Origin of the sequence: Bifidobacterium cuniculi, from assembly GCF_000741575.1 — a bacterium.
Lineage (GTDB): Bacteria > Actinomycetota > Actinomycetes > Actinomycetales > Bifidobacteriaceae > Bifidobacterium > Bifidobacterium cuniculi.
Window position 1 is genome coordinate 1 of sequence record NZ_JGYV01000001.1, and the last position, 457,817, is coordinate 457,817.

The following is a 457,817-nucleotide window of genomic DNA, read 5'->3' on the forward strand; positions in this document are numbered from 1 at the left end:
CGGGCACCGGGTCGAAGAACTCAAAAGTTCTTCGACCCGGTGCCCGCTTTAATTCAGGGTCCCCGAGAAAAGTCACGGAAAAACGAGAAATTTCTCATGTGACGCCGCCGGTTTTCCGCCGGGTGGGGGTACGCTGGGCTGCGGCGAAACACGGCACAGCAGCGGAGGTTTTCACATGCCCGGAATCGTATTGGTCGGCGCCCAGTGGGGCGATGAAGGCAAGGGGAAGGCAACCGACCTCATCGGCACGAAGGTCGACTACGTGGCACGCTTCAACGGCGGCAACAACGCCGGCCACACGGTGGTCGTCGGCGACGAGTCGTACGCGCTGCACCTGCTGCCCAGCGGCATCATCAGCCCGAACGCGACGCCGGTCATCGGCAACGGCGTCGTCGTCGACCCCGAGGTGCTCTTCCAGGAGATCGACGGCCTCGAGGAACGCGGCATCGACTGCTCGCGCCTGCTGGTGAGCGAGTCCGCGCAGGTCATCGCGCCGTACCACCGCACCATCGACAAGGTCACGGAACGCTTCGCCGGCAAGAAGAAGATCGGTACCACGGGACGTGGCATCGGTCCCGCCTACGCGGACAAGATCAACCGCGTCGGCATCCGCGTGTCCGACCTCTTCGACGAGGAGGTGCTGCGCGACAAGGTGGAGTCGGCACTGCACCAGAAGAACCAGATCCTCGTCAAGCTGTACAACCGCCGCGCGGTGGACGTGGACGCCACCGTCGAGGAGCTGCTCGCGCTGGGCGAGCGCCTCAAGCCGTATGCGGCGAACACGTCGCTTGTGCTCAACCAGGCGCTCGACGAGGGCAAGACCGTCCTGTTCGAGGGCGGCCAGGCGACCATGCTCGACATCGACCACGGCACCTACCCCTTCGTGACCTCCTCCAACCCGACGGCCGGCGGCGCCTGCACGGGCACTGGCGTGGGCCCCACGAAGATCGACCGCGTGATCGGCGTCTCCAAGGCGTACGTGACGCGCGTGGGCGAGGGCCCCTTCCCGACCGAGCTGTTCGACGAGTGGGGCGAGTGGCTGCGTGCACAGGGCCACGAGTACGGCGTGACCACGGGACGCCCGCGCCGCTGCGGCTGGTTCGACGCGGTCGTGAACCGCTACGCGACCCAGGTCAACGGCCTGACGGATATCGTGCTCACCAAGCTCGACGTGCTCACCGGTCTGGAGGAGATCCCGATCTGCGTGGCCTACGACGTGGACGGCGTGCGCTACGATGACATGCCCACCGACCAGCGCGCCTTCGCCGCCGCCAAGCCCATCTACGAGACCATGCCCGGCTGGACCGAGGACATCTCCCAGGTGCACCGCTTCGAGGACCTGCCCGCCACATGCCAGGCCTACGTCAAGCGCCTCGAGGAGCTCTCCGGCTGCCGCATCTCCGCAATCGGCACCGGCCCCCAGCGTGACCACATCATCGAGGTGCATTCCCTGCTCGACTAGTCGGGAAGGCCCCTCGTGGAATATCGCCCCGACCGCGGCCGGCGGAGGCACCCTGTGCTCAAGGTGATCGGCGGCGTCCTCGCAGTGCTCTGCGCACTGCTGTTCGCGGCGCCGACGACCAATGCCGCCCTCAGGTCCATCGGACGGGTCACCACCGGCAGCATCGCCATCGAGGTCGTCGACACCGCCGGCGAGCCGGTGCGCATGTGTTCCGTGGGGGTGCTGCCGCTTGATGAGGGTGTGGCGATCAGGCTTGAAGCCATATACTCCGGCGGGACGCCCACCGTGTTCCGCGTCCCTTTCGGCAGGTGGGAGGCAAACGTCGACTGCGGCGTTGAGGCGCAGTTCTACCAGCATGTCACCCCGGTCAGCGTGCAACGTACCGTGGTCCTCGACGCGCACGATCCGCACGCACAGGTGCGGGTCGTGGTGCCGTAGGTCTTTGGGGTGGGGCTGGCGTCCCTGCTAGAAATATCACGAAAAACGTGATATTTCTAGCAGGGACGCCAGCCCCACCCCAAAGACCTACGGCACCAAAGTCGCGCGGCGCCCGTACGCTATCGTGGTGGTCGTGTCGCCGCCGGTGCGCGGATGCAAGCCGGCGTCGCGAGCCTATCACACGGACAGTCCCCGTCCCTCGCGGGGGTGCCCTGTTTATCATGGAGTGCGAACGGCCTTACCCAGAGCAGCATAAGGCGGTGAAGCATGACAGACCACGAGAGCGACGACGCCGGCAATCTCGCCGACGGCGCAGGCCCCGTCCACCTTGGCGCCCCGGTGACGTCCGCGGATCCCGATGGCCAGGCGGCTTCCGCAGCTCCTGCATCGCCCGCGGCAGAGGATGGTCTCCATTCCCCGTCGCCCGCCACCCTCGCCCACGACGAACGCGTCGCGCGCGAAGTCGAACAGGACGTCACCGGCACCGGCTGGCCGGACGACCAGCTCGACGACGCCCTGCGCCGCGAACTGCTCTCCCCGCATCCCACGGGCGCTGCCGCCGCACGCAAGCCGCCGAGCGTGCCGCTCGCGCCGCTCAAGCGCATGCAGGCGCGCTTCAACCCGCTCGCTGACTTCCTCTCCTACGTCGTCATCTTCCTCGGTGGCGCCGTCGGCACCGGCCTGCGCTACCTGCTGTGGCTCTCCATGCCGGCCTCCGCCTCCGGCCACGGCCTGCTGCTGGCCTTCCACCCCGCCACCTTCCTGGCGAACATGATCGCCTGTTTCCTCTTCGCGATGCTCACCTCCTACACCGCCCAGGCCATCTGGATGAAGAAACGCACCCGACAGCTGATGGGCCGCGGCATCGGCATGGGCATATGCGGCGGCTTCTCCACGCTCTCCGCGATGATGGTCGAGGACATCACCGCCCTGCACACCGGCGGCTACCTCGGCTTTTTCCTCTACACGATGCTCAGTTTCATCCTCGGCATCGCCGTCGCGTGGTTCGGTTCCTGGCTGGGCGTGCGCCTGACCGCCAAGCGCGTGGGCAGCGAGAACGTTGCCGAGGCCCTGCGCAACCTGCAGCACGCCAAGCCGGCGATCGGCGTGCGCGTGCCCGTCGACCCGTCCACCCAGCTGACATCCTCCTCGCTGGGCTCCCTGGCCGCCCGCACCGACGACCCGGACCCCGACACCGACGAGATCCCCGTGGTGCCCGACCCGATGACCGGGGAGGTGAAGTGATGGGCCAGTTCCTGCTGGTATGCTGCTGCGGCGGTCTGGGAGCCGTCGCCCGCTTCGTGCTCAATACCTCCATCCAGCGCTGGTGGAACCGCATCTTCCCCCTCTCGACCTTCATCATCAACGTCGTCGCCGCCTTCCTGGCGGGCATCGCGGCCGCCGCCTACTACTACCAGACCGTGCCCTACGCCACCTATCTGCTCTTCGTCGCCGGCTTCCTCGGCGGCTTCTCCACCTTCTCGACCGCCATCAACGAGATGGTGTCGCTGCTGAAGGTCCGCCAGCTGGGCATGGCCGGCGCCTACTTCCTGCTGACCGTCGCCATTCCCTTCCTCGCCGTCGTCCTCGGCTGGTGGGTCGGCTCGCGGGGGCACTGAGGGGCGTACGGAAAGTGGGTATGCGTGACGTCGTGCGCCGCGCTGGCGTCTCCTTGGTGGTCAACGGCACCGGCTACGTCTCCGACCGGCTGCGCGAACGCGTCGAGCGGGCGATGCGCGAACTCGACTACGTGCCCAACGACCTGGCACGCCACCTGTCGCAGGGCAGCACGGGGCTCGTCGGCGTCATCGTGCCGACGGTCATGCACCCCTTCTTCGCCACGCTGACGGCCGCCCTGCAGCGTGACCTGTCCGCGCGCGGCGTGGCCATTCCCGGGGACCTGCAGGTCGTGGCCGTCGGCGGCACCATGGTGACGTCGACGGCCGGATTGCCGCTGACCGCGATCCGCCAGGGCCGCCGACCTCGGAGGGTGTGTGACGGCACTCGTCGAAGGCCGCCCCATCGTGGACGCTGTCACCCCCGTGCACCTGGACCGGGGCCGGACCACGCGTGAGTAGTTGCCGGTTGTGTGTTGTGACCCGGTCACCAATCCGGAATTGGGCGACAAACGCACCCGTCAACATGGGATATCCGTCAGTTGTGTGTTGTGACCGGGGCATAACGCACAACTGCCGGATGCCTCGGGTAGCCCCTGGAGAAATCCAGCGCACCCCTGGATCGTCATCGGCGGCCTGGTCACCGGCGTCAGCATCGACGCCATCGCCTTCACCAGGTCGGAACCGCTCATCATCGTGCTGTGGTGCATCGCACAGCTCGGCTACAACATGATGCTCGCGCCCTACGTGGCCACCATGTCCGACCGCGTGCCGGACAAGGTGCGCGGCACCGTCTCCGGCTTCTACGGCGCCGGCATCGCCGTCGGCCAGACCCTCGGCTCCTACCTGCTGCGCCAAGGCACCAACGGCATCTTCGCGGGCTGGATGATGGGCTTCGCCGTCTTCTCGCTCGTCGGCATCTTCATCGTGGTCGTCTGGCCGCGCGAACGGCCGAACCTCGACGAGGCGCGCTCCGACGTCAACGCCCGCACCATCGTACGCAACTTCATCCCGCCGCGCCATGCGCCCGACTTCTACTATGCGCTCGTCGACCGCACCCTCATGATGGGCGGCTACTGGATGATCAACACCTACCAGCTGTACATCGCGCAGGACTACATCCTCGCCGGCGAGCCCGACGCCACGGACCGGGCGGCACAAATCATCGCCACCATGGCCATGATCACGCTCGTCGTCTCCCTCATCGCCGCCGTGACGGCCGGGCCAATCACCGACCGGCTGAATATGCGCAAGCTGCCCGTGGCGCTCGCCAGCTGCCTGTTCGCCGTGGGTGCCGCCATGCCGCTGATCTTCCGCTCCCCGGCAGGCATGTACCTGTTCGCGGGCGTGGCGGGCCTCGGCTACGGCGTGTACAACGCCATCGACCAGGCGCTCAACGTGGCGGTGCTGCCCAACCCCAAGGAAGCAGGCAAGGACCTCGGCATCCTCAACAAGGCCCACAAGCGAGAAATCCTCCGCACAGGAAGCCCGTGTGGAGGATTTTCCGGCAAGCAACGCTCCCCGACGTTGAGAGATATCAAATTCCGGCATATCGTGGGATACCGGCGGTCATGCAAATCTTCAAAACCGCCATGTTCCGCCATTCTTCGTCGGGCACGGCTGGTCGTATATCCCGCGGATGATATCTCTCAACGTACGAGGGCCATCAACGCTGCCTCACGAAGGCGACGCAGACGATCGTCAGGATCGCCAGCACGCCACTGACGATGAACAACGGCTGCGTGGCGCCCGCGCACAGCACCGTGACGCCGCCGGCCAGCGCACCGATCAGCTTGCCGCCGCTGTCGGCCGTGTTGAGCACCGCCAGGTAGGCGCCGCGCTCGCTCGTGCGCTCGATCACCGAGGTCGCCAGCGACTGCGCCAGGTCCTGCAGCATCGTCGTCGAGAAGGCGAACAAGGCAGCGAAGAGCATGAGGCCCGTCGCCGACGGCATGAGCAGCGGGCAGGCGACAGCCAGCACGCTGATCACGCACGCGGCAATCGCCGGCGCACGCACGTCGTCCTCCCACTTCGCCATCACCGGCCGCAGCACCACCGTGGCAATCGCCATGCACACGTACGCGACGACCGCCATCGCCACCACCGCCAGCATGGTCATGCGCAGGTCGAGCGGGGCGTCGAAGCCATGCACGTACTTCACGATGAACCACACGAAAGCCAGCGGCACGGTGACGGCGGCGCTCGCCAGCAGGCGCGCCAGCGTGGCGACCAGCCACGCGCGTGGCGCGCCCGGCACGCGCAGGATCGTCGTCATGTCGGACGTGGCCATCGGCGTGATCCGCAGATAGGAGCTGGAGTGCTCGCGCGGCACCACCAGCAGCATGCACACCGCCGCAAGCGCGACGGCGCCGGCACAGATCTCGATGCCGCCGGCCGCCGCATCCATGCACAGCGCGGCGACGACGACGCCCGCCAGCAGGCCCGCACCCCAGCCGACCTTGCGCCACAGGGCGACGGCGTCGCGGAACTTGTCGGGGACGCGCTCGCCGATGGAGGCGAAGAGCGCGAACTGCATGGCGGCGAAGCCCAGCTGCAGGAAGGCCCAGGCGACGGTCAACGTGACGTCGGTGCGGCTGGCGGCGAGCGCCGAGGTGAGCAGGACGGCGACGACGGCGCCACCGAGGAACCAGGGGGCACGGCGGCCGTATTTCGTGCGCGTGCGGTCGGATACGGGCAGCATGACCGCGGTGGACAGGATGGTGACGGCCACGCCGATGGCGATCAGCCAAGCGAGGTCGGTGGTGCCGTCGAAGCCGCCGACCATCTGGTCGAGGCGTTCGGGCACGAGCACCAGGTTCAGTGCGCACAGCGCGAAGGACAGGAAGAAGGAGGTCAGGGCGAAGCCGGTCTTCATGCGCACGACCTCGACGTGGGTGGGGCGGTAGCCGGAGGCGTCCACCATGGGGTCGCGCAGGTCGAGGAAGGCGGATTCGGCGTCGGGCAGCGGGTCGTCGTGTACGGCGGGCGTGTTCTCGAGGGCGGCGGCCTGCACTTCGGGCTGGGCGGCGGCGTCGGGGGCGACCTGCGGCTTCTGGCGTACGGCCAGGCGCTGGACGGCCTCCATGTCCTCGTCGCTCAGTGCCGTGTCCCAGTCGGGGCGGTCGTCGATGCCGGGGCGGATGAAGTCCTGGTTGGGGAAGGGCCGGGGCGGCTGCTGGGGCGCGCCTTCCGGCGTCGGCTCGGTGCCGGGTTGGTTCTGGTTGGTCATGGTGTCCACTGTAGTCGGTGGACCTGTTTTGAGCGGAGCCGCATCGCTACGGTCTGATTGCCCGTACGCGGATACAGAAAAAATGGATATGGAGATGATGGACGCGGTGAATGCGAGTAATTGCAAGAGCTATGCGTGAAGCAATGAAACGTTTGTGGTGGTGCGTCACTTTAGTTGTCGTATTGGAATTTCTGGCCTTATGCCTAGGGTACATGTGCGTGCCTTCTGCTCCTGTGGCCGTCCCCGGGCAGATGGGGCGATATGGGGGATGCAGCTTCTGGACGCCATGGGCTTGCTAGGCATTGCCGGCGTGGGTGCCGGACATGGCGCTGGCTGCAGGAAACATGAACGTTGCGCGCCACCGGTTGCCGTGTCGTTCCCAGTGTGCGCTGCCCCCGATTCCCTCCAGTTGCCTGGAATGCCTGAGCAACCCGGATGACAGGCCGTGCCGTGCCGTGTCCTCCGCGCGGCAGATGTCGGATACCTGGAACATGACCGACCCGTCTTGGGTTTGGAGGGTGACCAGGTAGGGGTATGCCGGATTCGCATGCTTGGCAATGTTGACAAAGGTCTCGACTATTACTTTCCTGAGCAAGGAGGCGCTGGGAATGTCCGGCAATGATTCCGGATCAGGCGCCAACACCTCGCCTCGGAAGCCATCGCGTTGAAGCCGTTGCTGCTCCTTGGCGAGCAGCTGTGTCACGTGCGGCCAGAGCGGGGACTCGGGTGGGGCATCCGTGGGGTCTTCAAGCACTTCGATGATATGGTGCGTTTCATCCAGCACTGCGACAAGGTCTTCTTTGAGCTGGGTCTCATTGAGGGTTCCGATGTCGAGTTGCACCAACAGGCGACCCAATTGATTGGAAATGGAATCGTGCAAGGCGGAAGCCAAGCGAATGCGTTCCCCGGCAAGCTTGTTGCGGATTTCGGCTTGTCTGCCCAGGTGTATCTGACGGAGGAGTGCGCCCATGACAGCGGCGGCGCCGAGGATGACGATGCCGGTGAGGATATCCAGTCCGCCCATGGTATCATCCATGCCATTGAGACGGGAACTGATCATCATGGCGGCCAAGGAAAAGGGAACGGCAAGCAGTGTGCCGTATGTGGTGAGATATCCCAGGATGCCGATGTCCACGATGAACAGGGTGGTGATGATCGAAGGCATGCGGAAAGGGACGCAAGCATTGACGATGAGCACTGCCAACATGGCCCAAGCGCCAATCCGGGGTCTGTACGCGGTGAGTGCCATCACGGCCGTAGTGGCTGCAAGCAAGAGGTCGGCTGCCATTGAGGCGAAGAGATGCGTGGCGATTCCTTCTACCAGGTACATCACCGTCGCTACACATGCAATGAGTGCCATCCAGGGATGGGAAACATGTGTCAAGACGGCGTGCTTCCACTTCCTGAAGGTTGCCTTGACGGCTTCACCTAAAACAAATGGATGGCGCGGCATGTCTTGATCGCCTCGTTTCGGCTGCTCACCGATAGCTTCCCCATCGCATGGTGCACATGGGAGAAGACAGTGCCGGAACTGATGTTCAAATACCCGGCAATGTCCTCGGTGGACATGTGGTCCGAATACATACGCAGTATCTCCGTTTCGCGATGGGTCAGGGAAGGCAATGCCGTCGTGCCGACCAAGGCGGCATGTGCCGCTTGAGGTGTGGGGAATCCGGGAATGACGGCCTGTCCATGCGCTGCCTGTGCAATGGCGTTTGCCAGCACGTCGGGTTTCCCGAGGGCATGCTTTTCCAGAAGGCCCTGTGCCCCACTGCGCACAAGGGCGTCACGATAATGCTTGATCGGGTATGCCGTCACGCCGATGATGCCGACATCCGCATCATGCCTGCGGATGCGTTCGCATACGTCTGGACCTGAAAGGCCATGCAATGCCATGTCAAGCAGGAGAACCTGCGCCTTGGTTCCCTGCTCGTCGTACAGGCAGTGTTCCAATGCGTGTTGTGCATTCTCCGCAACCCACGTCATGCGGAATGCCGGATCAGCCTGTTCGACCAGCAAGGACATCATGTGCAAGGCGCATGGGTCGTTGTCCACGATGCCGATGCGGATGGTGTTTTTTCCCGGTTGCCCTTCTCGCGTTCCCATTTCATTAGGATACCAAGAACCGGCTATTATCCGCAATTCGGAGGACTCCAGTTTTTCTGTAGTTCCAGGTGCGGCGTACATCCAAGTGCCATATCGTGATGAATGTTTCCGCAAGGAAGCGGAAGCGCTCTTGCTTCACTTGCACGCTTACGGCTGCAGTGTCCGTCGCGGGTGTACTCCGCGGCCAATGTACTGAAGAACACGAAGGATGGGATTCATCATGAAGAAGAGAATCCGTGCCGTTCTGGCCGCGGTGGTTGCTGGCGGTCTTTTGGGCGCCTGCGTACCGACGGCGAGCGCTGGCGAACTCACCTTATGGGAGAACGACAACTATACCGGGTATCGCATTGTTTTTCCCTACTGCAATGCGGATTTTCAGGATAATATCTATGATTCGGGCACGCAGAATCTGGTCAGCTACGTGACAATCTGGAACAACACGGTTATCGCAGGGGACAGGGCCATTGCCAAGATCAAGTACAACCAAGGTGTGTCTGTCTTCAGCGCCAGGAATGCCGCTGATCATGCGACCTGCTACGGGTGATTCCGAAACGCATGCCGAATGTGTTCCGTGACCGATGATTGCTGCGGGTGTTTGTTGACACAGCAATCGCAGCAATCATCTGATTGTCTTGAATCACTATGCAACCAGGAGGGGAGAGACGTAGATAAATGGGAAAGAATACAACATCCAGGGCAATGTTGCTCGTGTGCGCTGTCGTCGCATGTCTGGTGGGACTCAGTTCATGCGGCTCCCCCAACGCTGCAGACGTGCCTGACACGGTGACGGTTGCCACGGTGGAGCTGTCGGACGTGCCCATGGAGGTCATGCAGGCGGAGGAGGTGCTCATGGCACAATGCGCCCGCACGAAGGGCTTCGAAGTGCCCGTCAGCTACACGGTTCCCGCGGTGCCGCAGAGCTACTCGGACGTCGGAGGGGTGTTCCGCAGCCGGGAGGAGGCGCAAAGCGTGGGGTACGCCTCCCAGACCGTCACCAACATGGAGGACACCAACGCCGAGCAGAACGAGTATGTGGACTCCCTATCGGCTGCCGACCGTGAGCGCTATGACCGGGAAATCGTCTCGGAGGAGGGTAACAGCTGCATGGTGCAGGCCGCCACCATGCTGTACGGGTCGTACCGGGAATCCACGGCCATTTTCAATACCTTCAACGAGGTGCAACGTGAACGTTCCGCCTCCGCGTTGGATGACAAGGACGTGCAGTCGGCCATCATGGACGAGTACGTCCCCTGCATGAAACGCGCGGGATACGAGGTGCGTGGATTGCGCGGAGGGGAGCTGGCCGGCAAGACCTTCGGACGGTACCGCGCATGGAACGAAGCCCCGAACGCCGACGAGCGCGCGATGGCCACGCAGGACTGGACCTGCCAGGTCGAGGCGAAGCTCATGGAGCGCATCAACGATTCGCTGGAGCGCAGCGCGGGCACCTGGATGCTCGCCAACGAAGCCACGATTCTCGAGCGCCATGAGAAGCTCCAACAGGCCAAGGGCATCGCCAACCAAGTGCTGGCCGGCAAAAGCTCCTTCGAGGACATGGCCTCCGCCGACGGCAAGCAGGACTGACAGCGCCATGCACCATCGACGCCACGCTTGGCTGCGTTCCCTGGGCATCGCCGTGCTGGCCGTGCTGCTCACCGGCCTGCTCGTCACCGGCATCGTCGCCACCGTGGTGGGCATGCGCGCCGCGCAGGAGCCGGAGCCCGAGGCGGTCACGTTGACCACCACCATCCGCACGCGCACGCTCGCGGACGAACTGTCCGGCCAGCTCGTCGCCTATCCGCACGCTACGCTGGCCGTGCCCGCGGAAGGCACCGTCACCCGTGCCGGCCTTGCGGCAGGCGCCACGCTGCAGGAGGGCGGCATCGTCGGTGTCGTCAACGAGCGGCCCATCCTCTTCCTGCAGGGCGCCGTGCCCGCCTGGCGTACGCTGGCGCCCGGCACGCGCGGCGCGGACGTGCGTCAGCTGCAGGACGCCCTGATGCGCTTGGGGTACGCCGTCTATGACGAATCGGGTGTCTACGGCGACTCCACCGCCTATGCCGCGGCCCTGCTGATGGGTGCGCTCGGCTTCGACGCGGTGGATGCCTCGGGCGCCGCACTGCCCGCGGACAGGACCAAGCAGACGGCGATCCCGCAAGGGCAGCTCGTCTTCCTGCCGTCCGCGGCCGTCGTCGCCGCAGACACCTGTGGCACCGCCGGCACTGCGGTAGCCGGCACGCTGTGCACGCTGCAGACAGGCGCGCGCGACTACGCCGTCTCCTTCCCTGCTTCCGACGTGCCCGACCCGGCCGTGCTCCAGGGCGCCCCGGCCGTGGTCCCCGTGGCCGACGGCCCCGTGACCGGCACTGTCGGAGCCGTCTACGAGCCACCGGCTGTCGAAAACGACCAGTCGAAGGAGAACGCGGACTCCGGTACGCAGGACCGTGCCGTCGTCCTGCAGCTGGAGAACCTGGACACGGCTGCGCTGCCGGCCGACCCGGGCAGCATGCGCGTGACCGTGACCCGTCAGGCGGGCCGCACGGACGCGTTGACCGTGGAATCGTCGGCCCTCCGGCGTAACGGCGACACGGTGTGGGTGCGCACGGACACGCGCGAGCGCGTGCCGGTGCGCACGGGCCTATGTGTGCAGGGGGTATGCGAGGTGGAGGCGGACGGATTGGCCGACGGTACGGTCGTGCTGCTGCCCACGGACGGGGAGCGCGACGATGGCTGATACGCCGCTGGCCGTCCTGCGCGGCGTCGGCCGGTCATTCCCGGGTGTACGGGCGTTGCGCGACGCGACCTTTGAACTGGACGAGGGACAGTCGGTCGCGGTGACCGGTCCGTCGGGTTCCGGCAAGTCGACGCTGCTGTCGATCATGGGACTGCTCGATTCGCCGACGACCGGCACCTATGAGCTGTGCGGACAGGATGTCACGCATGCGTCTCGTGCACGGCGGGGCGTCTTGCGCCGCGACTACGTCGGCTTCGTATTCCAGGCGTTCCACCTCGTGGAGCATCTCACGGTGCTCGAGAACGTGCTGGTCGGACTGACGATTCGCGGCTGCCACGGAGCGCAGGCACGCGGGTTGGCGCTTGACGCGCTGGACCGTGTGGGGCTGGGCGGCAAGGACTCGCGACGCCCGCTCGACCTGTCGGGCGGCGAGCGCCAGCGCGTCGCCATCGCGCGCGCCGTGGCGCTTCCACCGCGGCTGCTGCTGTGCGACGAACCCACCGGCAACCTCGATTCGCGCAATTCGCAGCTCGTGGTGGAGCTGCTGCACGACGTGACGGGTCCGCGGACGGCGCTGGTGCTGGTAACGCACGACGAGGCGGTGGCGCGGTCGTGTGCGCGGCGCCTCGCCGTGCATGATGGCGTGGTGCAGGAGGAGGGAGCATGAACCATGCGTTGGTGCGTGCGGTTCTGGCGTTGGTGCGTCGGTGGCGGCGCAACCTGCTGTCCTTGTGCGCAGTGCTGTTCTGCGCGGCGACCTTCGTGGTGCTGCAGGGCGTCACCTTGGCGTCCACGGACCGGACGGCGCAGCGGTTCGTGGACATGGAGCCGTCCACGGTGACGGTCACGTTGCCGGCGTCTGCGTGGGAGCGCGACGAGAGCGAACTGACGGCGGCGTTGCGCGGCATGCCGCAGGTGCGTTCGGCAGGTACGCTCGTCATGGGCGATGCGGTCGGCGTGCCGGTGGAGGTGACAGCCTGGGGAGATTCGATCGGCACGACCGTGGCGGTGGGGACTGCGGCGGGCGTGGCGGCACGCGGCGGTTCCGTGGAAACCGGGTTGCCCATGGCGGATGACGATGTGGACGTGGTCATGCTGGGCGCCCGGGTTGCGTCGGAGCTGGGCGTGACAGGGGCGCAGGAGGGGCAGGTGGTCGAGGTGAACGACCGGCCCATGCGCGTGGCGGGCATCCTGTCGGATGCCCCCGACCAGTCCGCGCTGGCCACGGGCATCCTGGTGTCTCCGGCGGGGGCGCGGGCAATGGGCATCCTGCCGGTCAATCGCGTAGTGCAGGTGGCCGTCGAGGAAGGGACGGCGTCGCAAGTCGCCAGTCTGCTGCCCATGGCCCTGGCGCCGGCCGCCCCGGAGTCGGTGTCCGTCAAGCTGCCGGCGGATCCGCGGGCCCTGCGCATGGGACTCATGGCGGACGCCCAGCAGACCACGCTGGTCATCACCGTGGTCATGGTGGTCGTCAGCGTGTTCACGGTCGTCAATACCATGCAGGTGGCCGTCACTGAGCGGCGTCGGGAAATCGGCATCAGTCTGGGGCTGGGCATGCCCGCATGGCAGGTGGCGCTCCAGTTCCTCCTGGAATCCATGCTGCTGGGGTGTGCCGGGGCCCTGGCCGGCTTGGCGCTGGGTGCGCAGGTTACGGCCGTGGTCGCCATGGCCATGGGATGGCGGTTCCTGCTGCCGGCGACGGTGGCATGGGTGCCCCTGGCTGGTGCGTTCGTAGGAGCCGTCGGCGGCATGGTGCCCGCCGTGCAGGCCACACGCGTGGATCCTGCGGAACTGCTGCGCAGCATGTGATTCCTCGAGGACGGCTGCCGGCTTACGTGGAGATTCCATGAAGGTTTCCGAAAGATGGACGTCAGGGGAGCGGCGAATCTGTTTTCTGTAATATGACTTGCAACCGCGGGGACACAATCCCCGGCGCGACATCCGACCGTGGGGCGATTGCAAGCATGACCGACGCAAACGAACCATGACCGTGGCGGCATGCCACACCTACATGAACAAAGGAGTGCCTCATTATGGCAGCAACTATCTGGTACGAAGACGACGGCGATCTCTCGGTCCTCGACGGCAAGAAGGTCGCGATCATCGGCTACGGCTCGCAGGGCCACGCACATGCGCTCAACCTGCGTGACTCGGGCGTCGACGTCGTCGTCGGCCTGCGCCCGAACTCGAAGTCCGTGGAATTCGCCAAGGAGCAGGGTCTGGAAGTCAAGAGCGTTCCGGAAGCCGCTGCCGAGGCCGACGTCATCATGATCCTGGCGCCCGACCAGTACCAGAAGGGCATCTGGGAGAACGACATCGAGCCGAACATCAAGGAAGGCGCCGCCCTGGCCTTCGCCCACGGCTTCAACATCCACTACGGCTACATCAAGCCGAGCGAGGACCACCCGGTCTTCATGGTCGCCCCGAAGGGCCCCGGCCACATCGTGCGTCGTGAGTACGCCGCCGGCCGTGGCGTGCCGGTCGTGACCGCCGTCGAGCAGGATCCGCGCGGCGACGGCTGGGACCTCGCCCTGGCTTACGCCAAGGCCATCGGCGCCCTGCGCGCCGGCGCCATCAAGACCACCTTCAAGGAGGAGACCGAGACCGATCTCTTCGGCGAGCAGAACGTGCTGCTGGGCGGCGTGAACAAGCTCGTCGAGATGGGCTTCGAGGTCCTCACCGACGCCGGCTACCAGCCGGAGATCGCCTACTTCGAGGTCTGCCACGAACTCAAGATGATCGTGGACCTCATGAACGAGGGCGGCCTGAACAAGGACCGTTGGTCCTGCTCCGACACCGCGCAGTACGGCGACTACGTGAACACCGTGATCGACGAGCACGCCCGCGAGCGCATGCAGTACCACCTCAAGCGCATCCAGGACGGCTCCTTCGCCCAGGAGTTCATGGACGACCAGGCTGCCGGCGCCCCGAAGTTCAAGCAGCTGCAGGAGGAGTACTCCAACGTGCGCATCGAGGAGGTCGGCCCGAAGCTGCGCGCCATGTTCTCCTGGAACAACGAGGCCGCGAAGGACGCCGACGAGGCCAACTCCTTCACCGGCAAGATCGCCCGCGCCCAGGTCCAGGACGCCGAGTGATCCCCGCGCCTGAAGGCGCATGACCCAAGACGAGGCGGGTGCCTCCCAAACGGGAGGCACCCGTTTTATATATTGGTGGCAGGGGTGGTATCTAATTTGCGCATGTTTCGATATCGATATAACATTACATAAATACTGAAATGATATGAGAATCGATGCGGAGGTGATGGGGAATTCGAATATGACCCAAACAAGAGCGCTGCCAACCTGGCCAGGCATGGACTTGATTTCGTTCAGGCGCAGCGCCTCTGGGACGATCCGGAGCTGATCGAATTCCGGCTGGCATACGAGGACGAACCACGATGGGCGGTTGTCGGCATGCTGGACGGCAAGCATTGGACCGGGATCTACCGGGAGTCCCGGATACGAATCATCAGCGTACGGCGCTCCCATCCGAAGGAGGGACGATTCTATGAAGACAGCAAAAGCCTCTGAACTTGACCGCATCATGGACGAAGGAGAGGAAAGCATCCTCGACTATGCGGATCTCAGTACCCTGAGGAAACCCAACAAGGAACGACAGCGGTCGTTGAGCATCCAGCTGCCTGAGTGGCTCGTCGAGACTCTCGACCGCGAGGCGAGCCGAATGGGCGTCAGCCGACAGGCCATCCTCAAGGTGTGGCTCGTGGAACGCGCCGACAGCATGCGGGCCACCGAATAGGTCCTCGCGGCGGTTGCACGGCAAGTGCCGCAATGGACAGCGTCGCACACAACGACGGGCATGTCGTTGTGTGCGACGTGCTACCTTGGTGCCCATGTGTGGAACGATCATGATGATGGCGTGGGACATTCCCATGCGTTGATCCTCTGGCACTACGAAAGTCCCAGAACGAATCGATAAGTCAATTGCGCGCAAGCCGTCCGCCGGGCGGCATCTTTGCCATGCCCGGAACCCATCGTTGCACCGGGTGCGCGCCATCACGGAAAGCATCATCATGACCCTGACCCAACTGACCCAACCAACCCGCCACTGGCGCCGTCCCGTGGCACTTCTCCTGACCGGCCAGGCGCTCTCGCTCATCGGCTCGAGCATCGTGCAGTATGCCATCGTCTGGCATCTGGTCATGCGTACCGACTCGGGGATTGCCATGACCGTCATCATGCTGTGTGCGGCGCTCCCGCAGGCCGTCGTCTCGCTGTTCGGCGGCGTGTGGGCGGACCGCTGGAGCCGCAAGCTGCTCATCATGCTGCCGGACGGCATCATCGCTGTCGTCACGGTCGCGCTGTCGCTGTTCATCGCGCACGGTGCGGACGCACTCGTGCTGTTCTTCGTCGTCCTGGCGATCCGCTCGGCCGGCGCCGGCGTGCAGACGCCGGCCGTGCAGTCGTTCATCCCGGACATCACGCCGGAAGACAGGCTGCTGCGCGTCAACTCGATCAACGGCACCATCCAGTCGGTGAACATGATCGCCGCGCCCGCGCTGGCCGCGGTGCTCGTCAATCTCGTGCCGTTGTGGGCGATCCTCTACGTGGACGTGACGACGGCGAGCATCGGCATCGTCTTCGTCGCGCTCATCCGCGCGGCGAAGATGGCGCCGACGTCCGCGCGCTCGGTGGTGGGGGAGATGCGCGCCGGCCTGCGCTATGCGTGGCGCTTCCCGCGCATCCGTGCCGTGCTGGTGTCCTACACCGCGGTCTGCTTCATCAATATCGCGCCGATGAACCTGACGATGCTGCTCATGAACCGCGGATTCCAGGGGCAGTCGCTCGACCTTGGCTTCACGGTGCTGCACACCGCCTCGGACAAGCTCGCGGCGAACGAGATGGCGTGGAGCCTGGGCATGGTGCTCGGAGGCGCGCTCCTGGCGACGGTCGGCGCGCGGGTCTTCCACGACAACATGGCGCTGCTGGCGGCGTCGTTCCTGGCGATGGGCGCGTGCACAGTGGCGCTGGGGCTGGCGCCCACGCTGCTGGCGTACCTGATCGTGGACTTCCTGATCGGCGTGGGCACCGCACTGGGCTCCTCGCCGACCTACACGCTGCTGCAGCAGGAGACGGCGTCGGACATGCAGGGCCGCGTCTTCGGCCTGCTGACGACCTTCTCTGGCTTCGGCACCCCGCTGGGCATGCTGGTGTTCGGGCCGCTGGCCGAGGTGATGGACGTGCAGACGATCTTCGTGGTCGGCGGCGTGCTGACAATCCCGCTGGGCGTGTGGCTCTGGCGCCTGAACCGTCGCGTGCCCGCTTCGCCCTGACTCCGTCCGTGTTATAAGGGGCACGCCCAGAGGGACAGAGGCGACCGGCCGTGGTGCACGACAATTCCTTTCCGTCTGCAATCAATAAGATGGCAATTCATTGATTCAACAATTGTTTTGCTTTCGGATTGACTGCGAATCCCCGGTCCACCAGTCGTAGGCTCAGCTTGCCATTGAGTCCTTTGACGACGGTATCGCGCACGCACTGCCCGGTGCCGAGGGCATACCGGCGTATATGGATGTCGGGAACGACGTCATGGTCGCCATCACTCATCCACACGTCCACGAAACCTTCGGTGAACCATGCAATGATCGACTTGGTACTGTTGAACCCGTCGAAGGCATGCTCGTCGTTGATGACTTGGGTGATGCCAGTCTGCGGATCGGTTTTCATGATCCTGCCGCGCCCAGATACCCAATACAGGCTGCCGTTCTGGTAATTCAAGCCGTCGGCAGTGGCAACATCACTTTCCTGTTCGCCTACGAGGGCCGGCATGCCATCCTCGGTATGCAGGGGGAGGATGGTGCGTTCCCCACTGCGCACATTGTATTTGGTCAATGCTTGGAACGAGCGGCACGGTACGTCGGGAAAACTGTTGTCCTCGTGCAATTCGGAGAGATAATTCTCCAAGGGTTCCGTTTGCACTGAGGAATCCTCGATGCTGCTGGACACGATGGCGGGTTCGTCGGCGAACCGGCCGACAGTCGTGATGTCGTAGTTGGTGATGGCGAGGAACTCGTCGCCGACGCATGCCGTAGCGTCGGACAGGCTGATATTGGGCGTAGGTCCTTCATATTCCGCCAATTTGCGGCCTGCATAATCCTGGGTGTCGGTCCACTGCCACAGGGACACGGCGATGACCAATGCATCACCGTGCCGTCCGGAGTCATGAATCATCTGCAAGCCATATAGTCCTGTAGAACAGTGTGCTGTCCCGATGGTCAGGGCGTCGACTTTGGTTTCGTGCGTGGACTCCCTGTCACCTGAACGTACGGAGACATACTCGAAGTATTCTTCGCCGTCGGCCCCATACCCGCCGTTGTAAAGCGCCACTTCAGTGCCGCTGTCCAAGGTGACCATGGCGTCCATGTCCGGGGATTCCTTGTCATTGTCCCAGATTTGGGGCGTCTGGTGCTCCCTCATGAGGAAATCATGGGAAGCATCCCGGAAGACCAGACCATGTTCGGTCCAATCAATGTCCGCCATGTCAATGCCTTCGTTCTGCACGCTCCTATAGCTACCGTCTGGGTAAATGAACACCATGGCGCCCGGATCCGTCGGCAAGGAGGTAGATGCCTGAGGCGTGAGGTAGGCGACGGCATACACGTCCGCGATATCGATGCCATCCAGCTGCGCTGCGTGTGGCAATACAGGCAGGCTGCAAGCCGTACAAGCGAACAACGTCATGGCCAAGCATGCGGCCGCAATAAGTCGGCGAATCTTCAAGACTTTGCCTTTCTGGAAGGGATGGGGAAAAGGTGCCGCTGCAAAGATTCAACGGCACCGTGCAATCAACGGATGGTTTGGTACGTTACGGTCCACTTCGACTTCATGATGTCCGAGGGATAAACACCAGTGCCGCCATTGCTGTCGAGATCAATGCCGGCGCCTTCCTTATAGGCCAGCCAAACCAACTGTGAACAGTTCACGGCTGCGCCGGAACGCTTATTGAAGTTGAAGTTCAGATTATACGGTTTGCCGAGGTACTTGCGAGACTGCCGGACGGCGGCATCCCGCTTGGACTGCGTGGTCTTGACGTACTGTTTCTGCGACTTGGCAGCTACCTTGACTTCCCTCCAACTATGGTCGATGACCTTCTTGCCGGGGCCTGGCGCTTCGATGATTGAGGTCTTTGACGTGTACAGCCCTGAATGTCCATGAGTGATTCCTGCAGTGGATACGGGCGAATAGAAGACATCGCCCTTATAGGTGGCTGTGCCGATGGATCGGTTTGCGGCCGTTGTAGCCTTTTTGGGCCCATCGCCGGAAAGTCGTTGCAATTGTACTTGCTCGCCCTGCAGGAAACGATCCTCGACCTCGACCTCAGCCAGTGCCCCATCCAACACTGCGTCCAGATCGGTGCCCTGCTCGCTGGCTGTAATTTTTGCGGCCTCTGCCATCTCTTCGAAGGTCACGCCTGGATTGGACTCAAGCAGTTGCTGAATTTTATCGGTTGTAGACAGAGCCTCGTATTCCGTGGCTTGGGCAGCTGGAATGTTCCCCATGAGCAGAACAACGCTTGCCGTGGCAGCGATGGCGGACATGAGCATCTTACGTGAAATGATCATATTCTTATTCCTTTGTTTTCCTGCGTTGCCGAAGCGATCTTCGACGATTCCCAACATATGGGGCGTTGGATCGTCAATCGAATCGATGTCACGATTTTGGTGACATGGACCAGTCGTGAAAGGGATGCCACGGGAAATGGACATTTCCGCATGCCATGACATGTTTCCCCGTAGGATAGTGGGCATGGTGAACCGCAGCCACGAAAATCATGGCACATGGCTACGGATTGTTCGGGGAGGTTGGGGACATGACAGCACAGACCATTCGCACCGGCATCGTGGACAACGACGTGTGGAGCGGCCGTTCCATCGGCCAATGGCTCTCGAGCACCGGGTCCTTCCACGTGACCTGGTGCTGCGCCAATGCGGCCGAAGCCATACAACGGGCCATGATGCCCTCCACCGCACCGCAACTGATGCTGGTGGACATGGCGTTGGACGGCGTCAGTGGGGCCTCCGTCTGCAGGAAGGTCCGGGAACGCTCCGGCAGCATCGTGCTGATCGGCATGACCGCCTACGACTGTTCGAAATACCGTGACGACCTTGCAGCCGCCGGCGCCCAGGGCATCGTGGGCAAGGAATGCATCCCCCGGGAGCTGCCCGCACTGCTGGGAGCCATCATGCGCGACGGCACCGCCGATCCGATCGTATTCGAACCCGCGGCCCAGGCACATGCACGGTTGGGATCTGCCGGGCGTCCGGCCCTCCCGTCCCTGAGCGAACGCGAACTGGCGGCCTTGCGCCTTGCCGACGAGGGGATGACCACGGCACAGATCTCGCAACGCATGGGCGTCTCCGCCAATTCGGTCTCCACCTACCTGCGTCGGGCGGCCAGCAAGCTGGGAACCGTCGGCCGCGCCGCCACCATCAGGAAGTGCCGGGACTATGACTTGCTCTGAGATGGCCACGCATGTGCTCAGGACACTGTCGGCCCGCGATTATCCGCTGACGGCGCCGGTACGGGCGATCGTCGCCGTGCTGGTGGCCGGCACGAACGCCGCATTGGTGACGGCCGCAGCACCCGCGCCGAGCGCGGGACTGCTGGCCGTCCTGGTGCTGGACTGGCTCGCCGCGTTCCTGTTCCTGCTGCAGCCGCTGCCGGGCGCCGCCCTCCTGACACTGTCCTGGGCCGCCGCAATGCTGCTGCCGACGACATCGCCGCTGCTGCTCGTACCGGTCGGCATGACGGCGATCTTCCTCCTGGCGCTGCACGACTGGCGCGTGGGCGCCGCAACGGGACTGGCCTGCACCGGGTTCGCCATCCTGCTCCCATGGTCAGGCCTGCCCGGTACTGGAGTTGACATGCTGCGCAGTGCTGCCGGACTGTGTGCGTTGGCAGCGTGCGCCGCGGGAAGCGGCGGCATGCTCGCCCGATGGCTGAGGCAACGGCGGAGACGACGCCAACATGTCGTCTCCAGGACCTTGCGCGATGCCACGGTACCGCTGCACGACGTGACCTGCAACAACCTGTGCTACGCACTGCGCCTCGTGCAGGGGCTGACCACACAAGATACGGACCAAGCCGCCGCACTCGCCGACATCGCCGCCGCGCTCGAAGAGTCCTTGCGTACGGCACGCCAGTCGATGGGCGACGTGCGTGCCATCTCCTCCTTTGACGATGACGTCCGGCCATCGGCCGGCGGAACCGTCCTGCTTGACCTTGACGCGCTGGTTGAGCGGTGCCGGCACCGGCTGGACTCGCTGGGTGTCAAAGGGACCACCATCGTGGAACCCGGCTGTGCGAGGCTTGGCATGGCATCCGACCTGGCGGACGTGGTGCGCGGCCTGGTTCGCGAACTGTTCGGCAATGCCCTCAAATATGCGCAGGAGAAGGACGGGTACTGCCTGACCTGCGCCGTGGAATCCGGCGTCCTGCGGGTGACATGGTGCGACATGCCGCGTCAGGATGCGGAGCACGGCACTGCGACTGGTTTGCTGCACTACACGCAGGAAGTGGAGTGCAGGGGCGGTCACGTCGAGGTCGGATCGGACGAGGGTCTGTGGACCTTCGCCGCGGCGTTGCCCCTGGACGGTTCCACCGACTCCCGGGACGGACGATCCGGGCGGCATGGCCATGCCGGGCCTGCCGTATTCGTGGCATCTGCCGTGACATGGACGCTCATGGCCTTGACATGCGCGGCGGTCGAATTGCTGTTGGCCGGCGTATGGGGCCTGTCCCTTGCCGTCGGCCTGTGCTATCTGGCCATTCCCTTGGCGGCCCTGCTGCTGGGCATGGTCAGTGCCGTGCGACATGGCATCCATGCCTGGTGGACCGTCCCCATGGCGATGCTCGGCGGCGCGATCAGTGTCATGATGTTGGGGACGACGGTCGATACGTTGCCCTTGGCTGCGCTCTTCGGCTGTATCCTGGGCGGCCTACCGGCGCTCGTCGGGGTCGTCGTGCCGATGGTGGCACGTGCGTTGTTGCGCTTGGCCAGACGTGGCACTCGCCAGCCTCAAGGCTTTGCGCTCCTGGCAGCTGCCATGTGGGCCGTGCTTGCCTGTGTGGGGGCATTCATCCTGCTGTTGCAGCCCGCCAGCGCCATGGGCGTTCCTTGGGCTGCTTCCGTGCTGTCGGCCGCATCCATGGCCGCAGCCGCCTGCACGAAACTGGCAAGGCAGTAGCGCCTCTGTCCCTCTAGGCGTCCCGCGCGTTATAAGGGGCACCTAGAGGGACAGAGGCGCCCGGCCAGGGCGAGGGACGGCGAGGGTGGGCTACCGCATGAAGGGGAACGTGGGCAGCCCCTCCCGGTTGAACAGCGGGGCGGGACCCCAGCTGCGCCAGGCGTAGCGCACGTGGCGCGGCTCGCGCACGGCGTCGGCCCACACGCGCACCGTGCCGTCGTCCATGATCTGTGCGTTGGCGTCCGACCAGACGCCGTCGTCGTCGGCGACCTCGAATCCGGAGGTGCCTTGCATGCGCAGTTCAATCTCGCAATCCTCGCACGGCTTCGCAGTCGCCTGCGTGTCCGGGGTCGTACCTTTCCAGTGCAGGCCGTCGGCGTGCGCAAAGGTCACCAGCACCTCGTGGCCCTCGAAGCGCACGTCCGCCGCTTCGGGGCTGTCCGCGGCGGCCGTGTCGTCGCCGTACACGTCGTGCAGCGCGAGGTCGGCCAGGCGGTCGCCGACCGTTTGCTTGTCCAGCGGGTGGATGTTGTCGAACTCGCCGCAGTCCATCGTGCAGATCAGCGAGACGTCGTCGAGCTCGCGGCTCACCTCGTATTGCGCGGCGCGGATCACCGGCCAGTGTCGCGGGTCGTCGTCGGCCATGCGGCCGTCGATCCACTGCGGCAGCTGCACCACCAGGAAGGGCGCGCGGCCGGCGTTCTCCACCGGCTGGTAGCCGACCGACGGCAGTCCGTAGCCGTCGAGGTCCCACAGTGCCCGCCAGCTGTCGATGAGCAGGCGCAGCAGCTCGCCGTAGCCGTCCGCGCGCGCCTCGTCCTCCTCGCCCTGGTACCACAGGAAGCCGGCGACGGTGTACGGGGCGACACGCTCGACCATGCCCTCGTACGGCGCGCACACGCGGCGCTCGGAGAACGGCGTCACCGGCGGCGGCCACGGGCACGGCCCCAGGATCCTGTCGATCTCCGGCTGGCTGATGCCCGGATGCTTGCGCTTGGTCTTCTCGACGTCCGCGTTCCACTTGTCGAAGGTGCGCTGCCAGCCATCCTTCTCCTTGCGCATCTGCTCCATCGACTTGCCGGCGATCGCGCGGTCGTACTCCTCGAGGTACGGGCGGGCGGCGTCGCTGGTCTCCAGCGTCCCGCGGCCCATCCAGCAGGTGATGGAGGTGCCGCCGATGTAGCAGTCGATGATGCCGACGGGCACGCCGAGCCGCTCGCGCAGCCGGCGGCCGAAGTAATAGGCGACCGCGGACATGCCGCCGACCTGCGGCGCCATCGCGGGTTGCCAGGTAGCCGCCGCCTCAGCCGCGCGGTCGACCTGCCCGACCTTGGGGATGTTGATGAAACGCAGCAGCGGGTCGTCGGCGGCCGCGATGGCGGCATCGCCGTCCGCGCTGGTGTGCACCTCGAGCTCCATGTTGCTCTGCCCGCCGGCGAACCAGACCTCGCCGAGCAGGACGTCGCGGAATACCAGGCTGTCTGTTTCACATGAAACATTGAGCTGATACGGGCCGCCCGCCGGCAGTGCCGGCAGTGCGGCCGTCCAGTAGGAGCTGTCGGCCACGCGCGTCGCGCTCTCCGCGACGACGGTGCCGTGGTCGTCCGACAGGCTGACGACGACCTTGGCGTCCGGCGTACCGGTGCCGAAGACGGCGATGGGGCGGTCACGCTGCAGGACCATGCGGTCGCTGAAGACGGCGGCCACGCGCAGGCTGCCGCTGACGGTGCGGTCGTGCCTGTCGTGCCTGGAGTGGGACTGCCTGATGGACTCGACGACGCCGCTGGCGCCCGGTGCGATGCCGGTGACGATGGCCATGGGGGCGGACTCCTTTCCGGGGGATGCTGCCGTGGAGTCTACGTCCGCAAGCTGGGAGGAAGATGAGCGGCCGCTGGCCGTCGGCCGGGAAACGTCGGTGTCACTCATGCCCACAGCCCCTCTCCCATGGACTCGAGATAGGTGACGAGTTCGCGCGCCATCTCGACGTCCTCGGCCACGCGCGGGTGTCCCGGCGTGCCGGTGCCCGCGCGCGAGTAGGCGAAATGCGTCACCCGCGGGTCCTCCATCGCAGTCGCCACCTCGTGGATGGCGCGGTCCCAGGCGTCGTCGTGCTCCAGCACGGTGGTCGTGCACACGACGTGCGCGTGCGGATAGCGCTCCAGCAGGCGGCCCAGGAACGCGCGGTACTCGCGCCGCCAGGTTGCGGCTTGCCCGCCCTCGTAGTCCTGCGCCATGAAGTCGTCGGGGTGCGAGTCGTTCTGGCCGAGCGCCACCACCACGACCTGCGGGGTGAAGTCATGGAAGTCCCAGTCGATGGCGTCTCCCAGCGGCGGGTTGTACGCCACCTTGTCCCACATGCTCTCCATGCCCAGGTAGTCGGGCGCGTTGAACCAGCCGATGCCGTCCAGCAGCGGGATGCCGCCCTGGGAGATCAGGCGCGTCTCGGCGCCCAGCATGCGGCCGGTGATGGCGGCGTAGGAATACCAGGAGTTCGAGTCGGAGGACAGGTCGATGTCCGGGTCCGCCATTCCCGTGTAGGTGACGGCCTCGTTGCGCTCGCCGCAGGTGACGGAATCGCCGTAGAACTCGATGCGCCGTGCCGGGTCGGGCAGTGGCGGGACGCCCGGCGCCATGGGGTCGGTAGGTGCGCCGCCCTGCGGCGGTGCGACGTGCGCACCGTCGTCGACGGCGACGCCGTGGAACTCGAGGTAGTGCATGCCGCCGTCCTGGCGCTTGAACACGACCGCCTCATGCTCGACGTCAGGCAGGTCGGTGGCGACGGTCACCGTGAGGACGCCGTCCTCGCCCTCGGCGACGTTCGCGGGAAGCACCGGCTCGTCCGGCGAGGGCAGGCGCAGGCTGAACTGGGTGTTGTCGATGATGACGCCGATGCGGGTGTGCCCGTAGTTCCAGTGGCTGCGGACGCGGACGGCCAGGGTGGTGCCGCTGAAGCGGAAACGGGCCTGGGTGTAGGGAAAGACCCAGAGCGGGACCCCGTCCTGGGTGGCGGCGCGTCCCTCGTGATGGATCGCGGGGTCGAGGGGAGCGATCTGGCGCATGGCACTCCTTTGTGTGCGAAAAACGGTCGTTTATAGTGTAGCGCGGTTTTCGGGTGCCAGGAACCAAGGTTTCGGAACGGGTGAAGCGCTCCAGTTAGGTTTCGGATGGGAGCTGCGGCCTGGATGTGGTTGCTTCTCAAAAAATGAACAATTTCTCAGGGGGAAGCTTGCACAGAGGGGCCTACGCCATGGCCCTCCCGGCACACCACACCTGCTCCACCTTCCACGTGGCCGGGTCGGTGAGCAGCAGGTCGGCGGCGTAGCCGGGGGCGACCAGGCCGAGGGGTGCGCCGGTGACGGCGTTCGGCCGGTCGAGGCCCAATGCCCGCGCAGGCGTCAACGTGGCGGCCTCCACGGCCTCGTCGGGGGCCAGCCCCAGCTCGAGCACGGCGCGCGCCACGGCACCCTCCAGCAGGAGCGTGGAGCCGGCGATGGCCCCGTTGGAGACGAGGCGCGCATGGCCGTCCTCGACGTTGACGTCCAGGGCACCCAGGAGGTAGTGCCCGTCGGGGCAGTCGGTGGCGGCCATGGCGTCCGTGACGAAGGCGAGGCGGTGGGGCGCGAAGCCCCACGCCATCCGCACGACCGGGTCCTGCACGTGGAAGCCGTCGTTGATGAGCTCGGGCGTGACGCGCGGGTCGGCCGTCACCGCCGGGATCGGGCCCGGCTCGCGGTGGTGGATGCCGTTCATCGCGTTGAACATGTGCGTCATGATGGTCACGCCGGCGTCGATCGCTTCGCACGCCTGCTCGTAGCCCGCGTCGCAGTGGCCGATGGCGGGCGCCACGCCCGCGGCGGCGAAGGTGCGGATCGCCTCCATGCCGTGCGGCAGCTCGGGGGCGATGGTGATCTGCCGCAGCGCGCCGTCAGCCGCTGCCAGCAGCCGTTCCACCGCTTCCGGCACCGGGTCGACCAGGCAGTCCGGGTCGTGTGCGCCCTTGCGCGCCAGGGCCAGGAATGGCCCCTCGAGGTGGGCGCCGAGGATGTCGGGACGCAGGTCCATCTGCGCCCGCACGGTGCGCAGGTTGCGTTCCATCACGTCGAGCGGGTTGGTGATCAGGCTGAGCACCTGCCTGGTGGTGCCGTGCACCATGTGGCAGGCGCGCGCGGTGGCGATCCCCTCGGCTCCGTCGTCGAAGGAGGTGCCCCAGCCGCCGTGTGCGTGGATGTCCACGTAGCCGGGGGGTGAGCGTGCGGCCGCCGGCGGCGACGACGTCGTCGACATCGGCCGCCGCCGCGGCGAAGCCCTCGTCGGTGGTGCCGGCGGCTGCGATGGTGTCGCCGCGCACTACGACCCAGGCATGGTCGCGCACACCGCGCGCGTCCACGAGGCGCGCGTCGCGGATGGCGAAGTCCCGTGCCGGTGCGGCAAGCGCGGCCGTGACTGCCGCGGTGATGGCGGAATGGTCGGTGGTCATGGTGAAGCTCCTTGGGAATGTGACGACTCCCCGCACCAGCCGCGGCGCGGGCAGGTGCGGGGAGTGTGCGGATGTCGGTCGGTCAGGCGTGCGCGCCGGGCGCCGCGGCGGCGCGCACGGCGCTCAGATGCCCTGCCAGGAGGGCTTGTTGTCGTAGGCCCAGCGGTAGTAGTCGGCGTCGCGCAGCCTGGAGGCGGCGGCGTCGTCGACGATGACGGTGGCGTGCGGGTGCAGCTGGAGCGCGGACGCCGGCCACAGCGCGCTGATGCCGCCTTCGACGGTCTGCGCGATGGCTTCCGCCTTGTTCTCGCCGAAGGCGAGCAGGATGAGGTGGCGCGCCTTCATGATGGTGCCGATGCCCTGCGTGATGCAGTGGGTGGGCACCTGGCTGATGTCGCCGTCGAAGAAGCGCGCGTTGTCCTCGCGGGTCTGCTGGGTGAGCGTCTTGATGCGCGTGCCGCTGGCCAGCGAGGAGCCGGGTTCGTTGAAGCCGATGTGGCCGTCGGTGCCGATGCCTAGGATCTGCACGTCCACGCCGCCGGCCGCCTCGATGGCGGCGTCGTATTCGCAGCCGGCGTCCATGATGGTGTCCAGGTTGCCGTTGGGCACGTGCACCAGTTCCGGCGTGAGCCCCAGCGGCTCGACGACGGTGCGCGTGATGGTGCTGCGGTAGGACTCGGGGTGGGCGGGGTCGAGGCCCGCGTACTCGTCGAGCGCGAAGCCGCGCACGTGGCTGACGTCGATGTGCTCGGCCTTGACGGTGGCCGCGAGCGCCTTGTAGGCGGTGAGCGGGCTGGAGCCGGTGGCCAGGCCCAGCACGGCGTCCGGCTTGCGTGCGATGAGGTCGGCCACGCAGCGTGCATAGATCTCGCCGGCCTTGGCTTCGTTGTCTACGATGATGATTTCGGTCATGGTGGTGGTTCCTTGGGAAGGTGGGGAAGGTGGGGAAGGTGCGGGTGGTGGTGGGTCTAGAAATTGTTCATTTTTTGAACAAAATCTAGGACGTGGGCCGCTCGCGCGGCCTGCCCTAGATTTTGTTCAAAAAATGAACAATTTCTACTGGAGGAAACTCACTGCGTGGCTAGGGTCACCTCCTCGGGGGTGCGGGCAAGTTCGAGGCCGCAGGCGCGCAGCACCTCGGCCACTGCCTCCACGTTAGCGCCTTGTAAGGGCAGGACGGGGTCGGGCATCTGGTTGGTGTCGAAGACGCCGAGGAGCGCGAGTGCGGTCTTGAAGGCGCCGACGCCGGCGCCGAAGCCGGCGACGCCGCTGGTGACGGTCACGATGCGCATGAGCGCGGAGAGCTTGTCCTGCTCCTTGCGCACGGTCTCCCAGTCGCCTGCCTCGGCGGCCTTCCACATGCGCACGTAGCCGGTGCATTCCACGTTGCCTAGGCCGGGCACGGAGCCGTCGGCGCCGGCCATGTAGGCGCCGTCGACCACGACTTCCTGGCCGGTGAGCAGGGTCAGCGGGTGTCCGGCCTTGTTGTTGTCGTCCACGAGGAAACGGAAGGCGACGTCGTCGCCGGAGGAGTCCTTGACGCCGGCGAGCACGCCGTCGAGGCCGAGCCGGACGAGCATGTCGCCCGGCAGCTTGGTATGCACGCACACCGGGATGTCATAGGCGAACAGCGGCAGGCCGACGGCTTCGTGGATGAGGCGGAAGTGGCGCTCCACCTCGGCCATGCCGCCGAGGGCGTAGAAGGGGGCGGTGGCGACGATAGCGTCGGCGCCGAGCTCCTGGGCGACCTTGGCGTGCTCGATCACGCGGCGGGTCTCGGTGTCGATGCAGCCGACGAGGACGGGCACGCGGCCGTCGACGGCCTCGATGGCCGCCTCGATGATCTCGCGGCGGCGTTCGTCGGTGCTGAAGACGACTTCGCCGGAGGAGCCGAGGACGAACAGGCCGTCCACGCCGGCGTCGATCATGCGGTCGATGGAGCGGACGAAGCTATCTCGGTCGAGCTGCCGGTCGGCGGTCAGGGGGGTGACGACCGGCGGGATGACGCCACGGAATTGCTTGGTCATGGGAATCAGTGTCCTTTTGCTGTGCTGGAGGTTGTGGTTGTGTGGAAAGGGGCGGGGCCGCCGGTGCACGGCCCCGCCATGTGGTTGTGGATCGGTGCCGCTCAGACCGCCGGCGTGCATTCGGCGGCAGTGGGATGCAGCAGCGAAGGCGCGGCCGCCAGCAGCAGCTGCGTGTACGGGTCCTGCGGTTCGTAGAGCACCTGGCGCGCCGGTCCCTGCTCCACGATCTGTCCGTGGTTCATGACGATGATCTCGTCGGAGACGTAGCGGACCGTCTGGATGTCGTGGCTGATGAAGACCATCGACAGCCCGAGCTCCTTCTTGAGGTCGGAGAGCAGGTTGAGGATCTGCGCGCGCACCGACACGTCGAGTGCGGAGGTGGGCTCGTCGGCGATGATGGCGTCCGGCTTGAGCGACAGGGCGCGGGCGATGGCGACGCGCTGGCGCTGGCCGCCGGAGAGCTGGCCGGGCAGCGCGTTGAGCGCGGACTTGGGTAGGCCGACCATGTCGATGAGCTCGTAGGCGCGGCGGGCACGCTCCTCGGGGCTGCCGGTCTTGTGCACGATGAGCGGGTCCATGAGCTGGTCCTGGACGCTCATGCGGGCGTTGAGCGCGGTGGCCGGGTCCTGGAAGACCACGGAGACGACGCGGCCGATGCGCATGCGGTCCTTGGCGCTGCGGTGCGTGACGTCCTTGCCCTTGAACATGACCTGGCCGGAGGTGACCTGCTGCAGGCCGCACATCACGTTCGCCGTGGTGGACTTGCCGCAGCCGGATTCGCCGACGATGCCGATCGTGCGCCCGGGCATGAGCTTCAGGCTCACGCCGTTGACGGCCTTGACCTTCTTGGGGTGCAGGATGGATCCCGCACGGGTCTTGAACTCGACCTCGATGTCCTTGAGCTCGATGATCGGGGTGTTCTCTTGCGTGTTCATCTCACATCTCCTGGTTCTTGCCGCATCATCGCAGCGCGGGGGATCTTCGGTTCGGGGTCGGTGTCGGGGCGCCGTTCGGTGGCCTTGGTGTCGAGGGCCCTCTCGATGGCTCGGTCGACGTCGGTGTCGTCGGCGGGGACATCCGGCTTGTCGATGTCGTCGGGATGCACCGCGTAGAAGTGCCAAGTGCCGGGCACCCGCTTCATGACGGGCTTGACGTCCAGGCCGCGCGTCGGGTTGGAGGAGCGCGGTGCGAAGCGGTCGCCCTTGGGGAAGTCCGCCGGGCTGGGCACCGAGCCGGGCACCTGGTGCAGGCGTCCGGAGCCCGCCTCGATGGAGGTGACGGCGCCGAGCAGGCCGCGGGTGTACTCGTGGCGGGGGTCGGTGAGGATCTCGCGGGCGGCGCCCTGCTCGACCACCTGGCCGGCGTACATGACGGTGATCGAGTGCGCCACCTTGGCGACGAGCGCCAGGTCGTGGCTGACGAAGATCATCGCGAAGCCGAGCTTCTCGCGCAGGTCGTTGAGCAGGTCGATGACCTGCTTCTGCACGGTCACGTCGAGTGCGGTGGTCGGCTCGTCGGCGATGACGAGCTTGGGGTCGCGGGTGAGGGCCATGGCGATGAGCACGCGCTGGCGCTGGCCGCCGGAGAGCTCGTGCGGGTAGGATTCGAGCACGCGCTTGGGGTCGAGGCCTACCAGTTCGAGCAGTTCCTCCGCGGTGCGGGTGCCGCCGCGGGAGGTGAGCTGCTTCATCTGTGCCTTGATGAGCATGGACGGGTTGAGCGAGGAGAGCGCGTCCTGGTAGATCATGGCGATCTCGTGGCCGCGGATGGAGTTGTAGCGCTTCTGGCTCAGGCCGACCAGGTTCTCACCCTCGAAGAGGATCTCGCCGCTGATCTCGGCCTTCGGGTCCAGCAGGCCCATGATGGCCAGGGAGGTGATGGACTTGCCGCAGCCGGACTCGCCCACGAGGCCCATGGTCTCGCCGGGGCGCACCGCGAAGTTGAGGTGGTCGACCACGTCCACGTCGCCGTGGCGCGGGAACTTGATGCATAGGTCCTTGACCTCGATGACGGGGGCGGCCTTGCTGCTCGGCTCGAGGCGGTCGCAGCGGCGGAACTCCGCGTCCTTGAGGGCCATGAGGGAGGCTTCCAGGGTCTCGGCCTGGGCGGCGTAGGCGGCGACCGGGTCGATCAGGAGGCGGTCCTCCTCGCGCATGTTCGCCTTCTCCTCCTCGTTGCGCTTGATCGGCGCGGAGGGTGCGGCCACCATGGCGTCGGTGAGGCCCTCGGAGAGGATGTTGAGGCACAGCACGGTGAGCATGATCGCCAGGCCCGGGAACAGTGCCTGCCACCAGAAGCCGTAGATCACGCCGGCCTTGGCGCTGGAGAGGATGTTGCCCCAGGTCGGCGTCGGCTCGGGGATGCCGGCGTTGATGAAGGACAGCGAGGCCTCGAAGACGATGGCGTCGGCCACGGAGAGCGTGGTGAAGACCATGACGGGGGCGGCGATGTTGCGGGTGACGTGCTTGATGAGCAGCCAGGGGGCGCGGGCGCCGGAGACGATGCCTGCGCGGACGTAGTCCTTGCCGTACTCGCTGATGATGTTCGCGCGGACGATGCGGGCGATCTGCGGCACATAGAGGATGCCGATGGAGATGACGATGCCGATCATCGACTGGCCGAGGATGGAGACGAACACGGCCGCCAGGGCGATGCCCGGGATCGACATGACGATGTCGATGCAGCGCATGATCAGCTCGGAGACCCAGGTGCGGCTGACCGCGGCGAGCGCGCCGATGAGGGCGCCGGCGACGAGGGCGAAGGCGATGGAGGACAGGCCGATGACCAGCGAGTAGCGTGCGCCGTACAGGACGCGGGAGAGCACGTCGCGGCCGAGGTTGTCCGTGCCGAAGAGGTGGTCCATCGAGGGGGAGCGGTAGGTGAGGGTGATCTCCTGGGGGTCGTGCGGCGCGATCAGCGGCGCGAAGACGGCGCCGACGATGAGCAGCGTGATGAAGACGACGGAGATCCTGGTGCCCAGCGACATCGCTTTCCAACGCTTGAAGGTGAGCTTGCCGCCGGCTTCGTCGACGTTCTTGGCCGAAAGTGTCTTGGAGAACAACATGGCGTCACACATTCCTGATTCGCGGGTTGATAAGGACGTAGAGCAGGTCGACGACGATGTTGATGATGATGAACGCGAGCGCGACCACCAGCACCACGCCCTGCACCAGCATCGGCTGGTTGTTGTTGATGCCGTCGAACATTGCGGTGCCCATGCCGGGCAGTGCGAAGATGACCTCGATGACGATCGCGCCGCCCATGAGGTAGCCGATCTTCATGCCGAGCACGGTGACCGGGGTTATCAGGGCGTTGCGTAGCACGTTGCGGGCGATGACGACCGGCTTGGGGATGCCGGCGCCCAGGGCGGTGCGCACGTAGTCCTTGTCGAGTTCCTCGACCATGGAGGTGCGGATGATGCGGGTCATGGAGCCGGCCACGGGCATGGCCAGTGCGAAGCAGGGCATCGCCATGCGGCGCATGTATTCGATCGGGTCCTGGCTGAAGGGCACGAGGTCGCCGGCGCCGGGCAGCCAGTCCATGCGGATCTGCAGGAAGTAGATGAGCAGGACGCCCAGCCAGAAGGCGGGGGTGGCGATCTCGATGATGGAGATGACGCGGATGGCCTGGTCGACCCAGGTGTCGCGGTAGAGAGCCGCGAGCACGCCGAAGACGACGGAGATGACCAGTGCGATCGCCAGGCCGATGAAGGTCAGCTGGAGGGTCAGCGGGAAGGAGGTGGCGATGCGTTCGGCGACGGAGTCCTTGTTGACGCCGTAGACGCCGAGCTTGCCTTGGAACATGCCGCCGATGTAGTTCCAGAACTGCTGCCACCAGGGCTGGTCGAAGCCCATCTCGTGGCGGTAGGCGGCGAGCGCCTCGGGGGTGGCGCTTTCGCCGAGGGCGGCGACGGCCGGGTCGTACTTGGAGAACGACATGAGGAAGAAGACGAGCAGCGTGACGCCGAAGGCCATGAACGGCAGGGCGATGATGCGCTTGCCCAGGATTCGCAATAGGTTACTCACTGGATGCTCCTGTTGTGGATGGTGGATTGGGTGGGACGCGCCGTTGCGGCCCGTTCAGGGGGCGTCGGCGGGTGCCGGCGCCAGGTCAGTGGTTCAGCTTGGCTTGCAGGAGGTCAAGGCCGGTGGTGCCGATGGCCTCGCTCTTGGAGAAGACCCCTTTCTTGAAGGCGGTGGTGGTCTTGCGGTGGAAGAGCGGGTAGATGGGCACTTCCTCGGCGATCACGTCGTAGCACTGGTTCCAGTACTTCTGGCGTTCCTCGTCGGTCTTGGCGGCGATGGCCTTGTCCATGAGCTCGTGGAGCTTCTTGTAGCCGTCGGTGCCGTACCAGAAGGTGCGCTGGCGGGTCCAGGTGTTGTCGCCGTAGAACCAGTTCATGAGCAGGTCGGCGTCGTTGCCGAACACGCTCGGGTCGCCGGCGACGAGGGCCATGGAGAAGTCCGCGTCGTCCTTGTCGGTGATGTTGGGGTACAGGGCGGAGGAGGCCATGGACTGCAGGTCGACTTCCATGCCGATCTCGGCGAGGTCGTTCTTGATCTGCGGGGCCAGCTGGGTGATCCAGGACTGGTCGGTGGAGTAGAGGGTGAACTTGACCTTGTCGGTGACGCCGGCTTCCTTGAGCAGTTCCTTGGCCTTCTCCACGTCGCGGGTGTAGACCGTGGAGGCCTCGTGGTAGGCGGGGTATTCCTCGATGAGGTAGCTGGTGGTGGGCGTGGCCTGGCCAGACATCTGGTTGTCGATGAGCTGCTGGGCGTCGATTGCGTAGAACACCGCCTGGCGCACCTTCGGGTCGTCGAAGGGGGCCTTCTTGGTGTTGAACATGATGTAGGGGGCGTTGAAGGCCTGGACGGTCTTGAGGTCGGCGCGCTTGGAGAGCACGTCGAAGGCGAGGGTGGGCACGAGCTCCATGACGTCGACCTTGCCGGTCTGCATGGCGGTGACGCGTGCGGTGTCGTCCACGGCCACGTTCCACACCATGTTCTTGCACTGGGCGGGGTATTCGCCGTTGTACAGGTCGTTCCTCACGAAGGTGACCTTCTGGTCCGTGATGCTCGCGTACTTCCAGGGGCCCGAGCCGGTGGGCATCGAGGTCAGCCGGTCCTTGTCCATGTCGGCCGGGGCGACCTTGATGAGGGCGAGGCGTTCCTTGAAGGCGGGGAAGGCGTACTTGAGCCTGAAGGTGACCTGGTTGTCGCCCTTGGGCTCGACCGTGTCGATGAAGTCGAGCATCGGCACGTACAGGCCGCCCTCGGCGGTGGAGCGCTTCCAGGACTCGACGACGTCCTCGGGGGTGACGTCGGTGCCGTCCGAGTACTTGGCGCTGTCACGCAGGGTGACCACGTACTCGGTGTCGGAGACCTGCTCCGGCTCGCCCTTGGCGAGCGCGTTGTACATGGAGTAGTCGGAGTAGTTGAAGGCGTAGAGCGGTTCGACCACGTACCAGTTGGCGGACATGGCGAGGGCGCTGGAGGTGGAGTTGGGGTTGAAGTCGCGGCTGGCATAGGCGGCTTCAGCGGTGATGGTGTCCGTCACCGAGGTGCCGCTGGTCGCCTGTTGGCTGCCGCACGCGCCGAAGGCCAGGGCGCCGAGGGCGCCGATGAGCGTCGCGGCCGCTGCCTTGAGTATCTTTGTGCGCTTCATTGCTTTCCTTGCTTCATTGGAGGGATGGGGCAATGCTTGGGGGAAACGTCGTCGTTTCGAAGCCGGCTCCATCGTAAGACATCAGATGTCTGATTGCAAATCGGAATCGGTATTCCGTCTAGTCGTCTTGTGCGGAATGTGACCAGCAGTTGCCGTTAAACGGTTCAGAAGTCCCAACGGAAACGTGTCGCAAGTTCTCTCACGGTGAAATAGTGAGCGCCAATATGCGAGTTCAGTTGTCTGTTGTCTGATGAATTGGTACAGTAGGGACAGGTATTCACGTTTCAAGGAGGAAACATGACCACCCCTCACTACGTCGTCGGGGCGTACGCCTCGCTTCCCGCCGACCGCGCCGCCCAGGAGGACTACTACGCGCTCCTCGGTGCGCAGCCCTGGATCGACGGCACCGAACTGCCCTTCCCCGGCGACCTCGCCGACCCCGCGACCCGTGCCTGGCTCGGTCGCCGGCTGCCCGCGCACTGGCACCACAACACCGTCACCCTCATCCCCGGCACCATGCAGCACGTCGGCCGCGCCCCCGGCTTCGGCCTGGCCAGCCCCCAGGAGGAAGGACGCCTCGCTGCCGTCCGTTTCGCCATGGACGCGCGCGACGCCATCGCCTCCCTCGCCGACGCCCGCGGTGCCAACGACGTCGCCTTCCTGGAAATCCACACCGCCCCCACCGCCCTCGCCGACCCAGACGCCATGCGCCGCTCCGTCGCCGAACTGCTCGGCTGGGACTGGCTCGGCGCGCGCCTCGTCATCGAACACTGCGACCGCCACGTCGATGGCCAGGCCCCCGAGAAGGGCTTCCTGCCCATCGAGGAGGAAGTCGCCATCGCCCAGGACGCCGGCATCGGCATCACCGTCAACTGGGGACGCAGCTGCGTCGAGGGGCGCGACGCCGCCCTGCCCGAGGCCCACATCCGTACCGCCGCCGATGCCGGCGTCCTGGCTGGCCTCATGTTCTCTGGCGCCGGCCCCGACGCCAGCCGCTACGGCTACCCCTGGATCGACGGCCACCTGCCCATGGCACCCGACGAACCCGCCTCCTGGATGGACGCCGGCCGCATCGCCCACTGCGTCGCCGCCGCCGACGTGCCCGGCCTCGCCTACCTCGGCGCCAAGGTCTGCGTACCCGCCGACGCCGATCTCGACGCGCGCCTCGCCCACCTCGCCCACATCCATGACGCGGGCCTCCTTGGGGAGGCCGTGTGATGGCCACCTACCTCACCGTCGACCTCGGCGGCACCAAGATCGCCACCGGCTTCGTCACCCTCGACGACGCCGGGCAGGCTGCCCCCGTCGTCGAGGACCTGCGCTCCGTCCCCACCGAGGCGCCCCGCGGCGGCGACGACATCCTGCGCCGCCTTGCCGCCCTCGTCGCCGACCGCGTGCGCGACCGCGACGGGCTCGCGGGCGTGGGCATCGGCTCCGCCGGCGTCGTCGCCGACGGCACCATCATCTCCTCCACCGACCTCATCCCCGGCTGGACCGGCCAGCGCGTCGCCGAGACGCTGGCCGAGACCACCGGGCTGCCCGTCGGCATGGTCAACGACGTCGTCGCCCACGGCCTGGGCGAGGCACACCACGGCGCCGGCCGCGGCCATGCGCGCGTACTGTCCGTCGGCGTCGGCACCGGCATCGGCGGCGCCATCATCGTCGACGGCCGTCCCGTCACCGGCGCGCACGCCGTCGCCGGCCACATCGGCCACATCGCACACGGCCTGGGCCGCGGCGTGCGCTGTTCCTGCGGCACCCTTGCCGGCCACATCGAACCCGTGGCCAGCGGCACCGGGCTGGCCACCCTCTACAACCTCATGAAGGACGACGCCGTGGCCGAGGTCGCCAGCGGCAAGGACGTCTCCGACCTGGCTGCCGCCGGCGACGCCTTCGCCACCGAGGTGATCGCACGCTCCGCACGCGCGCTCGGCGAGGCGCTCGGCGGGGCCGTCAACCTGCTCGACCCCGACGCCGTCGTCGTCTCCGGATCCGTCGCCGGCTCCGGCGCCCCGTGGTGGGACGCCCTGCGCGCCGGCTTCGCCGACGGCGCCATGGCGCTCACCCGCACCATCCCGCTGCTGCCCGGCGCGCTCGGCGGCGCCGCGCCCCTCGTCGGGGCGGCGGTCGCGGCCGCGCAGGCCGTCGGGTAGCGGGCGGGCGGCCGGGCGGCCGCCGAACCGGGAACCGACGAACGGCACACGCACATCCCCAGATACGCACATCCCCAGATACAAGGAGTCCCCCCCCATGCACCCCATCATCGAGAAACTCAAGGGCGGCCTCGTCGTCAGCTGCCAGGCATACCCCGGCGAACCCATGCGCCACCCCGAGACCATGGCGCAGATGGCCATGGCAGCCGAGATCGGCGGCGCCGTCGGCATCCGCTGCCAGGGCTTGGCGGACATCGCCGCCATCAAGGGCCAGGTCAAGGTGCCCGTCATCGGCATTTGGAAGGAAGGCGACGAAGGCATCTACATCACGCCCACCCTGCGCCACGCGCGCTGCTGTGCGAATGCCGGCGCGGACATCGTCGCCATCGACGCCACCCGTCGGCTGCGCGCCGACGGCCTGACCTACGGGCAGACCGTGCGCGCGCTGCACGACGACGGCACGCTCGTCATGGCCGACTGCGGCAGCTTCGCCGACGCCGAACAGGCCGTCGAGGCGGGCACGGACGTCATCTCCACCACGCTCGCCGGCTACACCGGCGAGCGCGAGAAGACGGACGGCCCCGACTTCGAGCTGTTGAAGCAGATGATCGATGCCTTCCCCGACGTGCCCGTCATCTGCGAGGGGCGCATCCACACGCCCGCACAGCTCACCGCGGTGATGGAGGTCGGCGCGTGGGCGGCGGTGGTCGGCACCGCCATCACGCACCCCACCTCGATTGCCGGCTGGTTCCGCGATGCCCTGCCGGCGCACTGACCTGAGGAGACCGTCATGCGCATCCTGCACGAACCGCTCGTCTCGCTCGACGGCACGCCGGCCGAGCTCGAGTGCTACCTGCTCGACAACTTCCCCGAGATCGAGGCCGACCGGCGGCGACCCTGCGTCGTCGTCGTGCCCGGCGGCGGCTACCTGGAGTGCTCGCCGCGCGAGATGGAGCCGATCGCCGTGCGCATGCTCGGCTACGGCTTCCAGGCCTGCGTGCTGCACTACTCGACCGCGCCGTCGTGCTTCCCCACGGCGCTGCACGAGCTGGCGAGCGCGGTGGCGATGGTGCGCGCGCATGCCGACGACTGGCACATCGACCCGCATGCCGTCCTCGTGGGCGGCTTCTCCGCCGGCGGCCACCTGGCCGCCGACCTCGGCGTCGAATGGAACGGCGCGCTGCTCGCCGGCTTCGGCTTCGACGCCGAGGTGATCCGTCCCGACGGGCTCATGCTCGGCTACCCGGTGCTCAGCGCCGGCGAGCATGCGCACCGGCCCAGCTTCGAGCGGCTGCTCGGCGGCCGCGCCGACGACCCTGCGGCGCGCGAGGCGGTCTCGATCGAGCTGCGGGCGACGGCCGCCTTTCCGCCGACCTTCCTCTTCCACACCATGACCGACGCCACCGTGCCGGTGGCCAACTCGCTGCTGCTGGTGGAGGCGCTGCGCCGCGCCGGCGTGAGCGTGGAGGCACACCTGTTCCCCACGGGGCGGCACGGCGTGGCCCTGGGCACGCCCGAATCCATGTATGCCGACGGCACCGGCGTGGAGGAGTGCGTGCAGGTGTGGCCCGACCTGTTCCGCGACTGGGTGGGACGGTTGGTGGACAGCCGTTCCACCCACAGATAAGACATCTGATAACATAGTGGGTGCAAGGGGATGTCCGGCACGGCACCCGGTGGCCTGCCGGACGCCCGGCACCTACGCCGGGCACCGCCAGGACATCGCCGGGAGACCACGACCTTGACCATCTACGATCCACGTACGGGCATGGACGCAAGTGCCCATACGACCAGTACTCAACGAGGAGCCATCATGCAAGTCGGTACCTTCGACGACATCCGCACGCGCATCGCGTCCTTTGCCGCCGTGGTGCCGCCGTCCGCATCGTCCGGTGCGGTGGCGCGCCCCGCGGTCCTGCAGACGCCCAGCCGCTGCGAGGCGGCCATGGACGCCATCAAGTCCTACATCATCCGCAAGGGGCTGCGCCCAGGCGACCCCCTGCCCAACGAGGCGACGCTGTGCGAGGAGCTGGGCGTCTCCAGGTCCTCGGTGCGCGAGGCCGTGCGCAAGCTCGAGGCCCTGCACATTGTGTCCGTGGTGCACGGCAAGGGCATGTTCGTGGGCGACCTCTCCCTGGAGCCCCTGGTGGAGACCCTGAGCTTCCGCGCCATGACGGGCGGCATGGCCGAGATGGGCGAGCTGCGCGACGTGATCCAGGTGCGCCGGATCCTCGACCTGGGCGTCTCCGAGCAGGTGGTGGACGCCATGCGCGGCACCGAGCAGCCGCGCCTGCTGGAACTGGCCGAGCAGATGGCCATGAATGCCGCGATGCACGAGACCTTCCTCGAGGCGGACATCGAGTTCCACGCCATCATGCACCGTGCCTCCGGCAACGTGGTCCTCTCCCAGCTGGCCGACAGCCTATGGCTGGTGCACATGGCGATCCTGCCGCAAATCGGCCTGTCCGTGAGCGAGGACCTCATGCAAAGCGCCGAGTCCCACCGCGTGATGGTCGAGGCCGCCATGGCCGGCGACCTCGAGCGCTACCGCCAGGTCGTCATCGACCACTACCGCCCAATCGAGGGCATTGTGGAGACGTACCTGAAGGAGCACGGGGCCTTGGAATAGGCGGAGGTGACGTGCATGATGGCTGTCGCATGGAGCGCTGGGCTCCTATGCGGCACAGGCATCGCGTGAGAAATTGTTCATTTTTCTGAACAAAATCCAGGACGCGGGCCGCGCCGGCGCGGCCCGTACGTACGTACGTACGTCGTACGTACGTACGTACGTACGTACGTACGTACGTACGTACGTACGTACGGCGCGCGCCCGGGCCCGCCCCAAGATTTTGTTCGAAAAAATGAACAATTTCTATGTGCGGCAGTGCCTCAAGCCGTACGCGGGTTGCCGAACCAGCCGGTGTAGATCAGTGCGAAGTTGCGGTTGCCATAGGTCGAGCAGCCGTCCCCCTCGCCCGAGCCGGCTGCCAGGGCGGCGAGATTGGGCTGGTAGGGCGTGTAGATGTAGAGCAATGCCGTGGCCTTGTTCTCGATCCACACCTCGTCTCCGCCGCAAGAGGGGTCAGGGTTGAACTGCACGTAATTGAGCCGTCCCGCGGCGTACCCGTACTGTTCCTCGTACGCCTCGTAGTAACGGTAGCGTTCCGCCGCGCCGAAGACCTGCTCCACGAAGCCGGCGTACCGCGGGTCGCAGCTATCATCGTCCGGGCAGCTCAGGCCCATCGCCGCCTTGTACTGGAAGGCAATCGGATCGGTGGCGGTGACCAGCTGCTGTTCCTTCTGGAGCATGGTGAGCAGCACCTTGGGGGAGATGCCGCAGGAGGTGGCGGCGCCGGCGATGATTGCGGCCGCCTTCTCCTTGGTGCGCACCTTGCCCTTGGCGTCCTTCGCCGGTACGTAGCCGTCGCACAGGTCGTCGGCGGCCCGTGTGGCGACGGTGAAGGTCTTCGTGTGCAGGCACTCCTTGCCGGTGCACGAAGCACCCTTCTCGTCGAGGAAGTCCTGGATTCCCTGTTCGTCCATCGAGTCGTCGTCGAAGAACTGGCCGTCGGAGATGATGTTGCCCGGGTCGAAGTCGTAGTCCTCGGTGAGCTCGACCTGGCGTGCCTTGGCCTGGGCAATCTCGGCGTGGAGCGTCAGCGCCCGCGCACCCAGGATGAACAGCGCGCCCGACGCGATGCACAGCGCCACCGCAATGGCCGCCATGACGGTGCGCGTGGCGGGGGAGCCGTGGACCCATCGGTCCTTCACGCGGCGCGTCCACGGGGTGCCGCGGCCGTGCCGACTGGTGCTTTTCCGGATGTCACGGGATGTCCCCATGGGTTCCGTCCTTTCCGTGGCGTTATGCATGTTCAGCGCAGCGCCTTGGTGATGCGCTGGATGCTCACCGGTTGGGTGGTGCCGAGTTCCTGGGCCCAGAGGGACACGCGGAATTCCTCGAGCATCCACCGTGCATGCGTCGCCTTGTCGATGGCGGTGTCGCGCGTTTCGCCTGTCGGCATGTCCCGCGCCTTGGCCATGGCCTTGTCGACGAGCTGGCGTACCTCGTCCGCCTGCCATGCCCAGCGCACGTCACGGTTCTTGTCCGCCTTCGCCTTGTTCAGGCGCATGGCATCCGCCCTGAGGTAGATGGGGATGCGGCGCAGCCCGTACGGGGGCACCTCGCCGAGGAAGCCCTCATGGACCAGCTCGGCCAGGTGTTCGCGGATGGACTGCAGGACCGACAGCATGGGCAGGTCCGCGGGGCCGGAGACCGCACGCTCCACCTTGGCATACTCCTCCAGGATGGTCGCCGTGTCCTTGGCCACGTCGTAGACCGTGTCCTCGTAGACCTCCCGGACGCCTTCGACGGCCTGGTCGAGTTCGGCGTCGGTGGACAGCTTGCCGATGTCGGGCAGCAGGCGCTTGACCGCTGCCAGCTGCAGGTCCTCGACCAGCGCCTTGGTGCTGGGGTAGGGCGCCGAGGCCAGGCGGAGCGCCTCGGCGCCCAGCCAACGCGAGGAGATGCGTTCGGCAGGCAGCCGCAGACGGTCGAGTGCGCCATGCCACAGCATGTCCTCACGGCTCATGCCCGTGGCGCCGGCCTTGTGCAGCAGGTCGGCACGTTCCACGACCTTGCCTTCCTGTCCGGCCTGCGCTGCCTTGCGTTCCACGACCTTGCGCGCCGATGCCTGCGCCTGCGCGGCGAACCGCCGTTGCAGCGCCGCCAGGTCCTTGCCGGTGGCGAGCGCCTTGCGCCCTCCTCGCCCACGCTTGCCGCGCGGCGCCGGCTGTTCGATGGCGAAGGTGGGCTTGAGGTAGGGGGCCAGGCGTGCGTCGAGGCCATCGAGGACCTCGGGATGGATCTGGGCGCCCACGACCTGGATGGCGGCCTTGGTGAACACGTGCATGAAGTCGGGCCATGGTCCGCCGTCGGGGGCGGCCGCCGGATGCTCTCGCGTACCGGAGCCGGGAGCGTCGGGCCAGTGCTCGTCCAGCCACTGGCCGATGCGGCGTGCCGTGTCCGGGGCGGGGACGAACTGCACGCGCAGGTGCTTGGGCAGCGCCTTGATCATGGCGGTGATGAGTTCGTGGTGCAGTCCCGGCACGTTCCAGGTGAATTCTGCGGGGTCGAGCAGCGACAGGACGGTCAGCGGGACATGCACGGTCACGCCGTCGGCCTCGTCGTTCGTGTCGTAGATGTAGCTCAGTCGCAGGGAGATGGGCCTGCCGTCCGGGCCGACCGTGTGCCAGTGGTCGGGGAAGTCGGACAGGTCGACGCCGTCCTGGTCGGAGAGACGCTCCACCTTGGCGGGGTCGAATTCGAGCAGGCCGGGTTGCCTGGAGCGTTCGTCCTTCCACCAGTGGGCGAGTGCGGCCACGCTGGTCACGTCGTCGGGGATGACGTGGTCGTAGAAGTCGAACAGGTCCTCGTCGCTGACGGCGAGCGCCACCTGGCGTGTGCGGTTGGCGTCGTCCTGCGCGTCCTCGAGGATGTCCAGGTTGCGCTTGACGAACTCGTCGCCGGGGAAGCGCTGTTGGATGTCGCCTTCCACCAGGCCCTGGCGGATGAGGAAGTCGCGTGCCTCGGCCGGGTTGACGCGGCCCCACTGGATGTGGCGTCCCTGCACGATTGGCAACCCGTAGAGCAGGACTTTCTCCTCGGCCACGGCGGAGCCGCGGGAACCGGACCAGTGGGGTTCTGCGTAGGTGGTCCGCGTCAGTCCCCGGGCGAGCGGCTCGGCCCATGCGGGATCGATCTGCGCGCAGTAGCGTGCCCACAGCCTGCTGGTCTCCACCAGCTCGGTGCTCATCACCCACGGCGGGGTGGACTTGTTGACGCTGGAGGCGGGGAAGATGGCGAAATGCATGCCACGTGACCCTTGGTAGTCGTTGTGGGCGTTGCGCTGCGCCCGCTTGAGGGCGCGTGCGCGCGCCGCGCCCCTGAGGTGGGCGTAGTCGGATGCCTTGGGTTCGCGCACGACCTGCATGCCCATCATGGACAGCAGGCCCGCGAGCATGGAGTGGTGGATGCCGTCGGAGTCCCAGGTGCAGCAGAGGCTGTGCATCGCCTGCTGTGCCAAGGGCAGTGCGCGTACGGCCGGGTCGGGGCGCGAGACGGGCAACGGTTCGCCCACGGTGAAGTGCAGTTCCTTGCACAATGCGCGCAGCTGGGTGACGAGATCCTTCCACTGGCGCATGCGCAGGAAGTGCAGGTATTCGGCCTTGCACAGCTTGCGCAGCGCATGGTTGCTCATCTCGCCGTCCGCGCCGTAGGCACGGTCCCAGATGTTGAGTGCGGTGAGGAAGTCGCTGCCCGCGTCGGCGTACCGGTTGTGGATGCGGGTGGCCTCATCGCGCACCTCCTCGGGGCGTTCGCGGGGATCCTGCAGGCTGAGGAAGGCCACGACGACGATGACGGCCGCCAGGGTATTGGGGGTCGTCGAGCGTGCGGCCTCGATGAGCATGCGTCCCAGGCGCACGTCGATGGGGATGCGGGACAGCTGGCGGCCGACCTTGGTCAGCCGGATGGCGCCGCGCTTGCGTTCGATGGCCTGCAGCTCTGTCAGCTCATGGAAACCGTCGGCCACGGCCTTCATGTCCGGCGGGTCGATGAAGCCGAAGTCGGTCACGTCCTGCGCGGTGTGCGCCACGCCCACGGAGAGCATGTGCAGCACCACCGACCCCAAGGAAGTGCGCAGGATTTCCGGCTCGGTGAAGCGGGGACGCGTCTCGTAGTCCTCGGCAGAGTACAGGCGGATCGCGATGCCGTCGGCGATGCGGCCACAGCGGCCGGAACGCTGGTCGGCACTGGCCTGCGAGATGGGCTCGATGGGCAGGCGCTGCACCTTGGAGGCCTTGGAGTACCGGGAGATGCGCGCCATGCCGGGATCCACCACGTAGCGGATGCCGGGCACCGTCAGCGACGTCTCCGCGACGTTCGTGGCGATGACGATGCGCTGGTGCGTGTGCGATTCGAAGACGCGATGCTGCTCCTTGGCGCTCAGCCGCGCGAACAGGGGCATGATTTCGATGGCGTCCGGCCGCCGCAGGTCCGCGCAGCGTGCGCCGAAGGCACGACGGATTGCCTGCTCGTAGTCGTGGATGTCCCGTTCGCCGGCGGCGAAGACCAGTAGGTCGCGCGGACCCTGGTCATGGGCCGAGACGGTGACGAGTTCCATGCACGCGCGCGCCACCGCGGTGGGCATGTCCATGGCGTCCTGGTCGCGGTTCTGCGGATGCGGTTCGGGAGCCGTCTCGGTGAAGCCGGGCACGTGCGCCATGAGCGAGGGCGGCCCGTCCGGCGGCTCGTAGCAGATGGTGACCGGGTAGGTGCGGCCGGACACCTCGATGACGGGCACCGGCTTGCCCAGGGCCTGCTCGAAATGGCTGGCGAACTTCTCCGAATCGATGGTCGCGGAGGTGATGATGAGCTTGAGCTCCGGGCGCTGGGGCAGCAGCGCCGTCAGGTAGCCCAGCAGGAAGTCGATGTTGAGCGTACGTTCGTGCGCCTCGTCGATTACGATGGTGTCGTAGCGGCCCAGCTTCGGGTCGCGCTGGATCTGCGCGAGCAGGATGCCGTCCGTGACCACGCGCAGCCGCGTGGATGGCGAGCTCTCGTCGGTGAAGCGCACCTGGTAGCCGACCTCGTCGCCCAGGCGCACCCCCAGTTCCTGGGCGATGCGTTCCGCCACGGTGTGTGCCGCCAGCCTGCGCGGCTGCGTATGCACGATCTGGTGGCCATGGGTGCCCCTGCCCATCTCGAGCAGGATCTTGGGCAGCTGCGTCGTCTTTCCCGAACCCGTCTGGCCGGAGACGATGACCACCTGGCTGTGCGTCACCGCGTCGCGTATCGCGTCGCGTGCGCCACTGACCGGCAATTCCTCTGGATATTCGAATCTCACTGTGCTTGTCCCATACTGTTGCTGTCCGTCAACGAATCGTCATCCCTGTGCCGGGCATCGCCCAGCCCAGCCGATGCACTTCGATCACCCGGTATCCCTTCGAGCTGGCGTATTTGCCCACCGTGTACCCGTCGCCCAAGGCACCCGCCAGCCACGTCATCAGAGAATCGGAGCCGAGGTTGCGCTGCACCACCAGATAGGCATGGCCATCGGCCGCCAGGCGCGGCAGCCACTCCAGGAGCAGGGCGTGCAGCGCCTCCTTGCCGATGCGGATCGGTGGGTTCGACCAGATCAGTTCGAACTCCAGCCCGGCGGGCACGTCCGCTGCCTCGCCCACGTGCACGTTCGCGCAATGGTTGAGTTCGGCATTGCGTTCAGTGAGCTCGATGGCACGCTCGTTGACGTCCACCGCATGCACCGTCGCCTCGGGGCTTTCCTTCGCCAACGCCAGGGTGAGTGCGCCCCAGCCGCAGCCGAGGTCCAGGAAGTCGCCATGATCCGGCGGCATCGGCGCATGCCTCAGCAGCACCGACGTGCCCAGGTCGACGCGGTGCTGGGAGAAGACGCCATTGCTGGTCTCCACCTGCACCTCATGGCCGCGCAGCGTCACCTCCATGCGCTTGCGCACGTCCCGCGAATCGGGGGAGGCGGTGAAGTACTGCTGGTTCGGGGTCTTGGGCTGTGCGCTCATCGTTCCTTACATCCATCCGTCGGTTTCGTTTCGTTCGTTCCCCTATGATGATAGTTGTTCTGCCGTAAGTCGCATGCGGACGGCCTGCGGAATAAAACGGACGGCGAAGCTGTCGAGAGAGACAGGACCATCATCGACGAGAAACGGATGCCTTTGAACCAAACAGCCACGGCAATGCCCAACCCCAGGTACCTCACCCACGACGAAGACCCTCACGGCCAGCCGTCCGACGACGCCGACGTGCTCGCCGGACAGTCGCAGGTCCTCCTCGAGGAAGCGGACGCAGCCGACCTGCGGGACGAGGAGTGGGACGAACGCGAATCACGCAACCAGCTGAAACATGTCACTGGCCTGGGTGAACTCGAGGACGTCACCGAAGTCGAATACCGCAAGGTGCGCCTCGAACGAGTCGTCCTCGTCGGCGTGTGGTCGAGCCGCGACTCCTCGCAGCGCGAAGCCGAGGAATCGCTGCGCGAACTGGCGGCGCTCGCCGACACGGCGGGCGCGCAGGTGTGCGACGCCGTCCTGCAGCATCGTTCCCGCCCGGACGCTGCGACCTATGTCGGATCCGGCAAGGCCAAGGAGATCGCGCAGCTCGTGGAGGCCTGCGACGCGGACACCATCGTGGTGGACGCCGACCTGCCGCCCAGCCAGCGCCGCGCCCTGGAGGACGTGACCCGCGTGAAGGTCGTGGACCGCACCGCCGTGATCCTCGACATCTTCGCGCAGCATGCCACGTCCCGGGAGGGCAAGGCCCAGGTGGAGCTGGCGCAGCTGCAGTACATGCTGCCCCGACTGCGCGGCTGGGGTGCCGCGCTGTCGCGCCAGGCGGGCGGCCGTGCCGCGGGCGCGGACGGCGGCATCGGTTCACGAGGCCCCGGCGAGACGCAGATCGAGCTCGACCGCCGTGTCATCCGTACACGCATCGCCCGGCTGCGCAGGCAGATCGCGCAGATGGCACCCACGCGTGAGGTCAAGCGCGGTTCGCGCCGGCGCAACGGCGTGCCTTCGATTGCGGTGGTCGGATACACCAACGCCGGCAAGTCCTCCCTGACCAACCGGCTGACCGGCTCCGACGAACTGGTGGAGAACGCCCTGTTCGCGACCCTCGACACCGCCGTGCGCCGCGCACGCAGCGCGGACGGCCGCCGGTACACCTATGTGGACACGGTGGGCTTCGTGCGGCGCCTGCCCACCCAGCTGGTCGAGGCCTTCAAGTCGACCCTGGAGGAGACCGCGGACGCGGACATCGTCCTGCACGTGGTGGATGCGTCGCATCCCGACCCCTTCGGCCAGATCGAGGCCGTGAACACGGTCCTCAAGGATGTCGAGGGCGCGGACCGGCTGCCCACGGTGACCGTGTTCAACAAGATCGACCTGCTGGACGACACCGCATTGGCGCGGCTGCGCAACCTGGCTCCGGACGCGCATTTCGTGTCGTCGGCCACAGGCGAGGGACTCGACCGGCTGCGTGACGCGCTCGAGGCGATGCTGCCCGTGCCGGCGGTGCACATCGAGGCGTTGATGCCGTACACGGCAGGCTCGCTGCTGTCGAAGGTTCGCGAACTCGGCGAGGTGACGTCGATGGAATACCGCGACGACGGCGTGATGCTGGTAGCCGACGTCGACGAGCACCTAGCGGCCCAGCTCATGGAACACGCCATCGGCTAGCAATGGAATGGCTCTATTCGCATCGTGAACATCGCCTTGTCTGCTAGAGTGATGTCTGATACTGACAGGCAGTCGCCACAAGCGCTCACTGCCGTGCAACACAACGAATGGAAAAGGTCGTAGATCATCATGGCGAAGTCACCCATCAAGCCCACAAAGCTCGCTATCGTCGGAGCCGGCGCAGTCGGCTCCACCCTTGCCTTCGCGGCAGCGGAGCGCGGCGTCGCCCGCGAAATCGTGCTCGAAGACATCGCCAAGGACCGCGTGGAGGCCGAAGTCCTCGACATGCAGCATGGCTCCAGCTTCTTCCCGACCGTCTCGATCGACGGTTCCGACGACCCGGAGATCTGCCGCGACGCGGACATGGTCGTCATCACCGCCGGCGCACGCCAGAAGCCGGGCCAGTCCCGCCTCGACCTGGCCGGCGCGACCATCAACATCATGAAGTCGATCATCCCGAACCTCGTGAAGGTCGCACCGAACGCCATCTACATGCTCATCACCAACCCGGTGGACGTGGTCACCCACGTCTCCATGAAGCTCTCGGGCCTGCCGGCGAACCAGATGTTCGGCTCCGGCACCAACCTCGACTCCGCCCGACTGCGCTTCCTGATCGCGCAGCAGACCGGCGTCAACGTGAAGAACGTGCACGCCTACATCGCCGGCGAGCACGGCGACTCCGAGGTGCCGCTGTGGGCTTCCGCCACCATCGGCGGCGTCCCGATGTGCGACTGGCAGCCGCTGCCGGGCCACGAGCCGCTCGACGCCGACATGCGTGAGCAAATCCACCAGGAAGTGAAGAACGCCGCCTACAAGATCATCAACGGCAAGGGCGCCACCAACTTCGCGATCGCCATGTCCGGCGTGGACATCATCGAGGCCATCCTCAACGACACCAACCGCATCCTGCCGGTCTCCTCGCTGCTCGAGGACTTCCACGGCATCTCGGACGTGTGCATGTCGGTGCCGACGCTGCTCAACCGCTCCGGCGTGAACTCCCGCATCAACACGCCGGTCTCCGACCACGAGCTCGAACTGCTGAAGCGCTCCGCCGAGACCCTCAAGGAAACCGCCGCCCAGTTCGGCTTCTGACCGTCCGGCGAACGCCGAACCCTTCCCGGGGCGTGTCCGATTGCAATCGGACACGCCCCGTTTGCATGGTGGGGCGCCTAGACTGGAAGCCACCCGGCCGAAGACAGGAGGAGCACATGCCGCATGACCACACCCACACCCATGGCTCGCCGGACGGGGCCGGGCACGGACGTAGCCTCGCCATCACCCTGTCGCTCACCGGCACGGTGTTCCTCGCCGAGGTCGTCGGCGCGGTCGTCACCGGGTCCCTGGCACTGCTCGTCGATGCCGGCCACATGCTCACCGACGTCTCCGTCCTGGCGGCGTCGACCGTCACCGCCGTCCTCATGCGGCGCAAACCCGACAAGTCGCGCACCTGGGGCTGGGCGCGGCTCGAGGTGATCACCGCCGCGGCAGGCGCGTTGGTGCTGCTGTTCGTGGGCCTGTACGCACTGGTGGAGGCGGGCATGCGCCTGTTCGCGCATGCCGACGAGCAGATCCACGACGTGCGTCTCCTGCTGGGCTTCGGCATCCTGGGCCTGGCCGCGAACGTCGGGTCCATCCTGGTCCTGCGTGCGCAGTCGGGCGACAACATGAACATGCGCGCGGCATTCCTGGAGGTGTGCAACGATGCCCTGGGGTCGGTCGCGGTGATCGTCTCGGCGGCGGTCCTCATGGCCACCGGTTGGGATGGCGTCGATGCCATTGCGGGCGCGCTCATCGCCCTGCTCATGATCCCGCGCGCGGTGCGCCTGCTGCACGACGCGGTCCGCGTCCTGCTCGAGGAGACGCCGCGCGGACTCGACCTGGATGCGGTGCGCACGCACCTGGAGGGGGTGGACCATGTGGTGGCCGTCCATGACCTGCATGCCAGCACCGTGTCCACGGGACAGCCCATCCTCACGGCCCACATCGTCGTGGACCCGGACCTGACCATGCAGCAGGCGGGACAGGTCCTGCATCAATGCCAGGACTGCCTGCGCGATCATTTCCCGGTGTCGGTGGGGCACACCACCTTCCAGCTGGAGCCGACGGGGTACACCAGTCCCAGTGCGGACGCCATCCACCGCTAGGGGCGGACGCTAGAGCTTGCGCAGGACCGTGACGACCTTGCCCATGATCTTGGCATGGGTGCCGTCGATGGGGGCATAGTTGGGATTGTGCGGAATGAGCCAGACGTGGCCGCCTTGGCTGCGGAAGGTCTTGACGGTGGCCTCGTCGTCCAGCAGCGCAGCCACGATGTCGCCGTTCTCGGCGCGCTGCTGTTCGCGGACCACGACGAAGTCGCCATCGCAGATGGCGGCGTCGATCATGGAATCGCCGTGCACCTCGAGCATGAAGAGGTTGCCGTTGCCGGTCAGGCGTACGGGAAGGCGCATGACGTCCTCGATGTGCTGTTCCGCGGTGATGGGGGCACCGGCGGCAATGGCACCCACCAGGGGCACTTCCGTCGATGACTGGAAGGAGAGGGAACCGCCGGTGTCGAAGGGGACGACATCGACGGCGCCGTGGGGTTCCGTGACGATTTCAATGGCCCGTCCCTTGTTGGCGTCACGGCGGATGTAGCCCTTCGCCTCGAGGACCTGGAGCTGGTGCTGCACCGAGGAGGTGCTGCGCAGCCCGGCTCTCTGGCCGATCTCGCGCAGGGAGGGGGCGAAGCCCTGGCTGGCGGTGAGGTCGCGGATGGCCTGCATGACCTTGCGCTGGCGTTCCGTCAGGTCGTCGCGGCGGTCCGGTTCCCCGTCCCGGAAGGTGGCGTCGGTGGTGGTCATGGTCGTGTCCTTTCGTATGAGCCAACCTTAGCGCGAAACGCCGATATTTCCAAACAGATGTTCGACTCCGGCTTGACAACGGTCGAACATGCGTGCGAATATCGAGGTGTTTGATGGGAACATATGTTCGAAAGGATGGTTGCCATGGAGATCTCGGAACGCAACGGGCTTGGACGCTGGCGGCATGCCGCCCTGGCCATCCTGGCCGGATGTGCCTTGTGCGTGCCGCTGGGATGGGCATCGGGGATGGGTGGGGATCGTGCCGACGAGTACGTGGGCCAGACGGTGCGCTACACCGTGAGGCCCGGGGATACGCTGTGGTCCATCGCCGAGCGGGTGGACGGCACGAGCGTCGACCAGCTCAAGCGCATCAACAAGCTCGAGGGGGCGGCCCTGCGCGCAGGCCAGCAGCTGCTCTTGCCGGCCTAGGCGGCGGCCATGCAGTGGCATGATTCGACGGCGGTCCTGGAGCGTATGACGTTCCCGATGCGCACAAAGGCCGCGGATGCGGCTACAGTGGATGTCATGTATTGCCCCTTCTGCCAGAACCCCGACACGAAAGTGATCGACACACGCATCAGCGAAGACGGACACTCCATCCGCCGCCGCAGGGAATGCCCTCGATGCCAGGGCCGTTTCAGCACCCAGGAGACCGCCATGCTGCTGGTGCGCAAACGCTCCGGCAACGTGGAGCAATTCGACCGCAACAAGGTGATTTCCGGCGTGCGCAAGGCGTGCCAGGGCCGCCCCATCCATGAGGACGACCTCAAGAAGCTCGGCCAGCAGGTGGAGGAGAGCCTGCGTGCCCAGGGCATCGCCCAGATACCTTCGGAGGACATCGGCAAGGCCATCCTGCGGCCCCTGCGCGACCTCGACGAGGTGGCATACCTGCGTTTTGCAAGCGTCTACCGCAATTTCGAGGACCTCGAGGATTTCCAGGAGGCCATCGACGAACTGCGCGACGCCGACCGGGCGCAATGACCCGTCCTGCGTCCATGGCAAGGGGCCGGGCTGCGATTGTCGCAGCCCGGCCCCTTGCCATGGACGCAGGACGGTGCGTTCACTCGATGATGCGCATGCGGATGGTGCCCTGGATGGAGGCAAGGGCACCCAGTGCCTGCGCGGCGGGCTTGTCGGCCACGTCGGTCACCACGTAGCCGATGGCGCCCTCGGTGCCCAGCGCCTGCGCGGAGATGTTGATGCCCTGCTCGCCCAGCACATGGTTGACGGCCGCCAGGATGCCCGGCAGGTTGTCATGCAGGTGGGCGATGCGCGCCTCGCCGCGACAGTCGTTGAGGGTGATCTGCGGCAGGTTGACGCTGAGCATCGTCGAGCCCTTGAACCAGTAGTCCTCGAGACGCTGGGAGACGAACTGCGCGATGTTCTCCTGGGCCTCGAGGGTCGAACCGCCGATGTGCGGGGTGAGGATCATGTTGTCCTCGTCCGCCAGGGGGGTTTCGATGGGATCGCCGCTCTTCTTGGGTTCCACCGGGAAGACGTCGACGGCGGCGCCGGACAGGTGGCCGCAGTCCAGGTGGCGCTTGAGCGCGTCGAGGTCGACCACGAAGCCGCGTGAGCAGTTGATGAAGATGGCGTCCTGCTTCATGTGGGAGAATTCCTCCTCTCCGAAGAAGCCGATGTTCGACTTGCGGCCGTCGACATGGATGGTCACCGCGTCCGACTGCTCCAGCAGCTCCTCCAGGCTGTCGCAGCGTTGCGCGTTGCCCAGCGCGAGCTTCTCCTCGATGTCGAAGAAGACCACGCGCATGCCCAGCGCCTCGGCCAGCACGGAAAGCTGGGAGCCGATGTTGCCGTAGCCGATGATGCCGAGCGTCTTGCCGCGCACTTCGTGGGAACCGGAGGCGGACTTGTCCCACAGGCCGTGCTTCATGTGGTGGGTGTGGGCCGGGATGCGGCGCATCAGGCAGATGATGTCGCAGACCACCAGCTCCACCACGGATCGCGTGTTCGAATAGGGGGCGTTGAAGACGGCGACGCCGCGGCGGGCGGCGGCATCGAGGTCCACCTGGTTGGTGCCGATGCAGAAGCAACCGATGGCGGTCAGTGCGGGGCGCTCCTCCAGGACGCGCTCCGTCACCGTCGTTTTCGAGCGGATGCCCAGGAGGTCGACGCCGTCGAGGGCGGCGATGAGCTCGTCCTCGGACAGGGCACCCTTGAGCGACTCCACCTCGAAGCCATGGTCGCGCAGGCTCTGCGCGGCAAGCGGATGAATGTTTTCCAGTAACAGTGCTTTCGGCATGGTCCCTACCTTATATCCTCTCGTCGTCAGGTGCCTGCGCTATATCGCCAGTCGTTCGCCGTCGCCTTCGGTGCGCACCAGCACCAGTTGCTGCGTGGGTCGGGTGAGCGCCACGTACAGGTCGGAAGCGGCACTCAGCCTCGATGCCGCCTCCTGCTCGATCAGTCCCGGCTCGACCACCATGACGGCGTCGTACTCCAGTCCCTTCACCGCCTGGGTATCGCACACGCTCACCATGTCGTCCACCGTCTCGCCGTCCATCACAGTGCCCATCGACTCCAAGGCGCGGTGCACCGCGGCACGCACCGCATCGCGCAGCTCGTCCGGCACGATCACCGCCACGCGGCCGGTGCCGTCGTTGCCCACGAAACGCGCGGCCAGCGTGCGCGCCAGGTCGCCCACCTCGCCGAACAGTGCGTCGCGGTCCGCCACGGTGCGGCGTTCCACGGCGTCGGGCACCGAACGGATCGCCTTGACCGTGGAGATGTACAGGCCCTCGCCCTCGGCGAATTGCGACGCCAGGTCGGAGACCTCACGGGGGTTGCGGTAGTTGATGGTCAGCTCGTTGAGGCTCCAGTTGGGAGCACCGAACAGGGAGTCCATGGTACGGGCCCAGTCGCGCGTGCCGCCCAGTGCGGAGGTCTGCGCCACGTCGCCCACGATCGTGAAGGAACGCGACGGGCAGCGGCGGATCAGCATGCGCCAGTCCATGGCCGTCAGCTCCTGCGCCTCGTCGACCACGACATGCCCATAGGTCCACTCGCGGTCCTGCGCGGCGCGATGCGCCACGAGCTCGACGTCGTCGCCGCTCATCCGGTCGGCGAGCATGCCGGCGGACACGATGCCGGAACCGATGCCGGCCTGCGCCAGCGTCTCCTTGGCATACTGCTCGGCCTCCTGGCGCTCTGCCTGGCGCGCCTTGCGGCGGGCCTGTTCGCGCGGGTCGGGGCCGAGCAGCTCGTATGCCTCGTCCAGCAGCGGGATGTCCGAGCGCGTCAGGGGAGCGCCCTTGGGGCGCGTCAGCAGCTCCACCTGCCGGTCGGAGAGCCAGGGGGCGAAACGGCGCAGCTGGGCGGGCTTGGAGAACATCTGGTCGATGAGCCAGGTGCCATCCATCGGCAGCCACGCCAGGTTGAGCGCCACCCGCAGCGCATCGTTCATGCGCAGCTGGGCGAGGATGTCGTTGAGCTCGGCCTGCTCGGGCACGTAATCCAGCTGCTCGACCACCTGGGTGCGCATCATCGCGAGCATGGAGGACACGAAGGTCTCCCGGGCCTTGTTGTGCGGCTGGCGGGTGCGCCGTGCATCGCCGATCGCGGTCTCGACGTCCTGGCGGCGCATGGTCACGCGCACGCCGTTGACGTGGATGGTCGGCAGCTTCGCGGGGACGCGCTCGCGGGCGGCCACCGCGTTCGCGATGGCATGGGCCATGCGGCGCTCGCCCTTGATCCTGGCCACCTCGGGGGCGTCCGTGCGGGTGACGACCAGGCCGGGGATCAGCTCCCCGACGGTGCGCGAGACCACGCCCGTCTCGCCGAGGGAGGGGAGGACCTGGTCGATGTAGTGCAGGAAGTCCTCGCTCGGGCCGATGACCAGCACCCCGGAACGCTCGAGCATGCGGCGGTGGGTGTAGAGCAGGTAGGCGGCACGGTGCAGCGCCACCGCGGTCTTGCCGGTGCCCGGGCCTCCTTGCACCACGAGCGCCCCCTTGATGTCCGAGCGGATGATGCGATCCTGCTCGGCCTGGATGGTGGCCACGATGTCGGTCATCTTGCCGGTCCTGCGCGAACCGAGGGAGGCCAGCAGGGCCCCTTCGCCGGTGAGGGTGCCCTGTTCGGAGGCGGTGTTCACGTGGGCGGAGTCCACGTCGAGCACCTCGTCTTCGATGCCCACCACATCACGGAAATGCAGGGTGATGTGGCGTCGCAGCGCGATGTCGCCATGGTGGGCGGGGGTCGCCTCGTAGAAGGGCCGCGCCGCTTCCGCGCGCCAGTCGGTGAGAATGGGCTCGTGCTCGTCGTCGGACAGTCCCAGGCGTCCGATGTAGCGGCGGTTGCCCTGGACGTCGTCGAGCCGCCCGAAGACCAGGCGGTCCTCCACCGCGCGCAGCTGCGCCAGTCGGTCCTCGTACATGGTGGCGAAGGAATCGCGCTCGGTGCGTTGGGTGGGCGAACCGTGCGACCCCTGGGAACGCACGTCGTCCAGACGTTCGCGCGCCTGGGCTCGCAGGCCGTCGAGACGGCCGTAGGCGCGGTCGACCATGCCTTGCTCTTCCCTCAGTTGTGTCGCATATGCAGTCATGCTCTCCATGTCCCCTCGCGTTCGTTCGCAAAAGCCAAACAAGCATAGCAGAACCGCGCAACAGCCCGGGTCCTGCGCCCATCAATGTGACAGCCGTCACGCCGTCGGCGTGTTTCCGGCCGCATGTGGGGTGTTTAGGTGAACTGTGGGGTAAAGTGGTAACCCAGACATTCGTGGGACATGGCAAGGCGACGCGTGGAGGTGAATGATGGCGGATCTGCTGGGGACGCCTCAATCACCCCCGGGCGGCACCGATGGCTTGGCCGCCGTGCAGCCCTTGGCGCTGCAGTCCCTGCTGTTGGGCACATACACTCCCCGCCTGGATGCCAAGGGCAGGGTGGCGCTGCCGGCGAAAATGCGTGAACGCCTCACGGACGGCCTGGTCATGGCCCGTGGGCAGGAACGCTGCATCTACCTGCTGCCGCCCGCCGAGTTCCAACGGATGGTGGTGCGCATCCAGCGCAATGCGCTGGGCAGCCGTGGGTCGCGCGAGTACATGCGCATCTTCCTGTCCGGCGCGGTGGAGCAGGAGCCCGACAAGCAGGGGCGCGTCCTCATCCCGCAGATGCTGCGTGACTATGCGCGCCTGGGCGGCGACATCGTCATCATCGGCGTGGGCACCAGGGCCGAGATCTGGGACCGCCAGGCATGGGACGGGTACCTGGCGGCGAATGAACAGGACTATGCGGACGTCGCGAACGACGTCCTCGAGGAGCTGGAGTTGTGATGGTCGACATTGCGAGGATTCACCAACCCGTACTGCTGCAGCAGTGCGTGGACCTGGTTGCGCCCGCGCTGCAGGCGCCGGGAAGCGTGGCGGTCGACTGTACCCTGGGACTGGCCGGCCACACCACGGCGTTCCTCAAGGCGGCGCCCGGCGCCCGCGTCATCGGCATCGACCGCGACGCCGAGGCGCTCGCGCTGGCCACCGAGCGCGTGGCGGGGGAGGGCCTCGCCGACCGTTTCACCCCGGTGCATGCCGCCTTCGACGAGCTGGACGACGTGCTCGACGAGCTGGACGTGCCGCAGGTGCAGGCGGTTTTCATGGACCTGGGACTGTCCAGCCTGCAGATCGACGAGACCGCCCGCGGCTTCAGCTACGCCCATGACGCGCCGCTGGACATGCGCATGGACGTCTCCCAGTCGCTGACGGCACGCGATGTGCTCGCCGGATACGACGTGGATGGCCTCACCCGCATCTTCAGGGACTACGGCGAGGAACGCTTCGCCCGGCAGATCGCACGCAGGATCGTACAGGTGCGCGATGCCGAACCGCTGCTGACCTCGCGCCAGCTGGGCGAGCTGGTGGATGCGGTCATCCCCGCGGCGCGGCGCGGCAGCGGCAACCCCGCCAAGCGCGTCTTCCAGGCGTTGCGCATCGAGGTCAACGGCGAGCTGGACAAGCTGGCGCGCACCCTGCCGCAGGCAGCCTGCCGGCTGTCGGTGGGCGGGCGCCTGGTCGTAGAGTCCTACCATTCGCTCGAGGACCGCACCGTCAAGACCTTCATGGCCGACGGACTCAAGGCGGACGTGCCGGCGGACATGCCGGTGGTGCCGCCGGACATGCAGCCGTTCTTCGCGCCGCTGACCAAGGGGGCCGTGAAGGCGGACGAGGCGGAGCGGGCCGCCAATTCGCGCGCCGCCTCGGTGAGGCTGCGCGGGGCGGAGCTCATCAGGCCGTTGCCGTCACGGTGGCGTCGCGAGTTCGGGCACAGGGCGCGCGGCATGGAGCGGATGCCGCGACGAAGGGGAAGGAAATAACCCATGGGATCACAAACACGTTCGGTGCGCACGAACGCGGCCCCCGCGGGCCGCGAGGCGCAGCGCCCGTCCAGCCGTCCGCAGCTGCACGTGGTCGAGAAGCACACGGTGAGGCGATCGGCGGAGCACCTCAGGTGGCAACGCATCTGGGACTGGACCAAGACGAAGTCCGCCCCGCTCATGATGCTGGCCGTCGCCCTGGTGTTCCTCGTCGCCTCCCTGCTGGGGGCACTGCTCCTGCGCACCCAGATGAGCTCGAACTCCTTCGAGGCGAGCACCATCGAGCAGCACATCACCATGCTCCAGCAGGACGTCGATGACGACCAGGCCAAGCTGTCGCAACTCGAGGCCACCTTGCCCGAGCGCGCCCAGAAGATGAAGATGGTGCCCTCCCAGGGGAACCTCTCCATCGACCTCGACGGATACCAGCCGACCCAAGGAGCGTCGTAGCCATGCATCCCATCCGAGCTTTCAGGCACCTCGGTGCCACCATGCGCCGCGGCGTCGTCATCGGTCTGGTGATCGCCTTCGTCGCCCTGGTCTGCCTGGGACAGCTGGTGCACATCCAGATCATCGACGGCCCCAGCACCGCCCTGGCGGCGACGCGCAGCAGGACCGTCAAGGCGGTGCTGTCGGCCAAGCGCGGCCGCATCACCGACGTCAACGGCACCGTCCTGGCGCAGAGCGTGGAACGCTACACCATCATCGGCAACCCGCAGGCGGCACAGGAGTTCGAGCCCACCACCTGCACCGCCCGCACCCAATCCATCTGCCACCAGCTCGACGGCAAGCCGCTGTCCACGACCGGCGCGGCTGCCGTCGCCCAACTGGTCGCGCCACTCCTGGGGATGGACGTGGCCGAGCTGGGCGGCAAGCTGTCGGGGACGGGCCAGTACGCAGTCCTCAAGAAGGACGTGACGCCCGAGGTCAAGCGCAAGATCGCAGACCTCAACCTGGGCGGCATCATCTACGGCGAGCTGAGCAACGAGCGCGTCTACTCAGGCGGTGCCCTCATGGGTGCGCTGCTGGGCGGCGTGAACGACGAGGGCGTGGGCGTGGCCGGCATCGAGCAGATGGAGGACGACACCCTCACCGGCACCGACGGATACCAGGTCTACCAACAGGGCAACGGCGGCGAGGAGATCCCCGGCACCATGACCGAGTCCCAGGCCGCCGTGGACGGCAGCGACGTGCGCCTGTCCATCGACCGTGACGTGCAGTGGCGCGTGCGCCAGATCCTGCTCGAGTCCCAGCAGAAATACAAGGCAGGCTGGGCCATCGCCGTCGTCCAGAACACGCAGACCGGTGAGATCCTCGCCCTGGCGGACACCGACGACTACGAGGCGGGCAGCGACGACGCCAAGCTCAACGTGGCGCGCAGCGTCAACGAGGTCTTTGAGCCCGGCTCCATCGGCAAGGTCTTCACCATGTCCGGCCTGGTCCAGGAGAAACAGCATGCGATGGGCGACAAGTTCACCGTGCCGGACACCCTCACGCTCGACGGGCAGACCTACAAGGACTCCTTCAACCATGGCGCCGAGCACTGGACCATGGCCGGCATCCTCGAACAGTCGTCGAACGTGGGCACCATCCTCGCCTCCGACCGGTACACCGACGAGCAGCGCCACGCCTATCTCACCAAGTTCGGCATCGGCCAGGCCTCCGGCCTGGGGCTGCCCGGTGAGTCCCAGGGTGTCCTGGCACCGTCGGGCAGCTGGGACGGGCGCACCCGCAACACGGTGCTCTTCGGCCAGGGATACTCCACCAATGCGCTGCAGCTGACGAACGCCATCGCCGTCATCGCCAATGGCGGCGTGCGCAAGCCGCAGGTCCTCGTCAAGGCGACGGTCTCGGCCGATGGCAAGGTCCAGGAGACCAAACCGGGCGAGTCCACCCGGGTCATCGACGAATCGGTGGCCAAGCAGATCCTCAACGGCATGGAGTCGGTGTCCGAGCATTACGCCTCCCAGGGCTTCGCTGGCGTACCCGGCTACCGCGTGGCCTCCAAGTCGGGCACCGCGGAAGTCGTGGGTGCCGACGGCAAGCTCTCCTCGCTCATCAGCGACTACACGGCCATCATCCCCGCGGACAACCCGCGCTTCGTGGTCACCGTCGTGCTCAAGGATCCGGAAGGCAGCTACGGCGGCCTGACCGCCGGACCGGTCTTCGCCGAGATCGGCAAGTTCCTCATGCAGAAGTACGAGGTGCCGAACTCCTCGCCGCGCAAGGACGCGATCCCGGTGGAGTGGTGATTCCATGACGGCACGACAGGCAAGGGCAACGGAAAGGAAGACGCATGAGCGCAATCAGTGAATCGGTCTCGCAGCGCATGACGCTGGGCATGCTCCAGGACCGCTACGGGTTCGAGCTGGTGCCGGGATTCGCCAAGGGCGTCACCGTCACGTCCCTGGCCAACGACCTCGAGTCGGTAGCGCCGGGCGCCCTGTTCATGCCCGGCGAGCGCATCGGCATGGGGGTGCTCGCCCAGGCGATCCAGCGGGGTGCCTATGCCGTCATGCTGCCGCCCTCGATGCGCAACGCCGTCGGCGAGTGCGAGGTGCCTGTACTGTTCGCCGACCCCACCTCCCATGAGATCGGCCAGCTGGCGTCGCTGATTGCCGGACAGCCCGCCGAGTCGATCGCGGTCTTCGCCATCGCCGGCCGCGACCGCCAGTCCGTGGGGGAGTCCGTCGGCATGCTCGCCGATTTCCTGCACATGCTCGGCAACCCCGTGGGCGTCATCCGCAACGGGGACGAACAGTCCCTGGAACGCTTCACCGACCTGCGCTACCCCCTGGATGCCTTCTCCATGCAGCGCGTGCTGTCGGTGTGCGTGGAGGACGGCGCTTCCGCGGTCATCATCGCCATGGAGGACGACACGCTGGCGCCGGGATCCCTGGAGTCGGTGGGCGTCGACGTGCTCGGCTATGACGGTCGCGAGGACAAGGAGGAGGTCGAGGAGATGGCCGGCGTGCTGGCCGAGCGTTTCGGCTGCGTCCTCGACGACGAGACCCACCTTGCCGTGCGCAGCGAGGAGACCGACCTCATGGCCGTCCAGGCCGACATCGGGCTGAACAAGGCGAAGCCGCTGTCCCTGGCCATCGCGATGGTCCTGGCAGCCGGCGTACGGAAGGCCAACATCCGCAGTGCGCTGCGGGTGTCCAGGGAACTGCACTGAACTCGACACTCCGCAAGACGGGAAGGAACGAAGAACCCATGATGGACATGACAGTGGAACAAGCCGCCCGGGCCGTCGACGGCAGGCTGCTGGACCCGGGACAGGCCCGGATCGGACGGCTGGTCACCGCGGTGACGACCGACTCGCGCGACGTGGCGACCGGCTCCCTGTTCGTCGCCATCGCCGGGGAGCACGTGGACGGCCACGACTTCGTGGCGACGGCCGCGTCCGCCGGAGCGGTGGCCGCGCTCGTCGACCATCCGCTGCAGGACGTGGACATCGCGCAGATCGTCGTGCGGGACACCGTGCAGGCGCTGGGCGCCGTGGCCGCGGCGAACCTGCGCATGCGCCGTGCCTCTGCAGCCCCCTTCACCATCGTCGGCATCACCGGTTCGGTGGGCAAGACCACCACCAAGGACCTGTTGGCCGTCCTGCTGGGCAGCCTGGGACCCACGATCGCACCCCAGGGGTCCTTCAACAACGAGATCGGCCTGCCGCTGACCGCCTGCCGCGTGGATGCGGACACGCGCTTCCTGGTGGCGGAGATGGGCGCGAACCACCTCGGCGAGATCGCCGGTCTGACCCGCATCGCGCCTCCGGACATCGCGATCGTGCTCAAGGTGGGCGTGGCCCACCTGGGCGAGTTCGGTTCCGTGGAACACATCGCCCAGGCGAAGGGCGAGCTGGTGCGTGGCCTGGTCAACGATGGCGTGAGCATCCTCAACGCGGACGACGGGCGCGTGGCCGCCATGGCCCGCCTGACCCCGGGGAAGCTCATCTGGTTCGGCAAGGAGCATGCGCAGGCGCACGACGGGGATGATTACGTGGCGGCCGATGACATCGTCCTGGGCGACGACGGCCACCCGCGCTTCCGCCTGGTCGACAATGGCGGCGTGGACGTCGCCGTCACCCTGGGACTGGTCGGGTCACACAACGTGATGAACGCGCTGGCCGCTGCCGCTGCGGCCCGTTGGCTGGGCGTGCCGCTGGAACGCGTCGCCTCCCTGCTCTCCTCGGTGCATTCCATCAGTCCGCACCGCATGGCCGTCGGCCAGGTCGTGGACGGCGATGCGCGCTTCACCCTCATCGACGATTCCTTCAACGCGAATCCCGATTCCATGAAGGCCGGACTGCGCGGCCTCATGGCATGGCACGCGCAGGAGCCCGCACAGCCGTACCGCGTGGCCGTGCTCGGTGCCATGCTCGAGCTGGGAGGCGACGAGCAGGAGGCACACCGCACGGTCGGCGCGGCGGCTGCCGAGCTGGGGGTCGACGCCGTCATCGCAGTCGGCTCGCGGCAGGACGCGCACCTGCAGTCCCTGGCACAGTGCATCGCCGATGGCGCCGCCGCGGCCGGGGGATGTACGGTGTCCTGCGTACGGGCCACGGACGACGCGCGCGCGGCGGTGCGCGCACTCAACGCGGCCCACCCCGACATGGCGGTACTGCTCAAGGGATCGCATGCCTCGGGCCTGAGCGACCTCGCCGACGAATGGGACGCCCGGGGATGACCGACGTGACGGCCCCGGAACACAACGCAACAGCAATCCACGGATACGCTACGAATAGGAGAACCTCAAGGTGATCGCCCTCATCATTGGCATCCTGGTCTCGCTCATCGTGACCATGGTCGGCACCCCCGTGCTGATCCGAGTGGTGCACAAGCTCAACTACGGACAGTACATCCGCCAGGATGGCCCCCAATCCCACCAGGTCAAGCGAGGCACGCCGACCCTGGGCGGCGTGGTCATCGTCCTGGCCGTGCTGTGCGGCTGGGGCGCCTCGGCGCTCTACCGATACTGCTCGCATGGCATGGTCCCCTCCTGGACGGCGATTCTCACCCTCTTCGCCATGGCCTCCATGGGGCTGCTCGGGTTCATCGACGACTTCGCCAAGGTGCGCAAGAAGCAGAACGAGGGCCTGACGGTCCACGGCAAGTTCATCGGACAGTTCATCTTCGCCACGATCTACGCGGTGCTGGCGCTCCTGCTGCCCACCAAGTCGGGTTACCCCAGTGCGCAGGCGGGCGTGAGCTTCATCGAGACGCCGTTCTTCAGCTTCGACTTCGCGGGCAGGGCGGTGTCCATCATCCTCTTCGTGGTGTGGGTGAACTTCCTCATGGCGGCGTGGACGAATGCCGTGAACCTGTCCGACGGCCTTGACGGGCTGTGTGCGGGATCCTCGATGATCGCCTTCGCCGGCTACGCCATCATCGCCTTCTGGGAGAGCTACCACCTCAAGGGCGGCAGCGAGGGCGGCTTCACCTACAGCGTCTCCGACCCGATGGACCTGACCATCATCGCCTGCTGCGCCGCCGTGGCCTGCCTGGGCTTCCTGTGGTACAACTGCAACCCCGCCTCGATCTTCATGGGCGACACCGGATCGCTGGCGTTGGGAGGCCTGTTCGCCGCCATGTCCATCGCCACCCACACCGAGTTTCTCGCCATCATCCTCGGCGGCCTCTTCGTGGTCGAAGCCTGCAGCGACGTCATCCAGGTGGGCTATTTCAAGGTCACGCACAAGCGCGTGTTCAAGATGGCGCCGATCCACCACCATTTCGAACTGTGCGGCTGGACCGAGAGCAAGGTCGTCGTGCGGTTCTGGATGATCGAGCTCATGATGGTGCTCATCGGCCTGGTGGTCTTCTACTCGGACTGGGCGGCGCGTTCGGGGCTGCTGCTCGGCTGACGGGCGTGCATGCCGTGCCGCGACGGCATCGGCGACGGATACAGGCATAAGGAATCTCAAGGACTAAGGACAGGAACATGGACAAGGATCTGGCGGACAGCACGGTACTCATCGCAGGTTTGGGCATATCAGGCAGGGGCATGGCACAGGTGCTCGACGGCCGCGACCGCGCCACCCTCACCGTGGACGAGGGCAAGCAGGACGCCGACCTGCACTCCTTCGACCAGGTCGACTGGAAGGACATCGACCTGGTGTGCACGTCGCCCGTGTTCAACCCGCGCACGCCGTTCATCCTCGAGGCACGGTCGCGCTCCATTCCCGTGATCAGCGAGGTGGAGCTCGCGTGGCGCATGCGCGTGGACAATGCCCGCACCGGCTGCCCGGCTCCTTGGATCGGCATCACCGGCACCAACGGCAAGACGTCCACCACGGAGATGGTCTCCGCCATGCTCACCGCCTGCGGCCTGGTGGCCCCCGCCGTCGGCAACATCGGCAAGTCGGTGTCGCTGGCCGCGCTTGACCCGGACAATGACGTGCTGTGCGTGGAACTCAGCTCCTTCCAGCTGCATTTCACGGATTCCCTGCAGCTCCAGGCCGCCACGATCACGAACATCGCGGCCGACCATCTCGACTGGCACGGGGGCATGGAACGCTATGCGCAGGACAAGGCGAAGGTCTTCGACGGCGCGCGCGCCGTCATCGCCTACAATGCCCAGGATGCGCGGGTGAGCGAACTGGCCCGTGAGGCGCGCACGCAGGAGGGATGCGTCCATGTGGGCTTCACGCTGGAACGCCCGCAGGAAGGACAGATCGGCGTCGAGGACGGTTGGATCGTCGACCGCAGCGGCCTGCTGGGGGCGCCCGTCGCCGACCATCACCGCATCGCGGCGCTCACCGACTTCCCGTACCTGTGCGAGCCCGACGGCACGGTCTATCCGCACCTGCTCGCGGACGCGTTGACCGCGCTGGCGCTCGTGGCGTCGATGGACGTCGACATGCAGGTCGCACTGGATGCCCTGCGCCGCTTCAAGCCCGGCGGCCACCGCATCGAGGAGGTGGCACGGCTGGGGGAAGGGCCTCTCACCATCCGCTTCGTGGATGATTCCAAGGCCACGAACGCGCATGCCGCCCGCGCCTCCCTGTCCAGCTTCGCACCCAAGTCGGTGGTCTGGATCGTGGGCGGACTGGCCAAAGGTGCCCGTTTCGAGGACCTGGTGCGCGAGGAGCGCGACCAGCTGCAGGGCGTCGTGGTGATCGGCAAGGACCAGGAACCCTTCGAACAGGCCCTGCGCTCGCAGGCACCCGAGGTGCCGGTGCGCATCATCGACCCGCAGGATAACGCCACGGTCATGGAGCGTGCCGTCGAGGCGGCAGGCACCATGGCCCATGAGGGCGACGTGGTGCTCATGGCGCCGGCCTGCGCATCGATGGACCAGTTCGCGTCCTACGCGGACCGCGGCGACCAGTTCGCCGCGCATGCACGTGCCTGGGTGGCGGCGCATGGCCGGGACTAAGCGCAAGCCCCGCTCCGCTTCGTCGCGCGGCAGCGTGGAAGGCAGCCCCAAGCCCTACGCCGTGCGCACGCGTTCCGTGAAGGCAACGCCGCGCAAGGCCGGCAAAACCGAGGCGAACGAAGAGGACTTCTCACGGTACACCGGGTGGCGCATGCTGCTCAACCCCATCTGGTGCTACCACGGCTTTGTCTGCGCGGTGGCGATCCTCACGGTCTTCGGCGTGGTCATGGTCTTCTCCAGCTCGTCCGTGACCATGGTCTCCGCCGGCCTGTCGCCCTGGCGCCAGGCCATCTCGCAGGGCACCTTCGCCCTGGTGGGCATCGTGGCCTTCGCCGTGGCCTTCATCATGCCCTATCGCAGGTACGAGAAGCCGCGCATCCTGCGTTTCCTCGTCGCCGTTGCGCTTTTCCTGCAGTTTCTTACCCTCACGAAGCTCGGCATCGACGTCAACGGCAACCGCGGCTGGATCGGCGTCGGATCGCTCACCTTCCAACCTGCCGAGCTGCTCAAGCTGGTGCTGTGCGTCGCCCTGCCCGTCGAGCTGCTGCGTGCCAGGCGGCGCGTCCACGCCACCCCGGTGCAGCGCTACGCCTTGGTGGTCGTCGCCTACGTGCTGGCACTGGCACTGGTGATCGGCGGCAGGGACCTGGGAACCGGCATCATCCTCGTCTTCATCGGCGTGGTGGCGTTCTGGGCCTGCGACTTCCCGCGCAAATGGCTGCGCCTGGCCGCCCTGGCCGTGGCGGTCGGGGTCGTGCTGCTGGCCGTGCTGAGCCCCAACCGCATGCAGCGCATCCTCGCCACCTACCAGGGCTGCGCCAGCGGTGACGAACAAGGCACCTGCTACCAGTCAATCCACGCGAACTACGCCATGGCTTCCGGCGGCCTCTTCGGCGTGGGCATGGGCAACTCGCGCGAGAAATGGAACTACCTGCCCGAGGCGCACAACGATTTCATCTACGCCATCATCGGCGAGGAAACCGGCTTCGTGGGTGCCGCAATCGTGCTGCTGCTCTTCGTGGTGCTGGCATGGTGCCTCATCGTGGTGGCCTGCCAGATGCCGAACCGCGCCTGTGCTGCCTCCCTGCTGTGCTTCACCGTCTGGCTGGTGGGCCAGGCCATGATCAACATGGCGGTGGTGCTCGGGCTTCTGCCGGTGATGGGCGTACCATTGCCCTTCGTCTCGGCAGGCGGTTCGTCGCTCGTCATGTGCCTGACCGCGGCAGGCGTGTGCATGAGCATGATGAAGGAACAGCCGCAGATCAAGGCGTCGCGCGCCAAGGCATGAGCGCGCCGGGGACTGCACGACGGACAATGCGAGACGAAGAGACTATGAGACCAAGGAACGAGGGCATGATGGCAACCAGCACACCACGAACGATCATCCTGGCCGGAGGCGGCACCGCCGGCCATGTCAACCCGCTGCTGGCGGTGGCGGACGCCATCACCGCGCGGGACCCGCAGGCCGAGGTCATCGCCCTGGGCACCGAGGTCGGCCTGGAGGCGGACCTCGTGCCGCAGGCCGGGTACGAACTGTCCACCATCGAGAAGGTGCCCTTCCCCCGGCGGCCCGATATGGCCGCCTTGCGTTTCCCCATGCAATGGCACCGGGAACGCACCAAGGTGCGCCAACTGATCGAGGAACGCCATGCCTGCATCGTGGTGGGATTCGGCGGCTACGCCTCCGCGCCCGCTTACTCGGCCGCCCACCATGAGGGCATCCCAGTGGTGATCCACGAGCAGAATGCACGCGCCGGCATGGCCAACAGGCTCGGCTCACGGTGGGCGGCCTTCATCGGGACCGCCTACGAAGGTACCGGGCTGCGGCCGGCCAAGGGTGGTCGGATCGAGCGCGTGGGGCTGCCCCTGCGGCCCGCCATCGCCCAGCTCGCCGGCCGGCTGCAGCAGGACCGTGACGCCACCAGGCGTGCCAATGCCCAGGAACTGGGCCTCGACCCCGACCGTCCCATCGTGGTGGTCACCGGCGGCTCGCTCGGCGCCGTCAGCCTCAACCGGGCCGTCGCCGCCAACGCCGGCACCTTGCTCGCGCACGCACAGGTCGTGCATCTGACCGGCAGGGGGAAGATCGACGAGGTACGCGACCTCGTGGCCTCTTCCGCCGGACCGGATGCCGTCACCGGCCTCGGCGAGGGCTCCGAGCCGGGTCGCGACTATCACGCCGTGCCCTACCTCGAGCGCATCGACAAGGCCTTCGCCTGCGCCGACCTGGTGGTCTGCAGGTCCGGTGCGGGTACCGTCAGCGAACTGACCGCGCTGGGACTGCCCGCAGTGTACGTGCCGCTGCCCATCGGCAACGGCGAACAACGCTACAACGCCAAGCCGGTGGTCGATGCCGGCGGCGGCATCATGGTCGACGATGCCGACTTCACCGCGGAATGGGTCGGCGAGCACATCCCGCCGCTGCTCGCCGACCGTGACCGACTGCGTACCCTGGGCGACCGGGCATGGCAGTACGGCATCCGCGACGCCGCCGACCGTATGGCACGGCGTATCCTCGACCTTATCGACGAACCGACCAGTACCAGGAGCGAACAGTGAGCGAAGCAGCAATCATCCTTGACCCGACCGTCGCGGGCTTCGGCGCCGAAGAAGGTGCCGAAGGACTCGGGGCCACCCATTTCATCGGCATCGGGGGAGCGGGCATGAGCGTCCTCGCCGAGATGCTGCACCAACGGCAGGTTCCCGTGGACGGTTCGGACCGCGAACCCAGCGCCAAGACGGAGCGTCTCATCGCCCTGGGCATCCCCGTGCAGTTCGGCCAGCAGGCAGCCAACGTCAACGGCCAGGACGTCGTCGTGTACTCCAGCGCCATCAAGTCGGACAACCCCGAGATCGTGGCCGCCGCGGCGCAGGGGGCGCGCATCGTGCACCGATCCGACATCCTCGACCTGCTCATGCGCGGCAAGCGGGCGGTCACCGTCGCCGGCGCCCATGGCAAGACGACCACCAGCTCCATGCTCGCCCACATCCTCACCCAGGGCGGCACCGGCAGCCTCGCCGACCCCAGCTACGCCATCGGCGCCTCCATCCAGGGGCCCGACGGCTCCACCGTGGACGGTGGCCATGCAGGCACCTCCGCCGTGCTCGTCGCCGAGGCCGACGAATCGGACGGCAGCTTCCTCAAGTACCATCCGAGCATCGCCATCATCACCAACGCGGAACCCGACCACCTCGACCATTACGGCAGTGCCGAGGCCTATCACCAGGCCTTCGTCGAGCATGCAGGACACGCCCGTGACCACGTGATCGTCTGCGTGGACGATCCCGGAGCCCTGGAGGTGCTGCGGCACCTGCCGGCCGACGTGGCCACACGGGCCATCGCCTACGGCACCGCAGACCCCGATGCCCTGGGTGACCTCCACGGCGCACGGTTCGTGCAGATCGTCGCCGAGCACGAACAGGAGGGCACCGGCACCGAGGCTTTCACGCTGCGGATTCCCGCGGCCCTCGCCGGCGGCGACGCCCCCCTGGACCTGCCGGTCGACCTGGCCGTGCCGGGACTGCACAACGCACGCAATGCCACGGCGGCCGTGCTGGCTGCAATCTGCCTGGGCATGGACCCGCATCAGGCAGCCGGTGCGGTGTCCGGCTTCCTGGGCGCCTCGCGGCGGTTCCAGATCCGCGGCACCGTGAACGACGTGACCGTCGTGGACGACTACGCGCACCATCCCACCGAGATCGCGGCGCTTCTCGATGCGGCACGCCGACGCTACCCGCGGGCGCGCCTCCACGTGCTCTTCCAGCCGCACCTGTTCTCGCGCACCAAGTTCTTCGCCGACCAGTTCGCCCAGGCGCTCTCGATGGCTGACGACGTGATCGTGACTGGCATCTTCCCAGCCCGCGAGCGCCAGGAAGACTATCCGGACATCACGGCGGCCACCATCGTCGAGGCCGCTGCGCCGGCGGCCGGCGCGGCCATGCACGCCGTCGACGACATGGCGGTGGCGGCCCAGATGATCGCGCTCCGCGCCGAACCCGGCGACGTGGTGCTTACGGTGGGTGCGGGCGACATCACCCGCATGGGATCCGTCATCCTCCACGTGCTGGAAGCGCATTTCGCGGACAGGGACTGACGATGGCGGGACGTACGATCAGCTCGAACCCCTCGGACAAGGATGCGGGGAAGGACGGCCACCGGGGGCGCACCGTGCACTCCGGTTCCGACCATGGCCGCACGGATCACGTGGATTCCCGGAAGACGACCTCCAGGACGGCGTCGGGCAGTGCCGGGCCAGGCACCCGGCAGGTGCGTGCCATGGCCGGACATCCCACGACGGGTGAAAGCGACGCCGTGGCGTCGCCGTCGGCACCGCGCACCGCGCGGTCCACGGATGCGAAGCCCAATGGGCGCCGTTTCCACTTGGAGATGCAGAAGGCGAAGCCAGCCGAGGAACGGGGAGGGGAAAGCAAGGAGGCCGCACGGTTTTCTCTGGCGCGTGTGAAACTCGCCATGAAACACGAGGTGCGTCGCCCCCGCATCGTGCAGGAACCCGAAACCGGCATGAGCAAGCCTGGTTCCTTCGTCGATGCCCGGCGTCTGCCCAGCGAGGACGTGGTTGCCAAGACCCTCCAGGAGACCAACGGCAGCATCGGCGTGGCCACCAGGCCCAAGGTGGTGGACTTCACGGCACGCCAGAAGGAGCGCCGCAAGGCGAACATGCGCTACATCGTGCGCAATGCCGCGATCGTCGTTGGAGTGCTCGTCGTCCTGGGGTTCCTGGCATGGTTCCTCTTCCTGTCTCCCGCGTTCCGGCTCGAGCAGGACCGGATCAGCGTCGAGGGCGCCAACGAGTGGGTCAGCAGCGAACAGGTCATGGACATCGCGGACCGGCAGGTCGGCAAGTCGCTGCTTCTGGTGTCGGACGGCGCCATCGAGCGGGGACTGCGCGACATCCCCGGCGTCTCCGAGGCCAAGGCCAGCAAGCAGTTCCCCAATGGGCTGACGGTGTCCATCGTGGCGCAACGCCCCGCTGCCATGCTCAAGGCAAAGGACGGGACCCTGACCGCCGTCGACAGCCAGGCGCGCATCCTCAACTCGGTGAGCGACCAGTCGGTGGAGGGCATCCCCGTCATCGAGGTGGACGACGCCACCCAGGCGGTCAAGGGACGCGCCATCAAGTCGGCCGTCACCATCCTGGACGCGCTGCCTGAATCACTGCGCGGGCAGGTCACGTCCGTCTCGGCGGCCACCCAGGATTCCATCGCCACCATCTTCGCGAACGGCATCACCGTGACCTGGGGCGACGACAGCGACCTCAAGCTGAAGATGGCCATCGCGGACAAGATCATGAACGACCCCAAGGTGATCGGCGACAAGAAGGAGATCAACGTCTCTGCCACGTCGCGGCCCATCATCAAGTAGGGGAGAGGCAACGAAAAGGGCCACCCGGCTGATGCCGGGTGGCCCTTTTCCCATCGTGGAGCCGCGGGGGATCGAACCCCGGTCCGGTGACCGCACCCTCGTCCTTCTACGTGCGTAGTCTGCTGGCCATAAGGCGATTTATCGGCTCCCACCGATGTCGCAGACTACTGGTGGCGAGCCTAGCCGCAGTGCGATGTCCCCGCACTGCCCTGCAGTGCAGCGGTGCGGGTAAGTCTTCAAACGACGCTCAGCATCTCCCCGAAGACACGGGAGAGTGAACGGAGCGGCTGCTCACTGGTTAGATCCTGATGAAATCAGGCAGCGAGAGCGAACTCAGTGCGATTGGATTTAGCACTTATTTTTATTACAGAGCACATCACGAGCGGACTCTGCATTCTCGGCACGCTTCTCCGAAGCGAACAGGTCACCGTCGAAACCAAATCGGCCCCGATTATGTTGTCAAACACATCCGGTACAAGACCGGACTTTTCAATATAGCACCCGAGGGCGCGTTACGCAAGGCCGAGTTCGTCGCTGTCGAAGACGATCGTCACGGGGCCGTCGTTCACCAGGTCGACCGACATATGTGCGCCGAAGCGCCCCTCGCGCACCGTCAGCCCCTGTGCGCGCAGTGCCTCGTCGAAGGCGTGCCACAGTTCCTCGGCCCGGGCCGGTTCCATGGCGCGTACGAAGCTCGGGCGGTTGCCCTTGCGCACATTGCCGTAGAGCGTGAACTGCGAGACGGACAGCACCTCGCCGTGCACGTCGTCGATGGAGAGGTTCATCCTGCCGCCGGCGTCGTCGAAGATGCGCAGCTTGGCGATCTTGCGGGCGATCCACTCGCCCTGCCCCGCCGTGTCGCCTTCCGCGAGGCCGATGAGCAGTACATAGCCCGCGCCGATGGACTGCGGGGTGAACGAGGCATCCGGTTGACCGGATGCCTCGTCGAGGACGGTGACGGTGGCATGGCTGACTCGCTGCAGGATGACTCTCATGGGCCACTACCGTAGCAGCCGGGCTGCCGCCGCGGCTTACTTGCCCGCCTGCTCCAGGTAGTCGGGCATCTGCTTGGGGTACTCGGGCCATGCGCCGTGCTGCGTGCACACGTAGGCCGCGGTGTTCACGGCGGTGCGGTGCGCCAGCCCCATGGAGTCGCCCAGGAGCAGGCGGCCGGTGAAGGTGCCGGAGAAGGAGTCGCCGGCTCCGACGGTGTCGACGACGTCGACGCGCGGGGTGGCCAGCGTGGAGATCTCGCCGTCGGCCGCCATAATCGTGCTGAAGGTGGCGCCGCCAGTGAGGATCAGGTAGCGCAGCCCGAACTCCTCGATGAACCAGCGGCACGCCTCCTCGTCGCTGGTGTCCTCGATGCCGAACATGCCGCGCAGAAGCAGCAGTTCCTCGTCGTTGATCTTGAAGACGTTCGCGTAGCCGAGCATCTCCTCGATGAGCTCCTTGGAGTACATGTCGCCACGTAGGTTGATGTCGAAGAAGCACAGGGCGGAGTCCTTGACGTGCTTGAGCAGCTCGACGATGGTGGCGTGCGACTCGGGGGAGCGCAGAGCGAGCGTGCCGAAGCAGACGGCGTCGGCCTGCTCGACGATGTCGATGAGCTGGCGCGTGTAGGAGATGTGGTCCCAGGCGACGTTCTCGACGATGGTGTATTCGGGGATGCCGTTCTTGAGGGCGACCTCGACGGTGCCGGTCGGCCACGCGTTGCGCTGGAGGATGGCGTGGATGCCGGCCTTCTGTGCCTCGATGGCGAGTTCGTCGCCCAGGTCGTCCTGGCCGACGGCGCTGATGGAGTAGCCTTCGGCGCCGTTCATCATGGCGTGGTAGGCGAAATTGACGGGGGCGCCGCCGGCGCGCTTGCCGGTGGGCAGCATGTCCCAGAGCAGTTCCCCGAGGGATACGACGATTGGCTTGCCCATGGTGGGTACCTTCTTCCTTGTCGGTTGTGTGTGGTTGTGGGTGACTGGTGTCAGGAGCGCGCCAGCAGGCTGGGGTGCTCCAACAGGTGGGTGATGGCCACGGCCGCCGCGCCGGTGACGGCGGCGTCTGTGGGCAGTTCGGACAGCGTGACCTCGGTGGCTGCCGCGAGTTCGGGGATGGCGCGTTCGTCGAGGACGGCGCGGATGGCGTCAAGCAGCGGTTCGCCGGCCTGGGCGAGGATGTCGCCGACGACGATGCGGGACGGGTTGTAGGCGTTGACGATGGTGACCGCCCCGTAGCCGACGACGGTGCCGACGCCGGCGATGAGCGCGCGTGCTTCGGCGTTGCCGGCGGCGGCGCGCTCGCACAGTGCCGCGAAGGCCTGGCGATGGCTGAGCGATGCACTGTGCGAGACGAGGCCGGAGGCGTCGATGTCGTCGTGCACGGCCACGGCGGAACAGTACCGTTCGAGGCAGCCGACGTTGCCGCATTCGCAGGGCCGTCCGGCCACGTCGATGCTGATGTGGCCGATCTCGGTGGCCGCCCCGTCGGCGCCGTCGACGATGGCGCCGTGCTCGATGACGCCTAGGCCGACGCCTTCGCCGAGCAGGTAGTAGGCGAGGCTGTCGGCGCCAGGACCGGGGGAGAAGAGCTGCTGGGCGAGGGCGCCGGCGCGGGCGTCCTGCTCAATGAGGACGGGGACGGCGAAGGCGTCGGCGAATTCGGCCGGGAAGTTCACGCTGCGCCACTGCTGCATGGAAGAGACGACGGCGGTGTGGCCGCGCGACTTGAGATAGGGCCCCGGCACGGCCATGCCGATGGCGAGGATGGCCGGGGCGGCATCCATCAGGGCATGGATGCGTTCGTGGATGAGCTGCAGCGTCGCCTCGATGCCGGATTCGTCCACGGGCGGCAGCTCCTCCATGGAGAGGGCGTGCCCGGACAGGTCGAAGACGCCGATCTCGACGAGGGAGCGGGCGAACTTGACGCCGATGACATGGGATTGCGCGGTGTCCAGGGCCACGCCGATGGAGCGGCGGCGGGACGTGCCTGCCATGTCGCCGGTTTCGTGGAGGACGCCTTCGTCGATGAGACGGGCCGTGATCTTGGTGATGGCGGCCGGGGTGAGGCCGAGTGCCTTGGCGATCTGCGCGCGCGAGTCGACGCCGTGCCGGTAGAGATGCCGCACGATGCGGGCACGGTTGACTTCGGCCGTGGCGTTGGTGCCGGTGTCGCTGGCCATGGGCACCTCCTCGTGTCCGGCGATATGAAGCGTTTGATTAACGTAGTTCATATATTAACCAAGTTAATCAATAGGGGCAAGCCGCGACACGCCGTGGAATGCCATGGCTGTCTCCATCGGATGCATCCTTGCCCGGGGAGTGCCGGACCGACGCGGCAGCGGACCCGCAATCTCATCATGCGGACCGGTGGCCACAAACGGAGTCGACACCCGTGGAACCCTGTATTTGCAAGGCATGAGGCAACGATGACGGGTTCAGGCACAGGGGAATCGTGCATTGACCGAAATCTGCAGGAAACGCGTCCGGCCGACAATCCCGACCTGTACCGCAGGCAATGCCTGCGCAGGGAATTGAGGAACCCGAGAAGAAAGAGAGCCACCAGTGAAGAACAGCACGAAGCTCATTGCCGCCGTCGCCACCCTGGCGACGGTCGCGTCCCTGGCCGCGTGCGGCGGGGTGAAGGACGATGCCGCCACGGCAGAGGCGGCGGACGCCATCATGATCGGCACCACCGACAAGATCATGTCGCTCGACCCGGCCGGTTCGTACGACAACGGCTCCTACGCCGTGCAGATCCAGGTGTTCCCGTTCCTGTACGCACAGGACTACAACAACGCCGAGCTGTCCCCGGACATCGCCGCCGACGACGGCACGTGGAGCGACGACGGCAAGCAGTTCACCGTCAAGCTCAAGAGCGGCCTGAAGTGGGCCAACGGCCACACGCTCGACTCGAAGGACGTCAAGTTCTCCTACGACCGCATCAACACCATCAACGACCCCAACGGCCCCAGCTCGCTGCTGGCCAACATCGACTCCATCGAGACCCCGGACGCCGAGACCGTGGTGTTCAACGCCAAGGTCCCCTATGACGTCACCCTCAAGCAGGTCATGAGCTCGCCCGCCGGCCCCATCGTGGACGACGAGGTCTTCGCCGCGGACCAGGTCACCGACGCCGACACCATCGTCTCCGCCAACGCCTTCGGCGGTCCCTACACGCTCACCGCATTCAAGCTCAACGAAGCGCTGAGCTACGCGAAGAACGACGCCTACCAGGGCCTGACCCCCGCCCAGAACGACGCGGTGCAGGTCAAGTACTTCGCCGACCCGTCCAACCTCAAGATGGCCGTGGAGCAGGGACAGGTCGACGTGGCCCATCGCTCGCTGACCCCCACTGACATCGCCGACCTCGAGAAGAACGACAAGGTCAAGGTCGTCAAGGGCCCCGGCGGCGAGGAACGCCTCTTGGTCTTCAACTTCAAGCTGCAGCCCTTCGGCGAGTCCCAGGCCGATGCCGACGCCGACAAGGCCAAGGCCGTGCGCCAGGCCGTCGCCAGCCTCATCGACCGCCAGGAGATCTCCGAGAAGGTCTACAAGGGCACCTACACCCCGCTGTACTCCTACATCCCCGACGGCCTGGTCGGCCACGAGGACACCCTCAAGGAAACCTACGGCAAGGACGGCAAGCCCGACGCCGACCAGGCCGCCAAGATCCTCAAGGACGCCGGCGTGTCCACCCCGGTCGATCTCAAGCTGCAGTACAATGGCGACCACTACGGCACCAGCTCCGCCGACGAATACGCAGCCATCAAGTCCCAGCTCGAGGACGCCGGCCTGTTCAAGGTGGATCTCCAGCAGACCGAATGGACCCAGTACAACAAGGAACGCGTCGTGACCGACGACTCCGACGGCTCCTACCCGCTCTACCAGCTGGGATGGTTCCCGGACTACTCCGACCCGGACAACTACCTGTCCCCGTTCTTCCGCGACGGCAACTTCGTCAACAACGGCTACAAGGACACTGAGGTCAACGACCTGATCGTGCAGCAGGCCGGCATGGAGGACGAGGCCAAGCGTGAGGACACCCTCAAGCGGATCCAGAAGCTCGAGACCGAGGACCTGTCCACCATCCCGCTGCTGCAGGGCAACCAGGTGGCCGTCACCGGCGCCAACGTCAAGGGCGTCGTGCTCGACCCCTCCTTCCGCTTCCGCTACGCGTCCGTCACCAAGGACTGACGCCACCGACTGGCAGTGACGGTGCCCGCGACGCCCATGGCAGGCGCGCGGGCACCCTCCCGTTTTCCCATGACCACAACCACATCCATCCATCCCTGACCGGAAGGAGAGGCCGATGTCACAGGCCGCCACGGCGGAGGAACCCGCCGTATCCCAGGCCGCGCCCAAGGCCCACCGGAACCGATTGTCCGCCGGATTCTTCAAGTTCGTGCTCGGTCGGTTCCTGCTCATCATCCCTACCGTGTTCATCCTCGTGACCATCGTGTTCTTCGTCATGCGCGCCACCGGTGACCCCATCTCGGCGGCCATGGGCGGCCGCCTCACCCCCGAGGAACTGCAGCGGCGCATCCACGCGGCCGGCTACGACCGTCCTCTCGTCGTGCAGTACGGCGAATACCTGGGCGGCCTGCTGCACGGTGACCTGGGCACCACGCTCACGGACAACCAGCCAGTCATCCAGATCCTCGTACGCTACGGCGCCGCCACCCTCGAACTCGCCATTCTCGCCCTCGTCGTCGCCCTCATCGTGGGCATCGGCCTGGGGCGGGTCGCAGCACGCCACCGCGACCACGCCACCGACGCCGGCGTACGGCTCTTCGCCATCCTGTGCTATGCCACGCCCGTGTTCTTCCTCGGTCTGGTGCTCAAGCTCGTCTTCTCCGTCGCCCTGGGGTGGCTGCCCAGTTCCGGCCGCTCCTCGCTGGCCTCGGAGATGCAGTTCTCCCGCCTGGTCTCGCCCACCGGCCTGTACATCGTCGATGCCCTCCAGTTGGGCGACACCCAGGTCCTGGGCGACGTGCTCATGCACGCGGTCCTGCCCGCGCTCGCCCTCGGCCTGCTGACCGCCGGCGTGTTCATCCGCCTGGTGCGCACCAACGTGATCTCCACCTACAATGCCGGCTACATCGAGGCCGCCCGGTCCCGCGGCGTGGGGGAGAAGCGCCTCATGGGCAAGCATGCGTGGCGCCCCGCACTCATCCCCATCATCACGGTCATGGGCATGCAGATCGCGCTGCTGCTGGCCGGCGCCGTGCTCACCGAGACGACCTTCGAATGGAAGGGACTGGGCTTCATGCTCTCCAACTACCTCAAGGCGCGCGACTTCGTGGCGGTGCAGGGCATCGTCATCCTCATCGCCGTCATCGTCTCCGTGGTCAATTTCATCGTGGACGTCATCAGCGCGCTCATCGACCCGAGAGTGAGGTACTGACATGAGCGAAAGCACCGAGAACCGCGTCGGCGTGCCCGGCGACGCCCGGCTGGAGGGGCTGCGCATCGCCAAGCCCGACAGCCGGCTGTCCAAGCTGCCCGTCATCCGTGACCTCAAGGTCGCCGTCGGCTGGCAGAAGGCCATGCTGATCACCGGATTGGTCATCACCGGTTTCTTCCTGCTCGTGGCCATCTTCGCCCCCTGGATCGCGCCCTACGGATACGCACAGATCAAGGGGGAGGACGGCGTGCCCTTCCCGGCCCAGGCGGCGCCCAGCACCGAGCACATCTGGGGCACCACGGTAGGCGGCTTCGACGTCTTCAGCCGCACCGTGTGGGGTGCGCGCACCGCCGTCATCGCCATCGTGGTGGCCGTGCTGCTGTCCATCTTCGCGGGCGTCTTCCTCGGTCTGGTCTCCGGCTGGTTCGGCGGCTGGTTCGACCGCGTGTGCGTGGTGATCGCGGACGCCATCTACTCGTTCCCGTCGCTGCTGCTGGCCATCCTCATGGCCATCATGATCTCGGGCGGCCAGTCGAGCCTGTGGGGCGGCATCCTCGCTTCCGGCATCTCCATCACCGTGGTCTACATCCCGCAGTACTTCCGCACCATCCGCGCCGAGGTCATCCGCATCAAGTCGGATGCGTACATCGAATCCGCCAAGGTCGTGGGCGCCTCCACCCCGCGCATCCTGGGGCGCCACCTGCTGCGCAACTCCACGCGCACGCTGCCGGTGATCCTCACCCTCAACTCCTCCGAGGCCATCCTCACGCTGGCCGGCCTGGGCTTCCTGGGCTTCGGCATCGAACCCACCGCGGCAGCGGAATGGGGATACGACCTCAACCGCTCGGTCGCGGACGTGACCGCCGGCATCTGGTGGACCGCCGTGTTCCCCGGCATGGCCATCGTGCTCATCGTGCTGGGCATCACCCTGATCGGCGAATCGCTCAACGACCTGGCCGACCCGCGCCTGCGCGCACGCAAGTCCGCCGGCGAGGTGGTCGGTTCCATCGAGGACACCTCCGTGGACCCCACCGAGCGGCCGAACAACGACAACCCGGTCGTGGAGGAATACATGGCCACCCAGGATCCGGAGGTCGCCGTGCTGGCACGCACGATCCCCGACGAATCGCGAGGAGTGATCAAGGATGACTGACAACGCCAGACAACCCCAGGCCGAGGACCTGGGCGACAACCTCGTGGACGTGCACGGCCTGTCCGTGTCGTTCATGACGGATGCGGGGCCCATCAAGGCCATCGACGGCATCGACTTCACCATCCCCAAGGGCACCATCGTGGGCGTGGTCGGCGAATCCGGTTCCGGCAAGTCCGTGACCGCCCGCTCCATCATCCGCCTGCTGCCCGAGACGGCCACCACCGCAGGCGCCATCTACCTCAAGGCCGACGGCAGCGAGGGACTCGACGTGCTGGCCACGACCGGCGACGAACTGCGTCGCCTGCGCGGCGGCGAGGCGGCCATGGTCTTCCAGGAGCCCAACTCGGTGCTCAACCCGGTGTACACCATCGGCTGGCAGATCGAGGAAGGCCTGCGCGCCCACGGCATGAAGGACAAGAAGGAGCGGCGTGCGAAGGCCGTCGAGATCCTCGAGAAGGTCGGCATCCCCGACGCCGCAACCCGCGTGGACTACTATCCGCACCAGTTCTCCGGCGGCCAGAAGCAGCGCATCGTGATCGCCATGGCCCTGGTGCTCAACCCCGGCCTCATCCTGGCCGACGAACCCACCACCGCGCTGGACGTGACCGTGCAGGCCGAGATCCTCGAACTGCTGCGCCTGGCCCGGGACGAGTTCGGCGCCTCCGTCCTCATCATCACGCACAACATGGGCGTCGTGGCGGACCTGGCGGACCAGGTCGTGGTCATGTACCGCGGCCATGTCGTCGAACAGGGCACCGTGGACCAGGTCTTCTACCACCCCCAGGCCGACTACACCAGGAAACTGCTGGCAGCCGTGCCGCGCATCGGCCAGCGCCTCGTGGTACGCGACGCCGCAGGACAGGTCATCGAGCGCAAGGTCGACTGGCGTGAGGAACCCGTCGTCGTCGAGGCGAAGGACCTGCAGATCACCTACCCCGGCCGCTTCATGCAGCCGGACTTCAAGGCCGTGGACGGCATCGACTTCGAGATCCACCGCTCCGAAGTGCTCGGCCTGGTGGGCGAGTCGGGATCCGGCAAATCCACCACCGGTCGCGCCATCGCCGGCCTGCAGAAGGTCTCCGGCGGCTCCCTCAAGGTGCTGGGCGTGGAGATGAACGGTGTCAGGGAACGGCAGTTCAAACCCAAGCGCGCGGACATCGGCTTCGTCTTCCAGGACCCGGGCAGCTCCTTCGACCCGCTCATGACCATCCTCGAGAACGTGGCAGAGCCGCTCATCGTGCACGGCAGGTACCCGACGGCCGCGGCGGCCCGCAAGGAAGTCGGCGAGCTGCTCGAGCTCGTCCAGCTGCCCAAGGCGTACCTCAACCGCTACCCCCACGAACTGTCCGGCGGCCAACGACAGCGTGCCTCCCTGGCGCGTGCCCTGGCCCTCAGGCCCAGCCTGCTCATCGCCGACGAACCCACCAGTGCGCTCGACGTGAGCGTGCAGGCCAAGGTGCTCGAACTGTTCAAGACCCTGCAGGTGGAGATCGGATTCGCCTGCCTGTTCATCACGCATGACCTGGCAGTAGTGGACATGCTCGCCGACCGCATCATGGTGATGCACCGCGGGCGCATCGTGGAACATGGCGATGCCAACGAGATTATGCGGCATCCGCAGGACCCCTACACGCGCAAGCTGCTGGCCTCCCTGCCGGTGCCCGATCCGCGCGAACAGCGCCGACACCGAGAGGAACTGCACGCCCTGCTCGCCGACGAGGCGAGTACGGCTTGATATGCCTGATACGGGGAGTCCCTCCTGCTAGAAATCTTTCGTGATATTTCTAGCAGGAGGGACTCCCCGTATCAGGCATATCAGGACACGGCATTGCCATGTCCGCATTCACTCCGAGAGGTGCTCCGTGGAGGCGGACAGGATCCATTGCGGCTTGTCGCCGTCGGTGCCGGGCTTGTCCATGCCGATGGAAGCGCGGCTCTCCTCCTCGGGGTTCATGAGGATCTTCACCACTTCGGCAGCCACGGACTTGCGGGAGGCTTCGGTGCCGCGGAACAGCTCGCCCTTGGCGGTGGTCTCGTAGTCCACCTCGTCCTTGTCGGTCAGCCATGCCGGACGGATGATGGTGTAGTCGAGGTCGGATTCCTCGATGCGGTCGGCGGCCTTGCGGTAGTTGTCCAGGTAGTCGCCCAGCTCACGTGCGTTCCAGGCGCCGAACTCGCCGGGGACCTCGCCGTAGATGCCCAGGGAGGAGATCCACACCAGGCGCTTGATGCCCGCCTTGTCCATGGACTCCACGACGGCCTTCGCCATCGGCACGATGTCCTCGCTGGATCCCTTGTTGGGGCCGAGGTTCGCGTAGACCTCGTCGGCGCCGGCGATGGCCTCGGACACGTCGTCCGGGTTCTTCGCGTCGCCGGTGAACACGGTCACGCGCCCGTTGTTCAGGATCGACTCGGGAAGTTCGTTGTCGGTGTGCATGAACAGGTTCAGCTTGACGTCGCTCTGCTCGAGCAGCATGGTCTCCGCAATGCGCGCAATGCGTCCGTTCGCTCCCAGGATGGCAATGGTCTTCATAGGTTTCACCTCGTATCGTATAGTTCCCGGTCCCTCGGCCGGTTCAGCGGAACCGGTCGGCGCCGTCCACGGTGAACTGGGCATGTGCATTGCCGGCTGCCCGATGCCGCAGGTAGTCGCGTACGGCGGCGATGCGCTGCACGGAGCTTTCCGTCACCGGGACAGGAAGATCGCCCGGAGCGAACCAGCCGACGGACGTGCTTTCGTCGTCCGCCACCCGCGGCTCGTCGTCCGCACCGTCCGCCAGCTGCGCGAGGAACAGGTGGTCCATGTACCAGGTGCGGTCGCCGTTGGGGTAGGTCATGAGCTCATGGTCGGACTTGACGGCCACCAGGTCGGTGACCTCGATGGCCAGGCCGGTTTCCTCCATGGCTTCGCGCACCAGGGTGTCCGCCGGGTCCTCGCCGGGTTCCACGATGCCCGACACCAGCGCCCACTTGCCGTTGTCGGCACGCTGCTCGAGCAGGAGCATGCCGTCGTCGCGCACGATGCAACCGGAGACGCCCATGAGCCACAGCGGGGCATGGCCGACCTTGTCGCGCAGTTCGAGGATGAACTCAGGCGTCGGCATGCGCACCTTCCTTCGCCATGGCCGCCATCCAGGCCTCCACGTCGTCGATCTGCTTGGGGATGCCCGCGGAGATCCATTCGGGACCGTCCTCGGTCATGAGCACGTCGTCCTCGATGCGGATGCCGATGCCGCGGTACTCCGGCGGGATCATGAGGTCGTCCTCGCGGAAGTACAGGCCCGGCTCGATCGTGAAGATCATGCCCGGACGGATCTCGGCGCCCTGGTAGGATTCGTAGCGTGCCTGCGCGCAGTCGTGCACGTCGAGGCCCAGGTGATGGGCGACGCCGCACGCGAGCCAACGGCGGTGCTGCTGGCCCTCGGGGGAGAGGGACTCCTCCACATCCACCGGCAGGATGCCCCAGTCATGCAGGCGCTCGGCGATGACGCGCATGCAGGCGTGGTGGATGTCCGAATAGGTCGCGCCCGGCCTGGCGGCCTCGAAGCCGGCCTGCTGGGAGTCGAGCACCGCCTGGTAGAGCTTCTTCTGGAAGTCGGTGAACCTGCCGCTCGTGGGGAAGGTGCGCGTGATGTCCGCCGTGTACAGGGAGTCGACCTCCACGCCGGCGTCAATGAGCAGCAGGTCGCCGCTCTCCACGGTGCCCGTGTTGCGCATCCAATGCAGGATCGGGGCATGCGGGCCGGAGGCGATGATCGTGTCGTAGCCAACCGTGTTGCCCTCCTCGCGGGAGACCGCGTTGAAGGCACCCTCGAGCATGCGTTCGGAACGCGGCTTGCCCAAGGCCTCGGGCAGCTTGCGCAGGATGTTGTCGAAGCCGTGCTTGGTGGCTTCCACCGCGCGGCGCACTTGCTCCACCTCGTAGTCGTCCTTCTCCATGCGTGCCTCGGAGGAGAACTCGTAGAGGCGGTCGTCGTCCGCGGCCGTCGCATCCGGGTCGTCGAAGCCGTGCTCGGCGCGCAGCCGATCGACCATGGCGGTGACGCCGGGGTCCACATTCGCGATGACGCGCAGGCGCACCGCGCCGGCCTCGGTACCGACGTCCTTGCCCAGGGCGTCCTCCAGTTGTGCAAGATCGTGGGTCTCGATGCCCGTCATCGCCGCCATCTCGTCCAGGCCGGCGCGCGGGCCTACCCAGTACTCGCCGTAGTGCGGGTCGTTGAAGAAGTCGGTGGTGTAGTGGTTCGCGCGCGGCGCCACGAACAGCTGCGGCGTATGGCCGTCGGCAGTCGGGTCGAGCACGAGCACGGAGCCGGCCTCATAGTCCTGCCCCAGGCCCGTGTAGTAGCTGAAGGCGCTGTCCGGGCGGAACATGTAGTCGCAGTCGTTGTTGCGCACCTTCGGCTGGCCTGCCGGGATCACCAGCCGTTCTCCCGGGAAGGCCTCGGAGAGCGCCTTGAGGCGCGCCGGCGTGTATGCGGCCGCCTCGAGACGCTCCACGGCGGGTTCGTCGTCGTCCCAGCCGGTGCTCATGAACTCCACGAAGGCCTCGGAGCGCGGGCGCAGCGACCGGTTGTTCACGCGGTCGCCCATCGGCTGGTCGTCACCGGGCGCGTTTGCCTCCTCGCGTGCCTCATACTGCTTGTCCTGCTGCGTGATCACTTCGCTCATGTGCTGTCCTTTCTGCTCGATGATGACGTCCTATTGCGCTCCATGGTAGTCCGGGAGAGGAAGAACTGCCCATTTGGGGGACAGACGAGGGCGGATGCTCAACGCGCAGGGTGAAAAGATGGATGATACAGGAAGCACATCAAGACGACATGCAGATTTCGTGAATGGGAAATTCGTGGAACCGAAAGGAGGACAGTGATGCCAAGGAGAGGTAAGACGGCGGTAGTAATGGCCCTTCTACTGTTTTTAGTGGCTGGTGGATGTGGGGGTTGTACCCATGCCTCAGATACCCCCACGCAGCGCTGGTCCACGTCCGCTATCACGGGCAACGGAGATTTCAATGCCGTCACTCCTGACATGCTCAAGACTTACGTAATGAGCGACGAGAGTCCCATCCATGATAAGCTGGGCACCTTTTTGGGCATGGGCACTGTCACGGGAAAGGGCACCATTCCCTTGAACGGGGCGGCTAGGAATCCGGATGGTCTCCGTTATGGTGTCACACTCCTGTGTGACGGTAGTCGTGACGTTCCCTATCGTGTCAGCGTGCAGCAGGACGGAAAGACTCGTAGCATCGGTTATACCGAGGGCTGTCAGACGCAGGACGGTGCATTGACGCTTTCCCTTGGTGAGGATCTGTTTCCCCACGCGACCGAACTGCTCATCGAATCCGAACCTGATGGTCGGGTGATGGCTGTCGTTTTCGAGCTTCATGCCGATAAACAATAGATTCGTAACGATGGGTTGTGGTTGTGGGAAGGTCTCAAGAGGATACTTCTGCAGTCATAACCCATTCGTGCTAACAATGTGCAGGGACTCGATGGAGGCTTGCGTGTGCTGATGTGGAGGGTGATGGGTTACGAGTTCTCGGTTGGAACGCGTCACTCTCGTGATGAGTCTGTGTACTTCATGTTGCTGTCCTGTTCCGTGACCACTTCGCTCATATGCCGGTTCCTTTATGCGGGTGGGTGATGTACCCATGCATGCATTCATCGCCCAACATGGTAGTCGCCGGCCGCAACCTGTTCGCCCGAGGTTAGAATGAAGGCATGAACATCTATGACAGCTGTCCTGAACTGTGTGACGACACGTACCGCATCCGGCTGATCGAGCCGGGGGACGCCGAGGACCTGTTCGCCGTGTACGGCGACCGGCTCGCACTGCCCTTCTTCAACTCCGACAATTGCCATGGGTCGAACTTCTACTGCCGGACACTGTACGACGTGCAGGAAAGCATCCGGTACTGGCTCATCGAATACCACGAGAACCGCGCCTTCGTGCGCTTCGCCGTCGAATCGCTGCAGACGGGCAACGCCATCGGCACGCTCGAGATGTTCCGCCGCACCGCCGACGACTACTACGACGACTGCGGCATCCTGCGCCTTGACCTGGGCACCAAGGACGAGTCCGCGGCCGTCATCGAAGACATCCTCGACCTCGTCACCGTCCCGTTCATGACGCTGTTCGGCTGTGCGAAAATCGCGACGAAGGCGCCCGTCTACGCCGTGGAACGCCGCGCCGCGCTCGAAGCCGCCGGGTACGTGGCGAAACGCCAGCCGCTGATCGGATACGACGGCACGCACTACTACGACTACTGGGTGCGGGAGTGAAACACATCGTGGATTGCCTGCATTGTTTCAGTGGTGTGTAGCTGTTCATGTGCCCATCTCTTGATTGCCCACATCGGGGATGCCGATGCGGAATCTGACCGTTTGGGGGACAGAAATGGGTGGGTGTGTCGCGACTCGAAGACGAATACTCGGATTTATCCAGTATTCACCGTTTTCGGAAAGGAACATATCATGGCGAAGGCATCAAGGAAGATTGGAACTGCAGTGGTGGCGATAGCTCTATCGACTGCTTGTGCATGTGCTGTAGCCACTACGGCACATGCACAGACCAGCACGTGGCGTCCAGTGTATGAAGCGTATGGTTTCTCCACTGGACCTGTCTACATCAACAAGGTCCTTGCACGGCACGATGCTTCCAGCATTTCGGTTATTTCATATTCAAGGCCTACTTTCTGCCGTGCGTCACAAGATGGACGGCAGATTGAAGATTACGCCACGTCAGGTGAGACATGCCAAGCGACAGCGCTGGCGTCCCAGGCGATAGTGTCCACGGGCGATTATGTTTACTATTCCGCATGATTCCATGTATGGCATGACAGCATGGCATGGATGCCGGAGAAAAACCTGGATCTTGGTTTTGGTCTTGGTGCTGTCTTTGATGGGCGGTTGTTCAGCATCCACGGAATCATCCGGTGAGGGTGAGTGGTATGGGGATGCGGACATGGCCAAGTCTGCGGACTCGATGGGTCAATATGTCCAAAGGTTGCTTGATGAACCTGGTATGGCCGAATCCCAACGCATCATGTTGGAACGTGCCATGGAACATAACGGACAGGTATCCCGGGCTGACTACCTGGAAGCATGGGATGATTTCCGGCAGTGCGTTCTGCAACGGGGGTATACTGAACCGCCTCTCTTGCAACTCAACGGACTGTATGTCCAAGCAGATTGCCTCCACGGTGGACGGCATGACCCAGGCCCAGCAGGACAAGTTGGATGAAGACCTCATGGAATGCCGCACAGCCCACGTACTTCAGGTGGATGCTGCCTACCGGGCTAGCCAAGGGAATGCCGAACTGTATATCGATTCCGACGTGAGCCTTGTGGATTGCCTCAGGCGACGTTCGCTGGTTCCTCGGGATTATACGGTTTCGCGATTCCAAGCGGAGTCCGAGTCCCGGATTGCCATGGCTGGCACCGGTGGCACGCCGGAGGAATTCCAAGCGAAGTTGGAATCGGCATTCTCCTTCGACCTGGATGATCCGGCAGTTCAGACGTGTGTGGTGTCCAATGACCCCGTTCTGTTTGCCCATCGACTGGAAACATGGCGCCCTCTTGGATAGAGGACTCCTGGAAGAAAGAGGTCATCAATGTCAAGGTCACGAATCAGGAGCACGCTGGCAACGATGACGCTGTTGACGCTCGTGGTTCTCTCTGGATGCAACGGAACCGGCACTGGCCAAGCGCCCCGGTGCAGGGAATCTTCATGGAAGGCATTGAGCGGCACGGATTTCGGTTTGATTTCTCCAGAGCAGCTCAAGGACTATGTCGTGAGTAGGGAGGGTCCACTTCATGATCGACCTGTGGTTTTCCTGGGTATGGGCAAGATTACAGGGAAAGGTTCCATCCGGTTGGACGGTGTCACGGCAAACCCTGATCGTCATGAGTATGTAGTGACACTTCTGTGCGATGCAAGTCGGAATGTTCGGGTTATAGGCCAAAAAGGGCTCTTCGCCGTTTTGTGTGGGTGAAGAGCCGGTGAAGACATAGAAAGGACATGGGCTTTCCGGGTTAAGGTTCTTCTAGCACAAAAAGCCGGCCAGGAAAGGTGTTCCCATGTCCGCTCTCATCATACCCCCAGCGTGCTCGGCCTTAAGCGAACCATCATCGAGGACACGCGCCTGCAATCCGGCCGCGTGATCGTGCGCGTGCGCGCCCACAAGCCCCGCCAGTCACGCTGCCCGGTCTGCCTGGCCAAATGCCCCATCTACGACCGGCGTCCGGGCGCCGCGCCGCTGGCGCGCCTGGCTGCCCAGGGAAGCGTTGCACGACGTGTTCAGGGCCGAAACCGCACACGAGGCGCGGGCGCGTCTGGAACAGTGGCTGCGTCGTGCCTGCCACAAGCCCGAACCCCAGTTCAAGGACCTCGCCGCGAAGATCCGCCGGCACAAGGACGCGATCGCGCGCTCGGTCGAGCTGGGGTTGGGCAACGCGCGCGTGGAGGCTGCCGACAACAAGATCAAGCTGACCGTGCGCATGGGCTACGGGTTTCGCAACATCGACAACCTGATCGCCCTGGTCATGCTGCGCTGTTCCAGGCTGCAACCCACGCTACCCGGACGAGACTGACAACCCACGCAAACTGGCGAAGCCTCCGAAAGATTGACCGTTTGGGGGACAAGCATCTCTGGATTTATGCTACGAGGAAAGCTGACAATGAAAGTGGTTCGGAACCCATTCAGGGGAAACGGACCAATGATTTGATTCGGACTCAAGGGAGAATGCGATGACGAGGTCACGCAAGATGGCAGCAATGATGGTTGTGTTGTTTCTGCTCATGCTTGTAATGGGATGCTCGGAATCGGAGTCCAGTGACATCGCCCCACAGGTAAGTTCCACGGGTTCTGTCAGTGATTGGTCTCATGGGACAAATACTCCGGAAACGTTGGAAGCCTACGTTCTGAGCGGTCAACAGCCAGTGCCCGGTTACCGCTTGGGTGCGTTTCTTGGGAAGGGCGAAGTCATTGGGAAAGGAACCATTTCGGTCGACACGAGTGGCCCCCTTTCGGAACATGCCGCATATACTGTCACTTTCTTATGCAATCCAGACAGGAATGTGCCATATAGCATCGGCATCCAGAAAGACGGCGATGAACGTCTTATGGGGTACGAAGAAGGGTGCAGCGGCAGCATCGCCAGCTTGACTATGCCGACGGCGCTGCTTCCTGATGCGACCGACGTGGTGATCAATGCCGAGCAAGTCATCGCAGTCGTCTTTGAGATGATTCAGGAGGAAGAACAATGAAGCTCAAGCGTATAACAACAGGGGGTCGTCGCCATTCTGGTTATGTTGCTGGCATGTCCCAGTGTCGCACATGCTGCCGATACTGACATCGCGCCACTGGCATGTCCGGAAATCGGACATCACCAAAATGTAGCCAACCACACGTCGTTCTTTGCAGATTCCAAGGGAATTGGGAAAGCCATGAAGAAGATGCGGATTCTTGTTGTTATGCTCATTGCCAATGCCTTGACACCCTCGCCAAGTACGAATGCGGATATCCAGGGTATGGGAAAGCTGATTGGTTCGCTGAGTGCAGTGACCTATGATGTGGGATGTCCGCCGTTCCTATGGTGGTTGTGCGGAAAGTGATGCGGGACCTATGCCGGTATGTCGATGAGTACGTGCCATTCGTCGCCATCCGGCATTGTCGTGACTGTACCGCCATGTTCCTGGACGAACTGGGCCACAAGCCCCAGCCCATGTTGCCTTGACTGACAGCCACGGTCCAAAGGGCGCATTGGGTTGGATGAACATAAGCGCATCGATCCTGATGGGTCACACAAAACCAGGATCCGGTAGGTGCCTTGGCCATGCTTCAGGATATTGTTGCACAGCTCCGGCAGGAGCTGTGCAACAATTCCTGCCTGGTGGGCAGAGAGGGATCCGCGGATATGGATGATGCCATCGAAACCGGCCGTGCAGAGGCGTTGACGGCATGAGGAGATCAAGGTTGCCAATTCATGCGTCTTTCCCCGGGGGCGTGCCGGACGCGGAATGTCAGTGGACGTACCTGTGCTGGCGGACAACGGAAGTAGGACGTTGCTGCGCAAATCGGACAATCCACTGCTGAGTTCCTGCTCTACGGACGCCAGCGTGGAGCGCAATGCGTCGGTACTTTCAATCAGTTGCCCATTCTGGCATATGCGAATGGCATAAGCCAAGGTTCCTCCTATGTCGTCATGCAGTTTCCTCAGCATGCGAAGGTCCTGCCGCTGATGCTCCTGCCTGATTTCACGCTGTCGTACGCGTTCACGCAGCACATGCAATTCGTGGTTGCGTCGCATCGCGACACCCGACAATCCTGCCAGGAGGAACGAGCAGGCAAACGTGATGTCGCCGGAGACCAGCGGGACTTGCCGTATGAGCTCTTGCGCGATGGCACCTAGGGAAACCAGGATGGTGGCGGGAATCGAGACACGCATACGGCAGGAATAGCCGAGGATGCCCAGGGCGAGCCACGTTCCCCAGATGATGGTCGGCCCGTGCAGAACCGGTGGATACGGAAAATCCGCCAATGCCAATGCCACCACCATGCCGCTGAAGACGAGAGGGGACAAGGCGATGCCGACCGTGAGCAAGAGATAAATTACGGACACGGCGATTTCCAGTGGCGTCAATCCATGCCATGACTGCCATTCGAGGATCCACGACAGGACGCAGAAAGCCACGCCCGATACCATGAACGGATGCGCTCGGAAATACGTGGGGATACGGATGCCGCCCATGTCAGATCCATCCGTTCCGTACACACAGCACGATGGCCTCCGTACGGCTATGCACATTCAGCTTGGTGTAGGAGCGCTTGACGAACGTCTTGAGGGTGGATTCCGAAACGTGCATTGCATGGGCGATTGCAGGAGTGGTATCTCCTCGGGCATAGCGGCGGAGGACCTCGAGTTCGCTGTCGGACAGGGGATGCTTGGATCGTAGGACGGGCGCCCAGTTCAAGAGGCTGCTCTCTGCCGTCAGGAGACCTGCAATCTGCACCATGTCCTTGACCGTGGATTCCTTGGGCATGACGACGAGGCCAGTGTCCTGTACAGCTTGGTGGACGTTGGGGAACGCGGAGATGCCAATGACCTCGATGGGCCATTCAGGGTCCTGAATTTCCCGGTACAAGCGGTACCCGTCCATGTCGGGCATTTCGATGTCGGAGAAGATCAACCGAGGCCGTTGCATCGGATCCTGGCAGTACTGCAGCGCCTCCCGCGCGGTAGTACTGGTCCAACGGACATGGAGCGGGGCATCCTGGCGGATGAAGGATTCGCGGAGGGCCTGCAAAGCCAAGGGATCGTTGTCGACGATCCCTACCGTGATGCTGCATTCCATGACATCACCCCCATCCCAGTCCCCTTGGATTTCCTTCTCCGTTCGATGTTGAGTATACGGGTTTGCGGGATTGCGAGCAAGCATCCATACGAATAATGGACCTTATCGGTCCGATATCCATTCGGTTGCAGGATGCACCCATGCGCCTAGAATGGACCTCGTTTGTCTGAATGCCGGCAATGCGAGGAGTCTGCCATATGAATACCAACCAACCCACCATCCGCGACGCCGAGCGCAACATCATGAGCCGTCCGAGCGAACGCAACACGACGAATCTCGACTTAAGGCGTATGCAGATGATCCTGGACCTGCTGGGCAGTCCGCAGGATTCCTTCCGCGTCATCCATGTCACCGGAACCAACGGCAAGGGCTCCACCGCCCGCATGGCCGAGGCCATCTGCCGCGCCTACGGACTGCGCACCGGCCTGTACACGTCGCCGCACCTCGAACAGGTCAACGAACGCATCGCCATCGACGGACAGCGCCTGTCCGACGAGGACTTCACGGCACTGTGGGAGGAGATCAGGCCCTTCGTGGACATGGTCGACGCGCAGATGGACGCCGACGGCTCGCCGCGCATGAGCTTCTTCGAAGTGCTCACCGCCATGGCCATCTGGAAGTTCGCCGACGCCCCCGTCGACGTCGCCGTCGTCGAGGTCGGCATGGGCGGCCGCTGGGACGCCACCAACGTACTCGACGCCGACGCCGCCGTCATCGGCCCCATCGACATGGACCACATGGCATGGCTCGGCGACACCGTCGAGCAGATCGCCGAGGAGAAGGCCGGCATCATCAAGGACGGCTCCACCGTCATCGTCCAGCCGCAGCCGCACGTCGACGAGGTCATGCCGATCATCGAGGAAGCCGCCGCCGCACACGCCGCACCGCTCATCCGCGACGGCGTGGAGGCCAAGGTCGTCTCCCGCATGCCCGCCGTCGGCGGCCAGGTCGTCACCCTGCGCACGCCCAACGGCACGTACGCGGACGTGCCGGTCGACAAGTTCGGCGAGCACCAGGCGCACAACGCGCTCGCCGCACTGTGCGCGAGCGAGGTGGTGATCCCCGTCAACGGGCCGCTCGACGGCGACCTCGTGGCCCAGGCGCTGAGCACGGTGAAGATTCCCGGGCGCATCGAGCAGGTGCGCAACTCGCCGACCATCATCATCGACGGCGGCCACAACGTGAACGCCGCCGAAGCCCTGCGCGCCGCCATCGAGGAGAACTACGACCTCACGCAGCTCGTGGGCGTCGTCGCCATGATGGAGGACAAGCAGGTGGAGGAGTACCTGGGCGTGCTCGAGCCGATCCTGAGCGAGGTCATCGTCACGGAGAACTCGTGGAAGGACCGCGTGATGCCCGCCGAGGAACTGGCGAAGATCGCAGGGGAGGTCTTCGGGCCGGAGCGCGTCACCTGCATCCCGGAACTGCCCGACGCGATCCAGGAGGCCGTGAACCGCGTGGACGCGGACGACGAGCTGGGCGTGGGCTACGGCCATGGCGTGCTCATCTGCGGCAGCTTCGTCACTGCCGGCGATGCGCGCATGCTGCTCAAGGAAGGCATCCACCCCGACCTGAAGAAGACGCGCGAGGAGCGCATCCACCAGGTGGCCGTGGAGCCCGAGGAACGCGTGGACGAGGCGGAGCTCGACTACGAGCAGGACGCCAATCCCGACTTCGACGTGGACGACGTGCTGGGCCTGGGCGGCATCAAGCAGGAGCACGAGGACGCCGAGTAAGCCCCATGGGCCCCGCTGCGAACGATTTCGCAGCGGGGCCCATGGGGAAGGATGCTCACTTCACTGGCTTGGACGCGGTATCCTTCTTAGCCGGTTGCTCCTTCCTCGGCTTGCCGTGCAGGGCCTTGCGCACATCCTGGGCGGCAAGCAGCGCATGGTAGAAGGCCTTCCTCAGGGGGACGTCACGGCCGGCGGCAAGGTGCACGGTGCCCTCCGAGAACTTCGTCTTGAACCCGTTGAGTGACTTGAGGGAGGGGGCGAAATCGTTGCCGATGCCCATCAGGTCGAGCCTCTCGTAGCCGGCGGCGCCCAGGTCGCAGGCCGCGAAGTAGAGCAGCTTGTCCGGCACGTGCTGGCGCTTGACCTCGGTGAGCATGGAGGCGTAGTAGTACACGGCGGTCTTGCCGTGTGTGGTCACGATGGCCCAGGCCACCACCTTGCCGTCGATGCGGCCCGCATACACCCGGCAATGCTCCGGTCCCAGGGCCTTGATCATGTCGGTGTAGTCGCTCATGGGAGCCGGCGTGAAGCCGTCACGGTTCGCGGTGTCGACCATCACCTGGTAGTACGGGGCGAAGTCCTGTGCGGCCTGCTCCGTCTCGTCGGCGATTTCGGCGGGGCTTTCGCGCAGCGCCTTGCGCACGTCACGGCGGCCGCGGCGTTTCATGCGCGAGAGGATCGCGTCGTCGCCGCCCGTGATGTCCAGCACCACGGTCTCGTTGTACGGCACCGTGGAAAGCACGGGGTGGGTGCCCTGGTCGTCCCAAGTGTCGATGCGCAGGAAGACGACCTTCCTGTCGTGGGTGTGCACGAAGTCGGCGAGCGCCTTTACCACGTCCCGTTCCAGCTGCTTGCCCGGCCGGGTGACCCAGGCGGGGCCGTGCACGGAGCGCAGGTAGTGGTAGCCGTGCGTCTCCATGTCGATGAGCGAGATGACGGCCACCAGGTGGCTGCCGTTGCGGATCAGGAGGGAGCCCCAGGGGGCGCGGTCCTTCACTCCGGCCTGGAAATCCGCCCAGACGGCGGTCTGCTCGATGGGCAGGTCGATGCCGTGTTCCTGTGCCTCGCGTTCCATGGCCGCGGGGGTCACGCGTTCGATTGCGATCATGCTTATCCTCTTGTCGTTTCGTGGAAGTCCTGTTGGATGACCATGGTAGGCAGTCACGCGAACAGTCGCCTGACCACCATGTCGTCACCCTCGTAGGGCACGTGCCTGTTGCGGTCCTTGATCCACTTCTCCTCGCCCTTGCCGATGATCAGGATGATGCTGAAGCCGTCCGTGTCGCGTGCCAGTGCCACGGCCTGTTCGATGGCCTGCGTGCGGTCGAGCACGATGGCCTTGTGTACGTCGGGGTCGGTCACGAAGTCGCTCATCTGCTGGCAGATCAGTTCGTGGGGTTCCGTGTTGGTGTCTTCCTGCGTGAAGATGAAGCGGTCGATGCGTCCCTGTGCGGCTTCGACGATTTCCTGGCGGCGGTCGAGGGCCTTGTCGCCGGCCGACCCCGTGACGAGGGTGATGGACGGGTGGCGTTCGCCGTAGCGTTGGTCGACGAAGTCGAGCAGCGCCTTCACGGAGGCGTAGTTGTGGGCGTAGTCGACGATGGCGATGGTGTCGGAGTGCGCGTCCTTCGTCTGCTCCATGCGTCCGGAAATCCGCACGTCGGCCAAGGAGGCGAGGACGCGCGGATCGGTGACGTCGATGCCGACGACGTCGGCCAGTGCGATGGCGGCTGCGGCGTTGGCGATGTTGAAGTCGCCGTCCATGGCCAGCGTGAGGTCGCCGATGTGCCGCCCGCGCACGCTTATGGCGAAGGCGGTATGCAGCGGGTCGGCGGCCCGTGCGGACACCGTCGCGTCGGGGTCGGTCAGGGAGAAGGTGCTGACCGGCACGCCGGCGCGTGCGGCGTCCTGCTCGAGCAGGGGCACGTAGTCGCCGGGTATGCCGAGCACGAGTGCCGAGGTGTTGCGCACGATCTGGCGCTTGCAGTGCAGATAGTCCTCGAAGGTGGGGTGTTCGATGGGGCTGATGTGGTCGGGGGAGATGTTGAGGAAGGCGGCCGCGTCGAAATGCAGCCCGTACACGCGGTTGACCTTGTAGGCCTGCGAGGAGACTTCCATGACGAGGTATTCCATGCCGTGGCGCACCGCTTCGGCCATCATGGCGACGGCGTCGAGCGACTCGGGGGTCGTCAGGTCCGATTCCTCGTAGTGCACGCCGTCCACGCAGTTGTCCACCGAGGAGAACAGGGCGGCCTTGTTACCGGACATGGCGGCCAGGATGGCATGGGTGAAGTAGGCGGTGGTGGTCTTGCCCTTGGTGCCGGTGATGCCCACCACGGTGAGCTTGCGCTCGGGATGGTCGTGGAATTCCTGCGCCAGCAGGCTGAGGGCCTTGGTGGCGTCGTCGACGATGATGCCGGGGGCGCCCGTGGCATTGCCGTAGTCGCGTTCGGCCACGTAGGCGGCCATGCCGGCGTCGTCGGCGCCCTCGAGGTAGCGTTCGTGGAAGTTGCCCTTGCACACCATGAGCGTGCCCGGCACGATGGCCTTCGAATCGTAGGTGATGGAGGTGAAGGGGGAGTCGGCCCCCTCGATGCCGTCCATGTCCAGCGTCCATCCTGCGGGGGTGATGACCTCCCTGAGCAGTCCTGCCTGCTCCAGCGTGGCGCATGCGCTGCGCAATGTCAATGCCACCGTGTTCCTCCTTGCCGCGATCCTGCAATCCTTGAAATCCGACTGCGATTGTACTCCTGTGGGCGGTGCCGTGCACGCATGGACGGCTGCGATGCCAGACGGACCGGCTTACAGCTGAATGCCGCCCTGCATGGTTCGCTGCCGCTGCCGTACAATGGGAGCCGTGACCGAACAAGACAGTACGCAGCAACCGGAAGAGACCATGGCGCAGAAGCGTGCGCGTTTCGAGGCGCTGGCGATGCCGGCGGTCAACGCACTCTACCGCCAGGCAATGAAATTCACCAACAACCCGGAGGACGCCCAGGACCTGGTGCAGGACACCTTCGAACGCGGCTTCAAGGCCTTCGACACCTTCAAGCCGGGATCCAACTTCGAGGCGTGGATGACCACGATCGAACGCAACGCTTTCTTCAACCAGTACGCCAAGGCGAAGCGCCGCCCGCAACGTGCCAACGATTCCACGGGCGAGTACGACGACTGGGACATCTACGCCGCCTCCGAACACAGTTCGCAGGGTTTGCGCTCGGCGGAACAGGAATACCTGGAGGCCTTCGCCCCCGAGGAGATCATGGCGGCCCTCGACAAGCTGTCGCCGGAACGGCGCCAGGTGTTCATCGACGCCGCCATCGACGGCAAGAGCTACCAGCAGGTGGCCGACGAACAGGGCATCAAGATCGGCACGGTGATGAGCCGGCTCAACCGCGCCCGCAACCAGCTCAAGCAGGAACTCGCGGAGTATGCCGCGGCCCGCGGCTACGGCAAGGAGGCGTCCGGAAATAAACCCGGACGGAAAACCATTGAATCTCGTAGCAAGCAAGAACTCGTGGGTACGGACGGAAAGGCCGGTCGATGATGGAGCAGGACCAGGGCATGGCACAGGAGGATGGCCAGCAGATGCAGGCAGCGCAGGACGTCGACGGTGAGGAGTGTTTCGACCCTAGCACCTGCTGCGACCCGATGGAGCAGGTGATGATCGCCGCGATGCGCCGGGTGCTGCGGCCCGAACAGGCGCCCGCCTGCCTCTACGAGAAGCTCAGGGGCACCTTGGACCGGTGCTGCGGACAGACCGAGCACACCGTGATCAGGCACACCACCATCATCCGGTACCGCACCAGCCGGCAGGACTGATGCCCGCAGGTATGGGAAAGCCCCGGCCAAGAGACTGGCCGGGGCTTTCCCATACTCATCGTGTCCGACGCTCAGGCGTTGGGACGCTTGCCGTGGTTAGCGGCCTTTTTACGACGAGCCTTACGCTTACGTCCGCGCATACCCATGATTGGACTCCTTTACTAACATTCTTGGCTGCCAAGATAGCCTTCAGGATTATCGCATGCCGTGGCGACGAGCGGCGCTCAGTCCTCTTGGTCGACACTGAGGAAGAGCTGGGTGACCGATTCGGTGCCGGGTGCGATGACGATGAGGTCGTCGCCGCTGCGGAAGGCGTTGGCATAGGCGGTCTGCGGTTCCACCGCCACGCCCGAGGGGTGCTTGGGTGCGGGGAAGCCGGTGCCGGTGCACACCTGGAAGGACGTGACCGTCGCATCGCCGCCGACGCGCACGCGCAGGCCGTCGGGACGCACGAACAGGGCGCTGACCGTACCGTCGGACTCATGCTCGAGGTCGGTGAAGGCGTCGTCGTACGGCTGTTCGTCGAGCGTGCGCAGGGTACGGAAGTCGTACTTGGTGCCGTCCACAGGTTCGGTGCCCACCGGGATGAGGTTGTCATTCACCTGCACGTGCGTGCGTGCGGGCAGCTGCAGGGAGCATTGTGCATTCATCGCGTCGATCTCGTCACCGTAGCCGTCCATGCCGTTGGCCAGCCACGGGTGGATCGCCAGTGCCCAGGGCGCCGCGGCCGTGCCGTTGTTGTGCGCGGTCACGGTCATGTGCAGGCCGTCGTCGTCCAGCAGGTAGGTGGCGGTGACGGTCAGGTCGAAGGGGTACCCCTCGAACGGCGGTACGCGCCAGCTGAGGGTCACGGTGTCCTCGCCCAGCATGTCGAGGTGCCAGTACTGGTCGCGGCCCAGTCCATGGATTGCGTTGCCGCGGTCCGGCTCGTTGACGGGCAGTTGGTAGTCGATGCCTTCGAAGGTGTAACGGCCGGCCTCGATGCGGTTGGGGAAGGGCACGAGCAGCTGTCCCTGGCAGCAGTTGACGACCTGGTCGGGCTCCAGGGAGACGATGAGGTCGCGTCCCTGGTGGCGCAGGACGCGCAGGGTGGCGCCGAGCTCGGTGACGGTGGCGAGGTAGTCGCCGTGGACGACGGTGAATTGCTGGCCGGTACGGGCCGGAAGATGCGGGGTCATGCGTATCGCTCCATGCAGTGGTTCGGGATGGTGGAAGGCGTAGCTGAACGCCATTTGTTCGTCTGTCGAACAATGTTCCATTGTACACGCTGGCCGCGCCCGCACCCTCGCGAGATGCGCGGCCATGCAGTACAGTGTGAGGGACGTGACGGACGCCCGGAAGACGACGAGCGGGCGAAGGAAGGACTGACGGCATGGGCAAGCGCATCGTACTGGCGAATCCGCGGGGATTCTGCGCGGGAGTGGACCGGGCGATCCAGACGGTGGACACGATCCTGCGGACCGCGGGGACGCGCACCGACGGGCTGCCGCCGGTATATGTGCGCCGCCAGATCGTGCACAACCGCCACGTGGTCGACCAGCTCGCCGCCAGGGGAGCGGTCTTCGTCGAGGAACTCGACGAGATACCGCAGGCTGCCGGATCCGCGCAGGTGCCGGTCGTCTTCTCCGCGCATGGCGTCTCGCCGAGCGTGCAGCGTGAAGCCGACCGTCGCGGCCTGGCCATCGTGGATGCCACCTGCCCGCTGGTGAGCAAGGTGCACCGCGAGGTACTGCGCTTCGTGCGGGAGGGCTACGAGATCGTCTACATCGGCCACCGCGGCCATGACGAAGCCGTCGGCGTGGTGGGCGAGGCACCGGAACACGTCCACCTCATCGAGCACGCCGACGACGTGGAACGCCTCGACTTCGCGCCGACCGACAAGCTGGTGCTGCTCACCCAGACCACGCTCAGCGTCGACGAGACCGCCGACACCATCGCCGCGCTACAGGTACGGTTCCCGTGGATCGAACTGCCACCCAGCTCCGACATCTGCTACGCCACGTCCAACCGGCAGGCCGCCGTCAAACTGGTGGCCGAATACGCGGACTGCGTGGTGATCGTGGGGTCGGCAAACTCCTCGAATTCCGTGAGGCTCATGGAGGTGGCGCGCGAGGCGCTCGCGGGCCGCGGTGGCGCCTACCGCGTGGATGACGCGGACGAGATGGATCCGGCGTGGTTCGACGGTGTGGAGGCGGTCGGCGTCTCCTCGGGCGCGAGCGTGCCGGACGAACTGGTGTCCGGCGTGGTGGCGCGGCTCAGGAATCTGGGGTTCCTGGAGGTGGACAGCGTGGAGGGCGTGGAGGAGAAGATGCACTTCGTGCTTCCGGCCGCCCTGCGCAAGCGGCAGGGGCGCTCCGTCTGACATTCCCCGCATCTGTTGCGGGGAATGTCAGGTGAGGGGGCGGAAGGAGGCCTCAGTAGGACTTCTTCCGCGTGGCGATCGGCGCGGTCGCGGCGCCGAGCACTTCCAGCAGGTCGCGCGGGTCGACCCCGAGGCTCAGGCCGCGCTTGCCGCCGGACACGAGGATGGTGCCGAACTCCAGGGCGGATTCGTCCAGGACGGTGCGGTGCCGTGTCTTCTGCCCCAGCGGCGAGATGCCGCCCACCACGTAGCCCGATTCACGCATGGCGACCTTCGGGTCGGCCATCTGCGCCTTCTTGGCACCCACGGCATGGGCGAGTTCCTTGAGGCTCATGTGCCCGTTGACCGGCACTACGCCGATGACCCGCTCGTCTCCCGTGTCCGCCATGAGGGTCTTGAACACCTGGCGTTCGTCGAAGCCGAGCTTGCGGGCGGCCTCCAGGCCGTACCCCTCGTCGGTCTCCTCATGGTCGTATTCATGCATGGTGAAGGCCACGCCCGCCTCTTCCAGCTGGCGGATGGCCGGCGTTGCCGCGGCCTGTTCCCTGTGTCTGCGCTTGCCCATGGGGCCCAGTATAGGCACGCTGACGAAAAAGGGGATGCCCCGGACCCTGCGGTCCGGGGCATCCCCGTGGGATCGGCGTTTACCTAACGGTTCACGCGGAGATCTCGGCGAAGTACATGAGGGTACGCACCATGTTGGAGGTGAAGCCGTACTCGTTGTCGTAGAAGGCAACGGTGCGGACCATGGTGGTGCCGTCCACTTCGTTGACGTCGGTCTGGGTCGGATCGAAGACGCCGCCGTGGGTGTCGCCGATGATGTCGCCGGACACGATCTGGTCATCGTTGTAGCCGTAGTAGTCGCAGTTCTCGAAGGCGGCCTTGAACTCGGCGTTGATCTCGTCGATGGTGGCGGGCTTCTCGAGGACGGTGGTCAGCTCGGTGATGGAGCCGTCCGGCACCTGCACGCGCTGGGCGTGGCCCTGCAGCTTGCCGTTGACCTCCGGCACGACCTTGCCGATGGCCTTGGCGGCACCGGTGGAGTGCGGGATGGTGTTGACGGCGGCGGCACGCAGGTCGCGGCCGGTCTTGTTGCCGCGCGGGCCGTCGAGGATCATCTGGGTGCCGGTGTAGGCGTGCACCGTGGTCATGAAGCCGGCCTTGATGCCCCACTTGTCGTTGAGCAGCTTGACCATGGCGGCCATGGAGTTGGTGGTGCAGGAACCGGCGGAGACGATGTTGTCGTCGGCCTTGAGGATGTCCTCGTTCACGCCGAACACGACGGTCGGGGTGGTGTCATCCTTGGCCGGGGCGGAGATGAGGACCTTCTTGGCGCCGGCGTCCAGGTGGGCCTGGCTCTTCTCGGCGGAGGTGTAGAAGCCGGTGCACTCGAGCACGAATTCGACGCCGTCGTTCTCGACCCACTTGAGGTCGCGGGCGTCACGCTCGGCGTAGACCGGGTATTCCTTGCCATCGACGACGATGGCGGTATCGGTGGCCTTGACGTCGACCGGCGTACCGTCGACGTGCTTGAACACGCCGTGGGTGCTGTCGTACTTGAGCAGGTAGGCAAGCGCGGCCGGGGAGGTCAGATCGTTGATCGCGGTAACCTCGATGTCGCCGGCCTGGCCGCCCTTCTGCTGCAGCTCGAAGATGCGACGGAACGCGAGACGACCGATGCGGCCGAAGCCGTTGATACCAATCTTAACTGTCATGTAATACTCCCTTAGGGATTCGAGCCCCGCGCCCTTTGATCGCTCTGTGGGCACAGGACCTGTTGTAAATCAACATAAGCCATCCTAGTGCGTCGGCTGTACCGGCACGCGCGGTGTTCACGCCCTGCCGAGAGTATCCGAATGAAGGGCCGGGAACTGTCCAATGTGGCTCTCCGTTGCGCGGCGTCGCCCGTCAGCGGCGCACCAGCACGGCGGAGACCTCGGTGCTCACCGCCCCCAGGTCACCGTGGAACGCGTGGAACGATTCCAGACTCGGCAGGGGCGCCCCGGCGGGAAAGACCACGACCAGGGTGCCGTCGCGTACGCTCACCGTGGCTGCATGCCCGTCGATGAACTCGTTGCTCAGGCCGTTGACCTGCAGGTTCGTCATCGTCGCATCGCGCAATTCGTAGCGCAGTCCCGGCTCGCTGACGCCCCGGGCGCGGTCCGAATGGGCGAAGACGGACAGGGGCGTGCCGTCGGGGACCGTGTTGGCGGCGAAATGCAACGCGCCGTCGGTCACGGCCGTGACCACCTGGCCGTCGCCGTGCAGGAACGCGATGCCGCCGCGGGCGGAGACCAGGGCCGCGACCTGCACGTTCGAGAGGGTGTGGTCCACGCGGCCGCCCAGCGCGCCGTACACGTGGAAGGTGCGGACGCCCCTGAGCCACCCCGTCTTGAGCGCGGTGAGCAGGTCGGGATCGTCCTTCTGCGCGGGCAGGACCAGGGTCTCCACCCCGTCCGTGGGCGCCGGTGCATGCTCCACGGAGTCGAAGTCACCCACCAGCAGGTCCACCGTGACCCCGGCTTCCGCCGCATGGTCCCAGCCGCCGTCCGCCGCGATCACCAGGGCGCCGTCGGGTACGTCGACCTGCTCCCCGTAGTACTCGCCGGCCGCGAACACCACGCAGGTGCCGCATGCCGTGTCCATCCGTCCCATCCGATCCTCCTTGGCTGCCCGTACGTCCGTCATCATGCCGATGCGCCCATCCTAGCCGTCATGGCGACACGGGTTCCGCCCTCCGGCCGGGCGATGCTATAGTCGGGGCGCCGGCAACGAGGCATGAAGGAGAGCCCATGGACGTCCATGAAGCGCACGCGACGCGTCCCATCCTCAGGTCGAAGGTGTTCCTGTACGTCACCGAATTCTTCTCGGGCATGGCCGTCATGGCGGCGGAGCTGGGCGCCCAGCGGCTGCTTGCACCCTACTTCTCCAGCTCGCAGATCGTGTGGGCCATCATCATCGGCACCATCATGATCGCCCTCGCCCTCGGAGCTGTCTTCGGCGGCAAGTGGGCCGACCGCGACCCCGACCCGGACCGCCTGTACCGCCGCATCCTCGTCGTCGCCGTCCGGATCGCCCTGGTCCCGTTGGTGGGCAAGTACCTCGTCATCCTCGTCGCCGACGTGCCCGGCACGACCAACCGCGAGCTGTTCGCCAGGAAGGCAGGGCCGGGGATTCCCTCCATGGCGCAGGCACTGGAGCGCATGGAGGGCGGCGGCACGTTGCTGGACCGCACGGTACGGCAGGTCGCCCCCGGACTTCCGGACCGTGCAGGCCAGCGCCCGCAACACCGTCCTCACGGATGACAAGGCGCCGGTGGAGATCCTCGGCACCCATGCCATCGACGGCCTCATCGCCGAACAGGCAGGCCCGTACCGCCGGCTGCTCAAGGAGGAAGGCATCCCCGGGCTGCGGCGTGCGGTACGCTGACGGCTCGCCCTTGTCCGGGGGTGTGCTATACTTGCCGAGGCTTGAGAAATCAAGAAAGCGGGAAACCCACCTGGAAGCCCTTCATGGCTTCGGGTCATGGCAGATGCCTCACGGCACGGCGCGATGCGCCGAGGCCACGCCCCTTGAGGGGCGCACAAGATGCAACCGGCGCCTTGGCTGCGCCGAGCGACGGCATGCCCTGACCCATCCATGACCTGAGTCCAGCAAGGCGGACCGCACGGACCATACGAGGATTGGAGTCATCATTAGCGACGAACCACGCATCAACGACGAGATTCGCGTCTCCCAGGTGCGCCTTATCGGACCGAATGGCGAACAGGTGGGAGTCATCGCGACTTCCGTGGCACTGAACCTGGCGAAGGAAGCGAACCTCGATCTCGTCGAGGTGGCACCGAACGCCAAGCCTCCGGTAGCCAAGCTGATCGACTACGGCAAGTTCAAGTACAACGAGAAGATCAAGCAGCGTGAGGCACGCCGCAACCAGAGCACGGCGGAGATCAAGGAGATCCGTTTCCGCCTGAAGATCGACGACCATGACTTCGAAGTCAAGAAGGGCCACGTCGAGCGCTTCCTTAACGGCGGTGACAAGGTCAAGGTGACCATCATGCTGCGTGGCCGCGAGCAGTCCCGCCCCATCGGCGGCGTGGAGCTGCTGCAGCGACTGGCCGACGAGGTTTCCGAATCCGGGGCCATCGAGTCCGCGCCGAAGCAGGAGGGCCGCAACATCATCATGACCTTGGCTCCCAAGGGCAAGAAGGTGCACACGCAGTCCGAGCAGCGCCGCCGCGGCGCCGAGTCGCGAGCCGAGCGACAGGCACGCCAGGCCGCCCGCCTCGCCGCCAAGCAGGAGGCGAAGGCCCAGGAGGCCGCCGAGGCCAAGGCGGCCATCGCCGAGGCCGACACCGAGACTTCAGCAACGAAGAAATAACCAAGGAGAGCAGCAATGCCGAAGATGAAGACAAAGACCGCAGCAGCCAAGCGTGCTCGCGTGACCGGCACCGGCAAGATCATGCACGCCGGCTGTGGCATGCGCCACAACCTCGAGCACAAGTCCGCCCGCAAGCGCCGCGCCCTCAAGCGCGACGAGGTGCTCGCAACCGCACAGTCCAAGAAGATGCGTGGCCTGCTGGGCCGCTGAGCCGCATCCCGGGCAACACAAGATCGTTAGAAAGCTGAGGAACAAACAATGGCACGTGTCAAGCGCGCAGTGAACGCACACAAGAAGCGTCGTACCGTACTCGAGCGGGCGTCCGGCTACCGCGGCCAGCGCTCCCGCCTGTACCGCAAGGCCAAGGAGCAGCTGCTCCACTCCTTCAACTACAACTACCGCGACCGCAAGGCCCGTAAGGGTGACTTCCGCAAGCTGTGGATTCAGCGCATCAACATCGCGGTGCGCAACGAAGGCATCACCTACAACCGCTTCATCCAGGGCCTGCGCCTGGCCGGCATCGAGCTGGACCGCCGTGCCCTCGCCGAGCTGGCCGTGAACGACCCGGACACTTTCAAGACGATCGTGAATCAGGCCAAGGCCGCCCTGCCCGAGGATGTCAACGCCCCGGTCGCCGCCTGATTCCACGAAGTGACACGGTCGCTGGCCGTCCGGCGTGGGCCGACCTATACTATCGGCATGCGCATATGACGAGACCCCGCCATCGAGGCGGGGTCTCGCGCGTATTGGCGGCGCGGACGGCCCATGAACATGCGAGGAGGTACACGATGACGAACAGCCTGCCCATGATCGAAGCGCGATTCCTGGCCCACATCGACGTGGAACGCGGATTGTCCTCCTCCACCATCGCCGCCTACCAGAGCGACCTCGATCGGTACTTGGCATGGCTGGCCTCCCAAGGGATCACCGACCCCCAGGACATCCACACCTCCCATGTCGAATCCTACATGCGCGTGCTGGGGGAGGAGGGCCAGAGCGCGGGCACCCGTTCGCGGCGCCTGTCCAGCATCCACATGTTCCACCGCTTCATGGTCTCCGAGCGATTCGTGCAGGACGACGTGGCGGCGCCCGTCAAATCCCCGCGCATCGGCGCATCCCTGCCCGACGTGCTGGATGTCGACGAGGTGGCGCTGCTGCTGCACGCCTGCGAGACGGACAACCTGCACGACCTGGCGGGCCTGCGGGACAGCGCGCTTCTGGAATTCATGTATGCCACGGGCTGCCGGGCCAGCGAGGCCGCCAACTGCGACATCGACGACCTCGACTTCGACGAGCAGGTCGTGCGCCTGACGGGCAAGGGTGGCAAGCAGCGGCTGGTGCCCTTCGGTTCCTTCGCGAAGCATGCGCTGGAGCAGTACCTCACCTATGGCAGGTCGCCCCTCGAGGGCAAGGCGAAGCAGGTGCGCGAGCGACGCGCCCTGTTCCTCAACATGCGCGGCAAGCGGCTGTCGCGCCAATCCGTATGGGAGATCATCAAGCGTGCCGGCGGCCGGGCCCATATCCACCATCCGCTCCACCCGCACACGCTGCGCCATTCCTTCGCCACGCACCTCATCCAGGGCGGCGCGGACGTGCGCACGGTCCAGGAACTGCTGGGGCATGCCTCGGTGAAGACGACCCAGATATACACCCACATTTCGCCCGACGCCCTCATGGAAACCTACGTCACGGCTCATCCACGCGCCAAATGACGCATGCAAGGCCTGTGCGCGCTGTACACTGGAAAGCGGTCAGAAGGAGGTGCGGCGCGAACGGCGCCGTGCCGTCGAGTATTTGCATGAATGCATGAACTGGTAGAGTGAGCGGTATGCCTACGGATTTGCTTGGACGAGAGTATGAGACCTTCCCCGTGCCCGAACCGCTGGCGCAGCACGGGCCGGCGCGCGTCATCGCCATGTGCAACCAGAAGGGCGGCGTGGGCAAGACGACCAGTTCCATCAACATCGCCGGCGCCCTGAGCGAGTACGGACGGCGCGTGCTCATCGTGGACTTCGACCCGCAGGGTGCGGCTACGGTGGGTCTGGGCATCAACGCCAACGCGCTGGACAACACCATCTACACGGCCCTGTTCAATCCGGGCATCGACGTGCACGACATCATCCAGCACACCAAGTTCGAGGGGCTGGACATCATTCCCGCCAATATCGACCTCTCCGCGGCCGAGGTGCAGCTGGTGACCGAAGTGGGCCGCGAGCAGATCCTGGCCGGCGTGCTGCGCCCGGTGCTGGATGAATACGACGCCATCCTCATCGACTGCCAGCCGTCGCTCGGCCTGCTCACGGTGAACGCCTTGGCCGCGGCCGACGGCGTGATCATTCCCGTGGCCGCCGAGTTCTTTGCACTGCGCGGCGTGGCACTGCTCATGCAGTCCATCGAGAAGGTCCAGGCCCGCATCAATCCCGGCCTGGAGATCTTCGGCGTGCTGATCACCATGTACACCCACACCCTCCACTGCGACGAGGTGGTGCAGCGCATCTACGAGGCCTTCGGGGACAAGGTCTTCCATTCCATCATCTCGCGCTCCATCAAGCTGCCAGACGCCAACGTGGCGGCTGCCCCCATCACGTACTACGCCCACAATCACAAGACCGCGCGCGAGTACCGCGAAGTGGCGCGCGAACTCGTGGCCAAGGGCATCATCGCCTGATTCTCCCGTACTGCGGGCGGGGCATGGCGTGGCCATGCCCCGCCCGTCTCTTCTTCTTTCCTTCCTCCTGCTGTCCGCCATGCGGACCCGAATAAAAGTCATGTTGACTATTGTTGGTAGGCTCGGCTTGTCGATCCATGCAGGAGGAGCCATCATGACCCAGGGCAATGTCAGCGAACGCCGCACGGCACAGCCGGACCTCGGTGTCACGTCCGTCATCCTTGCCCTCGACCCGTCCACCGGGGAGCGCGGCAGGCTCTGGCTGCCGCTGGTCAGGCGGGTGAACGAACCGTTCCGGGGTCGATGGGCCCTGCCGGGCGGTCCCGTCCGCGCGGACCGGAGCCTCGAGCACTGTGCCATGGAATCCCTGGCCGACACCACCGACCTGCGGCCGGCCTATCTTGAGCAGCTCTACACCTTCGGCGGCCCGACGCGTTCCGCCGGCGCCGTCCCCATGGTGTCCATCTGCTACTGGGCGCTGGTGGGGCAGACGGACGTCAGCGCCCTGCAGCCCCGGGACAACGTGCACTGGTTCCCCGAGGACGAACTGCCCGACCTCGCCTTCGACCATGCCCGCATTGTCCGGTATGCCCTCTGGCGTTTGCGCCACCGCATGGATACGCCGGACGTCGTGCGCCAGCTGGTCGGCGAGCCCTTCACCCTCGGCCAGCTCCACCGGGTGACCGAAGCCGTCCTGGGCGCGTCGGTCGACCTGGCGAATTTCCGGCGCAAGAGCCTGGCGTCGGGACGTCTCGAGGACACGGGCCAGCTCTTGCGCGAAGGCGTGCGCCGCCCGGCAGCGCTGTACCGGTTCCGCGCCCAGGACGACCGGCATGCCGTGTCCGGAGGTCTTCCGCATGGCTGGGACATCTCCGAATCCATGCCCCTCACCGAGGACGGTCCGGACAGCGACGACGCCCTGGCGGCGCTGACCACGTCGCCACGCTGAGTGCTCCAGCCCTGGCTGTCCACGATCGCAGGCCATCCAGAACCATATACACATCCATCCCCGAAAGGAAGTCATGACGGCCACGGAAACCACTCTGGGGGCGGCACCATCCCGCGCCCCCATGCCCGCCCCGCTCGACGCGGCGGAGCCCTCCACCATGACGCGCAACGAGCGCCTCGACCGCCTGCCCCTGAACAAAGCGCACCGCAAGCTGCTCATGGCTTCCGGGGTCGGTTGGGCCTTCGATGCCATGGACGTCGGCCTGGTGTCCTTCGTGGTCACCGCCATCGCCGCGGACCCGCATTTCGACCTGGGCGCCACGCAACAGTCCTGGGTGCTGTCCATCGGTTTCATCGGCATGGCGATCGGCGCCGCCCTCGGTGGATGGTTCGCCGACCGCTGGGGCCGCAAGACCGTCTTTACGGCCACCATGATCGTGTTCGGCATCGCCAACGGCGCCATGGCCTTCTCCTGGACCCTGGGCATGCTGCTGGCGGCCCGGTTCGTCATCGGCCTGGGACTGGGGGCCGAACTGCCGGTGGCCTCCACCCTGGTCTCCGAGTTCTCCCCGGCGAAGCAGCGTGGCCGCATGACGGTGCTGCTGGAGTCCTTCTGGGCGGTCGGCTGGATCCTCGCCGCCCTCATCGGGTATTTCGTCATCCCGAACACCGGCGACTGGGGATGGCGCTGGGCCCTGTTGATCGGTGCCATCCCGCTGCTCTACGCCATCGTGGCCCGTCGGCAGCTGCCCGAGTCGGTGCGTTTCCTCGAATCGCAGGGACGTACCGCCGAGGCCGAGGATTCCGTACGCTACTTCGAGCGGGCCGGCGGCGTCAAGGCCGTACCCAGTACGCCCGCCCGGGCGCTTCCCGCCATCCGCACCCGCGAGCTGTTTTCCCGCAGGTACCTGGCCACCACCGTCGCCATCTGGGCCACCTGGTTCTTCGTGAACTTCTCCTACTACGGCGCCTTCACCTGGATGCCCAGCCTGCTGGCCGACCAGTTCGGCTCGCTGACCAAGTCCTTCGGCTACACCCTGGCGATCTCCCTGGCGCAGCTGCCCGGCTACTTCCTGGCTGCGTGGCTGGTGGAGCGCTGGGGCAGGCGGCGCACCCTCAGTGCCTTCCTCGCGGTCTCCGCGGTGGCTGCCTTCCTGTTCTCCCAGTCGGCAACCGTGGCGCAGGTGCTGTGCTTCGGCATGCTACTGAGCGCCTCCAACCTCGGTGCATGGGGCGTGCTCTACGCGGTGACCCCCGAGATCTACCCGACACGGCTACGCGGCGCCGCGGCCGGCGCCTCCGCGGCCTGCGGCCGTGTGGCGGCCATTATCGCCCCGTTGCTCATGCCGTGGTTCCTGTCGATGTCCGGCGGCAGCAAGTCCGTGGCCTTCCTGGTCTTCGCGGGAGCCTTCGTCCTGGCCTGCATCGCCGCCCTGTTCCTCCCGGAGCGGACAGGGGAGCGGCTGGACGACTGACGGCCTTCGCTGTCAGCCATGAGGCGTACACTTGTGCCGGTTTGTGCATGGGCGGTGAACACTGCGACCGCCCCTGCCACCTGTGTATGGTGCCGGCAGAAGGTTCCGGCACACAATCCGCGTGTATGTAGGAGAAAACATTCATGGCTGTTCGCGGCGATATCCGAAATGTAGCGATCGTGGCACACGTCGACCACGGCAAGACCACGCTGGTCAACGCGATGCTCCAGCAGTCCCACGTGTTCAACGAACGTGAGGAAGTCCCCGACCGCGTCATGGACTCCAACGACCTCGAGCGCGAGAAGGGCATCACCATCCTCGCCAAGAACACCGCCGTGCAGTACACCGGCCCGCTGGCCGAGAAGTACGGGCACCCGGAGGGCATCACCATCAACGTGATCGACACCCCCGGCCACGCCGACTTCGGCGGCGAGGTGGAACGCGGCATCTCCATGGTCGACGGCGTGGTGCTCCTGGTGGACGCCTCCGAAGGTCCGCTGCCGCAGACCCGTTTCGTGCTGCGCAAGGCCCTGGAGGCCAAGCTCCCGGTCATCCTGTGCGTCAACAAGGTCGACCGTCCCGACGCCCGCATCGAGGAAGTGGTGGGAGAAGCCTCCGACCTGCTGCTGGGCCTGGCCCAGGACGTCATGGAGGAGGGCATCGACCTCGACCTCGACTCGCTGCTCGACCTGCCGGTCATCTACTGCGCCGCGAAGGCAGGCTATGCCTCGACCGACCAGCCGGCCGACGGTGCACTGCCCGACAACGACAACCTCGAGCCGCTCTTCGAGTCGATCATCACGAACATCCCCGCGCCCGAGTACGACCCGGAGGCACCGCTGCAGGCCCACGTCGCCAACATCGACTCCTCCGACTTCCTCGGACGCCTCGGCCTCGTGCGCATCTACAACGGCAACCTCGAGAAGGGCAAGACCTACGGCCTGAGCCGCGTGGACGGCTCCATCGAGAACTTCCGCGTCTCCGAGCTACTGCGCACACAGGGCCTCGAGCGCATCCCCGTCGAGTCAGCGGGCCCCGGCGACATCGTCGCGGTGGCCGGCGTCAACGACATCATGATCGGCGAGACCATCGTCGACCCGTCCGACCCGCGCCCGCTGCCGCTCATCCACGTGGACGAGCCGGCCATCTCCATGACCTTCGGCACCAACGACTCCCCGTTGGCCGGCACCGAAGGCAAGGACCACAAGCTCACCGCCCGCATGATCAAGGACCGCCTCGACCGCGAGCTCATCGGCAACGTGTCCATCAAGGTGCTGCCGACCGAGCGTCCGGACGCCTGGGAGGTCCAGGGCCGCGGCGAACTCGCCCTGGCGGTGCTTGCCGAACAGATGCGCCGCGAAGGCTACGAGCTGACCGTCGGCCGCCCGCAGGTCGTCACCAGGACCATCGACGGCGAACTGTGCGAACCGATGGAGTCGACCACCATCGACGTGCCCGAGGAGTACATGGGCACCGTCACCCAGCTCATGGCCGACCGCAAGGGCCGCATGGAGTCCATGTCCAACCACGGCTCCGGCTGGATCCGCCTGCAGTTCACCGTGCCGTCGCGCGGCCTGATCGGTTTCCGCACCGCGCTGCTGAGCGCCACCCGCGGCACCGGCATCTCCTCCTCGCTGTCCGCCGGCTACGCGCCGTGGGCCGGCCAGATCGTGACCCGCCAGAACGGCTCCATGGTCTCCGACCGCCAGGGTACCGCCACCCCGTACGCCATGCAGCGCCTGCAGGCACGCGGCAACTTCTTCGTCGAGCCGCAGTCGCCCGTGTACGAGGGCCAGGTCGTGGGCGTGAACAACAAGCCCGAGGAACTGGACGTGAACATCACGCTCGCCAAGCACATGACGAACATGCGTTCCGCCACTGCCGACGTGCTCGAGACCCTCACCCCGCCGATCAAGATGAGCCTCGAGGAGTCCCTCGACTTCGCGAACGAGGACGAGTGCGTGGAGGTCACCCCGGAGGCGATCCGCATCCGCAAGATCATCCTCAACCGCGAGGATTGGTACAAGTGGCGCGCCAAGCAGCGCCGCGCCAACAACAACGCGCAGAAGTAAGGCCGCTTGCGGCCCGTGGGAAGGCCACCGCCCGCACGGGGCGGTGGCCTTCCCATTGCGGTGGTACCCCCGCCCGCCTAGACTGTGAGCCATGACCACACTGCAAGGGACCCGACCCGCTGTGCCATATTCCTGGCGCTGCGCCACATGGCTTCGTTACCTCATCACCGCCGCGGCCGCCGTCGCCGTGGGGGCGCTCGGCACCCTGGCCCACCGGATGGGGGCTGCCCAGGGCTGGCCGTACGGCATGCTCATGGCATGGCTCCTGGTGGGCCTGTCGGGATGGTGCGCTCGGGCGCGCAGCGGCACGGGGGGTCTGGGGTTGCACCTGACGCTGTCGACCCTGGTCGTGTACTTTATGGCGATGCCCGGTCCGGGAGGGGATGCGATGGTGCCCATCGGGTTCCGTGGCGACGCAGTGCCGTGGCTCAGCCAGAACAGCGGATACCTGTGGATGTTCGGTATGCTCGCCATCCAACTGGTCGAACTGGCATTGCCTCGCGCCTGGTTCCGCCTGCGCGCGCAAGGCGCCCTGCCTCCGACGGACGTGGATGCGGACGTGCGCCATGGATGAGCTGCTCGACGCCGGCCCCCGCACGCTTGCCTTCCTGGGGCCTGAAGGCACCTTCACCCACCAGGCGGCATGCCAGGTGGTACAGGCCATCGGCGAGGCGGGCGGCCCCCACATGGAACTGCGGCCCTGCCGGGATGCGACCGCCATCATGCGCGCCGTCGAGGAGGACGGCAGCTGGGGTGTCCTCGCATGGGAGAACAACGTCGAGGGGTACGTCGTGCCCAACCTCGACATGATGATCGACGCCGCCGATGCCGCGGCCTTCCTGCGCGTAGGGGTCGAGGTGTCCTTCGACGCCTACGTCAGTGCGGACGCCTATGCACGCTACGGCGGTTCCGAACGCACCGCCGCCAACGATGCGCGGGTCCTGGCCGCCTGCACCACCATCACCGCGCATCCCCACGGCCTGGCGCAATGTCGTGGCTTCGCGCAACGGCACGGGCTGCATGCGGTGGCCGCCGATTCCAATGGGGCGGCCTGCCGTGACGTGCAGGGCCCCCAGGTGGCGCTGGGGCCCTCCATCTGCGGTCCGCTCTATGGCCTGGTGCGCCTTGCTTCCCATGTCGAGGACTACCCGGGGGCACGCACCGAGTTCCTGGCCATCGCATCCCGGGCCGACGTGCGCGCCTGGTGTGCACGCTTCCGGCAGGCGGGCGTGCCCGAATACGAATCCATCCTGACGGTCATCCCGCTGGTCACGGGCCCCGGCGTGCTGGCGAACCTCCTCGACGTGATGCGTGACGCCGGGCTGAACATGACCAGTTTCATCTCCAGGCCCATCAAGGGACACGACGGCACCTACAGCTTCATCGCCACCCTTGACGCGGCACCGTGGGAACCGCGCTTCCATGACGCCCTGGACGAGATCGCCGGGCATGGCGACTGGCTGAGGACCCTGGCCACGTACCCACGCCGCGAACGTCCGCATCCGCCGGTAGACGAATGGATGCTTCCGCAAGGTGGCGTACGATGCAAGGAAGACGACGAAGAGACGATCCGGAAGGAGCTGCTGTGGTAGCACGGGACACCCCGATGGGGAGCAATGAGGAAGGCGTGGAGGTGACGGCGACGATGCCGGTCATCGGCGCGGAAGGCATCGAGTGCCCCCGCCACGTGGGCATCGTGGGCCTCGGCCTGATCGGTGGCTCCCTGGCATTGCGCCTCAAGGCTGCGGGATGCCGGGTCAGCGCCTGGAACCATCGTCCCCACCCCTATGCGGCGGCCCGGATGGCCGGCATCGATTGCAGGGACACCCTGGAGGAACTCGTCGAAGCCCAGCCCGACGTACTCGTACTGTGCAATCCCCTCAAGGTGATGCCGAGGGTCATGCAGGTCATCAGCCCCATCATCAATCCGGCGCGCACCACCCTCACGGACGTCGGCAGCGTGAAGGGCCTGGTGCGTGAGCAGATCCACGCGGCGGGCCTCCAGGACTGCTACGTCGGGGCGCATCCGATGACCGGCAACGAGCATTCCGGATGGGAGGCGGCCAATGCGCGCCTCTTCGACAACGCCCTGTGGGCCATCACCTACGACGAGCACACCGAATACCGTCGCATCGTGCAGCTCGCCGGCATGATCACCCGGGGATTGCAGAACGGTCTCATCATCATCGATGACGAGATCCATGACTGCGCGACCTCGCTGATCTCGCACATGCCCCATGTGGTGTCGACCGCCCTGATCAACCAGTTGACGGTCAGTCCCGAACGCAACATCGCGGCCGAACTCTCCGCCGGTTGCTGGCGCGACATGACCCGGGTGGCCCTGACCGACCCGGACCGGACGTGCGCCATGGTGGTGGAGAACGCCGAGAACGTGTCGGGACTGCTGCGCCAGATGGCCAGGCGGCTGGAATCCATGGCGGACGCGTTGGACGCGGACGACGCCAGCGCCATCCACGCCTTCTTCACGGAAGGACAGCCTTACCGCGATTTCAAGGCCAAGATGCGCGGCCGCCATGACGAGACGGAGACGGTGTTCACCTCCCTGCGCATCGATCCGGTGCACTGGCGTGAATCCTTCCTGCGCTCCGCGCAGCGAGGGGAGTACATCGTACGCTTCACGTCCGGCCACCATGCGCTGGCCGAGCGGCGCGAGATGATCCTCTAGGCTCTCCGGTGCCTCAGCGCCACGGACGCTCGGGAACCGGCTTGAGGACGGCAATGTCCCTTGCCTCCACCGAGACGACCTGCGCGGGACGGGACCCGTTGGCGGATGCATCCCGCGTCAGGCACAGGACGGTCCCGTCCCAGGAGCGCACATGGCCCACGAGGTCACGGTAACATTGCCTCCCCGTCACGGGGTCGTGGCTGTCGAACAGGCGCACCATGATGCGTGTGCCCGTAGGTATGCTGTCCGGAAGATGCATGGGGAGGTCCTTCCTGTGCAGGTCACGCATGCAGCGGCGCGGTGGCCGCCGCCGTGGACTGCAGGTAGTCGTAGAGCCGGAACGCCATGTCCAGGACGCAGTAGTCGCGCAGGACACGTGGATTGTATCCCGTGTCATGGGCGATGGCGTTGAGATGGTTCTGCAGCGTGTTCTTATGGATGTACAATGCCTCGGCCGCATGGGTGATGCTGCCGTTGAACCGCGTATAGGCGTCGAAGGTGCGCCGATGGGTGCGGATGCGGACGTCGTCGAGACCGGCGAAGACATGGTCGACGAAGGAAAGCGCCGCAGTACGGTCCATGGCTGGGACGATCAGTCCCATGTCCAGGTCCTCCGCGCGCATGATGGGCCGGTCGTCCGTGAAGGCCAGCCAGTCGAGCGCACGGCGTGCCTGCCGATGGCATTCCGGCAGGAGTCCGGGCGACGCGGCGGCCCGGCTGACGCCGAAGCGTACGCCGATGCCGCATACGGCGAGTCTGTCGCGTACCTGTTCCAGGGTCCGGGCGGCCTCGGCGTCGTCGAGGATGAGGCAGCATTCATCGGCGCTTGCCGTCACCAGGGCATGTTCCACGCGATCCAGGGGCCAGGTGTACCGTGACGCATCCGCCTCATGGAGGGGAAGGTGCCCCATGTCCAGGGCCCCGATGGCCACGCGGTGCGTGCCGTCCACGTCCCATGCGAGTTCCGCGGCAAGGTAACGGATGATCTCGAGGTCGCGGTCACGTCCCACGAGCTGGTGGACGAGATTCGCCTGTGCGATGCGCCGGTTGTACCGTGCCGCGCGTTCCACGTTCTCGTGCAGGAGGATCTCCGTCATCTTGCGGATCACGTTGCCGTACGACTCGACGTCCTCGCGCCTGCCGGTGACGCCCACGACTGCCACGACCTCGCCGTCGATGATGACGGGCGTGTTGATGCCGTCGCGTGCCCCACGGTACCGGTGCTCGGCATCCACGCATACGGTTCGCTTCGTGGCGGCGGCGATCTGTGCTGCCTCGTGTTCGGTGCCGATGCGTGAGGCATCCGTGCTGGCGATGATGGTCCCGTGCGTGTCGAACAGGTTGATCTCGTGGCGCAGCACGTCCTTGATGTTGGCCACGATGGTGGTGGCGATGCCCGGGTCGATCTCCATGGGGCCATTGTAGGGCTCCTATCCGAAGGAACGGCGCATTCTTCACTTCACGGATTGGTACACGTACCAAAAAGTGAGCTGTATCACAGAATCAATCATGGGACAGAGGACAGGGCGCCGGAAGCCCATTGCGCTCCATAATGGTGTCCAACGAAGCCCGGCATGGCCGACCGGGCCGGGACGGCGCCAAAGGCAGCCGTCGTCCCGCCATGGCCAGGCGTGGTCCGTGGACCAGTCGCGGAGCCGTCGCAAGGAAGCGGCGGTCCGGGGCGGGACCGCCGCCGCGCATCCGAGATGGAACAAGGAGACCCGCAATGGACGGAACACTGCACTGGTGGGCGGCCCTGATCGGCCTGGCGCTCGCCATCGTACTGATACTCAAGAAGCTCAACACCACCTATGCGCTCATGCTCGGTGCGGTCGTCGGATGCCTGCTGGGCGGTGCGTCCCTGTCCGACACAGTCAACGTCCTCGTATCCGGCACGCAGAGCGTCATGGGCACCGTCCTGCGCGTCCTCGCCGCCGGCGTCCTGGCGGGCGTCATGATGGAGTCGGGTGCAGCCGAACGCATCTCGCGCGCCATCGTCGAGAAGATGGGCGAGAGGCTCGCCATTTTCTCGCTGCCTTGGCGACCATGATCATCTGCGCCATCGGCGTGTTCATCCCGGTCGCCGTGCTCATCGTGGCGCCCATCGCCATCGAGGTCGGCTCCAGGATGCACATCTCCAAGCTCGCCCTGCTCGTCGCGCTCTCGGGCGGCGGCAAGGCCGGCAACATCATCTCCCCGAACCCCAACGCCATCGCCGCGGCCAGCGGCTTCAAGGTGGACCTGGCGGACGTCATGGTCGGCAGCTTCGTGCCAGCGCTGTGCGGCCTGGCCATGGCCGTGCTGCTCGCCACCGTCTTGAAGCACCGCGGCACCGTCGTGACCATGGCGGACATGGACCGCCAGGAACACGAGGAACTCGAGGAGACCAACTTGCCGGGACTGGCACAGTCCCTCGTGGCGCCGGTCGTGGCCGTCGTGCTGCTCATGCTCGGCCCCATCGGCTCGATCACCCACATCGGCTGGCTGGAACGCTGCCAGATCGACGCCATGTACATCCTGCCCTTCGCCGCCATCGTCGGCATGCTCGCCATGGGCAAGGGACGCAAGGTGCTCGCCTACACCAAGGCCGGCATGGGCCGCATGATCGACGTCGTCATGATCCTCATCGGCGCCGGCGCCATCGGCGGCCTCATCTCCAGCTCGGACCTGCCCCAGCAGATCGTCAACCTCATCGACGCCATCGGCGTGCCCGGTTCGCTGCTCGCCCCGATTTCCGGCATCCTCATGGCCGCTGCCACCGCCTCCACCTCCACCGGCGTCATCCTGGCCGCCGGGTCCTTCGGCGACACCATCCTCAGCTTCGGCACCGCGCCGGTCGCCGCGGCCATCACCATGCAGGCAGGCGCCACCGTCATCGACGCGTTGCCGCAGGGCAACTACTTCCACGTCACCGCGAAGTCCATGAACATGACCATCGGCGAGCGCATGCGTGTCCTGCCCTTCGAAGCATGCGTGGGCCTGACGATGACCATCGTCGCCACCCTGCTCACCATCGTCTGGTAGTACGTCACGCCTGCATCCCACCCTTCCCAAACCTTCTAAGGAGCCATCATGAAGATCGTCATCGCACCCGATTCGTTCAAGGGCAGCCTGACCGCCAAGGAGGCCGCCGACGCCATGGCGGCAGGCGTGCGCCGCGCCATGCCGGACGCCGAGATCGTGTGCGTCCCCATGGCCGACGGCGGCGAAGGCACCGTCCAGTCGCTCGTCGACGCCACCGGCGGCACACTGCTGACCGCCACCGTCACCGGCCCGCTCGGCACGCCCGTGGACGCCACCTACGGACTGCTCGGCGACGGCAGCACTGCCGTCATCGAGATGGCGGCCGCCAGCGGCATCGGCTATGTCGACGAGACCACGCGCGACCCGCGCGTCACCACCACCTACGGCACCGGCGAGCTCATCCGCGACGCGCTCGACCATGGCGCCACCTCCCTCATCGTCGGACTCGGCGGGTCGGCGACCAACGACGGCGGCGCCGGCATGGCACAGGCCCTCGGCGTGCGCCTGCTCGACGACGACGGCCGGGAACTCGCACCCGGCGGCGCGACCCTCGCCACCCTGACACACGTGGACATCTCGGGCCTCGACCCGCGCCTGGCGCAGACCGACCTGCGGCTGGCCTCCGACGTGACGAACCCGCTTACCGGCGAGCGCGGCGCCTCGGCGGTCTTCGGCCCGCAGAAAGGCGCCGACGAGGCCATGGTCGAGCAGCTGGACGCCGCGTTGCGCCACTATGCGCAGGTCATCCGCCAGGATCTGGAGCGCGACGTGGAGCACGTGCCGGGCGCGGGTGCCGCCGGCGGCCTGGGTGCCGGTTTCCTGGCCTTCACCGGCGCGCGCATGCAGTCCGGCATCTCCCTGGTGATCGAGGCGACGGGCCTGGAGACCCTGGCTCAGGATGCCGACCTGTGCCTGACCGGCGAGGGACGCATCGACGCGCAGACGCGGTACGGCAAGACCCCCATCGGCGTGGCACACGCCATCAAGTCGGTCATGTCCGGCTGCCCGGTGGTGGCCGTCGCCGGCTGTGTGGGTGACGGCGCCTACGAGCTGCTGGGCGATGGCATCGACGCCATCTTCGGCATCCTGCCCGCATCATGTACCCTCAAGGAAGCGCTGGCCCATGCCGAGGACAACCTCGAACGCACCACCGAGAACGTGGCGCGACTCGTGGCGTCCTTCGCCTGACCGTGGATATGCCGAAGGCGCCCGTCCCTTGGAAGTCCAAGGGACGGGCGCCTTCGGCATATCCACGGTCAGACTCGGCTCATTCGCTGCTCACCGCGTCGAGGACCGGCTGCCTGAGGGCGCGGCTGGCGGGGGAGACGCTGGCCACGAGGCCCACGACGATGGACAGCACGAGGAACCAGCCGAGCTGGCCCCACGGGATCGTCAGGTCCGTCATGCCGGAGCTGGAGTAGACGGCGCGGATCACCACGCCTGCGCCGACGCCGACCACGATGCCCAGCAGCGTGCCGAACACCGAGAGGATGACCGCCTCGATGGCGAGCATGCCGCGCACCTGCGCCCGGGAGGTGCCGATGGCGCGCAGCAGGCCGATTTCCCTGGTGCGCTCGGACACGTTGAGTGCCAGCGTGTTCACGATGCCGAAGATCGCAATCACGATGGACAGCGCCAGCAGCGCGTAGAGGATGGACAGCACGGAGTTGACCATGGTGCTCAGCGTGGACTTGAATTCGTCGCGGTCGAGGACGGCCACCGTGTAGAAGGGCTTGACCGCATCGTCCAGGCGTTCGCCCAGGGTCGCCACGTCCGCGCCGGGGGCCGCCTTGACGTAGAGCAGGGTCGTCATGCGCATCGTCGATTCGCTGATGGAATCCGCGACCTCGCCGTTCACGAAGACGTAGTCGTTGTACACCGAGTCTCCCACTATGGAGCCGATCCTCACCTTCGCGGTCTCGGTGACTTCCTTGGTCTTCACCAGGGTGGACGGGTCGACGTTCTTGGCGTCCTCGACGACCTGCTGCGCTTCCTCGGCCTTTGCCTGGGCGCCCGCGGCGTCGCCGGCGAGCATGAGGGACTGCGCCTCGCCCTGCAGCGTCATCGCCTTGGCCTCGACCTGCTGCTGGTACGCCTTCTGCGCCGCGGCCGTCGCTTCCTCGTCCACGACCACGTTCCTGGCGGTGAATTCGAGTTCCTGCCCGAGTTTCCAGTCGCGGTCCTCCATGACGTGCTCGCCGACGACCGCCTCGCCCTTGGCGAAGGCCGCGGGAGCGTCACCCTGCATGTCGGAAGGCGGTGCGAGTTCGGTGAAGAGGTCCTGCTGCGTGGTCACCGGCAGGGCATCTTTGCCGTCGATCTTCACGCCGAGCATCATGGTCACGGTGGCGCTCTGTCCGACGCCGTCGGTGTCCTCGACCGCCTTGACGACTTCATCGGTCAGCCCGCTGCCGCTGGCGGCGGGCATGACGATGTAGTCGGACTGGAGCATGTCGTCGACCAGGCCGTGCACGGAGGTCTTCACCGAGGAGGCGATGACTCCCAGGCAGCTGACGATGGCTAGCCCGACGAAGAGGGCGGCCGCCGTGTTCGCGGTACGCCGCTTGGCGCGCGCGATGTTGCGGGTGGCCAGCTTGCCGGTCACCGGGAAGACATGCTCCGGGATCCAGCCGAGCACCTTGCCGGCCGGGCCGACCAAGGCGGGGCCGAGCACGATGACGCCGATGACCACGAGGGCCGCGCCGATGCCCAAAGGCCATTCGGCACCCAGGTCGTTGACCCAGGCGAGGGGGGTGGCATTGCCGTGCTCGGCCGTGGCGATGGCGTAGGACAGCCACCACAGCATCCCGCCGATGACGACCATGGCGCCGCCCAGCCAGCCGCGCAGCCGCACCGGCTTCTCCGGGTTGACGGTCTCGTTCATCGCCTGGATCGGCGGCGCGGTGGCGGCGGTGCGCGCGGGGATGGCGGCGCCGAGCACGGAGACGACGATGCCGACGATGACGCCGACGACGACGTCACGCAAGGTGGGTGCCGCCGAGCCGGACAGGGGCATGCCTGCCTGTCCCATGCCCCAGCCGATGAGCTCGAGCATGCCCCAGCCGAGCAGTACGCCGATGGCGGAGCCGATGACGCCCAACACGATCGCCTGGATGATGACGGTGAGGAAGACCTGCGCGGGGGAGGCGCCCACGGAGCGCAGCAGGGCGTAGCCGCGCATGGATTCACGCACGATCATGGTGAAGGTGTTCGCGATGATGAAGGAACCCACGAACAGGGCGATGAGCGCGAAGATGAGGATGAGCGGCTGGATGAAGCCGAGCATCTCCTGCGTGGACTTCGCGTTCTCCTCGCGCATGGAGTCGCCGGTCACGGCCGTGGCGTCGGCGGAGGCGGGGAGCACCTCGTTGATGCGGTCGGCTAGCTGCTGCTGCGCCTGCTCGTCGAGCGGTGTGGTCGTATTGCCGTAGACGCCGATGTAGTAGACGTCGGCACTGTGGGTGGTGTCCAGGTAGAGTTTCTTGGCGAGCGCGGGGGAGACGCCGACGATGATGGCGCCTGCCTGGCTGGAGGTGGTGTCGAAGAGGCCGACGACCTTGACTTCGCGCGGGCCGTCGGGCAGGACGAGCTTGGTGGTGTCGCCCACCGTGAGCCCCGAGCTTTCCTGGGCGCCGGAGTGCAGGACGATCTCGTCGTCGTTGGTCGGCCATTGGCCCTCGGTGAGCGTGGCGGCGCGCCACGGCGCGTCCTCGCCGACGCCCACGACGATGGTGGGTGCACCCACCGTGGCCACCGCGGCGCCGTCCTTCTTGACGAGTACTGCACCGGTGTATGAATAGGTGACGCCTGCCTCGGCCACGCCTGGCACATCCTTGATGGTGCTGACGAGGTCGGGGGAGATCTGGTTGTAGGCCGGGCCAGAGGAGAAGAGGGAATCCTCGTCATCCTCGTTGGCCTGTTCGGTGGCGCCGCGCACGTACACGTCGGCGTCGGAGTTGGATGCCATCATGTCGTCGACCTGGCTGTTGAGCATCTCGCGGAAGCAGAAGGAGCCGACGACGAAGGCCACGCCCAGGGCGATGGCGATGATGGACATGACGAAGCGGCGCAGGTGGGCGCGCGCGTCCCTCAGGCCGATGCGGATCATGCGCGGCCCTCCTCGCCGAGCGCCTCGTCCACGCTTTCGTGCGTGCCGGCGGCAGGGTCGAGTTCCTGGGCGACGGTCACGTCGTCGTCGCCGGCGAAGACCTCCAGGATGTCGTGGTAGGACGGGTGGTCCATGTCGTGGGTGATCGAACCGTCGGCGAGGACGAGCACACGGTCGGCGAAGCTGGCGGCGCGCGGGTCGTGCGTCACCATGACGATCGACTGGCCGTACTCGCGCACCGAGTGCTGCAGGAAGGCGAGCACTTCGCGGCTGGAACGCGAGTCGAGGTTGCCGGTCGGCTCGTCGGCGAAGATCACCGACGGGCGCTGCATCATGGCGCGTGCGCAGGCGACGCGCTGCTGCTGGCCGCCCGACAGCTGGCTGGGACGGTGAGTCAGGCGGTTCTTGAGGCCGACGACCTCGACCACCTGGTCGAACCACTTGCGGTCGATGGGCCGCTTGGCGATCTGCAGGGGCAGCAGGATGTTCTCCTCGGCGCTCAGGGTGGGCACCAGGTTGAAGGACTGGAAGATGAAGCCAATCTCCTTGCGGCGCAGCTGCGTGAGCTGGCGTTGGTTCATGGAGGACACCTCGAGGCCCTCCACGAAGACCTGGCCGGAGGTGGGGGTGTCCAGGCCGGCCATGCAGTGCATGAGCGTGGACTTGCCGGAGCCCGACGGCCCCATGATCGCCGTCAGCTGGCCGCGGCGGAACTGCACGTCGACATGGTCGAGCGCCGTGACCTGGTTGTCGCCCGAGCCATAGGTCTTGAGCAGGTCGACGGCCCTCGCCACGATCGGATCCGCCTCGTCCGGCCGGGTGTCTGCTGTCGTATGGTGTGCCACGGTGTCTCCTTTATATATGTGGTCCCGTCCGCCGCCCGCGGGCATCGGCCATGCATGCGGCCGCGATGCGCGTTGCCGGGCTCGGCTCCCCGCACAGCTTACCGCACGGCCGCTAGACTGGGAAGAAATGTTCAGGAGCCGAAACGGCACGGCCGGAAAGGAAGCACCCATGGCGGCAGGACGCAACCGGGACGTCGAGCGCACGGTCGAGGACTTCCTCTCCTACGAGCACCACAACAGGGGATTGAGCGACCACACCTGCACCGCATACCGCCACGACGTGCTCGACTGCCTCGCCACCGTCTGCCCGGACGGCAGCGCGCTGGACGACGTCACCCTCGACGACCTGCGCGCCTGGATGGGCGTGCGCTCGCGGCAGGTGGCCAAGAGCAGCCTGGCACGCCAGGTCATCGCCGTACGCAACTTCTTCGCATGGGCGGCCCATGGCGGCACCATCGCCCATGACCCGGCGGCGGCACTGCGCATCCCCAAGGCGCAGAGCACGCTGCCCGAGGTGCTCAACGAGCGGCAGGCCGCCACGCTCATGGATACCATGGACCACGAAGTGGAGGAGCCGGCCGATCCTACCGACCCCCGGCAAATGCACGACTATGCGCTCGAGCTGCGGGACACGGCGATGCTCGAACTGCTGTACGCGACCGGGGTGCGCGTGGCGGAACTCGTGGGCCTCGACCTGGGCGACATCCACGAGGACACCCGCACCGTCAAGGTGACGGGCAAGGGCGACAAGCAGCGGATGGTGCCCTACGGCGTCCCCGCGCAGCATGCCGTGCGCGCATGGCTGGACCATGGCCGGCCGGTCCTGGCCCAGGCGTCCTCCGGCGGCGCCGTCTTCCTCGGTGCCCGCGGCGGCCGCATCGACCAGCGCGTCGTGCGCCAAGTGGTGCACGATGCGGCCGCCGCGGCCGAGGTGCCGGACATCGGCCCCCACGCCTTGCGGCATTCGGCGGCCACCCACATGCTCGACGGGGGAGCGGACCTGCGCGAGGTGCAGGAGATGCTGGGGCATTCCTCGATCTCGACCACGCAGCGCTATACGCATGTCTCCATCGAACAGCTCAAGGGACGCTATCGCCAGGCCTTCCCCCGGGCCTGAAACGCTGCCGTGACGGAACGGTTCCGGAAAACAGGGAGGCGCCGAAAAAGAGAACGTACCCATCATGGCATTGCCGTCAGCGAAATCATCGGCTGTCATCGTTGGGAATGTGTCGGTTTTCCAGATGAAAACGGTTGCTGTCGCTGGTGTTTGCCTTCAGAGAAACCAGCATTCTTTTGAATTTTCGTGGCCTTCCGGAATGGGAGTGTGGCACAATGTGGTGGTATTGCGCACGGTCCTGCTGCCGCGGGGGAGCGCGCATAGGTGGGAATACCTGCCTTTCCCAAGGAAATAGGAGTTCATCATGAAGAAGAAGGCCATGGCCATCGTCGCGGGTGTGTGCACCCTCGGCATGCTGCTGTCCGGCTGCGGCGGCTCCGGTGATTCCGGCGCGTCGTCCGCCAGCGGCAACAACGTCATCACCGCATACAACTCGGAACCGCAGAACGGCCTGATCCCGGGCGACACCAACGAGACCGGCGGCGGCAAGATCGGCCAGCTGCTGTTCGCCAACCTGGTGCGCTACAACTCGAAGGGCGACACCGAGATGGAGGTCGCCGAGTCCATCACCCCGAGCGACGACGCCACCCAGTACACCGTCAAGCTCAAGGACGGCTGGAAGTTCACCGACGGCACCCCGGTGACCGCCGAATCCTTCACCAAGGCCTGGAGCTACACCGCCAACGCGAAGAACGCACAGAAGTGCTCCTCGTTCTTCAGCTCCATCAAGGGCTATGACGAACTGCAGGATGCCGACTCCCTCAAGGGCGACGAGCAGCTGTCCGGCCTCAAGGTCGTCGACGACACGACCTTCACCGTCGACCTCAACGCCCCCGACTCGGTCTTCCCGATCAAGATCGGCTACCTGGCCTTCGCCCCGCTGCCGGAATCCTTCTACAAGGACCCGAAGGCCTTCGGCGAGAACCCGGTGGGCAACGGCATGTACAAGCTGGAGAAGTGGGACCACAACTCCCAGGTCGTGCTGGTGAAGAACCCTGACTACAAGGGCGAGGAAAAGCCGAAGAACGATGGCATCACCTTCAAGATCTACACCGACACCGAGGCTGCCTACGCCGACGTGCAGGCCGGAAACCTCGACGTGATGGACACCGTGCCGAGCTCCGCCACGAGGACCTTCGAGACCGATTCCTCCGTCGAGCCCTACAACAAGGCCGGCTCCGTCATCCAGACCTTCACCATTCCCGCGGGCATGAAGCACTGGGAGACCAACACCGAGGAAGGCCAGCTGCGTCGCCAGGCCCTCTCCATGGCCATCAACCGCGAGAACATCGTGGACAAGGTGCTCGGCGGCGTCGGCACCGTGGCCACCGATTTCACCGCACCGGTCATCCCCGGCTACTCCAAGGACCTCAAGGGCTCCGACAACCTCAAGTACAACGAGTCCAAGGCCAAGGAGCTGTGGGCCAAGGCCGAGGCCATCTCCAAGTACGACGGCACCCTGACCTTCTCCTACAACGCCGACGGCGGCGCCAAGCCTGTGTACGACGCCATCGTCAACTCCGTGAAGAACACGCTGGGCATCAAGGTCGAGAGCACCCCGATGCCGACCTTCCAGGAGTTCCGCAACGCCGTCTCCGACCGCAAGATCGACGGCGCCTTCCGTACCGGTTGGCAGCCTGACTATCCGTCGGCCGAGAACTACCTGTACCAGCTGTACGACTCGGCCGCCGCCGACGGCCACGGCTCCAACGACGGCGACTACAAGAACGCCGACGTGGACAAGCTCCTGGCCGAGGCCGCTTCCGCGACCAGCGAGGACGAGCGCATCGACCTGTTCCACCAGGCCGAGGAGATCCTCCTCGTGCAGCTGCCCGCCATCCCGCTGTACTACTCCAACGCGGACGGCGTGGCCGCCAAGGGCGTCAAGGGCTTCGAGATGGATTGGCAGAACCAGCCGATCTACGAGAACATGTCCAAGTGATCCAGGCGTGGCCGGCCTTGGCCGGCCGCCCGGGAACGCATACGGCGAGGGGCCGTGCGAATCTCGATCCGCACGGCCCCTCGCCGTATGCGTTCCCGGGTCAGTCCCGGTCGATGACGATGGTGTCGTCCTCGTCGCTGTCGAACTCGACCCGCACGGTCACGAACGATTGTCCCTCCATGGCGCCTCCTTCTCCGTCAGATGGCCGTTTCGGTTAGGGGCATTCAACCAAAGCTCCGCTCAGGGCGCAAGCGACGTCCCATCTCATGGACAGCACGATGTCCAAATGCTGTCCGAATGGCGGATGTTTCGTGCGCAAAACGTGTGGAATGTCCTTGGGATGCATCCTTCCCGCAACGGAAGTCAGCACATGCGGTAGACTTGCTGGGTACTTGGGGACCGCGCGCGTCATCTCGCACCGAGGAAGGGCGTACGGTCGAAAGAGGAATAAGGAGCAACCAATGGGCAAATATCTTCTGCGCCGAATCCTGCAGATGATCCCCGTGGTTCTTGGCACGACACTGTTGGTGTACGCGCTCGTCTTCGCATTGCCGGGAGACCCAGTCAAGGCGATGTTCGGCGACAAGCCAATCAACGAGGCAGTCGCCGCCCAGATCCGCGCGGAATACAATCTCGACAAGCCGTTCTTCGTGCAGTATCTCATCTTCCTGAAGAACGCGTTCACCTTGAACTTCGGGCAGACCTTCGCAGGCCAGCCGGTGATTTCCGAGATTGGCCGCGCATTCCCCGTCACCATCAAGCTGGCCTTGATGGCATTCGTCTTCGAGGCGATCTTCGGATGCGTCTTCGGCGTCATCTCCGGCTTGAAGAAGGGCAAGTGGTATGACTCCGTGATCCTGATCGTCTCGCTGCTGCTCATCTCCGTGCCCACCTTCGTCACCGGCTTCCTGGGGCAGTACTTCCTGGGCGTCAAGTGGCGTATCCTGCCGGTGACGGCGGGTGCCGACCCGGGCTTCCTCGACCTGCTGATGCCGGCCATGGTGCTTGGCTCGGTCTCCATGGCGTACATCATCCGCCTGGCACGTTCCGAGGTCTCCTCGAACGTGGCCCTGGACTACGTGCGCACCGCACGCGCCAAGGGCATGACCAACGGCGCGGTCACCTTCCGCCACATCCTGCGCAACTCCATGATCCCCGTGGTGACCTACCTCGGCCAGGACCTCGGCGCGCTCATGGGCGGCGCCATGATCACGGAACGCATCTTCAACATCCACGGCATCGGCAACCTGACCTACCAGAGCATCCTCAAGGGCGAGGCGAACATGGTCGTCTCCATCGTCACGCTGCTCACGCTCGTGTTCGTGGTCTGCAACCTGCTGGTCGACATGCTGTACGCGGCGCTCGATCCGCGCATCCGCTACGCGTGAAAGAGGGACATCGAATGACTGACATCACCAAACCGTTGCCGGGTCAGGAACGCTACGTCGCCCCGCTCGACGAGACGCCGCTGCGCGCCGTCGACAACGTCGACGAAACCGCCCCCGCCACGAGCATGTGGGCCGACGCATGGCGCACGCTGCGCAAGAACCCGCTGTTCATCATCTCGGGCATCCTCATCCTCTTCATCGTCTTCGTGGCGCTGTTCCCGGGGGTCTTCACCAAGAACGACCCGAACTACTGCAACCTCGACAACTACCTTGATGGCAGCCGTCCGGGCCACCCCTTCGGCTTCGACGCCCAGGGCTGCGACATCTACTCGCGCGTCGTCTACGGCACCCGCACTTCGCTGAGCGTCGGCATCCTGACCACGGTCATCGTGGTGGCCGTCGGCACGCTCATCGGCGCCATCGCCGGTTTCTTCGGCGGCTGGGTCGATGCGGTGCTCTCCCGCATCGTCGACATCTTCATGGCCATCCCGATGCTGCTCGGAGCCATCGTCGTGCTGCAGATGTTCCGCACCGTCACCTCCCTGTGGAAGGTCGTGCTCGTGCTCGCCCTCTTCGGCTGGGTCTCCACGGCCCGCATCGCCCGTGGCGCCGTCCTGTCCTCGAAGAACCTCGAGTTCAACACGGCGTCCACCGCACTGGGCTCCACCCCGATGCGCAACCTCTTCCGCCACATCCTGCCCAACTCGCTGGCGCCGATCATCGTCATCGCCACGACCTCGCTGGGCTCCTACATCGTGTCCGAGGCCACGTTGAGCTTCCTGGGCATCGGCCTGCCGAGCACCACGGTCAGCTGGGGCGGCGACATCTCGAACGCCCAGTCGATCCTGCGCACCAACCCGATGGTCCTGTTCTACCCGTCCGTGGCGCTGGCCATCACCGTGCTCGCATTCATCATGATGGGCGACGCCGTCAAGGACGCCCTCGACCCGAAGAGCCGCACGGCCTGATTTCGTTCGGAGAAGTGACAAGCAATGACTGATAACACCGAAACCATCGAGGACAAGCTCGACCAATTGCAGCGCAGCCAGGGACCCCTGCTCGAGGTCAAGGACCTGCAGGTGGACTTCGTCACCGACGAAGGCAAGCACGTGCACGCCGTGCGCGACTCCTCCTTCAGCGTCTACCCGGGCCAGTGGGTGGCCATCGTGGGCGAGTCCGGTTCGGGCAAGTCCACCTCCGCCATGGCCTGCCTCGGCCTGCTGCCGGGCACCGGCCAGGTGGTCGGCGGCTCCATCAAGCTCGACGGCACCGAGATCTCCCATTACACGCAGAAGGAATTCACGGCTGTCCGCGGCTCCAAGATGGGCCTGGTGCCCCAGGATCCGATGAGCAACCTCAACCCGGTGTGGCGCATCGGCACCCAGGTCAAGGAGGCCCTGACCGCCAACAACATGGACGTCTCCCACGAGAAGCGCTCCAGCCTGGCCAAGGCCCTGGCGGACGCCGACATCGAGATCAAGAGCGAAGGCGACGAGACCTTCCTGGGCTCCAAGGAGCTGCCGGCCCTCATGGAGGCCGCCGAACAGGCGCTGGTCAAGGCCGGTGTCAAGGGCGACCGCTTCGAGAAGTCCATGGAACGCTTCCGCCAGGAGTGGGTGGCCGGTTCCGAGACCCGCTGGCGCGTGGCCGACGACCTCATCAAGGCGGGCGTGAAGGACGACGACGCCTGGTACATCGCCAAGAAGTACGTGCTCGGCTCGACGGTGGAGGACCGCATCGCGGGCCTGCTCGACGAGGCCGGCCTGCCCGACGCGGCGACCCGCGCCCGCCAGTTCCCGCACGAGTTCTCCGGCGGCATGCGCCAGCGTGCGCTCATCGCCATCGGCCTGGCCTGCCGCCCTGAGCTGCTCATTGCCGACGAGCCCACCTCTGCGCTGGACGTGACGGTGCAGAAACGCATCCTCGACCACCTGCAGGACCTCACCGACTCCCTGGGCACCGCCGTGCTCTTCATCACGCACGACCTTGGCCTGGCCGCCGAGCGCGCCCAGCACATCGTGGTCATGTACAAGGGCCAGGTCGTAGAGTCCGGCCCCTCCTTGGAGGTGCTCCAGCAGCCCCAGCACCCGTACACGAAGCGCCTGGTGGCGGCGGCCCCGTCCCTCGCCTCGCAGCGCATCGTCTCCGTGGAGGAGCGCGGCGAGGACGCCTCGGCCATCATGGAGCACAAGGTCAACGAGGATTCCCTCGAGCATGCGGACACCGTCATCGAGGTGGACCACTTGACCCGCGAGTTCAAGCTGCCGCGTACCCGTGACATGTTCAAGGCAGTCGACGACGTGAGCTTCAAGGTCAAGCGCGGCACCACGCTGGCCATCGTGGGCGAGTCCGGCTCGGGCAAGTCCACCGTGGCGAACATGGTCCTGCGGCTCCTCAAGCCCACCTCCGGCAAGGTCACCTACAACGGCGAGGACATCTCGCAGTTCAAGGGCAAGGGCCTGCTGGACTTCCGCCGCCACGTGCAGCCGGTGTTCCAGAACCCCTACGGCTCCCTGGACCCGATGTACTCCATCTTCCGCTCGATCGAGGAGCCCCTGCGCATCCACAAGATCGGCGATGCCAAGAGCCGCCGTGCGCGCGTCAAGGAACTGCTCGACATGGTCGAGCTTCCCGAATCCGTCATGCAGCGTTATCCGAACGAGTTGTCGGGCGGCCAGCGCCAGCGCATCGCCATCGCGCGCGCCATGGCGCTCAATCCGGACGTCATCGTATGCGACGAGGCCGTCTCCGCGCTGGACGTGCTCGTCCAGGACCAGGTACTTCACCTGCTCAACGACCTCCAGGCCAAGAACGGCCTGAGCTACCTGTTCATCACGCACGACCTCGCCGTGGTCCGCCAGATCGCGGACGACGTGGTCGTCATGCAGCATGGCAAGCTCGTCGAGCACGGCACCACCGACGAGGTCTTCCTGCATCCCAAGCAGCAGTACACGCGCGACCTGCTCGACGCCATTCCCGGCGGCAAGCTGGAGCTGGGCCTCAACCTGGACTGAACGGGCCCGACCGACAGACGGATACGGGGAGGGGCGGACGACCCGCGGGTCGTCCGCCCCTCCCCGTATCCGTCTGTCGGTCGGGCCCGTTCAGATCTCCTCGGTGGGGTTGGGCTCGTCGTCGTCCGTCGGCTCGACCTCACCGTCGTCGCCCACCAGGGTGCCGTCCTCCTTCGCGAAGGTGTAGGCGGCCATATGGTGGGCCTTGCCGATCTTGTGGATCGAATCGAACAGGTCGAATGCCTGGGCGAAGATGATCAGCGAAAAGATCTCGTGCGACACCTCGCTGGTGAGCACGTCGCCGCCCGGCAGGCGGCCCAGCAGCACGAAGGCGAAGAACATGGTGGGGTAGATGAGCTGGCGCTGGTAGCTGTAGAAGAAGGTGCGGTTGCTCAGGTGGTAGAGCACGATCGGCACCAGGTTGACGGTGGAGAAGATGATCTGGATGAGCACCAGGATGCCGATGCCCTGGTTGAAGTTGTCGTAGAACACCTTGCCGAAGATGGCCAGGAACATGATCACGTACAGGTTGGCGAAAATCAGGTAGCCGAACTGCATGCGCCGCGAGTTCGTGAAGAAGCCCGCCACGAAGACCACGAACACGGAGACCTCCACGAAGATGTCGGCGACGAAGTCGGTGTGGTCGAACAGGGAGACGGCGGCGCCCACCAAGGTGACCGCCACCACGCACATGCAGACGATGAACCCCAAAGGCGTCTTCGCCCGCGTCGCCTTGTCCTTGTCCTTGCCATTGGTCGCCATGGTTCCTCTCTCCTCCGTTCCCGTGTCCCGCGGCACCGGGCGGTGCCGTCCCTGCCGTGCGCAACGCACGTGCCTTCCCCCACCGTAGGTGACGGCCGGCGTCCCCGGGGCGGTTTTCCTCTGTGCGCGCGAGACGGCACAGGCCGGCTGGTAGGCTCGGGAGCCATGACTGTGACGATCACCACCTCGAACATGAACGGCATCCGCGCCGCCAAGCGCAAGGGACTGCACAAGTGGGTCATGCGCAACACCCCCGACATCTGGTGCATGCAGGAAGTACGCGCACCGCAAAGCGAGATCGACCCCATCATCGCCGAGATCGCGCAGGACTACGTGGAGGCGGGCCGGCTGTCCGCTCCCGCCGACCTCGCCAGCAGCAACGAGGTGTGCAAGGTCAAGGGGAGGGCCGGCGTGGCCATCGTCAGCGACCTGCCCGTCCTCGAACGCCGCTACGGCCTGGAAGGCCTCGACGAAGACGTCGACACCGGACGGTGGATCGAGACGGACATCCGCACCCCGCAAGGCTACGTGATCACCGTCGTGTGCGTGTACGTGCACGCCGGCAACGTCGACGACCCCGTCAAGATGGGCCAGAAATACCGCTTCCTCGAGAAGATGACCGAACGGCTGGGACAGCTGCAGGACGAGGCGGCCCACGGCGGGCGGCAGGCGGTGGTCTGCGGCGACTACAACGTGGCCCACGAGGACATCGACATCAACAACCCGGCCGGCCACGTGCACAACTCCGGCTTCCTGCCCGAGGAACGCGCCTACCTGGACCGCTGGCTCAAGGACCTCGATTACGTGGACGTCATGCGCGACCTCGCCGGTGACATCCAGGGCCCCTACACCTGGTGGAGCATGCGCGGCCGTGCTTTCGACAACGACGCCGGCTGGCGGCTCGACTACCAGTTCGCCACCCCCGAACTGGCGCAGGCCGCCCGTGGTTTCGTGGTGGACAAGCCCGACAACTACTTCAAGCGGTGGAGCGACCATGCTCCGCTGACCATCACCTACGACGTGTGACCCTTTTCCATTGCCGCCCGTGAACCTCTCCCGTTCCGGCGGCGTCGTGGTACTGTGGGTGACAGTGCCGAACGGCCCGGTCGGGCACGGCGGCGATGCAAGCGCAACGATTCCAGGAAACGAGGAAAACCCATGGGTCTGTTCGGATTCGGCAAGAAGAAGAAAGACAAGCACGAGGACCAGGTCGAGGACGCTATCGCCTCCGAGACCGAGGACGAGGCAGCCGCGGTCGGCGAGGAGCTGGACGCGGACGCGGACACGGAAGGCGCGGACGGGACTGCCGCCTACGAGCGCGGCGTGGAGCTCGGACCGTGGGACATCGACGAGGACGACGCCCCCGACTACGACGAGTACCTCTCACTGGGTGCCTTCTACCTGCCCTTCGTGCAGGGCATCCAGCTGCGCATCAAGGCCAGCCGCGCCGACAACAGCCTCCTGGGCGCCACGGTGACCATCGGCCACTCCTCGCTGGAGCTCGAGGCCTTCGCCGCGCCGAAGACCATGGGCCTGTGGGATGACATCCGCGCCCGCATGCTGCAGAAGAACGCCGCCGCCAAGGAAGTGGAGGGCGTCTTCGGCACCGAGCTCGAGATGCCCGTCAAGACCGCCGACGGCAAGACCCACCCCACCCGCATCGTGGGCGTCGACGGGCCGCGCTGGATGCTGCGCGGCATCTTCTCCGGCACCGCCGCCCAGGATTCCGACGCCGAGGAGACCAAGGTCCTCAACGACTTCTTCTCCAAGGTGGTCGTGGACCGCGGCAGCGAGCCCCTTGCCCCGAACGACCTCATCCCGCTGAGCCAGCCGCTGACCCCGGGCGAACGCCGTGAGCTCGCCGAGAAGCAGGCCGGTGACGCCAACGACGCGCTGCGCCGTCCCGACGGCCCGCTCTCCAGCGACCAGCAGGTCGAGCAGGAGGCCACCCTCTCGCGTGGCCCCATGTTCTCCGAACTGCGCTAGGACAACCACATGACGTACCGGTCCGTGCCCACGAGCGTGGGCACGGACTTTCCGTCGGACGAAAGGACAGCATGACCGACGAACGCAAACGGACCGGGCTGGGGGCGCTCGCCTCCGCCGACGACGATTTCTCCGTGGTCGATGCCATCGGCGGCCCCCGCGGCGTGGTCGAGTCGATGGTGCCCGGCGTCCTGTTCGTGGCGATGTTCGTCATCACCGGCAAGCTGCAGCTGACCATTATCGTGTCGGCCGTGGTCGCCGTGCTGCAGGTGCTGGTGCGCCTCGTGCAGCGCCAGTCCGTCATGGGTGCGCTGAGCGGCCTCGTGGGCGTGGCGATCTGCCTGGTGTGGGCATGGAAGACCGGCGAGGCGCGCAACTACTACATGTACGGCTTCATCACGAACGCCGCCTACCTGGTGGTATTGCTCATCTCCCTGGCCTGCCGCGTGCCCGCCTTGGGATTCATCGTGGAATTCCTCCGGTCGCTGCCCACGGAGCATTTCCGGCAGTGGCTGGACGGCTGGCGTGCCGACCGCGCCCTCGTGCACGCCTACACCGTCGTCACATGGCTCTGGACGAGCGTATTCGCCCTGCGCCTGGTGGTGCAGGTGCCGTTGTACCTGACGGACCAAGTGGGCTGGCTGGGCGTGACGCGCCTGCTCATGGGCCTGCCGTTCTGGGCCCTGGCCATCTGGGTGTCCTACCTGATCGTGGCCACGCCCCTTCACCGGCACCGGCTCGCCGAGAAGGAACGGGAACGGCGCGAGGGCGCCGAAGAGGAACTGCAGACGCTGGAAGCGGAAGGGAAGGTCGAGGATGGCGACGAGCGCAACCGTCAGGATTGAGCGGTTTGCCGACCAGGGGCGCTGCGTGGCGCACCTGGACGGCCGGGTGGTCTTCGTGCGGTTCGCGTTGCCCGGTGAATTGGTGGAGATGGCCCTTGACCAGCCGCAGCGTGCCGACGCGCGCTTCTGGACCGCGGAAGTCACCAAGGTGCTCGAGCCCAGCCCACTGCGGGTTGAGCCGGCATGGCCCCAGGCGGGACCTCTGGCGTGGGGCGGCGGCCTGGGCGGCGCCGACCTGGTGCACGTGTCCCTCGAAGGCCAGCATGAGTGGAAGCGCGCGGTCGTGGAGGACCAGATGCGCCGGCTCGGCCATGTGGAGACGGACGTCGAGGTCGTGGCCATGCCGGGGGACGCGGCCCTGGATGGCATGCACTGGCGCACCCGCATCGAGATGGTGACCGACGAGCGAGGCCATGCCTCCATGCGCCGACGCGAATCGCACGTGCGTGTGCCGATCGACACGATGCCCCTGGCCACGCAGGCGCTGCTGGCCGTTGCGGACACCCATGGCGTCTGGGACGGCCTGGCACCGGACGGCCACCATATCCGCGTGGCCGCGCCCCAGCCCCGCACCGAGGACGGCGGCACCGGTCACGACGCCCTGCTGGAAGCGGTCGGGGACAACTACGGCATCCTCGTGGACGGCGCCTGCGTGGCCGGCAACGAACGGCTCACGGAACGCACCATGGTGGACGGCCATGCATTCGACTACCGGGTCGAGGCATCCGGTTTCTGGCAGATGCACCGCGAGGCGCCGCTGGCACTCCCGCAGTACGTCCTCGACCAGGTGCGCGGCCTGCTGCAAGGCAAGGACGGTGCCATTGCCTGGGACCTGTACTCCGGGTCCGGCCTGTTCACGCTGCCCCTGGCCACGCTGGCCGTCGCGCGGATGCTGTCCGTGGAAGGCGCACCCGACGCGGTGCGCAACGCCCGGCACAACCTCAAGGCTGCGGGCCTGCACGGCGTGAACGCCGTGCAGGGCGACGTGGCGAAGTCGCTGGCGCACGTACCGGATGCCCTGGCCCACCCGGACGTGGTGGTGCTCGACCCGCCGAGGGCCGGCGCCAAGGCGAAGGTCTGCCGGCAGATCGCCGCGTCCGGCGCCCGGGCGGTGGTGTACGTCGCCTGCGACCCGACGAGCCTGGCGCGCGACACCGCCACGCTTGCCGCCGAAGGCTACGAGCTGCGCGCCATCCGCGCCTTCGACATCTATCCCATGACACACCACGTGGAGACCGTGGCCACCTTCACCCGGGCCTGAACGGAGGGGAAGTGAACAAACGCATGGGCATCGGCATCCTGTTCAAGCTCGTCGTCGGCATCCTGGCGGCCATGGCCACCTTCGCCTTCTCGTCGTGCGCGCCGCACGGCGACGCGGTCGGCGACACCCAGCACCGGGAGCCCGAGATCTCCTACGATGCCGACCCGGGCGCCCCGCTCACGGTCGCCGTCATCGGCACGCCCGGCGGCAACGCCCTGGACGCGCCGCTGCTCAAGGCCCTGCAGTCCAAGCGGCTCATCCCGCGCTACACGAACACGTCCGGCATGGCGGACCCGGCGGCCGTCGGCCAGCAGGCCGTCGACGACGCCGTGCGCCAGCACGTCAAGCTCATCATGGTCGTCGGCCTGACCCTTGACGACGCCGACCGCACTGGCTGGGACGACGCCCTGTCCTTCGCACGCCGCGCCGGCATCTCCGTCGTGCTCACCGACCCCGTGGATACGCCCGCGGACGCCACGCTCTTCGCCGCCGTCTTCACCGTGGACAATGCGGCCGAGGACGCCGAGGCCATCGGAGACGCCGCCTACACCGTCATCAACGACTATCCGCACGCACGCGACATCACCGTCACTACGCGCACGGGTGAGGATTCCTGACTTGTTCGGGCACGGCGGGTAGGGTGAACGCATGAGCGAAACCACCAGCATGCCCACCGTCACGGAAGCCGGCCTGAACGCCCAGGAAGTCCGGGATCGCATGGAACGCGGCGAGAGCAACGCCGTGAAGTCCTCCTCGTCGCGTTCCCTCGCGGACATCGTGCGTGCCAACGTGTTCACGCTGTTCAACGGCATCATCCTGACCGCCATGGTCATGGTCCTCATCACCGGCTCCTGGAAGGACGCCGTCTTCGGCTTCGTCATCCTCATCAACACCGGCATCGGCATCGTCACCGAGCTGCGCGCCAAGCGCACGCTCGATCGGCTGTCCATCCTCGTCGCCTCCGACTACCTCGTGCGCCGTGGAGGCAAGGACGTCGAGGTCTCCCACAACGACATCGTCCTGGGCGACCTGCTCTGGGTCCGGGCCGGCGAGCAGATCCCCGCCGACGCGCAGATCGTGGAGGACTGGGGCCTGGAACTCGACGAGTCGATGATCACCGGCGAATCGCGCACCGTGCGCAAGAAGCCGGGCGACACCGTCTACTCCGGCTCCACCGCCGTGTCCGGCATGGCCCTGGTGCGCGTCACCGCCGTGGGCGCCCACAGCTACGCAGCCACGCTCACCGCGCAGGCCAAGGTGTACAAGAAGAACGTCTCCGACCTCAACAAGGGCATCAACACCATCCTCAAGTTCATGACCTTCCTGGTGGTGCCCCTGTGCATCCTACTCATCATCACGCAGATGAACGCCGTCGGCGGCTTCGCGCACGCCTTCACCACCGGCGCCTGGCGGCAGGCCGTCGTCTCCGCCGTCGCCGGCGTCGTCGGCATGGTCCCCGAAGGCCTCGTGCTGCTCACCTCGCTCAACTTCGCGCTCGCCGCCATCCGCCTGGCCCGCAAGAACACGCTCGTGCAGGACCTCGACTCCGTGGAGACCCTCGCCCGCGTCGACTGCCTCAACCTCGACAAGACCGGCACCATCACCGACGGCACCATCGTCTACGACGACTGCGCGCTGCTCGACGGCGCCGACCGCACCGCCACCCTGCAGGCCCTCTACGACCTGTCCAACGAAGCCAACCCCAACGGCACCGGCGCCGCCGTTCTCGCGGGCCTCTCCAAGCAGGGCGTCACCGCCGGTACCGTCGCCGAACGCGTCCCCTTCTCCAGCGCCCGCAAATGGAGCGCCGTCTCCTACGCCGGCGACGGCCCGCAGTCGGGCACGTGGACCATGGGCGCCCCCGAGGTCATCCTGGCCGCCCTCGACGGCGACCACGCCGACCTGCTGGCACGCGTCAACCGGCTCGCCCAGGACGGCAACCGCGTGCTGCTCGTCGTGCACGACCCGCACGCCGCCCCCGCCGGCTTCGTCGACCACCCCACGCTCGACGCCGGCGCCGTGCCCATGGGCCTGGTCACCTGCTCCGAGCACATCCGCGACGACGCCGAACCCACCCTCGCCTGGTTCCGCGAACAGGGCGTGCGCTGCCGCGTCATCTCCGGCGACAACCCCGTCACCGTCGGCGCCATCGCCGGCCGCGTCAAGCTCACCGGCGACCGCAAGCCCGTCGCCATGGACGCGCGCGAACTGCCCGAGGACCTCGACGAACTGGCGCGCACCCTCGAGGGCGTCGACGTGCTCGGCCGCGTGCTGCCCGAACAGAAGAAGGCGATCGTGCAGGCGCTGCACCGCACCGACCATGTCGTGGCGATGACCGGCGACGGCGTCAACGACGCGCTCGCCATCAAGGAAGCGGACCTGGGCATCGCCATGGGCAACGCCGCGCCCGCCACGAAGGCCGTCGCCGAGGTCGTGCTCGTCGACTCGAGGTTCTCGCACCTGCCCGACGTCGTGGCCCGCGGCCGACAGGTCATGGCGAACATGGAACGCGTCGCCAGCCTCTTCCTGACGAAGACGGTCTACTCGGCCCTCATCTCCTTCGGCGTGGTGCTCACCGCGATCTCCTACCCGTACCTGCCACGGCACATCAGCTACATCGGCGCGCTGACCATCGGCGCACCCGCCTTCCTGCTGGCCCTGGCGCCTAACACGCGCCGCTACATGCCCGGTTTCCTGCGCCGCGTCTTCGCCTTCTCCCTGCCCTGCGGCATCGCGACGGCCCTGGCCGTGCTGCTGAGCGCCTGGTTCGTACCTTCCCTCATGGGCTGGGCGCGCCCCGTGGCTGGCGACGACCTCTTTTGGCTGCGTTCGATGTGCGCGACCGCGCTGTTCCTCATGGGCATCTACGTGCTCGCCCGCGTCGCCCGGCCGCTCAACTCATGGCGCGGCTGGCTGGTCGCAGCCTTCGCCGCCGTCGGCGTGCTCGGCATGTGCATCCCCTTCGTGGCGAACTTCTTCGCCTTCGGGCTGCCCGGCGGCAAGGGACTGCTCACCCTGGGACTCCAGTTGGTTATCGCCTCCCTGCTGTTCGCAACCTGCATGTGGATCATCCCCAGGCTGCTGCCCGCCGCCACGGACTCGGTCATCTCACGATACAAGCGGCTGCGCGGGAAGAAGTAGGATCCCACGGTAACGTGGGGGCGAGGGGCGGGCCGCGCCTGTGCCTGCCATGAGGAAACAGTTCGGAGGAACCACATGTCCCTGCGCGACGAACAGCGTGACATCCTTACCGTCGGGGACCGGCAGGTCGAGTACTACCGCATCGCCGACCTCAAGGGCATCGACCATCTGCCGTATTCGCTCAAGGTGCTCGTGGAGAACCTCGTGCGCAACGAGGACGGCGCCAACATCACCGACGCACACGTGCGCGCGTTGCTCGACTGGGAACCGGCGGCCGACCCCAGCCACGAGATCCAGTTCACGCCCTCGCGCGTGGTCATGCAGGATTTCACCGGCGTGCCCTGCGTGGTCGATCTGGCCACCATGCGCGACGCGGTCAAGGACCTCGGCGGCAACCCGGAGGTCATCAACCCGCAGGTGCAGTCGGACATGATCATCGACCACTCCGTGCAGATCGACGCCTACGGCGTGGACGACGCCGTGCAGATCAACATGGACATCGAATACCAGCGCAACGGCGAACGCTACCAGTTCCTGCGCTGGGGCCAGCAGGCCTTCGAGAACTTCCGCGTGGTGCCGCCGGGCACCGGCATCATCCACCAGGTCAACATCGAGTACCTGGCCAGCGTCGTCATGACCAAGGCGCTCGCCGACGGCGCCACCTTGGCCTACCTCGACTCCTGCGTGGGCACCGACTCGCATACCACCACCGTCAACGGCCTGGGCGTGCTCGGCTGGGGCGTCGGCGGCATCGAGGCCGAGGCCGCCATGCTCGGCCAGCCGATCTCCATGCTCGTGCCGCGCGTCGTCGGCTTCAAGCTCAAGGGCTCCATCCCCGAAGGCGTCACCGCCACGGACGTGGTGCTCACCATCACCGACATCCTGCGCCGGCACGGCGTCGTCGGCAAGTTCGTGGAATTCTACGGCGAGGGCATCGCCGAGGTGCCGCTGGCCAACCGCGCCACCATCGGCAACATGAGCCCCGAGTTCGGCTCCACCTGCGGCATCTTCCCGATCGACGAGGTCACCTGCGACTACCTGCGCCTGACCGGCCGCTCCGAGGAGCAGGTCGAGCTCGTGCGCGCCTACGCCAAGGCCAACAAGCTGTGGCACGACGTCAACGACCCCGACTACGTGGAGCCGCGCTACTCCGAATACCTCGAACTGGACCTGTCGACCGTGGTGCCGTCCATCGCCGGCCCCAAGCGCCCGCAGGACCGCATTGCGCTGTCCGAGTCCAAGCGCCTCTTCGAGGAGACCCTGCCCGGCTACGTGGGCAACGACACCGAGTATGACCCGGTATCCGTGTCCACCGCCTTCCGCGGCGACTTCGAGATCACCAACGGCGACGTGGCCATCGCCTCCATCACCTCCTGCACCAACACCTCCAACCCCTCCGTCATGATCGCCGCCGGCCTCATCGCCCGCAACGCCGTGGCCAGGGGGCTGCGCCCCAAGCCGTGGGTGAAGACCTCCCTGGCGCCGGGCTCGCAGGTCGTCGCCGACTATCTCGCCCAGGCCGGCCTGCAGGAGGACCTCGACAAGCTCGGCTACCAGCTCGTCGGCTTCGGCTGCGCCACCTGCATCGGCAACTCCGGACCGCTGCTGCCCGAGATCTCCGAGGCCATCAACGCACACGACCTGACCGTGACGGCCGTGCTCTCCGGCAACCGCAACTTCGAGGGCCGCATCAGCCCCGACGTCAAGATGAACTACCTGGCGTCCCCGCCGCTGGTGATCGCCTACGCGCTCGCCGGCACCATGGACTTCGACTTCGCCACCCAGCCGCTGGGCCAGGACCCTGCCGGCCGCGACGTCTACCTCAAGGACATCTGGCCGACCAACGAGGAGGTCGAGCGCGTGGTGGCGGGCAACGTGAACCGTGAGATGTTCCTCAAGGACTACGCCTCCGTCTTCGAGGGCGACGCACGCTGGAAGGGCCTTGACGTGCCCGAGGGCGAGCTCTTCGCCTGGGACCCGGACTCCACCTACGTACGCAAGCAGACCTTCTTCGACGGGATGACCGCTGAGCCGGCGCCCGTGGTCGACATCCACGGCGCGCGCACGCTGGCACTCCTGGGCGACTCGGTGACCACGGACCACATCTCCCCGGCGGGAGCCTTCAAGGCGAGCAGCCCGGCCGGCGAGTACCTCGTGGCGCACGGCGTGGAACCCAAGGACTTCAATTCCTACGGTTCGCGCCGCGGCAACCACGAGGTCATGGTGCGCGGCACCTTCGGCAACATCCGCCTGCGCAACCTCCTGCTCGGTTCCGTGGGCGAACAGATTGTGCCCGGCGGCTACACCTACGACTTCCTGGCCATGAAGCCCACCACCATCTACGAGGCGTCGCGCGACTATATCGCCAACGGCATCCCGCTGGTGGTGCTCGGCGGCAAGGAGTACGGCACCGGCTCCTCGCGCGACTGGGCCGCCAAGGGCACCGCGATGCTCGGCGTGAAGGCCGTGATCGTGGAAAGCTTCGAGCGCATCCACCGCTCCAACCTCATCGGCATGGGCGTGCTGCCCCTGCAGTTCCCCGAGGGCGAATCCGCGCAGTCCCTGGGCCTGGACGGCACCGAGCTATACGACATCGAGGGCATTGAGGAGCTCAACCAGGGCCGCACCCCGAAGAGCGTGCACGTCTCCGCCACCCATAAGGACGGTTCGCGCACCGAGTTCGAGGCCGTGGTGCGCATCGACACCCCCGGCGAGGCCGACTACTACCGCAACGGCGGCATCCTGCAGTATGTGCTGAGGAACCTCATGGCGCAGTAGGCCGAACCGCCATTCGTGCACGCCCGTGGAACAACCCATGGGCGTGCACTACAATGGGGCGGCATGAACAACAAGACACATGCACTGATCATCGTCGACGTGCAGCCGACGTTCTGCGAAGGGGGCGAGCTCGGCGTCGAGGGCGGCAACGCCGTAGCCGCGCGCATCCATGACTTCGTCGAGGCCAACCGCGACCGCTATGCACTCCTCGTCACCACCCAGGACTGGCATGTCGACCCCGGCAGCCACTGGTCCGAGCATCCCGACTTCGTGGACACCTGGCCCAGGCACGGCGTGGCCGGCAGTCCGAACGCGCAGCTGCACCCGGACATCGCGTCCCTCGGCATCGACCACCACATCAAGAAAGGCCAGTACGCGGCCGCCTACTCCGGCTTCGAGGGCGTGGAGGACAACACCGACACCGTACCGACCCGCGAGGAAGCCAACCAGGCGGCGCTCGACCGACCCACGCTGGATACGCTCCTGCACGACCACGGCATCACCGGCGTCGACGTCGTCGGCCTTGCCCTGTCGCACTGCGTGAAGGACACCGCACTCGACGCGCTGGCCCGCGGCTACGACGTGCGCGTCTGGCGGGACCTGAGCGCGCCCGTCAGCCCGGAACTGGGGGAGCGGGCGGTCAACGAGCTGATGACCCGTGGCGCCATCGTCATCGAAGGGGCGGAATATGTCGATTGATGCCAGCGAGAAGCCACTGTCCAAGGTCTTCACGAGCGACTACCGCTTCGTCATCCCCACCTTCCAGCGCGCCTACCAGTGGCGCCGCCCGCAGATGACGCAACTCATCGACGACGTCATCGACGCCTGCGTGGCGCACGGCCCGTACTTCCTGGGTTCCTTGATCCTCGTGCGCGAGGACGGCAACCTCTATCAGGTCATCGACGGCCAACAGCGCCTCGTCTCCCTGTCCATCGTCTTCGCGGTGCTGCGCGAACTTGAGGAGGACCCACAGCTGCGCGCCAGCCTCGACGGCCTGCTCGTGGAGGCCGGCGACAAGCTGCGCGGCATCGCCAGCGAGCCGCGCCTCGCCCTGCGCGACCGCGACGAGGGCTTCTTCCGCGAATACGTGCAGTCCGGCGACCTTGAGGCGCTCTTCGACCTGCGCGAACAGGACTGCGACACCCAGGCGCAGCGCAACATCATGGACAACGCGCGCTGCGCCTACAACGAGCTGGCGAAGATGAGCGACGAGGAGCGGCGGCAGTTCGCCGGCTACCTGGTCAACGACGTCATGTTCGTCATCGTCACCACCGACGACCTGTCCGGCGCCTACCGCATCTTCGACGTGATGAACATGCGCGGCATGCCGCTGACCGCCTCGGACGTGTTCAAGGCGAAGGTTGTCTCGCACATCTCGCCCGCGGCCCGTGACGCCTACGCGCGCTACTGGGACGACATCATGGAGCCCTTCGGCGACGACACGGTGCGCATCGAATCCTTCTTCCGCGACCTGCACCTCATCCTCACCGGCAAACCGATGTGCGAACAGCTGCTCGCCGACTTCGCCGATGATGTGCTCGTCGACTACTTCGACAAGGACGCCGCCATCGACTTCATCGACGAGGTGCTTCGCCCCTACGTGACCGCCTGGCAGATCCTCGAACGGCCCACCGACAGCGTGCTGCGCGGCGGCGCGGTGGACCTGCTCGTCGGGCTTGCCGACTACCCGACGGTGGACTGGAAGCCCGTGGCCATGTGGGCGGTGGTCCACTCCATCGGCAACCTCGACGACCCGGACGTGAACGTCTTCGGCGACGACGGCGTGGCCGCCCAACTGCATGACCTGACCCGGCTCGCCGAGATCCTGCGTGCCCTCGACCGCGTCACCGGCGTCGACGCGCTCAACGGCGAAGGCACCGTGGAACGGCGCACGCGCGCCTGCAGCGCGATCCGCGAACTGGCCAAGGGCGCCCCCATCCAACGCATCGGCGGCTTCGTGGTGACCGGCGACCAACAGCGCGCCGCCATGCTGCACCTGCGCGGCGAACTGACCATCGACGACGCCATGAAGCGCCTGCTCCTGGTGCGCGCCAACGAACAGCTCGCCGGGCGGCGCATCACCCGGCCGCGCAGCCTCAACGCCATCCGCCTGCTGCCCGAACACGTCTCCGCGCAGTCCGAGTTCGCCACGTGGCCCGCCGACCAGTGCGACTACTGGGTGGACCGCATCGGCAACTACGTGCTCAGCCAGGCCAGCGAGAAAAGCGTGCACGAACTGCAGACTTTCGACGACCGGCGCGGAAGGCTCCTGCAAAGCTCCGCTTCCCGCCGTTTCCCGCTGACCGACGAGCTGAGCAAGCTCGCCGCACTCACCCCGGAGGCGCTCGCCGCCAGGCAGGAGGAGACGGTGCGGCTGATCGCCAAGGAGTGGGACCTGCGCTATGACGAGCAGCACCAGGACCTCACCGCCGTGGAGGAGTCGAAGCTGGGCGGCAGTGACCACCGTGTCCGCCCCACCGCCAAGCGCGTGACCGTGGCCGAAGCCGTGCGTGCTGGGCTCCTGGCCGTGGGGGAGACCCTGGTGTGGGAGCGCCCGCGCAAGCATGAACGCTGGGAGGTGACCGTGACTGCGGACGGCCTGAAACTGTCGGACGGACGCGAATTCAGCTCGCCGACCGCCGCTGCCAAGGCCGTGAACGGCGGCTCGAACGCCAGTCTGAGTGTGTGGAAGAGGGAAAGCACGGGGCAGTCCCTGTCGGACGTGTGGAAGAGCTACCGCAAGCGGCACTGAGGTGGCGTAGGTGCTGGGCGCAACTGCGGGATGGCGGCCATTCACCCAAGAGAATGGCCGCCATCCCGCAGTTGTGCAGCTCTTCGCGTTTGAATGCGTAAGGGTCGTGTCTCATCATTGGCTGCGAAATCAAGAGAAGATATGCCGGAGTGCTCAGCGGTAGGCTCGAGGCCCCGCGGATGATGCATTTTCCGCACCCTGGACAGCTATGCCGTCTCCAACGATTGCCTATCTGTCTTAAGTGCGAGTTTCGGGACGTTGTTGGGAGTCTATCTGTCTTAAGTGCGAGCCCCTGTGCGCTGGCATATACCTGATGAAATTACGTTTCAAATGGTTTTGACATTATTCGCCGGTTTTGTTAATTAACCGTGTGTTTTTCTGGCGTCCTTGGGTGACGGCTACGGCATCATGCCCGCACTTAAGGCAGATAGACTCCCGGCACCGTCCCGAAACTCGCATTTAAGGCAGATAGCCGAGGAGATAGGTGGAGCACGCTCGATGAAAAGGACTGTCTGCATGATTCTGCCCTGAAGCTGTCATGAAACCCTTACGCACGCAAACGCGAAACGCCAGTTATGCACCTTGCCGTTGTATCCATTGGCGGTGTTTCGAGGATTTGTGGTGCCCGTGGGGTTGTGTGCCGATTGTTGGTGTGTGTGGGTATGGGAAAGGGTCATCGCCTAGAATTCCGTAAAAGCAAACATTCAAGATTCCAAGGAGATGACCCCTGATGGACAGGGTAGTCGATAGCGATGTCATGACCTTCGAGCAGATGCCGTTGGACGCGGACGGCTGCGTGGATTCCAGCCGTCCGGCAGTGCGCCTGGTGCAGGACTGTTCGTGGCAGCGGTGCGTGGTGCACCTGGAACGTGACATGATGGGCAGGATCCGTGGCCGCAAGGACGCGGCGCGGGCCGGCAGGGTGGCCCGGCAAGGACGACATGCGACAGGCGAGGCAAATCATCGAGCAAGCCATCCGGCAGGCCGCCTGAACGATACAATCAAGACAAGCGATGACCCGACCCAACCTGCACCAACATTTGAAACACCATCTGATCGTGAGTTTCCAGTTCACCCATACCGCCCGTGTCACGGCCTTGGCTGAGGCTGCCGCCAAGGAACAGGCAGCGCAGATCGAGCGTGAGGCCAGGATGGCTGAACTTGATGAGCAGTAACGTGAGCGGGAGTACTGCCGCCGGGCAGCCTTGGAACGAGAGGCGAATGCCGCGGAAGCGTACCGATCCGCAGAATCCGTGACGGGTGTGGGCAACGACTCGGCGCAGGTCTCATCTGATGTGCAGAATGCCAACCAGGCCTTCGACGGCGACCCCACATACGTAAGCGGTACCTGGTGCCGCAATGACGGCAAGTGCATCACTATATCAGCCCAATCCAATGCCATCGATGGCGATCTCCTTCTCGATGCCGCGGACATGGGCGAGGAGAACCCGCTGCCGTCCGGCAAGACGGTCATTCCGATGGGATACTGCTACCAGTCGCCGCCGCCGCTGAGCATCGTGGACAACCAGATCCGCATGACCACCCAGTGGTCCTTCTTGGATGCCTCGGGTACCGTCCAGGAAGGCAAGTATGCATTCGGCAGCACCCCGAACTTCGTGGAGGAACCGCTGTTCCTCACCTGCGTCAGCCCCTACAACACCGAGGAAGTGGAGGACCTTGACCCGTCCAATCCTCCGAAGCAACAGGACTATATCTTCCTTCAGCCATACAACATGCAGGCCCGGAGTGCCGTATCGGATGACACGGTGTTCTACCGCGTAAGCTGACAAACGCGGCAGCCGGCACATACTTACGGCGATTCGCTTTTCGTAGGATATCGGGTTCTTCGCGTGTGAGTGTGTGAGTATTTGTGGTAACGCCTCAGGTCGGATCATGTGATCGGTTCGCGGCCGTGCATGCTGTGTCACCGGACCGGCTGCGTCCTGCCGATTGTTGTCCTGGCCTTCTGCCGGGGCTATCTGCCTTAAGTGTGGTCATTCGGGACTTGTCGGAAGTCTATCTGCCTTAAGTGCGTTCGGGCTTTTGCGACCGACGTTTGCGATGTTCCAGAAAAGGCGCGGATAATGCACAAAACCGGCAAATGATGCTGAAATTATGGGAAAACCAATGTTTGTGGGCCTGTGATAGCGTGCGGTCAACCGCACTTAAGGCAGATGGGCATTCTTGTGCGGATATGTCGGTGGACAAAACCTGCGAGCGCACCTAGGCAGAGTATCTGCCTCGCACGCGGGAGTCGTGCCTGCCTTGGCGTAGCCCATGCCTCATCCATTGTTGCATTGATCACACAGAATGGTGGGATGCAGCTCTTGCATATTCAAACGCGAAGAGCTGGATTATCCGATGTCAAGGTCTGCCTGGACTTACGGCATGGCAACATGTGAGTGGGGCGGGTTCCGTCAGGGAGCCGCCCCACTCACATGTTTGTCTGTCCTACCCCTCCGCCAGCTGCGTCACCGCCGCGCCGGACAGCTTCGGATGCACCCTCCGATACCTGGAGAACACGAGTCCCAGGCACACGAAGGCCACGCCGAAGAGGGCAACCAGGCCCATGTCCCGCCACCACAGCGCCACGTCCATGACGCCTTTGGAGCCGCTGACGGCCTGCACGGCCTCGCAGAACCACCAGCCGGGCATGAGCTTGCCGATGTCGATCATGAACTGCGGCATCATCTCCAGGGGGCAGGCCATGCCGGAGGTGAACATGGTTGCCAGGCCGAACACGTTGCCGAAGCCGTTGACTGCCGCGGAACCCAGTGAGAGCATGCTGAGCATGAAGCCACAGGCCACGCCCACGATGCCGTACACGAGCATCGCAGCCAGGCTCAGCCACAGCGTTGCCGACGGGATGCCGGACAGCGGCAAGCCGTTCACTGCCGGCAATGCGACGGCGAGGGCGAGATAGAGCACGCTTACCAGCATGCTGAACACGCTGCAGGCCGCGAACTGCTGGAGCATCATGGAACCGGTGCGCCGCGGCGAGGCATACAGCCTACGCCGTACGTCGGTGCCGCCGAAGGCGTTCATGGCGAGCGCCGTGCAGATGAGCATGGCGACCAGCAGGGGATAGGCTGCCATCTTGACCATGGTGACGAAGACGATGCGCGCATTGTCCTCGCGGTCCGAGACTGCCGATGGGTCCGGCGCCACTGCCGCGGTCGGGTAGGCGCCCGGATTGTCCTTAAGCCGGTCGACCACGGCCTGTGCGCCGTTGGCCACGTCGGAATCATCCACCGTGGAGCCGTAGGTCGCTCCCAGCGTCTCGATGCGTGCCAGCCTCAGGAAGTCCTCCACCTGGAGTTTCGCCAGGGTGCCGAGGGCGCCGGTATAGCTGGTCACTACCTCGAGCTCGGGGCTGGCCGTGCCGTCCGTCAGGGCTGTGGCGAAGCGCTGCGCGAAGCCGTCGGGCATGATGACGATGAGGTCGGCGTAGTTGGAGGCGACCGCCGTCTGCAGGTCCTCGCTGGAGGTGCCGACGTCCACCAGGTCGCACTCCTCGGCCAGGAATGCGCGCATGGGTTCCATGAGGCGCTCGCCGTCGGCGCCGTCGCGGTTGACGATGGCCACTTCGGGGCGGTCGGGCGCGTAGGCCACGGAACTGTCGTCGTTGCCGAGCGTGGACGCGGTGGACCAGCCCAGGCCGAACATGAGCAGGCCGAGGGCCACCACGTAGAGCATGATCATGCCCTTCTGTGCGGCCAGGACCTTGAAGGTCGTCCTAAAGGTGCTCATAGCGTTGCCTCCTGAGGAAGAAGGTGGCTCCGGCCAGTGCGATCGCGGCCATCGCCAGCAGGATGCCGACGGTGCGCAGGAACGGGGCGTAGGAGTCGTAGTAGAGGATGTCGTAGAACAGGTTGGTGACCTGCTGGGTGGGGTTGATGGCGGCCAGCCAGGGCAGGTCGCGCTGGATGGTGTCGCTCAGGAGCATTGCCTGGGAGCCGTACAGGCCGCTGAACAGCGACAGTCCGCAGGAGAGGGTGGTCGTCAGGCTGACCTTGGTGTTCATGCCCAGCTTGGGCAACGCCCCGAGGAAGGTGCCCAGGGCCGTGGCGGTGAAGGACGCCACCGCGATGGCCAGGACGGAGGCGGCATAGCGGCCGCCGACTGACACCTTGCACACGAAGAGGATGTAGGCGAGTGCCACGAGCAGTGCCAGGAAGGTGCACAGCCAGCTGGCGAGGAACCCGCCGGCAATCTGCCGCCACTTGGCCAGCGGCGCCATCGAGCGGCGCATGCCCAGTGCGGACAGGTTCGCCTGTGCAGTGCATACCGAGGTCACGGCGAAGGTCATCGCCATGAGCGCGGCCATGGCGAGCAGCGCATAGTAGTAGCGTGCCGTCTCTTCGGGTCTGAAGTTGGTGAGCGTCACCTCGCGGGTGACCTGTGGGTTCTCCTGCAGGGAGGCGAGGAATGCCGGGTCCTGCACGAGGCGGCCGTCGCGTTCGAGGAGCTGCGTGACGACGATGCCCTGCCGGTTGGCGACGCCGAGGGCGCTGTCGAGTACGCTCAGCGAGACGCTCAGCCCCGGTTCCGTGTTCGGCGAATTCGCCATGGAGACAGTGTTGCGGCTGACGGTCATGCGCAGCATGCCGTCACCGTCCGCCTCCAGGTAGCCACGCACCTCGGTGTCGCGGTTGACGAGGTCGGTCGCTTCGGCGACGCTGTCCACCGCGGTCAGTTCGAGCAGGTCCTTGAGGCCGTCGCTGCCGGTGTCGACGTCGTCGGATGTCGCGGTATCGCATGTCTCGAGCGGTGTGCGCTGCATCGCCGCGAGCATGGCGCGGGCGGCGTCCGCCTTGCAGTAGTCGTCGTCGGCGACCACGGCGAACTTCATCGTGAGCAGGTCGTAGGACTGGCTGATGTTGCCGAACATGCCCATGAACATCGTCGAGAGGATGATCGGGAAGCAGAACAGCCAGAACACGGCCGATTTCTCGCGCAGGCTCACCTTGAGCGAATTGAGGAAGGTGGTCCACATGATGGTTCCTTTCCGTCTTTCAGTTGTCGCGCAGGGCGGTGCCGGTGAGCGCGAGGAAGACGTCGTTGAACGTCGGCGTGCGCGAGCTGACGTGGCCCACGGGCACGTCCAGCGTGCGCAGCGCCTGCAGCACGTCGATGAGGTCGTGCTCGCCCGGTTCGCAGGTCACGTCGAGCGTGCCGTCGTCCCAGTCCACGCTGCGCACGCACGCCAGCCGGCCCAGCGTCTGCATGACATGCTCGCGGGCCGCCTCGTCGCCGGTGAGGGTGGGTGCCTCGATGCTGATGCGCTCGCCGGCGTCCACCATGCGTTTGAGTTCCTCGGCGGTGCCCAGGGCGATCTGCCGGCCGTGGTCGATGATCTGGATGCGGTCGCAGATCTGCTCGACCTCCTCCATGTAATGACTCGTGTACAGCACGGTCGCGCCCTGCCGGTTGAGTTCCTGGATGCCTTCGAGGATCCGGTTGCGGCTCTGCGGGTCCACCGCCACGGTCGGCTCGTCGAAGAAGATGAGCTCGGGCTTGTGCACGATGCCGCAGGCGATGTTCAGGCGCCGCAGCAGGCCGCCGGAGAGCCTGCGCGGCCGGTAGGAGCGGAACTCGCCTAGTTCCACGAAGTCAATTGCCTCGTTGACCAATCGCTTCCGTTCGGTGTTGCCGCGCACGTAGAGCGAGCAGAAGTAGTCGATGTTCTCCTGCACGGTCAGCTCGTTGAAGACCGCCACGTCCTGCGGCACGATGCCGATGCGCCGCTTGAGCGCATAGTTCGTCGGCGTCATCTCCTCGCCGAAGACGCGCACCTGGCCGCCGTCATAGGTGAGCAGGCCGAGGATGCAGTTGATGGCGGTCGTCTTGCCCGACCCGTTCGGCCCCAGCAGGCCATACACTTCGCCGGGACGGACATCTATGTCCAGATAATCCAGTGCGAGCGCGTCGCCGTACCGCTTGACGAGGTCCGTGACGCTGATCGCGGCGGCGCCGTTCGCCGCCTTTGTCGTGTCATTGGTGGTTGCCATGCTTCCATCATGCCTGTTCGCCCACGGCTGACACAGTGCCTCGGGTCACGACTTTCGTGAGGGGACCGTGACAATTGTCACCATCGCGTGCGCACACGCACGGCATATGGTGAAATGGACAGCGCGAGACGAGGCACGACGGGAAGGAGGATGCATGCGGCAGGTCGTCATGCAGGGATTGCTCCTCGTGGCCGCCCTGTGCTGCGGGGCGGCCATGGACGGCGGCACCGTCGCCATCCCGCTGGTCGTGGGCTTCCTGGCAACGGTGTGCATCCTGAGCGTGGTGCGGCTTGCCGGCTGGCGGCAGGCGGCGCTGCTCAACGCCGCCTGCCGCATGCTGCTGGTGTGCCTGCCGCACTGCGTGGTCTTCCTGCCCGCCTGTGCCGCCAATGCCGGCTCGCGACTGCCCGACGCGCCCACCCGCCCATGGCGTTGGGCAGCCGTCGTCCCCACGGCGGCAGCCCTGGGCGGCGCCGTCCTGCACGCCAACGGCATCGACCGTGGCTTCGGCACCGGCGGCATGGCCATCTTCATCGCCCTGGCCATCGTGCTGGCGACGGTGCTCGGCACGTTCGTCGGCGTGGCCATCGTCGCCTCCGACCGCGAGATGCGGCGCATGCGCGCGCTCGCCGACGCGCAGCGCGAGCGCCTGCGCCTGAGCCGCGCACGCATCGGCGACCTCGAGACGTCGCGCAGTGCGGACCTGCAGCGGGCACGGCTGCGCGAACGTACGCGCATCGCCCGCGAGATCCACGACAACGTCGGCCACCTGCTCACCGGCGCCATCATGCTCGTGCAGGCCGACCAGGTGGTGGCGCAGACCACGGGCGACGAGCTGCACGCCGAGCAGTTCCGGCAGGTGGGTGTCCAACTGGACGAGGCGATGACGATGATCCGCTGCTCCGTGCACGACCTCAAGGACCAGGGCACCGACTTCGCGGCCATGCTCGAGGACGCCACGGCGGTGGCCTCCAGCGCCGGCCTCGACGTCAAGGTCACCGCCCGATTGGCCTCGCCGCCCTCCGCCATCGCGCACTGCTTCGCCGCGGTCGTGCGCGAGGCGTTGACGAACACCGTGCGGCACGGCAGTGCGCAGCATGCGCATGTCAGTGTCAACGACTTGCCGGGACTGTGGCAGTGCATCGTGCAGGACGACGGCAGCCGCATGGACCGGCCGGCGCGGACGGCATCGCCGGGCATCGGGCTGGCCGACATCGAGGAGTGCGCCCGCGCACTTGGCGGCACCGCCTCGTGCGGGTGGCACGGCCCGGGCTGGCGTGTCTTCGTCTCCATCCCCAAACCCAAGGAGGACCAGGCATGAAAGTCGCCATCGTGGACGACGACCCGATCGTGTGCACGTCCATCGGCACGATCCTGACCGCCACCGGCATCGCCGAGGTGCTGTGGAGCGCGCATGACGGCGCCGCCGCGGTCGCCGGCTATGCGCGGCAGAAGCCGGACATCCTGCTCATCGACGTGCAGATGCCCGGCATGGACGGCCTCGAGGCGGCCGCGCGGATCCTGGAGACGGATTCTGACGCACGCATCCTCGTGCTCACCACCTTCGCCGACCCCGACTACATCCGCCGCGCACTCGACCTGCACACCCGCGGCTACCTCATCAAGCAGGACGTCGCCTCGGTCGTGCCCGCCGTGCAGGCGGTGATGGCCGGACAGGTGGTGCTCGGCGCCGAGGTGCTCTCCAACCTGTCGACGGCGCCCGCAGCCGGGACGCCGGCACCGGACCTTGCACCGGCGGGGGAGGACCCGCGCTTCGCGCACCTGACGGACCGTGAGCGCGACATCGCGGTGCTCGTGGCCGAGGGACTCGACAACCGGCAGATCGCGGCGCAGCTCGTGTTGAGCGAAGGCACCGTGCGCAACCGCATCAGCGACATCCTCGCCAAGACGAACATCCCCAACCGCACGAAGTTCGCCGTCGAATGGCTGGCGTCCCACCGGTAGGGGGCGCCGACCATCCGACGGCGGCGGGGTCAGTCGACGTACAGCGACGCCGGGTACGCCAGGTAGTCGATGGCGGGCAGCCGGTCCACGGTGACGTACCCGTCCGGTGCGTTGAGCACGTCCGGGATGCGGTTGACGACCGTGGCGCAGGTGTGTTCCACGGTGGCAGGCTTGGTCACATGGAACTCGACGTCGGGCTCGCCGCCGATCGTCCAGTCGCACATGTCGCCGTCGGCGGGACCGTACACCTTGCCGATGCACGCCGTCTCGATGACCGGCCCCTGCATGGTTTGGGTGGTCACGACCGCGGACATGCCGATGCACTTGCCGGCGGGGATGGTCTCGCCCATGGTCCCGCTGAAGACGTCCACGTCGCTGAAATACGGTTCGGCACGCTGGCTCTGCGCCTTGACGGTCAGGCCGAGCCGTTGGGCGAGCGCCTCGTTCGAATTCCAGACATAGGAGGGCACCAGCGTTTCCGGGTGGGCCAGCTGCGCCTCGAACTCGTCGGCAGCCAGCCCTACGCCGTGGGCCTTGGCCAGGGCCAGGCCGTAATCCTCCACGTTGTAGCTCACGGCGCCCGTGATGCGGTCGATGCGCTGGCAGCCGCCGGCGACCATGGCCACCATGTCGATCCAGAAGATGTCCTGCATGCCCGAGCCGACCACGGTGCCCACCCACCCTAGCAGACCCCGGACGGCAGGATGGAATAAGGGCACCCGACGGCGTGTTGAAGGAGATGACGTGAACGAATCGTGAAGGTTTGCCCGCCACGCAGCCGATTCCCAGCGAATACCCAGCATGGGGCGTGTGCGTGACGGTACAATGGTGGGCAATCGGATTACATAAAGGAATGATGCACATGACTTTCGGTCAGCAACCCCGCCAAGGCGGTCCGCAACCGCAGTACACCATGAACAGCGCCCCCTATGGCGCATCCGGCCAGCAGCCTTACTACGGCGGCGCCCCGGTCGTCGACGCCCAGACGTCCTATGCCTACGAACATGCCGAGCACCAGTCCGTGACCCGTGCCTACGGCGAGATGACCGTCGGCCTTATCGTCACCGGCGTGGTCGCCATCCTCACCCAGATCAGCGGCTTCTACGTCAGCCTCATACGCACCATGGGCGTCTTCGGCGTCTGGCTGCCCGCCATCGTGCAGATCGGCCTGGCCATCTGGCTGGGCGCGCGCGTCATGAAGATGTCGCCTACCGCCGCCCGCGTCGGCTTCTATGTGTTCGCGGCCCTCATGGGCGTGACCATGAGCACCATCTTCGGGGCCTACAACCTCGGCACCATCGGCATCGCCTTCCTGGTGAGCGCCGGCTTCTACTTCGCGCTGACCATGTTCGGCCTGACCACCAAGGGCAACATGCTCAAGGCGGGCCCCATCCTCATGATCGGCCTCATCGTGCTCATCGTGGCACAGGTCGTGCTCATGTTCGTGGCGCCGAGCAACACCATGCTCAAGGTGATCACCGCCCTGGGCATCATCCTGTTCGCGGGCATGACAATCTACGATGCGCAGTTCACCAAGCGCGTCTTCGCGCAGTACGCCAACCAGGGCCCGGAGATGATCCAGCGCGTCTCCATCCTGTGTGCGCTGAACCTGTACCTGGACTTCATCAACATGTTCCTCTACATCCTGCAGCTCTTCGGCATGAGCAGCAGGGACTGACGCCTTCGGGACGCATGCTGCCCCGCGCACCGCGACGGTGCGCGGGGCAGCATGCGTTTACGGCCAGGAAACGCATGCGCCATCCGACGGCGACGGAGATGCCCTAGGTTTGCACAAGTCATGTCCGCGCTTTTCCTGCCGAAGGAGCCCATCCATGAAACCGTCCATCGCCATCCTGCCCCTCGTAGACACCGACCGCGACAGCTATTGGATGCTGCCCGGATACATGGACGGCCTCATGGAGGCCGGCGCCTTGCCGCAGATGATGCCGCTGACCGTCGATGCCGCCGATATCGACGCCTACCTGCAACATGCAGACGGCGTGCTGCTGCCTGGCGGCCACGACCTCGACCCCGCGCTGTACGGTGCCGTGCGGCACGGGGCATGCGGCGAAACCTGCGGGCCGCTGGACGGGATGACCCGGATCGTCTTTGGGCGCGCCCTGGAGCTCGACCTGCCGGTGCTGGGAATCTGCCGCGGTCTGCAGGCCATCAACGTGCTCTGCGGCGGCACGCTGTACCAAGACCTGCCCAGCCAGCATGCAAGCGCCGTCGACCACCACATGGCCGCCCCCTACGACCGTGTGCAGCACGAGGTACGGCTCGTGGAGGGCTCGCCCCTGCAGCGGCTGCTCGGGACTGCAACCCTCGGCGTGAATAGCTACCACCACCAGGGCATTGCCCTGCTGGGGGAAGGGCTGGAGGCCATGGCTACCGCCCCGGACGGCTTGGTCGAGGCCATCCGACGGCCCTCGTCGCGCTTCGTATGGGGCGTGCAATGGCATCCCGAATTCTCGTATCGCAAGGATGCCGCCAGCCGGTGCATCCTCGGCGCCTTCGTGCAGGCGGCGGCCGGAACCGTCCGGTAGCCGCCTGCCGTCAGCCTAGCCGCGTGTCGTCGTGGGTGTGCGGCGGCTCGCCGGCACGCGGTGCGCCGTTGATGTCGCGATGGATGGTCTGCATCTGCGTCTCCACGTTCTGCAGCGAGCGCGCGCAGTCGAGCAGGGTCTGGGAATGCTCGGCGTGCTTGTCGTCAGGCAGGTCGGTCTTGTAGCGCAGCGCATGTTCCAGGGATGCCCAGTAGTCCATGGCGATGGTGCGGAACTGCACCTCGACCGGCGTGTAGTGCGCCCCGGACGACAGGAAGACGGGCACCGCGTAGATCACGTGGAGGGAACGGTAGCCGTTCTGCTTGGGATGCTGGATGTAGTCCTTGACCCGCAGCACCTGGATGTCCGACTGTCCGGACAGGTAGTTCGCCACGGAATACACGTCGTCACGGTAGTTGCAGATCACCCGCACGCCGGCCACGTCGAAGAGGTTGTCACGCATGGACTGCACGGTGATGGGCAGCTCCTTGCGCTCCAGCTTGCCCAGGATCGACTCGATGGACTTCAGGCGGCGTTCCATGTGGTGGATGGGGTCGTGCGAGAACTGCACCTGGAATTCCGAGTCGAGGATCTCGAGCTTCGTGCTGATCTCGTACATGGCGCCCTCGTAGACCTGCAGCTGGTCGAGGAATCCGGTCACGAGGTCGACGGCGTCGTCCTGCATGTCCGCGAAGGGCTGGTCCATCTGGCTGAGCATCAGCCCCAGCCGGGTGCGCAGCTCGGTGGTGTTGATGCGGCTCTGTCGGTCAAGTATCACGCTTACCGATTGTAGCCATGTGGCCGCCGGGTGCAAGGAGGAGGCCGCCGGTGGACGGTCCCTTGGAACGGTGGGCGCCCTTGGGTAGCATATTGCGCTATGAACGAAGACATGATGACGCTGGAGGAGCGTGAGCCGGCTGCCTCCGGCACCGCCGATGCCATGGAAGCGCGCGGCAGGGGCGTCTTCCAGGTGCACACCCTTGGATGCCAGATGAACGTGCACGACTCCGAACGCATCGCCGGCGTGCTGGAGGCGGCAGGCTATGTGCGTGCCAGCGAACGGCAGGAGGCGGAGCATGACGTCGACCTCATGGTGATGAATACCTGCGCAGTGCGCGAGAACGCCTCCGAACGCATGTACGGCACCATCCGCAAGTGGAAGGGCCTCAAGTACGCCAACCCGGACATGCAGATCGCCATCGGCGGGTGCATGGCGCAGCTGGACCGCGAACGCATCGCGGAACACACGCCATGGGTGGATGCCGTGTTCGGCACCAAGAACATCGAGGGACTGCCCGCGATGCTGGACCGTGCCCGCGAGACGGGACGCCCGCAGGTAGGCATCAAGGACGCACTGGAGACCTTCCCCAGCGATCTGCCGGTCGACCGCGGCTCCAAGGTCTCCGCCTGGATCGCCATCTCCGTGGGATGCAACAACACCTGCACCTTCTGCATCGTGCCCACCACGCGCGGGCGGGAACGCGACCGCCGTCCCGGCGACGTGCTCGCCGAGATCCGCCGCGTAGTGGACGCCGGCGCCAAGGAGGTTACCCTGCTCGGGCAGAACGTGAACTCGTACGGCTACGGCCACGGCGACCGCTATGCCTTCTCCAAGCTGCTGCGCGCCTGCGGCACCATCGACGGGCTGGAACGCGTGCGCTTCACCTCCCCGCATCCGGCGGCCTTCACCGACGACGTCATCGCCGCGATGGCCGATACGCCCAACGTGATGCACCAGCTGCACTTCCCCCTGCAGTCCGGTTCCGACCGCATCCTGCGCGCCATGCGCCGCTCCTACCGGACGCAGCGGTTCTTGGACACCCTGGGCAGGATCCGGGAGGCCATGCCCGACGCCCAGATCTCGACGGACGTGATCGTAGGCTTCCCCGGCGAGACCGAGGAGGATTTCGAGCAGACCATGGCGGTCATGGAGCAGGCGCGCTTCTCCACGGCCTTCACCTTCATCTACTCGCCCCGTCCGGGCACTCCGGCGGCCGTGATGGACCAGGTGCCCCACGACATGGTGCAGGAACGACTGGAACGCCTGGTGGCGCTCCAGGAGCGCATCACCGAGGAGAACCTCGCCACTTTCGAAGGCCGTGACGTGGAGGTCATGGTCACCGGGACACCCGGCAAGAAGGACGACCGCACACACCGCGTGACCGGCCGCGAACGCACCGGCGTGCTGGTGCACGTCGGCGTGCCCGAGGGGCAGCCGACCCCGCAGGTCGGGGACTTCGTAACCGCCACCGTGACCCATGCCGGGCGCCATAACCTCCTCGCCGATCCCGATCCGACCAAGGGGCAGACCTATGCCGTCCGCCACTGACCGTCCCGCCGGACAGGCCGTCCCGCGCCTGGTCTCGGTCGTCGGCCCCACCGCCTCCGGCAAGACGGGCCTGGGCATCGCCATCGCGCAGCGGCTTGCCGAGCGCGGCGAGCGCGCCGAAATCGTGAACGCCGACGCCTACCAGATGTACCGCGGCCTCGACATCGGCACCGCCAAGGCCAGCATGGAGGAGCAGGCACAGGTGCCGCACCACCTGCTCGACGTAATCGACCCAGACGAGACCATGACGGTGGCGCGCTTCCAGCAGATGGCCCGCACATGCATCGCCTCCCTGCAGGCACGGGGCGTCCGGCCGATCATGGTGGGCGGCTCGGGCCTGTACGCACGCGCCGCCATCGACGACATCTCCTTCCCGGGCACCGAACCCGCGGTGCGCGCCGCCCTCGAGGAGCGTGCCCGTACCGAAGGCGCGCACGCGCTCTTCGAGGAACTGCGGCGCAAGGACCCCGACGCGGCCGCCCGCATGGATGAGCACAATCCGCGCCGTACCGTGCGCGCGCTCGAGGTCATCGAGGTGACGGGCCGCCCGTATTCGGCATCCCTGCCCAGGTATCACTACGTGGTGCCCAGCGTGCAGATCGGCCTCGACCTGCCGCGCGAGGAGCTCGACTGGCGCATTGCGCTGCGCACGCAGGCCATGTTCGACGACGGCTTCGTCGAGGAGGTCGAACGCATGCGGCCGAGGCTCGGCGTCACCGCCTCGCGCGCCCTGGGATACCAGCAGGTCATCGACTACCTGGACGGCCTGACGGACCTCGACGACGCCAAGGCCCTGGTGGCACAGAAGACGCGGCGCCTGGCACGCAAGCAGATGGGATGGTTCGGCAGGGACCCGCGCATCCACTGGCTCGAAGCGCTCAACCCGGCACTGGTGGACAACGCCATGGCCATCATCGACCATGCGGACCGTGGCGTGTACGACCCCATCGACGCGCACGCGGACGACTACGTCCAGCACCATCTGGGGGACATCGCAGACCGTTGAAGGTGAAACCCTTGGGGTAGAATCGGGGACGTTATGGCACGTTCATCCTCTTCGCAATCCTCGAAGCCGCGCAAGGCGCAGTCGGGCTCGTCCACGTCCAGCCAGCCGAAGTCCCGCACGGCACGGCCCGCACAGGCCGAACCGTGGTGGCAGCGCGCCCTGCTCGCCGTGCCGCGGGCATTGGGCTCGACCGTACGCAAGGTGAGCGTGGGGGAGTACGACCCCGCCTACCGCCGCGACGGGCTGTGCTTCGTCATGCTCGTCCTGGCCGTGTTCTTCATCGGCTCCGAATGGTTCCGCGTGGACGGCCCCCTCGGACGCGGACTGCATGCGCTCGCCGCGGGGCTCTTCGGCGTGATGAGCGTCGTGGTGCCGGTCCTGCTGGCCATCGTGGCCCTCCGTCTCATGCGCAACTCCGGCAAGGAATCGGACAATACGCGGGTCATCGCCGGCTGGGCGCTGCTGCTGTGGGCAGTGTGTTCGATCATCGACGTCATCGTGGCCTCGGACGTCAAGGGCTTCTCCTGGGAGAACCTCCGGCGTGCCGGCGGCCTGTTCGGCTTCATCGTCGGCTCGCCCCTGGCCTGGGGACTGTCCCAGGCCTTCGCCGTGGTCGTCTTCGTCATTGCCGCCCTGTTCGCCCTCCTGCTCATCACCCGCACCCATGTGACGGAAGTGCCCGACAAGCTGCGCCAGCTCTTCGCATCCGACGCGGCGGACGACAACGGTCATCGGGGCCAGGAGGACCCGGCGGCGGCCGGCGACGACGGCCTGCAATTCGCACAGGGCGTTCCCGCCCACGACGGCAGCGACGACGACAGCCAGGACGCGCCCAAGCGCAAGGAAGGCTTCTTTGCGCGCCTGTTCCACCGGTCACGCAAGGCGACGACCGACACCCACTTGGACGAATACGTGGGCGACGAGGCCTTCCTCAACGCCGCCAGCCGCCACGGCGACGTGGCCGAGACCATGGTCGTCGCCGATGGTGCCCGTTCCGTGAGCAGCGGTGGTGCCTACGACGATGACGCCACCCGCAGCATCGACTCCAGCACCTGGCGCGCCCAGGAGGAGGCGGGCCACACCGTGCCCATGCCGTCGGGCTCCATGCCGGCCGTCGACCCCTGGTCCCGCCTCGACGGCGACGGCGAGTCCATGCTCGTGTCCCGGGAGACCGGGGAAGTGCTGACGCCGCCGCGCACCGTGCAGTCCGTGGCCGCGACGCCGTCGGGCGTGGCATCCGCCGCCGCATCGCACACCGCGGCCGGTCCATCGGCTGCAGCGGCTGCTCCCGCTACGTCAGCCGGCGCGTCGGGAGCACCGATGACGGCGGCCGAGGCCAGCGCCGCCGCCGCGGCCGCCGTCGCCGACCGCCCCTACCGGCTGCCCAGCCTCGACCTGCTGGCACAGGGCAAGCCTCATGCCCAGCGCACCCCCGCGAACGAGCGCGCCATCCGCGCACTCAACAACACCTTCGAACAGTTCAAGGTCGACGCCAAGGTCGTCGGCTTCCTGCGCGGCCCCTCCGTCACGCAGTACGAGGTAGAGCTCGCGCCCGGCGTCAAGGTCTCCAAGCTCACCGGCCTGCAGGACGACATCAAGTACGCGCTGGGCAGCTCCACCGTGCGTATGCTCACGCCGATCCCGGGCAAGTCCGCCATCGGCATCGAACTGCCCAACGAGGACCGCGAGATCGTGCAGCTCGGCGACGTGCTGCGCTCCGAGAAGGTCATGGCCGACCACAACCCCATGCTCGCCGGCGTGGGCAAGGACGTCGAGGGCCACGTGGTGACCGCCGACCTGACCAAGATGCCCCACCTGCTGGTGGCAGGCGCCACGGGCGCCGGCAAGTCCAGCTTCATCAACTCCATGCTCACCTCGATCATCATGCGCGCCACCCCTGAGCAGGTACGCATGATCATGGTCGACCCCAAGCGCGTGGAACTGTCGATGTACGCCGGCATCCCGCACCTGATCACCCCCATCATCACCGACCCCAAGAAGGCCGCCTCGGCGCTCGAATGGGTGGTCAAGGAGATGGATGCGCGCTACAGCGACCTCGAGTTCTTCGGGTTCCGCAACGTCAAGGACTTCAATGCGGCGGTGCGAGCCGGCAAGGTCCATGCGCCGGCCGGTTCCCAACGCAAGGTGGCGCCCTACCCGTACCTGCTCGTGGTGGTCGACGAGATGGCCGACCTCATGATGGTCGCCAAGAACGACGTCGAAGGCTCCATCCAGCGCATCACGCAGCTGGCGCGTGCCGCGGGCGTCCACCTGGTGCTGGCCACCCAGCGTCCGTCCGTCGATGTCATCACCGGCCTGATCAAGGCGAACATCCCCTCGCGCCTCGCCTTCACCACCTCGTCGGCCACGGATTCACGCGTCATCCTCGACGCCACGGGCGCCGAGACGCTCATCGGACAGGGCGATGCCCTCTTCCTGCCCATGGGCTCGGCCAAACCGGTGCGCGTGCAGGGTTCCTGGGTAGGCGAGTCGGAGATCCGTCGCGCCGTGGAGTTCGCCAGTGCCCAGCGCAAGCCGCACTACCGCGAGGACATCGAACAGATGGCCAGCGAGGGCGAACAGAAGAAGATCGACCCCACGGAGGACATCGGGGACGACATGGACGAGCTGCTGCAGGCCGCCGAACTCGTGGTCTCCAGCCAGTTCGGTTCGACCTCCATGCTGCAGCGCAAGCTGCGTGTGGGCTTCGCGAAGGCAGGGCGACTCATGGACCTGCTCGAGTCGCGCGGTGTCGTCGGCCCCTCGGAAGGGTCGAAGGCCCGCGAGGTGCTCGTCCAACCTGCCGAGCTTCCCCAGGTCCTGGCCTTCATCAAGGGCGATGCGCCGTCAATCGGGTCGCCGGCGGCCGATGGCCGGCCGGCCGTGGACGATGCCGGGGAAGCCGCCTAGGGGCCTTCCGCCACGCCAGACATAGGATGGGGGTATTGTGGAGCGCATGAACAAGCGCAGCAGCACCAAAGGGAAGCCGTCGATGTGGGAGGGCTGGAACACGCCGCCCAACCTGGTGACCTTCCTGCGGATCGTCCTCGTCGTGGTGTTCCTGGGGTTGTACATCACCGCCGGTCCGTGGGGGTACCGCAACCAGGGCATGCGTTGGGCTGCCGCAATCATCTTCGTCATCGCCGCCTCCACCGACAAGATCGACGGCTGGCTGGCACGCAAGTACGACCAGGTGACCGAGCTCGGCAAGCTCATGGACCCCATCGCCGACAAGCTGCTGACCTTGGGCACCCTGGTGGTCGCGGCATGTTTCAACGAGTTCGGCATCCGTTGGCTCGGCTGGCTGGTCACCATCCTCTTCCTGGTGCGTGAACTGGGCATCACCGCCATGCGCTTCACCGTGATCGACCAAGGCGGCCACGTCATCGCCGCCAGCCAGTTGGGCAAGTACAAGACGCTCACGCAGTGCCTGGGCCTGGGGATGCTCATGATCCCCGTCTGGTTCCTGGTGCCCGACACGGCCGGCATGGGGCAGCCGGTGTGGCTCACGATCTATTTCGTGGTGACCTACACGCTCATCTACCTGTCCCTGATCCTGTGCCTGTACTCCGGCTGGCAGTACGTGTCCACCGTCATCAAGGCCTCCAGGCGCCGGGATGCCGACCGCTCCTGATCGCGTCCCCGTCCCCGTGGCATGCGGCCGCAGGGTTCTCCATGCCCACCCAAGCATCGTCTCCTTGCTCCCAGAAAGGCGGCCGTCATGTCCGTCGATCCCAGGTCCCTTCGCACGGTAGCCGAACTGCAGTCCTATTGCGACGAGCGCGCTGCCGCCATCATCCCGTGGTGCGCGCGGCGCGGCTTGAAGATCGCCTGCGCCGAGTCCCTCACCGGCGGACTGCTCGCCGACGCCTTCGTGCGCATCCCCGGGGCCTCCCAGGTGTTCCTGGGGTCGGCCGTCACGTATGACATCCGCGCCAAGGCAAGCGTGCTGGGCGTGGACAGGGAACTCTTACGGACCCATGGCGCCGTGGACCCCCAGGTCGCCGTGCAGATGGCACAGCTGACGGCACAACTATTCAGCCAGCCGGAATATCGCTCTGGGGTGATTGGTCTGTCCACCACCGGTGTGGCGGGCCCCGGACCCGACGGTGACAAGCCGGCTGGCTTGGTGTACATCGGCGTGTCTCTCCCAAGGCGAAACACCGAATGCACCAAATCTTCACATTATGCAGTACAGTTGAAATTACAGGGCTCCAGAGATGTTATTAGACACCGAACCGTGGGCTGTGTTATGGAAAACCTAAGCCGATTCACAGGATTTTCACAGGAATAATTCCTGATACTAGAACATGTGATGTTGTTGTGAAGACGGCGTTATGTCGAAAGGAGTGTGAGTGCCATGGAAAATATGACGTTCACTGAAGTGCAGGCTGACATTGCCTCAGTTGAGGCTCCCACTCCGGTTCGTACCGGAAGCGCGCGCATGCGCGAGCTGACCCCTGCCCAGCGCAGGGCCGTCATGTTCGCGCAGCAGCAGGTGCTGCGTGCGCGTGCGGCGAAGAAGGCCAAGGACGAACGCCAGGCCGCACTGGTGCGCATGTGGCAGGAGGAGGACGCCGAGACGTCCAAGCCCCGTACCGTCGTGCGCAAGCGTGAGGTCATTGGCGAGGTCAAGGAGGTCTCCCTTCGCGAGGCCATCGGTCACGTGCTGCGCGACCTGCGTACGCACGATCACAAGACTCTTCGCGAGGTCAGCGAGAAGGCGGGCGTGTCGCTCGGCTACCTCTCCGAGGTGGAGCGTGGCCAGAAGGAAGCCAGCTCGGAGCTGCTGGCGTCGATTTCCGAGTCCTTGGGCCTGAGCACCTCGCAGATGCTGCGCATGGTTGCCGATTACCTTGATTCCCTCGAGGCCTGAGTGCTTCCATCCCCCATGAGGGGAACAACACAAAGGGGCGCGCCTGCACACTGCATGCGGGCGCGCCCCTTTGTGTCCTGATGTCGCGTGCCGACGGCCGGGTACAGTGGGGTGCATGCGTGAACGAGAATTCTGGGAACTGCTGGACGAGGTCTTCGGGCGTGCCTACGGCAGGGCCCTGGCCCATGACCAGGGCCTGACCAAGCTGGGCGGACGGACCGTCGTCGAGGCGATCGGGGACGGGGTGGAGCCGCGTGTGGTGTGGAACGTGCTCTGCGACCAGATGGACGTTCCTGATGGGCGTCGTTGGGGCAAGGACCATGTGGCGCCCCCGCTGCCGGTGGACTTCCGGTAGCATGTGTGTTTTCGAGGAATCGAACAGATGTTCGCATGGTGCGCTATGATGGCAACAGTTGGACGTGGCGACCGGCTGCGCTGTCGGCGAATGTGGACTGCGGGACCGTCCGACCACAATGGTCGGAAGAGCTTGGCCCACTCGTCCGTGATGGACTACCGTGACCATAAGTGAGGACACCGTCCGGGACCGGACGGGACTCAAGGGCGCAGCGATACGCCCATGACCCAAGTGAAGGAGTGCGTTATGGCCGCACAGACCAAGGCCGACAAGGCGAAGAAGGACAAGGCGAAGGAGTCGGGCATCGATCCGCGTCGCCAGGCGGCGCTGGACACCGCTCTGGCCCAGGTCGAGAAGAGTTTCGGCAAGGGCTCGGCCATGCGTCTCGGGGACAAGCCGGAACAGGACGTGGAGGTCATTCCGACCGGTTCGCTCGCCCTGGACCTTGCCCTCGGCATCGGGGGACTGCCCCGTGGCCGCATTGTCGAGATCTACGGTCCTGAATCCTCCGGCAAGACCACTCTGGCGCTTCACGTGGTGGCGAACGCGCAGCGCAACGGGGGTGTGGCGGCCTTCATCGATGCCGAGCATGCGCTGGACCCGGTCTATGCGCGCAAGCTCGGCGTGGACACCGATTCCCTGATCGTCTCCCAGCCGGACAACGGCGAGCAGGCGCTGGAGATCGCCGACATGCTCATCCGCTCGGGCGCCCTGGACGTCATCGTGATTGATTCGGTGGCGGCCCTGGTGCCCAAGGCGGAGATCGAAGGCGAAATGGGCGACAGCCACGTCGGCCTGCAGGCGCGCCTCATGAGCCAGGCGCTGCGCAAGATGACCGGCGCCCTGGCCCAGGCCAACACCACGGGCATCTTCATCAACCAGCTGCGCGAGAAGATCGGCGTGTACTTCGGCAACCCCGAGACGACCACCGGCGGCAAGGCCCTCAAGTTCTACGCCTCGGTGCGCATGGACATCCGCCGCATCCAGACCCTGAAGAACGGCGACGAGGCCATCGGCAACCGCACCCGCGTCAAGGTGGTGAAGAACAAGATGGCGCCGCCCTTCAAGTCGGCGGAATTCGACGTGCTCTACGGTGAGGGCATCTCCAAGGAAGGCTCCGTGCTCGACATGGCACTCCAGACCGACATCGTCAAAAAGTCCGGTTCCTGGTTCACCTATGAGGGCGACCAGCTCGGCCAGGGTCGCGAGAACGTCCGCAAGTTCCTCAAGGACAATCCCGAGGTGAGCGCGGAGATCGAGAAGAAGGTCAAGGTCGCCTTCGGCATCGGCGCGGCCGAGGACGAATTCGCCCAAGGCGACGAAATCGAGTCCACCATCGAGTCGACCGACCCGGATGCAGACATGCAGCAGACCGTTCCGGACGAGGCCTGACGCTGCATGATCTCTGCCGAGGAATTCCTGGCCGGACGCGGCATGCAGCCTCGTCCGGCCTCTGCGTCGACGACGGACGCATGGTACGACGCGGGAACCGGGCCTGCGGAAGATGCGGCATCCACACCGCCGGTTCCGGATGCCGTCGAGGCCATCGACGACCTGGAAGCCGCCGCGGCGGCCGAGGCCATTGCCGAGGGGGCGGAAGGTCCCACGCGGCCGGTGCGGGTGCGGCGCGGCGCCTTCCGCCACGCCGTGGCGGAACACCCAGAGGATGCCGAAGCATGCAAGGAGGCTGCGTTGCGGCTCCTTGACGCGGCGGCCCGTTCCACCGGCGCCCTGCACGACAAGCTGGTCGAACGCGGATATGACGCCGATGTCGTGGATGTGGTGGTCGGACGCCTGGTCGCCTTGCGGCTCATGGACGACGAAGAATATGCGCGGTCCGTGGTGAGGTCCTGCGTGGGACGCATGTATGGGCGCCGGGGAACGGAGCGCGAACTGGTGCGCAAGGGGGTGCCGCGCGCCGTGGCGCAACGCGTGGCGCAGGAGGCAGAGGGGGAGGGGGCCTTCGTGGAAGCCGCCTGGTCCCTGGGACGCAGCGTTGCCAGGAAGAGCGGTGGCGCGGATCCGCAGGTTGCCATGCGCCGCTTCTGGGGTGCTGCCGGCCGCAAGGGCCATGACGCCGCCACGGTACGCCAGGTGGCCGATGCCTTGTTCAAGGGGAAGTGAGACCTTCCATACCCCGGGTTCTGTCACATTCCACAAGGGAATGCGGATGGCCATCCATCTCGACCCAACGTTGCCGCTGGGCTCTAGCGGCCTACCCGTGGACTTCGGACGAGCAGCCCTCAAGCGTCCACTGCTTGGCCTTGCTCCCGATGAGGCTTGCCATGCGGCCACCTGTTACCAGGGGCCCGGTGGTCTCTTGCACCGCCGTTTCACCCTTACCGGCGCCAGGCCGGCGGTCTGTTCTCTGTTGCGCTGTCTCTCAGGTCGCCCTGGGCGGACGTTATCCGCCATCGTGCTCTGCGGAGCCCGGAAGTTCCTCAACGCCATGCACCAGGCATGGCATCGCGGCCATCGGAAGGTCTCAAGCATTCGATTCTACCATCGGTAAGGACGGGCATTGGCGGTTCGTGCCGCTTTTTCGCAAATGGACCAAGGGGCGAGATGCCATGGCGCTTCTGGTGCGGTCCTCGGGAAAACTCGGTTACAATGAGGTGTAATCCGGACGGCGGTACCGCCGTCTCGGTCCGTATATAGCGGTTTTGTACCGCTTGAGTCTAGGGAGGTCCACATGGATATCGTTCTTACCGGCCGTCACATTCAGATCAAGCAGAAGTTCCGTGACGTCGTCGACAGCAAGATGAATCGTGTGACCGCAATCGCCCCCGACGCGCAGCGCGTGCAGGTCGTGCTGTCCCACGAGGGCAATCCGCGCCTGCATGACACTGCGGTGCGCGTCGAGCTCACCGTCATCGCCGGTTCCACCGTCGTGCGTGCCGAGGCCTCCAGCCTCGACGAAATCAGCGCGCTCGACCTGGCGCTGGACAAGCTGACCCTGCGTCTGCGCCGCGCCCGTGACCGTCGCAAGGACCACCGCAAGAACTACACCCCCGTCCCGGTCGATGCAGGCAAGTTCGTGCCGCCGTCCGAGGAGGAAGAGGACATCATGGGCGAGGATGTCGCCGAGGCGAACAGCCCTGCGGCGGCCGTGGCGTCCGACCTGGGCCCCGGCGAGTCCATCGAGGTGCATGTCGGCGACACTCCCATCGTGATCCGTCGCAAGCTGCACCTGGCCGAGCCGATGAGCATCGACGAGGCGCTCTACGAGATGGAGCTGATCGGCCATGACTTCTTCCTGTTCGTGAACAAGGACACCAACCGTCCATCCGTCGTCTACCACCGTCACGGCTGGAGCTATGGCGTCTTCGAGATCGACACCCCGGAGAACGTGAAGAAGGCCAAGGACGACGCCGAGCAGTGAGCATGACAGGTCGCGCCGGGGCGTGACCGGATGACGGGGCGGGCAGCGGTGCCCGCCCCGTTTTTCATGCCATTGCGCCGCGATTGTGAAGGGGAAGTGGGGAATTGCCGTCGGTTTTCGTAATCACGCCGATTTATCGGGAACAATTTCGCTCTCAGGGTTATTGTGAATGATGTACCGAAGCGGAAGACCACGACACCAAGGGAGACAGCAGTGGTAGATATCGTAGACAAGGCCCTGCGCATGGGCGAAGGCCGACAGATCAAGCGCTTGGAGAACGTTGTCAAGGACGTGAACGCACTCGAGGACAGGATCTCGGCGCTCTCCGACGAGGAGCTCAAGGGCCAGACCGCCAAGTTCAAGAAGCGCCTGGCTGACGGCGAGACCTTGGACGACATCATGGCCGAGGCCTTCGCCACCGTGCGTGAGGCCTCCAAGCGCGTCCTGGGGCAGCGCCACTTCGACGTGCAGATCATGGGCGGTGCGGCACTGCACTGGGGCAACATCGCCGAGATGAAGACCGGCGAGGGCAAGACCCTGGTCGCCACCCTGCCGAGCTACCTCAATGCGCTCGAAGGCAAGGGCGTGCACGTGATCACCGTCAACGACTACCTGGCCAGCTACCAGAGCGAGCTCATGGGACGCGTCTACCGCTTCCTGGGCATGAGCGTCGGCTGCATCATCACCAACCAGAAGCCCGCCGAGCGCCGCAAGCAGTACAACGCGGACATCACCTACGGCACCAACAACGAGTTCGGCTTCGACTACCTGCGCGACAACATGGCGTGGGAGAAGAACGAGTTGGTCCAGCGCGGCCACCACTTCGCCATCGTCGACGAGGTCGACTCCATCCTCATCGACGAGGCGCGCACCCCGCTCATCATCTCCGGTCCGGCCGAGGGCGACGTGACCCGCTGGTACCGCCAGTTCGCCAACCTCGTACCCAAGCTGGTGCGCGACGAGGACTACGAGGTCGACGAGAAGAAGAAGACCGTCGGCATCCTGGACCCGGGCATCACCAAGGTCGAGGACTACCTGGGCATCGACAACCTGTACGAGCCGAACAACACGGCGTTGATCGGCTACCTGAACAACGCCATCAAGGCCAAGGAACTCTTCCTGCGTGACCGCGACTACGTGGTCACCGGCGGCGAGGTGCTCATCGTCGACGAGCACACCGGCCGCATCCTGCCGGGCCGCCGCTACAACGAGGGCCTGCACCAGGCCATCGAGGCCAAGGAAGGCGTGGAGGTCAAGGCCGAGAACCAGACCTTCGCCACCATCACCCTGCAGAACTACTTCCGCATGTACGACAAGCTCGCGGGCATGACCGGCACGGCCGAGACCGAGGCCGCCGAGTTCATGGGCACCTACAAGCTTGGCGTGCTGCCGATCCCGACCAACCGCCCGATGATCCGCAAGGACCAGGACGACCTCATCTTCCGCACCAAGCGCGAGAAGCTGGCCGCCATCGTCAAGGACGTCGCCAAGCGCCACCAGAAGGGACAGCCGGTCCTGCTGGGCACCGCTTCCGTCGAGTCCTCCGAAGCCGTCTCCGCGCTGCTCGACATCGCCGAGATTCCCCACAAGGTGCTCAACGCGAAGCAGCACGAGAAGGAAGCGGCCGTCGTGGCCGTCGCCGGCCGCAAGGGCGCCGTGACCGTGGCCACCAACATGGCCGGCCGAGGCACCGACATCATGCTCGGTGGCAACGTCGAGTTCCTCGCGGATGCCAAGCTCAAGGAGGAGGGCTACTCGCCGGAGGACACCCCGGAGGAGTACGAGGCGCGCTGGGCGGACACCCTCCAGGAGATCAAGGACCAGGTCAAGGACGAGCACGAGGAGGTCGTCGAACTGGGTGGCCTGTACGTGCTGGGCACCGAGCGCCACGAATCCCGCCGCATCGACAACCAGCTGCGAGGCCGTGCCGGACGTCAGGGCGACCCGGGCGAATCCCGCTTCTACCTGAGCCTCGAGGACGACCTCATGCGCCTGTTCAACACGCAGCTCGTCGCCCGCGTCATGGCCAAGGGCCTGCCGGAAGGCGAGCCGATCGAGTCGAAGACCGTCTCCAAGGGCGTGCGCAACGCCCAGAAGGCTGTCGAGTCGCGCAACTTCGAGATCCGCAAGAACGTGCTCAAGTACGACGACGTGATGAACAAGCAGCGCACCGTCATCTACTCCGAGCGCCAGGCCGTGCTCCAGGGCGAGGACATCCATGCGGACATCGAACAGTTCGTCAAGGACACCGTCGCCAGCTACGTCCACGGCGCCAACCGTGGCTCCGACAAGCCGAAGGACTGGGACTACGAGGGCATGCGCAAGGCGATCGGCGACCTGTACCCGACCACCGTCACCATCGAGCAGGCCAAGGACGCCATCGAGGGCTTCAAGGGCGACAAGGCATACGAGGCCATCGTCAAGCTGTTCACCGACGATGCGCTCGCCCAGTACGACGACATGGAGGACAAGCTCGGCGCCGAGGGCATGCGCACGCTGGAACGCCGCGTGGTGCTCGCCGTGCTCGACCGCAAGTGGCGTGAGCACCTCTATGAGATGGACTACCTCAAGGACGGCATCGGCCTGCGTGGCATGGGCCAGCGCGACCCGCTGGTCGAATACCAGCGCGAAGGCTACCAGATGTACAACTCCATGATCGAAGCGATCAAGGAGGAGTCCGTCCAGCTGCTCTTCCACATCGACATCGACTCCGTGGCGCAGACGCGGGACCATGAGGACCAGGCGCAGGACGACACCGACGATGCCGCTGTCGATGCCGAGGAGGTCAAGCTGGGCGAGGCGAGCACCGAAGAGGTCGCCGACCAGGACGAGCTCAAGGACGACGTGACGGAGACCGAGCCCGAGGAGCCGTCGCAGTTCGACGACGACCTCGACGAGGAACTCACCGCCGAGCAGGACGAGCTCAACGAGGCCATCGACGATGCGCGTCAGGAGGACCACGGTCCCGTGGGCCCCGCCCCGATCTCGCACGCCGAGGGCAAGGTCCCGGCCAACAAGCGTCCGAAGAACGAGGAGCTCAAGACGCCGTGGGCCGACGGCCGCACTTTCCCGGGCACGCCGCGCAACGCGCAGTGCCCGTGCGGTTCGGGCCGCAAGTACAAGCAGTGCCACGGCCAGAACGAGAAGTAAGGCCGAGGGCGACGGACGGGTCGGGCCCCGCACCGCACGATCGCGATGCGGGGCCCGACCCGTCTGCATTCCGGTGCCTGCCGCAGGATGCCACGCATGACCGTGATGTGGACGTGGGGGATGACGGCGGCGGGCGTTGTCCCTACACTGGCTGACAGTGCGGGCCACGGCGGCCCGACGGAAACGATCGAACGACGAGGAGTGACGATGAGCGAGATCTCATGGAAGTCGAACCTGACCAAGCTCGTGCGGGGCGAGCACCTGAGTGCCGAGGAGACCGAGTGGTTCGTCGACGACCTCATGAAGGGCAACGCCGACCCCGCCTCCGTGGGGGCCGTGCTGGCGACCCAGCAGCAGCTGGGCCTGACGGCCGAGGAAGTGTCCGGCGCCGCCAAGGCCATGGTCTCCCACGCCGTGCCGCTGGACGTGGACCGTGAATGCACCGACATCGTGGGGACCGGCGGCGACGGTGCCCATACCGTGAACCTGTCCACCATGGGCGCCGTGGTGGCCGCGGCCGCAGGCGTGACCATAGTCAAGCACGGCAACCGTGCCGCCAGCTCGAAATGCGGTGCCGCGGACTGCCTTGAGGCCCTCGGGCTCCCGCTTGACCTGGCACCCGATGCGGTGGCGCAAGTCGCCAACGAGGTGGGCATCACCTTCGCCTTTGCCAAGACCTTCCATCCGGCCATGCGTTTCGTGGGCCCCGTGCGCGCCGCACTGGGCGTGCCCTGCGTGTTCAACGTGCTGGGACCCTTGACCAATCCCGCCAAGCCGGCCCATATGGCCATCGGCTGCGCCAACCGTGCGATGAGCCCCATCATGGCCAGCGTCTACGCATCCAACGGGCAGACCGGCATGGTGTACACCTCGCGCGAAGGCCTGGACGAGATGGCGCCCACCGGCCCAATCGCCGTGTGGGAATTCAAGGACGGCGCCGTGACCGAGACGACCTTCGACCCCGTCGAGGAACTGGGACTGGCACCGATCGAACTTGCGGACCTGCGGGGCGGCGAGCCGCCGATCAATGCGCAGGCGGCCCGCGACCTGTTCGCAGGCAAGCCGGTGCCGTTCCGATCGACCGCGCTGCTCAACGCAGCGTCCGCCATCGTGGCCGACGGCCACCAGGTGCCGGCGGACGGCACCCTGGCGGAACGTTTCCGCGTGGCCTACGCGCTCGCCGAGCGCAGCGTGGACGACGGCAAGGCCGCTGCGCTGCTCGACGAGTGGATCGCGGTGGCCAAGTCCAAGGTCCAGGCTGCCTGAGACTACACCCTTGCGCCGTTGTCGGCGCTGTCGTCCTCATGGTCCGGCAAGTGGGGATTGGGAGAGCGGGTGACCAGCAGGCCGCCCGCCCCCACCAAGGCCACCAGGGCGAATAGGGCCCCGAAGGCGAGGAGTCGGGGAAGGAAGGCGGCGAGGATGATGCCGGCCACGCCCACGATGGCCAGGACACCGAAGACGATGCGTGTCGTGGAGGTGCCCTGGCGCAGGCCCGGACGGGGAGGGCGGAAGCCGCCGCCATGACGGTCCATGACATCATCCGTGTCAAGCCAGCTTGAGCCGGTGAAATCCCTCGGACCGTGACCTCCCTGGACGAAGGAGCCGCTGTCGAGGTCGTCCACCGAGAGGATGGCGCGTTTCTCCTCCTTCTGCGCATGCTTCTCGAACTTGCGTGCGGCATGTGACCTGCTGACGTCCTGGAGGTCGTCGGCATGTTCGCTCATGAACGCTTCCCAGGCATCGTCACCATCGTGGCTGCTAGTGTTATGGTCAGTCATAGGTATTACTCTAATCGTGCGTAGCAACAGCGCGACAAGGAAAGGACGACGATGCTGTACTGGTTTTTCGTGAAGACGCTGGGTCCCATTGCCAAGCATCGCTTCCGTCCCACCGTGTCCGGACTGGAGCACATTCCCCGGCAGGGCGGTGCCATCATCGCAGCGAACCACCTGGCGGTCATCGATGACGGACTGCTGCCCCTGACCTGCCCGCGCATGATTCACTTCATGGGCAAGGCCGAATACTTCGAGGGCAAGGGAATCAAGGGCAAGTTCAAGAAGTGGTGGTTCACCTCCGTGGGCGTCTTCCCGGTGGACCGGTCCGGCGGTTCGAAGTCCCTGGGTGCGCTCGAGCACGCACGCGAGATCATCGAGAAGGGCGAGCTCTTCGGTATCCATATCGAAGGCACACGCAGCCCCGACGGCCGCCTGTACAAGGGGCATACCGGGGCGGCCCGGCTGGCGCTGGAGACGGGATGCCCCATCATCCCCACCGCCATCATCGGGTCGCGTGAACTGCAGAAGCCCGGGCAGGTCATCCCGGGCAAGGGTACGAGCAAGGTCATCTACGGCGAGCCGATCGAGGTCGCCAAGACGCCTGCCGACGAGGTCACCCATGAACGGCTTCGTGAACTCACTGACGAGGTCACGCGCCGCATCCAGGCGATGAGCGGCCAGGAATACGTGCCGGAATACGCACAGGTCGTCAAGAAGCAGATGGAAGAGGAGCGGCAGGCACTGGGTGAGGGTCGGTGAGGCCGCGCCGAACGGGGAACGGGCCGGGCACGTCATATGACGTGCCCGGCCCGTTCCCCGTTCGGCGCGGCAATCAGAACCAGGGGATCTTGAGGGTGACGACGGTGGGATTGCCGTCCCGGTCCCGCAGCCGCACCGTGGTGCCGGCCTCGGGATCCTGCGAGACGACCGTGTCCGAGGGGCTCAGGGAGAAGGTCTTGCCGACCTCCACCTGGAAGCCGAGCTCCTCCAGGGTGGCTTTCGCCTCCTCCTGGCCAAGTCCCGTCACCTTGGGCATGGTGATCTCCTCGGGACCGCGGGAGACGGTGAGGGTCACGGTGTCTCCCCAGTGCAGCGACGCGCCGGCGTCCGCTGAGGCGCCGATGACCTTTCCTTCCGCCATGGTGTCGCTGTATTCCTGGTTGACCTCGACCGTCAGGTTGCGGTTCTCCAATTCGCTGACGGCGCCCGTCTCGCTCATGCCCACCACGTCCGGCATGGAGACCGCCATGGGGCCCTTGGAGACGACGACCGTGATGGGGGTGTCATGGTCGAGGGTGGCGCCCGGGTCCTCGGACACATAGGTCGCACGGCCCGCGGGGACGGTGGCGGACCATTCCTCGTCCTCCTGCGTGACCTTGTCGAAACCGGCCTTGCGCAACGCTTCGACCGGATCGTCCACATCCATGATGTCCTGGGGGACGGTGGCCTGCTTGACACCCCTGGACACGATCACCTTGACGGCCTGTCCGGTGCGCTTGTTCACTTTGTCGCCCACGTCGGCGGGGTCGGTGGCGATGATGGTGCCGGCGGCCAGGTCGTCGTCGTACTGCTCCATGGTGGTGTAGGGGATGCCGGCTTGCTTGAGCATGGCCTCGTAGCCGTCCCAGGGGACGCCGGTGATGGCGCACGCTGCATTCGACGGGCAACTCAGGTCCGTCGGCCTGGGCATCGTGACATAGCTGCCCGGTCCGGCGAAATAGAGCCATGTGCCCAGTCCGAGCAGGACGGCGGCCCCGGCGGCGCCGGCGCCGATGAGGATGCCGCGCTTGCGGCGGTCGGCATTGCGTGGCTGTGCGATGGTGGGGGCCTGGTTGGCGGCCATGGATGTCGTTGCCTGCGTGGGCTGGCTGTCCGGTTGGCCGGACGGTATGCTGTCCAGCAGCCCCAGGGGATAGACGGTGGTCGATCCGGGGTCCTGCCGTGTGGGCCGGGGTGCATCCGGGTCGTAGCGGTAGGACAACTGCCCGGGCGTGAGCGAGGCCATGAGCTGGCGCAATTGCTCCAGGGCGGCCTGTGCGTTCCCGGGGCGGCCATGGATGTCGCGGGCCGTCAGGTCGGAGACGAACCGCGACACCCGGGGGTCGATGCCGGGGCACACGGAAGAGAGGGAAGGGACGTTCTCATGGACATGCTTGTAGATGATCGTGGTCGGGTTGTCCGCCTGGAACGGCAGGCGGCCGGTGAGCATCTCCCAGGCCATGATGCCGACCGAATAGCAATCGCCCTGGGGTGTCGCCTGGTTGTGCTCGATCATCTCCGGGGCCAGGTAGGAGGCGGTGCCCATGAGTGTCGTGGTGGTGGAGAGCGTGGCCTGCGACGTGGCCTTGGCAAGACCGAAGTCGGTGATCTGCACGCGCCCACGGTCGTTGATGAGCACGTTCTCCGGCTTGACGTCACGATGCACGATGCCTGACCGGTGGGCCGCCGCGAGGCCGGCGAGGACCTCGCCGACGATGCGCAGGGTCTCGCGCACGCTGAACCGGTGCTTGCGGCGCAGTTCGTAGCGAAGGTTGACCCCGTGCACGTATTCCATGACCAGGTAGTCGATCCCCGGGTCCTGGCTGGTGTCGCATCCCGTGTCATAGACCTGCACCACGTGCGGGTTGGCGATGGCCGCCGCGGACTTGGCCTCGCGGTGGAATCGCTGGACGAACCGGTCGCGGTCGGGGCCCTGCGTGTACTGGGCATGCATGACCTTGAGGGCCACTTCACGGTCCAGCCGTGTATCCTCGGCGCGGTAGACCGACGCCATGCCGCCATCCGCTATCTTGTCGATGATGCGGTAGCGGCCGTCGACAAGCCGGTCCCGGTACATTCGTGAGGCTTCGTTCATGCTCGTGCCGTCGTGTCCTTCATCCTGCATGGCGCCGCCATGCCTTGTTGCTGTCGCCATTCTACATGGTGCGCCCTGCGGGTGCAGGAGCATGCTCACCGGCTACGGACGTCTTCCGGCACGAAGCGTGCACACAGTGCGGTGAGCGTCGCAGTGTGTGCCGTATCCAGGCCGAGCCGTTCGATGGCCAGCCGTGCCATGCGCCACATGTTGGCGATGCGCGCGCGGGAGGCCTCGATGGCGCCGGTGCGTTCGAAGAGTGCGATGACCTGGCGTATCTGCTCCTCGCTGCGGGCAGGTGCCTCGTAGGCGGCGCGCAGCCATGCCTGCTGTGCCCCATCGGCCTCGTCGAGTGCATCCGCCAGCAGGACGGTGCGCTTGCCTTCACGGATGTCGCCGCCGACCGGCTTGCCTGTCTGCAGGGAGGACGAGGTCACGTCCAGCAGGTCATCGGCCAGCTGGAAGGCCACGCCGAGTGGCAGGCCGATGTCCTCGGCGTGTGTGTCCGCGTCCGCCGGATCCATGCCGCCGGCCAGGAAGGCGAGACGCAGGGGGGCGATGGTGGTGTAGCTGGCCGTCTTCCAGCGGAAGACCTCGTAGGAGGCTTCGCACAGCGCCGCCGGGTCGTCCAGGGGCATCTGCTCGATGGCGAGGTCCAGGACCTGGCCGATCTCCACGTCACGCTGCATGTCCAGGAAGGTCCTGCGCAGCCTGCCCGAAGCGGGCAGGCGGGTGCTGGCGTCGTCGGCGATGCCGGTGCAGGCCGTGGCCAGCAGGTCGCCGAGCATGAGCCCCAGCCCCCGGCCGATCGGCAGGCTTCCGGTGCCCTGCTCGAGGGCTCGGTGGGCGGAAGGCCTGCCGCGGCGCAGGTCGGCGTCGTCGATGATGTCGTCATGCACGAGTGCGGCGGTCTGGAAGACCTCGATGGCGCAGGCGAGGTCCAGCATGGCCTGCGCCTGGACGGCATCCGACAGGGCCTGTCCGGAGGCGACCTCACGCCATGCGCCCAGCGCCAGCATGGCTCGCAGCCGTTTGCCTCCCTCGCTGGAGGTGATGGCTTGGTCCGCCGTGAGGCGTGCGGTATGCGCCAGCGAGGACGGGATGGGGGCGCCTTCCATGTCCATGAACGCATGGACGAGGGAGGTGATGCGTTGCTCGATCGATTGCAGGTCACATGGCAGGCTCATGACTCGATTATCCCCATGGCACGCCGACAATGCCCGGCCGACGGCCCTTCGCCCCCGGTGAAGGCAGGGGCGTTCGACCACAATGGCCGTACCGCATGGACACGGAGGGGCCGGCGGCGCAATAGTGGGAATGCGGACGGGCATCGGAGCCCGTCCCCGGCCCGTACAGGGCCGTCCAGACGGCAACGGAAAAGAGGCATGACCATGGGCATTCACGAACGGGACCTGTTCCACCTGACCTATCCGGAACGGCTGGTGGACGAGGGGGATTGCCGACGGTGCCGGGAGCTCGACGACCGCTTCCGGGCGCAACGGCGCGCGAAGGGGCCGCAGGCACATGCCGAGGCATGGTTCCCGCCATTGCTCGACACGTGGCTGTCGGCATTGTCGGACGAAAGCTTCGACCCCTTCGACTGCCCTGCGGAGACACTGTGCATGGTTGGCGTGACCTTCACGAAGTCGTTGGCGATGCGTGACGCATTGATCGTGGCGGCCATCGTGGACGGCGACGCATGGACGCCGGAACTGCTGTGCGAATTCGCATCCCAGCCGCATGGCGAACATACCGGCATGCGCATGGGAGACCTGCTGTCACGCGCCTTCGATGCCGTGGATGCCCCCTCGCCGTCCCGGAGGGGACGCATGGAGCGGGCCTTGGCATTGTGCGAGCGCGCGGGAGAGGTGGTGCCGCGCCAGTACGCAGGACAGCCCTTCGCCGTTGCCGCCTACATCGCCTGGTGGATGGGTTCGTCCAGGAGCCTCAGCCTGGCCACCCTGGCCTCCGACATCGACGGGGACATCAGCCTGGCCGGCATCGTGCGCACGGCCGTGCTGCGCCGTGTGGGCCCCGCATGGACGCACAGGCGCCAATGCCGGGAATAATCGTCGTCGTTTCATGGTTTACTCCAATAGTCAGCGACTTGCCCTTGCATGAACTATGCCCATGTGCAAGCCGCGCCAAGATTGTCGAGATTCGCAGGAGGAAAGCAGTTTGGCCACGAAACAAACGTCAAGCACGAAGAGGAAGACTGGCAAGAAGACCGCCTCCGCCGCCGCGGACGACACCGAGAAGAAGACCGCTGCCGCCACCAGGAAGCGTACGCGCAAGACGACCGCCAAGGCCAAGGGCACCGAGACTGCCAAGGCCTCCAAGAAGACCGCGAAGCCATCTGAAGAGGATGAGGAGGTGCTCCTCGACGACGAACAGATCGGCGAGGAGGACCTCGACCTCGACGGGGACCTGGAGAACCTGGACGACGCTGACGGCGACGACCATGACGACGATGACGAGGACACCCGCGACGGTGACCCCGAATCCGAGGACGACGAGGAGGACGAGGACGCCCACCCGCAGGAGGAGCACCCCAAGGCCAAGGGGGCGTTCGTGGTCCGCGACGACGACGATGACGAAGTCCTCGCCACCCCCGGCACCAACCCCAAGCGTCGCGTGGTGACCACGGGAGCCACCGCCGACCCCGTCAAGGATTACCTCAAGCAGATCGGCCGCGTATCCCTGCTGAACGCGGAGCAGGAAGTGGACCTGTCCGAACGCATCGAGGCTGGCCTGTACGCACAGCACCTGCTCGATACCGAGGGCGACAAGCTGGACTTCAAGCGCAAGCGCGAACTCAAGTGGGCGGCTTCCGACGGCAAGAAGGCCAAGGACCACCTGCTCGAGGCGAACCTGCGTCTCGTGGTGTCCCTCGCCAAGCGTTACACGGGCCGCGGCATGCTGTTCCTGGACCTCATCCAGGAAGGCAACCTGGGCCTGATCCGTGCCGTGGAGAAGTTCGACTGGCAGAAGGGCTTCAAGTTCTCCACGTATGCCACGTGGTGGATCCGCCAGGCCATCACCCGCGCCATGGCCGACCAGGCACGCACCATCCGCGTGCCTGTGCACATGGTGGAGGTCATCAACAAGCTCTCGCGCGTCCAGCGCCAGATGCTGCAGGACCTGGGACGCGAGCCCACCCCGGACGAGCTCGCCCGCGAACTGGACATGCCCGTCGAGAAGGTCCAGGAAGTGCAGAAGTACGGCCGTGAACCCATCTCCCTGCACACTCCGCTGGGCGAGGACGGCGACTCCGAGTTCGGCGACCTCATCGAGGACACCGACGCCATCGCCCCCTCCGATGCAGTGGCCTTCTCGCTGCTGCAGGAGCAGTTCAAGCAGGTGCTGGAGACCCTGTCCCCACGTGAGGCGGGCGTCATCAAGATGCGGTACGGACTGGAGGACGGCCAGCCGAAGACCCTCGACGACATCGGCCGGGTCTACGGGGTCACCCGCGAGCGCATCCGCCAGATCGAGTCGAAGACCATGTCCAAGCTGCGTCACCCCTCGCGCTCCCAGACCCTGCGCGACTTCCTCGACCAGTGACAGGCTGAGGAACCGGCAGCACTCCACCCATTGCAGAGCGCCGGCCGCCCAGCGGCCGCGCTCTTTTGCATACACAGACAAGACATCAGGGGGCACCGCCCCGGAAGGAATCGGAACCATGGCAGGCACGAAGAAGGATGCCTACGGCGCAGGGTCGCTGACCGTGCTGGAAGGGCTGGACGCGGTACGCAAGCGTCCCGGCATGTACATCGGCACCACCGACAGCCAAGGACTGATGCATTGCCTGTGGGAGATCATCGACAACGCCGTCGACGAGGCGCTCGCCGGCGTATGCACCCACATCACCGTCACCCTGCACCGGGACGGTTCCATCGAGGTCGAGGACAACGGCCGAGGCATCCCGGTGGACATCGAGCCCAAGACGAAGCTCACCGGCGTGGAGGTGGTGCTCACCAAGCTGCATGCGGGAGCCAAGTTCGGCAATGCCTCCTACAATGCGGCGGGCGGCCTGCACGGCGTGGGCTCGTCGGTGGTCAACGCCCTGAGCTCGCGCCTGGACGTCGAGGTGGACCGCAACGGCCAGACCTACCACATGGCCTTCCACCAAGGGCACCCCGGTGTCTATGCAGACCCGGACCCGGCGCATCCGTCGCCCGACGCCCCCTTCAGGAAGACACGCAAGAACCGTCCCACCGAGCTCGAGGTCATCGGCAAGGTCGGCGCCAGGAAGACCGGCACCCGCATCCGCTACTGGGCCGACCCGGAGATCTTCAACGCCACGGCGCGCTTCGACTACGACCAGCTCATCGACCGCGTGCGCCAGACAAGTTTCCTGGTCCCGGGCCTGAAGATCACCGTCGTCGACGAGCACATCGAGGAAACCGGCGAACCATCCCTCGACACCATGGTCGAGACGGACGTGCCCGGAGCGAAGGCAGACCGGGGCGAACAGATCGACGACACGCAGGGCGCCGCGGTGGATGCCGCCCAAGAGGCCCTCGAACGCACCGGGGCCGAGGACATGCAGCAGGAGCTGCAGGCCGGCACCGAAACCGCACTGGAATCCACGGTGGCGCCCCCGGACGATGCCAAGGGCGGTCCCGGCCACCGTCGTGTCGAGGAGTTCTGCCACACCGGCGGCGTCGTGGACTTCGTGGACTTCCTCTCCCATGGCGAACCCCTCTCCACCGTCTGGCGCATGACCGGCCAAGGGTCCTACCACGAGGAGACGCAGGTGGTGGACGAGAAGGGCGACCTGCATGCCCAGGACATCCTGCGCACCTGCGACGTCGACATCGCCATGCGCTGGACGAACGGGTACGACACCGTCATCCGCAGCTTCGTGAACGTCGTCGCAACCCCCGGCGGCGGCACGCACGTCGACGGCTTCCTGCAGGCCGTCACCAGGCAGGTGCGCAAGACGGTCGAGGAGAATGCGCGCAAGCTCAAGGTGAACCTCAAGGATCCCAAGATGAAGGTCGAACGCGACGACATCCTGGCCGGTCTGGTCGCCGTGGTCACCGTACGCATCGCCGAGCCGCAATTCCAGGGCCAGACCAAGGACGTGCTGGGAACCGCACCCGTCAAGGGCGTCGTCTCGCGGCTGGTGGACAAGCAGTTCGCCGAGATGGTCTCCGGTGCCAGGCGCGGGTACAAGGAGCAGTCCGGCCGCGTACTCGAGAAGATCGTCGGCGAGATGCATGCGCGCATCCAGGCGCGCAAGACCAAGGAGGTCACCCGCCGCAAGAACGCGCTCGAATCCGCGTCGATGCCGCCCAAGCTCTCGGACTGCCAGCCGGGCAACGACGACATCGCCGAGCTGTTCATCGTGGAGGGCGACTCCGCGTTGGGCACCGCCAAGGCGGCCCGCAACTCCGCCTTCCAGGCCCTGCTGCCGATCCGCGGCAAGATCCTCAACGTGCAGAAGGCCTCCCTGGCGCAGATGCTCTCGAACAAGGAATGCGCCGCCATCATCCAGGTGGTCGGGGCCGGTTCCGGCGCCACCTTCGACATCGACCAGGCGCGGTACGACAAGGTCATCATGATGACCGACGCCGACGTCGACGGCGCGCATATCCGCACCCTGTTGCTCACCCTCTTCTACCGGTACATGCGTCCGCTGATCGAGCACGGCCACGTCTATGCCGCCGTGCCGCCCCTGCACCGCATCGCACTGACGGGACCGCGCAAGGGCGAATACATCTACACCTACTCGGATGACGAACTCGCCGGCAAGCTCGAACAGCTCGACCGGGACCACATCGGATACGCGGACGACATCCAGCGTTACAAGGGCCTGGGCGAGATGGACGCCAACCAGCTGGCCGACACGACCATGGACCCGCGCTCGCGCCTGCTGCGCCGCATCCGCATGGAGGACGCCGAACAGGCCAACGACATCTTCAGCCTGCTCATGGGCGACGAGGTGCCACCGCGGCGCCAGTTCATCGTCGACAACGCCGAGGACTTCGACCGCTCGAAGATCGACACCTGACCGGTTCCCGGGCATGCATGCGGGGCCCCGACACGTCCATGGACATGGCGGGACCCCGCATGCATGCCCGGTTCAGCGGCGACGGTCGGCGATGGCACGCGCGTACACTGCCTCGACCTGATTGGCCACCGTGGCCACGTCGTAGCGTTCCAGCAGGCGGGATTCGCGGTCATGGAGCTCCTGCGCCCAGGGGCGGTCGGTGAGCGCCCGCACGATGCGTTCGGCCAGGATGCGGTCCACGCCGTCGCCGTCGACGGGGAACAGCGCGTCTGCGTCGCCACGCATGGTCCACCGGTAGCCGGGATTGTCGCCGGCCAGGGTGACGCCGGCCCCCGAGGCGATGGCCTCGAGCAGGACGATGCCGAAGGTCTCGCCGTCGGTGGCCGGGAACACGGCCACGTCGGCATCGGCCAGCAAGGCCGCCTTGCGGGGCGCATCGTAGATCGCACCGGTGAATTCGACGGGAGTGGCCAGGCCGGAGGCGAAGCGTCGGCATTCGTCGAGCAGCGGGCCGTCGCCGATGAAGGTGGCATGCAGGCCCTCGGGCAGCAGGCCGTGGCGCTCGCCGTACGCGAGTGCCTCCAGCAGGGTGCGGGCACCCTTGCGGGGCACGAACCTGCCGAGGAAGACCACGTGGTTGTCGGTGGGGACGTCCGGCTGTGCCGCGCGGAACACGGAGGGATCCACCGGGTTGGGGACGACCGTGCCGCGCACGTGGGCGGTGCCTTGGGCATAGGCGGCCGCCACCTGGGACACGGCGATCACTTCGTCCACCCTGCGGTGGCTGTGTGCGTTGAGTGCCCCGAGCAGTCGTCCGCCGACCCGGGAGGCGGGGCCGGATGCGGCGATGTGATAGGTCGCGACCACGCCGGTACGCTCGTCGGCATGGTCCAGGATACGGCCCGCCAGCAAGGGGCTGTAGGGGGCCTGGACGTGCAGGATATCGAAATCGCCCTCCGTTAGGGCCTGCCTGATGGGCGTCAGCGGTGCGGGCAACGGGATACGCATGCGGTTGCCGTTGAAGCGGACCATGACGTTGCGTGCCAAGGACACGGTATGGGGCACGGGGGAGTGATGAGTCTCGCCGACCAGGTAGCTCACCTGGTGGCCGCGCCTGGCAAGCTCGCGGCCGAGGGTGACGACATGCTGCTGGACACCGTCGAGCACGTCGAGGGTGTCATCGAAAACAAAACCGATGCGGTAGGACATGGTTGCCAGTGTAGACGGGCGCCACCCTAGCGCTGTCGCGATGCTGCGCGGCGCTGGCAGGATGTTCCGCAGCCATGGCGACGCTGGCATGTCGGGGCCTCCCGTGCCCTACCATGGGTGCCACTGCGTGTCCCGTCAAGACGATCAAGGAGGAACCGACGTGGCGAACCTGCTGCTGGCCGTGATCTACCTGGCCTTCATTTCCCTGGGACTTCCCGATGGCCTGTTGGGTGCGGCATGGCCGACGATGAGCGGCGACATCGGCGCCAGGCTCGGCTGGGCAGGCGGCATCTCGATGGTCATCAGCGCAGGCACCATCGCCTCCGCGCTGCTCAGCGACCGCCTCACCCTACGGTTCGGCGCCGGGCGCGTGACGGCGGCCTCCGTGGCCATCACCGCCCTGGCGTTGCTGGGCTTCTCCGTGGCGCCGAACTACGCGGTGCTGGTGCTCATGGCGATTCCCTACGGCCTCGGCGCCGGCGGGGTGGATGCGGCGCTCAACAACTACGTGGCCATCCACTACACCAGCCGCCACATGAGCTGGCTGCACTGCATGTGGGGCCTGGGCGCGCTCATCGGGCCCTACGTGATGGGCTTTTCCCTGGTGCATGGCGGTGGGTGGCAGTGGGGCTACCGGTCGGTGGGCCTCCTGCAGGTGGCGCTCACGGTCATGCTCATCGTCAGCCTGCCCCTATGGACGGCGCGTCCGAAACAGGCAACGGGCGCCGAGCTGCGCCATGCCGAGGAATCCGACCCGGTGACCGCCGCATCCGAACCCGCCAAGCCGCTGGGACTGGCCGGGGTGCTGCGCATCAAGGGCGCGCCCCAGATCCTGGTGATGTTCTTCTGCTACTGCGCCATCGAGCAGACCGCCATGCTATGGGCCTCGAGCTACATGGCACGCGTCGACCACGTCAGCGCCACGCAGTCGGCCAGCCTGGCCAGCCTGTTCTTCATCGGCATCACCGTGGGCCGTTTCCTGTCCGGCTTCCTGACCATGAGATTCACTGACCCGCAGATGATCCGCCTCGGCTGCGCCTTCCTGTTCGTCGGCATCGCCGCCCTGGCCATACCGTTGCACGCCGTCTGGCTGTCCGCGCTCGCCTTCGTCATCATCGGCCTCGGCTGCGCGCCGGTCTACCCCTGTGTCATCCACTCGACGCCCACCTACTTCGGCGAGGACAAGTCCCAGGCCATCGTAGGCGTGCAGATGGCCTGCGCCTACACGGGCACGCTGCTCATGCCGCCGCTGTTCGGCATGGTCGCACAGTGGACCACCATAGCCCTGCTGCCGTGGTTCCTCCTGGTCTTCACGCTGCTCATGACAGGCATGCACGAGTGGCTGCGCCGCGTGCGCGCCGATGCCGTCTTCGCCTGACGGACGGCGACACGCCCGTCGCCGGCACTTGCGTGTCGGGCGTGAATGGACAATATTCGAACACATGTGCGAATGTCTTGAGTTGTTCAGCGAGCCGACCCGCGCGTGGTTCCGGTCGGCCTTCGGCATGCCGACCCGCGCCCAGGAACTGGCGTGGCCCCTCATCGCCAGCGGGCAGAACGCGCTGGTGATCGCTCCCACCGGCTCCGGCAAGACCCTGGCCGCCTTCCTCTGGGCCATCGATTCGCTCATGCGCGCCAAGGCGGCTGCCCCCGCGGCGAAGACCGGCCCACGGCGCAAGCGACGCAACCGGGGCGTGGGGGTCCTGTACCTGTCGCCAATCAAGGCGCTCGGCGTGGACGTGGCCCGCAACCTCGAACGTCCACTGGAGGGCATCGCACGCATGGCTGAAGACCAGGGCACGCTGTTTCCCCCGGTCACGGTGGCCATGCGTTCCGGGGACACCTCGGCACAGGAACGGCGCAAGATCGCCTCGGACCCGCCGGACATCCTGGTGACCACGCCGGAGTCCCTCTACCTCATGCTCACGTCCAAGGCGCGTGAGGCGTTGCGTACGGTGCACACCGTCATCGTGGACGAGGTCCATGCCGTCGCGGGCAGCAAGCGCGGCGCCCACCTGGCATTGAGCCTGGAACGGCTGGATGCGCTCCTGCAGCGGCCCGCGCAGCGCATCGGGCTGTCCGCCACCGTCAACCCCGTCCAAGAGGCCGCCCATTTCCTGGGCGGTGCGCACCCGGTGCAGGTCGCACATGCCGAAGGGCGCCCCGAACTCGACCTGCGCATCGTGGACTGCACACAGCGTGACGCACCACGATTGCCGGCACCGGCCCAGCCGGCCTGCATATCAGGCGTCACGCCGGCCATGGAACGCCTGGCGCGACGCAAGCAGGGGGAGGACCATGTCCAGATGCCGCCGATCGCCCCAGCCGCTGCACCGTCCACTTCCGGCGCATCGGTCTGGCCGGCGGTGCAGCGCAGCATCCTCGACGAGATCCTCGCACACCGCACCACCCTCGTCTTCGTCAACTCACGCGGACTGGCCGAACGGCTCACGGCGCAGCTCAACGACCTCTACGCGCAACGGCAGGGCAAGGACACCGCCGGCGGCGATCCCGAGCCGGCGCATTACCGCTCGTCCTTCGGCTCCACCAGCATGCTTGTCGGCTCCGTGCAGGACGCCGACGCCATCGCCATGGCCCATCACGGGTCGGTCTCCAAGGACCGTCGCAAGCAGATCGAGGAGCGGCTCAAGGCCGGCAGGCTCAAATGCGTCGTGGCCACCAGCAGCCTCGAACTGGGCATCGACATGGGTTCGGTCGACCTGGTCATCCAGGTCGCGCCTCCGCTGTCCATCTCCTCCGGCCTGCAGCGGGTGGGGCGTGCCGACCACCGGGTGGGCGGTACCTCGCACGCCCTCATCTACCCCCTGACCCGCGACCAGATCATCGGCGCGGCCGCCAGCGTAGAAGGCATGCTCGACGGCAGCATCGAGGCATTGCACGTGCCCCAGGCACCCCTGGACGTCCTCGCACAGCAGACCGTCGCCGCTGCCAGCCTCGAGCTGCTGCCCGTGGAGCAGTGGTGGGACACCGTACGGGCCGCCTACCCATACGCCCGCCTGGACCGCGACCTTTTCGACTCGACCGTCGGCATGCTTACGGGCGCCTACCATAGCGAATCGTTCTCGGCCTTCCGTCCGCCGCTCATGCTCGACACGGACAGCGGCATGCTCACCGCACGCCCCGGGGCGCAGCGGCTCGCCGTGACCAGCGGCGGCACGATCCCCGACCGAGGCATGTACACCGTGGTCCTGCCTGAGGCCGACGCCGGCAAGGGGCCGCGACGCGTCGGCGAACTGGACGAGGAAATGGTCTACGAGTCCCGCATCGGCGACGTCATCGCCCTGGGCACCTCCACTTGGCAGATCCAGGAAATCACCAACGACCGTGTCGTCGTCACCCCGGCGCCTGGCCGCAGTGCCCGCCTGCCCTTCTGGCACGGCGACCAGGCCGGACGCGACTACGCCGATGGGCTCGCACTGGGCGAATGGACCGGCGCAGTCAGCCGCGGACTGCTCGCCGAGGACGACCATCCGCGCCTCAACGACGCCGTACTTGAACGGCTGCGCCACGATGGCTGCGACAGTCACGCCGCCGACCAGTTGGCCGGTTTCCTGGCCGAGCAGCGCGCCGCCACCGGCACCATCCCCGATGCCACCCATCTCGTGGTCGAACGCTGCCGCGACGAGGAACAGGACTGGCGGGTGATCATCCACTCGCCCTTCGGACGGCGCGTCCATGAGCCATGGGCGCTCGCCATCGACGCCAGGCTCAGGCAGCGCCATGGTTTCGACGGCCAGGTGTTCGCCGCCGACGACGGCATCGTGATGCGCCTGCCCGACGGCGACGGCGCCATCGACATCGCCGGACTCATCGCCATGGACCCACAGGATGCCGCCCGGATGGTCGAGCGGCAGGTCGACGGCAGCGTCCTCTTCGCCGCACGGTTCCGGGAATGCGCCGCCCGCGCCCTGTTCATGCCCCGGGCCGACCCGGGCAGACGCGTCCCCCTGTGGCAGCAGCGGCTGCGCGCCGCCCAACTGCTCGCGGCGGCCCGCACCCAGCGCAACTTCCCCCTGGTCGTGGAGACCGCCCGCGAATGCCTGCAGGACGTCTACGACGTGCCCGCACTCAAGGAGGTCCTCACACGGATCTCCCAGGGGCGCATCACCATCCACGACTGCACGACCGCCGTCCCCTCGCCCTTCGCCGACCGCCTGCTCTTCGGATTCGTGGGATCGGTGATGTACGCGGGGGACATGCCCCAGGCGGAACGCGACGCACGGCTGCTCGCCATGGACCCGGAGGTGCTCGGGCGATTGCTGGGCGACGACGAACTGCCCGCCGTGCTCGACGGACAGGTCATCGACGAGACCGGCGAGCGCCTGGCCGCGCGTACCTTCTGGAACGAGCTGGTGGCGGATGACGTCGCCGGCAGGGTCCACCGCTATCTCGAGACCCACGTCCCCTTCATTGCGGACTCCATGATCGCGGACCTGGGACTGCCCGCACAGGTCGTCCTCGAGGAACTGCACCGCCTCGAACGGCAGGGAGATGCGATGACCGGCCGTTTCGACGACCGCCTGCCGCAAGGGGTGCCTCAATGGGTCGCCGCCGACGTCCTGCGCACCATCCGCTCGAAGTCGCTCGCGAAGGCCCGCAAGGCGGTCCGGCCCGTCGACGGCGTGCAGTTCCAGTCCTTCGTGCTGCGCCAGCAGGGCGTGGGATCCGCCGGCGGCGAGTCCTATGAAGGGACGGATGGTGTCCTGCGCGCCATCGAGCAACTCGAGGGCGTTGCACTGCCACTGGCCACTTGGGAGAACCAGGTGCTGCCCGCGAGGGTACGCGACTATGCGCCGATGATGCTCGACGAGCTCATCGCGGCAGGTGACGTCGTCTGGGTCGGCGAGGGGGCATCCGACCACGGCGTGGACACGGTGCGTCTCTTCGGCACAGGTTCGGTGCAGTTGCAGGCACTCGTTCAGGCGCAGCCGCCGGCCGGCACGCAAGAGGATGGTCTGTCCATCGAGGACGCCATCATGCAGGTCCTGGCTGCCGGGGGTGCTTACGGTGCCATGGAACTGGAGGAACGGGCCCGGCAACGGTGGCAGGAAGGGCCGGCGCCTCTCGTCGACCCGACGACCGGAGAGATGCGACCGGGCCACTGGTCCACCGGGGCTTTCACCACGGCCCTGTGGTCCCTGGCGGGACAGGGACGGGTGACCGACAGTACGCTCGCCATGCTGCGCGGGGTGAGGCCTGGCACGTCGCGCGCCATGCGGCCCCGCCGGCGGGCACGTGTCGCCATGCCGGTGGCCATGCCCGCCCTGGCCGGCATGTGGTCGAAGATCCCCTGTGCCGACCAGGACGTCCCGGCGGAACAGGTGGCGATCGACACGGTGGAATTGCTCCTGGACCGCTACGGCGTGGTGAGCCAGCCCATCGTGGAACAGGCACGCATCCCCGGAGGGTTCTCCGGCCTGTACCCGGTGCTGCGGCGCATGGAGGACCGGGGCAAGCTCATGCGTGGCATGTTCGTGCAGGGCTTCGGCGCCGCACAGTTCGCACGGCGCCAGGTCGTGGACCTGCTGCGCGGCGGCGAAGGAGCGGCCCTGACTGTCGCCCTCGAGGTGACCGATCCGGCCAGCCTGTATGGAGGTGCCCTGGCATGGCCGGTACGGGATGACTCCGACGCCGTGCGGCCCCAGCGCAAAGCCGGTGGCACGGTGGTCCTGCACGGCGGCGACGTGGTGTTCTATGCCGCCCGCGGAACGGGCAGGATGGCCACGTTCCGCGAGGGGGAGTCGCTGCTGCGGCCGGCCTGTGCCGCACTGGCGGATGCCTGCCGCCGCTCGGATACGGGTGTCACGCTCAAGGAATGCGACGGCCGGCCGTTGACCCAACCGCAGCCGGTCACGCCCTTCCTGCGCGCCGCCGGCTTCACCCCATGCCCGCAAGGTCTGCGCCTGTACCGCTAGCCGCCGGTCTGCCCATGGCGAACGGATTTGGAATTCCCCGGAAGGGTGGATAGCTTGAAAAACTGACCTGACAAGGACGTTCGCATGTCACATGTCAATGGGAGGTCTTGCCGCATGGGCATGTGGCGCCGTACAGAGAGGTAAGGCCCGCCCATGGCAATGTTCATCGCGTTGTTGCCCGCACTGTTCATCGGCTCCAACAGTCTCATCACCGCGAAGATCGACGGCAAGCCCAGCCAAGGGACCCTGGGCACCACCATCGGCGCCTTCCTGTTCGCGCTCGCGGTGGCGTTGTGCTACGTGGGGCCGCATGCCGGCTGGGGGTACGTGTTCCAGCCACGCATCTGGGTGGTGGGCCTGTGCTCCGGCCTGTTCTGGGCCATCGGCTCCTTCGGGCAGTTCTCCGCGCTCAAGCCGCTCGGCGTGTCCGTGGCGATGCCGATCTCCACGGCGGCGCAGGTGGTCGGCAACGCGCTCATGGCCGCCATCGTGCTGCGCCAGTGGACCACCGTGCATGTCTGGGTCGCCGGCATCGCGGCCATCCTCCTGGTGAGTGCAGGTGCCGTGCTGTGCTCGGCGAAGGGCGACGACGCCTCCACCGCCATCTCGGCCGCGAACTGTCGTACCGGCCTGCTCGCCATCGCCGCCTCGACTCTGGGCTTCATGCTGTATTTCGTGTTCCCCAACCTGCTGCACCAGACCGGCTTCATCGGCGACGCCGTGTACGACGCGCCGGACGGCAATGGCCTGTACTACATGACCGCGGTGATCCTCCCGCAGTCCGTGGGGCAGGTCCTGGCGGCATTGGCCATCGTCCTGTTCGTGGACAGGGACGCCTCGCTCATCCGCTCGCGCAAGACCGCGCTCAACCTGGTCACGGGCGTGGCCTGGGCCATCGGCAATGTGCTCGTCTTCATCTCGTCCGCCAACCCCCATGTCGGGCAGGCCATTGCCGCCACCTTCTCCCAGTTGGGCGTAGTGGTCGCCACATACGGCGGCATCGTCTTCCTGCACGAGCGCAAGACCAGGCGCCAGATGGTGTCCATCGTGCTGGGCACCATCTGCATCGTGGCAGGTGCCGCGCTCATGGCCCTGTATACCACGGCCTGAGCGCGGTCGCCCTCACGCCACGAAGGCGATCGGGTCGGACAGTGCCGTGCCCGACCCGTCACGGCGCATGTCCACCGGCGGCAACATGACTGCATGCCCCTGCTCGGTGCAGGCCATGATCGGCCACGCCCCCACGCAGGCGCGGATGAGGCAGTCCTGGCCCTTGAGGAAGCGTTGCGAGCGCACGCCGCCGGTGCCGCGTCCCTTGGTGGGGTAGCGGTCCAGCGGGGTGACCTTGGCGAATCCGTTCTCCATGCCTGCCAATCCGCCGCCATCGCCGGCAACGGTGAGCACCACCGTGCCCGATGCCGGCGACGCGTCCGCGACGTCGGCCGGGTCCTGGGCGTCGTGCCAGGCCAGCCGGTCCGCCGGGACGGCGGCGAAGGCGATCGCCTCGCAGTCCTGTGCCAGGCGGATGCCCGCCATGCCTGCCGAGGTGCGGCCCTGGGGACGCACCAGCTTGGCGTCGAAGGTCAGCAACGACGAGTCCGAGGAGACGAAGACCAGGCGGTCGCCGTCCCGAGCGGGGCCGACGGCGAGGAGCTCGTCGCCGTCCTTGAGCTCGATCACGCTCCAGGAGTCCATGGTGGTGGGCGATTCCCGGTTCCAGCGCTTGACGACGCCGTGGCGGGTGCCGAAGGCCAGTGGGGTGTCGTCGATGGACACTGCGGCGATGACGTGTTCGCCGGCAAGGGGCTGGGTGTGTTCCGTGCCCTGCACCAGTTCGTCGGCGTGCAGGCCGCCGGTGAGGTCGAGTCCCCGGTCGCCGACCTCCACGCGGGGCAATTCCACGGCCTGGGCGACTACGAACCGGCCGTGCGACGTGACCAGGCCATAGGTGCCGCGGGTGGTGGCCTCGATGAGGGAAACGACGATGCGGTCAGGCGACGCGTCCTGGGGTGCACGGTCCTTCATGGCGTCGGCGGCCTGCATGTCCATGCGCGCCACCAGTCCGGAGGCGCTGAGTGCGATCATGCAGGGCTCGTCCTCGATCTGCAGCGCCGCGGCCGTATCGCCGTCACCCTTGCGGGCCGCTGCGACGTCCGCCGCGGCGTCGGACACCTGGGCCGCATGCGCCGCGGCGGTACGCGCAAAGTCGGCCAGGGCGTCGTCGTTGCCGGTACGCACGGGCACCAACGAGCCATCCTCGCCGGTGTCGAGCAGTACGGTGCGCCTCGGTGTGCCGTACTCGGCCACCGCCTCGTCCATCTCTTGCTCCACCACACGGTCGAGGGCGGCAGGCGACGCCAGGATCGCATCCAGGTCCTCGATGGCGCGGCGCAGTTCGTCACGTTCGCGCTCAAGTTCGATACGGCTCATCCGGGTCAGTCGGCGCAGGCGCAGGTCGAGGATGTACTGCGCCTGGATGTCGTCGAGGTCGAACACCGCCATGAGCTTGGTGCGCGCGGCGTCCGCGTCGTCGGAGGAGCGGATCACCTGGATGACCTCGTCGATGTCCACCAGGGCCAGGAGCAGGCCGTCGACCAGGTGCAGCCGCTCCTGCGCCTTCCTGCGCCTGAACTCGCTGCGCCGGCGGATGACGCCGCGCCGGTGGGCGATCCACACGTCGAGCATCTCGCGCAGCCCCATCGTGTGCGGACGGCCCTCCACGAGGGCGACGTTGTTGATGGTGAAGTTCTCCTGCAGGGGCGTGTGCCTGAACAGCTGGCTGAGCACCGCCGCCGGGTCGAAGCCGGTCTTGAGCTCGATCACGATGCGGGTGCCGTTGTGGCGGTCCGTCAGGTCGATGGCATTGGAGATGCCTTCGAGCTTGTGGTTCTTCACGCTTTCCGAAATGCGCTCGAGGACGCGTTCGGGACCCACCATGTAGGGCAGTTCCGTCACCACGATCGCCTTCTTGCGGGCCGTGACGTTCTCCACATGGGTCGCGGCCCGCGTGGTCAGGGACCCGCGGCCGTGCCCGTAGGCGTCACGGATGCCGTCGCGGCCGATGATGATGCCGCCGCCCGGCCAGTCGGGGCCGGGCACGAAGCGCATGAGGTCGTCGAGGGTCGCGTCGGGATGGTGCATGACATGCTTGGCGGCGGCCACGACTTCGCCGAGGTTGTGGGTGGCCATGTTCGTGGCCATGCCCACCGCGATGCCCGAGGCGCCGTTGACCAGGAGGTTCGGGATCGCGGCGGGGAGCACCTGCGGTTCCTTGAGCTTGTTGTCGTAGTTCGGGGAGAAGTCGACGGTGTCCTCGTCGATGTCGGCGTTCATGCCCAGGGCGGCGGGCGCCAGGCGGGCCTCGGTGTAGCGGGAGGCCGCCGGGCCGTCGTCCAGCGAACCGAAGTTGCCATGGCCGTCCACCAGGGTCAGCCGCATGGCGAAGGGCTGCGCGAGGCGCACCATGGCCTCGTAGATCGCCGAGTCGCCGTGCGGGTGCAGCTTGCCCATCACCTCGCCGACCACGCGGGCCGACTTCATGTACGCATGGGTGGGCAGGAGGTTCATCTGGCCCATCTGGTAGATGATGCGCCGTTGCACGGGCTTGAGGCCGTCACGTGCATCCGGCAGTGCGCGCGCATAGATGACCGAATACGCGTATTCGAGGAATGACTTGCTCATCTCCTCGCCGAGCGGCGTCTCGACGATATGCTCCTTGACCGTGCGCGGGTCATAGGCTGGGGTCGGTGTTTTGCGGCGCGAAACCATGGGTCGATGCTCCTCCTGTGAAAAGACCATGCCATTCTACCAAGCCGGCTTACGATGCTCCGGCGGAGGGTTCTCGGCAGTCCGACGCGTCCAAAACCCGCGCTTGAATGGACGGCATGATCGAAGTGCCAGACATGTCGCAGCTCCTGGGATTCGTGCCCACCGCCCAGTACGGGGACACCCTGGATGCGGGGCGCCCCTGCGACGTCCCTGCGGACCTGCCCTGCGCGGACCGGGCGGCGCGCGGGGGAGCGCTGCACCTGTCCAGCGTGCTGCCGGCACTCGCGGATGCCATCGGCGCGCCGGTGTCCACCGCCGTGCACGCCGACGGTGCACGGCTGCGCCGGGCCCTCGGGTTCCCCCAGGCACGCAGTGCCGTGGTGGTCCTGGTGGACGGATTGGGATACTGGAACCTGGCCCTGCGCATCGGGCATGCCCCTTACCTGCGGTCCCTCCTGCGGGACAGCGTGAACCGTCGGCCGATCTGCACGACGTCACCCAGCACGACCACGGCCGCCCTGGCCGCCTTCGGCACCGGTACCTGCCCGGGACTGACCTGTATGACGGGCTATACGCAGCGCAATCCGGCCACCGACGAGCTCGCCCAGCTCATCGCCTTCCGCAATGCACCGTCACCCGAGTCCCTGCAGCGTGAGCCCACGGTCTTCGAGCTCCTGGCCGCACGGGACGTGCCGGTGACCAGCGTGGGCCTGAGCCGCTTCGCGTTCTCTCCCTTCACCCGTGCCGCCCTGCGCGGGTCGCGCTACATCTGTGCCGACACGCCCCGGGACCGGGTACGCAAGGCCGCGCATGCCTGTGCGCAGCCGGGGCTGGCCTACCTGTACCTGCGCGACGTGGACAAGACCGGCCATGCCAATGGCTGGGACGGCGAGGATTGGGTGGCCGCCGTCGAGAAGGTGGACGGCCAGCTGGCGACGCTGCGTCGACTGCTGCCTCAGGGCACGCTCATGGTCATCGTGGCCGACCATGGCATGGTGGAGTCCGACCCGTCGGCGCGGATCGACGTGGCCTCGGATCCCGCGCTCATGCAGGGCGTGCACATGCTGGCCGGCGAACCCCGCTCGATGATGGTGTATGTGGAGGAAGGCCAGGAGGTGCAGGATGTGGCCGACAGGTGGCGCGGGCGTCTGGCTGGGCGCGCATGGGTGCGCACCAGGCAAGAGGCGGTGGATGCCGGGTTCTTCGGTCCCATGGGCCGGCAGGCCTGGGACACGGTCGGTGACCTCGTGGTGGAGGCTGCAGGCGCTGTCACCCTGGTGGATTCGGCTCACCAAAGCGAGGGGGCGATGCTGCTGCCCGGCGTCCACGGTTCGCAGACCATGATGGAGATGGACATCCCCTGTCTGGTCGACATGGCGTGAGCGCCGGGGCGCCTCATTTGGAGGAGGTGCCGAACATGATCTCGTCCCAGCTGGGTACCGGGGGACGGTGTCCACGCGAGCCGTGGGGCCTTTCCGACGATGTTGCGGACGCGGGGACGTCGGTTTTTTCCGCTGCAGGCGTATCCTTCGCTTCCGGTTCCAGGTCCCTGGCCGGCTGGAGGGCCACATGGTCGATTGGCGCGTCCTGCCGCATGTCGTCTTTGTCCCCCTCCGGGGTGGCCTCGTCCGTGCCTGGGTCCGGCTGGCCGCCGCCGAGAGCGGATACGGTCATCTCGATGCGGGCCGAGCGCACGGAATTGCCCGGCAGGTCGATGGAGCGCGGCAGCACCTCGTCGTCGGCGTCGTCCTGCGTGGCCGGCGGCAGCGGGGAGGCGTCGAGCTCGCCGATGAGCTTGCGGGCCGCCTTGTTGATGCACACCACGGAATTGTCCCGCATGTTCCAGGACCATTCGGCACGTATGGGACGGCCCGCCGAAGTGAAGGAGGCGGTGATGCGCCATGGTTCCAGGCCCCGGCGCGTCGCACCCCAGGAGACTTCCTCCGAGCGGATCCGCGCGGCCGCCAGGGTGCGGTCGATGAGATCCTCGAGCGTGCGCATGTTGCTTTCCTTGGGGGCCGGGACATGCAGGAACTGTTCGATGGCGTAGGCCTTCTCGGACTGCACCGTTGCGGAGAAACGGCGTACCAGCGCGGGGGAGAGGCCATAGCGTTGCGCGACCTGGTCGGGGTCGAGGCCGGCTCGGATCAGCGACTGGATCTGGGAGATCGGAAGGGTGCGTGTCGGAGGCGTCACGTTGACTTCACGGCGTTCCGCCAGGACCTGTTTGGCTTCGAGGAGCGCATGCTCGAGCCGGTCGTCGACGGGTACGACGAAGCGCTGGTCGCCCGCCGCGAACACCAGGGCTCCCGTGTCGGTCACGGAATCGAACCGGGCTGTCGGATAATTCTCGGAAGCCATGCCAACACCTCTTTCATCCACATTGTGAGCAATTTACATTGTGCCCCACGTGTCGGATTTTTCGTTTCGGCAAAATCGTGTATCCTATGCGGGGAAAAAGCATGCAAGACATGCGGTATATGGATGGCTCCGGCCCGTGGACGAAAGGAGTGCGCGATGGCACAGGATTACGATTCGCCCCGCAACAAGGACGAGGACGAGGAGTCGCTGCAGGCGCTGGGCAAGGGATCCCAGAACGCATCCAACGATATGGACGATGACGAGAACGCCATCGCCGAGGACTACGAGCTTCCCGGTGCGGATCTGAGCAACGAGGACGCCTCCGTGACAGTCATCCCCATGCAGGGAGACGAGTTCATCTGCTCGGAATGCTTCCTGGTCAAGCACCGCAGCCAGCTGGCCTACACCACGCCCGAAGGTGCGCCGGTGTGCAAGGAGTGCGCTGCCTGATGACCTTCGACGAGGCATACAACGAGCCCGAGCAGGCGGAGGTGCTCGTCAAGTCCGTGGAAGGCGGCGCGCCCGTCCCGCTGTGCTACGCACACGCAGGCGATGCCGGTGCCGACCTGTCCACGCGCGTGCGCGTGAAGCTGTCGCCCTTCGAGCGCGCCTTGGTGCCGACCGGCGTGGCCATCGCGCTGCCCGCCGGGTACGTGGCGCTGGTCCATCCCCGTTCCGGACTCGCGGTGAAACGCGGCGTGACCGTGCTCAATGCGCCGGGCACCATCGATGCCGGCTACCGTGGCGAGATCATGGTCCCCCTGGTCAACCTCGACCCCCGAGAGACGGCCGTGTTCGAGCCGGGCGACCGCATCGCGCAGCTGGTGATCCAACGCTACGTGGAGGCACGGTTCGTGCCTGCCGAACGGCTGCCGGGTTCGGACCGCGCGGAACGTGGCTTCGGCTCCACCGGCGCGTAAGGGGACCGGTGGGACCGGTGCCTGGCCCGTGGCGCAACGCCGTGCCCGTGCCGCGGGTAGAATGTTCTGGCACGGCACCGAGGCGAAGGAGGAGACATGGGACAGGAGCATGAGGAACTGCCGCCGGCGAACATGCTTGGATGCGAGATAGGCGACAACCCCCTGGATCCCCTGGAGCCGATCCTGGCGATGTGCCGCCAGCACCACCCGGACGAGGACATGGAGATCCTCTCGCGCGCCTACCGGCGCGCCGTGCTCCAGCATTCCCCGCAACGGCGCAAGTCAGGCGAGCCGTACATCATCCACCCCCTCGCCGTGGCACAGATCCTGGCCGACCTGGGCATGGGGCCCACCGTGGTCGCAGCCGGCCTGCTGCATGACACCGTGGAGGACACCGACTACACCCTCGAGGAGTGCCGTGCCGAGTTCGGCGATACCGTCACCGGCTTGGTGGACGGCGTGACGAAGCTCTCGAAGATGGAGTACGGCGACTCCGCGCAGGCGGAGACGATCCGCAAGATGGTCGTGGCCATGAGCCGCGACGTGCGCGTGCTCGTGGTGAAGCTGGCGGACCGCGTGCACAACGCGCGCACCTGGCGCTACGTGAAGTCCACGAGTGCACAGCGCAAGGCACGCGAGACCCTCGACGTCTATGCGCCCCTGGCGAACCGCCTGGGCATGAATGCCATCAAGACGGAGCTCGAGGAACTCAGCTTCAAGGTCCTCTATCCGAAGATCTACAACGAAATCGTGATGCTGGTCGCCCACCGGGCAGGGCAGCGCGAGGTGTACCTCAAGCAGATCATCGCCGAGATCAACGACGACCTCAAGGACCTGCACATCGAGGCCGCAGTCACCGGCAGACCGAAGGACTATTTCTCGATCTACCAGAAGATGATCGTGCGCGGCCACGATTTTTCCGACATCTACGATCTGGTGGGCGTACGCATCATCGTGGACAGCATCCAGGACTGCTATGCCGTGCTCGGTGCCGTGCACGCGCGCTGGAGCCCCGTGCCGGGACGCTTCAAGGACTACATCGCCATGCCCAAGCTCAACATGTACCAGAGCCTGCACACGACGGTGGTCGGCCCGGGCGGCAAGCCGGTCGAGATCCAGATCCGTACTTGGGACATGCACCGGCGCGCCGAGTTCGGCATCGCGGCCCACTGGAAGTACAAGGCGAACGGGCAGGCGGGGCGGGCCCTGAGCACGCCCGACAAGAAGGACCGGGAGCGCGACAACCAGGAGCTCAGCGAGGCCGACAACCTCGCATGGATCCAGCAGCTGGCCGATTGGACCAGCGAGACTCCGGACTCCAATGAATTCCTCGGCACCCTCAAGGAGGACCTCGGCGCCGCGGAGGTCTACGCCTTCACCCCGAAAGGCAAGATCGTCTCGCTGCCAGCGGACGCCACGCCGGTCGACTTCGCCTACGCGGTGCACACCGAGGTGGGCCACCGCACCATGGGCGCCCGCGTCAACGGCCGCCTCGTGCCACTGGACACCAAGCTGGAGAACGGCGACACCGTCGAGGTGCTGACCAGCAAATCGGACACCGCCGGTCCCTCCCGTGACTGGCTGAGCTTCGTGAAGAGCCCCAAGGCGCGCAACAAGATCCGGCAATGGTTCACCAAGGAACGCCGTTCCGAGGCGATCGACGAGGGACGCGACGAACTGACCCGCGCCATGCGCAAGCGCAACCTGCCGGTCTCCGTCCTGCTCACCCCCGAGAGCATGGTGGGGGTCTCGGTCGACCTGGGCCTGCCGAACCCGGATGCCGTCTTCGCCGCCATAGGCGAGGGACAGGTCTCCACGCAGAACGTGATCTCCCATCTGGTCAAGGACATCGGCACGGACGAGGTCAGCGAGGAGGCCGAAGAGGAGGCCGAAGAGGAGGTCCTGCCGCTGCGCACCACCCGGCACAAGCACGGGGGAGGTCCGGGTGTCTCGGTCAAGGGCGTGACCGACATCTGGGTCAAGCTCGCCAAGTGCTGCATGCCGGTGCCCGGCGACAGCATCATCGGCTTCATCACCCGCAACGAGGGCGTCTCGGTCCACCGGGTCGACTGCGTGAACATGATCAACCTCAAGCGCAAGGAACCCGAACGCGTGGTCGAGGTGGAATGGACCAGCAACAAGGGCCTGTTCATGGTCAAGATCCAGGTGGAGGCACTGGACCGTCCGCACCTGCTCAGCGACGTGACCAGGGTGCTGTCCGACCACGGGGTGAACATCCTCTCGGGCAGCATCGCCACCGGATCGGACCGTGTGGCCACGAGCCAGTTCAGCTTCGAGATGGCCGACCCCCAGCACCTGAACACCCTGCTCAGCGCCGTGCGCAAGATCGACGGCGTCTTCGACGTCTACCGACTGACCGGCGCGAAGGACGCCGACCAGCCGCGCATGCGGCGCATGCGCGCCGGCGGCCACAAGGACTGACGCACGCCCACGGCTTCGTCAGGGGACGGGACGCGAAAGAGGGGAGGGACCCGCGCTGCACAGTGCGGGTCCCTCCCCTCAATCCATGCGCCCGGCAGGGCGCGGGCCGGTCAGCCCTTGACCTCGATGCCCTCGATGATTACCGGCTCAATCGGACGGTCGCGGCGGTCGGTCGCCACGGCGTCGATCTTGTCGACGACGGCCTTGGAGTCCTCGTCGGCGACCTCGCCGAAGATCGTGTGATGGCCGTTGAGCCACGGGGTGGCGACGGTCGTGATGAAGAACTGCGAGCCGTTGGTGCCGTGCAGCTTGCCGTCGGCGCCGCGCGCCAGGCCGGCGTTCGCCATGGCCAGCAGGTAGGGACGGTCGAAGGTCAGCGACGGGTCGATCTCGTCGTCGAAGTCGTAGCCGGGGCCACCGGTGCCGGTGCCCAGCGGGCAGCCGCCCTGGATCATGAAGTCCTTGATGACGCGGTGGAAGGTCAGGCCGTCATAGAAGCGTTCATTGGACTGCTGCCCGGTCATGGGGTCGGTCCATGTCTTCTCGCCGCTGGCCAGGCCGAGGAAGTTTCCGACGGTGTTCGGCGCCTTGTCGTCGAAGAGGTTGATGGCGATGTCGCCTTCTGAGGTATGCATGATGATATTGGTCATGGTCACCCATCATAGCCGCAGGGCGTGCCCCGTGATGTTCATAGCACGCTGAAATGCTCAAGGGCATGCAGGATGCCGTCGTCGTCCACGTCGTCGGTGACCCAGTCCGCCGCCTCCTTCGCCTCATCGGTGCCGTTGCCCATCGCCACGCCCACGGCGGCGTACCTGAGCATGTCGACGTCGTTGCCGCCGTCGCCGAAGGCCATGGACTGCCCGCGGGGGATGCCGAAGTGGGACAGCAGGGCCTCCATGCCGCGGTCCTTGCCGCCGTCGGCGGGGATGAGGTCCACGAAGTCGGGGTGCCAGCGCACCCCGCGCACATGCCCGGTCAGGGCCAGGATCTCGCGTTCCTGGTCCTGACCGACGTAGGGGCTGATCTCGTAGATGGCATGGTCCAGCCGGGTATGGGGATCGACGAAGGACAGACGCGGCGCCGTCTTGCCCAGGGAGGACCACAGGGCGCGCATCTGCGGCGTGTCCCGGTTGAAATAGGTGGCGTCGGCCTCTCCGAAGGAGGCGGCGACGCCGGGATGGGCGTCGAGCCACGCGACGATGGCCCGCACGTCCGCCGGGTCCAGGGGGCTGGAGGAGACCACCGTGTCGCCCGACCAGCAGTACTGGCCGTTGACGCCGGCGATGCCGTCGAACTCGACGGGGATGGCGTCGAGGACGACCCTCATCTGTTCGGGGGCGCGGCCGGTGCAGATGAAGATGCGCACGCCGCGCTCGCGCAGTGCGCGGAGGGCCTGCAGGGTGGAAGGCGGTACGGCGTGGGTGCGGAAACTGGTCAGGGTGCCGTCGATGTCGAAGAACACGGCACGGATCGGTGCATGGTCGCTCATGGGCACCAAGTCTAGCCGGGAGGTCCGGGGGAGCGGGACGGCATGGGATTCCGTCATGGGCGAAACCGCCGGAACGGCGCGCTGCGATGGCGTGCCATAGGCATCACCGATAACGGCCGCCGCGTGTCGCCGGAAGGGGCACACGTATGGTAGGGGACGTTGCAAGGACGCCCGGCCCGCAGGCGGGGCACGGGCCATGAGAACGAGGAGGATGCTCCGCATGGGAGAGCCGAACATCAACACCGACGAACCGGTACGCGTCAACCACAAGGCGCGCAACATCGCCATCGCCGTCATCGCGGCCCTGGTGGTGGTAGCCCTGGCCATCTGGGGCTTCACCGCGATGAACAAGGAGGACCACGCCGCCAAGGGCACCAAGGAGAACCCCGTGGTCATCGGGGTGGTCGGCGCCACCGACCCGCAGTGGGTGGAGTTCACCAAGCAGGCCGAGGCGCAGGGCGTCTACGTGCAGATCAAGGACTTCCAGGACTACACCAGCGAGAACCCGGCACTTGCCGCCGGCGACCTTGACATGAACGAGTTCCAGCACCTGCTCTACCTGGCCAACTACAACGTGAGCAACGGCCAGGACCTCCAGCCGCTCGGCGGCGTGGCGATCTACCCGCTCGGCGTCTACTCGACCTTCGAGGACGGCAAGCCCAAGTACACGGACATCTCCCAGCTGCCTGCCGGCTCCACCGTCGCCATCCCGAACGACGAGACCAACCAGGCGCGCGCCATCGGCGTGCTCAAGGCCGCCGGACTGGTTACGCTCAAGGGCGACTGGACGGCCTTCACCATCCCGCAGGACATCGACGAGACCAAGTCCAAGGTCAAGGTGGTCCCGATGAAGGCCGAGCAGATCGCGAACACCCTCAAGGGCGGCTCGAATGACCTGTCCGCCGGCGTGGTCAACAACGACTACGTGGCCGACGCCGGCCTCAAGCCCACCGACGCCATCTACCAGGACGACGCCGAGGCCGAGGAATCGCGCCCCTACATCAACATCTTCGCCGTGCGCGCCGCGGACGTGGACAACGAGACCTACCGCAAGTGCGTCGAGATCTTCCAGACCAAGGCCGTCCTGGACAAGGTCCAGGAGAACGCCGACGGCACCGCCGTCTTCGCCGACAAGTTCACCACCGCGGAACTGCAGTCCTACCTGAAGGACATCGAACAGGACATCAAGGAGAAGTGAGGCACCCGGGCTAGAATGGCCCACGGCGCGAGCGCGCGGCACGGCAGGTCCGGCCGCGCGCTCGTGTAGACGCACCAACCATGCAGCTCATGAAGTAAGGCAGTGGATCCCCATGGCACAGACCAGTGAAGCGACCGGGCCGATCATCACATTCGACCACGTGGTCAAGGAATTCCGCCAACGCGGCAAGGCACATGCGGCCCGCGCGGTGGACGACGTCACCCTCTCCATCGACGAAGGCGACGTCTTCGGCATCATCGGATATTCGGGCGCCGGCAAGTCCACGCTGGTACGTCTCATCAACGCGCTCGAACAGCCCACCAGCGGCACCGTGACCGTCATGGGACAGCAGGTGAGCTCGATGCGCGAGTCGCAGCTGCGCCCCCTGCGCCAGAAGATCGGCATGATCTTCCAGCAGTTCAACCTCTTCTCCAGCAAGACGGTCGCGCAGAACGTCGCCTACCCGCTCAAACTCGACCACTGGCGCAAGGACTACCAGGACAAGCGCGTCAAGGAACTGCTCGAGTTCGTCGGCCTGTCCGAGCATGCGGACAAGTACCCCTCGCAGCTGTCGGGCGGCCAGAAGCAGCGCGTCGGCATCGCCCGCGCACTGGCCACCAACCCCAAGGTCCTGCTCGCCGACGAGGCCACCAGCGCCCTCGACCCGGAGACCACCACCGAGGTGCTCGAACTGCTCAAGCGCGTCAACGAGCGGTTCGGCATCACCATCGTCCTCATCACGCACCAGATGAACGTCGTCCAGCAGATCGCCAACCGCGTCGCCGTCATGAGCGCCGGCAAGGTCGTCGAACAGGGACGCACCTACGACGTGTTCGCCGCCCCGCGTCAGGAAGTCACCAAGCGCTTCATAGCCACGGCCATGGACGGACTGCCCGACCAGGCGCGCATCGAGGTCATGCGCTCGCAGTGGCCCGGCCGCCTCGTCAGCGTGCTCATCCGCCAGCACGACATCACCGACGCCGCCGGGCGCGTGCTCGTGCCCGCCTCCGGACAGGACATCTCCGAGCTCATCGCGCGCCATGACGTACGCAGTTCCCTGCTCTACGGCGGCATCGACACCGTCCAGGACATCGCCATCGGCGCCATGACCTACGAGTTCACCGGCGACGCCGACCACATCGACACCTTCCTGGCGGACCTCGCCAGGCACAGCGACATCGTCGACTTCGGCACCCGCGAACACCCCGTCGACTACGACACGGCGGTCGCCCGGGCGCAGCTCGCGCCGCCGCTGGAGGAGGAGGCGACGCGCACGCGCCGCACGCTCGCCGACGACCTGGAGATGGAGGAGCAGGTCGATGACGCCGTCGAGGAAACACCCACCGCCTCCCAGCAGGAAGGAAGCACCCGATGAACGCAATCACGGCACACGGCGTCACCCTGGCCAGCCGCACCGACTGGAGCGTGCTGCGCCCCTTGCTCGGCCAGTCCATCGTGCAGACCCTGCAGATGGTGCTCATCACGATCGTCATCGGCGGCGCCCTCGGCCTCGTCCTCGGCGTGGTGCTCTACGGCACCCGGCCGGGCAACCTCTTCGAGAACCGGGTGGTCTACCGCATCCTCGACATCCTGGTGAACATCGTCCGGCCCATCCCCTTCATCATCTTCCTGGCGGCCATGCAGCCGCTGACCATCAAGGTGGTGGGCACCTCCATCGGCACCTCGGCCGCGATCTTCCCGATGGTCGTGATGTGCACCTTCGCCACGTCCAGGCTCGTGGAGCAGAACCTCGTGCCCGTGGACCACGGCATGATCGAGGCGGCCCGCTCCATGGGCGCCTCCACCTTCACCATCATCCGCACCGTGCTCATCCCCGAGGCGCTCGCCCCGCTCATCCTCGCCTATGCCTTCCTGTTCATCGGCGTGCTCGACATGTCCGCGATGGCCGGCTACATCGGCGGCGGCGGCCTGGGCAACTTCGCGATCGCCTACGGCTACCAGAAGTTCGACCAAGCCGTCACCTGGACCGCGGTCATCATCATGATCGTGCTCGTGCAGGTCGTGCAGGCCATCGCCAACGCCATCGCCAAGCGTCTGCTGCGCCGGTAGCCTCCCGCAGCCGCATCCCCGGGCCGTCCTGCGCCGATGCGGGACGGCCTTCCCGTACCCACCAAGGAAAGGCATCCGCCATGGCCATCACGCTGGAACTCACCGACGAACTGCGCACCATCCGACGCCACTTGCACGCCCATCCCGAACGCTCCTTCGAGGAGCGCGAGACCACCGCGTACCTCGAACGGGTCCTGCGCGCGCACGGCATCGAGCCGTTGCCCAACCCCATGGCCACCGGTGTCGTCGCCCAGGTCGACGGGAACTCAGCGGGACCGCTCATCGGGATGCGCGCCGACATCGACGGCCTGCCCATCCAGGAAGACACCGGCCTGGACTTCGCCTCCCGCAACGACGGCGTCATGCACGGCTGCGGCCACGACCTGCACATGGCGTCGTTGCTGGGCGCCGCCTTCTGGCTGGCCGGCCACCGCGACCGCTTCGCCGGCAGCGTGAGGCTGGTGTTCCAGCCGGCCGAGGAACTGGGACGCGGCGCACGCGCGGTGATCGACGCGGGGCTCGTCGACGGCGTAGAGGCCATGGTCGGCACCCACAACAACCCCAACTACGCGCCCGGCACGCTGGCTGTGGGGGCCGAGCCGATGATGGCGGGCTGCGTACGGTTCTCCGTGACCCTCGACGCCCAGGGCACGCATGCAGGCTACCCGGACAAGGGGACCGGCCCGCTCGAGGCCATGGCCTCCATGATCCTGTCGTTGCAGACCATCGTGAGCCGCAACGCATCGCCCTTCCGTCCGCTGGTCATCTCCGTGACCGAGGTGCACGGCGGTGACGTGTGGAACGTGGTGCCGGCACATGCCGGCTTCCAAGGCACTGTGCGCTACTTTCACCGTGAGGATGGGGACATGGCGGCGCACCGGTTCCGCCAGGTCGTGCAGGAGACGGCGCACGCCTATGGCATCGAGGCCCACGTGGACTGGGACGACTTCGAGCCGCCGCTTGCCAGCGACCCGCGCCTCGCGGCCGCCGTGGCCGGGGACGTGCCCGGCTATGCGCGACTGGAACCCATCCGCCCGTCGATGGCCGGGGAGGACTTCGCCGAATATGCCGAGGTGGCCCCGCTCGTCTTCGCCTTCGTGGGTTCGAACGGCCAGCCGGGATGCGCCGACTGGCACAGCCCGCGCTTCGTGGGACTCGACGTGTCCGTGGCCACCGGCGCCGCCTTCTACGCGAACAGCGCTCTGCGCGTACTGGAGTGCCTGCGCTAGTACACTGGGTCCCCATGAGCACACTACGTTTCGCACTCGCGCAGATCGACACCTGTGTCGGCGGCCTCGACGCCAACGCCGCCAAGGTCGAGCAAGTCACCCGCACCGCCGTGGACGGGGGAGCCTCGGTCGTCGTCTTCCCCGAGATGACGTTGACCGGCTACCCGATCGAGGACCTCGCCCTGAGGGCCACCTTCCGAAAGGCCGCCTGGGACAAGGCCAACGCGATGGCCGCCACCTTGGCCGCCGACGGCTACGGTGACGCCTACGTCGTGGTGGGCACCATCGGCACCGACCGCGCCAACGGCAAGCCGCGCAACCGCCTGGTGGTCCTGCACGACGGCCTGGTGTGGGCCGGCTACGACAAGCATTTCCTGCCCAATTACGGCGTCTTCGACGAATTCCGCATCTTCTCCGCCGGGGAACGCTCGGTCGCCCTGGACATCGAGGGCGTGAAGGTGGGACTGGCCATCTGCGAGGACATCTGGCAGGACGGCGGCCCGGTCGCCGAACTGGCCGGCAAGGGCATCGACGTGCTGCTGACCATCAACGGCTCCCCCTACGAGGAGGGCAAGACCGACACCCGCCTGGCGCTCGGCGCCCGACGCGCCGCCGAGGTGGACGCCCCCATGATCTACGTCAACCAGGTGGGCGGCCAGGACGACCTCGTCTTCGACGGCGGCAGCTTCGTGGTCGACCGTGACGGCACCCTGCTCCTGCGTGCCCCCATGTTCATGGAGCACCTGATGATGTTCGACCTCGACACCGAGGCGGACCGCCAGCAGGTGGGCGAGGTCGCGGCCCCCATGGACCCGGACGAGGAGGTCTACACCGCATGCGTGCTCGGCCTCAAGGACTACATGGCCAAGAACGGCTTCCGGGGGGTCTGCCTGGGCCTGTCCGGCGGCATCGACTCTGCGCTGGTGGCCGCCATGGCCGCGGACGCGGTGGGCGGCGCCAACGTCCAGGGCATCTCCATGCCGAGCATGTACTCCTCCGACGGATCCAGGGACGACGCGGTCGACCTGGCGCGCAACCTGGGAGCCCACTACGACATCCAGCCCATCGAGACGCTCTTCAAGGCCTTCGAGGGCCAGCTCGGCGTGGAGGGCGTGGCGGCGGAGAACCTGCAGGCACGCATCCGCGGCGTCATCGTGATGGCGTACTCGAACGCCAAGGGACTGCTCGCCCTGGCGACCGGCAACAAGTCCGAGCTGGCCTGCGGCTACTCGACCATCTACGGTGACGCGGTCGGCGGCTACGCGCCCATCAAGGACGTCTTCAAGACCAAGGTGTGGCAGCTGGCACGCTGGCGCAACCGCGCCGCCCATGGGGGCATGGGCATCGGCGGCCTGCACGTGGTCGGCAACGAGGCGGGACATCCCGGCACTCCCGCACCCGACGGCATCCTCATCCCGGTCAGCTCCATCGAGAAGGCCCCCAGCGCGGAACTGCGCCCCGGCCAGAAGGACTCCGACTCCCTGCCCGAATACGCGATCCTGGACCAGGTGCTCGAGGCGTACATCGAACGGGCCCACGGCCGTGCCGACCTCCTGGCCGACGGCTTCGACGAGAACACCGTGTCCACCGTGATGCGCCTGGTGGACCGTGCCGAATGGAAGCGCCGTCAGTACCCGCTGGGACCCAAGGTCAGCGCACTCGCCTTCGGACGCGACCGCCGCCTGCCCGTGACGGACGCCTTCCGCGAATAGCGGTCCGGCGGTGCCGGACGCGCACTAAGCTCATAAGCCAGCCGACCGAAGACGAGAGGAGTGGATGGCATGGCAGATCCGCAGGAATGGTATTACAACACGGCCACTGGCGAGGTGGAGCAGGGCCCGAAGTCGCCCATGCAGAACCGCCTGGGCCCGTACCCGACCCGGCAGGCAGCCGAGGACGCCCTGAAGACGGCCGAGACCCGCAACAAGCAATGGGAGGACCAGGAACGCCAGTGGAACACGTGGGGTTCCGAGGACCGTTGACGGACGGCCGGGAACCGGGAGACGGCGGTGTGACACAGGTCACACCGCCGCCTCCCGTTTTGTGACCAAGCTCACGTGTTTCCTGCTGTGTTTCACGGGGCCGGTCGGCTAGGATGGGCACTGTCAAGACACAAGGAAGCGTCGAACACATACGATCGCTCATTTCCTAACCCAAGGAGTTGCACATGGCAGCATTGGATGCGACCGCCCTTTCCCCCGAGGAGATCAAGGAGGAGGCCTGGGCAGGTTTCGTGCCCGGCAATTGGCAGAAGGACATTGACGTCCGCGACTTCATCCAGAAGAACTACACCCCGTACGAGGGTGACGAATCCTTCCTCGCGGATGCGACCGACAAGACCAAGCACCTGTGGAAGTACCTCGACGACAACTACCTGGCCGTGGAGCGCAAGCAGCGCGTCTACGACGTGGACACCGACACGCCCGCGGACATCGACGCCTTCCCGGCCGGCTACATCGATTCACCCGAGGTGGACGACGTGATCGTCGGCCTGCAGACCGACGTGCCGACCAAGCGCGCCATGATGCCCAACGGCGGCTGGCGCATGGTCGAGCAGGCCATCAAGGAGGCCGGCAAGGAGCCGAACCCGCGCATCAAGGAGATCTTCACCAAGTACCGCAAGACACACAACGACGGTGTCTTCGGCGTGTACACGAAGAACATCAAGCTGGCTCGCCACAACAAGATCCTCACCGGCCTTCCGGACGCCTACGGCCGTGGTCGCATCATCGGCGACTACCGCCGCGTGGCCCTGTACGGCGTGGATGCGCTGATCAAGTTCAAGCAGCGCGACAAGGACGCCGTCCCGTACCGCAACGACTTCTCCGAGACCGAGATCGAGCACTGGATCCGCTACCGCGAGGAGCACGACGAGCAGATCAAGGCGCTCAAGAAGCTCATCAACCTGGGCAAGGAGTACGGCCTCGACCTGGCGCGCCCGGCCATGAACGCGAAGGAAGCCGTGCAGTGGACCTACATGGGCTACCTCGCCTCCATCAAGAGCCAGGACGGCGCCGCCATGAGCTTCGGCCGCGTCTCCACCTTCTTCGACTGCTATTTCGAGCGTGACTTCGAGCGCGGCATCCTCACCGAGCAGGATGCCCAGGAAATCATCGACAACCTGGTCATGAAGCTGCGCATCGTGCGCTTCCTGCGCACCCAGGACTACGACGCGATCTTCTCCGGCGACCCGTACTGGGCGACCTGGTCGGACGGCGGCTTCGGCGACGACGGTCGCACCATGGTCACCAAGACCTCCTTCCGCCTGCTCAACACCCTGACCCTGGAGCACCTGGGACCCGGCCCCGAGCCGAACATCACCATCTTCTGGGACCCGAAGCTGCCCGAGGGCTACAAGGAGTTCTGCGCCAAAATCTCCATCGACACCTCGGCCATCCAGTACGAGTCCGACAAGGAGATCCGTTCCCACTGGGGTGACGACGCCGCCATCGCATGCTGCGTGTCCCCGATGCGCGTGGGCAAGCAGATGCAGTTCTTCGCGGCCCGCGTGAACTCCGCCAAGGCCCTGCTGTACGCCATCAACGGCGGACGCGACGAGATGACCGGCATGCAGGTCATCGACAAGGGCGTGATCGACCCGATCCAGCCCGAGGCCGACGGCACCCTGGACTTCGAGAAGGTCAAGGCGAACTACGAGAAGGCTCTGGAATGGCTGAGCGAGACCTACGTCGAGGCGCTCAACATCATCCACTACATGCATGATAAGTACGCCTACGAGTCCATCGAGATGGCGCTGCACGACCGCGAGGTCTACCGCACCCTCGGCTGCGGCATGTCCGGCCTGTCCATCGCCGCCGACTCCCTGTCCGCCTGCAAGTACGCCAAGGTCTACCCGGTGTACAACAAGGACGCCAAGGACATGGAGGGCCATGAGTACGAGTACGTCGAGGGCGCCGACGACGACCTGATCGTCGGCTACCGCACCGAGGGCGAGTTCCCGCTCTACGGCAACGACGACGACCGTGCCGACGACCTCGCCAAGTGGGTCGTCTCCACCGTCATGGGCCAGGTCAAGCGCCTGCCCGTGTACCGTGGCGCCGTGCCGACCCAGTCCATCCTGACGATCACCTCCAACGTGGAGTACGGCAAGAACACCGGTTCCTTCCCGTCCGGCCACGCCAAGGGCACCCCGTACGCCCCGGGCGCCAACCCGGAGAATGGCATGGACTCCCACGGCATGCTGCCCTCCATGTTCTCGGTCGGCAAGATCGACTACAACGACGCGCTGGACGGCATCTCGTTGACCAACACGATCACCCCCGACGGCCTCGGCCGCGACGAGGACGAGCGCATCGCCAACCTGGTCGGCATCCTGGACGCCGGCAACGGCCATGGCCTGTACCACGCCAACATCAACGTGCTGCGCAAGGAGCAGCTCGAGGATGCCGTCGAGCACCCGGAGAAGTACCCGCACCTGACCGTGCGCGTCTCCGGCTACGCGGTGAACTTCGTCAAGCTCACCAAGGAGCAGCAGCTGGACGTCATCTCCCGCACCTTCCACCAGGGTGCCGTGGAGGACTGAGCTCCCCACCTGACCCACGCCGGGTGACGGCGTAGGCATGTTCGCGAAGGGCGGTGGCACCAGCCACCGCCCTTTCGTCTATGGTGAACCCTGCAACCACACGAGGAGGACAGCATGGAAGAGGCCGCCGAGTTCCGTGCCACGCGCCGGCACATGCTCAAGGAATCGAAGACGTATGCCAGCCAGACGCTCATGGGCGGTCTGTCCGGCTTCGAATCACCGATCGGACTGGACCGCCGCGACCGCATCCGTGCATTGCGCACCGGCGACATAGGCTTCGTGCACTCATGGGACATCAACACGTCGGTGGACGGCCCCGGCACCCGCATGACCGTCTTCATGAGCGGCTGCCCCCTGCGCTGCCAGTACTGCCAGAACCCCGACACCTGGAAGATGCGCGACGGCAAGCCCGTGTACCTGGAGGCGATGATCAAGAAGGTCGAACGCTACGCCGACCTGTTCAAGGCCACCAAGGGCGGCATCACCTTCTCGGGCGGCGAGTCCATGATGCAGCCGGCCTTCGTCTCGCGCGTCTTCCGAGCGGCCAAGGAGATGGGCGTGCACACCTGCCTGGACACCTCCGGCTTCCTCAACCGCAACTACACCGACGAGATGATCGACGACATCGACCTGTGCCTGCTCGACGTCAAGTCCGGGGACCCGGAGACCTACGAGAAGGTCACCGGCGGCATCCTGCAGCCCACGATCGACTTCGGGCGCCGCCTGGCCGCCAAGGGCAAGAAGATCTGGGTGCGCTTCGTCCTGGTGCCGGGCCTGACCGACTCCGAGGAGAACGTGGACAAGGTCGCCCGCATCTGCCAAGAGTTCGGCGACAGCGTAGAGCACATCGACGTGCTGCCCTTCCACCAGCTCGGACGCCCCAAGTGGCACGAGCTGCGACTGCCGTACCCGCTGGAGGACCAGAAGGGGCCCTCCAAGGCATGCAAGGATCGCGTGCGCGAGCAGTTCGAGTCCTACGGCTTCACCGTCTACTAGGCTCCCGGCCAGTCGAGGCGGCAGGCTGTCGAGTCATCGCTGCAATATGGCGCATGTACCACACGCCAAGGGCGTGCCACCGATCCCAGGAGCCAAGCATTGAGTGCCAAACCCGTACTGCAACGTGAGCCGCGGGAAGGAGTCCCCGACGTCATCGATACGCTCGAGGCGTACGAACGTTATTGCGAGCGGCTTGCACGGTCCGACGGCCCCGTGGCCGTCGACGCCGAACGCGCATCCGGGTACCGGTACGGCCATGACGACTGGCTCATCCAATTCAAGCGGGAAGGTGCCGGGATCGGCCTGATCGACCCCCACGCACTGGGGGAGCAGGGCGTGGACTGGAACCTGCTCAACGAGGCCCTGCACGGTGCCACGTGGATCCTGCACGACGCCACGCAGGACCTTCCCGGCTTTGCGCAACTGGGATTCGAGCCCTCGGCGCTGTTCGACACCGAAATCGCGGCACGGCTTCTGGGACTGCACCGTTTCGGCCTGGCCTACGTAACCGAGCACTACCTCGGCATCACCCTCGCCAAGGAGCATTCGGCAGCCGACTGGTCCTACCGGCCGCTGCCGCGCGACTGGCGCAACTACGCGGCGCTCGACGTCGAGCTGCTCATCGAGCTCATGGACGTCATGGCCCGCGACCTCAAGGCGCACGGCAAGTGGCAATGGGCACAGGAGGAGTTCGCCCACGAACTGCGCACCGGACTCAGGCCCCGGCCTCCGCACCCGGTGCCGTGGCTGCGCATCTCCCACATCACCGACATCCAGTCGGACCGCCGCGCGCTTGCCGTGGCGAAGTCGCTCTGGGAGGTCCGCGACCGGCTGGCCCGCAGCTACGACATCGCCCCGAGCCTCTTGCTGTCGGACTCGGCGATCATCGAGGCAGCCAGGCGCAAGCCCCACAACGCCCGCCAGTTCCGTTCCATCCGATGCCTCAACGAACGCGTGCGCATGCATCTGGGCAACGAGCAGGACAAGATGTTCGAGCGGTATGCACCCATCCAGCGCAAGGTCAAGCCCTCCGTGTGGAAGCGGACCATCGAGGAGGCCCTGGCCATCCCCGCCTCCCAGCTGCCGCATATGCCCGACGGGCAGTCCGATGCCGCACGGACCAATGCGCCCAAGTCCATGAAAGTGTGGCAGCGTCACCATCCCGACCGCTTCCGTCGGCTGCAGGCGGCACGCGCCCTGGTCAACCAGGTGTCCGAGGACACGCATACGCCGCCGGACGTGCTCATCAAGCCGCAGATCATCCGCAACCTGTGCTGGACCGACGAGCCGGGGGAACGGGACGTGGCCTCGTTCCTCAGGCAACAGGGCGCGCGAGACTGGCAGATCGGCCTGCTGGCCGAGTCGCTGACCCGCGTTATCATGGTACGGTTGCCGTGAGGCAGAATTTGTTAGATATTGCAGACCAACGTGTCAGGAGCGCAACCGTGAAGATCAGCGTCAGGAATCTCGAGCCCACCAAGGCCAAGCTGACTGTTACCATCGACAAGGAAGAATTCGATCCGTACCTGGATGATGCCCGCAAGGAGATCGCCGAGCAGATCACCGTTCCCGGCTTCCGCAAGGGCCATGTGCCCGGCAAGCTCGTCGATCAGCGCGTCGGCTTCCAGGCGGTGGCCGGCGAGGCCGTGAACAAGGCGCTGCCGGACTTCTACACCCAGGCCCTGCAGACCAAGGACATCCACCCGATGGCCCAGCCGGACGTCGAGGTCGTCGAGATGCCGGAGAGCGCCTCCGACGACACCAAGCTCAAGTTCACCGCGACCGTGGAGCGCCGTCCCGACTTCGAGCTGCCGGACATCGAGGGCATGACCATCGAGGTCGAGAAGGCCGAGGTCTCCGACGATGACATCGACCAGCGCCTCGAGGCACTGCGCCAGCGCTTCGGCACCCTGGTGAGCGTGGATCGCCCGGCCGCCAAGGGCGACTACGTCAACATCGACCTGGACGCCCAGATCGACGGCGAGTCCGTCGACTCCCAGGAGGGCATCAGCTACGAGATCGGCGCGGGCAACATGCTCGACGGCCTCGACGAGGCCCTCGACGGCCTGTCCGCCGGTGAGGAGACCTCCTTCGAGTCCAAGCTCGAAGGAGGCGAGCACGAGGGCGAGAACGCCCTGGTCAAGGTCAAGGTCAACTCCGTGAAGGCCGAAGAGCTGCCGGAGCTCGACGACGAGTTCGCCCAGGAAGCCTCCGAGTTCGACACCCTCGACGAGCTCAAGGCCGAAATCCGCAAGAACGCCGAGGCGGATACGCTCGGCATGCAGGCCACCAAGGCCCGCGACGCCTTCATCGCACGTCTCGAGGACGGCTTGGAACTGCCCGTCCCGAAGGGCGTCAAGGCCGACATGATCAAGCAGCAGCTGCAGTCCAAGGGCCTGACCGAGGACGATGCTACCGCCGAGCAGAAGAAGGAAGCCGAGGACGAGGTCGTCAAGCAGCTCCAGGACCAGATGGTCCTCGAGGCCCTCGCCGAGAAGATGGACGTGCAGGTCGCCCAGAGCGACGTGTTCAACTTCCTCGCCTCCATCGCCCAGCAGTACGGCATGGACCCGAACCAGTTCATCTCCGCCATCATCCAGAACGGCCAGATCGGCTCCGCAGTCGAGGAAGTCGCCCGCTCCAAGGGCCTGTTGGCCGGCATGCGTGAGGTGACCTTCACCGTCGACGGCGAGCCGATCGACCTGAGCGAGTTCCTCGGCTCCGACGAGAACGACGCCGAGCAGGGCGCCGCCGAAGCCGCCGTGGAAGCCGACGAGTCCGTGGCTGCCGCTGCTGCCGCCGCCGCCGTGGCCGACACCCTCAGTGCCGACGAGTGAGCCTAGCCACCTGTCAGTGACATCGTGCAACGTGCAGCCCCCGACCCAATGGGCCGGGGGCTGCACGTTTTCCCCATCCGCCAGCCAAGCGAGGTATTCGATGAGTGTTCCGGTTGCCGGCCATTTCGACAATGACGAGGCACGGCCCGACGAGATCCGCGAGGACGATCTCGGCGCCGGCCGCAAGCCCTGGGGGTCGCGCGCGACGGCCATGTTCTGCTCCGTCGTCATCCTCGGCGTCCTCATCGGTGTCTGCGGCGGTCTGCTGACCCTGATGCTCTACGGCATCGAGCACGTCATGCTCGGCTTCGTGGAAAGCCCGGAACTGCCCGGTCCCTTCGAGACGCATCCTTGGAGACGCGTCGCCTCGCTGCTCGCCGGTGCGGTGGCCGCCGCCGTCGCCTGGTGGCTGCTGCGCACCCGCACCAGGGCAGTGCCCTCGGTGCGCAAGGCCGTGCAGGGCGCCCTCATGCCGGCGTGGCAGACCGTCGTGCATGTGCTCCTGCAGATCATGATCGTCGGCTGCGGCCTGTCCGTGGGTAGGGAAGTCGCGCCGCGCGAACTCGGATCCATGCTGGCACAACGGGTCTGCGCGCTGACCGGCGTGCACCGCAGGGACCTCAGGGCCGTGGTCGCCATGGCCGCGGGCGCGGGCTTGGCCGCCGTCTACAACGCACCGCTGGCCGGCGGCTTCTTCGCGGTGGAGATCCTGCTGGTGGACGTCACGGCCCCCACCGTCTGCCTGTCCTTCCTGTGCTCCGCAGTGGCGGCCTGGGTCGCCACCCTGATCAAGGGTACGCATGCCTTCTACCTCATCGGGGAGGTCCACGGCCTGTTCACCCCCGACACCATGGGCTTTGCGCTCGTCGCCGGCCTGTGCGCAGGCGTCGTCGGTGCGCTGTTCCGCAAGGGATCCTCGTGGGCGGAATCACGCAAGGCCAGCGGGACGGCCATCCTGTGGCAGCTGCCGTTGGCGGGCCTGGTCACCGGCGTGGTCGCAATCTGGATTCCGCAGGTCATGGGCAACGGCCGGGCCACCGCGCAGATGGGTTTCTCGGGCGTGGCCGAATGGTCCTTCATCCCCTTGCTGGCGCTGTCCCTGGTCGCCAAGGCGGCGGTCACCCTCATGACCATCCGTGCGGGCGCCTCCGGCGGCGTCCTGACGCCCGGCATCGCCATCGGCAGTTCCCTGGGCTGCATCCTTGGCATCGTCTGGGTGCATTGGTGCGGGAGCGCGCCCATGGGACTCTATGCGCTGATCGGTGCCTGCGCCCTGCTGTCCGCTTCGCAGAACGCGCCGCTCATGGCCATGACGCTCGTCATGGAACTGACCGAGGCCCCTAGCAACCTGTACGTGCCCGTCGCCCTGGCATGCGCGGTGTCCGTGCTGACCGGCCGCTGGGTGACGGGACGGCTGGAACGCCGCCGGGCGGCCTCGGAATAAAACGGGTGCCGCGTCGTTTGGAACAGTTAGTGTATACGTAACGACACGCAAAGGAGACACGGTGAGTACTTTACTGACACCGACCATGGCCGGCGAGGACATGCCGGCAGGTCCGTCCGACCCGATCTTCAACCGCCTGCTCAAGGACCGCATCATCTGGATGGGCGAGGAGGTCAAGGACGACATGGCGAACCGCATCTGCGCACAGATGCTCATGCTCGCCGCCGAGGACCCCAAGAGCGACATCTGGCTGTACATCAACTCCCCGGGCGGCTCCATCACCGCCGGCATGGCCATCTATGACACCATGCAGCTGATCGAACCCGACGTGGCGACCGTCGGCATCGGCATGTGCGCCTCGATGGGCCAGTTCCTGCTCAGCTCGGGCACCAAGGGCAAGCGGTTCCTCACGTCCCACGCCCGCGTGCTCATGCACCAGCCTTCCGGCGGCATCGGCGGCACCACCACCGACGTGCGCATCAGCGCCGAGCTCATCATGAACATGAAGAAGACGCTCGCCGAACTGACCGCGGAGCAGACCGGACACACGGTCGAGGAGATCTACCGCGACAACGAATACGACCACTGGTTCACCGCGCAGGAAGCGCTTGACTACGGCTTCGTGGACAAGCTCGTCTCCACGCACGACACCATGACCTCGAAGGAGTGAAGCGACCCATGGCATCCGAAGAAGCGAAGTTCGTAGCGCGCGCCGAGCGCCTTGCCGGCCCCGGATTCCGTGCGGCGGCCGACCGCATGCCGCAGGACCGCTACATCGTGCCGGAATTCGAGGAGAAGACCCCGTACGGCTACAAGCGCCAGAACCCTTACACGCGTCTGTTCGACGACCGCATCATCTTCATGGGCGTGCAGGTCGACGACACGACCGCCGACGACATCATGGCGCAGCTGCTCGTGCTCGAGAGCCTCGACCCGAACCGCGACGTGATGATGTACATCAACTCGCCCGGCGGCTCGATGACCGCCATGACGGCGATCTACGACACCATGAACTACATCCAGCCCGACGTGCAGACCGTGTGCCTGGGCCAGGCGGCCTCCGCCGCAGCCATCCTGCTGGCCGCCGGCACCAAGGGCAAGCGCCTGATCCTGCCCAACGCCCGCGTGCTCATCCACCAGCCTGCCATCGACCAGGGCTTCGGCAAGGCGACGGAGATCGAGATCCAGGCCAAGGAGATGCTGCGCATGCGCAGCTGGCTGGAGGACACCCTGGCCGAGAAGACCGGCCAGCCGCTCGAACGTGTCCGCAAGGACATCGAGGTCGACACCTTCCTCACCGCCCAGGAGGCGAAGGAGTACGGCATCATCGACGAGGTGCTGCAGCCGCGCAAGAAGGGAATTGCGCAGTAGCGCATTCGACCGTCGGCAAGGGCCGGTCCGCCGCATGTCCCTATACTGGGGAGACGTGCGCGGACCGGCCCTTGCGCCGTTTCCGCGGTCAGGGACCCCACGAGGAAAGGTGCCGGACATGGGCCGAGTGGTCAGCTACAACGACGGCGTGCAGCGCTGCGCCTTCTGCGGCAAGGGCGAGGACGAGGTCGACCGCCTCATCGCCGGCGTCGGCGTCGCCATCTGCGACGAATGCGTCGCCGTATGCGTGGACATCATCGCCGACGAACAGGCCAAGGACGACCGGACCGGCGTGCGCAAGCTGCCCACGCCCGCCCAGGTCAACGCCATCCTCGACGCCTACGTCGTGGGCCAGCAGGCCGCCAAGCGCACCTTGAGCGTGGCGGTCCACAACCACTTCAAGCGCATCTCCATGGACCGTCCTCGACACGCGCCGCTGAGCGAGGAGGCGAACCGCATCGTCGACCCACTGGGCCAGGTGCAGGTCGCCAAGTCGAACATCCTGCTCATGGGACCGACGGGCGTGGGCAAGACCTACCTGGCCCAGACCCTGGCACAGGCCATGCAGGTGCCCTTCGCCATCGTGGACGCCACGTCGCTGACCGAGGCCGGCTATGTGGGCGACGACGTGGAAAGCATGCTGCAGCGCCTGCTGCAGGAAGCAGACGGCGACGTGAAACGCGCACAGCACGGCATCATCTACATCGACGAGGTCGACAAGATCGCCCGCAAGGGCGGCTCCAACGCCTCCATGAGCCGTGACGTGTCCGGCGAGGGCGTCCAGCAGGCCCTGCTCAAGGTCATGGAGGGCAGCGTGGTCGACGTGCCCGTCGACGGCCAGCGCAAGGCACAGGAGCAGCAGACGGTGCGCCTGGACACCCGGGACATCCTGTTCATCTGCGGAGGCGCCTTCGTGGGGCTCGACGAGATCGTGGCCAAGCGGCTCGGCTCCCACGCCAGCGGCTTCGGCGCGGACATGCGCATCCGGCAGGTCGACCCCCATGAGCTGCTGCGGCAGGTGACGGCGGACGACCTCGCCGACTTCGGGCTGCTGCCCGAATTCATCGGCAGGCTGCCGGTGGTGGCCGTGCTGGACGACCTGACGGAGGACGACCTGGTGGAGATGCTCACACAGCCCGCCAACGCCCTGGCCAAGCAGTACCGCAAGCTGTTCGCCCTGGAGGGCGTGGAACTCGAGTTCACCGACGAGGCGCTGCGGCGCATCGCCCACATCGCACAGGGGCAGGGGACCGGAGCCCGCGGATTGCGTTCCATCATCGAACGCACCCTCGAGGGCACCATGTTCGCGCTGCCCGACATGGAGGGCGTGACACGGGTGGTCGTGGATGCCGATGCGGTGGACGGAACCGGTTCGCCGCAACTGGTCGAGGAGCGCCGGACCGTCCTGCGGCTCAAGCGCGACACGCCGTGATTTGGATATTCTGTGAAAGCGTTGTATCTTATTCGAGTTGCCTGACGCAGGCAACATGCGCGAGTAGCCCAGCGGATTAGAGCAGCTGACTACGGATCAGCAGGTCGCAGGTTCGAATCCTGTCTCGCGCACTCAGCCACTTGCAGTGGAGGCGCTTTCGAGTGTCGGTCACTTTTGATGCGGTGGCGCTGCGCGAGTAGCCCAGCGGATTAGAGCAGCTGACTACGGATCAGCAGGTCGCAGGTTCGAATCCTGTCTCGCGCACATATGGCCCTTGGTCGCGTATGCGGTCAAGGGCCTTTCCAATATCCGCCGATCAGATCAAGGTGGAGAGGGCGCGCATGACGATGTCGACGTCCTTGTTCTCCAGTTCGCGAATGACGTGCAGATAGGTCTCCTGCGTCGTGGTCATGCTGGCATGGCCGAGACGCCGCGACACGCTGGCAATGGAGACGCCGGCGAAGAGCAGGAGCGAGGCGTGGGTGTGACGGAGCCCATGGATGGAAATAACTGGGACGTCGGCGTGCCGGCAGTGCCTGGCTAGCACAGTGTTGGCGGTGGAGTTGTAGACGTTGCCGTGAACGAAGATCGGCTGGTCCAACGGCAGGTTCCTCAGCAATCCCGAAAGCTGCATGATCAGCTGCCAATCCAGCTGCACCTTCCGTACGGAGGAGGCGTTCTTGGTCGGGACGAAGCCGCCTCCGTTCTTGTAGTCCCACGTCTTGTTCACGGAAAGCGTTTGGTGGGTGAAGTCGAAATCGTCTGGCGTCAGTCCCAATGCCTCCGAAAAGCGCAGTCCCGTCTTGGCAATCAGGAGTATGAGCCAATCCCAGCTCGGTTCCGGACCGAGGTCGAGGTCGGCGAGCATGGCATGCAGCTCGAACTGGTTGAGGTATTTCATCTTCTTGACGCGCGGTGCGCGGCCCTTGATGATGACCTTACGGGTTGGGTCGCGCGCAAGCAGCCCTTCATCCACGGCATCCAGGATGGCACCTTTGAGCTGGTGATGGAAATCCATCGTGGTCTGGCGCTCATGGTGCTCGGCATACCCATTGATGAGACGTTGGTATGCGGTGCGGTCCAGATCACGCAGCAGCAGGTCGGGGACGAGCCGTTCCAGCCAGCTTTGCGTCAGACGGTATTTGCCCATGGTCACGTCGCGTATGGCGCCCTCCTTGTAGGTCTTCACCCATTGTTCGTAGTAGGAGCAGAAGGAAAGGGCAGGGGAGATGGTGTCCATCGTTCGGGATCCTTTCATCAGGGGAGTGAACAAGCGCAGTATTGTACCTATTCGACTTACGCTGATGAAGGGTGATGAGGGAATCAAGCTTATTTAGAAATACTCCAATTCTATGTTGCTCATTCAAAGAAGGGATTTTCAATGCGTAGCACGCATATTCCTGCGAATTCACGCCAGGCTGTCCAGATCGCTGTGAAGTGATTTCAACATATTTTTTGTATTGCTGGTTAAGCGTACTTTGAAATACAAACGTTGAATCAACGCTAGGATGCAAACGCGCTCGAATTAAGAAACCTGCAAAATACATTTCTCCGTCAGAGGGACGATATAAGTATGTTTTGCCCACACTGGCCCCAGTGCGCGCAAAAAGCAAATCGCCGTTCTGAAGGCGGTAGTGAGATAACGTATTAAAGTCGGTATCAGGAGTCGTAGCGTTCTCTGCTATGAATTGATGCGTATCATCATCAATATCTGTAATACGAAGATAGGCGTGCTTTCCGTCAAAATCTCGAGACGCAGCGTTGACTCCGTATTCCAAAGACAAAGCTAAATCGCCGAGCTTACGCTGTTCCCAAGGGTCAGTGAAACCAGCAAACCGAAGCTCCGGGAATAATTCGCCCTCTTTAGGGAACATTTTTTCCAAGAGCGACAATTTCAGCTCCTTCAGTTTGTCATACTTACGCTGATGAAGGGTGATGAGGGAATCAAGTCGGTTAAATAAAAATGTCACTTGCTGCTGTTCGGCAATCTCAGGGAAAATAACATTCCCTTCCAAGGCATTTGGAGCGGAGACCTTCATGTCATTCTTCGCTCCCTTGTTTACCAAGGGATGCAAATAATGATTGACGCGCCAATTGTCCTCAAAGTATATCTGGATGAATGGCGGAATCACATTACTATTGGGATGATAGATTGCGTAAAGCGTTGAGACAATCCCCGTACGGCCTCGGTTGGCCTTGATGATTCCGTATGGATTCGAGTTGAGTGGAGACTTCGTATAAACGACATCTCCTGTATAAACAATGCCATAAGAACATACTGATTTTCCAGCAAAAGAGCGTCCTTGAAACTCGATCTGGTTCACAATGCCATATTCACCGGATACCGAAAGTACGTCAGAGACCCCTAATCGCCCATCAAGATTCTTCTCCGATGAGACAGATAAGTAACTGGACAGCTTACACTGTTCCCAAGGGTCAGTGAAACCAGCAAACCGAAGCTCCGGTACATTCATTGATGGAGTCATTTTATTCACCTCCCAGCAGTTTTTTCAGTTCATTGATTCCTGCCATGTCGTATTCGCTGCCGGTCAGCTGTCCGAGCATGGACGCAAGCTCCTGTTCCGCACTGGAGATCTCTTCGCTGACCGTGGCATACGTGGTTTCGTACTTGTTTCCCAAGGCCTTGACCTGTGCGATGAAACCGTTCACGATGCCGTCCGGCATGGCATGTAGGCGCTCCATGAGCGGGTCAATCCATTTGCGGTCCAGCATTGCCCGTGCCTGGGCGTCGTCCAGGCCCTCGATGACGGTCTTGGTCCGTTCCTCCAGTTCCTGGCGTTCCTTCTTGACGGATGCCTTGAGTTTCCTGGCTTCTTCGGTCAATGCATATGCGTGGACCAGGGCCTGTTCGAACTCATTTGCCGGAGTCTTGCCGATTCGCTTAGCCTCCTGCTTCAATGCGGCCGCAACAAATCCGTCTCCTTCCTCGTTGATTGCAGGATTCGACTTCTCGTCCTCGCTGAATTCGTCAAGCATGCCTGCCAGTTCGGCGTCAATGTCCCGAATCCGTTCGTCCTGCCGGGCAATGGCAGCCACGTCGTCAGCCAGCAATGCATGTTGGACCAAGTCGAAAGGCAGGATGCGTCCCGTCCACCCATCCTGTTCCTCCACGTCCTTGCCTTTGCGCTTCTTGAGGACCACGTTGGGGTCGACCGCACGGACGGCGTCCAGTCCCTCCTTCTGAATCACTTCCAGGTCGTTGGCAATGCCGCCCCATGAGTCATCCAGCTCTTGGTAGGCGTCGTAGGGGTCTACCAGAGGAATCTCCGCCAGTAGGCGCTCTAAGGTGTCGCCAATGGCAGTCTCGTCGCCAGCGATGTCCACGTTGCCGGGTTCAAGCACCAAGCGTTCATGCAGCAGCGACTCCAAGGGAGCGATGGCAGCATCATACCGGCTCCTGAATGCCTTGACATCACTGTTTTCATGGATCGTTGCAGCCACGTCCTCGGCAATGATGTGGCTGTATCCACCTTCCGAAGTCTGGAACATTTGGGACTTGAGCGTGGGCCATGCCTTCCAATACGGTTCCAATGCGTCGAGGTCCTGCCGGGGTATACCACCGAACATGGTGGCATAGATGTCCCAAGTTTCCGGTGGTTCCGAGGAATCCACGTAGCGGGGAATGTTGAGGTTGTAGTCGTTCTCGCGAATCTCCTCGATGGGTACCAGACGGCTGAACTTGTCCACCGTGAGGTTGCCAGAGACAACGTCGACGATGCGCTTGATGTCCGAGGCACGCAGCTTGTTGCTCTTGCCGTCCTTGACGAAATGCTTGGATGCGTCAATCACCAAGATGTCGCCGTTGGTGCGGTTCTTGCGCAGCACCATGACGATGGTGGGAATGCCGGTACCGAAGAAGATGTTCGCGGGCAGTCCGATGATGGCTTGGATGTTGTGGTTCTCGACCAGGTTCCTGCGGATCTCGCCTTCCTCACCACCACGGAACAGCACGCCGTGGGGCAGGACGATGGTCATGACGCCATCCGGCCGCAGATGGTACAGGTCGTGCAGAAGGAAAGCGAAATCGGCCTTCGATTTCGGTGCCACGCCATAGTTCGCGAAACGGGGATCGAGGTCCTTGTTCTCGGGATCCCAGTTCTGCGAATAGGGCGGGTTCGAAACCACGGCATCCACGAACAGTGGATCGTAGGTTTCCTCCTTGTTGGCATCCGTGTCGAAATACGGCCAGTCATCTGCCAAGGTGTCGCCGTTGCGCGTCACGATGTTGTCGGGCAGGATGCCTCGCATCACCAGGTTCATGCGGGTCAGGTTGTACGTGTTTTCCTTGATTTCCTGGGCGTAGTACATGATGGCGTCAGGATTGCCGTTGCGGCGTGCCATAGCCTGTCCGATGTTGATGAGCAAGGATCCCGAACCGCTGGTGGGGTCGTAGATCTTGATGGTGTCACGGTCGCTGAGCGTCGAGGCGATGATTTCGCTCATGAGGACCGACACTTCATGGGGAGTGTAGAATTCACCGGCCTTCTTGCCGGCGTTGGCAGCGAAGTTACTGATCAGGTATTCGTAGATGAATCCCAGGACGTCGTAGTCCTCCCGGCCATCCATGGGAATGTCCTTGATGAGCTGCACCAGGTCGCGCACTGCCTTCGACTGACTGCGCGCATCGTTGCCCAACTTGGAGAGCCCGGTCTGCAAAGTATCGAAAATGCCGTCATAGACCTTGCGGTGTAACGGGTTGATATTGCGTTCAAAAGCAGAGAGTGCATCACGAACGTCGGAGATCTCGAAGTCCGAACCATTCTTTACCCAAGTGGAGAATAGGTTCCGGTACGCAATGAAGTATCCGCAGATATCCTGAACGGACTCCACCAGCTCTGCATCGTCCTCGGTGAGGGATGGCAGGTCATCGGTGTCCATGCCGCTTTCCAGCAGTCGGTTCACTTCCATCTCGGACAGGAACTTGTAGAAGATGAAGCCGAGGATGTAGTCCTTGTACTCATTGGCCTCAATCTTCGAGCGCATCTTGTTGGCTGATTCCCAGATCTTCGACGCAAGTTGCTGCTTGTTCACCATATCCTCCCTGATCCGCGCATCACGGGCAGTCAACGACACATGCCGTCCCCTTCCGCGAATGGTCACCAGCATAGCAGATGCCCACTTGGGAACAGCGTAAGCTCGGCGATTTAGCTTTGTCTTTGGAATACGGAGTCAACGCTGCGTCTCGAGATTTTGACGGAAAGCACGCCTATCTTCGTATTACAGATATTGATGATGATACGCATCAATTCATAGCAGAGAACGCTACGACTCCTGATACCGACTTTAATACGTTATCTCACTACCGCCTTCAGAACGGCGATTTGCTTTTTGCGCGCACTGGGGCCAGTGTGGGCAAAACATACTTATATCGTCCCTCTGACGGAGAAATGTATTTTGCAGGTTTCTTAATTCGAGCGCGTTTGCATCCTAGCGTTTGATTCAACGTTTGTATTTCAAAGTACGCTTAACCAGCAATACAAAAAATATGTTGAAATCACTTCACAGCGATCTGGACAGCCTGGCGTGAATTCGCAGGAATATGCGTGCTACGCATTGAAAATCCCTTCTTTGAATGAGCAACATAGAATTGGAGTATTTCTAAATAAGCTTGATTCCCTCATCACCCTTCATCAGCGTAAGCTGGAAATAATGAAAAATATTAAAAAGGCGCTGCTGGAGAAGATGTTCCCGAAGGGGGAGGAGTGACATGCTGCTCTTTCATGGGAGCAACGTGACGGTGGAACAGCCACGGGTGTTGCGCAGCGACCGTCGTCTTGACTTTGGGACCGGCTTCTACGTCACCAGCAGTTACGAGCAGGCTGCCAAGTGGTCGGTGCTGACGGCTCGCCGTCGGCGCACCGGATCCCCGCTCATCTCGGTGTACGAATACGATGAAGCCGCCTTCGAGGACCTGAATGTGCTGGAATTCCCCGCTGCGGATGAGGACTGGCTTCGTTTCGTCAGTGGCAACCGCAACGGGCAGCCGGAAGTCCCGGACCTGGACCTGGTGATCGGACCGGTGGCGAACGACAACACCATGCCGGTATTGCGTGGCTTCTTCGCACAGATCTACACCGAAGAGGAGGCTATCCGGCGATTGATGACCCAGAAGCTCAAGGACCAGTATGCATTCAAGACGGAGGCGGCACTGCAGGCCATCTCCTTCCTGCACGTGGAGGAGGCATGATGGATCTCCAGGCAGATATCAACAGCTACTATGACCGGGAAGTGACCCGCATGATCAACGAGAAGTACGGCATCGATCCCATGGAGGCCCTCGCTTCCTACCTTGGCTCGGAAACCTATGCCATGTTCAATGACCCTACCTTGGAAATGCTTGATTTCTCACCGGCCGGCATTTTCGACATGTGGGAGAGCGAGCGGGTCACGGGCGACCCTCGCAACTCCCTGTATTTGAGGAGGGACGAGTATGTCTAGGCAGATGGAGTTCTTCATTTACCTGTTGGAACATTACGCCCAGGACAAGGCCATGTCGGCGCCTCAGGTGCTTGCCTCTTGGGAGCGGCAGGGGCTCGTCGGGGAAATCATGGACAGCTACGAGATGTACCATTCGGAAAGCCTCGAGAATGCGTATGCCGACATCGACAGTCTGATGGCCACCGGACGCCATGCCTGGTGAACGACAGCCAGGGAAGAGGAGACATGTACTACCAGGAAGAATCCGACTTCGAGGAAGCCGTCATCAAGGTGCTCCAGCAGAACGGCTGGCAGGACGGGCTGCTGAAGTCCCCGTCCGAGCAGGATCTCATCGACAACTGGGCACGTATCCTCTATCGGAACAATAAAGGCATCGACCGCCTGAACAATCAGCCGCTGACGTCCGGAGAAATGGCGCAGGTGCTGGAACAGGTCGAGACCTTGGGCACGCCATTGGCCCTGAACTCCTTCATCAACGGCAGGACAGTCGCTATCACTAGGGACAATCCCGCCGATCCTGACCACTTGGGCAAGGAAATCAGCCTCAAGATCTACGATCGCAAGGAAATCGCTGCAGGCTACAGCAGCTACCAGATTGCCCAGCAGCCGCGGTACGCGGCAGCGGACAGGATGCTGAACAGCCGCAGGGGAGACCTGTGCCTACTCATCAACGGCATGCCGGTCATCCACCTGGAACTCAAGCGCAGCGGCATTCCCATCAGCCAGGCATGCAACCAGATCGAGAAGTACACCCACGAAGGCGTATTCAACGGCATCTTCCGCCTCGTGCAGATATTCGTGGCCATGAATCCGGATGACGCCGTCTACTTCGCGAATCCTGGGAAGGCAACCTTCAACCCTGATTTCTTCTTTCACTGGGAGGATTTCAACAACGAGCCGATGGCGGATGGCAGCGAGGTTGGCAAGGACAGCTGGAAACTGTTCACGGAGAAGCTGCTCAACATTCCCATGGCACACCAGCTCATCGGCTTCTACACCATCGCCGACCACACCGACGGAATCCTGAAGGTACTGCGCAGCTACCAGTATTATGCGGCCAGTGCGATTTCCGACCGGGTGCGGGAATGCAAGTGGGATGAACCGGAACCCACTCCGGGACGCCGGGGCGGCTATATCTGGCACACCACCGGTTCGGGGAAGACCATGACCAGCTTCAAGTCGGCGCAGCTCATCGCCGATTCGAGGGATGCCGACAAGGTCGTGTTCCTCATGGACCGCGTGGAACTGGGTACCCAATCGCTCGAGGACTACCAAGCCTTTGCCGACGATGCCGACGACGTGCAGGGCACCGAGAACACCGGCGACCTGAAAGCGAAACTGGCAAGCTCGGACCCCAAGGACACACTGATCGTCACCTCGATCCAGAAGATGAGCAACATCAAGGCCGGCTACGGGAAAATCACGCAAGCGGAAATCGACAGGCTGGGGGAACAACGCATCGTCTTCATCATCGACGAATGCCACAGGTCGACCTTCGGCGACATGCTGCAGGACATTCGCAGATCCTTCCCGAACGCACTGTTCTTCGGATTCACCGGCACTCCGATCCACGAGGAGAACAGGAAGCAAGGCGGCACCACCTCCGATGTCTTCGGCGACTGCCTGCATCGGTACAGCATCGCCGACGGCATCCGCGACGGCAACGTATTGGGCTTCGACCCCTATATGGTCACCACGTACCGTGACCGTGACGTTCGACAGGCCGTCGCCCTGGAGCAGGCCAAGGCACGGAGTCTTGACGAAGTCAACGCCGACCCGTCCAAGAGCAAGGTGTTCTACCATTACATGGATCCCAAGGCCGTGCCGATGGGACCCATGGAAACGCCAGCAGGAGAACATATCAAAGGCATCGAGGATTTCCTTTCATCCTCGCAGTACGGCATTGGCTCGCCGCATGAAGGCAGGGTCGTCGAGGATATCCTCGAACAGTTCCCCATCCTGAGTCACGGCAACAAGTTCCACGCCATCTTCGCCACCAGTTCCATCCCACAGGCCATCCACTACTACCATTTGCTGCGCACGCAAGCGCCCGACATGCACATCACCGCACTGTTCGACCCCAACATCGACAACAAGGATGGCGCCATCGCCAAGGAAGACGCGTTGGTGGAGATCATCGGCGACTACAACAGGCTGTACGGCAAGGACTTCACCATTCCCACATGGGGTGCGATGAAGCGTGACATCGCTGCCCGTTTGGCGCATAAGGTCCCGTATCTTGGCGTCGACGCCCATCGCAAGGAACGTCTGGACCTGCTCATAGTAGTGGACCAGATGCTCACCGGCTTCGACTCGAAATGGGTCAACGCGCTTTACCTGGACAAGGTCATCGACTACGAGTCCATCATCCAGGCCTTCAGCCGCACCAACCGGCTGTTCGGCCCCGACAAGCCCTTCGGCGTGATCCGCTACTACCGCAAGCCGCACACGATGCGCGGATACATCGAGGCGGCGGTGAAACTCTACTCCGGCGACCGGCCGCTCGACCTCTTCGCCCAGAAACTCCCGCAGAACATCCGCCTCATGGATGCCAGACTCGAGGAGATCACGGCCATTTTCCAGGCAGCAGGCATCGACGACTTCATGCAGCTGCCTGAATCCACGGAAGCATGCCGTGCCTTCGCCAAGTGCTTCATCGAACTCAACCAGTTCCTGGAAATGGCCAAGGTCCAAGGCTTCGAATGGGGCCGCAAGCAGTATGTATTCATCGATGACGACGGCAACCAGGAAACGGTGATCCCCCGGATCGACGAACATACCTACATGGTCTTGGTCGCGCGATACAAGGAGATGTTCCAAAAAGGTGTAGGCTCCGGCGTTCCGCCGGACACTCCCTACGAGTTGGATGGTCACATCACCGAGATCGACACCGGTCTCATCGACACGGATTACATGAACGTCAACTTCGACAAATGGCTCAAGACCCTCAACGAGCATGACGAGGAATGGCGACTGGCGACCCAGGAACTCCACAGGTCCTTTGCCACCCTCAACCAGGACGAGCAGCGGTATGCGGAGCTGTTCCTTCACGACGTCGAAAGCGGTGACGTACAACCGGAACCCGGGAAGACCTTCAGGGACTACATCACCGAATATGCCCGACGTGATCAGGACAAGCGGGTCATGAAAATCCATGATGCCTTCGGAGTCGATGTCTCATTGTTGGAAGAGGCCATGGCACTTCACCTGACCGCCGACAACATCAATGAATTCGGACGTTTCAACAAACTCATGGGCACCATTGACAGGGAGCGTGCACGGCATTACTACGCCGAGCGCGACGGCAATCCTTCCATCACCATGTTTGCTGCATTCAGTCAGGCTCGTCAAGATCTCAAGCAGTTCATTCTCAACGGAGGTGGCGATTTCGGGTAACCAACCGTCCTGCGCGGATTATATGCACGCTGTCTGTAACCTTTCGGTGCTAGTGTGAGCTGCTCGAAAGCCGTCATGCGCGAAAGGGCAGGGACATGCACTACGATTTCGAGACCACGCCGCAGCGTCGGCGCACCTCGTCCGTCAAATGGCACCTCATTGAACAGGACATGGGGGAGGGTAGCGAGGACGTACTGGCCATGTCAGTGGCGGACATGGAGTTCAAGCCCGCGCCGCAGATCGTGGACGCGCTGGTCAAGGCGGCACAAGAGGACGTCTTCGGCTACGACTACGCCACCGACGAGTACTACGACGCCGTCATCGGCTGGATGGAACGTCGTCACGGCCTGGTGGTCGACCCCTCGCAGATCGCATTGTCCGACGGTGTGATGCCGGCCATCAACACGGCACTGAGGGCCTTCACCCATCCCGGCGACCGGGTGATCATCCAACGGCCGGTCTACTACCCCTTCACGGCGGCGGTCGAGCACAACGGACTGACCTTGTGCAACAACGCGCTGGTGCTCGACGGGAACACCCATCACTATGCCATCGACTTCGACTCCCTGGAGCGCATGCTCGCCCATCCGCGCTGCACGGCGATGCTGCTGTGCAATCCGCACAACCCGGTCGGCCGCGTGTGGAGCGAGGAGGAGCTGCGCCGTATAGGCGACCTGTGCATCGAACACGGCGTACTGCTGCTCGTGGACGAGATCCATGCCGATTTCTCCTATCCGGGCCACCCGGTGACCATGTTCGGTACGCTGGGGGAGCGCTACGCCCAGGCCTGCATCGAATTCACCGCACCCACCAAGACCTTCAACCTTGCTGGCCTGGCCTGCTCGAACGCCATCATCGCTGATCGGGCGAAAAAACAGCGTTTCGACATCGCGGCCGAGAACATCGGTGGCATGTCCGTCAGCCACTTCGGCCTGGTCGCCTGCATCGCCGCCTACACGCAGGCCGAGGATTGGCTTGACGAACTGCTGCAGGTACTGCAGGGCAACCTGGCCATGCTGCGCGACTTCGTGCGCAAGCATCCGCGCCTGGCGCTGGTGGAGCCCGAAGGCACCTATCTGGCATGGCTTGACTGCCGCGGGCTGGGCCTCGGCTCCGCGGAAGCCTTGCGTGATTTCATGCGCACCACGGCGCGTATCTACTTCGATGAGGGCGCTCTGTTCGGCCCGGAAGGCGAAGGCTTCGAGCGGGTCAACCTGGCCTGCACGCCCGATTTCCTGCGCCAGGTGCTTGACCGGGTCGACGCCGCATACCACACCCTCGCATGATCCATGGCAACGATGTTCACTGCCATCAATCGATTGGCGGCAAGATGCGGCATAATGGAACAGTTGTGATTGAAGAGGGCCGCGGCACGGTGAGGAGCGTGACCGGCAGATGGGAGATGCGATGAGCGGAACGAACACGAGCCTATGGACCAGGATTCGCCGGGTGGCCGCCTCAGACCGCATCTCCGGCCTGATCATGCTGGGCTTCGCCCTGCTGGGCCTCCTGCTGGCCAACATCCCCGCCACCTACCAAGGCTTCGAGGCCCTCTCGCATTTCCATCTGGGCATCCCCGGGACCAACATCGACATGGGACTGGGCCACTGGGCCCAGGACGGCCTGCTCACCGTGTTCTTCCTGGTGGTCGGCCTGGAACTGCGCCAGGAACTCACCACGGGGTCGCTGTCGAACGTCCGCGCCGCCGCGGTGCCCATGCTCTGCGCGGTCGGCGGCATGCTCATGCCGCCCATCCTCTTCATCGGCGTCATCGCGTTGTTCAGCCGCTACGGTGGGGCAGACCCGGGCAGCCTGCTCATCGCCAACGGCGCCACCTTCCCCCTCTCCGAGGCCTCCCACGGGTGGGCGATTCCCACGGCCACGGACATCGCCTTCTCCCTGGCGGTGCTCGCACTGTTCGCCAAGGCCCTGCCGGGCTCCATCCGCGCCTTCCTCATGACCTTGGCCACGGTCGACGACCTGCTGGCCATCATCCTCATCGCCGTGTTCTTCTCGTCGCTCAACGCTTGGTACTGGTTCGTGGGCATCGCCGCCTGTGCGGTGGCCTGGTACTTCCTGGTGCGCATGCGCAAGGTGCCATGGATCGGCATCGCCATCATCGGCATCCTCTCGTGGATCATGATGTACGAGGCGGGCGTGCACCCCACCCTGGCAGGCGTGCTGGTGGGGCTGCTCACGCCGGCACGGTCCATGCACGGTGAGCGCTCGCCGCGCGCCGAACGCTACGCGGACAAGCTCCAGCCCTTCTCCGCGCTGCTCGCGTTGCCGATCTTCGCCTTCTTCGCCACCGGCGTCCACTTCGACTCGATCACGCCGCTGCTGCTGGTGTCGCCGGTCGTCATCGCCTTGGTCGTCGCCCTCGTCGTGGGCAAGCCGCTGGGCATCATGCTCACGGCCTGGCTCTCCACCCACGTGGGCACGCTGCGCATGCCGCGCGGCCTGCGCGTGCGCGACATGCTGCCTGCTTCCGTGGCCTGCGGCATCGGTTTCACCGTCTCCTTCCTCATCGCCTCCCTGGCCTACTCCAACGAGGAACTGTCCGCGGAAGCCAGGTTCGGCGTCCTGCTGGCCTCCCTGCTCGCCGCAGCCATCTCGGGCGTCCTGCTCAGCAGGCAGTCGAAGCGCTTCGAACGCATCGCAGCCGCCACGCCGCATGCCGACACCGCCGAACTGGATCGCGGCGACGTGGTGACCACGCTGCCCGATGGTACGGTGGTGGTGAGCCAACGAATCGGAAAGGGCAGCCATGACGACAGACGGGACACCACGCAAGCACGATGAGATGGAAACCTCCCCGCTCGGGGAGACCTATCGGCAAGGCCCGGTGGTCTTCCGCGGGCCGATGATCCCGCAGGAGAGCACCACCGAGCGGCTGCTCAAGCACGATGAGGACGCGGGGTGGCTGCATCGGGACCCCTGGCGCGTACTGCGCATCCAAGCGGAATTCGTCGACGGTTTCGGGTCGCTCGCCGAACTGGGGCCGGCAGTGAGCGTCTTCGGCTCGGCGCGCATCCCGGAGGACGACCCCGGTTACCGCGCAGCCCTGGACATGGGACGCATGCTGGCGCAACGTCATGTGGCCACCATCACCGGAGGCGGTCCCGGCATCATGGAGGCCGCGAACCGTGGCGCGTCACTCGCCGGCGGCAAGTCGGTGGGCCTGGGCATCGAACTGCCGCATGAGCAAGGCATCAACCAGTGGGTGAACCTGGGTATGACCTTCCGTTACTTCTTCGTGCGCAAGACCATGTTCCTGAAGTATTCCTCGGGAATCATCGTGTGCCCCGGCGGGTTCGGCACCCTCGACGAGACTTTCGAGATCCTTACCCTCGTCCAGACACACAAGGTGGCCACCATCCCCATCGCCCTCTACGACACGGCCTTCTGGGGAGGCCTGTTCGACTGGATGGGCGAGACCCTCCAAAGACGGGGGCTGATCTCCGCCCTCGATCCCGACCTGGTGACGATCACCGACGATCCCGAGGAAGCCGTGGCGGTCGCCACCTCCACCATCGGCTGAGATCCCTCAGCAGTGTGCGGCGATCAGCAGGCCGTCCCCGGTGGGCGTGCTGGCACACGTGAACCGCTCATCCTCCTCGATCGTGGCCGTCAGCTCGCGCATCATGGTCGCCATGGGGCTGCGGTCCGCCGGATTGGTCAGGCCGCCCTTGGAATCCTTGCCACGCATCGCCAGGGCGTTCGTGAGGACCAGCAAGCCGCCATGCTTGAGCAGCCGTGGCGCCTGCTCGTAGGCGGCACCGTAGTTGGAAGGCTCGCCGCCCACCACGATGAGGTCGTAGTCGTCGCCGTTGAGCCTGGGCAGGAACACCGCAGGATCGGCATTGACCACGCGCAGGGTGGTGCGCGTGCGATCGTCGATGGCGTCGAACAGGGCGCGCACCATGGCCGCGCCCTGCGCGGAGGAGTCCACGGCCGTGAGCTTGCCGGTGCCGTGCAGGCCGGTCACGAGTTGGGCGGTCTCGACCAAGGCCCCGGTGCCGATGGCGATGACGGAGGACGCGCCGGACATGCGCGTGAAGGTGTTGAGCAGGGCACCCTCGGCGGCCGACCCCGGGTCCAGGCGGCGTGCCGCCGCGATGGCGCGCGCCTTGCGCACCAGGTCTCCTTCACGCGAGGCCTCATGGTTCTCGATGCATGCCCACGCCTTCGCATGGGCGTCGTATGTACGCTTATCCATGAAGAGCGTTCACGCCTCCTGTTCCTTGGATTGTGCAATGAGCTGCCAGATCTCCTCGCCCACGTCGATGCCCACCGGGCATTCCCTGGAGCATGCGCGCACGGACTGGCATGCCTGGAAGCCGTCGGCGGTGTCGAGCGCCTCCAGACGTTCCTGCCTGGCCCGGTCGCGCGAATCATCGATGAACCTGGCCTGGTTGATGAGGGCGGCCGGACCGATGAAGGCCTCGCCACCGGCGTAGACGGGGCATGCCCCCTCGCATACGCCACAGGTGATGCAAGTGCTCAGCCGTTCGTAGCGGGCCAGTTGCTCCGGACGCTGCAGGTATTCGAATACGTCGACCTTGCCGTCCACGGTCGTCGCCAGCACGCCGTCAGCCTGCAAATAGGGCTTGAACCGCCGGATCTGCTCAAGCATGGGGTCGATGTCGGCAACCAGGTCGCGTTGCACCGGGAAGCCGGGCAGGGGCGCCAGCTCGACCACGGGCTTGGCCGTCTCTGCGACAGGGGACGGCTCCCCGTCCACCGAGGTACGGCGGAATCCAGCATCGTCCACGATGGGGGCCACCGGCTGGTGCGCGCAGTCACGGACCTTGGCCTTGCACAGCAGCATGGGGGTGCCGTTGACCGCCACCGCGTCCGAACCACACATGCCATGTCCACATGAATAACGGAAGGCGAGGGTCGGGTCGATGTCACGCTTGATGGCCAGGAGACAGTCGAGCAGCGTATCATTGCCGCGCGCCTGGACCTCGTACTCCTGCACCCAGCTGCGCCCGCGCGGCTTGCGTGCGGCACGGGCATCCGCGAAGGGCGACGACTTGCGTGCGAAGGGACTCGACTTGCGCGACCGTTCACGGTCACGGGCGGGACGGGGCGCGAAACGATTGACACGCAGCACGACGGTCATGGTCGTGTGTTCCTGTGGGCTCATGGATCACCTTGTTTCGTCTGTATGGTCGCGGGGAGGAAGCGTCAGTAGGCACGTCGCCCCGGCTCGATGTCCAGGATGCGCACCGGTTGCCATCGGGCCGCGGCGTCCGTAGCCATCATAGTATGGGCAAGGAAATTGGCGTCGTCACGCGCGGGGAAGTCGGTGCGGTACAGCGAACCCCGCGATTCATGGCGTGCCAACGCGCTTGACAGGACGCAATCCGCCAGCTCCACGAGATGGCGTGCCTCCCAGATCGCGGTGAGTTCCTGGTTGAACGTGCGCTCGTCGCTGTGGGCCCGTAATGCGCCGACCCTGTCCGACAGGTCCCCGGCAAGGGCGGCGCGCGCCTCTCCGAGGGACGCGCCGTCGCACAGCACGGCGAATCCGCGGTCCATGGTGGCGCCCAGGTCACGCATGACCCGGTACGCGTTGTCGCTGCCATTCTCGTCCCCCTGGATGTCCTCCACGGCGTTGGCGGCCAGCAGGGCGTCCACGTCGGTCCCACGGCGGGTGGCGGCCTGGTCGAGTTCGGGATCGTCCGGGCAGGCATCCAAGGCTTCCAGGGCATCCACGGGGCCGTCCTGGAACCGCAGGGCGATGCCCTCGCCGGCGCGCGTGCCGAACAGGCAGGCGTCAAGCAGGGAATTGCCCCCGAGACGGTTGGCGCCGTGCACGCTTACGCAGGAGCATTCCCCGGCCGCGAACAGGCCCTCCACCACATGGCGCGACCCGTCGGCATCCAGCCGGTAGACTTCGCCGTCCACCGTGATGGGAATGCCTCCCATGGTGTAGTGGGCGGTGGGCTTGACCGGCACGAGGTCCACGGACGGGTCCAGACCGGCATACTGTTCGATGGTCTCGACGACCTGGGGGAGTACCGCACGCATGTGGTCCGGGTCGATGCCCGTCATGTCGAGCCAGACGCAATCCTTCGGTCCGTCGGGATCCTTCGGGTCTGCGATGCCACGTCCGGCGTCCACCTCCGCACGGATGGCGCGGCTGACCACGTCGCGGGCGGCCAGGTCGGCATGGCCGGGCGCGTACCGCTGCATGAAGGCCTCGCCCTGGGCGTTGCGCAGGATGCCGCCTTCGGCGCGGGACGCCTCGGACAGCAGGATGCCCGTATGGGCCAGTCCCGTGGGATGGAACTGGACGAATTCCATGTCCTCCAGCTGCAGTCCGGCATCGAGCGCCAAGGCCATGCCGTCGCCGGTCAGGTCATGGGAATTGGAAGTGGTGTGGAACAGGCGTCCCGCACCGCCGGTGGCCAGCAGGACGTTCGCTGCATGCAGGGCGTGGACCTTGCCGGTGTGGGTATCGAAGGCCACTACGCCCTCCACGCGTCCCTTGGCATCGTCCAGGACCAGGTCGGTGACATACCACTCTTCCGCGAAGTGCACGCCCGCCCCGACGCATTGCTGCCAGAGCGTATGCAGGATCTGGTGACCGATGCGGTCCGCGGCATAGGCCGCACGCTTGACGGGCTCACCGCCGAAGTCGCTGGTGTGACCTCCGAAACGACGTTGCGCGATCAGGCCGTCCTGGGTGCGGGAGAAGGCGACGCCCGAGCGTTCGAGGTTGATGACCGTCGCCGGCGCCTCCTGCGCCAGCAACCGTGCCGCATCCTGGTCGACCAGCCAATCGCCGCCCTTGACGGTGTCGAAGTAATGCCACTGCCAGGAATCGGGCTCCATGTTGCCCAGAGAGGCGGCGATGCCGCCCTCCGCGGAACCGGTATGCGAACGCAACGGCTGCAGCTTGGAGACCACCAGCACCCGTGGGTCATGGCCTTCCCGGCGCGCCTGGTCCACCGCCTCGCTGCGGGTGAAGGCCAAGGCCGCGGACAGGCCTGCGGCGCCTGCGCCCACGATGATTGCGTCGTAGTGTTCTTCGATGGTGTTCGGACTCATACCCTGCATTGTCTCACAAGGCGGTGCCACGGGGAAGGCATTCAGGTCGACGCTGCCATGGCGATGCCGGTGCCTCCGGTGCGTATCGTCCCCTCTAGCTCGAGCCGGCCCAGCAGGACATGGACGCCCGCCAGGTCGGGGAAACGCTCCGGATGGCGCTCCAGCAACAGCCGGGCCACGGCATTCGGGGTAGGCGGACGCCCTTGGCTGCACAAGGAGGACAACGCTTCCGCAACCCAGTCACCCTCTTCGTTTCCTTCGGCGGGGGACTCCGCGTCGGGAGCCGTCCCGGGCGGATGCGCGGCATGGGTCCATTCGTCGCAGGCGGCCGGGTCCGCGAGCAGGAGAGCCTCCTGGTTGCGGATCAGTTCGTGGCATCCGGCATGCTCCGGTGTGGTGATGCAGCCGGGGACCGCATAGACGGTGCGGTTGAGTTCGTTGCCCCAATGGGCGGTGTTGAGGGCCCCGGAACGGCGCCGGGCCTGTGCCACGACCACCGTGGAGGCCATGGCCGCAATGAGCCGGTTGCGCAGCAGGAAACGGTGCGGCTGGGGAACGGTGTCGGGAGGGCATTCGCTGAGCAGGGCGCCGCCGGCGGCGAGCATGGCGTCGAACAACCGGGCATTGCTGGCTGGCCCCACATGGTTGAGCCCGCCGGCGAAGAAGGCCACGGTCGGACCTGCCCGTGAAGTTCCCAGACGGTCCCGGGCGTGCAGGGCGCCCCAATGGGCGCAGGCGTCCGTGCCCATCGCGCCTCCCGAGACCACCACGTGTCCGTGGGATGCCGCGTTCTCGGAGATGGCGGTCGCGACCTGCCGCCCATAGCCGTTGACGCCGCGGGAACCGACCACGGCAACGGGCGCCTCGCAGGCCACGGGCGCCACCGGTGACCCCATGCCCCACAGACACAGCGGGGGAGCCCAGTCCCCGCGGGTGGACAGGTCGTCGAGCTGGGCGGGCCATGCCGCATCGTCGGGTCCGGCAAGCCAGAACCGTCCGTCGTCGCTCAACCATGCGCGCAAGGCGTCACAGTCGCGGCTGGGCAACGCCTCCAGCCGCTCCTTCCACCGGCTGCATGCCCGATGGAAGGACTGCATGCCCTGTGGCTGGATGCGGCGGCCCCAATGCGTGGCGCCGGCAGTGAAAAGGCGGTCCAGTTCCGTCTGGGCATGGCCGGCAGGCCCGTCGAGGGCCTCAAGCAGCAGCGTCAGGGCGGTCAGGGGCGTGCCGCTGCCTTGAACGAGCGCCATCATGAGCGCATCGGCGCCGTCCAGGGCACAGGCGAGCAAGGCTCGGGCCAGGGTGGGGGAGCAGCTTCCCTGCAGTGCGTGGGTCATGTCAGCTCCTTGGTGCGCAGTGCGATGGCCATGGCGATGTCGTCCATGGACGGCTGCGCCCGGCCGGCCAGGTCGGCCAGCGTCCAGGACAGCCGCATGGCCCGGTCGGCGCCACGCAGGCTCAGGCGATGGGCCGACAGGGCGTCGTTGACCACGTGCAGGATGGAAGCCGGTGTGTGCGAGCGCAGCCACGTGCCGGAGGCCTGTGCATTGCAAGTCCAGCCATGTGGGGAAAACCGTTCGCGTGCACGGCTCCGTGCCGTCGTCACCCGTTGGCGCATTTCGGCACTGGAGGGGCCGTTCCCGTCGGGGCCGGTGTCGAGATGCTCGATGGGGTCGACCTCCACCTGCATGTCGATGCGGTCGAGGATGGGCCCCGACAGGCGTCCGAAATAGCGGATGCGCTCCCGTTCGCTGCATGTGCACCGTTCCCCGGTGCCGTATCCGTAGCCACAGGGGCATGGATTGGCGGCCATGACCAGCTGGAAGCGCGCAGGGTATACGGTGGTGCCCTTGGCCCGTGAAATGGCGACCATCCCGGACTCAAGAGGCTCGCGCAGGGTCTGCAGGACCCGTGGGGCGAATTCGGGTGCCTCGTCCATGAACAGCACGCCGTGGTGTGCGCGGGTCACGGCACCGGGCTGTCCGAGTCCGCTGCCGCCTCCCACCAGTGCCGGTGCCGTCGCGCTGTGATGGGGCGCCTCGAAGGGCGGTACGCTGGAGATGCCGGTGGAGCGCAGGGTGCCGCAGACCGACCGGATGGAGGCGACCTCGAACTGTGCATCCTCGTCAAGAGGTGCCATGATGCCCGGCATGCGCGAGGCAAGCATCGTCTTGCCGGTACCGGGAGGCCCGACCATGAGCAGGTGGTGGCCCCCGGCCGCCGCCACCTCGAGGGCGGTCTTGGCGGCGTCTTGGTGCACCACGTCCCGCATGTCCCCGACCGGGACCTGGGTTGCGGGCACGGCGACCGCCTGGTCGGCGATCAGCGGTTCGCCACGGGTGCTGTAGCGCGGATGCGCATCGAACATCTCCATGAGCTCACCCAGATGGGAGACGGTCGCCACCTGCAGTCCGGGGACGAGCTGCGCCTCCTCGAGGTTGGCGCGCGGTACGATCACCGAGTGCAGCCCCTGCTCGCGTACATGCAGCAGGATCGGCAGCAACCCGTTGATCGGTAGGACGCTGCCGTCCAGGTTGAGCTCGCCGAGCACCACCGTGGACGCCAGGCAGTTGCTGGGAATGGTCCTGGACGCGGACAGGACGCTGGCCGCGATGGCCAGGTCGTGGGCCGAGCCGCGCTTGGGCAACGACGCCGGCGACATGTTCACGGTCACGCGGCTTCCTGGCCAGGGAAAGCCGCAGGCCGCGCAGCCCGAACGGACGCGCTCGCGTGCCTCGTTGAGCGAGGTGTCCGGCAGGCCGATGATGGAGAAGTGGGGCAGCCCGGGGGAGATGAAGGCCTGCAGCTGGATCACGAAGGCGTTCAGACCGATCAGTCCCACGGAGAGCGCACAGCCCAGCGCGGCCATCAGAAGGCCTCCACGATGTGCTGCAGCTCCACGGCGCCGTCGTGCACCACGCAGGTGATGACGTCGAAACGGATGCCCACATGGCTGATGCGCCGGCCGTATCGTTGCAGCCACAAGGTGGCGGTACGCCGTATGTTCGACTGCTTGGACGTGTGGACCGCTTCCTGCGGGCTGCCTTGGAGCGTGCTGCGCCGTGTCTTGACTTCGACGAACACGATGCTGTGGTGGCGGGTCAGGGCCACGATGTCCAGCTCGCCGTACCGGCAGCGCCAGTTGGCGTCGAGGATGATCCATGACTGGTCATGCAGCCAGAGACGTGCGGCCAGTTCGCCGAGCTCACCGAGCCGGCGTGCGTCCAGCCGGGGGCCAGGAGCGCCTGCTTGCAGGCGTCCAAGGTCGTCGGACGGGATCCGTCGTCGAACTCGTCGCCCAGTAGGTCGCCGGTGAAGGGGCATTCTTCCTCCATCGGCATGTCGGGGCATTCGGCCGGGGCGTCGGGGACGGCCTCCGGCCGCGTGGGCGACGCCCACTGTTCCATGGGTGAATTCGTTGCTGTGTCCATGTGCCCAGTCCAGCACGGTCGCATCGCGGGTGCCAGCCACGAGGGGCCATGTGGTCGGACGGCCGTCGGAACGGCGGAATGTGGACGACACGCGGTCCCGGACACGCCAGGACAGTTATATACTGTTATTCACTGTTATATACCGTTTGTGGTCTGCGACCCCGCAGGCTGCACCGCCACGGAATGGGACCGGCTGGCGAACATGGCCGCGCCGGTACGGAAAGGAGCGACGTGCTGGACATCCTGGTCAATCCCTCGTCGATGACGCCCATCTACGAGCAGATCGTCGAACGCATCCGTGCGCTGGTGGCCCGTGGCGACCTGCCCGCCGGCGCCCCGCTGCCCTCCGTGCGTGCCCTGGCGCGACAATGCCGCATCTCGGCGCTGACCGTGAAGAAGGCCTATGACGTCCTCGAGACGGAAGGCCTGGTCGTCACGGTGCAGGGCAAGGGAAGCTTCGTGGCGGACATCTCGCCGAACATCGTCGCCGAGGAAGCCAACCGCCAGGTCGAGGAACGCTTCGTCCAGGCCATCGCCCAAGCACGGCGCGCCGGGCTGGCGGACCATGACATCGTCGGCCTCGTGGCCATGCTGCTCGAGGACGACGCCGAACCGTGCGGCGAAGACAAGGAAAGGAAACTGCCATGACTGCGACGCCCCTGCTCGTGTTGGACCATGCCGTCAAGCGCTACGGCGACTTCACCCTGGAGGTGGACCTCCAGGTGCCGCCGGGCACCATCACCGCGCTGGTCGGCGCCAACGGTTCGGGCAAGACCACCGCCTTCCGCCTGGCACTGGGCCTGGTGCGGCCGGATTCCGGCACGGCCATGCTCCTGGGCGCCCCCGCCTTCGGTGCCGCTCCCGCCGTACGCCGCCAGGTGGTGGCCACATTCGCGGACGGCGCGGAACGTGCAGGCATCACGCCGAACGACCTCATCGCCCAATACCGCGTGTTCTACCCGGACTTCGACGCCGACGGCTGCAGGCGGCTCCTGGAACGCTTCGCACTGCCGGACGGCAAGCCGCTGCGGTCCTATTCCACCGGCATGCATGCCACCTGCCAGGTGATCATGGCCATCTGCCGCAGACCGCGGCTGCTGGTGCTCGACGAACCCACCGCCGGCCTCGACACGGTGGCACGCGAGAAGATCCTCGACCTGCTACGGGGCTTCATGGAGGAGGCAGGACGGTCCATCCTCGTCAGTTCCCACGACTCGCGCGACATCGAGGGGCTGTGCGACGACTTCCACTACCTCAAGGACGGACGCATCCGGCTGCACGAGACCGTCGGCCGGCTCCGCGACGACTACGGCGTGCTCCTGCTGGACGAGACGCAGATGGCCGGTCTCGACGACACCTACGTGCTGGCGCGGCAACGGGTGCCCGGCGGCTGGCGCGTCCTGACCGACCAGCGGGCCTTCTACCGCGAGAACATGCCCGGCATCCAGATCGAACGGGGCGGCATCGACGGCCTGGTCTCCGTCATGGAACAAGGAACGTCACAAGGAGGACGATGATGATCAAGGGACTGATGATGCGCGACTGGCGCGTCCTGCGCCACCAGGGGTTCCTGCTGGTATTCACGGCGGCCCTGACGGCGCTGTACATGGCCTCCGGCATGCTGCAGTTCGGCCAGTGCTTCGCACCCCTCATGCTGTCGCTCATGGTGCTGCGTGCCGTGTGCGATGACCTGCAGTCCTCCCATGCCAGGGCCCTGTTCACGCTGCCCTTCACCAGGGGAGCCTATGTGTGGGAGAAGATGCTCCTGGGCTTGGGCGCGCCGATTGCACTGACCGCGATCCTGGGGGCTGTGGCTACCCTGTCCGGCCGGCAGGACGTCCATGTCACCCTGGTCCTGTGCGCCGCCATGGCCTGCGGCCTGGCACTGATGGCGGCGCTCTTCCTGCCACTGACCATCTGTTTCGGGGAACGCGCCATCATCGCCATGCCCCTGGCCATGGCGGTCCTCGTCCTCGTGGTCGTGTGCTACGGCAATGTCGTGGGCGACCGGGTCTTCGACGCCATGGTGCAGGCGGTCGAGGCATGGATGCGACAGGTGCCGCCGGCGATGCCGTATTGTGCGGCTGCAGCCATCACGCTGGTGCTGGCCTTGGGATCCGGGGCGCTCTCCGCATGGCTCCTGCGCCGGCAGGACCTGTAGGCCCTTGTGCGGATGTGGCTGGGGGCCGTCGGTCGCATGCGACCGACGGCCCCCAGCCACATCCGCACAAGGGCCTACAGATCAGTCGACCAGGTCGGCCAGCTCGCCCAGGCACAGCTCGAAACTCACGCCGCGCATCTCGTAATCGGGCTGGTGCTTCGTGCTGATCATCGCATTGCGCACGAACTCGCCCGCCAGCCGCGCCGCCCCCGGCAGGTCGAGGCCGGCCATGACGCCGCCGATCAGGGCGGAGGCGAAGGCGTCACCCGTGCCGTGGCACATGTACGGCAGCTTCTCGTGCACCAGTTCCACCTTGGCGCCCACGCCTTCGTCGGCGCCGGCCACGAAGTTGCGGATGCGGCCGTCGCCATGGTCGATGCCCTTGAGCACGACATTCCGGGCGCCCAGGTCCAGCAACGCCTGCAGCAGCGCGTCGACCTGCGCGTCGGACAGGTCGTTGCCCAGGTATTCGGTGCCGGTGAGGATCGACGCCTCGGTCAGGTTCGGCATGAGGATGTCCGCGCCGTCGGCGAGTGCGCCCATCGCGTCGCACAGCTCCTGCGTATACGTGGCGTACATCTGTCCGCCGTCGCCCATGACCGGGTCGACCAGGCGCAGGGCGCCGGGATGCTCCTCGTACAGGCGCTGGATGATCGCCACCTGCTCGGGGGCGCCCAGGAAGCCGGAGTAGACGCCGTCGAGCTCGACGCCTTCCTGCTGCCAGGCATCCAGGTAGCCCGAAAGCATGTCGGTCGTGTCCGTCATCGTGAACACGGGGAACTTGGTGTGTGCGGAGAACAGCGCGGTGGGTACGGGAAGCACGTCGCAGCCCGCCGCCGACAGGATCGGGATCGCGGCGGTCAACGAACATTTGCCGTAGCCGCACATGTCGTGCACGGCGGCGATGCGGGGGATGTAGGTTCGGTTGCGTTCATACAGCACGGTGCTCATGGTCCATGGCCTCCTGTGTATCCGATGGCCGCCGGGCTCGCCGGCGGCGCGTTTCCTTCATCTAGAACCATACGGTTGCGTTGCCCCATCGGCGTGTCGTGCGCGTGGTGCGTTCGGGCTGCCGGGCCTCGTGCCGAGCCGCGATAAGCAGGTATAGGCAATGCCGATAACGCCGGGCTTGCCAGGTGCTTGCGGCACTCGGTAGGGTCGGTGCCATCGTCACCGACACCATCGTCACCAAGGAGGCACCATGGGCGCACAGGACCGCACCGGCTACCGTTTCGAGACCCGGCAGCTGCACGTAGGACAGGAGCAGGCCGACCCGGCCACCGACTCCCGTGCCGTCCCCATTTACCAGACCACGAGCTATGTGTTCCACGACTTCGACCATGCGGCCGACCGCTTCGCCCTGGCTGACCCGGGCAACATCTACGGACGCCTGACCAATTCGACCCAGGCGGTGTTCGAGGAACGCATCGCGGCCCTGGAAGGCGGCACGGCCGGCCTGGCCGTGGCCTCGGGCGCGGCGGCCGTGGAATATGCGGTGCGCAACATCACCCAGTCCGGCGACCATATCGTCGCCGCGAAGAACATCTACGGCGGCACCTACAACCTGCTGCGCCACACGCTGCCGCGCGACGGCATCACCACGACCTTCGTGGACGTACAGGACCCGGCCGCCTTCGAGGAGGCCATCGAAGAGAACACGAAACTCGTGTACTTCGAGACCTTCGGCAACCCGAACGCCGACCTGCCCGACTTCGAGGCGATCAGCGGGATCGCGCACCGCCACCACCTGCCGGTGATCGTGGACAACACCTTCGCCACGCCCTACCTGTTCCGCCCGCTGGAGCACGGCGCCGACATCGTCGTCGAATCCGCCACCAAGTTCATCGGCGGCCACGGCACCACGCTCGGCGGCGTCATCGTGGAGGGCGGCTCCTTCGACTGGTCGGCGGTGCCGGGCAAGTTCCCCACCTTGACCGAGCCCGACCCCTCCTACCACGGCCTGCGCTTCCACGAGGCCCTGGGACCCACCGCCTTCGTCACGCGCATCCGGGCGATCCTCCTGCGCGACACCGGCGCGACCCTCTCGCCGCTGTCCGCCTTCCTGCTGCTGCAGGGCACCGAGACCCTCTCCCTGCGCGTGGAACGTCACGTGGCCAACGCGCTCAAGGTCATCGAATACCTGCGGACCGTGCCCGAAGTGCGTTCCATCTCCCATCCGTCCATCGAAGGACGCCCCGACCACGAACGCTACCTGCGCTACTTCCCGGAGGGTGCCGGCTCCATCTTCACCTTCGAGATCGAAGGCGGCAAGGATGCGGCACGCACCTTCATCAACCACCTGGAGCTGTTCTCGCTGCTGGCCAACGTGGCCGACCTCAAGAGCCTGGTGATCCACCCCGCCTCGACCACGCACGCCCAGGAAAGCGCCGAGGAGCTGGCCGAGCAGGGCATCACGCCGGGAACCATCCGCCTGTCCGTCGGCACCGAGCACATCGACGACATCATCGCGGACCTCGAACGCGGCTTCGCGGCGTTGCGCACGCCCGGCGGGGAGTGACCCGGCCTGCGGACGGTGCGGCGACTGGCCGTGGGCGAAAAACGGCAGCTGCTCTGCTATAACTGAACCCAGAGTCTTTCTTCCCGAATCATGATGGAGAATGGTGTGGGCGACATTATCACCGTGATGAACCTTGCATGGCAGTACGCTCCGGCCACGCAAGCCACGGAACCGGTCCCGGGTCTGCGCAATATCAACTGCTACGTTTCCCGGGGAACCCTCACCGGCATCGTCGGACCCACCGGGTCGGGCAAGACCACCTTCGCCAAGACACTGATCGGGTTGATTCCCCATTGCACCGCCGGCACCATGAACGGCTTCGCCCGCGTGGCCGACATGAACGTGAAAAGCACCTCCGTGTCCAACCTGTCCACGCACATCGGCTACGTCGGGCAGGACCCGCGCACGCAGATGACCAGCGCCACCGTGCACGAGGAAATCGCCTTCCCTCTGGAAAACCGCGGCATCGACGGTGAGGAGATCCGTGCACGCGTCGAGGAAGTGCTGGACGAGCTGCATATCGGACACCTGCGGGACCGTGCCGTCGACACGCTGTCCACGGGCGAGGCGGAACGCGTCGCCATCGCCTCCGCCATCGCCCCGCGGCCCCAAGTGCTCATCCTCGACGAACCGATCTCCCCGCTGGACCGCGAGGGACGTGACGACCTGGTCCGGGTCCTGGCACGCATGCGTGAGGAGGAGGGAACCACCGTCCTCCTGGTCGAGCAGGACACCGACATCCTGTCCAGGCACGCGGATGCGGTGTTCCTCATGGTGGATGGCGAGATCATCCGACGCACCACGCGCGACATCTTCGCCAGGGAGGGTGCGCTCCTCGAATCCGTCGGCGTCATCGTCCCCTCGGATGGAGGGCGCGACCTGTCGATCGGGCCGGCCACGCCTGCCGCGGCGGCCGATGCCGCCGTCGTCCTCGACCATGTCCGCTTCTCCTACCCCCACGCCACGGCCCATGAACGTACCCCGCTCGAGGACGTCAGCCTGACGGTGGGGCAGGGGGACTTCATCGGCATCACGGGCCCCAACGGCTCGGGCAAGTCCACCCTGGTGCGCCTGCTCAACGGCATCCTGCGACCCCAGGCGGGCAAGGTGACGGTCGGCGGTGCCGATGTCACGTCGCGTAGCGTCACCCAGATGGCGCACCAGGTGGCCTTCGTCACCCAGGATCCCATGAGCATGCTGTTCGGCGGCACCGTGCACGAGGAGATCGCCTACGGTCCGCGCGCCCTGGGATGCGACGAAGCGACGGTCGCCTCGCGCGTGGCGGCCATGGTACGGCTGTTCGACCTCTACGGCGTGGAGGACGTCCCGGCCCGCACCCTCAGCAGCGGCGAGCAGCGCGCAGTGGCGCTGGCATGCGCCCTGGCCATGGAAACCCCGGTGCTGGTGCTCGACGAACCGGTCGTCGGACTCGACCAGCGGCTCAAGTCGCGGTTCCTCAACACCATCGCGGCACGCAACCGGCAGGGCACGACCGTGGTCATGGTCTGCCAGGACACCGACGCCATCGAACGGTACTGCACGCATGCGGCACGTCTCGACGAAGGACACCTGGTCGCCTACGGCACGGTCCGGGGTTCACGGGAGCCCTTCGTGGACCCATCGTCACGACAGATGGGGGGAATGCAAGGATGAGTGCCGGATTCTACGCTCGCGGCGACGGCTGGCTGCACCGGCTCGACACCCGCGTCAAGGTGTTCCTGTCCCTGTGCCTGGTGGTGTGCTGCGCCATCTGGGGCAACTGGATCTTCCTGGCAGCCGTGCTCGTGGGCATCCACGTGGCCTTCGCCACGGACCGCACGCCATGGTACGCAGTGGGACGGTGCTGGGCCGGCCTCGGGCCCGTCTTGGCCATCATCGGCATCTGCCTGCTGTTCGGACTGTCGGACGTCGGCGACGACGTGGCCTGGCAGGTCGGCGGCTGGCGGGTGACGCTCCAGGCGCTGGCACTCAACGGCACCGTCCTGCTCAGGATCGCCGACATCGTCCTCGCCGTCCTGCTCACGCTCGTGACCACCAGCGACGAACAGTGGACACGGGGACTCAGTGCGCTGCGCGTACCGTACCGCATCATCGCCAGATGGCTGCGGGCGCTCCACGAGATCCCGGCGGTGTTCGTCAACGCCCGCCGCAGCCGTCTCATGCTGTCGGCACGTGGCGCCTCCCTCGGCGTGACCGCGCGCATCCGCGCCTGGGTGGAGGCATGGCAGACCCAGGCGGAACGCAACGACGCCGTCGAACAGGCCATGCGCACCCGCGGCGTGTTCATGGACCGCCACGGCGCCCGGCGTACCCTGGCGAACCCCGCGCACATGCGTGCCGCCGACTGGGTGACGTTGTGCCTGACACTGTTGGCGCTCGCCGGCGTCATCGTCATGATGGCCTTCGGCTGGTAATCCGCCGGTTCCGCGCGGCGAGGGGCCCTCATCCTCAAGGATGAGGGCCCCTCGCCGTATCCATCCGGCGCACGATGCCGCCCCACGTCGCCCTTTCCTAAGGTGGAACCATCAGGCAATCCCGTGGGCCGCCCCACGGGACCGACACATGAGGAAAGGAACCAGCATGTCTGATGCGTCCCAGCCCACCCCGCACCCCCACGTCGACCAGGGGGCTCCTGCAGCGATCGAAGCCGTCGACCTGGTGAAGGACTACGGCACGGGAGACAGCGAGGTCCATGCCCTGCGCGGCGTGAACATCGCCTTCGAACAAGGCCGTTTCACCGCCATCATGGGCCCTTCGGGCTCGGGCAAGTCCACGCTCATGCATACCATGTCCGGACTGGACAAGGCCACTTCGGGCCACGTCCTCTTCCAGGGCCATGACCTGACGGGCATGGGGGACAAGGAACTCACCCTGCTGCGCCGCCACGGCATCGGCTTCATCTTCCAGAGCTTCAACCTGCTGCCCATGTTCAGCGCCCGCCAGAACATCCTCATGCCCCTCACCCTGGCCGGGGACAAGCCCGACCGGGCCTGGTTCGACCTGCTGGTCGGTACGCTCGGCATCACGGACCGCCTCGAGCACCGCCCCAACGAACTGTCGGGCGGCCAGCAGCAACGCGTGGCCATCGCCCGCGCACTCATCGGTAAGCCGGCACTCGTCTTCGCCGACGAGCCGACCGGCGCCCTCGATTCGGTGGCCAGCGCCGAAGTACTCGGCTTCCTGCGCAACTCGGTCAAGGAACTCGGCCAGACCGTCGTCATGGTCACCCACGACCCGATGGCCGCCTCCTACGCGGACCGCGCCATCGTCTTCTCCGACGGTCGGATCGCCGCGGACGTCGACAACCCCACCGCCGAACGGATGAGCGAACTGCTCATGCAGGAACGGGCACGTGCCACGCAGGCCGGCGGCAAGGTGCCGCTGCCGCCGCGCAAGGCACAGTGGACAGCCGGATACCAGGCATGACACGTCCGACGAACCGCACCGCAAGCACGACAAGAGGGAAACACTGATCATGTGGTCAATCACCAAGCAAATGATGAGGAAGAACCTGCGCATGCTCATCCCCGCAGGCATCGCGATCCTCATCGGCACCGCCTTCATCGCGGCGACCCTGCTGTTCTCCAACGCCATGGGCAAGTCCATGCGCGACCAGGTCACCGCCCAGTTCGGCGACTCCAACTACGTCATCGCCGTCGACGGCACCTCGCCCGACGCCGACCAGGCCTACGACACCCCTTACGGCAAGCTCGGCATGGACCGGATCGAGGCCATCGACGGCGTCGAGGCCGTCCGCCCCGACATCCAGCGTTCCGTCACCCTGAGCATGGGCGAGCGCAATGTGTCCGAAGCCGTAATTGCCACCGCCTCGGACGCAACGCTCCTGCCGGTCGAGGTCACCGAGGGCGCGGCGCCGAAGCCGGACGCCACGGATGAGGTGGCCATTCCCGCCAAGACCGCCGCGGAGTGGGGCGTGCACGTAGGCGACACCATGCGCCTGCTCTCGCAGATGTCCGGCGGCAGCACCGGCGGTGAAGGCCTCGACGTGCGCGTCGTGGGCTTCACCGCCGACCCGTCGGGCGCCTTCAGCTATTACGGCGGCGCCACCATTGCCTCCGACGACGTGATCGCGGCCCTGTCGGACGTTCCTTCGGTGGATGACCTGACGGTCGGCTCGGTCTACCTGCTCCTCGACGACGGCAAGGCGGACAGTGCCCTGGCGGCCATCAGGGCGGACCTGCCGAAGGGCTTCGAAGTGAGGTCGCGCGCCGAGATGGCACAGGAGATCATCGAGGCCATGGGCAACGACTCGGACATCACCCGCAACTTCCTGCTCGCCTTCGGCGTCCTCGCCCTCGTGGTGGCCGCCCTGGTCATCGCCAACACCTTCCAGGTCCTCATCGCCCAGCGACGCCGCACCCTCGCCCTGCTGCGCACCATCGGCGCCACCAAGCGCCAGCTGTACGCCTCGGTGCTCCAGGAAGCCTTCCTGCTGAGCGCCGTCGCCTCCCTGCTGGGTGTCGCTGCCGGCATCGGGCTCATGGCGGCCACCTCGGCGGCAGGGCTGGGTGTGGAAGGAAACAGCATCCACATGCCGCTGGTGTTCACCTGGCAGGTGGTCGCCCTGCCCATGCTCTTCGGCATCGCCATGACGGTCCTCGCCTCCATGGGCGCCGCACGCATGGCGACCGGCGTTGCGCCGCTCGAGGCGCTGCGGCCCCTCGAACTGTCCAACCAGCGCAAGTCGAGGATCGGCAGGGCCGTCATCGGCCTGCTGTGCCTCGTCGGCGGCACCGGCCTGGCAGTGCTCGCCCTCCTCATCAACGAGCGCAAGGCGGACATGGCACTGCTCGCCGGTATCCTCGGCTGCGCCATGGCCTTCCTGGGGGCGGCGCTGACCGCACTGTTCTGGATGCCCTGGCTCATGCGCGGCGTCGGCGCACTGGCGGCCCTGTGCGGACCGTCCGCCAAGCTGGCGGACGCCAACATCCAGAAGAACCCGCGCCGCGTGGCCGCCACCGGCACCGCGCTGCTCATCGGCGTCACGCTCATCAGCACCCTCGCCACCGGCGCCACGGATGCGAAGGCCACCATGGCCAAGACACTCGATACCCGCTACAGCGTGGACGTCGTCGTCACGGCGGAGAACATCCCTGCCTCCGTGCAGACGCAGGTCGCCGCCTTGAAGGGCGTGGAACACAGCATCACCGCACCCGTCGCATCAGGCCATCTCACCGACGCGGACGGCAAGGAAATCCAGGCGACCATCATCGGCGTGCCCGACGGCCAGGCGCTGTGCTCCGTGCTGAACACGGACCTCGGCGACGTGACGCTGGGGGAGCATGACGTGGTCGTGCAACGCTACGACCCGGCAACGGGACGGCAGCTCAACTTCTCCGACACCGTCGATGTGACCGAGACGACCGCGGACGACGACGGCACCACCGTCGACGCCGGCCACGCCGACCTGCACGTGGAACAGCGTGACTTCAGGAGCGTCACCGATGGCAATGCCGCCGCCTTCGTCAACCAGGAGCTCTTCGAGAACGGCACCTTCCAGGCCGAGTCCGCCATGATGCTCCTCAAGGTGGATACTGCCTCCGCCACGCTGTCCCAGACCGTCGACGGGCTGACCAAGGCATTCGAAGCCTACCCGGGCGTCAACCTGGGCGGCCCCATCCTGGAACGCCAGCAGTGGGAAAGCATGGTCAACATGATGCTCACCCTCCTGGTCGCACTCCTGGCGGTCGCCGTGATCATCGCGGTGATCGGCGTGGCCAACACGCTGAGCCTGTCCGTGATCGAACGCACCCGCGAATCCGCGACCCTGCGCGCCATCGGCATGACCCGTGGCCAGCTGCGCGCCTCGCTGTGCATCGAGGCGCTCGTCATCGCCACCGTCTCCAGCGTGGTCGGCATGGTGCTGGGCACCCTCTTCGGCTGGGTCGGCATCACCTTGGTGATGACCCAGATTGGCGAAGTGGTGTATGCCATCGATTGGACCACCTACGGCATCATCCTGCTGCTGTCCATCGCCTGCGCCCTGCTGGCCAGCGTCTTCCCGGCGCGCCGTGCAGTACGCACCCCGCCCGTGGAGGCATTGGCGGAAAGCTGACGGTGCAGCCACATCCCAGGCACGACGGCCGAGGGGCCGCACGGACCTCAAGTCCGTGCGGCCCCTCGGCCGTTTCCATGCCGGCTACACCAGGTGGTTCTCGTAGGCGAAGACCACTGCCTGCACCCGGTCCCTGGCATTGATCTTCGCCAGGATGTGCGCCACATGTGTCTTGACCGTGGGCAGGGAAATGAACAGCTTGTCGGCAATCTCCTGATTCGACAGGCCATGCGCAATCTCGACGAGCACCTCGCGTTCGCGTTCCGTGAGCGACTCCAGCTCCGGGTCCCGGTACCCGCTGTCCCGGGGTGCCTGGTCGGGGGCCGCGAAGCCGGGCCGCATCATGTTCTCGATGAGCCGCTTCGTGGCCGTCGGCGCGATGATGGCATTGCCCTGCCGCACCGTGCGAATCGAGTTGAGCAGGGTCTCGGGCTCGGTGTCCTTGAGCAGGAACCCCGAGGCACCGGCCTTGATTGCGGCCATCACATACTCGTCGAGGTCGAAGGTGGTCAGGATGATCACCCGCGTGGGACGCCCGCCGTCTCCCTGACGCGTGATGTGCCCGGTGGCGGCGATGCCATCCATGCCCGGCATGCGCACGTCCATGAGCACGATGTCGGGATGCAGACGCTCCACTTGCGCGATCGCCTGCTCGCCGTTGGAGGCGTGCCCCACCACCTGCATGTCGGGCTGTGAATTGATGACCATGGTGAAGCCGGCGCGCACCAGTTCCTGGTCGTCGGCGATCACCACGCGGATACGTTCGTTGGCAGTCTCGTCCATGCCCTCCACTGTAGCTGCACCCCGCCATCGGCGCCATGGCCGCCCACGGGCCACGTCCCGCTCAGCGGTCGGCAGTGTCCCGGGTACCCGCGACCGGGGACAGGGGCATCGTCAGGTGACGGTCCGTGTCCTCATGGTCGTCGCTGGTGCCGGTCTCGCGCAGCACCTTGAGCAGGGTGCGCATCCGGGCCAACGCGGCACGGCCGCGTGCGGCGATGGCGGCGAAGGCGTCGCCGATCGACTCCGGCGTCGGCGTGCGCCCCCGGCCCAGCTGCCCGTGGATCTCCTCCAGCTCCGCGCTGGTCTGGTCGATGACCATGCGCAGGGTGTCGCTCACCTCCTGCTGGATCTCGGCACTGATGCGGTCGCGTTCGCGGTTGGCGGCGGCGATGCGCTGCTTGTCGACTTCGGCCTGCATGGCTTCGGCGCGTGCCTGCAGGATCTGCGGGTTCTCGCCGCGCTGCTTCGCCCAGGCGCCCAGCAGCAACGCGATCATGCACGCCATGGCGGCCGCCAGGCCGATCGAAATGCCCGAATTCCTCGCCATGGCCGCATCCATGTACGCCTGCATGTCCACGTGGTCGTAGAGTACGGACGCGAAGCGACGCCCCAGCAGACGGTCCAGGACGGTGGCATAGCCGTATTCGGACAGGGCCACCTTCACGCCGGTCAACGCGGACAGGGCCAGGATGGTCGGCACGAGCCAACGCCAGGTGCGGCCGCGCCCGTAGAGGGACGCAGTATAGATCGCCAGCAGCGCAAAGACGTCCGCGGTGTACACGCCCGGCAGCACCAGCAGCTGGAGCGCGACCACGGCGGCGAAGCAGACGGCCACGGCACGGGGGAACCGGCGGCGCAGGCACAGCGGCGCCATGAGCAGCAGCGTGACGGCCACCATCCACCGCCCCTGGCCAGATGCCTGGTCCGGGTCCACGACCAGGAACAGGGACAGGTCGTGGACCAGCAGGAACGCCGTCAGGAACGCCACCATGATCGTATCGGCAAGGACATAGTGCCGTTCCGTCCACCGCGACAGGCGCGTGACCCAGTTGTCATGGTCGTCGTCGCGTGCCTGAGCAAAAGGCTGCGAGCGCAGCTGGGCCACCCATTGGGTCCAGCGGTGTTCCTCCTGAGGCGATGCCGCCTCCTGCCGGACCTGCGGTGCGGCGGCATCGTCGTCCGTGGCGGCAGCGGCAACGGGATCGTCAGCCACTGCTTCCTGCTGACGGTCCGCAACGGGGGCGGATACCGCGGCGGGGGATGGTGCGACAGCTCGTGCACGCCCCGGTTCGTCGCTGCCGTAGGGCAGGTGCGCCGTCACCGTGAAGCCGCCGCCGATGGCCGGGCCGGCTGCGACGGTGCCACCGGCGGCCTCCACGCGTTCACGCATGCCGGCCAGCCCGAAGCCGGGGGAGTGGCCGTCCAGCGCGGCCGCGGCCCCCCGGCCGTCGTCCGCCACGGTGACGGTCACGCCGACGTCGTCCCAGCATTCACGGACCTGCACATACACGTGGCGGCCGGCATACTTGCGTATGTTCGTCAGCGCCTCCTGCACCACGTGGTAGAGCGCCGTGTCCGCCTCCTGCGACAGGCGCTGCGGCTGCGGGGTGCCCTCCGCCTCGTGCGAGAACGCCGTGTCCGGCGACGCCTGCCGTGCCTGGTCGAGCAGGAGCGGCAACTGCGCGGCGCCAGCGCGCGGGGAGCCGCCGAAGACGCCGAGCAGCCGCTTCATGTCGTGCAGGGCATGCTCGGACTCGCTGCGGATGGTCTCCATCGTCTCGCAGGCCATCTGCGGGTCATGCACCGTGGCGTAGCGGCCGCCGTCCGCCTGCACGATGATGATCGACAGGGTGTGCGCCACCACGTCGTGCATGTCCCGGGCAATGCGCGCACGTTCCGCGGAGGCGGCGATGCGCCGTTCCTCGGCCTGGCGCGCCTCGATCGCCTCGTTGCGCTGCGTGAGCAGGAGCACCGTCTGCCGGCGTGCGCGCTGCCAGAACGCCGCCACGGCGACCATGGTCAGCGCGATGCCGAAGAACACGGCCATGCCCAGGAATTCCGCCACGACATTGACGGCGCACCCCGAGGTGACCACCAGGCCATCGGCGTTCCAGCCGCACGAGGACACGGTGCCCATGCCGTCATGCAGGCCGCGCAGGAAGTCGGACAGCGGCGTCATGAAATTCGACATGGCGACTTCCAGGGAGGCGACGGCATCCAGCACGACCGCCCACAGCAGGTAGCGCCGTGTCAGCGCCACCGGGCCGTAGACCAGGGCCGCGTACAGCATGGGCAGTGCCATGACGTCCGCGACGGCCAACGAAGGGCCCACCACCAGCTGCGCCACCGCCACGACGAGGAACAGGCGCACCGCCAGACGCGGCCGCACCCGGTGCAGCGCGTACGGGGCGGTCAGCAGGATCGACCATGCCATCGTGGCATGCGACGGCCAGGAGAACAGCAGGCCCGTCTCGTTGAGGAAACCCGGTCCGTACAGCGCCCACAGGCCCATGAGCGCCAAGGCCACCACGCCGTCGACGAGCACCGTGCGGTGGCGCCCCATCCATGCGTACAGCCGGGACAAGCGTGAAGGGATCATGCGCACGAGCATACCCGGGTGCGCCGCCCCACGGCATCGGCCATGAGGATGAACCCTGCCGCATGCCGCTGTCGGCACGCCGGACTGGAATGGTCCCAACGACGCCGTACCCGCATCTGCCCCAGGGAGGAACGACCATGGCCATGCTCGCCGACTACTACGTGCCGGGACTCTACGTCCAGGACCATTCCATCGAAGTGCCCCTTGACTGGCACGGCCACGTGCCCGGCCAAGGCTTCGACGGCCGCCACCTCGCCCTGTTCTACCGCGAGGTGTGCGCCCCCGACCGCATCCACGACGACCTGCCGCTGCTGCTGTTCCTGCAGGGCGGCCCCGGCGGCGCCTCGCCGCGGCCGCTCAGCCCCGACTCCGACGGCTGGATCGCCGAAGCCGTCAAGCACTTCCGCCTCATCCTGCCCGACCAACGCGGCACCGGCCGTTCCAGCCACGTCGACGGTTCCCTCATCGGCGCCATGGAGGCACGGGAAGGCGCCTGGTACCTCAAACGCTTCCTCGCCGACTCCATCGTGCGCGACTTCGAACACCTGCGGCGCACGCAGTTCGCGGGACGGCAGTGGGTGACCCTCGGCCAGAGCTACGGCGGCTTCCTCACCCTGAGCTACCTCTCCCTGTTCCCCGACGCCATCGCCGCCGCCTTCACCACCGGCGGCATTCCGCACGTACCTGCGGACGCCACCGAAGTGTACGAGCACACCTTCCCGCGCATGCAGGCCAAGACCGAACGGTTCTACGCACGCTACCCGCAGGACCGCGCACGTGTCGCCGCGCTCGCGGACAAGCTCGCCGACGGCGGCGAGCAACTGCCCAACGGCGACCCCCTCACGGTGGAGCGGCTTCAGACGCTCGGCTCCTCCTTCGGCATGAAACCGAGCTTCGAACGCGTGCATTGGCTGCTCGACGGTGCCTTCGCCGCCGGCGACGGCACCGCGGATGCGTCGTCCCCGATTGCCGACGACTTCCTCGCGGATGTCGTCACTGCCACGGCCTCGCATCCACTGTACTGGCCGCTGCAGGAATTCATCTACGCCGACGGCGAGCTGGAACGTCCCATCGACTGGGCAGCCCAGCGTGTACGCGACACCATGCCGCAGTTCAGCGTCGACGCCCGGCCGCTCCTGTTCACCGGAGAGGCCGCCTTCCCCTGGATGTTCGAGCAGGAGCGCGCCCTGCAACCCTTCCGCGGGGCCGTCGACCTCATGATGGCGGACACGCACTTCGGGAAGATCTACGACGCCGGGCGGCTGGCGCGCAACGACGTGCCGCTGCAGGCCGTCGTCTACGTGGACGACATGTACGTGGACAGCACGCTCAGCCTCGACACCCTGGCGCATGTGGGCAACAGCCATTACTGGGCCACGAACGAATTCGAGCACGACGGCGTGCACGGCGGCAAGGTCTTCGCGCATCTCTACCGCAAGGCGCTCGACCGCGGCGACCTGGCCGCGCTGCAGTGAGCCGCCGCGCGCATGCGCCGGGCGACGCTGGTATGCTCGGCGGTGCACCATCCAACCTTCCTTTCCGTATACGAGGAGCGACAGTCCTATGAACGAATCACCCACCATCGGTTTCATCGGCTTCGGCAACATGGGCGGCGCCATCGCGCAGGGCCTGATCGACGCGGGCGCCGTGGAAGGCGCGCAGGTCGTGGCCTGCGCCGCACATTACGATCGGCTCGCGGCACGTGCCGAAGCGCTGGGCGTGCGCGCCGTGCGGTCGGCCGCCGAGGTCGTCGATGCGGCGGACGTCGTCATCGTGGCCATCAAGCCCTACCAGATCGAGTCGGTGCTCGCGCCCTTGGCAGGCGCCCTGGCCGACGCCGGCACGATGGTGGTGTCCATCGCCGCCGGCTGGACACTCGACACGTACCGGCAGGCCTTCGGCGAGGCAGGGGAGCGGATGCACCTGCAGTGCACCATCCCGAACACGCCCATGGCCGTCGGCAAGGGCGTCCTCGTCACCGAGGACGTCGACAGCCTGACCGACGGGCAGCACGCACTGTTCGAGCGGCTGTTCGGCTCCATCTCGCTCATCGAACGCGTCGACAGCGCGCACATGGGCATCGCCATGTGCGTGGCAGGCTGTGCGCCGGCCTTCACCGCCATGTACATCGAGGCACTGGGCGACGCCGGCGTCAAATACGGACTGCAGCGCGCCACCGCCTACCGGCTGGCCGCGAAGATGGTGGAAGGCGTCGGCGCGCTGGCCATCGCCACCGGCGAGCACCCCGGCGCCATGAAGGACGCCGTCTGCTCGCCCGGCGGCACCACCATCAAGGGAGTCGCCTCGCTCGAGGACAGCGCGTTCCGCGGCGCGGTGATCCGCGCGGTGGACGCCATCGAACAGGGCTGAGCCGCGGTAGCCGGCGGCCGTATGCCGAGGACTTTGGTCACCCTGCGGCGCACATGACGAGCCGCGCGGCTAAGCTGGTGAGCCATGGCTCTTACTATCGGAATCGTCGGCCTGCCCAACGTGGGCAAGTCCACCATGTTCAACGCACTCACCCGCAACAACGTCCTGGCGGAGAACTATCCCTTCGCCACCATCGAACCGAACACCGGCATCGTGCCGTTGCCCGATGACCGCCTGCCGGTGCTCGCGGACCTCGTGCACACCGAGAAGGTCGTGCCTGCGACCGTCACCTTCGTCGACATCGCCGGCATCGTCAAGGGCGCCTCGGAGGGCGAGGGACTGGGCAACAAGTTCCTCGCAAACATCCGCGAGGCGGACGCCATCTGCGAAGTGGTGCGCGCCTTCGAGGACGACGACATCGTGCATGTCAACGGACATGTCGACCCGGCGGACGACATCGACACCATCAACACTGAGCTGATCCTCGCGGACCTGCAGACCATCGACAACGCGCTGCCCAAGCTGGAGAAGGACCTGCGCGGCAAGAAGATCGAGCCCTCCTACCTGGAAGCGGTCAGGAAGGCCAAGGAGATCCTCGAATCGGGCCGCACCATCGATGCCGCCGCCCAGGCCGGCGAAATCGACAAGGTCGACGTGTTCGACCTGCATCTGCTCACCGCCAAGCCCTTCATCTACGTGTTCAACGTGGACGACAACGAGTTGTCCAACGAGGACTTCAAGGCGAAGCTCGCCGCCTCCGTGGCACCGGCCCCCGCCATCTTCCTCAACGCCCAGTTCGAGGCCGAGCTCACCGAGCTCGACGAGGCGGACGCGCGCGAGATGCTCGCGGACGCCGGCCTGGACGAGTCCGGCCTCGACCAGCTGGCCCGCGTCGGCTTCGACATCCTCGGCCTGCAGACCTTCCTGACCGCAGGCGAGAAGGAAGTGCGTGCCTGGCAGATCCACCAGGGTTGGACCGCACCGCAGGCCGCCGGCGTGATCCACACCGACTTCGAGAAGGGCTTCATCAAGGCCGAGGTCGTCTCCTACGACGACTTCGTGGCCGCCGAGGGCTCCATGGCGAAAATCAAGGAGGAAGGCAAGCTCCGTCTCGAAGGCAAGGATTATGTCATGCAGGACGGCGACATCGTCGAGTTCAAGTTCAACGTGTCGAAAGGCTGAGCGCAGCTAGTCGCAAACGGCGTGTTTCCAACGGTTTTCGAGTGTCGGAACGTTGCAGACGCGCCGTTTTCCCGTTTTCGCGGAATGGCGGAACGTGGCGGCTTCCGGACGGGTTGTGGCGCACATAGGGTGCGCGATAGGGTGCACTTCCCGGACAGCAAAAGGAGCATGCATCATGGCTACGAAACGACGCACCAAGGGAGCGGGCGGCGTCTTCCGCGACAAGAACGGCACCTGGCATTTCCGCAAGTCCATGGGGGTCGACCCCGTCACCGGCAAGACCCGACGGATCGAGGCGCGCGGCAAGACCAAGAGCGAAGCACGCGAACGCTTCGAGCAGAAGGTCGCCGACTACGAACGCACAGGGCTGATTGCCGGCGGCACCAGCCCCAGACTCGCCGACTACGTCGAACGCTGGCTCGCCGACTACGCCACCCGCGTCAAACCCACCACCTACCGCACCCGTGCGGGACGACTCAAGGCCTGCAACGAACACCTCGGCCAGGTACGCCTGAAGGACCTCACGCCAGAACACATCCGCACCTGCATGCGAGCCTTGGGCGAACGGCTCGCACCCACCACCCTCAAGGACCACTACGTGAGCCTGAAGATGGTCCTCGACCAGGCCGAACTCGACGGCCTCATCCCCCTCGACCCATGCAGGAAAGTCAAACCGCCCCGCGTCGAACAGGACCCCGTCCGCATCCTCGACGCCGACCAACCCAAGCAGCTCATCGAGACCGTGCCCAGCATGCCGCGCGCCACCCACGGACCCGCCGACAGCCAGGACGACCTCGAACTGTGGGCGCTGCTGTTCGAACTCGCATTCACCACCGGCCTGCGCCCCGGCGAACGCCGCGGCCTGACCCCCGACGAACTCGAATCCCGCGACGGCACATGCGGCATCAGCGTACGCCACCAGCTCCAGGACCTCGGCACTCCCGGCCGTGTCGAGATCCCCAAATGGCTCGACGCCACCCACATCTGGGGCACCCAATGGCTCACCACCCCCAAGACGCGCGCCGCCCACCGCTTCATCCCCCTGCCTGAAGGCCTGTGGAGCCGCCTGTGGGCCCGCATCGGCCGCCTGCACATCGACGCCCACGACCTCGTGTTCCGCACCCACCTGGGACGCCCCGTGTCCGGCAGCAACGAACGCAGACACTTCAAGAAGGCGCTCGCCGCCGCCGGCCTGCCCGACGTGAAGCTGTACAGTGCGCGGCATTGGACGGCGACCATGACCGCCCTGGCGGATATGCCGGACGATGCGCGCATCGCGATCATGGGCCACACCGACCCTGCCGTCACCCTGCGCTACACGCATCGCGGCACCGCCAGCCTCGCCCGGCTCATGGCCGACGCGATTCCCGACCTGGGCGGCGACACGGTCGAAGCGGAGATCATCGACGACTGAGTCAGCGGGAACAAGCGCCCCGTCCGGCCGCTGCATGGCCGGGCGGGGCGCTTTCCCTATTCCTGGGGGTGCTTGCGGGGGCGTCCGCCGTGACCGGGTCGTGCGGCGTTCCATGCGTCGATGGTCTCCGGTTTCCATCCCTTGGCATGCCCCACGATCACGTCGGGTTCGGGGAGACGGTAGGTCATCAGGGCCCCCTTGGTGATGCCCAGGCGTGCGGCGACCTCTGTCATGCTCAGGTAACGTTCGGTCATCGCGTGCGCCTCCATCCCGCGAGCAGGCCGAGCAGGCCCGTGGCGATGGCCATGGTGGCGATGACGCCGGGGCGGAACGCGGCAAAGGCTCCGCAGGCGGTGGCGATGGCCATGAGCATGCAGGCGATGCCGCCCAGATTGTGCTTGTCCATGATGTGCGCGGTATGATTGGGGAGTAGGGATTGCGGATACTACCGATATTCGCAATCCCTACCGCTTTACCTCTTGTGTCGCGGCTTGCGGTGCCGGTCACGAAGTTCGATGCCGAACTCGATGAGCTGGACTGTCAAGCTGGCGGCGGCAATGATGGTGGCAAGCATTCCCCAGTCCAACCGCCTCACCTCCTTTCACTCTTCTGTTTTGCGCTGACAGATATATCATAACAAAATGATGACAATATCGCAAGGCGACACGCCGCGTTCAGCATATCTAGTGCATAGAGCACGAGAAGAAGCAATATCTAGTCAATACAGGCATATGCGTCGTCGCACTTCGTATCATGAGAAGAAAAACACGCGAGAAAGGAGGAAACTGATGGACGGACAAGAAAAACCGTACGTCAATCCGGCTCAAGCACCCAGCACTGCCGCCACCGAACTCCTCCTCAAAACAGTGGCAGACGAAGATCGTCGCATCATGCTGCCAGTCAATGTCATCGATATCGCCAACCAACTCGGACTCAAGTTCACCACGCTATTCCTCGAGGAAGGCGTCAGCGGATTACTGGTCAAGAATGAGGAGAATGGGCCATTCAACGCCGTCGTGGACGCGAGCGAACACCAGCACCGCATGCGGTTCACCCTGGCACACGAGATTGGCCATTACATCCATAAATACCAAGGTGATGAATGGAACGGCAAGATTGCCGGACTCGTAGAACACCGCGACGAACTGTCCTCCAAGGGCACTGACCCCGAGGAACGGTGGGCAAACAAGTTCGCAGCCTCACTACTCATGCCGGCCGCCATCGTCGCCCGCTTCTGGGCCGAAGGATTGAGCGTGGAAGAAATCGCCCGACAGTTCAACGTCTCGCAAAGCGCGTTGAAATTCCGACTCAGGAACCTCGGGCTACGATGACGGACCATCCGAATCGCCAAAACGAAGCAGACCGTGCCATCGCCCAATTCGACAAGGCCCAGAAGCGACAGGCGCCGGATGCCAAATATGCGCTCGCCGACGAAGAATCGGTCCGTGAATCCACGGATGACATCAACAAGCAGCGTCGAGACACGGCAAAGGCTCAACGCGCCGAAGACGACAACCGTCTGCGAAAGCTGATGGTCCACTGGGCAATGAGATTCGTCGGGGCTCAGCTCGCGGTCTGCGACCTGGTCATGATCGGCTATCTCATTGCCGAAATCTGCCAACACCACGCCATCTATCCCCAGGTCATCGTCGCTTGGCTGGGCGCCAGCCTAGTAGAAGTCATTGGAATCTTGTGGGTCATCGCCAGGAACCTGTTCCCCTTCCATGACAAGAACAGGGACAAGAAAGCAGAGCGACACCGAAAAACCGAAGACCAGTAGTATTGCATCTTTACAGCACCGCCAGGCTCGGGTCGTCATGCACCCGCTGCCGATACGCATGCACCACCCACGGCATCACACCCAACTCCACCGCGATCCCATGCACGTTCTGCCCCACACCGACTCCGCGAACGCATACTCTAATGGGTCGATCAACAATGCGCTCGCCTCCATGTCCGCACGCCGCTCCGTCCACCGGTCACACCGGCAACCCATGTCACGGTGTTTGGCGTGCGAGATCTCATGCGCCAGGACACAACGCCGCTGGACGGGGGAGAGGTGTTCGTCGAGGATGATGAGGTTGAACCTTGGCACCCACAGGCCCTGCTTGCCGGGTTGCAGTTGTGCCTCGTCCACGTGCGCCCATTTGGATGCTTCGTATTCCAGGTAATCGTCCGTGGTGTCCTCCTCAGTCCCAATGTATCGGGCGGCGAATGCCTTCCGCATATGCGGGGTTCGCGTCCAGATAGTTGCGTACGGTCCTGGAGAAACCGTCATCGTCTTCGATTTGGTCGACTAGGTACATCTGCGCAACTAGGATTGACCCGACGGACTGGTCCTCGAAACGAAAATCGGGGTATTTTTGTTTGATGCGCTTGAGGACAGGGGTGGAGACCACCATCTCGCGATTCCATAGACGGCTGTGGTGTGAGCATAGGTTCCTCAGGTACACCATGGAATGAATGACCTGTGCATTTGCCTTATTCCCGGCGTTAAGCTCGATGTCGTGATATAGGGAATGCAGTGTTGTGGTATCCGCATAGAGGGAAATCATCTTCGAGACAACGCCGAACGGAAGTGCCTCCACTGCAGCCCACAACGGGATCGACCGTTTCTGTGCTCGATAATGCCTGATGCATACTTCGCTGGACCGACGCAGCCACTTGTTTATTTCCTCCAGCAACCCGTCGCGCAGGGGATTCCCATGCTTGTCCCTGCGATCTCTATACGATTCGGCATCCAGGTAGGTGTATGCGCCGCCGTTCTGTGCGGCATAGTAGGCGAACCGTGAACGCAACGGTACCTCGAGCCGTGCCATGCCATCCACGATGATGGATCGCAGTCCTCTGTCCAGCTTGTAGGGCAGTAGGAAGTCGGTGTCCTTTGTGCCTTCGTGGAATCTGTTGTCACCGTGTGCAGGATCGATCTGGTAGACGCGGAAGTAGCCGGAGAGGCGATAATAATTGTTGTCGAGCAGTGCGGAACGCAAAGCGTCCTCGTTGGTGATGGTCAATCCGCGTTCTTGGAGTAGCTCAACCATGTCGTCGATGCTTCTGGCGGGCTTGTCTGCGGGTAAAGAAGAACCCCCTGGGTTGGGCACTGTTAGGAGGCCTAGGGGGCTACGGTTGTTTATCATGCTACCTGCTTTCCGCCTATTGGGGTAGTCAAGGCGTGTTCCAACGGTTTGCGGCCTATGGCTTGACGTCCTCCTCGCCGTGAACGGCGAGGATTCCACCACTTACTAGTGTTGAGGTTTGCGTGTCGGAAGGATTGCGCCGTGTTCACGCAAGGTGTTCATGGTGTCTAATATCCTTGTTTCACGTTCGGCTTCGTCCAAGCCGACGAGGTGTTGCAAGCCTGCTTCGAGGATGTTGCATGCCGCGTTGGTGTCGTTCCCTTGCCCCTGCGGTGCGTGTTCCACTCCGCCCATGGCATGCTCCCTTCTTTTGGTGGCGCGGACGATCCGTGCCCTTTTTCGTGATGTCGATCCGACGATGGTGCGGGATGGGTGTTTTGTCGGATGGTTGGGGTGGTTTATGGAGGTTTACGGTATCCATGGTGTCCCGTTCGACTTTGCCGAACGGGACGGTCGGCGGGGTCACCTTGAATTGATGCGCTGTCGGTTCGCAAGCGCCAGTTCGCCCAGCTGCCGGTAGACGGGTGCGACATCGAACTTGCGGGGGAATTCCAACGTGACTTCACCGAATGTTTCGGCACCGGTCTTGCGCTGGTACACGTCCTTGAGGTAGGTGATGTTGATCTCGCTGTCGTCAGCGATCGCGCCGGCGGTCTCGACTTCCACGTCGACGATCGTGTCGAGGTGGATGGTGCGGTAGCGTGTCTTCGCACCGGTCGCGCCCTGCCGGTCGATGAAGATGATCCGCATGTTCGTGAATACCACTGCGTCACGGATCAACTGGTAGCCGTTCTGGATCTGTTCCCCTTGGAACAGGAACGGGCCGAATTGCTGCAGTAGCTGTTCGTTGCTGACTTGCTGTAGGTTGCCTGCCAGCGCGTTGAGGATACCCATGGTGTGTCTCCCGTCGATGTCGGTTGTCTATCTTGGCTGCCTTGTCCTTTTATGTTTCCCACGATTTTTTTTATGGTAGCTCTTCCATGCCTTCCTGTTCGGCCTGAGTGTCGCCCTTCTTCGCGGTCGCGTCGAACAGGTCGGCATGGTCTGCGATCCATTGCACGTGAGCGGGGTTGGACGGGTCCAGGTGGGCGGGGTCGACGGTGGGGGAGTCGGCGGCGGCTTGCATGGTGCGGGCAGTGTCGATGATTTGCTGGACTGCATCCGCAGGATCCTCATCTAACCCGTCGCAAATCGTAATAAGCTCTGAAAGCTTCACGGGGGCTCGCCTCTCCGTACAGATGTCATTGACTCGACTATAGGAGATTTTCCCGCCAGTTAGAGATTCCATGGCTCGATATGACACGCCTTTGTTCTTGAGCATGCTCGTAATGACGCTAGTCGCGGCGTGATCGAATGCGCCCCACTCATATTTGCTTGCCATAGGAAAAAGTTACCACCTGACAACAGATATTGCAATTCGGGAAAATTTGACGTCAGGTGACGACACGCCGAGGTGTTGACAAAGATGTGTTGTCAGGTGACAATGAAGCTATGAAGTCACGTGACAACACGGTAGCCGCTTCGGCCATCAGAAGCCTCCGAGTCCAGACGCTGCTCGACGAGGTGCCGAAGACCCGCATCGCCCAAGCGCTAGGCGTCAGCAGGCCCACCGTCGCCAAGTACCTCAAGGCCGACGACATGAGCCTGGACATGTTCCTCTCCATTGCCGACATCGTCGGCGTCGACGCGGCAGACATCATCCGCCAGGCAACAGAAAAGGCGTCGGAGGAAGCCGACGCCGAGTCCAAATGAAAGGTACAAAAATGGACACCCCCAACAATACCACCAACACCACCAACACCACTGTCAACATCGACGAGCTCGTCGAGCAGGCCGCCGCTAAGCGCGCCGAGGAACTCGACTGGGAGGACCAGTGGCGCAAAACCGTCGACGACGCCCTCCACAGCTTCGACACCGACATGGCGGAAGGCAAGGACCGCACCGACGCCGCCACCCGATTCCTCCAGGAATACGCCGACAAGACGTACGAACGCATGCAAGCAGCCGCACGCGACACCATGAACCTCATCGACAAGGCGGCCGGCAACCCGTTCCACACGCCCGACTACAAGCAGCGGCGCGCCGACATCATCCGACAGGTCGAACAGGCCGCACGCCAAAAGCGCGCCGACCGTGAAAAACTCGCCAAGGCGGAAGAGCGGGCGGCGGATTCCCGTGAAACCGACTCCCTGCTCCGCCACTGCCTCGTCAGCACCCTCTTCGACCAGGCACTGTCCTGGCTGACCCACGCCGACGGCGACGACCTGACCATCACCGCGGACCGTGACAACGGGTTCATCTACACGGGCGAGGTCGGCATCGACCTCAACGCCATCGTAGAACTACTCATCAGAAAGGAACTGCAGTGAACAACCCTGATATCACGCTGGTAAAGGCGACGGTTATCTCATTGGTTTCCGGCGGTCTGCTGCTGCTCGCAGGACTCTCGGGCATCGTACTCATCGGTGGATTTACCCAATGGAAGAGGGTGGCACGTTTTGAACTGCTCACTTCACGATGACATCCTTATGCCGCGACTTGGCGAAACCGTGTCCTGTATGCCAGAACACGTCACACGACAAGCGGGTTTCGTAATGACGTCCAGCCAATGCCATGTACCCGCCAAGTGGTGTCTCGGAAAAGAAATGAGTCATCTCATTCTTTTCGGCAACGATTTCAGGAAGCTCCACGAGAATCGTTTCTCCGCATTTCACCACGGCAGCCCGTATGACCTTGCGAAGTTCGGGAATTCGGGAGGAAAGCCTGTCCCGGTTCACCAACACGACGACGTCTATGGCGTCATCTGCGCCAATGTTCGTGAATACCACGCCTCCGCGGATCTCATTCCACGTCATGGAAAAGTCCGCTGTGGACACCTCGGTATCGCGGGCAAGCGCCTTGTTGGCAATCTGGTTCGCACGGCGAGATTGCAGCAGGGCGACGATGCCGGTGATTCCACCGAGCGCGCCGACCGCACTGATTGCGAGGTTCGCGATCGTCAAAGCATCCATGAATCAAATCATACCCATTCCAACAAGTAAGGACTCCGATCATGACCACCACTGACATCACCACGTTCGATTTCCACGGACAGCCCGTCCGCACCATGCGCGACGACCAGGACGGCGTCTGGTTCGTCGCCAAGGACGTCGCTACCATCCTCGGCTATGCCAATCCGCAGAAGGCCATCCGCGACCATGTGGACGACGAGGACAGAGGGGTGAACGAAACGGTCACCCCCGGCGGCAAGCAGAAAATAGCCGTCATCAACGAGTCGGGCCTGTACAGCCTGGTCCTTTCCAGCAAGCTCCCTGGAGCCAGGGAATTCAAGCATTGGGTCACTGGCGACGTGTTGCCCAGCATCCGCCGTGACGGCGCCTACGTGCACGCGCAGCCCGAGGACGACGACCTGACCGTGCTCGCCAAAGGCATGCTCGCCGCCCAACGCGCCCTCGAACGCAAAGACCGGCAGATCGCCGCCCAGGCCGCGATCATCAGCCGGCAGACCCCACTCGCCCGGTTGGGTGACGCGTTCGTCAACACGGACGGCACGTTGAGCGTCACCCAGGCCGCCAGGCACTTCCTCACGCTCGACAAGCGCATGAACCGTGACACCGTGTTCGGCATCCTACGCGGTGCGCGCATGATCGAACAGAAGTCGAACGCGCCCACCAAACGCGCCATCGACCAAGGCCTCTTGAAGCAGGTCGTTCCCACCGACATGCACGGGCGCAAACTGAGCAAACCATACGCGCGGTTCACCACGAAAGGCTTGAACTGGTTCATCGACCGGTTCATCCACGGCAGCCAGCCCACCCTGGAAGGAATCTGACCATGAGCGCCACCACCAAGGACGCGAGCCGCGTACCCCTCGGTGACCGGCTCGCATGGACCCTCGAACAAGCCGCCCAAGTGTACTCGCTCGACTACAAGGGCCTGCTCATCGCCGTACGACACGGCGACCTCGACACGTTCCGCGCCCCCAACAGGGACGGACGCCCAGGCCGGCGCAAAGTCACCCGCGCCGCCATGGACCGCTGGATCAAATCAATGGAGGAATAACCCATCATGAGCATTACCAACACCGACATCGCCCGGCAGCTTCAAAGCATCATCGACCGGCTGCTGGAAGACGACACCCCCGCAATGGCGGAGTCAACCAAACCTGCCGGAAAACTTGACGACCCGGACGAACTGCGCGGATTCCTCACGGACCGGATCATGCAGGCAATCATCGACATCGACGAGGAGAACATCGAACACGGCTATGTCGCCGATGACCACGACATGTACCAGGTGCAGTTCGCCGACCTCTTCACCATCGCCTACACCGTACGAGGCGCCCTCATACTGTCCGGAGTCCAAGGCGTTCCCGCCGCCGGCATCCTCATCAGCCTGCTCGGCAGCCTCATGGACTACGAAGAATACGACGACCGCGCCTGGAACATCCCCACGAACAGCCTTCATGAAGCAGCCAGCCAAGCTACCTTCCTCCTCACCGAACTCATCGCCATGAAACAAGAGGAGGAGTCATGACCCGTCACCCGTACACGTTCGGCCTCGCATCCATCCTCGGCACCATCGTCGGCCTGGTCCTCCTGTGGGCCGGCCCCATGGCCTGCGCCAACCTGTGGCGGTGCGCCGTCGCGTGGCTCATCCTCTGCGCGTCCCTGCCCGGTTGGGTCATTCCCGCGTCGGACGCGATCGCACGCCACCTGTCCGACCTCATCGACCAGGAGGGTACCGAGTGAGCCGCACGAACCGCAGTGCGAGAGCCGCCGGCGCCCGCTTCGAGTCGGCCGTCGCCCGATACTTCGCCTGGGCGTTGCAGGACGAACGAGTCGAACGGCGCCACCTGAGCGGCGCGCAGGATCGCGGCGACATCACCGGCCTTCTGTTCGAAGGGCGCCGCGTCGTCATCGAATGCAAGGACACCGCCCGCCCCAACCTGGCCGAGCACACGCGCGAAGCGGAAGTCGAGGCGGAGAACGACGGCGCCGCCCACTGGGCGCTCGTACACAAACGCCACGGCATCGGCCTGAACACGCTGCCCGCAATCGGCGCCCAATGGGTGACCATCACGCTCGCCGAATACGCCAAGCTCATCAACCACGGCCACATCGGCCCCGACAACCAACAGGAAGGAACCCCGACCATGAACCAGCCAAACCAGCCAAACCAGCCAAACCAGCCAGATGGCTACGAAAACATGCCGCTGCCGGGCTTCGACGACGAGAACACGCAGGAGGGGGAGCAGTGAACGCATACCTGCCCCGCTGCAAGCAATGCGGCATCCTGCACGCGCCCTGCGACGCCACCCGGGCGGCAGACAGCATCGACCAACACCGCGCAGTGCACAAAACCCACAGGCTGAGCATGATCCCCGTCAAACCCACCACGCAACCCATGGAAGGAACCCGGCAATGAGCACCGAACACACCGAAGACACCTTCGACCTGGCGGAAGTCGCCGCACAGATCGTCAACCTCGAACTGCAACGCTCCGCAATCACCATGCGCATCGACCAGTTGAAGCAACAGGTCACCGAACACTGTCCGGGCGGCACTTGGCCGGCGGGAGACCTCAAGGTCACCGTCAGCCCTGGCCGACGCAGCATCGACCAGGCGCGCATGCGCGAACAGTTCCCACCGGACCAATACCCGCAATTCTACAAGCGCGTCCCCAAGGCATTGAGCACCCTCGAAAAGGAAACCGGCAGCGCCGCCCTCGCCGGATGCGTCACCACCGGCAAACCAACCGTCACCATCCGATAAGGAGGCCCGCATGATCCACCCCGAAGACCCCAAAGCGCAAGTGTACTGCGAACGCTGCGGGCTGCAACTGTCCGCCATCCAGATCGCCAGGCGCAGCCAACTATGCGACCGGTGCATCCAGGACGCCATCGACGACGCGTACGGCGAATACCTCAGGGACGAGGAATACCGGTGAACCAGGCCCTCGTGCTCATCATCCTCCTGCTCGCCATTGTCGGGTTCATCAGCAGTCTCATGCTGCTCATCCAGGCACGTGACCTGCTTGACCAGCTCGACCAGTGGCTCGACCAACACGACACCATGACCGAAGGAAAGGACACCGACCATGACGTGGCATCCTGAACGGCTCCCATCGGACGAGTGGGCGCAGTTGCGGCCCATCATCGAGGAACACATCCTCACCCAGCCGCGCACGTTGCAGAAACGCATCGGACCGTCCGAACTCGGCACCGACTGCGTGCACTGCCTGGCCGCGAAACTCGCCGGATGGGAACGCAAACCATCCAAGGCTGCGTGGATCCCCTTCGAAGGCACCTGCATCCACGCCGCATTCGAACAACTGTTCAGCGGTCTTGGCTACCAGACCGAGCTGAAGGTCACCGTCGGCAAGCTCGACGGTGAGCCCATCACCGGCAGCATCGACCTGTACGACGAGAAGACCGGCACCACGGTCGACTGGAAAACCGTCGGCAACGACACCCTGAAAGCGGCGAAAGCCAACGGGCCCAGCCAACAGTACCTGGTGCAAGCGTCCCTGTACGGGCTGGGCGTGCCCAACGCGGCTCGCAGCGTCATCGTCTACCTGCCCCGCAACGCCATGACCCTGGACGACGCGTTCAGCTACGAGGCCGCGTACGATCCACGGCCCGGCTGGTGGGCGTTGGACCGGGCACAGATGCTCCTCGACCTGCTCGACCTGATCGGCCGCAGCTACGGCGCCCAGGTGAGGGACGCGTGGATCCGCCAACTGCCCCGCAGCACGGGCCACTGCTTCGACTGCGCCACATGGGATGACGACCCCGACCAAGACCCATTCGGCCTCAACCAAGCCGACACCACCATCGACCTGCCGCAACGGTGGACACGACTCGACCAGCTGGTCGAGCCCCGATACGAGGGACACCTCGCCAACAAGGAACAACCCGAACCGCAAGGAAAGTAAAGGAAAACAACGATCATGAGCGGTTTCAACGATTTCAACCCCCAGTCCTACCAGAACACGCCCAGTCAGGAAAGCAGGGCGGCCAGCATCATGGGCGTCGACGAGTTCGGTGCCGGCGGCGCCAAGGCATTCTTCAACGCGGACAGCCAGGTAGGCGACAGCGTCACCGGCCAGGTCCTCGAAGAGGAAATCCTCCAGGTCACCGACTTCGACGACCACACGCCCAAGTATTGGGCGGATGGCACCCCACAACGCCAGATGCGCATCATCATCCAAACCGACCTGCATGACGACGAATACGACGACGGCACCCGCGCCATCTACATCAAGGGGTGGGGCGTGCAAATGCAAGCCTACAGGGCCGCGAGGCGTGCGAACCACAACCAGCCGCCCCGCCCGGGCGACACGTTCACCGCGACGTTCACCGGCCTGGGGCCGCGCGGCAAGAAGGGCCAGCCGCCGAAACTCTACCGCTACGAGATCACGCCCGCCCCGGCGAAGGCGGTCGCCGACTTCGGCGCCCCGCAGCCGGCGGCACAGCCGGCACCCTCGACACCGGCACAGGAACAGGCGCAGGCAGCCCCGCAGGGCGCCCCGGCGGCGCTTACCCCCGAACAGGTCGCCACCATCACCGCATTGCGCGACGCGGGCCTGGGCCCCGACCAGGTCGCCGCCCAACTCCACCTGCCCGTCCAACAGGTCTACCAGGCCGGACAGCGCCCGGCCGCACAGGAACCCGCCTTCTAAACCGGGAGGGGTGAAACGGGTCCAGCCGGCACCCCGCCTCGCAAGCAGGCGGCACCCCACGAAAACACAGCCAACACCATCCCAACGAAGGGGAAAACATGGACAGCACGATCCACGGGTACGCCCAAGCCGCACCCCTCTACCGGGCAGCCGGATGGGCTCAAGCGTTCCCCCTGCCCGAAGGCCGCAAGCAGCCGCCACCCAAAGGCGCCACCGGCGGCAGCCAACAACCCATCACCGACCAGCAAATGGCGGCATGGGCCGCATCGAACCCGGACGGCAACACGGGCATCAGCATGCCCGACGGGATCCTCGTCATCGACATCGACAGCGCGGACGGCCACAACAGGAAAGCCGACGGATGGGAAGGCATCCAACAACTCGTACCCGACCTGGGCGAACTGCCCGCCACATGGACCAGTACCGCGCACGGGCCCGAACATCCGTACGCGCACCGCTTCTACCAGGTGCCCACCGGCTTGAAGTGGAAGGGTGGCGCCGTCGAAGGCGTCGACCTGTTGCGCCACGCCCACCGGTACGCCGTCGTCTGGCCGTCCATCCACCCAACCGGCGAACAATACCGCTGGTACACGCCGGACGGGACCGAAGCGGACCACATCCCCACACCCGGAGAGCTCACCGCCCTGCCGGACTCGTGGGTGGCGTTCCTGCGCCAACCCGACCGGCCCGACCGGGGACGCCAACTCACACCAATGCCCAACGGGACACCCGTCACGGACGATTCGATGTGCCCAGCCGTACGCGGATTCCTCGACAAGATACTGCGCGAACCGGCCGCAAAGGGATCCAGGCATGACACCATGACCGAAGCGGTATGGGCACTCATCCGATTCATGGAAGAAGGCCACCGCGGCGTCCAGGAAGCGCTCAGCATCCTCCACCCCATCTTCGTGCAGTCCATCACGCCCGACCGTCCCGGCGGGCAGGCGGAAGCGGAACGCGAATGGGCGGCCATCGGCCGCGGCGCACTCAACAAGAACACATGCATCCAGGGCGCCATCGACCCCTGCACCCAACCACCAGACGACGCCATCACCCCGCAAGAAATCCAAGAAATCGAGGAAACGGCCACCACAGGCCCGAAGGAGGTGAACACGAACATGGAGCCGGACCGGTGGGCAAATCCGCCACAGCAGCCCACCAGCGAGCCCACACAGGCACGAACCATGAAACCTGCCGTGCCGAGCACGTGGGGTCGCGTCAACCTCGCCGACTGGGCCGACGGCAACCCCAACCCCGCACCCAGCCTCCTCACCCGCACCGACGGCATCAGCCTCCTGTACCGCGGCCGCGTCAACGATTTGCACGGCGAACCCGAAAGCGGCAAATCACTGCTCGCACAGATCGCCACCGCCGACCTGCTCGCCAAGCATGGCCGCGTCGCCTACATCGACCTCGAAGACGGCCCCGGCGGCATGATCCAACGACTCCGCCTCCTCGGCGTCACGGACAGCATCATCACCGACCCGGACCTGTTCGACTACCGAAACCCAACCGGAAGGCCAGACACGCAAAACAACATCGCCGACTTCACCGACCTGCTCGACGCCGCATACGACCTCATCGTGTTCGACGGCATCAACAACCTCATGGCCGGATGCGGCCTCGACCAAGACAAGGCAGGAGACATCGCATGGCTCTACCAGCATTTACTCAACCCGTGCGCCGACTCGGGCGCCGCCGTACTCACCGTCGACCACGTCGTCAAAGCCAAAGACGCCCAAGGCCGCTTCGCCGCCGGAAGCATCCAGAAACTCGCTCAGATAAGCGGCGCCAGCTATTTTGTCACGCCCACCAAGACCATCGGCCGAGGAATCAAAGGTGAAATCACGCTGCGCCTCGCCAAGGACCGCAACGGATACCTCAGCGAACACTGCGCACCCGCCAACAGGAACGACCGGCTTCGCGAAGCGGCACGCATCGAAGTGGACTCCACAGACCGCATCCGCATCCGGGTCACCATCGGCAAACCCACCATGCTCCCAGTGGCAGGGGAGGAACCCAGGAAGACGAAGCCGACATGGGTGATGGAACGCATCAGCCGCATGCTCAAAACCGAAGGAGGCTGGAACAGCGTCAACAAGATCGACAAATGGCTCCGCGAAGACGGCAAAGGAGTGCGCCACTCCACCGTTATGGAAGCCCTCGATCTACTGCTGGAAGGCAATTTTGTCCGACGTCAGACAGGGGCAAAAAGGGCCAACGAATACAGGTACGAACGTCTCTACTCAGAGATGGATGACCCAGAATCGGACAACTACCAATACCGGATCACGGATGAAGAACTCAACGATTTTTTGGATCAAGGAGACGATGATGAGCCGGAATTTTAGTTCTCCCCAAGTTCTCCCCAACCTCTCCCGGGGAGAAGTGGCAAAACCTGCGGGAGTTCTCCCCGAAGAAGAATGGCCACTGCCTTATGGCATGGCCATTCTAACGGGGAAAACTCGAAGCACGCAACCCGGGACCAGTAAAAACAGCCAGTTCTCCCCGGGAACACTGGCAACACGCCGAACAGGCAAAAGGAGTAAGAACATGTACGCCAATGACAACAAAACACTGAGGATCATGGAAGAAGTCTGTGAAGCCCTCGTGTACGCCGAGAACCCCATGACCAAGCAGGAACTCAGCGAAACAATCCCCACCCAACCAAACTCACATCGAATAATCCCTGCTGTCTATCTTCTGCAAGCGGCCAACGTAATCGTCCGTACCTCAGGCCGCGGAACTGCGAAATACCGGCTGAAGGTGCAGTTTCCGGATGAACTGCTTCCTGCACCCAATACCGAAACGGCTGAAGAATACCGGCAGGAACTGGCCGACGCACTGCGTGAACTCGCCGACTGGGTCGAAGAAAGCCTCCCCGAATGAGCACTCCGACAGCGGACCCCTGGAACACGCCACCAGACCCATGGGCCCCACCAGCCAAACCCGCACGGCCACGAAAACCATCCTGGATCCGCCAAGCCTGCCGGAAAGGAAACCCCATGAAACTCGTCGAACACAAATGCGCATGCGGCGCATGGACCATCCAAACCCGCCCCAGCCACGGCGTCTGGGACCAATACGACCCCTACCTCATCCGCGGGGGCCTCATCACCGCGGCACTCCTCCTCGGCATCACCCTCGACGCAATCGAATGGGACGGCACCGTCGCCCACATCACCACCGACCCCACACCAACGGAAGGGCGCGACTACCTGCAACACCACAACTGCACACGGCCGCCACTCAGCACCCTCACACCACCCCTGACCGCCACCAAGGCAAGAGCGGCCCTGCCGGAATTCCTCACCAGCCTGCACACCCGAGACGACCCGACCAACCCAGACCCATGGGCACGAATCCTCATCCAAGAACAACCCACACTCTTCACCTAGACCGAAAGGGGACACCAATGAAACAATCACCGGATTCCGCGTCCGAACGAATGCTGACCGCCAGGGAAGTCGCCCGCATGCTCCACGTGTCCGAACGAACCGTGTCAAACTGGCGGTATCGCGGCGAAGGCCCCGACTTCGTGCGCATCTCGAAAACATGCGTACGCTACCGGCTTTCGGACGTACGCCGCTGGATGGCAGAACGCGAGGTACGATAGTATGTGCCGGATTAGCGAAAAGGGACCCCGGCAGCGCAATGCCGGAGTCCCGAACCTAGGCGATACCGCCACTCTAGTGCTTCTTCGGCGTCACGTATGCCGTGGTCTTCGGATGGCTCTCGGCGTACTTCTTAGTGACGAAGCGGCCCGTGACCGCGCTGTGCGGCTGCGGCTTCGGGCTACCAGACTTCCTGGTTTTGGCCATGTTCACCTCCTTCCCTTGGGTTCATGGCCGAAGCTTCGTTTACTCGCTTCGACTCTTATCGACTCCAAGCATACTACAACGCCTTCTAAGGGGTCACAGGCGCTCGCCAACGTTGCCCACGTGGTCAGAGTCGTAAAAGGCAAAAAAATCTCCCTGTGGTGCCAAAAAGTCTTAAATGCGGCACAATCCGCCATCTTCCATGCGCGATCACCGGCAGCGCGGCAGTCACACCACATATCCACTTCCACGGCGTGTCTCAATGAAAAAACACGACGCACCGCGCCCTCTTTGCAACAAAAACACCGCCAGACTACCTGAAGGAGCCACACCAATGAACCGCCAGGAATTCCTCACCCAACACCCACTGCCCAAACTCCACGTCATCACCAACAACGAACTCCCCTTCACCCACATCGCCGACGGCGACTACCTGTGCGTATGCGAAACCGACTGCAAGACCGCACCCTGCGGCCTCACCTACAGCGCCTACGTCGAAACACGCACCGGCAGACTCGTCTCCGGCCTCGAATCCACCAACCTATGGCAATGGGACATCGAAAACACCGACCAGGACCGACTCGCACTCAAGACGGAAATGTCGAACGCCTGCCTCCTGTTCGCCGACGCCATCAGGATCGACCAATGGTGCTGCACCCACCACGACCAACTCACCCGACTCGCCCAGGAAGGACCCCTCTCATGACCTTCGATAAACGCCAGACCGCGATCGAACACATCCGCAAAATCAGCTTCCCGAACCGTGACCCGGCCGACATGCTCACCACCGCATGGATTGACGGATTCGACTACGCCCTCGACCTGTGCATCACGCTCGAAAACCGACTCGGCCAGGACGAAACAGACCCCAACCCCGAGTTCAGCGGCACGGAGGCCACGTCATGACCCTGCACGACTGGTGCCTGCTCGCCCTCGGCATCTGCCTGACGGCACGCTGCCTACTCGACTGGCGGAACCACCACCAATAAGAAAGCCCCACACCTCCCGAAGGAAGACATGAGGCCGCTACCCACACCCCAGTCTACCGGAAGGACACCCATGGCCACCAGCACCCCGGACAAAGGCCGCATCAAAAACGACATCCACCACCTCCGCCAACAAACCGTCGAACTCGCCGCGCTCGCCGACCGGCGCATCCGCATCACACCCGAAGGAGCAGGCGGCGCGCACGTGCAAGCCACGAGTGCGCCGGCGTTGATCAACCTGCCCGCCACCGACCTGATGCGCCAGGTGCGCGTCCTGGGCATGGTCCTCGCCCAGGCGGCAGGATTGCACACCGCGCCCAGCATGACCGCCCTCGACCTGCTCGCCGGGTTGGACCGCGACGAGTATGCGGCACGCTTGGAGGCGCGTGAGGACGCGTGGCAGATCGTGAGGCTCATCGCAGAGGCCAGTGAGTCGTGCGAGCGGCTCCTGGATCCGTCGCCGGCACTCATGCTCGTCGGATCCTGCCCATGGTGCGCCGCCGGCATCTGGCTACCCGACAAGCCCGAAAGCCGGCAGCTGGCGTGGCACCGGTGCGCATCATGCGGGCGTAGCGTTGACCTGTCGGTGGTACGCCAGGCACAGCGCATGCGGCTGCTCGCGTCCGGGTACGTGGGCACGGCCAGCAAGCTCGCCGCCACCCTGTGCAAATGCGGATACTCTGCGAAGAGGAAGACGATAGGGGAGTGGCGGCGTCGTGGAAAACTCAAGAGCGTAGGGCAAACCAACGGGCAACCAGTCTATCGGCTCGGCGACGTGCTCAGGCTCCTGACTTGACACGTGGCCGCTGTGGCCACTATCGTGGGTAAAGTCGCCGTCCATGTCGGTAGGGCGACCTCCGATTGTTACGCCTAAATAGGAGGAGTTGTGGGTGATGAGCAATTTCCGGGGCATCATGACGATTCCAGGACTAGGCAACCAAGCAAACCTAGAGACCATGAGAAAACAGTCGATGCGGAGGGCGCAGAAGCACCTACGCAAACAGGTCCGATCCAGGACGGCGATGCAGATACTCAGGGCAGCGGAAAACAAGAACTTGATAAAGCAGTAAGCGACAAGGACGTAGTTGAGTTACTCCAACTTCTCGGATTGAGTGAATCGTACTCTGGCTTGTTGCCTCAACCCAAGTTCTTCAACCAGTACCCCAAAGACGTGCAAGAACGCATGTGCCGTTGGAACGATGCCTTCACCGTGGACGAGTCCAAGCGGCAAGACCGCCTTGTCGATGCTGAAATCGACCAAGGTAAGAAAAGCATGTGGATTTCCGCCATATTATTCGGTATTTGCATTATCGTATCCCTCGTGTGTTTTCTTGTGACCAAAGATGCATGGAGTATAGCATTTCTATCGGTTCCTGTAGTGTCCATGGTCCTTAACATCTTTGTGCCAGTAGGCTCCAAGAGCAGTAGGGACAAAAGCAGCAGGGGACGCTCAGAAGATTCCTCCAGCGCTTGACACGTGGCCACTGTGGCCACTATTGTGTCTAATATTGCGCCACGCGCATGCGCGGACCGCATTGGACTTAAATAGGAGCCCCAGCCACACGGTTGGGGCTCCACGCATATCCGGGGAGGCGCCATGGCCAGAAGCAATCCGCGCATGGCCAACGGGCACCGTCGCCGCCAGTTGCGCGCCCGCGTGCTCGCCGCCTACGACACGTGCGCCATCTGCGGACAGCCAGTCGACAAAACCCTGCGCAGCCCGCACCCGTTGAGCGGCGAGGTCGACGAGATCATACCCGTCTCCCGTGGCGGCGACCCGCTCGCCTGGAGCAACGTGCAGCTCGTCCATCGCCAATGCAACAGGCTCAAAAGCAACAAGAGCGACGACTGGGCGCGCGCCCGGCTCACGGGCAGGCCAAGGCCGCGCGCGACCGCGCTGCCCTTGCACACGAGCAGCTGGTAGCCAGCAGCCGTCTGGCCGGACCCTGGGTAGGAGACCCCGGCCGGGCCCCAAAAGCCCCCTCGGGTGCAGTGCCGGTACCCCTCTGGGTTTTTGGTTTTCGTGACATGTCACGAAAAAGGGGAGGTGAAAAACCTTGAAATGCTGCGTGTGTGGCAAGGAATTCAAGCCGGCGGGGCGGGGTCGGCCGTCGAAGTATTGCGGGGATGCGTGCCGGAAGAGGGCCGAACGCATGCGAAAGAAGATCGGTGCCAGGCCTGCGGCCACCAAGGCGGAAAAGACGAAAGCCCGCCAGGAAGACGACTTCGAATATTCCGGCCGGGACATTCCGTTGAACCGGCATGCGTTCGAGGCGCGCATGGCTCGGGAGATGGATGAGTCCCTTGAGGTCACGCTGCGCCGTAACCGCGCCCAGTTGCAGCGCGCCATGGATGATCCGGAAACACGGCCGAGCGACCTGCCGGCATTGAGCAAGCAGTTGATCGCCGTGAGCCGGGAACTGTTGCAGATTACGGGCGCCAGTGACGCGATGGACCTGTTCGCCGATGACGGCCAGGACGAGGAGGCGAACGATGACGTCGACGTGGGAGCCGAAATTATCTGAGATCGCCAAACGGCTCGTGCAGCCGGACGGCATCGTCGGCTCCGACTTCACCAAGATCAACCGCGTGGCCAGGAAGGTTGGCATCCGGTTCGACAGGTGGCAGCAGGGCGTCCTCTACCTGCTGATGGCGAAGAACAGCCAAGGTAAGTATGCGTGCGGCGAGGGCGGCCTGACCCTGAGCTCGTGCCGTCAGATCGGCAAGACGTACAGCATCGGCAACGCCGTGTACCTGCTGTGCATGATGAAACCCGGCCTGAAGGTCGTATGGACCGCCCACCACTCCAGGACGAGCGACGAAACCTTCACGGATTTGAGCAGCCTGAGCGAGCACAATCCGCTCCTGGACGCGTACGTGGACCGCATCAGGCGTGCGAACGGCCAGCAGGAAATACGCTTCAAGAACGGCAGCCGCCTCATGTTCGGCGCCAGGGAGCGCGGCTTCGGCCGAGGCCTGCACAGCGTGGACGTGGAGGTGTTCGACGAGGCGCAGATCCTCACCCAGTCGGCGTTGGACAACATGGTGGCCATCACGAACGCCGCACCTGACCCGCTGATCGTGTTCCTGGGCAACCCGCCCAAGCCGGGCGACCAGTCCGAGGCGTTCGCCGACAAGCGCACCACCGCACTGGCCGGCACGGAAGGCATGTGCTACATCGAGCTCGCCGCGCCCGACGGCTCCGACCTGGATGACCGTGAGGCGTGGAAGATCGCGAACCCGTCCTATCCGAAACGCACCAGCGAGGCGGCCATCCTCAGGATGCGCAACCTGCTGAGCGACGATTCCTTCCGCCGCGAAGCCCTGGGCATCTGGGACAAGGTGGATACGTCGCACGCCATCGACCCGGCCCGGTGGAAGGAAGCGGCCATCGAGGAGCCGGACGTGCAGGGCCGTATCGGCTACGGCCTGGACATGCCACCTGACCGCTCCTCGTTGGCGATCGGCGGCGCCATCCGCCACGACGACGGCACCGTGCACGTCGAACTGCGCGAGTTCAGGGACGTCGCCCACCATGGCACCCGCTGGGCGGTGGACTGGCTTGCCGAACAATGGCCCAGGACGTCCGCGGTGGTGATCGACAGCCAGTCGCCCGCCATGAGCCTCCTGCCCGATTTGAAGGCCGCGCACATCCGCCCGATCATCACGAACGCGGCCGACATGGGCCGCGCCTGCGGCCAGTTGCTCGACCACCTGGCTGCCGGCACCTTGACGCATCTGCCGGAAGGCGACCAGCCCGCCCTCGACCAGGCGGTCGCGGGCGCCGTGACCCGCCCCGTGGGCAACGCGGGCGCGATCGGATGGAACAAGGTCGGCACGGACATCGACATCAGCCCCCTGGTGGCATGCACCCTCGCATCCTACGGGCTGACCATCAGCAAACGAGACCCCAGACGCAAACAGAGGGTGAGGAGGTGAACGCATGCTGACCGCGAACCTGACCGGCGTGCCCATCCTGTCGGGCAACATCGTCAACATCGGCCGCATCAGCGGCCTGGACGGCGCCGACAGCATCATGGTCGAACGCCTGCTGAAGGTGTGGCAGGCGAAGTATCCGCGTAACCTGCTGCGCAGCCGCTTCTACGACGCCAAGCAGCGGTTCCGGAACCTGCGCATCGCCGTCCCCGACGACCTGGCACGCAAAATCGGCAACGTGGTCGGCTGGCCACAGAAATCCGTGCGCGCCCTGGCCGACAAGAGCGTGTTCGAGGGCTTCGAAACCCCTTCCGGGGATCCGCAGGGCGTCAACACCATCGTCCTGGACAACCATTTGACCTCGGACGTGTCCCAGGCCATCATCTCCTGCTACAAGCATTCCTGCGCGTTCCTGACCATCGACTACGACCCGGCCGACCCGACCGGCACCCGCATCCTGGTCACGCCCCGCTCGGCCGACTGGTCGGCCGCCGCATGGGATCCCGCACGGCGCCGCATCGCCGGCGCCCTGACCATCACGGGCGCCGACAGGTACGGCAACATCACCGCGTTCAACGTGTGGCTGCCGGGCCGCAACTACGCATGCTCCGTGGATCTCATGGGCCGCTGGTCGGCATGGCGGCAGGACAACCGCCTCGACCGGGTCGCCGTGGTCCCCTTCACGTACGACGCGCAAATGGACCGCCCCTTCGGCCGAAGCCGCATCAACCGTGCGTTGATGAGCCTGACGGACATGGCGCAACGCACCATGGTGCGCATGGAAGCGTCCGCCGAATTCTACGCGGCACCCAAACTGTGGTTCCTGGGCCTCGACGAGGACGCTTTCGAAGCGGACACGTGGAATTCCCTGGTGGCGGACATCAACTCCATCAGCCGTGACCAGGACAACCTCGTGCCCGAAATGCACCAGGTCAACCAGGCATCCATGAGCCCGCACGGCGACATGCTCGAAACGATCGCGATGCTCGCCTCCGCGGAAACCGACATTCCAGCCGAACGACTCGGCATCAGGTTGACGAACCCGACCAGTGCGGAAGCACTGGCGGCGTCCGAGAACGAACTGACCCGTGTCGCGGACCGGCAGAATCGCATGTTCGGCGAGCAGCTCATGGACGCCATGCGCATCGCCATCCAACTGCGCGACAACACGGCCGCGGCGCCGGACATGACAGGCATCCGCCCCGTATGGGCACCCACCCGCGTCGTCTCGGATGCGGCACGCGCGGACTTCTACACGAAGGTCGCCGGCGCCAACAGTGCGTGGGCGGACTCCGACGTCGGCCTGGCCAAGCTGGGCCTGACCATGGAGGAGCTCGCGTCCTTCCGCGCCTACCAGCGCGAACAGCGCGCCAAGGAACAGATCGACCAGCTACGCGCCAACACCGCCCAACAAGCCGACACCGAGACCAAGGAAAAGCAGGTCACGGAAACAATCGACGTGAACGAAGCCTCCGCTTCTGGGGGGCGAGTGAGCTGAAAGCCAAGTTCGACGCGCTCGGCGTCGCCATCCGCGCCGGCGTCGACCCGCAGTCCGCGGCCCGCATGCTCGGCCTTCAGGGCGTCGAATTCACCGGCGCGGTGCCCGTGAGCCTGCGCATGCCCCAAACGGACGCCACCGGCTTGGAAGAGAAATAGCGCTAAGTGAGGGGAGGCATGATGGCCCTTAACGACCTGAAAGCCTCCCCGGGACGCGAACAGGAATTCCAGGCGCTGCTCGACAAGCTGTACAAGGACTATGTCGACGAACTGGACCTGATGGTCGAGGAAGCCGCCGACGAGATCGAGACTGCCGTGGAACGCGGCCTGGTGGATAGGCGGCAGATCGTCACCGATTGGACTCAGACGGCCGCGCAGCGTGCCGACGACTACTACCAGGCGGTACGCGAAGCGTGGAAGGAATACGCCGGCGTCGACATGCCACCGTTGGACTCCTATGGCCTGGTCGACGTGAACAGTGCCTTGTGGGAAACCCAGAGCCAACTGGTCAACGAACGCTACATCGGCATGCGATACCAGGACGCGATCAACGGCCACACCAAGTATGGCGTGACCATGCAGGACTTGTGGCCGTCGATGGAGAACATCGACGACGCGCAGCAGTTCATCGCGGACATGATGCGCAACAGCGCCCGCTTGCAGACCATGCACGACATGCGCCACGACCCCACCCGTCCGCGGTGGGCGCGCGTCCCGTCGGGTGCCAAGACGTGCGCGTTCTGCATGATGCTCGCCTCCAGGGGCTTCGCGTACCTGAGCGACGAGACCGCCGGCAGGGGAGGCAGCCGCTACCATGCGGACTGCGACTGCAAGGTCATCCCCAGCTGGGGTCGACAGACGCTTAAAGGCTACGATGTGGAGCGTTACCAGACCTGGTATCAGGACGGTGTTGCCGGTGCCGGAGCCGGTGCCGGCGAGAATCTCATACTCAAGGTAATGCGTCGCGCGCATCCGGGTGACATGACGGATGGAGTATTCCCCAAACCAGATATCGCATGGTCAACTAAGCAGATCATGCCGAAACAGTATGAGCTGAAGCGGCTGAGTGACCCCACAGTCGCCAAAAGTGGGGATAAATACAGTAGCGCTGAGAAACTAAAAGTTGTGCGAGGATGGACCGATGGCACCTTCCGCTCCATCAATGATGCGCTGTTCGGCAACATTCCACATACCTCCGAGATTGACCAACGGATTGATATGATGGATGAGATTCTCCGGGACCATGACACGATGACAAAATTCACCGTGGACCGACTGTTCAATATCAAGACCTTCAACATCACCTCTAGCTCACAAGTGACTGATTTGAGACCAGGATCCGTGTACGGTCACGCGGGATACATGGCGACAAGCCTGATCGAAGGCGGCATCAAGGCAGTCAAGGATGATGGCGAACGCATCGCCGCCCGCATCTTGGTGCCTCCCGGAAGCCATGCCGTGTACTTGCAGCCTTCCTCAAAAGCCCGTACACGGCAGGAAGAAGTATTGTTGCCCCGGGATAGCGTGCTGCAATACGACAGCTATTCCGTCATGTCCGACGGAAGAATCATGCTCTATCTGCGATTGGTATGATTGCATCATGGAATACGAAGACGATTACATGGACCGCTTCATCGGTAAAGAGGGCGAACTCCGACAGATCACGGATCCCGCGGCCATCGCTCATGCACATGAGCGTACTGGTTTCGTGTCTTTGACCGATGAGGAATGGGAATACGTGCGAAGAAGGGGACGTGAACTCATGGAGCAGCATGTCGCCTTCAACTCACGTGACCTTCGTGAGGAGTATGCGCGTCTCAAGGCGAAATCGTAGAAGACTGATAACTGTACGCCAAACGCCACCATTCTATGGTGGCGTTTCTTTTATCCGGCTGGGTATCCAAGCGGCCAACGGAACCCGATGCACATCGGGCGGCATCAGCCTGCGCAAGGTTCGAATCCTGCTCCAGCCACGACTCTAAGCCACCGCACGGTGGCTTTTTTGTTCCCCGAAACGGGGCCCAATCAGGAAGGAACAATCCCATGGAACTCGACGAGGCACTCGCCAGGATCAAGGAACTCGAGGAAACCAACACGGCACAGGCCGCGAAACTCGAGGAGACCATCAAGCATTCACGCGAGTGGGAGACGCGGGCCAAGGCGAACAAGGCGAAGGCCGACGAGCTGGAACAGCTCAAGGCGCAGGACGCCGAACGCGCCAGGCAGCTCGCCGAACTCCAGGCATACAAGGACAGTGCGGAGGCCGCCAAGGAGCGCAGCGCCCTGGCGGCGAAGGTCAGCGAGGAGACGGGCGTACCCGCCGAGCTGCTGGTCGGCGAAGACGAGGAGGCCATGCGCTCCTATGCCGGCAAGCTCGACCAGTACGCACACCCCAAGCCGCAAGGCATGCCCAACCAGGGCAGCACGCCGGACGTGCAACCCAAGGACGAGCAGGCCCGCCAGTTCGTAAACGGATTGTTCGATCAAATCAAGTAACCCCAGGAAGGAAACAACCATGCCCATGGATACCAGCAAGATCAAGCTGCCGGTCGAGATCGCCGACGCGGTGGTCAACAAGGTGGGCGAGACGTCCACCATCGCCAAGCTCAGCTCGAGCACGCCGGAAATGTTCACCGACAAGGAATACATGCTGTTCACCGGTGACGCGGAGGCCGAGGTGATCGGCGAAGGCGAGAAGAAGGGCTCCTACGAGCAGTCCCTGAAGTACGTGACCGGCAAGCGGTTCAAGGTGCAGACCACCACGCGAGTCACCTCCGAGCTGCGTTGGGCGGACGAGGACAACCGCTTCCGCATCATCCAGCGCATCCAGGAGGACCAGTCCAAGGCCATCGCCCGCGCCCTCGACTACGTCATCTACCACGCCATCAACCCCAAGACCGGCGTGAAGCTCGACGGCTATGACGCGCTGACCGACGCCGCGAACGCGGTGACCGTCACCGACGACCCGATCGCCGACATGGACGCCCTGGCTGATGCGCTGGCCGAGTACGACGTGTCCGGCCTGGCACTGTCGCGCAAGTGGGCGGCGGACCTGCGCAAGCTGCGCGTACCGACCACCGGCATGCGCTACTACCCGGAGATCCCGATGAACCTGGACATGGCGGGCAGCATCGACGGCGTACCCACCGCGACCAGCACCACGGTCAGCGGCAAGCTCGCCAAGACCCCCACCAAGGTCCTCGCCGTCATGGGCGACTTCAACCTCATCAAGTGGGGCATGGTGCGCGACATCACCGCCGAGGTCATCGAATACGGCGACCCGGACCAGTCCGGCGTGGACCTGAAGGCGTATAACCAGATCGCGTACCGGTCCGAGGCGATGTTCTCCTACGCGGTCCTCGACCCCAAGGCGTTCACCGTCCTCAAGGAGGTGTGACGATGGCTGTCAACCAGTTCCCGCCGCAGACCTTCGTGGTCACTGATGACGGCAAGAAGCACAAGCCCCGGGTCCTCGACCCGCGCGTACGCCTGGTCAACCCGGACGGCACCCCCTACGCGCCGGCAGCGACTGCTGCGGCGTCGCTGAAAGACGTGCAGGGCGATGCAGTGGCCGACGCGACCGCGGACACGATCGTCGACCAGTTCAACGCACTGCTCGACTCGCTGCGCGCCGCCGGCATCATCGCAACCGAGTAGGAGGAGCAGCAGCGATGAGCGACAAGCAGACACCCGACCTGGTGCCGTCGCCGCCGTTCGCCACGCCCGACGACCTGGCCAAACGGTGGCACGGTTTCGAATCCGGTGAGAAGGAACTGGTGGAGACGCTCATGGAGGACGCCAGCGACATCATCATGGGCTTGCAACCCCACTGGCAGCAGCTGCCCGCGGCAACGCTCAAACGCATCTGCTGCCAGATGGTCAAGCGTGCCATGATCGCCGACTCGCTCGGCGTGGGCGTGGGCGTTACCCAGGTCAACCAGACCACGGGCCCGTTCACGGACGGCATGACCTTCGCGAACCCCACCGGCGACCTGTACCTGCTCGACAGCGAGAAACGCAGCCTGGGCATCGGCCGCCAGCAGGCATTCCACGTGCACATGGAAGGATGCGCCCATGATCGAGGATGATTACGAGACGGTGTGCGTGTACCGTCCCACGGTCGAATTCGTCGACGGCCGCAAGGTACCGGGTGCCCTGGAGCGCGTCGGGCGGGCGCGCATGCTGGTCGCCCCGGTCGCCATGGAGCGCGTCCTGGACACGGGACGCACCGTCATGGTCGACGGCTTCGACCTGTATGCGCGCGGCCATGCGGACATCGACATGCGTGTCGGTGACGTGCTCGGCATCCGCGGATACCGGGCCACGATCACCGAGTCCCCGGCCATGTGGAAACGCGGCGACCGCGTGGTCGGCTGGCATTGGCACGCGGAATTGAAGGAGGACCTATGAGCGGCAAGGTGAAGGTCGTGCTCAACCGGGCGAACGTGTCCAGACAGCTGCTGCACAACACGCAACTGTTGGACGACGTGCAGGCCCAGGTGGAGGGCATGGCGCAGGTGCATCCGGCTATCAAGGTGTACCGCAACGAGGATGGTGACCGCGGCAACGTGGTCGCCACCATCCCCATGGCGGTGGAAGACGCGCACCGCGGCCTGATGGCCGACATGCTCGCCAAGGTGCGTGTCTGATGGCCGGCCTCGGACTGCTCGGACAGGACCCGTCCGCCATGCTGTTCGCCATCGCCCAGGATGCGGTGCCCGGAGTGCCCGTCGGCTTCGACATGCCCGCGGGAAGCCGCAAACTGTTCCTCACCCTGTCGGCGGGCGCGCCCGTCACCCCGGTCTCCCAGTACTGGACGTTGACCGTGTCCGCGTACTCGTCCACGGCGGGCATCCTCGACCATGCGGACGCGGATCGCATGTGGCGCGCCCTGGTGCGCGCCCTGCTCGCCCGCCGCCACGAGACGCCGCTGGTCGACGCGGATTTGCAGGCGGGCCCCATGACCACCCACGACACCCAGTCGGATGTCGACTACGTGTACGGCGCGGTGATGCTCACCGTCGCCATGAAATAACAACCGAAAGGAACACCATGGATAAGCTTGAAGCACAGCTTATGGCGTCGGGCGGCATCGAATTCGTCTCCGACGGCAACAATGCGGAACTCGTCAAACTCATCAAGGAAGCCGCGATCTTCAAATACGAGGTCGGCGAATCCGTCGGCACGTTGAACGGCCAGTGGCAGCCCGCATCCGGCAAGCAGCCCCTCGGCTACTTTTCCGAGGACGGCATCACCATCCACCCAGAAGCAGGCGATTCGAACGATTTTTCCGCCCACAACGGCGACACCGTCGTCTCCTGGAATTCCGGAGGCTACTGGACCGTGCAGTTCAGCGGCCTGGAATCCAAGAAGGAAGTCATCGAAACCTACTTCGACACCACCGTGGACGCCACCGGCGCGATCACCATCGACAAGGCGGAATGCAACAAGGCCGCCCAGTACGTCATCGCAGGGCTCACCCAGGACGGCAACCTCATCGTCCTGCACGTGCCCAAGGCGAAGGTCGGCGAACGCGAGGACGTCGTGTGGAAGATCAGCGAGCTGATGAGCTACGGCATGACCCTGCGACTGTTCCGCGACGCCCCGAAGGACAAATACTTCTTCAAGGCGTGGGGCTTCGCCCAGGGCGCCTGACCCTTACCATCCCAAACCACCACCGGCCCTGCACCGCACACCTGGTGCGGGGCCCTGTTCATGAAGGACACCGATGAGCGACACCATCAACCTGACCCCCACTCCGCGCACCCCGGACGCCGACCAGCGGCCCATCCGCATCCAGTACGGCGACGTGAAAATGGACCTGCCCCGCCTGGACGACTCCACCCAGCTGCCCATCGAACTGATCATCGCCGGCATGGGCGCCGCCAGCCAGGGCTGGGACAACCTCGACAACGAACAGAAGATGGCGTTCATGGCGACCATCCTCGCATTCCTCACCAAGCAGTACCCCAAGTTCGCGCGCGAACTCGACCGCAAGAGCGGCGACAAGGTCCGTGACCTGGGCCTCATCTTCGACGCGTGGGCGACCGCCACCACGGAACTGGACCCAAAAGCCTGACCCTTGTCTGGCTCATCCAGGAGCACTACTGGGCCGTGCAGGCCGACTGGCTCAAGGTGTGGCATGAACGCCTCGACCTGACCGTCACGCCCCTTCATGAAGCGTGGGCCATGTGCAAGGAAACCCTCAAGGACCATGCTGGTCACATGTTCGCCGTCCTCGCCGACTGGGCGTGGATCCCGGACGGCTCCGACCGCACCTTGCACGCACTGTCGCAAACCAGTACGCGCCGCAGCGAACCGCCCTGGCAGCAGCCCATGCCATGGGACGGCGAACCACGCCACGCCACGAACCATGAGCTACGCAACCGGCTCAAGGAACGACTCGGCATCCAAGACGCATAACCGAACAGGGAGGATACTTCGATGGCGCAGGAACTCGGCACCGGATACATCATCATCCAGCCCTCCACCAAGGGGCTGGGCAAGGCCATCGAAGGCTCCATCGACACCGCCACCACCACGGGCAGCGCGAAGAGCAGCAAGACCCTCCTGCAGCGGCTCGGCGGCACCTTCGGCAAGATCGGCAAGATCGGTGTGGCCGCCACCAGCGCCATCGGCGGCGCGGTCGTCGGACTGGCAGCCAAGGGCGGCTTCGACCGTGCCCTGAACATCGAACGCGCCCAGACCAAGCTCAAGGCGTTGGGCCATGACACCAAGAGCATCGACGGCATCATGTCCGACGCGTTGGCGTCCGTCAAGGGCACCGCGTTCGGCCTGGGTGACGCCGCAAGCGTGGCGGCCCAACTGGTCGCTTCCGGCGTCAAGCAGGGCAAGGAATTGGAGAACGCGCTGACCCTGGTGGGGGATGCGGCGCAGGTCGCCGGCGTCGAGTTCACCGACATGGGCACCATCTTCTCCAAGGTCGCCGCCACCGGGCACTTGCAGGGCGACGAGATGAACCAGCTCATGGAAGCCGGCATCCCCGTCCTGCAGGATTTGGCCAAGCATTACGGCATCACCGCCGACGAGGCGCGCGAGATGGTGTCCGACGGCAAGGTGAGCTTCGAGGATTTCTCCGCCGCGATGCAGGAGCATTTCGGTGGTGCCGCGCAACGCGCCGGCGAATCCTTCGACGGCGCCATGGCCAACATCAAGGCCGCCCTGTCCCGTGTGGGCGAGGGCTTCGGCACGCCGCTGATCAAGGGTGCCACCAAGCTCGCCAACCAGCTGATTCCCGTCGTGGACCAGCTCGCCGGCGCGTTCAAACCGTTGCAGAAGCAGTTCGAAACCGTGTTCGGTGATGTCGTCGACAAGGCCGGCATCCATATTGATGAGTTCTCCAAGAAGCTCGAGTCGGGCGAGATCACCATCCAGGACCTCGGCCGACAACTCGGGCTGCTCGCCGGCGGCTTCGCCACCCTCGCCGCGGTCGGCGGCAACATCAACCCGCTCCTGGATGCGGTCAACCAGTTCGCCGACGGCGCCGACAGTGCGGTGGCCAAGGCCGGTGACGCGTTCAAGGCACTGCCCGGCAAGATCTCCGAACATCTGGAGTCCGGCCGCGGCATAATCACCCGATTCAAGGGACTGTTCGACAAGGACATCCGCGAAATGCTGCTCGTGGACAGCGACACGTTCACATCGGCGGCGGAACGCATCAAGAACGGGCTATCCGGCATTGGAGACCACTTCAAGAACGGTTTCGACAAGCTTGCCGACACGAAACTCGGTTCCAAGGTCGGCAAGGTATTCGATGCCATGAAGACCGGCATCGGTACCGGCGCCGCCAAGGTCAAGGGCGCGATCACGGAGAAAATGGCCGGACTCGCATTCTCCTTCGAGAACAACCCAGTCGTGACCTCGGTCAAGGACCTGGGCGGCAAGATCGCCGGCAGCCTCGGCGCCCTAGGTGGGAAAATCACGTCTTCCATGTCATCGCTTGGCGGCAAGGTCAAGGGTGCGCTCGCACCCGTCGGGGAAATCTTCGGCGGTATCGGCGACATGGTCGGCCCCAAGCTCAAGGGCGGCCTCGACAAGGTCGGCGGCATGCTCACCAGCTTCTTCAGCCCCGGCAACTTCATGAAATTCGTCGGCATCGGTGCCATCGCCGCAGCCCTCGTCGCCGGCATCGGCATGATCAACGAAGCCACCGGCGGCAAAGCGGCGGAAATGGCATCCAACCTGGTCGCCAAACTCACCGACGCCATCGGCAAGGCCATGGAATGGATCACCAACAGCCTGCCCGGGCTCATGCAATCCGGCAGCGACATCATCCTCGCCATCCTCAACGGCATCACCGCCATGCTGCCCTCCTTGGCCACCATGGCCGGACAGGCCATCAACACGCTCGTCACCGGACTGGCCGCCGCCCTGCCCCAACTCATCCCCGCCGCAGTGAACGCCATCACAACCCTGGTGACCTCCCTCATCGACCAGCTGCCCCTGCTCATCGACGCAGGCATGCAACTGCTGCAAGGACTCGTGGAAGGCCTCGTCAACTCGATCCCCGTCCTCGTGGCCGCCCTGCCGGAAATCATCGACTCCCTGGTCACCGCGATCACCACCAGCCTGCCCGACATCATCGAATCAGGCGTCGATATCCTCAACGCCCTGGTCGACGGCCTCATCCAAGCCATCCCCGCCCTGGTCGAAGCCTTGCCGGAAATCATCGACGCCCTGGTCGGCGGCATCACCGAGAACCTGCCCGCCATCATCGACGCCGGCGTCGACCTGCTCCTCGCACTCATCGACGGACTCGTCAAGGCACTGCCGGAAATCGCCAAGGCGTTGCCGAAGATCCTCGAAGCAATCGTGGAAGGCATCATCGACAACCTACCCATGATCATCGAAGCAGCCGTCTACCTGATGATCGCGCTCGCGGAAGGCCTCATCAAGGCCATCCCCGAACTGCTCAAGGCGATCCCCGATATCTTCAACGCCCTGTGCGAGGGATTCGCGGAAACCGACTGGGGACAGCTCGGCCATGACCTCCTCGACGCGGTCGGTGAAGGACTGGAAGCCGCGAAGGACGCCCTTGGCGAGGTGTGGAACAACATATGGAACGGCATCAAGGACAAGGCCGGTGAGATCTGGGAGAACATCAAGACCACCGTGTCCGACAAGTTCAACGAGGTCAAGGACGGCATCGGCTCCAAGTTCGAGGAGATCAAGACCGGATGGTCCGAAGGATGGGAGAACGTCAAATCCAAGTGTTCGGACACATGGGACAGCATCAAGTCCGGCGTGGCCAGCAAGTGGGAAGAGACGAAGACCAACGTGTCCGACGGCATGAGCAAGCTCAAGTCCGACTGGTCGAGCGGCTGGGAAGACACCAAGTCGAAGTGCGGCAACGCGTGGAACACCATCAAAACCAACTGTTCGAACGGCATCAACAACGCCAAGACGAATATCTCCAACGGGTTGGGCAACATCAAGTCCAACTGGAGTTCGGGATGGGAGTCCATGAAAACCAAGATGGGCAACGTCTGGGAAGGCATCAAGTCCGGCGTGTCTACGGGCATCAACAACGTGATGGACTCCGTTCGCGGCATCAAGGACAGGATCACCGGGTTCTTCTCGGGTGCAGGCCAGTGGCTCGTCGACTCGGGCCGTTCCATCATCAACGGTCTGGGCGAAGGCATCTCCAGCGCGTTCAACCATGTGAAGGGCATGCTGTCCGACGGATTGCAGTCGCTTCGTAACCTGCTGCCGTTCTCCCCGGCGAAGGAAGGCCCGTTCTCCGGTCACGGGTGGACGCTGTACTCGGGCCGGTCCATCATGCAGGCCATGGCGCAGGGCATCGAGGATGAAACCGACGGTGCCGTCAAGACCATGGACCGGGCCATGGGCCGCCTCTACCAGAGCGCCAACAGTGCCAACACCGGCAAGTACGGTGTCGGCTTCGACCTGCAAGCCCAGTTGGACGAGGCAGTCGCGAACCTGCGCCTGAGCGTCCCATGGGATGGCATCAGCCCCGTGGACGCGTACCCGGCGGGCAAGACCGTCAACTACACGATCGAGATCAACGGTGAACGCCTGGACGCGGACCGTCGCCTGGCCACTCTGCTGGACGAGCTGGTGGCCGCGTGCGGCGTGAGCCTGAAAGCGAGGACATGATGGCTGACGGGTACGGCAGCATCATCGCGAACTCGTGGCGCTGCCACATATCCGCATGGGTGCTTTCCCAGACCGACACGACCGCGACCATCCGCGTGGAAGCACGCTTCCAGGCGGTCAACGGCTGGTACTTCCAGATCAACGGCGTGCAGGGCAAGGTCACGTGCAACGGGCAGTCCGCGTCCGCCACGGGCAGCGTGAACATCACCCAGAACGGGGAGACGGTCATCTGCCGTAAGGACGTGACCGTCTCCAAGGGCGACAATGCGCGCAACATCACCTGTTCGGCGACGATCACGCAAAGCTCCTTCAATTCCGGTTCGTCGTCCGCGTCCTGCGCGGTCTCTGTCGCCGGCGTCGCCTATTTGAAGCCAAACGCGCCCAGGAACGTGTCCTACAAGCGAGAAAGCGACTCCGCCGTATTGTGCACGTGGCAGGCTGCGTGGGACAATGCCGCCAGGAAACCATGGCACGGCTTGCAGGTGTGGATGCGGCAACGTGTCGGCGGTGGCGCCTGGGGTGCGTGGTCTCGTAAGGCGACGCTCAACTGGGATGCGACCAGCTACCGGTTCACCGGCCTGAAAGCGAACGCATGCTACCAGTTCACCGTGTACGCGACGAACCCGGCAGGCGAGTCCACGCACGTGGACTCCGCGTTCATCTACACCACGCCCGCCGCCCCCAAGACCGTCACGGCGGCGAAGACGAGTGCGACGAGCGTGAAGGTGAGCGTGGACGCGTCGAACACCTTCGCATACATGGTGCGCATCGACCGCGTCGTGGACGGCACCCGCACCCACCTGAAATGGGAGACCCCGGTCTCCGGGAAGGCGACATACACGGACAGTGCGGCGCCCGCCGCCACGGTCGCCTACGACGTCATCGTCAGCCGTCCCGTCTACGGCAACGACACCACCAAGGGTGAACTCGTATCCGCCTGGAAGCAGTCGAACACGGTCGCCACGATGCAGCCGCCGGCCGCGCCCACGATCCTCGCACCCATGGGTGTGCTGCCCATCGGCCAGGTGGCCACGATCGAATGGAAGCCGAGCCATCCGGACGGGTCCGCCCAGTCGGCTGCGCAGGTGGAGGTCACCAAGCCCATCGGCGGCGGCAACGAAACCATCGACATATCCGGAACCGCGACCAGTGTGCAATGCTCCTGCCCGACGCCGGGCGAGTACACGGTGCGTGTGCGCACCAAGGGCGTGGACGCCGAGTGGGGTGCGTGGAGCAGCGTGCACTCGTGGCGGTGCGCGAACCCGCCCATGGTCACCCTCAACCCCATCAACGGCGACAATGTGGTGCGCGGCCTGCCTATCGAGGTGGAGTGGAGCGTGTCTGACGGGGATGGCATCGCCCGGCAGACGCTGACAATCACGGATGGTGACGGACCGCCCGTGTTCATGGTGCAACCCGGCACGAGCGTACGCCATGCCACGATCCGCGCCGACCAGTACACACCATCCCAGGGGGCGCAGCTGCTCGTCTCCATCACGGTCCTGTCGGGATCCTCGTTGCAGACCACGGCCACGCAACTGGTCACGGTCGACTATGACCCGCCGGCCGTGCCATCCGCGCAATGCGACCTGGACGCCGGGTACGGGGTGACCGTCACCGTGCACGCCGGCACCGAGGACGGCAAGCCCGCCACGGAATACCTCAGCGTGTACCGCGACGTGCAGGGATCGTCCACCCTGGTGGCGCCGCACCTGGCAGAGGGTGAGATGATCACCGACCGGCTGCCGCCCCTGCATGTCGACTACGCGTACCGTGTCGTCGCGCACGCCGATTCCGGTGCCATCGCCGAAGCGAACACGGGCATGTTCATCGACGCCGACGGGCCAGTCTTGAACTTCGGACCGGACGCCGATGAGTGCGTGGTCGTGGGCGGCGCATGGAAGGTGTCCGAGAAACCACAGCTGGACACCAGCGAATACCATTTCGCGGACGACACGGGGCTGCCCGTCTCCTACGGTTCGGGCGACCTGGACAACACGGTCAGCGTCACCTCAAGCTACCTGTGGGATGCGACCCTGTACCGGCGTATCCGCGGCCTGGCGCGCACGTATGCGCAGGGCTGGCTGCGCCTGCTGGGCGGCCCCGTCATGTATGTGCGCGTCTCCATGAGCCAGTCGCTTTCGGCTGACGGGCAGATGGTCGACTTCGACGCGGACTGCGACGAACTCGTCTGGCAGGATCCACATATGTGGTGGCTCGACGAGGACGACGCGCCGGACGGAACGGACGAGGAGGGTGCGGATGGATCTGACGCATCATAGGATGCCGTTCGACATGCGACTGCGTGTCATGCGCGTCGACCGGGCCAGCGGCCAGGAAACCGGCCAACTGGCCACGGTCGTGTCGGGCGGGTCGATCAGTCGCAACCAGGACACCACCGTCGGCGAACAGGCCACGCTCGAACTGGTCGGCGACACCGACCTGGGCGCCGACCTGCTGCGCATCTGGGCCGACCTGGCCTACAGTGACGGCACCGGGGAAAGCATCCCCCTGGGCACGTTCCTCGCGGATGGCCCCAAACGGCAGGTCACCGGCGGGGCGGACGTGAACATTCCCTTGACCTTGTATGGGCGTCTGCGGGAATTGGACGACGACCAGTTCACCGGGCCGGTCAGCATCGCCAAGGGCGCCAACCCGATGGACTGGATCGACAAGACCATCCGCGAGGCGGGCCTGACCGTCGCCGCGCACGACGCGTGCGCCTACCGGATGGGAGCCGCCTGGACCTTCGGCGCCGGCGACACGAAGGACAAGAGCAAGCTTGACGCGATCAACGCACTGTTGGACCTGGCCGGATGGTCCGCCGCGGCGACCGACCCGTGGGGCCGTGTCCTGCTCACCCCATACCGGGACCCCGCACAGCGTGCCCCCTCCTGGGAGTTCGTGCAAGGGGAGGGCGCCCGGTTCCTGCGAAGCATGACCGACGAACGTGACTGGTTCGACACCGCCAACCAGGTGCGCGTCATCTACGCCACGCAAGCCAAGGAAATCATCGGCATCGCACGCGACGAAACCGCTGGCGAGTTCAGCATCCCCACCCGTGGCCGTGTCATCTCCAAGACGTACACGTACACGGACGTACCCGACGGCAAGACCGACGCGCAGCTCAAGACCATGGCCAACCAAAAAGCCAAGGAACTGCTCGCCACCGCACAGGCCGTCATCCACCGCGTCACCCTCACCCACATCTACGCGCCCATCAACGTCGGCGACGTCATCCACCTCGACTACCCAAGCGGCGGCATCGAAGGGGACTTCGCAATCCGCACCCAGAAAATCAGACTCGAGGCGGGACTGCCCGTCGAATGCGAAGCCAGGAGCTTCCAGAGAGGAGGAACCACATGAGCATGAACCAGGACGCGTACCGGGCCCGAGACGCCGGACAGACCCTCGCACAAACCCTGGCCAACAGCCTGGCACCACCCGACGTGCCCGGCTTCGACTGGGCGACCTGCGCCGGGCCTCCCGCCGACAACGTCCTGCCCGTCATCTTGCAGGAGGCCGCCATGAGCGTGCCCTACACCACCAACTGCGCGGCAGCCAAAAGCGGTGACCGTGTCCTTCTGCTCACCGTCGGCCACCTGACCACCGCCATAGCCATCCTCACCCAGTAGAAAGGAACCCCCACCATGCCAAAGATCCATATCGTCCTCAAGAAGGTCGAATCTTCCGGTGCCGTCCCCGTGGAAGGGAAGGTACGGCTCCAGCCCGTATCCCGTATCAAGACCGGCACCACGATGATCGTGCCCGAGTATTTCGAGCAGTCCCTGGACTCGGACGGAGTCACGGACGTGTCCCTGCCGAAAATGTCCTCGGCACAGGTCTGGGCGGTCACCGAACTGCCCGGCACGGCGCAGGAATACACCCGCTACGTGCAGATCCCCGCGTCCGAGGAAACGATCAACTACACGGACCTGCCGGACGTCAACCCGGCCAGTGGTGTGCCGGTGAGCATGCAGAACGGGCAGGTCCTCCAGGTCATGGTCGCGTCCAGCGCCCAGGCCGCGGCCGCGTTGTCTGCGAAGTATCCGCATGTGCTGGTCGTGTATCCGTCCGACACGACCACTGCCACGAGCGTGTCGAGCGTGGGCCCGGTGCTGTCGTCGGCGGGCACGGCCGTGTCCGGCGGTTCGGCCACACTGCTGCCCGACACGGTGGTGGCCGTCGGCGGCACCACCCTGGAATCCACGGCCGACGACGACACGGACGACGTCGCCTCGGCCGACAAGGAGGCGTGACATGGGTGCCGTATTGGCCGGCCGGCAGATGGCCGGCGCCTACATGAACGGGCAGCCATACAAGCTCTCCGCCGGTCCCACCGTCGCATGGGAGCCGTTCTGGGGCCTGTCCGACTGGCATACGCGCGCCACCGGCGGAAAGGACGCCTCGCCCAGTGCCATGACCCTCAAATGGGCCACCTGCGACAAGTGCAACTGGGTGACGTGCTCCACGGGCGGACCGGACGCGTCGCCCAGCGTCATGAGCTACATGTTCACGGCCGAACTGATCTAGAAGGAGACCACTATGCAAACCACGCTCACGAATTGGGCGCCGGACCCCCGTCTGGCCACCGACGCCACCGAAACGATGAACTGCACCACGCGCCGCGACAGCAACGGCTGGCTGAACATGTTCGCCTCGACGGACAGTGCCCTGTCACGTGTCTACCAGGGTGCGAACGTGGACACGTCCGACCTGGCCGGCTGGCAGGACGGCATCGCCGTGCCCGCCGGCGACCTCGTGTTCGCGGTCAAGGTCAAGTCCGAAGCGACCACGCAGGCGCAGGCGGTGCTCGTGCCCGTCAGGGACGGCGCCATGGTGCTCTCGACCAAGCCGGCCGCCACGTCCGATGCTGCGGGGGAGCGGCTGCTGACCGTCGAGTTCACGGTGCCGTCCGCCTGCACGCTCAGCTGGTGCGTGCGCTCCCGCACGGCCGGCGCCACCATCGGCGTGCGCGACCTGATCGTGTGCACCAAGGACGACTGGAATCAGCTGCAGCTCATGGGATTGGACTACTTCGACTATTCGACGTTGCCCGCGTAAGGAGGGAGCCGCGCATGAACATCTGGGTCGAGATCGTCCTCGCCATGTGCGGCTCCGGCGTGCTCGGCGGCGCCCTGACCGCCATCACCCAACACCTCATCGAATCATGGCGGCGACGACGCGACCTCGAGGAGGATCCCAAGGTCAAGGCACGCAACGTGCTCTCCAGGCACTCCGGGCTGCGGATCCTCAAGGATCTGCACCGGGATGCGGTACGGCGCGGATGGATCGACCTTGACGAGTTGGAGGAAGCCGAGGAAGTGTACGTCGCGTACGCCGAACTGGGCGGCAACGGTGCGGGCACGCGCATCATCAACGATCTGCGCGGCATGCGCAACTATCCGCCCGACCCAGCCAAATAAACCATGCAGTGCCCCGGCCGACAGGTCGGGGCACTGCCTTATCAGGAAGGAACCATCATGACCCTCAACGGCATCGACGTGTCGAACTGGCAGAACGGCATCAACCTGGCCGTCGTGCCCGCGGACTTCGTCATCATGAAGGCCACGCAGGGCAACAGCTACGTGAGCCCGGACTGCGTACGCCAGTACGAGCAGGCCAAGGCGGCGGGTCGGTTGCGTGGCCTGTACCATTACGTGGACGGATCCGGCGGCTACGCGGCCGAGGCGAAGCACTTCGTGGACTCCATCAGGAACTGGGTCGGCGACGCGATCCTCGCGATCGACTGGGAAGCCGAACAGAACGCGCAGTGGGGCAACGAAACCTACCTGGAGAACCTGGTCAAGGAAGTCAAGCGCCTGACCGGCGTCAACCCGATCATCTACGGCATGCAGTCCCGCTACGCGCAGATGAAGGCCGTCGCGGACCGGCAGAACTGCGGCCTGTGGATCGCCCAGTACGCCAACTACGACAAGACCGGATACCAGCCGCACCCGTGGAACGAAGGCGCCTATGCGTGCGCGATCCGCCAGTACTCCGCTGCCGGACGCCTCAACGGCTATGCGGGGGATCTCGACCTGAACATTGCGTACATGGATGCGCCGGCCTGGAAGAAGTACGCAAACCCCACTGCTGCGACCTCCAAGCCGGCGGCTGCATCGAAGCCGGCCGCCGCGAGCCCGGCGAAGAAGAGCGTCGCCGAGGTCGCCAGGGAGGTCATCGCCGGCAAGTGGGGCAACGGGCAGGACCGCGTCAACCGTCTCAAGGCCGCCGGATACGACGCTGCTGCCGTGCAGGCGCAGGTCAACAAGCAGATGGGCGTCTCCACGGCCACGGCGCGCACGTACACCGTCAAGAGCGGCGACAACCTGACAGCCATCGCAGCGCGACTGGGCACCACGGTCAACGCGTTGGTGGCCAAGAACAACATTGCCAACCCGAACCTGATCTACCCCGGCCAGATCATCAAGTACTAACCAAGGAGCACCAAGGAGCACCAATGAGCCAGGAAGCACTCGACCACATCATCCAGACCGTGGACGACTCCGACCAGCCACTGCCCGACAACCTGACGATCGAACCGTACCGGCCGGTGTTCAATTCCACCGTGAGAACCGTCATCTACGTGGTGTGTCTGGTCGCCGGCATCGTCGGCCTGGGCTTCACGATCTTCGGTGACGCCGCGATCGGCAGCTACGTGGCCACGGCGGCGGCCATGCTCGCCGGCGGTTTCGGCGTCGCCTACAATCCCGTCCGCGAAGGACTCCAGTAGCCACTGCGCCCCGCCCCGTGAAATTGAACTCGCCTATGCGGGGTTCAATTTTCATGGGGCGGGGCGTTTTTTTTGCGTGCCGGGAACGGATGCCGTACACTGGCGGGATACGAAAAATAGAGTGCACTTAGGGTGCGCACCCCGTTCAGGGCACTCGAAAAACGTTGACATTACGCCGGTTTGCAAGACCTAGACAAGTTCAAGTTCAACGTCAGCAAGTAGCCGGGACCATGGCGTCATGGCCGGGGCAAGCCGCCATGTTGCCTTTCCGGCTGCGTCGTGATTCTTTGTTGCGCACACTGCACCTGCAGGACGGCATGCTGAAGGTCCACTTCACTGTCTACCATGGCCGACCATGCAGCCCATTGCCAAGACCTTCGACGAACTGACCGCGGACGAACTCTATGCCATCCTCAAAGCCCGGCAGGACGTCTTCGTCGTGGAGCAGAAGTGCGCATATCCTGACATCGACGGCAAGGACCGCGCCGCCATGCATCTGTGGTACGGGACGCAGCAGCATCCCGTGGCGGCATACTGCCGTGTGTTTCCCAAGCAGGACGAGCCGGGGACCATGGTGATCGGTCGCGTGCTTACCGTCGAGCGCGGCACGGGACTCGGTGCCGTCATGCTGCACGAGGCGGTCGCCTTGGCGGTCCGCCTCGACCCGCAGGCGACGCAGGTGTGGATCGAGGCCCAGCGGTACGCCGCCGGCTTCTACGGGCGGGAAGGTTTCTGGGTGACCTCCGAACCATTCATGGACGACGGCATCGAGCACGTCGAGATGCGTCTTGACCTGTCCGACTGGGAACGGCGGGACTGAGGCCGACCGGCGGCCCGGCGACTCATCGGCACCTCGCCATCGCGAAGTCGTGAATCAGCTGCAGGACCCGCCGGCTTTCCTCCAGCCAGGTGAGGCATACCGGGAACACGTGGCCCAGGGTGCTCGTCGGTGCCACCTTGACGTCGTCGAGTTCGAAGTCGGCGCCCTTGGAGGACAGTGCCGTGGCCAGTTGCAGCGACTGGGATTCGATGAAATCGTCGCTGCTGGTCGACAGGAACACCGGTACGACGTCATGGAGGTGCGCGAGAGCGGTGGCTGGCGACAGGAACCTGTCGGCTTCGGGAACGGCCGGCAAGAAACCCCCGCCCAGTGTCGCGACGATGCCCTCACGGCCGGAGGGTGCGCATGGAGTCGTTTTCCGCGAGAAGTTCACCGCCGGGCTGATGAGGGCCATGCCCTTGAACGGCAGTCCGGAAACGCGCTGGAGTCCAAAGGCCGCCGCAGCGTCGGTGTCGGCTTCGGCGAGTGCGGTAAGCCACGCCAACGCGCCGCCGGCGGAGTCTCCGGTAAGGAAGATGTTGGTGCGGCTGACCGGCCAGTCCCCCAGGTGCGCGTCGATCCACGCCAGCGCGGCCTGTACGTCTGCGAGCTGTCCCGACAGGTCGGTCTCGGGGGCCAGGCGGTAGTTGATGGAGAAGACCGCAAGACCCGATGCCGCCAGATGGGTGCAGAAGTTGCGGTTGAGTTCCTTGGCGCCGTAGGCGAAGCCGCCCCCGTGGATGTCGATGAACACAGGCATGGTGGCTCCTCCGCGGAGGATTGCGTCATGCGGCAGATAGAGGTCGAGCAGGTGTCCGCGCACCTGCCCGGGCCCGTATCCTGCGTCGGGCAGGTAGGCCAGGTCCGTGATGGCATCCACGCCTGCAGGGTCGTGCCAGTAGTCGGTCCGCGGGAAGTCGAAGGATGCGACGCCCAGCCGGTAGTCACGTATCGTCCGGGCGCGTTCGTCGTCCACCCGGTCGAGGCCGTCGTCGACCGGAGTCCAGTACCGGGCGATGGCGGCGATGTCGCCGTGCGGATCATCGCCATGGCGGATGAGGGGATACGGGTTGGTGGCAATCGTGTCGGTCATGGCTTCCCCTTTCAGCGGTCGATGGCGTCGTCGGCGCGGGCGGCCGTGACCATGGTGAGCATCATGACGCTCGGTTCCAGTGCCTTGATGGCGTGCGGCAGGCGTGTGGGGAAGTAGACGAAGCCACCGGGGACAAGCTCGGTCTCGTCATCGCCGCCGGTGACGAGGAGGCGCCCGGAGAGCACCTGGACGAACACGGGCATTGCAGCAGTATGTTCGCTCAACTCCTGGCCGGCATCGAAACCGAAGAGGACCACGTTGCCGCCTTCGGTGCGCAGGACGGTGCGGGATACGGTGGATTCCTGCTGGACGCCCACCATGGTCGCCAGGTCGTCGATGACTTGCATGGTCTGCTCGGTGGTGTGGTCGCTCATGGGTAAGACTCCTTCGGTTCCTGGGTGTAGGGTCAGGCGTGCAGGCATGACAACGCCCGTGGCGACCAACTATAGTTGTACACGGGCGTCGGTCAAGGGCCTGCGGGATCGGAGTCCCGGCCAGTCGGCCGATTACTCGGCCTGCTCGCCGCCGGCCTTGACGCCGCTGCCGTCACCGCTGGGTTCCTGGGACTTCGGGAAGTCGTTGGCCAGCTCGTCCTTCTTGCAGCCGCAGCCGCAGGACTTCTTGTCGTCGGTTCCGTTGGCGAGCTCCTGCTCACCCTGGAAGTCGAGGTCGCCGTCGCTGGAGGCCCCGTCGGTCGCACCGGCGTTGATGACGCCGTTGTTCATGTCTTCCGATGCGGTCATGTCGTTCATAGTGTCGTTCATGATGTTTGCCTTTCTGTGGCTGTTGGTTCCATCATATGGACCCAATCGGGGAGGAAGCGGCGGGTCGCCTGTGAGTTGCCTGCCAATCCTGTCAGCTGCCTTCCAGCGAACATCCGCAGGACATCCCCGACCGATGTGGATGGTCTATATATTGCGCGAGGAGGCGGGATGGCATGGCTGCTTTACGCTCAACGATGAGCCGGCAAGGGCAGAAGGGCGGGAACCACGGTGTTATTCCAGGCATTCCACAGGATTCCTTCAGGGAGGGGTTCGCCCGGGGCAGGTCGGCGGCGGGGCTTAAATGGAGATGTGAAAGATTTCTGTATGACATGGGGCAAACGTATTGCCACCAAGCAAATGCTGCTCATCGCGGTGCTGACGCTGGCCGCTGCATGCGTGGGCGTCTGGCTGAAGCAATTCCCCGGATTCTCCCTGTTCGGCGCGCTCATCATCGCACTGATCATCGGCATGATCATCCAGTTCCCGATCCGCGCATGGTACGTCAAGGACGATCCGGAACGTGCGACCGGGGTAAAGGACGCCGCAGGCCTGATCTCCAACAAGCTGCTGCGGCTGGGCATCATCATGCTCGGCTTCAGGCTCAACCTGCAGGTGCTGTTCACGACGGGGGCCAAATGCCTGCCCCTGGCCTTGGGCATCGTCGCCGTCACCGTCATCCTCACCTATGCCGTCGCCAGGTTCCTCAAGGTCGACCCGCTCCTGGCCATCCTCGTGGCTTGCGGCACCGGCACCTGCGGCGCGGCTGCGGTCATGGGTGTCTCGGGGTCCATCAAGGTGGGGGCCGACCGTACCGAGGAGAAATCGAATGACGAGGTCATCGCCGTCGCCATCGTCGCCATCATGGGCACCATCTTCGCACTGGTGGAGATCGCGGTCCTGCCGCTGCTGGGCCTGAGCCAGGAACAGATGGGCATCGTCGCCGGCGGCTCGCTGCACGAGATCGCGCACGCGATCGCGGCTGGCGAGGGCCTGGGCGCCACTGCCCTCGAGATGGCGACGATCATGAAGCTCTCGCGCGTGCTCATGCTGATCCTGGTCACCATCGTCGTGGCCATCTGGTGGGACAGGTTCCACGCCGAGGCGCCGGCCGGCGGCAAGCGCAAGATCGCCTTCCCCTGGTTCATGCTCGGATTCGTCGCGGCTTCCGTGGTCACCACCCTCTTCTTGGGGCAGTCGAAGGACGTGGTGACCACCCTGGTGGACATTGCCACCATCTTCCTGGGCATGGCCATGGCCGCCTTGGGCATCAACGTGGACTTCAAGGCCATCGCCAGGAACGGCATGCCCGCATTCCTGGCCAGCTTCCTGGCCTCCATCGTGCTGCTGGCCCTGTGCATCGGCATCGCGGTGTGGCTCTTCTGACGGATACTGCCTGTCCCGAAAGGGGACATGACCGGCGAGGGGTGGCGTGCGGACGGATTCGCACGCCACCCCTCGTCCCATGATGGCGGATGCCGAAACATTCCGTTGCCTTCCGGGCATTAGAATGTTCGAGGCATCGTGCGCCCCGTGCGCGCTGCCGTATCGGTCGGATACAGAGTAGAAGCCAAGGAGAGGCAGATTCATGAGCAATATAGCCATGTCCGGACTGTTCCATTGGGAATTGCACGGTGACGGCAAGACGCTGGGGCCCGGAGAGGTCGTCGAGCCCAACGAGCGCCTCACCTGGCCACGCACCATCGAGATCGGCGCACAGCACGTCGTGGCGATGTTCGGCGCCACCTTCCTCGTGCCGATCCTCACCCACTTCGACCCATCCACCACGCTGTTCTTCACCGCGTTCTCCACTGCGCTGTTCCTGCTGATCAACAGGAACATCCTGCCGTCCTACCTGGGTTCGTCCTTCGGGTTCATCGCCCCGATCACGGCGGTCGCCTCCGCCGGCAAGGGCATCGGTGCGGCCAGCTTCGGCATCATGTGCACCGGCATCCTGCTTGCGTTGATCGGCTTCGTGGTCCAATGGGCTGGCGCCGTGTGGATCGACAGGATCATGCCGCCCGTCATCAATGGTGCCATCGTGGCGATCATCGGATTCAACCTCGCGCCCAGCGTTTGGACGAATTTCCAGACCGCGCCCGACACCGCCCTGGTCACCCTGCTGGCCGTCCTGCTGTGCGCCGTGCTGTTCAAGGGGCTGCTCGGCCGCCTCAACATCCTGCTCGGCGTGCTCATCGGATACGCCTACGCATGCTGCCGTGGCCAGGTGGACTTCGGCCCCGTGGCCAGCGCGGACTGGATCGGCATCCCACGCTTCCACCTGCCCACCGTCGACTTCTCCGTACTGCCCATGTTCCTGCCCGTGGTGCTCGTACTCATCGCCGAGAACGTCGGCCACGTCAAGTCCGTGGCCCAGATGACCGGCCATGACTACGACAACCAGATCGGCACCGCGCTCATCTCGGACGGCCTGGGAACCACCGTGGCCGGTTTCGGCGGCGGCTCCGGCACCACCACCTACGGCGAGAACATCGGCGTGATGGCCGCCACCAAGGTGTACTCGACGGCAGCGTACTGGTGTGCCGCCGCCTTCGCGCTCATCCTGTCCCTGTGCCCGAAGTTCGGCGAGATCATCAACACCATCCCCGCAGGTGTCCTCGGCGGCGTCACCACCCTGCTCTACGGCATGATCGGCATGATCGGCGTGCAGATCTGGGTGGACAACAAGGTCGACTTCTCCAAGCCGCTCAACATCATGACGGCGGCCGTCGTCATGATCATCGGCATCGCGGACTTCCAGTTCGCGCTCGCCGACGTGCAGTTCAACGGCATCGCCATCGGTTCCATCGTCGTGCTGGTGCTCTACCACGGCCTGAAGGCCGTCGGTCGCCTGACCGGCACCATTCCCAGGAAGCCGGTGCCCGACCTCAAGCCGGGCGACGACAGCGGCTTCGTGGACATGCCCAGCGTCGACCTGCAGGACGAGTAATACAGCCGGGTCCGGGGACCGCACGCATGGTAGCGGCCTTCCACTACAGTGGAGAGGCCGCGCCACGCGTGCGGTCCCTTGTTTTCTGTTTCCCCTACCATGAACGAAAGGCCGTTGTGCCAGATTTGACGTATGATTCCCAGGACACTGCCGGCGCGGCGCCGACCAAGACCTTTGCCGAACTGGGGCTGCCGGGGGTGTTGGTGCACCAGCTTGCCGACGACGGCAAGCGCACTGCATTCCCCATCCAGCAGGACACGCTGCCCGACTCCCTTGCCGGGCGCGACGTATTGGGGCGCGGACGTACCGGTTCCGGCAAGACCCTTGCCTTCTGCCTGCCCATGGTCGCCCGCCTGGGCGAGCAAGGACACGCACCGCGTCCCGGCAAGGACGAGGTGCCCCATCCGCGCGGCCTGATCCTGGCCCCCACCCGTGAGCTGGCCAACCAGATCAACGACGTGCTCGCACCGCTTGCGGCCGTCTACGGACTGCGCACGACCACTGTCTACGGCGGTGTACGATACGGGCGCCAGGTCGCCGACCTCAAGGCCGGCGCCGACATCGTCGTGGCGTGTCCGGGACGGCTTGAGGACCTCATCGACCAGCATGCACTCACCCTGGCGGACGTGGAGATCGTGGTGCTCGACGAAGCCGACGAGATGGCGGACATGGGATTCCTGCCGCCCATCCGCCGGCTGCTGGGGCAGACGGAGGCGGATGCGCAGCACATGCTGTTCTCCGCCACGCTCGACCATGGCGTGGATGCCGTGGTCGAGGAATTCCTGGACCATCCCAAGGTGCACAGCGTGGACGAGGCGACCTCCGCCGTGGACCTCATGACCCACCATGTCTTCAAGGTCTCGCGCAACGACAAGGCGGCGCTGGTGCGCACGCTCGCCAGCGGCAGGGGGCGCCGCATCCTGTTCACCCGCACCAAGTTCCAGGCCAAGCGGCTCGCCAAGGACCTGACCCAGCACGGCATCCCGGCGGCGGAACTGCACGGCAACCTCAACCAGAACCAGCGCGACCGCAACCTCCAGGCCTTCGAGGGCGGCGACGTGAACGTGCTGGTCGCCACCGACGTGGCAGCCCGCGGCATCGACGTCAGCGGCGTGGACCTGGTCGTCCAGGTCGACCCGCCTGAGGATGCCAAGTCCTTCACCCACCGTTCGGGGCGCACCGCGCGCGCCGGCAAGTCCGGAGACGTGGTGACGATCATGCTGCCCGACCAGAAGCGCATGGTGCACGGTCTGCTGCGGCAGGCCGGCATCCACGTCGCCCCCCTGGAAGTACGTCCCGATTCCGCGCAGGTCCTCGAACTGGTGGGCGAGCAAGCCGAGCCGGTCCACGGCTGGACCTTGCCCGAGCTGCAACGCCGCCGCAAGCCCGCCGGTGGCGGCAGGACGCGCAAGGATGGACGTGGCACACGTCAGGGGACCGACGGGGAGCGCCGTCCCAAGCGCAGCCCCCAAGCGGCCAAGGCGCGCCGCCGTGCCCGCGCCCAGGAACGGGAACGGCGCCGGGAACTGGAACAGGGCCAGCGTCGCGAAGCCACTGCCGAACAGCGTGCGTTCGCCGAGTCCGTCCTCGGTGACGTGCACAGCGTGCGCGACGCCCGTGACGAGCGGCGTCGGGGACACGATCCGAAGCGAGGCAAACGCACCGAGGGTGCCCATCCGTCCCACGGCCATGACACGTCACGGCGGCAGGCAGGAAAGCGCATCCACCGCAAGGGGCAACGAATCGTGCGCGACGAACGCAGCGAGGACGCCAAGCGCCACGAACGCCGCATGCAGGCGCGCCAGCAGCCGCGACGCAAGGGACACGGCAAACGCAAGCAGACCCCGTTCCGCCGCGGCGGACGCTGAACGGCGAGGGGTCGCGCCGATATGAAACCGGCGGGGTTCGGTGCACCGTGACTGTCACGGTGCACCGAACCCCGCCGGTTTCATATCGGCGCGACCCCTCGCCCTTTGTCAGCCCCGGCCCTAGGGACGTCCGCCATTGGCGTCGGCCGCCAGCCGCGCGGCCACCATGCGTGGCACGAACCGGACACCCTGTGCCACCATCCTGGCCATCGCCCCTTGGTACGCCAGGGCCTTGCCCGCCTGCATCCTCGCATAGGCGAACCGTGCCGCGGTTTCGGGGGAGGACGGCTTGGCCATGGTGAAGAAGTTCTTGCCCGCCATGTGCGCAGCCTGTTCGAAACCGGTGGCGATGGGTCCCGGACACACGGTGGTCACCGTCACCCCGGTGCCTCGCATTTCCACCGCCAGCGCCTGGCCCAGTGAACTGACGAAGGCCTTGGTGGCATAGTACATGGCCATGTAGGGGCCGGCCATGACGGACGCAACGGAAGCGATATTGAGAATGCGGCCCCGGTGGTGCGCGCGCATGTCCCGTCCGAACAAGCGGCACAGCATCGCCACGGCAGTCATGTTCACGCCAATCATCGTCTGAATCGTTCCCTCGTCCGTGTCCAGGAACGTGCCATAGTGCCCGAAACCGGCGTTGTTGATGAGCGTGTCGACCTGCAGGCCCTTCTCCTGGGCGAAACGGTACAGGTCCTGTGCGGCATCGGGCCGCCCCAGGTCGATGGTGCAGGCCATGACCTGCACGTGGAATCCCCGCTCGAGCTCGGCCTTGAGGGCTGTCAGGCGGTCGGCGTCGCGTGCCGTGACCAGCAGGTCCTCGTTGTGCGCCGCGCATAGCATGGCGAGTTCGCGGCCGAGGCCGCCGGTGGCTCCGGTGATGAGTGTGGTCATGATGCTTCCCTTCGTGGTCCGAGCTGTCGATTGCCACAATAGCTGTCCCGCCGATGCCTGCCATGTGGTTCAGCCCTGCGGCAACCACGATGGGACCGTCCCTTCACAATCGCATTCCGATATGTCATGATGAAAGACCAAGCCGCGCATCCTGCGCCATGGCCGTCCGGAAGGAGTCGCGTATCGCCATGTCCACTGTCATCGTCATAGTCGTCACCCTGCTGCTCACCGCGGCGATATGCTGGTATGCCTTCGCACCGAGACCCGTCGCCCGTGCGGTGGAGGACCACGGCGAACAGGTCGTGCACATCGCCGTCAAGGGCGGCTATGCGCCCGCACAGGTCCAGGTCGAGGCCGGCCGGCCGATCCGTCTGGAATTCGACCGCCAGGAGAGCGGGGAATGCTCATCACACGTCGTGTTCGGCGACCTGGGCCTCGACATGACCTTGCCGGCCTTCGAGACGACCACCGTGCGGCTGCCTGCGCTCGCCGCCGGCGATTATCCCTTCGCCTGCGGCATGAACATGCTGCACGGGTCCCTCGAGGTCCGCGGTGAAGGGGCGGCGGTTCCGGTCACGGGCACCCCGGGCGCCGAGGAGGACATGCGCGCATGGCAGGAACGACAGGACGCCGAGCGTGTCCATGAGGCGCGGGAGCTGACTCGGCGCCTCATCGTGGGACTGGTCTGTACCGTCCCCTTGCTCATCGTGGCAATGGGTCCCATGATCGGTCCCGTGGGGCAGTGGTGGCACGCGCACCTGCCTGCGTGGACCATGAGTCCCTGGCTCCAATGCATCCTGGCACTGCCGGTGATGTGCTACTGCGGCTGGCCGGTGCACCGCACGGGCTGGCTCGCCATCTGGCACCGCGCCCCCGAGATGAATTCGCTGGTCACCTTGGGCACCATGGCCGCCTTCGGCTATAGCCTCGTGGTCACCATCCGCCCCGACCTGCTGCCCTCCGGTTCGCGTGAACCCTACTACGAGGCGGTCGGGACCATCATCACGCTCATGATCCTCGGGCAGCTGTTGGAGACCAAGGCGCGAGCAGGCACGGGATCCGCCATCCGGGCGTTGATCGGGTTGCGGCCAGACACGGCACATGTCGTGCGGCAGGGGAAGGTGCGGGACATCCCGACCGGACAGGTGGCGGTCGACGATGTCCTGGAGGTGCGCCCCGGCGAGCGCATTCCCGTTGACGGCGTGGTGTGCGAGGGATCGACGAACGTGGATGAATCCATGGTCACCGGCGAGGCGATGCCCGTGCGCAAGACCGTCGGGGACCAGTTGACCGGGGCGACGGTCAACGGCACCGGTTCCATCCGCATGCGTGCCACCCGCGTGGGATCGGCCACGGTACTGGCGCGCATCATCGCCCTGGTGCGCACTGCACAGACCTCCAAGGCCCCCATCCAGCGCATCGCCGACCGGGTGGCCGGCATCTTCGTGCCGGCAGTGGTGCTCATCGCGGTATGGACCTTTGCTATCTGGTGGCTGGTAGGAGTCCAGCCAAGGGGATTGCAGGGTTTGGTATGCGCCATATGCGTCCTGGTCATCGCATGTCCCTGCGCGCTCGGCCTGGCCACACCCCTCTCCATCACCATCGCCACCGGCAAGGCGGCCCAGTGCGGCGTGCTGTTCCGCAATGCCCAGGCGCTCGAAGGCAGTGCCCACGTGCAGGTGGTGGTCTTCGACAAGACCGGCACCATCACGCAAGGCAGACCGCGGCTGGTGGCCGCCGTGGCCATGGACGGCACGCCCCTCGACGACCGGGTGCTCGCCCTCGTGGCGGCGGCGGAACGCAGGTCCGAACACCCCCTGGCGCAGGCAATCGTGGACGAAGCCGCTGGGCGGGGCCTCGCATTGCCCGATGCCACCGCGTTCCGGGCATTGGCAGGCCAGGGCGTGACCGCACGGGTGGATGGCCACGACGTCACGGTCGGCAACGGTACCCTGGTGGCTGCCACGGCGCAATCGGAACCCTTCGTCCGGGAACAGACGGCCCGCGGCGCGACCCCCATCCTGGCGGCGATCGACGGCGAGGGCGCCGCATTGCTTGCCGTGTCCGACACCGTCAAGCCCGATGCGCGCCAGGCCATTGCGAAGCTGCACGAGCACGGCGTCCAGGTCGTCCTGCTGACCGGCGACCACGAGGCCACCGCGCATACGGTCGCCCGCGAGGTCGGCATCGACCATGTCATCGCGCAGGTCCGTCCCGAATCCAAGGAGCGGGTCATCGCGGCCATCCAGGAACAGGGCCTGCAGGTGGCGATGGTCGGCGACGGCATCAACGACGCCCCCGCGTTGGCGCGCGCAGACGTCGGCATGGCCATGGGCACGGGCACCGACGTCGCCATGGAATCCGCCGATGTCACCCTCATGCACGGATCGGTCATGGCGGTGCCCACCGCACTCGACATCGCGCATGCCACCATGCGCAACATCCGCGGCAACCTCGCCTTCGCCCTGGGGTACAACGGCCTGGGCATCCCCATTGCAGCCGGTGTGCTGTACCCGCTGGGCCATGTCCTGCTCTCCCCGATGATCGCGGGGGCGGCCATGGCGTTCTCCTCGCTGTCGGTGGTCCTCAACGCGAACCGACTGCGCGGGTTCACCCCAGAGCACAGCCGCCCATGGCACACCCGCGTATCATCGGCACTGAACGAGGCGCCGCTCACGCAAGCCGCCGAGACACCGTCGGCGGAAGGCCATGATGCGATGCCCCTGACGAAAGGACAGGACATGAACGACGTACATGAGGAAATCGACCCCATCTGCGGCATGGTGGTGGATCCCGAACACGCGGCGGACAGCCGTGTCTGGCACGGCCGCACCGTCTATTTCTGCAACCCGCACTGCGCCGAGGTCTTCGACTCCGACCCGGACAAGTACGTGCACGAGGAGGTCGAATGAGCGCAAGCGACCGTACGGCCGTCGCCTACATGGCCGGCGGCTGCTTCTGGGGCCTGGAACGGTACCTGCAGGAGGTGGACGGCGTCCTGGACACCGCAGTCGGCTACGCACAGTCACGCATCCCGCAACCCACTTACCGCCAGGTGTGCTCCGGCGCGACCGATGCCGTGGAGACCGTGCGCGTCACCTTCGATCCCGAGCGGGTGTCGCTGCGTACGCTGACGCTGCTGTTCCTCGAGGCAATCGATCCCTTCACGGCCGACCGCCAGGGCAACGACGTGGGACGGCAATACCGCAGCGGCCTGTACCCGGCCGGCGAGGATTGCGAGGGGCAGCGGACGGTGTACGTGCAGGCGCTCGGTGAACTGGCCTCGCGCATGGGACGCCATCCTGCCGTCGAGGTCGAGGACCTGCGCAATTTCTTCCTGGCGGAGCCCGACCACCAGAACTACCTGCTGCGCAATCCGTACGGCTATTGCCACATTCCGCTGGATGCCATCCGGCACGTGCGCGAACGCCAGCGGTACATCGAACGCATCTGGGCACTGACTGCCGAACAGTATGCAGTCACGCAGGAAGCCGCCACGGAGGCCCCATACCGCAACGAGTACGATGCCTTGTTCGAACCGGGCATCTACGTCGACAGGGTCAGCGGCGAGCCGCTGTTCTATTCCACGGACAAGTTCGATTCGGGATGCGGCTGGCCGGCGTTCAGCCGCCCCATCCATGAGGACGGCGTGCGTGAGACCATGGACCGCAGCCTGCCGTTGCACCCTCGCATCGAGGTGCGTTCCACCGCGTCGGACAGCCACTTGGGCCATGTCTTCGACGACGGACCGCGGGACCTGGGAGGCAGGCGCTACTGCATCAATTCGGCATCCCTGCGCTTTGTCCCGCGTGAACGGATGGACGAGGAAGGCTACGGCGGCCTCCTCGCCGAACTGGACCGCCGCCTGTCCGGCTCACCGGCCGCGGGCCGGTGAGCCGCGCCGCTTGGCGACGTCGACCAGCACGCCGATGGCAACGCCTGCCAGGGCGGGCAACACCCAGCCCAGGGAAAGGCGTTGCATCGGCAGCAGATCGAGCACGTGTTCCAGCCATGCGAGCCGGAGGCCTGCCAGCGATGCCAGCTCGACGATGCCGGTGCCGATGCTGGCGATCCCGGTCAGGAGCACCGACCAGAAATACACGGCGGGGAAGCGCGACGAGAACGGTCCATGCACGATGGAGAGCACCACGAGCACGATCGCGATGGGGTAGAGGGCCGACAGCACGGGTACCGCCAAGGCGATGATGGCGCTCAGTCCGATGTTGGCGATGACCAGGCTGACCAAGGTGAAGATGACGCTCCATGTGCGGTAGCCAAGGGTCAGCCGGCCGATGTGCGACCAGCGCTCGTGGAAGAAGGAGCTGCAGGTGGAGATCAGTCCGGAGCACACGTTGAAGCAGGCGATGACGAAGATGACGCCGATGAAGACGGTGCCTGCGGAACCGAAGGCGTGGTCGGTGAGGTTCGTCAGCACGGTGGCGCCGGTGTCCCTCGTCGCGTCGACGGGCCTGAGGGAGCCGGAGACCATGCCGATGAATCCCAGTGCCCCATACACCACCACCAGCATGACGCCGGTCCAGGCGCCCGCCAATCCGGTCTCGCGGCGGTTGCCGGCCTCGTCGGCCACGCCCAGCTGCCTGACGTTCGCCGAGATGACGATGCCGAAATAGAGGGCGCACAGCAGGTCCATGGTCTGGTAGCCGTCGAGGAATCCTGCGAGCAGCTGCCCGTGCGCGTACGGGCCGGAGGGCATGCCGAAGGCGGGGTGCCTGAGGAACAGGCAGACGCACAGCAACACCCCGATCATGGCCAGCAGCAACGGGCCCATGACGCGTCCCAGGACCGCGCTGAGCCTGGCGGGATGCTGTGCCACGAGGAAGGCCAGGAGGAAGAAGACGACTGAATAGGCAAGCTGCATCCACCGCGCCGATGCGGGTGTGGCGAACGGCGCAAGCGCCATCTCAAAGGAGGTCGATGCGGTGCGGGGGATGGCGAACAAGGGGCCGATGGTGAGCATGATCGCCACGCCCAGCCCCGTTGCGAACCCGGGCCCCACGCGTGCGGCAAGCTGGCTGAAGCCGCCGGCGTGTGCCACGACGAGCACGCCAAGGATGGGGAGTCCCACTGCGGAGGCGATGAAGCCGATGAGGGCGGGAACTGCGTGGCTGCCGGCGAGCGCACCAACCAACGGAGGGAAGATCAGGTTGCCCGCCCCGAAGAACATGGAGAAGAAGGTGACGGCGACCATGGCGCGGGCACGCACCCCCAAGGTGCGCCGCAGCGGCATGTCGACGTGGCCGTCCGGGTGCTGTTCCTCGCGTTCCTGCACGATGTCCCCGACGATCTCGTCGGGGGTCCTGTTCTGTTCCGGGTCATGGCTGGTCATGGCCATAGCTCTTCCTCTCAAGTGGCAATGCGGCATGCTGGCCGGCACTGCCCAATATATCCGGCAGTCGGTGAGCGCGCTGTGGGCGAACAGGGACGGGCATCGCCGCTGGCCGATGGCTACAGTGTTCTGCAGACGCAAGGAGCATGACGGATGGATGAGCGGCAGGAGCTGGGAACGGCAGGGCATGGTCCCGGGCTGTCTGGCCGGCGCACCCTCCTGTTGGCCTCCTCGGGTCTGCAGACGGTTCCCCTGCTGCGTGCGATGATGCCGACGATGCGGGGACGTGCCCTGGCCTTCCTGCCGCAAGCCAGCTATGCCGACCGCTACGGCGTGGTGTCCAGGCTGATGCGCCAATGCTGGCAGCTGGCGGGGTTCGACGTGCATGTCATCGACTTGGTCGGCGGCCATGCGCACCGGGTGCGTGACGAACTCGAAGCATGCGACGCGATATACGTGTGCGGCGGCAACTCCTTCTATCTCATGCGCTGCCTGCGCGACAGTGGCGTGGTCCCCACCATCCGCGCGATGGTGGGGCGGGGGGTGCCGTACGTGGGGGAGTCGGCAGGTGCCGTCGTGGCATGCCGGACCATCGGGTACATCGCCCCGATGGACGAGAACGTGGCGCTTCCCGGCCATGTCCATCCCCGTGGCCTGGGACTGACGGCGTACCGTGTGGTGCCCCATGTCTCCGGTGCCGTGCTGGGCGATGCCGCCCGGACGATCCTCGAATGGCATGCGGACGATCCGGGATTCGTGGGGTTGCGCAACGACCAGGTCCTGGTGGTCCGTGGGGCCAGTGCCCGCGTGACCACCGCGCCGGTGCTCACGCCCACGGCGTGGCAGCTCCCGTGAACCCCGGAGGGGACTACACTGGGACGGGACATCAAGAGACCCGGCATGCCCGGCATGCCAGTGAAGGAGTGACACTATGAGCGCTGCAGCGAACGTCGGCGTCGTGGGCCTGGCGGCCATGGGCGCCAGCCTGGCGCGCAACCTGGCCCATCACGGCAACAAGGTGGCCGTGTTCAACCGCACCTATGCCCGTACCGAGGACTTCATGGAGCACCATGGGCAGGAAGGTGACTTCTATCCGGCCCGCACCGTGGAGGAGTTCGTCGCATCACTGGAGAAGCCGCGCACTGCGATCGTCATGGTGAAGGCTGGCGCACCGACGGACCAGGTCATCAACGAGCTCGCCGACCTCATGGAACCGGGTGACATCATCGTCGATGGCGGCAACTCGTTCTTCCAGGACACCATCCGGCGCGAGAAGGCCATGGCGCAGCGAGGTCTGCATTTCGTGGGCATGGGCGTGTCCGGCGGCGAGGAGGGAGCGCTCAACGGTCCCTCCCTGATGCCCGGCGGCTCCGAGGAATCGTGGGAACGCCTCAAGCCGATCCTCGAATCCATCGCTGCCAAGGCGGACGGCGAACCTTGCGTCATGCACATCGGTCCCAACGGTGCCGGCCACTTCGTCAAGATGGTGCACAACGGCATCGAGTACGCCGACATGCAGCTCATCGCGGAAAGCTATGATCTGATGCGGCGCGGCCTGGGGATGACCCCCGACGAGATCGGTGCCGTGTTCGAGGACTGGAACAGGACGGAGCTCAACTCCTACCTCATCGAGATCACCGCACAGGTCCTGCGCGAGAAGGACGAGCGGACCGGCAAGCCGCTGGTGGACGTCATCCTCGACCACGCCGGCATGAAGGGCACCGGCACCTGGACCGTCCAGTGCGCCCTGAACCTGGGCATCCCGGTCACGGGCATCGCCGAGGCCGTGTTCGCCCGTGGCCTGTCCTCGCAGACCGAACTCCGCGAGGGTGCCGCCGCCCAGCATTTCTCGGGGCCCGATGCGGCCCTCGACGTCCCGGCCGACCAGCGGGACGCCTTCCTCGACGACATCCGCCATGCGCTCTACGCTTCGAAAATCGTCGCCTACGCGCAGGGGTTCAACGAGATTGCCGCTGCCGGCAAGGAATACGGCTGGGACATCGACATGGCCGGCGTAGCGCGCATCTGGCGCGCCGGATGCATCATCCGCGCCAGGTTCCTCGACACGATTTCGGACGCCTTCGAAACCGGCACGGCCGATGTCTCCCTGCTCTTCGCCCCGTACTTCAAGGAAGCCATCGAACGCTGCGGGCAGCCGTGGCGCCGCATCGTGGCGGATTGCGCCATGCATGGCATCCCCATACCCTGCTTCTCCTCGTCCCTGGCGTATTTCGACGGCCTGCGCTCGACCCGTCTGCCTGCAGCCCTGATCCAGGGTCAGCGTGACCTCTTCGGCGCACACACCTACCAGCGTATCGACATGCCCGGCGCCTTCCACGTCGAATGGGAGGAACCGGGACATCCCGAGGTGCAGGTCTCGAAGTAAGGCGAGCAAACCGTCCCTGAACAGGCTGTGGCCCCGTGCCCATCATGACGATGGGCACGGGGCCACAGCCTGTTCAGGGACGGATCAGTGGCGGGCCTGAACAGTGGAGGCGCGGTCGCCGATCCACAGAAGCTGTCGGGTGGCGTCCAGCCAGCTGGCGGGGGCATGTGGATCGCACGAGGCATGGAACGTGGCATCCATGGCCTGTGCCTTCGCCTGCCTGGAACCGCACACCCACACATAGGAGGTCCGACGGATGAACGGGATGGTCATGGTCAGTCGTCGCGCCGGCGGCTTGGGGGAGCCGTCGAGGCCCACCACGAGCAGTTCCGGGTCATCGATCAGCACTTCCCGACGGTCCGGGAACAGCGAGGCAACGTGGCCGTCGGGGCCCAAGCCGAACAGCATGATGTCCATGGCGGCATCCTGGCCCAGTTCGTGCAGCAGCTCCATCTGGTAGTGCGAGGCCGCGTCCATGAGCACTTGTGCGGTCTCCTGCCCGGAGGCGTTCGCGGCTTCCCTGGAAGAGCGGGTGTCTGCCGGCATCGGATGGATCTGTGCGGCATCCATGGCGCCCGAGGCAATGAGGCGGTTGAGCAACGCCGCCATGGCGCCGCGGTCGTTGCGTTCGTCGCTGTCGGCCGGCACGAAGCGTTCGTCGCTCCACCACACGTGCACCCGGTGCCAATCCACGCTGTCCAGCAGCGGACTGTCCGCCATGGCCGACAGGATGGCGGTCCCGTCGGTGCCGCCGGTGACGGCAAGGTCCACGCGTCGGCGGTCCGGATCGCACAGCACGTCGTTGATCGTGAGTAGCGTACGTGCGGCGACGGCCTCAGCCATGAGCCGCTGGTCGGGATAGGTGATGAGTTCTCGTTGCATGTGGGCTTCCTTGTCTGGTGTCATTGCTCCTGGGGGTGCACCTGCGCCCATCCGCGGGTCACCACCTGTGCATAGATTTCGTCTGGATAGAGCCTGCCGAGTTCCTCGGCCAGGCAGTCCTCCAGGGAACGGATGGGCAGGGGGATGGTCTGTGGCGATTGGCCGGGCACGCTGATCGTCGCCATGCCGTCCTCGGCGGGGCGGCGCTGCAGGCTGAGCGTCTCGCCATCCTCACGGGTCATGGTCACCCCGGTGATCGCCTTCGCATCCGGTTCACGTTCGATCGATACGGGCACCTCCAGGCAGAGGGTGAGCCAAGCTGCCAGCAGGTCCACCGGCAGGTAGCCTTCCGGTCCCGAGATGCTGGCGGATATGATGCGCAGGTGCGGCGGCTGGTCCAGCAACGACGCCAGCAAGGCGCGCCACAGGGTCAGCCGGGTCCAGGACAGGTCCACGTTCTTCGGTGACCAGTTGCGGCGCAGGTCCTCCATGGTGCGCATCGGGTTCGAGGAATGCAGCGCATCGGTGATGCGGGTGTGGGCCATGGTGCCGACCAGGTCCTTGGAGGGGTTGGCCGGCGCTTCCGTGGGCCACCAGGCCACCACCGGCGCATCCGGCACGAGCAGCGGGATCACCAAGGTGTCCTGATGGTGGATGAGGCCGCCGCGGGGACGCAGCACGATGATCTCGCCTGCGCCGGCATCCGCCCCGATGCGCACTTCGGCATCCAGGTATGTGCGGTCCTGCTCTGGTTCGGTCATGCGCCGGGTGCTGGCGGCCAGGGCGATCACCCGGCAGGGATGCTCCCTGCTGGCGGCATTGGCCAGTTCGAGCGCATGTTCGAGATGGTCCTCGTCAGTGAGGATGAGCATGGTGAACACGCGGCCCAGTGCCGCCTCGCCACGCTCCTCGTGCAGGGCGTCGATTTTCTCCGAGATTGCGTCCGTCTGGGTGTCACGAAGGGTGATGATCATGGTTTCCTCCAACGGTGTCCGTCACGTGCAAGCATCTCCACGGCTTCCTGCGGTCCCCAGGTGCCGGAACGGTACGGCTGCGGCTGGCCCAGCGCGGACCAGAAGTCCTCGATGGGATCGAGGATCTTCCAGGACAGGTCGACCTCACGGCTGGTGGGGAACAGGGGCGGGTCGCCCAGCAGCACGTCCAGGATGAGGCGCTCGTACGCTTCCGGTGAGGACTCCGTGAAGGAGCGGCCATAGCTGAAGTCCATGGACACGTCGCGCACCTCCATGGAGGTGGCGCCCGGCACCTTCGAACCGAAGCGTAGGGTGACGCCCTCGTAAGGCTGTACGCGGATCACGAGCGCATTCTTGCCGAGTTCCTGCGTCGCCGTCGATTGGAAGGGCAGGTGCGGTGCCCGCTTGAACACCAAGGCGATCTCGGTGACGCGCCGGCCAAGTCGCTTGCCGGTACGCAGGTAGAAGGGCACCCCAGCCCAACGGCGCGTATCGATGTCCAGACGGATGGCGGCATAGGTCTCGGTGGTCGAATCCGGGCTGATGCCCTTCTCCTCAAGATAGCCCACCACCGGCTGTGAGCCCTGCCACCCGGCGGAGTACTGGCCACGTGCGGTGTGGGCGGCCAGGTCCTTGGGCAGCCGGACCGCGGACAGCACCTTGGTCTTCTCGTCGGTCAGGTCGTCGGCGGCGAAGGAAACGGGCTCCTCCATGGCCGTGAGCGCCATGAGCTGCAGCAGGTGGTTCTGGATTACGTCGCGCGCGGCACCAATGCCGTCGTAATAGCCGGCACGGCCCGCCACGCCGATGTCCTCGGCCATGGTGATCTGCACGTGGTCCACGTAGTTCGCGTTCCAGATCGGCTCGTACATGGTGTTCGCGAAACGCAGGGCCAACAGGTTCTGCACGGTCTCCTTGCCCAGGTAATGGTCGATGCGGAACACGGAGTTCGGGTCGAAGACCTCGGCGATCACCCGGTCGAGCTCCTGGGCGCTCGCGAGGTCGTGGCCGAAGGGCTTCTCGATGATGACGCGCCGCCATGCGCCGTCGGTGGACTTGGCCAGGCCGCAGTTGGCCAGCTGGCGGGCCACGATGGGGAAGTCGCGGGGCGGCACCGACATGTAGAAGGCATGGTTGCCGCGCGTGCCACGGTCTCGGTCCAGCTCGGCGACGGTGTCGCTCAGGCGCTCGAAACTCTCCGCGTCCTCGAAGGTGCCCTGCACGAAGCGGATGCCTTCGGACAGCTGCTTCCACGTGGCTTCGTTGAACTGGGTGCGGCAATGCGCCTGGATGTTCTCCTTGACGAAGTCCCGGAACTGCTCCTCGCTCCAGTCACGCCGGGCGAAGCCGGTCAGTCCGAAGCTGGGCGGCAGCAGGCCTCGGTTGGCGAGGTCGTAGATGGCCGGCAGGAGCTTCTTGCGTGACAGGTCGCCCGTGACGCCGAAGATGACGATGCTGCAGGGCCCCGCGATGCGCGGTAGGCGCAGGTCGCGCGGGTCGCGCAACGGGTTGGACCAGGACTGGTTGCCTGGTGATGTGGTTGATGCATTCATGGTTTCCCAGTCTAGCGCCGCATCCCCGTTCGCTCTTGGGGTTCGCCGCCGGCGACTTGGATTCGGCCCCGGGCATCGTGCCTAATGTCCACCGCGTCCCCGGGTTCGCCACCGGCGTCGCAGGACGGCCAGGGGACGCCGCCGACCAGAGGCCATGGGGCATCCGGCACAGACGATGGAAGCCGGGTCGGGCGAACAGGCGCTCGAGGAACACCCCGCATCGAGTTCGACGATGTCGAGCAGCCCCCGTCGACGTGCCTCATCGACGACCTGTTCGATGAAGCCGTCCGGCAGCCCGAGCATGTCCGCGCTTTCGTGCACGCTGCGCCCGGCGCCCAGCAGCGCCACGACCTGCGCCACCACGCCGCCGCCGGTGGCTCGGAATCCCCGGGGACCGCTCACAGCACCCACCGCAGTGCCTGGAATGCGATGACCGCCAAGAGGTAGCCGACGAGGAGACCCAATCCCACGGATTGCAGGACGATGCGCATGGAGAACTGGCGGCGCAATTCCGCGACGGTCGCCAGGCACGGGGTATAGGCAAGCGTGAACACGAGGAAGGCGATGGCGGCGGCCTTGCCATGGCCCCCGGAGGACTCGTCGAAGGATGCGCGCATCGCGGCGCCCAAGGATCCCTCTCCCTGTTGCTGCTCATCCTCGTCCCCGGTGTCGATGCTATATGACTGCGCCATGGAGGCCACCACGACCTCCTTGGCCACGAAGCCCGTCATGAGTGCTGCGCTGGCATGCCAGTCGTCGAAACCGGCGGGGGTGAATACGGGGGCGACGCCGTCGGCGACCCGGCCATAGACGGAATCCTGCACGTCGTCGACATGCGCGAAGGAGCCAGCTGCCGCCGTGGCCGGGATGGCCTGCAACAGCCACATGACGATGACCATGGAGATGATGATGCCGCTTGCCCCCTTGACGAAATCCCACAGGCGCTTGAGCACGCTGGTGCACAGGGTGACCAGGCGGGGCACCTGGTAGGGAGGCAGGCTCATCGCAAAGGGCTCGGACCTGAGGTCGGTGAACTTCACGGCACGCAGCAGGATGCCCACCAGCAGGATGAGGACGACCGAACACACGTACATCAGGAACACCACCAGGCCGGCCTGCTCACGGAAGAAGGCGTAGGCCAGTACGATGTACACGCTCAGGCGCGCGGTGCAGGACGAGAAGGGCACGAGCATGCCCACCAGCACGCGCTGGCGTGAATCGGGCAGGGTGCGGGTGGCGGCCAGTGCCGGCAGGTTGCAGCCGAAGCCGATGATGATCGGCAGGAAGGCGCGTCCGTCCAATCCCATGAGCCGCATGGCGCGGTCCATGACGAAGGCCGCGCGCGCCAGGTAGCCGGAATCCTCCAGCAGGCTCAACAGGATGAACATGATGCCCATGGGCGGGATGAAGGTGGCAATGGTGATCACCCCGTCGAGGACGCCGCTGACGGCCAGGGAATGGAACCAGCCGTCCAGGGCGCCGGCACCGAACCAGGAGAAGACGGTATCGATGCCCACCGTGCACCAGTCGCGCACCGTGCCGTCAATCCAGTCCTGCGCAGGGCCTGCCAGCGACGTCGTGGCCTGGAACATCGCATACATCACCGCGAGGAAGACGACGATGCCGAGAACTGGATGCAGCAGGACGCGATCGATGCGGTCCGAGGCGGTCACCCGTTGACGCGCCTGCATGTTCAGGGTCGACAGGATGCGGGCCGCCCAGTCGAAGCGTCGGTCCGCCCCTTCCTCGACCCAGGCGGCGGCATCGACGACCTGCAGGTCGGCCCGCTTGAGCTCATGCGGCAGCGGGGTCCCGCCACGCGCCAGCGCGATGGCATCGAGGAGTGCCGCCGACCCCTGTCCCGTCCTGCCGTTGACCTCCACCACCGGCACCCCGTCGAGGGCATCCGACAGTTCCACCGCATCGATGCCGGCATCCTGACGGCGTGCCAGGTCGTCCATCGTCAGGGCGACCACCGTAGGATGCCCCAGCTCCAGCACCATGGCCAGGAAATACAGCGATCGGGAGATGTTGGTGGCATCCAGCACCGTCACCACCACGTCCGGGGCTGGCTGGCCACCCGTACCCATGACGGCATGGGCAGCCACTTCCTCGTCCGGGGACAGCGGAAGCAACGAGTACGTGCCGGGCGTGTCGATGAGCTGCCATTCGGTGCCGTCGATCGCCAGGCTTCCCGACTCCAGGAGCACCGTGGTGCCGGGCGCGTTCATCACGCGGGCGCGGGCGCCGAGGATGGCATTGAACATCGACGATTTGCCCACGTTCGGGTTGCCGATGAACACGGCCCGCGGGCCGTGTCCCGGGTGCTGCCCGTGCCGGTCATGTTCGGGCAGCACGGCCGCCAGGCCGCGACGATGGGAATGTCCGGAAGTGTGTTGGTCCATGGTTCGCCTTGTATGGAGAGGAAGGTCAGTGGGGAAGATGCCCCGATGAGGGATGGCGGTTGGCTGCCACCTGGATGCGCCGGGCCGTCCATCCGTCGATCGCGATGCGCTCGGTGCCACGGGCTACCACGCGTCCGCGGAAATTCGACCGCTGCACCACACGGATGCGGCAACCCGGCCGTAATCCCAGCTCAAGCAGCCGGAAACGGTGCCGTTCGTCGATGTCCACCTGCGTGATGGTGACGTCCATGTCCAGCGGGCAGGCGTCCAGCGTCCAGGGCTTCACAGTGGAGGCATCGGAATGGGAAAGGTCCATGGCATCGATTCTTCCCCGTCGGCGCGCGCGAGTCAATACCCTTGTCCGTTGCTGGTTCGTGGGTGCAGTCGTCACGTCACTGCCCATCGCGGCAGGTCTGTCCCAGATTCCGGCTCAGCCGCACCACGTCAAGCATGCCGTCGAGACGGGCGGCGGGAATGTCGGTGAGCTCCCCGGCCACCTGCCGGATGGTGCGCCCCTCGCGCATGGCGGTATCCGCCACTTCGACGGCGTGTTCGTAGCCGATGGCGCCGTTGAGGGCGGCCGCCAGGGAAGGGGAGTGCTGGGCATGCTTCATGCCACGGTCCACATGCACCTGGATGCCATCCACGCACTTGGTACGGAACATGTCCATCGCGCCGATGGCGATGGTCATGCCCGTGAGGATCTCATGGATGATGACCGGGTCGAAGGCGTTGAGCTGCAGTTGGCCTTCCGCCGCGGCCCAGTTGACCGTCACGTCCATGCCGAAGATGACGAAGCAGCATTGGTCCACGCACTCCGGGATGACAGGGTTGATCTTGCCGGGCATGATGGAGGAGCCCGCTTGGCGCGGCGGCACGCTCAGGTCGCCCAGTCCGGCCCGTGGGCCCGAATTGAGCAGTCGCAGGTCGTCGGCCGCCTTCTTGAGGTGGATGGCCAGGTTCTTGAGCGTGGCGCTCGCCGCGATGTAGGCGCTCATGTCCGTCACGGAGGCGACCGGGTCGTGGGCCGCACGGATCGGCAGGCCGGTGATCTGTGCCAGGTAGGCGATGGCGAGCTTGCGGAAGCGCACGTCGGCGCAGATGCCCGTGCCGATGGCCGTGGCCCCCAGGTTGAGGTCGCACAACTGCGGGACCAGGTCGTCCATGGCGGACAGGTCGAGTTTCATGAAACTGGCCCAGGCGTGGAACTCCTGTCCGAAGGTCATGGGGACGGCATCCTGCAGCTGGGTGCGCCCGATGGTCACGTCGTTGCGGTGGCGGTCGGCGAGCGCGTGGAAGGCCTCGCGCAGGCGGTCGGTCGCCTCGCGCAGGGGGTCCAGGCCCATGCAGATGGCCAGCTTGCACGCGGCCGGGTAGGTGTCGTTGGTGGACTGCGACCGGTTGACGTCGTCGTTGGGGTGGATGAAGCCGTAGTCGCCGCGCGGACGTCCGTCGAGTTCGAGGGCGCGGTTGGCGATCACTTCGTTCATGTTCATGTTCAGGCTGGTGCCGGCGCCGCCCTGCAGGACGTCGACAGGGAACTGGTCCGCCAGCATCCCGTGCCCGATGTCCTCGCAAGCCTGTTCGATGAGGCGTGCCTTGTGCGGTTCGAGCAGGCCCAGCTCGGCGTTCGCCATGGCACAGGCGCGCTTGACCAATGCGTATGCGCGGATGAGGGCGTCATGGGAGGCGTCCTGGATGCCGCTGACGGTGAAGTTCTCGCGGGCCCGTTGGGTATGGATGCCCCAGTAGGCGTCCTGCGGCACTTCCACCGTGCCGATGCAATCGTGTTCCGTGCGTGTCCGTCCCGTCGCTGCCATGGCGCCGCCTCGCTCTCCTCATCGTATGCCGTGTGGCCTCGATTCTAGGAGGGGAGGGACTGGGCCGCCAGCATTCGATATTGCTGTCAGCCGATTTCGTACGGCTCCGCCCCTTCGCGGCGCTTGGATGGAGGCATGGAACACATCGACACCATGAATGCTTCGTTCACCTCCTCGCGCCCATTGTTTGACTGGTATGTGGCAGGCCCCTGGCATACGCCGTCGCAGCTGGAGAGCCTGGAGAGGCTGGAAAGGACGCTGCAGCGTCATCACCTCCGGCTCTACCAACCCCGTTTCGAGACCGAGGTCGACGTGGACGGACCCCGGACGGTCTTCGCTAGGCGACTGTCCGCGCTGCGCGATTCGGCGGCCCTCATCGTCGACTACCACGTCGACGATCCCGACCCCGATTCCCTGGTCGACATGGGTGTCGCCCATACGTGGGGCATCCCCGTATACCTGGTTGCCGAAGGCATCGTCCCCGGCACCCGCATGGGCGTGATGGTGGCACAATGCGCCACGGGCATCCTTCCCGGTGCGGGAGCCCTCGAGGCCTTCCTGGATTCCGGGCGATGCGACCCGGTCCCCGTGGAGCCCTGCTGAGCCGTTGCCGGGCATGACGTCAGTCGGCTGCCTCGAGCTGCATCTTCAACGCCATGATCCGCACGGCCGATGCCGTGACCTTCGCGGCGAAATCCCCGTCCGCGGCGGCCTTGGCCCGGATGCCATCCAGGATGGGCATGGTGTAGGACGGATCGTTCACGCAAGCCAGGTCGCCGCCTGCCTCGATGAGCATGACGCCCAGCTGCGAAGGGTCATAGCCGGCCACCGCGCTGGCGGACAGTGAATCGGAGATGACCACGCCCCGGTACCCGGTCCGCTCACGCAGCAGGTCGGTCACGATGGCATGGGAGAAGGCGGCCGGCACCTGCGGATCGAGCTGGGCGTACGTGGCCAGGGACATCATGACCATGGCCGGGGAACCCTCGCGGATGGCCCGGCTGAAGGCGGCAAGTTCATCGCTGTCCTCGCCGGTCGTGTCATCCACGATGCCGGTGTCGGTGAAGTCCGTATTGCCCGCGACCGCCCCCAGACCGGGGTAGTGCTTCACGGCGCTGCCCACGCCGGATGCGCGCATGCCCTCGATGAAGGCGACGGCATGCCGGGCATTGCCTTCGGCGTCCAGGCCGAAATCGCGGTCCAGGGCACCGATCGGTTCGTTGGAGGCGCGGTCGATGACGACCGTGTCCACGCTGGGCGCCAGGTCCACGTCCACGCCTGCCTGGCGGAGCTGGGCGCCCCATTGTGCGGCGTCGTCGCGCAACTGCGTGAGCGTCATCGTCCCCTGGTCGCGGGCACTGGGCATCGTATCGAAACCTGCACCCTGCAGATGCTGCACCAAGCCACCCTCCTGGTCGGTGGCCACGAGCAAGGTGTCGCCGCGATCCTGGGCATAGGACTGCAACAGGTTCACCTGGGAGCGCACGCCGTCGACGCCGTTGTCCCAGTTGCCCATGAGGATCACCGAGCCGATGCGCTCGTCCTGGATGAGCGAGGACAGGGCGGACGGATCGGTGCCATAGGATAGAGGTGCCATCACCAATTGGGCGGCTCGGTCCTCGAGCGTCATCGCCTCGACGGCGGCCTTGGCGCGTGCTGTGGCATCGTCATCTGCGGCCGGCGAGTGTGATGACGGTGTGTCGGTAGGCGACGGGGACGTTCCGTCGGTATCCCGGGATGGTTCGGCGGCCGGTGTCGTCACCGATGCGCTGCCGGTGGCTCCCGTATGCCTGCGCTGCAGCGCGACGGCCCACCAGGCGCAGCCGGCCGCCAATGCCACTGCCACCACGGCCGCCATGGCGACAAGCCACCAGGATGGTCGGCCTTGCCTTTCCGGATTCCTACCATGCCGTCCCGATTCCTGGGCCATCGGTTCCTCCCTCATGGTTCGGTGCGCGGATGTCCTGCGCATGATCACATCACTGTAGCAGGGCGGCCACGTCGTCCGTGGGCCATGCCCGCCATGGGGCGCAGGGCAAACACGCCAAGGCCGGCCGCCCTTGCCGGGCACGTGGTGGTTCCACTACACTAGGACGAATGTCATTCTTTGATTTCAGCCCATTCTTCGGAACCGGCCCCCAGCGGCCGCGCGGCCGCGGCAACGGGGACGACCAGCCGGTGGTCATCGACATCGAGACCAACGGCGACGGACCCAAGGCACAGTCCGCACCGGCCGGAGGCGCGCCGCCGCGTGCGCCGCGCATCACGCGCACCTCGCCGTCGGGGCGCCCCAATCGGTGGCGCAAGCCGCTCATCGGCGTCCTGGTGGCGCTCGTCGTGCTCGTGGCACTGTTCTTCGCCCTGTCGGCCTTCGTCACCGACCTGATGTGGTATGGGCAACTGGGCTTCTCCAGCGTGGTGTGGACCTTGCTGGGCACCAAGGTCGGCCTGTGGGTCGCCTACGCCCTGGTCATGGTCGCGGTCACGTGGCTCTCCGCCATGCTCGCCATCCGTGCCCGGCCTGCCTACGCGGACGGTTCGACCATCCGCATCAACGGCGACACCATCGAGATCGGCAAGTCGGTAAGCTCCCGGACGGCGCGCCGTGTGGCCTTGGGGGTCTCCCTGGTCGCCGGCATCGCATTCGGCTCGCGCTTCAACGCGCACTGGTCGCAGCTCCTGCTCATGTTCAACGCGCAGTCCTTCGGGGTGCGCGACCCGCAGTTCGGCATCGACAACGGCTTCTATGTCTTCGTGCTGCCCGGATTGTCCCTGCTCCTGTCGGCGCTCAACCTACTGCTGCTGGTCGGCCTTGTCTTCAGCATCGGCACCCACGTTGCCATGGGCGGCATCCGCTTCACCATGCCTGTGCATGGCCGGGGCCTGTTCGCCATGACCCCGCGCGCCCGGCGACAGATCGCCATCTGGTTCATGCTCTGGGCGCTGTCGCTGGCCGTCGACCAGGCCATGGGTGTCTTCTCGCGGCTGACGGACCAGGGGGGCCGCATCACCGGCGCCACCTACACGACGGTCAACGCCTCCATTCCCGTCACGCTGATCATGGCGGTCCTGACGGCCGCATGCGGCATCGTGTGCGCCGTCTGGCTCATGCGTTCCCATGCCTTCGACGAGCGCCAAGGGACCCCGGGCACGCGCCTGGCAACGGCTTGGCGCGCATGGCGTGTGCCGGTGGTCGCCATCGCAGCCACCGTCGTCGTCGGCGTCGTGCTCTCCTCTCTTTGGCCCATGCTCCTGCAGCGGTTCCGCGTCAACCCGAATGCACAGGAGATGGAATCGACCTACATCCAGCGCAACATCGACGCCACGCGTGCCGCATACGGCCTCGATGCCATGGTCGCCGAGGAATACGACGCGACCACCGACGCCTCGGCCAACGCCCTCAAGCAGGACGCCGAAACCGCCGCGCAGATCCGCCTGCTCGACCCGCAGGTCGTGTCCCCGACCTTCAAGCAGCTGCAGCAGATGAAGCAGTACTACACCTTCGCCGACACCATGGCGGTCGACAAGTACGACATCGACGGCGTGAACCAGGACACGGTGATCGCGGCCCGCGAGGTGAACCTCGACGGCAACGACAACCGCAACTGGGTCAACGACCATACGGTGTATACCCACGGCTACGGCGTGGTGGCCGCCTACGGCAACAAGGTGACGGCCGACGGCAAGCCCGAGTTCTTCGAGGCCGGCATCCCCACCCAGGGGTACCTCACCGAGACGCAGCATTACGAGCCGCGCATCTACTTCTCGCCGAATGCGCCCGAATACTCGATCGTGGGTGCCCCCGAGGGTACGCAGGCCTGGGAGTTCGACTACCCGACCGGGTCGCAGGGCGCCACCACCACCTTCCAAGGCGACGGCGGCCCGCGCATCGGCAACATCTTCGCCCGCGCGATGTACGCCATCAAGTTCGGTTCCGACCAGATCCTGTTCTCGGACCGGGTGACTGCCGACTCGCAGATCCTCTACGATCGCTCCCCGCGCGAACGCGTGGCGAAGGTCGCCCCCTATCTCACCCTCGACGGCCGTGTCTATCCGGCGGTCGTGGACGGACGCGTCAAGTGGATCGTGGACGGCTACACCACCTCCGACCAATATCCGTATTCGCAGATGACCGACCTGGACAGTGCCACCCAGGATTCGACGACGCTGTCTTCGAGGACGGTCACCTCGCTGGGCAACAAGCAGGCGAACTACATCCGCAACTCGGTGAAGGCCACCGTGGACGCCTACGACGGGTCCGTGGACCTCTACACCTGGGATGACCGGGATCCCGTGCTCAAGGCATGGCAGCAGGTGTTCCCGGGACAGTACCACCCGATGTCAGAGATTTCCGGCGAGCTCATGGGACACATGCGCTACCCGGAGGGCATCTTCAAGGTGCAGCGTCAGCTCCTGACCAAGTACCATGTCACGCAGGCCAACCAGTTCTTCTCGGGGGAGGACTTCTGGCAGGTGCCCGTCGACCCCACGGAAAGCAGCGAGGAACAGGCGCGCGACGTCCTGCAGCCGCCCTATTACCTGACCTTGCAGACAGGCGGTTCGGACACCCCGGTCTTCTCCCTGACCTCGTCCTTCATCCCTGCCGGCAGCCAGACCCGTGAGATCCTCACCGGCTTCCTGTCCGTGGATTCCGACGCAGGGCACACCAAGGGCGTCAAGGGACCCGACTACGGCACCATCCGCCTCCAGGAACTGCCCAAGGACACGAATGTACCCGGACCGGGACAGGCGCAGAACAACTTCAACGCGAAGACCGAGGTCTCCACCGAGCTCAACCTGCTGTCCAACGGCGGCAGCACGAAGGTGGTGCGGGGCAACCTGCTCACCTTGCCGCTGGCGGGCGGGCTGGTCTACGTCGAGCCCGTCTACGTGCAGTCCTCGGGCGCCACCAGCTACCCGTTGCTCAAGAAGGTGCTGGTGGCCTTCGGAGACAAGGTCGGCTTCGCGGATACGCTGGACGGCGCCTTCGGCCAGGTGTTCGGCGCCGATGCCGCCAACGTGGTGGGGGACGATACCGGTCCCGAACCCACCGTGGACGGCGCCGACGGACACCAGGGCGACGGCGGCGCCTCCTCGGGCGGCGTCGACTCATCCGCCGGCAACCAGGCCCTGAGCGATGCGCTCCAGGATGCGTCCAAGGCCATGAAGGACGCCGACGCTGCCATGAAGCAAGGCGATTGGAGCGCCTACGGCGAGGCGCAGGAACGTCTGGGCAAGGCCCTGGACAAGGCGCTGGAACTCGACAAGTAGCCGAAGCGGCCAGCAGCGGACGGCCGGCAGCACGGGAATGCCCCTGCGCTGCCGGCCGTCCGCGCTGCCGGGGCACGTCTGCAGGCGCACTAGACTGTCTGGCATGACCGACTACAGTTTCCGCCTTGCCACGGCCCGGGACCTGCCCGTGCTGACCAAGGTGTACAACGCGGCCGTGGTCGCCGGCGGATCCAGCGCCGACACGGCCCCCGTGGACCACGAGGCACGGCTCCGATGGCTCGAAGCCCATCGCGACCCCTATGCGGTGTTCATCGTCGAAGCCCGTGAGCCTGGTTCGCCGTCCCGGGACATCGGCTTCGCGGCGCTCTCCGTGTACTACGACCGTCCTGGATATGACGGCGTATGCGACCTCGCGTACTATCTCGCCCCCGAATGGCGGAGCAGGGGAGCGGGGCGCGCCACCCTGCGCATGCTCCTGAACGAATGCAGGGACCGGGGCATGCGCATGGCGGTCGCCATCATCTTCGCGGACAACGACGCCTCCACGGCACTGGTGCGCCGTTTCGGTTTCACCAGGTTCGGACTCATGCCCAAGGCCGCGTATGATGCCAAGGGCATCCTGCACGACATGAGCTACTGGTACGTCGCACTGGGCGACGCACCCATCAGGAAATGACACGGAGGACAACGACACATGGCTTCTGAATACTGGCTGATCGTCGGCTTGGGCAACCCGGGCGCCAAGTACCGTGGTACGCGGCACAACATCGGCTTCGAGACCGTCAACGAACTCGCGCAACGCTGGAGCGTGCGCTTCGCCAACCACAAGGGCCTTGCCGATCTGGGCAAGGGCACCATGTCGATGGGCGGTTCGACAGTCAAGATGTTCCTGTGCAAGCCCCTGACCTACATGAACGAATCGGGGCAGGCCGTGGCCTCCGTCAGCGCCTATTACCACATCCCCGCGGACCGCATCGTCGTCATCCACGACGACATGGACCTCGCATTCGGGCGCATCAAGCTCAAGAGCGGCGGCTCCTCCGGCGGCCACAACGGTATCAAGTCCATCGATCGCTTCCTGCACACGCCCGACTATTACCGTGTGAGGATGGGCGTGGGCCATGCCAGCCGATCCGGCGATGCCCACGACAACACCATCAACTGGGTGCTCGGTGAATTCAACGCCGCCCAGCGCAAGCAGTTGCCCGAATTCCTCGCGGACGGCGCGGACGCGGCGGAAAGCATCGTCTTCGACGGACTGGCCAAGGCACAGGAACGGTTCAATGGCCGCTGACACGACACCTATCGGCCAGGAGTCCACCGCCGACATGCACGGTTCGCTCGTCGGGGTGCTCGAATCCCTCATGGGCGATCCGCAGTTCGCCCGCCTCGCCGAGGGGGAGATGGGGCCTGATTCATCGGATACCGACCCGAGCCTGCTCATCGGCGCGGTGTCCGGGGTGCGCCCGGCACTGGCCGCCGCCGTTGCCAGGCGCACACCGGTCGTCGTGGTGGTCCCTTCAGGACGTGACGCAGAGGAATTCGTCGCCGACGTGCGCTCCTGGTATGACGGCGACCCGCGCGAGGTAGCCCTGCTCGAATCCTGGGAGACGCTGCCCCACGAACGGCTGTCGCCGCGCGCAGACACCGTGGCCAATCGCATGGCGGTCTTCCGCCGCCTGTGCCATCACGAGGCGTCCCATGGGATGTTCGGCCCCATCCGCATCCTCGTCATGCCGGTGCGCTCGCTCATCCAGCCGGTCGTCGAGGGACTGGGCGACGTGACGCCGCTGGTCTTCAGCCAAGGGGAGGAGCTTCCCCTGGACCAGGCCGTCGTAGGCCTGGTCCGCAACGCCTATACCCGCGTCGAGCTGGTCATGGACCGCGGCGAGTTCGCGGTGCGCGGCGGCCTGGTGGACGTCTTCCCCCCGACCGCACCCCATCCGGTGCGCATCGAGTTCTTCGGCGACGAGATCGATTCGATCAGGCAGTTCCATGCCTCCGACCAGCGCACCTATGGCACGCCGCTCGGGGAGGTCTGGGCCACACCGTGCCGCGAGCTGCAGCTGACCGACGCCATCCGCGAACGCGCGAAGTCGCTCATCGGCTTCATCCCCAACGCCGACGACCTCCTGGAATCCATCTCCCAAGGCATCGCCGTCGAAGGCATGGAATCGCTGCTGCCCGCACTCGTGGACACCATGCAGCCGGTGTCCTCCATGCTGCCCGAGGACGCGGTGGTCATGGTGCACGACCCGGAGAAACTGCGCCGTGCCGTCGACGACCTGAACAAGACGGCCAACGAATTCCTCGCCACCAGCTGGCATGTCGCTGCGTCAGGGCACGGGGCAGGTGCCCCCATCACCTTCGACAAGGCGAATTTCCTGCCTCTGGAGGAAACCCTCGCCCAGCTGGCCTACAGCAGCCGCCAGGTATGGAAGATCACCGGATTCACCGTTGACACGCACCTGCCCGGACACGTGCAGGTCGAGGCACGGGTGCCGCAGGACTTCCGGGGCTCCGAGCAACGCACCGAGGCCGACTTGGGCGCACTGATCGCCGACGGATACCATCTGACCGTCACGGCGGCGGCACAAGGCACCCTGCATCGCCTCAGGCGCATGCTCCACTCGCTGCAGCTGACTGCCTTCGACTGCATCCGGTCCCAGGCCCGCGACGGCTTCGTGGACGTCCCGTCGCGCACTGCACTCATCACCGAGCGCGACCTGACGGGACGCGCCAGCACCGCCGCATTGGCGAAGACCCCCCGCAAGCGCCGCAAGGCCATCGACCTCATGGAGCTCAAGCCGGGCGACTTCGTCGTACACGAACAGCACGGGGTAGGCCGTTTCGTCGAACTGCGCCAGCGCACCACGGGTGCGGGCCGCAACAAGGCCACGCGTGAGTACCTCGTCATCGAATACGCCGCCAGCAAGCGGGGTGCGCCGCCGGACAAGCTGTTCATCCCCACCGACCAGCTCGACCAGGTCAGCAAGTACATCGGTGCGGAGATCCCCAAGCTCAACAAGCTGGGGGGATCGGACTGGGCACAGACCAAGGCCAGGGCTAGGAAGCACGTCCACGAGATCGCGCAGAACCTCATCAAGCTGTATTCCGCGCGTCAGCGCTCCAAGGGCTTTGCCTTCAGCAAGGACACGCCGTGGCAGAAGGAGCTGGAGGACGCCTTCCCCTACCAGGAGACCGCCGATCAGTTGACCACGATCGACGACGTCAAGGCGGACATGGAGAGGCCCCTGCCGATGGACCGCCTCATCTGCGGCGACGTCGGCTTCGGCAAGACGGAGATCGCCGTGCGCGCCGCGTTCAAGGCCGTGCAGGACTCCAAGCAGGTCGCCGTGCTGGTACCCACCACGTTGCTGGTCCAGCAGCATTACGAGACCTTCAGCGAACGCTTCGAGGGATTCCCGGTCAAGGTGGCCGCCATGAGCCGATTCCAGTCCCCCAAGGAGATCGACGACACGATCAAGGGACTCGAGGACGGTACCGTCGACGTGGTCATCGGCACGCACAAGCTGCTCAACCCCAAGGTGAAGTTCAAGGATCTCGGACTGGTCATCATCGACGAGGAGCAGCGCTTCGGCGTCGAGGCCAAGGAGACGCTCAAGGCGATCCGTACGAACGTCGATGTGCTCAGCCTCTCCGCCACGCCAATCCCGCGTACCCTGGAGATGGCGGTCACCGGCATCCGCGAGATGTCGACGTTGGCGACGCCGCCGGAGGACCGCCTGCCGGTGCTCACGTACGTCGGTGCCTACGAGGACGCCCAGGTGACTGCCGCAATACGCCGTGAGCTGCTGCGCGGCGGTCAGGTCTTCTACATCCACAACCGTGTCCAGGACATCGATGCCAAGGCCGCCAAACTCAGGGAGCTGGTGCCGGAGGCCCGCATCGGCATCGCCCACGGCAAGATGGGACGCAGACAGCTCGACCAGGTGATCCGCGACTTCTGGCATCGCGACATCGACGTGCTGCTGTGCACCACGATCGTGGAGACCGGACTGGATATCTCGAACGCGAACACGCTCATCGTGGACCATGCCGACCGCTTCGGCCTCTCCCAGCTGCACCAGCTGCGCGGGCGCGTGGGCCGCGGGCATGACCGTGCCTACGCGTATTTCCTCTACGACCCCGGCAAGCCCATGACCCAGCAGTCCCATGACCGCCTGGTGACCATCGCGCAGAACACGGCGCTTGGCGCCGGCTTCGACGTGGCCATGAAGGACCTGGAGCTGCGCGGCACGGGCAACCTGCTGGGCGACGAGCAGAGCGGCCACATCGAAGGCGTCGGCTTCGACCTCTACGTGCGCATGGTCTCCGACGCCATCGAGGACTACAAGGAGCCCGACCGCCAGGAGACGCCGACGGTGTCCATCGACCTTCCCGTCGAGGCCTCGATCCCGGTCAACTACATCTCGTCGGACAAGCTCCGGCTTGAGGCATACCGCAAGCTGGCGCAGGCCAAGGACGAAGACGACCTGCGGGAGCTGAGGGAGGAACTTGCCGATCGGTACGGTACGCCCCCCGAGGTGCTCGACTCGCTCTTCGACATTGCACGCCTGCGACGCAAGGCGCAGTCCTTGGGCATCACCGAGATCATCGGGCAGGCAGGCAAGCTGCGCATCAGCGGATACGAACCGCCCGAATCCGTGCAGATGCGCATCTCGAGGATCTACAAGGGAGCCCAATGGCGCCCCCTGACTTCCACGTACACGATTCCCACGCCCTTCGCGGGTTCCTTGGGATCCACACCCATGGATTCCCCCCAGGTCATCGCGTGGGTCAGACAGCTGCTGGAGGACCTGTCGCCCCAGATGCCCAAGGGTCGTTGAGATTGTCGTGACCTGCCGCTTCCTCCTGGGGCGGTGGCAGGGTCACGGGGTGCCCGGCCGCCCCGGTTTGGGCAGATGTGCGCGCGATGCGCAACGTTGATGCGTCATGCCGCCGCTCGTCCACTTACTCCATTACGCTAAGGAGCGTCATCACAACCTGACACATAAGGAGTAGTTGTGGCTGCTATTGAAAGCGTGTATGCGCGTCAAATCCTTGATTCCCGTGGCAATCCGACCGTTGAGGTCGTCCTCGACACCGAGGACGGCGCCCGCGGCATCGGCCTGGTGCCGTCCGGTGCCTCCACCGGTGAGGCAGAGGCCTGGGAGCGTCGCGACGGCGACAAGTCCGTGTACATGGGCAAGGGTGTCCTGAACGCGGTCAAGGCCGTCAACGAGGAGATCGCCCCCAAGGTCATCGGCATGGACGCCACCGACCAGCGCGCCATCGACGACCTGATGATCGAGCTCGACGGCACCGCCAACAAGGGCCGCCTGGGCGCCAACGCCATCCTCGGCGTGTCCCTCGCCGCGATGTACGCCGCGGCCGAGAGCGCCGAACTGCCGCTGTACCGCTACATCGGCGGTACTAACGGCCACGTCCTGCCGGTGCCGAACATGAACATCATGAACGGCGGCGCCCACGCGGACTTCGCCACCGACATCCAGGAGTACATGATCTCCCCGTACGGCTTCCAGACCTACAGCGAGGCACTGCAGGCCGGCGTTGAGGTCTATCACACCCTCAAGAACGTGCTCAAGAAGCAGGGCCTGGCCACCGGCCTGGGCGACGAGGGCGGCTTCGCCCCGAAGATGAAGACCAACGAGGACTCCCTCAAGTTCATCATGGACGCCATCTCCGCCGCCGGCTACGAGCCGGGCAAGCAGATCGGCCTGTCCCTGGACGTCGCATCCTCCGAGTTCTACAACAAGGAGACCGGCAAGTACCACTTCGACGGCGAGGACCGCGACTCCGAGTACATGCTCGACTTCTACGAGAAGCTCGTCGACGAGTTCCCGATCGTCTCCATCGAGGATCCGTTCCAGGAGGAAGGCTGGGAGGACTGGGCCAAGATCACCAAGGCCCTCGGTGACCGTCTCCAGTTCGTGGGCGACGACCTGTTCGTCACCAACCCGGTGCGCCTGAAGAAGGGCATCGACATGGGTGCCGGCAACTCCCTGCTCGTCAAGCTCAACCAGATCGGCACCGTCTCCGAGACCCTCGACGCCATCGAACTGGCCACGAAGAACGGCTTCACCTCCATGGTCTCCCACCGTTCCGGCGAGACCCCGGACACTACGATCTCCGACCTCGCCGTGGCCAAGAACACCGGCCAGATCAAGACCGGCGCCCCGGCCCGCGGTGAGCGCATCGCCAAGTACAACCGCCTGCTCGAGATCGAGGAGGAGCTCGGCTCCACCGCCGAGTACGCCGGCTACAGCGCCTTCAAGGCCTGCAAGCAGTACATGTGAGCCATGACGCCGTCAAGGCTTCCTGCCTGACGCGCCTGACGTGACCATACCCGTCATGTTCGATACAGTCGAATGTGACGGGTATTTTCGTAACCATGAGCAAGCGACCACGACCACGCACCACGGCACCCGACACATCCAAGCACTCCCGGGGAGGGTCTGGTCCGGTGCTCTTCTTCGTCGCGTTGTTCATCGTCGCGTTGGGACTGATCCAGCTGATCGCGGCATTCCACTCCTATGCGTTGAACCTTTCCGAGCTCAACAGCCTCAGGAAGCAGGAATCCTCCCTGATCGCGCAGAAGCAGGAGCTGGAGAACGACATCGACCGTTGGAACGATGATGCCTATGTCACCGCACAGGCCAGGGAACGGCTCGGATATGTCTTCCCCGGCGAGACCCCCATCCGCGTCGACCACCCCGAGGCAGTCACCGGGCACAAGGAAACGGATGACGGTGCCATGGCCGACGGGGAAAGCACCCTGCCCTGGTACAGCGAGCTGGCCTACTCGCTGCGACAGGCCGACGATCCCAGGCAGGACGCCCTGAACACGACCACCACCGAGACCACTCCGACGGAGAACCATTGACCATGAACGAACACGAGAACCTGGACAGCCTGATGCGCCGCCGTCTGGACGAGATCCTGGCGACCCCGGCCACCGACGAGGACATCGCCGTGGTGCAGGAGCAGCTGGGACGTTACCCACGAGGCATGGTTGCAGTGGGGGCGCGCGATGGGCAAGGCATCCCCCTGGCCGTGGTCACCCGTCCCATCGTGGACGGGAAGGTGCCGTTCCCCACGACTTTCTACCTGACCGGGCCGGCCGTCGTCAAGGCCGCCTCGCATCTCGAGGCCGAAGGCGCCATGCGTGAGCTGGGCGCGATGTTGGCCGCCGACGAGGAGCTGCAGGCTTCCTACCGGCGTGCCCATGAGTCCTTCCTCGCGTTCAGGCATGTCTTGGCGGAACGCATGGGGGACAGCGAGGAGCATATCGCCGGCATCTCCGCGGGCGGCATGCCGGTGCGCATCAAATGCCTGCATGCCCTGGTCGCGCACAGCCTGGTCATGGGACCGGGCATCAACCCCATCGGCGACATGGCCATGGATCGCATGCGCGTGGAACTGGAGGACGAAGGCGTGACGGTTCCAGGCTTCTTCGCCTGAGACGGATGCACTGCCGAGGACCACTGCAAGGAGGACCGAACATCATGGATCACGTGACGGTTGCCGGGATTGACTGCGGCACCAACTCCATCCGCCTGAAGATCGCGCGCGTGGGGCACGACGGCATCGAGGACATCGTGCCGCGCACCCTGCGTGTGGTGCGTCTGGGGGAAGGGGTCGACCGCACTCGCGAATTCGCCGCGGACGCGCTGGAACGCACCTACGCGGCAACGCGCGAGTTCGCGGGAATCCTCGCCAGCCATCCCGTGGACGCCCTGCGTTTCGTCGCCACTTCGGCCACCCGTGATGCGCGCAACCGCAGTGACTTCGAGGATACGGTCGAGTCCATCCTCGGGGTGCGTCCCGAGGTCATCAGCGGTACGGAAGAGGCTGACCTGAGTTTCCTGGCCGCCACTTCCATGACACGCCGTGCGGACCTGGAGCCCCCCTTCATCGTCATAGACCTGGGCGGGGGATCCACCGAATTGGTGCTGGGCGGCGATGGCGAGTCCGCGAGTGCCACCAAGGTGCAGGCCGCCTACTCCATGGACATCGGATCCGTGCGCATGACGGAACGCCATTTCCACCATGACCCGCCCACCCAAGGCGAAATCGACGCTGCCGTGGAGGACATCGACGCGCACGTCACCGAGGCCTTCCGCACGGTGCCTGCAGGGCAGGCCCGCACCATCATCGGCGTGTCCGGCACCGTGACCACCATGACGGCCTTGGCGATGGGACTTGACCGCTACGACCACAGTGCCGTCGATGGCGTACGCATGGACTTCGCCCGGGCCTTCGACGTCGACGACCGTTTCCTGCACATGACGAGGGCCGAACGGCGCACGTACCCCACCATCCATCCGGGCCGCATCGACGTGGTCGGCGGCGGTGCGCTGGTCTGGAACCGTGTGCTTGCCCGTATTGGCGACGCGGCCCTGGCTGACCACGGGCAGCGCATCGATTCCTACGTCGCCAGCGAGCACGGCCTGCTGGACGGACTTGTCCTCGACCTGGGGCGCCGATTGCTGGCGCACATCTGACCCTGGGCATGGCGGGGTATGCCATGGCATAATATCCATGAATGCCCCATGCCTCCGTGGCGAAATCGGTAAACGCAGCTGGCTTAAACCCAGCCGCTTCGGCTTGCGGGTTCGAGTCCCGCCGGAGGCACTCGCGGATGATGCGGACACTGTGCCGTGACCTCTCCGTAACACGGCGAAACACGGGCATGCCTACAGTGTGCCCATGAATCAAGCAGCACTGGCCCACAGGACGAGGACATCCATGACGAACAAAGCTCCCACCCCACCGGAACGGAACCATGCGAAGGGGGAACTGCCCCTCATGGCCACGCAGGCGATAATCCTCGCCGCGGCGCTCTCGCTCGGCGAGCTTCTCTGCTGCCCCCTCTACGCAGGCATCGTGCCGGTGGCACCGCTGCCCTGGGCGGCCATCGCCATCCTCCTGGCCGTTGGCTTCTCCTACATCGTTGGGTTCGCACTGCTGTGGTGCGCCGAGTCCTTCGCCTATCGCATGAAGCGTACGGTCCAGCCTGTCGTCTATGCGGTCACCGGTGCCATCGGCTTCGCGGTATGGACCGTATGGGTCGTTCTGGGCATCGTGAACATGATTACCGCGCGAGCCGGACTGGGTGTCGTGAGCCATGCCACCACGGTGATGGTGGGCATCAATGGCGCCTTGCTCGGCATGGTGGCCTTCTTCCTGGCCTTCACCCTGGCCCCGAGACTTGCCAAGCGCATGAAGACCATGGTGGCCGTCGCCGCCGTGACCGTCCTCCTGGCGATTGCCGGAGGCGTGATCCTCGCCATGGTGCTGCAGGCGCTCAACGCCTAGCACCTGGGGAGAGGGCGTACCCGTACGGGCCTATAATGCCTGGTATGTTCAGCTTGCTCGACTTGTTCTCCATCGGTGTCGGTCCCAGCTCCTCCCATACGGTGGGCCCCATGCTGGCCACACGTGCCTTCGCCCATGACCTGGCGGTACGGGGTGTGCTGGGGGAGGTGGCACAGGTGAACGTCGTGTTGTACGGTTCCCTCGCCATGACGGGACTGGGCCACGGGACCGACAGGGCGGCTGTCGCCGGGCTGGAAGGCAACGACCCCCGCACGGTGGATACTGATTACTTGGCGCATATCCACGCCATATGCGCACAAAGGCGCACCATCGCACTGGACGGCACCCATCGCATCGCATTCGACTTCGATCGTGACATCGTGGTGGACGCCTGGCACCGTCTGGCTCCCCATCCCAACGGATTGCGCTGCATCGCCCGGGACACGCGAGGCGCAGTGCTCCTCGAGCAGGTATGGTACTCCGTCGGTGGCGGTTTCATCGAGCAGGGCAGTCCCGACGATACTGTCCTTGACCTGCACGACCGTGCCCCGTATGACGGCACCCCAAGGCACGCCGAGCTGCACGGACCGGACGAATCCACGCAAGGCTGGCCCTACCCCTTTGCCACGGCCGCCCAGCTCGTCGGGCAATGCGAGACGCACCATATATCCATTGCCGACATCGTCTGGGCCAACGAGACAGCATCCCGACCGGCCTCCGAGGTGCTTGCGCAACTCGATGCCATCCGTGAGGCCATGCATGCCTGCGTTTGCGCGGGTTGCACGAGCGGCCAGACCGTCCTTCTGGGCGGCCTCGACGTGCCCAGGCGGGCGCCGGGAATCTACGCCAGCCTGCGCATGGGTGCGGACGTGCTCGCTGCGGAACGTTGCGGACCGCTATCCGCAATCACCCACGCGGATGCCGCCTGGCTTGACCTCTTCGCACTTGCCGTCAGCGAGGAGAACGCCGCGGGCGGACGCGTGGTCACGGCGCCCACCAACGGCTCCGCCGGCGTGATTCCCTCCGTGCTCATGTTCTACCGGCATCTGGTCCCCAATGCCGATGACCAAGGTGTGCGTACCTTCCTGCTCACTGCCGCGGCGGTGGGATATCTCATCAAGCGCAATGCGTCGATTTCCGGGGCGGAGGTGGGATGCCAAGGCGAGGTGGGATCGGCATGTTCCATGGCAGCGGCAGGGTTGTGCGCCGTGGTCGGCGGGACCGTGCGCCAAGTGGAGAATGCGGCCGAGATCGGCATGGAGCACCATCTGGGACTTACCTGTGACCCAGTCGGTGGCTTGGTGCAGATTCCCTGTATCGAACGCAATGCAGTTGCGGCGAACACGGCTGTCGCCGCAGTGCGCCTGGCCATGCTCGGCGATGGCTCCCATATCGTCAGCTTGGATCAGGTGATTGCCACGATGAGGGATACAGGTCGCGACATGATGTCCAAATACAAGGAGACATCCCAGGGCGGTCTGGCCCTCAACGTGGTGGAATGCTGACTCTGCCGCTGGCTGCATGGGTGCCGCCGGCCCCGTTGGTGTGCTACTGTGGGGGAGTTGCAACCTATCAAGGAGGAACTATGGCTACTCAGATGCCTGAGGTCCAAGGCGGATTCGGCGACCTTCCGGAGCTTGTTTTCCCCGAGGGTGAGGCCCCGAAGGGCCTGAAGGTCGTGGAGCTGGTGGAAGGCAACGGGCCGATGGTGCGCCGTGGCGACACCGTGACGGTCAATTACCACGGTCAGGTATGGGGCAAGGACGAAGCCTTCGACTCCAGCTTCGAACGTCATCAGCCCGCAAGCTTCGGCATCGGTGTGGGCCAGGTCATCAAGGGCTGGGACCAGACGGTGCCTGGACACAATGTCGGTTCACGCCTCCTGGTCTCCATCCCCCCGGAGTATGGGTATGGTTCGCGCGGTGTCCCGCAGGCCGGCATCGGCGGCGGTGATACGCTCGAATTCGTGATCGACATCATCTCGACACGTTGAACCATGCGCCATGCGGACCGGGGCGCCGAAGCAGTCGGCTTCGGTGCTCCGTCTTGTTGTGAAAGGGCGCAACGAACCAAGCAAGCGGCTGCCCCGCCCAGCCGCCATCAAGAAGGACGTGCATTATGGCAGAAGAAGAAAAGACCATCCTGCTCACCCAGGAGGCATATGACAAGCTCAAGGAGGAGCTGGCTTGGCGAGAGGGTGAATACCGTGACGAGATCACGGAGCGAATCGCCGCGGCCCGTGCCGAGGGCGACCTCTCGGAGAACGGCGGGTACCAGGCGGCTCGCGAGGAGCAGGGCAAGAACGAGGGACGTGTCAACGAACTCATCGTCAAGCTGCGCAACGCCAAGATCCTCGAGGCGCCTGCGGCGGGTACGGTGGGCAACGGCTCGGTCGTCACGATTGACCTTGCCGGGCGTGACATGACCTACGTGCTCGGTTCGCGTGACATCGCCGTGGCCACCGATTACGACGTCATCAGCCCTGAATCGCCCATTGGCGCAGCCATTCTCGGTGCCCACGAGGGGGACACCGTTTCCTATAAGGCTCCCAACGGCCGGGAGATCTCGGTGACCGTCAAGGAGGCGCGTCCCCTGCAGTGACCTGGTGGTCGGAACTGCTTGCATGCAAAAGCCCCGCACATCGACATGACGTGCGGGGCTTTTGCATGCAAGCAGTTCCGATCACCTCAGGTTCACGATCACCAGGTAGATCGCCACCATGTGGCATGCGTATCCTGCGATGGTGCCCAGATGGAATATCTCGTGGAAACCGAAGACCCGCGGCCAGGGATCCGGCTTGCGCGTCGCATACACGATGGCGCCGGCAATATAGCAGATGCCTCCGGCCAGGACCAGCCAGACCACGGCGGGACCGGCCGTCGGGGATTGCCAGAACAGCCCCATGAAGGCGACCCCGGAGACCCCGAAGATGATGTAGACGGCGACGTAGAGCCAGCGTGGCGCGTTGATCCATACCACGTGGATGATGAGAGCCACCGCGGTGCAGCTCCACATGCCGATGATGATCACCTGACGCCAGAAATCGTCCAAGGCGAAGGAAATCGGCGTATAGGTGCCCGCAATGAGCAGGAAGATGTTCATGTGGTCGATTCGGCGCAATACATCGGTGACCCTCGGCGACCAATCACCCAGATGATAGGCGGCCGAATTGGCGAATAGCACCAACGAGGACGCCATGAAGACGGCGCATGCCCACTTGAGGCCCGTTCCATGGGCCAGGCAGATGAGCACGATGCCGGCAGCCAAGGCGAGTGGCGCGGACCCGGCGTGCAGCCATCCGCGCATGAGCGGCTTCTCGCGCCCATGTACATCCAGGCGTATCTTCCTGACGCGCCCGGACCCGTGGCCGTCCTCGATGCCGGCGGCCTTCCTCTCGCCCTTGGCGAGGACCTTCCCCGCACGTTCCTCGGCCTTGGCCCGGATGGCATCGGCCTTGGCCCGTGCCTGGGCGCGGACGGCCGCGGCCCTGCTTGCAAGTTCCTGCCGACGCACGCCATCCGCTGGCTGTTGCAGCTCGTCGTGTGCGCCCCCATGTGAGGTTTCCATGCTTCCTTCTCCGAAGTTTGTTACGTTGACGTAGCTTACGCTACCGTAACTTCATGACATGATGATCGTCATGCCGCGTATGATGTTCGCATGGCTGATTTTTCACAGATACTGGCAACCCGCCCTGATTTCGACGCCGCGGACCGTGAATGGCTGCACCACCTCGTAGCTGATTGGCAGGTGATTGCCGACCTGAGCTTTGCCGACCTGCTCCTGGTGCTCCAGCGGGGCGACGGCAGCTATGTGGTCGCGGAGCAGTGTCGCCCCTCTACGGTGATGAGCCTGCGCGTCGACGACATCGTCGGTACGGTGATCGGCGGCGGCGAGCTGGCGGAGGAAATGGATGCCGCCATGGCCACCGATGGGGTCTACCACGCGGCGCGTTTCCATGACGTTGACGGCTCCACCGTATGCAACGTGTATGCGCCCATCCGGCATGCGGGCAAGACCTTGGGGCTCGTAGTGAGGGAGACCAACCTGGCCACCCGCGAGTCCAACGGCAGGTACGAGTCGGAAAGCATCCTGGCCGGCAAGCAATTGTTCGCCATGATTCCCCGCGGACAGTTCCCGTACCATGACGCGGTCATGAACCAACGGCACAATGCACGTGTCTCGGACGGCTTCATCGTGCTCACCGTGGACGGTGACGTACTCTACGCATCCCCGAACGGCATCAGCTGTTTCCGCCGCCTGGGCATGATGGACCCCCTCGAGGGGGCCAACCTCAGCGAGGTGGGCACCGGCCTGCTGCACGAGAATGACAACGTCTCCGAAACGCTGCCGTTGGTGCTTCTGGGCAAGGCTGCAGTCGACTCCGAACTGGATGCCAACAAGTCGGCCGTGTCGATCCGCTCCTTGCCCCTCATGGATGCGGAAGGACGCACCGGGGCAGTGGTCCTCTGCCGCGATGTCACTGAGCTGCGCCGTCGCGAAGTGGAATTGCAGACCAAGGACGCCACCATCTCGGAAATCCACCACCGGGTCAAGAACAACCTGCAGGCCGTGTCCGCATTGCTCCGGCTCCAGGCGCGCCGTACCGGCAGCGACGAGGTCAAGAAGGAGCTGCAGGAGGCCCAACGACGGGTGCAGACCATCGCCATGGTGCATGAGGGCCTGAGCCAGTCGGCCGACGACATCGTGGACTTCGACAAGGTGATCGCGAACCTGCTGCGCATGAGCGTGGACCTGGCGTCCATGAGCGAACAGCGGATCGGCATACACTTCGTAGGCAAATTCGGCATGATGCCCGCACAGGATGCCACGCCGCTGTCCCTGGTGCTCACCGAACTGATCACGAACGCCGTCGAACATGGTTATGAGAACCGCAAGGAAGGTGAAATCACCGTGTCCGTCGCGAGGGAGGGCAACTGCCTGCATATCGTGGTGGAGGACGATGGCAACGGATTGGCGCACGAGGAGCATGACGGCATGGCACGCTCCTCGGGGTCTGGTCTGGGCACGCAAATCATCAATACCTTCGTGACCAACGATTTCAACGGGCATGTGGCGTGGAAACCCGGCAGCAACGGTGGCACCCGCGTGGAATTGGACATCACGCTGCGGGCAGCCTGAGGGACGTCATGCATGGGTGGGCCCCGGACGCCGAATCGGCGTCCGGGGCCCACCCATGCATGACGTCCCTCAGGCTGCCCGCAGCGTCACAGCTGCATCTGCATGGACTGGGAACGGCGCGCCCGCATGGCGCGACGCTTCAATGCGCGGCGCTCATCCTCGCTCAAGCCGCCCCAGACGCCATAATCCTGGTTGGTGTCCAGTGCACACTTGAGGCAGGCGTCGATGACCTTGCACGTGCGGCAGACGGCCTTTGCCTCCTCGATTTGCTGGTAGGCGGCGCCAGTGTTGCCAACCGGGAAAAACAGCTCGGGATCCTTGTCGCGGCAAGCGGCCTTGGCACGCCAGTCGAATGCACTGCTCATGGTGGTGGGTTCCTTTGTGTCGAGAACGGAGGTGCTACGTTGCTCATGCTATGCAACTTCCGGATTTTTTTCAAGGGTTTTGTGCAGATTCCCACCTTTCGGGCCCCGGGACGCCGTCTGGTCCCTGCCTTATGCACTGCAGAGGACTGGCTTGGTCCCCATTGAGCAGGATGCCACGCCCCGGTATCCGGTAATCCTCCGAGGACAGTGCGGCAAGCACCCTTGCGGGGATGCCGTTGCCGAGGTCGACGCTGCGATCCCCTGTAGGGAAGACCAATCGCATGGCACAATGCTCGGGCACTCGCAGCCGACGGCCCGACTGCAGCGTGAAGATCGTCCAGGCGCGATGATCCGCCAAGCGGTCACGGAAGGCGATGGCTTCCGCATCCATCGCCAGTGGGTCGAGCAGCCGGTCGGCATCGGCGACGCAGGCCACATCCAAGCCTGCACGATGCGCTTGCTCATCCAGTGCTTGCAGGACCTCATGGACACCATGGGTGCGCGAGCCGATGAGCGCGAGATTGCCCATCGAAGAATCAATCCAGGCCGGATCGTAGGCTACGCCGTCGTCGGACAACCCCAAGGGAAGACAACCCCGAGGCGGCGGACCCAATGACACCGTGTCCACGCTGCAGGGCAATGGCGGAGTGAACAGGAGTCCATCGCGTTCCCTGCCGAACAGGATGTGGCAGGTCTCGATGTGCGCGATGGTCGCCTCAAGGTCCCTGGGTCTGGCGCAGCGCATCAGGACAGGCTGCTCGTCATGGAGCACGAAAGCCAGGCCGGGTGCCGCTGCGGGGAGCCGAGCAGCCTCCTGGGACCCGATCATCTCCTGTGATTGCAGGCCGTCCCGCACCCGAAGGCATATCCTGCAGTTGATGTTCGCCTTCATGGAGGCGCTGATCTGTCCCAAGGGGTTCTGCGTGCACGCAATGAGGTGCATTCCCAGCGAACGGCCCAGGGATGCGATGCGCACCAATCGGTCCATGTAGTCGGGAAGCTGCTCATGGACCATGTGGAATTCATCGACCACGATGACCAGACGTGGGGGCGCCTGGGCACTCTCCATGAGGTCGGGGCAGCGCAGGGACGCGGCAAGACGTTCACGATGCGTCAGTTCACGTTCCAAGGCCAGCAAGGCGCGCGTGGCGTAGGGAAGGTCGAGGTCATTGACACAACCCCGCACATGAGGGAGCGCGGCAAGCGAGTCCAAGGCGGCCCCTCCCTTGAAATCCAGGAGTACGAACTGCATGCGCCAAGGCGGGAGCGTCGCAGCCAGTGCCAGGCACCAGTCCTGCAGGAGGATCGATTTGCCCGAGCCGGTCGTCCCTGCGACCATGGCATGGGGGCCTTGCTGTGCCAAGTCAAGGCATGCGGTGGCGCCTGACTGCCCCAGGCCGATGGGCACGGAACAGGACCCGCCGGCCGTCAGCCATCGATGGGCGATGGTGCGGAAAGGAAGGGAATCGGCAGTCAGGTCCAGGAGGTCCTCCAACGAGCTGCTTGCAAGGCGTGCTTGGCTGCCGGCGGGGGACGGTGGCTCGGATTGCGACATGCCGAAAGGATGGGATGGGCGATCCCGTCCGGATGCCAGGGCCGCCGCGGTCCCGACGCATCCCGCGCCGACCATGAGGGCGAACACCCATTGGCGGTTGGCCATGAGTATGACCAACATGATGCCCTGCGCCGCGACCGGCATGATGCGCGCACATCGTCGCAGGATGGCGCTGCGCCGTGCCATGCCGCGCTGATTGGTCTCTTCCATGGATCCAGCATGACAGGACTGCGGGGAAGGCACAAGTGCCGGGGGTTGCTGTGGTCGGGCGTCTGGCATTACGCCCAGGGCATCCTCGGGGACTGCCGTTACAGTTCGGATGCCGACCCCACGGTCCCCGCGGCATGCGTACCGTCATTGAGTTGGTCGAACAGCTCGAGGTTGCGGTCATTGTCCAGAAGCACACACGAACCGACGCCGTCGACGACATAGCCCGGGTCGCTCCAATACAGGGAACCCGTGATGCCTTGGTCACCTGAAGCGTCACGGAATGCCAGCAGCATGTGCACCAACGTCATGGGATTGGTCGCCTCGTCCACGGTCACGGCGTCCAGGGCGGCGTCGCCCACGTTCCTCAGCTTGCTGAAGTTGAGCAAGGTGGAAGGGGACAACGCCTTCTTCGCGATGGCGCCGATGACCTGCTGCTGGCGTTCGCTGCGGCCGAAATCTCCCTTGGGATCCGAATACCTCATCCGGGAGAACGCAAGGGCGGTCTTGCCGTCGGCCACATGGCAGCCGGCGGTCCAATGGAGTTCCGATTTCTCGTCATCGACGTCAGCGTCATAGCACAGCTCCACGCCGCCCAGCGCATCGACGACCTTGGTCAGTCCCCCGAAGGTCATCTTCACCACATGGTCGACGCGATGCCCGGTGATGTCCTCGACCTGCTCGACCAGCGCCTGGCGGCCATACTCCTGCATGGCCGCATTGATCTTGAGGTAATTGCCATTGATTTCCAGCAGGGAATCACGGGGGATGGAGATGAGCGAACTGGGACCGTGCTTGGGTTTCGTAAGCACCAGGATGGTGTCGGTACGCTCGCCGGGGGTGTCGTCACCCGTGGTCCCGTCACGTTCGTCGGACCCCAGGAGGAGCCACGTGGTGGCGGACGAGGCAGCGGGACCGCCGGCAGGGATCCATTCCTCACGGTGCAACCCGCTGTCGACCCAGTGCCACAGTCCAGCCACCGTACACCCCAGTGCCAGTGCCAACACCACGAGGACGGCAATGACCCTGTTGCGGATGCGGTGCGGACGGACCGCCTTGGTACGCTGCCGTGCCGGGGACGGTGCACTCCCCGCAGGCTGCCGTGGGGCGCGTGGTGCGGGGGAAGCCGACGCCGGAGCCGACGCGGTACCGGCATGGCGTGTGCCTCCCGACGCCGACCGTCCCTGCTTCGGCGCGAAGCTGGGCGGTGTCGATGCCGACGGCTGGGGAGTCGCGTCGGCATCTGCCCGTGAATGGCGTGGGGCAAAACTCGGTGGTGTCCCGCTGCCGTCGTCGTAGCTCATCGTCGTCCTTCGTGTATGTCGGTGGTCAGTCCTGCTTGTTCGGCTGCACGGCGCATACCGTGTTGTTGAGGTAGTCATCCGCAATGCCGATGTACTGGCCGGTGTCCTGGTCCTTGATGGTGCCGTTCTCCGGATCGACGATGCCATTGGTGTTCGGGTCCACCAATGTGCCGTCAGGCATTGTGATCAGCCCCGTGACGGGATCGACGGTAGGGGTCGGCGTCGAGGAGGGGGCGGGAGAGGATTCCTCCGACGAGGACCCCTCCGGTGTCGGTTCGGGCTCCTGGGAAGCGGATTCGGAAGGAGAGGCACTGGCGGTCGAGCCGTTGCCCTGCGCCTCCTCCTGGTCCGAGGAATCGTCTCCGTACAGCGGCTTGTCCTCCTGGAATTTCTTCCACACCTCCTTGGCGCTGTCGGCCCAAACCACGCGATTGGGATCGAAGGGCGCCTGGATGATGGGGACGGTCTGCGCATAGATGTGGGAGAACTGCAGGTTGCGCAGGCTGAAGGCCAGGCCCATGAGCGCATTCGTGTTGGCCATGCCGTCGCTGATGTTGAGCGAGTTCAGCGCTGCGATTGCCAGCTGGTACAACTGCGAGGTCTGGGTGAACAGGTTCTTGGAAATCGCTTCGCGGAAAATCGATTTGATGAGGTACTGCTGTCTCGTGGTCCTCATGATGTCCGAACCGTCGGTCCCCGTTCCCTTGCGCATGCGCGCATAGTTCGTCGCCTGCCGTCCGTCGAGATGCTGCATGCCCTTCTTGAGGTCCAGCTCGGTGTTGGCATCGACGGTGTCCACGGGGATGCACACGTCCACGCCGCCCAGGGCGTCGATCATGTCGGTCAGCCCCTTGAAGTCGACCACGATGAAGTTGGAGATGTGCAGTCCGGTGAGCGCATTGACCGCGTTGACGGTGCAGCTGGCCGCACTCGACAGGTCGCCGCCCTCCTGGTATGCCGTACTGAAGATGGTGTTGAACATGATGCCGTACTGTGCGGGGACGGTGCCCTTCGACGTGCGGCAGCTAGGGACATCGACGATGGAATCCCGGGGGATGGAGACGATGTTGATGAATTGGCGGTTCGGACCGATCTCCACGACCATGGTGGTGTCCGCATTATGCAATCCGATATCCGCCTCGGTCCCCCCGGACAAGGCTGCATTGTCGCCGTCACGGGTGTCCTGTCCGATGACCACGAAGGAGATGGCCTTGCCTGAGTTGGGATCGAGCACTTCGTCCTCGCCGCCTTCCACCAGGCTTTCGACACGGTTGGTCTGCACCACGCCGTTGATGTTGAGCCATGTGGCGTAAGCTGCAGCACCGCCGAATGCGAGGACCGCGATGACGATGCAGGCCACCAGGCGCAGTATCCGGTGCCGAATGCGGTAGGCGACTGCGCTGTGGTGGGGATGCATGCGCATCGACCCGCCCAGATAGGTCGGTTGCTCATTCCTGTCGATATGGGAAGCCAAAACGTGCCTTTCGTTGTCTGCCTCCGCACATGGCGTCAACCACAAGACGCAGGGAAGCTTGGCGTATCACCACTCGGATTCTACCCGTGGACATATGAGATTATATGACAGTGCTCTGAAAAACACCTCCCGCGAGGCACGATCCGCCGATATGTTCACCGGATAGGCACGTCTGCGTACACTGGTCCCTATGACTTTCCCGAGCGACAGCGGTATCCAGCGGCTGGTCGGTGACGCCTTGGCGAGCCGGCCGACCTCCTGCGGACAACGCACCGAACGTGACGTCACTGCGGTGATCACCGTGGAGGACGACCTGCGCTACCTGCCACATACCTTGGGCGCAGTCCTCAGGCAGACCGTGCTGCCGTCGACCATCGTGATCGCCGATTGCGCCGGTCGGCTCGAGCGGTCGGTACAGACGGGCTTCGACATCGCCTGTGCCGACCCGGACCCGCTGGCGGGGGAACCGAGGTCGGAGCGGATTGCCGTGCAGCTGGTGCGCGTGACCCACGCTCGTTCCTTCGGCGATGCGGTGAAGAAGGCGCTGAGGGGTGCAAACGTCGATGCCACCACGAAGACGCTATGGCTGCTCCATGACGATTCGCGCCCGGCGGATGACCATTGCCTGGAGACCCTCCTCGATGCCAAGCGCAATACGCCGACCGCCGCGTTGCTGGGAGCCAAGCAATGTGACTGGGACGGCACGGCGCTGCATGACGTGGGTTCTTACGCCGCCAGGATGCGTACGGTCTCCCTGGTCGTGGACGGGGAACCGGACCAGGAGCAGTATGATGCCCGTACCGACGTGTTCTCGGTATCGCTGGCCGGCGCACTGGTCCCGGTCAACACCTTGGTGGCCGCCCATGGTATCGATGCGTGGTTCACGACCTTCGGGGAATCCGCTGATTTCTGTCGTCGCCTCTGTCGTGGCGGCCGGCGTGTCGTGGTGGTCCCCCAGGCGCGCATCGCCCACCGCCGTGCCCGTTTCGAAGGGGTCCGCACCAAGGACGGCAAACCTCTGGAGGAGTCCGAGGCCATCGATCCTGCCATGACGGTGATGGGGGCCGGCCAGAAGTATGCCTATACGGATGTCACGGCGGCTTGGTGGCCGCTCATGTGGCTCGCCAGCCTCTTCGTAGCCCTGGGCAAGGCGGTTGCGTTGCTGTTCCGCAAGATGCCGTACCGCGCATGGTGCATGTTGTGCATGCCGTGGATCGCCCTGGCCAATGTCCTCGGTGCCCTGGGACCGCGTCGGAGGGTCAGGATGGCGGGACCGGCCGGACGGGGCACGATGGGTGCGCTGAGGGCGGACCGTCGCCAGATCCGCCAGTGGAACGCCCGGCGTGATGCCTTTGACGACCAGCGGGACCACGTGGTGCTCGATCCCCTTGCCGCCGCACACCTGCGCCACCGCCTGGTGCGCCGATGGCTGGTTGCGGCAGTGGGCTCGTGCCTTGCATTTGCGCTGGTGTGTGCCATGTATTGGTCCATCCTGCGCTACAGCTTGACCGGAGCCTCACTCACTTCCGATCAACTCCTGCCCACGGATGCCACGTTCCGCCAGCTGGTCCAAAGCGCTACCACCCAATGGTTCTTCGGAGCCGGAACGGGCGTCGCCTTGCCGCCCACCCCATGGCTGCTGGTCCTGATGGGACTGTCCGTGCTTGCCGGGGGCCACGTATCCGTGGCCATGGCACTGTTCTTCTTCCTCTCTGCGCCGGCCAGCGTGCTCTCCTTCTGGGCGCTGGCAGGCGTGGTCACCCGATCCGACGTGATCCGTGTGCTTTCGGGGCTGCTCTGGTTTGCCATGTCATTGGCGTTCGGACTGTATGCCGAGGCGAACCTCGCGATGCTGACGGTCATGGTCTTCCTGCCCGCCGCCTTGGCGTTCTCCTTCAAGGCAGTGGGTCTCTACCGTACGGAGCAGCCGGTCAATCCCCGTTCCTCGGTACAGTCTGCAGCCTGGGCGGCACTGCTGTTCATCCCCGTGGTTGCTGCGGAACCCCAGATCCTGCTGGCACTGGTCGTGATCTTCTTCGCCTTCCTGGCGTTCGTGCGTCGCCACCGCCTGATGCTCCTGCTCATCCCATTCCCCGCCGCCTTCGCGCTGGCCCCCACCATCGTCAGTGCAGTGCGCCACGCCAAGGATGGCATGTGGCGGCAGTTGTTCGGTGATGTCATGGTTCCCGTGGAGTCGCGGAACGGCTCTCCGCGGATCATGGACCTGGCCGATGTGACACGGCAGGCATTCGGATTGGGGGAGGGTGGCACCTGGCCCTCCGGTGGTTCCCACGTTCTCGTGGCGGTGTTGCTTCTGGCGGGGACCGGGCTCCTGGTGGTCTTGGCCCTGCTGGCCTTGGTCCGTCCGACCGTCTTCCGCGCCTGCCGCATCCTGTGGACGGTTGCGATATGCGGTATGTTGCTGGCAGTGCTTTCCGGGGCGGTAGTGGTCGCAGTCATGCCCTACGGGGCAGCTTCCGGATCGGTGCTCCCCGGCGTGTCCCTGGCGGCCTGTGGCCTGATAGCCAGTGTAGGGCTGACCGCTGGTGCAAGCGTCACGCCATTCAGCCAGCTGGCAACAGGGCATTCGCATCGTTTCTCCTGGGCAGTGGCAGCCCGTGCCGTGGTAAGCCTGGCACTCGCATGCCTCACCTTGGTCGCGTGTGCGTTCGGCTACGGCATTGCCGAGAGCGGGCATGTCGCAATCACCGGCAGCGGACTGCCGATGGTGGCACAGGACTATCTGGAACAGGACCCTGATCGACGTGTGCTGGCCGTGGCGGCCCGTGACGCGGACAGCGTCGACTACGCGGTGATGAGGACCGGCAGGGGAGACCTCCTGGACGATTCCCCTGCCTATCGCGTGAGCTGCGCCTATGGCTTGCAGGAGGGCACCGACGACCAGGCCATCGGGCGGGTGGCCGCAGAGCTGCTTGCCGCCAGCGACAACGAGGCCATCTCGGAATTGGCCGATTTGGGCTTCGGCGGCATCTACGTGGTCACGCGTCCCTCGGAAGGCATCAGTGCCAAGGTCAGTGAACAGCTCCTGGCCAACATCACTTCCTCACAAGGTACCCAGGCCGTGGTCAGCAACGAACAAGGCACATACTACCGACTGACCTCGCAACCGGTCGCCCAGCAGCACATCGATGCCGCCGGTCAGTCGGCTGCGCAGCACAGCCCATGGCGCACCGCATGGCTGTGGTGTCTGGGCATCATGGTCGTGTTGTACTGCATCGTGGCCGTGCCCCGGGTCACCACCACCAAGGAGGAACAGGAATGAGCAATGACCGGATGGAGTCCCCACGCAGCCGTGGCAGGGTGATTGCCGGAACCATTGCGTCGGCCGTCGTGGTCGTGGCGTTCCTGGGCGCCCTTGTCATGATCCCCACCGAGGACCTTGCGGCAGACGCTCCCGCCTCCGATGACACACAGGTGGTCCAGGAAACCAGCCCGCGCCAGATCGACATGGTGTGTCCGTCTCAGATGGAACTCGCCGATGCGGATTCCTATGGCGATGAGGAATTCCGGGCCTCTGCCGGCAACCTGGCATCCTCTGCGCGGTTCGCCGCCTTCGGATCGATCTTTCACTCCCAGGTGAGCGAACTTGCCGATGCAGACGCAGTGGATGCCGTGGTGCTCAGCGGTCCCCAGGACCGGCAGGCTGGGCAGTCGGCCCTCATCGCATCCCGGAAAGGCGTCACGTCGCCCCTGCTGTTCGACACGCGTGTCCTCAAGGCACAACAGGGGACCGGGGCCACCGGCGCGGTGGCATCATGGGCCACCGAGGGTGACCTGCCGGGCATGGCAGCCGCCGGATGCATCGCCACTGGCTTGACCCAGTCCTTCCTGGTGCCTTCCACCCAGACGGGCAACACCCAGCAACTGGTCATGGCGAATCCGACCGACAAGGCCACGACGGTCACGCTGTCCGCATGGGACAGCAAGGGCAAGAACGTTGCGCTGGCGACGAACAGCGTCGTCTCCATTGCGCCCAACAGCCAGGAATCGGTGATGTTGCAAGCGGCTGCGCCGGATCTCAAGTCCCTCTATGTGACCGTGTCCAGCCAAGGGACACCCGTTGCCGCCATGATCCGTTCCGTCAGCGCCAAGGGCCTGACCGCCTTGGGCAATGATTACGTCATGCCGGTTTCCGGTGCTGCCGCCGCCCAGGCCATGGTCCTCGGGAAGGGGGCGGACCAGGAGGTGTCCCTCCTGACGCGCGCCGAGCAGGATGACCGTATCGAGGTTTCATGGATGACCGGGCACGGCCTGGTCAAGGCGACCACGATCGACGTCCCTGCCGGTTCCATCGCCGAGACCCAGTTGTCGGACCGTCCCGAGGATGCCATCGCCCTGTACGTGCAGGGCCGTACGCCGTTCCGTGCTTGTGCACGCGTGGAGGCGACACACGGGCAGCAGCATGATTTCGCCTTGGTGCAGGCATCCGCGGGCAGTGCGCAATCGGCATTGGCCATTCCTCCGTCCACCACGGCAGCGCTGACGGTGGCGAATATGTCCTCACAGGGAACCGACATCGAATTGCGCGGGTACGACGCCAAGGGCGATCTCACGGGAAGCCAGCGGATCGAGTTGGACGCCGATTGCGCACGCAATGTCGACCTCGAGGCCATGGGAGAGGGAACCGTTGCCATCGAGACCGACTCCGGACAGGCAGGCGTGGTATGGGGCGCTTTCCTTGGCAATGACCAGGTCGATGATGCCGACGTGGCAGCCGTGGCATACGTTCCGTCGACGGCATTGGACATCCCCAAGCAGACCGTATCCGCCCGACGCAACCCGGCCATCGTGCAGTGAGTCACCGTCCCCAATCGGGATCGATCTCGTCGGGGCGACGGCCATAGAGCTGGGCGATGCAATCGACCAGCTCATCGCGGATGGCATATTGCAGTTCCACGCGGTCGCGTGCCGCCGTCTGTAGCGGCAGACGGTACAGCACTACGCGTGGCGCCATCCCGTGGGATCCGGGGAAGGCGTGGGAACATGGCCTGGCACGTTCCTCCCAGGGTGCCGGTGCAGAGGGCGGTACGTCCTCGACTGCGAACTGCACAGGCCTGACATAGTTGGGCCATGCCTGGGAGAGCCGCTTGATCTGGGCAATCACCATGTCGTCGAACATCCCGCTGCGTGTACGGTAACGGGGGATCCTCGTGCCGAACATCGGAGTACGCTGCCCGCGACCATGGCGGTTGCGATATACTGGTGCATTCCATGGGGGTTGAAGCATGCCTCCACTGTAGAGCAACCGCATGGCAACATCGGAGTGCGAGGGAGGATTGATGCAGGAACCCACGATCCAGCGATTCGACCAGGTCGATCTAGACGGGCTCTGTGCCCGGATGGGGCTCATGGCATTCGATTTGGATGGCACCCTGGCCCAATCGAAGAAGCCTATGCACCCCGACATGGCGCACATGTTGTCGCGGCTCACGACGCTTGTCCCCGTGGCCATCGTGTCCGGCGGCACCATGGCGTTGGTGGAAAGCCAGATCACGGATGTGCTGGGGCCTGAGGCGGACCGTGCCAACATGCACCTCATGCCCACCACCGGTACACGGTACTACCGTTGGGACGGACACGGCTGGGTGAAGGTCTATGAATACGACATCAATCCCCGGGACCGGCAGGAGGCCATGGCACTGCTGGAGCGCCGTGCCCGCGAACAGGGAATCTGGGAGGAGCGGACCTGGGGCGAGCGGATCGAGGACCGCGGCAGCCAGATCACCTTCTCCGCCTTGGGGCAGCATGCGCCCGTCGAGGCCAAGGAACGGTGGGATCCCGGGAACGTGAAGAAGAACCGTCTCACCCAGAGCCTGCAGGCCGATCTGCCCCATCTGCAGGTGCGTTCGGGGGGCTTGACCAGCGTGGACATCTCGGAACGCGGCCGGGACAAGTCCTTTGCGATGCGCCAATTGGCAGACGCCCTGCACCTCCCGATGCAGTCCATCGTGTTCGTGGGGGATCGCATGGACCCCGACGGCAATGACTATCCTGCCGCCAAGGCGGGGGTGACCGCCATCGAGGTGAGATGCCCCGCCGATACCTTGCTGTTGGGGGAGGGCATCATCGCACGGCTCGAACGGGCCCGTCGCCCATGACCTTCCGGGATGCCTGCCGGGAACTGGCCTGTGCCGTGCGTGATTTGTGCTTTCCTCGGGGGTGCGCAGCCTGTGACATGCCGGATGAGGTGCTCTGTGCGCGTTGCCGTGGACTGCTGGCCAATCCGCAGTTCTTCGCGCTGCCCGACAGCGTGCTGGGTTGGGGCATGGCATGCGGGAGGTATGGAGGTGCATTGCGACGTGCCATATTGGGATGGAAGGACCACGGTGACGTGGAATGCGACATCCCCTTTGCCGAGGCCCTGGGGCAGGCGGTGGATGCCTTGGTCCGGAGTGGTTGCCTCGAACGGGATCGCGCCTACACGGTGGTTCCCGTGCCGTCCTCGCCGCGCTCGGTGCGCCGGCGGGGGCGGCGGCAGTGCGTGCCACTGGCGATTGCCGTGGCGGACCGGCTTGCCGATTACGGCGTTGCGGCCGAAGCCGTGGACCTGCTGCGGATACGGGGCATACGTCTCAAATCCGTCCAAGTAACGACAGCCGCACAGCGTCACCATCGTGTCGCAGGGCACGTGCAGGTGGACGAGGAAGCCTTGCGGTCGCTCAAGGGGCATGTCATCCTCATCGACGACATCGTGACCTCGGGGGCAACCATGCGTACCTGTACGGCCCTGTTGGATGCGCACGGCGCGTCGGTATGGACGGCAATGGCCCTGGTGCATACGCCACCGCGTGGGGCAGTGCACCAAGGCCATTGCGATACGTTCACTGCAGATGTCTCATCGGCAGCCTGATCTCGAAATCGACTCCTCGGGGATCATCCACCACCTGGACAGTGCCACCATGGAGCTGGGCGGCCCATCGGGCGATGGACAGTCCAAGGCCGGTGCCACCCGATTCGGTACCGGGCCCCGATTCCCCCCGGACGAACCTGCGGAAGATGTCCTGGCGGACCTCCTCCGGGATGTGGGAGCCGAAATTGACCACGTTGACGACGGCATGGCCGTCCTCAACATCGGTATGGGCCTCCACCAGGACGGATGACCCATCGCGCGAATGCTTGAGCGCATTGGCAATGATGTTGGTGAAGAGCTGGCGCAGCCGGTTCTCGTCACCCTCGATGACGATGCCGTCGGGCACCCGCGTCTCGATGGTGTGGTCGTGTCCGGCGTCGGCGTATTCCAGTGGACGGATGGTGTCATTGAGGAATGCCGCCAGTTCGATGTCGGCAATCTCGAGGCTCGCGGCACCTGCCTCGATCCTCGACAGGTCAAGGAGGAAGGAGATGAGGTCGCTCAGGCGGTGCGTCTGTGCGAGGATGCTTTCCATGTTCGCCGGAGTGGGGTCCACGACACCGTCCGCCATGTTCTCCACCATGGCCTGGAGCGCCGCGACGGGGGTGCGAAGCTCATGGCTGACGTTCGCGATCATGTCACGACGCATCTGGTCCTCATGTTCCAGTTCGTCGGCCATCTCGTTGAAGGAGTGCGCCAGCTGGCCGATCTCGTCGTGGCTGGTCTTGTTGAGATGCACGCGAGCCCCGTAGTCACCCTCCGCCATGGCTTGGGCCGCGTTGCGCATCTGCACCAAGGGGCGCGAGAGCCCCCGCGAGGTGACATAGGTGAACGTCATCGTGGCGATGATGGTGATGGGCAGGGAGAGCCATCCGTTGATGCCTCCCTTCACCAGGAGCCACGCTAGGAGGAAGGCCAATACGGTCGAGACGACGATCAGGATGCTCAGTTCGCCACGTAGCGTCCGTAACACGCCGAAGGGGCGTTTGCCGTCCTTCACGGACGGCTCACGCCCCTTCGGGGTCTTTTCGTATGGGGTGTCCGTCATGGCTGTTCCGGGGGCTCAAATGCGTAGCCGACGCCATGCACGGTCCTGATCGTCGAGGAACCGAGCTTATGGCGAAGCGCCTTGACATGGGAATCGACGGTGCGGGTGCCGGAGGCATCCACCCAGTCCCAGACATCCTCCAGGAGCTGTTCGCGCGTAAGCACGGAACGTGGCTTGCATGCCAGCGTGTTGAGCAGGTCGAACTCTGTGGGGGTCAGGTGGACGGACTCGCCTCGCAAGGTGACCTTGCGGGTGGCCGGGTCGATGACCAGGGATCCGAAGTCGAGCACCTTCTCGTTCTCGCTGGTCTGGGCGATGACCCTGGCCCGCTCCACGCGGCGGAGGAGCGCCTTGCAGCGGGCGATGAGCTCGCGCATGGAGAAGGGCTTGGTCATGTAGTCGTCGGCGCCTGCGCCCAGCCCCACGAGCACATCGGCCTCGTCGTCACGGGCGGTGAGCATCAGTACCGGGACAGGACGCTCGGCGATGATGCGCTTGGTGGCCTCAAGACCGTCCATGCCGGGCAGCATCACGTCCATGACCACGAGGTCGGGGCGCATCTGGGCGGCCGCCTTCACCGCGGTGATGCCGTCCGACGCCACCTTGGCAATCCATCCTTCCGCGTTGAGCCGCTGGGAGACGGCTATCGCCAAGGTGGGCTCATCCTCCACGACCAATATCTTGTACTGCGACGCAGCACCTTTGCTTTCGGCTGCCATGGCTTGTCGTGCCTCCCTTGCTCAGTCCTGCGGCACCAGGAAGACGACGCCCAGCGCGGGCACCGTGATGCGCGTGGACCAGTCACGGGAGTGGTAGGCGCCGGCATCGGCCTGGATGTCCGTGTTGTGGATGTCCGAGCCGCCGTACTTGGCGTCGTCGGTGGTCAGCACTTCCTTCCACCGGCCGCCCTTGGGCAGCGGCACCTGGTAATCCTGCCAGGCGCTGCCGGAGAAGTTGGCCACGACGACCATCTGCTCGCCGTCCTTGCCGATGCGTTCGAAGCTGAGCGTGTTGTGGTCGGAGTCGTCGCTGGTCAGCCACTGGAAGCCGTCCGGCGTGAAGTCCTGGCTCCAGAGGGCCGGGGAGGCCTTGTACAGGGCATTGAGGTCGCTGACCAGGTCCTGTACGCCGCGGTGGTCGGGCCAGTTCAGGCAATCCCAGTCGAGCTGTCCGTTGTAGTCCCATTCCCCGTACTGGGCAAGCTCGTTGCCCATGAAGGAGAGGTTCTTCCCGGGATGCGCCCACTGGTACGCGAACAGCAGACGTACGCCGGCATACCGCTGCCAGTCGTCGCCCGGCATCTTGCCGAAGAGCGAGCCCTTGCCGTACACCACCTCGTCATGGCTGATGGGCAGTACATAGTGCTCGGAATAGGCGTACACCATGGAGAAGGTGATCTCGTCGTGGTGCCACTTGCGGTTGATCGGCTGCTCGTGCAGGTACTCGAGGGTGTCGTGCATCCAGCCCATGTTCCACTTGAGTCCGTAGCCCAGGCCTCCCTGGTCGGTGGGTGCCGTGACGCCGGGGTAGGCGGTGGATTCCTCGGCGATCATCATGATGCCGGGGTTGTTCTTGTACGCCGTGGCGTTGGCTTCCTTGATGAAGTCGATTGCCTCGAGGTTCTCGCGGCCGCCGAACTTGTTGGGATGCCACTGGCCGGCATCGCGGCTGTAGTCGAGGTAGAGCATGGAGGACACCGCGTCCACCCGCAAGCCGTCGACGTGGTACTCGTCAAGCCAGAAGCAGGCATTTGCCACGAGGAAGTTGCGCACTTCGCGACGGCCGAAGTTGAAGATGTACGTGCCCCAGTCGGGATGCTCGCCGCGCAGCGGGTCCGGGTCCTCGTACAGCGGGGTGCCGTCGAAGCGACCCAGGGCGAAGGCATCCTTGGGGAAGTGGGCGGGCACCCAATCCATGATGACGCCGATGCCGGCCTCGTGCATGCGGTCGACGAGATACTTGAAGTCGTCCGGGCCGCCCAGACGTGAATCCACCCCGTAGTAGCCGGTGACCTGGTATCCCCAGGAGCCGGCGAAGGGATACTCGGCCAGGGGCATGAATTCCACGTGGGTATAGCCCAGCTTCTGCACATAGGGCACCAGCTGGTCGGCCAGCTCGCGGTAGTTGTGCACGTCCTTGCGCCAGCTGTTGGCGTGCACTTCGTAGATGCTTACCGGGCCCTGGTGGGGGTCGCGCTGTGCGCGTCGTGCCATCCAGTCGGCATCCTCCCATTCGTGCGTGGAATCGACGACGATCGACCCCGTGCGCGGGGGAATCTCGTGGGAGCGCTCCATGGGATCGGCCTTCATCTCCCAGTTGTTGTAGGCGTTGAGGATGTGGAACTTGTAGATCTCGCCGGGCTGCACGCCCGGGATGAACAGTTCCCAGACGCCGGAGGAACCCAGCTCGCGCATCGCATACTCGGTGCCGTCCCAGTGGTTGAAGTCGCCCACGACACGTACCGCGTGGGCATTGGGGGCCCATACAGTGAAGGCGGTGCCGATGACCTGCTGCCCGGGGGTGCCGTCGTTGCCGCCCATGGGGTCGTCATATCGCTTGACGCGCGCGCCCATGGCCTCCCAGAGACGCTCGTGGCGTCCCTCGCCGAAGAGGTAGAGGTCCATGTCGCCGACCGTGGGAAGGTAGCGGTAGGGGTCGTCGCCGACCCGGACCGAACCGTCCTCGTTCTCGGTGCGGATACGGTAGGAGGGGACCGTCGGACCGTCCTTGCCGGCGACGGCGGGTACGACCGCGACGAAGATGCCGTTGTGTTCGGGGACCGCCTCGGTCTCGCCGTCGGCGGTGATGATGCCGACCGACTTGGCGTGGGGGCGCAGCACGCGGATGGTGACGCTATCGGCGTATTGCCCCTCGCTGAGATGTGCACCGAGAATCTGGTGCGGATTGTAGAATGCCGCCTTGCTTACGGCGTCCAGTTGGTCATCGTTGACGGGGACGATGGCTTGCATGTCGAATGTAGAGTTTGTCATGTATTGAGGATAAGCACTTTTTCGTAAGACCGGGTGCGTTTTGGACAAAATTTCTCCAGTTTTTTGACAAAACACACCAAGTCCATCCGAAGTGGCATAATCAATAGGGTTTTTTGGTTATTCTCACGGAGGATTCATGGGATATCAAGTCGGCGATATGGTCGTATATCCGCGCCACGGCGCGGCAAAAGTGCAGGCGGTCACTGAGCGTACGGTCAAGGGCGTGACCCGTGAATACCTCAAGCTGTCCGTCCTTTCCTCGGACGACCTGGAGATCTTCGTCCCGGTCGACAATGTCCAGCAGGTCGGCGTGCGTGACATCGTCGATGGCGACGAGGTCGCCAAGGTCTTCGAGATCCTGCGCACCCCCATCATCGAGAAGGAGATGAACTGGTCGCGCCGCTACAAGCTGAACGTGGAGAAGATCGCCACCGGTGACGTGAACAAGATCGCCGAGGTGGTCCGTGACCTTGCACAGCGCGACGTGGATGAGCATGGTCTGTCCGCCGGCGAGAAGCGCATGCTCACCAAGGCCAGGAGCATCCTGACTTCCGAGATCGCCCTGTCCGAAAAGCTCGAGGAAGAGGAGGCGCAGCGACTGCTCGACGTCAACCTGGGATATGCCGACCCGCAGCCCGGGGACAAGGACCACCATACCCAGGCCCCGAAGGAGGCGGCCTCCGCCACGCTCGCCCGCATCGAGGCCGAGGGCAAGAAGTCCAAGAAGAAATAAGCGCCATGGACAACCGTTTGTCGACGGGCCTGGGATTCGACGCGCATCGGTTCGCCTCGGATTCCCGGCCCCTTTTTCTTGCCACGCTGCAATGGGAGGGGCAGGGCATCGAGGGGGACTCGGACGGCGACGTCGTCGTGCACGCCCTGATTGATGCGTGCTGCGCAGCCGCGGACCTGGGGGACATCGGCTCCCTGTTCGGCGTGGGGCCGCAGTCGTTGGGCAGCGGCATGCGCGGCGATGCCATGCTGTCCACCGTGGCGGACATGCTGCGCTCCCGCGGCTGCACGCTGCGCAGCGCCTCGGTCGTAGTGGTGGGCAACCGGCCGAAGGTGGGGCCGCGGCGGGTCGAGGCCCAGCAGGCCCTGGGATCCATCCTGCACTGTCCGGTATCGCTGACCGCCACGACCACCGACGGCATGGGATTCACCGGCCATGGCGAAGGCATCGCCGCCATGGCCAACGTCCTCATGGACGTCGCGCGGACCTGAGGGGGTGGGCTTCCTCAGCGCCGATGCCCGTGCATCGTCTGCCACGCCTTCGCCGATGCCCAGAACAGGGTGGACAGGGTGACGATCACGAAGCTCGGGGGCGCCGGGAACATGGTGGACAGCACCAGGCCGCCCCAGATCGACACCAGGCACAGCGCCGTCGACAGGAGGATGGCGCGCAGGGGAGTGCTGGTCAGCATGGTGGCGGTGGCGGCCGGTGTGACCACGAGCGCGAAGATCAGCAGCGTTCCCACGGCCGGTACCGCGATGGTGATCACTCCGGCAAGGATTGCCAGGAACAGCACGTTCATGAGGGATACGGGGACGCCCTTGGCGCGGGCGACCTGTTCATCCAACGAACTGAACAGAAGCGGACGATAGACAGCGGCGATGGCGAGCAGCACCAGGACGTCGAAGATGGCGAAGCCGACGATCTGGTCCTTGGTGACCGTCAGGATGGAACCGAAGAGGATCGCCTGCAGCTGCTGCGAAGCCGACGAGGACATGCGGGCGAAGAACAGGCCCAATCCGGTGGCGAAGGCCAGGACGGTGCCCGTCGCGATCTCGCGTTCCGAAGCGCGTTTCCCCAATGAGGCGATGACCAAGGCCCCTGCCAAGGCGAAACCGGCCATGCCGAAGAAGACCGGCAGCCCGATGAGCACCGCACCGGTGGCACCCGGCAGTGCAATGTGCGCCAGGGCATGGGCGGCGAAGGTGGAGCTGCGTGCCAGGGTGAAGTAACCGATCACTCCCGCGGCGCAGGCGATGCACAATCCGGCGAGGAACGCGTTCGCCATGAACGGTGCGGTGAGGGTCTCCATCCATTGGGGATCGTAGGTGAATGGCTGCATGGTCCTGCTTACCTGCCTGTCTGTGTGTGCGTGTGATGCGTGGTCGTATGCTTCGCGTGCTGGTGGCTGCGTGCCAGCTCCCGGGTGTCGTGCATGTCCCGGATGCCGGGGTCGAGGTCATCCAGGCCGGGCATGACGAACATGTCGCCCTGGGGGGTGGTGACCACCTGCACCTCGGTGCCGTAGAGATGGGTGAGGAGCTTGGAGTCCAGCACCTCGTTGAGGCGTGCGTAATGCGGGTGGCCGTCGAGAAGGTAGACGGCGCCCGTGAGGATGGGCAGGAGCATGTTGAGGTCGTGTGCGACGACCTGGATGGTCATGCCCAGTTCCCGGTTGAGCTTGCGCAGGATGTGCACGGTCGTTCGCTGGCTCGCGAGGTCCAGGTTCGCCAGGGGCTCGTCCAGCATGAGCAGTTCGGGGTCGCTCACCAGGGCCTGTGCGATGGCGACGCGCTGGCGAAGGCCGCCGGAAAGCTCGGACAGGCGCAAGTGCGCCTTGTCGCTGATGCCGATGAACTCCATGGCCTCGAGCGCCTTGGAACGCTGGGCGCGGGAGACCAAGTGGAACCCGAACCGGGTTCCCGTCAGCCCCAGGAGCACCGACTGTTCCGCAGTGAGACTCGAATCGATCTCGGACGTGTAGCTTTGGGGCACGTACCCGATCCTGCCGTTGGTGGTGCCGGGGGCGCCACCCAGCACCGTCATGGTTCCATGGGACAGGGGGATGAGCCCGAGTTCGGCTTGGAGCAGCGTGGTCTTGCCGGCGCCGTTGGTGCCCACGATTGCGGTGACCGTACCGCGGGGGATGGTGAAGGTCCCGTGGCTCCAGATGGTGGTGTCGCCGCGCTGGATGGCGATGTCGTCACATATGATGCAGGGTTCGTTCGTTGTTCCCAATGCATGGCTCCTTGGATGTGTTGGCCTTCAGTCAGCTGCCGGAGTGCGGTGCATCGGCCAGCTGCGGTTTGGCAATTGCTATTGACAGTCATTCTCGTCAACGAGATGCGCGTGGCAATCCGTCGCCGGGGAACGGATTGCCAAATGAGGTCATGCGTCGTTGTCGTCCGGGTCCGACGCCCCGGTGGTGCTTGGCGAGGCTGCCTGGCCGCTCACGCTGTCCCCGTCCTCGACGGCGTCGCTGATGCGCGTAAAGAGCCGTTCGATCCAGTCGGTCAGGTCCTTGCAATCGCCTGGCATCTGTTCGGTCACCTCTACGATGGGGACGTCGTGTGCCTTCGCCGCAGAGGTCAGGGTGTCATTGGCCACGTCAGGGGCCTGGGGATTGCTGACAAGCAGGTCGGGTCTGTCGTCCGCGAGCAACGCCACGAAGGACTTGAGGGCGGTATCCGAGGGGTCTTCCCCGTTCGCCGCGGATTGCCGGTAGGCTGCGGGCGTCGTGTCCTTGAACCCGATGTCGCTCATGAGGTAGTAGGCCACGTCTTCCGTGGCGGCATAGGTCAGGCCGGCATGCTCCTTGCCGAACTTGTGCATCCGGTCCTCGAGCGACTGCTCCTTCTGTTTCCAAGTGGCGAGATTGCCTTCGAAGAGCTCCTGGCGGGACCGGTCGGCGCGGGTGAAGGCCTCCGCCAGCTCCTTCGCCACGGCGAAGCGGGCATCCCGGGAGAACCACAGGTGCGGATTGTCGCCATCCATGGCGCCCACGACCTGGCTGGCCGAGATGATGGTGGCGGAGGAAGGCACGTGCCGCGTCGCCCAGTCGTCGTAGCCTGCGCCGTTGACGAGGACGATGGCCGCTTCGTCCAATGCCTTGATGTCCTGGGAGTCGGGCTCGAATCCGTGGGCGTCGCCCGACCCGGAAGAGAGGAGCGACGTGACCTGCACCGCACTGCCTCCGATCTGTTCGGCCAGGGATCCCCATTGGTTCAGGGTGGCCACCACCTTGATAGGCGAGGGTGATGTCGGGCTCGGGGCGGTCGATGCATCGTCGCCGGGCTCGCTGGCGAGGGAGCATCCTTCCAGTCCCCCCAGGGCCGCGATGCAAAGGCAGGCCGCCACTGCGGCCCTGATACGGTTGCTCATTCCTGTGAGCGTCATGCTTGTTCCTCCTGACGGTGCCGGCAGCAGCCGTGGAATGTGGTACCGCGAGATGTTCGCCTTGCCGTACCATACGTGATGGAAGCGTACCGGAACGTGGAAAGGGTGTTCCAGATGGCAATCATACTCGACGGCAAGGGGCTCGCTGAGAGCGTCAGGCGCGACTTGGCGCAACGGGTGTCACGTCTGCGCGCGATGGGCGTCACGCCGGGCCTGGGGACGGTCTTGGTCGGACAGGACCCCGGGTCGATGAAATACGTGGCCGGCAAGCACCGTGACTGCGAGCAGGTGGGCATAGCTTCCATCCGCCACGAGCTGCCGGCGGATGCGACCCAGGAGGAGATCCTGGACGTGGTTCGCGCACTCAATGCCGATGACGCATGCACCGGCTATATCGTGCAGTTGCCGTTGCCGCGCGGAGTGGACCAGCATGCGGTGATCGACGCCATCGACCCAGCCAAGGACGCCGACGGCATGCATCCGACCAACCTCGGGCAACTGGTGCTGCACGTCGACGGGGAACCACGGACGCCGCTGCCGTGCACGCCGCGTGGCGTGCTGGTCCTGCTGCGCCATTACGGCATCGAACTGGACGGGGCGGACGTGTGCGTACTGGGCCGCGGCATCACCATCGGGCGCACCATGGGGCTCATGCTGGGGCGCCGCGACGTGAATGCCACGGTGACGCAATGCCACACTGGCACCAAGGACATGGTCGACTACGTGCGTCGGGCCGACGTGGTGATTGCAGCAGTGGGAAGAGCCGGATTCGTGACGCCGTCGATGGTCGGGGACGACGCGGTGCTGGTGGACGTGGGCGTCTCCCGGGTGGCCGATCCGGACACGGGACGCATGCGTGTGCGTGGCGACGTCGATCCTGCCTGCCATTCCAAGGTGCGGGCATACTCGCCGAATCCCGGCGGGGTAGGTCCCATGACGCGTGCCATGCTGCTGGCCAATGTCGTTGAGATGGCGGAGCGGAAGGCCGGTCTGTCGGCATGACGCCAATTCGACACGCCAACGACTTGACATTGCGCAATGACCACCTCTTGGGATACGATGTTCCCTTGATTGCGGGCATTGTGCCCGCTGATAACTGAACAACGATATTATCCACCCAACTATTCGTAAGAACCACATTTACATGGCAGAGAACAATAAGGAAGTCGAAAAGGTCGCCATCAACGACATCGGCACCGTCGACGACTTCATCAAGGCAGTCGATTCCACCATCAAGAACTTCGACGATGGTGACCTGGTCGAGGGCGTGGTCGTCAAGGTCGACCGCGACGAGGTCCTCCTCGACATCGGCTACAAGACTGAGGGTGTCATTCCCTCCCGTGAGCTTTCCATCAAGAAGGACGTCGATCCCGACGAGGTCGTCAAGGTCGGCGACACCATCGAGGCGCTTGTCGTCACCAAGGAAGACAAGGAAGGCCGTCTGATCCTGTCCAAGAAGCGCGCCCAATACGAGCGCGCCTGGGGCGACATCGAGAAGATCAAGGAAGACGACGGCGTCGTCGAAGGCACCGTCATCGAAGCCGTCAAGGGCGGCCTCATCGTCGACATCGGCCTGCGTGGCTTCCTGCCGGCTTCCCTGGTCGAGATGCGTCGCGTCCGCGACCTGTCCCCGTACATCGGCCAGAAGATCAAGGCCAAGATCCTCGAGCTCGACAAGAACCGCAACAACGTGGTCCTGTCCCGTCGCCAGTACCTCGAGGAGACCCAGTCCGAGGTGCGCGAGACCTTCCTGTCGCAGCTCAAGAAGGGCCAGATCCGCGAGGGCGTCGTGTCCTCCATCGTCAACTTCGGCGCCTTCGTCGACCTTGGTGGCGTGGACGGCCTGATCCACGTGTCCGAGCTCTCCTGGAAGCACATCGACCACCCATCCGAGGTCGTCAAGGTCGGCGACAAGGTCACCGTCGAGGTGCTCGATGTCGATCTGGACCGCGAGCGCATCTCCCTGTCGCTCAAGGCCACCCAGGAGGATCCGTGGCAGCGCTTCGCCCGCACCCACGTGCCAGGCCAGATCGTGCGTGGCAAGGTCACCAAGATCGTCCAGTTCGGTGTCTTCATCTCCGTGGAGGACGGCATCGAGGGCCTGGTGCACATCTCCGAGCTTGCCAATCGCCACGTCGAGAACCCCGAGACCGTCGTCAAGCCGGGCGAGGAGGTCTTCGTCAAGGTCATCGACGTCGACCTCGACCGTCGCCGCATCTCCCTGTCCCTCAAGCAGGCCAACGACTCCGTCGACCCGGCTTCCGAGGACTTCGACCCGGCACTTTACGGCATGCCGGCCGAGTACGACGACGAGGGCAACTACAAGTACCCGGAAGGCTTCGACCCGAACACCAACGAGTGGATCGCCGGATACGAGAAGCAGCGCGAGGAGTGGGAGAACCAGTATGCGGCCGCCCACGACCTGTGGGAGCAGCACAAGGAGTTCGTGGCCAAGGAGCTGGAGAACGCCGAAGCTTCCGCAGCCGAGGATGGCCAGGGTTCCCGCCGCGAGGAGAAGGTCGAGGAAGTCTCCAACTATTCCTCCGAGTCCGACTCCAACGGCACCCTCGCCGACTCCGACCAGCTGGCTGCCCTGCGCGAGCAGCTGCTCAGCGAGAAGAAGTGATCTTACGTCACTGACCTTGGCATGAAATGACATGCCATTGGGGAAGGGGCGGCCGTGGCCATGTGGCCACGGCCGCCCCTTCCCCATAATGCGCCTTCGGCTCTGCGCATGGACGCATGGCATATACTGGGCCGCATGACCATGAGACGTATTGGACTGACAGGTGGCATTGCCGCGGGCAAGAGCACCGTGGCGTCGCGGATGGCTGCACAGGGTGCGCAGGTCATCGACTACGACAAGCTCACCCGCATGTTGCAGGAGCCGCAGTCGCCCGCGATCCTGCGGTTGGCTGCGAGGTTCGGCGACGACATCCTGGACGCGGAGGGGGGCGTGGACCGTGTCGCCCTGGGCAGGCATGTCTTCGGCCAGGACGACCGCGGTCGGGCGTTGGCGGACCTCAACGCCATCATGCATCCCCTGGTCTATCGGATGGCCGAACGGGAAGAGCGGCGAATCCTCTCCGACGGACGTCCCCACGTCGTCGTGCATGACGTGCCCTTGCTTGCCCAAGTGATCGATGGGCTTCCCTTCCGCTTCGACCATGTCGTCACGGTAGTGGCGCCTGTCGATGTGCGGGTCCGCCGCCTGGTCGAGACGAGGGGAATGGACCGGTCGACGGCGCTGGTACGCGTCCGGGAGCAGGGAGACGAGGAATCCCGTCTGGCCATTGCGGACCATGTCATCGATTCGGACCGTCCAATGGAACAGATGTTCGAAACGGTTGATATGCTGGTTGATTCATGGATCAGGGAGATGGAATAGACATGGGAGACATCGTTCGCATCGACAAACCCTTCGTGGTCAAATCACCGTACAGTCCTTCGGGTGACCAGCCCAAGGCAATCGAGGAACTCGCCACCCGCATCGAGAATGGCGAGAACGACGTGGTGCTCATGGGCGCCACCGGCACCGGCAAGACGGCGACCACCGCATGGCTGGTCGAACGCCTGCAGCGCCCCACCCTCATCATCGAGCCCAACAAGACGCTGGCGGCCCAGCTGTGCGCGGAATTCCGCGAGCTCATGCCGGACAACGCAGTGAGTTATTTCGTCTCGTACTACGACTATTACCAGCCCGAGGCATACATACCCCAGACGGATACCTACATCGAGAAGGATTCGAACATCAACGATGATGTCGAGCGACTCCGTCACGCCGCCACTGCCAACCTGCTCACCCGGCGCGATTGCGTGGTGATCGCCACTGTCTCCTGCATCTACGGCCTGGGCACCCCCGAGGAGTATGCAGGACGCATGCTCTTCCTCAAGCAGGGCCAGCAGATCGACCGCGACAGGCTCCTGCGCCTGTTCGTGGACATGCAGTACAAGCGCAACGACATCGCCTTCGCGCGCGGAACCTTCCGGGTGCGCGGCGACACGGTGGAGATCATTCCCGTCTACGAGGAGCTGGCCATCCGCATCGAGTTCTTCGGCGATGAGATCGACCGCATCTCCACCTTGCATCCCCTGACCGGCGACGTCGTGGGCGAGGAGAGCGAGGTCCACATCTTCCCGGCGTCGCATTACGTGGCGGGCCCCGAACGCATGGCCAAGGCCCTGGCGTCCATCCAGGAGGAACTCGATCATCGGGTCGCCGAACTGCGCCAGCAGGGCAAGGAACTCGAGGCGCAGCGCCTCAGCATGCGGACCACCTACGACCTGGAGATGCTCTCCCAGGTCGGTGTCTGCTCCGGCGTGGAGAACTACTCGAGGCATTTCGACGGGCGCGCCCCCGGCACGCCTCCCCACACGCTCCTGGATTTCTTCCCCGATGATTTCCTGCTCGTCATCGACGAATCGCATGCCACGGTGCCGCAGATCGGGGCGATGTACGAAGGGGACGCCAGCCGCAAGCGGACCTTGGTCGAGCATGGGTTCCGCCTGCCCTCTGCTATGGACAACCGACCGCTCAAGTGGCCTGAGTTCCTGGAGCGCACCGGGCAGACCGTGTACCTTTCAGCGACCCCGGGAGACTATGAGCTGGGCCTGTCGGACGGGGTGGTCGAACAGATCATCCGTCCTACCGGATTGGTCGACCCCAAAGTGGAGGTACGCCCCGTGGAAGGACAGGTCGACGACCTGCTCGCGGAGATCAAGGACCGCGTCGACCGCGGTGAGCGCACCTTGGTGACCACCCTGACCAAGAAAATGGCCGAGGACCTCACCGACTACCTGCTTGAGCGTGGCATCAAGGTGGAGTACCTCCATTCCGACGTGGACACCCTGCGCCGTGTCGAGCTGCTGCGTGAACTGCGCGAGGGGAAGATCGACGTGATCGTCGGCATCAACCTGCTGCGCGAAGGCCTCGACCTGCCCGAGGTCTCCCTGGTGGCGATCCTGGATGCGGACAAGGAAGGGTTCCTGCGTTCCTATCGGTCGCTCATCCAGACCATCGGCCGCGCCGCCCGCAACGTGGACGGCACCGTCCTCATGTATGCGGATACGGTGACTGCCGCAATGGAGCAGGCCATCTCGGAGACCGACCGTCGCCGCGACATCCAGATCGCCTACAACAAGGAGCATGGCATCGACCCCAAGCCGCTCATCAAGAAGATCAGCGACGTCAACGACATGCTTGCCAAGGAGGACGTGGACACGAAGGAACTCCTGGAGGGCGGCTATCGCAATGCAGGCAAGGCCGGCAACAGCCACTTGGGCGTCCCCGTCACCAGCGATGCCGACATGGACCGTCGTCATGAGGAAATCCTCAAGGCAGGATTGCCTGCCCAGGACCTTGCAGGGCTGATCCGGGAGCTCAGCGACCAGATGCATACCGCCGCCGAGCAACTCCAGTTCGAGCTGGCCGCCCGACTGCGTGACGAGATCAGGGACCTGAAGAAGGAACTGCGGGCCATGACCCAAGCCCAGGAGTGAGGGGCGCACTTGACGGTCATGCCGTCTGCGCGCGCCCGTAAGCTGGGGGTTTATGGCAGAGACACCCCTTGCATTCATGATCGGCACGTTCGTCGTGCTCGGCATCTTTTTCATCGTGGACCTGTTTGTGCTGGGTCGTCGCCCCCATGTCCCCTCCACCAAGGAATGCGTCCAGCACATCGCCTTCTTCGTGGCCATGGCCCTCGTCTTCGGGGCACTCATCTGGTGGGTGGCAGGGACACGGCCGGCCATCGAGTTCTACTCGGGCTGGCTCACCGAATATTCCCTGAGCATCGACAACCTCTTCGTGTTCGTCATCATCATGTCGAACTTCGCAGTGCCCCGCCAGCTGCAGAAATTCGTGCTGTCGGTCGGCATCACCATAGCACTGGTGCTGCGTGGCATCTTCATCCTCGTCGGTGCTGCGCTGATCGAACGGTTCACCTGGGTGTTCTTCCTGTTCGGCGCCTTCCTCATCTACACTGCCGTCAAGGTCGCCAGGGGAGAGGACGACGATGAGGAATTCCACGAGAACGGGCTGATCCGGCTCCTGCGCCGCGTGACCCGCATCACCAATGACTACGACGGAGAGCGGCTGCGCACCACCAAGGACGGCGTGAAGTACTGGACACCCATGCTCATCGTCTTCCTGACCATCGGTACCACCGACGTCATGTTCGCCTTCGACTCCATCCCCGCCATTTTCGGGCTCACCAAGGATCCCTTCATCGTCTTCACCTCGAACATCTTCGCGCTGCTCGGCCTGCAGCAGCTCTACTTCCTTCTGGGTGCCCTCCTCGACAAGCTGGTCTACCTGCCGGCCGGCCTGTCCATCGTACTGGGCTTCATCGGCATCAAGCTCATCATGGAGGCCCTCCACGGCAATACCTTGCCCTTCCTCAACGGCGGACGTCCCATCAGCGCCGTCCCGGAGATCCCCACGTGGCTCTCGCTGGCCGTCATCGTGGTTGCAATCGGAGGTGCTGCGCTCGCCAGCTTGATCAAGATGCGCAAGGTGGATGCATCCTCCGCGCAGTCTCGCTGACCATCAGGGAGAACATAGCGGGATCAATGTTTGTTAGCGCTCACAAAAAAACGCCGGAGCGGCTTGCGTGATGGAGGTATTGCGGTAAGCTGGGTGATGGCATTCGCGGGGTTGCCCGCGGAGTGACAACAGAAAGAACAGGTAGGCATACATGCGTAAAGCCAAGATCGTAGACACCATCGGTCCCGCCACCGAATCGCTCGAGAATCTCACGAAGCTCGTCGAGGCGGGCATGGACGTGGTTCGACTGAACCGCTCGCACGGAACCCCTGAGGATCACCTGCGCGTATACAACAACGTGCGCCAGGCCTCCAAGGCCACCGGCCGTAACGTCGCAGTGCTGGTCGACCTGCAGGGCCCGAAGATCCGTTGCGGCTGGTTCAAGAAGAACGCCGAAGGCGAGGACAAGGTCCAGCTGAAGGAAGGCCAGGAGTTTATCATCACCACTGATGACGTCGAAGGCGACGAACACATCACTTCCACCACCTTCAAGGGGCTTCCGGGCGACTGCCATCCGGGCGACCCCATCCTGATCGACGACGGCAAGGTGCGTCTCGAGGTCACCAAGGTCGAGGGCAACAACGTGTACACCAAGGTCGTCGTGGCGGGCCCCGTGTCCAGCCACAAGGGCATCAACCTGCCGGGCGTGGCGGTTTCCCTGCCGGCCCTGACCGAGAAGGACGAGCAGGACCTGCGTTGGGCGATCCAGACCGGCGCCGACATCATCGCCATGTCCTTCGTGCGCTTTGCCACCGACATCGACCGCGCGCATGAGATCATGGACGAAGAGGGGCGCCGCATCCCGATCGTGGCCAAGATCGAGAAGCCGCAGGCCGTGGAGAACCTCGAGGACATCGTCAAGGTGTTCGACGGCATCATGGTTGCCCGTGGCGACATGGCCGTCGAAATGCCCTTCGAAGAGGTGCCGCTGGTCACCAAGCGCTGCATCGAGCTCTCCCGCCAGTACGCCAAGCCCGTGATCGTGGCCACCGAAGTGCTCGGCTCCATGGTGCATTCCCCGGTGCCGAGCCGCGCCGAGGCCTCCGACTGCGCCAACGCGGTCCTGGACGGCGCCGACGCCACCATGACCTCCAACGAGACCGCCGTCGGCGAATACCCGACCGAGACCGTGCTCACCATGTCCCGCATCTCGGGTTATGCGACCGAGCATGGCTTCGACCGCATCCCCAAGCTCAAGGACCTCGACATGTCCAGCACCGGTGCCGTGTCTTCCGCTGCGGTCGATCTGGCCGACAAGCTCAACGCCAAGGCCATCGTGGCTTACACGCAGACCGGTTCCACCGTGCATCGCGTGTCCCGCGAGCGTCCGGCCACGCCGATCTACGGCCTGACCACCAACGAGCACACCTACCACTGGCTCGCGCTGAGCTGGGGCACCGAAGGCATCCTGCTCGACGAGGACTACCATGACATGTCCCGCAAGGACCTCATGATCTTCACCGACAAGGTCTTGCGCGAAGCCGGCAAGGTGTCCAACGGCGACAAGATCGTGGTGCTCAGCTCTGCACAGGGCGACCACCAGCCCGGCCGCACCGATTCCATATACGTGCACACCGTCGGCGCCTGCGACTGAACGCAAACCTGCCAATGGTAGCACAATCCCGCGGGGGCGGGACAGGTCCATTAGGACCTGTCCCGCCCCGCGGGATTGTGGGTCGCGTATCCTATTCTAGGATGCATCGACGTCCCACCCATGACAAGGAGCTGCAAATGACCAGGATCCACACAAGCGCTGACGAACTCATCGGAGACACGCCCCTGCTGGACATGCGCGTCATCGAGCACGAGGAAGGCCTCGACGCCTCCGTCCTCGCCAAACTCGAATATCTCAATCCCACGGGGTCGGTGAAAGACCGCGCCGCCCGTGCCATCATCGACGCTGCCGAACATGACGGGACGCTCCGTCCGGGCGGCACCGTCATCGAGGCGACATCCGGCAACACGGGCATCGGCCTGTCGAGCGTAGGTGCGGCACGAGGCTACCGGGTCATCATCGTCATGCCCGACTCGATGAGCGTCGAACGGCAACGCCTCATGAAGGCCTACGGGGCCGAGCTGGTGCTCACCCCGGGCGCAGAAGGCATGAAGGGTGCCATCGCGAAGATGAATGAGCTGCACGAACAGATCGAAGGCAGTGTCATCGCGGGTCAGTTCGACAACCCCGCCAACGTGCAGGCCCACTATGGCACCACCGGGCCCGAGATCTGGCGTGACACCGACGGCAACGTGGACTACCTGGTGGCCGGCGTGGGCACGGGCGGCACTCTCACCGGTACCGCACGCTACCTCAAGGAGCGCAATCCCGACCTCACCGTGGTCGCCGTCGAACCGGCCGGGTCGCCGGTGCTGTCCCAGGGCCGTGCCGGCAAGCATGCGATCCAGGGCATCGGTGCAGGATTCGTGCCGTCCATCCTCGACCGCACCCTCATCGACGAAATCATGACGGTGACGGACGGCGATGCCATGGCGACGGCGCGCATGGTGGGGCAGGAGGAAGGGATCCTCGTAGGCATCTCCTCCGGAGCGGCCATGTGGGCCGCCATCCAGGTCGCCAAGCGTCCCGAAGCCGCCGGCAAGACCATCGTCGTTGTCCTGCCTGACAGCGGGGACCGCTACCTGTCCACCGCACTGTTCGCCGACTGATTCGCGCCGGCCGTGCTTTCGGCCTCCAGGCGCCATGGCCAAGAAAGGCATTCTCCATGAGCAAACCGTACGTCTCTCCGCAGATTTCCTCCGGAAGACAGTCCTCCGGGCGACCGACGGTCCTGCGTCGGCATGGCGTGGAGGGCATCGGCATCCTGCGCCGCAGGCTGCGGGGCTTGGATGACATGCTCGGCGCCTACCAGAAGCGTGACCCCGCGGCTCGCTCCAAGATCGAGATTCTCTTGCTCTATCCCGGAGTCCACGCTACGCTGCTGCACCGTGCCAGTCACAGTCTCTGGATGCACGGGTTGCGGTTCACCGCGCGTCTCCTGTCACAGGTCGGCCGTCACCTGACCGGCATCGAAATCCACCCAGGCGCACGGATCGGCGCCCGGCTGGTGATTGACCACGGCATGGGCATCGTGATCGGCGAGACGGCCGAGATCGGCGACGACGTCCTGATGTACCACGGAGTCACGCTTGGAGGGACCGCCAAGGGGCATGGCAAGCGTCATCCCACCGTAGGGAACAACGTGCTTCTGGGGTGCGGCAGTACGGTGCTTGGCCCTGTCACCATCGGTGACGGGGCGCAGGTGGGGGCCGGTGCAGTCGTGCTGCACGACGTGCCGGCCGGACAGACGGCGGTCGGCGTACCCTCGCATCTGCGCCATAGGTGACAGGGGATACGCGCAAGGAATTGCGCAATGGGAGACCGTGTACTATACTCACACGTGGCGCATGGAAGCATGCGACGCCCCTGTATCCCAATTGGTAGAGGAAGCAGCCTCAAAATCTGCGCAGTGTGGGTTCGAGTCCCACCGGGGGCACCCGACGACAGGGGTCCTGCCACCGCGGTGGCAGGACCCCTGTCTTTGTACCGTATCCATTGACCTGTTCGCTGACCGCACGGAAACGCCAGTTCCAGCCGTCCCCGTGCCGTCTTCGATACAATGGTGCCCAGCATGTGCTGAAGGAAGGAGAACCATGACCAAGGAAACCTACCGTCGCTTCGATCCGTGGCGTGCCACCCCGGTCAACGAGGAATCCAGGGAAACGGTATTGGCGAGCCATTATTTCAATGTCGACCGCGTGGCGTTCGAATCGCGTGAAATCGGGCATTTCGAGCGGCTGATACTGCACAAGAACAACGGCGACTCCGTCGGGGTGATCGGCCTGACCGCCGACGGCAGGATCCCACTGATCGAACAATACCGCATCCCGGTACACCGGTGGACCCTGGAGATCCCCGCCGGCCATGCCATCCATCCGGGCGAGCGTCCCATGGACGTGGCGCAACGCAAGCTCGCCGAGGAAGTGGGATACCGTGCAGGCTACCTCACCCAGTTCTGCCGCTTCATCAACACCCCCAGCTATTCCACCCAGTACACTGCCCTGTTCTTCGCCAACGACCTGGTCCCCGTGGACCAGGAGGGCGATGATGCCCTGCTGTCCTCGGTGCGTTATTTCACGCCGGAAGAGGCATACAAGCTAGTGGTCAACGGGACCATCCTGGATGCCAAGTCCATCATTGCCATCCAACGGCTCTATGAGTCGCCCAACCACCTGATTGCTGACACGCCTGCGACGGAATGAGCATCCAGGCAGGGGAACACGGCCATCGTCGCCGTGTTTCCCTGCTGTTATACTTCACTGTGGAAAGAACACGCGCTCCCATACGCGTGCACGGAGGACCCCATATCAGGAAGCGAGGGCTCATGGCAGAGCAGGATGAACCGCAGACGCAGCAGGAAGCGACACCCGGGGCGCAGGAGCGGCATGCCCCGACCGTGGTCGTCGCCGAGGACGAATCCGTCAACCGCATGGACCTGGTGGCTATGCTCGAGGACAATGGCTACGACGTCGTAGGCCAGGCGGCCAACGGTGAGGAAGCCATCGCGCTGACTCGCGAACTGAAGCCCGACGTGGTCTGCATGGATGTGAAGATGCCACATATGGATGGCATTACCGCCGCCAGCGTGATCTGCGACGAGAACCTGGCTCCGGTGGTCATGCTCACCGCATTCTCCCAGGCCGACCTCGTCAAGCAGGCAATCGGCGCAGGAGCCATGGCATATGTGACCAAGCCCTACGAGGAGTCGAAGCTTCTGCCGGCCTTGGCCGTGGCCATGGGACGTTTTGCGGAAATCAACGACCTGTTGGATAGCGTCGAACGTGGCGAACAGGCATTGGCCGAGACCCAGGAACAGCTCAAGGACGCCGAGGCCAAGCTCAAGAAGACCCAGGACACCCTCGAGGAGCGCAAGTTGGTGGACCGCGCCAAGGGACTGCTCATGGACAAGGCGAACTTCTCCGAGCAGGGAGCGTTCCGCTGGATCCAGAAGACATCCATGGACCAGCGCATCCCCAAGAAGCGCCTGGCGATGGCCATCATCGAGAAGTACGGCGACGAGCCTGCCGGCGAACCGGACGAACAGTAACAAGGACAGTCAAGGCCGGGGCGGCCGTACACGATGTGGCACTCCCCGGCACTTATGGAACAAGACGACGGAAGGTGCGGAAGGTGGCTTCTCAGGGAACATTGCTGGTAGTGGACGGCCACTCATTGGCCTTCCGGGCCTTCTACGCCCTTCCCGTGGACAACTTCACCACCAGTGACGGCCAGCCCACGAATGCCGTATACGGGTTCCTGACCATGCTGTCCCAGGTCATCGAGACGGAACGGCCCGACCATCTCGGCATAGCCTTCGACGTCAAGGGAGGTACATTCCGCAACGAGTTGCTCACCCAGTACAAAGGCACTCGCGAAGCGGCACCCGAGGAGCTGCTCAGCCAGCTGCCGCTCATCCAGGATGCCCTCAAGGCGCTCGGCGTGACCTATGTCGAGAAGCCGGGATACGAGGGAGACGACGTCATCGCCACCCTTGCGACCATGGGCGAGACGGCAGGGTACCGGACCTTGGTCCTGTCCGGTGACCGTGATGCCTTCCAGCTCATCGACCGTGACATCACCGTACTGTATCCGGGATACCACTTCAAGGAACTCAGGCACATGACGCCTGAGGCGGTGGAGGAGAAGTACCATGTGACGCCGGCACAGTACCCCGACTTGGCGGCATTGCGGGGCGAGACGGCTGACAACATCCCCGGCGTGCCAGGCGTCGGCGACGGGTTCGCTGCGAAATGGATCAACCAGTACGGTTCGCTCGAGGGCATCATCGAGCATGCCGACGACATCAAGGGCAAGAAGGGAGAAGCCCTCCGCGAGCACATCGACCAGGTCAAGCTCAACCGCAAGGTCAACGCCTTGGTCCGCGACCTCGACCTGGACGTCACGATCCAGGACCTGACGTTCGGTACGGTGCACCCAGCCGATGTGGAAAGCCTGTTCTCCACGCTGCAATTCGGGTCCAGGACACGCAAGAAACTGCTGCAGACCTTCAACGACGCCCCGGTAGCCGAGTATGCGTTGCCGGAGACCGCAAGTTCCGGCGCCATCGACGATCCGATGGTGGATGCCGTCGACTCCCCGGCCTCGCTGGAGGCATGGGTGCAGCAACATTGCCCGGTCCCTGCCTCATATGAGTCGGCTCCCGATGCCTCCCTCAACGTGGTGGGGGAGTTCCATCGCGAGACCACGCAATGTACGCAGGCAGTCGAACAATCCTGGACGCTCGTGGCGGACGGGAGCGCCAAGCCGGGGCATGTCCGCATCGACCGCATGGCGCTCATGGCGGATGGACACGCCATATGCGTGGATCCTCACGACGGGACCCTGCAGGCGATGCTCCAGCGCGTGCTGGACATGCATGCATCGACCTTGGTGGTGCACGGCTACAAGGAACATGCGCACATGCTCGCGGCAGCCGGTCTGCACCTGCCCATGGTCCTGTTCGACACGCACTTGGCGGGCTATCTCATGGAACCCGATTTCCAGGGCGATTCAATCCAGGAGTGCGCCGAGCATTTCCTCGACGTCGAGGTGGAATCGTCGGACGACACTTCGCAGGGAACGCTTGACCTCGGGGATGACACCGATGGCGGTGATGCAGGGGGCCGATGCATCCGCCTGGCCGCCTATGTCACGGCCTTGGGCCATTGCCTGGCGCCTCTCATCGAGGAACACCGCCAGTATCCGCTGTTGCGCGACATCGAGTTGCCGACATCCCGTGTCCTGTTCCTGATGGAACGGACCGGCGCAGCCGTGGACCGCAGCCGCATGCAGGGGCTCTACGACCAGTTCGCCGTCGAGTCGGAACAGATGAAGCAACTGGCCCAGGAAGCAGCCGGCCACGAGATCAACATGGGCAGCCCCAAGCAGGTGGGCACCGTCTTGTTCGAGGAGATGGGGCTGGAACCCACCAAGAAGACCAAGAAGGGGTCCTACAGCACCAATGCTGCCGCCTTGCAGACGCTGTTCGAGCGTTCCGAGGAAGGCAGCCGGGACAATCGGTTCCTGGGGGCGCTCCTGCGTCATCGGGAGACCAACAAGCTCCAGCAGATCGTGCGCACCCTGCTGGATGCCATCAACCCTGCCGACGGCCGCATCCACACCACGTTCACGCAGACCGTGACGACCACGGGACGGCTCAGTTCGGTGGACCCGAACCTGCAGAACATCCCGAACCGCAATGCGGACGGCCGTGAGATCCGTTCGGGGTTCATTCCGGGGGAGGGCTTCGAATCCCTGCTCAGCGCCGACTATTCACAAGTCGAGTTGCGCATCATGGCCGAGTTGTCCGGCGACGAGGCCCTGATCGAAGCGTTCCGTTCCGGTGCGGATTTCCACCGGTACGTGGCAGGACTGGTATTCGGCATACCGGCTGAGGAGGTCAGCGCCGACCAGCGGAGCCACGTCAAGGCCATGAGCTACGGGTTGGCCTACGGCCTGAGCACGTATGGGCTCAGCCAGCAACTGGGGGTCTCTACCCGTGAGGCCAACGACCTCAAGAACCAGTACTTCCAGACCTTCGGCAAGGTACATGACTACCTGGAAACCCTGGTGTCGAACGCGCGCAAGACCGGCTACACGGAGACGATCTTCGGACGGCGCCGCTACTTCCCGCAGCTGCGTTCCCTCAACCGCACGGCCCGCGACGCCGCCGAACGTGGCGCGCTCAATGCGCCCATCCAGGGATCGGCAGCAGACATCATGAAGATCGCGATGATCCGGGCCCAGCGCGCGCTCGACGACAGGCGCTTGCACAGCCGCATCGCATTGCAGATCCATGACGAACTCGTCGTGGAAATCGCGACCGGCGAGCAGGAAGTCGTGGTTCCTCTCGTCAAGGACGCCATGGAACATGCCGTACACCTGGCAGTGCCCCTTGACGTCTCCACGGGCGTCGGCCCCAATTGGCAGGCTGCTGCACACTGACACGGCCTGCTCCGAGCGAGACATGAAAGGGAAATGACCTATGGCGAACCTCAAACAGGTCGTGGACATACTTGAGACGCTGTATCCGCTGCGCTATGCCGAAGAGTGGGACCATCCGGGCCTCATCGTAGGCGATCTGGAGGATTCCGTGCAATCCATCGTCTTCGCCGCCGACCCGACGATGGACGTGGTGCAGCGCGCCGTCGGCGGGGGAGCGGATCTGCTCGTCACCCACCATCCGCTGTTCTTCCGATCCGTGCATGAAGTCTCCGGCATGGGGTTCCGCGGCCGCATCGTGCGCATGCTCAACGAGGTACATTGTGGCCTGTGGGTCGGCCATACCAACGCGGATGCCGCATGGCGGGGCGTCGGCATGGCGGCCGCCGACGGCTTCGGCCTGGTCGACCAGACGCCGCTCCAGCCCATCGCCGATCCTTCCTACGCGCATCCCGTAGGCCTGGGCAGGGTAGGGCGATTGCCCGAGCCCATGACGCTGCGGTCCTTCGCCCACGTGGTCGCGGAAGCATTGCCCGCCACCAACCTGGGCGTCCAGGTTGCCGGAGACCTCGATGCCATGGTGGAGACAGTCGCGGTGATGCCCGGTTCCGGTGACTCCATGTTCCCCGAGATCAATGCACTGGGCGTCGATGTCTACGTCACCAGTGACCTGCGTCACCATCCCGCCACCGACGAACTGCAGCAGGCTGCCTATGAGGCTTTCCTGCGTGCCAAGGGGATCATGGTGGGACATGGCGATGCACATATGCGTCCCGCCCTCATCAATACGCCGCACAGCGCCATTGAATCGATGTGGTTCGCCTATGCCATGCATGACGTGCCGGATGCCGTGCAAATGGCGACAGGTGACCGGCCCGAAGTGCATTGGGACAAGACCAATACCGACCCATGGGACATGGTCGTCGGCAGCAACGCTACGGCAGGAAGGACAGAGGGACGTGGCATCGAACGACCTGCATGAGATCACGTGGAAAGGCGACGACCTGAACATGGAAGTGCCCGCGCGCATCCTCTCCGATGTCACCGAGTACACGGGGGCGATCTTCAGCGTCCACGAACGGCGTATCGCCCTGACGCACAGGAACGGCGACCGCACGGTCATCACCCGCCAGGTGATCGAGCACGCGCCGTGCGTGGTCATGCTCGTGCACGATGCCGCTGCCGACCGATACCTCGTCGAGCGGGAGTACCGTGCCGGTTCCGGCATCTACGCCTACGGGTTGCCGGCCGGCCTCATCGACGCCCATGAGCCGCCGCAGCATGCGGCCTTGCGTGAATTGCGAGAGGAAACCGGTGTCGTCCCCGACGGAACACCCCGGATCGACCATGTCGGCGACTGCTATTCGTCGGAAGGCATGACCGACGAGCTTGCACACATCAGCGTCATCCACCTCGACGGATGGCATCATGCACCCACCGAATTCGACCCGGACGAGCATGTCGAATCCGCCTGGGTCAGTTGGCGGGAACTCAAGAGGATGCCCATCACGGCCTCCAATTCGATCATCGCAATCCAGCACGAGGAGCTGCGTCGGCTGCGCGAACGCCTTGACTGACACCGTCGCCTATGATACGCATGGCGAAACGAACAGGTGTATGCCATACTGGAACATATGCAGACAAGACCTGGATCCATGTATCCCCTTGGCGCCACCTATGACGGCGCCGGCGTGAATTTCGCAATGTTCTCCAAGATGGCCCAGAAGGTGGAACTGTGCCTCTTCGATGACGAAGACAACGAGACCCGCATCGAATTGACGGAGCAGAACTCCTATGTCTGGCACATCTACGTCCCGGGAATCCAGCCGGGACAGCGCTACGGATACCGCGTATACGGCCCATACAACCCGAACAACGGTGAATGGTGCAACCCCAACAAGCTCCTCCTCGACCCCTATGCCAAGGCCATCGAGGGCAACGTGGACGGCGACGAGAGCCTCTATTCATACTGGTTCAACGACGCGGACAACCCCGGCAACCTCAACGACCTCGACTCGGCAGCCCACACCATGAAATCGGCGGTCATCAACCCCTTCTTCGACTGGGGCAACGACCAGCATCCCTTCATCCCCTATTCCGACTCCGTGATCTATGAGGCACACGTCCGGGGCATGACGAACCTCAACAAGCACGTGCCGCCGGAAATCCGGGGCACCTATGCCGGACTGGCGCACCCAAGCGTCATCTCCTACCTCAAGTCACTGGGTGTGACGGCCATCGAACTCATGCCCATCCACCAGTTCGTCAACGACCCCTTCCTCCAGGAGAAGGGACTCAACAACTACTGGGGATACAACACCATCGGTTTCTTCGCCCCCCACAACGCCTACTCAAGTTCAGGCCAACGAGGCGAACAGGTCAACGAATTCCGCTCCATGGTCAAGCAGTTCCATGCGGCCGGCATCGAGGTCATCCTCGACGTGGTCTACAACCATACCGCGGAAGGCAACCACATGGGCCCCACGCTGAGCTTCAAGGGCATCGACAACGTGTCCTACTACCGTCTCGTGGACAACGACCCCCTGCACTATTTCGACACCACCGGAACCGGCAATTCCCTGCTCATGCGTTCACCCCAGGCGCTGCAGCTGATCACCGACTCGTTGCGCTACTGGGTGCAGGAAATGCACGTCGACGGTTTCCGCTTCGACTTGGCGGCCACACTCGCACGACAGTTCCAGGAAGTCGACAAGCTGTCGGCATTCTTCGACATCGTGCAGCAGGATCCCATCATCAGCCGCGTCAAGCTCATCGCCGAACCCTGGGACCTGGGATCCGGCGGCTACCAAGTCGGCGGCTTCCCCCCGAACTGGTCGGAATGGAACGGTCACTTCCGCGACTGCGTGCGCGATTTCTGGCGCTCGCAGCCGTCCACGCTGCCCGAGTTCGCCAGCCGCATCATGGGCAGCTCCGACCTGTACCAGCACAATGGACGCAAGCCGGTCGCCTCGATCAATTTCGTCACCGCGCATGACGGCTTCACCATGAACGACCTGGTGAGCTACAACAACAAGCACAACGAGGCCAACGGGGAAGACAACCGCGACGGCGAGAGCAACAACCGCTCCTGGAACTGCGGGGTGGAAGGCCCCACCACGATCCGTGACGTCAACGAACTGCGCCACCGCCAGATGCGCAACATGTTCTCCACGCTCCTGTTCAGCCAAGGCATCCCCATGATCTGCGGCGGCGACGAGGTCGCGCGCACGCAGCTGGGCAACAACAACGGGTACTGCCAGGACAACGAACTCTCCTGGACCCATTGGGAACTTGAGGACTACCAGCAGGACATGCTGGACTTCGTCTCGAAGCTCGTGCACATGCGCCTCGAACATCCCGTCCTGCACCGGCGGCGCTTCTTCACCGGACGCGACGGCGACATGCAACCGGACCAGCTTCCACAGGTGGAATGGTTCGATTATAAAGGCACGATCATGGACATGGACGCATGGTCCAACACGCACGCCTTTTCGATCATGGTGTTCCTTAACGGCAATGACATTCCCGAGGCGGATTGGTACGGCAATCGGATGGTCGACAACGACTTCATCCTCATCTTCAATGCCCATTACGAGCCCATCATGTTCACATTGCCGGATGAGCAATACGGGCGTCGGTGGAAGCTGGTGGTGGACACCCACAACCCCAAGGGTCCCGAACTCAACTACGAGGCAGGTTTCGCCATCACGGCGCAGTCACGCAGCTTCCTGCTCCTCATGAGCGATGACAAGCGAGACCGCGAGGACAGGAAGTACTGACGGACATGCAGACGGTACCCATGCCAAGAGGCATGGGTACCGTCCGTCTCTGGGATGCCATGGTCATTGCATCCAGCGCAGCCTGCGATCCGCTGCAACACGGCAGGCCAGGAAGGAGCCGGATTGTAGGCAATTGTCACCCAGTGTTACCATGAATCCCTGCAGCGGAAAAACCGGGAAGACGAAAAGGGTGGAACTCCAAGGAAAGAAGTCGGGCCGACAGGATTTGAACCTGCGACATCCTGCTCCCAAAGCAGGCGCGCTACCAAACTGCGCTACGGCCCGATATGCCTGCGGGCGGAAAACCGTCACAAGGCACAAGCCATCACTATAGCATAAGCTAGGTAGCGTCCGCAAATCATCGAGAAGACAGCCAGGAAGGGCACCCCCATGAAGAGACACCAGAACGCCGAGGCCGCAGGACTGATCTCCTTCCTGGTCTGTGGATGCATAGGCGGTACCGGCACCTGGCTCTACATGCAGCTTGCCCCGGCCCTCATGCAGCTGATGCAGCGCCGGTTCATCGCCAGCTCGGCGATCATCGCGGCATGCGGCATGGTGTCGTTCATCGTCGGCTATGTCCATGCCTCCATCACTTCTTTTTCGACGCGCTCGGGGTGGGTGGTCATCCTGAGGCGCGCAGTGGAGATCGTCGCCTTGGCGATGGTCTATGCCGCCACCTTGTTCGTCACGTCGTTCCTCGTGTTCTCCGTGGTGAACCTGCTGATGGGCCATGCCTTGTTCAGCACGTACCTGGTCGCAGTGAGTGCATCGCTTGCGGGCATGGGCGGATACCTGACCTTCGTGCAGGCCGAGCTCATGGACGCCAAGACCCTTGCGTCCCTGCTGTTCGTCTTCGTGCTCTCGGGCGTGGGAACCGCCTGCGTGACCAATGACAACACGGGTTGGTACAACAACAACTTCTCGCAGTTGGGCGACCGTACGACCTTTGCCGCCACAATGTTCAACGTCACCTTGATCCTCGGCGGCATCTGCGTCATGATCATCAGCTACTTCGCCCTGACCGAGCTGGCCACTACCTACAAGGTGACCGATGCCGACGGTTCGGTCACCATCCGTCATATCCATACCCGGTACCACATTCCCCGCTTCAGGACACGCTTGGCCATCATGGGCACCCTCCTGTTCCTGTGCGGATTGGCCTTCGTCGGCATCGGAACCTTCCGCTACACGCCGCATCCTTTCCTTCATGACCTCTTTGCGCGTACCATGGCCCTGTGGATGGGACTGCTGATTCTCGGATTGCCATGGTGGGCGCCCCAGCTGTCCAATGCATTCTATGTCGTGTCCGATGTGTGCGCCTTGGTGGTGGTGTTCCTAGGAGTGGCATGGCTGCGTGGCATGACGCCGTTGACGAACGTGGAGGCTGCCTGCGGCTTGATGTTCCTCGGTTGGTTCATCGTATTCTGCCGGCAGATCGCAGCCATCGAGGCCGACCGTATCCAGCAGCAGATAGCCGAGCGGCAGCCGATGGATGCGGCGATGGTACGGCAGTTGGTGGGGCAACGTGAGCAGGAGGAATTCGACCCCGTACTTTCCACCACCCATAATCCTGTCTACGACGCAAGCGACATGGTCACCGGCTCCCGGCCATGAGCCGAACATCGGAATCGTCCCAGTTCTGGGGCGGTCATTACCATGGAGGACATGACACAAGCAGATCTTTGGCCGGCTCCGACGGCTACAGGCCGGCTGGACGCCGTCGTGGCCGTTCCCGGCAGCAAGTCACTTTCCAACCGATATCTTGTCCTGGCGGCCATGGGGAACAAGCCCGTGGACATCCTTGGCCTGTTGCGGTCACGGGACACCGAACTGATGATGGACGCCCTGCGTGCATTGGGCGTGATCTGCGCGGTGGATGGGCAGGATCCCGCCCACGTGACGGTGACACCGCCAGTCGATGGCGTCTTCAACGGGGACGTGGACATATACTGCGGGTTGGCGGGCACCGTGATGCGCTTCGTGCCGCCGATGGCCCTCTATGCCGACGGGCCTGTGCGTTTCGACGGCGATGGGCAGGCGTACCAGCGTCCCATGGGACCACTGCTGGACGGCCTGGAACAACTCGGTGCACGCATCGTGTACGAAGGAGAGGCCGGGCATTTGCCGTTCACGGTGTTTCCGCCCGCCAGCTTCCCGGAGAATCCCCATGGGGAAGCTGCACAGGTGCGTATCGACTCGTCAAGCTCCTCCCAGTTCGTCTCGGGGCTCTTGCTGGCGGCATCGCGATTGCCTGACGGCGTGACCCTGCGTCATGAGGGACACAGCCTGCCCAGCATGCCGCATATCCGTATGACCATGGAGGACATCGCCTTTGCCGGGGGTTCGGTGACGTTCGAAGCGCCGGCGACGTGGCGGCTCCGTCACCGTTCCCTGCAGCTGCCCTCGTCGGTGACGGTGGAACCTGACCTGTCGAATGCCGCGCCGTTCCTGGGTGCCGCATTGATTGCCGGAGGCTCGGTCAGCGTCCCGCATTGGCCGGCGCACACGACGCAGCCTGGAGGCTTGCTGCCGATGATGCTTCGCGCCTTCGGCGCCGAGGTCTCCCTTGACGGGATGGACGTGACGGATGCGGATGCCCTGTCCACGTTGGACGACCACCACGCAGGGGTGCTGACGGTACGGGGTACCGGTGCAATCCATGGATTGGGGGAATACGATCTGTCGGCGGCGGGTGAGATCGCCCCGAGCATTGCCGCCATCGCCGTCTTTGCGGATCGTCCCAGTTCCCTAGTGGGAATCGGCCATCTGCGTGGCCATGAGACGGACCGCCTGCATGCCTTGGTCACCGAGATCGAGCGTGTCGGATCGCGGGCCAGTGAACTGGCTGATGGCATCGCCATCGATCCGGTGCCGGACAGTGGCCTCCACGGTGCCGTGATGGAGACCTATGCCGATCATCGCATGGCGACGTTCGCCGCGATGCTGGGCCTGCGCATTCCCGGCATCGAAGTGGTGGATGTGCAGACCACTCGCAAGACCATTCCTGACTTCACCGGCATGTGGCAGGCCATGCTGGACCAGAATGCCCCTGCATAGAGACGTGGACCGGGATGTGTGAGGGCCCCTTTCCCCAGCCTGCAGGCTGGGGAAAGGGGCCCTCACACATCGTCATGCATACGTGGTGGCAATCACTTCACCTGGTTGCCGTATGTATCCTCGCCCTTGTCGGCGATAACTGCGGAACGGCGCGCGATGGCGAGTTCCTCGTTGGTGGGGTAGACCACGATCGTCACGGAGGAGTCGGGAGTGGAGATGACACGCGGCTCCTTGGAACGGGTGTCGTTCTTCTCCATGTCGAGCTTGACTCCGAAGGGCTCGAGTTTCTCGCACACCATGCGACGCACGATCTCGTCGTTCTCGCCGACGCCGGCGGTGAAGGTCAGCGCGTCCAGGCCGCCCAGCTGTGCGGCGTAGGCGCCGATGTAGCTGACGATGCGATGCACGTAGACATCGAGTGCCAGCTTGGCGTTCTCGTCGCCTTCCGCGATGAGGCGATGAACCTCGCGCATGTCGCCGAAGCCGGTCATGCCCATCATGCCGGACTTCTTGTTGAACAGGTCATCGAGCTCGTCGACGTCCATGTTGGCGTTGCGGATGAGGTGGAAGACCGCGGCGGGATCGATGTCACCGGTACGGGAACCCATGACGAGGCCCTCGAGCGGGGTCAGGCCCATGGAGGTCTCGATCGGCTTGCCGTTGAGCTCGGCGGAAGCGGAGGCGCCGTTGCCGATGTGCAGGACGATCTGCTTGAAGTCCTTGGGGTCCTTGCCCAGGAACTCGGGTACCTGGGAGGAAACGAACCAGTGGGAGGTGCCGTGTGCGCCGTAACGACGGATCTTGTACTTGTCGGCGACTTCCTTGTTGAGTGCGTAGGTGCTGGCAGCCTTCGGCAGCTGCTGGAAGAAGGAGGAATCGAAGACGAACACCTGCGGCACTTCGGGAAGGAGTTCGCGCATGACCTCGGCGCCCTTGGCCTCCGGACCGTTGTGCAGCGGGGCAAGCACGGCCAGTTCCTCGACCTTGGCGATGGTGTCGTTGGTCACCAGTGCCGGATCGGGGAAGATGTCGCCACCCTGCACGACACGATGGCCGACGGCCACGATGCCGGCTTCGTCCAGGTTGGGGCCATACTCCTCGAAGAAGCCGAGGACACGCTTGAGGCCCTGCTCGTGGTTGTCGATCTTCTCCTCGAGCTCGTGCTTCTCGCCATTGTATTCGTACTTGTAATGGCCGTCGATCGGTTCGCCGATCTTCTCGACGAGGCCGGAGGCGAGGCCTTCGCCGGTCTCCAGGTCCACGAGCTGGTACTTGATCGAGCTCGATCCGGAATTGATGACAAGGACGGTTTTCGCCATGTGGGCTTCCTCCATTGGTGTAGGTTTGCCGTCGAAGGGCGGCATGATTTCCAACTACGTAGACTACTCGCGGTTTGCTACAAAACGTTTGCCGGCGACACGATTCCCTCGGAATCGTGTCGCCGGGGGAGAGGTGTCGCCGGCAAACGGCGTCAGTCCTGCTGTGCCTCGATGGCAGTGAGGGCAATCGTGTTGATGATGTCCTGGACGAGGGCCCCGCGGCTCAGGTCGTTGACCGGCTTGTTGAGGCCCTGCAGGATGGGGCCGATGGCCAAGGCGCCGGAGGAGCGCTGCACGGCCTTGTAGCAGATGTTGCCGGAATCCAAGTCAGGGAACACGAATACGGAGACACGACCCGCCACTGGATTGCCGGGTGCCTTGACGTTGGCGACTTCCGGCGACCATGCCGCATCGAACTGGATGGGCCCCACCAGTTCGAGGTCCGGTTCCTTGTCACGCACGATGGCGGTGGCCTCGTCGACGAGGTCGACATCCGGTCCCTTGCCCGATCCCAGGGTGGAGTAGGAGAGCATGCCGACCCTGGGATCGATGGAGAAGGCACGTGCCGTATGGGCGGACTGGACGGCAATGTCGGCCAACTGCTCGGGGTTCGGATCCAGGTTGATGGCGCAGTCCGCGAATACGGAGACATGGTCCTTCAGGCACATGAGGAAGGCGCCGGAGACGGAGGAGACACCGGGCTTGGTCTTGATGAGCTGGAGTGCGGGACGTACCGTGTTCGCGGTGGAGCTGATGGCTCCGGAGACCAGGCCATCAGCCAGGCCGAGGACAACGAGCATGGTACCGAAGTAGTTGGCATCGCGCAGGGTCTTGCGGGCCACGTCCGGGGTCATGCCCTTCTTGGCACGGATTTCGCACAGCTTGTCCACCATGCGCCCGAGTATCTGTTCGTCGTCCATGGACTGGAAGGTCGCCTTGTCCAGTGCCTTGAGGCCAAGTTTGGCGCCCCGTGCGAGGATTTCGTCGCGTTCCCCGATGATGGTGAGATCCACCACGCCGGAGTCGAGAAGGTAGTTCGCGGCGGAGATGATGCGGTCGTCCTGGCCTTCCGGCAGGACGATGGTCTTGCGGTTGCGCTTGGCACGGGCCAGCAAATCGTATTGGAAGGCGTAAGGCGTGGTCGGGGGAAGGAAGGGGGCATCCAACAGCTTGACCAGGTCTTCGTCCTTGACATGTGCACGGAAGGAGGCGATGGCATCCTTTGATGCGGTATGCTCGAGATTGATGAACGGCACCGTCCAGACGGGGACTTCATGGTCCTTGAAGGTCTCCTGCAGAGAAATGCATTGGTTTTCGTCGCATCCCGTGATGAACACGCCGATGACCTTGGTGCCTGCCTTGGTGATGACCTCCTCGCAGGTCTCGATGGTTTCGCGCACTTCGTCCGGTGTGCGATGCAGCGTGCATACCGTCAGCAGGACCGGCGCCTGCAGGTCGGCCGATACGTCGGCATTGAAGGTGAAGCGTTCGGGATCGCCGACATTGCTGCGGTCGGATCCGACGATGATGCGCAGCTCGGGGGCGATGCGCGCATTGGTGTCGACGAACTTGGCCACGATCTGCTCGCGGGCCTTCTCCTTGTCGAGCCGTGCATCCCGAAGAGTCACGCCGATTGCTTGCTCACGCGTCTGATGGGCGGATGCGAATTCGAGCAGTAGGTCCGTGAAGGTTTCCGTCGGCGATACGGCGGGGCGGAACACACTGGTCGTGCGATGTTCGGAAAGGACGTCGACGATGCCCAAGGCCACGGCATTGCGTCCGTTGCCTGGTTCCGGGCTGATGATGCTGACGTTCTTCAGGCTCACATTGGCTCCTTTGGTAGATGTGGCAGATGGCACAGGCAAGACCGATGGACAGGATGGTCACGCCGGCGTGCACAAGCCCCTATTGTACGCGTCCGTATATCCGCACCACACCGGCAAGGGCTGGGTTCAGGCAGGATGTGACGAAGCCCACATACAGGAAAGGACCCCGCACATTCGCACGGGGTCCTTTCCTGTCGGCCTATCGGATGATGGCAACCGTCAGGGACGGGCAGTCATCACTCGTTGTCGCCGGCGGTGGCAGCGGTCGCGGAAATCGCGCCCTGCTTGTCGGTGTTGACGCCCGGCCACACCCAGTCGGTGAACTCCGGGATGTCGTAGCCGTTGTCGACTGCGAACTGGAACGCCTTCTTGCGGAACGCGTTGAGTTCATCGATCTTGTCGGCGTACTTGTCGGCGTCGATCAGGCGCAGCGCCTCGGCCTGGAGTGCGTAGCGATCCATGTCGTTGACGCGGACCATGTCGAACGGCGTGGTCGTGGAGCCCTGCTCCTTGTAACCGACGACGTGGAAGTTGTCGTGGTTCGGGCGGTCGTAGATCAGGCCGCGCACGTCCTGGGCATAGGAGTGGTACGCGAACAGGACCGGCTTGTCGGCGGTGAACAGCTCGGCGAAGTCCTCGTCGGACATCGCTTCGTCGTTGTTCTCCTGGGACTGCAGCTTGAGCAGGTCCACCACGTTGACGACCTTGAACTTGATGCCCATCTGGTTGAGGGCATCGGCAGCGGCCATGGTCTCCTGGGTCGGGACGTCGCCGGCGGCGGCGAGCACGACCTGGACCTCGTCGTTGTTGTCCGCGTTGGACGCCCACTTCCACTCGGCGGCGCCGGCCTCGAGCTCGGCACGGGCCTCGTCGAGGGTCACCCACGTCGGGGCAGGCTGCTTGCCGGCGAAGATGGCGTTGATGGCGTTGGTGGACTTGAAGCACTTCTCGGAGATGGCGAGCAGCATGTTCGCATCCGTCGCGAAGTAGATGTTGGTCACGTGGTCGTTGTTGAAGGTCTTGTTGATCAGCAGCGAGGTGACGCCCGGGTCCTGGTGCGAGAAGCCGTTGTGGTCCTGGCGCCAGACGTGCGAGGAGACCAGGAGGTTCATCGAGGAGATCGGCTTGCGCCACGGGATCTCACGGACGGTGGCCTCGAGCCACTTCGCATGCTGGTTGAGCATGGAGTCGATCACGTGCACGAAGGACTCGTAGGAGCTCCAGATGCCGTGGCGGCCGGTGAGCAGGTAGGCCTCGAGGAAACCTTCGCACTGGTGCTCGGAGAGCTGCTCGGTGACCTGGCCGGTCACTGCCATGTTCTCGTCGACCAGGGCGGACAGGTAGCCGTTGTCCCACTGCTTCTTGGTGACCTCGTAGGTCGCGTTGAGGCGGTTGGAAGCGGTCTCATCCGGTCCGAAGATGCGGAAGGAATCCGGGTTGTTCTTGATGATGTCGCGGCAGTAGGCGCCCAGGGAGCGCGGAGCCTCGACCTGGCCCCAGCCGTGGCCGTATTCCTTGACGCCGGTGACCTCGTAGTCGTCGAGGTTCGGCAGCTTGAGGTCCTCGCGGATCACGCCGCCGTTGGCGTTCGGGTTGGCGCCGATGCGCAGCTCGCCCTTCGGCATGAACTCGGTGACGTCTTCCTTGATGGAGCCGTCCTCGTTGAAGAGCTCTTCCGGCTTGTAGGATTCCATCCACTCCTTGAGGACCTCGAAGTGCTCCTCGGTGTCGCGGGCGGAAGCCAGCGGGACCTGGTGCGCACGCCAGGAGCCCTCGGTCTTCTTGCCGTCGATGAACTTCGGGCAGGTCCAGCCCTTCGGGGTGCGGAAGATGATCATCGGGTAGAACGGACGGGACATGTCGTCGGTCTGGGCCGCAGCCTTGATGTCGCAGATCTCGTCGAAGACGGTCTCGAACAGCTCGGCGAAGCGGCGGTGGATCGACAGGTGGTCCTCGTTGTCGAAGCCGGCGACGAACTCGTACGGGTGGTAGCCCATGCCGCGGAAGAAGTCGTGCAGCTCCTCATCGGAGATGCGGGCGAGGATGGTCGGGTTGGCGATCTTGTAGCCGTTGAGGTGCAGGATCGGCAGCACGATGCCGTCGGTGCGCGGGTTGATGAGCTTGTTGGACTGCCAGCCGGTGGCCAGCGGGCCGGTCTCGGCTTCGCCGTCGCCGATGATGCAGGGCACGAACAGGCTCGGGTTGTTCATCACGGCGCCGTAGGCGTGGGAGAGCGCGTAGCCGAGCTCGCCACCCTCGTGGATGGAGCCCGGGGTCTCCGGGGCGAAGTGGGACGGGATGCCGCCCGGGTAGGAGAACTGGCGGAAGAACTTCTGCAGGCCAGCCTCATCCTTGGTGATGTTCGGGTAGTACTCGGTGTAGGTGCCGTCCACATAGGACTGCGCGGTGCCGGCAGGGCCGCCGTGGCCAGGACCCATGATGAACACGGTGTTCTGCTGGTGGTCGGCAATCAGGCGGTTGATGTGAGCCAGAAGGAAGTTCAGGCCCGGGGTGGTGCCCCAGTGGCCGACGAGACGGTGCTTGACGTCGTCGCGGGTGAAGGGCTCCTTCATCAGCGGGTTGCTGCGAAGGTAGATCTGGCCGATGGACATGTAGTTGGTCACACGCCAGTACTTATCCATGCCTTCGATAGCCTCTTCGGAAACCGGTCGGTCCAGCTTCGCCCAGGGGGTGCCAATAACAGGATTGGTCATATGTACTCCTGTACTCCTGCACGGCCACGGTCGGCCGTGCGATTTGTTTTCCGTAAGGGCATGGGATCCGCATGTCCTTCCACTGGGAAGGCACCCCATGTCCGGTCGCAAGACATGGTACGTGAACTCTCTGACTTTTTTGCGCTTTTTGACACCCTATGAGTGAATTTGTGCGATAATCTACCGATTCTGGGCGTTTTTCCAAGACGATTGTGCATTCATCGTTGGCGCCATCGATGGCGAGAACCGTTGCAACGGTGCCATTTGCGGTTTTCCCTGCCGCATTTTCCCGTTCGATTGTGGGAGTTTCGTGGCGGCGTGTTGAACTGAATCGAACATTTGTGCTCCCGCCCCGGACGAAGGCGCCCGCCATGCTCGACGACAGGCGGTCAATGTCTACTTCGGGCATCACAATGGTGCTGGTGCCAGGCACATCGCATGCACCACACCGCACCGTTCATCAATAAGGAGTCTTCCATATGGCACAAGGGCCGGTCCTCGTCATCGATTTCGGCGCCCAGTACGCACAGCTGATTGCGCGTCGGGTCCGTGAGGCGCATATCTATTCGGAGCTTGTTCCCCATTCCATGCCGGTCAGCGACATGCTGGCCAAGGACCCCTCCGCCATCATCCTTTCCGGCGGCCCCGCATCCGTCTATGAAGACGGTGCCCCCACGGTGGATCCATCCCTTTTCGAGGCGGGCGTGCCCGTATTGGGAATCTGCTACGGATTCCAGGCCATGGCCTATGCCCTTGGCGGCGACGTGGACAAGGCGGCCTTGGGCGAGTACGGCAAGACCAGGACCGTCATCGACCATGCCGAGGGGTTGCTGGCGGGCTCACCCGGGGAACAGGTCACCTGGATGAGCCACGGTGTGGCGGTCAACCGTGCTCCCGATGGGTTCGAGGTGCTGGCGCATACCGAAGGGGCGCCGGTGGCGGCCATGCAGGATCCGGCACGCAAGCTCTATGGCGTGCAGTGGCATCCGGAGGTCAAGCACACGCCGCTGGGGCAGTACCTCATCGAGACCTTCCTGTACGAATGCGCGGGCCTGGAACGCAACTGGGATGCTTCCGGCATCATCGAGTACCAAGTGTCCAGGATCCGTGAGCGCGTCGGCGATGCCCAGGTCATCTGCGGCCTGTCGGGCGGCGTGGACTCCGCCGTGGCGGCGGCCTTGGTCAACAAGGCCATCGGCGACCAGCTCACCTGTGTCTTCGTCGACCACGGCCTGCTGCGCAAGGGGGAGGCCGAACAGGTGCGACATGACTTCGTAGAGGCGACCGGCATCAAGCTCATCACCGTGGACGCCTCCAAGGAATTCCTCGAGGCGCTCGATGGCGTGACCGACCCGGAGGCCAAGCGCAAGATCATCGGGGAGAAGTTCATCCGCACCTTCGAACAGGCGCAACGCCAGGTGATCGAGGAGGCCGGCGCATCCGGCAAGGAGGTCAAGTTCCTCGTGCAGGGCACGCTGTACCCGGATGTCGTGGAATCCGGCGGCGGAGACGGTGCGGCCAACATCAAGAGCCACCACAACGTGGGCGGTCTTCCGGACGACCTCAAGTTCGAGCTCATCGAGCCGCTGCGGACCCTGTTCAAGGACGAAGTGCGCGCCATCGGCACGCAGCTCGGACTGCCCGAGGAGATGGTATGGCGCCAGCCGTTCCCGGGGCCCGGCCTGGGCATCCGCATCATCGGCGCCATCACCGAAGATCGCCTGGACGTGCTGCGTGACGCCGATGCCATTGCCCGCGAGGAACTCTCGAAGGCGGGGCTCGACCGCGACATCTGGCAGTGCCCGGTCGTCCTGCTCGCCGACGTGCATTCGGTGGGTGTCCAGGGCGACGAGCGCACCTATGGCATGCCCATCGTGCTGCGGCCCGTCAGCTCCGAGGACGCGATGACCGCCGATTGGTCGCGCGTTCCCTACGACGTGCTGGCCACCATCTCCACGCGCATCACCAACGAGTGCCGGCAGATCAACCGCGTGGTCCTGGATTGCACTTCCAAGCCGCCGGCCACCATCGAGTGGGAGTGAGATCCTCCACCCCATACGGCGGGGCATGGGCCGGCGTCTGCGCCGTTTCCGTGCCCCGCTTCGTCGTACCGACGGACCTGCGCAGACGGACATGAAGGAGTCGACGATGCACGAGACACTGATGCAATGCTTCGAATGGTACCTGCCCGATGACGGTTCCACCTGGAACCGCCTGGCCGGCCAGGCGTCCGCACTTGCCGGGGCAGGCATCACCAAGGCATGGCTGCCGCCGGCCTCCAAGGGGGCGGGCGGCATCACCGACCCCGGCTACGGCGTCTATGACCTCTATGACCTAGGGGAGTTCCCCTCCAAGGGGGCCGTCCGCACCAAGTACGGTACACGTGAGGAATACCTGGCGGCAATCCGCGCCATGCAGGCAGCAGGTATCGAAGTGCTCGCCGATGTCGTGCTCAACCATCGCATGGGAGGCGACGAGCGTGAGAGGGCACGCGTACGGGCCGTCGATCCCCATGACCAGCACAGGAACGTCTCCGACCCCTTCGACATCGAGACATACACGCGGTTCACCTTCCCCGCACGAGCCGGCGCCTACTCCGATTTCATCTGGGACCGGCACGACTTCACGGGCACCAGCAGGAAGATCGGCGGCGAACGCCAGGTGCTGCTGTTCGACGGCAAGCAGTGGAACCCGAACGTCAGTGACGAACGAGGCAATTTCGACTACGTCCTGGGAATCGACGTCGATTTCTCCTCACCCCGCGTCCGGGAGGAATTGACCCGCTGGGGGCAATGGTTCGTCGAGACCACCGGCGTGGACGGATTCCGGCTCGACGCCGTCAAGCACATCGACTCCACCTTCTTCGCCCCCTGGCTGGCGCACATGCGCACCGTCGGCCACCATCCTCGGTTTGCCGTGGGGGAGTACTGGGGATACGACGCCCCCACCCTCCAGCGATACCTTGCCGATGTCGACCACAGCATGACGGTGTTCGACGTGCCGTTGCACCTGCGTTTTCGCGACGCCTCGGAACAGGGGGGGGGCCGGTTCGACATGCGCACCCTGCTGGCCGGCACCCTCTCGGCATGCGAGCCGGACAGCGCGGTCGCCTTCGTCGACAACCACGACACCCAGCCAGGCCAGAGCCTCGAATCATGGGTACGGCCGTGGTTCAAGCCGCACGCCTACGCCTTCATCCTGCTGCGCGACCTTCCCTACCCATGCGTGTTCCATGGCGACTGGTACGGCATCCCCCACAGCGACTACGCGCCCCGGCCATGGCTGCCGACCCTGACTTGGATCCGCGCCCACCTGCTGGGAGACTGCCTCACCGACTACCGGACCGACGACCCGCACGCCCTGTGCTGGCAGGTGCACGGCGACCACCCCATCGTGGTGGCCATGGGCAACGGCTCGCGCTTCACCCAAGCCATCCATGACCCCGCACTTGCCGGACGACGGTTCGTGGACATCCTCGGCGCCGCGGAACCCGTCCGGGTGGACGGCGACGGCAACGGGCTCTTCACGTGTCCCGAAGGCGCCGCTGCAGTGTTCCTGGACGAACACGATGCAGCCGGTCTGCCTGCGTGAACGCACCCGCGTGGTTGCGTCACACGCGAACGCGGCCACGCCGGCGCGCCCGTGCCCCCTAGCATGGGGGCAGCGAGGGCAGTCTGCCCTCCCAGACGGCATCCACCAGGACATCACGCTCCCGACGGGGCGAGGAAGCATGACACGACACTGATGAGCACAGCACAACCGACACAAGGCAACCGGCAAGGACGCATGCAACGCGTCGCGGCAGGCAACGACGCATTCGGCTACGACCGCCATGCGCGCAACCAGGCATTGCGCATGGCCAACGGCGTCGCCGTCATCATCCTGGGATTCTCCCTCGGGTCCTTCCTGGCACTCCTGCCGGAACGAAGCAACACGGACCTGCAGGAAGTCGTCCACGGCCTCGATCGGCTCATCGGCCTGATGACCAAGGACCTCGTCGAACTGCCCGCCGTGCAGCACCATCCGGAAACCTTCATCGTGGAAGTGCTCGGCGTGCTCGTCGGCTACGTCATCCTCAAGCACATGCGCCAGGACGCCGACGATTACCGAAGCGCATTCCGCAGGATCGAACCGTTCTATACCGCCGGCCAGCGCCGCCGTTCCAAGCTCGCATGGGCGGCATTCGACATCATCGGCATCGCGATGGCCGTGCTCGTGCCGTTCCTCATGTCCCTGCTTCCCGCAGGCGTCCCCGACGCCCTCGTCGCGGGCGTCAACCGGCTTGCGCTCGCCGGAGGGGTGTGGTGTATCGTCTACGGCACCATGCTGGGCATGCGCACCGACCTGTTCCGCTACAACTTCCACGCCCTGCGCCAGGAGAATGTCTACGAGCTGGGACTGCGCGAATCCGACAGCCTGCGCGAGACACGCCTGGGGGAGAAGCGATTGTGCGACCTGTCCGACTCGATCACCCACGTGGGCATCATGATCGGCGTGATCGGCGCCCTGGCCCTGTATTTCCTGCCGACGATGCGCACCGCCTACTTCTGGGTCCCCATCGTCGTGACCGTGGTCGTCACCATGTTGCTGCAATGGGCCGTGATGTCCTACGCCAAGCGCACCTACGAACCGGATTTCGATGCGGATGGCGCCGTCGCGGGGGCGCTCGCCTGACCAATCGTCATGCTAGACATGGAAGGCTGGCCGCAATACCGATCGATGGAAAGGACGGACGACCGTGCCCTATGATGACGAAGTCCCGCAGCGTTCGCAGCAGGAACTGGTAGGGGACCTCAACCCCCAACAGGCGCAGGCCGTGAGCCACGTGGGTCCGGCCCTGCTCATCGGTGCAGGTGCCGGCTCGGGCAAGACCCGGGTGCTCACGCGCCGCATCGCATGGATCCTCACCCAGCGCGGGGCGTGGCCCAGCCAAGTCCTGGCCATCACCTTCACCAACAAGGCCGCCGCGGAGATGAAGGAACGACTGCGCGGCCTCATCGGACCGGTGGCGGACCGCATGTGGGTCTCGACCTTCCACTCCGCATGCGTGCGCATCCTGCGCCGTGACGGCGAAGCCATCGGACTCAAGCACGGCTTTACCATCTACGACACCCAGGATTGCGAACGGCTCATCAAGCTCATCGCCACCGACTTCAACATCGACGTCAAGCGCTTCACGCCCCGGTCGGTCCTGGCGCGCATCTCCGACTACAAGAACGGGCTGGTCAGCGCGAAGGACGTCCTGGCGCAGTACGCCCCGGACTTCAAGCCGGGCAGCCGTTCCTTCCGCTTCGGCCACGTCGGCAACGTGGAAGAGGTGTACGCCGTCATCTACGCCGAATACCAGCACCGGCTCGCCCTGGCCAACGCCGTCGATTTCGACGACCTGATCGTGCGCACGGTGGAACTGCTGCGCACCCAACCCCAGGTGGCGGAATACTACCACCGCAAGTTCCGCTACATCCTCGTGGACGAATACCAGGACACGAACCACGCCCAGTACGTGCTCATCCGCGAACTCGCCGGCGTGCCCGATGCGGCACGCATGCGCACCGCGCCGTCCGCACAGCCTCCCGCATGGATCACCGTGGTCGGTGACTCGGACCAGTCGATCTACGCCTTCCGTGGCGCCGACATCCGCAACATCCAGGATTTCGAGACCGACTTCCCGAACGCGACCACCATCATGCTCGAGCAGAACTACCGCTCGACCCAGACCATCCTTGACGCCGCCAACGCGGTCATCGCGCACAACGAGGGACGCAAGCCCAAGAAACTGTGGACTGCCGCCGGCAAAGGCGTGGCGATCACAGGCTACGCCGCGGACAACGCCCAGCTCGAGGCGTACTGGATCGCCCACGAAATCGCACGGATCCACGCCGAGGAGGGAGTGCGCTACGGCGACATCGCCATCATGTACCGTGCAAACGCACAGTCGCGTTCCCTGGAAGAGGGGCTCATCCAGGCACGCATCCCCTACCAGCTCATCGGCGGCACTAAGTTCTACGAGCGCCGCGAAGTCAAGGACGCCATTGCGTACCTGCAGGCCATTGTCAATCCCGCCGACGACATCAGCATGCGACGGATCCTCAACGTCCCCAAGCGGGGGCTGGGCGCCCGGGCCGAGTCCCTGCTCACGCTGCATGCCGCCGCGAACGGGCAGCCGTTCTCCTGGGCGGTGGACCATGCCGGACAGATCGACGGCATGACGGCCCGCACCCTCAACCCGCTCACGCGCTTTGCGCAGACCATGGACCACCTGCGCGCCTTCGCCGCCGAACATAACGTGCACCCCTCGCAGGTCGTGGCCGAGGTCCTCGAAACGTCCGGACTGCTCAAGGAACTCAAGGAATCGCAGGATCCGCAGGACCAGTCACGGGTCGAGAACCTGTCCCAGCTGCAGTCGGTGGCCGCCGAGTACGAGCAGAACACGCCCGATGCGTCACTGGACGGGTTCCTCGAGACCACTGCCTTGGTGGCGGACTCCGACCAGCTTCCTGACGAGGAGGACAGCGGGAAGGTCACGCTCATGACCCTGCACACCGCCAAGGGCCTGGAATACCCGGTGGTGTTCCTCACCGGCATGGAACAGGGGACCTTCCCCCACTCCCGCGCCATGGAGGATGCCAGCGAACTGGCGGAGGAACGGCGCCTCGCATACGTGGGCATCACCCGTGCCATGCGCCACCTCTACCTGACACGCGCCGCAGTGCGCGCCCAGTGGGGCAAGGCCAGCGACATGATGCCCAGCCAATTCCTCGACGAAATCCCCGACGCGTTGATTGACTGGAAGCGCAAGGACGCCGGCAGCGAACGCATGCGAGCAGGCTGGGGCGGCCACGCCAGTGGCTTCGGCGCCCACGGCGGATGGGATGACGGTGAATTCGAGGACGGCGACATCTGGGGCGGGGCTTCCACCTTCGGTTCCGCCGGACGCAGCTGGGGCTCGGCGGCCACGTACGGCAGCGCGTCGCGCGGCAGCCGGGACGCGCGTTCATCCTCCTTCCGCGGCGGACGGACATCCTCGAAATCGGGGACGGTCCATACGCGCCATACCGCCAGGAAGGCCCCGGCCGCCCAGCCCGCGTCATCCCTCAAGGCGGACAACCACCTGGAGGTGTCCGACTTCCATCCGGGCGACCGCGTCAGCCATGACAAGTTCGGTCTCGGCAAGGTGCTTGCCGTCGAAGACAAGGGACGCAACTCCGTAATCACGGTGGACTTCGGCAGCGACGGCGTCAAGCGCCTCCTGCTGCGGATGGCGCCGATCGAGAAGCTCTGAGGGCCTCGTCCAGGGGGTATGGATACAATTCACCCTTGGTGCCGTATCCGTCGGCACCGTCTGGAGTCTTAGCCCGTCAGTGGGTCGGCGGCCATGGGCCGTTCGTGCTTGGCACGGCGAAGCACTGGAGAGGCTGACTCAGCGCGGCACTGACGTGCTGCGTTCCGTTCAGACAACGACAGAACAACCAAAGGATGACTCAATGTCAAACAACCAGCGTTCCCGCCGTCAGGTGCGCCAGTCGCGCGCCCTCGGCATCGCCCTGACCCCCAAGGCCCAGCGCATCTTCGAGAAGCGCCCGTACGCTCCCGGTGAGCACGGCCGCACCCGTCGCCGCGCCGAGTCCGATTACGCCGTGCGTCTGCGCGAGAAGCAGCGTCTGCGCGCCCAGTACGGCATTTCCGAGAAGCAGCTGCGTGCTGCCTATGAGAAGGGCACCCACACTGCCGGCCAGACCGGCAACGCCATGCTGACCGATCTCGAGACCCGTCTCGACGCCCTGGTCCTGCGCGCCGGCATCGCACGCACCACCGCCCAGGCCCGCCAGTTCGTGGTCCACCGCCACATCCTCGTGGACGGCAACATCGTCGACCGTCCTTCCTACCGCGTCAAGCCCGGCCAGACCATCCAGGTCAAGCCGAAGAGCCAGACCATGGTCCCCTTCCAGATCGCCGCCGAAGGCACGCACCGTGACGTGCTGCCGCCGGTCCCGGGCTATCTGGACGTCAATATCGCCTCGCTGAAGGCGACCCTGACCCGCAAGCCGGAAGTCGAGGAGATCCCCGTACAGGTCAACATCCAGTACGTGGTCGAATTCTACGCGCGCTGATAGGCCCAGCCTGTCACCACAGGACCTAACCATCACAAGGACATACATACGCGAGAGGCCCCGCACCGCATGGTGCGGGGCCTCTCGTTTCCGCCGGGGCCACACCGAACGGTCAGTCGACGATCGCGCTGACCAGCCAGGAGACCAGGGAGATGACCAGCGAACCGAGCACCGCCCACCAGAAGCCACCGATCACCACGCCCACGCCGAACAGGTTGAGGGACAGCCAGGAGGCCAGCTCCATGAAGGCCCAGTTGATCACCAGCGCGAACAGCCCCAAGGTGAGGACTGACAGTGGCAGCGCCAGCATCTGGACCACCGGCTTGATGGACGCATTGAGCAGCGCCATGAACAGGGCGAAAACGACAATGCCCAGGATGCGGGGTTCGCCTACCGCCTGCACGCCCGGCAACAGGGCGACCATGGCGGCGCAGGCAATGGCCATGATCACCCATCGTGCAAAGAATCCATTCATGGTTCCAGCGTACACGACCGACGTGCGGTACGCTAGGTGACATGATGCTTCACCTCTATTTGGTACGCCATGGACAGACCATGTTCAATCGCTACAATCGCCTGCAGGGATGGTCGAATTCGCCACTGACCGAATCGGGAAGGGCCGACGCGAGGCACGCGGGCTCCCTGCTCTCCGGGATCGACTTTGCCGCTGCCTATTGCTCGGACACCACCCGCGCCATCGAGACGGCACGCACCATCCTCGACATCAACGAATCCGCCGGGCATCGCCGCCCCGCATTGGTCGACGACATGCATTTCCGCGAACAATGCTACGGTTACTACGAGGGACAGGACATGGACATGGCATGGCTGGCAGCGGGAGGACCCCACGGCGCTCCCACCTATGCCGCCCTCGTCGAACGGTACGGCATCGGTGCCACCAGGGACTTCCTCAAGGAAGCCGACCCCTTCCACGATGCCGAATCGGACGGGGAATACTGGGAGCGCATCGCCGGCGGATACCGGCTCATCGCGGACAACGCCGACCTCAAGGACGGCGACAACGTCCTGCAGATCTCGCACGGCAACACCCTGCTTTCCCTGATGCAACGCTTCGCGCCTGACGGATACGACCTGACCGTCAGACCGCTCAACGGGTCGGTCACCCAGTTCGATTTCGACCCGACGGCTGATTTCGGCGAGGCCATGCGCGTCGTGTCCTATAATCGCCACTGAGCGCCTGCGACAAATCCGTCAAGACGATTTTGTACGCTAAGGCGGGTAAGTTACCATAGCCGTCTCCTGATGGCCGAGAAGAACCGAGGTACTAGGTATGGGTGCTGGAGAAATCGCTGGATTGATTGCGGCGATCGCGTTCGCCGTCCTCGCTGGTTTCCTGATCTACCCCCTGATCCGTCTGGGCAAGCTGTTCGACCAGGTCGCCGAGACCGTCAAGCAGACCGGCGACCATGCCATTCCCGCACTCGATGAGGGCGTGACCACGGTGCAGCAGGTCAACAAGTCGCTCACTGACGTGAACAAGATCTCCGCCGCGGCCTCGAGCACTGCCGGCAACGTGGGCGCACTGACCAACCTGTACGGCTCCTTCCTGGGCAAGCCGGTCATCAAGCTCGCCTCGTCCTTCTATGCCCTCAAGACCACGGCAAAGTCCTTCATGAGCAAGGACAAGCAGGAACCCGTCGCCACTGTCGTGGTGGAAAGCAAGGGGGAGTGATGTTCAAGCGCCTGTTCTGGATCGGTGCCGGCGTGGCACTCGGCGTGATCGCCGTCAGCAAGGCCCAGGCATATGTCAAGGCCAATACGCCCGACACGGCACGCCAATTCATACTGGGACCCGACCAGGACCACGTGGGCATGCGGACCCTCGAAGGGCTGGTCGACCAGTTCAAGCAGGCCCAGCACGCCCGCGAGGAAGAGCTCAACAGCCGCTACATGGGCAAGCTGCAGTAGCCGAAACGACTGAGGTCCGACCATACCTTCGGACACAACCAAAAATCCAAGGAGTCACACCGCAATGCGCACCGCTGAGATCGCACAGCGTTATCTGAATTACTTCAAGAAGCAGGACCATCTGGTGGTGCCGTCAGCTTCCCTGATTTCCCCCAACCCGACCACCCTGTTCACCATCGCCGGCATGGTGCCGTTCATCCCGTACCTCATGGGTGAGCAGACCCCGCCGAGCCATCGCATGGCAAGCAACCAGAAGTGCGTGCGCACGCTCGACATCGACGAAGTCGGCAAGACCACGCGCCACGGCACCTTCTTCCAGATGCTGGGCAACTTCTCCTTCGGCGACTACTTCAAGGAAGAGGCCATCCACTACGCCTATGAGCTGCTCACCAGCCCGGTGGAGCAGGGTGGTTACGGCTTCGACAAGGAAAAACTGTGGATGACCACCTTCACCGATGACGACGAGGCCCGCGCCATCTGGAGGAACGAGGGTGTCGACCCGGAACACATCCAGATCCTGGGCATGGAGGACAACTTCTGGACCACCGGTGGCCCCGGCCCCGGCGGTCCCTGCTCCGAGATCTACGTCGACCGCGGCGAAGCCTATGGCAAGGACGGCGGCCCGATCGTCGACGAGAACCGGTACATCGAGATCTGGGACCTCGTCTTCGAGAACTACATGGTCGACAACGTCAAGTCCAAGACCGACCTGCACATCGCCGGCGAACTCAAGCACAAGAACATCGATACGGGTGCCGGCCTCGAACGCCTCGCATACCTGTTGCAGGGCAAGAACAACATCTACGAGACCGACGAGGTGTATCCGGTCATCGAGAAAGCCGAGCAGCTGGCCGGCATCAAGTACGGCACCGACGAGCAGGCGGATGTCAAGATGCGCATCGTGGCCGACCACGTGCGCTCCGCGCTCATGATCATGAGCGACGGCGTTCGTCCCAGCAACGCCGGCCGCGGCTACGTGCTGCGTCGCCTAATCCGCCGTACGGTCGAGGCCATGCGCGTGCTGGGCGTGACCACCCCGGTCATGCCGGAGCTGCTGCCGGTGTCCGAGGCGGCCATGGAGCCCAACTACCCGGCCCTGGCGGATACGTTCCACGACGTCTCCGAGGCGGCGTACGGCGAGGAGGATGCCTTCCGCCGCACGTTGACCAACGGCCTGGAGATCTTCGACATGGCCTTGGCGAAGGCCAAGGACAAGGCCCAGGAGGAGCACGCGGACAGCGACCAGGCTGTCGAGCCGGTCGTGTCGGGCGAGGCTGCCTTCACCCTGCACGACACCTACGGCTTCCCGATCGAGCTGACCCTGGAGATGGCCCAGGAGCAGGGCGTGAAGGTCGACGAGGCGAAGTTCCGCGAGCTCATGGACGAGCAGAAGTCCCGTGCCCGCCAGGACGCGCTCAAGAAGCGCCACAACGTGGGCCTGAGCGAATACGACAGCTTCAAGAACACCATGCAGGCGCCGATCGAGTTCCTGGGATACACGGACATGACCGCCCGGGCCCGCGTACTCGGCATCATGATGGAGGGTGTCGGCTCCGTGCCGGCGGCCAGCGCACCCGCCACGGTGGAGGTCATCCTCGACCGCACCCCCTTCTATGCGGAGGCCGGCGGCCAGCTCGCCGACCAGGGCGACATCGTCTCCGACGACGGTGCCGTGCTGGAAGTCGACGACGTGCAGAAGCCGATCAAGGACCTCATCGTGCACCAGTGCCGCCTGGTGGAGGGCACCCTGGTGGTCGGCGCGGAAGTGACCGCCGAGATCGACGAGGAGCGCCGAGGCGCCATCGCCCGCGCCCACACCGCCACCCACATCGTGCACAAGGCCCTGCGCGAGGAACTCGGCCCCCAGGCCACCCAGCGCGGCTCCGAGGACGCCCCGAACCGCCTGCGTTTCGACTTCCAGTGGCCCAAGGCCCCGACCAAGCAGCTCATGAGCGCCGTCGAGGCACGCGTCAACGACCGCCTGCGCGACAACCTGCGCGTCTCCACGCAGGAGATGAAGTTCGACGACGCCATCGCCTTGGGTGCCATGCACCTGTTCGGCGAGAAGTACGGCGACGTGGTGCGCGTCGTCACCATCGGCGATGACGGCTGGAGCCGTGAGCTGTGCGGCGGCACCCATGTCGACTACGCCGGCAAGATCGGCATGGTCAACATCCTCTCGGAGGCTTCCATCGGTTCCGGCGTGCGCCGCGTGGACGCCCTGGTCGGCCAAGGTGCGTACGACTTCAACGCCCGCGAACATGCCCTGGTCTCCCAGCTGTCGGACAAGCTCAACGCCCGGCCCGACGAGCTGGCCGAGCGCGTGAACACCCTGCTGGGCAAGCTCAAGGACGCCGACCGCCGCCTGGCCGCCATGTACGAGGCGCAGGTGCAGGCCTCCGTCCCGGAGATCCTCAAGGAGGCGCAGGAATCCAACGCACCCGTCACCGTCGCGGCCCGCAACGTGGGACATTTCGGTTCCTTCGACGTCCTGCGCAAGACCGTGATGGACCTGCGCAACCGCCTGGGGGACGACAAGCCCGTAGTGGTGGCACTGGCCGGCGTGAACGAGGACGACAAGCCCATGATCGCCGTGGCCACCAACGACGCCGCGCGCAAGGAAGGCATCAAGGCCGGCGATTTGGTCCGCGGCGCCTCCAAGATCCTGGGCGGCGGTGGCGGCGGCAAGCCGGACTTCGCCCAGGGCGGCGGCGCGGACGCCTCCAAGCTGGATGAGGCCGTGGCCGCACTCAAGCAGGCCGCCCTCAAGGCCTGAAGGCACCGGCCGTGACGTGGATGGGTGTCGACCTCGGTGACGCCCGGGTCGGACTTGCGTTGTCCGACCCGGAGGTCACCCTTGCCCTGCCGGCCGGCAATGTCCGGGTGCATGGCGACTCGTTCCAGGCGCTCGACGAGGTCCTCGACGTCATCGAGGACCGCCACGTGGAGCGGGTGGTCGTGGGACTGCCGCTGCAACTGGACGGCTCGGAAGGGAAAAGCGCCAAGAAGGCCCGACGGTGGGCCAAGGCGCTGGAACGCCGCATTGAGGTAACATGGCAGGAAAGCCAGGTTCCCCGCGACTGGACACCGGATGTTATGCTCATGGACGAGCGATTGACGACGGTGGACGCCCATCACCGGCTCTCGGCGGCCATGGTGGGCAGCAGGGAACATCGCAAGGTCGTCGACCAGCAGGCGGCCATGACCATCCTGCAGACGGCGATCGACCAAGTACGTCGATAGGGAAGACAGAGGAGCGAGAGTGGGCGACGACATCCATGATTTTTTCGATGACGACTTGGATTCATGGCCCGAGGCCGGCGACGGCGGAGGCCTGACGCCGCCGACGCCGCCGCGGTCGCGCAAGGAGATGCGCCTCAAGCGCAAGCGCAGGAAGCAGCATCGCCTCATCAAAGTCGTGGTCGCGGTGGTGGCCATCCTGCTCGTCATCGGCGGCGGCATCGCCGCCGTCCAGGCAGTCAAGGGCTGGCGCCATGCCGGCACTGCCGACCAGAGCATCGTGGATGACTATCCCGGTCCCGGCAGCGGATCGGTCAGTTTCACCATCCAGCAAGGTGAAGGCGCCCTGCAGATCGCGCAGCACCTGCTCGACGAGGACGTCATCAAGTCCACCGAGGCATTCACCAGCGTGGTCAGCGCCAACGACATGACCCTGTACCCGGGGACCTACCAGCTCAGGCACCAGATGAAGGCGTCCAGCGTGGCGGCCATCCTCTCCGACCAGGGCAATGCGAAGGGCTTCCTCGAGGTGAGGCAGGGTGAACGCCTGTCCACGGTGCTCGAGAACGCCGCCCAGGCCACCGATCAATCGGTCAGCGTATTCACGGATGCCACCAAGGACCAGAAGGTCATTGACGCGATCCTTCCCACGGAGGCCAACGGCAGCTTCGAGGGCTGGCTCCAGCCGGGGGTCTACGACGTGGCCCAGGACAAGGACCCGCAGCACTTGCTCAAGCAGATGGTGGATGCCCGCATCGCGCAGCTCGACGAACTCGGCGTGCCGCAGGGCGAGGAACGCGAACGCATCCTCATCATCGCTTCCATTGTCGAGGCGGAAGTCAACCAGGACGAGTACTACGGCAAGGTCAGCCGCGTGATCTACAACCGGCTCGACCAGGATATGTCGCTGGGTATGGACAGCACCGTCGCCTACGGTTTCGACACCACCGGCACGCAGCTGACCAACGACCAGCTCAACGACGAATCCAACCCGTACAACACGCGTGTCCACAAGGGGCTGCCGCCCACCCCGATCAGCAACCCCGGCGACGAGGCCATCGAGGCGGCCCTGCATCCCACCGACGGCAACTGGCTGTACTTCGTGACGACCAACCTCGAGACGGGGGAGACGAAGTTCACGGACGACTACGACACCTTCGAGCAGTACGTGCAGGAGTACAAGGCGAACGACGGCGCCAACTAGGCCAGCAACGGCGCCACCAGGGCGGCGCACACCATGGGCGGCACGAAGGGCACCTTCCGTATCCGGCGTGCCGCGAGGCGCCATGCGCCCACCCAGAGGGCGCCCAGGCATGCCATGCACAGCCACCATGCCACGAAGGCGTCGAATCCGAACCATCCCACGAGGCATCCCAAGGGCAATGCCACGGATACGTCGCCAAGTCCCAACGCACCCGGACGGGCCAAGGCCAGGGCCAGCTGGATGACCATCGCACCCAGTGCCCCCATGAGCGCCATGGCGAGGGGAAGCCACCGGTGCGACTGCCACGCCAGGAAGGACCATGCCGCGCATTGCGCCAGCAGCCAGGACAGCACCAGGAGCCTCGGCACGCGTCGGGTGCGGATGTCGAGGCCGGACAGCAGCGTCCCAAAGAGCAGACTGGGCAGGCAGCATAGGGTTACCATACCGTTACTATAGGCAAGAGTTCGTCGTACCGGAAAAGGAGTTGGCATGTTGCGTTGGCAGACGGCAGGGGAGTCGCACGGAGAGGCGCTGGTCGCCATGGTCGAGGGGCTGCCCGCAGGCGTCGAGGTCACCACCCATGACATCCAGGATGCCCTGGCGCGCCGTCGGCTGGGATACGGCCGCGGCGCCCGCATGAAATTCGAACAGGACCAGGTGCGCCTGCTGGCAGGCGTACGGCACGGGAGCACCCTCGGTTCGCCCGTCGCCATCGAAATCGGCAACACCGAGTGGCTCAAATGGACCGAGGTGATGGCCGCCGACCCCCTCGACCACGACCTCGCGCGTGAGGGACGCAACGCGCCGCTCAGCCGTCCGCGCCCGGGACACGCCGACCTGACCGGCATGCGCAAGTACGGTTTCGACGATGCGCGTCCCGTCCTGGAGCGGTCCAGCGCCCGTGAGACGGCTTCGCGCGTGGCACTCGGTGCCGTGGCGGCACGTTTCCTCGAACAGGCCGCGGGCGTCCGCACGGTCGCCCATGTCATCTCCATCGGCGGTGCGGGTGTGGAGGGGAACGAGGCCACCCTGCCCACACCCGACGACCTGGCGGCCCTGGACGCATCCCCGGTGCGTACCCTGGACAAGGAAGCGGAAGCGCGCATGATGGCGCGGGTCGACGAGGCGAAGGAGGCCGGCGACACCCTGGGCGGTGTCATCGAGGTGATCGCCTACGGCATGCCTGCCGGCGTAGGCACCTATGTCGAGTCGGACCGCCGGCTTGACGCGGCGCTGGCGGCGGCGCTCATGGGCATCCAGGCCATCAAGGGCGTGGAAGTCGGCGACGGCTTCCTCGAGGCCGACCGTCCGGGGTCTCAGGCCCATGACGAGATGGTCATCGGCCCGGACGGCAGGATCGAACGTCTCACCAACCGTGCCGGTGGCATCGAGGGCGGCATGTCCAACGGGCAGCCGATCCGCCTGCGCGCCGCCATGAAACCCATCCCATCCATTCCGCGCGCCCTGCGTACCGTGGACGTCGCCACCGGCGAGGAAGCCAAGGCCATCAACCAGCGTTCCGACAGCACTGCCGTGCCCGCGGCTGCGGTCGTCGCCGAGGCGATGGTGCGGCTGACCTTGGCACAGTACCTGCTGGAGAAGTTCGGCGGCGACAGCGTGTCCGAGACACGCCGCAACATCGAGTCCTACTTGGCATCCTGGCCGGAACACATGCGCTGATGCCGAAAGAGGGACACATGGTACAGCCAGCAGCAGTGGTCATCGGCATGATGGGCGCGGGCAAGACACGCCTGGGCAAGGAGATGGCGCAGATGACGGGCCTGCCCTTCAAGGACGCCGACATAGAGCTCGAACGCCGTCTCGGTATGGGCATTCCCCGGTATTTCGCGCAGCACGGCGAGCCCGCGTTCCGCGAGGCCGAACGCGACGTGGTCTGCGAGGTCCTCGCTTCCTTCCCAGGCGTCTTCGCGTTGGGCGGGGGAGCCCCCATGACCCCGGCCGTCCAGGAGGCCCTGGCGGCGTATGCGGCGTCGGGAGGCAAGGTCATCTACCTGCTCGCCGACCCCCAGGAAGCCATGGAACGCGCGCGCCGCGGCGGCGGCCGGCCCATGCTCGACGGGGACGCGGACGCGCGGTGGCGCACGCTCTTCGAGCAGCGTGACCCCGTCTACCGACAGGTATCCAACGTAGTGGTCCGTACCAAGGGCCTGACGCCGAAAACGGCAGCAAGGAAGATGATCGAGATGATTGACGAAGGCATCGTGCACGTGACCGGCGCAGGCATCGAACCCTACGACGTACGCATCGGCGAAGGGGCGCTGCAGCACCTTCCCGACGTGCTCGGCACGGGACCCGTACGGGTCGGGCTCATCCATACCCAGTCCGTCCAGCGCCATTCCGACCGAGCACGCACCATCCTGCGCAAGGCCGGCTACGAGGTCAGCGACATCGTCATACCGGACGCCGAGATGGGCAAGACCATCCAGGTGGCGAACGGCATCTGGGAACGTCTGGGGCGTGAGGGTTTCACGCGCTCGGACGCCATCGTCGGGTTGGGCGGTGGCGCCTGCACGGACCTGGCCGGCTTCGTCGCCGCCACTTGGATGCGTGGCATCCGCTACGTGAACTGTCCCACCTCGTTGCTGGCCATGGTGGACGCCTCGACGGGCGGCAAGACCGGCATCAACACGCCTCAGGGCAAGAACCTGGTGGGATCCTTCTACACGCCGGCCGGAGTGCTCGCGGACCTGCGCACCCTTGCCACGCTGCCCAACGACATCTTCGTCGAGGGCCTGGGCGAGGTGGCCAAGTCGGGATTCATCCACGACCCGCAGATCCTGCACATCCTCGAGGGCCACGCCGACGCACTGCGCGCCTTCGACGGCGCCAGCTTCCTCGACTCGCCACTCAAGCCGGTCGTCGCCGAACTCATCGAACGCACCGTGCGCGTCAAGGTACACCACGTAAGTGCGGACCTGAAGGAGAAGGGCCTGCGGGAATTCCTCAACTACGGGCACACCTTCGGCCACGCCATCGAGCAGATGGAGCACTTCCGCTGGCGTCACGGCAATGCGGTCGCGGTGGGCATGGTCTTCGCAGCGGAGCTCGCCCGTCGTTCGGGCCTCATCGACCCGGACCTCGTCGACTACCACCGGAGCCTCCTGTCCTCCCTCGGCCTGCCCACCAGCTGGTCCAACGGCAGCTACGACCAGGCACTGCAGCTCATGCACCGCGACAAGAAGGCGCGCGGCAACACCCTGCGGTTCGTGGTCCTCGACGGCATCGGCCACCCCGTGCACCTCGACGGTCCGGAGGGGCGGATCGTCCGCGAATCCTTCGAGGCCATCCGCGGCTAGCGTGCATGCAGCCCATGGCGGAACCGACGCGGTTATCATGGGCAGCATGAATCCGGCCGCGGATGCCGGTGGAATGGAGAGAACATGCAGAAAGTCATCGTGGTGAACGGACCGAACCTCGGACGGCTTGGCGTGCGCCAGCCGGACGTGTACGGCAAGCAGGACATCGAACAGCTGCGCAGGCTGTGCGAGCAGTGGGGCGTCGAATACGGGCTCGCGGTCGAGGTGCGGCAGACGGACGACGAGGCACAGATGGTCCAGTGGATGCACGAGGCGGCCGACAGGCAGATGGCCGTCATCATGAATCCGGCTGCCTTCACCCACTACTCCTATGCGCTTGCCGACGCCGCCCACATGGTGCTGGATGCGGACATGCCGCTCATGGAGGTCCACATCTCCAACCCGGCGGCACGCGACGAGTTCCGCAAGCGTTCCGTGATCAGCCCGGTCGCCACGGGCACCATCACCGGCCTGGGCTTCCTCGGCTACAAGCTCGCATTGGAAGCGGTCGCAGACCTGACCAAGTAGGCAGTACCGTCGCACAATGCGGCAGGGCCCCGTCGGGCTGTCGGACGGCATGCCGTCCGACAGCCCGACGGGGCCCTGCCGCATTGTGCGACGGCCGCATTGTGAATGCCTGATTTCACGGATGTGAAGAAATTGTGTAAAATTGAAAACGATTTTCGTGCAATCGTATGCAATCCACCTTGTTGTGGAGCCGAGAGAATCCTTGCATTGAGCGCAAGCGGTTGGAGCATACATTGGCAAAAGCGCGTGCTTGACCGGTGTGGGCATGGATGCCCGAACCGTCTGGCCGCGCACGGAGACAAGAGAATGGAAACACGCATATGGTGAACAAGCAGTTGCGGACTGCGGTGCGCCGCCCCGTCGGCATGGCCGTTGCGCTTGCCCTGGGCTGCAGTGGCGCATTGCTCGCCGTCCCATCCAGTGCGATGGCGGACGATACCGGCAGCACCCAGCTGCCGAAGGCGACCGACGTGCAGGTGATCGCCTTCCAGCAGACCTGGAACTCCATCGCGAAGGAGTGCACCAAGACGTACGGACCGGAAGGAGTCAAGTACGTCGAGGTCTCGCCGCCGCAGGAAAGCATCCAGGGCACGGCCTGGTGGACCTCCTACCAGCCCGTGAGCTACAAGCTCGACTCGAAGCTGGGCACCGAGGCCGAATTCAAGGACATGGTCGCGACCTGCGAGGCCGCGGGCGTCGGCATCATCGCCGACGTGGTCCTCAACCAGACCACCGGCTCCGACGTGGCCGCCGGCGAACAGACCGGCGTGGCCGGCACCAAGTACAACGGTTCCACCGGCGACTATCCCGGCTTCACCGGCGAGTCCGGCCAGTACCCGCAGGGCGTGACGAAGGACGACTTCCACGACTACGAGAATGGCAAGAGCATCTCCGACTACACCAACCAGCAGGAAGTGCAGGAAGGCCGCCTGAGCTCCATGTGGGACTTCGACACCTCCTCCGCCAAGGTGCAGGACATCCAGTCCGACTACCTGGTCAAGCTGTGGAACCTGGGCGTGCGCGCCTTCCGCATGGATGCCGTCAAGCACATCAACGCCGATGACGTCAAGGGCGTCAAGGACGCCATGGCCAGGAAGCTCAACATGAATGCCGACGACATCTACTGGATCCAGGAGGTCATCGGCAACGGCAACGAGGCCGCCGGCATCCAGCCCTACAACTACTTCGGCACCGGCACTGTCACCCAGTTCGACTACAAGTCCGACCTCAACGCCAAGTTCAAGGGCAACATCGCCGGGCTCAAGGACCTGTCGACCCGCATCGGCGACACCTCTTCGAACAAGCTGGCCGTGCCTTCCGCACTGGCGAACGTCTTCGTGACCAACTGGGACACCGCACGCAACGACGGCGCCATCACCTACAAGGACGGTTCCATGTACTCGCTGGCCAACGCCTTCATGCTGGCCTACGACTACGGCACGCCGCGCCTGCTGTCCGACTACAAGTACGACGTGAACGACAACGGCGCCCCCGGCGCCACCGACACCGCGGTGCCGGACGTCGACTTCGACCAGGCCTGCTCGACCAAGGACGGCGACTGGAACTGCCAGCAGCGCTGGACCACCACGCGCGGCATGATCGCCTTCCATAACTACGTGGCCGGCACCGCCGTCACCTCCTGGCAGGACGACGCCGCGAACAACATCGCCTTCTCCCGCGGCGGCAAGGGCTTCGTGGCCCTCAACAACTCGGCCGAGGACAAGGACGTGGAATACGCGACCGACATGCCCGACGGCGAGTACTGCGACGTCTACGGCACGCAGGACTGCTCGAAGACAGTGACCGTCTCCGGCGGCAAGGTCAAGATGACCATCCCCGCCATGCAGGCCGTCGCCATCTACGGCGGCGCCACCAAGGCCACCCACCCCGCGGCCGATGCCGCGACCGACCCCAGCACCCCGGACGTGGTCGTGCCGGACACCACCCTCAAGCCCGACGACACCACGCTGACCGTGTACTACAAGGCCGCGGAAGGCCAGGAGAAGGCCTACATCCATTACGGCGTGGGCGATGACTGGACCGCCGTTCCCGGCGTGGAGATGACCAAGGACGCCCAGGGCTACTTCACCGCCACGTTGGACACCAAGGGCAAGGCCATCGAGATGGTCTTCAACGACGGCAACAACAACTGGGACAACCCCAACGGCGGCGGCAACTACACCCCCGCGCTGGGTATCACCCATGTGGGCGTGGCAAACCACGAAATGACCGTGGGCAACCCCGAATCCATCGGCGCGCAGACGCGACTGCTCGTACACTACAAGGCAGCCGAGTCCGACCCCGGCCGCGGCGTCTACTTCTGGGGCACCGACAAGTCCGGCAACGACCTCGCCGGCGCGCACCACGCCTTCACCGGCACCGACTGCTACGGCAAGGTCGGCGAATACGTCATCGACGGCTCCTTCGACGAGCTGGGCATGATCGTCACCACCGACGGCTGGGACAAGTTCGGCGGCGACCGCATCGTCAAGGTCGCCAAGGACGGCACCGCCGAGGTGTGGATCGACGGCACCGGCGACGCGGACTCCACCCTGGACACGGCCCCCGCCGACTACGCCTGCAAGGCCGCCTCCGTGGAGCTGACCGTGCACTACCAGCGCTTAGACGGCATGTACTTCCAGCCTGGAGCCACCTATATCAACGATCAGGGCAAGGAAGAACCGGTCAAGGTGCCGCAGTGGGACATCTGGACATGGAACGCCAACTCCGACGGCTTCGCCGGCAAGTTCACCAGCCACGACGACTGGGGCGAGGTCGCCAGGCTGTCCTTCTCCAACTACGCCTACCAGTCCGACAACGGCATCTCCGACTTCGGCATGCTGCGCCGTTTCGGCGTGGACGAGTGGGCCAAGAAGGACGGCGGCGACGGCGACATCAAGATGACCGCCAGCGCCCTCGTCTTCGACGCCGCGTCCAACACGGCCAAGGGTGAGGTCTGGCTGGTCCAGGACGACGCCACCGTGTACACCGCCCGTCCCGCCCTCGGCGCCCGCATCGTGTCCGCCGAGATCTCCGGCAACGCCGAGGTCAGCGCCAAGCTGTCCCGGAACGCCGACGAGGCTTCCGTCAAGGACGCCGTCAAGCTCACCGACGCCGACGGCAACACCGTCGAGGTCAAGGACGTGAAGGTCGAGGGTACCATGGTGACCGTCACCGTCGCGCAGGACCTCGACCTGACCGCCAAGTACGTCATCGAGATCGGCGACTTCGGCTCCGCCGACGTCGTCGCCGGCTCCGTGGTGCGCACCGACGCCTTCGACCAGGCCTATGCTTACGACGGCGACGACCTGGGTGCCACCTGGGCCGACGGCGGCTCGACCTTCAAGGTCTGGGCGCCGACCGCCAAGGACGTCAAGCTCGTCACCTACCAGGACAACTCCGAGAAATCGGCCGAGGCCGGTGCGGTCGACATGCAGCGCGGCGACAAGGGCGTGTGGAGCGTGACCGCCAAGGTCGACGACGGCACCGCTTACGCGTACCGCGTGTCCTTCGCCGACGGCACGGTGAACACCACCGCCGATCCCTACGCCAAGGCCGCCGTGGTCAACGGCAGGCGTTCCGTCGTGCTCTCCGGGCAGCGGACGACCGTGGCCGGATCGACGCGCATGGAACCCTTCACCTCGCCGGCCGACGCGATCATCGCCGAGACCCACATCCGCGACTTCACCAAGAGCGAGACCTCCGGCGTCTCCGAGGCGAACCGCGGCAAGTACCTGGGCATGGTCGAGACGGGTACCGTCAACTCCTCCGGCACGTCCACCGGCGTTGACTACCTGAAGGACCTGGGCATCACCCACCTGCAGATCCAGCCGATGTTCGACTACGTGAGCGTGGACGAGACGAAGCCGCTCGACGACTCCAACTACAACTGGGGCTACGACCCGCTGAACTACAACGTGCCGGAAGGCTCCTACGCATCCGACGCGACCGACCCCGCGACCCGCATCGTCGAGGCCAAGGAGATGGTCGACGGGCTGCATGACAACGGCATCCGCGTGATCATGGACGTCGTCTACAACCATGTCGCCGACGCGGCCACCAACCCCTTCGGCCAGACGGTCCCCGGATACTACTTCCGCTACCAGAACGGCTCGCTGGTCAACAACTCCGGCTGCGGCAACGACACCGCCTCCGAGCGTGCCATGATGCGCAAGTACATCGTGGATTCCGTCACCTACTGGGCGAAGGAATACCACATGGACGGCTTCCGCTTCGACCTCATGGGCCTGCATGACCTGGAGACCATGAAGCAGGTGCGCGCCGCCCTCGACGAGATCGACCCCTCGATCATCGTCGTCGGCGAGGGATGGGACATGAACTCCACGATGGACAAGTCCCTCATGTCGATCCAGCCGAACGGCTACGAACTCGACAACGGCACCTCCACCGTGTCCTTCTTCAACGACTCCATCCGCGACGGCCTCAAGGGCTCCGTGTTCTCGGACACCGGCCAGGGCTTCGTCAACGGTGCGGCCGGCCTGGAGGAGCGCATCGCCAACAACATGCTCGGATGCCAGAACCAGATGGACGCCACCCTCGAGGACGGCAGCCTCAATCCGGCCACCTGCAACAACGGCAACAACGTGTTCCACTACGCGAACGCCGCGCAGTCGGTGAACTACGTCGAGATCCACGACAACCTCACGCTCAACGACAAGCTGGAGAAGTCCCTCTTCGTGGACGGCGAGGGCAACCCGTTGCCCGACGCCGACACGATGGGCGAGCAGGAACGCAAGGAGAAGATCGCCGAGGCCGCCAAGCTGGCCGACGCCTCCATCTTCCTGGCCAACGGCATCGCCGAATTCCAGATCGGCCAGGAGTTCCTGCGCACCAAGGGCGGTGACGGCAACAGCTACAACGTCGGCGACGGCGTGAACATGATCGACTGGAACCGCCTCGACGACGCCGTCTACGCCGACAGCGCCGCCTACGTGAAGCAGCTCATCGCACTGCGCAAGAGCGTCTCCGCGTTCCGCATGGCCGACTACGGCGCAATCAACGCCACCGCCAAGGTCATCAAGGCCGCCGACGGCGTGGTCGCCTACCGCATCGGCGACACGAAGGGCACCTACGTCGTGGTGCTCAACGCCAATGCCGACGACGTGGACCTGGAGGGCATCGATCCGCAGGGGTACGAGGTGCTGCTGGGCGCCGACGCAGCTGATGCGGCTGACGCCCCGGTCGAGGCCGTCGCGTTCCGGAGCGACGACATCCCCGTCGAGGACGCGGTGGCCGCCGCCGATACGACGGACACGGCAGCCCAGGGCCTCGAGGTCCCTGCCGTTGGTGCCAAGATGACGGTCGCCGAAGGCGACGCGGTCAAGGTCCCTGCCCGCAGTGCGCTGGTGCTCGCCACCGAGGCGCTCCCGCAGGCCGTCGACCCCGGCGCCAATGGTGCCGACGGCGCCGCGGCTGCCGCCGCCGCGGCCGACCGCATCTCCGGCATCGCCAGCACCGGCTCCTCCATCGCCGTCCTGGTGCTGGTGGCGCTGGCACTGGCCGTCGCCGCCTCGGCACTGCTCATGCGCCGCGAGCGCAGGAGCTAAGGTGAACGGTCCCCACCGGGACTGACATTCGGAGGGCGCCATCCGGCGCCCTCCTTTTTCTTTCGGTGAACGCTTGTACATGTTTCGCGCGGAAAACGAGACAAATGATGAGATTCCGTCTGTATTTGGGTAGGCTGCATCGTGGCGGTCCGCCGGGGCCGGCCGTATCCGTCACCAAGGAGACCAAGGAGATTGTCATCGTGAAGAAACGCATCCGCGCCGCCATCGGCGCTGCCGTCGCCTGCGCGCTGTTCGGCAGTGCCGCCATGACCGCCGTCGCCGACGACGGCGGTGGCCTGGACGGTCGCATCGTCGACGTCTACGAGGCGTCGAATGGCATGAGCTTCGAGAAGGTCAGCCACCCCGAAAGCGGCCTGCGGACCGCGGACGGCGTGGTCGACTACGTCGGCGGCGGCGCCGTCTCGGCAAGCGACGCGGGGCAGGGCGACCGCGGCCAGTCCTACAGCTATGCGGCGGAATCGTACGGCGACTGGGTGTACATCGGCACCATGTACGGCGGCCTGGGCGTCCAGGCCATCCTCAAGAACGGCCTGGCCTCCAACATGGGCATGAGCGCCGAAGCCGCCACCGAGCTGATCCAGACCCTGTACTCGGGGCACATGTACCTGGGCGAGCCGGACGGCGACAGCGCCGGCGGCATACTGTTCAAGTTCAACGTGAAGACCGGCGAGACGAAGATCCTCATGTCGCAGAGCGCCGGCATCGACGGGGGAGTGGGCGTCATCCCCACCTTCCGCAGCGCGTTCAAGATGAACGGCAAGCTGTACTTCGAAGGCATGGTCATGGACACCTCCACGCCCGGGCTCACCGCACAGGAAATCAAGACCGCCATGGCCATGCAGAACGGCTTCCCCTGCATCTACGAAGTCGACCCGGAAGACGGCGACCGGCTGACGCGCGTCTACGACAGTGTGGACGTCGACGGCTTCCGCCAGCTCGTGCAGCAAGGCGTCTTCACGTCCACCAGGGCCATCGGCTCGTTCGGCAACACCTTGGTGGCGGGTGACCTCAAGCCCACCGAGGACGGCGGCGCCGCCTACCTGGTGGCTTCCGACACGCCCGGCGTGCCCGGCTCCTACAAGGTCATCGCCGACATGGACAGCTTCGACGGGCTGCCCGCCATCCACCGCTCCGACGTCAACGGAGGCGGCGGCATCTACCAGGTGCAGGAATTCAACGGCAAGCTGTACGTGGTGGTGTGCACCGGCAAGCGCGACACGCGCAACGAGGAGACCGGCACCCTGAGGTCCTTCGCCATCTACGTGGGCGAGAACACGGGCGACCCGACCGAGAAGGACGACTGGCACTGGCGTCCGCTCGTCGGTGACACGGCCAAGGGCGCCAAGTACCACTACGGCATGGACGCCGGTCGTGTCAGCGCCGGCGCCTGCACCCTGCAGGTCTACGGCGACTACCTGTACATCGGCGACTACAACGACGTCTCGAGCGCCCTGCAGGGCTTTGCGACGAACATGGACTTCGTCACGCAGGGCACCAACCTCGACCAGTCCATCAACCTGTACCGCATGGACGCCGACGAACACGTGGAGATGCTCGTGGGCGACCCCAACGACACCTTCCCCGACGGCGGTTCCACGGGCCTGGGGTCCGGCTACGGCAACCACATGAACCAGTACACGTGGCAGACCACCGTGCACGAAGGCCGCATGTACCTGTCCACGATGAACACGACCACGCTGCTCGAACCGATGGCCCAGTTCACCAACGGCGACATCCTGCACCTGACCAAGGAGGAATGGGCCGCCACCTTGGGACACCTACGCACCTTCCTCGAACTCGTGCTCAAGCGCGACGCCGTGGCGGCGCACGACCTGGACACGACTGACGCCTCTGCCGCCCCGAGCGCCGACGATCCCGACGCGCTGGTCGACTGGGCCCTGGACCAGGCACAGGACCGCGCGGAGGCAGCCATGACGGCGAGCGCCGACGGCACCGCGGCGGCGGGACAGTCGGTCACGCTGACCGACAAGGCACGCCAGGCGCTCGTTGCCGGCCTTACGGACGGCAGCATCGTGCCCGGCTCCCTGGAGGACATGGAGACCGCCGCGGCCCTGGTCGACGCCAACGACAGGCTCGGCGCACTGGAAACCGCCCTGGACGAACGCGCCTCCGCCGCATTCGTCGAAGATTACGGTGAGGTCCTTTCCCTGCTCGACCGCCTGCAGATGCCGGACGCCCTGCGTACGCTGTACGAGACCATCGTCAAGCTCGCGTCGCAGCGCAACATGCAGGCCTTCCTCAAGTCCCTGCCGTACCTCTCCTCTTCCAAGCGCGGCTTCAACCTGTTCGAAATCACCGACAACGGCACTCACGTGAGCATCGAGACCGTGGCCGACGACGGATTCGGCGACCCCTTCAACCATGGCCTGCGCGTCTTCGTGAACACCGACGACTATCTGCTGGTCGGCACGGCCAACCCCTTCTACGGCACCCAGCTGTGGCGCGTGGCGAACACCGTGTTTCCCGTGCACGTAGAGGCCGGTGAAGGCGGCACGGCGTCAGCAGACCCGACCGCGGCAGTGGCCCCCGGCACCAAGGTCACGTTGAGCGCAACGCCCGACGACGGCTACCGGTTCACCGGATGGGACATCCTGCGAGGCGATGTCGAAATCGGCGACGACCAGACCTTCACGATGCCCCAGGGCAGCGTACGGGTCCGTGCGACCTTCACCCGGACGGCCGCATCCGAAGCACAACAGCCGGCGGCACCCGACGCGCCCGACGCGACGCGAGGGGACCGCGGCTGACGCCCGCCGGCGGGACGCCGGCCACGACGGCTCCGAAGGACCCCTGGCCGCCACCGGCGCCTCGGTGACGGGACTGTTCCTCGCATCCCTGCTGGCCGGTGTCCTCGGCACGGCCCTGGCGATCTCGCGGAAGCGACGCGCCTGACAAGCTGCCCAGCCTGCGCGGCCCAGGCATCCCCGTCCATGTGGACGGAAGACGCCGAGGGGTGCGCGGGCGGGGCCTGCCGCGGTGCATAAGACGCGGCTTTCCGTACCGTGGGAGGTGCGGTAGAGTGGAACGGTTGCAATCGATGTCGACGAGGAATCGGAAGGGATACGGAGCATGACGAGGTACCGCAGCTACAAGAGGACGCATGCCTATGCGAAGGGCACGACCTGCAAACGTTCCTGTGCTGCACTGGCCATCCTGGCGATCGCCGTATCCCCGGCCATGGCCGGATGCGGTGCCCAGGAAACCGGTTCGACCGAACTGCCCAAGAAGACCGACGTCGAAGTCATCGCCTTCCAGCAGCCCTGGAACTCCATCGCCAAGGAATGCACGGAGACCTACGGGCCCGAAGGGGTGGCCTACGTGGAGGTCTCCCCGCCGCAGGAGACCATCGAAGGTACCCAATGGTGGACCAGCTACCAGCCGGTGAGCTACAAGCTCGACTCCAAGCTCGGTACGCAGGCCGAGTTCAAGAACATGGTCGAGGAATGCAACACCGCCGGCGTGGACATCATCGCCGACGTGGTGCTCAACCAGACGACCGGGGCCAACGACAAGGGCACCCAGCGCGGCGTGGCCGGCACCAAGTACAACCCGACCACCGGCGACTATCCCGGCTTCACCGGCAACGAGGACCAATACCCCAAGGGCATCACGAAGGACGACTTCCACGACTATGAGAACGGCGCCTCCATCACCGGCTACCTCAACCAGGAGGAAGTCCAGGAAGGCAGGCTCAGCGGCATGTGGGACTTCGACACCTCCAGCGACAAGGTGCAGGACATCCAGTCCGACTACTTCGCCAAGCTTTACGAGATGGGCGTGCGCGGCTTCCGCATCGATGCGGCCAAGCACATCGACGCCGACGACTTGAAGGCCATCAAGGAGAAGACCGCCACGAAGATCGGCGCCCCCGCCAAGGACATCTTCTGGGTGCAGGAGGTCATCGGCAACGCCGGGGAGGCCTCCGGCATCCAGCCCTCCAACTACTTCGACAACGGCACCGTCACCCAGTTCGCCTACGTCACCAACCTCAAGTCCGCCTTCAAGGGGTCGCTGACCAGCCTGTCCGACCTCGGGGAGCGCCTCGGCGACACCAAGCGCAACAAGTTCGCGATCCCCGACGAACTGGCCAACGTGTTCGTCACCAACTGGGACACCGCCCGCAATGGCCAGGCCCTGACCTACCGGGACGGCGCCGACTACGCGCTCGCCAACGCCTTCATGCTGGCCTACGACTACGGCACGCCGCGCCTGATCTCGGACTACGGGTTCACCGCCAGCGACGACGGCGCACCGGGCTCGACCGCGACCGAAGTGCCGGAAGTCGACTTCGCGGACGAATGCTCCAGCGCGGACGGACAGTGGAACTGCCAGCAACGGTGGACGCCGATCCGCGGCATGATCGCCTTCCACAACTACGTGCACGGCACGCAGGTCACCGACTGGCAGGAGCATGACGACAACGTGATCGCCTTCTCGCGGGGCAACAAGGGCTTCATCGCCATCAACAACTCCACCGACGACCTCAAGGGCCTCGAGTTCGACACGGACATGCCCGACGGCGAGTACTGCGACGTGTACGGCACGCAGGACTGCTCGACGACCGTGACCGTCAAGGGCGGCAAGGTGAAGGTCGACGTGGCGGCCAAGAGCGCCGTGGCGATCTACGCGGGCGCGACCGCGAAGGTGCATCCCGCCTCCTCGGTCGCCGTCGACCCGAGCACCCCGAGCTGGTGAGGCGCCGGCAACCGATGCGTGCCTGCCCCGTCGAAACATTGGAACCATGCGGATGCAACGCAGCGTTGCGTCCTGCGGGACACATGTCCGTATCCGTTGCTGGCGCTGCCCCGGGCCGGAGCCGTATGGTGACGTCGAACCATCCGACGCCACCCTCGAAGGAGCCGACCCATGAGCACCACGACACCGACGGACACGCGGCAGGCCGACGCGCCGATCGTCAGCGCACGCGGCCTGACCAAGGCATACGACGCGGGGGACCACCCGCAATGCGTGCTGCGCGGCCTTGACGTCGACATCCACCGCAGCGACTTCACGGTCATCATGGGACCATCCGGCTCCGGCAAGTCGACCTTGCTGCACGCACTGGCGGGACTCGACCGCCCTAGTGGCGGCACCGTCACGTTCGACGGCAAGGACATCACCGCGATGGGGGACGACGACTTGGCCGTCTTCCGACGCCACGCCTGCGGATTCGTCTTCCAGCAGCACCAGCTGCTCGACGGCATGAGCCTCATGGACAACGCCATCGTCGCAGGCGCCTTGACGATGCGCTCGAAGCGGGACATCATCGCCAAGGCGCGCACGCTGTTCACCCAGGTCGGCCTCGACGAACGCACCTGGCAGCGCGCCGCCACGCAGGTGTCCGGCGGCGAGGCCCAACGTGCGAGCGTCGTACGGGCACTCGTCAACGATCCCGCCCTCGTCTTCGCGGACGAACCGACCGGCGCCCTCAACTCGCATCATGCCCAGGCCGTGCTCGACGTCTTCACGCGCCTGCACCACAGGGGACAGGGCATCGTCATGGTCACCCACGACCGGCACTCCGCACTGCGCGGCAGCCGCATCCTCTACCTGCGCGACGGCGCCATCGTCGACGAATGCCGACCCGGCACCTATACGGCGGACGGCGGCCAGGGACGCGAACGTGCCCTGTCCGACTTCCTCGAGCGGATGGGATGGTGAGGGCCATGAGGACACTCATACGCCACCAGTGGCGTCAGGGACGCAGCGCATTCCTCGCCTTCGGCGCCATCCTCGTGATCGCCGCCTGCCTGCTCGACACGGCACTGACCCTGCTGTGGTCCTTCGACGCGCAGTACGACCGACGGCAGGAAGCACTGGCCGTTGCGGACATCGACATCGTCATCCCGCAGTCCGCGGCGTCGGCGAACCTGGAACGGCAACTGTCCGCCCTCGACGGCGTTGCCGACGTCGAGGCACACCCCGCCGTCCTGGCCGACAGCGACATCCCGGACTTCCGGGGCGCCGACTTCACGATCCGCACCCTGGTATCCGACGCCGACACGGCACGACGGCTCAACCGGTACCGCCACGTCACCGCCAGCCAGACAGGCGGGGACCTGTACATACCCCAGTACGTCGCCGAATTCGGGCAGTTCAAGCCGGGGCAGGACCTCGTCCTGCGCATGGACGGCCACGAGGAACGCCTGCGCATCGCCGGCACCATCGAAGACATGGAGTTCGGCAACGCCGGCTCCGGCATCCTCGCCTTCACCATGCCCCACGACGCATTCGACGCATTCCTCGACCGGCACCGCCAGGACGCCGTCACCGAATACGCGGTCCGCATAGACGGTGACGCGACGCTCGCCACCGTCCGCAAGGACCTCGGCACCTTCCTCGACGCCCATGGCATCCCCGTCGCCGCGACGCTCGACCGGCAGACCGTACGCACGGTACGCACCATGGTCAGCCGGATCGTCGTCCTCGTCCTGACCGTCTTCGCCCTGCTCGTCGCCCTCGTCAGCCTGGCCCTGTGCGCCTTCCAGATCGGCAACGCAGTACGGCGAGAACGCGTGGACATGGGCATCCTCAAGGCTATCGGCTACACGGGCCGCACCGTGGCACGCACCATGCTGGCGCCCTACCTGCTGGCCAGCCTCGCCGCCACCCTTGCCGGCATCCTGCTCTCCCTGCCGCTCGTCCACGCCGTCGGCTCGCTGGTCGCCATGCAGTCCGGCCTCGACTACCAGGCAGCCATCGACCTGCGCGCATGGGCCGTCACCCTGGCGGCGCTCGCCGGCCTCACCATGCTGTGCGCCTCCACCGCACTGCACGGCGTCCGACGCCTCAAGCCCATCGACGCCATCCGGACACGACCTGCAGGGCGCCGCCGGCAGGCACGACCGCTTGCGGCGCTGCCGGGCAACGCCCGCACCGCCATCCTGCTCGCCCAAGCATGCGCCTCACGCCCACGCAACCTGCTCATCGCCGTGATGTCCGCCTGCATGACCATCCTGCTCGCCTTCTGCGCCACCCTCGCCTACAACGCCGCGCTCCGGCCCGACAACCTCTACGACACCCTGTCCACCGAGACGCCGCAGCTCGCCGTCGCCACGCAACCCGGCGCCGCACGCGAAGCGGCCGGACGCATCGCGTCCATCGAAGGCGTGGACGACGTACTGGACTACACCACCGAATACGTCACCATCGACGGCAACCGGATCCCCGCCTTCGTCAGCGACGATTTCGCCGCCGCGCGCAACGACATCCACTACGACGGGCAGCATCCCACGGACGAACGGCAGATTGCACTCGGCTCCGCGCTCGCCGCCGCCCATCCCATCGGCTCGCAGGTCGCCGTCACCCACGGCGACGAGGTGCGCTCCTACACGGTCGTGGGTTTCCTCCAAAGCGTCAACGACGGGGGAGCGGTCTGCGAACTGACCGACGCGGGATACGTCAGGCTCGAGCCGGGCTTCGACGCCGCCAGCCACACCCTGTACGTGTACTGCGACGGCGAGGAGACGGCACAGGTCGCCGAACGCATCAAGGACCATGCCGATGGCCTGGTCGGCCAGGTGACCGACACGAACCGCATGCGCCTCGCCTCGCAGCGGATGGTCGGCACGGTCCTGGTTGCGGTGAGCGTGGCCATCCTGGCCATCGCGCTCTTCCTGGTGCTCCTGGTGCTCATGATGGTCGTCCAGACGTCGATCGCCCGCGACCGGCACCGCCTGGGCATCCTCAAGGCCATCGGGTATACCAGCCGCCAGCTCAGGGCGGAGACCGCCATGGTGCTCCTGCCCGCCGGCTGCGTGGGCGCATTGCTTGCCGCCGTACTGTGCGCAGGAGGCATGCTGCCGGCCGTCCAGGCGCTCTTCGCCACGATGGGCGTCATGCGCAGCCATTTCGAACTGCCCTGGGCGCTGCCGGCCGCCGTCGCCGTACTGCTGGCAGCCCTGCAGCTCGCCTGTGCCTTCGGCTTCGCACGGCCCATCCGCGGGATGGCGGCAGTCGACCTCATCAGGCAATGACCACACGGCACCATGACCAACCAATCGAAGAACGACACCAAGGAGCACACCATGGGTATGACCACACGACCCGACGACGTCCGCGAGGACTTCGGCACGCGCCTCAGGGCGCTGCGCAAGCAGGCCGGCCTGTCCCAGAAGCAGCTGGCGCATCGCATCTACGTGACCCGGCAGGCGGTCGCCAAGTGGGAGAACGGTGCCGGCAGGCCCGACATCGCCAACCTGACCGCCCTCGCCGCGGTCTTCGGCGTGACCCTCGACCGGCTGATGGGCCTTGCCGCGCAAGACGGCACCGCGGACACCGGCGGGGGAGACCTGCGCTACGAGAACGTCACCGCCTATGACATCGACGGGCCCAAGCACTTCGACATCGACTGCGGATCGGTCTACTCGTGCACGATCGGCGGCTACGAGGGTGAGCAGCTGCGCGTCCGGGTCGCCTCGAACACGGTGGAACAGCTGGCACAGCACGTCAAGGTGTCCCTGGACGACCGGCCGAAGCGCATCGACGTCGCCGTCAACCGCGGCAGCGGCATCAGCGAGTCTCTGGCCAAGGACGACATATGCGTCCGGCTGTGGATCCCGCAGCGACACCTGGCCAGCCTGGAGTGCGCGGCGAAGGCGCAGACGGTCCAGGTGCGCCACCTGGAATGCGAGCGCCTCGAGCTCGACCTCAAGGCGCCCAACCTGCGCCTCGAGGAGGTGAGCGGCCATGTCGAGGTCGACTGCAACCTCGACATGGACATCGACTGCGCGACGCTCGACGGCCAACTGGACATCAACCAGGTGTCCGCCACGTCGCGGATCGCGATCCCGACAGGGGTGCCGGTGGCGCTGACGACCAGGGGAGTGCGCACCCGCATGATCGTCGGGGCAGGCGTGCGCCAGGACGAGGACGCTGCCGACGGCATCGAGCTCAACGGCATCGCCAGCGAACTCATCGTGGAGACGCGTACCGCACCCTCCTCCATGTCACGGTCCAGCGATACCATGAAGACCCATGGCTAGAAGACAACATGGCAATTCCCAAGAACACGTCACCAAGCATATTTTCGTCACCGGCGGCGTCGTCTCCTCCCTCGGCAAGGGACTGACCGCATCCTCGCTCGGTCGCCTGTTGCGCAGTCGCGGGCTGCGCGTCCTCCAGCAGAAACTCGACCCCTACATCAACGTCGATCCGGGCACCATGAACCCGTTCCAGCACGGCGAGGTGTACGTCACGGAGGACGGCGCCGAGACCGACTTGGACATCGGCCACTACGAGCGTTTCCTCGACGTCTTCCTGTCCCAGAAGGCCAATGTCACCACCGGCCAGATCTACCAGGAGGTCCTGCGCAAGGAGCGTGCAGGGGAGTACCTCGGCCAGTGCGTGCAGGTCATCCCCCACATCACCAACGAGATCAAGTCGCGCATGCGCGCCCAGGCGTCCGACGACGTCGACGTGATCATCACCGAGATCGGCGGCACCGTCGGCGACATTGAATCCCAGCCCTTCATGGAGGCGGCGCGCGAGGTGCGTCGCGAGCTCGGCCCGGAGAACTGCATGTTCATCCACGTCTCCCTCGTGCCGTACATCTCCGCCGCCCATGAGCTCAAGACCAAGCCCACCCAGCATTCCGTCATGATGCTGCGTCAGCTGGGCATCACCCCGGACGCGCTGGTGCTGCGCTCGGACCGCGAGCTCGGCCAGGGCATCAAGGACAAGATCTCCCTGATGTGCGACGTGGACGCCGAGGGCGTGGTCAACTGCGTGGACGCCGCCAGCATCTACGACGTGCCGAAGATCCTCTTCGACGAGGGACTCGACGCCTACGTCATCCGCGAGCTCGGCCTGCCCTTCCACGACGTCGACTGGGACGAGTGGCGCGACCTGCTCGAGCGCGTGCACCACCCCAAGCACGAAGTGAACATCGCCATCGTCGGCAAGTACATCGACCTGCCGGACGCCTACCTGTCCGTGACGGAGGCCATCAAGGCCGGCGGCTTCGCCAACTGGGCCAAGGTCAACGTCAAGTGGGTCGCGGCCGACCTGTGCGAGACCGAGGAAGGTGCCGCCGCCGCCCTCGACCAGGTGGACGGCATCGTCATCCCGGGAGGCTTCGGCATCCGCGGCATCGAAGGCAAGATCGGCGCGCTGCGCTTCGCCCGCGAGCGCAAGCTGCCGGTGCTCGGCCTGTGCCTGGGCCTGCAGTCCATGGTGATCGAATACGCCCGCGACGTCCTGGGCATCGAGGATGCCGGTTCCACCGAGTTCGATCCGGACTGCAAGGATCCGGTCATCGCGACCATGGAGGAGCAGAAGGACATCGTCGCCGGCAAGGGCGACATGGGCCACACCATGCGTCTGGGATCCTACCCGGCCGACTTGCTGGAAGGCTCGTTGGTGGCCGACCTCTACGGCACCACCCATGTGACCGAACGCCATCGCCACCGCTACGAGGTGAACGTCGCCTACAAGGACCGCCTGCGCGAGGGCGGCCTGGTCATCTCCGGGCAGAGCCCCGACGGCGAGCTCACCGAGTTCGTGGAGCTGCCCCGGGAAGTCCACCCCTTCTACGTGGCGACCCAGGCCCATCCCGAGTTCAAGTCGCGCCCGACCAAACCCCACCCGCTGTTCGCCGGGTTGGTCAAGGCGTCGCTCGACCACCAGGCGGCGCGCTGAACGACCCGCAGGCATTGAGCGGCCTGTGAACATTTGGTGATTCCACGGCCACGGACATGGACATGTTCGTGGCCGTGGAGCATAATGGGCGTCGAATAGCAACGATCATCACTACGAGGATTCTTCATGACTTTTCCTTCCCATGGAAATGACGACCGTGCGGCACGTCAGGGGAACGTGCCGCACGCTTCGGCAACCGCGGACACCGAGGCGTTCATGCCCTTGGACGACTCGTTCCCCGGCATCGCGCCTGCGCCCGCCAGGAAGCACCATGTCTGGCCTTGGGTGCTGACCGGCGTCATCGTGCTGCTGGCCGCCGTGTGCTTCGGATGCTGGGCCTTCTTCCAGGGCCGCGCCCTGCCCGGCACCACCCTGTGGGGCCACTCCATGACGGGCAAGACCCAGCAGCAGATCGCCGACCTCGTCACCGAACAGGTCGACAGGACCACGGTGCCCGTCGAATACGACGGCAAGACGGTGGAACTCACCGCCAAGGAACTGGGGATCAGCGTCGACGCAGAGCAGGTGGCCAAGGACACGGTCGACGCGAAGCGCACGGACAATCCCTTCGCCCGCTACGCCTTCTGGGTCAAGCAGGATGTCAACCCCGCCGTGACCGCCGACACCACGACGGAGGTCCTCGACGAGCACCTCGGCACCGCCAGCACGGCCGCGCAGGACGCGACCCTGAAAGTCTCCGAGGACGGCAAGAGCGTCACCGTGCAGGCGGCCGTCGCCGGCAGCGGTGCCGATCCGGCACCCGTGGACGAGGAAGCCGTCAAGGCCGTCCGGGGATTGGGCGACTACACGCCGCAGACCGTCGAGGTGAAGCTCAAGCAGATCGACCCCGCCGTGGGCGACGAGGTCGCCAATAAGGCGAAAGACACCATCAACACGCTCCTGGACAAGGGCGTCGACATCACCGTCAAGGACCACGCAGTCGCCAGCTTCGACGCGGCGACCCTCCTGGAGGCCGCCCGCATCGAACCGGACGAGGACACCACCCTCGCCGACGGGGAAACCCGCAACGGAGTGGTCGTCTTCAGCGCCGACAAGCTGCAGGACGCCTACGAGCAGGACATCAAGCCCAACCTCACCTCCTCCCGCGAGGACCGCGAAGTCATCGTCAACAACAACGACGAGGAAGTCAAGGTCATCACCGAAGGCCACGACGGCGTCAAGCTCGCCGACGGCGCCGACGCACAGGTCGGGCAGGAAGCGGCCGCCGCACTCGCCGACGGCAACGGCACCATCGAACTCGCCGGCGAGGTCGACCCCATGCAGGTCAAGAAGACCAAGCGCCACGTGGTGGTGGACTTGTCCGACCACAAGGTGTACGCCTACGAGAACGGCAAGCAGATCCGCGCCATGAACATGTCCGCCGGCCAGGGCAACGACTACGAGACCGGCGTATGCAACTCCTCCGGCGACCTGTGCACGCCCGAAGGCGACTTCGAGGTCTGGCTCAAGTACCCCTCGCAGCACATGTCGGGTACGCTGACCCTGTCGGACGGCACCAAGGAAACCTGGGACGCCCCCGACGTCGGCTTCGTCAACTATTTCTCCAAGACCGGCTGCGCCATCCACCGCATCGCCACGAGCTCGCCGACCACCGGCGCACAGATCGCCGCCATGGGCGCGAACACCTCCCACGGCTGTGTGGGCATCGGCTGGGACGACGCGGAATGGTTCTATGACTGGTGCGTGATGGGCGACGGCGTCGGCACCACCGTGCACGTGCAGCGCTGAGCGACCCTAAGTACCGTGATGCGCCGAGGGACCGTCGGACGAATCCATTCGTCCGACGGTCCCTCGGCGCATCACGGTACTTAGGGTACGTGAAGTACGCCACATCCGCGTCTTTTCGTCCCCGTGCGCACTGGCGTGTTCATACCCGTTCTGCTACGGTGTCGCGTGGATAGCATTCAGTGATAGGAGGCGTACGACAGTGGCGGATACTTCCCCCAACGCGGCGTCTGACGTGGAGATGAGCCAGTACGTGGCTGACCGTGCCCGCGTCAACGAGGAGAAAATAAGACAGGACGACGAGATCATCGAACAGTTCGGTGAGTACTCCTACGGCTGGCATGATTCCGATGCCGCCGGCGAAGCGGCGAAGAAAGGCATCGACGAGCAGGTCGTCCGGGAGATCTCCGCGGACAAGAACGAGCCCGAGTGGATGCTCGACATGCGCCTGCGCGGCTACCGTGCCTTCGTCGAACAGCCCATGCCCAAGTGGGGCGTCGACCTGTCCGGCTTCCACGCCCAGGACTTCAAGTACTACGTCAAGCCGGTGGGCAAGCAGGCGGCCAGCTGGGAGGACCTGCCCGACGACATCAGGAACACCTATGACCGGCTCGGCATCCCCGAGGCGGAGAAGAGCCGTCTCGTCTCCGGCGTCGCCGCCCAGTACGAGTCCGAGGTCATCTACAACTCCATCCAGGAGGACCTGGCCAAGCAGGGCGTGATCTTCGTGGACACCGACACCGCGGTGCGTGAATACCCCGACCTGGTGCGCAAATACTTCGGCACGGTCGTGCCCCCCGAGGACAACAAGTTCGGTGCGCTGAACACCGCGGCCTGGTCCGGCGGCTCCTTCGTGTATGTGCCCAAGGGCGTCCACGTGGACATCCCGCTGCAGGCCTACTTCCGCATCAACACCCCCAACATGGGCCAGTTCGAACGTACCCTGATCATCGCCGACGAGGGCTCCTACGTGCACTACGTGGAAGGGTGCACGGCCCCCATCTACTCGACCGACTCGCTGCATGCGGCCATCGTGGAGATCATCGTCGAGAAGAATGCCCGCGTGCGCTACACCACCGTGCAGAACTGGTCGAACAACGTCTACAACCTCGTCACGCAGCGCGCCTACGTGCGCGAAGGCGCCACCATGGAATGGGTCGACGGCAACATCGGCTCCAAGGCCACCATGAAGTACCCTGCGTGCATCCTCGCCGAACCGTACGCGAACGCGAGCACCATGTCCCTGGGCTTCGCCGGCTCCGGCCAGTACCAGGACACGGGCGCCAAGATGATCCACCTGGCGCCGCACACCAGCTCCACCATCGTCGCCAAGTCCATCTCCCGCGGAGGCGGACGCTCGGCGTACCGCGGCCTGGTGAAGATCGTCGACGGCGCCGAGGGAGCCAGCTCGAACGTCGTCTGCGACGCGCTGCTCGTGGACGACTTCTCGCGTTCCGACACCTACCCGCACGTGGACGTGCGCGAGGACGACGTCTCCATGGCCCACGAGGCCACCGTGTCCAAGGTGTCCGAGGACCAGCTGTTCTACCTCATGAGCCGAGGCGTCGAGGAGAAGGAGGCCATGGCCATGATCGTGCGCGGCTTCGTGGAGCCGATCAGCCGCGAGCTGCCCATGGAATACGCACTCGAGCTCAACCGGCTCGTGGAACTGCAGATGGAAGGATCGGTGGGCTGAGCATGGCCGAACGCAGAGAGATCAACATTCCCGTCGCGGATCCGAACGACCCGTACGCCGTGCCGGCGGCGATGCCGTCCAGTGCGGACACCAACCCGCGGTCCTTCGACGTGTCCGACTTCGCACGGCCCACGCGCAAGCAGGAGGACTTCCGGTTCACGCCGGTGGAACGCATCGAGGAATTCCTGGACGTGTTCACGCCGTCGAACGCCACCACGGTGAGCGTGTCGATGATCGACGGCGCGCCCCTCGAACCGGACATGGTGACGCTGCGCGAAGTGCCGGTGGGGCAGGAGCCCACCGGCACCGTCGGCAAGCCGACCGACCGTGTCGAAGCGGTCGAATGGGCAAGCGCCACCCGCGCCTTCGTGGTCGAGCTCAAGGACAGCCCGGCGCAGCCGGTCCTGGTCAAGGTCCACGGCGCCGGCACCGACCTCGATGCGCTGCACCTGGTCGTCACCGCCGCGGACCGCGTGCACGGCGACGTCGTGATCGAACACGACGGGACCGCCAGGCTGGCCGAAGGCGTGGAGATCACCACGGGCACCGACGCGCACCTCTCCGTGACCTCCATCCAGGAATGGTCCGCCGACTCCAAGCACGTGGGCGGCCACCGGATCCACGTGGGTGCCGAATCCAGTGTGCGCCATGCGGTCATCACCCTGGGCGGCACCGTGGTGCGCCTGCGCATGGACCAGGACTTCGGCGGCGAACACGGCGACATCAACATGCTCGGCATCTACTTCGTCGACCCCGGCGAACACATCGAGCACCGCACCATGGTCGTACACAACCACCCGGACTGCAAGTCGCGCGTGGTGTACAAGGGCGCACTGGACGGCAAGGGTGCGCACTCCACCTGGGTGGGCAACGCGCTGATCGAGCCGACCGCGCCCGGCACCGACTCCTATGAGCTCAACCGCAACCTCGTGCTCACCCCCGGCGCCATCGCCGACTCCGAACCGAACCTCGAGATCGAGAACGGCAACATCATCGGCGCCGGCCATGCCAGCTCCGTGGGCCGTTTCGACGACGAGGAACTATTCTACCTGCAGTCGCGCGGCATTCCCGAGGCGCAGGCACGCAAGCTGGTGGTGCGCGGCTTCTTCGCCGAACTCGTGGAGGAAATCGGCATCGACGCCATCGCCGGCCACCTGATGGAGGCCATCGACCGCAGGCTGGCACGCGGCGAGGACGCGGCCACGCAAACCGTATTGGAGGAGAAGTAAGCATGTCCACCCTGGAAATCAAGAACCTGTACGCAAGCGTCGAGACGAAGGAAGGGCGCAAGCAGATCCTGCGCGGCGTGAACCTGACCGTCAACTCCGGCGAGATCCACGCCATCATGGGCCCCAACGGCTCCGGCAAGTCCACCCTCGCCTACACCCTCGCCGGCCACCCCAAGTACGAGGTCGACTCCGGCCAGGCACTCCTGGACGGTGAGGACCTCCTGCTCATGACGCCCGACGAGCGCGCCAAGGCCGGCCTGTTCCTGGCCATGCAGTACCCCGTGGAAGTGCCCGGCGTCTCCATGACGAACTTCCTGCGCACCGCCGTGACCGAGGTCAGCGGCGAGGCCCCCGCCATCCGCACCTGGACGAAGGAACTCACCGCCGCCATGAAGCAGCTCAAGATGGACCCGAAGTTCGCGACGCGTTCCGTCAACGAAGGATTCTCCGGCGGCGAGAAGAAGCGTGCCGAAGTCCTCCAGCTGGAGATGCTCAAGCCGAAGTTCGCCGTCCTCGACGAAACCGACTCCGGCCTGGACGTCGACGCGCTGCGCATCGTGTCCGAAGGCGTGAACCGCGCCAAGGCCGCCAACGACTTCGGCGTACTCATGGTGACGCACTACACGCGCATCCTCAAGTACATCAAGCCCGACATCGTGCACGTGTTCGCCGACGGTCACTTCGTGAAGACCGGCGGCCCCGAGCTCGCGGACGAACTCGAGGAGCGCGGCTACGACGAATACCTACCCGAAGGCTCCGACTCCGAGTCGGCACTCGCCTGACCATCACGGCCGTGGCCGGATGCGGGCGCATCCGGCCACGGCCGTCACCCCCCCCAGCACATGGAACACCAGAAGGAGCCAGCGACCATGAGCGACCCGTCAGCACTGTCCGGCATCAGGCAGCAGTTCCCGATTCTCGACCAGGAGATCCACGGCCACCCGCTGGTCTACCTCGACTCGGCGGCCACCTCCCAGAAGCCGCAGACGGTGATCGATGCGGAAAGCCGGTTCTACGAGCAGGACAATGCCGGAGTGCACCGCGGTGCCCATGAACTGGCGGCCCGCAGCACTGAAGCCTTCGAACAGGCCCGCGCCAAGGTCGCCCGCCTCGTCGGCGCCGACAGCACGGAAGGCAGTGAGGAACTCGTGGTCACCGCCGGTGCCACCGCCGGACTCAACCTGCTGACCACCGCCATGGGCAACGCATCCCTGGGCCGGGGCGGCACCGACGCACGGCGCTTCGCGCTCCAGCCCGGTGACGAGATCGTGGTCTCCCAAGCCGAACACCATTCCGTCCTGCTGCCCTTCCAGGAACTGGCGGCCCGTACCTGCGCCACCCTCAAGTGGCTGCCCCTGACCGAGGACGGCCGCATCCGCACCGACGTCGCCGACCAGGTCATCACGTCACGCACCAGGGTCGTGGCCGTCACCCACGTCGGCAACGTCACCGGCGCCATCACCGACATCGCGCCGCTGGTACAACGTGCCCACGAGGTGGGTGCCCTGTTCGTCCTCGACGCATGCCAGTCCGTCCCGCACCTCGCCGTCGACTTCCACGCACTGGACGTGGACTTCGCGGCGTTCAGCGCCCACAAGATGTACGGACCCACCGGCGTGGGCTTCCTCTACGGCAGGCGCGAGCTGCTCGAGGCATTGCCCCCGGCGCAGTTCGGCGGATCCATGGTCGAACTCGCCTATCTGGACCGTCCCGCCCAGTACATGGCGCCGCCCGCACGTTTCGAAGCCGGCACCCAGCCGGTCGCGCAGGCTGTGGCGGCAGGCGTCGCGGCGGACTGGATGCTCGGCGTGGGCATGGACCGCATCGAGGAGCATGAACGTGCCATGACCCGGGCGCTGCTCGGCCTGGCCGACGTCCCCGGCGTCAGGATCCTCGGGCCGCAGGAGACGCAGGGACGCATCGGCACCGTGGCCTTCGAAGTCGAAGGCGTCCACCCGCACGACGTCGGCCAATACGTCGACGCCCAGGGCATCGCCATCCGGGTCGGCCACCACTGCGCCCAGCCCGTGCACCGGCATTTCGGCGTATTCGCATCCAACCGTGCCTCCACCGGCGTCTACAACACCGTGGACGAGGCCGAGGCACTCATCGAAGCGGTACGCGGGGTGCGTGCCTTCTTCGCACGATGACGCTCCATGCAGGAATACGCAGGCCCTGTCTGCTGTAGACAAGGGCAGGGAACCTCCACGAAAGGAACAGCACGACCATGGCAGACGCCGCTCTCGAACAGATGTACCAGGAAGTGATCCTGGATGCCGCCAGGCACCCGCACGGCAAGACGGACCTTGCCGGTGACGGCGGCGACGAGGCGGACGCCACGGTACACGCCGCCCACGAGGCATGCTCGCTGGCACGCTCACGCCAGTTCAACCCCACCTGCGGCGACGAGGCGACCATCCACGTGGAGGTCACGAAGGACGAGCCCCACCGGATCGCCCGCATCGCATGGGACGGGCAGGGCTGCTCCATCTCCCAGGCGAGCCTGTCCATCATGGTCGACCTGGTGGACGGCCGGACCGTGGAAGAGGCCATGGACCTGTTCCGGGACTTCCATGACCTCATGGAATCACGCGGCGAGGGACTGTCCGACGAATCGAGGGAGGATGCGTTGGGTGACGCCACTGTGTTCCAGGGCGTCTCCCGGTATCCCATGCGCATCAAGTGCGCGCTGCTCGGCTGGGAGGGCCTCAAGGACTCCATGGCCAGGGCACTCGCCGCGCAGCAATGAAGCAATACCGTATCCGATGCGGGAAGAGAGGTTTCCAACATGACAGACAATCTGGTACCGGGGCCGCAGTCGACCATCTTCGATGCGGTCAACGCGGTGGTCAAGGACGAGCAGGCGGCCGAGGCCATCATGGCCAACCCGTCCCTGGCCAAGGACGTCGACCGGGACGGCCTGAGGCAGGACCGGCCACATGAGTGCTGCGGCGGGGACGGCCACGAGTGCGGCTGCGGCCAGGACAGCGAGGACGGCATCACGCTCATCGGCGTCGACGACATCGGACGCGCCACGGCCGCCGACGTCAAGGAGGCACTGCACCAGGTGATCGACCCCGAACTCGGCATCGACGTCATCGACCTGGGATTGGTGTACGGCATCGAGATCGATGAGCTGGGCCGTGCCATCATCACCATGACCCTGACCACGCCGGCCTGCCCGCTGACCGACCTCATCGAGGACGAATGCGCCAGCACTTTGGCCGGCCTGGTGGAGGAGTTCCGCATCGACTGGACGTGGACGCCCCGATGGACCGTGGACAAGATCACCCCCGAAGGGCGCGACCAGCTGGCCGCCCTCGGGTTCAACCTGGATGCGCTGCCCAGGTACTGAAACGGCCTGAAGACACGGATGCGTGTCTTCAGGCGCGCACCCGGGTCGAGTAGAAGGCGACGGCGCTGGATGCCGCCACGTTGAGCGAATCCACGCCGTGGCTCATGGGGATCCTCACGGTCAGGTCCGCCCTGGCGATCGTGTGGTGGGACAGGCCGTCCCCCTCGGTGCCGAAGATGAGGGCGAGCCTGTCCACGTGGTCCGGTGCGGCCGGGTCGCTGTCCAGCCGGCGCACCAGTTCGTCCAGGGAGATGGAGTCGTCCTCCAACGCCATGGCGGCGGTGGTGAAACCGAGTCCGTGCAGGGCAGGAATGCCTTGGAACGGCCAGTAATGGACGTCGTCGCCGCCGATGCGCGTCCACGGCACCTGGAAGACGGTGCCCATGGATACGCGTGCGGCACGCCGGTAGAGCGGGTCGGCGCAGGACGGCGTCACCAGCACCGCGTCGACGTCCAGGGCGGCTGCGGAACGCATGATGGCGCCGACGTTGGTGTGGTCCACGATGTTCTCCAGCACGGCGATGCGGCGCGCACCGGCGCAGACCTCCTCGACGGAGGGCAGTGGCCAGCGGCGCATCGCCGAGATGGCTCCCCGGTGCAGCCGGTAGCCGGTGATGCGCCTGAGCTGGTCGGGGGAGGCGACGTAGACCGGCACGTCCGGCCCCCAGTGGGCGTCGATGAAGGCGAAGGTGTCCGCCATGCCATCCAGCCAGGGCCGTTCCACCAACAGGGACAGGGGCTGGCGTCCGGCAGCCAGCGCACGGTCGATCACCTTGGGCGATTCGGCGATGAAGATGCCCTTGGCCGGTTCCAGCTTGTTGCGCAGCTGCAGTTCGGTGAGGTTGACGTAGGCGTCGACGCGGGGGTCGTCGATCGATTCGAGTTCGATGATGCGCATGTCACCGCTCGGGGGTCGAGGTGGAGAAGACCAGCTCGTCGTCGCTGCCGTCCCCATCGGCGACTTGCCTGGCCCGTTCCTCGGCGAGCTCATGGTGCAGGTTCACGAGGTTGACTACGGCGGCGATGCCCCAGCTGACGGCGGTCGTGGCGGCGAGCCGGGTGCGGGCCCGGTCGCCGCCACGTGCCATGACGGCGCAACGGACGACGGCTTCGACGCCGAGCAGGGTGCTCAGGGCCAGCGTCACCTTGGAAAGGGTGCTGGGGCGGATGGATTGCAAGGTCTCGGTGAATCGGTTCATGGCATCCATGGTAGCGTGGCCGGGGGAGTGGGGCCAGGTCAGCTGAAGCGGCCCAGTGCGCGCGACAGCAGGCTCAGGGCGACGGGGCCGGCCGTGGAGGCACGCAGGATGTTCGAACCCAGGACCACCGCTTCGGCGCCGGCCTCAGTGAGCATGGCGACTTCATCGTCGCTGATGCCGCCTTCCGGACCGACTGCCACATGGATGGTGCGGGTACGGCCGTCTTCCAGGCTGCGCTCGGCGATGGCGGCAAGCCGGTCCTCGATGCCTCCCCAGCCGATGGTGGCGTCCTGGTGGAGCACGATGACCAGGTCGCCGTGGACGCAGGCGCGACGGACCTGGGCGAGCAGCTGCCTGCTGCTCATCGGTTCGTGCAGGACGGGCAGGAAGGCACGACGCGACTGTTCGGTGGCGGCGCGCAGCACCTGGCCCCATTTGCGGTCGGTGCGTCCCGCCTTGAAGCGGGCGATGGCGCGGTCGGACTGCCAGGGGATGACGTCGTCGACCCCGATCTGGGTGGCCATGTCGATGGCCTGTTCGTCGTGACCGTTCTTGGCGAGCGCCTGCACCAGGGCAAGCCGAATCCTGGGGGCGTCCTCCACGGTGAACGAATCCACGAGCACGGTGCCTTCCGCCGGATCCGCCACGGTGGCGTCGATGCGCAGTCCTTGGCCGTCCGAGACCTGCAGCGCATCCGATTGCGTAAGCCTCATGGAACCGAAGGCGTGGCGTCTGACATCCGGCGGTAGGGACATGGTCCAGCCGGACCGCAGTTCGTCCCGCGAGATGGGGGCGTCGTCATTGTGGGAATCCACGAGGAAGAGGGGGTTCGTCATGATTCCCAGCGTACACGGTAGGGCGCGACACGCCGAGAGTTGACGTGTGGAGTGGATTCGCGTATATTTTCAACTCGTTGCGCTAAGCAATCTGTCCGGGTGGCGGAATGGTAGACGCGCTAGCTTGAGGTGCTAGTGCCTATTTTATACAGGCGTGCGGGTTCAAGTCCCGCTCCGGACACCGCCAAGGCCAGTCTCCGAGGAATCGGGGGCTGGCTTTTTTCGTTGGAATTCCGCCATTCTCTCGGCGCGTCGCGGATGGGTGCCGGCGGGGGGCATGGTCACGTAAGATCACTCGACATCACGGACAATGTTGGCGCGCATGTTGGCGCCTTCCCCGATGCGCGACACGCCGAAGGTGGTAATTTACCACCGACTGTGCTATATTGGTAATCATACAGGGAAGCACAAGGCAAGCCCTAGAGAGCAGAAAGGCTCAAGATCATGACCACCGCAACCTTCACCACCTACACCGCCGACCAGCTCTTCGACCAGGCCGCCGCCTACTTCGAGGCCTGGGCAGGCAACGAATACGCCGACACCACCCCCGACCGCGAGACCGGCCGCGTCGGAATGTTCACCGGCACCGAGGCAATCGACGTATGGGTCGAGGTCGACGAGTACGGCACCACCGCCTCCTTCACCTGGAAAATCACCAGCCAGGACCCCGACGAGGCCCTCGCAGAAGGCAAGACCGGCAGCATCGAGTTCTCCGGCGAGCTCGACGACAACGGCACCGACGAAGCCCTCGCCCAGGCCTTCGACGACTACCTGGTGCCCGACTGGGACAGCGTCAAGCGCGACCTCGACGCCCAGGACTGAACCCACCCACAACCCGCAGGGGAGCCGCACCGACGCGGCTCCCCGCCCCATCCGTACAAAAAAACACAAGAGAAGGACCCAACATCATGGCCAGCTACAACACCGAGACCGCGCAGATCATCGACGCCGACACCAACCTGCACGAATACAGCGGCGGCGGCTTCATCTCCATCATCGACATCGGCGAGCGCGGCTTCGTCGTCGTCGGCAAGGGGTGCATCGCCCCGGCCTCCTTCGACGTGCAGAAAACCCCGGAAGGCCTCGTCCTCAACTGGCATGACGCCACTCGCAGCGGCCAGGAAAACGAACGGGTCGAGCTCGACAACGATGACGACCTGCGCTACGCGCTCTGCGAGCGCCTCGGACAGGTCGCCTCCGCCGCGTACCCCACCGTCAGCGAACTGTGCGACATGATGGACCAGCAGGCAGCCGACGGATGGACTTTCCGCGAGGAAGACGGCTGGATCCACGCGGAGCACGGCGGCGAGCGCTCACATCTTGAGGCATCGCCCGTCTACTGGTCGGACCGGCGGTGGGATGCCGACCGGCAGTACATGGCGAAAATGCAAGTCATCATGCGCTACCGCGATGACGCAGGGTGGAAAAAGAGCTACGAGTTCTCCACCGCCCAGGACGCGGCCGACACCATCGGTCGCCTCCTGGTCGACGACCTCGCCGACGACCTCGCCGACGAGGCAGCCTAACCCAACCGACCCGCAGGGCCTCGCGGGCCCGCACCCTACGAAAGGAGACCGGTCATGACGCCCGCAGAATTCAAAAGTTGCCGCGAAAGCCTTGGCTTGAGCACGAGGTGGCTCGCCGACAGGTGGGGCGTCAGCGAGTACTCGGTGCAACGGTGGGAGCGCAGCCGACTCCTGCCGGACGATCTGCAGGCGGATCTGCTCGGCCTGCAGGTACGCTTTGCCGCCGAAGTCGCCAAGGGCATCGAAGAGCACGGCGATGCCATCATCGTACCGCGCACCAACGCCGAATCCGTCCAAGACTTCCCGGCCACCTGGTGGCGCCTCATCGCCTGGCAGATCCGACTGAAAACGGAGGTGTCATCCTCTACTACGATGACGACACCGACGGCCTCGACGACGAGGTCGACGACCTGGAGGGCGACGATGAGCAAGCGTAAGAACACTGTCAAGCTCACGCCCCTATGGCTGCCCTACATCCGCGACAAGCTCGGCACCACCTTCAGCGAGCTCCAACGCTTCCGCACGCAGCAAGTCGGCGGCCAGGACGCCTACAAGACGATGATGGGAGACGTGTGGAATGTCGGCGACAGCATCCGCACCGCACCACTATGGTGGGTCAGCCGAGACATGACCACCCTCGCCTCCGACACCGTCGACCAGGGAGACTTCCCCCACGCCGACGCCCCCTCACCAACAGGCATGGTGTTTTTCGACGACGGCCTGCCCGGCATCCACGCCGACACCACCACAGGCGAACAGCCTACGCCGATCTTTTTGCACGCTGAGCCGGGACGCGGGAGTGAGTGACCAGGACATCATGGCCGCCGGAGGGTGGTCTCACGCCACCATGATCGACTACTACGATATGGGCCACCGCGCCGCAGAAGCCCCGGTGGCGGGGCAAGCTGTCAGCGACTACCTGACCGGGAAATAGCAAAAATCCCCGCTTATCTTGAAATTAACTCTGAATTCTGAGTTAATTTCAAGATAAGCGGGGCCATGTGATTAATGTAAAACTAATGTGATTCGGATTGAATCACATTAGTTTTACATGTCCTTGACGAGGACGCCGAAGGCCGGAAGGTCAGCCTTGGCGACGGTGCCGTAGCCGGAGCGGCCCGGCTTGCCGTTTGTGCACTGCGCCCAGGACTTGACGACCGCGCCTGCCTTGCCCAGCACGTAAATCCTGGTCTTGAGGGCGGTCATGGTCGGCATGCGCATGTACGTGCCGGCCATGACGTTGGCGATGAATATGTCGAGGCTACCCTCGAGTCCGAAGACGATATGGGTCGTGGCCATGCTTTTCTCCTTTTCGACGATTTGCGCGGCGCTCTGCGCGCCGCTGTATTTCTGCCTGATCAGGGCGATGAATTTCTCCCAGGAGTAGCCCCACTGGGCGAAGTATGGGCGGGGGTCGACGTGGTCGCTGCCGCCGTAGACCTGGCTAAACCACAGGTGCGGGTGGACCACGTCCGGGCTCCAGCCGCGGGCCTTGAGAACCTGGGCGACCACGTCCGCGGCGATGTCGATGCCACGGTTGAAGTCGGCCTGATTGGTGGCTTCGCAGATCTCCAGGCCGATGCACGTGGAGTTGCCGTTGCCGACCTGCCAGGCGAGGCGGTCGTATTCCATGCACTGGATCGCTTCGATCCAGTCGCTGGTCAGATGGACGGCGTAATCCCAGCCGCGCGCCCACAGATCACGGTGATTACGTGCCGTCGCACCCGGGTTCGCGGTGGAGTGCACAGCGAAGAGGAAGGGGGAGAGGTAGCCGTGGCCGGCGTTGACGATTTCTCGCTTGATGCTGACCATGAGGCTCAGGCCTCCGGCGTCTCATCGTCATCGTCGACCGGCGTCATCGGATTCTCCTCGACCGCGACGACCTCGTCCTCCGGGGCGACCAGGTCATCCATGGTCGCCGCCTGCATGTCCGCCGCGTTGCCCGAGCTCTGCGAGAGCTTGATCGAGCGCGTCACGACACTGCCGGCCGCGGCGGCCTCGGTGATGTTCTGGTCCTTCCACCACGCGTAGATGACGGAGATGACCGAGAGAATCGAGAAAACTCCCGCGGACACCTGGTCGGTCGTAAATGGAAGCGGGTTGATGCCGGCGAGCGCGCAGCCGGCGCTGATCATGCTGTAGAGGCTGACGGCGAGGGTGGCGATGGCTTTGGCGCGTTCTTTGCCGATGCCTGTGTTGGTGGTGGGGGTGGCGTGGTCTGCCATGGTTTCCTCCTATTTTTGAATTGTTGGGTAGTTGTTCATGCGTTCGAGGTCGTGGATGATGCGGGTGCCGGCGCCGTTGCCGCCGAGTTGGTGATAGGCGGCGTATACTTCGTGGGCTTCGTCGAGTTCGTCGAGGCTGATGTAGCCTCTTTGGATGGCGTCGTGGTGGAGATCCTTGAGGATGCGAAGGCCCGCGTGACGGCTGAGAACGTTGCGGGCCTTGATGTCCGGGTCGTTTTCAGGGTGGTGTCTGCGGTTCCATTCGCGGATGAGGTGTTGGGTGAGGGCGGTGAGGGCTCCGCCGATGGCGCCGCTGCCGCACATGCCGATCAGGATCTCCACCCACATGTCCATGCGCGTCCTCCTTGTTTTTGGGATTATGATGGGTAGTCGGATCCGTCGAAATACGGGTATTCGAGACGTCCCTGCTCGTACAGGGTGAGCATCCGTTCCCAGTCGTCGGCCGTGTAGATGCCCACGCCGTGGATACGTGCCGCTTCCGCGTAGATCCACAGGACCGGGCCGCTACTGTCCTCTGTCAGCTCCTTGTAATAGGTGCGGGCCGTGCCCCCAGTGGCGACGTACTGGCCGGCGGGGGTGCCGTCTATGTAGTTTTGGTCGCCGAACAGTTTGCTGCGGTTGATGAGGGTGATCGCTACAACGCTGCCGGCATGCACCTGGCCCCATGGGCTGATGGTGCCGCGCACGAACGTCGTGCCCTCTTGTTTCAGGGGTTGGAATCGCCACACCTGGTCAGAGTCTCGGGTCAGGGTCGCGTTCCACGTCCACGGACGCGTCACAACCAGTCGGGGGTCTAGGGCGTTGTTCACTCGCCGCGTGCTCATGCGACCACCCCCAGAGAGGCGGTCAGGGCGTGAGGATAGGTGGTAACGCGTGCTTCCTGTCTGTCGCTGCCGTAGGGGTTGCCCACCATGGGATGGTGAGGCGTCCCTGCGCCATGAGCTCCTGGATGCGTTGCCAGTCGTCCTCCTCGTAGTAGCCGCAGCCGAGGCAGGTGACGTGCGGCACGTGGGCACACTGGATGTTCATTTCGTGGACCGCACTGCCTAGATTGACCATGCGGCCCGCCAACCAGCAGAAGTGACCACCCACGATGCCACGCACCTGGTTTTCCGCCGACGCGATCGATATGTTCGCGATTCTCGACGAGTCGTCCAGCCAGAGCACATACAGGTTCGTGACCGTCGTCTGCTTGCTCATGCGACCACCACCCACTGGCGGCCATCCACATGTGGATGCAGAGTGCTAGGAAGGCACCCCCCCCCCCGCTCGATTACGTCACCGCTGAACCAGCGCACTGGATCCTCCTGGCGGCGCATCACCGTGAAGCTCTCCTCCGTATAGAGGCCAATGTGCTGGAAATTCAACGCAGCGCCCTTCGTGGGACTGATGTTCATACGCAGCTCCACGCTGTTGGTCGTCTCAAGCGTAAACCTGACTAGGTTCATGCCATCGCGGAATGCGCAGGACGCTATCTCGAGCAGGGGAGAGCCCTGTATGACGCGCAGTGTTTTCGCCGGCGGCACCTGCGCAGTAGCGATGTAGGCCGCGTATATGTAGTCATCGGCGAGAAGATCTCGGACAATGGTACGCACATACAGGTCGGAGGCTCCAGTCAGGTTGCGTGTATAGATGCAATCCCCAGAGGAAGTCGTGCGCAACTCGATATCCGAGTCACGTCCAGCAGTGTTCCAGTCTGCGACGCTATACGGCTGCGGGTTGACGATGAGATTCCTCGCCTCCATTTTCGGCCTCCTTCAATCGCTTGGATAGGGTCGAAATCTGCGCCGTGAGGATTGCTTTCTCGCGGGTCAAACGGGCAACGTCCCTCGTGAGAGAGTCGATCACCTCGTTGACGTCTGCCGGGATATCATCATTCATTGGTTATTTCCTTCCTGTGCGAGGGTTTTGAAAGAGTCCAGGAATTGCTGCCGCCGCTCCTTAAGCCGACCAGCCACACCGGCGAGTGCGGCAGTGATGCTGTCGGTGTCGGGCATGTCCGGCTCGTCGGCTGGGGTGTCGGCGGTGGGGAGTGCGATGAGCATGGTGGCGGCACGCATCGCGTACCGTGTGGGTTGGATGAGCCCCAGCTGGTAGCGTGTCTGCACGCTGCCGTCGAGACCTGGCGACGTGACGCCAGCGGTGTCCTGGGCGAGTTGCCGGTATGCGCTGGCCCAGGCGGTTTCGCCGGTGGTCTCGTCGATGACGCCTGGGTCCTGCGCGGTCAGGATCGCCTGTACGGCCTCCTCGTCGGATTCGAGTTTGAGCAGGGCGCGCCAGGAGGCGATGGCCTCGAGAGGGATGACGCGCCCCTCCTGCTTGTCGGTATCGACGATGAGGAGATTTTCTCCCTGAACCTGCATTTGGGTGGCCATGTGTCTCCTTAGTCGTCGAGGATGCCGAGAGTGTTGATGACGATGGGGGAGGCGGATGCGCTGCCGGTGTTCTTGGCCTGCACCTTGCAGCCGGAGGCAGTGACATCCCTGTAGGTGATGGCGAGCACCTGGGTGCTTTCCGCGGTACCGACGGGGTAGTATTTGCCGACGGCTGCGGGTTTGCTCCAGGTGATGTCCCACGTGAAAGTGCCGCCCGCGCCGACCGACCCGGTGGAGTAAACGCGGTTGCGCAGGAAGGTCGAGTAGCCGTTGTGCCAGCCGCCGAGTTTTCCTCCCATGTAAAGGCGTTTGGCCTCCCAGGAGAGCTGCACGCCGAGGTTTTCGGTCTCCTCGAGATTGCTGACGCGCAGCTCCGAGGTTGCCTTTGCACCCCTGGCGTGCACGGTGGCAAGAGCCCGGGCGCTGGGACTCCACGTGTTCAGTCCTGCTTGTGCGCCGTAGCCGGAGCGGCAGTAGAGGTCGAGGTTGGAGCCGGAGTCGGTCTGGGAGGATTCGGCGTACTCGGTGTTTGTGGTCCACAGGACTGCGCCATCGCGCCGGCCGGTGTCCTTGTGGGTGCCGGAGCGCAGCCTGCCGAAGGCGCCGGGTTGGCCTTTGGCGAGGTAGCCGGAGTGGAAGTCCAGCTCGGCGATGTCGCCGACGACGCTGGATTTGCTGATGCCGGAGATCTGCGGGGAGGCGGCCATGGCCGGGTTGACGAAGATCAGCCCTTGGCCGGTGGAGACCTCCTCCCCGTCGGTGGCGATCGCCGAGTAGTCTGGCGTGATGTAGACGCGTTCCCCGCTCGTCTTGGTCTGGAAAGTGCCGGTGATCAGGTTGGTCTTGCCTTGGCCGTCGAGGTAGACGGTCTGGTTGCCTTCGTTGTCCCACATGCGCAGCGCAGTGTCGTCGAACTGTGCGCGCGGGTACTGGCCTGCGGGGCCGGTTTGGAAGGTGGTGCCTTCGATGGTGCCGCCGAAAATGTAGGGTGCGCTGATGTTGGAGTTGGTCATGATCGCGCCCTGCGTCATGAGGGTTCCCTCGTTGGTGAGGGTGAAGGCGGCGAGTTTTTGGGCATTGTAGGCGACCAGGCCGTCGTCGGTGAGCTTGATGCCGACATTGTCTTCGCTGGAGGTCTGGACCACGCAGCCGGTGACCTTGGCGCCCTTGATCTCGCCGCCGGCCTGGATGGCGCCCGACAGGGTCAGCTGCCACGCGCTGTTTTTCTTCGCGTAGGTCAGGGAGTCGCCGAAGGTGATGCCGTCGGAGTTGAGGGTGCCGATGACCTTGTCGTCCTTGTCGGTGACCTGGTAGGAGGCGCCGCGGATCGTGCCGCCGGCGACCACGGGGGCGGTCAGGGAGCCGTCGATGATGAGCACGCCGCGGAAGGTCGCAGACCCGTCCGCCGAGTTCATCGTGATCGTCGGGTCGTTGTCCTTGTCCCTGAGCAGGAATCCGGCGTCGTTGAGCGCCATCCGTTCATTGCCGCTCAGGAATTGGCCGCCCTTGATGACCTTGCCGTACAGGGCGGTGGCGGCCAGCTTGTCGGCTTCGATGGCGCCTACCGAGATTTTCTCTGCCGTGATGCTGTTTGCGGCGAGTAGTTCGGTGACGACGGATCCGTTGACGAGCATGTCCTGCGCGTACAGGACGTGCTTGACCCATTCCGTGCCGTTCCAGACCTTCATTTCCTCGATCTCGTCGGAGTGGTCCACGAGTACGGAGATGGAGTTGTTGGGTTCGCCTTCCCAGTAGGTTTCCAGGTTGGTGGAGGTTTTCCACCACAGATCGCCGGGCTTGACCTTGTCGGCGATGGACATGCCGTCCGCGTCCGTGTCGTCTCGTGGATCCGTCGCCTGCATGAAGATGCGGTTTTTCGAGTCGGCGGTGGTAAAGGCGTTCTTGGCGGCGGCCTGCGCGTCGCTGGCAGCGTTGGCTGCGTCGATGGCTTTCTGGTCGGCGGCGACGGCTTTCGCGTCGGCGTTCGCGGCGTCGGTGACGGCCTTCTGCGCGGTCTTGTCGGCCTGGTCGGCGGTCTGCTGCGCCGCATAGGCGAGCGTGATGTCCTTGAGGCTGAAGTCGTCCAGGAATGCTCCGGCCGGCTGATTGAAAGCGAAGCGGCAGCGCAGGTATTTCATTTGCGCGGTGGCGACGACGTCCACTGACGTGGCGCGCCAGTCGTCGCCGACGGTCAGTGCGATTCCCGGGCAGTTGGGTACGTCCGCCCAGGATTTGCCGTCGGCCGAGTACTGCAGGCGGGGGCCTGCCGCGGTGGCAGTCCCCTTGTCGGTGATCTTGTACCAGCAGCTCATCCGGTAGCGCTGTCCGACGGTGGCTTGTACGGCGTGGGTGGAGATGATCTCCTTGGTGCCGGCCGCGACGGTCAGAGAGGCACGGTGGGTGCCCGAATGCGAGTACTGGGTGCTCTCCTGCACGAAATCGGCGCCGGCGACATTGGTCGTCCAATGGTCCTGGCCGCCCTCGAAGCCGGGGTTGGGTTGCAATTCGGCGGCGGTCTGCATGAGCAGGTTCGCCGCGGTCTGCGCACTCGTGGCGGCCTGCTGCGCGGCTGTGGCGGTTGCGGCCGACTGGGTGGCGACCTTGCTCGCCCCATCCGCAGTGGACTTTGCCGTGGCCGCGTCTGCCTTTGCTTGGGATGCGTCGGTTTTTGCGTCGGCGGCGTCCTGGGCGGCGGAGGAGGCGGAGGAGGCGGAGGCGGCAGCCTGCTGGGCGGCATCCTGTGCCGCGGTCTGCGCGGTCGTGGACGCGGTCTGTGCGTTGGTCGCGGCCTGCTGCGCATCCTGTGCCGCTGTCTGCGCTGCCTGGGCGGCGGCATAGGAGGAGGAGACCTGCACTGCGGTCCATGTCCATGTCGCGTCCGACAGGTCGACACGGGAGGCAGTGTACAAGGTCTTGGCCCGATCATAACCCGGTTCGATCGTGGTCCACGGTGCCGGCGGATCCTGCACGGTCGGCTTCGCTGGCATGGTGGAGGCGAGGGCGTAGTAGTCGGTGACGGCGGTGATGCTCACACCGTGGGTGCCGTTGTCTCCTTTGGGGCCGGTGTCTCCGGTGACGGGGGCGGCGGAGGACACCGAGCTGGTGCCGTCGCCGCGAGTGATACGGGTGCGCATCCACACGGTCGCTCCGGCAGGCCGGGTGATGGTGTTGGCGGTCCATCCGGTGGTGGGGGCGTGGGTGGCGTCGCCGATTGCGTATTCGATGACGCTGCTGGTGACGGTGTTGTCTTTTGCGTCTTTGGCGGCGGCCTGCGCGGCGGTGGCTACGGTGGCGGCGTTGTCGGCGGTGCTCTGTGCAGCCGTGGCCGTGCTCTGCGCGCTGGAGGCGGTGGAGGCGGCCATGGCCGCGGTCTTTCCCACGTCATCGACGCGCTTTGCCTGGTCGACCAGGTCCTGCTTGGCGGCCGTGAGGTCCGACTGAACCGAGTCGAGGACGCTGCCATGGTCCTGCACGGTCTGATTCAGGTCGCCCAGTGCCTTGTCGGCTGCGGCCTTGTAGTCGTCGAATTCCTTGCCGGCCGCGTCGATGGCCGTGGCGTTCTGGTCGGCCTTGGCTTGGGCGGCCTGGGCGAGCTGTTCGCCACGCTGCACGCCGGCCGTGTTCGCCTCGATCTGCGCCTGCTGCTCGGCCAGGGTGCCGTTGATCACGGTGACGTGGTTCTCGATGTTGGTGTTGGCCGCGTTGAGGATGGTTTCGGCCGTCTGGTCGAGCTGGTCCTGGCTGATACCCTCCCACAGGGGCTTTTGCTCCTCGCTGGTGGGGTTGAAGTCGGCGATGCCGTCGTTGGCCATGGCGCCGACGAGGACGCCGTGCTCCTCGTCGATGGGGAAGTATGCGGATCCGCTGTGGTGGGTTTGGCGCTGCTGGGCGGCGTCGAGGGCTTTCTGGGCGACGAGGAGGGGCACGGTGGCCGGGTCGGGGTTGATGATTTTGTGCTGTGCCACTGTGTGCCTCCTTAAAGGGTCTAGGTTTCCGGGTCCCGCATGGTGTCGAAGACGAGGGTGATCTTGTCGGTTGTGTCGCCGCTCATTTGCATGAGGCGTGTGTGGTATTCGCCGTCGGGCAGTGCCGGATGCCCGGTGACATCGATGCTGAAGAGTTCTCCTGGCCAGAGGGTGGCGAGGGGGAGGGTGAGATTGCCGGCAGTGTCCGTGTGGTTGGCGTGGACTTCGCCCTGGATCTGGATGAGGTGGTGCCGGTTGGCTTCGAGGACTGCCTGCGCGTGGGCCTTGAGGACGGTGGCGTTGTCGGTGTCGGCGTCAGCGTAGGTCATCTCGAGCAGTGGCCACGGGTCCCGGTTGGTGACCAGGTCGAGGTTTTCGGCCAGGGCTGTGGTCTGTGCCTTGTCCTGGCCGGCGCCGGATGAGTAGACGCGCTGTATGGGGCTGAGGTGGTCGACGGTGATGTTCTGCAGGTTGCCGCCGTGGGGATGGTAGGACACGTGGTGCAGGATGTTCTCGCCCAGATAGATGGTCGAGTCGCTTCCGGCCAGGAATGCGTAGCGCACGTGGGTCTGGTCGTCGGTCAGGTATGGTCGGAATTGCATGTCGGGCCCGTTTTCGATGTTGGCGAGCTTCTCGAGGATCCCGGAGCCGGTCTGGTTCTGTACGTTCCACGCCTCGTACTCTCGCGTCCGGCTGCCCTTTTCGTCGAGGTAGTTGAGGTCGATGGGCAGGGCGCCGCCGGGTTTCGCTTCGGTGCATTGGCGGATGACCTCCGCGGCGATGGCCCGGTAGGAGCGGCCGGTCAGACGGATCGTGTCCGGGCTTGTGTTGTGGGTGCCGCGCCCGTACACCCCCTCTCGCAGCATGTATCTCTGAGAGAGGATGTTCATGGGGCTCAGGAGGCTGAAGCTGGTGTCCTGGCTCGTGTCGCGGCGGGTGCCGATGGCGCCGCCGACCTTGACGGTTCCAAGCTTGTTTTTTGGGGTGAGCTGGTCGCGCCAGATCCACGCGATGCCGTTTTTCAGGGTGGCGACGGCGCGGCGCTTGTCTGCCCAGGTGCGGCCTGGCACCGAGTCCCACGGCAGGGTCAGGCCCGTGGTGTCCTGCGCGCCGACACCCTTGTCCTTGGTCGTGGTAAGGGTGCTGTCGCCGACATCGATGTTCCAGGAGACATTGGGGATGTCGATGGGGTCGAGCAGTTGCCCGCTCATGGTGTCCATGAGGTACGCCACCCAGCTCATAGCCGCCTCCTCGATTCATTGGTCGTTGCCGTTGTCGTAGATCTCCAGTTCGAGGCCTTCGAGGCTGGAAGTGCCGTGGACGTCGGCGTTCTGGCCGTTTCCGATCCAGATGACCATGTCGCACGTGTGATTGCCGCGCCCGCAGATCGTGGTGAAGTTCAATTGGCGCGAGTCCCAGGCGCCGTAGCCGGTCAGGTTCCGCGTCGGCCCCTTGATCGCGCCATCGATACGGAAAGCGACACGCAGTTCCGTGTACTTGGAGAAGTCCAACGCGCCCTTGGATCCGGTCGCGGAGAAGTTGATGCTCATGTCGAAGCGGATGTAGCGATCGGTGGGGATGAAAATCGGCACACGGCAGAAGACGCCCTTATTGCTCTCCTTGTTGGAGATGGTGAAAGAGCGCCGGTCGTAGTAGCCGCCGAGCCGCTGCCCGTTGGACGCGTAGTGCAAAGCATACTCGACGCCGTCTGTGCGCGTGGCGCCCTGGGTGCTTGCTGCGGCAGCCGGCACCGTCATGTACCGCAGGAGGGTCGCATACTCGGGGATGGTCGGCTTGGCAGGGCTCGCGGCCGGAGTGCCCCGGGTGACACCGACATAGACCTGGTTGTCCGGGTCATCCGTGTACTGGTGGCTGTTGTGGGAGGCAATCCAGATGGCATCGATGCGCGGGTTGGAGGCGTCGCCGGCGACGGTGTCCACGGTGCCACCCTCGTAGCGGGCGAGCATCTTACCGTCCGAGTCGGAGCGGGCCACGACGGCCGTGCCGGCGTCGACCTTGTATTGCAGGCCGGCGGTGCCGGACACGTCCAGGCCCTCGAGGATGCCGGTGGTGCGCCATTCCGCGCCGATAATACGCCGGTGCGTGAGCGCATCACACCCCTTATTGTCCACGGCGGGAACGCCAAGAGCTGTCGTCATAATATTCTCCTTCTACATGTAGGTGTCATGCACGGCGGCTTCCACCCAGCCGTCGGCGGCGGTGGGCACGCTGACCTGCAGACTCGACGCCGGCGGTACCTCAGGGAATCCTCGGGACACGAGCAGTTCGGACACGTTCGAGCCGTTCATCACGGCGGTGCGGGACCTCGAGTCGAGGGTCAGGACGGAGCCCTGCGGGATCGCCGCGGTCGAGGAGAGTATGGATCCGTCCGAGCAGACGATCTCGAAGCCCTCCGGGAAGGGCCCGTAGATGTCGAAGGTCGGGTAGGCGCGCGACGTGCCGTTGTTTTCGAGGATGCCGGTGTTGGACACGGCCACATCGTCCTCATCTGGCAGGTCATATGTCAGCGGGTAGCGCAGTCCCGTATCCCCGTCGAGGGTTTCCGCGAGCACGCTCACGGAATTGTTCGGTTCTCCCTCCCACCAGGTGAGCAGGCCGACGGGGTTGTAGGACAGGCCGCCGCCCTGGTTCGCGGGGGTACAGACCAGCTGGATGCGCTGCTCGTCCACGCTGAGCCGTTCCGGCTGCGGGCAGACGAGCGTGATGGTGACCGGCAGGAGTCGCTTGCGCCATTCCGCAGAGGACGTGACGGTCGCGTAGCCGGTCACATAGGTCGTCTGTGCCTCGTCATGCAAGGTCATGCGACACAGTCGGTGCACTCCGCTCAACGCTTGACCGAGCGCGGCGAGCACGTTTTCGCGGTCGCGGCCGACGGCGGCCGCGTTGATGGTGACGGTACGAGCCGCGTAGAGGATGTTGTCCTCGCTGACCTGGTTCGCGCCGTCGCCCTGGCCGCGCTCGGTCAGCGACGTCTTCACGGTCGGGGTCGAGTAGAAGCCGTCGATGCCTTGCGACGTGATCATGAGATAACTGTCGTGCCGGTCACCGTCCGGCGGTTGCGTGCCTTCCAGGCGGAAGGTGGTGTCGCCGGCGGTCAGTTCCGCGAAGATGTTCACCGGATCACGCTCCCCTCATGGATAGCATTGCGGTACAGGATGGAGCTGGCGGCGTAGAGGTCGTCGTCGGAGCGTACCACCGTCGTGGAGAAGTTCTGCACCAGCTGCCTGGAGTTGTCGGTGTAACCGTTGGGGTAGGCGCGGTATCCGGCCGGGAGGCGGCCGACGCCCAGGTCGATGGTGGCGTCGCCCAGGTCCAAGGCGCTGGTGGCGCGGTTGAGGACGTCACGGCCGAGCTGGTCGATTTGCCCGTACAGCTTGGTTTCGCCGCCCAGGATGCCCACTCCGATGCCTTCGGTCAGGTATTTTCCGACTTGGTCACGCATGAGCTTGGACGGGGAGTTGATGCCGAAAAATCCCTTGATGTTGTCCACGATGCCGCCGCAGAAGCCGGAGATCTTGTCCTTGATCCAGCCGCCGAGGTTCGAGATGCCGTTCCAGATGCCCTGGATGAAATTCTTGCCGATGTCGATCGCGCCGGTGAAGATGCTTTTCACGCCGTCGAACGCGCCCTTGACGATTTTCTTCATGCCCTCCCAGACACGGTTCCAGTCGCCGCTGAAGATGCCGGCGATCACGTCGACCACGCCGCCGATTACCGTGGCCACGTTCTTTACGATGCTGCTGATGGTGTCGATGACGGACTGGACGACGGGCAGGAGGCCTTGGACGACGGGGACGATGACGTCGGTGATGAAGCCGGCCACCGTGGTGATGACGTCCTCGGCCACGGGCAGGAGTGCCTGCACGGCGGAGCTGATCGTCTCGATCACGGTCGTCACGACCGGCGCCAGCTCGGTGACCAGATTGGAGATCATCGGCAGGATCGTGTCGATGAGTGGCATGATCGCGGTGATGATGGACTCGATGGCCGAGCCGATGACAGGCAGGACCTGCTGGATGATCGGAGTGAGCGCTGCGATGATCTGCTCAATGACCGGGATGAGTGCCGTGATCACCGTCATGATCGGGGTGAGGATGCTCGGCACCAGGGGGATGAGCGCGTTGATGACCTGCGTGATGACCGGCATCATCGCGGTGATGATCTGGCTGATCATCGGCAGTACGTTGGTCACGGCCTGCGCCAGGACGGTGACGACCTGCTGGATGGACGGCAGCATCGCCTGGATGGCGGTGGAGATGGTCGCCATGATGCTCGGCGCCTGCTCGGCCAGGACCTGCAGGATGGCGGTGATGACCGGGGCGAGCTGTGCGACCATGTCGGTGATGGCCGGCATGATCGCGTCGATGGTGTCCGTGATGGCGCCGCCCAGGCCTTCGATGATCGGCTCGAGCTGCTTGCCGACCTGCTCGACGGTGCGGCCGATGAGCTTGAAGCTAGCGGCAAACTCGCCCTGCAGCTTCGGGCTCGTCGCCACTAGGGCACCGATGGCCGCGGTCAATAAACCGACTGGGCTCGCGAGCGCCCGTAATGGCCCGGCGAGGTTTTTGAGGACTGGTATGGTACTTAAAACGCTTCCGAGGCCTCCGGCTCCGAGTGCGGCGAAGGCTGCGGCCAGTGGGGCGAGGATGCCCTTGGCGTTGGATGCGATGTCGCCGATCTTGTCGAGGGCCTTCTGGAATGGCTCGGGCAGGAGCGTAACCAGGCCCTTGAAGGCGTCGGGGATGGCCTTGACCATGCTGGACGCGATCTGTTTGATGCGAGGCAGCGCGTTTTGCAGCATGGTGGCGATGGAGTCGACCAGTTCCTTGGTCATGGCATCCATGTCCACGTCGTCACGGCCGAGAGCGGTCAGCCAGTTCTCCCACGCGGCCTTCATGGCGTTCGTGGATCCTTTGATGGTGGTGGCGGCTTCCTTGGCGGTGGTGCCGGTGATGTCCATCTCGGACTGGACGGTGTGGATAGCCTCGACCACGTCCGCGAAGGAGTCGATGCTCAGGTTGGCCATCTCGCCGTTGGCGGCCTTGACCTTGTTGGCGTCGGAGATCATCCTCTCCATCTCGGTCTTGGTGCCGCCATAGCCGAGCTTGAGGTTGTCGAGCATGGCGTAATTGCCTCGCGCCAGGCTCTGGTAGGTCTGCTGGATGGATTCAATCGACGTGCCCATTTTGTTGGCGTTGTCCGACATGTCGATCATGGCCATGTTGCCCATTTCGGCGGCCTTGGCGGTGTCGCCGCCCAGGCTGGAGATCAGGGACGCGGAGAAGCTCGTGATCTGCTCCATGTACGTGTTCGCGCTCACGCCGGCGGTCTTGTAGGCTTGGGCGGCGTATTTCTGCACCGTGGAGGATGCGCCCTTGAAGAGCGCGTCGATGCCGCCGACGGCCTGCTCGTAGGACGCGTACAGGCTGAAGGCTTGTTTGCCGACGTCGACGAGCTTGGCGCCCACGGCTGCCACGCCGGCGGCCAGTGCTGCCATGGACACGGTCGCTATGTTCTGCAGGGCCTCCTTGGCGCGGGAGGCTCCGTCACGGATATGGGTGCCTATGGCACTGGCCGTCTCCTTGGCCATGCTTCCGATACGGCCCAGGGGACCGGAGGCGGCCTGGCCGAGTGCGCTGAAAGCTTGGCTGCCGGCGGTAGCAACGTTCCTTAGGTAGCCGCCGGTAGCGCTCAGGGCGCCGCGGGCGCCGGCTGGAATCCTGTTCCACAATCCGGTTGCGGCGGAGCCGAGGCTCTGGAAGGTCGTGGTGACGCCATTGCCCAAGGATTTGAAGGCAGTGGTGACGGGGGATGCGATGCCGGTCAGGCGGGTCTTGATGTTGCCGGCCACCGTCGTGGTCTTGGCATGCAGCTTGTCGAGTGTGCCGGAGACGGGGGAGAGGATGGTCTTGCCCAGGTTCTTCCACGCGCCGGCCACGGAAGCGGCGGCCTTGTTGCTGCCGGAGGCGAGGGTGCCTTGCGCGTTGGCCAGGGCCTTCTGCGCGTCCTTGAGTCGGGTCGCGGCTGCGGTCGCCTTCTCGGTGGATGCTTCGAGCTTGAGGTTGGCCTTGTCGAGGCGGATCTGCGCGGCTTCCGCCGCGGTGGCCGCGTTGGCCTGCTCGGCCTGCGCCTTGTTGAGTGCTTCCTGCGCGGCCTTCGCTTCGGCACTGTTCTGCCCGTGCTCGGCTATGGCCTGGTTGAGGGCGTCCTGTGCGGCCTGGACTTTCGCGGTGGCGGTGTCACGTTTGGCGATGGCTTGTCCGAGTTTTTCCTCGGCTGCCTGCACCTGGTTGGCGGCGGCCTTCTGCTCGAGCAGCGCGTTGGCGTTGGCGTGTGTGGCCTTGGCGACGTCCGACTGATAGCGTTTGAGCACGTCCTCGGTCATCGCCGCCGTGGCCTGCTGGAAGCCTGCCTTGAGGTCCTTGCCGGCCTTCGCACCGGCAGATTTGAAGCCGCGGCCGAAAGCGTTGGAGCCGGCCTGGCCGGCTGCCTGCGCTTCCTTGGTGACAGCGGCACGGAAGCCGGTCATGACGGGAAAAACTGGGAGGGTTGCCTTGCCTACCTGGTTGCCTGCCATCGATGTACCTCCCCGTCCTGTCGGTTATCGGAATAGATGTGCGAAGGGACCGCTCATGTGCTCGGCGCTGGCCGCGAGCTGCCGGCGGCGTTCGCTTTCCTTGATTTGTGCGCTATTGTTTTTGAGTTCCTCGGCGAGCATGCTGGCCGGGTCGCGGGCGATGCGTTGCAGCAGTGCGATGGCGTCCGCGACTGGCAGGCGGCTGCCGAGATCGTGTTGCACGCTCCAGCCGAGGGCGGCCATGTCGGCGCGGATCGCGGTCTCGTGAGCGGTCAGGAGGCCGGCGAATCCGCTGATTTTCCCACCGATGCTCCCTGCGCGTCCGCGATGGCGGCGCCGTAGTCGGTGACCAGGTTGATGACGACCTGGACGGGTTCGGTCTCGATTCGTGCCGCCTGGTCCTTGCCGGCGAAGGTTTCGAGCAGGTCGGTCACGGTGTCGAGCTGGTCTCCGACGTCCTCCAGCTCGGACAGCTTCTGGAAGCTCTTGTAGCTCAGGGCGAGGGGAAGCCTGTAGATGTTGCCGGCGGGGGTCAAGGCCCACCAGGTGTCGCCCTTGATGACGTGCTTGACGCGGAAATTACCGGCGATGGCCGCGTAGGCCTTCGCATCGTCCTCCTCGCCCCAGTTGTCGAAGTCGTCGAGGGTGGGCGCGACTGTCTTGTCTGTCATGATGCTCTCCTATGAATGGCGGCTCTCAAAAGATGGGGTGGGTGGTCGGGGCGAGAGCCTTTCCCCGGCCACCCCGGTGGTTCGCCGCCTGCCCCTGCGAAGAAGGGACAAGAGACAAGGGCGGTCGGCGAAGTCTGGTCAGTCGCCTGTGGAAGGCGTCACGCGCGGGTCGTAGATCGACTCGATGTACTTGTGGCCGGAATACATGTCGTCCTCCACCCAGGTGGCTGTCAAAGCGGTGCCCTTGACCTCGCCATTGGTTGACTGCGCCGGTTCGTTGCCGGTGATCTGCACGACGCCGGCGCGGCGGCGGATACGGCCGTCCTTGAGGGTCTCCTCCTGGTACGCGCACCATTTTTCGTCCTGGATGATGTCGTCGACCGCGTAGACGCCGTTGGCGTCCGGCTCGCCCAGGGTCACGCGCCGCACCAGGCGGTTGTTTTCGGCGACGGTGAAGGTCGTGGTCAAGGTGGAGGAGCCGGAGATGGTGTAGCCAGACTGGTAGAAGGTGACGGCGTCGCCGCCGTCACGGCCGTCCTGCGGGCCACCGTCGGACGTGATCAGGCCGACGTAGGAGTCGGCGTTGTATGCGTCGGGCAGGGTGACGGTTTTCTTCGTCTCGGCCATGGCCTCCGGCTTGATGGCGTTCGCCGTGTCGTAGGTGGTCAGGGAGATCGCGCCGCCGATGGGAATCTCGACGCTCTTGAGGTCATTGCCACGCGAGTCCCTGGTGGACGCGGCGGGGGATGCCGCCTTGGCCTGTGCGGTTTCCTTGGTATCAGTCATTGTTTGCTCCTTGCTGAGGTTGGATGGTGCCGACCGCCTGGTATTCGACGGTCATGTACCAGGCGGCGTCAAGGTCCTGCCCGGTGACCGGGTAGGGGCCGTTGCAGCCGTCGGATGTGATGGAGGCGACCGGCCCAGACTCGTAGGGGATGGACGTGTCGGTCAGGGACGAGTAGACGGCTGCGGCGAGCTGCCGGGACGGGTAGGGGTCGTCGATAGGGCCGTAGTGGACGGTGACGCCCAAGGACCTGTCGAAGAGCAGCGGCCCCTCCTGGCCGCCTCCGTCGTCACGGATGACGATCAGCGGCCAGTCGCCCCGGTAGCCTGCAGGCACGCGGATGTCGACCTGCAGGCCGGGGTACTGTCCTGCCAGTTCGCCGCGCAACCGTTCGGTGGCCCACAGGGCCACGTCCGGTGGAATGACGCGGCTCATATCTTCGCCGCCTTCGCAGCCCTGGCGAGGTTGCCGGTGCGGGACTCGACGAAGATGCCGTAGGGCACGTCGGCGACGACTTCCGCGACCTGCCGGTGGGCGGCCTGCGTGTGCTGCACGTGGATGGAGTCGCGGTAGGCGCCGGTGCGTACCGGGGCGGTGGCCTTCGCCTGTGCGACCACGCGCTCGGCGGCCAGGTCGACCAGGGCGCGCACCTGCGCGGAGTTGAGGACCTCGTCGAAGAAGCCCTCGTCGAACTCGATCGTGACTTTTGCCTGCCTGCCCATTAGCCTCTCACCTCCTCGAGGTCGACCTCCAATGTGGGACGCCACCCGGTGAATGGGTTGGTGTCATGGGAGGGGATGCCGGTGACCGCCCAGCGGCGCCCGTCGTCCGGGTCGGCGCGTACCCGGTCGCCGACACGGATGTCGGTGTCCGGGTCGGGGATGGTCATCACCGCCCGGCTGGTCACGGTCCGGTCCAGCGTGTTGACGGTCACCGTGCTCGACGAGGATGCCAGGAAGCCGTTGAAGGCGAGCTCCTCCGGCGCACTCCAATCGGATCCGGGCGCGGCCGGGTTGTACGGGTTCGGTGCGGCGCGGGTGGCGCGCAGCCGCACCCAGGCGGTGGTCGCCGGCATCGGGAAGACGATGTCGGTTGTGAAGACGCTGCTCATCCGACCACGCCCCAGTTGAGCCGGTACGGGTCAAGCAGCTGCTGCTCGATACCCAGCAGGGGAATGGACAGTGGGGCGCCGCCGGCGGTCAGGTAGGACACGGAGGCGCCGTTGACCGACTGGCTGGCGATCAGCCCCTGGGCGCGCGCCCTGCGGGCGATGGTTTCCAGGAGCATGATCACGTCCGGTGCCTCCTCCGGCTCGTAGCCGTGGGTGAGGGTCACCTGCACGCCGCCGGGCATGTCCGGCAGGAGGGTGCCGGCGTCGGTCTGCAGGATGCCGGCCTGTGACCAGTGGGTGCGGGCGGTGATGTCCACGCCGTCGGCGACGACGGAGGCCACTGCCGTGACATGCTTGGATGGCAGGAGCAGGCGTCGGCCGCCGTAGGAGTCCAATCGCAGTGTCTGCTCGATCGAGGGGGCGACGTGCCAGCCGCAGTAGCGGCGGATGGTCGCCTGCGCGGCCTTCCGCCACCATGTCTCGTCGACCTTGTGCCCGTCGTCCATGTCGGGGATGGTCATGACAGCCCCTTCGCTTACTTGGCCTTGCTGGCTTTCGGTTTGCGTTTCGCGGCGGCCGCGACCGACGGGGCGACCTTGGCGAGATCCGCCTCCGCATCCTCCTGCGGCTCGGCACCGGCCACTTCCTCCGGCTCCGGTTGGAGGATGGGTGCAGGGTCGATTGTTTCGGGCGCGTCCTCGGGCCGGTAGCGGATACCGTCGATGATGCGCATGGTCACGCTCCTGATCATGCGCCCGCCTTGCCCTCGAGGACCACGAAGTTGCTCGGCCTCCAGATGACCTGGGCGGCTGCCAGCTCGGCGCGCACGTACACCAGGTTTCGGGACGCGTAGTCCTTGTGCTGGTTGAAAACGTCGATGCTCAGGCCGGTACGGTCGAGCAGGGCGAGCTGCTTGAAGTCACCGACGATGACCTTGCCCTCGCCGACCTGCTCGGACTCGACCAGGGGGCGTCCCCACACTGTGGACGGGCCGAGAGCGAAGGGGCCGTTGCCGAAGAAGCGCTGGTTGGAGTCCTGCATGAGGTCGATCTTCTCCGCGTCCGCGGGGTTGAGCAGGATCGCGTTCGCGGAGGCGCCCACGTGCTTGAGCTTGGTCAGGGACTGGCGGATGGCCTTGACGAGGTTCATGGCCTCGTCGCCACCCTTGGTGTACTCGCCGGCCTGCACGCCGGTGGTGTTCAGCAGGCCCTTGGGCTGCCCGTTCGTGCCGGTGCCGTTGAGCAGGATGTCGGCCAGCTTCAGGTCGAAGGAATAGCGGAATTCGGTGTCCAGGAAGGTGGCGAGCACCGCGGAGTCGCGCAGCATCTTGTTGGTCACCGTGTAGCCGTCCGCGTAGTCGTAGACGGTGGCGGTCGCCAGTTCGGTGCCGAAGGTGGACTGTGGTTTCTGCACGTCGGTGTCGTCGTCGCCGGTGTTTTCCGGCACCTGGGCGGTGTTGCGGGTCACGGAGGTGATCTGCAGGTACTCGATGGATTCGGCGGTGATGCGGCCGCGGCTGATGACGTCGAGGAGGGTGATGTCGGGCCTGTCGACCAGGTCGATCATGGGCAGGCGCTGCGGCTGCTCGTGCACGAGCTCGCTGGTGAGCGCGGTGCCGGCCTTCGCGGCGTAGAAGTCCTCGAGGGAGCCAAGGCGGGTCTTGCCCAGGCGGATGTCCTGCGGGGCGAGGTCCTTCTTGACGAGCTCCTGGTAGCCCTTGTAGGCGGCGCCGTGGATGAAGCGGTCGGACAGGCGCTTGACCTCGACCTTCTCTTCCTCGGTGGTCTCGACCTGCTCGTCGTCGATGACCAGGCTCTTGAGTTTGTTGGAGCCCTCCTCGAGGCGTGCGATGGCGGCCTTGAGTTCCTCGGCCTGTGCGACGTAGCCGTTGAAGGACTTCGCTTCCTCGTCGGTCAGGTCGCGGTTCTCGGCCTGCGCGGTGGCCATGATCTGCTGCGCTGCCTTGACTGCGGCCGCGAGCTGCTGCTTGAGATTCATATCTCTTTTTCCTTTCAGAGGTTGATCAGTTTCAGCCGGCGAGCGGCCATGTCAAGACGCGGGGTTGCGTCCTGGCAAGATTTCTTGGTTGGTTCGGGTTCCTGGCGTTCGGGCTCTTCATGTGGGCCCAGGCCGAGGACCGATTTCTTCGCGGATACTTCCGTCGACTGGTTCATGCCGATGGGGCAGATGGACACCTCGAAGAGATCCACGCCGCGCAACTCGTAGTAGCCGGGAGTCCAGGAGCCGTCCTCGTTTTTCTTGCCGTCCACCCACGCGCCGTCGGTGATCTCGTAGGCGAAGCTCATCTGCTGGACGCGCCCCTCCTGGAGGAGCTTGGAGACCTGCCGGCCCATGTCGGTGGACCGGTCGATGGTGCCCTCGACATGCAGGCCGTGCTCGTCCTCGACTGCCTTGGTTGTCACGCCGAGGTTCTTGAATGGGTCGGAGGTATCATGCTCCCAGTAGACGGGAATGCCGGCTCCGTCGTCGGGGTAGCGGTTGGCGAGGGTTTCAGCGAAGGCGCCCTTGCGGATCAGGTCGCCGCCCAGGTCGACGTTGTCGAAGACGGAGGCGTAGCCGTCGAACTGCAAGGGCCCGTTGGGGTCCTCCTCGTCCTGCTCCTTGGTTTTGAATCGTGTCCGTGTGGTCTTGGTCAGGATCATGGCGTACTCCTTTCGTCGTCGTCCTGTATGTCTGGAGGTTCGTCGGTTGGGGTGCCGCGGCTTTCGGTCTGCCCGTCCTGCGGGCTGGTCTGCCCGCCGATGAGCACGTTGAGCGGGGTGACCAGGCCGTCGCCTTCGGGAAGGTTGGGGCGGTTGAGCAGTTCGCGCGCCTCGTTGGTGGTCAGGAAGGGGCGGCCCGTGGCCGTGGACAGCGCCGAGTACTGCTGGACCGGGTCGCCTCGTAGCTGGCCGTCGCGGTCGACCTCGATGTAGAGCGCCTTGTGGTAGGAGGCCATCATCGGCAGCAGGCACATGTTGAGCGCCTGCTCGAAGCTGGTGATGTACGGGTCGAGGTAGGTGCCGTACAGCATCTGCTTGAAGGCGGCGAGGTTGGAGAAGTTGCCTTCACGGATCCCGACGAGCTCGGGCGGGATGCCGTAGGCGTTGGCCACGTCAACCTTGACCTTGTCCCGGGCATCGAGGTCGGCGACGTCGATGGGTTTGAAAGCGTCCAGCTGTGTGGCTTTCATGCCGTCCTCGAGGACCATGCCGCCGCCGGCAGCCGCCCCTCCGTGCACGAAGGCTCTCATGGACGCGCGGAAGCGGTCGGCTGAGGTTTCACTCGGCCACGGCCTGTCGCGTTCGATCACCAGCGGTGCCTGAAGGCCGCGCTCATTGACGGCCTTACGAAATTCGATGGACGCCTTGTATTCGTCGAGGATCGCCTTGAGGCGTTTGCGCTTCGGCATGCCTCCGGCACCAGTGAAGGCGTAGCCGACCGATAGGAGCATGGAGGTCTCGTGAATCTTGAGTTTCTCGGTGTGCCCCTGCACTTGAAGACGGATGCCGGTAATCTCGTCGAAGTCGTCATGCACGACACTCCATCGGCGAGGGGGAATACGCTTGAGGTGCACGGTCCCGTCCTGCTTTGTGATGGGCAGGGCGAGGAATCGGTCGGCGAGCAGGCCGTCCATGATCAGGGACAGCCAGAAGGCGTAGGCGGGGATGGCCGGGTTGCCGGTCGGATCGTGCAGCAGATCGGCCAGCGGGTGACCGCGGACGCGCTCACGGCTCCCGTCCGGCAATCGCCTGTATAGTTTGATGGGCAGGGCCGCTATGTGGGTGGCGATGAAATCGGTCACCTCACGTAAGGGGTGGGATTCGATGCCGTCAGCGTTGAAGGCGTCCGGGTCGTAATCCCATAGGCTGCTGGGTGGGTCGACGATGTTGACCTCGCCCTGCTCGAGCCAGGCTCCGAGCTCGCCGTTGGTCTGGAAAATCGCTCGAGCCATCAGACCACCTCCGAGAACCTATGGGGGATGATTTGGAGGTATTCGACGCGGTCGGCACGCAGCAGGAGCTGACCGTCGGCCGGGCTGGTGACGCCGAACTCGTTGACGTACTCGACGGATTCGAGCAGGATCCACGTGCCGTCGGAGCCGGTGAGCAGGCCACGCCACGTGTGCCCGGCCGACGCGATGACGACACGGCTATTGACGAAGTGCCGGAGCGGATCCTTGCTGCGCCTGAACATACTGGCTCCTTAGGGTCTAGAAAGTTATGAGGTCGTGGTCGTCGTATGCGGATGTCTCCGGCTGCGCGGGTTCGAAGCATTCGAGCCCGTAGAGGGCGACGGTGATGGCAGCCACGCCACTGATGTCGACCATGCTGCGCCTGCGGTCCCACGCCTCGTTTTCGGCGATGACCTTGGTGACCCCGCCCTCGATGGCCTGGTCAACTAGCGGCTGTGGCGCGTGGATGAGACGTTTCTCCCTGACTCGGTCACGCAGGCGCCCGGTGGCCAGGCCGATATGACTGCCGTCGATCTCGTGGACCTGGAAGCCCATCTCCTGCAGCGGTTGAATGAATTCCATGGCCGGGCATCCCTTGGACTGGACCGCAACCTCCCACATGCCGCTCTCCTCGGCCAGCGCCTTGAGGTATTGGGGTACCCACATGAGGCCTTTTCGGTGTTCGCGTAGGGAGACGACTGGTCGGTCCTGGTCGTCGTAGACGGCGGCGGCGATCCAGGTGTGGGAGCGGTCGACTGACACGTCGATGCCCCACACGGTTCGGGCGCCGTGGGGGATGCGCACGTCGAGGGCCGAGACCATGGTTGCCTCCCAGTCCTTGACGTCGATGTAGCTGTCGACCTGGGCGGTGACCCATTGGCACAGGTCCTCGGTGCGGTAGGCGGCGTCGGTCATGGCTGCGATGTCGCTCTTGACGACCTCCACGGTCTGCGCGCCGTAGCCGATGGACGGGTTGGACTGCAGGATGGCGTCGACGTCATCCGGTGCGCACTCCTCCGGGGCGCTCCACTCGAAGAGCGCCAGGCTGCAGTCGTGCTGCGCGGCGTATTCTGCGGGACTCATGAGGCCGGCGTCGACCTTGCGCTCCCAGTCCGCGATGAATTCCAGGGCGGCTTCACGCTGTTTGATCAAGACGACGCTGGTGGAATCTCCGGCGTTCGAGATGCCCCACAGTTGGCCGTTCCAGAAGCTTTTCGTGGTGGGGCTCATGGCGTTCCACGCGTCCCATTTGGTTTGTTCGCGCAGCTCGTCCATGATGACGCGGGCGGCGGGCTTGCCTCGCGCGTTCTTCGCGGCACGGATCTCGTACCTGGCGAGGCTCTTGGTGCGGATGTACTCGTCGCCGTTCGTGTCGGACACCTTGCTGGTGGCTGCCTGCAGGGCCGGGATAGCGGCGAGCTTTTCCTCCTCGGTCGGAGGGTCGTTGTCGCACCACAGCTTCACGCCGGCCCATGGTTCGCGGGCGATGTCGAGGTTCTGCGCGGTGCCGACGATCTTGAAGCGGATGGGAGGCAAACGGTCGGGGTGGCGTTCCGAGTCCATGAAAAGCCACCAGGCGGCCAGGACCTTCGCCAGTTCGGTCTTGCCGTTCTGGCGTCCCACCAGGACGATGACGCGGCGGAAGCGATAGGTGACGTTGTCGTCGAGCAGTTCGAGCGCATGGATCAGGAGCCACTGCTGCCAGGGGTAGAGTTCGACGCCGAGGATGAGGCGCGCGAATTCGATGACCTCGTAGCCGAGCGTGGTTTCCTGCGTCAGCTCGCGTAACGGTTTGACCCACAGGCGAGGCTCGGTCTTGCCGTACAGCTTGACCATGGTGGCCTCCCTGTCTATCCGGAGGCGAATTTCCTCCTTCGGAATTCAGCCAGCTCGTCGACAGGTTCCGCCTGCTTGCGCTGCCGGCCGGCAACGTCCTGGACCTGCTGGCGTGCCTGCGGGGTGGCACCGAGCGTGTTGAGGACATTCATGAGATGTGGCACGAGGTAGAGTGCCTTGGTGACTTCCTGCCCGGTACCGTGCGTTACCGCGTAATCAATCTGTGCGGCGATCATCCGCCCCGATTGGACCAGTGCCTCGTCCTGCTTTTCCAAAGCGCCCTGTTCTTTGAGTTCGGAGACGGTGTGTTCGTAGGATTGCAGCAGCCCGTCCTGTGCCTTGGTGGGCGCGTCGATGAGCCGCAGCCGCTGCTCGCTGATCTTGAGGCATTCATCCACGGCCTTCATGTCACCCTGCAGGGCGGCCGGGTATAGCTGCCGGTAGAGGCTGTCAAGCCGTTCGATTTCAATCCGGCGAGCGCTGTCTGGGTTTTTGCCGGCTTGGGCTGCTTTGAGGGCTCGTTGGATGGCGGCTTGGACGCTGCTGGTTGAGCGCATTTCCAACTGGTCGCGGATGCGGTTGACAGGCACGGCGGCGAGGAAGAGGTTCAGGGCCTTCGCGTCTGTCTGCTCGCTCATGACTACTGCTCCTTGTCGGTGGTGAAGTCGTGGGGTACGCCGTCGAGTTCCGGCATTCTTCCGGTGTATTCCTGGTATCGCCGGCAGATGACGTCTGCGTATTTGGGGTCGAGTTCCACGGTCAGGCAGCGCATGCCGAGGCCGGTGGCTGCGATGAGGGTGGATCCGGACCCGCCGAAGGGGTCGTAGACGATGCCGCCTTTCCGGCAGGAGTTTTTGAGCATGCTTTGGATGAGTTCAACGGGTTTCATCGTGGGATGCTCCCGGTTCGCGGTTGGCTTGTCGAAGCATTGCGCGGTGGTTTGTTTTGCGTCGCCGTACCACCACTGGCCGCCTCGGCCCAGACGCCCCCCCCCGCTGGAGTGTGGCGTGAATCCGTACCCGATCGGTTCGACCTGGTTCTGGTAGTCGCTGTGGGCCAGGCTGGCAGTGTTCTTCACCCAGATCAGGGTCTGGCGCCACTGATAGCCGATGCTTTCGAGCGCGGTCTGGAATCGCACACGATACGAGTCGGGGTGGGCGCAGTAGAAGGGGCATCCTTCGCGGCTGATCTGCGCGGCGATGCGGAATGCGTCGGTAGTGACCTCGATGGCCCTGTCGATGGTGAAGTCGTTCTGGATACTGAGCGTATCCTTCGTCTTGCCCTCGTAGGCGATGCCGTAGGGAGGGTCGGTCCAGATGCAACCGGGCTGACCGATCATGCCGGCCGCCTTCGTGACGAGCTCCTTGTCCGTGCTGGAGCCGACCACGAGGACGCTGTCACCGAGCTTCCATATCTGTCCGACCTTGGTGAAGGGCGTCTTGGGGGTTTCCGGCACTGCGTCCGCGTCAGCTCCCGGCAGTTCCTTGGGAGCGACTGCGGCGAGGATCTCGGCGATATCCTCGTCGCTGTAGCCGGTGCCCAGTGTCGGCTCCGCGACCGACTGCAGGATCTCGGCGAGCGCCGCCGTGTCGTAGTCGCCCAGGTCGGCGAGCCGGTTGTCGGCCAGGACGATGTGGGCTGCATCGTCCGCGTCCACGTCTACCCAGGTGACCTGTATGCTGTCCCATTGCAGGCTCTTGGCTGCCTGCCAGGTGTGGTTTCCGGCGAGTATCTCGTTGGCCACGCCGGTCTTGGTGCCGCGGTTGACAACGATGGGCCGGTATTGGCCGCGTTCCTTGAGGCTTTCCGCGATCTTTTCCACGTTGCCGCGCCGTGGATTGCGATGGTACGGGACCAGGGAATCAATCGGGACACGTTCCAGCTGCAAATCATCCATTGATGTGACTCTCTTCTCGAATAGTGCCGATCGGCAGCGAATATGATCAAAAACACGCGGCTTTCAGGGGCCGAAAAAGTGGCTCCACGCAAGGGTCCTGTGGCGGTCTCGCGCGCGATGGGGTAGTCGGCGTCGGGGAGGGAGGAAGGCTGCCCACGCGGATACTGGGCCGCAAGCGGCCTGCTGCAAATCCAACCGCCCCTACCCGGCCAGCAGACGCTTGCAGGCTGGCTGGCTGATCTTTTTTGCGCGTGCAGACGCGCCGTTACCACCACGCTGGTATCACGTCTCCCAGGTCGGCCTTGGGCTGGCCATTGCCGCGCTCGCGGTTGCATCGGCGGTGGCTGTGCCTGAAGTTGGCTGGGTCGTCGACCAGCTCGGGGTAGAGCGAGTAGGGATAGTAGTGGTCGAGCTCGTGGGACTGGTCGCTGCTGCTTGGCGGCACCGAGTAGTCGATGCGTTTGTGGCAGATCCAGCAGTCGGCGGCCGGGTCGCCTTCGGCGTCCAGGCGCTTGCCGGCCTCGAAGAATTCCTGCTTGTGTCGTTCGAAGGCACGGGTGTGGGGACGCTTGGCCATGAGTCCTCCCGGCATGACGAAGGCCCCAGCCTGCCGGAGTGGGCAGGGCTGGAGCCTTGTGAAAACCTCGCGCTCAGCTACACGCGTCGCGCAATACTAGCCAAGCTAGCCGTTACAGTTGGACATGTCAAATCCGTCGTCGTCATCCTCCAGGTCAGGGCGCACCAGCAGATAAACCTCCGCGAGCGCGTACAGGTTGTGGCCCTGCTCGTCTTTGCCGAGGTCGCTGAGTTGGCCGCGGTGCTTGGAGACGCGCAGGAAGCTGCCGCTCATTTCGATTCCTGCGGTTTTCAGGAGGCGGCGGATCTCGGTGTCGGTGTCGACTATGTTGGCAGCGGCCAGGCGGGCGAGCTGCGTTTGCTGTACCTGGCCGTAATTGTAGTCGTGGCCGCACATGCGGCACTGGCCCCATAGGCCGGGGCTGGGCTTGTGCTCGCGGGGGATGCTGAGTACGGCGCGGCAGTTGGGGCAGCGGCCGATGATGCGCGTGGTGGGGTCGGGGTCGATCATCCGGTCGGACTGGTGTGCGGCCTCGCCGAGCATGGTGAGGATGTTCGCGTAGTCCTTGCGGTTGGCGAGCGTGGTGAGGTATTGGTTTTGGGTGAGTTTTTGGAGGATGGGGTCGGTGGGAATGGTTTTGGTGGTGGCCAGGCCGGCGGCTTTGGCGAGGAGGCGGCTCATGGTGTGGATCTGGTCGAGCAGGTCGGCTGCGGCGAGGTTGATGGGGGTGGGTGCGCTGTCGAGGCGGCGGGTGGTGCCGGTGTTGTTGGTGAGGTGGATGCGTTTGGTGGCGATGTCGTCGAGGAGGCGCAGGTTGGTGCGCACGTGTTGGATGTGGTCGAGCAGTCGAGTTGTCTTCCAATCGGTTTCGTCGATGGCCATTAGTCCTGTGCCTCCTGGCTGCCGCCGGTGCGGGCGAGTTCGGTGTTGAGGATGTCGATGGCGCGGTCGCTCATTTCGATCATGCCGTCCCGGTGCCCGGCGGCGTGGCCGTCGAGCCAGATGATGATGAGGTCGTCGACGGTGAGGCCGTGGCCGCGGATGGGGAGTGCTGCGAGCGCTTGGGCGGCACGGTGGGTCATGTCTTCGGGGTTGCTCATGGGTTGAGGTGTCCTCCTTTGCGGCATCGGCGGATGTAGGCGGCTTCGGTTTTGAGGATGGTTGCGGCGTCTGGTGGTTGGTTGATGTGTTGTCCGGTGCAGGTTGGGTGTGGGCTGCGGCGTAGGTAGTGGGAGTCGCGGTAGCAGGTTTTTCCGCAGGTGCGGCACTCGCACTCCCAGAGTGGGTAGCCGGTGGGTGTGGTGCCTACGCGTTCGATGACTCGGAGTTGGCCGATGGTGCGTCCGGTGAGATCCTGGTATTTGCCTTTGCTCATTGCCTGTCCTCGTCGTTGAAAAGTGGGGGTTCGATGAATTCGGGGCCGTGGGTTGAGCTGTCGGGCTGGTCGCGTCCGTCGATGATGTCCTGGACGGCTTGGATGGGCAGGTTGAGGTATTGGGCGGTCATGTCGGCGCTGTAGCCGTCGGCGTGCCATTTGAGGACCATGTCTTTTTTTGCTTGGCTGACCATGAGGGTTCCTTCCGTGGGTTAGTTGAATAGGGGGACGTCGGTGTATTCGGTGCCGGTTGGTGACGGCGCCGGGGATGGCGTGGTGGGCTCGTAACCGTTGGCGATGCTGTTGGCGTAGGCGGCGCGCTCGCTGTCGCTCATGGTGTTGTCTCTGGCGAGCGCGCGGATGATTGGTTTTCCTTCGGTTGGTTTGGCGGGGATGGTGGGGCGCATGCCGGCGAGGTAGTGGCCGATGGTGACGAATTTTCCGTTGGCTTCGTCGCTGATGCTGGTGATGATGCCTTCGATGGTGACGGTTGCTTCACCGCGGGTTTCGACGGTGCGGATCCAGTCGCCGGGTGTCATCTGCTCCCAGAGGGCGGTGTGGGAGCCGTGCAGGCGGTTCATGCTCATCGGTTGTTTTTGCCTTCCTTGGGGGCGTAGCGGTCGATGAAGTAGGTTTGTCCCTTGCCGGTGACCTTGGGGGTGCGGTTGAGGGTGACGTGGCCGTCAGCGTGGGTGACCGCGGTTTCCTTGATCTTGAAGAGCCCGGCCTCGACGTAGCGTTGCTTGGGCACGTTGTAGTTCTGCCCCACGGTGCCCAGGTAGCCGTCCTGGCGGAGGAGCCGGAAGAGACGGTTTTGGCCGATCTTGAAGCCGGCCTGGGTGAGCATTTTGGCGAGCTCTCCGACCAGGCAGGTGCCGTCGGAGGCGGCGACCGCGTCCGCGAAGAGCACCTTGGGTCGCTGTGCTTCGAGCTGTTCGGCCTGTTGTGCGATTTGGCCGCGCTGCTCTGCGATGCGGGACTCGAGCCAGCGCATGGACGCGGCGAGCATCTCCTCGGGACTCATCGCCTCCTGGCCGACCATGTAGCCGCCGTGGCGGCGGATGGATGGAAGGACCTCATGGGTGATCCACCTCTGGAATCGCTTGACGTGGTTTCGCGCGGCTTCGTCCTTGATGTACGCAGTCTCTCGGTTAAGGATAAGACGGTAGAGTCCAGACTCGTTGACCACCAGCATGGACTGGTCTCCACCAAGGGTGGGCACTTTGTGCATACCCTTCTCATCTGCATCCAGAGAGCGCACCATGTCTTTGGCGCTGCCGTAGCCGAGGATGCGGGCAAGGTCGGTTGCCACGAAGTAGGTGTCGTCGTTCTCTCCGATGGATATGCGGATGCGGTCGGATTCGAAGTCGAAGGTCTGGAGTTGCTTGCTTGCCATGGTTGGAGTCCTTTCGTACAGGTGTTCGGATCTAGAAGTGGTGGTGGCCGCCCCACCATGCGGTGAGGATGGTGACGGCCAGGAGGATGAGGATGGTGGCGTGGTCGCTCATATGGGGCGCACGATGGGGCCGAGCTCTTGCATGGCGCGGTCGAGGCGTTCGGCGTAGGTGGCGCCCACGTTGCTGGCGGCGCGCATTGACGCTTTGGCGATGAGCATGTCGATCACGAGGTCGGGGTCGGTCAGGCGCGGGTCGATGGATGCTGCTGTCTTGGTCATGACTCGTCCTCTCGAATGTAGCGGCGGAGATTGGTGATGTGGGCGCGCTTGGGATTGAATGGTCGTGGGATGGCGACGGGGTACTGGTAGGAGGCGCTGCCGGGGATGATGTCCTTGACGGGGCCGTCGGCCATGTCTTGCCCGTCGCGGATGCGTTCGATACTGGCGATGGTGCCGCGGATCGTGTGGTCGATGGGGCCCACATGGCTCTTGTGCACGGTGACCTGGTCGCCGACCCGGAGGTCGTCCCACCAGCTGGTGTGGTTGCCGGGAATGTTCTTCCATTCGCTCATCGTGCCGCCTCCTCGCTGCGGTTGGGTGCCTCGATGGGCGTCGAGCCCGAGTAGCCCAGATGCTGCAATGCCCAGTCCTTGACGTCGGTGATGGTGACGATCTGGCCAGCCAGGTGGACGCGTGCGTCCCTGCTGGCCGGGTCCGCCTGCCGGCACGCCCGGTCGTAGCGGTCGGCGAGCGCGTCGAGATGGGTGATGAGTGCGGTGAGGGTGAGGTCTTTCTGTGTGATGTTCGTGGCCATTGTCGTGTCCTTAGTAGAGTTCGTTGATGGCTCGGCTGATGCTGTCCTGGAGTTCTTCGAGGTCGTGTTTGAGGTCGTCGACCTGGTCTCGGAGGTTGGGGTTTCGGTCGTCGAGATAGCGGTCGAGTTCGGCGAGGTCCTGCACGCTTTGGAAGTCGACGCTGCTTCTGGTCATGAAGCCGTATTTGTGGAGGATGTCGAGCAGGTTGGCGAGTGCTCGGCCTGTGCCGGCGAGTTCCGGCGGGGTTGGGATGAGGGTGATGCTGCTGTCGGTGAGGCTCATTGGAGGGTTCCTTCCGTGGTTGGGTGGATGCTGACGTGGGCGGCGCCTTCCCGGATGGCGCCAGCCAGGGACGGCTGTTCGCGGATCAGGTCGGCGAGTTCGTGGGGGTGGATGCTGGTGCGCCAGTGGGTGCCGTATTCGTCGGGCCAGCGCACGGTCAGCATGGTGGCCGTGTCGGTCTGCTCGTCGCCCTCGAGGCGGCTGGTGAGGTTGGCGATGTCGCGCTCGCAGTGGGACACGTAGATGCAGATGCCTATCTCGATGAGCAGGAGCAGGCTGATCAGGAGTGTGGCTTGCAGGTTGCTCATTCGTTGGTTTCCTTGGTGGGGGTGGTGAGGAGGTGGTGGCCGCGGGTGCGGATCCAGGTGGCCCATTGGTCGATGGCGCGGTCGAGGCAGTCGTCGACACGGTGCGTGGTGGTGTGGGTCTGGTTGCCGTAGGGGTTGAGTCCGCTGAGCTGGTCGAGCATGCGGATGGTGCTCAGGTCGAATTTGCGGTGGGAGAGGCGGCGTTGCAGGGTTGCCCAGTGGCGGCCGGCCAGGTTTTCCTCGAGGAATCGCAGGTCGAAGTCGACGTTGGTGCCGGCGGGGTGCAGGACGTGGTCGCCTGGGGCGAGTTCTTCCATGAAGCAGTCGAGGAGCTTGTGCAGGTCACCGACTTGGATGCTGGGGTGGAATTTTTCGGGAGGTGTGGGGGCGGTGAGGACCTGGTCGAGCAGGCCGTTTTCCAGGTGCATGCGCAGGGCGGGGAGTGTGTCGCGGTTGATGCCGCCGGAGCGGATGCTGCTGTCACGGATGACGATGCTGAGCCAGCCGTACTCGTCCCATGGCGCGTCCAGGGGCGTGACGCGCATGCCGACCTCGAGCAGGTCGTCACGGTCCGGATGCAGGCCGGTGGTTTCCACGTCGACCCATAGCAGCATGTGCTGGTCGCCGACGGGGCGGGCGACGTCGTAGGCGACGCTCCTCATCTTCTTGGCCATGTCCTGCAGGTCGGCGCGGCCGACGAGCCGGTATGTGTCGATGGTGTTGGTGTCGCTCATTGCGGGATCTCCTCTCGGATTGCTTTGGCGGCCGCGACCGCCTGGTCGGGGCTGCCGCCTTGGTTGATGGTGTCGGCGTAAGCCTGGGCGGCCCAGTTGTATTCGCTGATGCCCCATTGACCTTCCGGCACGGTGTGGTCGAACAAATGTGCGATTGGTGCCATGGCGGCTTTGGTGTGCGCGCAGGAGCCGGTGTGTACGTGCTCCCGGGGCTGGTAGCGGTCGGGTTGCGCACGGCCCGTAGGGACGCTGCTGGGGGTTGTTTTGACGGATTTGTTGTATCCGAGCTGGTCGCCTCTGCGCAGCCAGTTGCGGAAGGCGGCGTCCGTATCGGCGGGCTGGTGGCCTCCGGCCTTGACGTGGTCGCGGAATTTTTCCTCTTCGGCTTCGAGGTCGGCGCCGAGACGGTCGGCGAGCGCCGCGTCCATGAGGCTGGGCGCCCATTGGTCGATGTCGGTTTTTTGCTCGCGCGTACTCTCTCGGGTTATAGGCTTAATCCTTATATTGTGGGTTTGTGTGCAAACAGCTTGCACACCTGTTTGCCTATCTAATTGCACACCTGTTTGCACATCTGGGTTGTTTTGCACACCTGTTTGCACATCTGCGGCGGGGGTGTCGTCCTCGTTGTTTAGGTGTGCATTTTTTGCATACGCGGTGGTGTCTTCCTCCTGATCCATGTTGAGTCGCCACACGATGGGGCGGTGGTTGGCCGGGATGGATGCGGCCAGGGTCTGGTCGTCGCGGCTGATCAGTCCCTTGGATTCGAGGCTGGCGAGCTTGTTGCGGATGGTGCGCACGGAGCAGTGGCACCAGTCCGCGAGGTTGGCGACCGAGGGGAAGATACGGCGGCCTTCCACGTCGGCGATGTCGGCCATGATCATGAGCAGGCGAAGCTCGTTGGCGTCGAGCCTGTCGGCGACGTCGTAGAGTGCCCATTGGGTTGCTTTGAGGCTCATAGGTCCTCCTCGTCTGTGTTCGTGAGGGGTTGGATGTGGATGTCGATGTCCCACTCGCCGGTACGACTGTGGTATTGGCTGGCCAGGTAGGTGCGGCGGCGCAGGTACCTGGCGCTGTCGTCGGGCCAGATGCCCGCCAGGGTCAGCCCGTCGGTGATGGGTTTGACGGTGGGGAAGAGGTTGTCGGCGTCCATGTCGTGGGCGCGTGGCGGGTAGTGGATCACGTAGAGCACGTCGACACGCTGGAAGGGTTCGAAGATGCGGCCGTCGCGCGCGTAGGCGGCCAGGATGTTGCGGCCCGCGAGGAAGCCGAGCTGCTTGAGCTGGTTCTTCACGCGCGTCCTGTGCGCCCTGGCGGCCTGCGTGACGTTCATCTGGCTCCCGTTGGCGCGCAGCAGCAGGCCGGAGGTGATGGTCACGCCGGTGACGAGCTCACCTGCCCGGCCGCACTCCTGCGGGTCCTCGGGATCATGGGGCAGCATGACGCGGCTCATGCTCGTGTCTCCCTGGCCTTGACGGCCACCAGGTACGTGCCGGGCTTGGCGGCCGGCTCGACCAGCTGCGCCTCATAGGCGCCGGCCGGGCGGAAAGCGACGCGCTGCCCGCGGTTGATCGCGCGAGCCACGGAAGCGGCCGCCTTGCGACGATTCTCGACGCTGCGGGCGCCGTCGCCGGCGCCGTACACGGCGACGATGACCCACCGGCCCGGGTTGGCGAGCGCCTTGGCGGCGAGTTCCTGACCGGGGATGGGGTGGGCGTGTGTGACCTGGTCGGGCAGTTCGTCGAGGACCATGCCACGCTCCCATGAGGAGGCCGTGAGCGGCCTGTCCGGCGTCGGCTCAGGGGTGGTGTCTGCGGCGGTGGTTTTGGTGAGGACTGCGGTGTTGACGACGTTGGCGTATTCGTTGATGCTGTGGGAGGGGTTGTCGGTCATGACGTGCTCGATCTGCGCGAGCTGGTCGGCGCTGATTCGTGGGAAGGCGCGTTTGATGGCGTGGCGTCCTTGTGTGGGGGTGAGGGTGTTCCAGGGCTGGTCGCACCAGCGGTCGATGTCGGTGTTCTTGGGTCGTGCCATGGTGTCTTCTCCTTGATTGGTGTTGTGCGGGGCGTCTGTGCCTCGCAGGCGGTTGATTTCGTCGCGTTCGGTCTCGATGACCTGCTCCCAGTCGATGCCGTACATGGCTCAGAAGGCAGGTTCGCCCGGGTCGTCACCGCCGAACTCGGCGGGGGCGCCGAAGGTGACGCCCTGGCCGATGGGCTGGCCCCATGGATCCTCACCGACCGCTCCGGAGTTGGATGCGGTGGCGGTGGCGCCTCCCTGGTAGCCGCCGGTGGGTGTCTGCTCGTCGAAGCGGGAGTCATGGAATCCGCCGGAAGCGGCGCTGCTGGTCTGTCGAGTCACCTGTGCGGTGGCGCGTTTGAGGGTGGGGCCGATTTCCTGGACGCGAAGCTCGGTGACGGTGTGCTTGACGTGGTTGTCGTCCTCGTAGGAGCGTTGGCGCAGGATGCCCTGCGCGATGACGTTCATGCCCTTCGCCAGGCTCTGGGCGATGTTGGACGCCATGTGGGTGCGCTCGCTGTCCCATGCGGAGCAGTTGAGGAAGAGGGTGCCGCCGTCCGTCCACTGGTTGGACTGCCGGTCGAAGTTGCGCGTGGACGAGGCGATGGTGAAGTTGACGACGGTGGATCCGTTGCCGATGGTGCGCAGTTCGGGGTCGCGGGTCAGGTTGCCGACGACGGTGATGATGGTCTCTCCGGCCATGGCTATTCCTCCTCCGCTTCCGCTTCGAGGTGGTTGACGGCGTCCCCGAGGCGGAACAAATCAGGGAAAAACTCCGGTGAGAGATCCACCGATGGATCTCTCCAGTCTGGGAAAAGCTTTTCGACGGTGTGCTGGAGGAT

General features: G+C 65.3%; 415 protein-coding genes, 7 tRNA genes, 2 other RNA genes and 9 pseudogenes (1 of these 433 running past the window's edge). 277 read left to right on the forward strand and 156 right to left on the reverse strand.

The window, feature by feature from the left end:
* Positions 1-175 precede the first annotated feature (175 nt).
* The 6 genes and pseudogenes from BCUN_RS00005 to BCUN_RS11715 all read left to right on the forward strand — a co-directional run.
* Positions 176-1,462, forward strand: a complete 1,287-nt coding sequence (locus BCUN_RS00005; protein ID WP_033515220.1) for an adenylosuccinate synthase — start codon at positions 176-178, stop codon at positions 1,460-1,462.
* 54 nt (positions 1,463-1,516) lie between these two features.
* Positions 1,517-1,900, forward strand: a complete 384-nt coding sequence (locus BCUN_RS00010) for a hypothetical protein (RefSeq protein WP_033515218.1) — start codon at positions 1,517-1,519, stop codon at positions 1,898-1,900.
* Positions 1,901-2,167: 267 nt separating this feature from the next.
* On the forward strand, positions 2,168-3,145 hold the full coding sequence (locus tag BCUN_RS00015; RefSeq protein WP_051920370.1) for a fluoride efflux transporter FluC: 978 nt from the start codon (positions 2,168-2,170) through the stop codon (positions 3,143-3,145).
* Positions 3,145-3,519, forward strand: coding sequence for a fluoride efflux transporter FluC (locus BCUN_RS00020; RefSeq protein ID WP_033515216.1), 375 nt, complete (start codon positions 3,145-3,147; stop codon positions 3,517-3,519). Before BCUN_RS00015 ends, BCUN_RS00020 begins: the two co-directional genes overlap by 1 nt.
* A 20-nt stretch (positions 3,520-3,539) precedes the next feature.
* Positions 3,540-3,785: pseudogene (locus BCUN_RS12665) on the forward strand (LacI family DNA-binding transcriptional regulator); the annotation flags it as partial.
* Positions 3,786-4,131: 346 nt separating this feature from the next.
* A pseudogene (locus tag BCUN_RS11715) lies at positions 4,132-4,977 on the forward strand (MFS transporter); the annotation flags it as partial.
* A 205-nt stretch (positions 4,978-5,182) separates the two neighbouring features.
* Here the strand turns inward: BCUN_RS11715 and BCUN_RS00035 are convergent.
* From BCUN_RS00035 to BCUN_RS00045, 3 genes are all read right to left on the reverse strand, one after another.
* Positions 5,183-6,745, reverse strand: coding sequence for an MFS transporter (locus BCUN_RS00035; RefSeq protein WP_033515212.1), 1,563 nt, complete (start codon positions 6,743-6,745; stop codon positions 5,183-5,185).
* 295 nt (positions 6,746-7,040) lie between these two features.
* On the reverse strand, positions 7,041-8,105 hold the full coding sequence (locus tag BCUN_RS00040) for a sensor histidine kinase (RefSeq protein ID WP_152598029.1): 1,065 nt from the start codon (positions 8,103-8,105) through the stop codon (positions 7,041-7,043).
* 68 nt (positions 8,106-8,173) lie between these two features.
* Positions 8,174-8,851, reverse strand: a complete 678-nt coding sequence (locus BCUN_RS00045; RefSeq protein WP_051920372.1) for a LuxR C-terminal-related transcriptional regulator — start codon at positions 8,849-8,851, stop codon at positions 8,174-8,176.
* 220 nt (positions 8,852-9,071) lie between these two features.
* Here BCUN_RS00045 and BCUN_RS00050 point away from each other — a divergent pair, with 220 nt between their 5' ends.
* The 9 genes and pseudogenes from BCUN_RS00050 to BCUN_RS00085 all read left to right on the forward strand — a co-directional run bounded on the left by BCUN_RS00050 (position 9,072) and on the right by BCUN_RS00085 (position 16,875).
* Entirely contained in the window at positions 9,072-9,395 is a 324-nt protein-coding gene (locus BCUN_RS00050; RefSeq protein ID WP_033515208.1) for a hypothetical protein, read from the forward strand.
* 227 nt (positions 9,396-9,622) lie between these two features.
* Complete coding sequence (locus BCUN_RS00055) at positions 9,623-10,435, forward strand: hypothetical protein (RefSeq protein WP_152598028.1); 813 nt, start codon at positions 9,623-9,625, stop codon at positions 10,433-10,435.
* Between the two features lie 7 nt (positions 10,436-10,442).
* Positions 10,443-11,585, forward strand: coding sequence for a peptidoglycan-binding protein (locus tag BCUN_RS00060; protein WP_033515205.1), 1,143 nt, complete (start codon positions 10,443-10,445; stop codon positions 11,583-11,585).
* The gene (locus BCUN_RS00065; protein ID WP_033515203.1) at positions 11,578-12,252 is read left to right on the forward strand and encodes an ABC transporter ATP-binding protein; all 675 of its coding nucleotides are present in this window, start codon (positions 11,578-11,580) and stop codon (positions 12,250-12,252) included. The genes BCUN_RS00060 and BCUN_RS00065 overlap by 8 nt, the downstream gene beginning before the upstream one ends.
* Positions 12,249-13,394 (forward strand): ABC transporter permease, encoded by a 1,146-nt coding sequence (locus BCUN_RS00070; RefSeq protein ID WP_033515201.1) that lies wholly within the window; start codon positions 12,249-12,251, stop codon positions 13,392-13,394. Before BCUN_RS00065 ends, BCUN_RS00070 begins: the two co-directional genes overlap by 4 nt.
* A gap of 224 nt (positions 13,395-13,618) precedes the next feature.
* Positions 13,619-14,680 carry a ketol-acid reductoisomerase gene (ilvC, locus tag BCUN_RS00075; protein WP_033515199.1) on the forward strand — a complete coding sequence of 354 codons (1,062 nt, stop codon included), beginning with the start codon at positions 13,619-13,621 and terminating at the stop codon, positions 14,678-14,680.
* A 192-nt stretch (positions 14,681-14,872) separates the two neighbouring features.
* A pseudogene (locus BCUN_RS11720) lies at positions 14,873-15,115 on the forward strand (BrnT family toxin); the annotation flags it as partial.
* On the forward strand, positions 15,093-15,341 hold the full coding sequence (brnA, locus tag BCUN_RS00080) for a type II toxin-antitoxin system BrnA family antitoxin (protein WP_033515197.1): 249 nt from the start codon (positions 15,093-15,095) through the stop codon (positions 15,339-15,341). The pseudogene BCUN_RS11720 and the gene brnA, both read left to right, overlap by 23 nt.
* 274 nt (positions 15,342-15,615) lie before the next feature.
* On the forward strand, positions 15,616-16,875 hold the full coding sequence (locus BCUN_RS00085) for an MFS transporter (RefSeq protein WP_033515265.1): 1,260 nt from the start codon (positions 15,616-15,618) through the stop codon (positions 16,873-16,875).
* Positions 16,876-16,972: 97 nt separating this feature from the next.
* Here the strand turns inward: BCUN_RS00085 and BCUN_RS00090 are convergent, their stop codons facing one another.
* Positions 16,973-18,283 (reverse strand): hypothetical protein, encoded by a 1,311-nt coding sequence (locus tag BCUN_RS00090; protein ID WP_152598027.1) that lies wholly within the window; start codon positions 18,281-18,283, stop codon positions 16,973-16,975.
* 104 nt (positions 18,284-18,387) lie between these two features.
* Positions 18,388-19,221, reverse strand: a complete 834-nt coding sequence (locus tag BCUN_RS00095) for a YiiX/YebB-like N1pC/P60 family cysteine hydrolase (RefSeq protein WP_160257621.1) — start codon at positions 19,219-19,221, stop codon at positions 18,388-18,390.
* 191 nt (positions 19,222-19,412) lie between these two features.
* Between BCUN_RS00095 and BCUN_RS00100 the strand changes: the two genes are divergently transcribed.
* Together BCUN_RS00100 and BCUN_RS00105 are read left to right on the forward strand one after the other, a co-directional pair.
* Positions 19,413-20,063, forward strand: coding sequence for a response regulator transcription factor (locus tag BCUN_RS00100; RefSeq protein WP_033515193.1), 651 nt, complete (start codon positions 19,413-19,415; stop codon positions 20,061-20,063).
* A complete protein-coding gene (locus tag BCUN_RS00105) occupies positions 20,050-21,789 on the forward strand; it encodes a sensor histidine kinase (RefSeq protein WP_152598026.1) in 1,740 nt (579 codons plus the stop codon). Before BCUN_RS00100 ends, BCUN_RS00105 begins: the two co-directional genes overlap by 14 nt.
* Positions 21,790-21,879: 90 nt before the next feature.
* Here BCUN_RS00105 and BCUN_RS00110 read toward each other — a convergent pair whose 3' ends face one another.
* The 9 genes and pseudogenes from BCUN_RS00110 to BCUN_RS00150 form a co-directional block, all read right to left on the reverse strand.
* Positions 21,880-23,715, reverse strand: coding sequence for a sialate O-acetylesterase family protein (locus BCUN_RS00110; protein ID WP_238552265.1), 1,836 nt, complete (start codon positions 23,713-23,715; stop codon positions 21,880-21,882).
* On the reverse strand, positions 23,712-24,848 hold the full coding sequence (locus BCUN_RS00115; protein ID WP_033515184.1) for an SGNH/GDSL hydrolase family protein: 1,137 nt from the start codon (positions 24,846-24,848) through the stop codon (positions 23,712-23,714). Before BCUN_RS00115 ends, BCUN_RS00110 begins: the two co-directional genes overlap by 4 nt.
* A 181-nt stretch (positions 24,849-25,029) precedes the next feature.
* A pseudogene (locus BCUN_RS00120) lies at positions 25,030-26,266 on the reverse strand (N-acetylglucosamine-6-phosphate deacetylase).
* A 123-nt stretch (positions 26,267-26,389) separates the two neighbouring features.
* A complete protein-coding gene (gene nagB, locus BCUN_RS00125; protein WP_033515180.1) occupies positions 26,390-27,178 on the reverse strand; it encodes a glucosamine-6-phosphate deaminase in 789 nt (262 codons plus the stop codon).
* A 158-nt stretch (positions 27,179-27,336) separates the two neighbouring features.
* Positions 27,337-28,293 carry a dihydrodipicolinate synthase family protein gene (locus tag BCUN_RS00130; RefSeq protein WP_033515178.1) on the reverse strand — a complete coding sequence of 319 codons (957 nt, stop codon included), beginning with the start codon at positions 28,291-28,293 and terminating at the stop codon, positions 27,337-27,339.
* Between the two features lie 101 nt (positions 28,294-28,394).
* Positions 28,395-29,228, reverse strand: coding sequence for an ABC transporter ATP-binding protein (locus tag BCUN_RS00135; protein WP_034258233.1), 834 nt, complete (start codon positions 29,226-29,228; stop codon positions 28,395-28,397).
* Positions 29,225-31,357 (reverse strand): dipeptide/oligopeptide/nickel ABC transporter permease/ATP-binding protein, encoded by a 2,133-nt coding sequence (locus BCUN_RS00140; RefSeq protein WP_238552266.1) that lies wholly within the window; start codon positions 31,355-31,357, stop codon positions 29,225-29,227. Before BCUN_RS00140 ends, BCUN_RS00135 begins: the two co-directional genes overlap by 4 nt.
* Before the next feature lie 4 nt (positions 31,358-31,361).
* Positions 31,362-32,318, reverse strand: a complete 957-nt coding sequence (locus BCUN_RS00145) for an ABC transporter permease (RefSeq protein WP_152598201.1) — start codon at positions 32,316-32,318, stop codon at positions 31,362-31,364.
* An 85-nt stretch (positions 32,319-32,403) separates the two neighbouring features.
* The gene (locus tag BCUN_RS00150) at positions 32,404-33,957 is read right to left on the reverse strand and encodes an ABC transporter substrate-binding protein (protein WP_033517975.1); all 1,554 of its coding nucleotides are present in this window, start codon (positions 33,955-33,957) and stop codon (positions 32,404-32,406) included.
* A 297-nt stretch (positions 33,958-34,254) separates the two neighbouring features.
* Between BCUN_RS00150 and BCUN_RS00155 the strand changes: the two genes are divergently transcribed.
* The 5 genes from BCUN_RS00155 to BCUN_RS00175 all read left to right on the forward strand — a co-directional run bounded on the left by BCUN_RS00155 (position 34,255) and on the right by BCUN_RS00175 (position 38,739).
* On the forward strand, positions 34,255-35,175 hold the full coding sequence (locus BCUN_RS00155) for a DUF4862 family protein (RefSeq protein WP_033517973.1): 921 nt from the start codon (positions 34,255-34,257) through the stop codon (positions 35,173-35,175).
* Entirely contained in the window at positions 35,175-36,110 is a 936-nt protein-coding gene (locus BCUN_RS00160) for an ROK family protein (protein WP_034258235.1), read from the forward strand. Before BCUN_RS00155 ends, BCUN_RS00160 begins: the two co-directional genes overlap by 1 nt.
* 97 nt (positions 36,111-36,207) lie before the next feature.
* Positions 36,208-36,885, forward strand: a complete 678-nt coding sequence (locus BCUN_RS00165; RefSeq protein WP_033518494.1) for an N-acetylmannosamine-6-phosphate 2-epimerase — start codon at positions 36,208-36,210, stop codon at positions 36,883-36,885.
* Between the two features lie 15 nt (positions 36,886-36,900).
* Positions 36,901-37,737 (forward strand): alpha/beta hydrolase, encoded by an 837-nt coding sequence (locus tag BCUN_RS00170; protein ID WP_033518492.1) that lies wholly within the window; start codon positions 36,901-36,903, stop codon positions 37,735-37,737.
* A gap of 186 nt (positions 37,738-37,923) precedes the next feature.
* Positions 37,924-38,739, forward strand: a complete 816-nt coding sequence (locus tag BCUN_RS00175; protein ID WP_238552267.1) for a FadR/GntR family transcriptional regulator — start codon at positions 37,924-37,926, stop codon at positions 38,737-38,739.
* A gap of 260 nt (positions 38,740-38,999) precedes the next feature.
* Here the strand turns inward: BCUN_RS00175 and BCUN_RS00180 are convergent, their stop codons facing one another.
* From BCUN_RS00180 to BCUN_RS00190, 3 genes are read right to left on the reverse strand one after another with little or no spacing between them, the layout of a single operon-like run.
* On the reverse strand, positions 39,000-39,950 hold the full coding sequence (locus tag BCUN_RS00180; protein ID WP_238552268.1) for a hemagglutinin: 951 nt from the start codon (positions 39,948-39,950) through the stop codon (positions 39,000-39,002).
* A gap of 32 nt (positions 39,951-39,982) precedes the next feature.
* Positions 39,983-44,014, reverse strand: coding sequence for an ATP-dependent RNA helicase HrpA (gene hrpA / locus BCUN_RS00185; RefSeq protein WP_033514771.1), 4,032 nt, complete (start codon positions 44,012-44,014; stop codon positions 39,983-39,985).
* Positions 44,015-44,042: 28 nt separating this feature from the next.
* Positions 44,043-44,705 (reverse strand): class I SAM-dependent methyltransferase, encoded by a 663-nt coding sequence (locus tag BCUN_RS00190; protein ID WP_051920379.1) that lies wholly within the window; start codon positions 44,703-44,705, stop codon positions 44,043-44,045.
* Positions 44,706-44,879: 174 nt separating this feature from the next.
* On the opposite strand from BCUN_RS00190, the gene hflX reads away from it, so the two are divergent.
* The 3 genes from hflX (at position 44,880) to BCUN_RS00205 (ending at position 48,520) form a co-directional block, all read left to right on the forward strand.
* Complete coding sequence (gene hflX / locus BCUN_RS00195; RefSeq protein WP_033514773.1) at positions 44,880-46,376, forward strand: GTPase HflX; 1,497 nt, start codon at positions 44,880-44,882, stop codon at positions 46,374-46,376.
* A gap of 129 nt (positions 46,377-46,505) precedes the next feature.
* Positions 46,506-47,468, forward strand: coding sequence for an L-lactate dehydrogenase (locus tag BCUN_RS00200; protein WP_033514775.1), 963 nt, complete (start codon positions 46,506-46,508; stop codon positions 47,466-47,468).
* Between the two features lie 116 nt (positions 47,469-47,584).
* Positions 47,585-48,520, forward strand: coding sequence for a cation diffusion facilitator family transporter (locus tag BCUN_RS00205; protein WP_033514777.1), 936 nt, complete (start codon positions 47,585-47,587; stop codon positions 48,518-48,520).
* A 9-nt stretch (positions 48,521-48,529) separates the two neighbouring features.
* On the opposite strand, the gene lexA is transcribed toward BCUN_RS00205, so the two are convergent.
* The gene (gene lexA / locus BCUN_RS00210; RefSeq protein WP_033514779.1) at positions 48,530-49,219 is read right to left on the reverse strand and encodes a transcriptional repressor LexA; all 690 of its coding nucleotides are present in this window, start codon (positions 49,217-49,219) and stop codon (positions 48,530-48,532) included.
* 144 nt (positions 49,220-49,363) lie between these two features.
* Between lexA and BCUN_RS00215 the strand changes: the two genes are divergently transcribed.
* Complete coding sequence (locus BCUN_RS00215) at positions 49,364-49,648, forward strand: LysM peptidoglycan-binding domain-containing protein (protein WP_033514781.1); 285 nt, start codon at positions 49,364-49,366, stop codon at positions 49,646-49,648.
* Positions 49,649-49,744: 96 nt separating this feature from the next.
* Positions 49,745-50,200, forward strand: coding sequence for a transcriptional regulator NrdR (gene nrdR / locus BCUN_RS00220; RefSeq protein ID WP_033514899.1), 456 nt, complete (start codon positions 49,745-49,747; stop codon positions 50,198-50,200).
* Positions 50,201-50,279: 79 nt separating this feature from the next.
* Here the strand turns inward: nrdR and serA are convergent, their stop codons facing one another.
* Together serA and BCUN_RS00230 are read right to left on the reverse strand one after the other, a co-directional pair.
* Complete coding sequence (serA, locus tag BCUN_RS00225) at positions 50,280-51,479, reverse strand: phosphoglycerate dehydrogenase (protein ID WP_033514783.1); 1,200 nt, start codon at positions 51,477-51,479, stop codon at positions 50,280-50,282.
* Between the two features lie 39 nt (positions 51,480-51,518).
* On the reverse strand, positions 51,519-53,780 hold the full coding sequence (locus tag BCUN_RS00230; protein ID WP_033514785.1) for a HelD family protein: 2,262 nt from the start codon (positions 53,778-53,780) through the stop codon (positions 51,519-51,521).
* A gap of 205 nt (positions 53,781-53,985) precedes the next feature.
* Between BCUN_RS00230 and mraZ the strand changes: the two genes are divergently transcribed.
* The 12 genes from mraZ to BCUN_RS00290 all read left to right on the forward strand — a co-directional run bounded on the left by mraZ (position 53,986) and on the right by BCUN_RS00290 (position 68,304).
* On the forward strand, positions 53,986-54,507 hold the full coding sequence (gene mraZ / locus BCUN_RS00235; protein WP_051920382.1) for a division/cell wall cluster transcriptional repressor MraZ: 522 nt from the start codon (positions 53,986-53,988) through the stop codon (positions 54,505-54,507).
* The gene (gene rsmH / locus BCUN_RS00240) at positions 54,507-55,541 is read left to right on the forward strand and encodes a 16S rRNA (cytosine(1402)-N(4))-methyltransferase RsmH (protein WP_033514787.1); all 1,035 of its coding nucleotides are present in this window, start codon (positions 54,507-54,509) and stop codon (positions 55,539-55,541) included. The genes mraZ and rsmH overlap by 1 nt, the downstream gene beginning before the upstream one ends.
* A gap of 3 nt (positions 55,542-55,544) precedes the next feature.
* A complete protein-coding gene (locus BCUN_RS00245; RefSeq protein WP_033514789.1) occupies positions 55,545-55,991 on the forward strand; it encodes a hypothetical protein in 447 nt (148 codons plus the stop codon).
* A gap of 2 nt (positions 55,992-55,993) precedes the next feature.
* Positions 55,994-57,793 carry a peptidoglycan D,D-transpeptidase FtsI family protein gene (locus tag BCUN_RS00250; RefSeq protein WP_033514791.1) on the forward strand — a complete coding sequence of 600 codons (1,800 nt, stop codon included), beginning with the start codon at positions 55,994-55,996 and terminating at the stop codon, positions 57,791-57,793.
* A gap of 44 nt (positions 57,794-57,837) precedes the next feature.
* Entirely contained in the window at positions 57,838-58,719 is an 882-nt protein-coding gene (locus tag BCUN_RS00255) for a hypothetical protein (RefSeq protein WP_033514793.1), read from the forward strand.
* Between the two features lie 38 nt (positions 58,720-58,757).
* Positions 58,758-60,230, forward strand: a complete 1,473-nt coding sequence (locus BCUN_RS00260; RefSeq protein ID WP_033514795.1) for a UDP-N-acetylmuramoyl-tripeptide--D-alanyl-D-alanine ligase — start codon at positions 58,758-58,760, stop codon at positions 60,228-60,230.
* 70 nt (positions 60,231-60,300) lie between these two features.
* Entirely contained in the window at positions 60,301-61,407 is a 1,107-nt protein-coding gene (gene mraY / locus BCUN_RS00265; protein ID WP_033514797.1) for a phospho-N-acetylmuramoyl-pentapeptide-transferase, read from the forward strand.
* 77 nt (positions 61,408-61,484) lie between these two features.
* A complete protein-coding gene (gene murD / locus BCUN_RS00270; RefSeq protein WP_033514799.1) occupies positions 61,485-62,921 on the forward strand; it encodes a UDP-N-acetylmuramoyl-L-alanine--D-glutamate ligase in 1,437 nt (478 codons plus the stop codon).
* Complete coding sequence (locus tag BCUN_RS00275) at positions 62,884-64,209, forward strand: peptidoglycan glycosyltransferase FtsW (RefSeq protein ID WP_081895443.1); 1,326 nt, start codon at positions 62,884-62,886, stop codon at positions 64,207-64,209. Before murD ends, BCUN_RS00275 begins: the two co-directional genes overlap by 38 nt.
* Before the next feature lie 68 nt (positions 64,210-64,277).
* Positions 64,278-65,480, forward strand: a complete 1,203-nt coding sequence (murG, locus tag BCUN_RS00280; protein ID WP_033514905.1) for an undecaprenyldiphospho-muramoylpentapeptide beta-N-acetylglucosaminyltransferase — start codon at positions 64,278-64,280, stop codon at positions 65,478-65,480.
* The gene (murC, locus tag BCUN_RS00285) at positions 65,477-67,015 is read left to right on the forward strand and encodes a UDP-N-acetylmuramate--L-alanine ligase (protein ID WP_033514801.1); all 1,539 of its coding nucleotides are present in this window, start codon (positions 65,477-65,479) and stop codon (positions 67,013-67,015) included. The genes murG and murC overlap by 4 nt, the downstream gene beginning before the upstream one ends.
* Before the next feature lie 2 nt (positions 67,016-67,017).
* On the forward strand, positions 67,018-68,304 hold the full coding sequence (locus BCUN_RS00290) for a cell division protein FtsQ/DivIB (protein WP_238552269.1): 1,287 nt from the start codon (positions 67,018-67,020) through the stop codon (positions 68,302-68,304).
* Between the two features lie 53 nt (positions 68,305-68,357).
* Here the strand turns inward: BCUN_RS00290 and ssrA are convergent.
* The 4 genes from ssrA to BCUN_RS00305 form a co-directional block, all read right to left on the reverse strand.
* Positions 68,358-68,753: a transfer-messenger RNA gene (gene ssrA / locus BCUN_RS11725) on the reverse strand.
* A 63-nt stretch (positions 68,754-68,816) separates the two neighbouring features.
* The gene (gene dtd, locus BCUN_RS00295) at positions 68,817-69,299 is read right to left on the reverse strand and encodes a D-aminoacyl-tRNA deacylase (RefSeq protein ID WP_033514803.1); all 483 of its coding nucleotides are present in this window, start codon (positions 69,297-69,299) and stop codon (positions 68,817-68,819) included.
* A 36-nt stretch (positions 69,300-69,335) separates the two neighbouring features.
* A complete protein-coding gene (locus BCUN_RS00300) occupies positions 69,336-70,232 on the reverse strand; it encodes a carbohydrate kinase family protein (protein WP_033514805.1) in 897 nt (298 codons plus the stop codon).
* Positions 70,233-70,282: 50 nt separating this feature from the next.
* Complete coding sequence (locus BCUN_RS00305; RefSeq protein WP_033514806.1) at positions 70,283-71,476, reverse strand: ROK family transcriptional regulator; 1,194 nt, start codon at positions 71,474-71,476, stop codon at positions 70,283-70,285.
* Positions 71,477-71,858: 382 nt separating this feature from the next.
* On the opposite strand from BCUN_RS00305, the gene BCUN_RS00310 reads away from it, so the two are divergent.
* The 4 genes from BCUN_RS00310 (at position 71,859) to BCUN_RS00325 (ending at position 77,588) form a co-directional block, all read left to right on the forward strand.
* A complete protein-coding gene (locus BCUN_RS00310; RefSeq protein WP_033514808.1) occupies positions 71,859-73,490 on the forward strand; it encodes an ABC transporter substrate-binding protein in 1,632 nt (543 codons plus the stop codon).
* Between the two features lie 115 nt (positions 73,491-73,605).
* Entirely contained in the window at positions 73,606-74,700 is a 1,095-nt protein-coding gene (locus tag BCUN_RS00315) for an ABC transporter permease (RefSeq protein WP_033514810.1), read from the forward strand.
* A 1-nt stretch (position 74,701) separates the two neighbouring features.
* Complete coding sequence (locus BCUN_RS00320; protein ID WP_033514812.1) at positions 74,702-75,853, forward strand: ABC transporter permease; 1,152 nt, start codon at positions 74,702-74,704, stop codon at positions 75,851-75,853.
* Positions 75,846-77,588 (forward strand): dipeptide ABC transporter ATP-binding protein, encoded by a 1,743-nt coding sequence (locus BCUN_RS00325; RefSeq protein ID WP_033514814.1) that lies wholly within the window; start codon positions 75,846-75,848, stop codon positions 77,586-77,588. Before BCUN_RS00320 ends, BCUN_RS00325 begins: the two co-directional genes overlap by 8 nt.
* Before the next feature lie 108 nt (positions 77,589-77,696).
* Here BCUN_RS00325 and BCUN_RS00330 read toward each other — a convergent pair whose 3' ends face one another.
* From BCUN_RS00330 to BCUN_RS00340, 3 genes are read right to left on the reverse strand one after another with little or no spacing between them, the layout of a single operon-like run.
* Positions 77,697-78,386: an NAD(P)H-binding protein gene (locus BCUN_RS00330; RefSeq protein WP_033514816.1), complete on the reverse strand. Its 690-nt coding sequence runs from the start codon at positions 78,384-78,386 to the stop codon at positions 77,697-77,699.
* Between the two features lie 43 nt (positions 78,387-78,429).
* On the reverse strand, positions 78,430-78,957 hold the full coding sequence (locus tag BCUN_RS00335) for an NUDIX hydrolase (protein ID WP_033514818.1): 528 nt from the start codon (positions 78,955-78,957) through the stop codon (positions 78,430-78,432).
* Positions 78,944-80,524: an aminopeptidase P family protein gene (locus BCUN_RS00340; RefSeq protein WP_033514820.1), complete on the reverse strand. Its 1,581-nt coding sequence runs from the start codon at positions 80,522-80,524 to the stop codon at positions 78,944-78,946. Before BCUN_RS00340 ends, BCUN_RS00335 begins: the two co-directional genes overlap by 14 nt.
* Before the next feature lie 375 nt (positions 80,525-80,899).
* On the opposite strand from BCUN_RS00340, the gene BCUN_RS00345 reads away from it, so the two are divergent.
* The 6 genes and pseudogenes from BCUN_RS00345 to BCUN_RS12040 all read left to right on the forward strand — a co-directional run bounded on the left by BCUN_RS00345 (position 80,900) and on the right by BCUN_RS12040 (position 85,468).
* Entirely contained in the window at positions 80,900-81,253 is a 354-nt protein-coding gene (locus BCUN_RS00345; RefSeq protein ID WP_152598007.1) for a hypothetical protein, read from the forward strand.
* Positions 81,254-81,573: 320 nt separating this feature from the next.
* The gene (locus BCUN_RS00350) at positions 81,574-82,134 is read left to right on the forward strand and encodes a GNAT family N-acetyltransferase (RefSeq protein ID WP_033514824.1); all 561 of its coding nucleotides are present in this window, start codon (positions 81,574-81,576) and stop codon (positions 82,132-82,134) included.
* A gap of 896 nt (positions 82,135-83,030) precedes the next feature.
* Positions 83,031-83,438, forward strand: a complete 408-nt coding sequence (locus BCUN_RS00355; RefSeq protein WP_152598008.1) for a hypothetical protein — start codon at positions 83,031-83,033, stop codon at positions 83,436-83,438.
* Positions 83,439-84,117: 679 nt separating this feature from the next.
* Positions 84,118-84,444, forward strand: a pseudogene (locus BCUN_RS00360) (transposase); the annotation flags it as partial.
* A gap of 175 nt (positions 84,445-84,619) precedes the next feature.
* Complete coding sequence (locus tag BCUN_RS00365; protein ID WP_152598009.1) at positions 84,620-85,120, forward strand: hypothetical protein; 501 nt, start codon at positions 84,620-84,622, stop codon at positions 85,118-85,120.
* 42 nt (positions 85,121-85,162) lie between these two features.
* A complete protein-coding gene (locus tag BCUN_RS12040; RefSeq protein WP_152598010.1) occupies positions 85,163-85,468 on the forward strand; it encodes a hypothetical protein in 306 nt (101 codons plus the stop codon).
* 8 nt (positions 85,469-85,476) lie between these two features.
* Here the strand turns inward: BCUN_RS12040 and BCUN_RS00370 are convergent, their stop codons facing one another.
* Positions 85,477-86,604 carry a sensor histidine kinase gene (locus BCUN_RS00370; RefSeq protein WP_033514830.1) on the reverse strand — a complete coding sequence of 376 codons (1,128 nt, stop codon included), beginning with the start codon at positions 86,602-86,604 and terminating at the stop codon, positions 85,477-85,479.
* 1 nt (position 86,605) lies between these two features.
* The gene (locus BCUN_RS00375; RefSeq protein ID WP_033514832.1) at positions 86,606-87,208 is read right to left on the reverse strand and encodes a response regulator transcription factor; all 603 of its coding nucleotides are present in this window, start codon (positions 87,206-87,208) and stop codon (positions 86,606-86,608) included.
* 197 nt (positions 87,209-87,405) lie between these two features.
* On the opposite strand from BCUN_RS00375, the gene BCUN_RS00380 reads away from it, so the two are divergent.
* The gene (locus BCUN_RS00380) at positions 87,406-88,944 is read left to right on the forward strand and encodes a bifunctional folylpolyglutamate synthase/dihydrofolate synthase (RefSeq protein WP_033514834.1); all 1,539 of its coding nucleotides are present in this window, start codon (positions 87,406-87,408) and stop codon (positions 88,942-88,944) included.
* A gap of 55 nt (positions 88,945-88,999) precedes the next feature.
* Here the strand turns inward: BCUN_RS00380 and BCUN_RS00385 are convergent, their stop codons facing one another.
* Together BCUN_RS00385 and BCUN_RS00390 are read right to left on the reverse strand one after the other, a co-directional pair.
* Positions 89,000-90,052 carry a lipid II:glycine glycyltransferase FemX gene (locus BCUN_RS00385; protein WP_033514836.1) on the reverse strand — a complete coding sequence of 351 codons (1,053 nt, stop codon included), beginning with the start codon at positions 90,050-90,052 and terminating at the stop codon, positions 89,000-89,002.
* Positions 90,053-90,105: 53 nt separating this feature from the next.
* Positions 90,106-91,638, reverse strand: coding sequence for a UDP-N-acetylmuramoyl-L-alanyl-D-glutamate--2,6-diaminopimelate ligase (locus tag BCUN_RS00390; RefSeq protein WP_033514838.1), 1,533 nt, complete (start codon positions 91,636-91,638; stop codon positions 90,106-90,108).
* A gap of 202 nt (positions 91,639-91,840) precedes the next feature.
* Here BCUN_RS00390 and BCUN_RS00395 point away from each other — a divergent pair, with 202 nt between their 5' ends.
* Together BCUN_RS00395 and BCUN_RS00400 are read left to right on the forward strand one after the other, a co-directional pair.
* Positions 91,841-92,491 (forward strand): sigma-70 family RNA polymerase sigma factor, encoded by a 651-nt coding sequence (locus BCUN_RS00395; protein WP_338010497.1) that lies wholly within the window; start codon positions 91,841-91,843, stop codon positions 92,489-92,491.
* Positions 92,488-92,766, forward strand: a complete 279-nt coding sequence (locus BCUN_RS00400) for a hypothetical protein (protein WP_033514840.1) — start codon at positions 92,488-92,490, stop codon at positions 92,764-92,766. Before BCUN_RS00395 ends, BCUN_RS00400 begins: the two co-directional genes overlap by 4 nt.
* A 71-nt stretch (positions 92,767-92,837) precedes the next feature.
* Here BCUN_RS00400 and BCUN_RS12950 read toward each other — a convergent pair whose 3' ends face one another.
* Complete coding sequence (locus BCUN_RS12950; RefSeq protein ID WP_369803150.1) at positions 92,838-92,912, reverse strand: 50S ribosomal protein bL37; 75 nt, start codon at positions 92,910-92,912, stop codon at positions 92,838-92,840.
* A 78-nt stretch (positions 92,913-92,990) separates the two neighbouring features.
* On the reverse strand, positions 92,991-93,944 hold the full coding sequence (locus BCUN_RS00405; protein WP_033514913.1) for an aldose 1-epimerase family protein: 954 nt from the start codon (positions 93,942-93,944) through the stop codon (positions 92,991-92,993).
* Between the two features lie 194 nt (positions 93,945-94,138).
* Here BCUN_RS00405 and BCUN_RS00410 point away from each other — a divergent pair, with 194 nt between their 5' ends.
* Positions 94,139-95,128, forward strand: coding sequence for a 4-hydroxy-3-methylbut-2-enyl diphosphate reductase (locus BCUN_RS00410; protein ID WP_033514842.1), 990 nt, complete (start codon positions 94,139-94,141; stop codon positions 95,126-95,128).
* Positions 95,129-95,180: 52 nt separating this feature from the next.
* Here the strand turns inward: BCUN_RS00410 and ybaK are convergent, their stop codons facing one another.
* The 3 genes from ybaK to BCUN_RS00425 form a co-directional block, all read right to left on the reverse strand.
* Positions 95,181-95,693, reverse strand: coding sequence for a Cys-tRNA(Pro) deacylase (ybaK, locus tag BCUN_RS00415; protein WP_033514844.1), 513 nt, complete (start codon positions 95,691-95,693; stop codon positions 95,181-95,183).
* A gap of 91 nt (positions 95,694-95,784) precedes the next feature.
* Entirely contained in the window at positions 95,785-96,843 is a 1,059-nt protein-coding gene (gene gap / locus BCUN_RS00420; RefSeq protein ID WP_033514846.1) for a type I glyceraldehyde-3-phosphate dehydrogenase, read from the reverse strand.
* Between the two features lie 193 nt (positions 96,844-97,036).
* Positions 97,037-97,783: a thiamine diphosphokinase gene (locus BCUN_RS00425; protein WP_033514848.1), complete on the reverse strand. Its 747-nt coding sequence runs from the start codon at positions 97,781-97,783 to the stop codon at positions 97,037-97,039.
* 137 nt (positions 97,784-97,920) lie between these two features.
* On the opposite strand from BCUN_RS00425, the gene BCUN_RS12670 reads away from it, so the two are divergent.
* The 13 genes from BCUN_RS12670 to BCUN_RS00485 all read left to right on the forward strand — a co-directional run bounded on the left by BCUN_RS12670 (position 97,921) and on the right by BCUN_RS00485 (position 109,355).
* Positions 97,921-98,433: a spermidine synthase family protein gene (locus BCUN_RS12670; RefSeq protein ID WP_238552271.1), complete on the forward strand. Its 513-nt coding sequence runs from the start codon at positions 97,921-97,923 to the stop codon at positions 98,431-98,433.
* Complete coding sequence (locus BCUN_RS12675; RefSeq protein ID WP_156100101.1) at positions 98,396-98,557, forward strand: hypothetical protein; 162 nt, start codon at positions 98,396-98,398, stop codon at positions 98,555-98,557. The genes BCUN_RS12670 and BCUN_RS12675 overlap by 38 nt, the downstream gene beginning before the upstream one ends.
* Before the next feature lie 253 nt (positions 98,558-98,810).
* Positions 98,811-99,506: a translation initiation factor IF-3 gene (gene infC / locus BCUN_RS00435; RefSeq protein WP_033514851.1), complete on the forward strand. Its 696-nt coding sequence runs from the start codon at positions 98,811-98,813 to the stop codon at positions 99,504-99,506.
* 15 nt (positions 99,507-99,521) lie between these two features.
* Positions 99,522-99,716 (forward strand): 50S ribosomal protein L35, encoded by a 195-nt coding sequence (rpmI, locus tag BCUN_RS00440; RefSeq protein ID WP_033514853.1) that lies wholly within the window; start codon positions 99,522-99,524, stop codon positions 99,714-99,716.
* Between the two features lie 48 nt (positions 99,717-99,764).
* The gene (gene rplT, locus BCUN_RS00445) at positions 99,765-100,148 is read left to right on the forward strand and encodes a 50S ribosomal protein L20 (protein WP_033514855.1); all 384 of its coding nucleotides are present in this window, start codon (positions 99,765-99,767) and stop codon (positions 100,146-100,148) included.
* Between the two features lie 146 nt (positions 100,149-100,294).
* The gene (gene xerD / locus BCUN_RS00450) at positions 100,295-101,218 is read left to right on the forward strand and encodes a site-specific tyrosine recombinase XerD (protein ID WP_033514857.1); all 924 of its coding nucleotides are present in this window, start codon (positions 100,295-100,297) and stop codon (positions 101,216-101,218) included.
* A 116-nt stretch (positions 101,219-101,334) separates the two neighbouring features.
* Positions 101,335-102,174 (forward strand): ParA family protein, encoded by an 840-nt coding sequence (locus tag BCUN_RS00455; protein WP_033514859.1) that lies wholly within the window; start codon positions 101,335-101,337, stop codon positions 102,172-102,174.
* A 154-nt stretch (positions 102,175-102,328) separates the two neighbouring features.
* On the forward strand, positions 102,329-103,123 hold the full coding sequence (locus BCUN_RS00460) for an NUDIX hydrolase (protein WP_033514861.1): 795 nt from the start codon (positions 102,329-102,331) through the stop codon (positions 103,121-103,123).
* A gap of 121 nt (positions 103,124-103,244) precedes the next feature.
* Entirely contained in the window at positions 103,245-104,597 is a 1,353-nt protein-coding gene (locus BCUN_RS00465; RefSeq protein ID WP_051920623.1) for an MFS transporter, read from the forward strand.
* Positions 104,598-104,740: 143 nt separating this feature from the next.
* On the forward strand, positions 104,741-106,669 hold the full coding sequence (gene typA, locus BCUN_RS00470; protein WP_033514865.1) for a translational GTPase TypA: 1,929 nt from the start codon (positions 104,741-104,743) through the stop codon (positions 106,667-106,669).
* Between the two features lie 91 nt (positions 106,670-106,760).
* Positions 106,761-107,243 carry a hypothetical protein gene (locus BCUN_RS00475; protein ID WP_033514867.1) on the forward strand — a complete coding sequence of 161 codons (483 nt, stop codon included), beginning with the start codon at positions 106,761-106,763 and terminating at the stop codon, positions 107,241-107,243.
* Complete coding sequence (locus BCUN_RS00480) at positions 107,236-108,261, forward strand: prephenate dehydratase (RefSeq protein ID WP_033514915.1); 1,026 nt, start codon at positions 107,236-107,238, stop codon at positions 108,259-108,261. The genes BCUN_RS00475 and BCUN_RS00480 overlap by 8 nt, the downstream gene beginning before the upstream one ends.
* A 53-nt stretch (positions 108,262-108,314) precedes the next feature.
* Positions 108,315-109,355: a prephenate dehydrogenase gene (locus BCUN_RS00485; RefSeq protein WP_051920625.1), complete on the forward strand. Its 1,041-nt coding sequence runs from the start codon at positions 108,315-108,317 to the stop codon at positions 109,353-109,355.
* Between the two features lie 13 nt (positions 109,356-109,368).
* Here BCUN_RS00485 and BCUN_RS00490 read toward each other — a convergent pair whose 3' ends face one another.
* Positions 109,369-109,614, reverse strand: a complete 246-nt coding sequence (locus tag BCUN_RS00490) for a DUF6725 family protein (protein WP_033514869.1) — start codon at positions 109,612-109,614, stop codon at positions 109,369-109,371.
* A 22-nt stretch (positions 109,615-109,636) separates the two neighbouring features.
* Complete coding sequence (locus tag BCUN_RS00495) at positions 109,637-110,767, reverse strand: CdaR family transcriptional regulator (RefSeq protein ID WP_051920386.1); 1,131 nt, start codon at positions 110,765-110,767, stop codon at positions 109,637-109,639.
* Positions 110,768-111,081: 314 nt separating this feature from the next.
* On the opposite strand from BCUN_RS00495, the pseudogene BCUN_RS00500 reads away from it, so the two are divergent.
* Both BCUN_RS00500 and BCUN_RS00505 read left to right on the forward strand, forming a co-directional pair.
* Positions 111,082-112,379 (forward strand): annotated as a pseudogene (locus tag BCUN_RS00500) (GntP family permease).
* A gap of 48 nt (positions 112,380-112,427) precedes the next feature.
* On the forward strand, positions 112,428-113,567 hold the full coding sequence (locus BCUN_RS00505; protein ID WP_033514871.1) for a glycerate kinase: 1,140 nt from the start codon (positions 112,428-112,430) through the stop codon (positions 113,565-113,567).
* A gap of 79 nt (positions 113,568-113,646) precedes the next feature.
* On the opposite strand, the gene BCUN_RS00510 is transcribed toward BCUN_RS00505, so the two are convergent.
* A complete protein-coding gene (locus BCUN_RS00510) occupies positions 113,647-116,487 on the reverse strand; it encodes an ABC transporter permease (protein WP_033514873.1) in 2,841 nt (946 codons plus the stop codon).
* Positions 116,484-117,332 carry an ABC transporter ATP-binding protein gene (locus BCUN_RS00515; RefSeq protein ID WP_051920388.1) on the reverse strand — a complete coding sequence of 283 codons (849 nt, stop codon included), beginning with the start codon at positions 117,330-117,332 and terminating at the stop codon, positions 116,484-116,486. The genes BCUN_RS00510 and BCUN_RS00515 overlap by 4 nt, the downstream gene beginning before the upstream one ends.
* Before the next feature lie 169 nt (positions 117,333-117,501).
* Here BCUN_RS00515 and BCUN_RS00520 point away from each other — a divergent pair, with 169 nt between their 5' ends.
* From BCUN_RS00520 to BCUN_RS00540, 5 genes are all read left to right on the forward strand, one after another.
* Positions 117,502-118,449 (forward strand): tyrosine recombinase XerC, encoded by a 948-nt coding sequence (locus BCUN_RS00520; protein WP_033514875.1) that lies wholly within the window; start codon positions 117,502-117,504, stop codon positions 118,447-118,449.
* A gap of 304 nt (positions 118,450-118,753) precedes the next feature.
* Positions 118,754-120,391 (forward strand): peptide ABC transporter substrate-binding protein, encoded by a 1,638-nt coding sequence (locus tag BCUN_RS00525; RefSeq protein WP_033514877.1) that lies wholly within the window; start codon positions 118,754-118,756, stop codon positions 120,389-120,391.
* A gap of 461 nt (positions 120,392-120,852) precedes the next feature.
* The gene (locus BCUN_RS00530; protein ID WP_033518484.1) at positions 120,853-121,779 is read left to right on the forward strand and encodes an ABC transporter permease; all 927 of its coding nucleotides are present in this window, start codon (positions 120,853-120,855) and stop codon (positions 121,777-121,779) included.
* Between the two features lie 14 nt (positions 121,780-121,793).
* A complete protein-coding gene (locus BCUN_RS00535; RefSeq protein WP_033518485.1) occupies positions 121,794-122,747 on the forward strand; it encodes an ABC transporter permease in 954 nt (317 codons plus the stop codon).
* A gap of 24 nt (positions 122,748-122,771) precedes the next feature.
* Positions 122,772-124,793, forward strand: coding sequence for a dipeptide ABC transporter ATP-binding protein (locus BCUN_RS00540; protein ID WP_033518487.1), 2,022 nt, complete (start codon positions 122,772-122,774; stop codon positions 124,791-124,793).
* Positions 124,794-124,883: 90 nt separating this feature from the next.
* Here the strand turns inward: BCUN_RS00540 and BCUN_RS00545 are convergent, their stop codons facing one another.
* Positions 124,884-125,555, reverse strand: coding sequence for a hypothetical protein (locus BCUN_RS00545; protein WP_051920390.1), 672 nt, complete (start codon positions 125,553-125,555; stop codon positions 124,884-124,886).
* A 165-nt stretch (positions 125,556-125,720) separates the two neighbouring features.
* Between BCUN_RS00545 and BCUN_RS00550 the strand changes: the two genes are divergently transcribed.
* The 11 genes from BCUN_RS00550 (at position 125,721) to BCUN_RS00595 (ending at position 140,105) form a co-directional block, all read left to right on the forward strand.
* Positions 125,721-126,581 (forward strand): exodeoxyribonuclease III, encoded by an 861-nt coding sequence (locus BCUN_RS00550; protein WP_033516892.1) that lies wholly within the window; start codon positions 125,721-125,723, stop codon positions 126,579-126,581.
* Between the two features lie 132 nt (positions 126,582-126,713).
* Positions 126,714-127,541: a DUF3710 domain-containing protein gene (locus BCUN_RS00555; RefSeq protein ID WP_033516894.1), complete on the forward strand. Its 828-nt coding sequence runs from the start codon at positions 126,714-126,716 to the stop codon at positions 127,539-127,541.
* Between the two features lie 71 nt (positions 127,542-127,612).
* Entirely contained in the window at positions 127,613-128,386 is a 774-nt protein-coding gene (locus tag BCUN_RS00560; RefSeq protein ID WP_033516896.1) for a DUF3159 domain-containing protein, read from the forward strand.
* Positions 128,358-129,647: a class I SAM-dependent RNA methyltransferase gene (locus BCUN_RS00565; RefSeq protein WP_033516897.1), complete on the forward strand. Its 1,290-nt coding sequence runs from the start codon at positions 128,358-128,360 to the stop codon at positions 129,645-129,647. Before BCUN_RS00560 ends, BCUN_RS00565 begins: the two co-directional genes overlap by 29 nt.
* Before the next feature lie 11 nt (positions 129,648-129,658).
* Positions 129,659-130,264, forward strand: a complete 606-nt coding sequence (locus BCUN_RS00570) for a type 1 periplasmic-binding domain-containing protein (protein ID WP_051920392.1) — start codon at positions 129,659-129,661, stop codon at positions 130,262-130,264.
* A 31-nt stretch (positions 130,265-130,295) separates the two neighbouring features.
* On the forward strand, positions 130,296-132,788 hold the full coding sequence (locus BCUN_RS00575) for an HAD-IC family P-type ATPase (RefSeq protein WP_033516899.1): 2,493 nt from the start codon (positions 130,296-130,298) through the stop codon (positions 132,786-132,788).
* Positions 132,789-132,863: 75 nt separating this feature from the next.
* Entirely contained in the window at positions 132,864-135,566 is a 2,703-nt protein-coding gene (acnA, locus tag BCUN_RS00580; RefSeq protein WP_033516901.1) for an aconitate hydratase AcnA, read from the forward strand.
* A 63-nt stretch (positions 135,567-135,629) separates the two neighbouring features.
* Positions 135,630-136,265, forward strand: a complete 636-nt coding sequence (locus tag BCUN_RS00585; protein ID WP_033516903.1) for an isochorismatase family protein — start codon at positions 135,630-135,632, stop codon at positions 136,263-136,265.
* Positions 136,255-138,318, forward strand: a complete 2,064-nt coding sequence (locus BCUN_RS00590) for a GmrSD restriction endonuclease domain-containing protein (RefSeq protein WP_033516905.1) — start codon at positions 136,255-136,257, stop codon at positions 138,316-138,318. The genes BCUN_RS00585 and BCUN_RS00590 overlap by 11 nt, the downstream gene beginning before the upstream one ends.
* Positions 138,319-139,331: 1,013 nt before the next feature.
* Positions 139,332-139,493 carry a hypothetical protein gene (locus tag BCUN_RS12055; RefSeq protein WP_156100102.1) on the forward strand — a complete coding sequence of 54 codons (162 nt, stop codon included), beginning with the start codon at positions 139,332-139,334 and terminating at the stop codon, positions 139,491-139,493.
* An 87-nt stretch (positions 139,494-139,580) separates the two neighbouring features.
* Positions 139,581-140,105, forward strand: a complete 525-nt coding sequence (locus BCUN_RS00595; RefSeq protein ID WP_152598147.1) for a hypothetical protein — start codon at positions 139,581-139,583, stop codon at positions 140,103-140,105.
* Between the two features lie 664 nt (positions 140,106-140,769).
* Here the strand turns inward: BCUN_RS00595 and BCUN_RS00600 are convergent.
* Genes BCUN_RS00600 through BCUN_RS00610 form a run of 3 tightly spaced genes read right to left on the reverse strand, consistent with a single transcriptional unit; the run spans position 140,770 to position 144,329 of the window.
* The gene (locus tag BCUN_RS00600) at positions 140,770-142,068 is read right to left on the reverse strand and encodes an ABC transporter permease (protein WP_033516907.1); all 1,299 of its coding nucleotides are present in this window, start codon (positions 142,066-142,068) and stop codon (positions 140,770-140,772) included.
* The gene (locus BCUN_RS00605; protein ID WP_033516908.1) at positions 142,055-143,314 is read right to left on the reverse strand and encodes an ABC transporter permease; all 1,260 of its coding nucleotides are present in this window, start codon (positions 143,312-143,314) and stop codon (positions 142,055-142,057) included. Before BCUN_RS00605 ends, BCUN_RS00600 begins: the two co-directional genes overlap by 14 nt.
* 19 nt (positions 143,315-143,333) lie before the next feature.
* Positions 143,334-144,329 (reverse strand): ABC transporter ATP-binding protein, encoded by a 996-nt coding sequence (locus BCUN_RS00610; protein WP_033516909.1) that lies wholly within the window; start codon positions 144,327-144,329, stop codon positions 143,334-143,336.
* A gap of 154 nt (positions 144,330-144,483) precedes the next feature.
* On the opposite strand from BCUN_RS00610, the gene BCUN_RS00615 reads away from it, so the two are divergent.
* Both BCUN_RS00615 and BCUN_RS00620 read left to right on the forward strand, forming a co-directional pair.
* On the forward strand, positions 144,484-145,650 hold the full coding sequence (locus BCUN_RS00615; RefSeq protein ID WP_051920394.1) for a sensor histidine kinase: 1,167 nt from the start codon (positions 144,484-144,486) through the stop codon (positions 145,648-145,650).
* Positions 145,647-146,294 carry a response regulator gene (locus tag BCUN_RS00620; RefSeq protein WP_033516641.1) on the forward strand — a complete coding sequence of 216 codons (648 nt, stop codon included), beginning with the start codon at positions 145,647-145,649 and terminating at the stop codon, positions 146,292-146,294. The genes BCUN_RS00615 and BCUN_RS00620 overlap by 4 nt, the downstream gene beginning before the upstream one ends.
* A 29-nt stretch (positions 146,295-146,323) precedes the next feature.
* On the opposite strand, the pseudogene BCUN_RS00625 reads toward BCUN_RS00620, so the two are convergent.
* A pseudogene (locus tag BCUN_RS00625) lies at positions 146,324-146,965 on the reverse strand (dihydrodipicolinate reductase); the annotation flags it as partial.
* 191 nt (positions 146,966-147,156) lie between these two features.
* Between BCUN_RS00625 and BCUN_RS00630 the strand changes: the two are divergent.
* The gene (locus BCUN_RS00630; protein WP_033516642.1) at positions 147,157-147,972 is read left to right on the forward strand and encodes a Bax inhibitor-1/YccA family protein; all 816 of its coding nucleotides are present in this window, start codon (positions 147,157-147,159) and stop codon (positions 147,970-147,972) included.
* A gap of 154 nt (positions 147,973-148,126) precedes the next feature.
* Entirely contained in the window at positions 148,127-148,840 is a 714-nt protein-coding gene (locus tag BCUN_RS00635) for a gamma-glutamyl-gamma-aminobutyrate hydrolase family protein (RefSeq protein ID WP_033516644.1), read from the forward strand.
* A gap of 10 nt (positions 148,841-148,850) precedes the next feature.
* On the opposite strand, the gene BCUN_RS00640 is transcribed toward BCUN_RS00635, so the two are convergent.
* Positions 148,851-149,546 (reverse strand): GTP pyrophosphokinase, encoded by a 696-nt coding sequence (locus BCUN_RS00640; protein WP_420796459.1) that lies wholly within the window; start codon positions 149,544-149,546, stop codon positions 148,851-148,853.
* A gap of 171 nt (positions 149,547-149,717) precedes the next feature.
* Between BCUN_RS00640 and miaB the strand changes: the two genes are divergently transcribed.
* The 9 genes from miaB (at position 149,718) to BCUN_RS00685 (ending at position 159,530) form a co-directional block, all read left to right on the forward strand.
* Positions 149,718-151,169, forward strand: a complete 1,452-nt coding sequence (gene miaB, locus BCUN_RS00645; RefSeq protein WP_033516648.1) for a tRNA (N6-isopentenyl adenosine(37)-C2)-methylthiotransferase MiaB — start codon at positions 149,718-149,720, stop codon at positions 151,167-151,169.
* A complete protein-coding gene (miaA, locus tag BCUN_RS00650) occupies positions 151,153-152,175 on the forward strand; it encodes a tRNA (adenosine(37)-N6)-dimethylallyltransferase MiaA (RefSeq protein WP_033516650.1) in 1,023 nt (340 codons plus the stop codon). Before miaB ends, miaA begins: the two co-directional genes overlap by 17 nt.
* A 33-nt stretch (positions 152,176-152,208) precedes the next feature.
* Positions 152,209-155,085, forward strand: coding sequence for an FtsK/SpoIIIE family DNA translocase (locus BCUN_RS00655; protein ID WP_051920396.1), 2,877 nt, complete (start codon positions 152,209-152,211; stop codon positions 155,083-155,085).
* A 46-nt stretch (positions 155,086-155,131) separates the two neighbouring features.
* A complete protein-coding gene (pgsA, locus tag BCUN_RS00660; RefSeq protein ID WP_081895449.1) occupies positions 155,132-155,809 on the forward strand; it encodes a CDP-diacylglycerol--glycerol-3-phosphate 3-phosphatidyltransferase in 678 nt (225 codons plus the stop codon).
* Positions 155,810-155,896: 87 nt separating this feature from the next.
* Positions 155,897-156,469 carry a CinA family protein gene (locus BCUN_RS00665; protein ID WP_033516654.1) on the forward strand — a complete coding sequence of 191 codons (573 nt, stop codon included), beginning with the start codon at positions 155,897-155,899 and terminating at the stop codon, positions 156,467-156,469.
* 66 nt (positions 156,470-156,535) lie between these two features.
* Positions 156,536-157,051 carry a helix-turn-helix domain-containing protein gene (locus BCUN_RS00670; protein WP_033516656.1) on the forward strand — a complete coding sequence of 172 codons (516 nt, stop codon included), beginning with the start codon at positions 156,536-156,538 and terminating at the stop codon, positions 157,049-157,051.
* A gap of 115 nt (positions 157,052-157,166) precedes the next feature.
* Positions 157,167-157,406 carry a DUF3046 domain-containing protein gene (locus tag BCUN_RS00675; RefSeq protein ID WP_033516658.1) on the forward strand — a complete coding sequence of 80 codons (240 nt, stop codon included), beginning with the start codon at positions 157,167-157,169 and terminating at the stop codon, positions 157,404-157,406.
* Positions 157,407-157,652: 246 nt separating this feature from the next.
* Positions 157,653-158,798 (forward strand): recombinase RecA, encoded by a 1,146-nt coding sequence (recA, locus tag BCUN_RS00680; RefSeq protein ID WP_033516660.1) that lies wholly within the window; start codon positions 157,653-157,655, stop codon positions 158,796-158,798.
* Positions 158,799-158,804: 6 nt separating this feature from the next.
* Complete coding sequence (locus BCUN_RS00685; RefSeq protein ID WP_081895450.1) at positions 158,805-159,530, forward strand: regulatory protein RecX; 726 nt, start codon at positions 158,805-158,807, stop codon at positions 159,528-159,530.
* Here the strand turns inward: BCUN_RS00685 and rnpB are convergent.
* An RNA gene (gene rnpB / locus BCUN_RS11335) (RNase P RNA component class A) lies at positions 159,524-159,894 on the reverse strand. The genes BCUN_RS00685 and rnpB overlap by 7 nt on opposite strands.
* 204 nt (positions 159,895-160,098) lie before the next feature.
* Here rnpB and hpf point away from each other — a divergent pair.
* The 4 genes and pseudogenes from hpf (at position 160,099) to trpD (ending at position 165,204) form a co-directional block, all read left to right on the forward strand.
* A complete protein-coding gene (gene hpf, locus BCUN_RS00690; RefSeq protein WP_033516662.1) occupies positions 160,099-160,788 on the forward strand; it encodes a ribosome hibernation-promoting factor, HPF/YfiA family in 690 nt (229 codons plus the stop codon).
* Positions 160,789-161,001: 213 nt separating this feature from the next.
* Positions 161,002-163,512 (forward strand): annotated as a pseudogene (secA, locus tag BCUN_RS00695) (preprotein translocase subunit SecA); the annotation flags it as partial.
* 234 nt (positions 163,513-163,746) lie between these two features.
* Positions 163,747-163,938 (forward strand): annotated as a pseudogene (locus BCUN_RS13020) (SEC-C metal-binding domain-containing protein); the annotation flags it as partial.
* A 207-nt stretch (positions 163,939-164,145) separates the two neighbouring features.
* Positions 164,146-165,204 carry an anthranilate phosphoribosyltransferase gene (gene trpD, locus BCUN_RS00700; RefSeq protein WP_033516666.1) on the forward strand — a complete coding sequence of 353 codons (1,059 nt, stop codon included), beginning with the start codon at positions 164,146-164,148 and terminating at the stop codon, positions 165,202-165,204.
* A gap of 2 nt (positions 165,205-165,206) precedes the next feature.
* Here trpD and BCUN_RS00705 read toward each other — a convergent pair whose 3' ends face one another.
* On the reverse strand, positions 165,207-165,719 hold the full coding sequence (locus BCUN_RS00705) for a hypothetical protein (protein ID WP_033516668.1): 513 nt from the start codon (positions 165,717-165,719) through the stop codon (positions 165,207-165,209).
* 51 nt (positions 165,720-165,770) lie between these two features.
* On the opposite strand from BCUN_RS00705, the gene BCUN_RS00710 reads away from it, so the two are divergent.
* Positions 165,771-166,475, forward strand: coding sequence for a lysophospholipid acyltransferase family protein (locus BCUN_RS00710; RefSeq protein ID WP_033516670.1), 705 nt, complete (start codon positions 165,771-165,773; stop codon positions 166,473-166,475).
* 73 nt (positions 166,476-166,548) lie between these two features.
* On the opposite strand, the gene BCUN_RS00715 is transcribed toward BCUN_RS00710, so the two are convergent.
* Both BCUN_RS00715 and BCUN_RS00720 read right to left on the reverse strand, forming a co-directional pair.
* On the reverse strand, positions 166,549-168,570 hold the full coding sequence (locus tag BCUN_RS00715) for a protein kinase domain-containing protein (RefSeq protein WP_033515816.1): 2,022 nt from the start codon (positions 168,568-168,570) through the stop codon (positions 166,549-166,551).
* A gap of 95 nt (positions 168,571-168,665) precedes the next feature.
* Positions 168,666-169,757, reverse strand: a complete 1,092-nt coding sequence (locus BCUN_RS00720; protein WP_033515807.1) for a polyprenyl synthetase family protein — start codon at positions 169,755-169,757, stop codon at positions 168,666-168,668.
* A 198-nt stretch (positions 169,758-169,955) separates the two neighbouring features.
* On the opposite strand from BCUN_RS00720, the gene BCUN_RS11205 reads away from it, so the two are divergent.
* The 3 genes from BCUN_RS11205 to BCUN_RS00735 all read left to right on the forward strand — a co-directional run bounded on the left by BCUN_RS11205 (position 169,956) and on the right by BCUN_RS00735 (position 174,589).
* Entirely contained in the window at positions 169,956-170,639 is a 684-nt protein-coding gene (locus BCUN_RS11205; RefSeq protein WP_051920398.1) for a hypothetical protein, read from the forward strand.
* A gap of 109 nt (positions 170,640-170,748) precedes the next feature.
* The gene (locus tag BCUN_RS00730) at positions 170,749-172,134 is read left to right on the forward strand and encodes an RNA polymerase sigma factor (RefSeq protein ID WP_033515805.1); all 1,386 of its coding nucleotides are present in this window, start codon (positions 170,749-170,751) and stop codon (positions 172,132-172,134) included.
* Between the two features lie 118 nt (positions 172,135-172,252).
* A complete protein-coding gene (locus tag BCUN_RS00735) occupies positions 172,253-174,589 on the forward strand; it encodes a DNA gyrase/topoisomerase IV subunit B (RefSeq protein WP_033515803.1) in 2,337 nt (778 codons plus the stop codon).
* Between the two features lie 72 nt (positions 174,590-174,661).
* On the opposite strand, the gene BCUN_RS00740 is transcribed toward BCUN_RS00735, so the two are convergent.
* On the reverse strand, positions 174,662-175,798 hold the full coding sequence (locus BCUN_RS00740) for a glycosyltransferase family 4 protein (protein WP_033515801.1): 1,137 nt from the start codon (positions 175,796-175,798) through the stop codon (positions 174,662-174,664).
* Between the two features lie 160 nt (positions 175,799-175,958).
* Here BCUN_RS00740 and BCUN_RS00745 point away from each other — a divergent pair, with 160 nt between their 5' ends.
* The 3 genes from BCUN_RS00745 (at position 175,959) to BCUN_RS00755 (ending at position 182,844) form a co-directional block, all read left to right on the forward strand.
* Entirely contained in the window at positions 175,959-177,176 is a 1,218-nt protein-coding gene (locus BCUN_RS00745; RefSeq protein WP_033515799.1) for an MFS transporter, read from the forward strand.
* A gap of 64 nt (positions 177,177-177,240) precedes the next feature.
* Positions 177,241-181,734, forward strand: coding sequence for a DEAD/DEAH box helicase (locus BCUN_RS00750; protein ID WP_033515796.1), 4,494 nt, complete (start codon positions 177,241-177,243; stop codon positions 181,732-181,734).
* A 153-nt stretch (positions 181,735-181,887) separates the two neighbouring features.
* Complete coding sequence (locus BCUN_RS00755; protein ID WP_033515794.1) at positions 181,888-182,844, forward strand: GRP family sugar transporter; 957 nt, start codon at positions 181,888-181,890, stop codon at positions 182,842-182,844.
* 12 nt (positions 182,845-182,856) lie between these two features.
* Here the strand turns inward: BCUN_RS00755 and BCUN_RS00760 are convergent, their stop codons facing one another.
* Positions 182,857-185,502, reverse strand: a complete 2,646-nt coding sequence (locus tag BCUN_RS00760; protein WP_033515792.1) for a DNA gyrase/topoisomerase IV subunit A — start codon at positions 185,500-185,502, stop codon at positions 182,857-182,859.
* Between the two features lie 116 nt (positions 185,503-185,618).
* Between BCUN_RS00760 and BCUN_RS00765 the strand changes: the two genes are divergently transcribed.
* Entirely contained in the window at positions 185,619-186,884 is a 1,266-nt protein-coding gene (locus tag BCUN_RS00765; protein ID WP_420796456.1) for an alkaline phosphatase family protein, read from the forward strand.
* Between the two features lie 13 nt (positions 186,885-186,897).
* Here BCUN_RS00765 and sepH read toward each other — a convergent pair whose 3' ends face one another.
* Positions 186,898-187,863, reverse strand: a complete 966-nt coding sequence (gene sepH, locus BCUN_RS00770; protein ID WP_033515789.1) for a septation protein SepH — start codon at positions 187,861-187,863, stop codon at positions 186,898-186,900.
* A 156-nt stretch (positions 187,864-188,019) separates the two neighbouring features.
* On the opposite strand from sepH, the gene BCUN_RS00775 reads away from it, so the two are divergent.
* The 3 genes from BCUN_RS00775 (at position 188,020) to BCUN_RS00785 (ending at position 191,225) form a co-directional block, all read left to right on the forward strand.
* Positions 188,020-188,313 carry a DUF4193 domain-containing protein gene (locus BCUN_RS00775; protein WP_033515787.1) on the forward strand — a complete coding sequence of 98 codons (294 nt, stop codon included), beginning with the start codon at positions 188,020-188,022 and terminating at the stop codon, positions 188,311-188,313.
* The gene (gene dut / locus BCUN_RS00780; RefSeq protein WP_033515785.1) at positions 188,313-188,783 is read left to right on the forward strand and encodes a dUTP diphosphatase; all 471 of its coding nucleotides are present in this window, start codon (positions 188,313-188,315) and stop codon (positions 188,781-188,783) included. Before BCUN_RS00775 ends, dut begins: the two co-directional genes overlap by 1 nt.
* Positions 188,784-188,879: 96 nt before the next feature.
* Positions 188,880-191,225, forward strand: coding sequence for a RelA/SpoT family protein (locus BCUN_RS00785; protein WP_033515782.1), 2,346 nt, complete (start codon positions 188,880-188,882; stop codon positions 191,223-191,225).
* A gap of 110 nt (positions 191,226-191,335) precedes the next feature.
* On the opposite strand, the gene BCUN_RS00790 is transcribed toward BCUN_RS00785, so the two are convergent.
* The gene (locus BCUN_RS00790; protein ID WP_033515780.1) at positions 191,336-191,875 is read right to left on the reverse strand and encodes a peptidylprolyl isomerase; all 540 of its coding nucleotides are present in this window, start codon (positions 191,873-191,875) and stop codon (positions 191,336-191,338) included.
* Between the two features lie 38 nt (positions 191,876-191,913).
* Positions 191,914-192,717, reverse strand: a complete 804-nt coding sequence (locus tag BCUN_RS00795; protein ID WP_033515778.1) for a Cof-type HAD-IIB family hydrolase — start codon at positions 192,715-192,717, stop codon at positions 191,914-191,916.
* A gap of 220 nt (positions 192,718-192,937) precedes the next feature.
* Between BCUN_RS00795 and BCUN_RS00800 the strand changes: the two genes are divergently transcribed.
* The 16 genes from BCUN_RS00800 (at position 192,938) to BCUN_RS00875 (ending at position 210,101) form a co-directional block, all read left to right on the forward strand.
* Positions 192,938-193,915 carry a MetQ/NlpA family ABC transporter substrate-binding protein gene (locus BCUN_RS00800; RefSeq protein WP_238552272.1) on the forward strand — a complete coding sequence of 326 codons (978 nt, stop codon included), beginning with the start codon at positions 192,938-192,940 and terminating at the stop codon, positions 193,913-193,915.
* Between the two features lie 112 nt (positions 193,916-194,027).
* Positions 194,028-195,290, forward strand: a complete 1,263-nt coding sequence (locus tag BCUN_RS00805) for a methionine ABC transporter ATP-binding protein (RefSeq protein ID WP_051920402.1) — start codon at positions 194,028-194,030, stop codon at positions 195,288-195,290.
* Positions 195,287-195,985: a methionine ABC transporter permease gene (locus BCUN_RS00810; RefSeq protein WP_033515774.1), complete on the forward strand. Its 699-nt coding sequence runs from the start codon at positions 195,287-195,289 to the stop codon at positions 195,983-195,985. The genes BCUN_RS00805 and BCUN_RS00810 overlap by 4 nt, the downstream gene beginning before the upstream one ends.
* An 80-nt stretch (positions 195,986-196,065) precedes the next feature.
* Positions 196,066-197,214 (forward strand): M20 metallopeptidase family protein, encoded by a 1,149-nt coding sequence (locus BCUN_RS00815; protein WP_033515772.1) that lies wholly within the window; start codon positions 196,066-196,068, stop codon positions 197,212-197,214.
* A 14-nt stretch (positions 197,215-197,228) separates the two neighbouring features.
* Positions 197,229-198,926 (forward strand): NAD+ synthase, encoded by a 1,698-nt coding sequence (locus BCUN_RS00820; RefSeq protein WP_033515771.1) that lies wholly within the window; start codon positions 197,229-197,231, stop codon positions 198,924-198,926.
* Positions 198,927-198,995: 69 nt separating this feature from the next.
* Entirely contained in the window at positions 198,996-199,196 is a 201-nt protein-coding gene (locus BCUN_RS00825) for a hypothetical protein (RefSeq protein WP_033515769.1), read from the forward strand.
* Between the two features lie 185 nt (positions 199,197-199,381).
* Positions 199,382-201,757 carry a formate C-acetyltransferase gene (gene pflB / locus BCUN_RS00830; protein WP_033515767.1) on the forward strand — a complete coding sequence of 792 codons (2,376 nt, stop codon included), beginning with the start codon at positions 199,382-199,384 and terminating at the stop codon, positions 201,755-201,757.
* A 114-nt stretch (positions 201,758-201,871) separates the two neighbouring features.
* Positions 201,872-202,753: a pyruvate formate-lyase-activating protein gene (pflA, locus tag BCUN_RS00835; protein WP_033515765.1), complete on the forward strand. Its 882-nt coding sequence runs from the start codon at positions 201,872-201,874 to the stop codon at positions 202,751-202,753.
* A 99-nt stretch (positions 202,754-202,852) separates the two neighbouring features.
* A complete protein-coding gene (locus tag BCUN_RS00840) occupies positions 202,853-204,151 on the forward strand; it encodes an HRDC domain-containing protein (protein WP_033515763.1) in 1,299 nt (432 codons plus the stop codon).
* A 47-nt stretch (positions 204,152-204,198) separates the two neighbouring features.
* Positions 204,199-205,590, forward strand: coding sequence for a trigger factor (gene tig / locus BCUN_RS00845; protein ID WP_033515761.1), 1,392 nt, complete (start codon positions 204,199-204,201; stop codon positions 205,588-205,590).
* Between the two features lie 100 nt (positions 205,591-205,690).
* On the forward strand, positions 205,691-207,034 hold the full coding sequence (locus tag BCUN_RS00850; protein WP_081895451.1) for a chloride channel protein: 1,344 nt from the start codon (positions 205,691-205,693) through the stop codon (positions 207,032-207,034).
* An 85-nt stretch (positions 207,035-207,119) separates the two neighbouring features.
* Positions 207,120-207,704: an ATP-dependent Clp protease proteolytic subunit gene (locus BCUN_RS00855; protein WP_033515759.1), complete on the forward strand. Its 585-nt coding sequence runs from the start codon at positions 207,120-207,122 to the stop codon at positions 207,702-207,704.
* A gap of 8 nt (positions 207,705-207,712) precedes the next feature.
* Positions 207,713-208,405 (forward strand): ATP-dependent Clp protease proteolytic subunit, encoded by a 693-nt coding sequence (locus BCUN_RS00860; protein WP_033515757.1) that lies wholly within the window; start codon positions 207,713-207,715, stop codon positions 208,403-208,405.
* A 118-nt stretch (positions 208,406-208,523) separates the two neighbouring features.
* On the forward strand, positions 208,524-209,837 hold the full coding sequence (clpX, locus tag BCUN_RS00865) for an ATP-dependent Clp protease ATP-binding subunit ClpX (RefSeq protein WP_033515755.1): 1,314 nt from the start codon (positions 208,524-208,526) through the stop codon (positions 209,835-209,837).
* 57 nt (positions 209,838-209,894) lie between these two features.
* Positions 209,895-209,968: transfer RNA gene (locus tag BCUN_RS00870), tRNA-Arg, on the forward strand.
* 59 nt (positions 209,969-210,027) lie between these two features.
* A tRNA-Arg gene (locus BCUN_RS00875) sits at positions 210,028-210,101 on the forward strand.
* Positions 210,102-210,153: 52 nt separating this feature from the next.
* Here BCUN_RS00875 and BCUN_RS00880 read toward each other — a convergent pair.
* The 3 genes from BCUN_RS00880 to BCUN_RS00885 are packed head-to-tail and all read right to left on the reverse strand — an operon-like array spanning position 210,154 to position 214,889.
* A complete protein-coding gene (locus BCUN_RS00880) occupies positions 210,154-211,026 on the reverse strand; it encodes a site-specific integrase (RefSeq protein WP_238552273.1) in 873 nt (290 codons plus the stop codon).
* Positions 210,923-212,323, reverse strand: coding sequence for a restriction endonuclease subunit S (locus BCUN_RS12680; RefSeq protein ID WP_238552274.1), 1,401 nt, complete (start codon positions 212,321-212,323; stop codon positions 210,923-210,925). The genes BCUN_RS00880 and BCUN_RS12680 overlap by 104 nt, the downstream gene beginning before the upstream one ends.
* 1 nt (position 212,324) lies before the next feature.
* A complete protein-coding gene (locus BCUN_RS00885) occupies positions 212,325-214,889 on the reverse strand; it encodes a type I restriction-modification system subunit M (RefSeq protein ID WP_033518693.1) in 2,565 nt (854 codons plus the stop codon).
* An 80-nt stretch (positions 214,890-214,969) separates the two neighbouring features.
* On the opposite strand from BCUN_RS00885, the gene BCUN_RS12645 reads away from it, so the two are divergent.
* The 9 genes from BCUN_RS12645 to BCUN_RS00925 all read left to right on the forward strand — a co-directional run bounded on the left by BCUN_RS12645 (position 214,970) and on the right by BCUN_RS00925 (position 223,233).
* The gene (locus tag BCUN_RS12645) at positions 214,970-215,296 is read left to right on the forward strand and encodes a restriction endonuclease subunit S domain-containing protein (RefSeq protein ID WP_202961081.1); all 327 of its coding nucleotides are present in this window, start codon (positions 214,970-214,972) and stop codon (positions 215,294-215,296) included.
* Between the two features lie 85 nt (positions 215,297-215,381).
* On the forward strand, positions 215,382-215,564 hold the full coding sequence (locus BCUN_RS12685) for a restriction endonuclease subunit S domain-containing protein (RefSeq protein WP_238552276.1): 183 nt from the start codon (positions 215,382-215,384) through the stop codon (positions 215,562-215,564).
* 1 nt (position 215,565) lies between these two features.
* Entirely contained in the window at positions 215,566-216,045 is a 480-nt protein-coding gene (locus tag BCUN_RS00895) for a DUF3990 domain-containing protein (RefSeq protein ID WP_033517204.1), read from the forward strand.
* Positions 216,042-216,296: a hypothetical protein gene (locus tag BCUN_RS00900; RefSeq protein WP_033517202.1), complete on the forward strand. Its 255-nt coding sequence runs from the start codon at positions 216,042-216,044 to the stop codon at positions 216,294-216,296. Before BCUN_RS00895 ends, BCUN_RS00900 begins: the two co-directional genes overlap by 4 nt.
* On the forward strand, positions 216,289-216,498 hold the full coding sequence (locus BCUN_RS00905; protein WP_033517200.1) for a DUF3791 domain-containing protein: 210 nt from the start codon (positions 216,289-216,291) through the stop codon (positions 216,496-216,498). Before BCUN_RS00900 ends, BCUN_RS00905 begins: the two co-directional genes overlap by 8 nt.
* A 23-nt stretch (positions 216,499-216,521) precedes the next feature.
* A complete protein-coding gene (locus tag BCUN_RS00910) occupies positions 216,522-219,692 on the forward strand; it encodes a type I restriction endonuclease subunit R (protein WP_033517198.1) in 3,171 nt (1,056 codons plus the stop codon).
* A gap of 95 nt (positions 219,693-219,787) precedes the next feature.
* The gene (locus tag BCUN_RS00915) at positions 219,788-220,978 is read left to right on the forward strand and encodes a MalY/PatB family protein (RefSeq protein ID WP_033517196.1); all 1,191 of its coding nucleotides are present in this window, start codon (positions 219,788-219,790) and stop codon (positions 220,976-220,978) included.
* 121 nt (positions 220,979-221,099) lie between these two features.
* The gene (gene nhaA, locus BCUN_RS00920) at positions 221,100-222,494 is read left to right on the forward strand and encodes a Na+/H+ antiporter NhaA (RefSeq protein ID WP_033517194.1); all 1,395 of its coding nucleotides are present in this window, start codon (positions 221,100-221,102) and stop codon (positions 222,492-222,494) included.
* Positions 222,460-223,233 (forward strand): LOG family protein, encoded by a 774-nt coding sequence (locus BCUN_RS00925; RefSeq protein WP_051920405.1) that lies wholly within the window; start codon positions 222,460-222,462, stop codon positions 223,231-223,233. Before nhaA ends, BCUN_RS00925 begins: the two co-directional genes overlap by 35 nt.
* Positions 223,234-223,239: 6 nt before the next feature.
* Here the strand turns inward: BCUN_RS00925 and BCUN_RS00930 are convergent, their stop codons facing one another.
* From BCUN_RS00930 to BCUN_RS00955, 6 genes are read right to left on the reverse strand one after another with little or no spacing between them, the layout of a single operon-like run.
* On the reverse strand, positions 223,240-223,911 hold the full coding sequence (locus BCUN_RS00930) for an O-methyltransferase (protein WP_033517190.1): 672 nt from the start codon (positions 223,909-223,911) through the stop codon (positions 223,240-223,242).
* Between the two features lie 9 nt (positions 223,912-223,920).
* Complete coding sequence (locus BCUN_RS00935) at positions 223,921-224,844, reverse strand: succinate dehydrogenase/fumarate reductase iron-sulfur subunit (protein ID WP_033517188.1); 924 nt, start codon at positions 224,842-224,844, stop codon at positions 223,921-223,923.
* Positions 224,845-224,885: 41 nt separating this feature from the next.
* Positions 224,886-226,754 (reverse strand): FAD-binding protein, encoded by a 1,869-nt coding sequence (locus tag BCUN_RS00940; protein WP_033517186.1) that lies wholly within the window; start codon positions 226,752-226,754, stop codon positions 224,886-224,888.
* Between the two features lie 41 nt (positions 226,755-226,795).
* Complete coding sequence (locus BCUN_RS00945) at positions 226,796-228,091, reverse strand: DNA-processing protein DprA (protein WP_033517184.1); 1,296 nt, start codon at positions 228,089-228,091, stop codon at positions 226,796-226,798.
* The gene (locus BCUN_RS00950) at positions 228,088-229,623 is read right to left on the reverse strand and encodes a YifB family Mg chelatase-like AAA ATPase (RefSeq protein WP_033517182.1); all 1,536 of its coding nucleotides are present in this window, start codon (positions 229,621-229,623) and stop codon (positions 228,088-228,090) included. The genes BCUN_RS00945 and BCUN_RS00950 overlap by 4 nt, the downstream gene beginning before the upstream one ends.
* Positions 229,623-230,078 (reverse strand): YraN family protein, encoded by a 456-nt coding sequence (locus tag BCUN_RS00955; RefSeq protein ID WP_081895452.1) that lies wholly within the window; start codon positions 230,076-230,078, stop codon positions 229,623-229,625. The genes BCUN_RS00950 and BCUN_RS00955 overlap by 1 nt, the downstream gene beginning before the upstream one ends.
* 338 nt (positions 230,079-230,416) lie before the next feature.
* Between BCUN_RS00955 and BCUN_RS00960 the strand changes: the two genes are divergently transcribed.
* From BCUN_RS00960 to BCUN_RS00970, 3 genes are read left to right on the forward strand one after another with little or no spacing between them, the layout of a single operon-like run.
* Positions 230,417-230,833, forward strand: coding sequence for a GntR family transcriptional regulator (locus tag BCUN_RS00960; RefSeq protein ID WP_238552277.1), 417 nt, complete (start codon positions 230,417-230,419; stop codon positions 230,831-230,833).
* Positions 230,830-231,702, forward strand: coding sequence for an ATP-binding cassette domain-containing protein (locus BCUN_RS00965; protein WP_051920406.1), 873 nt, complete (start codon positions 230,830-230,832; stop codon positions 231,700-231,702). Before BCUN_RS00960 ends, BCUN_RS00965 begins: the two co-directional genes overlap by 4 nt.
* A complete protein-coding gene (locus BCUN_RS00970) occupies positions 231,699-232,346 on the forward strand; it encodes an ABC-2 transporter permease (protein ID WP_081895453.1) in 648 nt (215 codons plus the stop codon). Before BCUN_RS00965 ends, BCUN_RS00970 begins: the two co-directional genes overlap by 4 nt.
* An 81-nt stretch (positions 232,347-232,427) precedes the next feature.
* On the opposite strand, the gene BCUN_RS00975 is transcribed toward BCUN_RS00970, so the two are convergent.
* A complete protein-coding gene (locus tag BCUN_RS00975) occupies positions 232,428-233,297 on the reverse strand; it encodes a bifunctional hydroxymethylpyrimidine kinase/phosphomethylpyrimidine kinase (protein WP_033515041.1) in 870 nt (289 codons plus the stop codon).
* Positions 233,298-233,547: 250 nt separating this feature from the next.
* Here BCUN_RS00975 and BCUN_RS00980 point away from each other — a divergent pair, with 250 nt between their 5' ends.
* The 5 genes from BCUN_RS00980 to BCUN_RS01000 all read left to right on the forward strand — a co-directional run bounded on the left by BCUN_RS00980 (position 233,548) and on the right by BCUN_RS01000 (position 240,940).
* Positions 233,548-234,864, forward strand: a complete 1,317-nt coding sequence (locus BCUN_RS00980; protein WP_033515043.1) for an O-acetylhomoserine aminocarboxypropyltransferase/cysteine synthase family protein — start codon at positions 233,548-233,550, stop codon at positions 234,862-234,864.
* Positions 234,865-234,969: 105 nt separating this feature from the next.
* Positions 234,970-236,517, forward strand: coding sequence for an ABC transporter ATP-binding protein (locus tag BCUN_RS00985; protein WP_160257618.1), 1,548 nt, complete (start codon positions 234,970-234,972; stop codon positions 236,515-236,517).
* On the forward strand, positions 236,514-237,278 hold the full coding sequence (locus tag BCUN_RS00990) for an energy-coupling factor transporter transmembrane component T family protein (protein ID WP_033515044.1): 765 nt from the start codon (positions 236,514-236,516) through the stop codon (positions 237,276-237,278). Before BCUN_RS00985 ends, BCUN_RS00990 begins: the two co-directional genes overlap by 4 nt.
* 166 nt (positions 237,279-237,444) lie before the next feature.
* Positions 237,445-238,290: an ABC transporter ATP-binding protein gene (locus BCUN_RS00995; protein WP_051920409.1), complete on the forward strand. Its 846-nt coding sequence runs from the start codon at positions 237,445-237,447 to the stop codon at positions 238,288-238,290.
* A 49-nt stretch (positions 238,291-238,339) separates the two neighbouring features.
* Positions 238,340-240,940, forward strand: coding sequence for an ABC transporter permease (locus BCUN_RS01000; protein WP_033515046.1), 2,601 nt, complete (start codon positions 238,340-238,342; stop codon positions 240,938-240,940).
* A gap of 84 nt (positions 240,941-241,024) precedes the next feature.
* On the opposite strand, the gene BCUN_RS01005 is transcribed toward BCUN_RS01000, so the two are convergent.
* On the reverse strand, positions 241,025-241,723 hold the full coding sequence (locus tag BCUN_RS01005; RefSeq protein ID WP_033515047.1) for a response regulator: 699 nt from the start codon (positions 241,721-241,723) through the stop codon (positions 241,025-241,027).
* A 61-nt stretch (positions 241,724-241,784) separates the two neighbouring features.
* Entirely contained in the window at positions 241,785-244,322 is a 2,538-nt protein-coding gene (locus BCUN_RS01010; RefSeq protein WP_160257619.1) for an ATP-binding protein, read from the reverse strand.
* Between the two features lie 137 nt (positions 244,323-244,459).
* On the opposite strand from BCUN_RS01010, the gene BCUN_RS01015 reads away from it, so the two are divergent.
* The 4 genes from BCUN_RS01015 to BCUN_RS01030 all read left to right on the forward strand — a co-directional run bounded on the left by BCUN_RS01015 (position 244,460) and on the right by BCUN_RS01030 (position 249,288).
* Positions 244,460-245,797 carry an alpha/beta fold hydrolase gene (locus tag BCUN_RS01015; RefSeq protein WP_033515049.1) on the forward strand — a complete coding sequence of 446 codons (1,338 nt, stop codon included), beginning with the start codon at positions 244,460-244,462 and terminating at the stop codon, positions 245,795-245,797.
* Positions 245,798-245,885: 88 nt separating this feature from the next.
* On the forward strand, positions 245,886-246,692 hold the full coding sequence (gene proC, locus BCUN_RS01020; protein WP_033515051.1) for a pyrroline-5-carboxylate reductase: 807 nt from the start codon (positions 245,886-245,888) through the stop codon (positions 246,690-246,692).
* 84 nt (positions 246,693-246,776) lie between these two features.
* Entirely contained in the window at positions 246,777-247,874 is a 1,098-nt protein-coding gene (gene ychF, locus BCUN_RS01025) for a redox-regulated ATPase YchF (RefSeq protein ID WP_033515053.1), read from the forward strand.
* 175 nt (positions 247,875-248,049) lie between these two features.
* On the forward strand, positions 248,050-249,288 hold the full coding sequence (locus BCUN_RS01030; protein WP_033515055.1) for a site-specific integrase: 1,239 nt from the start codon (positions 248,050-248,052) through the stop codon (positions 249,286-249,288).
* A gap of 56 nt (positions 249,289-249,344) precedes the next feature.
* Here BCUN_RS01030 and BCUN_RS01035 read toward each other — a convergent pair whose 3' ends face one another.
* Together BCUN_RS01035 and BCUN_RS12060 are read right to left on the reverse strand one after the other, a co-directional pair.
* Positions 249,345-249,542 (reverse strand): helix-turn-helix transcriptional regulator, encoded by a 198-nt coding sequence (locus BCUN_RS01035; protein ID WP_033515057.1) that lies wholly within the window; start codon positions 249,540-249,542, stop codon positions 249,345-249,347.
* Positions 249,539-249,694, reverse strand: a complete 156-nt coding sequence (locus tag BCUN_RS12060; protein ID WP_156100103.1) for a hypothetical protein — start codon at positions 249,692-249,694, stop codon at positions 249,539-249,541. Before BCUN_RS12060 ends, BCUN_RS01035 begins: the two co-directional genes overlap by 4 nt.
* 382 nt (positions 249,695-250,076) lie before the next feature.
* Between BCUN_RS12060 and BCUN_RS01040 the strand changes: the two genes are divergently transcribed.
* Complete coding sequence (locus BCUN_RS01040) at positions 250,077-250,619, forward strand: ImmA/IrrE family metallo-endopeptidase (RefSeq protein WP_051920412.1); 543 nt, start codon at positions 250,077-250,079, stop codon at positions 250,617-250,619.
* Complete coding sequence (locus tag BCUN_RS01045; RefSeq protein ID WP_033515059.1) at positions 250,616-251,068, forward strand: hypothetical protein; 453 nt, start codon at positions 250,616-250,618, stop codon at positions 251,066-251,068. Before BCUN_RS01040 ends, BCUN_RS01045 begins: the two co-directional genes overlap by 4 nt.
* 75 nt (positions 251,069-251,143) lie before the next feature.
* Here BCUN_RS01045 and BCUN_RS12690 read toward each other — a convergent pair whose 3' ends face one another.
* From BCUN_RS12690 to BCUN_RS11210, 5 genes are all read right to left on the reverse strand, one after another.
* Positions 251,144-251,425 carry an ImmA/IrrE family metallo-endopeptidase gene (locus BCUN_RS12690; RefSeq protein WP_238552278.1) on the reverse strand — a complete coding sequence of 94 codons (282 nt, stop codon included), beginning with the start codon at positions 251,423-251,425 and terminating at the stop codon, positions 251,144-251,146.
* Between the two features lie 52 nt (positions 251,426-251,477).
* A complete protein-coding gene (locus BCUN_RS01055; protein ID WP_238552279.1) occupies positions 251,478-252,329 on the reverse strand; it encodes an Abi family protein in 852 nt (283 codons plus the stop codon).
* Positions 252,330-252,530: 201 nt separating this feature from the next.
* Positions 252,531-252,719, reverse strand: coding sequence for a hypothetical protein (locus BCUN_RS12065; RefSeq protein ID WP_152598020.1), 189 nt, complete (start codon positions 252,717-252,719; stop codon positions 252,531-252,533).
* A gap of 168 nt (positions 252,720-252,887) precedes the next feature.
* Positions 252,888-253,319 (reverse strand): PH domain-containing protein, encoded by a 432-nt coding sequence (locus BCUN_RS01060; protein ID WP_033515063.1) that lies wholly within the window; start codon positions 253,317-253,319, stop codon positions 252,888-252,890.
* Between the two features lie 70 nt (positions 253,320-253,389).
* Positions 253,390-253,806, reverse strand: a complete 417-nt coding sequence (locus tag BCUN_RS11210) for a helix-turn-helix domain-containing protein (protein ID WP_051920414.1) — start codon at positions 253,804-253,806, stop codon at positions 253,390-253,392.
* A 110-nt stretch (positions 253,807-253,916) separates the two neighbouring features.
* Between BCUN_RS11210 and BCUN_RS01070 the strand changes: the two genes are divergently transcribed.
* Genes BCUN_RS01070 through BCUN_RS12070 form a run of 3 tightly spaced genes read left to right on the forward strand, consistent with a single transcriptional unit; the run spans position 253,917 to position 254,946 of the window.
* A complete protein-coding gene (locus tag BCUN_RS01070) occupies positions 253,917-254,177 on the forward strand; it encodes a hypothetical protein (RefSeq protein ID WP_033515065.1) in 261 nt (86 codons plus the stop codon).
* Positions 254,178-254,188: 11 nt separating this feature from the next.
* Positions 254,189-254,794: a hypothetical protein gene (locus tag BCUN_RS01075; RefSeq protein WP_033515067.1), complete on the forward strand. Its 606-nt coding sequence runs from the start codon at positions 254,189-254,191 to the stop codon at positions 254,792-254,794.
* On the forward strand, positions 254,791-254,946 hold the full coding sequence (locus BCUN_RS12070) for a hypothetical protein (protein WP_156100104.1): 156 nt from the start codon (positions 254,791-254,793) through the stop codon (positions 254,944-254,946). Before BCUN_RS01075 ends, BCUN_RS12070 begins: the two co-directional genes overlap by 4 nt.
* Here BCUN_RS12070 and BCUN_RS01080 read toward each other — a convergent pair.
* The gene (locus BCUN_RS01080; RefSeq protein ID WP_033515069.1) at positions 254,933-255,436 is read right to left on the reverse strand and encodes a hypothetical protein; all 504 of its coding nucleotides are present in this window, start codon (positions 255,434-255,436) and stop codon (positions 254,933-254,935) included. The genes BCUN_RS12070 and BCUN_RS01080 overlap by 14 nt on opposite strands.
* A gap of 41 nt (positions 255,437-255,477) precedes the next feature.
* Between BCUN_RS01080 and BCUN_RS11215 the strand changes: the two genes are divergently transcribed.
* The 14 genes from BCUN_RS11215 to BCUN_RS12955 all read left to right on the forward strand — a co-directional run bounded on the left by BCUN_RS11215 (position 255,478) and on the right by BCUN_RS12955 (position 263,727).
* Complete coding sequence (locus tag BCUN_RS11215) at positions 255,478-256,257, forward strand: BRO family protein (RefSeq protein WP_051920416.1); 780 nt, start codon at positions 255,478-255,480, stop codon at positions 256,255-256,257.
* Between the two features lie 2 nt (positions 256,258-256,259).
* Positions 256,260-256,487 carry a hypothetical protein gene (locus tag BCUN_RS01090; RefSeq protein ID WP_033515071.1) on the forward strand — a complete coding sequence of 76 codons (228 nt, stop codon included), beginning with the start codon at positions 256,260-256,262 and terminating at the stop codon, positions 256,485-256,487.
* A gap of 6 nt (positions 256,488-256,493) precedes the next feature.
* Positions 256,494-256,961: a hypothetical protein gene (locus tag BCUN_RS01095; RefSeq protein WP_033515073.1), complete on the forward strand. Its 468-nt coding sequence runs from the start codon at positions 256,494-256,496 to the stop codon at positions 256,959-256,961.
* Positions 256,958-257,176, forward strand: coding sequence for a hypothetical protein (locus BCUN_RS01100; RefSeq protein ID WP_033515075.1), 219 nt, complete (start codon positions 256,958-256,960; stop codon positions 257,174-257,176). Before BCUN_RS01095 ends, BCUN_RS01100 begins: the two co-directional genes overlap by 4 nt.
* Positions 257,173-257,685: a hypothetical protein gene (locus tag BCUN_RS01105; RefSeq protein WP_193345970.1), complete on the forward strand. Its 513-nt coding sequence runs from the start codon at positions 257,173-257,175 to the stop codon at positions 257,683-257,685. The genes BCUN_RS01100 and BCUN_RS01105 overlap by 4 nt, the downstream gene beginning before the upstream one ends.
* Before the next feature lie 163 nt (positions 257,686-257,848).
* Positions 257,849-258,199 carry a hypothetical protein gene (locus BCUN_RS01110; protein ID WP_033515077.1) on the forward strand — a complete coding sequence of 117 codons (351 nt, stop codon included), beginning with the start codon at positions 257,849-257,851 and terminating at the stop codon, positions 258,197-258,199.
* A 10-nt stretch (positions 258,200-258,209) separates the two neighbouring features.
* Complete coding sequence (locus tag BCUN_RS12075) at positions 258,210-258,374, forward strand: hypothetical protein (protein ID WP_156100105.1); 165 nt, start codon at positions 258,210-258,212, stop codon at positions 258,372-258,374.
* Positions 258,371-258,541 (forward strand): hypothetical protein, encoded by a 171-nt coding sequence (locus BCUN_RS12080; protein ID WP_156100106.1) that lies wholly within the window; start codon positions 258,371-258,373, stop codon positions 258,539-258,541. Before BCUN_RS12075 ends, BCUN_RS12080 begins: the two co-directional genes overlap by 4 nt.
* Positions 258,525-259,361 carry a PD-(D/E)XK nuclease family protein gene (locus BCUN_RS01115; RefSeq protein ID WP_051920418.1) on the forward strand — a complete coding sequence of 279 codons (837 nt, stop codon included), beginning with the start codon at positions 258,525-258,527 and terminating at the stop codon, positions 259,359-259,361. Before BCUN_RS12080 ends, BCUN_RS01115 begins: the two co-directional genes overlap by 17 nt.
* Positions 259,362-259,376: 15 nt before the next feature.
* Positions 259,377-260,108, forward strand: a complete 732-nt coding sequence (locus BCUN_RS11220; protein WP_051920420.1) for a hypothetical protein — start codon at positions 259,377-259,379, stop codon at positions 260,106-260,108.
* Between the two features lie 98 nt (positions 260,109-260,206).
* Complete coding sequence (locus BCUN_RS01125) at positions 260,207-262,462, forward strand: bifunctional DNA primase/polymerase (RefSeq protein WP_033515079.1); 2,256 nt, start codon at positions 260,207-260,209, stop codon at positions 262,460-262,462.
* 202 nt (positions 262,463-262,664) lie between these two features.
* Entirely contained in the window at positions 262,665-263,000 is a 336-nt protein-coding gene (locus BCUN_RS12085; protein ID WP_033515081.1) for a hypothetical protein, read from the forward strand.
* Positions 263,001-263,116: 116 nt separating this feature from the next.
* Positions 263,117-263,509 (forward strand): hypothetical protein, encoded by a 393-nt coding sequence (locus BCUN_RS12090; protein WP_033515083.1) that lies wholly within the window; start codon positions 263,117-263,119, stop codon positions 263,507-263,509.
* Between the two features lie 50 nt (positions 263,510-263,559).
* Positions 263,560-263,727: a helix-turn-helix transcriptional regulator gene (locus BCUN_RS12955; RefSeq protein ID WP_420796461.1), complete on the forward strand. Its 168-nt coding sequence runs from the start codon at positions 263,560-263,562 to the stop codon at positions 263,725-263,727.
* 73 nt (positions 263,728-263,800) lie between these two features.
* On the opposite strand, the gene BCUN_RS12855 is transcribed toward BCUN_RS12955, so the two are convergent.
* Positions 263,801-263,932 (reverse strand): hypothetical protein, encoded by a 132-nt coding sequence (locus tag BCUN_RS12855; RefSeq protein ID WP_274518369.1) that lies wholly within the window; start codon positions 263,930-263,932, stop codon positions 263,801-263,803.
* Between the two features lie 331 nt (positions 263,933-264,263).
* Between BCUN_RS12855 and BCUN_RS01140 the strand changes: the two genes are divergently transcribed.
* The 32 genes from BCUN_RS01140 to BCUN_RS01295 all read left to right on the forward strand — a co-directional run bounded on the left by BCUN_RS01140 (position 264,264) and on the right by BCUN_RS01295 (position 288,041).
* Positions 264,264-264,635 (forward strand): hypothetical protein, encoded by a 372-nt coding sequence (locus BCUN_RS01140; RefSeq protein WP_033515085.1) that lies wholly within the window; start codon positions 264,264-264,266, stop codon positions 264,633-264,635.
* Entirely contained in the window at positions 264,632-264,835 is a 204-nt protein-coding gene (locus BCUN_RS01145; protein ID WP_033515086.1) for a hypothetical protein, read from the forward strand. Before BCUN_RS01140 ends, BCUN_RS01145 begins: the two co-directional genes overlap by 4 nt.
* 153 nt (positions 264,836-264,988) lie before the next feature.
* Positions 264,989-265,711 carry a hypothetical protein gene (locus BCUN_RS01150; protein ID WP_033515088.1) on the forward strand — a complete coding sequence of 241 codons (723 nt, stop codon included), beginning with the start codon at positions 264,989-264,991 and terminating at the stop codon, positions 265,709-265,711.
* Between the two features lie 90 nt (positions 265,712-265,801).
* Positions 265,802-266,389: a hypothetical protein gene (locus tag BCUN_RS12100; protein WP_152598022.1), complete on the forward strand. Its 588-nt coding sequence runs from the start codon at positions 265,802-265,804 to the stop codon at positions 266,387-266,389.
* Between the two features lie 123 nt (positions 266,390-266,512).
* A complete protein-coding gene (locus BCUN_RS01160; protein ID WP_051920424.1) occupies positions 266,513-266,839 on the forward strand; it encodes an HNH endonuclease in 327 nt (108 codons plus the stop codon).
* A gap of 229 nt (positions 266,840-267,068) precedes the next feature.
* Entirely contained in the window at positions 267,069-267,440 is a 372-nt protein-coding gene (locus BCUN_RS01165; RefSeq protein WP_051920426.1) for a hypothetical protein, read from the forward strand.
* Complete coding sequence (locus BCUN_RS01170; protein ID WP_033515094.1) at positions 267,409-268,854, forward strand: terminase; 1,446 nt, start codon at positions 267,409-267,411, stop codon at positions 268,852-268,854. The genes BCUN_RS01165 and BCUN_RS01170 overlap by 32 nt, the downstream gene beginning before the upstream one ends.
* Before the next feature lie 4 nt (positions 268,855-268,858).
* Positions 268,859-270,349, forward strand: a complete 1,491-nt coding sequence (locus tag BCUN_RS01175) for a phage portal protein (RefSeq protein ID WP_033515096.1) — start codon at positions 268,859-268,861, stop codon at positions 270,347-270,349.
* Positions 270,350-270,525: 176 nt separating this feature from the next.
* Positions 270,526-271,941, forward strand: coding sequence for a VG15 protein (locus tag BCUN_RS11230; RefSeq protein WP_051920431.1), 1,416 nt, complete (start codon positions 270,526-270,528; stop codon positions 271,939-271,941).
* A 7-nt stretch (positions 271,942-271,948) separates the two neighbouring features.
* Positions 271,949-272,182, forward strand: coding sequence for a hypothetical protein (locus BCUN_RS01185; protein ID WP_033515098.1), 234 nt, complete (start codon positions 271,949-271,951; stop codon positions 272,180-272,182).
* 56 nt (positions 272,183-272,238) lie between these two features.
* A tRNA-OTHER gene (locus BCUN_RS01190) sits at positions 272,239-272,321 on the forward strand.
* Positions 272,322-272,391: 70 nt separating this feature from the next.
* Positions 272,392-272,844 (forward strand): hypothetical protein, encoded by a 453-nt coding sequence (locus tag BCUN_RS01195; RefSeq protein ID WP_051920433.1) that lies wholly within the window; start codon positions 272,392-272,394, stop codon positions 272,842-272,844.
* A 19-nt stretch (positions 272,845-272,863) separates the two neighbouring features.
* Positions 272,864-273,745 carry a phage major capsid protein gene (locus BCUN_RS01200; protein ID WP_033515100.1) on the forward strand — a complete coding sequence of 294 codons (882 nt, stop codon included), beginning with the start codon at positions 272,864-272,866 and terminating at the stop codon, positions 273,743-273,745.
* 2 nt (positions 273,746-273,747) lie between these two features.
* Positions 273,748-274,005, forward strand: a complete 258-nt coding sequence (locus BCUN_RS12595; protein ID WP_033515102.1) for a head fiber protein — start codon at positions 273,748-273,750, stop codon at positions 274,003-274,005.
* Between the two features lie 14 nt (positions 274,006-274,019).
* Positions 274,020-274,436, forward strand: coding sequence for a Gp19/Gp15/Gp42 family protein (locus BCUN_RS01210; RefSeq protein WP_033515104.1), 417 nt, complete (start codon positions 274,020-274,022; stop codon positions 274,434-274,436).
* Positions 274,423-274,758, forward strand: coding sequence for a hypothetical protein (locus BCUN_RS01215; RefSeq protein WP_033515106.1), 336 nt, complete (start codon positions 274,423-274,425; stop codon positions 274,756-274,758). The genes BCUN_RS01210 and BCUN_RS01215 overlap by 14 nt, the downstream gene beginning before the upstream one ends.
* The gene (locus BCUN_RS01220) at positions 274,755-274,997 is read left to right on the forward strand and encodes a hypothetical protein (protein ID WP_033515108.1); all 243 of its coding nucleotides are present in this window, start codon (positions 274,755-274,757) and stop codon (positions 274,995-274,997) included. Before BCUN_RS01215 ends, BCUN_RS01220 begins: the two co-directional genes overlap by 4 nt.
* Entirely contained in the window at positions 274,997-275,383 is a 387-nt protein-coding gene (locus tag BCUN_RS01225; protein WP_033515110.1) for a hypothetical protein, read from the forward strand. Before BCUN_RS01220 ends, BCUN_RS01225 begins: the two co-directional genes overlap by 1 nt.
* Before the next feature lie 17 nt (positions 275,384-275,400).
* Positions 275,401-276,003: a hypothetical protein gene (locus BCUN_RS01230; protein WP_152598023.1), complete on the forward strand. Its 603-nt coding sequence runs from the start codon at positions 275,401-275,403 to the stop codon at positions 276,001-276,003.
* A 73-nt stretch (positions 276,004-276,076) separates the two neighbouring features.
* Positions 276,077-276,427, forward strand: coding sequence for a hypothetical protein (locus BCUN_RS01235; RefSeq protein ID WP_033515112.1), 351 nt, complete (start codon positions 276,077-276,079; stop codon positions 276,425-276,427).
* Positions 276,388-276,771 carry a hypothetical protein gene (locus BCUN_RS01240; RefSeq protein ID WP_152598024.1) on the forward strand — a complete coding sequence of 128 codons (384 nt, stop codon included), beginning with the start codon at positions 276,388-276,390 and terminating at the stop codon, positions 276,769-276,771. The genes BCUN_RS01235 and BCUN_RS01240 overlap by 40 nt, the downstream gene beginning before the upstream one ends.
* A 21-nt stretch (positions 276,772-276,792) precedes the next feature.
* On the forward strand, positions 276,793-280,485 hold the full coding sequence (locus BCUN_RS11235) for a tape measure protein (RefSeq protein WP_051920436.1): 3,693 nt from the start codon (positions 276,793-276,795) through the stop codon (positions 280,483-280,485).
* Positions 280,482-282,767: a fibronectin type III domain-containing protein gene (locus BCUN_RS01250; protein WP_081895458.1), complete on the forward strand. Its 2,286-nt coding sequence runs from the start codon at positions 280,482-280,484 to the stop codon at positions 282,765-282,767. Before BCUN_RS11235 ends, BCUN_RS01250 begins: the two co-directional genes overlap by 4 nt.
* Complete coding sequence (locus tag BCUN_RS01255) at positions 282,748-283,851, forward strand: hypothetical protein (protein ID WP_156100107.1); 1,104 nt, start codon at positions 282,748-282,750, stop codon at positions 283,849-283,851. The genes BCUN_RS01250 and BCUN_RS01255 overlap by 20 nt, the downstream gene beginning before the upstream one ends.
* Complete coding sequence (locus BCUN_RS01260; RefSeq protein WP_033515120.1) at positions 283,848-284,120, forward strand: hypothetical protein; 273 nt, start codon at positions 283,848-283,850, stop codon at positions 284,118-284,120. Before BCUN_RS01255 ends, BCUN_RS01260 begins: the two co-directional genes overlap by 4 nt.
* A 15-nt stretch (positions 284,121-284,135) precedes the next feature.
* Complete coding sequence (locus tag BCUN_RS01265; RefSeq protein ID WP_033515122.1) at positions 284,136-284,744, forward strand: hypothetical protein; 609 nt, start codon at positions 284,136-284,138, stop codon at positions 284,742-284,744.
* 1 nt (position 284,745) lies between these two features.
* Positions 284,746-285,018, forward strand: coding sequence for a hypothetical protein (locus tag BCUN_RS01270; RefSeq protein ID WP_033515124.1), 273 nt, complete (start codon positions 284,746-284,748; stop codon positions 285,016-285,018).
* Between the two features lie 12 nt (positions 285,019-285,030).
* Positions 285,031-285,549: a hypothetical protein gene (locus BCUN_RS01275; protein ID WP_033515126.1), complete on the forward strand. Its 519-nt coding sequence runs from the start codon at positions 285,031-285,033 to the stop codon at positions 285,547-285,549.
* Positions 285,550-285,563: 14 nt separating this feature from the next.
* Entirely contained in the window at positions 285,564-285,911 is a 348-nt protein-coding gene (locus BCUN_RS01280; RefSeq protein WP_033515128.1) for a hypothetical protein, read from the forward strand.
* A gap of 57 nt (positions 285,912-285,968) precedes the next feature.
* Positions 285,969-286,925 (forward strand): GH25 family lysozyme, encoded by a 957-nt coding sequence (locus BCUN_RS01285; protein ID WP_033515130.1) that lies wholly within the window; start codon positions 285,969-285,971, stop codon positions 286,923-286,925.
* A gap of 23 nt (positions 286,926-286,948) precedes the next feature.
* Positions 286,949-287,221, forward strand: coding sequence for a hypothetical protein (locus tag BCUN_RS01290; RefSeq protein WP_238552281.1), 273 nt, complete (start codon positions 286,949-286,951; stop codon positions 287,219-287,221).
* 355 nt (positions 287,222-287,576) lie between these two features.
* The gene (locus BCUN_RS01295; protein ID WP_033515132.1) at positions 287,577-288,041 is read left to right on the forward strand and encodes a GNAT family N-acetyltransferase; all 465 of its coding nucleotides are present in this window, start codon (positions 287,577-287,579) and stop codon (positions 288,039-288,041) included.
* 22 nt (positions 288,042-288,063) lie between these two features.
* On the opposite strand, the gene BCUN_RS01300 is transcribed toward BCUN_RS01295, so the two are convergent.
* From BCUN_RS01300 to BCUN_RS01310, 3 genes are all read right to left on the reverse strand, one after another.
* Positions 288,064-289,134: an alpha/beta hydrolase gene (locus tag BCUN_RS01300; RefSeq protein ID WP_051920438.1), complete on the reverse strand. Its 1,071-nt coding sequence runs from the start codon at positions 289,132-289,134 to the stop codon at positions 288,064-288,066.
* A gap of 11 nt (positions 289,135-289,145) precedes the next feature.
* Positions 289,146-289,508, reverse strand: coding sequence for a cupin domain-containing protein (locus BCUN_RS01305; protein WP_051920440.1), 363 nt, complete (start codon positions 289,506-289,508; stop codon positions 289,146-289,148).
* Positions 289,509-289,640: 132 nt separating this feature from the next.
* Complete coding sequence (locus BCUN_RS01310) at positions 289,641-289,898, reverse strand: hypothetical protein (protein WP_238552282.1); 258 nt, start codon at positions 289,896-289,898, stop codon at positions 289,641-289,643.
* 309 nt (positions 289,899-290,207) lie between these two features.
* On the opposite strand from BCUN_RS01310, the gene BCUN_RS01315 reads away from it, so the two are divergent.
* The 3 genes from BCUN_RS01315 (at position 290,208) to BCUN_RS01325 (ending at position 294,713) form a co-directional block, all read left to right on the forward strand.
* Positions 290,208-291,281 carry a YeiH family protein gene (locus tag BCUN_RS01315; RefSeq protein WP_033515134.1) on the forward strand — a complete coding sequence of 358 codons (1,074 nt, stop codon included), beginning with the start codon at positions 290,208-290,210 and terminating at the stop codon, positions 291,279-291,281.
* A 217-nt stretch (positions 291,282-291,498) separates the two neighbouring features.
* Positions 291,499-292,845, forward strand: coding sequence for a uracil-xanthine permease family protein (locus BCUN_RS01320; RefSeq protein WP_033515136.1), 1,347 nt, complete (start codon positions 291,499-291,501; stop codon positions 292,843-292,845).
* A 116-nt stretch (positions 292,846-292,961) separates the two neighbouring features.
* On the forward strand, positions 292,962-294,713 hold the full coding sequence (locus BCUN_RS01325) for a DEAD/DEAH box helicase (RefSeq protein ID WP_238552283.1): 1,752 nt from the start codon (positions 292,962-292,964) through the stop codon (positions 294,711-294,713).
* A 120-nt stretch (positions 294,714-294,833) separates the two neighbouring features.
* Here the strand turns inward: BCUN_RS01325 and BCUN_RS01330 are convergent, their stop codons facing one another.
* Positions 294,834-295,610: an SDR family NAD(P)-dependent oxidoreductase gene (locus tag BCUN_RS01330; RefSeq protein ID WP_033515451.1), complete on the reverse strand. Its 777-nt coding sequence runs from the start codon at positions 295,608-295,610 to the stop codon at positions 294,834-294,836.
* A gap of 188 nt (positions 295,611-295,798) precedes the next feature.
* Here BCUN_RS01330 and BCUN_RS01335 point away from each other — a divergent pair, with 188 nt between their 5' ends.
* Both BCUN_RS01335 and msrB read left to right on the forward strand, forming a co-directional pair.
* Positions 295,799-298,522 carry a heavy metal translocating P-type ATPase gene (locus BCUN_RS01335; RefSeq protein WP_033515453.1) on the forward strand — a complete coding sequence of 908 codons (2,724 nt, stop codon included), beginning with the start codon at positions 295,799-295,801 and terminating at the stop codon, positions 298,520-298,522.
* The gene (gene msrB, locus BCUN_RS01340) at positions 298,519-299,505 is read left to right on the forward strand and encodes a peptide-methionine (R)-S-oxide reductase MsrB (protein ID WP_033515455.1); all 987 of its coding nucleotides are present in this window, start codon (positions 298,519-298,521) and stop codon (positions 299,503-299,505) included. The genes BCUN_RS01335 and msrB overlap by 4 nt, the downstream gene beginning before the upstream one ends.
* Here the strand turns inward: msrB and brnQ are convergent.
* The gene (brnQ, locus tag BCUN_RS01345) at positions 299,485-300,858 is read right to left on the reverse strand and encodes a branched-chain amino acid transport system II carrier protein (protein ID WP_033515526.1); all 1,374 of its coding nucleotides are present in this window, start codon (positions 300,856-300,858) and stop codon (positions 299,485-299,487) included. The genes msrB and brnQ overlap by 21 nt on opposite strands.
* Positions 300,859-301,110: 252 nt before the next feature.
* Here brnQ and BCUN_RS01350 point away from each other — a divergent pair, with 252 nt between their 5' ends.
* Complete coding sequence (locus BCUN_RS01350; protein WP_051920444.1) at positions 301,111-301,812, forward strand: Type 1 glutamine amidotransferase-like domain-containing protein; 702 nt, start codon at positions 301,111-301,113, stop codon at positions 301,810-301,812.
* A 76-nt stretch (positions 301,813-301,888) separates the two neighbouring features.
* The gene (gene gndA, locus BCUN_RS01355; RefSeq protein ID WP_033515457.1) at positions 301,889-303,343 is read left to right on the forward strand and encodes an NADP-dependent phosphogluconate dehydrogenase; all 1,455 of its coding nucleotides are present in this window, start codon (positions 301,889-301,891) and stop codon (positions 303,341-303,343) included.
* 84 nt (positions 303,344-303,427) lie between these two features.
* Here the strand turns inward: gndA and pgl are convergent, their stop codons facing one another.
* From pgl to BCUN_RS01390, 7 genes are all read right to left on the reverse strand, one after another.
* Entirely contained in the window at positions 303,428-304,225 is a 798-nt protein-coding gene (gene pgl / locus BCUN_RS01360; RefSeq protein ID WP_033515459.1) for a 6-phosphogluconolactonase, read from the reverse strand.
* A 20-nt stretch (positions 304,226-304,245) separates the two neighbouring features.
* Complete coding sequence (locus tag BCUN_RS01365; RefSeq protein WP_033515461.1) at positions 304,246-305,199, reverse strand: glucose-6-phosphate dehydrogenase assembly protein OpcA; 954 nt, start codon at positions 305,197-305,199, stop codon at positions 304,246-304,248.
* The gene (gene zwf / locus BCUN_RS01370; protein ID WP_033515463.1) at positions 305,196-306,752 is read right to left on the reverse strand and encodes a glucose-6-phosphate dehydrogenase; all 1,557 of its coding nucleotides are present in this window, start codon (positions 306,750-306,752) and stop codon (positions 305,196-305,198) included. The genes BCUN_RS01365 and zwf overlap by 4 nt, the downstream gene beginning before the upstream one ends.
* A gap of 81 nt (positions 306,753-306,833) precedes the next feature.
* Positions 306,834-307,154: a hypothetical protein gene (locus BCUN_RS01375; RefSeq protein ID WP_033515465.1), complete on the reverse strand. Its 321-nt coding sequence runs from the start codon at positions 307,152-307,154 to the stop codon at positions 306,834-306,836.
* Positions 307,151-309,157, reverse strand: coding sequence for a ferrous iron transport protein B (feoB, locus tag BCUN_RS01380; protein WP_033515467.1), 2,007 nt, complete (start codon positions 309,155-309,157; stop codon positions 307,151-307,153). The genes BCUN_RS01375 and feoB overlap by 4 nt, the downstream gene beginning before the upstream one ends.
* Before the next feature lie 25 nt (positions 309,158-309,182).
* The gene (locus BCUN_RS01385) at positions 309,183-309,473 is read right to left on the reverse strand and encodes a FeoA family protein (RefSeq protein ID WP_081895461.1); all 291 of its coding nucleotides are present in this window, start codon (positions 309,471-309,473) and stop codon (positions 309,183-309,185) included.
* A gap of 76 nt (positions 309,474-309,549) precedes the next feature.
* Entirely contained in the window at positions 309,550-310,977 is a 1,428-nt protein-coding gene (locus BCUN_RS01390) for an aspartate ammonia-lyase (protein WP_033515469.1), read from the reverse strand.
* A gap of 135 nt (positions 310,978-311,112) precedes the next feature.
* Here BCUN_RS01390 and BCUN_RS01395 point away from each other — a divergent pair, with 135 nt between their 5' ends.
* Positions 311,113-311,580 carry a nucleoside 2-deoxyribosyltransferase gene (locus BCUN_RS01395; protein ID WP_033515471.1) on the forward strand — a complete coding sequence of 156 codons (468 nt, stop codon included), beginning with the start codon at positions 311,113-311,115 and terminating at the stop codon, positions 311,578-311,580.
* Positions 311,581-311,599: 19 nt separating this feature from the next.
* On the opposite strand, the gene BCUN_RS01400 is transcribed toward BCUN_RS01395, so the two are convergent.
* Positions 311,600-312,823: a glycoside hydrolase family 3 N-terminal domain-containing protein gene (locus BCUN_RS01400; RefSeq protein WP_238552284.1), complete on the reverse strand. Its 1,224-nt coding sequence runs from the start codon at positions 312,821-312,823 to the stop codon at positions 311,600-311,602.
* A 251-nt stretch (positions 312,824-313,074) separates the two neighbouring features.
* On the opposite strand from BCUN_RS01400, the gene BCUN_RS01405 reads away from it, so the two are divergent.
* From BCUN_RS01405 to BCUN_RS01465, 13 genes are all read left to right on the forward strand, one after another.
* Positions 313,075-316,248, forward strand: coding sequence for a UPF0182 family membrane protein (locus tag BCUN_RS01405; RefSeq protein ID WP_033515475.1), 3,174 nt, complete (start codon positions 313,075-313,077; stop codon positions 316,246-316,248).
* Positions 316,249-316,285: 37 nt separating this feature from the next.
* Positions 316,286-316,885, forward strand: a complete 600-nt coding sequence (locus BCUN_RS01410) for a GNAT family N-acetyltransferase (protein ID WP_420796457.1) — start codon at positions 316,286-316,288, stop codon at positions 316,883-316,885.
* Positions 316,886-316,903: 18 nt separating this feature from the next.
* The gene (gene pth, locus BCUN_RS01415) at positions 316,904-317,503 is read left to right on the forward strand and encodes an aminoacyl-tRNA hydrolase (protein ID WP_033515479.1); all 600 of its coding nucleotides are present in this window, start codon (positions 316,904-316,906) and stop codon (positions 317,501-317,503) included.
* A gap of 34 nt (positions 317,504-317,537) precedes the next feature.
* Positions 317,538-321,059, forward strand: a complete 3,522-nt coding sequence (gene mfd / locus BCUN_RS01420) for a transcription-repair coupling factor (RefSeq protein WP_033515532.1) — start codon at positions 317,538-317,540, stop codon at positions 321,057-321,059.
* Positions 321,060-321,236: 177 nt separating this feature from the next.
* Positions 321,237-322,529 carry a phosphopyruvate hydratase gene (gene eno, locus BCUN_RS01425; protein WP_033515481.1) on the forward strand — a complete coding sequence of 431 codons (1,293 nt, stop codon included), beginning with the start codon at positions 321,237-321,239 and terminating at the stop codon, positions 322,527-322,529.
* A gap of 95 nt (positions 322,530-322,624) precedes the next feature.
* Positions 322,625-323,116, forward strand: a complete 492-nt coding sequence (locus BCUN_RS01430) for an FtsB family cell division protein (RefSeq protein WP_033515483.1) — start codon at positions 322,625-322,627, stop codon at positions 323,114-323,116.
* Positions 323,117-323,118: 2 nt separating this feature from the next.
* The gene (locus BCUN_RS01435; RefSeq protein ID WP_051920447.1) at positions 323,119-323,694 is read left to right on the forward strand and encodes a DUF501 domain-containing protein; all 576 of its coding nucleotides are present in this window, start codon (positions 323,119-323,121) and stop codon (positions 323,692-323,694) included.
* A 44-nt stretch (positions 323,695-323,738) separates the two neighbouring features.
* Positions 323,739-324,737 carry a Ppx/GppA phosphatase family protein gene (locus BCUN_RS01440; RefSeq protein WP_033515485.1) on the forward strand — a complete coding sequence of 333 codons (999 nt, stop codon included), beginning with the start codon at positions 323,739-323,741 and terminating at the stop codon, positions 324,735-324,737.
* 50 nt (positions 324,738-324,787) lie between these two features.
* Positions 324,788-324,867 (forward strand) — tRNA-Leu (locus BCUN_RS01445).
* Between the two features lie 114 nt (positions 324,868-324,981).
* The gene (locus tag BCUN_RS01450) at positions 324,982-325,551 is read left to right on the forward strand and encodes a hypothetical protein (protein WP_033515487.1); all 570 of its coding nucleotides are present in this window, start codon (positions 324,982-324,984) and stop codon (positions 325,549-325,551) included.
* Positions 325,552-325,595: 44 nt separating this feature from the next.
* Positions 325,596-327,056 carry an L-serine ammonia-lyase gene (locus tag BCUN_RS01455; RefSeq protein WP_033515489.1) on the forward strand — a complete coding sequence of 487 codons (1,461 nt, stop codon included), beginning with the start codon at positions 325,596-325,598 and terminating at the stop codon, positions 327,054-327,056.
* A gap of 80 nt (positions 327,057-327,136) precedes the next feature.
* Entirely contained in the window at positions 327,137-327,544 is a 408-nt protein-coding gene (locus BCUN_RS01460) for an FKBP-type peptidyl-prolyl cis-trans isomerase (protein WP_033515491.1), read from the forward strand.
* Between the two features lie 125 nt (positions 327,545-327,669).
* Positions 327,670-328,152 (forward strand): GreA/GreB family elongation factor, encoded by a 483-nt coding sequence (locus BCUN_RS01465; protein WP_033515493.1) that lies wholly within the window; start codon positions 327,670-327,672, stop codon positions 328,150-328,152.
* Positions 328,153-328,233: 81 nt separating this feature from the next.
* On the opposite strand, the gene trhA is transcribed toward BCUN_RS01465, so the two are convergent.
* Positions 328,234-329,118, reverse strand: coding sequence for a PAQR family membrane homeostasis protein TrhA (gene trhA / locus BCUN_RS01470; RefSeq protein WP_051920449.1), 885 nt, complete (start codon positions 329,116-329,118; stop codon positions 328,234-328,236).
* Positions 329,119-329,208: 90 nt separating this feature from the next.
* Between trhA and BCUN_RS01475 the strand changes: the two genes are divergently transcribed.
* Positions 329,209-330,690: a sensor histidine kinase gene (locus tag BCUN_RS01475; protein WP_033515495.1), complete on the forward strand. Its 1,482-nt coding sequence runs from the start codon at positions 329,209-329,211 to the stop codon at positions 330,688-330,690.
* Positions 330,691-330,776: 86 nt separating this feature from the next.
* On the opposite strand, the gene BCUN_RS01480 is transcribed toward BCUN_RS01475, so the two are convergent.
* From BCUN_RS01480 to BCUN_RS01495, 4 genes are all read right to left on the reverse strand, one after another.
* Positions 330,777-331,055 carry a WhiB family transcriptional regulator gene (locus tag BCUN_RS01480; protein WP_033515497.1) on the reverse strand — a complete coding sequence of 93 codons (279 nt, stop codon included), beginning with the start codon at positions 331,053-331,055 and terminating at the stop codon, positions 330,777-330,779.
* 70 nt (positions 331,056-331,125) lie between these two features.
* Positions 331,126-332,820, reverse strand: a complete 1,695-nt coding sequence (locus BCUN_RS01485; RefSeq protein WP_238552285.1) for an FtsK/SpoIIIE domain-containing protein — start codon at positions 332,818-332,820, stop codon at positions 331,126-331,128.
* 98 nt (positions 332,821-332,918) lie between these two features.
* The gene (locus BCUN_RS01490; RefSeq protein ID WP_238552286.1) at positions 332,919-334,121 is read right to left on the reverse strand and encodes an LCP family protein; all 1,203 of its coding nucleotides are present in this window, start codon (positions 334,119-334,121) and stop codon (positions 332,919-332,921) included.
* 25 nt (positions 334,122-334,146) lie between these two features.
* Positions 334,147-335,595: an LCP family protein gene (locus tag BCUN_RS01495; RefSeq protein WP_033515499.1), complete on the reverse strand. Its 1,449-nt coding sequence runs from the start codon at positions 335,593-335,595 to the stop codon at positions 334,147-334,149.
* A gap of 190 nt (positions 335,596-335,785) precedes the next feature.
* On the opposite strand from BCUN_RS01495, the gene BCUN_RS01500 reads away from it, so the two are divergent.
* Together BCUN_RS01500 and BCUN_RS01505 are read left to right on the forward strand one after the other, a co-directional pair.
* Positions 335,786-338,878: a glycosyltransferase family 2 protein gene (locus BCUN_RS01500; protein WP_033515500.1), complete on the forward strand. Its 3,093-nt coding sequence runs from the start codon at positions 335,786-335,788 to the stop codon at positions 338,876-338,878.
* Positions 338,875-340,413: a DUF5719 family protein gene (locus BCUN_RS01505; RefSeq protein ID WP_033515502.1), complete on the forward strand. Its 1,539-nt coding sequence runs from the start codon at positions 338,875-338,877 to the stop codon at positions 340,411-340,413. Before BCUN_RS01500 ends, BCUN_RS01505 begins: the two co-directional genes overlap by 4 nt.
* 1 nt (position 340,414) lies before the next feature.
* Here BCUN_RS01505 and BCUN_RS01510 read toward each other — a convergent pair whose 3' ends face one another.
* On the reverse strand, positions 340,415-340,843 hold the full coding sequence (locus BCUN_RS01510; protein WP_081895462.1) for a metallopeptidase family protein: 429 nt from the start codon (positions 340,841-340,843) through the stop codon (positions 340,415-340,417).
* Positions 340,844-340,895: 52 nt separating this feature from the next.
* Here BCUN_RS01510 and BCUN_RS01515 point away from each other — a divergent pair, with 52 nt between their 5' ends.
* Positions 340,896-341,714, forward strand: a complete 819-nt coding sequence (locus tag BCUN_RS01515) for an HAD-IIB family hydrolase (protein ID WP_033515506.1) — start codon at positions 340,896-340,898, stop codon at positions 341,712-341,714.
* Positions 341,715-341,791: 77 nt separating this feature from the next.
* Positions 341,792-342,466 carry a ComF family protein gene (locus BCUN_RS01520; protein ID WP_160257623.1) on the forward strand — a complete coding sequence of 225 codons (675 nt, stop codon included), beginning with the start codon at positions 341,792-341,794 and terminating at the stop codon, positions 342,464-342,466.
* Here BCUN_RS01520 and BCUN_RS01525 read toward each other — a convergent pair.
* From BCUN_RS01525 to glgB, 3 genes are read right to left on the reverse strand one after another with little or no spacing between them, the layout of a single operon-like run.
* Positions 342,438-343,514 carry a sensor histidine kinase gene (locus BCUN_RS01525; RefSeq protein ID WP_033515508.1) on the reverse strand — a complete coding sequence of 359 codons (1,077 nt, stop codon included), beginning with the start codon at positions 343,512-343,514 and terminating at the stop codon, positions 342,438-342,440. The two genes, BCUN_RS01520 and BCUN_RS01525, sit on opposite strands and share 29 nt — an antisense overlap.
* Positions 343,511-344,233 carry a response regulator transcription factor gene (locus tag BCUN_RS01530; RefSeq protein ID WP_033515510.1) on the reverse strand — a complete coding sequence of 241 codons (723 nt, stop codon included), beginning with the start codon at positions 344,231-344,233 and terminating at the stop codon, positions 343,511-343,513. Before BCUN_RS01530 ends, BCUN_RS01525 begins: the two co-directional genes overlap by 4 nt.
* Positions 344,234-344,254: 21 nt before the next feature.
* Positions 344,255-346,504: a 1,4-alpha-glucan branching protein GlgB gene (gene glgB / locus BCUN_RS01535; RefSeq protein ID WP_033515512.1), complete on the reverse strand. Its 2,250-nt coding sequence runs from the start codon at positions 346,502-346,504 to the stop codon at positions 344,255-344,257.
* Between the two features lie 136 nt (positions 346,505-346,640).
* Here glgB and BCUN_RS01540 point away from each other — a divergent pair, with 136 nt between their 5' ends.
* On the forward strand, positions 346,641-347,237 hold the full coding sequence (locus tag BCUN_RS01540; RefSeq protein ID WP_033515514.1) for a CarD family transcriptional regulator: 597 nt from the start codon (positions 346,641-346,643) through the stop codon (positions 347,235-347,237).
* 5 nt (positions 347,238-347,242) lie between these two features.
* Complete coding sequence (gene ispF / locus BCUN_RS01545; RefSeq protein WP_033515517.1) at positions 347,243-347,728, forward strand: 2-C-methyl-D-erythritol 2,4-cyclodiphosphate synthase; 486 nt, start codon at positions 347,243-347,245, stop codon at positions 347,726-347,728.
* A 14-nt stretch (positions 347,729-347,742) separates the two neighbouring features.
* On the opposite strand, the gene BCUN_RS01550 is transcribed toward ispF, so the two are convergent.
* The 3 genes from BCUN_RS01550 to BCUN_RS01560 form a co-directional block, all read right to left on the reverse strand.
* Entirely contained in the window at positions 347,743-348,579 is an 837-nt protein-coding gene (locus BCUN_RS01550) for a metal ABC transporter permease (protein ID WP_033515519.1), read from the reverse strand.
* A gap of 8 nt (positions 348,580-348,587) precedes the next feature.
* Positions 348,588-349,475, reverse strand: a complete 888-nt coding sequence (locus BCUN_RS01555; RefSeq protein ID WP_051920453.1) for a metal ABC transporter ATP-binding protein — start codon at positions 349,473-349,475, stop codon at positions 348,588-348,590.
* 150 nt (positions 349,476-349,625) lie between these two features.
* The gene (locus tag BCUN_RS01560; protein ID WP_051920455.1) at positions 349,626-350,633 is read right to left on the reverse strand and encodes a metal ABC transporter solute-binding protein, Zn/Mn family; all 1,008 of its coding nucleotides are present in this window, start codon (positions 350,631-350,633) and stop codon (positions 349,626-349,628) included.
* A 114-nt stretch (positions 350,634-350,747) separates the two neighbouring features.
* On the opposite strand from BCUN_RS01560, the gene BCUN_RS01565 reads away from it, so the two are divergent.
* The 15 genes from BCUN_RS01565 (at position 350,748) to glgX (ending at position 368,952) form a co-directional block, all read left to right on the forward strand.
* Positions 350,748-351,635 carry a bifunctional methylenetetrahydrofolate dehydrogenase/methenyltetrahydrofolate cyclohydrolase gene (locus BCUN_RS01565; protein WP_033515522.1) on the forward strand — a complete coding sequence of 296 codons (888 nt, stop codon included), beginning with the start codon at positions 350,748-350,750 and terminating at the stop codon, positions 351,633-351,635.
* A gap of 142 nt (positions 351,636-351,777) precedes the next feature.
* The gene (gene rpsA, locus BCUN_RS01570) at positions 351,778-353,259 is read left to right on the forward strand and encodes a 30S ribosomal protein S1 (protein WP_033515524.1); all 1,482 of its coding nucleotides are present in this window, start codon (positions 351,778-351,780) and stop codon (positions 353,257-353,259) included.
* A 141-nt stretch (positions 353,260-353,400) separates the two neighbouring features.
* The gene (coaE, locus tag BCUN_RS01575; protein ID WP_033517968.1) at positions 353,401-354,021 is read left to right on the forward strand and encodes a dephospho-CoA kinase; all 621 of its coding nucleotides are present in this window, start codon (positions 353,401-353,403) and stop codon (positions 354,019-354,021) included.
* Between the two features lie 2 nt (positions 354,022-354,023).
* A complete protein-coding gene (uvrB, locus tag BCUN_RS01580; RefSeq protein ID WP_033517966.1) occupies positions 354,024-356,132 on the forward strand; it encodes an excinuclease ABC subunit UvrB in 2,109 nt (702 codons plus the stop codon).
* Between the two features lie 52 nt (positions 356,133-356,184).
* Positions 356,185-357,177, forward strand: a complete 993-nt coding sequence (locus tag BCUN_RS01585; protein WP_033517964.1) for a TerC family protein — start codon at positions 356,185-356,187, stop codon at positions 357,175-357,177.
* 151 nt (positions 357,178-357,328) lie between these two features.
* Entirely contained in the window at positions 357,329-358,771 is a 1,443-nt protein-coding gene (gene pyk, locus BCUN_RS01590) for a pyruvate kinase (protein ID WP_033517962.1), read from the forward strand.
* 137 nt (positions 358,772-358,908) lie between these two features.
* A complete protein-coding gene (gene cysK, locus BCUN_RS01595) occupies positions 358,909-359,841 on the forward strand; it encodes a cysteine synthase A (RefSeq protein WP_033517958.1) in 933 nt (310 codons plus the stop codon).
* A gap of 56 nt (positions 359,842-359,897) precedes the next feature.
* Positions 359,898-360,518: a serine O-acetyltransferase EpsC gene (gene epsC, locus BCUN_RS01600; protein ID WP_238552287.1), complete on the forward strand. Its 621-nt coding sequence runs from the start codon at positions 359,898-359,900 to the stop codon at positions 360,516-360,518.
* 76 nt (positions 360,519-360,594) lie between these two features.
* Positions 360,595-360,668, forward strand: a tRNA-Leu gene (locus tag BCUN_RS01605).
* 157 nt (positions 360,669-360,825) lie between these two features.
* Complete coding sequence (locus BCUN_RS01610; protein ID WP_033517498.1) at positions 360,826-361,434, forward strand: NUDIX domain-containing protein; 609 nt, start codon at positions 360,826-360,828, stop codon at positions 361,432-361,434.
* A 122-nt stretch (positions 361,435-361,556) separates the two neighbouring features.
* Positions 361,557-362,279 carry an ANTAR domain-containing response regulator gene (locus BCUN_RS01615; protein WP_051920457.1) on the forward strand — a complete coding sequence of 241 codons (723 nt, stop codon included), beginning with the start codon at positions 361,557-361,559 and terminating at the stop codon, positions 362,277-362,279.
* Positions 362,280-362,353: 74 nt separating this feature from the next.
* Positions 362,354-365,176 carry a DNA polymerase I gene (gene polA, locus BCUN_RS01620; protein WP_033517500.1) on the forward strand — a complete coding sequence of 941 codons (2,823 nt, stop codon included), beginning with the start codon at positions 362,354-362,356 and terminating at the stop codon, positions 365,174-365,176.
* A 40-nt stretch (positions 365,177-365,216) separates the two neighbouring features.
* Positions 365,217-366,155 (forward strand): Nif3-like dinuclear metal center hexameric protein, encoded by a 939-nt coding sequence (locus tag BCUN_RS01625; RefSeq protein ID WP_051920459.1) that lies wholly within the window; start codon positions 365,217-365,219, stop codon positions 366,153-366,155.
* A gap of 28 nt (positions 366,156-366,183) precedes the next feature.
* The gene (locus BCUN_RS01630) at positions 366,184-366,750 is read left to right on the forward strand and encodes an NUDIX hydrolase (protein WP_152598178.1); all 567 of its coding nucleotides are present in this window, start codon (positions 366,184-366,186) and stop codon (positions 366,748-366,750) included.
* 78 nt (positions 366,751-366,828) lie between these two features.
* Positions 366,829-368,952: a glycogen debranching protein GlgX gene (glgX, locus tag BCUN_RS01635; protein ID WP_033517504.1), complete on the forward strand. Its 2,124-nt coding sequence runs from the start codon at positions 366,829-366,831 to the stop codon at positions 368,950-368,952.
* Between the two features lie 211 nt (positions 368,953-369,163).
* Here glgX and BCUN_RS01640 read toward each other — a convergent pair.
* Positions 369,164-369,237, reverse strand: a tRNA-Pro gene (locus BCUN_RS01640).
* A 105-nt stretch (positions 369,238-369,342) separates the two neighbouring features.
* Between BCUN_RS01640 and BCUN_RS01645 the strand changes: the two genes are divergently transcribed.
* On the forward strand, positions 369,343-370,569 hold the full coding sequence (locus BCUN_RS01645) for a hypothetical protein (protein WP_051920461.1): 1,227 nt from the start codon (positions 369,343-369,345) through the stop codon (positions 370,567-370,569).
* A gap of 42 nt (positions 370,570-370,611) precedes the next feature.
* Positions 370,612-372,012 carry a 3-phosphoshikimate 1-carboxyvinyltransferase gene (gene aroA, locus BCUN_RS01650; RefSeq protein WP_420796458.1) on the forward strand — a complete coding sequence of 467 codons (1,401 nt, stop codon included), beginning with the start codon at positions 370,612-370,614 and terminating at the stop codon, positions 372,010-372,012.
* Between the two features lie 92 nt (positions 372,013-372,104).
* Here the strand turns inward: aroA and BCUN_RS01655 are convergent, their stop codons facing one another.
* From BCUN_RS01655 to BCUN_RS01665, 3 genes are all read right to left on the reverse strand, one after another.
* Positions 372,105-373,331 carry an acetate/propionate family kinase gene (locus tag BCUN_RS01655; RefSeq protein ID WP_033516396.1) on the reverse strand — a complete coding sequence of 409 codons (1,227 nt, stop codon included), beginning with the start codon at positions 373,329-373,331 and terminating at the stop codon, positions 372,105-372,107.
* 152 nt (positions 373,332-373,483) lie between these two features.
* A complete protein-coding gene (pta, locus tag BCUN_RS01660; protein ID WP_033516397.1) occupies positions 373,484-375,157 on the reverse strand; it encodes a phosphate acetyltransferase in 1,674 nt (557 codons plus the stop codon).
* A 236-nt stretch (positions 375,158-375,393) separates the two neighbouring features.
* A complete protein-coding gene (locus tag BCUN_RS01665) occupies positions 375,394-377,871 on the reverse strand; it encodes a phosphoketolase (protein ID WP_033516398.1) in 2,478 nt (825 codons plus the stop codon).
* Positions 377,872-378,350: 479 nt separating this feature from the next.
* On the opposite strand from BCUN_RS01665, the gene guaA reads away from it, so the two are divergent.
* From guaA to rpsD, 5 genes are all read left to right on the forward strand, one after another.
* Positions 378,351-379,913, forward strand: a complete 1,563-nt coding sequence (gene guaA / locus BCUN_RS01670; RefSeq protein WP_033516399.1) for a glutamine-hydrolyzing GMP synthase — start codon at positions 378,351-378,353, stop codon at positions 379,911-379,913.
* A 106-nt stretch (positions 379,914-380,019) separates the two neighbouring features.
* Positions 380,020-381,462, forward strand: coding sequence for an alpha-amylase (locus tag BCUN_RS01675; protein WP_051920463.1), 1,443 nt, complete (start codon positions 380,020-380,022; stop codon positions 381,460-381,462).
* Between the two features lie 153 nt (positions 381,463-381,615).
* On the forward strand, positions 381,616-382,545 hold the full coding sequence (locus BCUN_RS01680; RefSeq protein WP_238552288.1) for a transcriptional regulator: 930 nt from the start codon (positions 381,616-381,618) through the stop codon (positions 382,543-382,545).
* Positions 382,546-382,609: 64 nt separating this feature from the next.
* Complete coding sequence (locus tag BCUN_RS01685; protein WP_033516401.1) at positions 382,610-385,153, forward strand: UvrD-helicase domain-containing protein; 2,544 nt, start codon at positions 382,610-382,612, stop codon at positions 385,151-385,153.
* Positions 385,154-385,355: 202 nt separating this feature from the next.
* Positions 385,356-385,982, forward strand: coding sequence for a 30S ribosomal protein S4 (gene rpsD / locus BCUN_RS01690; RefSeq protein ID WP_033516402.1), 627 nt, complete (start codon positions 385,356-385,358; stop codon positions 385,980-385,982).
* A 112-nt stretch (positions 385,983-386,094) separates the two neighbouring features.
* Here rpsD and BCUN_RS01695 read toward each other — a convergent pair whose 3' ends face one another.
* Positions 386,095-386,457, reverse strand: coding sequence for a phage holin family protein (locus BCUN_RS01695; RefSeq protein ID WP_033516403.1), 363 nt, complete (start codon positions 386,455-386,457; stop codon positions 386,095-386,097).
* A gap of 41 nt (positions 386,458-386,498) precedes the next feature.
* Between BCUN_RS01695 and BCUN_RS01700 the strand changes: the two genes are divergently transcribed.
* The 6 genes from BCUN_RS01700 to mltG all read left to right on the forward strand — a co-directional run bounded on the left by BCUN_RS01700 (position 386,499) and on the right by mltG (position 392,355).
* Entirely contained in the window at positions 386,499-387,176 is a 678-nt protein-coding gene (locus tag BCUN_RS01700; RefSeq protein WP_033516404.1) for a histidine phosphatase family protein, read from the forward strand.
* 97 nt (positions 387,177-387,273) lie between these two features.
* Entirely contained in the window at positions 387,274-387,675 is a 402-nt protein-coding gene (locus BCUN_RS01705; protein ID WP_033516405.1) for a DUF948 domain-containing protein, read from the forward strand.
* On the forward strand, positions 387,675-387,911 hold the full coding sequence (locus BCUN_RS01710) for a hypothetical protein (RefSeq protein ID WP_033516406.1): 237 nt from the start codon (positions 387,675-387,677) through the stop codon (positions 387,909-387,911). Before BCUN_RS01705 ends, BCUN_RS01710 begins: the two co-directional genes overlap by 1 nt.
* Positions 387,912-387,975: 64 nt before the next feature.
* On the forward strand, positions 387,976-390,687 hold the full coding sequence (alaS, locus tag BCUN_RS01715) for an alanine--tRNA ligase (protein WP_033516407.1): 2,712 nt from the start codon (positions 387,976-387,978) through the stop codon (positions 390,685-390,687).
* Between the two features lie 11 nt (positions 390,688-390,698).
* Positions 390,699-391,154, forward strand: coding sequence for a Holliday junction resolvase RuvX (gene ruvX / locus BCUN_RS01720; RefSeq protein ID WP_033516408.1), 456 nt, complete (start codon positions 390,699-390,701; stop codon positions 391,152-391,154).
* Between the two features lie 19 nt (positions 391,155-391,173).
* The gene (gene mltG, locus BCUN_RS01725; RefSeq protein ID WP_033516409.1) at positions 391,174-392,355 is read left to right on the forward strand and encodes an endolytic transglycosylase MltG; all 1,182 of its coding nucleotides are present in this window, start codon (positions 391,174-391,176) and stop codon (positions 392,353-392,355) included.
* On the opposite strand, the gene BCUN_RS01730 is transcribed toward mltG, so the two are convergent.
* A complete protein-coding gene (locus BCUN_RS01730) occupies positions 392,352-392,798 on the reverse strand; it encodes a prepilin peptidase (RefSeq protein ID WP_033516410.1) in 447 nt (148 codons plus the stop codon). The genes mltG and BCUN_RS01730 overlap by 4 nt on opposite strands.
* 46 nt (positions 392,799-392,844) lie before the next feature.
* Between BCUN_RS01730 and aroC the strand changes: the two genes are divergently transcribed.
* The 17 genes from aroC to BCUN_RS01815 all read left to right on the forward strand — a co-directional run bounded on the left by aroC (position 392,845) and on the right by BCUN_RS01815 (position 420,473).
* Positions 392,845-394,035 (forward strand): chorismate synthase, encoded by a 1,191-nt coding sequence (aroC, locus tag BCUN_RS01735; protein WP_033516411.1) that lies wholly within the window; start codon positions 392,845-392,847, stop codon positions 394,033-394,035.
* Positions 394,036-394,052: 17 nt separating this feature from the next.
* The gene (locus BCUN_RS01740) at positions 394,053-395,672 is read left to right on the forward strand and encodes a bifunctional shikimate kinase/3-dehydroquinate synthase (protein WP_152598114.1); all 1,620 of its coding nucleotides are present in this window, start codon (positions 394,053-394,055) and stop codon (positions 395,670-395,672) included.
* An 84-nt stretch (positions 395,673-395,756) separates the two neighbouring features.
* Positions 395,757-396,200, forward strand: a complete 444-nt coding sequence (gene aroQ / locus BCUN_RS01745) for a type II 3-dehydroquinate dehydratase (RefSeq protein ID WP_033516413.1) — start codon at positions 395,757-395,759, stop codon at positions 396,198-396,200.
* A gap of 320 nt (positions 396,201-396,520) precedes the next feature.
* Entirely contained in the window at positions 396,521-401,767 is a 5,247-nt protein-coding gene (gene pulA / locus BCUN_RS01750; RefSeq protein ID WP_034258241.1) for a type I pullulanase, read from the forward strand.
* Positions 401,768-401,967: 200 nt separating this feature from the next.
* Entirely contained in the window at positions 401,968-404,556 is a 2,589-nt protein-coding gene (locus tag BCUN_RS01755) for an InlB B-repeat-containing protein (protein WP_156100108.1), read from the forward strand.
* A gap of 322 nt (positions 404,557-404,878) precedes the next feature.
* On the forward strand, positions 404,879-406,504 hold the full coding sequence (locus BCUN_RS01760) for an alpha-amylase (protein WP_051920467.1): 1,626 nt from the start codon (positions 404,879-404,881) through the stop codon (positions 406,502-406,504).
* A gap of 171 nt (positions 406,505-406,675) precedes the next feature.
* On the forward strand, positions 406,676-407,470 hold the full coding sequence (locus tag BCUN_RS01765) for an ABC transporter ATP-binding protein (RefSeq protein WP_051920469.1): 795 nt from the start codon (positions 406,676-406,678) through the stop codon (positions 407,468-407,470).
* A gap of 5 nt (positions 407,471-407,475) precedes the next feature.
* Positions 407,476-409,785, forward strand: coding sequence for an ABC transporter permease (locus BCUN_RS01770; RefSeq protein ID WP_033517099.1), 2,310 nt, complete (start codon positions 407,476-407,478; stop codon positions 409,783-409,785).
* Between the two features lie 12 nt (positions 409,786-409,797).
* Complete coding sequence (locus BCUN_RS01775; protein WP_051920471.1) at positions 409,798-410,793, forward strand: helix-turn-helix domain-containing protein; 996 nt, start codon at positions 409,798-409,800, stop codon at positions 410,791-410,793.
* On the forward strand, positions 410,786-412,447 hold the full coding sequence (locus BCUN_RS01780; protein WP_033517100.1) for a CTP synthase: 1,662 nt from the start codon (positions 410,786-410,788) through the stop codon (positions 412,445-412,447). Before BCUN_RS01775 ends, BCUN_RS01780 begins: the two co-directional genes overlap by 8 nt.
* Before the next feature lie 126 nt (positions 412,448-412,573).
* Complete coding sequence (locus tag BCUN_RS01785) at positions 412,574-414,196, forward strand: L,D-transpeptidase family protein (RefSeq protein WP_152598157.1); 1,623 nt, start codon at positions 412,574-412,576, stop codon at positions 414,194-414,196.
* A gap of 238 nt (positions 414,197-414,434) precedes the next feature.
* Positions 414,435-415,889, forward strand: a complete 1,455-nt coding sequence (gene sufB / locus BCUN_RS01790; protein WP_193345975.1) for a Fe-S cluster assembly protein SufB — start codon at positions 414,435-414,437, stop codon at positions 415,887-415,889.
* A gap of 2 nt (positions 415,890-415,891) precedes the next feature.
* Positions 415,892-417,118 carry a Fe-S cluster assembly protein SufD gene (gene sufD, locus BCUN_RS01795; RefSeq protein WP_033517110.1) on the forward strand — a complete coding sequence of 409 codons (1,227 nt, stop codon included), beginning with the start codon at positions 415,892-415,894 and terminating at the stop codon, positions 417,116-417,118.
* A 2-nt stretch (positions 417,119-417,120) separates the two neighbouring features.
* Positions 417,121-417,900: a Fe-S cluster assembly ATPase SufC gene (gene sufC / locus BCUN_RS01800; RefSeq protein WP_033517112.1), complete on the forward strand. Its 780-nt coding sequence runs from the start codon at positions 417,121-417,123 to the stop codon at positions 417,898-417,900.
* A gap of 87 nt (positions 417,901-417,987) precedes the next feature.
* The gene (locus BCUN_RS01805; RefSeq protein ID WP_033517114.1) at positions 417,988-419,268 is read left to right on the forward strand and encodes a SufS family cysteine desulfurase; all 1,281 of its coding nucleotides are present in this window, start codon (positions 417,988-417,990) and stop codon (positions 419,266-419,268) included.
* 77 nt (positions 419,269-419,345) lie between these two features.
* Positions 419,346-419,867 (forward strand): Fe-S cluster assembly sulfur transfer protein SufU, encoded by a 522-nt coding sequence (gene sufU, locus BCUN_RS01810; protein WP_033517116.1) that lies wholly within the window; start codon positions 419,346-419,348, stop codon positions 419,865-419,867.
* Positions 419,868-419,906: 39 nt separating this feature from the next.
* The gene (locus tag BCUN_RS01815; RefSeq protein ID WP_033517118.1) at positions 419,907-420,473 is read left to right on the forward strand and encodes a metal-sulfur cluster assembly factor; all 567 of its coding nucleotides are present in this window, start codon (positions 419,907-419,909) and stop codon (positions 420,471-420,473) included.
* 28 nt (positions 420,474-420,501) lie between these two features.
* Here BCUN_RS01815 and BCUN_RS01820 read toward each other — a convergent pair whose 3' ends face one another.
* From BCUN_RS01820 to BCUN_RS01830, 3 genes are read right to left on the reverse strand one after another with little or no spacing between them, the layout of a single operon-like run.
* The gene (locus BCUN_RS01820; protein WP_033517120.1) at positions 420,502-421,371 is read right to left on the reverse strand and encodes a TrmH family RNA methyltransferase; all 870 of its coding nucleotides are present in this window, start codon (positions 421,369-421,371) and stop codon (positions 420,502-420,504) included.
* Between the two features lies 1 nt (position 421,372).
* Positions 421,373-421,672, reverse strand: coding sequence for a hypothetical protein (locus BCUN_RS01825; RefSeq protein WP_033517122.1), 300 nt, complete (start codon positions 421,670-421,672; stop codon positions 421,373-421,375).
* Between the two features lie 38 nt (positions 421,673-421,710).
* Positions 421,711-422,508, reverse strand: a complete 798-nt coding sequence (locus BCUN_RS01830) for a 16S rRNA (uracil(1498)-N(3))-methyltransferase (RefSeq protein ID WP_033517125.1) — start codon at positions 422,506-422,508, stop codon at positions 421,711-421,713.
* 93 nt (positions 422,509-422,601) lie between these two features.
* Here BCUN_RS01830 and BCUN_RS01835 point away from each other — a divergent pair.
* From BCUN_RS01835 to BCUN_RS01850, 4 genes are all read left to right on the forward strand, one after another.
* Positions 422,602-422,689: transfer RNA gene (locus BCUN_RS01835), tRNA-Leu, on the forward strand.
* A gap of 263 nt (positions 422,690-422,952) precedes the next feature.
* Positions 422,953-423,330, forward strand: a complete 378-nt coding sequence (locus tag BCUN_RS01840; protein ID WP_033518462.1) for a hypothetical protein — start codon at positions 422,953-422,955, stop codon at positions 423,328-423,330.
* Positions 423,331-423,416: 86 nt separating this feature from the next.
* Positions 423,417-424,034: a hypothetical protein gene (locus tag BCUN_RS01845; RefSeq protein ID WP_033518464.1), complete on the forward strand. Its 618-nt coding sequence runs from the start codon at positions 423,417-423,419 to the stop codon at positions 424,032-424,034.
* A gap of 96 nt (positions 424,035-424,130) precedes the next feature.
* Positions 424,131-424,841 (forward strand): hypothetical protein, encoded by a 711-nt coding sequence (locus tag BCUN_RS01850; RefSeq protein WP_156100109.1) that lies wholly within the window; start codon positions 424,131-424,133, stop codon positions 424,839-424,841.
* A gap of 240 nt (positions 424,842-425,081) precedes the next feature.
* Here the strand turns inward: BCUN_RS01850 and BCUN_RS01855 are convergent, their stop codons facing one another.
* The 46 genes from BCUN_RS01855 to BCUN_RS02055 all read right to left on the reverse strand — a co-directional run.
* Positions 425,082-425,846: a peptidoglycan recognition protein family protein gene (locus BCUN_RS01855; RefSeq protein ID WP_033518470.1), complete on the reverse strand. Its 765-nt coding sequence runs from the start codon at positions 425,844-425,846 to the stop codon at positions 425,082-425,084.
* A 5-nt stretch (positions 425,847-425,851) separates the two neighbouring features.
* Positions 425,852-426,259 (reverse strand): phage holin, encoded by a 408-nt coding sequence (locus BCUN_RS01860; protein ID WP_051920474.1) that lies wholly within the window; start codon positions 426,257-426,259, stop codon positions 425,852-425,854.
* Between the two features lie 9 nt (positions 426,260-426,268).
* Entirely contained in the window at positions 426,269-426,613 is a 345-nt protein-coding gene (locus tag BCUN_RS01865) for a hypothetical protein (RefSeq protein ID WP_033518472.1), read from the reverse strand.
* A 23-nt stretch (positions 426,614-426,636) separates the two neighbouring features.
* Complete coding sequence (locus tag BCUN_RS01870) at positions 426,637-427,104, reverse strand: hypothetical protein (protein ID WP_152598221.1); 468 nt, start codon at positions 427,102-427,104, stop codon at positions 426,637-426,639.
* 22 nt (positions 427,105-427,126) lie between these two features.
* A complete protein-coding gene (locus BCUN_RS01875; protein ID WP_034258246.1) occupies positions 427,127-427,480 on the reverse strand; it encodes a hypothetical protein in 354 nt (117 codons plus the stop codon).
* The gene (locus BCUN_RS01880; RefSeq protein WP_034258248.1) at positions 427,477-428,025 is read right to left on the reverse strand and encodes a hypothetical protein; all 549 of its coding nucleotides are present in this window, start codon (positions 428,023-428,025) and stop codon (positions 427,477-427,479) included. The genes BCUN_RS01875 and BCUN_RS01880 overlap by 4 nt, the downstream gene beginning before the upstream one ends.
* Positions 427,985-428,161, reverse strand: coding sequence for a hypothetical protein (locus BCUN_RS12515; protein WP_160257659.1), 177 nt, complete (start codon positions 428,159-428,161; stop codon positions 427,985-427,987). Before BCUN_RS12515 ends, BCUN_RS01880 begins: the two co-directional genes overlap by 41 nt.
* Entirely contained in the window at positions 428,158-428,655 is a 498-nt protein-coding gene (locus BCUN_RS11240) for a hypothetical protein (protein ID WP_051920476.1), read from the reverse strand. Before BCUN_RS11240 ends, BCUN_RS12515 begins: the two co-directional genes overlap by 4 nt.
* An 8-nt stretch (positions 428,656-428,663) precedes the next feature.
* Positions 428,664-432,620 (reverse strand): hypothetical protein, encoded by a 3,957-nt coding sequence (locus BCUN_RS01890; protein WP_034258250.1) that lies wholly within the window; start codon positions 432,618-432,620, stop codon positions 428,664-428,666.
* Between the two features lie 20 nt (positions 432,621-432,640).
* Positions 432,641-433,861, reverse strand: coding sequence for a hypothetical protein (locus tag BCUN_RS01895; protein WP_033516304.1), 1,221 nt, complete (start codon positions 433,859-433,861; stop codon positions 432,641-432,643).
* A 15-nt stretch (positions 433,862-433,876) separates the two neighbouring features.
* Entirely contained in the window at positions 433,877-434,779 is a 903-nt protein-coding gene (locus BCUN_RS11245) for a hypothetical protein (RefSeq protein ID WP_152598107.1), read from the reverse strand.
* Positions 434,780-434,791: 12 nt separating this feature from the next.
* A complete protein-coding gene (locus BCUN_RS01905) occupies positions 434,792-435,757 on the reverse strand; it encodes a phage tail family protein (RefSeq protein WP_051920480.1) in 966 nt (321 codons plus the stop codon).
* Positions 435,754-439,218, reverse strand: coding sequence for a hypothetical protein (locus BCUN_RS01910; RefSeq protein ID WP_152598106.1), 3,465 nt, complete (start codon positions 439,216-439,218; stop codon positions 435,754-435,756). Before BCUN_RS01910 ends, BCUN_RS01905 begins: the two co-directional genes overlap by 4 nt.
* Positions 439,219-439,242: 24 nt before the next feature.
* The gene (locus tag BCUN_RS01915) at positions 439,243-439,461 is read right to left on the reverse strand and encodes a hypothetical protein (RefSeq protein WP_033516303.1); all 219 of its coding nucleotides are present in this window, start codon (positions 439,459-439,461) and stop codon (positions 439,243-439,245) included.
* Between the two features lie 29 nt (positions 439,462-439,490).
* Positions 439,491-439,889, reverse strand: coding sequence for a hypothetical protein (locus tag BCUN_RS01920; RefSeq protein WP_033516302.1), 399 nt, complete (start codon positions 439,887-439,889; stop codon positions 439,491-439,493).
* Positions 439,890-440,027: 138 nt separating this feature from the next.
* A complete protein-coding gene (locus tag BCUN_RS01925) occupies positions 440,028-440,675 on the reverse strand; it encodes a hypothetical protein (RefSeq protein ID WP_051920484.1) in 648 nt (215 codons plus the stop codon).
* On the reverse strand, positions 440,668-441,108 hold the full coding sequence (locus tag BCUN_RS01930) for a hypothetical protein (protein ID WP_051920485.1): 441 nt from the start codon (positions 441,106-441,108) through the stop codon (positions 440,668-440,670). Before BCUN_RS01930 ends, BCUN_RS01925 begins: the two co-directional genes overlap by 8 nt.
* Positions 441,105-441,395, reverse strand: a complete 291-nt coding sequence (locus BCUN_RS01935) for an HK97 gp10 family phage protein (protein WP_033516301.1) — start codon at positions 441,393-441,395, stop codon at positions 441,105-441,107. Before BCUN_RS01935 ends, BCUN_RS01930 begins: the two co-directional genes overlap by 4 nt.
* Positions 441,395-441,784 carry a hypothetical protein gene (locus tag BCUN_RS01940; RefSeq protein WP_033516300.1) on the reverse strand — a complete coding sequence of 130 codons (390 nt, stop codon included), beginning with the start codon at positions 441,782-441,784 and terminating at the stop codon, positions 441,395-441,397. The genes BCUN_RS01935 and BCUN_RS01940 overlap by 1 nt, the downstream gene beginning before the upstream one ends.
* Entirely contained in the window at positions 441,781-442,305 is a 525-nt protein-coding gene (locus tag BCUN_RS01945; RefSeq protein ID WP_033516299.1) for a hypothetical protein, read from the reverse strand. Before BCUN_RS01945 ends, BCUN_RS01940 begins: the two co-directional genes overlap by 4 nt.
* Positions 442,306-442,319: 14 nt before the next feature.
* The gene (locus BCUN_RS01950; RefSeq protein WP_033516298.1) at positions 442,320-442,535 is read right to left on the reverse strand and encodes a hypothetical protein; all 216 of its coding nucleotides are present in this window, start codon (positions 442,533-442,535) and stop codon (positions 442,320-442,322) included.
* A complete protein-coding gene (locus BCUN_RS01955; protein ID WP_033516297.1) occupies positions 442,532-443,782 on the reverse strand; it encodes a phage major capsid protein in 1,251 nt (416 codons plus the stop codon). The genes BCUN_RS01950 and BCUN_RS01955 overlap by 4 nt, the downstream gene beginning before the upstream one ends.
* A gap of 14 nt (positions 443,783-443,796) precedes the next feature.
* Positions 443,797-444,447 (reverse strand): HK97 family phage prohead protease, encoded by a 651-nt coding sequence (locus tag BCUN_RS01960; RefSeq protein WP_051920487.1) that lies wholly within the window; start codon positions 444,445-444,447, stop codon positions 443,797-443,799.
* The gene (locus BCUN_RS01965) at positions 444,444-445,739 is read right to left on the reverse strand and encodes a phage portal protein (protein WP_051920489.1); all 1,296 of its coding nucleotides are present in this window, start codon (positions 445,737-445,739) and stop codon (positions 444,444-444,446) included. Before BCUN_RS01965 ends, BCUN_RS01960 begins: the two co-directional genes overlap by 4 nt.
* The gene (locus BCUN_RS01970; protein ID WP_033516296.1) at positions 445,739-445,981 is read right to left on the reverse strand and encodes a hypothetical protein; all 243 of its coding nucleotides are present in this window, start codon (positions 445,979-445,981) and stop codon (positions 445,739-445,741) included. Before BCUN_RS01970 ends, BCUN_RS01965 begins: the two co-directional genes overlap by 1 nt.
* Positions 445,982-445,997: 16 nt before the next feature.
* The gene (locus BCUN_RS01975) at positions 445,998-447,575 is read right to left on the reverse strand and encodes a hypothetical protein (RefSeq protein ID WP_033516295.1); all 1,578 of its coding nucleotides are present in this window, start codon (positions 447,573-447,575) and stop codon (positions 445,998-446,000) included.
* A gap of 14 nt (positions 447,576-447,589) precedes the next feature.
* Complete coding sequence (locus tag BCUN_RS01980; protein ID WP_033516294.1) at positions 447,590-448,213, reverse strand: terminase small subunit; 624 nt, start codon at positions 448,211-448,213, stop codon at positions 447,590-447,592.
* Between the two features lie 2 nt (positions 448,214-448,215).
* Positions 448,216-449,472, reverse strand: a complete 1,257-nt coding sequence (locus BCUN_RS01985; protein ID WP_033516293.1) for a DNA modification methylase — start codon at positions 449,470-449,472, stop codon at positions 448,216-448,218.
* 265 nt (positions 449,473-449,737) lie between these two features.
* The gene (locus BCUN_RS01990) at positions 449,738-450,049 is read right to left on the reverse strand and encodes an HNH endonuclease (RefSeq protein WP_033516292.1); all 312 of its coding nucleotides are present in this window, start codon (positions 450,047-450,049) and stop codon (positions 449,738-449,740) included.
* A gap of 105 nt (positions 450,050-450,154) precedes the next feature.
* Complete coding sequence (locus BCUN_RS01995; RefSeq protein WP_033516291.1) at positions 450,155-450,931, reverse strand: hypothetical protein; 777 nt, start codon at positions 450,929-450,931, stop codon at positions 450,155-450,157.
* Positions 450,931-451,149: a hypothetical protein gene (locus BCUN_RS02000; protein ID WP_033516290.1), complete on the reverse strand. Its 219-nt coding sequence runs from the start codon at positions 451,147-451,149 to the stop codon at positions 450,931-450,933. The genes BCUN_RS01995 and BCUN_RS02000 overlap by 1 nt, the downstream gene beginning before the upstream one ends.
* Entirely contained in the window at positions 451,146-451,424 is a 279-nt protein-coding gene (locus BCUN_RS12110; protein ID WP_152598105.1) for a hypothetical protein, read from the reverse strand. Before BCUN_RS12110 ends, BCUN_RS02000 begins: the two co-directional genes overlap by 4 nt.
* Complete coding sequence (locus tag BCUN_RS12115) at positions 451,421-451,618, reverse strand: hypothetical protein (protein WP_152598104.1); 198 nt, start codon at positions 451,616-451,618, stop codon at positions 451,421-451,423. The genes BCUN_RS12110 and BCUN_RS12115 overlap by 4 nt, the downstream gene beginning before the upstream one ends.
* 18 nt (positions 451,619-451,636) lie before the next feature.
* Entirely contained in the window at positions 451,637-452,011 is a 375-nt protein-coding gene (locus BCUN_RS11250; protein ID WP_152598103.1) for a hypothetical protein, read from the reverse strand.
* Entirely contained in the window at positions 452,008-452,820 is an 813-nt protein-coding gene (locus BCUN_RS02005) for a phage antirepressor KilAC domain-containing protein (RefSeq protein ID WP_033516289.1), read from the reverse strand. The genes BCUN_RS11250 and BCUN_RS02005 overlap by 4 nt, the downstream gene beginning before the upstream one ends.
* A gap of 108 nt (positions 452,821-452,928) precedes the next feature.
* Positions 452,929-453,099, reverse strand: a complete 171-nt coding sequence (locus BCUN_RS12120; RefSeq protein ID WP_156100110.1) for a hypothetical protein — start codon at positions 453,097-453,099, stop codon at positions 452,929-452,931.
* A complete protein-coding gene (locus BCUN_RS02010) occupies positions 453,096-453,392 on the reverse strand; it encodes a hypothetical protein (RefSeq protein WP_033516288.1) in 297 nt (98 codons plus the stop codon). Before BCUN_RS02010 ends, BCUN_RS12120 begins: the two co-directional genes overlap by 4 nt.
* Positions 453,389-453,634, reverse strand: coding sequence for a hypothetical protein (locus BCUN_RS02015; RefSeq protein ID WP_033516287.1), 246 nt, complete (start codon positions 453,632-453,634; stop codon positions 453,389-453,391). Before BCUN_RS02015 ends, BCUN_RS02010 begins: the two co-directional genes overlap by 4 nt.
* Positions 453,635-453,644: 10 nt before the next feature.
* Positions 453,645-453,917: a hypothetical protein gene (locus BCUN_RS02020; protein WP_033516286.1), complete on the reverse strand. Its 273-nt coding sequence runs from the start codon at positions 453,915-453,917 to the stop codon at positions 453,645-453,647.
* Positions 453,914-454,225, reverse strand: a complete 312-nt coding sequence (locus BCUN_RS02025) for a hypothetical protein (RefSeq protein ID WP_033516285.1) — start codon at positions 454,223-454,225, stop codon at positions 453,914-453,916. The genes BCUN_RS02020 and BCUN_RS02025 overlap by 4 nt, the downstream gene beginning before the upstream one ends.
* Positions 454,222-454,959, reverse strand: a complete 738-nt coding sequence (locus tag BCUN_RS02030; RefSeq protein WP_051920492.1) for a 3'-5' exonuclease family protein — start codon at positions 454,957-454,959, stop codon at positions 454,222-454,224. The genes BCUN_RS02025 and BCUN_RS02030 overlap by 4 nt, the downstream gene beginning before the upstream one ends.
* Entirely contained in the window at positions 454,956-455,915 is a 960-nt protein-coding gene (locus BCUN_RS02035; protein WP_051920494.1) for a helix-turn-helix domain-containing protein, read from the reverse strand. The genes BCUN_RS02030 and BCUN_RS02035 overlap by 4 nt, the downstream gene beginning before the upstream one ends.
* Positions 455,912-456,409 (reverse strand): RusA family crossover junction endodeoxyribonuclease, encoded by a 498-nt coding sequence (locus BCUN_RS02040; RefSeq protein ID WP_033516284.1) that lies wholly within the window; start codon positions 456,407-456,409, stop codon positions 455,912-455,914. Before BCUN_RS02040 ends, BCUN_RS02035 begins: the two co-directional genes overlap by 4 nt.
* Positions 456,406-457,095 (reverse strand): hypothetical protein, encoded by a 690-nt coding sequence (locus tag BCUN_RS02045; protein WP_033516283.1) that lies wholly within the window; start codon positions 457,093-457,095, stop codon positions 456,406-456,408. Before BCUN_RS02045 ends, BCUN_RS02040 begins: the two co-directional genes overlap by 4 nt.
* Positions 457,096-457,098: 3 nt before the next feature.
* Positions 457,099-457,677, reverse strand: coding sequence for a single-stranded DNA-binding protein (locus tag BCUN_RS02050; protein WP_033516282.1), 579 nt, complete (start codon positions 457,675-457,677; stop codon positions 457,099-457,101).
* Between the two features lie 2 nt (positions 457,678-457,679).
* Positions 457,680-457,817 carry the end of a hypothetical protein gene (locus BCUN_RS02055; protein WP_033516281.1) on the reverse strand. 240 nt of this gene lie beyond the right edge of the window, so only the last 138 of its 378 coding nucleotides appear in the window; its start codon lies beyond the right edge, outside the window; its stop codon occupies positions 457,680-457,682.

Bases quoted from the DNA above. Each gene is read 5' to 3' on its own strand.
- BCUN_RS00040 (WP_152598029.1), bottom strand. From the start codon at position 8,105: ATGGCACTCATTGCATGTGTAGCGACGGTGATGTACCTGGTAGAAGGA.
- BCUN_RS12955 (WP_420796461.1), top strand. From the start codon at position 263,560: ATGCTGACCGCCAGGGAAGTCGCCCGCATGCTCCACGTGTCCGAACGA.
- BCUN_RS01440 (WP_033515485.1), top strand. From the start codon at position 323,739: ATGGATCACGTGACGGTTGCCGGGATTGACTGCGGCACCAACTCCATC.
- BCUN_RS01460 (WP_033515491.1), top strand. From the start codon at position 327,137: ATGGCTACTCAGATGCCTGAGGTCCAAGGCGGATTCGGCGACCTTCCG.
- ychF (WP_033515053.1), top strand. From the start codon at position 246,777: ATGGCTCTTACTATCGGAATCGTCGGCCTGCCCAACGTGGGCAAGTCC.
- BCUN_RS00305 (WP_033514806.1), bottom strand. From the start codon at position 71,476: ATGGCCAGCGACACCGGCACCAACGCCACGGCCGAAGTCAACCGTGCC.
- BCUN_RS00150 (WP_033517975.1), bottom strand. From the start codon at position 33,957: ATGAAGCGCACAAAGATACTCAAGGCAGCGGCCGCGACGCTCATCGGC.
- BCUN_RS02050 (WP_033516282.1), bottom strand. From the start codon at position 457,677: ATGGCCGGAGAGACCATCATCACCGTCGTCGGCAACCTGACCCGCGAC.
- BCUN_RS00620 (WP_033516641.1), top strand. From the start codon at position 145,647: ATGAAAGTCGCCATCGTGGACGACGACCCGATCGTGTGCACGTCCATC.
- BCUN_RS00800 (WP_238552272.1), top strand. From the start codon at position 192,938: ATGGGAGAGCCGAACATCAACACCGACGAACCGGTACGCGTCAACCAC.
- guaA (WP_033516399.1), top strand. From the start codon at position 378,351: ATGGCACAAGGGCCGGTCCTCGTCATCGATTTCGGCGCCCAGTACGCA.
- BCUN_RS00100 (WP_033515193.1), top strand. From the start codon at position 19,413: ATGACAGCACAGACCATTCGCACCGGCATCGTGGACAACGACGTGTGG.
- BCUN_RS00640 (WP_420796459.1), bottom strand. From the start codon at position 149,546: ATGGACCAGCCCTTCGCGGACATGCAGGACGACGCCGTCGACCTCGTG.
- BCUN_RS00750 (WP_033515796.1), top strand. From the start codon at position 177,241: ATGTGCGAATGTCTTGAGTTGTTCAGCGAGCCGACCCGCGCGTGGTTC.
- BCUN_RS11220 (WP_051920420.1), top strand. From the start codon at position 259,377: ATGAGCGGTTTCAACGATTTCAACCCCCAGTCCTACCAGAACACGCCC.
- BCUN_RS01945 (WP_033516299.1), bottom strand. From the start codon at position 442,305: ATGACCATCCCCGACATGGACGACGGGCACAAGGTCGACGAGACATGG.
- BCUN_RS01055 (WP_238552279.1), bottom strand. From the start codon at position 252,329: ATGGTTGAGCTACTCCAAGAACGCGGATTGACCATCACCAACGAGGAC.
- BCUN_RS01410 (WP_420796457.1), top strand. From the start codon at position 316,286: ATGCCCCTGCGCTGCCGGCCGTCCGCGCTGCCGGGGCACGTCTGCAGG.
- BCUN_RS00550 (WP_033516892.1), top strand. From the start codon at position 125,721: ATGACTGTGACGATCACCACCTCGAACATGAACGGCATCCGCGCCGCC.
- BCUN_RS01775 (WP_051920471.1), top strand. From the start codon at position 409,798: ATGACCAACCAATCGAAGAACGACACCAAGGAGCACACCATGGGTATG.
- BCUN_RS12090 (WP_033515083.1), top strand. From the start codon at position 263,117: ATGAAACTCGTCGAACACAAATGCGCATGCGGCGCATGGACCATCCAA.
- epsC (WP_238552287.1), top strand. From the start codon at position 359,898: ATGAGCAAACCGTACGTCTCTCCGCAGATTTCCTCCGGAAGACAGTCC.
- BCUN_RS01015 (WP_033515049.1), top strand. From the start codon at position 244,460: ATGGCCATGCTCGCCGACTACTACGTGCCGGGACTCTACGTCCAGGAC.
- BCUN_RS01880 (WP_034258248.1), bottom strand. From the start codon at position 428,025: ATGGAGGCGAGGAATCTCATCGTCAACCCGCAGCCGTATAGCGTCGCA.
- BCUN_RS01290 (WP_238552281.1), top strand. From the start codon at position 286,949: ATGAGCCAGGAAGCACTCGACCACATCATCCAGACCGTGGACGACTCC.
- BCUN_RS00850 (WP_081895451.1), top strand. From the start codon at position 205,691: ATGAGTGTTCCGGTTGCCGGCCATTTCGACAATGACGAGGCACGGCCC.
- BCUN_RS00635 (WP_033516644.1), top strand. From the start codon at position 148,127: ATGAAACCGTCCATCGCCATCCTGCCCCTCGTAGACACCGACCGCGAC.
- BCUN_RS02045 (WP_033516283.1), bottom strand. From the start codon at position 457,095: ATGTACGGCATCGACTGGGAGCAGGTCATCGAGACCGAACGCGACGAA.
- BCUN_RS01185 (WP_033515098.1), top strand. From the start codon at position 271,949: ATGGAATACGAAGACGATTACATGGACCGCTTCATCGGTAAAGAGGGC.
- BCUN_RS12110 (WP_152598105.1), bottom strand. From the start codon at position 451,424: ATGAGCAAAGGCAAATACCAGGATCTCACCGGACGCACCATCGGCCAA.
- BCUN_RS00175 (WP_238552267.1), top strand. From the start codon at position 37,924: ATGCAAGTCGGTACCTTCGACGACATCCGCACGCGCATCGCGTCCTTT.
- BCUN_RS01695 (WP_033516403.1), bottom strand. From the start codon at position 386,457: ATGAATGGATTCTTTGCACGATGGGTGATCATGGCCATTGCCTGCGCC.
- BCUN_RS01030 (WP_033515055.1), top strand. From the start codon at position 248,050: ATGGCTACGAAACGACGCACCAAGGGAGCGGGCGGCGTCTTCCGCGAC.
- BCUN_RS01035 (WP_033515057.1), bottom strand. From the start codon at position 249,542: ATGACCGAACGTTACCTGAGCATGACAGAGGTCGCCGCACGCCTGGGC.
- BCUN_RS00365 (WP_152598009.1), top strand. From the start codon at position 84,620: ATGGCAGCAATGATGGTTGTGTTGTTTCTGCTCATGCTTGTAATGGGA.
- BCUN_RS01925 (WP_051920484.1), bottom strand. From the start codon at position 440,675: ATGACTGATACCAAGGAAACCGCACAGGCCAAGGCGGCATCCCCCGCC.
- sufD (WP_033517110.1), top strand. From the start codon at position 415,892: ATGGCCGAACGCAGAGAGATCAACATTCCCGTCGCGGATCCGAACGAC.
- BCUN_RS00375 (WP_033514832.1), bottom strand. From the start codon at position 87,208: ATGGAATGCAGCATCACGGTAGGGATCGTCGACAACGATCCCTTGGCT.
- ispF (WP_033515517.1), top strand. From the start codon at position 347,243: ATGGACAACCGTTTGTCGACGGGCCTGGGATTCGACGCGCATCGGTTC.
- BCUN_RS00815 (WP_033515772.1), top strand. From the start codon at position 196,066: ATGGCCATCACGCTGGAACTCACCGACGAACTGCGCACCATCCGACGC.
- BCUN_RS00475 (WP_033514867.1), top strand. From the start codon at position 106,761: ATGACCACACTGCAAGGGACCCGACCCGCTGTGCCATATTCCTGGCGC.
- BCUN_RS00715 (WP_033515816.1), bottom strand. From the start codon at position 168,570: ATGAACGAAGCCTCACGAATGTACCGGGACCGGCTTGTCGACGGCCGC.
- gap (WP_033514846.1), bottom strand. From the start codon at position 96,843: ATGACAGTTAAGATTGGTATCAACGGCTTCGGCCGCATCGGTCGTCTC.
- BCUN_RS12645 (WP_202961081.1), top strand. From the start codon at position 214,970: ATGCCCACTTGGGAACAGCGTAAGCTCGGCGATTTAGCTTTGTCTTTG.
- rpsD (WP_033516402.1), top strand. From the start codon at position 385,356: ATGTCAAACAACCAGCGTTCCCGCCGTCAGGTGCGCCAGTCGCGCGCC.
- BCUN_RS00325 (WP_033514814.1), top strand. From the start codon at position 75,846: ATGACTGACAACGCCAGACAACCCCAGGCCGAGGACCTGGGCGACAAC.
- miaB (WP_033516648.1), top strand. From the start codon at position 149,718: ATGAACGAAGACATGATGACGCTGGAGGAGCGTGAGCCGGCTGCCTCC.
- BCUN_RS01805 (WP_033517114.1), top strand. From the start codon at position 417,988: ATGAGCGACCCGTCAGCACTGTCCGGCATCAGGCAGCAGTTCCCGATT.
- BCUN_RS00215 (WP_033514781.1), top strand. From the start codon at position 49,364: ATGGAGATCTCGGAACGCAACGGGCTTGGACGCTGGCGGCATGCCGCC.
- BCUN_RS00340 (WP_033514820.1), bottom strand. From the start codon at position 80,524: ATGAGCGAAGTGATCACGCAGCAGGACAAGCAGTATGAGGCACGCGAG.
- cysK (WP_033517958.1), top strand. From the start codon at position 358,909: ATGACCAGGATCCACACAAGCGCTGACGAACTCATCGGAGACACGCCC.
- BCUN_RS01935 (WP_033516301.1), bottom strand. From the start codon at position 441,395: ATGGGCAGGCAGGCAAAAGTCACGATCGAGTTCGACGAGGGCTTCTTC.
- glgX (WP_033517504.1), top strand. From the start codon at position 366,829: ATGTATCCCCTTGGCGCCACCTATGACGGCGCCGGCGTGAATTTCGCA.
- BCUN_RS00990 (WP_033515044.1), top strand. From the start codon at position 236,514: ATGAGTGCCGGATTCTACGCTCGCGGCGACGGCTGGCTGCACCGGCTC.
- BCUN_RS01615 (WP_051920457.1), top strand. From the start codon at position 361,557: ATGGCAGAGCAGGATGAACCGCAGACGCAGCAGGAAGCGACACCCGGG.
- BCUN_RS00970 (WP_081895453.1), top strand. From the start codon at position 231,699: ATGATGATCAAGGGACTGATGATGCGCGACTGGCGCGTCCTGCGCCAC.
- BCUN_RS00675 (WP_033516658.1), top strand. From the start codon at position 157,167: ATGCGTGAACGAGAATTCTGGGAACTGCTGGACGAGGTCTTCGGGCGT.
- BCUN_RS01465 (WP_033515493.1), top strand. From the start codon at position 327,670: ATGGCAGAAGAAGAAAAGACCATCCTGCTCACCCAGGAGGCATATGAC.
- BCUN_RS00395 (WP_338010497.1), top strand. From the start codon at position 91,841: ATGGCGCAGAAGCGTGCGCGTTTCGAGGCGCTGGCGATGCCGGCGGTC.
- BCUN_RS00045 (WP_051920372.1), bottom strand. From the start codon at position 8,851: ATGGGAACGCGAGAAGGGCAACCGGGAAAAAACACCATCCGCATCGGC.
- BCUN_RS02030 (WP_051920492.1), bottom strand. From the start codon at position 454,959: ATGAGCGACACCAACACCATCGACACATACCGGCTCGTCGGCCGCGCC.
- BCUN_RS11235 (WP_051920436.1), top strand. From the start codon at position 276,793: ATGGCGCAGGAACTCGGCACCGGATACATCATCATCCAGCCCTCCACC.
- BCUN_RS00260 (WP_033514795.1), top strand. From the start codon at position 58,758: ATGATGGACATGACAGTGGAACAAGCCGCCCGGGCCGTCGACGGCAGG.
- BCUN_RS01125 (WP_033515079.1), top strand. From the start codon at position 260,207: ATGGACAGCACGATCCACGGGTACGCCCAAGCCGCACCCCTCTACCGG.
- BCUN_RS01010 (WP_160257619.1), bottom strand. From the start codon at position 244,322: ATGATCCCTTCACGCTTGTCCCGGCTGTACGCATGGATGGGGCGCCAC.
- BCUN_RS01865 (WP_033518472.1), bottom strand. From the start codon at position 426,613: ATGGACATGTGGGTGGAGATCCTGATCGGCATGTGCGGCAGCGGCGCC.
- BCUN_RS00710 (WP_033516670.1), top strand. From the start codon at position 165,771: ATGCTGTACTGGTTTTTCGTGAAGACGCTGGGTCCCATTGCCAAGCAT.
- BCUN_RS01840 (WP_033518462.1), top strand. From the start codon at position 422,953: ATGACCACCGCAACCTTCACCACCTACACCGCCGACCAGCTCTTCGAC.
- BCUN_RS00345 (WP_152598007.1), top strand. From the start codon at position 80,900: ATGAGCGACGAGAGTCCCATCCATGATAAGCTGGGCACCTTTTTGGGC.
- BCUN_RS00615 (WP_051920394.1), top strand. From the start codon at position 144,484: ATGCGGCAGGTCGTCATGCAGGGATTGCTCCTCGTGGCCGCCCTGTGC.
- BCUN_RS11210 (WP_051920414.1), bottom strand. From the start codon at position 253,806: ATGGCAAGCAAATATGAGTGGGGCGCATTCGATCACGCCGCGACTAGC.
- BCUN_RS00965 (WP_051920406.1), top strand. From the start codon at position 230,830: ATGACTGCGACGCCCCTGCTCGTGTTGGACCATGCCGTCAAGCGCTAC.
- nhaA (WP_033517194.1), top strand. From the start codon at position 221,100: ATGAGCGGAACGAACACGAGCCTATGGACCAGGATTCGCCGGGTGGCC.
- miaA (WP_033516650.1), top strand. From the start codon at position 151,153: ATGCCGTCCGCCACTGACCGTCCCGCCGGACAGGCCGTCCCGCGCCTG.
- BCUN_RS00495 (WP_051920386.1), bottom strand. From the start codon at position 110,767: ATGGAGATCGACCCGGGCATCGCCACCACCATCGTGGCCAACATCAAG.
- sufC (WP_033517112.1), top strand. From the start codon at position 417,121: ATGTCCACCCTGGAAATCAAGAACCTGTACGCAAGCGTCGAGACGAAG.
- hpf (WP_033516662.1), top strand. From the start codon at position 160,099: ATGGATATCGTTCTTACCGGCCGTCACATTCAGATCAAGCAGAAGTTC.
- BCUN_RS01920 (WP_033516302.1), bottom strand. From the start codon at position 439,889: ATGACAGACAAGACAGTCGCGCCCACCCTCGACGACTTCGACAACTGG.
- BCUN_RS01705 (WP_033516405.1), top strand. From the start codon at position 387,274: ATGGGTGCTGGAGAAATCGCTGGATTGATTGCGGCGATCGCGTTCGCC.
- BCUN_RS00535 (WP_033518485.1), top strand. From the start codon at position 121,794: ATGACTGACATCACCAAACCGTTGCCGGGTCAGGAACGCTACGTCGCC.
- BCUN_RS00585 (WP_033516903.1), top strand. From the start codon at position 135,630: ATGAACAACAAGACACATGCACTGATCATCGTCGACGTGCAGCCGACG.
- BCUN_RS01770 (WP_033517099.1), top strand. From the start codon at position 407,476: ATGAGGACACTCATACGCCACCAGTGGCGTCAGGGACGCAGCGCATTC.
- BCUN_RS01475 (WP_033515495.1), top strand. From the start codon at position 329,209: ATGGCTGATTTTTCACAGATACTGGCAACCCGCCCTGATTTCGACGCC.
- brnQ (WP_033515526.1), bottom strand. From the start codon at position 300,858: ATGCCGCTGCGGCGCACCTTGGGGGTGCGTGCCCGCGCCATGGTCGCC.
- BCUN_RS01710 (WP_033516406.1), top strand. From the start codon at position 387,675: ATGTTCAAGCGCCTGTTCTGGATCGGTGCCGGCGTGGCACTCGGCGTG.
- BCUN_RS00385 (WP_033514836.1), bottom strand. From the start codon at position 90,052: ATGATCGCAATCGAACGCGTGACCCCCGCGGCCATGGAACGCGAGGCA.
- BCUN_RS00410 (WP_033514842.1), top strand. From the start codon at position 94,139: ATGGGCAAGCGCATCGTACTGGCGAATCCGCGGGGATTCTGCGCGGGA.
- BCUN_RS00605 (WP_033516908.1), bottom strand. From the start codon at position 143,314: ATGTGGACCACCTTCCTCAATTCGCTCAAGGTGAGCCTGCGCGAGAAA.
- gndA (WP_033515457.1), top strand. From the start codon at position 301,889: ATGAGCGCTGCAGCGAACGTCGGCGTCGTGGGCCTGGCGGCCATGGGC.
- aroC (WP_033516411.1), top strand. From the start codon at position 392,845: ATGTTGCGTTGGCAGACGGCAGGGGAGTCGCACGGAGAGGCGCTGGTC.
- BCUN_RS00155 (WP_033517973.1), top strand. From the start codon at position 34,255: ATGACCACCCCTCACTACGTCGTCGGGGCGTACGCCTCGCTTCCCGCC.
- BCUN_RS00250 (WP_033514791.1), top strand. From the start codon at position 55,994: ATGCATCCCATCCGAGCTTTCAGGCACCTCGGTGCCACCATGCGCCGC.
- BCUN_RS01785 (WP_152598157.1), top strand. From the start codon at position 412,574: ATGACTTTTCCTTCCCATGGAAATGACGACCGTGCGGCACGTCAGGGG.
- BCUN_RS11245 (WP_152598107.1), bottom strand. From the start codon at position 434,779: ATGACGACAGCTCTTGGCGTTCCCGCCGTGGACAATAAGGGGTGTGAT.
- BCUN_RS01990 (WP_033516292.1), bottom strand. From the start codon at position 450,049: ATGGCCAAGCGTCCCCACACCCGTGCCTTCGAACGACACAAGCAGGAA.
- BCUN_RS01255 (WP_156100107.1), top strand. From the start codon at position 282,748: ATGGATCTGACGCATCATAGGATGCCGTTCGACATGCGACTGCGTGTC.
- BCUN_RS01090 (WP_033515071.1), top strand. From the start codon at position 256,260: ATGAGCGCCACCACCAAGGACGCGAGCCGCGTACCCCTCGGTGACCGG.
- BCUN_RS12055 (WP_156100102.1), top strand. From the start codon at position 139,332: ATGACCCGACCCAACCTGCACCAACATTTGAAACACCATCTGATCGTG.
- BCUN_RS12040 (WP_152598010.1), top strand. From the start codon at position 85,163: ATGTTGCTGGCATGTCCCAGTGTCGCACATGCTGCCGATACTGACATC.
- lexA (WP_033514779.1), bottom strand. From the start codon at position 49,219: ATGACCACCACCGACGCCACCTTCCGGGACGGGGAACCGGACCGCCGC.
- BCUN_RS01220 (WP_033515108.1), top strand. From the start codon at position 274,755: ATGAGCGGCAAGGTGAAGGTCGTGCTCAACCGGGCGAACGTGTCCAGA.
- BCUN_RS00735 (WP_033515803.1), top strand. From the start codon at position 172,253: ATGGCAGGCACGAAGAAGGATGCCTACGGCGCAGGGTCGCTGACCGTG.
- BCUN_RS00930 (WP_033517190.1), bottom strand. From the start codon at position 223,911: ATGGATAAGCGTACATACGACGCCCATGCGAAGGCGTGGGCATGCATC.
- BCUN_RS00980 (WP_033515043.1), top strand. From the start codon at position 233,548: ATGGGCGCACAGGACCGCACCGGCTACCGTTTCGAGACCCGGCAGCTG.
- BCUN_RS11250 (WP_152598103.1), bottom strand. From the start codon at position 452,011: ATGAGCATGAACCGCCTGCACGGCTCCCACACCGCCCTCTGGGAGCAG.
- rsmH (WP_033514787.1), top strand. From the start codon at position 54,507: ATGGTCGACATTGCGAGGATTCACCAACCCGTACTGCTGCAGCAGTGC.
- BCUN_RS00820 (WP_033515771.1), top strand. From the start codon at position 197,229: ATGAGCACACTACGTTTCGCACTCGCGCAGATCGACACCTGTGTCGGC.
- serA (WP_033514783.1), bottom strand. From the start codon at position 51,479: ATGCCGAAAGCACTGTTACTGGAAAACATTCATCCGCTTGCCGCGCAG.
- BCUN_RS01335 (WP_033515453.1), top strand. From the start codon at position 295,799: ATGTCCACTGTCATCGTCATAGTCGTCACCCTGCTGCTCACCGCGGCG.
- BCUN_RS00425 (WP_033514848.1), bottom strand. From the start codon at position 97,783: ATGGGACGGATGGACACGGCATGCGGCACCTGCGTGGTGTTCGCGGCC.
- BCUN_RS00135 (WP_034258233.1), bottom strand. From the start codon at position 29,228: ATGAACACGCAAGAGAACACCCCGATCATCGAGCTCAAGGACATCGAG.
- BCUN_RS01195 (WP_051920433.1), top strand. From the start codon at position 272,392: ATGGAACTCGACGAGGCACTCGCCAGGATCAAGGAACTCGAGGAAACC.
- BCUN_RS00015 (WP_051920370.1), top strand. From the start codon at position 2,168: ATGACAGACCACGAGAGCGACGACGCCGGCAATCTCGCCGACGGCGCA.
- BCUN_RS00355 (WP_152598008.1), top strand. From the start codon at position 83,031: ATGTCCAAGCAGATTGCCTCCACGGTGGACGGCATGACCCAGGCCCAG.
- BCUN_RS00765 (WP_420796456.1), top strand. From the start codon at position 185,619: ATGATCGAAGTGCCAGACATGTCGCAGCTCCTGGGATTCGTGCCCACC.
- BCUN_RS01070 (WP_033515065.1), top strand. From the start codon at position 253,917: ATGAAGTCACGTGACAACACGGTAGCCGCTTCGGCCATCAGAAGCCTC.
- BCUN_RS01005 (WP_033515047.1), bottom strand. From the start codon at position 241,723: ATGGACGAGACTGCCAACGAACGTATCCGCGTGGTGATCGCCGACGAC.
- BCUN_RS02010 (WP_033516288.1), bottom strand. From the start codon at position 453,392: ATGAGCGAATGGAAGAACATTCCCGGCAACCACACCAGCTGGTGGGAC.
- BCUN_RS00565 (WP_033516897.1), top strand. From the start codon at position 128,358: ATGGCGACGAGCGCAACCGTCAGGATTGAGCGGTTTGCCGACCAGGGG.
- BCUN_RS12115 (WP_152598104.1), bottom strand. From the start codon at position 451,618: ATGGTCAGCCAAGCAAAAAAAGACATGGTCCTCAAATGGCACGCCGAC.
- pgl (WP_033515459.1), bottom strand. From the start codon at position 304,225: ATGCAACGAGAACTCATCACCTATCCCGACCAGCGGCTCATGGCTGAG.
- BCUN_RS00160 (WP_034258235.1), top strand. From the start codon at position 35,175: ATGGCCACCTACCTCACCGTCGACCTCGGCGGCACCAAGATCGCCACC.
- BCUN_RS01000 (WP_033515046.1), top strand. From the start codon at position 238,340: ATGTGGTCAATCACCAAGCAAATGATGAGGAAGAACCTGCGCATGCTC.
- BCUN_RS01230 (WP_152598023.1), top strand. From the start codon at position 275,401: ATGGATAAGCTTGAAGCACAGCTTATGGCGTCGGGCGGCATCGAATTC.
- BCUN_RS01915 (WP_033516303.1), bottom strand. From the start codon at position 439,461: ATGGCCGCCCTCGGCTGGAGCGTGCAACACGATCTCGGCAGCCGCCTG.
- BCUN_RS00105 (WP_152598026.1), top strand. From the start codon at position 20,050: ATGACTTGCTCTGAGATGGCCACGCATGTGCTCAGGACACTGTCGGCC.
- BCUN_RS01385 (WP_081895461.1), bottom strand. From the start codon at position 309,473: ATGGACCTTTCCCATTCCGATGCCTCCACTGTGAAGCCCTGGACGCTG.
- xerD (WP_033514857.1), top strand. From the start codon at position 100,295: ATGACGAACAGCCTGCCCATGATCGAAGCGCGATTCCTGGCCCACATC.
- BCUN_RS00530 (WP_033518484.1), top strand. From the start codon at position 120,853: ATGGGCAAATATCTTCTGCGCCGAATCCTGCAGATGATCCCCGTGGTT.
- pgsA (WP_081895449.1), top strand. From the start codon at position 155,132: ATGAACAAGCGCAGCAGCACCAAAGGGAAGCCGTCGATGTGGGAGGGC.
- BCUN_RS00795 (WP_033515778.1), bottom strand. From the start codon at position 192,717: ATGAGCGACCATGCACCGATCCGTGCCGTGTTCTTCGACATCGACGGC.
- ybaK (WP_033514844.1), bottom strand. From the start codon at position 95,693: ATGGGCAAGCGCAGACACAGGGAACAGGCCGCGGCAACGCCGGCCATC.
- BCUN_RS01895 (WP_033516304.1), bottom strand. From the start codon at position 433,861: ATGAGCTGGGTGGCGTACCTCATGGACACCATGAGCGGGCAACTGCTC.
- BCUN_RS01910 (WP_152598106.1), bottom strand. From the start codon at position 439,218: ATGGCAGGCAACCAGGTAGGCAAGGCAACCCTCCCAGTTTTTCCCGTC.
- BCUN_RS12120 (WP_156100110.1), bottom strand. From the start codon at position 453,099: ATGACCAAGACAGCAGCATCCATCGACCCGCGCCTGACCGACCCCGAC.
- BCUN_RS00505 (WP_033514871.1), top strand. From the start codon at position 112,428: ATGAAGATCGTCATCGCACCCGATTCGTTCAAGGGCAGCCTGACCGCC.
- BCUN_RS00685 (WP_081895450.1), top strand. From the start codon at position 158,805: ATGATCTCTGCCGAGGAATTCCTGGCCGGACGCGGCATGCAGCCTCGT.
- BCUN_RS12085 (WP_033515081.1), top strand. From the start codon at position 262,665: ATGTACGCCAATGACAACAAAACACTGAGGATCATGGAAGAAGTCTGT.
- BCUN_RS00945 (WP_033517184.1), bottom strand. From the start codon at position 228,091: ATGACCCACGCACTGCAGGGAAGCTGCTCCCCCACCCTGGCCCGAGCC.
- BCUN_RS01330 (WP_033515451.1), bottom strand. From the start codon at position 295,610: ATGACCACACTCATCACCGGAGCCACCGGCGGCCTCGGCCGCGAACTC.
- BCUN_RS01285 (WP_033515130.1), top strand. From the start codon at position 285,969: ATGACCCTCAACGGCATCGACGTGTCGAACTGGCAGAACGGCATCAAC.
- BCUN_RS01830 (WP_033517125.1), bottom strand. From the start codon at position 422,508: ATGACGAACCCCCTCTTCCTCGTGGATTCCCACAATGACGACGCCCCC.
- BCUN_RS00480 (WP_033514915.1), top strand. From the start codon at position 107,236: ATGGATGAGCTGCTCGACGCCGGCCCCCGCACGCTTGCCTTCCTGGGG.
- BCUN_RS00460 (WP_033514861.1), top strand. From the start codon at position 102,329: ATGACCCAGGGCAATGTCAGCGAACGCCGCACGGCACAGCCGGACCTC.
- BCUN_RS01675 (WP_051920463.1), top strand. From the start codon at position 380,020: ATGCACGAGACACTGATGCAATGCTTCGAATGGTACCTGCCCGATGAC.
- BCUN_RS00630 (WP_033516642.1), top strand. From the start codon at position 147,157: ATGACTTTCGGTCAGCAACCCCGCCAAGGCGGTCCGCAACCGCAGTAC.
- BCUN_RS00020 (WP_033515216.1), top strand. From the start codon at position 3,145: ATGGGCCAGTTCCTGCTGGTATGCTGCTGCGGCGGTCTGGGAGCCGTC.
- dut (WP_033515785.1), top strand. From the start codon at position 188,313: ATGACCTTCGACGAGGCATACAACGAGCCCGAGCAGGCGGAGGTGCTC.
- BCUN_RS00455 (WP_033514859.1), top strand. From the start codon at position 101,335: ATGCCTACGGATTTGCTTGGACGAGAGTATGAGACCTTCCCCGTGCCC.
- dtd (WP_033514803.1), bottom strand. From the start codon at position 69,299: ATGAGAGTCATCCTGCAGCGAGTCAGCCATGCCACCGTCACCGTCCTC.
- BCUN_RS01855 (WP_033518470.1), bottom strand. From the start codon at position 425,846: ATGGTCAGCATCAAGCGAGAAATCGTCAACGCCGGCCACGGCTACCTC.
- BCUN_RS01045 (WP_033515059.1), top strand. From the start codon at position 250,616: ATGACGGACCATCCGAATCGCCAAAACGAAGCAGACCGTGCCATCGCC.
- BCUN_RS01540 (WP_033515514.1), top strand. From the start codon at position 346,641: ATGGGATATCAAGTCGGCGATATGGTCGTATATCCGCGCCACGGCGCG.
- BCUN_RS00170 (WP_033518492.1), top strand. From the start codon at position 36,901: ATGCGCATCCTGCACGAACCGCTCGTCTCGCTCGACGGCACGCCGGCC.
- BCUN_RS01510 (WP_081895462.1), bottom strand. From the start codon at position 340,843: ATGCTTCAACCCCCATGGAATGCACCAGTATATCGCAACCGCCATGGT.
- BCUN_RS01160 (WP_051920424.1), top strand. From the start codon at position 266,513: ATGGCCAGAAGCAATCCGCGCATGGCCAACGGGCACCGTCGCCGCCAG.
- sufB (WP_193345975.1), top strand. From the start codon at position 414,435: ATGAGCCAGTACGTGGCTGACCGTGCCCGCGTCAACGAGGAGAAAATA.
- BCUN_RS00910 (WP_033517198.1), top strand. From the start codon at position 216,522: ATGTACTACCAGGAAGAATCCGACTTCGAGGAAGCCGTCATCAAGGTG.
- BCUN_RS01310 (WP_238552282.1), bottom strand. From the start codon at position 289,898: ATGAACGACACTATGAACGACATGACCGCATCGGAAGACATGAACAAC.
- nrdR (WP_033514899.1), top strand. From the start codon at position 49,745: ATGTATTGCCCCTTCTGCCAGAACCCCGACACGAAAGTGATCGACACA.
- BCUN_RS01940 (WP_033516300.1), bottom strand. From the start codon at position 441,784: ATGAGCAGCGTCTTCACAACCGACATCGTCTTCCCGATGCCGGCGACC.
- BCUN_RS00370 (WP_033514830.1), bottom strand. From the start codon at position 86,604: ATGGGCGGCATCCGTATCCCCACGTATTTCCGAGCGCATCCGTTCATG.
- BCUN_RS00200 (WP_033514775.1), top strand. From the start codon at position 46,506: ATGGCGAAGTCACCCATCAAGCCCACAAAGCTCGCTATCGTCGGAGCC.
- typA (WP_033514865.1), top strand. From the start codon at position 104,741: ATGGCTGTTCGCGGCGATATCCGAAATGTAGCGATCGTGGCACACGTC.
- BCUN_RS01955 (WP_033516297.1), bottom strand. From the start codon at position 443,782: ATGAATCTCAAGCAGCAGCTCGCGGCCGCAGTCAAGGCAGCGCAGCAG.
- clpX (WP_033515755.1), top strand. From the start codon at position 208,524: ATGGGCCGAGTGGTCAGCTACAACGACGGCGTGCAGCGCTGCGCCTTC.
- BCUN_RS11215 (WP_051920416.1), top strand. From the start codon at position 255,478: ATGACCACCACTGACATCACCACGTTCGATTTCCACGGACAGCCCGTC.
- BCUN_RS01995 (WP_033516291.1), bottom strand. From the start codon at position 450,931: ATGGCCATCGACGAAACCGATTGGAAGACAACTCGACTGCTCGACCAC.
- mraZ (WP_051920382.1), top strand. From the start codon at position 53,986: ATGATGGCGGATCTGCTGGGGACGCCTCAATCACCCCCGGGCGGCACC.
- brnA (WP_033515197.1), top strand. From the start codon at position 15,093: ATGAAGACAGCAAAAGCCTCTGAACTTGACCGCATCATGGACGAAGGA.
- BCUN_RS01455 (WP_033515489.1), top strand. From the start codon at position 325,596: ATGTTCAGCTTGCTCGACTTGTTCTCCATCGGTGTCGGTCCCAGCTCC.
- BCUN_RS00790 (WP_033515780.1), bottom strand. From the start codon at position 191,875: ATGACCAATATCATCATGCATACCTCAGAAGGCGACATCGCCATCAAC.
- BCUN_RS11240 (WP_051920476.1), bottom strand. From the start codon at position 428,655: ATGGCCACCCAAATGCAGGTTCAGGGAGAAAATCTCCTCATCGTCGAT.
- BCUN_RS00290 (WP_238552269.1), top strand. From the start codon at position 67,018: ATGGCGGGACGTACGATCAGCTCGAACCCCTCGGACAAGGATGCGGGG.
- BCUN_RS01970 (WP_033516296.1), bottom strand. From the start codon at position 445,981: ATGTTCAGGCGCAGCAAGGATCCGCTCCGGCACTTCGTCAATAGCCGT.
- msrB (WP_033515455.1), top strand. From the start codon at position 298,519: ATGAGCGCAAGCGACCGTACGGCCGTCGCCTACATGGCCGGCGGCTGC.
- BCUN_RS01680 (WP_238552288.1), top strand. From the start codon at position 381,616: ATGAGCACAGCACAACCGACACAAGGCAACCGGCAAGGACGCATGCAA.
- BCUN_RS01985 (WP_033516293.1), bottom strand. From the start codon at position 449,472: ATGGATGATTTGCAGCTGGAACGTGTCCCGATTGATTCCCTGGTCCCG.
- hflX (WP_033514773.1), top strand. From the start codon at position 44,880: ATGCCCAACCCCAGGTACCTCACCCACGACGAAGACCCTCACGGCCAG.
- BCUN_RS00670 (WP_033516656.1), top strand. From the start codon at position 156,536: ATGGAAAATATGACGTTCACTGAAGTGCAGGCTGACATTGCCTCAGTT.
- BCUN_RS01100 (WP_033515075.1), top strand. From the start codon at position 256,958: ATGACCCGTCACCCGTACACGTTCGGCCTCGCATCCATCCTCGGCACC.
- recA (WP_033516660.1), top strand. From the start codon at position 157,653: ATGGCCGCACAGACCAAGGCCGACAAGGCGAAGAAGGACAAGGCGAAG.
- BCUN_RS01565 (WP_033515522.1), top strand. From the start codon at position 350,748: ATGGCAATCATACTCGACGGCAAGGGGCTCGCTGAGAGCGTCAGGCGC.
- BCUN_RS00520 (WP_033514875.1), top strand. From the start codon at position 117,502: ATGGCGGCAGGACGCAACCGGGACGTCGAGCGCACGGTCGAGGACTTC.
- BCUN_RS01820 (WP_033517120.1), bottom strand. From the start codon at position 421,371: ATGCGCATCATCGAACTCGAATCGATCGACGACCCCCGCGTCGACGCC.
- BCUN_RS01700 (WP_033516404.1), top strand. From the start codon at position 386,499: ATGATGCTTCACCTCTATTTGGTACGCCATGGACAGACCATGTTCAAT.
- pflA (WP_033515765.1), top strand. From the start codon at position 201,872: ATGGAAGAGGCCGCCGAGTTCCGTGCCACGCGCCGGCACATGCTCAAG.
- BCUN_RS01740 (WP_152598114.1), top strand. From the start codon at position 394,053: ATGGTACAGCCAGCAGCAGTGGTCATCGGCATGATGGGCGCGGGCAAG.
- zwf (WP_033515463.1), bottom strand. From the start codon at position 306,752: ATGAATGCATCAACCACATCACCAGGCAACCAGTCCTGGTCCAACCCG.
- BCUN_RS01275 (WP_033515126.1), top strand. From the start codon at position 285,031: ATGCAAACCACGCTCACGAATTGGGCGCCGGACCCCCGTCTGGCCACC.
- BCUN_RS01665 (WP_033516398.1), bottom strand. From the start codon at position 377,871: ATGACCAATCCTGTTATTGGCACCCCCTGGGCGAAGCTGGACCGACCG.
- BCUN_RS01075 (WP_033515067.1), top strand. From the start codon at position 254,189: ATGGACACCCCCAACAATACCACCAACACCACCAACACCACTGTCAAC.
- BCUN_RS00380 (WP_033514834.1), top strand. From the start codon at position 87,406: ATGAATACCAACCAACCCACCATCCGCGACGCCGAGCGCAACATCATG.
- aroA (WP_420796458.1), top strand. From the start codon at position 370,612: ATGGAGGACATGACACAAGCAGATCTTTGGCCGGCTCCGACGGCTACA.
- nagB (WP_033515180.1), bottom strand. From the start codon at position 27,178: ATGACCGAAATCATCATCGTAGACAACGAAGCCAAGGCCGGCGAGATC.
- coaE (WP_033517968.1), top strand. From the start codon at position 353,401: ATGAGACGTATTGGACTGACAGGTGGCATTGCCGCGGGCAAGAGCACC.
- BCUN_RS01610 (WP_033517498.1), top strand. From the start codon at position 360,826: ATGACCAAGGAAACCTACCGTCGCTTCGATCCGTGGCGTGCCACCCCG.
- BCUN_RS01515 (WP_033515506.1), top strand. From the start codon at position 340,896: ATGCAGGAACCCACGATCCAGCGATTCGACCAGGTCGATCTAGACGGG.
- BCUN_RS01780 (WP_033517100.1), top strand. From the start codon at position 410,786: ATGGCTAGAAGACAACATGGCAATTCCCAAGAACACGTCACCAAGCAT.
- BCUN_RS01500 (WP_033515500.1), top strand. From the start codon at position 335,786: ATGACTTTCCCGAGCGACAGCGGTATCCAGCGGCTGGTCGGTGACGCC.
- ilvC (WP_033515199.1), top strand. From the start codon at position 13,619: ATGGCAGCAACTATCTGGTACGAAGACGACGGCGATCTCTCGGTCCTC.
- BCUN_RS00400 (WP_033514840.1), top strand. From the start codon at position 92,488: ATGATGGAGCAGGACCAGGGCATGGCACAGGAGGATGGCCAGCAGATG.
- BCUN_RS11230 (WP_051920431.1), top strand. From the start codon at position 270,526: ATGATGGCCCTTAACGACCTGAAAGCCTCCCCGGGACGCGAACAGGAA.
- BCUN_RS01550 (WP_033515519.1), bottom strand. From the start codon at position 348,579: ATGCAGCCATTCACCTACGATCCCCAATGGATGGAGACCCTCACCGCA.
- BCUN_RS01395 (WP_033515471.1), top strand. From the start codon at position 311,113: ATGGAACACATCGACACCATGAATGCTTCGTTCACCTCCTCGCGCCCA.
- BCUN_RS00975 (WP_033515041.1), bottom strand. From the start codon at position 233,297: ATGAGCACCGTGCTGTATGAACGCAACCGAACCTACATCCCCCGCATC.
- BCUN_RS00825 (WP_033515769.1), top strand. From the start codon at position 198,996: ATGGCAGATCCGCAGGAATGGTATTACAACACGGCCACTGGCGAGGTG.
- BCUN_RS00925 (WP_051920405.1), top strand. From the start codon at position 222,460: ATGACGACAGACGGGACACCACGCAAGCACGATGAGATGGAAACCTCC.
- BCUN_RS01145 (WP_033515086.1), top strand. From the start codon at position 264,632: ATGACCTTCGATAAACGCCAGACCGCGATCGAACACATCCGCAAAATC.
- BCUN_RS01165 (WP_051920426.1), top strand. From the start codon at position 267,069: ATGCGAAAGAAGATCGGTGCCAGGCCTGCGGCCACCAAGGCGGAAAAG.
- BCUN_RS01200 (WP_033515100.1), top strand. From the start codon at position 272,864: ATGCCCATGGATACCAGCAAGATCAAGCTGCCGGTCGAGATCGCCGAC.
- BCUN_RS01095 (WP_033515073.1), top strand. From the start codon at position 256,494: ATGAGCATTACCAACACCGACATCGCCCGGCAGCTTCAAAGCATCATC.
- sepH (WP_033515789.1), bottom strand. From the start codon at position 187,863: ATGGCTTCCGAGAATTATCCGACAGCCCGGTTCGATTCCGTGACCGAC.
- BCUN_RS00115 (WP_033515184.1), bottom strand. From the start codon at position 24,848: ATGCGCCAGATCGCTCCCCTCGACCCCGCGATCCATCACGAGGGACGC.
- BCUN_RS01110 (WP_033515077.1), top strand. From the start codon at position 257,849: ATGAGCACCGAACACACCGAAGACACCTTCGACCTGGCGGAAGTCGCC.
- BCUN_RS12060 (WP_156100103.1), bottom strand. From the start codon at position 249,694: ATGGACAAGCACAATCTGGGCGGCATCGCCTGCATGCTCATGGCCATC.
- BCUN_RS00955 (WP_081895452.1), bottom strand. From the start codon at position 230,078: ATGCCCCTTCACCGGCGACCTACTGGGCGACGAGTTCGACGACGGATC.
- BCUN_RS00740 (WP_033515801.1), bottom strand. From the start codon at position 175,798: ATGTCCTACCGCATCGGTTTTGTTTTCGATGACACCCTCGACGTGCTC.
- BCUN_RS00855 (WP_033515759.1), top strand. From the start codon at position 207,120: ATGGCCGGCGAGGACATGCCGGCAGGTCCGTCCGACCCGATCTTCAAC.
- BCUN_RS01280 (WP_033515128.1), top strand. From the start codon at position 285,564: ATGAACATCTGGGTCGAGATCGTCCTCGCCATGTGCGGCTCCGGCGTG.
- BCUN_RS01490 (WP_238552286.1), bottom strand. From the start codon at position 334,121: ATGAGCTACGACGACGGCAGCGGGACACCACCGAGTTTTGCCCCACGC.
- rpsA (WP_033515524.1), top strand. From the start codon at position 351,778: ATGGCAGAGAACAATAAGGAAGTCGAAAAGGTCGCCATCAACGACATC.
- BCUN_RS12670 (WP_238552271.1), top strand. From the start codon at position 97,921: ATGGACGTCCATGAAGCGCACGCGACGCGTCCCATCCTCAGGTCGAAG.
- BCUN_RS01060 (WP_033515063.1), bottom strand. From the start codon at position 253,319: ATGGGTATCCTCAACGCGCTGGCAGGCAACCTACAGCAAGTCAGCAAC.
- BCUN_RS01560 (WP_051920455.1), bottom strand. From the start codon at position 350,633: ATGACGCTCACAGGAATGAGCAACCGTATCAGGGCCGCAGTGGCGGCC.
- BCUN_RS02000 (WP_033516290.1), bottom strand. From the start codon at position 451,149: ATGAGCAACCCCGAAGACATGACCCACCGTGCCGCCCAAGCGCTCGCA.
- BCUN_RS02035 (WP_051920494.1), bottom strand. From the start codon at position 455,915: ATGAGCCTCAAAGCAACCCAATGGGCACTCTACGACGTCGCCGACAGG.
- BCUN_RS01225 (WP_033515110.1), top strand. From the start codon at position 274,997: ATGGCCGGCCTCGGACTGCTCGGACAGGACCCGTCCGCCATGCTGTTC.
- BCUN_RS01525 (WP_033515508.1), bottom strand. From the start codon at position 343,514: ATGACGGACACCCCATACGAAAAGACCCCGAAGGGGCGTGAGCCGTCC.
- BCUN_RS00575 (WP_033516899.1), top strand. From the start codon at position 130,296: ATGAGCGAAACCACCAGCATGCCCACCGTCACGGAAGCCGGCCTGAAC.
- BCUN_RS00275 (WP_081895443.1), top strand. From the start codon at position 62,884: ATGCACGTGCCTGGGTGGCGGCGCATGGCCGGGACTAAGCGCAAGCCC.
- rpmI (WP_033514853.1), top strand. From the start codon at position 99,522: ATGCCGAAGATGAAGACAAAGACCGCAGCAGCCAAGCGTGCTCGCGTG.
- trhA (WP_051920449.1), bottom strand. From the start codon at position 329,118: ATGGAAACCTCACATGGGGGCGCACACGACGAGCTGCAACAGCCAGCG.
- BCUN_RS01815 (WP_033517118.1), top strand. From the start codon at position 419,907: ATGACAGACAATCTGGTACCGGGGCCGCAGTCGACCATCTTCGATGCG.
- BCUN_RS01730 (WP_033516410.1), bottom strand. From the start codon at position 392,798: ATGGTAACCCTATGCTGCCTGCCCAGTCTGCTCTTTGGGACGCTGCTG.
- BCUN_RS01585 (WP_033517964.1), top strand. From the start codon at position 356,185: ATGGCAGAGACACCCCTTGCATTCATGATCGGCACGTTCGTCGTGCTC.
- BCUN_RS01390 (WP_033515469.1), bottom strand. From the start codon at position 310,977: ATGGCAGCGACGGGACGGACACGCACGGAACACGATTGCATCGGCACG.
- BCUN_RS01930 (WP_051920485.1), bottom strand. From the start codon at position 441,108: ATGAGCCGCGTCATTCCACCGGACGTGGCCCTGTGGGCCACCGAACGG.
- BCUN_RS02015 (WP_033516287.1), bottom strand. From the start codon at position 453,634: ATGGCCACGAACATCACACAGAAAGACCTCACCCTCACCGCACTCATC.
- BCUN_RS00165 (WP_033518494.1), top strand. From the start codon at position 36,208: ATGCACCCCATCATCGAGAAACTCAAGGGCGGCCTCGTCGTCAGCTGC.
- BCUN_RS01435 (WP_051920447.1), top strand. From the start codon at position 323,119: ATGAACGAACACGAGAACCTGGACAGCCTGATGCGCCGCCGTCTGGAC.
- BCUN_RS01975 (WP_033516295.1), bottom strand. From the start codon at position 447,575: ATGGTCAAGCTGTACGGCAAGACCGAGCCTCGCCTGTGGGTCAAACCG.
- BCUN_RS00130 (WP_033515178.1), bottom strand. From the start codon at position 28,293: ATGACCAAGCAATTCCGTGGCGTCATCCCGCCGGTCGTCACCCCCCTG.
- murD (WP_033514799.1), top strand. From the start codon at position 61,485: ATGGACAAGGATCTGGCGGACAGCACGGTACTCATCGCAGGTTTGGGC.
- BCUN_RS00860 (WP_033515757.1), top strand. From the start codon at position 207,713: ATGGCATCCGAAGAAGCGAAGTTCGTAGCGCGCGCCGAGCGCCTTGCC.
- BCUN_RS12595 (WP_033515102.1), top strand. From the start codon at position 273,748: ATGGCTGTCAACCAGTTCCCGCCGCAGACCTTCGTGGTCACTGATGAC.
- BCUN_RS00545 (WP_051920390.1), bottom strand. From the start codon at position 125,555: ATGGCGACCAATGGCAAGGACAAGGACAAGGCGACGCGGGCGAAGACG.
- BCUN_RS01505 (WP_033515502.1), top strand. From the start codon at position 338,875: ATGAGCAATGACCGGATGGAGTCCCCACGCAGCCGTGGCAGGGTGATT.
- BCUN_RS00775 (WP_033515787.1), top strand. From the start codon at position 188,020: ATGGCACAGGATTACGATTCGCCCCGCAACAAGGACGAGGACGAGGAG.
- BCUN_RS01150 (WP_033515088.1), top strand. From the start codon at position 264,989: ATGGCCACCAGCACCCCGGACAAAGGCCGCATCAAAAACGACATCCAC.
- BCUN_RS00255 (WP_033514793.1), top strand. From the start codon at position 57,838: ATGAGCGCAATCAGTGAATCGGTCTCGCAGCGCATGACGCTGGGCATG.
- BCUN_RS01520 (WP_160257623.1), top strand. From the start codon at position 341,792: ATGCCGGATGAGGTGCTCTGTGCGCGTTGCCGTGGACTGCTGGCCAAT.
- trpD (WP_033516666.1), top strand. From the start codon at position 164,146: ATGAGCGAGATCTCATGGAAGTCGAACCTGACCAAGCTCGTGCGGGGC.
- BCUN_RS00720 (WP_033515807.1), bottom strand. From the start codon at position 169,757: ATGAGCCTGCCATGTGACCTGCAATCGATCGAGCAACGCATCACCTCC.
- BCUN_RS01080 (WP_033515069.1), bottom strand. From the start codon at position 255,436: ATGGATGCTTTGACGATCGCGAACCTCGCAATCAGTGCGGTCGGCGCG.
- BCUN_RS01625 (WP_051920459.1), top strand. From the start codon at position 365,217: ATGGCGAACCTCAAACAGGTCGTGGACATACTTGAGACGCTGTATCCG.
- BCUN_RS01450 (WP_033515487.1), top strand. From the start codon at position 324,982: ATGACGAACAAAGCTCCCACCCCACCGGAACGGAACCATGCGAAGGGG.
- BCUN_RS12065 (WP_152598020.1), bottom strand. From the start codon at position 252,719: ATGGGCGGAGTGGAACACGCACCGCAGGGGCAAGGGAACGACACCAAC.
- BCUN_RS12680 (WP_238552274.1), bottom strand. From the start codon at position 212,323: ATGACTCCATCAATGAATGTACCGGAGCTTCGGTTTGCTGGTTTCACT.
- BCUN_RS00810 (WP_033515774.1), top strand. From the start codon at position 195,287: ATGAACGCAATCACGGCACACGGCGTCACCCTGGCCAGCCGCACCGAC.
- BCUN_RS02020 (WP_033516286.1), bottom strand. From the start codon at position 453,917: ATGAGCCTCACCGACAGCAGCATCACCCTCATCCCAACCCCGCCGGAA.
- BCUN_RS01950 (WP_033516298.1), bottom strand. From the start codon at position 442,535: ATGATCAGGAGCGTGACCATGCGCATCATCGACGGTATCCGCTACCGG.
- pth (WP_033515479.1), top strand. From the start codon at position 316,904: ATGGCTTCTGAATACTGGCTGATCGTCGGCTTGGGCAACCCGGGCGCC.
- BCUN_RS00095 (WP_160257621.1), bottom strand. From the start codon at position 19,221: ATGTTGGGAATCGTCGAAGATCGCTTCGGCAACGCAGGAAAACAAAGG.
- BCUN_RS01250 (WP_081895458.1), top strand. From the start codon at position 280,482: ATGATGGCTGACGGGTACGGCAGCATCATCGCGAACTCGTGGCGCTGC.
- BCUN_RS00060 (WP_033515205.1), top strand. From the start codon at position 10,443: ATGCACCATCGACGCCACGCTTGGCTGCGTTCCCTGGGCATCGCCGTG.
- BCUN_RS00070 (WP_033515201.1), top strand. From the start codon at position 12,249: ATGAACCATGCGTTGGTGCGTGCGGTTCTGGCGTTGGTGCGTCGGTGG.
- BCUN_RS01235 (WP_033515112.1), top strand. From the start codon at position 276,077: ATGAGCGACACCATCAACCTGACCCCCACTCCGCGCACCCCGGACGCC.
- BCUN_RS01480 (WP_033515497.1), bottom strand. From the start codon at position 331,055: ATGAGCAGTGCATTCGACTGGCGTGCCAAGGCCGCTTGCCGCGACAAG.
- BCUN_RS01115 (WP_051920418.1), top strand. From the start codon at position 258,525: ATGACGTGGCATCCTGAACGGCTCCCATCGGACGAGTGGGCGCAGTTG.
- BCUN_RS00315 (WP_033514810.1), top strand. From the start codon at position 73,606: ATGTCACAGGCCGCCACGGCGGAGGAACCCGCCGTATCCCAGGCCGCG.
- BCUN_RS00350 (WP_033514824.1), top strand. From the start codon at position 81,574: ATGAACATCTATGACAGCTGTCCTGAACTGTGTGACGACACGTACCGC.
- BCUN_RS00905 (WP_033517200.1), top strand. From the start codon at position 216,289: ATGTCTAGGCAGATGGAGTTCTTCATTTACCTGTTGGAACATTACGCC.
- BCUN_RS00600 (WP_033516907.1), bottom strand. From the start codon at position 142,068: ATGAGCACCTTTAGGACGACCTTCAAGGTCCTGGCCGCACAGAAGGGC.
- BCUN_RS01845 (WP_033518464.1), top strand. From the start codon at position 423,417: ATGGCCAGCTACAACACCGAGACCGCGCAGATCATCGACGCCGACACC.
- rplT (WP_033514855.1), top strand. From the start codon at position 99,765: ATGGCACGTGTCAAGCGCGCAGTGAACGCACACAAGAAGCGTCGTACC.
- BCUN_RS01295 (WP_033515132.1), top strand. From the start codon at position 287,577: ATGCAGCCCATTGCCAAGACCTTCGACGAACTGACCGCGGACGAACTC.
- BCUN_RS00540 (WP_033518487.1), top strand. From the start codon at position 122,772: ATGACTGATAACACCGAAACCATCGAGGACAAGCTCGACCAATTGCAG.
- BCUN_RS01320 (WP_033515136.1), top strand. From the start codon at position 291,499: ATGTCCGGACTGTTCCATTGGGAATTGCACGGTGACGGCAAGACGCTG.
- BCUN_RS00140 (WP_238552266.1), bottom strand. From the start codon at position 31,357: ATGTTGTTCTCCAAGACACTTTCGGCCAAGAACGTCGACGAAGCCGGC.
- BCUN_RS00665 (WP_033516654.1), top strand. From the start codon at position 155,897: ATGTCCGTCGATCCCAGGTCCCTTCGCACGGTAGCCGAACTGCAGTCC.
- BCUN_RS02025 (WP_033516285.1), bottom strand. From the start codon at position 454,225: ATGAGCAACCTGCAAGCCACACTCCTGATCAGCCTGCTCCTGCTCATC.
- BCUN_RS01040 (WP_051920412.1), top strand. From the start codon at position 250,077: ATGGACGGACAAGAAAAACCGTACGTCAATCCGGCTCAAGCACCCAGC.
- BCUN_RS00005 (WP_033515220.1), top strand. From the start codon at position 176: ATGCCCGGAATCGTATTGGTCGGCGCCCAGTGGGGCGATGAAGGCAAG.
- BCUN_RS00590 (WP_033516905.1), top strand. From the start codon at position 136,255: ATGTCGATTGATGCCAGCGAGAAGCCACTGTCCAAGGTCTTCACGAGC.
- BCUN_RS00705 (WP_033516668.1), bottom strand. From the start codon at position 165,719: ATGACTGACCATAACACTAGCAGCCACGATGGTGACGATGCCTGGGAA.
- BCUN_RS01405 (WP_033515475.1), top strand. From the start codon at position 313,075: ATGTCATTCTTTGATTTCAGCCCATTCTTCGGAACCGGCCCCCAGCGG.
- BCUN_RS00760 (WP_033515792.1), bottom strand. From the start codon at position 185,502: ATGGTTTCGCGCCGCAAAACACCGACCCCAGCCTATGACCCGCGCACG.
- uvrB (WP_033517966.1), top strand. From the start codon at position 354,024: ATGGGAGACATCGTTCGCATCGACAAACCCTTCGTGGTCAAATCACCG.
- BCUN_RS00555 (WP_033516894.1), top strand. From the start codon at position 126,714: ATGGGTCTGTTCGGATTCGGCAAGAAGAAGAAAGACAAGCACGAGGAC.
- BCUN_RS01870 (WP_152598221.1), bottom strand. From the start codon at position 427,104: ATGAGCACGCGGCGAGTGAACAACGCCCTAGACCCCCGACTGGTTGTG.
- BCUN_RS00995 (WP_051920409.1), top strand. From the start codon at position 237,445: ATGTCTGATGCGTCCCAGCCCACCCCGCACCCCCACGTCGACCAGGGG.
- BCUN_RS12855 (WP_274518369.1), bottom strand. From the start codon at position 263,932: ATGGCCAAAACCAGGAAGTCTGGTAGCCCGAAGCCGCAGCCGCACAGC.
- feoB (WP_033515467.1), bottom strand. From the start codon at position 309,157: ATGGACCAACACACTTCCGGACATTCCCATCGTCGCGGCCTGGCGGCC.
- BCUN_RS01630 (WP_152598178.1), top strand. From the start codon at position 366,184: ATGGAAGTGCCCGCGCGCATCCTCTCCGATGTCACCGAGTACACGGGG.
- BCUN_RS00465 (WP_051920623.1), top strand. From the start codon at position 103,245: ATGCCCGCCCCGCTCGACGCGGCGGAGCCCTCCACCATGACGCGCAAC.
- BCUN_RS01965 (WP_051920489.1), bottom strand. From the start codon at position 445,739: ATGGCTCGAGCGATTTTCCAGACCAACGGCGAGCTCGGAGCCTGGCTC.
- sufU (WP_033517116.1), top strand. From the start codon at position 419,346: ATGGCAGACGCCGCTCTCGAACAGATGTACCAGGAAGTGATCCTGGAT.
- BCUN_RS01210 (WP_033515104.1), top strand. From the start codon at position 274,020: ATGAGCGACAAGCAGACACCCGACCTGGTGCCGTCGCCGCCGTTCGCC.
- BCUN_RS01140 (WP_033515085.1), top strand. From the start codon at position 264,264: ATGAACCGCCAGGAATTCCTCACCCAACACCCACTGCCCAAACTCCAC.
- BCUN_RS02005 (WP_033516289.1), bottom strand. From the start codon at position 452,820: ATGGCAAGCAAGCAACTCCAGACCTTCGACTTCGAATCCGACCGCATC.
- BCUN_RS00895 (WP_033517204.1), top strand. From the start codon at position 215,566: ATGCTGCTCTTTCATGGGAGCAACGTGACGGTGGAACAGCCACGGGTG.
- BCUN_RS01980 (WP_033516294.1), bottom strand. From the start codon at position 448,213: ATGAGCGAGCAGACAGACGCGAAGGCCCTGAACCTCTTCCTCGCCGCC.
- BCUN_RS00110 (WP_238552265.1), bottom strand. From the start codon at position 23,715: ATGAGTGACACCGACGTTTCCCGGCCGACGGCCAGCGGCCGCTCATCT.
- BCUN_RS01655 (WP_033516396.1), bottom strand. From the start codon at position 373,331: ATGGCGAAAACCGTCCTTGTCATCAATTCCGGATCGAGCTCGATCAAG.
- BCUN_RS01485 (WP_238552285.1), bottom strand. From the start codon at position 332,820: ATGGAAGAGACCAATCAGCGCGGCATGGCACGGCGCAGCGCCATCCTG.
- BCUN_RS00950 (WP_033517182.1), bottom strand. From the start codon at position 229,623: ATGGCCGCGCTGGGCTGTGCGCTCTCCGTGGGACTGATCGGTCTGAAC.
- BCUN_RS01760 (WP_051920467.1), top strand. From the start codon at position 404,879: ATGACGAGGTACCGCAGCTACAAGAGGACGCATGCCTATGCGAAGGGC.
- BCUN_RS01265 (WP_033515122.1), top strand. From the start codon at position 284,136: ATGCCAAAGATCCATATCGTCCTCAAGAAGGTCGAATCTTCCGGTGCC.
- BCUN_RS01305 (WP_051920440.1), bottom strand. From the start codon at position 289,508: ATGAGCGACCACACCACCGAGCAGACCATGCAAGTCATCGACGACCTG.
- BCUN_RS01825 (WP_033517122.1), bottom strand. From the start codon at position 421,672: ATGAACCGATTCACCGAGACCTTGCAATCCATCCGCCCCAGCACCCTT.
- BCUN_RS00490 (WP_033514869.1), bottom strand. From the start codon at position 109,614: ATGCATCTTCCGGACAGCATACCTACGGGCACACGCATCATGGTGCGC.
- BCUN_RS01645 (WP_051920461.1), top strand. From the start codon at position 369,343: ATGAAGAGACACCAGAACGCCGAGGCCGCAGGACTGATCTCCTTCCTG.
- BCUN_RS01365 (WP_033515461.1), bottom strand. From the start codon at position 305,199: ATGATCATCACCCTTCGTGACACCCAGACGGACGCAATCTCGGAGAAA.
- BCUN_RS01300 (WP_051920438.1), bottom strand. From the start codon at position 289,134: ATGACCGACACGATTGCCACCAACCCGTATCCCCTCATCCGCCATGGC.
- BCUN_RS00335 (WP_033514818.1), bottom strand. From the start codon at position 78,957: ATGCCGACGCCTGAGTTCATCCTCGAACTGCGCGACAAGGTCGGCCAT.
- BCUN_RS11205 (WP_051920398.1), top strand. From the start codon at position 169,956: ATGACCATGGGCATTCACGAACGGGACCTGTTCCACCTGACCTATCCG.
- BCUN_RS01765 (WP_051920469.1), top strand. From the start codon at position 406,676: ATGAGCACCACGACACCGACGGACACGCGGCAGGCCGACGCGCCGATC.
- murG (WP_033514905.1), top strand. From the start codon at position 64,278: ATGGCAACCAGCACACCACGAACGATCATCCTGGCCGGAGGCGGCACC.
- BCUN_RS00485 (WP_051920625.1), top strand. From the start codon at position 108,315: ATGCCGGTCATCGGCGCGGAAGGCATCGAGTGCCCCCGCCACGTGGGC.
- aroQ (WP_033516413.1), top strand. From the start codon at position 395,757: ATGCAGAAAGTCATCGTGGTGAACGGACCGAACCTCGGACGGCTTGGC.
- BCUN_RS00610 (WP_033516909.1), bottom strand. From the start codon at position 144,329: ATGGCAACCACCAATGACACGACAAAGGCGGCGAACGGCGCCGCCGCG.
- BCUN_RS00940 (WP_033517186.1), bottom strand. From the start codon at position 226,754: ATGAGTCCGAACACCATCGAAGAACACTACGACGCAATCATCGTGGGC.
- BCUN_RS00320 (WP_033514812.1), top strand. From the start codon at position 74,702: ATGAGCGAAAGCACCGAGAACCGCGTCGGCGTGCCCGGCGACGCCCGG.
- BCUN_RS01170 (WP_033515094.1), top strand. From the start codon at position 267,409: ATGACGTCGACGTGGGAGCCGAAATTATCTGAGATCGCCAAACGGCTC.
- BCUN_RS01875 (WP_034258246.1), bottom strand. From the start codon at position 427,480: ATGAGCAAGCAGACGACGGTCACGAACCTGTATGTGCTCTGGCTGGAC.
- BCUN_RS00300 (WP_033514805.1), bottom strand. From the start codon at position 70,232: ATGGGCAAGCCAATCGTCGTATCCCTCGGGGAACTGCTCTGGGACATG.
- BCUN_RS00655 (WP_051920396.1), top strand. From the start codon at position 152,209: ATGGCACGTTCATCCTCTTCGCAATCCTCGAAGCCGCGCAAGGCGCAG.
- BCUN_RS00090 (WP_152598027.1), bottom strand. From the start codon at position 18,283: ATGACGTTGTTCGCTTGTACGGCTTGCAGCCTGCCTGTATTGCCACAC.
- BCUN_RS12075 (WP_156100105.1), top strand. From the start codon at position 258,210: ATGATCCACCCCGAAGACCCCAAAGCGCAAGTGTACTGCGAACGCTGC.
- BCUN_RS01260 (WP_033515120.1), top strand. From the start codon at position 283,848: ATGAGCATGAACCAGGACGCGTACCGGGCCCGAGACGCCGGACAGACC.
- BCUN_RS01350 (WP_051920444.1), top strand. From the start codon at position 301,111: ATGGATGAGCGGCAGGAGCTGGGAACGGCAGGGCATGGTCCCGGGCTG.
- BCUN_RS12515 (WP_160257659.1), bottom strand. From the start codon at position 428,161: ATGAATGATGATATCCCGGCAGACGTCAACGAGGTGATCGACTCTCTC.
- BCUN_RS00785 (WP_033515782.1), top strand. From the start codon at position 188,880: ATGGGACAGGAGCATGAGGAACTGCCGCCGGCGAACATGCTTGGATGC.
- BCUN_RS01430 (WP_033515483.1), top strand. From the start codon at position 322,625: ATGAGCAAGCGACCACGACCACGCACCACGGCACCCGACACATCCAAG.
- BCUN_RS01270 (WP_033515124.1), top strand. From the start codon at position 284,746: ATGGGTGCCGTATTGGCCGGCCGGCAGATGGCCGGCGCCTACATGAAC.
- BCUN_RS00085 (WP_033515265.1), top strand. From the start codon at position 15,616: ATGACCCTGACCCAACTGACCCAACCAACCCGCCACTGGCGCCGTCCC.
- BCUN_RS00915 (WP_033517196.1), top strand. From the start codon at position 219,788: ATGCACTACGATTTCGAGACCACGCCGCAGCGTCGGCGCACCTCGTCC.
- BCUN_RS02040 (WP_033516284.1), bottom strand. From the start codon at position 456,409: ATGAGCCGCGTCATGCTGCCCCATGATCCCGAGGACCCGCAGGAGTGC.
- alaS (WP_033516407.1), top strand. From the start codon at position 387,976: ATGCGCACCGCTGAGATCGCACAGCGTTATCTGAATTACTTCAAGAAG.
- BCUN_RS00525 (WP_033514877.1), top strand. From the start codon at position 118,754: ATGAAGAAGAAGGCCATGGCCATCGTCGCGGGTGTGTGCACCCTCGGC.
- BCUN_RS00065 (WP_033515203.1), top strand. From the start codon at position 11,578: ATGGCTGATACGCCGCTGGCCGTCCTGCGCGGCGTCGGCCGGTCATTC.
- BCUN_RS00935 (WP_033517188.1), bottom strand. From the start codon at position 224,844: ATGAGCCCACAGGAACACACGACCATGACCGTCGTGCTGCGTGTCAAT.
- BCUN_RS00245 (WP_033514789.1), top strand. From the start codon at position 55,545: ATGGGATCACAAACACGTTCGGTGCGCACGAACGCGGCCCCCGCGGGC.
- BCUN_RS00330 (WP_033514816.1), bottom strand. From the start codon at position 78,386: ATGAAGACCATTGCCATCCTGGGAGCGAACGGACGCATTGCGCGCATT.
- BCUN_RS00230 (WP_033514785.1), bottom strand. From the start codon at position 53,780: ATGACTGCATATGCGACACAACTGAGGGAAGAGCAAGGCATGGTCGAC.
- glgB (WP_033515512.1), bottom strand. From the start codon at position 346,504: ATGACAAACTCTACATTCGACATGCAAGCCATCGTCCCCGTCAACGAT.
- BCUN_RS00560 (WP_033516896.1), top strand. From the start codon at position 127,613: ATGACCGACGAACGCAAACGGACCGGGCTGGGGGCGCTCGCCTCCGCC.
- BCUN_RS00510 (WP_033514873.1), bottom strand. From the start codon at position 116,487: ATGATCCGCATCGGCCTGAGGGACGCGCGCGCCCACCTGCGCCGCTTC.
- BCUN_RS00205 (WP_033514777.1), top strand. From the start codon at position 47,585: ATGCCGCATGACCACACCCACACCCATGGCTCGCCGGACGGGGCCGGG.
- pulA (WP_034258241.1), top strand. From the start codon at position 396,521: ATGGTGAACAAGCAGTTGCGGACTGCGGTGCGCCGCCCCGTCGGCATG.
- BCUN_RS00755 (WP_033515794.1), top strand. From the start codon at position 181,888: ATGGCAATGTTCATCGCGTTGTTGCCCGCACTGTTCATCGGCTCCAAC.
- BCUN_RS01960 (WP_051920487.1), bottom strand. From the start codon at position 444,447: ATGATCCTGACCAAGACCACACGGACACGATTCAAAACCAAGGAGCAG.
- BCUN_RS01530 (WP_033515510.1), bottom strand. From the start codon at position 344,233: ATGGCAGCCGAAAGCAAAGGTGCTGCGTCGCAGTACAAGATATTGGTC.
- BCUN_RS01175 (WP_033515096.1), top strand. From the start codon at position 268,859: ATGCTGACCGCGAACCTGACCGGCGTGCCCATCCTGTCGGGCAACATC.
- mfd (WP_033515532.1), top strand. From the start codon at position 317,538: ATGCACGGTTCGCTCGTCGGGGTGCTCGAATCCCTCATGGGCGATCCG.
- pyk (WP_033517962.1), top strand. From the start codon at position 357,329: ATGCGTAAAGCCAAGATCGTAGACACCATCGGTCCCGCCACCGAATCG.
- BCUN_RS01860 (WP_051920474.1), bottom strand. From the start codon at position 426,259: ATGGCAGACCACGCCACCCCCACCACCAACACAGGCATCGGCAAAGAA.
- pflB (WP_033515767.1), top strand. From the start codon at position 199,382: ATGGCAGCATTGGATGCGACCGCCCTTTCCCCCGAGGAGATCAAGGAG.
- proC (WP_033515051.1), top strand. From the start codon at position 245,886: ATGAACGAATCACCCACCATCGGTTTCATCGGCTTCGGCAACATGGGC.
- BCUN_RS00190 (WP_051920379.1), bottom strand. From the start codon at position 44,705: ATGAGCGCACAGCCCAAGACCCCGAACCAGCAGTACTTCACCGCCTCC.
- BCUN_RS00805 (WP_051920402.1), top strand. From the start codon at position 194,028: ATGGCACAGACCAGTGAAGCGACCGGGCCGATCATCACATTCGACCAC.
- BCUN_RS00900 (WP_033517202.1), top strand. From the start codon at position 216,042: ATGATGGATCTCCAGGCAGATATCAACAGCTACTATGACCGGGAAGTG.
- BCUN_RS00035 (WP_033515212.1), bottom strand. From the start codon at position 6,745: ATGACCAACCAGAACCAACCCGGCACCGAGCCGACGCCGGAAGGCGCG.
- acnA (WP_033516901.1), top strand. From the start codon at position 132,864: ATGTCCCTGCGCGACGAACAGCGTGACATCCTTACCGTCGGGGACCGG.
- BCUN_RS00050 (WP_033515208.1), top strand. From the start codon at position 9,072: ATGAAGAAGAGAATCCGTGCCGTTCTGGCCGCGGTGGTTGCTGGCGGT.
- BCUN_RS00405 (WP_033514913.1), bottom strand. From the start codon at position 93,944: ATGACCCCGCATCTTCCGGCCCGTACCGGCCAGCAATTCACCGTCGTC.
- BCUN_RS00180 (WP_238552268.1), bottom strand. From the start codon at position 39,950: ATGGGGACATCCCGTGACATCCGGAAAAGCACCAGTCGGCACGGCCGC.
- BCUN_RS01215 (WP_033515106.1), top strand. From the start codon at position 274,423: ATGATCGAGGATGATTACGAGACGGTGTGCGTGTACCGTCCCACGGTC.